The sequence below is a fragment of the Streptomyces sindenensis genome, from assembly GCF_014649035.1.
Lineage (GTDB): Bacteria > Actinomycetota > Actinomycetes > Streptomycetales > Streptomycetaceae > Streptomyces > Streptomyces sindenensis.
In genome coordinates, this window is record NZ_BMSG01000001.1 from 230,687 (window position 1) to 686,010 (window position 455,324).

A 455,324-nucleotide genomic window follows, 5' to 3' on the forward strand; every position below is an offset into this window, starting at 1 on the left:
CTGACCGGCAAGGGCGGCTTCCTCCAGGTGTTCACGCACGGCCTGACCGGGCTCCGGCTCCGCGAGGACGGCGTGCGCCTGGACCCGACGCTGCCGCCCCAGCTGGGCGAGGGCGTCACGCTGAAGGGCCTGCGGTTCCGGGACGCGGCGTACGACGTCGAGATCGGGCCCCGGAGCACCACGGTCCGGCTGACCTCGGGCACCCCGTTCACGGTGCACACGGCGCAGGGGCCGCGCCGCCTCGCCGCCACGCTGACCCTGCCCACCCGCCGCCCGGACCTGACGCCGACGGCCGACGCGGCGCGCTGCCGCCCGGTGACGGCGACCTCCGAGGCCCCGGGCCTGTACGCGGAGGCGGCGGTGGACGGGAGCCCGGCGACGTCCTGGTCCCCCGACGGCGCGGCGGGCTCCCTGACGGTGGACCTGGGCCCGCGCCCCCTGCGGATCACGGGGGTGAACCCGCGCTGGAGCGACGTACCGCCGGCCTCCCACACGCTGGAAACCTCCCTCGACGGCCGGTTCTGGCGTCCGTTCCTGGCGGGCGACACGGCCAGGAAGGTCCGGCTCACGGTCCGTTCGCAGGACCCGCGGAAGCCGACGGGGGTGGCGGAGCTGCGGGTCGGGACGGGCGGGCGGTAGGACGCGCCCTCGCCCGGCATCGGGTGCAGCATGGAAGAGGGGCACAACCGAACATCCGGAGGTGTACGAGTCATGGGCATGTACATGGATGTCCACCGGGGCATGAAGGGCATCACGTCAGCGGAGTTGAAGGACGCGCACGCGGCCGACGCGGCGATCGAGAAGGAGGAGGGCGTCCACTTCGAACGCGCCTGGGCGGACCCGGAATCCGGCACGGTCTACTGCCTGTCCACCGCCCCCTCCGCCGACGCCGTCCAGCGGATCCACGAACGCGCGGGCCACACGGCGGACGAGATCCACGCGGTGCCGCTGATGGTGTGACCGCGGTCGGCGGCAGGGTGCCGCGTGCGCCTCAACCCCCGGGGCAGGGCGGCACCTTGCCGCTGCGGCGGTCGCGGGCGTACTCCGCACCGGCCTGCTCGTACCAGCTGTGCGGCGGAGGCGGGCCCGAGGGCAGGCAGTCGAAGGACGGGAAGTAGACCTTCCGGTAGCCGGACGCGTCGGTCATGCGCGCGGTCAGCTCGAAGGGCTTGCCCCCGGGGCCGCTGATCGTCATCTCCGCGGTTCCGCCGCCGACTTCGTAGTGCACCCGGTACCGCCAGCGGCAGTAGCCCGTCGAGGCGGTCGCACGGACGATGAAGGCCTCGGTCTCGTTCTGGTTCAACGTGATGTGCTTGGCCTGGGGACCGGTGAAGAACGGCTCGGCGTCCTTGCCGTCCTTGCCCGAGATCTTCAGGCGCGGACGCGGGGCGTCCACCTCCAGCTCCAACGGGATGACGTCCGCGACCCCCTGCGAGGGGAAATGCACCAGACTGCCGCCGAGCGGCTTCTTACATCTCCCTCCCTCCAGTACGGGCACGATGTCGGTGATACGGATCTGCTGGGAGGCCCTGCCCTGCACGGTGATCATCCACTCCGCGTTCCCGGCGTCGACGGCTCTGCGGCCCTTGCGCCAGGAGCGGTCCGACGAGATCTCCTCGATGATCTTCCGGTCCGCCGCGCTCCCGGCACCCTCCGCGTCGCGCACCACGTAGTACCCGATGTCCTTGACGTCCTTGATCTCCACCACGTCGATGGCGTTCTGCGGTGAGAGCCGGTCCGGTACCCGGTCCAGCGGCAGGATCGTCTTCACCGACGCGGTCAGGACGTCCTGGAACGTCACGGTGACCACAGCCAGCAGGATGCCCAGCAGCCAGGTGGTCGGGCTCTGCACGAACCGCATCCGGCCCGTGCTCCCCTCGTCCCCCTCCTCGGGGCGCCGCGGACGCTGCCCGCTCCCCCGGCGTACGCTCGCCCGGGTCAGCGCACCCGTCCTGCGGGTCCTCCGCCGGTCAGTCGCCATGGGCCGATCGCTCCTCGCGCTCAGGGACCGGCTGGTCCTCGTACTCGTCGGCAAGCGGGGCCACGGAGGCCGCCGGGCGCCGCGTCATCAGCACCGTCACGCCCAGGAGCGCGAGCCCCGTGGCCCACCCGCAGGCCGCACCGAAACGGACGGCGTCACCGAGGGCCACCCCCAGCCCTTCGGCCGCCGCCCCGCTTCCGCCGCGCGGGGCGAACCATCGCGTCAGCCGGCCGTCCACGAGCGCGGCGGCGACGGCCGCCAGGACCGTGGCGTACCAGCCCTTCAGCGCCAGATCGGCGAGGGCCGCCGGGCGCCACCGCCGTACCCCCGCCGCGCGCCGCGCCAGTGAGCGGAGTGCTACCGCCAGCACCAGGAGGAAGACGGCGCAGACCACCAGGGTCGCGGCCCAGCCGCCGACCAGCTCGGTCCTGAGCGGGCGCAGGCGCAGCGCCGGGTAGAGGACGCCGCTCCACTCCTCGACGGTGGCCGGCGGCCGGTAGCTCTCCCACAGATCCGGGTCGAAGGTGACCGAGGCGTCCGGGGAGCCCGGGGCTCCCTGCGACAGATGCCGGACGCGGGTGTGGCGAAGGACCGGCCCTCCGGCAACGGCCAGCAGCACGGCCGGGATCAGCCCGGCGCTGACGAGGTGGCGCCGGGCCCGGGAGGAGACCGGCGACGAGCCGGGCTCCTCGCCGTACCCACTGCTCTTCACGTCCTCGGCGGTTCTGAGGTGGGTCCGCAGGGGCGGCCAGTCCCGGTACCGCCACACCAGGAGCCAGAGAATCACCGGCGGCCACACCATGAGCAGTACGAACTGGGCTGCCGCGCCCGGGATTTCACCCAGCTGGGCCCGCACGACCCAGTCCCCGTAGGCGGGCACGGCGGTGACGGCGTCCGGGTCCAGGGCGGGGCCGATGAGCGTCGCCACCCCCGCGGCGAGCAGCGAGGCTCCGGTCAGGGCGAGGACGGTCCTGAGCCTCGGCCTGAGGCCGGCGCTTCCGCGGAGTACGCGATAGGCGAGCAGTCCGCTCAGCAGCAGGAAGACGACCTGCGGCAGCCATCCCCGCACCTGGTCCAGGTCGCGGACCGCGAAGCCTTCGAGAGAGAGACCCAGCAGGCGGACCTCGCCCACGGTCGCCTCGGGCTCCACGAGCTCGGAGACGTGCCGCTTCAGCGGGTCGAGGAAGAACAGGACGGTCGCCTGATTCCACACGCCGTAGGCGGCCAGCACCATGGACAGGCGGCGATTCACCGTCGTATTCCCCCGAGTCGCCTGTGCCGTACCTGAGTTGCGCAGCCAGTCTGCCGTACGGGCGTGGCCGCACCAAGGCGATTACGTCCGGAGAACGTCGGCGGAGGCGGCCTACCGCCGCCCCGGCAGCCGGGTCTCGCCCGCGGCCTCAGCTTCGGCCTTCGCGTCGCTCACCGCGGCGGCGGCCTCCTTCGCGGCCTCGTCGGCGGCGGCGACGGCGTCCAGCGCGAGGGTCGAGTTCGGCTCGATCTCCGGCGCCCCGACGCCGTCCTTGTCGCTGTCCGCGACATCGGCGGCCGCCGGCGCGGCCTCACGCTCCGCGGACGCCGGGAGCCCCTCCCCGGCCGACTGGTCGCCGAACGCGGTGGTGACGGTGCGAATCGCCTCGGTCAGCTCGCCCGGGATCACCCAGAAGGTGTTGTTGTCGCTCTGCGCCAGATGCGGGAGCGTCTCCAGGTACTTGTAGGCCAGGACCTTCGCGTCGGCGTTGTTGCGGTGGACGGCCTGGAAGACGAGCTCCACGGCCTTCGACTCGCCGTCCGCCCGCAGGATCATGGCCTGCTGCGTGCCCTGGGCCTCCAGGATGTCCTTCTGCTTCGTCCCCTCCGCGGTGAGGATCTTGGCCTGCCGCTCACCTTCGGCGTGCAGGATGGCGGCGCGCTTGTCACGCTCGGCCCGCATCTGCTTCTCCATCGCCTCCTTGATGGTGTTCGGCGGATCGATGGCCTTGATCTCGACCCGGTTGACCCGGATGCCCCACTTCCCGGTGGCGTCGTCGAGGACGGCCCGGAGCCGGGCGTTGATCTCCTCGCGGGAGGTGAGCGTCGCCTCCAGGTCCATGGAGCCGATGACGTTTCTCAGGGTGGTCACGGTGAGCTGGTCGATGGCCTGCAGGTAGTCGGCGACCTCGTAGGCCGCGGCCCGCGGGTCGGTGATCTGGTAATAGAGCACGGTGTCGATGTTGACCACGAGGTTGTCCTCGGTGATCACCGGCTTGGGGTCGGACGAGTACACCTGCTCGCGCACGTCGAGCTTGGTGTTGACGCGGTCCGCCACCGGCAGGACGAAGTTCAGGCCGGGCTGGAGGGTTCTGCGGTACCGGCCGAACCGCTCGATGTTGTAACGGCGCGCCTGCGGAACGATCCGCACGGTGGCCGCGACGAGGAACACCACGACGAGCGCGGCCACGAGAATCGGTATGACCACCGGATCCATGCTTCTTCCTCCATCGCTGTTCGCTACGGGCACGGTGCCGGGGATCGCGTTATGTGCTCCGCGCCGCCTCTCCGGCGCCACGTGTTCGGTCGGTCACGGAAGGAGCTCGCGGGGATACACGACGGCGGTGGCACCCTCGATCTCCATGACGTCCACCAGCGCGCCCACCGGGATCACATGGCTTTCGTCGAGAGCGCGGGCGGTCCACTCCTCACCGGAGAGCTTGATCAGGCCATGGGTCGCGGTGACCTCCTCCACGACCTCCGCGCGCTTGCCGATCAGCGCGTCGCTGCCGTCACGGGTCAGGGGCCCCTGGGCGAGCTGCCGCATCGCGATGGGGCGGACCAGGGCGAGGCCCGCCACCGCCGCCAGCCCGAGCGCCACGAGCTGACCGAGCAGGCCGACGCCCACCCCGGCCACGACGGCGGCGACCACTGCCGCGCCGGCCAGCAGCCCGAAGACCAGCGTCAGGGTGAAGAACTCCGCAGCGCCGAGCGCCGCGGCGGCGAGCAACCAGGCGAACCACGGCATCGAATCAGCCTCCCCAAGGGGACCTACTCAGGGTGTACCCCTTCGGACCCCGGACGGAACCGCCCGGACTGTCCGATCTACGATCGGGACGTGTGGACCGGGTTCGGAGACCTGCCCGGAGCACGCCGAAACGTCGGGGGGACGGAACGGAATGCGGTGGATACGGGGGCGGCGCGCATGGTTTCCGTACGCACTGGCCGGCGGTGTGCTGGCGCTGGTCGTGGCCGGCACGGCGGGATGGTTCCGGGCCGACCGGGCTCAGCAGCGCGCGGACAGCCTGCGTCAGCTGGACCGGGCGTGCGCGGGGCTGCTGCCGGGTGAGCCGCTGCACGGCTTCGTGCCGGCGGACGGTGCGGGGGTGCTGGAGGAGTACGGCACGATGCTGGACCCCGGCCAGGAGAGCCGAGCGCTGCTGAACTGCACGGTCTCCTGGGGTTCGGGACGCTGGGAGCCGGCCCACCGGGTCCGGATCCGGGCGGAGGCGCGGATCGCGGCGCAGGTCGAGGAGACCGAGGCGGCCGAGGCGGGGTTCCGGCACATCTCCGACTTCCCGCTGCCGCTCCCCCCGGGCGTGACCGGCAGCACGGGTGCGGACGAGCGGGTCGTGGGCAGTGAGGTGAGCGCCTCGCTGCGGGTGGAGTGCCCCGGTGGGCTGCGCGGCCGGAAGGCGCCGTCCCGGACGCTCCGGGTCTCGGTGGAGCTGCCGTCGAAGGCGGACAGCGACCACGACGTACCCGCCGCCGATCATCTGCTGGCCGCCCGTACGGCGGTGGCCACGGCCAACTGGGTCACCGAGCGCCAGAAGTGCGGCGTCAGGCCGATCCGTACCGACGCCTCGCCCCGCCCGGCCGCCGGCCCCGTGCCGACGGAGCTCTGCGCGTGGCTCGACCCGGAGGAGCTGGAGTTCGCCCGGGACACGTGGGAGTTCTCCGGGGACGGCGCGTACAACCGGCGCGCCGGGTTCTGCTCGGGCCGCACCACCGGATACAGCAGCCCTCCCGGCCTGCCCGTGGTGGCGGTGACGGCGGAGAGCTGGTCGGGCGAGTTCGCCCGGGGCGCGTACGAACGGCACACCGACGTCGGGACCGCACCCGCACAGCGCGCACCGTCGCCCGCCCGGCGGGACGGCAGCGTGGTGATCAGAACATCGGCGTTCTTCCCCAAGCTGGCGCTGTGGGCGAAGTCGGAGTGCGACGGCGGCCCGGCCTACCACCGGATCGCGCTCACCCCGGAGTTCGACACCGGGAGCGGGGACGAGGAGAAGAAAGTCGTCGTCGAAGGCACCGACCGCAAGCGGCTGTCGGCCGACGCGCGCGCCACGCTCGACCGCTACCTCGCGGCGGCGGACGGCTGGCCGGGGCGGGCGAACTGCCGGGCCGCCACGGTCCTGGGTGAGGTGGAGGAATGGCCCCGATGAAGCGGTGGGCGGCGCGGGCCGGTGCGGGAGCGGGTGCGCTGGTGGTGCTCGCGGGCGGTGCCTTCTGGTTCGGCGGCGGCTACGACCGCTGGGCGACCGACCGGGCGCTCACGTCCGCGTGCGACGGTGTGCTGCCCGCCGACGGGATACGGGCCGCCCTGGGCGAGCGCCGCCTGAAGTCCTTCGACGACCGGAGCGAGGGAGGTCTCGACGACCCCGCGACCTCGCTGCGGGTGACGTGCGGCATCGGCCGGGAGCCCGGCGAGAACACCGGCAAGGACGTCGGCGAGGGCTCGGTGACCGTCACGGTCAACGGCGTACCGACGCTCGACCGCGAGGACCGCCGGTACGAGAGCCTCTATCCGGAGGTGCGGACGGGGTCCCTGCCGCCCGCCCCACTCGGTCAGGGATGGAGCGGCCTGGTCGCCACGGACGACTCCGGTTCGGATGCCGAGGCCACCACCGCCGTCCTGCTGGACTGCGTCCCGGGCCGCGGCGACCTGCTGGTGACGGTCGAGGCGAACGTGGACCATCTGCTCGACGACAGTCCGTTCGACAACCCCGACCGCCGCACCGCGTTCGCGCGGATCGCCACCGAAGCGGCGGCCAACGCCTCCCGCCGGTACGGCTGCGACGCCGAACTCGGCGAGCCGCTGAAGACCGCGCCGCTCCCGGTGAACGAGGACGAGTACGTGGCCCCGGCGGACGCCCAGGGGACCTGCGCCGGGATCGCCGCCCGGGGGAAGACCGTGGCCCGGGCCTGGGAGAGCGAGCGCGGCACCGCGCCGTACGAGACCTGCATCCTGGGCGACACGCGAGGGGACACCACCCACGTGGTCACCGCGCACTACGGCCCGTACGCGGAGGGCGCGCTCCACGACTACGTCGAGCGGGCCGGTGACCCCGATGTGACGGAGACCGGGCAGCGGTCGGGTGTCCTGCCCAACGGCGCGTACTGGACCACGGCCGACTGCCCCACCGACGCGGGCCCCGCGTTCTTCACCCTCTCAGCACCCCGCGACGAGGCGAGGACACAAGCGGACCGGACGTACGCGCTCGCGACCCTGAAGACGTTCGCCGAACGCTCGGCGAAGGCGCACGGCTGCGCGGCTCCGGCCGAGCCGTCCGCCCCCACCGACTCCTCCGGGAAGGGACCCTCATGACCGGACGACGACGGACAGGGCCGGCGCTGCTGTCGCTCGTCCTGGCGCTGACCGTGGGCGGGCTGATCTGGGGCTTCGACCCCTGGGACGAGGAGTCGGACCCCGCCGACACGTGCCGGGGCGCCCTGGCGGCCGAGGAGGCAGGGGCGTTCTTCGGCGGCGCGGAGCTGAAGTTCCGCGGTCACACCGCGGAGTGGATGGGCCACGAGACCGAATACTGCTCGGCACAGGCCCGGGGCGAGGAATCCGGTGCCGTACGGCTCGAACTGTCCATCCGTCCGGCGGCGGCCCATCGCGCCGCCGGCGCGGCGGAGAAGACCTCGGCGACACCGATCGGCTTCGGCTGGAACGGCTCGTTCGACGCCGGATACAACCCCGCGGCCGCGGTCCTCGTCGACTGCGCGTCGCTGCCCGGCAAGGGCCTCCTCGTCCTGGCCGACATACCCGAGGACATCAGGAAGCTCTCGGACGAGCAGGTGAGCGGCCTGGCCCGCTTCACCACGGAATCGGCGCGCCGGGCGGCGAAGCGCTACGACTGCGAAGGCCCTCTCGGAAAGCGCCCCTCGACCGTGGACCGCACGACATGGCAGGAGCACCCCGTGGCCCGGGTGAAGGGAACCTGCGGCAACGTCGTCACCGCACGGGACACGGCCCGACTGGGACTCACGACGGCCTCGGAGATGCCGGCCGGCCGCGCCCTCACCGAGGAGTGCTCCCTGGACCTCCCGGCCGAGGGCCGCCATGTGCGCCTGACCGCGTACTACGGCCCCTCCGCCCAACAGGAGATGTACCTGGACAAGCGGTACCCCGGCAGCGTGAAGGGCGCGATCATGCGGTCGCACCCGTGCAAGGGCGCTCTGGGCACGGCGTACTTCAAGTACGAGGAACTGCCGAGGGAGGACGACGGGAAGAGCGTACGGAACACGGTCCGAGACGAGGACGGGCAGAGGCTGCTGACGGCGTTCACCACCGCTTCGGCGGCGCGGCACGGGTGTCCGGTGGGCTGAGGGGCGTGCGCTGAGGGGGTGCGCTGAGGGGGTGCGCTCACACCGAGGATGTCGATGCGGACTCCACCCGCTCGCAATTGAGGTCTTCGAGATCCGCTTGCGACAACTCATCGAAGTGGGCCCCAGAATCGATCACGACACCGCATAAAGAGCGCGACCGTACTCATCGACTGGTTCAGCCTGACCCAGAAAAGCGACATCAGCCATTCAGCATCTCCGCATTTCTTCGCACCAGAGGTTAGACCGGAAATCGACTACACATCGAAGTGGAACTTCTGACCTGCGGAAATGCAAACCATCGAGGCACTCGCTGGCACGTCATGCGGTGTTCCCGGTCAGTCGGCGGTGCCGGGCTCCACGACCCACTCGGCTTGCACCCCGCTCACCGAGGCGATCATGTCGAAGTCGCCGTCGTAGTGGAGGACGGTGGCCCCATGCCGTACTGCGGTTGCCGCGATGAGGACGTCGGCCAGCGACAACGCCCGGTGAAAGCCAGCGTTCAGCGCCAGCGCCTGGATCTCGAGCGCCTGCTCGAATTCCTCGTCGTTGCAGGGCAAGTAGTCGAAACCACGGAGCAGGGTACGCAGGCGCAGCGCCTCGGGCTTTCCACGCGCCGAGTACAGAACCTCATACTCGGTCGGGGCGCACACTGCCAGGAGTCCATCGCGGTCCAGTACATCCAGCCGCGCCCGCACTGCCGGTTTGCCCCGGCGGGCCAGCGCGGACTTGTCGATGAGGTAGCGCCCTTTCACGCCGCCGAAGCCCCGCCTTCGCGCTTGAGCGAGCCGTCCGGGTTCCGCGGCCCCGTCTGCGACCGGATCTCCGCAAACACGTCATCAAACTCCCCATCGTCAATGGCATCGAACAACTCCCGGCGCAGCCGCAGCCTCACCCCCTCCTCCATGGCCGCCCGCACCGCAGCGGCCTTCGTCCTCACCCCATACACACGCATCGCCTGCTCGACGATCTCCTCGTCCAGATCGATCACAGTCCTGGCCATCAGTTGTCCCCTTCACAGCTCGACACTCCAACAACGATATCAATTTGGAGTGAGAAATGGCATCAAAATGCTGGAGCGTGTCGAGGGTGCCTCGATCGGAGCCAGGAGCACGACCTGGACTGGTTGATCAGCTTTCCGATCGGCGAGCACCCCTGGACGAGACCCTTGTACGAACTCCCTGACCTGGTACTCGGCGCATCCGCGTCCCAGTGCAAACGCAGCACGATACGGATGACCAGGGGTGACGTCAGGTGACGAGAGGTCAGTCATCCCAGCACCATCCCAGCACGGGAAAACGCAAAGGGCCCGACCCTGAAGAGTCGGACCCCATGTGACCTGCGCGTTTACGAGATCAGTGACGTGGCGATATGTCGGCCGCTACACGTTGAAGCGGAACTCCACCACGTCCCCGTCCTGCATGACGTAGTCCTTGCCCTCCATGCGGGCCTTGCCCTTGGCGCGGGCCTCGGCGACCGAGCCGGTCTCCACCAGGTCGTCGAAGGAGACGATCTCCGCCTTGATGAAGCCCTTCTGGAAGTCGGTGTGGATGACACCGGCCGCCTCCGGGGCCGTGGCGCCCTTCTTGATGGTCCAGGCGCGGGCTTCCTTCGGGCCTGCCGTGAGGTAGGTCTGGAGGCCCAGGGTCTCGAAGCCGACGCGGCCGAGGGTGGCGAGGCCGGGCTCTTCCTGGCCCATGGACTGGAGCAGTTCGAGGGCCTCGTCGTCGTCGAGCTCGATCAGCTCGGACTCGATCTTGGCGTTCAGGAAGATCGCCTCGGCGGGGGCGACCAGGGCGCGCTGCTCGTTCTTGAAGTCCTCGTCGACCAGCTCGTCCTCGTCGACGTTGAAGACGTACAGGAACGGCTTGGTGGTGAGGAGGTGCAGCTCGTGGAGGAGCTTGCCCTTCTCCGTGCCCGCCGTGATACCCGCGGCGAACAGGGTCTGGCCGGTCTCCAGGATCTGCTTCGCCTCCTCGACCGCGGCGAGGACCGCGACCTTCTCCTTCTGGAGGCGGGACTCCTTCGTCAGGCGCGGGACGGCCTTCTCGACGGACTGGAGGTCGGCGAGGATCAGCTCGGTGTTGATCGTCTCGATGTCGTCCTTCGGAGAGACCTTGCCGTCGACGTGCACGACGTTCTCGTCCTTGAAGGCCCGGATGACCTGGCAGATCGCGTCGGACTCGCGGATGTTCGCCAGGAACTTGTTGCCCAGGCCCTCGCCCTCCGAAGCGCCCCGGACGATACCGGCGATGTCGACGAAGTCCACCGTCGCCGGGAGCAGCCGCTGGGAGCCGAAGATCTCCGCGAGCTTGTTCAGGCGCGGGTCCGGGACGCCGACCACGCCGACGTTCGGCTCGATCGTGGCGAACGGGTAGTTGGCCGCCAGCACGTCGTTCTTGGTCAGGGCGTTGAACAGGGTCGACTTGCCGACATTCGGCAGACCGACGATTCCGATCGTGAGCGACACGTTGGCGACTTCCTGGAGTGAGGCGGAGGGCAGGGGCGGGGCGTCCGGTTCGGCTCGGCGTTTCGGGGCCGGGGCAGCCGGGCCCGGAGTGGACCGATTCTCCAGTCTACGGGCCTGCCCCACGGGCCCGAACAGTGCGGCTTTCGTCCGTGTGACATCGAACGCAACCCCAAGGTCGGCCAAAGCGCGTGTCCAACGCCTGATTCCCCGCCCCCCGCGACCTACGTTGTGGAGGTGGAGCAGCACAGGACACGTCCCCCGCAGCGCCGGCAGCCCCCGCAGCCCGCGCCCGCCCCGCCCGCGCCGGGTGGTTCCGCCGTGTACCGGGTACGGGTGCGGAGCGTGCCACCCGTCGTCCTCGCGTTGCGGCGGTTCCCCAACCCCCGGCTCACCGGGATCGGGGCCGGGCTGTTCGCGTCGCTGACCATGTTCGTGCTCGCCTGTGCCGACCGGCTGCTGTTCGACAGTTCGGAGCTCGTCTACGGGCTGCTCTTCCTGCCCGTCAGCGCGCTCACCGCCCTCTGGGTACGGCCCGCCGATCTGGTCACCGCTCCGATCAGCGTGCCGATCGCCTTCGCCGTCGGGGTCTTCCCGATCTCCGGGGGATCCGAGGGCTTCGGCGGGCAGGTCATGGGCCTCGTCACCGCCCTCGCCGTGCACGCCGGCTGGCTGTACGGCGGAACGCTCGTCGCCGGCGTCATCGCCACCGTACGCAAGGTGCGCCTGATGCGGGCCCGGCGGCGGTACGTCCTGGCTCAGGGGCGCGGCCCCGCCGGTGAGCGCCCGCCCCGGGCCGCGGCCGCGGTCTCCGTCGCCGCCGCGGGCTCGAAGCCCGTACGGGCCGGGGCCGGCCCGGCGGGGGCCGCGGGGGCTGCGGCCCGGCGTCCTCAGCGGCCCTGACGTCCGACGGGCCTCACCCGGGGCATCAACGTCCGACCCCTGGGCCCGGTGCTCACGCCTGGTGCTCACGTCCGGTCCTGGGTCCGGTCCTCGGGTCCGGTCTGAACCGTCGGTCCCGCCCCGCCCCGCTCAGCCCTTGGCCGCCGCCGAGCCCGCCGCCGCCATCGCCGCTCCCACGATGCCCGCGTTGTTCTGGAGCTGCGCCGGGACCAGCTCGGCCCGGACCTTCTCGATCAGGGGCAGGAACTTCTCCGCCTTGCGGCTCACGCCGCCGCCGATGATGAACAGCTCCGGCGAGAACAGCATCTCCACGTGCAGCAGATACTTCTGGACCCGGTGCGCCCAGTGCTGCCAGCTCAGGTCCCCGTCCTCCTTGGCCTTCGTGGAGGCGTGCTTCTCCGCGTCGTGACCGTGCAGTTCCAGGTGGCCCAGCTCGGTGTTGGGGACGAGCTCACCGTTGGTGAAGACCGCGCTGCCGATGCCTGTACCGAACGTCAGCAGGATGACCGTGCCCGTACGGCCCTTGCCCGCGCCGAAGGTCATCTCGGCGACCCCGGCCGCGTCCGCGTCGTTCAGGATGGTGACCGGTTGACCGATCCGCTCGCCCAGCAGGGTCCGGGCGTCCACGTCGATCCAGCCCTTGTCGACATTGGCCGCGGTCCGGGTGATGCCGTCCGTGACGACCCCGGGAAAGGTGATGCCGACGGGGCCCGACCAGTCGAAATGGCCGACCACCTCCGCCACGCCGTCGGCCACGCCCTCGGGCGTGGCCGGATGCGGTGTCAGCACTTTGTGGCGCTCCCGCGCCAGGTCTCCGCGGTCCAGGTCCACGGGAGCACCCTTGATCCCGGATCCGCCGATGTCCACGCCGAAGATCTCCATGGGACCCACGGTACGGGCAGGCCGGGCCCCTTGCCCGGCTACTCGGCGGAAAGGGCGGCGGCCTCGGCGCGCAGGTCGCGGCGGAGCTCCTTGGGCAGCGAGAAGGTGATCGACTCGTCGGCCGTCTTCACCGTCTCCACGTCCGCGTAACCCCGCTCCGCCAGCCATTCCAGGACGCCGTCGACCAGGACGTCGGGGACGGACGCGCCTGAAGTCAGGCCGACCGTGGTCACGCCCTCCAGCCACGCCTCGTCGATCTCGCTCGCGAAGTCGACCAGATGGGCGGCGGGGGCTCCCGCGTCCAGGGCGACCTCCACCATCCGGATGGAGTTCGAGGAGTTCTTGGAACCGACCACGATGACCAGCTCGGCGTCCTCGGCCAGCTTCTTCACCGCGATCTGGCGGTTCTGCGTGGCGTAGCAGATGTCGTCGCTGGGCGGCGAGAGGAGGTTCGGGAACTTCGACTTGAGGGCGTCGACCGTCTCCATCGTCTCGTCGACGGAGAGGGTGGTCTGGGAGAGCCAGACGACCTTCGACTCGTCGCGGACCTCGACGTTCGCCACGTCCTCGGGGCCGTCGACCAGCTGGATGTGGTCGGGGGCCTCGCCGGAGGTGCCGATGACCTCCTCGTGGCCCTCGTGGCCGATCAGGAGGATGTCGTAGTCCTCCTTGGCGTACCGGACGGCTTCCTTGTGGACCTTGGTGACCAGCGGGCAGGTCGCGTCGATGGTGGCGAGCTTGCGCTCGGCGGCCTCCGCGTGGACGGTGGGCGCGACGCCGTGCGCGGAGAACATCACGATGGAGCCCTCGGGGACCTCCGCGGTGACGTCCACGAAGATCGCACCCTTCTTCTCCAGGGTCTGCACGACGTACTTGTTGTGCACGATCTCGTGGCGGACGTAGATCGGGGCCCCGTACTGCTCCAGGGCCTTCTCGACGGCGATCACGGCACGGTCCACGCCCGCGCAGTAGCCACGGGGAGCGGCGAGCAGGACACGGCGGGCAGGCGTTGCAGTCATGCGTCCCATCGTAAGGCCGTACCGGACGGGCGCCATGACGGCCAGGTGGACAGACTGGTCGTGAGGTGCGGTCACGGTCGGTGAGGGTGGAGGGTTCATGGCGTCGTCGGTCCCGGGGAGCGGAAGCGGGAAGGGCAGCGATAGCGGAAGCGGCAGCGGCAGCGGCAGCGGCAGCGGCAGCGGCAGCAGCGTTCAGGAAGGGCGGTTGCGGCGGACTCTCGGGTTCCGGGATCTCGTCGTCTACGGACTCCTCTTCATCGCCCCCATGGCCCCCGTCGGCATCTTCGGCACCCTGGACGCCAAGTCCGGCGGTGCGGTCGCCCTCGTCTATGTGGTGGCCACCGTCGTCATGGGGTTCACCGCCTTCAGCTACGCCCAGATGGTGCGGGTCGCGCCCTTCGCGGGCTCGGTCTTCACGTATGCCCGCAAGGGGCTCGGGGAAGGGCCCGGGTTCATCGCGGGGTGGATGGCGATGCTCGACTATCTGCTGATCCCGGCCGTCGCCTACCTCTTCTCCGGGATCGCGATGAACGCCCTGGTCCCCGAGGTGTCCCGGTGGGTGTGGACCGCGATCGCCGTACTCGTGACGACGCTGCTCAATCTCCGGGGCGTACGGGCTGCCGCCCGGGTCGGGTTCGCCGTGCTGGCCATGGAGATCGTGGTGCTGCTGGTCTTCGTGGTGTCGGCCGTGGTCGTTCTCGTACGGGACGGGGCACAGCGCGGGTGGCTGACGCCGTTCACCGGGGACGCGGCGTTCTCCATGGCGGCGGTGCTGGGCGCGGTCTCGGTGGCCGTGCTGTCGTATCTGGGGTTCGACGCCATCGCCTCGTTCGCGGAGGAGGTGACGGGCGGCTCGCGGAAGGTGGCGCGGGCGGTGCTGTTCTGCCTGGGCCTGACAGGTGTGCTGTTCATCGCCCAGACGTATCTGGCGGCGCTCCTGGAGCCGATGACTTCGGCGGAGCTGGCGGCGGAACCGGCGGCACAGGGGTCGGCCTTCTACGACGCGGTGGATGCCTCGGTGGGGAGCTGGCTGCACGATCTGGTGGCGGTCAGCAAGGCGATCGGCGCCGCGTTCGCCGCGCTGGCGGGGCAGGCCGCCGCCGGCCGGCTCGTCTTCGCGATGGCCCGGGAGCGGCGGCTGCCGCACCTCCTCGCCAAGGTCGACCCGAAGTCGGGCGTGCCACGGCTCGCGATTCTGGGGGCGGCGATCGTGACGCTGGTGGCGGCGGTGTGGGCGGCCCGGCGCGACGACGGGCTGGACCATCTGGTGTCGGTCGTCGACATCGGGGCGCTGACGGCGTTCGTGCTGCTGCACGCGTCGGTGGTCGGCTGGTTCGTCGTACGCCGGATGGCCGGGGAGCCCGTGTGGTGGAAGCACGTGCTGGTGCCGGTGGTGGGGGCGGGGATCCTCGTCGCCGTCATCGTGGAGGCCACGACGAGCGCGCAGGTGGTGGGGCTGTGCTGGCTGGGCGTCGGGTTCGTGGTCCTGGCGGTGCAGGGGGCGGGGGCGCGGGGGGCCGGGAGCGGGCGGTAGACGGGCCTGTCCCTGTGCCGTGAGAGGGCCTGTCCCTGTGCCGTGAGGGGCCCTTGTCCCTGTGCCGTGAGAGGGCCTCCTCCCGTGCGGTGAGAGAGCCTGCTCCCGTGCGGTGAGGGTCTCCCGGTTCCCGCACAGCGGGCGCTGTTCCCGCACAGCGGGCGCTGTTCCCGCACGACGGACGCTGTCCCGTCGGGTGGTGTTCCGTGCAGCGGGCGCGGGTGGAACGTTCCGCCTGCAGCGGGTATGCCGGTCGTCTTCGCACGGCGCCCTCCGCTGTCGGCGGTGCCCTATACGCTCGGGCGCATGGCTCTCAACACGTCCGCGGAAGCGCCGCTGCCCGTCGGCGAGGTGTCCCGGCTCATCGGGGGGTGGATCGACCGGCTCGGCGCCATCTGGGTGGAGGGTCAGATCACCCAGCTGTCGCGGCGGCCGGGGGCCGGGGTCGTCTTTCTGACGCTGCGCGATCCGTCGCACGACATCTCGGTGAGCGTCACCTGTTTCCGGCAGGTCTTCGACCGGATCGCCGACGTGGTGACGGAGGGCGCGCGCGTCGTCGTCCTCGCGAAGCCCGAGTGGTACGCGCCCCGGGGGCAGCTGTCGCTGCGCGCCACCGACATACGGCCGGTCGGCATCGGCGAGCTGCTCGTGCGGCTGGAGCAGCTCAAGAAGTCGCTCGCCTCCGAGGGACTCTTCGCGCTGGACCGGAAGAAGTCGCTCCCCTTCCTCCCCCAGCTCATCGGTCTCGTCTGCGGGCGGGCCTCCGCCGCCGAGCGCGATGTCCTGGAGAACGCCCGCCGCCGCTGGCCCGCCGTGCGCTTCGAGGTCCGCAACACCGCCGTGCAGGGGGTGAACGCGGTCGCTCAGGTGGTGCAGGCGGTCGAGGAGCTGGACGCGATGGCCGAGGTCGACGTGATCGTCGTCGCCCGGGGCGGCGGCAGCGTCGAGGATCTGCTGCCGTTCTCCGACGAGCAGTTGATCCGGGCCGTGGCCGCCTGCCGTACGCCGGTGGTCTCCGCGATCGGCCATGAGCCGGACTCCCCGCTGCTGGACCTGGTCGCCGATCTGCGCGCCTCCACGCCCACGGACGCGGCCAAGAAGGTCGTCCCGGACGTGGGCGAGGAGCTGGAGCGCGTACAGCAGTTGCGGGACCGGGCGCTGCGGACCGTACGGGGGCTGCTGGACCGCGAGGAGCGGGGGCTCGCGCACGCGCTGGGCCGTCCCGCGATGGAGCGGCCCCAGCGGCTGGTGGACGAGCGCGAGGCCGAGGTGGACGCGCTCGTCGGGCGCGGCCGCCGGGTGCTGGGCCATCTGCTGGACCGGGCCGACTCCGAGCTGGCGCACACGCTCGCCCGGGTCGTCTCGCTGTCGCCGGCCGCGACCCTGGAACGGGGTTACGCCGTGCTCCAGCGGCCCGACGGCCATGTCGTGCGCTCCCCCGACGAGGCCGGGGCGCCCGGCGAGCCACTGCGGGCGCGGGTGTCGGAGGGCGAGTTCACGGTGCGGGTGGACGGGGGCGGGGACGGATGAGTCGCCCCGTCGGCGGCCGGGGCCGTGCCCACGATGACGTAACAGCTCACATTTAGGGTGGATCACATGACGGACGACGGTACGGCGGCGACTGCCGCCGCCACGGGCACGCTCGGGTACGAGCAGGCGCGCGACGAGCTGATCGAGGTCGTGCGCCGGCTGGAGGCGGGCGGTACGACGCTGGAGGAGTCGCTGGCCCTGTGGGAGCGGGGCGAGGAGCTGGCGAAGGTCTGCCGGCGCTGGCTGGAAGGTGCCCGCGCCCGGCTGGATGCGGCCCTGGCCCGCCCGCAGGACGGTGGCGACGACGAGGGCTGAGCCCCCGGACCCGGACCCGGCGAACCACCACGCCCGGCCGCCGGTGAACCACCACGCCCGGCCACGGCGAGCCGCCGAGCCCACCGAGCCCGACCCCGGCGAATTTGTTGCACCATGCAATGGTGTGGAATGGATCACTCGTCGGCCCGTTTAGTTGAAAATTCACCTATCTCTGGCGTACCTTCGAGTCCTCCCCACCGCGTCCGTTCGGAAGGTTTGCACCAGATGTCCCTCGTTCTCGACCCCGCCGCCCAGGACCTCCTCTTCCGCGAGGCCCGCACCGCCAACACCTTCACCGACGAGCCCGTGACCGACGAGCAGGTCCAGGCGATCTACGACCTGGTGAAGTTCGGCCCGACCGCCTTCAACCAGTCGCCGCTGCGTGTCGTCCTGGTCCGCTCCGCCGAGGGTCGCGAGCGCCTGGTGCAGCACATGGCCGAGGGCAACCGCCCGAAGACCGCCACCGCCCCGCTGGTCGCGATCCTGGCCGCCGACAACGAGTTCCACGAGGAGCTTCCGGCGCTGCTTCCGCACTTCCCGCAGGCCAAGGACCTCTTCTTCTCGGAGCGCCCGGCCCGTGAGTCGGCCGCCGGCCTCAACGCCGCGCTCCAGGCCGCCTACTTCATCATCGGCGTCCGCGCCGCCGGTCTGGCCGCCGGCCCGATGACCGGCTACGACGCCGCGGGCATCCAGAAGGAGTTCCTGGACGGCGACCACACCCCGCTGATGGTCGTCAACATCGGCAAGCCGGGCGAGGACGCCTGGTTCCCGCGCAGCCCGCGCCTCTCCTTCGACGAGGTCGTCACCACCGTCTGATGCACGTCACCGTCCGGGGCACGTCACGCGGTCCCCGGGCGTACGCGAAGGGCCCCGGAACACCATCACCTGGTGTTCCGGGGCCCTTCGCGTACGCCCGCCGAATCGCGTCGCGCGTCAGGAAGCAGGCGTAGCCGGCGTCGCGGGCGGCGTCGTCCTCAGCGCCTTGGCCATCTCGACCAGGCTCTCCTTCGGCGCCGAGCCGGTCACCACCGTCGTGTGGCCCTTCCCGGGCAGGACGAGGGCGTTGTACTTCTCGCCCTCCCAGACCTGCCACTCCTTGCCCGCCACCGTCTCGGTGCGACCGGTGTCCTTCGCCTTCCGGCTGACCTCGGGGACGTACGTGCGCGCGGCGGCGGTGGACTGCTCGACCGCGACGTACCTGCGGTCCGCGTCGAGGAAGCCCAGGTGCCAGGCCTTGCCCCCGGCCTCGTCGTAGCGGACGGAGGTGGCCTTCCACTGCTCCGGCAGGCCCTCCGGCGCGGCCACCGGATAGGGGGCGGCGGTCCGTACCGTCGCCAGCTCCACGGTGAAGTCGACCGCCTTGAGCGGGTCGGCGTGCTCGTCCTTGGGGATGAAGAGGTATATGACCCCCGCGCAGGCGGCGATCACCAAAGTCGACAGGAACATGTCCCGGACTGTCTGCTTGCCTCGCTTGCTTGCCACGGGTCCATGGTGGCACGCGGCCTGACACGCCCGGCCGCAGGGTGCCGGTCGGCGGTGGCGACGCCGGGGCGCTCATGCGTGACCCACCCTGCTCATTTTATCGACCTACCGATAGAGTCACAGCACCCTCATATCCGGTCGTCGCCGTACAGAAAGGTGCGCTCCGATGTCCGAGCATCATCTGCCGTCCCCTCTGGAGGTCTCTCCGGAGGCCCCCGACCGCAACCTCGCCCTGGAGTTGGTCCGGGTCACCGAGGCCGCCGCCATGGCGGCCGGGCGCTGGGTGGGCCGCGGCGACAAGATCGGCGCCGACGGCGCCGCCGTGAAGGCCATGCGGACCCTCGTCTCGACCGTCTCGATGAACGGCGTCGTCGTCATCGGCGAGGGCGAGAAGGACGAAGCCCCCATGCTGTTCAACGGCGAGCGGGTCGGCGACGGCACCGGCGCCGAGGTCGACATCGCCGTCGACCCGATCGACGGCACCACGCTCAACGCCAAGGGCATGCCGAACGCCATCGCCGTGCTGGCGGCGGCCGACCGCGGCGCGATGTTCGACCCGTCGGCGGTCTTCTACATGGACAAGCTGGTCACGGGGCCCGAGGCGGCGGACTTCGTCGACATCAACGCGCCCGTGGCGGTGAACATCAGGCGCGTCGCGCGGGCGAAGAACTCCACGCCCGAGGACGTCACCGTCGTCATCCTCGACCGGCCCCGGCACGAGGGCATCGTCAAGGAGATCCGGGAGACCGGGGCGCGGATCAAGTTCATCTCGGACGGCGATGTCGCGGGCTCGATCATGGCGGCCCGCGAGGGCACCGGCGTCGACCTGCTGATGGGCATCGGCGGAACGCCCGAGGGCATCATCTCGGCGTGCGCCATAAAGTGCCTCGGCGGCGTCATCCAGGGCAAGTTGTGGCCCAAGGACGAGGCGGAGCGGCAGAAGGCGCTGGACGCGGGCCACGACCTGGACCGGGTGCTCTCCACCGACGACCTGGTCAGCGGCGACAACGTGTTCTTCGTGGCGACGGGGATCACCGACGGTGAGCTGATGCGCGGTGTGCGGTACCGCGCGGAGACGGCGACCACCGAGTCGATCGTGATGCGGTCCAAGTCCGGCACGATCCGGTCGATCTCCTCGACGCACCGGCTGTCGAAGCTGCGCGCCTACAGCGCCATCGACTTCGACCGCGCGCAGTAGCCGACGCCCGGGGCGCGCAGCGTACGCGAAGGGGGTGCGGGGAGCCGATTCGCTCCCCGCACCCCCTTCGCGTACGCGTTCAGCCCGCCGCGGCTATGCGCTCGGCCGTCGTCGTGGCCGTGAGCTCGATGTCCCGCCGTCGCCGCCGGGCGAGCGCCACCCGGCGCTCGGCCGCGGTGAGCCCGCCCCACACCCCGTACGGCTCGGGCTGCATCAGCGCGTGCTCCCGGCACTCGATCATGACCGGGCATCCGCCGCACACCCGCTTGGCGGCCTCTTCGCGGGCCAGCCGGGCGGCGGTGGGTTCCTTGGAGGGGGCGAAGAAGAGGCCCGCCTCGTCGCGACGGCAGGCCGCCTCCGAATGCCAGGGGCCCGCATCGTCCTCCCGGGCGGGGGTCCGCTGGGCCGGAACGGCGGCGACCTGCAGAGGCTGATGCGGCGATTGCAGCACGGGCTACTCCTGACGACGGCTACGGCTACGGCTTCGCGAGCGAGAGTCGATGCAGCACTCCCTACCCGCTGTGCGTACGCCTATGCACTGAGTGGCACCGGCGCGCGACTCACCGCAATGCGCCCCTGCGGCTTTCTGGCCGATTACCGCGGGGTCGCCCGTCGGGCGTATTCAGTGGCCGAGGTGTTTACGCAGCCGCTTCTGGAGATCCGCGACGAACTTTCCCCGCTTCGGCTTCGCCTCCACACTCCCGAACACGGCATAGCCGTTCACGACGACGACCGGGGCTTCCGGGTCGGTGGATTCGAGCGACTTCACCTCGAAACCGCCGAACACACCGGTTCCGTTGCCGCGCAGCGAGATGTTCTCCGGGACGCGGACCTCGACGCTGCCGAAGATGGACGTCGCATTGATGACCGTGAAGCGTTGGCCGAAAAGCGCTTCCGTCAGATCGATCTCCACGCTGCCGAAGAGCGCGAAGGCGTTCGTCCGGCCGCCGACCCGCCAGCGCCCCTTGCGGACGGAGCTGCTGAAGACCGCGACGAGATTGTCCGCGGGGCCTTCCGGGGCCTCGGGGCCGTAGCTGTACGGGCGCGGACCGGGGCTCTGCGCGGTGGAACCGGAGGAGGCGGGCAGGTCGCGGACCAGCGGCTGGAGTTCGCCGACGGTCTTGGCCCGGTAGACCAGATCCACCCGCTCGGCATGTTCGTCCGCCGTCAGACGGCCCTCGGCCATCGCCTCCCGCAGGATGTCCGCGATCCGGTCGCGGTCGGCGTCGGAGGCACGGATGGCGTCGCCGTTCAGGACGTCGGCGGGCGGTGGGACGGCCGGCTCGCGGGGCTGCTGGGGCTGCTTCTCTAGGTCCACCGGCCCAGCGTACCCAAACGCGATAGATCGCGACTACCCCTCCGCCCGGCGTGCCCCCGCCGGGCCCGGGTCCAGGTGAGCCATACCTCACAGGATCCTCGCGAAGGCGGCGTTCTACCCTGGTGGACGCGCTGCCCGAGGGAGGTCAGCCGCTGTCGCCGAGTGAGGAATGGCCGTCATGGCAGAGTTTGCGTACTCCGATCTGCTCCCCCTGGGGGAGGACACCACGCCGTACCGTCTGGTGACCGCCGAGGGTGTGTCCACCTTCGAGGCCGACGGCCGTACGTTCCTCAAGGTCGAGCCGGAGGCCCTGCGCACGCTGGCCGCCGAGGCGATGCACGACATCTCGCACTATCTGCGCCCGGCCCACCTGGCGCAGCTGCGGCGGATCGTCGACGACCCGGAGGCGTCCTCCAACGACAAGTTCGTGGCGCTGGACCTCCTGAAGAACGCGAACATCGCCGCCGCGGGCGTCCTGCCGATGTGCCAGGACACCGGGACGGCGATCGTCATGGGCAAGCGCGGGCAGAACGTGCTGACCGAGGGCGGTGACGAGGAGGCCCTCTCGCACGGCATCTTCGACGCGTACACCAAGCTCAACCTGCGCTACTCGCAGATGGCCCCGCTGACCATGTGGGACGAGAAGAACACCGGCTCCAACCTCCCGGCCCAGATCGAGCTGTACGCCACCGACGGCGGCGCGTACAAGTTCCTGTTCATGGCGAAGGGCGGCGGCTCGGCCAACAAGTCGTTCCTCTACCAGGAGACCAAGGCCGTCCTGAACGAGGCCTCCATGATGAAGTTCCTGGAGGAGAAGATCCGTTCGCTGGGGACCGCGGCCTGCCCGCCGTACCACCTGGCGATCGTGGTCGGCGGTACGTCGGCGGAGTTCGCGCTGAAGACCGCGAAGTACGCCTCCGCGCACTACCTGGACGAGCTGCCGGCCGAGGGCTCCCCCACCGGGCACGGCTTCCGGGACAAGGAGCTGGAGGAGAAGGTCTTCGAGCTGACGCAGAGGATCGGGATCGGCGCGCAGTTCGGCGGCAAGTACTTCTGCCACGACGTGCGCGTGGTGCGCCTGCCCCGCCACGGCGCCTCGCTCCCCGTCGCCATCGCCGTCTCCTGCTCGGCCGACCGCCAGGCCACCGCGAAGATCACCGCCGAGGGCGTCTTCCTGGAGCAGTTGGAGAAGGACCCGGCGCGCTTCCTCCCCGACACCACCGACGAGCACCTGGACGAGGCCGGGGACGTCGTGCAGATCGACCTCAACCGGCCGATGGACGAGGTGCTGGCCGAGCTGACGAAGTACCCGGTCAAGACCCGGCTCTCGCTGACCGGACCGCTGGTCGTGGCCCGTGACATCGCGCACGCCAAGATCAAGGAGCGGCTGGACGCGGGCGAGGAGATGCCGCAGTACCTCAAGGACCACCCGGTGTACTACGCGGGCCCGGCGAAGACGCCCGAGGGGTACGCCTCCGGTTCCTTCGGCCCGACGACGGCCGGCCGGATGGACAGTTACGTGGAGCAGTTCCAGGCGGCGGGCGGCTCCAAGGTGATGCTCGCCAAGGGCAACCGCAGCAAGCAGGTCACCGACGCCTGCGGCGCCCACGGCGGCTTCTACCTCGGCTCGATCGGCGGCCCGGCGGCCCGGCTCGCCCAGGACTGCATCAAGAAGGTCGAGGTCGTCGAGTACGAGGAGCTCGGCATGGAGGCGGTCTGGAAGATCGAGGTCGAGGACTTCCCCGCGTTCATCGTCGTCGACGACAAGGGCAACGACTTCTTCACCGAGCCCGCCCCGGCTCCGACGTTCACCAGCATTCCGGTGCGGGGGCCGGGTCTGGCCTGACCCCATGACCTGTGCGAAGGGGCCCACCCGTGCGGGGTGGGCCCCTTCGGCGTCCCGCGGCGTCTCTCCGTGTCTCTCCGCGCGCCTCTCCGTGCCTCTCCGCGCCGCTCAGTCGTCCAGCAGGCCCGATGTCGCGACCAGGTAGCCGAGTTGGGCCCGGCTGTTGCTGCCGAGCTGCTCGGAGACCTTGCGCATGTGCTCGGCGACGCTGCGGCGGCTCATCCCGATCCGGCGGGCGATGGCGGCGTCCGTCTCGCCGTTGACGACGGCCTGGAGGATCGCGCGCTGGAGGTCGGAGGTGACGACGGGGGTGCGCACCGGGGCGCGTTCGGGGCGTACGGGCACGGCGCGGGACCACGCCTCGTCGAAGTGGCGGACCAGGAAGCGGACCAGCGACGGGTGCCGGACGCGCAGGGCGGTGTGCGGCTCGTCGGAGTACGGGATGAAGGCGAGGTCCCGGTCGAAGACGATGAACCGGTCCATGACCTCGGGCAGGGTCCGGATCTCGGCCCCTTCGGCGGTCACCTGCTCGATGTAGGCGAGCGTGGTGCGGTCGGAGCGGACGGTGTGCTGATAGAGGGTGCGCTGCCGGATGCCGCGCCGCAGGTTGCTCAGATCGCGCGGGAGGGACTGCTCCAGGGCGTGGGCGGGGCGGCCGCCGCCGGGGTGGGCGGTGCGGACCTCGGCGCGGCAGCCGCTGACCCCTGCGTCCAGGGCCTTGCTGATGACGGCCTCGCCGGAGAGCCGGGTGAGGGCGGGGCGTTCGGGCCGGTGGACCTCGGCGTAGAGGCCCTCGAAGGCGGCGAGGGTGGCGCGGGCGGAGCGCAGGGTGCGGCGCTGCTCGACGATCGCCTCCTCGATCGGGGCGAGCGCGGCGTACGAGGCCGTCTCCGGCGGTACGGGGATGAGGCGGCCGGGTGAGTCCCGGTCGGCGACGAGCAGGTGCAGGGAGAGCAGACAGGGGGGTGCGGCGGCGGCCGGGAGGCGGCCCTGCGTGAGCGCACGGCGATAGGTCGCGAGCGCCGCCTCGCAGGGTTGTTCCGGTATCGACCGGTCCGAGGGTGATTCACGGCAATCACCTACCGGTGAGGGGGAATGATCGTCCTTCACAAGCATGCAGATTACCTTTGTGCAATCGGGAGTCTCCCGCCCGGCACCCGCGTTCGACGAGTATGAGCGGGTGACTTCCGGAATCGAGAGTGCGGACGGGCCGACGGCGGACGAGCCGGACGACGGATCTCGAATGCCCCGGGACACCGCGGTCTCCGAGCGCCGTTTTCGATTTCTGGTTGCCGGATACGCGGTGTCTTCCTACGGCACATTCCTGAATATGGTCGCGCTCAATCTCTTCGTCTACGAGACGACGGGCCGGGCGCTGGCCATGGGGCTGTTCATGGCGGTGCGGCTGGCCTCCGGATTCGTCGCCGGACTGGTCGTCGGCGGACTCCTCGCCCGATTCAGCGCGAAAAGCATCATGCTGTGGGCGAATGTCGCACAGGGCGGCGTGATGCTGCTGCTCATCCTGGCGCCGGAGAGCCTGGTGACCGGGGCGTTGATGACCGTCTCGGTGGTGATCGGGGCGTGCGGGACGCTGTTCATGGTGGCGTTGCGCAGCTCGATCCCGGAGATGGTCGGCGAGGACCGCAGGGCCTGGGCCAACTCCCTGTCGATCACCGGCCGTTCGCTGGCCATGGTGGCGGGGTTCGCGTCGGCGGGCGTGGTGGTGTCCCTCGTCGGGTACACCGCTGCCTTCCTGCTCGACATGGCGACGTTCGTGATCTGCGCGGTGACGGTGGCCCTGCTGCCGATCGCGGGCGGCAAGGGAGCCGGCACCGGAAGGCCCGGGGAGGCCGGGAAGCCCGGGACGGCGGAGAAGCCCGGGACGGCGGAGAAGAGCGAGAACGGCGGGAAGGGCGGGCCGCGGTGGCGGCCGGTGGCCTTCCTGGCGCTCGCCGCCGCTCCCGGTCTCGGTCTGATGGTGGCCCTGCGCGGGGTCGACGCGTTCGGTTCCTCGTCCCACAACGCGGCCCTGCCGATCTACTCGACGTCGCTGGACGCATCGAACCCCGCGGTGTTCGTCAGCGCGTTCTGGTGCGTGTGGGCACTCGGCAACATCGGCGCCCAGCAGGTGATCCAGCGGTACACCCAGCGCACCGGCAAGACGGTGGGGGCGCTCGGATTCGGCTACGGCACGGTGGTGATGTCGGCGGCGTTCATCGCGGCGTTCGCCGGGTTCCCGCTGGCGGTCACGGCGGTGATCGCGCTGGTCGCGGGGGCCGCGGACGGCCTCACCGAGGTCGCGTACACCTCGCACCTCCAGACACTTCCGGCCACCTTGCGCGGTCACGCCTTCGGTCTTTCGGCCACGTTCGAGAACCTGGGTTTCGGGGTCGGCATGATCCTGGTGGCGGCGGCCCTCGACCGGTTCTCCCCGCTGTCCGTGGTGGGGTGGTCCCACGGCGCCGCCATCGTCGTCGCCGTGGTGTTCCTGCTGCGGGTGACGGCGCTGCGACGGGCGGGGACCACAGCTCCGACGGAACGCGCGGGCGGGGCGGAGCAGGCGGGGCTGCGAAAGGAACAAGCCGTTGAGGGACGACCGGATCGCGGTGATCGGGACGGCGCTGAGGTTTCCCGGGGCTGACACCCCCGAGGCGTACTGGCGCGACATACGAGCGGGCAGGAGCCACGTACGCCGGTTCACCCGGGCCGAGTTCGCCGCGGCGGGGGTACCGGCGGCGGAGTACGAGCAGCCGGGGTTCGGCGGCGCGAGCGCGCCCCTGGCGGATGTGGACGGTTTCGACGCCGGGTTCTTCGGGATGAGCGGGCGGGAGGCGGAGCTCACCGATCCGCAGCAGCGGCTGTTCCTGGAGTGCTGCTTCCACGCGCTGGAGGACGGGGGGTACGCGGGCGGCGAGACCCGGTACGCGAGTGGCGGAGGTCGTGACGCGGGCGCCGGAGGTCGTGACCCGGGCGGCGGGAGTCGTGCCACGGGCGCCGGTGGTCGTGCCACGGGCGGCGGAGGTCGTGACACGGGCGGCGGCGCCGGTCCCGTGCGGATCGGGGTGTACGGCAGCTCCGGCTATCGGCTCTACTCGCTGCACAGCTATCTGGCGAACCACCTCGCGGCCGAGGCCGGCTCGGGCGACTGGATGACCGCCAAGCAGGTCCAGGTCGGCAACTACACCGACTTCACCGCCACCCGGGCCGCCTTCCGGCTCGGTCTGACCGGCCCCGCACTCACCGTGTCCACGGCCTGTTCCAGCGCCCTGGTCTCGGTGCACCTGGCCTGCCAGGCGCTGCGCGCCGGGGACGCGGACCTGATGCTGGTGGGCTCGGCCGCCCTGCATCTGCCGCAGGTCAGCGGCCATGTCCCGGTGAAGGGCTCCACGCTCTCCCCCACCGGCACGGTCCGGGCGTTCGACGCGAACGCGGACGGCACGGTCGGCGGGAACGGGGCCGCCGCCGTCCTCCTGAAGCCGCTGGAGCGCGCGCTGGCCGACGGCGACACCGTGCACGCGGTGATCCTCGGCTCGGCGGTCACCAACGACGGCGCGGACAAGACGGTTGACGGCCGCTCCCGCCACGGCGGGTTCGCCGCTCCCGGGGTCACCGGGCAGCGGGACGCGGTGCTCGGGGCGCTGCGCGCGGCGGACGTGGACGCGGCGTCGATCGGCTATCTGGAGACGCACGGTACGGGCACGCTGAAGGGCGATCCGATCGAATTCGCCGCCCTGACCGAGGCGTTCCGCGCGCACACCGACCGCACCGGGTTCTGCGCGCTCGGCTCGACGAAGCCCGCGATCGGCCATCTGGACAGTGCGGCGGGGCTCGCGGGGCTGATCAAGGCGGTCGAGGTGCTGCGGCACGGCATCGTGCCGCCCCTGGTGAACTTCGCCCGGCCCAACCCGGCACTGGCGGTGGACGACGGTCCGTTCCTGCTGCCGGTACGGGAGCGGGACTGGCCGCTGGCGGGGGTGCGGCGGGCCGGTGTGCACGCCATCGGCATGGGCGGGACGAACGCCCACGTGGTCCTGGAACAGGCCCCGGAGCCCCTGCCCGCCTCCGCCGCACCGGCGACGGCTCCCGTGCCCGCGCTGCTGCCGCTGTCGGCCGCCGACGGGGACGCGCTGCGGACGTACGCCACCGCCCTGCGGGACCACCTGACGGGCGGGGCCCGCCCCTCCCCCGCCGATCTGCTGACCACCACCGCGCTCGGGCGGCGGCTCCTGCCGCACCGGCTGGTGGTCACGGCCGCGGACCCGGTGGCCGGGCTGACGGCCTTCCTGTCCGGGGCCCCGGCGGGCGAGGCGTACACGACCGGGGTCGCCGACGGCGTACGTGATCCGGCGCCGGTGTTCCTGTTCAGCGGGCAGGGCGGCGGCCACCCGGGCATGGGCGCCGGACTCGCCGCGCGCTTCCCGGTGGTGGCCGAGGTGCTGGAGTCCTGCGCCCAGGTGTACGCGGAGGAGACCGGGCGGGACGACTTCCTCGACCGGATCGTCGGCGGGCGCGGTCCCAAGCAGTGGGACACCGCCTTCGCGCAGCCCGCCCTCTTCGCCCTCCAGCTCGCCCAGGCCCGGCTGTGGGAGCGGCTCGGGGTCACCCCGGCCCGGGTCGCCGGGCACAGCGTCGGCGCGTACGCGGCGCTCTGCGTGGCCGGGGCGCTGGACACCGAGGACGCGATGCGGCTGGTCTGCGGGCGCGGGCGGCTGATGCGGGAGCGGTCCGCCCCGGGTGCGATGGTCTCCGCGTTCGTCCCCCGGGCCCGGGTGCGGGAGCTGCTGGCGGCCGTCCCCGGTCTTGAGCTCGCCGTGGTCAACGGCACCACGCACCACGTGCTGGGCGGCTCCCCGGAGACGGTGGACGCGGCGCGGAAGCTGCTGGCGGGGCGCGGTGAGGCGTACGAGGTGCTGGCGGTGGACCGGGCGTTCCACACGGCGCTGCTCGACCCGGCGCTGGAGGAGTTCCGGCTGCTGGCGGAGAAGACGGAACCGCGCCCGCTGCACACGGAGTTCGTCGACGGGATCGACGGCACGGTCCGCCCCGCCGGATGGCGGCCGGACGCGGCGTACCTGGTCGCGCAGGCCCGCCGCACGGCCGACTTCGCCGCCGTGCTCGGGGAGCTGGCCGCGTCCCCGCTCCTGCTGGAGCTGGGCCCGTCCGCCGTGCTGACGGGCCTGGTCCGCCGGGCGCTGCCGGACGCGGTCTGCGTACCGACGCGCGACTGGGAGCGGGCGGTGGCCGCGCTGCACTGCGCCGGGTCCGCGGTGGACTGGGCGGCGCTGCTCGACGGCTGCGGCGGCCGGCGCGTCCGGCTGCCCTCGTACCCCTTCCGGCGGCGCTCCCACTGGCGGGGCCCCGCACCGTACGCTCACCCATCCCCACGCTCCACGGAGGACCGCATGACCGAACAGGCCGTACTGGAAAGGGTGCTGGAGCTGACCGCGCGCCATCTCGGCCACCGGTCCGAGGAGGTCTCCGCCGACCGCACGTTCGTCGGGCTCGGCGCCGACTCGCTCCAGCTCATCGGGATGTTGCGGCAGTTGGAGGCGGAGTTCGGCACGGAGATCAGCATGCGGGAGGTCCTGGAGGAGGCGGGCACGCCCCGGCTGACGGCGGCGCTGATAGCCGGGCGGACGGCGCCCGCGACCGTGCCGGTTCCGGTGGCCGCGGACGCCCCGGAGAACGCGGAGACCGCTGAGACCGCGAGGACCGCAGCGGTGGCGGCACCCGTGGCCGACGGGCCCGGGTACGCCACCCGGGCCGAGGTCGCCGCCCTGTCCGAGCAGATACGTCAACTGGCCGACACCCAGACGGCGATGCTCACCCAGCTCTCCGAGGCCGTCGCCCTGCTGACGGCCCGCGCCAACGGGACGGACGCCCGATGAGTGCGGCGACAACCGGATCTGCCGAGGCCGTGGCCCGGGCGGCGGAGCTGTCACGCGCGCTCACGGACCGGATCGCGGCGGCCCGCGCGCAGCTCGCGGCGGCCACCTCGGATAAGGCCCCGGCACAGGAGAGGCCCGCCGAGGCGAGCGCGCACGGCCCCCGGCTCGTCGTGGACGCGGCGGGCGGCATGGCCGGGGCAGGGGCCGACGAGGCCCAGCGGGCCCACACCGCGTCGCTGATCCGGCGGTTCACCGAACGTACCCGCACCTCCAAGGAGCTGGCCCAGCGACACCGTTCGGTGCTGGCCGACAGCAGGGCCGTCGTGGGGTTCCGGGACGCCACCAAGGAGATGCTGTATCCGGTCGCCGCCCGCTCGGCGCACGGCGCGCGGCTGGTCGACGTCGACGGCAACGCGTACACCGACATCACCATGGGCTTCGGCGCGCTGCTGCTGGGCCATGAGGCGGAGCCGGTCACCGAGGCCGTGCGCCACCACCTCGCCGACGGGCTGCGCTTCGGCCCCCGCTCCCCCGACACCGGCGAGGCGGCGGCCCTCCTCGCCTCGCTGACCGGTCTGGAGCGGGTCGCGTTCGCCTCGTCCGGTACGGAGGCGAACTCGGCGGCGATCCGGCTGGCCCGGGCCGCGACCGGCCGCGACAAGGTCGTCATGTTCCGGGGCTCGTACCACGGGCACATCGACTCCGTCCTCGGCCGCCCCGGCGGCCCGGGGCAGCACGCGGTGCCCGTCTCCCGGGGCATCCCGGACAGTGCGGTGGCGGAGCTGATCGTGCTGGAGTACGGGGAGCAGGAGTCCCTGGAGACGATCGACGCCCTCGGGGACACGATCGCGGCCGTGCTCGTGGAGCCCGTACAGTGCCGCAACCCGGGCCTGCGCCCTGTGCAGTTCGTGCGGTCGCTGCGGGAACTGACCGCGCGCCGGGGGATCGTGCTGCTCTTCGACGAGATGCTGACCGGGCTGCGGCCCCACCAGCGCGGCGCGCAGGACCACTTCGGGGTGGTGCCGGACCTCGCCACGTACGGCAAGGCGCTCGGCGCGGGCTTCCCGATCGGCGCGGTGGCCGGGCGGGCGGATCTGCTCGACGGGGTGGACGGCGGGTTCTGGCGGTACGGGGAGCCCGGCGGGCCCACGCGCGAGACGACGTTCATCGGCGGTACGTACATGCAGCACCCGCTGTCGATGGCGGCGGCCCGCGCGGTGCTCACCCATCTCACCGAGCGGGGGCCCGCGCTCCAGAGCGGGCTGAACGCCCGCACGCAGGCGCTCGCGGACCGGCTGAACGCCTTCTTCCGCGACGAGGAATTCCCGTTGGAGCTGGCGCACTTCGGGTCGATGTTCCGCTTCAGGCACCGTGCCGACCTGGAGTTGCTCTACCACCACCTGCAACTGCGCGGTGTGTACGTGTGGGAGTGGCGCAGCTTCTACCTCTCGACCGCCCACACGGAGGAGGACGTGAACCGGGTCGCCGAGGCCGTGGAGGGGTCGCTGCGCGAGCTGCGCGACGGCGGGTTCTTCCCCCGGTCCGCTCCCCGCCCGGCCGCGGCGGTGAAGCCGGTCGACGTCCCGCGCCCCGCACCCGACTTCGGCGTCTACTTCTTCGGGGACTACCCGGAGCCGGAGACCGGAGAATCCGCCGAGGCCGACAGGACCGGCCCTCCGGAGGCGTACGACGCGCTCTTCGAGACCGTGCGATTCGCCGACGCGCACGGGTTCTCCTCCGTCTGGCTGCCCGAACGGCACTTCGACTCCTTCGGCGGGCTCTTCCCGAACCCCTCCGTGCTCGCCTCCGCCCTGGCCGGGCAGACCGAGCGCATCCGGATCAACGCGGGCTCGGTGGTCCTGCCACTGCACGATCCGGTGCGGGTCGCCGAGGAGTGGTCGGTGGTCGACAACCTCTCCGGCGGGCGGGTCGGCATCGGCTGCGCCACCGGGTGGCACGCCCGGGACTTCGCCCTGCACCCGGACCGGTTCGCGGACCGGCGGCGGATCGCCTTCGACCACCTCGACGAGGTGCGCCGGCTGTGGCGCGGGGAGGCGGTGCGGCGGCGCACGGGCGAGGGCGCGGAGGCGGAGATCCGGATCCGGCCGCGTCCGGTGCAGGAGGAACCGCCGTTCTTCCTGGCGACCTCCGGGCAGCGGGCCTCGTACGAGGAGGCGGCCCAGCGCGGTCTCGGGATCGTCACCAACCTGATGAGCCAGACCGTGGAGGAGCTGGCGGCGAACATCGCGCTGTACCGGCGTACGCGGGCGGCGTGCGGGCTCGACCCGGACGCCGGGCGGGTGACGGTGCTGGCGCACACGTACCTCGGCGACGACCACGCCACCGCCCGGGCCGAAGCGCTGGAGCCGATGGTGCGCTACCTGCGGTCCTCGCTGCTGATGCGCTCGGCGGCGACGGCGGCCGGGCAGCGGCACGAGGACGTGGCGGCGGCGAGCGAGGAGGACCTGGACTACCTGTTCCGCCGGGCCTACGACCGCTACTGCGACCGGCGGGCCCTGATCGGTACGCCGGACAGCGTCGCCCCGTTCGTGGCCGCGCTGCACGGGGCCGGGGTGGACGAGATCGCCGCGCTGGTCGACTTCGGGATGGACCGGGAGCGGCTGCGGTCGGGGCTCGACCGGCTGGATGTCCTGCGCCGCCGGACGCGGGAGCGGCTCGGCCGGGCCCGGGACGGCCGAGCGCAGGACGCCGCGGACGTCGAAGACCACCCGGACACCCAGGTCGCCCGTGGCCGGGAGACCGTCGCGCCCGCCACCTCCGCCCAGCGGCGGCTGTGGCTGGCCGCGCAGTTGCTGGAGAACCCGGCGGCGTACAACGAGACCCAGGCCGTACGGCTGCGCGGCCCGCTGGACGTGGTCGCGCTGCGGGCGGCGGTCGACGGCCTCGTCGAGCGGCACGCGGGGCTGCGGACGGTGTTCCGGGGCGAGGACGAGGCGGGCGTCGTCCAGGTCGTCAGGGAAGGGCTCCGCATCCCGTTGGCGGTGTCGGACGCCCGGGGGAAGGACCCGGACGAGGCGGTGCGGGAGCTGCTCTCCGAGGAGAGCCACCGCGCCTACGACCTGGCCGGGGGGCCGCTGTTCACGCCCCGGCTGCTCCGGCTGGCCGAGGACGACCACGTCCTGGTCCTCGGGATGCACCACATCATCACGGACGCGCACTCGGCCGCGCTGCTCGCCGGGGACCTCCGGGAGCTGTACGCGGCGGCCCGCGCCGGACGCCCGCCGGTCTTCGCGCGGCCCGCCGGGACGACCGTCGGGGCCCCCGAGCCGCCGCACGACCCGGCCGACCTGGCCTGGTGGCGCGAGCTGCTGGGCGAGAAGCCCCCGGTGCTGGCCCTGCCGACGGACCGGCCGCGCGGGCGCCGGGTGGCGGGGCGCGGCGGGGCGGTGGCCCGGACCGTGGGCCGGGAGCGGGCGGACCTGCTGCGGGAGTGGAGCGGGCAGCAGGGCGTGACCCTGTTCGCCACGCTGTGCACGGCCTGGCAGTCGGTGCTGCGGCGGAGGTCGGGGCAGGACGCGTTCCTGCTGGGCACGACGTTCGGGCGGCGACGGCCTTCGACGGCGGACACGGTGGGCTTCCATGTGGCCCTGCTGCCGCTACCGCTCTCCGCGACGGACGCCACCCCCCTGCCGGAGGCCGTACGGGCCACCGGCCGGGCGTTGTTCGCGGCGGAGGAGCACAGCGGGGTGGACCTGGACGCGCTGGTCGCCGCCGTCCACCCGGATCCGGGGAACCCCCGGCCGCTGATGACGGTTTCGGTCGATCTGGACCGCGCGGCGCTGGCCGGAATCGACCTGCCCGGGCTGCGGGCGGAGGCCGTGGCGGCCGGGACGGAGTCGGCGCCGCTGGAGCTGGCGCTGATGGCCTCCCACACCCCGGAGGGGGGCCTGCGGCTGCGGCTGCGTTACGACGCGGACCTGTTCGACGCGGCGACGGCGGACGGGTATCTGACGGAGCTGGACGCACAGCTGGACGCGATGGCAGCCGTACCGGACGAGGGGGCCACCCCGGACGAGGAGGCCGCGCCGGGCAGGGAGGCCGCGGCCCCGGACGAGGAGGCCACCCCGGACGAGGGGGCCACCCGGGACACCGCCGCTCTCGTCCGCGCGGACTGGGAGTCCGTCCTCGGCGTGCGCGGCTTCCCCGACGACAGCAACTTCTTCGACCTGGGCGGCAATTCGATCGCCGCGATCCGCCTCGTGAACCGGGTCCGGGACACCCTCGGCGTCGACTACCCCATGGCGGACTTCTTCGCAGATGCCACCCTGCGGGCGATGACCGAACAACTGGCGGGTGACGAAGGACCCGGCACGGCGAGGGCGGCAGCGGCCGAGGAGCCCCCCGTCGTCGACCGCGCCCCCGTCAGCGACCAGCAGGCCCGCATGATCGCCGGGCACCACGCCATGCCCGACCCCGCCGTCTGGAACATCCCCACGCGGATCACGTTCACCGGGGCGCTGGATCCGGCGGCCCTGCGGTCCGCCGTGTCCGGGGTGATCGCCCGGCACGACGCGCTGCGGACCCGGTTCGTCCAGGGGGACGCGCCGAACGGGCCCTGGTGGCAGGAGGTGGTGGCGGCGGAGCCGGTGCGGCTGCCGGTGGAGGACCTGACGACGCTGCCCCCCGGTGAGCGGCGGCCCCGGGCGGACACCCTGTGCCGGGCGGACGCGGCGGCCCCCTTCGAGCTGGGGCGGCCCCTGATGCCCCGGCTGCGGCTGCTGCGGGTCGAGGAGGACCGCTGGCAGCTGATGTTCGTCCTGCACCACGTGTGCGCCGACGGCTGGTCGCTGTCCTTGCTGCTCGCGGAGATCGCCGCGCTGTACACGGCGGCCGCCGCGGGCGTCCCGCACGGTCTGCCCGACCCGGCGATGCAGGCGCCCGGGTACGCCCGGTGGCAGCGGGAGCACCACGAACCCGGGACCGAGGAGGAACGGGCCGCGTTCTGCGCCCGCTATCTGGACGGGGTGCCGGCCGCCGTCCCCGTACCGACGGACCGGCCGCGTCCGCAGCAGCTGAGCGGGCGCGGGGACACGGTGCGCGGGGTCGCGTCGGGCGAGGTGCGGGCGGCGGTGGAGAAGCTCGCCGCCGATCGGCACACCACGCCGTTCGCCGTCGCGGCGGCCGCGCTCGGGGTGTTCCTGACCCGGCTGTCGGGCGAGGAGGACACCTTGCTGAGCGTCCCGTACGCCAACCGCGAGGGCACCGCGTCGGAGTCGCTGGTGGCCATGACGTCCACAGCGGTGATGGTCCGCGTACGACTGGATTCAGCCAATCTTGCGGAGACGTGCGCGGAGCTCGCGGTGCGTACGGGCGCGGGTGCGCTCGGCGCCATGGCGCATGTGCTGCCCACGGCCCGCATCATGCAGGCGATGCGGGACGCGGGCGCTGTCAGCGTCCCCGACCGGGTGCCGCACGTCCTGGCCTTCCAGAACTCCGTCGACACGGACATCGAGATCCCCGGGCTGCGGGTCGAGGTGGCCGATCTGGCACCGCCGCTTTCCCGCAGCGAGCTGTGCTTCGGGCTTGCGCCGCGCCGGGACGCCGCGAAGGGTTATCGAACGTTCCTGGAATTCTCCACCGACCTGTGGGACCACACGACCGCCCACAACCTGCTCGCGTCGTACACCGACCTGCTCGCGGAGTTCTGCGCCCGGCCCGACCGGCCGGTGCGCGAACTCCTCGCGGAGCGCCCCTCTCAGCCACTGCCGAACACCGGAAAGGCGGACGCCGTATGACTCCGGCCCCCCACCGCAGCCACACCGACGACCTGCTCTCCTTCATCTCCGCGAGCCCTTCTCCGTACCACGTGGTGGCCAGTGCCGCCCAACGTCTGGAGAAGGCCGGATTCCGTGAACTGCGCGGCACGGACGACTGGACCGGCGCGACCGGCGGCCTGTTCGTCAGCCGTGCCGGGGCGCTGATCGCCTGGTACGTCCCCGAGGGCGCGGCCGCCCACACCCCGTTCCGGATCGTCGGCACCCACACCGACTCGCCGAACCTGCGGATCAAACCCTCGCCGGACACCGGGACTTCGGGGTGGCGGCAGATCGGGGTGGAGATCTACGGCGGGGTGCCGCTCAACACCTGGCTCGACCGCGACCTCGGCATCTCCGGCCGGCTCGCCCTGCGCGGCCCCGACGGTGTGCCGCGCAACCGCCTCGTCCAGATCGACGAACCCCTCTTGCGTGTACCGCAGTTGGCCATCCATCTGGACCGATCGGTCAACGAGGGCGTGGCGCTGGACCGGCAGCGGCACATCGCACCCATCTGGGCGCTGGGCGAGCCCCGGGAGGGCGAACTGCTGCGCCGGGTCGCGGCGGCGGCCGGCGAGGACCCGGCGGACGTGCTCGGCTGGGACCTGATGCTCCACGACATCCAGCCGCCCGGATACCTGGGCGTGGACCGGGAGTTCGTGGTCGCGTCCCGGCTGGACAACCAGGTCTCGGTGCACGCCGGGGTGACCGCGCTGGTGGACGCGGCGACGGGCGCCACGCAGCCGGCGTTCATCCCGGTGCTGGCCGCCTTCGACCACGAGGAGGTCGGCAGCGGCTCCGAGACGGGTGCGCAGAGCCCGATGCTGGAGCGGATCCTGTCCCGCTCGGTGGCCGCGCGCGGCGGCAGCGACGAGGACTGGTCGCGGGCGCTGGCGGGCGCGTTCTGCGTCTCCGCCGACATGGCGCACGCGGTGCACCCGAACTACTCCGAGCGGCACGACCCCGACCACCGCCCGCTGCCCAACGGCGGCCCCACGGTCAAGGTGAACGTCAACCAGCGGTACGCCACCGACTCCACCGGCATCGCGATGTTCACGGCGGCGGCCGAGCGGGCCGGGGCTCCCTGGCAGCCGTTCGTCTCCAACAACGCGATGCCCTGCGGTACGTCGATCGGCCCGCTCACGGCGGCCCGTCTCGGTGTCACCACGGTGGATGTCGGGGTGCCGGGCCTGTCGATGCACTCGGCGCGCGAACTGTGCGGGGTGCGCGACCCGGGCCACCTCACCGCGATCCTCACGACGATCATGGTCGGGGACTGACCGGACTCCGGCAGAAGATCCGCTGGTAGAGAGAGAACAGGAACGATCGTGGCCGACGAAGACACCGTCCTCATCTGCCTGCCCTTCGCCGGGGCGGGCCCCTCCTTCTTCACGCCCTGGCAGAAACGGGCACCGGAGGGGCTGCGGATCCTCCCGCTCTCCCTGCCGGGCCGCGAGAAGCGCTTCCCCGAGCCCGCGTACGACGCGGCGGCCCCGGCCGTCGACGACGCGTACGCGCAGGTGACGGCGGCGCTCGGCGGAGCGGACGGGGACGGCGGCGGCCCGGTCGTGCTGTTCGGGCACAGCATGGGCGCGGTGCTCGCGTACGAGCTGGCGCACCGGATCGAACGGGCGGGCGGACCGGTCCGCCTGGCCGCGCTGGTCGTCAGCGGCGCGCCCGGCCCCTGGACGCCGCGCACGGACCGGGCGGACGGGCTGCCGGACGAGGAGTTCGCCGCCCGGGTCCGGGCGTTCGCGGGGTACGACCATCCGGCGCTGGCGGACCCGGAGATGCGGGAGCTGCTGCTGCCCGCGCTCCGGGCGGACGTCCGGCTCCACGAGACGTATGTGCCGTCCACGGACCGCCCGCTGAGCGTTCCCGTCATCTCCGTGCGGGGGCGGGAGGACACCCTCGTGGGGTCGGCGGAGGCGGCCGAGTGGGGCCGGGCGACGACGGGGAGGCTGACGGTGGCCGAGCCGGCCGGCGGCCACATGTATCTGGCCGAGCGGCCGGACGACCTGCTGGAGCTGGTGGCCGCCGAGGTACGCGCGGCGAGCGAGGCGGGGGGCCGGTGACCGGCGGTTTCGCCGGCCCGGGAGCGGTGACCGGCGGCGGAGCGCGTACGGGACCGGCTTCCGGCGGCGGTGCGGGGCGGCTGGCCGGGCGGGCGGCCCTGATCACCGGCGCGGCGCGCGGTCTCGGCCGGGCCTGTGCCCTGGCGTTCGCCCGCGAGGGGGCGGACCTGGTGCTGCTGGACGTGGCGGGCGAGCTGCCCGGGGTGCCGTATCCGCTCGGCTCGGCCTCGCAGCTCGCGCACACCGCGGACCTCTGCCGCGAGGCGGGGGCCGCCGTGCTGAGCCGGCAGGCCGACGTCCGGGACCTGGCAGCGCTTGAGGAAGCGGCGGAGGCGGCCGAGGAGCGCTTCGGGCGGATCGACGTACTGGTCAACAACGCCGGTATCGCCGCCCCTTCGGGCCGCCCGGCGCACGAGATCACCGAGGCCGAATGGCAGTTGATGATCGACGTGGACCTGGGCGGCGCGTGGCGGGCGATCCGTGCGGTGGGGGCCCGGATGGTCGCCCGGGGATCCGGTTCGATCGTCAACGTGGCCTCGACGGCGGGGCTGGTGGGCTACCGCCACTTCGCCGGGTACGTCGCGGCCAAGCACGGCCTGGTGGGCCTGACGAAAGCGGTGGCTCTGGACTACGCGCCCCGCAAGGTCCGGGTCAACGCGGTCTGCCCGGGCTCGGTACGGGACGACGCGGCGATGGAGGGCCGGATGCTGGCGGAGATCGCCCGGTCGCTGGAGGTGCCGGTGGCGGAGCACGAGGAGACCTTCGTCCGGGACCAGCCGATGAACGCCCTGGTGGAGCCGGGGGACGTGGCGGAGGCGGTGCTCTGGCTGGCCACGGACGCGTCCCGGCAGGTGACCGGCAGCGTGATCACCGTGGACGGGGGCTTCACCGCCCGCTGACACCCGGTCTCCCCTTCACTCGCGAGGAGTTGTGCTCGTGCCGCCTGCCCATCACAGCCTGACGGTCCGCCTTCCGCCGGCCACCACCGACACCGCGCTCGCCGCCGCCCTCACGGCGGCGACCGGGCTCTGGTGGCCCGGTGACCGCAGCCGCCCCCGGCTGTGGACGGAGTCCGTGCCCGCCCCGTCCGCATCCGGCACGGCGGCCGGGCGGCGAGCGGCCGAGGCGGGCCGCCCGGTCGCGTCCGGCCACCGGTTGCGGGCGGTGCTGCTGCGGTACGCGGACGAGCGGCGGGAAAGGGCCGCCGAGGGCCCCGACCTCGTCCTGACGGCCGCCGGATCCGCCCTGGACGCGCGGTCGTTGCGGCTCGTCGCACGGGTGCTGCGGGGCGACCTGGCCCCGGGCGCGGTGGCGCCGCTCGCCGGACCGCTCCCGCTCGACCTGCGCCTCGACGAGGAGACCCGCCGCCTGGCCTCGGCGCTCGCGCTCACCGTCGGGCGGTACGAGGGGGCGGCCACGGTGCGCGTCGCCGTCCCCGTACCGGCCCGGGACCGGCCGCCGTACGCACTGGGGGCGCTCGACGGGTACGCGGTGTTCCCGGCGGATCTCTCGCCCGGCCGTACGGTCGCGGACCTGCTGGCCACCGAGCCGGTCGCCCCGGCCGAGGGCGAGGAGCCGCCCGCGGCGGAGTTGGTGGCGAGCGACGGAATCGGGCCCGCCACCCTGCCGACCGGGCCGGGATCACTTCCCGTACCGGCGCACCAGGTGGCCCACGTACGACGGCAGTTGCTGACCTCCCCGCCCAACACCCCCCTCTCCCGGGTGGATCCGCTGAGCGAGGCCGAGTCGGCGGAACAACTGACTCTCGGTGCACGGCCGGAGGACCCGGCCTCCCTCCGCATCGACGACGCCTTCGCCGCGCAGGTCGCCGCCCGCCCCGACGCCCCCGCGCTCACCGCCGGGTCCACCACGCTGTCGTACGCGGAACTGGACGCCCGGGCCGAGGTGCTGGCCGACGGGCTGTACGCCCACGGGGTCCGCCCCGGTGACCTCGTCGGGCTCTGCCTGCCGCACTCGACGGACCTGGTGGCGGCGATGCTCGCCGTGCTGAAGGCGGACGCGGTCCACGTACCGCTGGATCCGGAGCATCCGGCGGACCGGCGGGAGCGCACCGCGCGCGATGCCGGGGTCCGGCTGACGGTCGGGGACCCGGCCGCCCTCACCGGCCACCCGCCCCGGCCCGCCGCACCCCGGGGGAAGCCGGGCTCGCCCGCGTACGTCATCCACACCTCGGGCTCGACCGGCCGCCCCAAGGGGGTCCTCGTCCCGCACGCCAACGTGACAGCTCTCGTCGACGCCGTGCGCGAGGACTTCGGCCTCTCCCCCGACGACACCTGGACGTGCTTCCACTCCGCGGCCTTCGACTTCTCGGTGTGGGAGATCTGGGGCGCGCTGCTGACGGGCGGGCGGCTGGTGGTCGTGGACCACTGGACCACCCGGTCCCCGGAGGAGTTCCACGCCCTGCTGGTCCGCGAGCGGGTGAGCGTACTGAGCCAGACCCCTTCCGCCTTCACCCAGCTCGCGGCGGCCGACCGGGCCGCGCCCGACCCGGTGGGGGTCCGGCTGGTGGTGCTGGGCGGCGAACCGCTGGACGCCCGACCGCTGCTGGACTGGTTCGACCGGCACCCGGAGGACCGCTGCCGGCTGGTCAACATGTACGGGATCACCGAGACCACCGTCCATGTCACGGCGGCCACGGTGACCCGGCGCGACGCGCTCGCCGGTTCCCGGTCCGTGGGGCGGCCGCTGCCCGGCTGGTCGGTCCGGGTCCTGGACCCGCACGGGCGGCCGGTGCCGGCGGGTGCCCCCGGGGAGATCGTGGTGGGCGGGGCGGGTGTGGCGCTCGGCTATCTGAACGGGCCCGCCCTGACCGCCGAACGCTTCGTCCCGGACCCCCTGGACCCGGCGGGACGGCGGCTCTACCGCAGCGGGGACCTGGGGCGGCTGCTGCCCGACGGAACGCTGGAACACCTGGGCCGGATCGACGACCAGGTGAAGGTGCGGGGCTTCCGCATCGAACCGGGAGAGATCCGGCACGTGCTGCTGGAGGACCCGGTGGTGTCGGCGGCGGCGGTCACCGTGACGGGCGGCGACGGCAACGACGCGGCGGCGGTGCGGATCGACGCGTACGTGGTCCCGGCCCCGGGGTCGGGCGAGGATCCCGGGCCCGTACGGGAGCGGGCGGCCCGGCTGCTGCCGGCGCACATGGTGCCCGCGACGGTGACCGTGCTGTCCGCCCTCCCCCTCACCGCGAACGGCAAGCTGGACCCGGCCCGGCTGCCCGCGCCCGGGACGCGGCGCAGGCCGGTGGCGGCACCCGCCCCGACCCCCGCCCCGGCGCCCGGCGAGACCTCCCCGGCCGCCGCCCTCGCCGCCATCTGGTGCGACGTGCTCGGCGTCGAGGCGGTCGGCCCGGACGACGACTTCTGGGACCTCGGCGGCAATTCGCTGTACGCGATCCGGATCGGCACGCTCGCCCGGGAGCGCGGGCTGCCCGCCGTACCCCTGCGCCAGCTGTATCTGACGCCGACGCTGGGGGCGCTGTGCGAGGCCCTGGCCCTGAAGGCATGAGAAGCGAAGGGGGTGACCGTCCCACCCGGTCACCCCCTCGCTCACCGGCCCGTGCCTACGCGAAGCGCTGCTTCGCGCTGCCGTCGCACGTCTGGAGCTTGAGCGGTTCCTTCGCTCCGGCCAGCGTCAGGCACAGGCCCGTCGCGGCGGCCGGGCGGATGGTGCCCGACTGCCGGACGAACTTCTGGTTGGCCGCGCCCGCGCAGTTCCACACGATGAGCGTGGCGCCCGGGTTGTACTCGGCGCCGGACACGTCCAGGCACCGGTCGTGGCTGAGCGCGGTGCGCAGGGTCTGCGTACCGGCGTCGTACCACCAGTTCTGGTTGCGCCCGCCGTGGCAGTCCCAGCCGCCGATGGCCGTGCCGTTGCGGGTGACCGAGCCCGGCACGTCGACACAGGTGCCGGTGGCCTCGTTCTTCAGCGGGGTGAACAGGTCGTCCCAGGCCTGACCCGTCAGGGCCGGGTTCCCTGTGCTCGCCGGGTCGGCGCAGCTCGCCTCGCGGAGCCCGGAGTCGTACATCTGGGTCAGGCAGGAGGCGAAGGCGCGGTGGCCGGCCGCGTTGGGGTGGAAGGACTGGCGGACCGAGTTCTCATCGGGCAGGCCGGGCTTGCTCAGGTCGATGTAGAGGCCGCGCGCCCAGGGGGCCTCGCTGCACACCTCGTGGCCGTGGAAGAGCCGGGAGTTGTCGAGGTAGGCGGCCCCGGTGTTCGCGGCCGCCCTGCGCATGCCGGCCTGGAAGGCGGGTACGGCGGTGTTGCGGCCCCAGGCGGTGTCGGAGTCGTGGCCGAGTCCGCCGCAGATCAGCTTGCCGGGGAAGTTCGGGTTGTCGCGGAAGTCCGGGCCGATCGGGCTCGGGTAGCCCATGAGGACGAGCTTGTAGTCGGTGTTCGCGTAGCCGGCGTCGGTCATCACCGTCCGCAGATCGCGGACCGTCGCCTCGACCTTGGGGACCAGCGCGTCGACGCGGGCCTGCCAGCCGCCCGCGTACTTCGGCTCGCAGGGGCCCTGGAGGGTGAGGTAGCGGACCACGCAGTCGGTCATGACGGGGCCGAACTGGAGGTCGTCGTTGGCCCCGGCGACCAGGACGATCATCTTGATCCGGGTGTTGCGGGCCTTGATCGCGAGGCTGTCGCTCTGCACGAGCTCGTCGGCGTACTGCTTGTTTCCGCCGATCTTGATGTTCCCGGTAGAGGCGCCGGAGCAGGAGACGTTGTACGTGACGTCCGCCGCGATGCCCGTGCGGTGGATGGCGGCCTCCGGGGAGCGGTGGCACCAGTTGTCCGGCCCGTTCGTTCCGGGGTCGTAGGTGCCGACGCCCTCGCCGGAGATCTCGCTGTCGCCGAGCGAGATCAGCCCGGTCTTCCGTTCGGCGAGCGGCCGCTCGGCGGGGCTGCCGTACAGCTGGGTGGCTTCGGCGGCCCGGACGGCTTCCAGCGCGGGCGGAAGGGGGGTGGATGCGATAGAGCTGGTAGCCGACTCCGTCGCGCCCGCGGGTCCGGCGGCGGCCATACCGCCGACGGCAGCCGCGAGAGCGACGGTGGCGGCGACGGTACAGCGGAGCCGGCGAAGGCTTCGGAGCCCTCGAAATCTGGTGCTGGTGCGCCTCATTGCGCCTCCCGGTAAGTGGTTACCCCCGGTATTTACTGGCCGGTAGGCGACTTGGGAATACATAGAACAAGACAAGTGCTCATCTTTTTCAGGAGGTTTGAACACATGACTGACGCATCAGGTGGCACGTCGGGCGATACCGGGTACCGGATCGAGCACGACTCGATGGGCGAGGTGCGGGTCCCCGCGCACGCCAAGTGGCGTGCGCAGACCCAGCGGGCGGTGGAGAACTTTCCCGTCTCCGGGCAGCGCCTGGAGCGGGCCCACATCGAGGCGCTGGCCCGGATCAAGGGTGCGGCAGCCAAGGTCAACGCCGAGCTGAAGGTGGTGGATCCGGACATCGCCGCCGCGATCCAGGAGGCCGCCGCCGAGGTCGCCTCGGGCCGCTGGGACGAGCACTTCCCGGTCGACGTGTTCCAGACGGGGTCGGGCACCTCGTCGAACATGAACACCAACGAGGTGATCGCCACCCTGGCCACCGAGCGCCTCGGCCGCGAGGTCCACCCCAACGACCACGTGAACGCCTCGCAGTCGTCCAACGACGTCTTCCCGTCCTCCATCCACATCGCGGCCACCGCCGCCGTGACGGCCGATCTGATCCCCGCGCTCGATCACCTGGCCGATTCCCTGGGGCGGAAATCAGCCGAATTCGCGGACGTCGTGAAGTCCGGCCGTACGCATCTGATGGACGCCACCCCGGTCACCCTCGGCCAGGAGTTCGGCGGCTACGCGGCGCAGATCCGCTACGGCGTGGAGCGGCTGCGCGCCTCCCTGCCCCGGCTCGCCGAACTGCCGCTGGGCGGTACGGCGGTGGGCACCGGCATCAACACTCCGGCCGGCTTCTCCGCCGCCGTGATCACGGAGGTCGCCGAGGCCACGGGGCTGCCGCTGACCGAGGCCCGCGACCACTTCGAGGCGCAGGGCGCGCGGGACGGGCTGGTGGAGACGTCGGGCCAGCTGCGGACCATCGCCGTGTCGCTGACGAAGATCTCCAACGATCTGCGGTGGATGGCGTCGGGTCCGCGCACGGGCCTCGCGGAGATCGCGCTGCCCGACCTCCAGCCGGGCTCGTCGATCATGCCGGGCAAGGTCAACCCGGTGATCCCGGAGGCGGTCCTGATGGTCGCCGCCCAGGTCACCGGCAACGACGCGACGGTCGCCACGGCGGGCGCGGCGGGCAACTTCGAGCTGAACGTGATGCTCCCGGTCATCGCGAAGAACCTCCTGGAGTCGGTGCGGCTGCTGGCCAACGCGTCCCGGCTGCTCGCGGACCGCACGGTCGACGGCATCACCGCCGACGTCGAGCGGGCCCGCGCCTACGCCGAGTCGTCCCCCTCGGTGGTGACCCCGCTGAACAAGTACATCGGCTACGAGGAGGCGGCGAAGGTCGCCAAGAAGTCCCTGAAGGACGGGACGACGATCCGCGAGACGGTCCTGGCCTCGGGCTATGTGGACCGCGGCGACCTGACGCTGGAACAGCTCGACGAGGCGCTGGACGTCCTGCGGATGACCCGTCCGTGACCCCCGGGTGAGCTGAGTCGCGGCGGGCCGGGGACAGCGCGCCCGCGCGGCGCTCTCCGTAGGATCCCTCCTTGACATCCTCCCCCTCCCGGCTGGAGGGGGAGTCCTGCGGCTCGCGCCGTGGGGTTTTCCGCTTCGTCGCCGACCGCCCGCCCGGAGTGCTCCGTCGAGGTCTTGCACCGGCTCCACGGACTGTCACCGAGACCCCCTCGGCCAGCACACTCTTCGCGGCGTTCACGTCACGGTCGTGAGTGGCACCGCACGCGCATCGGTCGGACGGAAGCGGTATGCGAACGCCCGCTTCACCTGATGCACGGTCACGCTCACAAACCAGCGACGCGACTTAAGATCAAACCCGCGGGTCGCGGCACGACCTCGCACCCAGCGGGCGGACCTCGCCCGCTGCCCTGCTCCGCAGGAGCTGTGGTTCCTCCCCGAGCCGAGGCACGAGGTATCCACACAGGAGGAAGAGATGACAGGTACGGGAGAGTGCGCACGCTGGGCGCCGGGGGACCAGATCCTCTGGCGCTACCGCGACAACGGCCGGGCCCACCGGACGACCGGTGCCGCGCCCGTGCACATCTGCCGGCCGGTGACCGTCGTGCAGGACACCGACGAGCTGCTCGCCGTCTGGATGGCGCCGGGCACCGAGTGCGTGCGGCCGGTGCTGGCGGACGGCACCCAGGTGCACGCGGAGCCGCTCGCCACCCGCTACACCGCGCCGCGCACCACGGCCCGCTCGACGTGGTTCGGCTCCGGGGTGCTGAAGCTGGCCCGGCCCGGGGACCCGTGGTCGGTGTGGCTGTTCTGGGACCGCGGCTGGATGTTCCGCAACTGGTACGTGAACCTGGAGGAGCCACGCACCCGGTGGTCCGGAGGGGTGGATTCCGAGGATCACTTTCTCGACATCTCCGTGAACCCCGACCGGAGCTGGAAATGGCTCGACGAGGACGAGTTCGCCCAGGCCCAGCAGGTCGGCCTGATGGACCCGGCGACGGCCCGGCGGGTCCGCGAGGCGGGCCTGGCGGCGGTCGAGGTGATCACCGGCTGGGGGTCGCCGTTCCGGGACGGCTGGGAGCACTGGCGGCCCGATCCGGGATGGCAGGTTCCGCCGTTGCCGGATGACTGGGACCGCACCCCTGCCCGTATGCCGTCGTGAGACCCTGGAGCAACCCTTCGGGCGGCCTGGTCGGCAGGTCCGGTCGTACGGAGGGCCGATCGCCGCAACCAGCGGGCACCACACCGGAACTGACCACAAGTCACCACACCGGTCGTGCGGAGCGACGGGCCACGGACCCGGACGTTCCGCGCGGTCGCGGGAGCCACTACGAGGGGGTGGAGACATGCACGCCGTCCGCTGCCCGCTCGCCGCGTCCGCTGCCGGAGGGGTCGTCCGTCGGCCATCTCCGCGGCGCTCGGTTTCGGCCCCTTCATCGGGGGCATCCGGTGACAGCCGTTGTTCTTCCCGCGCTTGCCGGGGCACAGTGACGCCCCACGAGGTGACTGCCTCATACAACCGGCCCGGACGGACGGAATCCCACGCGTGACGGAGCACCCCACCTCCCACGAAGGCCGGCAGCCGCTGGCTGCCCGGCCGCAGGAACGCGCCCGGCCCCGGCAGCAGGACGCCGCGGCCGCGGCCGCCGCTGCCGCGGTACCGGCTCCCGCCGCGCCGAACCCGGGTCCCGGAGCGGCCGCCGTCGCCGACGCGCAGGCGGCCACCCGCCGCGAGGGCGACCGGCTGCGGTTCGTCGGCGCGGCGACCCGCCGGATCGCCCGGGGCATAGATCTGGACGAGATCGTCCTCGGGCTGTGCCGGGCCAGTGTGCCGACGTTCTCCGACGCGATCCTGGTCTACCTCCGCGACCCGCTGCCGGTGGGCGACGAGCGCCCGGTGAGCCCCTTCGTCCTGCGGCTGCGGCGCAGCGACCGGCTGCGCGTCAGCGACGAGGAGGGCGCCGAGGCGGCCGGTTCCGAGACGGAGCGGCTGCGGCCGCTGATCCTGGACCCGCAGGCCGACCTGATGCCCGCCGCCGAGCTGTGCGAGGTGCAGGCGGGCGGGGCGCTGGCCGAGGTGCTGCGCGGCGTGCGGCCGGTCTTCGGCGACTCCGCGGCGGCGCGGGCCGCACTGCCGGAGCTGCTCGGCCCCGGCCGGTCGGTGCCCACCGGGCACCGCGCGATCCTGGCCCCGCTGCGCGGCCGGCGGCGGGTCATCGGGGCGGCGGTCTTCGTGCGCGGCACCGAACGCACCCCGTTCGAGGCCAGCGATCTGCTGGTCGCGGCGCAGTTGGCGACGCACACCGCGCTCGGCATCGACAAGGCCGTGCTGTACGGGCGCGAGGCCTACATCGCCGACGAGCTGCAGCGCACGATGCTGCCCGACTCGCTCCCCCAGCCCACCGGGGTCCGGCTCGCCTCGCGCTACCTCCCGGCGGCCGAGACGGCCCGGGTCGGCGGCGACTGGTACGACGCGATCCCGCTGCCCGGCAGCCGGGTCGCGCTGGTCGTCGGCGATGTGATGGGCCACTCCATGACCTCGGCGGCGATCATGGGCCAGCTCCGGACGACGGCGCAGACCCTGGCGCAGCTCGACCTGCCGCCGCAGGAGGTGCTGCACCACCTGGACGAGCAGGCGCAGCGGCTCGGCAGCGACCGGATGGCGACCTGCCTGTACGCGGTGTACGACCCGGTCGCGCACCGGATCACCATCGCCAACGCCGGGCACCCGCCGCCCGTGCTGCTGCACCTGGGCGGGCGGGCCGAGGTGCTGCGGGTGCCGCCGGGCGCCCCGATCGGGGTGGGCGGCGTCGACTTCGAGGCCGTCGAGCTGGACGCGCCCGCCGGGGCCACGCTGCTCCTCTACACCGACGGTCTGGTGGAGTCGCGGCTGCGGGACGTCTGGACGGGCATCGAGCAGCTGCGGGAGCGCCTGGCGGCGACCGCGCAGCTCACCGGGGACGACCACTCGCCGCCGTTGGAGGCGCTCTGCGACGACGTGCTGGACATGCTCGGGCCGGGTGACCGGGACGACGACATCGCGCTGCTGGCCGCCCGCTTCGACGGGATCGCGCCGAGCGATGTGGCGTACTGGTATCTGGAGCCGGAGGACGCGGCTCCGGGGCGGGCCCGCCGACTGGCCCGGCGGGCGCTGAGCCGCTGGGGTCTGGACGAGCTGGCCGACGAGGTGGAGCTGCTGGTCAGCGAGGTCGTCACCAACGCGGTGCGCTATGCGGAGCGGCCGGTGACGCTGCGGCTGCTGCGGACCGACATTCTGCGCTGCGAGGTCGGCGACGACTCCCCGCAGTTGCCGAGGCAGCGCCGGGCGCGCGAGACGGACGAGGGCGGGCGCGGGCTGTTCCTGGTCAACCGGCTGGCCCGGCGGTGGGGAGCGACCCGGCTCTCGACCGGCAAGGTCGTGTGGTTCGAGATGGCGGCCCGGGCGCAGTAGCGCGGCCCGGCGGACATGAGGGAGGGGGCGGGCCGTCGGCCCGCCCCCTCCCTCATGTCGCTCACTGCGGGGCCACTCCGTTGTTGCCGGGCCGCTCGCCCGGCTGACCGTCCTCTTCCCCGGGCAAGGGCGGGAGCTCCGGGCTCGCGGGCGGCGTGGAGACGGGCGGGCTGCTGCTGGTGGGCGGGGCCGGCGTGGTCGGGGTCTCGCTGGGCGTCTCGCTCGGCGTCTCGGAGGGCGTGTCCGACGGGGTCGGCTCCTCGGACTCGGTGGGCTCCTCGGAGGGCGTGTCGGACGGGGTTGGCGGGGCGGGCACCTCGCCGCGCTCCACGTCCTGGAGGTCGAACGTCTTGTCCGAACCGCCGCCGAGGGCGCCGAGGGTGTAGTCGGCCCAGATCCTGGCCGGGAAGCCACTGCCGCTGGCGCGGCCGGAGTTGGCCGTACCGGTCAGGGAGACCTGCTTGCGTCCGCCGTCGCCCTCGCCGAAGAGGGCCACGACCGTGGTCAGCTCCGGGGTGTACCCGGCGAACCAGGCGGACTTGTTGTTCTCGGAGGTGCCGGTCTTGGCCGCCGCGTCGTAGGCGGGGGTGTTGGCCGCGCCCCCGGAACCGGCGTCGACGACCCCGGTGAGCCCCTTGGTCACGGTGTCGGCCGAGGCGCGGCTGATGACCTGCTCCCGCTTGGGCTTCTCGGGGTTCACCGTGCGGTCGCGGTGCTCGGCGGACTGGAGGATGTGCGGGGTGACCTTCTGGCCGTGGTTGTCGAGCGTGGCGTACACGCCGGCCATGTCCCAGGTCGAGGCGTTCATGGTGCCGAGGGTGACGGCGGGGCGCTCGGGGAAGTTCTTGTCCGGTACGCCGAGGGCGAGGGCGGTCTCCTTGGCCTTGGCCGGCGTCACGTCCACGATCATCTGGGCGAACACGGAGTTGACCGAGCTGTTCATGGCCTTCTGGACGGAGATCGGACCGTAGTCCCGGTCGTCCTGGTTCTGCGGGTTGAACGGGGTGTCGCTGCCGACGACGGGCCGCTTGCTGGTGCCGTCGTAGATGGTGTCGAGCCCGATCAGGCTGCCGTCCTGGGTCGTCGACTCGTTCTCCAGGGCCGAGGCGAGCACCAGCGGCTTGAAGGTGGAGGCGGGCTGGTAGTCCTGGCGGGTGGCGTTGCTGATGTAGTGCTTGATGTAGTCCTCGCCGCCGTACAGCGCGACGACCTTGCCGGTCTTCGGGTCGACGGAGGTGGCGCCGGCCTGGACGGTGGCGTCGACCTTGTTGCCCTCGCGGTCGAGCTTGGACTCCAGCTGGTCGTCGACCGCCTTCTCCAGGGCCTGCTGGCGCTTCTTGTCGATGGTGAGCGTGAACGTCCAGCCGCCGGCGTCACGGTCCTGCTCGGTGACGCCCTGCTTCTCCAGCTCCTTGTTGGCCGCCTCGACGAGATAGCCGGTCTGGCCCTCCATGCCCGCGGCCGGCTTCGGCTTCTGCGGGTAGGCGAACTTCAGCTTCGCCTTCTCGGACTCGGTCAGCCAGTCCATCTCGACCATGTTGCGCAGGGTGTAGGCCCAGCGCTCCTTGACCAGCTTCTTGCCGGTGTCGCTTGCGGTCGCCCAGTCGTACTGGCTGGGGGCCTGGAGGAGGGAGGCGAGGTAGGCGCCCTGGGAGACGTTCAGGTCCTTGGCGTCGATGCCGTAGTAGGCCTGGGCGGCGGCCTGGATGCCGCTGGCGCCGCGACCGTAGTAGGCGGTGTTGATGTACCCGGCGAGGATCTGGTCCTTGGACATCTGCTGGTCGATCTTGAGGGAGATCACCAGTTCCTGGAGCTTGCGGCTCACGGTGGGGGCCTGCGACAGGTAGTAGTTCTTCACGTACTGCTGGGTGATGGTCGAGCCACCCTGCTTGCCCTTGCCGCTGAGCGTGTTGAGCACACCCCGGGTGGTGCCCTTCAGGTCGACGCCCTGGTCCTTGTAGAACGTCTTGTTCTCGGCGGCGACGAAGGCGTGCTGGACCTTCTTCGGCACCTCGTCCAGGTCGACGATCTGGCGGTTGACACCCTTGCCGGTCCGGGCGAGGACCGTGCCGTCGCTGTACTTGTAGACGTTGCTCTGCCGCTCCGCCATGGCGTTGGCGGCGGGAACGTCGACGTACAGGTAGAGCGCGCCGAAGGCGCCCATGCCCAGCAGGACGATCCCGAAGAACGTGCCCAGCAGCTTCTTCCACGTGAAGAGTCTGCGTATGCCGCCGCTCTTCGCGGCCCGGCGCGACTCCTGCGCCTGGGCTCGTCGCGCATCCGCTCGACCCATTGGTGTGTTGCTCCCGCTTCTCTGCTCGGCCGGTTCGCTCGGCTCCCTCTGTTCGCTCAGACCTGCCAGCTAACACCGACGACAGGGACAAAAGACAAGCGATCCGGCCTTTTACGGACGTGAGAATCAGCACCCGCCTCTACAGGAACCGACTCCCCAGGGGTGGACAAGGTTGCGAAAGCCATTAATGTGTAATCACATTGCTAGCGCAGTGCGATACCGCGTCGAACGGGGGACCTCATGACCGAACAGCACGAGAACCACCACGCGCACGCCCCGGCGGCGGATCTCTCCGTCGACGCCCCCGACATGCCCGCGCCGCAGGTCAGGGAGGTCGTCGCGCACTCCATCCCGGGCGGCCTCGGGCTGCTGCTGACCGTGCTCGGCGTCTTCGCCGGCATCGGTCTGAGCATCTTCGGCGGAGTGATCGGGGCGAACGGCAACAACGCGGTCGGCGTCCCGGTCCTCATCTTCGGGGTGCTCCTGGTGCTCACCTCGTTCTTCTGCATGAGCGGTGTGAAGATGGTCGCTCCGGGCGAGGCCCGGGTGATCCAGCTCTTCGGCCGGTACGTCGGAACCATCCGCACCGACGGGCTCCGCTGGGTCAACCCGCTGACCTCCAGCCAGAAGATCTCCACCCGCGTCCGCAACCACGAGACCGCCGTCCTCAAGGTCAACGACGCCTACGGCAACCCGATCGAGCTGGCCGCGATCGTGGTCTGGAAGGTCGAGGACACCGCCCAGGCGCTCTTCGAGGTCGACGACTTCCTGGAGTTCGTCGCCACCCAGACCGAGTCGGCCGTCCGGCACATCGCCCTGGAGTACCCGTACGACGCCCACGAGGAGGACGGCCTCTCGCTGCGCGGCAACGCCGAGGAGATCACCGAGAAGCTGGCCGCCGAGCTGACCGCCCGGGTGCAGGCGGCGGGCGTCCGGATCATCGAGTCGCGCTTCAGCCACCTCGCGTACGCCCCCGAGATCGCGTCCGCCATGCTCCAGCGCCAGCAGGCCGGCGCGGTCGTCGCGGCCCGCCAGCAGATCGTCGAGGGCGCGGTGGGCATGGTCGAGATGGCCCTGCACCGGATCGCCGAGCAGGACATCGTGGAGCTGGACTCCGAGCGGAAGGCCGCCATGGTCAGCAATCTGATGGTGGTGCTGTGCGGTGACCGCAGCGCGCAGCCGGTCCTCAACACGGGCACCCTCTACCAGTGACCGACCAGACGCCTCCCCGGCGGACGGCGGCGTCCCGGTCGCAGCAGCGCAAGCAGATGCTGCTGCGGCTGGATCCCGCGGTGCACGACGCGCTCGCCCGGTGGGCCTCCGACGAACTGCGCAGCGCCAACGCGCAGATCGAGTTCCTGCTGCGGCGGGCGCTCGCGGAGGCGGGCCGGCTGCCCGGGGCCGCGCGGCCGATCCCCCGGCGGGGACGGCCCCCCGGACAGCCGCCGAAGGAGCCGCCGGAGGAGCCGGAGACCCCGCCCGGGACCGGCGGCCGGGACACCCCGTAGCACCGCGCCCCCGGTACGTACCGACCCCGCGACCCCGGCCCGCTCCTGGGCCGGGGTCGCTTTTCGGACGCGTATACATCAGGGGTATACACACCGTGTAGAGTGCTCCTCATGTCTATCGGTCACACCCTCCTCGGGCTCCTGGAGTCCGGCCCCCGCCACGGCTACGACCTGAAGCGGACCTTCGACGAGAAGTTCGGCCAGGACCGCCCGCTCCACTACGGCCAGGTCTATTCGACGATGTCCCGGCTTCTGAAGAACGGGCTCGTCGAGGTCGACGGCGTCGAGAGCGAAGGAGGCCCCGAGCGCAAGCGGTACGCCATCACCGACGCCGGGATCACCGATGTCTCGCAGTGGCTGGCCCAGCCCGAGAAGCCGGAGCCCTACCTCCAGTCCACGCTCTACACCAAGGTCGTCCTCGCGCTGCTGACCGACCGCAGCGCGGCCGACCTCCTGGACACCCAGCGCTCGGCGCATCTGCGGATGATGCGCATCCTCACCGACCGCAAGCGCCAGGGCGACCTCGCCGACCAGTTGATCTGCGACCACGCCCTGTTCCACCTCGAAGCCGATCTCCGCTGGCTGGAACTGACCGCCGCCCGGCTCGACCAGCTCGCCAAGGTGGTGGCTCCGTGATTCCCGAAGGCTCCCTGCTCGCCGCGCACGATCTGCGCAAGACCTACGGTTCGACGCCCGCCCTGGACGGCGCGTCGTTCTCCGTGCACCCCGGCGAGGTCGTCGCCGTGATGGGCCCCTCCGGCTCCGGCAAGTCGACGCTGCTGCACTGCCTGGCCGGGATCATCACGCCCGACTCCGGCACCATCACCTACGCGGGCCGCGAGCTGTCCGCGATGTCGGACGCCGAGCGCAGCGCCCTGCGGCGCAGCGAGTTCGGCTTCGTCTTCCAGTTCGGCCAGCTCGTCCCCGAGCTGACCTGCGTGGAGAACGTCGCCCTGCCGCTGCGGCTCAACGGTGTGCGGCGCAGGGCGGCCGAGCGCACCGCGCTGGAGTGGATGGAGCGCCTGGAGGTCGACGACCTCGGATCCAAGCGCCCCGGCGAGGTCTCCGGCGGACAGGGCCAGCGGGTCGCCGTGGCCCGAGCGCTGGCCGGCTCACCGAAGGTGATCTTCGCGGACGAGCCGACGGGCGCCCTGGACTCCCTCAATGGCGAGCGGGTGATGGAGCTGCTCACCGAGGCCGCCCGGTCCGCCAACGTCGCCGTGGTCCTGGTGACCCACGAGGCCCGGGTCGCCGCCTACTCCGACCGTGACGTCACCGTGCGCGACGGCCGGGCCCGGGATCTGGAGCACTCCGCATGACCCTGCTCGACTCCCCCACGGTCCTGCCCGCCGCGCCGAAGAGCCCGAAGCCGCCCTCGCGCGCGGCGGCGATCCTCCGCGACCTCGGCCTGGGCGTCCGGTTCGCCGCCGCCGGCGGCCGCGAGGGCTGGATCCGTACGCTGCTGACCGCCGTCGGTGTCGGCCTCGGCGTCACGCTGCTGCTGCTCGCCTCCTCCGTACCGCATCTGCTCGACGAACGGAACGCACGCGAGCAGGCCCGCAGCGAGGTGAAGGTCTCCGCCAAGGCCTCGGCGAAGACGGACGCCTCGGTGCTGCGGCTCGACACCAGCACGGAGTACCGCGACCGGACCGTCGTCGGCCGGCTGCTGCGCGCCGACGGCTCGGCGCCCGTCCGCCCGCCGGGGGTGGCCCGCTTCCCCGGGCCGGACGAGATGGTGGTCTCCCCCGCGCTCAAGGAGCTGCTGGAAGCCCCCGGCAGCGAACTGCTGCGCGAGCGGCTGGCGTACGACATCGTCGGCACGATCGGTGACGCCGGACTGCGCTCCCCCAACGAGCTGTTCTACTACGCGGGCAGCGACACCCTGACGCCCGCGGCGGGCGCCGGCCGGATCTCCGGATACGGGGCCGACCGTCCCGCCGACCCGCTCCCGCCGCTGCTGGTCGTGCTGACCGTCATGGTCTGCGTCGTGCTGCTGGTGCCGGTCGCCATCTTCATCGCCACCGCCGTGCGCTTCGGCGGCGACCGGCGCGACCGCAGGCTCGCGGCGCTGCGTCTGGTCGGCGCGGACATCCGTACCACCCGGCGCGTCGCCGCCGGTGAGGCCCTCTTCGGGGCGGTCCTCGGACTGCTGATCGGGCTGGTCTTCTTCCTGGTGGGACGGGAGTTCGTCGGCTCGGTGGAGATCTGGGACGTCAGCGCGTTCCCGGCCGACGTGGTGCCCGATCCGCTGCTCGCCCTGCTGATCACGGTGACGGTGCCGCTGACCGCCGTGCTCGTCACGCTGGTCGCGATGCGCTCGGTGGCGATCGAACCGCTGGGTGTCGTACGCCGGGGGAAGAACCGCGGCCGCCGGCTCTGGTGGCGGCTGCTCGTGCCCGTCGCGGGTCTGGCGGTGCTCGGGCTCACCGGCCGGGTCGACGAGTACGCGTACGAGCCCGTGAAGCCGTTCCCGATCGCGGGCGGGGCCGTGCTGGTGCTGGTCGGTCTCGCCCTGCTGCTGCCGTGGCTGGTCGAGGCGTGTGTGAAGCGGCTGCGCGGCGGTCCGGTGCCCTGGCAACTGGCCGTGCGCAGGCTCCAGCTCAGTAGCGAGGCCGCGTCCCGCGCGGTCAGCGGGGTCACGGTGGCGGTGGCGGGGGCGATCGCCCTCCAGATGCTGTTCGCGGCGATGAACGCCGACTTCAACCGGGCGACCGGCCAGGACCCCGCACGGGCCCAGTTCGCCGCGTACTCGGAGGACGTCACCGGCGAGGCGGCCACCTCGGCCATCGAGAAGTTCCGCGCCACCAAGGGCGTGGAGATGGTGATCGGCTCGGTGCAGGCGTACGCCTCCAAGCCCGGCGTCTACACGGACGACGACATCCCGCCGACCACCTCGATGACCGTCGGCACCTGCGACACCCTGCGCGAACTGGCCCGGATCACCTCCTGCGAGGACGGCGACACCTTCGTCGTCCACCCGCCGGGCGACCAGGACATGTCCGCCTGGGTCGACCGCACGGCCCGCAAGGGCAAGGTGGTCGAGATCGGCACCGGGGAGGGCAAGCCGCTGCGGTGGACGCTGCCCGCCGGCTCGCCGACCGTGCAGGGCCGCAAGGACCCGATGGGCGACACGCACTACGGGATCATGGCCACCACCGGCGCGGTCGACGCGAGTGCGCTGCCCGGCGCGCAGATCACCGCCCAGATCCGGGTCGACAGGAGCGTGCCGGACGTCGCCGAGTACGTACGGAACACGGCGGCCCGCATCGATCCCGGGATGCGCTTCATCACCCTGGACTCGGTGGAGCGCGACCGCCAGTACGACAGCATCCAGACCGGGCTCAAGGTCGGGGCGAGTGTGGTGCTGCTGCTGATCGCGGCCTCGATGCTGGTCTCCCAGGTGGAGCAGTTGCGCGAGCGCAAGCGGCTGCTGTCGGTGCTGGTCGCCTTCGGCACCCGGCGTACGACGATGGGCTGGTCGGTGCTGTGGCAGACCGCCGTCCCGGTCTTCCTCGGCCTGGTGGTCGCGGTCGCGGGCGGGCTGGGGCTGGGCGCGGTGCTGGCCTGGATGATCGCGAAGTCCGTCTCCGACTGGTGGCTGTTCCTGCCGCTGACGGGGGTCGGCGCGGGGCTGATCCTGCTGGTGACGGCGGCGTCGATGCCCTCGCTGTGGCGGCTGATGCGGCCGGACGGGCTGCGGACGGAGTAGCGGGAGCGGGGACCATGCGGGTGCGGCCGGGCGGACGTCCGGCCGCACCCGCATGCGTTCACCGGCCGTCACACCCGCATGCGTTCACCGGCCGCCGCACCCTGATGCGGTCGTACGGGACGGGTGTCGTCCCCGTTCAAGCGGAGGGGGCGTCGGCCATCCGCACCGGCAGCGGCTTCATCGCCTCGCGCAGGGCGGCCGCGAACTCCTCGAACTCGCCGCCCCGCGCCGACCCGGTCCGCATCGCCAGCGCGACTCGCCGGGTCGGCGCCGGGTCCGCGAAGTACCCGGTGGACAGGGCGTCGTTGCGGCCGGTCTCCACCGTCACCGCGGTGCGCGGCAGCAGCGTCACACCCAGCCCGCCGGCCACCAGCTGGACGAGGGTGGAGAGCCCTGCGGCGGTCGTGGTGACCGGGGCGCCCTGGGTGCGGCCGGCCTCGCGGCAGATGTCCAGGGCCTGGTCGCGCAGGCAGTGCCCCTCGTCCAGGAGCAGCAGCGGCAGTTCCCGCAGCGCGTCCCGGGGGATGTCCGCGCGCCCGCCCAGCCAGTGGTCCTGCTCCATGACCAGCACGAAGTCCTCGTCGAAGAGCGGGATCTCGGTGACGCCCGGCACCCCGAGCGGCACCGCGAGCAGCAGCAGGTCAAGGCGTCCGGCGGCGAGCCCTTCGAGGAGCGAGGAGGTCTGCTCCTCGTGGACCTGGAGGTCGAGGTCCGGGTAGCGCTCGTGGACGAGGCGGAGCACGGTGGGCAGCAGGTAGGGGGCGACGGTCGGGATCACGCCGAGCCGGAGGACTCCGGTGAACGGGGCCCGGACCGCCTCCGCCTCCTCCATCAGCGCGGCGACGGCCTCCAGCACCACCCCGGCCCGCACCGCGAGCCGCTCCCCCGCGGGCGAGAGCAGCACCTTGCGCGTCGTACGCTCGATGAGCTGGACACCCAGTGCCTCCTCCAGGGCGGACACCGCTCCGGAGAGTGCCGGCTGACTCATCCCGATTGCTGCCGCCGCGTCCCGGAAGTGCAGATGCTCCGCCACGGCCGCGAAGGCCCGCAGCTGGGACAGGCTGGGCTGCTTGGCCGGCGACTTACCGGACTGCTTGGGACGTATGCCCTGATTCACCTGGGTCACTGATAGGCACCTCCGATCATCTCGACCGAGTGTAGCTATTTCTGTGATCAATGCACCCTGTGCCAAGGTAGGAGCCGTCCAACCCTCAGGAAGACCCTCAAAAAGGGAATTCCAGACGTTGCAAGGAGAGCGCGTGCTCACTGTCGGTGACAAGTTCCCCGAGTTCGACCTGACTGCTTGTGTCTCGCTGGAGAGCGGCAAGGAGTTCGAGCAGATCAACCACAAGACCTACGAGGGCAAGTGGAAGATCGTCTTCGCGTGGCCGAAGGACTTCACCTTCGTGTGCCCCACGGAGATCGCCGCCTTCGGCAAGCTGAACGAGGAGTTCGCCGACCGCGACGCCCAGATCCTCGGCTTCTCCGGTGACTCCGAGTTCGTGCACCACGCCTGGCGCAAGGACCACCCGGACCTGACCGACCTGCCCTTCCCGATGCTGGCCGACTCGAAGCACGAGCTCATGCGTGACCTCGGCATCGAGGGCGAGGACGGCTTCGCCCAGCGCGCCGTCTTCATCGTCGACCAGAACAACGAGATCCAGTTCACGATGGTGACCGCCGGTTCCGTGGGCCGTAACCCCAAGGAGGTCCTGCGGGTCCTCGACGCCCTGCAGACCGACGAGCTGTGCCCGTGCAACTGGACCAAGGGCGAGAACACCCTCGACCCGGTCGCGCTCCTCTCGGGCGAGTGAGCTGATACCGACATGGCTCTCGACGAACTGAAGTCCGCCATACCGGACTTCGCCAAGGACCTGAAGCTGAACCTCGGTTCGGTCATCGGCAACAGCGACCTCCCGCAGCAGCAGCTGTGGGGCACCGTGCTGGCCTGCGCGATCGCCTCGCGTTCGCCGAAGGTGCTGCGCGAGCTGGAGCCGGAGGCGAAGGCCAACCTCTCCGCCGAGGCGTACACCGCGGCGAAGTCGGCTGCCGCGATCATGGCGATGAACAACGTCTTCTACCGGACCCGGCACCTGCTGTCGGACCCGGAGTACGGCACGCTCCGCGCGGGCCTGCGGATGAACGTCATCGGCAACCCGGGCGTGGAGAAGGTCGACTTCGAGCTGTGGTCGCTCGCCGTCTCCGCGATCAACGGCTGCGGCCAGTGCCTGGACTCGCACGAGCAGGTGCTCCGCAAGGCCGGCGTGGACCGCGAGACCATCCAGGAAGCCGTCAAGATCGCTTCGGTGATCCAGGCGGTCGGTGTGACCCTCGACGCCGAGGCCGTACTCGCCGAGCAGTGACACCGCACCACCTCTGACCCACCTGGGTACGCGAAGGGCCCCGGGGACGACCGACCGTCCCCGGGGCTCTTTCGCGCGTTCCGTGCCGTTCCGCTATTCCTGCGGCGGCCCGTTCTCCTGGGGGCGTTCGGCCGGTGCGTCCTGCGGGCCCGGTTCGAGTGGCGCGGGCGCGGGACCGGCGGGCGCCGGACTCATCGACAGGGCGGTGGCCCCGTGCTGTCCGCCGCGTTCGCCGGGCTCCCCGTACGAGCGCAGATAGCCGACCACGGTGTTGATCACGGCGACCAGCGGTACGGCGACCACCGCGCCGCCGATGCCCGCGACGAGCCCGCCGGTCGCCACCGCGAGGACCACCGCGAGCGGGTGCACCCGGACGGCGCGGCCGAGGATGAAGGGCTGCAGGATGTGGCCCTCGATCTGCTGCACCGCCAGGACCACCACCAGCGCCCACAGCGCGGTCCACACGCCCTCGGTGACCAGGGCCACGACCACCGCGAGCGCTCCGGAGACCACGGCGCCGACGAGCGGGATGAAGGCGAACAGGAAGATGAAGACGGCCAGCGGCACCGCGAGCGGCACATGGAGGATGTAGAGGCCGAAGCCGATGAAGATGGCGTCGATCAGGGCGACGAGCACCGTGCCGCGCACGTACGCGGTCAGGGTGCGCCAGGCGCGCGGTCCGGCGCCGGCGACCCCGGGGCGGGCCGCGGCGGGCACCAGCTTGAGCGACCACTCCCAGATGCGCCGGCCGTCGTAGAGCAGGAACAGCGTGGAGAACATCGCCAGCAGCAGCCCGGTGAGGAACTCCACCATCACGGTGACGCCCTGGAGCCCGGCGGAGGTGATCTCCTCGGTGTTGGTGCCGATGGTGTCGTTGAGGTTCTTCGCGATGTCGTTGATCTGCGACTCGGTGACATGGAAGGGGCTGTCGAGCGCCCAGCGCTTCAGCTCGTCGATGCCGTCGCGGACCCGGTCGGAGAGCGTGTCGAGGTTCTCCATCACCTGCCACACCACGAACCAGCCGACGAGGCCGATGATGACGAACCCGAGGACGGCGGTGACGGCGGTGGCGAGCCCGTGCGGCAGCCCGATCCGCTTGAGCCGGACCACGGTCGGCTGGAGCATCGCGGTGACGAGCAGGGCGGCGGCGAAGGCCAGCACCACGAGCTGGACCGCGCTGATCACCCGCATCAGCACCCAGAGCGTCCCCGCGAGGACGAGGAGGCGCCAGCCGGCCTCCGCGGCGACCCGCATGCCCCACGGGATCGCCGCCACCGGATCCGGCTTGGCGGCGACCGTGGGGGCGTAGCTGGGGGGCGCGGGCACCTGCCCGGGCTCGTCGCCTTCCGGGACGGCCGGAGCCCCGCGCACCGCGAGGGGTTCGTCGTCGTCGACGGCGCGCACCCGCCGCTCCTCCAGTCGCGCGCCCAGCTCCGTGAGTTCGGAACCGAAGCGGCCCAGCCAGCCCGGTAGTTTCGACATGCCTGCTTTCCTTCCCCCATCTTCGCCGCCCAGCGCCCTCACGGCTCGCCGGGATGCGACCGTACACGCGCGAGGCCCCCCACCGTCTGGACGGTGGGGGGCCTCGCGAGGTTGAGAGGGCGAACGGTGAACTTCTTCCGCCCGCTCCCTCTGGTGCCGGTGGCCGGCCTAATACCAGTTGTTGGCCTGCCAGAAGGACCAGGCGCCGCACGGGGAGCCGTAGCGGCCGTCCATGTAGCTGAGGCCCCACTTGATCTGGGTGGCCGGGTTGGTCTGCCAGTCGGCGCCGGCGGAGGCCATCTTGTGGCCCGGGAGTGCCTGCATCAGACCGTACGCCCCGGAGGACGGGTTGGTCGCGCGGTAGTTCCAGGTCGACTCGTGGTTCACGATGTTGCTGAAGCACTGGAACTGGTCGGCGGGGACCATCTGACGGGCCATCGCCTGGACCTGGGCCACGGTGTACGAGCCCTGGGCGGCGAACGAGGAGGCGTCGCGGACGGAAGAACGGCTGGCGCGCTCGGCCTCTTCCTTCTTCTTCTCCTCCGCCAGGCGCTCGGCCTCGATCCGGTCCTCGGCCGCCTGCTTCTTGGACTTGGCGTCCTTGGCGGCCTGGATGCGGGCGGATTCCTCGGCCGACTTCTTCGCGGCGGCGTCGGCGGCGGACGCCTGGGCGTCGGCCTGCTGCGTCAGCGAAGCGGTCTGGACCTGGGCCTGCTGGCCCGCGGGGATGTCTGCGAGCAGCGTGGTGTCGGCTGCGGCCGCCTCGAAGTTGTTGTTGTCGTCGGCGGCAGGTGTGCCGCCCGCGGCAACGCCCACGACGGCGCCTACGGTGGTGACCGCGGTGGCGGATGCCACGGCGAACCCCCGGACCGAGATCCGGCTCACATGGTGTCCTTCCAGCATCGCCCGCTTAGGTGACCTCGCGGGCGCGTTCGTGCCCCTGGCACTGGCCTCCCTACTGCATGGGTCACGGGAGGCACGGGCCCGGTGGGCAACCCCGGTGAGAGGGCTGCCGCGTGGTGCTCGCGGGCGGCATACGGGCGTCTCGTGTGGAGTTGTGTGGTGCGTGGCGCCTCTGGAGGTGCCCAAGTGCCGTATGCGGGGCCTGACGGAAGCAAGACTCTGCCGGACGGAGACGCGTGGAGGCAATTCTGTGTTGCGTGGGAAAGGTCACACCCCGTTTGGCCGATCGGTTTCGCGGAAATGACGGCGCAGCACGATGCCGCCCGGCTAAGCTCCTTGGCTCGCCGGGCGGCATCAATGGGACATGCGGGTCAGATGTGCCCCTCCTCCAGCATTTCGGTCACCAGCGCGGCGATCTGCGAACGCTCCGACCGCGTGAGCGTGACGTGCGCGAACAGCGGATGACCCTTCAGCTTCTCGACGACGGCGACGACTCCGTCGTAGCGGCCGACCCGGAGGTTGTCCCGCTGGGCCACGTCGTGGGTGAGCACGACACGCGAATTCGCCCCGATTCGGGACAATACGGTCAGCAGGACGTTCCGTTCGAGCGACTGCGCCTCGTCGACGATCACGAACGCGTCGTGCAGCGAGCGGCCGCGGATGTGGGTGAGCGGCAGGACCTCCAGCATCCCGCGCCCGAGCACCTCCTCGATGACCTCGCGCCCGGCGACCGCCGAGAGCGTGTCGAAGACCGCCTGCGCCCAGGGGCTCATCTTCTCGGCCTCGCTGCCGGGGAGATAGCCGAGCTCCTGCCCGCCCACCGCGTACAGCGGGCGGAAGACCATCACCTTCTTGTGCTGCTGCCGCTCCAGCACCGCCTCCAGGCCCGCGCAGAGGGCCAGCGCCGACTTGCCGGTGCCCGCGCGTCCGCCGAGCGACACGATGCCGACGTCGCTGTCGAGGAGGAGATCGAGCGCGATCCGCTGCTCGGCGCTGCGCCCGTGGATGCCGAACGCCTCCCGGTCGCCCCGCACGAGGCGGACGTTGCCCTCGGCCGTCACCCGGCCGAGCGCCTTGCCGCGCTCGGACTGGAGCACCAGGCCGGTGTGGACGGGCAGCTCGGCAGCCTCGGGGACGTACAGCGTCTCCTCGCCGAACAGCAGGTCGATCTGTTCCCCGGCGAGGGACAGTTCGCTCATACCGGTCCAGCCGGAGTCCGTGATGGCGAGCTCGGCGCGGTACTCCTCGGCGAGGAGGCCGACGGAGGACGCCTTGATACGGAGCGGCAGGTCCTTGGAGACGACCGTGACGTCGTACCCCTCGGCCTGGAGGTTGCGTGCGACCGCGAGGATCCGTGAGTCGTTGTCCCCCAACCGGTAGCCGGCGGGCAGTATGCCGGGATCGGAGTGGTTGAGTTCGACACGGAGCGACCCGCCCAGGTCCCCGAGCGGGATCGGGGCGTCCAGCCGGCCGTACCGGACCCGGAAGTCGTCCAGCAGGCGCAGGGCCTGGCGGGCGAAGTAGCCGAGCTCGGGATGGTGCCGTTTGGCCTCCAGCTCCGTGACCACCACGATCGGCAGCACGACTTCGTGCTCGTCGAAGCGGGCCATGGCGCCGGGGTCGGCCAGCAGGACGCTGGTGTCGAGAACGTATGTGCGCCGGTCGGGCATGCGGCGCTTGCTGCTGTTCACCACGGAAGGACGTACCCCCTCGGACGAGGTCGGGGAGTGCGACGGACGGTCGCGGAGCTTCCCGAAGGGAGAGGACGGACCGGGATCGGGCCCTCGTGCGCGGGCCGGACCACGGCCACCGCGTCGGCCGCACGCTGCGTACGGTCCTTCGTGTGCAAAGGGCCTCCCGGGCGAGCGGACTGGGTGCCGCTCACTTGGTGACGACATCCGCCTGGTTGATGACCGGATGTCGACCTGTCAGGGGTATTCCCTCATCGAACCGAAGCCATGCCGCTGCATATGACACGGTGTGGAGAAGTCCCGGTGGACGCGCGGTGACGCCCTTGCGGCTCAGGCCCCGTAGCGCCGGTGGCGGGCGGCGTAGTCGCGCAGGGCGCGCAGGAAGTCGACCTTGCGGAAGGCCGGCCAGAAGACCTCGCAGAAGTAGTACTCCGAGTGGGCGCTCTGCCAGAGCATGAAGCCCGACAGACGCTGCTCGCCGCTCGTCCGGATCACCAGGTCGGGATCGGGCTGGCCGCGGGTGTAGAGGTGCTCGGAGATCAGGTCGGTGGAGACGACCTCGGCCAGGTCCTCGAAGCTGGTGCCCTTCTCGGCGTGCTCCAGGAGCAGCGAGCGCACCGCGTCCGCGATCTCCTGCCGGCCGCCGTAGCCCACGGCGACATTGACGATTATCCCCTCGATGCCGGACGTCGCCTCCTCGGCCTCCTTGAGGACCGTCTGCGTCTCCGGCGGGAGCAGGTCGAGCGTGCCGACGTGGTGGACGCGCCAGCGCCCGTCCGCGGCGAGGTTGCGCACGGTGTTCTCGATGATGCGGAGCAGCGGCGTCAGCTCGTGCTCGGGCCGGTCGAAGTTGTCCGTGGAGAGCATCCAGAGGGTGACGACCTCGACATCGGTCTCGTCGCACCAGCCGAGCAGCTCGGAGATCTTGTCCGCACCGGCCTGGTGGCCCTGTACGGCGGAGCCGCCGGACGCCTTGGCCCACCGCCGGTTGCCGTCGAGGATGACCCCGATGTGCTTCGGCACCTGGTCGTGGTCCAGGCGGCCTTCCACCCGGCGCGCGTAGAGCCTGTACACCAGGTCGCGGAAGTTCACTGTGTTCACCCTCTCGGTTCCGTACGGGCCGGGGCCCGCCCTCCCCGTCGCCGGGGGTACGGGGGCATCCCCCGCAGGGGATCGCCGCACGACCTGCGCCGCCGGCACCATCCCTCGGCGGTCCGCGCCCTTGTCAGCACGGGCCGCGCGGGCCTTCGCCGCGCCGCACATCGGCATTCCCCGAAGGCGCCACATTACTGCGACCGGGTCACAAGGGCCCAACCCGGTCTGTCACAACTCCGTGATAAGCAGAGAAACGTGACTGAATACCTCTCCCCCGACCTGTATTACCGTGCCGCCCCCGCGCGCTACGACTCCATGGAGTACCGCCGGACCGGGCGCAGCGGCCTCAAGCTGCCCGCCCTCTCGCTGGGCCTGTGGCACAACTTCGGCGACGACCGGACGCTGGACTCCCAGCGGGCGATCCTGCGCCGCGCCTTCGACCTCGGGGTGACCCACTTCGACCTGGCCAACAACTACGGCCCGCCGCCCGGCTCGGCCGAGCTGAACTTCGGCAAGCTCTTCGCCCAGGATTTCGCCCCATACCGAGACGAACTGGTCATTTCGACCAAGGCCGGTTATCTGATGCACCCCGGCCCGTACGGCGAGTGGGGCTCCCGGAAGTATCTGCTGTCCTCGCTCGACGCGTCCCTGAAGCGGATGGGCGTGGAGTACGTCGACATCTTCTACTCGCACCGCTTCGACCCGCACACCCCGCTGGAGGAGACGATGGGGGCCCTCGCCTCCGCCGTCCAGCAGGGCAAGGCGCTGTACGTGGGCGTCTCCTCGTACAACGCGGAGCAGACCGCCGAGGCGGCCGGGCTGCTGAAGGAGATGGGCGTCCCGGCCCTGATCCACCAGCCGTCCTACTCCATGATCAACCGCTGGATCGAGGACGACGGGCTGCTCGACACCCTGGAGGCGGCCGGAATGGGCTGCATCTCCTTCGTGCCGCTCGCCCAGGGCCTGCTCACGAACAAGTACCTGAAGGGCATCCCGGAGGGTTCGCGCGCCACCCAGGGCAAGTCCCTCGACCCGGGCCTGCTCTCCGACGAGGTGGTCCGCCGGCTCAACGGCCTCAACGACATCGCCCGGGGCCGCGGCCAGTCGCTCGCCCAGCTCGCCATCGCCTGGGTGCTGCGCGACAGCCGGATGACCTCGGCTCTGATCGGCGCGTCGAGCGTGAAGCAGCTGGAGGAGAACGTGGCGGCGCTCGCGGGCCCGGCGCTCACCGCCGAGGAGCGGGACGAGATCGACACCTTCGCCGTGGACACGGCGGGCACGAACATCTGGGCCGGTCGCGGCTGACGCCGGCTCAACGGGGCTCCGTCCCACAGGGGCTTCGGGTCCGCGCCGCGGGCCCGGGCGCCGGCCCCCAAAAAACGGGCCGGTCCGTGGGGGGGGGATACGGACCGGCCCGAGGGGGGGTTTCCACCCTAACCCTTCGTAAGTGCCGACGCGCGCCACGCCACTCCACAATTACTCTCCGAATATGCCGGAATCCGTGACGAGCCAGGTCCGCCCCGTCTCCAGGCCCCCTCCGCAGCCCGCTCGCGGTCGTTATCGACCTCCGTATCGAGGGGTCGGTGGGCGACACCGCCTTGACGCCGCCGGGGCGGGGAGGAGGACAGAGGCCGGCCTCTCGGCGGCCGAGCTGCCCGTGGGACTGCGCGGGGACGGGCTGACCCGCACGGACGTCCGTGCGGCACCGTGGACCGACCGGACCCTGGTCAAGACGTTCGGCCCGCGCGGCACGGTCCATCTGCCGCGCGCGGCGGACCTGCCCCTGTGGACCGGGACCCTGTCCGCCGTACCGACGGGCCCGGACCCCGGTCGAGCGGTATGTGTACGCGTACGGGCCGACGGCGGCGTGGGAGCGGGCGCTCGGGGGCGGGCAGGCGGGGAACTTCCCGGTGCTGCTGGTGGGCGGTGTGGGGGCGGGCGTCTGGCACCGGCGCCGTCCGGGCCGCCGGATCGCGGTGACGGTGGGGCCGCACGCGTGGGGCGGGTGGCGGTGGGGCCGCACGCGTAAGGCCGGTGACGGCGGGGCCGCACGCGTAGAGCCGGTGGCGGCGGGGCCGCACGCGCAGGGCCGGTGACGCGCCTTCAGGGGCGCGGGGCGAAGCGGATCGCGATCGTGTCTCCGGCGACGACCACGAAGTCCCCTTCCTCGCACCGGATGACGGCCTGGAGCACCTCGCCGCCGTCGTCCCTGACCTCCTGGGTTCCGACGGCCGTCCACGCTCCCCCGTACGGCACCGGCGGCAGGAGCGGGGGCGGCGCGTGGTGCCACTGGCTCGCCGGGACACACCAGTCGGGTAACCGCGGCCAGCTGCCCGGGGTGACCCGCAGCGTCCGGTCGGATGTGCAGGTCAGCAGGATGGACTGGTCCTCCGCGAGGACGAACTCGACGGCCTCCGGTCCGCCCGCCCGGCCCTCGGGCCGGTAGTAGACGCCGAGGACGGCGGTGATCCTGGCCCCCGTGAGCCAGTCGGCGTTGCCGGGCCGTGCGCGCCCGGCGGGCCCCGTGCAGTGTTCCCGCTCCACGGTCATGCCCGCTCCCCTTCCTTCACTGTGCGTGCCCCCGGAGGGTAGGACGGTGGCACGCACCATCCCGTTGCCTCCGGGGCACAGCTGAACTGGCTTACGGAGTAAGCGGGTTGACCGACCGTACGGGGCCCGTCCACCGTCACCGGGGTTTGCGGGCTTCGATCAGGAAGCGGGCGGTACGGGCGAGGAACGGCCCCTCCTTCTCGATCTTCCGGTGCAGCGCGGCCAGTTGCGGCCGGTACCGCTCGACGGTGAAGCCGGGCACCATCCAGATCACCTTGCGCAGGAAGTAGACCACGGCGCCGATGTCGTGGAACTCGGTGCGCAGGGTCTCCGAGCGCAGGTCGACCACCTCCAGACCGGCCGCCGTCGCGGCGGCCCGCGCGTCCTCCGGGTGCCGGGCACGACGGACCTCGGGCGGCTGCGGGCCGAGGAAGTGCTCCACGAGTTCGAAGACGCTGGCGGGTCCGACCTGTTGGGAGAAGTACGTACCGCCGGGGGCGAGCACGCGCGCGATCTCCTCCCACCACGTGGTGACCGGATGGCGGCTGACCACGAGGTCGAAGGCGGCGTCCCCGAAGGGCAGCGGCGGCTCGTCCTCGTCGGCGACGACGACCGCTCCGAGCGGGTGCAGCAGGGCGGTGGCGCGGGCGATGTTGGGCGGCCAGGCCTCCGTGGCCACGGTGACCGGCGGCAGCTTCGGCGCGGAGGCCAGCACCTCGCCGCCCCCGGTCTGGAGGTCGAGCGCGGCGTGGGCCCGGGCGAGCCGGCCGGCCATCGCGCGGGCGTACCCCCAGGAGGGGCGTTCCTCGGTGGCGCGGCCGTCGAGCCAGGAGAAGTCCCATCCGTCCACGGAGACGGCGTCGGCCTCGGCCACGAGGGCCTCGAACCGGTCGCGGGAGGCTGCGGAGTCGAAGTCGTGGCCGGGGCCGGGGCCGGGGCCGGAGGCGGAGGCAGGAGCGGGGGTGGGGGTGGGGGTGGGGGTGGGGGTGGATGGGTCGGACATGGGGGAATCGTGTCAGGCCGTCCCGGAGCACGCGAACGGATTCCACCCGGGCCGCCCGGCGGGGGGGCGCGCCCCGGCTCACCCGGCCAGCGACCCCAGCAGCACTCCGATCAACGCCCCGGCGATCATGAACGGCCCGAACGGGATGCCGGTCCTGCGCCCCGCCCGGCGCAGGAGCACGAGGGCGAGTCCGTACGCCGCCCCGAACAGGAACCCGGCGAACCCGCCCAGGAACAGCACGGTCCAGCCGTGCCAGCCGAGGGCCACGCCCAGAGCGATGGCGAGCTTCACATCGCCGAAGCCCATGCCGTTCGGGTTGATCAGGAAGAGCAGGAGGTAGAAGCCGCCGAGGGCCAGGCCGCCCAGCAGTCCGGAGGTCCAGGATCCGGCGTGCCCCGGGAGCAGCGCGGCCCCGCCGAGCAGCAGGACGGCCGCGGCCGCGAGCGGCAGGGTCAGCGGATCGGGCAGCCGGTGGACCCGTCGGTCGACGACGGCGAGGAGTACGGCGACGGGGGCCAGCACCAGCCACGCGACGAGCTCGGGCCTGGCCCCGGTGGCGGCGGCGAGGGCGACACAGGCGAGGGCGGTGACGAGGGGGGCGAGGGTGGTGGGGGCGTAGGCGGGGGATGTCGGGGTGGCGGTGGCCTGTGGCTCCGGGGTGGGCGGGGCTGCCGACTCCGGAGTGGGCGGGGCCTGCGGTTCCGGGGCGGGCATTCTCGGGAGCGGGTTGACCGGGGTGGCCGGGTTAGCCGGGGTGGCCGGGACAGCTTGGGCGGCGCAGGGAGCGCATCGGGCCGGGCCGAGCCAGCCGCGGGCCGGGCCGGTGAGCAGGTGGCCGGCGGGGCACGCCGTGCGCCACGGCTCCTCGGGCTCGACGGCGAACCGGTAGGCGGCACGCGGGATCAGCAGTCCGGTGGCGGCACCCCAGACCGCGGCGAGGGCGAGCAGCACGGCGTCCACGGGGCGACCCTAACGGGGTCCGGGAGCAGGGGTCTTGGGTCCGGGGGCCCAAGACGCCCGGCCAGGACCCAAGCCGCGCCGTTCGGGATTCGGGCGCGTCCGCCGGAGGCTACGGTCGGGGCCCATGAGGACATGGCGCGATGGCGACGGGACGCTGACGGTCGACACGGATTCCGGGACCGGGGCCGGGGCGGGAGCGGGACCCGGGCCGGAAGCGGGACCGGGACCGGGAGCGGAACCGGGGCCGGGGGCCCGGGAGGTACCGCTGCGGATCGCCGCCTCGTACCGGGCCCGTACCAAGGGGCTGCTCGGGCGGGACGGGATCGAGGGGGCGATGATGCTCACCCCCTGCGGGAGCGTGCACACCTTCCGGATGCGGTTCCCCATCGACGTGGCGTACCTGGACCGGACGTTCACGGTCCTCGCGGTCACCACGATGAAGCCCGGCCGGCTCGGGCTGCCCCGGCTGCGGGCCCGGCACGTGGTGGAGGCGGAGGCCGGGGCGATGGCGCGGTGGGGGGTGCGGCCGGGCGTACGGCTGGAGCTGAAGGCGGCGCCCGCCACCGCGCCGGAAGCCCTCTAGAGACGGGCCTACGGCGGGCCCGCGCCCAGCAGGGTCCAGGCTCCGTAGGCCGCCGACGCGCAGGCGAGAACGGTGAGCACGGCGGCCGTGCGGCCCGCGGTGCGCAGCCGCAGCAGGGCGACGGCGGGCGGGAGCAGCAGCGGGAAGGCGGGCATCATCAGCCGCGGCCGGGAGCCGAAGTATCCGGCGCCGATCAGCGAGATGACGACGATCGCGATGGCGTACACGAGCACGGGGAGCGGTTGCCGCTGCCGTACGCACAGGACCACCAGCCACCCCAGCAGCCCGAGCGCCGCGCACAGACCGAGGGCGGCGGGCCACGGCAGCCCGGCGATGAAGGCGGCGAGCGCGCGGCCGCCGTCGATGTTGTTGCCCCACTGCGCCTGGACGTCGAAGTAGGCGACCGGGCTGCCCTCGCGTACGGCCACGAACACCACGTACGCCAGCCAGCCCAGCGGTGCGAGCGCCACGCCCGCGATCATCCGGGCGTTGCGGCGGAGCACCGGGCCGGCGCGGCGCTCGTCGCGGTACTCCCGTACGAGGGTGACGGCGGCGGTGACCGCCAGGGCGGCGATGAGGGCGGCCGCCGAGGGCCGGGTGAGCCCCGCGAGGACGCACAGCGCGCCCGCGACGATCCAGCGGCCTTTGAGGACGGCGTACAGGGCCCAGGCGGCGAGCGCGGTGAACAGGGTTTCGGTGTACGCCATCGACTGGACGAACGCGGTCGGGCAGACGCCCCACAGTGCGGCCAGCACCACGCCCGTACGCCGTCCGCGCAGGTGGGCGCCGACGGCGAAGATGCCCCAGGCGGCGAGCAGCCCGGCGGTCCAGGCGACCAGGAGTCCGGCGCCGCCGAGGGTGAGCGGAGTCACGGCGAAGACGGCACGTTCCAGGGCCGGGAGCAGCGGGAAGAACGCCAGATCGGAGTGGACGGAGCCGTCCGGCAAGGTGACGGTGTAGCGGTAGCCGTGCTCGGCGATGCGCTGGTACCAGACGGAGTCCCAGCGTCCGCTGAGCGGCCCCAGGGGGTCCTTCCCGGCGGCGGAGGCGGCCACCCAGAAGACCAGGAGCCCCAGGGCCCGTGCGGCGGCGTAGACCGCGAGCGCGGGCGCGGCGGCCCGGAACGCGGCGGCGGCCCGGGACCCGCCGGGAAGGGGGCGGGGGGCCGGGGCTGGGCCGGCGGGCGTCCGGGTGCGGAGCTGATGATCGGACATACGGCCGATTATGACGTCGGCGGCGGGCGCGCCGTGCCACGGCCGGCGGGCGGGCGGGCCGGGGTCCGGGCACGCCGAGGGCCGCGAGAGGCCCGGGGCGGGCCGACGACCGGAAGAAGCCCGAGGCGGGCCGACGACCAGGAGAAGCCCGAGCTGGGCCGACGGCCGGAAGAAGTGCGAGGCGGGCCGACGGCCAGGAGAGGCGTGGGCGGCCCCCGCCCCCGTACCGGTCGGGGCCGCCCGGGTCAGACCCCGCCCAGCACCTCGTTCCCGAATACCTTCCACGGCGACATCTCCACCGCGTCCATCACCGCCAGCTGCGGGTGCCGGGCCGCCGTCTCGTCGCGTACGGCGACGGTGTCCGGCCAGGCGTCGAGGTGGGCGGCGCCCTCGATGACGACGCCGTCCCAGTCGGTGGTGGCCGTCGCACCGGCCCGGTCGACGACGAAGCCGATGCACAGCACGGAGGCCCGTCCGACGGTCCGCCGGATGGCGCCCACCGCGTGCTCCCGCTCCGGATCGGGCAGCTCCCCCACGGAGAACTCGACGGCGACGACACCGGCCGGGGCCCGCCGGATGCGCACCAGGAGGTCGAAGCCCCCGTCGGTCCACAACCGGAATCCGACCTCGTGCAGCCGCTCAAGTCCGGCGAGGGACAGCAACTGCTCGCGGGTGACGGGCGAACGGGCTCCGAGGGAGGCGGCGTCGAGGTTGACGAGCACCGTGCGGCCGGTCACGGGGTGCACCGGCCGGAGCCCCTCGGCCTCCAGGTCGCCCAACAGGGTGCGGGCGTCCAGCCGGGTCCAGCCCAGGTGGTACGAGTAGAAGAATCCGGCACCCGCCATCGACGCCCACCCCCATCGCTCTCGCTGCTTCGCGCGGCGTCGTGGTCGGCGACCCCCGGCACCACCGAGCGTACTGAGCGGCGGCCGGGGCGGCGTGGGCCCACGGGCCCACGGCCGGCCCCAAGCGGAACGGCCACCGCGCCTCGGCGCAACACGTCTGACGTGCGCCGCACTTGGGCCCGGCTTTGGGACCGGGGGCCCGGGCTATGGCGGCTTTTCGGCCGTACGCTCTCGGCCGTCGGCAACACGCGCGGGTCGAGGAGAGGGTGCACCGTGAGCGGTGACGGGGGCGCAGGCCGGGGCCGGGCCCGGGGAGACCGGAGCGCGGGGCACATACCGCTGGGACGCCACGGCATCGCCGGCTCCGGCGTCCCGTACCCGCCCCCACAGGGCAGCCGGTTCTTCGCGCTGACCCGGAGCTGGGTGATCGGCGGTCTGGTCTACATCGCCCTCGGGTTCGCCATGAGCCGGGTCCTGCTCGATCTGCTGGCCACCGAGGAGCGGCTGGAGACGTTCGGCTGGCGGCTGGCCCTGCTCCACCTGCCCGCCCTCGCCGTGACGCTGCTGACGGTGCTGGCGGGCACCCGCGTCCTCCCCGAGGAGCACCGCGAGTCCTCCCGCACGGTGTATCTGCTCGCGGCCCTGCCCGTCCCCCTGGCCGGGCTGCTGTACGGCTTCGTCGTCGCCGGGGACGTCGTCGGTATCGAGGGCGTCCTCATGCCCGCCGTGTCACTGGCGGCGGGCGCGGCGTCCGGGGTGGCCGTCGACCGGCTGCTGGAGGAGCGCGCCACCCGTACGCCGGAGCCGCCCCGCTACTCGTACAACTGGCGGGACGGCGGCGCGACGGCGATGGAGTACCTGGGTCTCGTCGTCCTCGTCACGATGCTGATCGGCGCGATGGCGATGGCCGGGGTCGGCGGCAAGATCGGGGAGCGGCTGCGCTGTGCGATCAGCTCGATGGCCGGTGGCGGCGGTTCCTGTTCGTCCGGCGGCCAGGACCCCGAGGCGAAGCCGAAGACGGACGCGGACTACGAGCCCAAGATGTGCCAGGTCTCCAGCATCTCGGACACGGCGGGCGGCAAGGTCAAGATCGGCTGGTTCGAGTGGGGCGAGGAGTACGGCTTCCAGCAGAAGGTCTCCCGGGCGAGCACCGATGTGAACGGCGACGGGAAGGTCGACGGCGACGACAAGGTCGTCTCGATGACGTTCACCGACGCCGCGTCCGCCGGGGCCACCGCCAGCACGCCGGGCGTCAAGCTCGGCAGCCTGGGCAAGGCGGATGTCGACATCGGCGGGGGCATCAAGATCACCAACGGTGACACCTGGATCTTCGCGAGCGAGGAGGAGGCTCAGCAGATGCGGGACGACATCGAGGAGATGAAGATGTGGGAGACCTCCACCAAGCACAGCGGCGGCTACGGCGGCGGCTGGTACTCCGCGATGAAGTGGGCGGAGAAGAAGGAGGACATCGAGAAGAAGATCGGCGACAAGAAGATCTCCTACTCGACCGTCGGCCTCAACGCCTACGCGGACGGCGGCCTCTCCGTCAAGGGCGGCGACGAGGGCGAGCTGGGCGCGAAGCTCGGCGGCAAGGCGACGTTCTCGCCCGAGGTGACCATCACCAAGGACGACGTGAACGGCAACGAGTCGTACACGTACACCGCGAAGCTCGAACTGGAGGGCAAGGCCGGCGGAGACGTGGGCCCGGTCAAGGGCACGGTGGGCGGCAAGCAGAACCGTACCGGCGCCATCACCGTGACCCGCGACCAGAAGACCGGGGAGATCGTCCGCATCGACATGACGCAGACCGTGGAGAGCGGCTCGACGTCCGGCAAGGTCGAGGTCGGCGGCGACAACGGCGAGAGCGGCCAGGACAAGCGGGGCGGCAAGGGCAGCGCGTCGGACTCGTCGGGCGAGACCGGCATCGACGTGGTGACGAACTCGATCGTGTTCGGCAAGGACACGGACGCGGCGACCGAGTCCAAGCGGGCCGTCGCCGAGCAGTGGCTGGACGGCTCCGGCAACAACACGGCCCCGTTCGAATACCTCTTCGGCGACCACGGCATGGAGAACCGCCCGGAGGGCAACGATCCCTTCCAGCAGCTGATGTTCGAGGACGGGCTGTCCAGCACCATGCGGTACACGGGCGAGAGCGACGCTCAGTCGTTCGGCTTCGAGATCTCGCTCGGGATGAGCCTCGGGTTCTCCCTCTCCACGGAGGAGAAGAGGGAGACACTGACGGACGCACAGTTCCTCGGTGCACCGCGGGGCGATGCGCGCACGTATCTTCCGTACAGCTACTGCGCGAACTGAACGGGCGGTGACAGACACGATGAGTACCAGGACATGGGGCGCGCGAGGGCCCCGGCGGCGGCGGACGGCCACCGCGGCGGCGATCGCGACAGCGGCGGTTCTGCTGACCGGATGCGGCGGCGACGCGGACAAGGCCGCCGTGCCCGAGGGCTGGGGCACGTTGAAGACCGGCAGCCTGAGCGTCGGCTACCCGAAGAGCGAGGGGTACGCGGAGCAGCCCGCGGCCGAGCGGGCGAAGGCCAACGCGGCCGTCGCGCTCAAGGAGGAGGACGGCATCCGGACCGGCATGGTCTCGGTCCAGCTGGACTTCGCCACGGGCGTGCGCGACGCGGCCGGAGCGGCGGCAGCGGCGGGCGCGGGCATCGGCCTCGGCTCCACCCGCAAGGCGACGGACGACGTACGCCTGGCGGGCCCGGAGGACGCCCCCGAGGCACGCGAAGCCCGCCGGATCGACTACGACTTCACGTCCGACGGCCAGGAGGACACCCCGAACAGGGGGACGCCGATGACCGGGGTCCTGGTCGCGGGGGTGGACTCGAAGGGCGTTCCGTTCGTGGTGCGCCTGAACGCGGTGAAGGACGCGGTGGACGCGGAGGAGCTGGACGCGTTCGTGGGGTCGATCACGGTGAAGTAGGGGAGGGAAAGGAGCGCTTGGGACGTTGGTCCCGGTGCCGGCCGCCTTCCCCGCCGTCTCTGGAGGAGACCTCGCCATGGCAGAACTCGCGATCGACGCCGTCGTGTTCGATGTGCTGGGCACACTCGTCGACGAACCCGCCGGGCTGCGGGCGGGCATCAGTGCGCTGGCCCCCTTCTCGGCCCCCGACGCCCCCGACGCCCCCGACGCCCCCGGCACCGAACGGCTTCTGCTGCTGTGGCAGCGGCACATCGAGCGCGAGCAACGCCGCATCGTCGAGGGCGATCGGCCCTATCTCCCGAGCGACGCACTGGACCGGGAGGCCGCGGAAGTCGTCGCGCGCGCGGCCGGAGCGGAGGATCCGGACGCCGTGGAGTCGTTGGCCCGGGCGGCCCGTCACCTCCCGCCGTGGCCCGACACCGTGGCAGGGCTCGCCCGCCTCGCCGAGCACTTCCCGCTGATCGGCCTGTCCAACGCGAGCCGTACGGCGCTGCTGGAGCTGAACGCCCACGCCGGGCTGCGCTGGCACCAGGCCCTGTCCGCGGAGGACGCCCGTACCTACAAGCCGGATCCGGCGGTCTACCGGTTGGCCGTCACCGTCGCCGGACCGCCACCGGAGCGCCTGCTGATGGTCGCCGCCCACGCCTGGGACCTGCGCGGCGCGCAGGCGCTGGGCCTGCGCACGGCCTACGTGGCCCGTCCGGTCGGCGACCCGCCCGCGTCCTCGGACCGCTTCGACCTGTACGCGAAGGACCTGGCGGATCTGGCGGAGCAGCTCGGGGTGTTCTGAGACCGCTGTCCGGAGGATCGACGGTCCGGGCCCTGAGGCACGCCACCCGGGGGCGCGGGGGCGCGGGGACCCAGGGGCGCGGGGACCCGGGGACGCGGGGGCCCGGGGACGCCGGGACGCCGGGACGCGGGGACGCGTTCCGCTTCCTCAGGTCAGCGGGCACCCGAGCGGGAGGACCCGTTCGGTGAGCCTGCCGGTGAGGTGGGTGTCGGTGACGTCGGCCTCCGCCAGCCAGTCCGCCGCGGTCAGCCGGTCCACGAGCTGCGGCAGGTCACGGGAGTCGACGGTGCACCAGGAGGACAGGACGTCCAGGCCGATGCCCTCCCCTCCCGGCCCCAGTCGCCCTTCACCGTCGGAGCCGGTGGCCAGGGCCAGGGCGAGGAGCCGTACGCCGGCCTCGGTCTTGCCCTTGCGCAGCTTCTTCTCCCCGACGACCCGCTGGGCCCATCCGCTGAGCTTGGGGCGCAGCTTCCTGCCGAACGTGAACGGCCCCGGGTCGTCCTCGTCGGGCGTCAGGGACGGCACGGTGATCTGGGTGGGGTTCTCCGGGCGGGAGGCGATCAGCTCCTCGACGGTCCCGGAGATGCCGAGCCAGCCGGACTCCACCAACTGCCCCACCAGCTCCTCGGGATCCGACAGGGGCAGCCCCTTGATGTCCTGCCCGACCAGGTTGCCGACCCCGGACTGTGCGGTGCGCAGCGTCACCATCACCACCAGCAGGCGGGCCTCGGCTCCGGGCAGGGGGGCGTTCTCGGCCACGTGGGCGAGGACGGATCGGGCGTGGTTCCACTGCGCGGGGGCGGTCAGCAGCCGCGCCACGGCGGGCCCTTCACCGTCCGGGGCCTGGCCGATGCGGTGCAGATGCTGGAGGCGGGCGGTGGCGGCGGCCTGTTCGGCCCGCCGGGCGTCGAGCCGCAGTCCGGTGTCGGCGGTGGCCTCGGCCCAGGCGTGGAAGGCCTCCGCCTTGCGGGCGTGGAGGTCGGCGAGCATCGCGAGGTCGGGTTCGGTGCGGGCCTGGTAGGCGCGGAAGAGCTCGCCGAGCTCGGTGAGTTCGTCCCGCAGCGCGACGGGCCGCAGGTCGTGCGGGACGAGACGCTGGGCGATCCTGCCGCGCGGGGGGCGCCTCCGCGGCGGCCTCGCGGACCGGGGGGCGGAGCGGGGGTCGGACCCGTGGCCGGACCTGGGCGCCGACGCCTGCTGGGGGACGGCGGTGCCGGCGGCGGTGGCGGTGGCGCTGTGGGAGAAGTGCGGGCCGGCTGCCGAAAAGGTCGGCGTGGTGGCTGCGGTGCCGCCGGGGGTCGCGGTGCCGCCGGGGGTCGTGGGGACTGCGGCATCGGCCCGGAACCCGTCGCTCCGTGCCGGTGCCTCGGCGGCCGGAGCCGTGGCGACGACCTTCGCGGTGGAGTGGGCGGCGGCGCAGCGCGAGCAGCACTCCATGACCTGCCACCAGCGCCCTTCCCGGTCCGTGATGACGGCCAGGACGACCGCTCCCCCGCACCGCCAGGGCACGGGTCGCTCACGCGGTCCGGCGGGGCGGATGTGCGTGTGGCACTCCTCGGCCCGACAGGCGCACTGCGCCGAGGGGCGGGGGGCCGGGCCGGCGCGCAGGTGGGCCTTGAGGTGGCCGATCGCCGCCGTACGACCGGCGGCGGCGGACGGCAGCACCTGCGCGGCGCAGGCCGGGCGGCTGCACGAGACACGCACGTCCGCACGACCGCGGCCGACCGGATCCAGCCGCACCGTCCACCTGCGTCCCGTCACGCGTTCGTTCGTCGCGTGGGCCTCCACACCCATCACACCTTCCTCGACGACTGTTCGTATGTGCACCGCGGCACCCACCGGCCTGTGCATGGTGTCAGCGGCGCGCGGCGTGTCACAGTCTGCTACGCCGGGCAGTCCGGATTCGGGCCCACAACACAAACGACGGTCCGCCGTTCGGGTGACGGGCTCGGCGAGCATGTGGCCGGATTCGTGCCCTGGCGGTGTGGCCTCGGCAGACGCGCCCGCAGTCTCGACCCGAAGGCCCGGCCGTCTGCGACCAGGCGCGCAAGAGGTGGGTGAGGTCAGGTCCTGCCCGAAATCTGACCTCGCGCATGTCCGCTACAGCCTTTGGCCTCCCGAGCGATATTGGTCTCAGGTCGGGAACTCACCTGCCCAGTCTCGTTCCAGGAGAGCGATGGGCAGGTAGTCGGACTCTACGTCGATGGGGAAGCCCATGTCGTAGGCGAGGCATGCCAGAGCAAGGGGCGGGAGGGCAACCAAGCCGGTGGCCTGGAGAGCGTTGCCCTCCGTGCTCCAGTACTCCTTGTGCCACTGGATAGCATCGGTCAATGCCCTATTGAATCCGCCGTGATCGTCACGGACCAGGCGGTGGAACATTTCCATTGGTGGGTAGAGAAGTTTCGCGGCCGCCTGGGGGTCGCTGATCCGGCCGCTCCGGGGATCCGCGCCATCGATTGCTGCCACCAACTTGACCCCCAGGTCCGGTTCGCCGAGCCAGTACGCCTGGAGAGTCTCCACCCAGTCATAGAGAAACTCGTCGTGAGATGCCTCCGACTCCCTGAGCAGGGATACCGGCACTTGGCACAAGTCGGTCAGCCTATCTTTCTCCCTGCAGACCACCGAGAGGTAGAAGGCCGTCAGCCAAGTCCCCGCATGTGTATAGCTCTGCGGACCCGCCGTTCGGAGTATCCGATCCTTCTCGACGATTCGGCAGTGCACCACTTCTTCTGCCGTTCTGGTCGCGGCGAACGTCGCAGAGCCAACCTGCATGGCATTGACCCACGCCTTCCAGGTAGGCAGGAGGGATGCCTCCGCGCCCAGAAGGCAGTGTGACTTCGCGAGCGTGAGCGTTAGCTGGAATGCTTCACCCAGACGGGTGGAGTCGGCTTCCAACCTTCGATCAGCCCTTCAGCACTGTTCTGAAGTACGGCAAGTCCTTCCGCTGCATTCCCCGTTGGCAAGGAGTGGCGGGAAACAGTGACTGTCAACGCTCTACCCCTCAGAAGATCTTGAACTAATTAAATTGAGCCCCAGCATCCCGCCAGGTCTTCGGCCAGGCCCGGAAGTGGCCGTTAGCGACACCGTCGGCCATGTCGACTGTCCAGCCTTATGCGTCGGCGAGGTGCTGTTGCGCACAAGGAACGCGCTGTCGGCTCAGCCCCCGTGCTTCGCGGTGGGTCCTGACATCATGGCTTCGATGATCCGAGCAGCCTCACTGGGAGTTATCTGAGCGTAGCCGACACCTTCCGCTCCCTTTTCCTGAGTATGGATGCCCCCTGCCGTGTCCCAATTGAGCCGATCGCTGAACACCTCGTACCGTTCCTCTCCTCCCGGTAGCAGCCGGCGCCTCAGGACTGGTCCGTGGCCAGTATCGCTCGCGAAGAATGTGATCCGCCCTTCCGCGTCCAAGGCATCGAGTACGGACGCACGGACCGTCACAATTGGAGTGTCCCCGAGGTAGTCCTGCATCGTCCCGGGGCGGAACGAAACACCTGTCAGGTCGAGAGCGCCGGAGTTGTCCCTCATGAAGTCGCCGCCGCGCTCATACATGACAAGTAGTGGTTCATAAAGTTCGGGGAGGTTGGGTTCTCCCGTTGCGGGGTCCTGCGCGCGGAGTTCCGCCAGGCGCACGGCTCCAGCACAGGTTGTCATGACGAGCCCGACCATCCGGGTACGGAGAAACTCGTTCAGGTCTCGGGAAAGGCTTTGCGGTAGTTTAAGTTCCGGTGCGGCGTAATTCGTGATATCGAAGAATGGCCAGGCTTCTTCGGCGGAATAGAATTCAGCCCACAAGGCGGCTCGCCTCATGTATTCTCGCATCAGCAGTTGGCGTGAGATGACGTGAAAGTAAGCGTCGTCCCAGTCGGCATCCCACTCGATTCTACGGAGGCGATTCAGGACCCTGAATCCATCCTGGTCGGGCATGTCATCCATCGTTCAGCTCGATTCCTTTTGATCGCAGCTCATCTTTGAGGATTGCGACGACCTCTTCAATGTTATTCAGTTGGGGCCCTACTTCGACGTGCGAGACGTCCATTCCGAGTGAACGCCAGTGCTTGAACCCTCCCTTTCCTTCATTGAGGGAAAGATCATGCGCACCGGCGTCCCTGGCACTGCTGGGCCAGACGTGATTGTACTCAAGTTTCCCGCCGGGGTTGGTGAAGGTCTCCCATAGGTGGGGGCGGTCGTGCAGGTACGGGATTCCCGCCTCGATAAGATGACTTTCTATGTACTCGTGAGCGATGTAGCGCTCGAACTTAATCACTTCTTCAGGGGATAGGTCGCGTTTACTTGCCGCATCCCAGATCTCGGCAATATCGCTACGCGGCGTGAAATAAGCCTTCCGGATGCTACCGGGGGCGTCGGTCACTATCTGCTCAGTAAGGAAAAAGTGAGTCCGCACTCGGTCCAGAATATCCGCCCGCACGCCTGTATTCTGGGAGATGGCACTGATACTCAGAGATGAAGGGTCAGCGCGTACTCGATCGTAGAACCGTGCTGCATCAATGTCGTCAAAGGCAGGTTCCTCCACATACCTGGCGCCGTCCGGTCTCAATTCCGACCCACCCTCCAGGTAAGGCTGACCAGAATCCTCTCCGCGGCCGAGAGTGCTGTCGGCACCAGAACTGGGAGGGCCTTCAGCAGCGCCTTGCCCACTTCCTGTGGTCGGGGCGTCGGTGCCGTCACTATGTAGCGGGGAGCTGTCGGGCGTGCGGGGGGTGCCGCCGCTGATATCGGACACTTGGTCATTGGATGGAACCTCCCGCCCGGCGAATCTGTCAGCGTGACCTGCTGGCTTGGCACCGAGAGTTTCGTTCTTGGCGGGGACCTGGTCGGAAGCGTTGCTTCCAGCTCTGTCGGCATCGTCGAGACTGTTGCTGACGTGAAGAGACTTGTTGGCGGAGTCGGCCCCGACACGGCCCGCGCCTACCAGGACAGGCTCGGTGGGGAAGGGGTCGACGTCTGGTGTCTCTGTATCGACGCCCTTGGGTGACTGGTCGGCGAGTTGGGCGATGCTGCCGTCCTCGTTGTAGAGGTGGCCTTCGCGGCTCACGTAGGGCGCGCCCTGGTCGAACGGGTTCCTGACCGTGCCTTCCGGCAGGGCCACGGTTCCCTCGGGGAGTTTGACGGTGCCGTCGGGCAGGCGGATCGCACCGTCCGGTATCGCCGTGCCCGCCGGGAGGTGCACGGTGCCATCGGGGAGCCGGATGCCACCCTCGGGCAGGGTGTAGATGTTGTCCGGCAGCGGCGGGATCTCGACAGCGCCGCTGCCCTTGAGGCCGTCCATGACATTGCTGATCTTGGTGAGGCCCGCGCCGGCGCCCTTGAAGAGGTACGTCGTCGGGTCGACGGCGCGGCTCGCCTTGTTCGCGAAGGAGAGGGCCTTCCCCGCGAGCGCCGCCTTGCCGGCGCCGGAGACGCCGCCCCCGGTGCCGCCGGTGAAAACCGTCGTGAGGGCGTTGAACGTGACCGCGCCCCCGGCGCGCGCCGGGTTCTCGCTCCACTGGTCGTAGGCGATCAGTGCCTTGCCGGTCTCCTTCATCGCCCGGCTCGAGTCCCGCAGCCAGGAAGGCAACTCCTCCTCAGGCGTGGTGAGGAGATACGTCCCCCCGGCACCTGCGGTCACCAGGGTGATGGACACGCCGATGGAGAGGTCTGCCAGACCGCCCCAAGCCTGCTTCATGCTGTCCCAGCCCTCGGTCCCGACCAGGGTGCCCAGGCCCTTGACCGTGCCCCAGACACCGTCGACGACGAAGCCCTTGCCGAAGTCCCAGACGTGCTCGTAGAACTGGTACCAGCGGGTCGACTCCTTGACCGGATCACCCCAGGGCAGCCCCTTGGCCTGCTTCAGGGCCTCGGCGTCGTACCCGTACATGTGCTTGCCGTTGGAACCGTCATTCGTCTTGAGCGGCTTACCCGCGGGAACCAGCGAGATAATCTTGTTGTAGCAGGTGCGCTCCACCGCCTGGAACGCCGCCCAGGCCTCGATGATCTCGTCGTGGCGGCGTCTGTTCTCCTCGATCAGGTCGCCGTCCTCGCGCCACTCGTCGTCAGCGTTCGCCTTGTCCCGGAAGGCCGAAGCCTCCTCCTTGAGCCGCTCCAGCTTCGCCACCAGCGGCTGCGCATCGTCCGCGTAAGCGCTCAGAGCGCCGGTGATGGTGGCCAGGTCCGACTTCAGCGCAGCCCCGCGATCCGCGACCGGCTTCGTCGTCGCGAACAGCTGATCCGCCTCCGGAGCCTTGTAGAAGGCCTGCAGACCGCCGAAGCTGCTGTGAATGTCCCCCGCGGCCGTGGCGATCTCCGCCCCGTCCTTGGCCAACGCGGTCACCTGCCGGTCCAGCACCGCGAGATTGCCCGTGAACACCGGTATGCCGTACGGATCGACCGGCTGCTCGCCGCTCACTTGGCACCCCGCAGTTCCTTCAACAGGTCCTGCGAATCCGACAACAGCCGCGCCAGGACCGACGCCCCCATGTCGAACTTCATGACATCCCCCACCCATCGAACGAACACACGTACGACCATGTCTACCAATCCAGCCATTGCTACTGCAATCGACAAATCAGCCAACGGCATTGCGGACTTCGTCCCGACGCTCGGGTCTCGGCACCCGAGAACCGGGACCCGAGACCCGAGCGCCGGAGTGGGGCTTTCACTCTTACGGGGGTACCTGAACGGGGTCCCGGCCCGAAGCTCGGGACCCGGGATCCGAGAGCCGGGACGCGAGACCCGGGATTCGAGCCCCCTCAGTAACCGGTAGGGAAATGAGGAGGGTTCGGGAAAACCTCCCCACCCGCCCGCCCCCGTCACGGCCAGCAAGTATGACTAATCGCGGCAGCTTGCGGCGCACCGAAGCGACTGTTTACGGTGCGAGAACCAAACGACCCCGACGCGGTGTTGGACGCACCAGGCCGGGGTCTCACCACAAGATCGATCACCTAGAAAGCCGATCCCATGGCTACCCAGCACACTAGCGCTGCCCTCAGCGCCCCCGCACCCTCACCCGCGTACCCGAAGGCGACGCCCGGCTACGGCAAACGATCCGCTCCCGGCCAACTACCGCGACGCCCTGACGACTTCGCCTTACTGTCGATGCGTGAGCGGTACGTCGCCGGGTTCGTCGACCACCTCCCCGACGGCGCGGCCATGGGCGTCAAGACCCTCGCCAAGCAACTCCCGCTCTACGGCCAGCAAGCCATCGGCACCGCCCTCACCGCCCTTTCGGTCGCCGGGCACCTACGCCGCGTGCGATGCGCCGTCGGCCAGGGCGAGACGACCCGCTGGGCCTTCCGCACCTTCTGGTCCCGGACCGCGCGCGACAACGAGTGGTGGAACGCCTACCTCGCCGCCGAGATGCGCCAACTCAACGACAGGGACAGCCTCGACGGCCTCCCCCGAGACCCGGCCGCCGACGGACCCACCGCCCCGCCACCACCCTGGGTCCCCGCTGATGAACCCGTCAATGAACCCGCTGCCGAATCTGCCTCTGAGCCTCCTGCCGACCATGCGGCGCCCGTAATCGGGACCGGGCCGACGAAGGACACCGGACCCGCCCGGCCCGCCGCAGTGCAAGCACCTGGCCCCGACCAGGCACCCATGCCCGCCGCCGCTCCGTCGAGCGCCCCCGCCGGCCGGGAACCCGCACACGTAAAGCTGCCGAACGCCCCGGCCCCAGAGCCCGGCAGCCGCCCCTCCCCCGCGTACCTCGCGCTCGCCCAACTCGCCCACAGGGACATCCGTGTCGCCCTGTCCGCCGCCGACTGCAGCGCACTTGAACCCCTCGCCACCGCATGGCTCGACCGAGGCGTCAGCACCGACTACCTCATCCACACCCTGACCGCCGGACTTCCCTACTCCGTCGACTCACCCGTCGCCCTCATCCGCCGCCGGCTCATGGACAAGATCCCGCCTCAACTGCCCACCGAGCGGGACGCACTTCCGCCCGAGGCTCCCGCCCGGCGCATCCTCGTCGAGTGCACCGACTGCGGCGCCCCCGGCCGCCCCGAAGCCCTCCCGGACGGCCTCTGCCGCCCCTGCCGCACCCACCACGCCTCCGGGGCCGCCGAGAAGCACCCCGCCGACCCCCGCGACACATCCGATGCTCCCAACGCGCGGGACATCAGCGCGTACGTCGCCGAACTCCGCAATCGCCTCAAGGCTCCCTGATCAAGGGAACGGCCCCGAGCCTCAGCCAGTAATCTGATGCGATGGTCGACGTGGGGGTAAGCGAGCTGCGGCGGAGCCGCGATCGGCTCGCGAAACAGGGAGACGCCGCCGAGCAAGCAGGGGACGGCGCGATCAGCGGGTTACTGCTCTTCTACGCAGCCGAATGCGGCCTGAAGGCGGAGGTGTTGCGCTGGATTCTGCGGCGTGAGGACACCTCCGCACTACCCAGTGACCTGCGTTCCCACAATCTGCGCCGCCTGGCCAAGGCGTTGAACCTTCAGGACCCCACCCCTGGGCAGGACCCATTGCGGTGTCGTCGGCACAAGGACAGCACCTGGATCGAGAGCCATCAGCTGCATGAGGCATGGCGCTATGGTGCAGAACTGTGCGCAGATGATCAGAAAGCTGCGCTGGAAGCCTTGAAGTCACTGGTGGAGGACGCCAGGAAAGGAACTTGAGCGTTATGGCCGGCAAGCTCTTCACCTGGGTGGACATCGATTCTCAACTGGCCGAAGCAGCTGCGGACGGCCAGTGGCCGCAGTGGCTCCTGGAGGTCGACGCCTGGTGGGACGCTCTGGAACTGACGGTTCGCCCAGGTACGGAGCGCGGGGCCGCCCGCGACTGGCTGGACAGCCAGTTCGGCCTCGGGTCAGCGGCTGAAACCGACGCGGGCCTGGCACTCGCCCTGGATCGCCCCGCGGCTCACGCCCCCCGCTCGCTCCCTGTGCGCCTGGTCGAAGCGGACGGTTCCGGAGCAGCCCCACGCCGCCCGCGACTCAGTGAGCGGCGTGTCACCTCAGCGCTGGGGGACGCCCTGCCGCGACCCGAGCACGCTCAGTTTGCCGGTGACAAGCAACTCATCGCCTTCCACTCCTTCAAGGGCGGCGTGGGACGCACGTTGCATGCCGTTGCTCTCGCCGATTTCCTGGCCTCCCAGGGCCAGCATGTTCTCCTCGTGGACGCGGACCTGGAGGCCCCCGGCATTACCTGGATGTACCAAGCGCAAGGGGGACGCTGCGACATCGCGTACGAGGACGTCCTCGCCCTCCTGCACTCGTCGAAGCAAGGTGACGCCACGCAGGCGGTGGAAATCGCAGCTGCGTATCTTCCCAACCAGCGTGTCTCACGCTATCCGGGGTCAGGCCGCGTGACCGTGCTTCCCGCCAGCCGACGCAGTCGACTCGGTCCACCTCGAATCGGCCCCACCGACCTGTTGACCGAGGACCGCTCACCGTACTTCCTCAGCGAATCCCTCTCGGCCCTCGCTGTCGCAGCCGAGGTCGACACCGTCGTACTGGACCTGCGGGCCGGAGCCTCCGAGCTGGCGGCGCCCATCCTGCTGGACCCCCGCGTGACGCGGATTTTCGTCACCACAGTCAGCAGTCAGTCCCTCCAAGGGACCGAGACCATGATCCGGCAGTTGGGAGCCCAGTCCCCGGCCGTGGCACGGACGGATCCGGCTCCCGGTGCGATCGTGACGCAGTACCGGCTGGACGTCCACGACCTGCATGCCGAGGAGGCCCGGAGTGGCCTGTCCGCAGCTCTGTCGTCCACCATCGCCGTGGCGGCCACCGATGAGTACACCTCGGACGAACTCACGGTGGATGAACAGGTCCTGACCGAGCCGCTCCTGAGCCCGTTCCGTGAAGAGCTGCTCGCGCTTCCGCAAGGCTGGGACGCGGTCGTGGAAGTCATTCGGCGCTGCGGTCTGCCCGGCTTGCTCAGCGAGTTCGCACCAGGCGCCGGGCAACCGGTACCGGCATCCGCGGACGACCTGGCGACCCTGGACGAGCGTCGACGCGCACTGGAAAGCACAGCGGGTCGTCTCGTCTTCGCTGAGCGACAGGGCATGGACTCCAGTCTCGGCTTCCTCACGACCGAACCGGTCCGTCGCCTGATCGCGGATCACAGCACCGACCTTCCTGTAGCTGTCGTCGTCGGCGCGAAAGGCGCGGGCAAGACCTTCACGTTCGCCAGAATGTGCACTGCGGGCACATGGGATGCTTTCGCGCGCGAGAACGGCCAGAGCGTCGAGCGGACTGCCATGGTCATTCCTGTCCTGGACCCGGCCAACATCGCGGAGCCACAGACCGGCGTGCTGTCCCCCCAAGCGCTCAGAGACCGCGCGGCAGGTGGAGAAGGCGTTACCGCCGACGAGCTCCGCAGCCATCTGAACGCCGGCCTCGCGGACACACAGGCCCACGACACGGAATTCTGGAGGCAGCGCTGGCTGGAATGTCTGGCCTGGTCAGCCGGTGCCCCACGTGACGTACCAGCTGAGGAATTCCTCATCCAGCGGACCCTGGACACGCCCGGATCCTGTGTCTTCGTGATTGACGGCTTGGAGGACTGGCTCGAGTCCCTGGACGCAGAACCTCGGCGCATCGCCCTCCGAACCCTGCTGATCGAGGTTCCGGCCTGGCTCCGCCGCCTCCGCAACCGCTCGCTCGGCCTCGTGGTATTCGTGCGTCAGGATCTGGTCCGCACGGCGATCAAGCAGAATCTCGGGCAGTTCCTCGACCGCTATTCCCCTTACGAACTCCGGTGGGACACCGAAGACGCCCTTCGGCTCTCGTTGTGGATCGCGTCAAGTGCCAACGCGGTGGTAACGCCTGATACTCCGATCGCCGATATGGGCTTCCACGAAATCGTCCAAGCGCTCCTTCCCCTCTGGGGTGCGAAGCTCGGTACCGAGAACTCGCGTGAAGCCTGGGCCGACCGGTGGGTTCCTGCGGCTCTCGCCGACTTCAACGAACAGATCCAGGCCCGCGATGTCGTCCGCTTCCTGCGGGAGGCGGCTTCCGCTTCCACCGGCGACGAGCGCTGGCAGGACAGAGTGCTGACCCCGGCGGCCATGCGTCACGCGCTGGGGGCGTGCAGCCGCGAGAAGGTACAGGAGATCAATCAGGAGAATCCCCGCCTCGGGAAGCTCCTTCGGCACATGGCAACTTTCTCCGACTCCGTCAAGATGCCCTTCGATGCAGCTGATCTAAATCTGGCCCCTGACGAGGTCGAAGCCCTGGAGCAGTGGGGCGCACTGGCCAGAGATGCCGACGGGCGCTACCGCATGCCCGAGATCTACCGCCACGCGCTAGGTTTCCGCACCCAGGGCAGGGCACGAGTCGTCCGGTGAATGTGAGTACCGTTCTTGTCCGGCGGAAGCTCCGCTCGCCGTAGAACATCGGCATCGAGGTCGTCCCTCTCGCCCGCCGACCCCGACCGTCTTCGCAGCCTCTGGTGAACGCCTCTCAGCGGGGCAGCAGAGCCCAGGTCTTCGTGCCACGGTGCGGTGGAAGCGCGCCGTCGGTGCCCCATGCACCGCCCCAGTCGGCCACCACCGCTGCCAGCAGCCACAGAGCCCGGCGGCGACGGCTCCGGCAGAGGGCGTCCGCCCTCGGATCGTCGTGACCGGCGTGCTGGTCCCAGGTGACCAACCGCAGGGCGTCGTCCCGCTCACGCACGGAGACGTACAGCTCCTTGCCAGGTGCCATCCGCGCGGCCACGGAGAGGAGTTCGCCCATGGCGAGCCCAGCGGGCCAGGCGTACCGGGTGAGCTCGTGAGTCCGCAGCGCCGCGGTGAGCAGGGCTCGCCCGACCGCCGCGCTGCGCGGGTCGCCCAGCAGGGTCACGCTCAGTGCGAGGCCACGCCCGGAGGCCGTGAGCGGCGGGGCGTACGGGGCCGGGGAGGCCGGCTCTTCGAGGGTCGCGGGGCAGAGTGCGGCGCGTGAGGACGGAGGCATGGCTGACTCCCTTGGAGTGGTGAAGTGTTGGGTGGCGCTGGAGTGTTCGGCGTCGGAGCGCACAGGGGCTCGCGTCCTACCCGAGGGGCTGTGGCCTGTCTCCCTGACGCGACGCCGCCCCTCCCAGGGCAGGAGGAGGCAGGCAGAGCCGCGCGATGCACTTCGGCCTATCGGTGCGTGAGCGGTGCAGCACTCAACATAGCCCCACGAGGGTTAAATTGCCCTTACGGTAAGAGAATTGCGCCCTTTCGTGTCTGGTCGCACGTACAGACGGCAGACTTTCCTTGACCGTCTGCGGAAAGGACCGGCATGGCAGCAAGGACATCCCCCACTGACCGTCAGCGGCGACTCGGTGCCGAAGTGCGGAAGATGCGCATGTCGGCGGGGGTGACGGCGGAGTCCGCTGCGGCACTTCTGGGCGTCGATCGCGGCAAGATCTCGAACATCGAGTCCGGGGCAAGGCCCATCAGCCCTGAACGGATCCGGACGCTGGCCGGCGCCTGTTCTTACACCGATGAGCGATTCGTCGACGCATTGGCCGACATGGCACGCCCATCTCAGCGTGGCTGGTGGGAGCAGTACCGCACCTCGCTTCCGCACGGCCTGAGTGACGTCGCGGAGCTGGAGTCCCATGCCGTACGCATGAGAGCCGCGCACGCCATCCACGTTCCCGGACTGCTGCAAACCACCGACCATGCGTTGGCCCTCTTCCGGGCGGTGGTCCCGCCACTCCCTGAGCACGAGGTCGCCATGCGCCTGACCCACCGGCTCCAGAGACAGCACGTTCTCGAGGAGCCGAACCCCACCTCGTACGTCTGCATCGTGCACGAGGCCGCACTACGGATGCAGTTCGGTGGCACAACGGTCGCACGCGGACAGTTGCACCACCTCGCGGAGAGGGCAGAGCAGCCCAACGTTCGCCTGCTCGTGATCCCGTTCACGGCTGGTGTGTTTCCTGGTGCCGGGCAGACAGTTTTCTATGCGGAGGGCCCCGTCCCCCAACTCGACACCGTGCAGATCGACAATTCCCATGGGCCTGACTTTCTCCACTCGGAAGACCAGCTGTCGAAGTACCGGGCACACCTGGACTGGATGGAGCAGATCGCCCTGGGACCTGACCAGTCACGTGACTTCATCCACGACATCGCACGCCAACTCTGAGAGGTCGACCATGCGCGGGATCAATTGGGAAGACGCGTTCTGCGGCGAAGGCAACTCCTGCTATCGGATAGGCACGGATGAGCAAGGCAACAGCTACATCGCCCGCCAGGGTGAGGAGCAGGCATATCTCACCGACAGCCGGGAGGCCCTCCAGCAGCTGATCCGCGACATCAAGGCCGGAAAGGCCGACCACCTGCTGTGATGGCGGAGGGTCCCGTGCCACGTTCACCTTGCGGCACGGGACCCCTTGGCGCAACGCGGCTCTCGCGCGCAGGGGGCAGGAGGCAGGGACACGGATTCGGATCCGAGGGCTCAAGGTGCCGGCAGATCCCTCTTCGCTCACGCCACGGTGTATTCGGTGTCGCCGAAGTCGGCAACGACCCGGAGCCTGCCACCGAGCGCTTCCACGTAGGACCGGAGGGTCGCCACCTCGGTACGATCGACCTCTCCGTGCTCGATCGCGGAAACTCGCGGCGCCGAGACTCCCATCACCTCGGCAACATCACGCTGCGTGAGTGCCTGGTCCCGCCGAACCTCGGCCAGCTGATACGCCCGCACCTCGGCAGCCAGCCGGTCCATGGCCGCTCGCTTCTCCTCGGACGTACGCACGGGCCGACCCGCCGCGATACGACGCTCCCGCGTCGTGCGCTTGGTCTCCTCCCAGCTGACGCTGCTCATTCGCACTCCCTGGAGCCATGGCGTCGTGGATCTTCCCGCTCCGGGACGACCCGGGCCGCAGCTCCTTCAGGTGATGCAGCTCCGCACCCTTCAGCCGGTCACCCGGCGGCCTTGCGAGAGTCGGGCCGCCCTCACGCGTTCCCCGAGCTGCCACGCCTGCTGTCAGCTGTCTGCTGGGCGGTCAGGAAGCACATCGCAGGCAGGGGGCAAGACCCAGCTCTTCCCGCGCCTCTTCCTCCGGGACCGCTGCCCACTTGTCGCAGGTATCCCGCTTACCGGTCAACGCCGGGCACTTCCCGTCCCTGTGATAGGCGGTGCGGTGGATACCTTCGCGATACATGACGATTTGCATGCGTTGCCGACCCTCTCGGTTGACGACGCGACCAACCTACTTCAGCCGGAGGCATGGAACAGCCGGGCCTGCACGGCGGCGGCGCGGGGGCCGCCGCCGTGCGGACAGACGAGGTCAGGACCCCTCGCCGCGCGGGAAGGAGACCTCCACGCGGCGGTTCTTCTTGCGGCCCTCTTCGTTGCTGTTGCTGGCGATCGGGTACTGCTCGCCGTAGCCCCGGATCTCGTACGTGACGGTGGGGCCGAGCTGCTTCGACAGCACCCCGTGCACGGCGTCGGCCCGCTGCTTGGACAGGACGTCGCCGTGGGCGGAGGAGCCGAGGTTGTCGGTGAAGCCGAAGACGCGGACCTTGGTCGCGTTCTGCTTCTTGATCTCGTCGGCGATGGCGGCGATACGGGCGTTGGCCGCCGAGGAGAGCTTCGCGCTGTCCTTGCCGAAGAGGACTTCCGCCTGGAGGGCGAACTTGATGTCGGCGTTGCTGTCCTCGCGGCGCTCCTCGCCGCCGAGGTCTTCGACCACCTGGACGATGTCGAGGACCCGGCCGGGGGCAAGGGTTCCGCCCTCGGGCATCTTGAGGTCGGGGTCGTTGGCGTCGATCGGGACCGGTGGCTCGGATGTCGCTTCCGTGCCCGGGGGCACGCTGGGCCCGTCATCGGCCCACGAAGGTGAGGCGCCGAACAGGGCGGTGGCCGCGACGAGCACGGCAGTCGCAATGGGCAGTCCCACGGTACGCGCAGGCGTCATGGCGTTCATCACCCGGAAATCTTGAGCGATGCGGTGGCGAAGGTCGGAACGGAGAAGTCGACCTCCGTCGTCGTGCTCGGCGGTGCCGGGAACTGCATGAACACGGCAGTCGAGTCGCCCGGCTGGAGCGGCGCGATCTTCGTGGTGCACAGGCAACGGCCGTCGGTGTCCCGGAGCACGTAGTAGCGCTTCTTGCCCTGCTTGTCCACCAGTGTGGCACCGCCGACGGATGAGAGGTTCTGACGCACGATCACGCTCTCGCTGCCTGCCCATTGGGCCGGGTTGGCCGGCTTGTCGCCACCATTCTTGACCTCCGCCTGAACGGTGACGAATCCCCCCGAATCCCGTTGCACTTGGTTGATGACCATCACGACACCGTTCTGCCCACGGATCTCAGCGAGCTTCACATTGGGGTCGACGTTCTCCCCGGCAGCCGTGTCCTGTTGCTGCGACTCACCTTTGTCCTCCGCGGACGGGCTGGCCGGGGCGGACGGCGCGCTGGAGCCCTCGTTGCCGGGCTGCTCGCCTCCGTCATCGCCACAGCCCGCGAGAGCAAAGGCCAGAGCAGCCGTCATGCTGACAGCCGCCATGGCCCTTCTGGTCGTCGTGGTCCGCCGCATGCTCATGGTCCGATTCCTCTACTCGTCGTTCGCTTCGCTGTCACTGGTCGACCAACCGCACGTCAAAGAGAGTTCTGCTCACGCTCTCCCACGGTGGAGGGCTGGCGGGCACGATCTCGAGGATCTTGCCGTTCCGGCACGTGAAGGTGAAGAGGTCGATGATTCCGTCTCCGGTGGAGTCCACAGCTATCGGGTTGGGACAGCGGAACTCGATGAGCGCAGTGGCCTTGGCCTTGGCCTTCCTGTTCTCGGAGCCGGGGAGCACCGGCGAGTCCACCGGCTTGTTTCCCTCGACCTTGACCGTGATCCGGTCGCGCAGATATCCAGGAGTCGGGTAGCACGATTCTGTTCTGGCGTCGTTGGCCGCCGCCAGGCGACTTGCCTCGTAGCAGCCGTCGTCAAAAGGCCCGCTGAGGAACGCGTCCAAGACGTTGGTGGGGAGCGAGGCGTAGAAGCCCGCCCCGAAATTGTCTCGAGCCTTCTGGGCGGCTGCCAGCGCGGCGGCGTCGGCCGCCCCCTGGGATCCGTTGCGCAAGGCGGACGCCTTGCCTACAGCGAAGAACGCAAACGCGAGAAAGAGCAGGCCCGCCACCATCACTACGTAGATGGGGAAGGCCTGCCCTCGGTCGCTACGGGACCGGACCATCATTAGCCAGCAGTGATCTGATCGACCAGGCCGCTGATGCGCTCCGAGATCGCGCCACCGATACCCGTGGCCACGATCGCCCCGATGATCGCCACGACCACCAGAATGATCCCCAGGTACTCGAACGCCGTCTGCCCCCGGTCCTTCGCCGCGTAGCGCTTCTGGATGGCGCTGACGGCGGTGTTGGCCCAGCCGTTGACGCGGACGGCGGTCTTCAGGGTGATGTCCGACATGGTGTTCCCCTCCGGGTTCGGCCGACCGGTTGCCGGCCGACTCGCGCGTTTCTGCGGTGCCGCCCTCGTTACCGGCTTCCTCCTGGACGGTGCCGCTGGCGACATGAGAAACATATGCGGGAACCCGCACTCCCACAGAGGGCCCGTGGGCCCATTCCCGGGCCCAAAGCACCTTCTGGGTCCGCACGTTGCGGAATCGCCGGCTCATGGCTGCCGCCCGGGGTTCCGGGGCGCGGTGCCGAGCCAGTGGGCGATCGCCTCGCTGCGGGTGGCGCTGTGGAGCTTGGTGAAGATGCGGTTGATGTGGTTCTTGACCGTCTTCTCACTGATGAAGCAGGTGGCGGCGATCTGCTGATTACTCATTCCGGACGCAATTAGGTCCATGACCTCCACCTCCCTCGAACTCAGCCCGTACTGCTGCCTGTTGGGGGCGGGTGCCGTCCCCCCGGATACAGAAGACTGTCCCACAACTGGTTGCAGTTGCGAAAGGCTTTCCGAAGGTTCGGCGGTGTGCGGGGGCGGTGGGGCCGGTGCCGTCGCCAGGGTCGCGCCCAGGCCGTCGGGGAGCGGGGCCCGCTGGGCCGGTGTGCCGTGGCGCATGTGGGCCAGGAGGGCGTCGGCTGCGGTGACGGTGAAGTTGGCGCGGCCGTCCTTCGTGTCGCGTACCGCCTGGACCAGCTGGTTCGCCGTGAACTCGCCGTGCACCAGGTAGCCGCCCGCGCCCAGCCGCAGCGCCTCGTGGACGATCTCGCTCTCGCGGCTGTACGTGAGCATCAGCACGGGCGCGATGCCGACCAGGTGCGGCAGGGCCGAGATGCCGTCCACGCCGGGCATGCGGACGTCCAGCAGGACCACGTCGGGGCGGTGTTCGAGCGTCTTCTCGTACGCTTCCCGGCCGTCCGCCGCCTCCGCGACCACCTGGATGTCCGCCCGGCCCGACAGCAGCACGCCCAGCCCCGCCCGGACCACCGGGTTGTCGTCCGCGACCACCACCCGGAGGCGTTCGGCGGCCGGGGCGGCGGGCCCCGGTGGGAAGGGGGACGGGGACGGGAACGGGGTCGCGGGGGGCCGGGGGTCGGCGGCCGGGGTGAGCGGGATGTGCGACGGCGGGTGCTGGGGGGCGTGGCGGTGGGCCGCCGCCCCGTAGCGGTTCGGCGCAGGGGATACATCGTCCGGCATGCTGCGACCTCCTCTCAGGGTTGAGGGTTGCGGGTGGGGGTGGGGGTGGCGAAAGTTGTGGTTTTCCCGGGTGTCGGCCCGGGTGCGGGTGCGGGTGCCTGCGCGGTAGAGGTGCCGGGAGCCGGTTCGGGGGGCCGGGGCGTGGTCCCGGACCCGACCGCCAGCGCCGCCAGCGGAAGCTCCACCCGTACCTCCGTCCCCTTCTCCGCCTTCCCCCGCCCGATCCTGATCCGGGCCCCGATCGACGCGGCCCGCTCCACCATGCCGACCAGGCCGAAGTGGCCGGCCCGGCGCAGCGTTTCCAGGGTCGTCCCGGCGGGCAGGCCGCGGCCGTCGTCGTACACGGTGAGGCGGAGCATGTCGCCCTTCACGCCCGCGAGGACGATCAGGTACGTCGGGGAGGCGTGGCGGTGCGCGTTCTCCATGGCCTCCGAGGCGACCGTGAGCAGTTGGCGCGCCACCGCCTGCGGGACCGGGGGGACCGGGGTCTCCTCGGACAGGCGGCGGAAGGTGGCCGTGACCGGGTGACGGGCGGTGAAGTCCGCCGCCTGGGCCGCCAGTTCGGCGATCAGGTCGACGCCGCCCTCCAGGCCCTGTTCGCGGCGCAGGTCCGTGAGCAGTTCCCGGGACTCGGCGGCGGCCCGGCGGGCGGCACGGGCGACCAGCTCCGCCTGGAGTTTCACGGTGGGCGGGTCCATGCGGTCCGCCGAGCCGGCGAGGCCGTCGGCGGCCAGCGCCAGGCCGTGCAGGGTCTTGGCGACCGAGTCGTGCATCTCCCGTGCCAGGCGGGTGCGTTCGCCCTCCACCGCCTCGTTCACCGCCAGCCGCGCCCGGGTCTCGGTGAGCGCCTGGGTGGCCGATCCGAACCGCAGGAGCAGGTTGCGCAGGGTGACCCCGACCGCGCCCGCGATCACACAGAAGCCGGGGAGCAGGAGTCTTGTCGCTCCTCCTCCCTCCAGCTTCGGAACGCTCTCGTACACACCGAAGACGATCAGCACCTGGAGCACCGCGAAGACCGCCGCCCCGCGCCAGCCGTGGATCAGGCCCGCCAGCAGCGGCGTGCAGACGGTGACGTACGCGAGGGTCGACTCGGGGGTCGCCGTGATCAGCAGCAGTGCGCCGAAGAACACGTCGACGGCCAGCAGCCAGGGGTGGCGCAGGAGGACCGGCCCGAACCGCTCCCAGTCCCGGAACAGCAGGTACGACCCCATGAAGGTGACCAGGATCGCCGAGCCGATGAACCAGGTGGGCAGGCCGGGGGCCGTGTGGCTGATGGCGTACGGAGTCGCTATCGCGATCATCGCCAGGCGGAAGCCGAAGACCTGGCGGCACATCGCCTGGAGCGCGTTGACCTGGATGGCGAAGGCCGGGCGGGCCGGGGTGCCGGAGTGGGCGCGGGTCAGTTCCGCGGTCAGTCCGGGCTGTGCGCTGCCGAGCTGGTATGCCATGTGCCTGTCACCTCCGTCCGGTGTCCCGTACTGCTCCTGCCTCTACGTCTCCGTCCCCATCCCGCCCGCCGTTCATGTCACCCGCCCGTGAGTGCCCCGAAGTCGACGTCGGCTCCGTACACGAATCCGACCGTGAGCAGCAGGAGCGTGCCGGGCAGCAGGAACGTGGTCACCGCGAACGTCGCCTTCGGGACCGCCTTGGCCGCCTTGCGGCGGGCGTTCTGGGCGTCGGTGCGGCGCATGTCGTTGGCGATCTGGATCAGCGTCTCGACGATCGGCGCACCCAGCTCCTCGCCCTGCTGGAGCGTCGTGACGAACATGGCGACCTGTTCGGAGTCGTTGCGCCGGCGCAGTTCCTCGAAGGCCTGGCGACGGCTGACCCCCATGTCCATCTGGCGGAGTGTGATGCGCAGTTCGTCGGACCACGGGCCCTCGTACTTCTCCGCGACCCGGTCCAGCGCCTGCCGGAAACCGAGTCCGGCGGAGACGACGACGGCCAGGACGTCGAGGAAGTCCGGCAGGGTGCGTTCGATGTGGTCGCGGCGTACCCGGATCGCCGACCAGATGCCGACCTCCACCCAGAACAGGCCGAAGGCGATCATCAGGAGGGCGAGGAAAAGCTGGCCCCGGAGGAGCATGGAAAAGGCTCCGAGGACTCCCAGCGCGCCGTAGACCGCGCGGCGGGCGGCGTAACGGTCGATGGTGAGGCCGCCGGGGTTGCCCGCCAGGTCGATCTGGCGGCGCTTCTTGTTGACGGCCTTGGGGCCCATCATCCGCAGGACCGCGGGGGCCCAGCGGATACCGAGGCGGTCGATGCCGGAGCCGACCGCGCTGGTGCGGGTGGCGCCGGATTCGAGGGCGACGGCCAGGTCGCCGGGGAGTTTGGCGTCGGCCCGGTACATCCGGATGCCGTGGATGGCCCCGTACACGGCGAGACCGACGACGAGAGCTAGCAGCAGGTCCATGGCGGTTCTTCCCCTCAGCTCGTCAGCTCGTCAGACGTCGATACGGGACAGGCGGCGGATCACGACGAACCCGATCGCGTACAGGACGATCGCCACGACCACCGCGGCCTGGCCGATGAAGGCTCCCGTCATGCGGTCCAGCGCGCCGGGCATGACCGCGTTCATCAGCAGCATCGCGCCGACGCCGAAGATGGGGACGGCGTAGGCGGTGACGGTGACCTGGGAGAGCTGGGTCTTGACCTCGCGGCGGGTCTCCTTGCGCTCCTCCAGGGTCTCGGTGAGGTTGCGCAGCGAGCTGACGACCGTACCGCCGGCCCGGTTGGAGAGGACCAGCGTGGTGACCAGGACGACCAGTTCGCGGGAGGGGAGACGGTCGGTCAGTTCGCTCAGCGCGTCTTCCAGGGGCTCGCCCACGGCCAGGCGGCGTGCCACCCGGGCCAGTTCCTCGCCCGCCGGGTTCTCCAGCTCCTCGGCCGCCATCGACAGCGAGGTGCGCAGGGCCAGGCCCGCCTGGGTGGCGTTGGCGAGGATGCGGGAGAGTTCGGGGAGCTGGTTGATGAAGCGCTCGGTGCGCTTGGTCCGCTGCCAGTTGAGGAACGCGTTGGTGCCCCAGAGCCCGATCAGCGCGGCGACGGGGCCGAAGAACGCGGCGAGCATGGAGGAGGCGAGCATCCAGAGCCCCGCCATCGCGACGACCGCGTAGACGAGGAATTCGCCGGGCGTGATGTCCAGGCCGGTCGCGGCGAGCTTCAGCTCCAGTTTCCGGCCGAGCGCGGTGCCGCGCAGTCTGCGGTCGAGTCCCTTGAAGCGGCGGGTCCGCCCCGTCTCGGGGATCTGCCCGACGTGCGAGAGCCGCTCGACGAGGGCGTCGCGGTCGGCTTTGCCGCCCGAGTAGGCGTACAGGCCCATCACGCCGAGCACGCAGCACAGCAGCGTGACGCCGATGGTGACCAGGGGGAGGTTGACGTTGTCCATGGCTCGGTACCTAGTTGGCCTCTCGGGTGGCGAGCTGTTCGGCGGACTGGGCGACGCCGAACGCCTGCGGGATGGGCTGACTGGCCAGGTAGAGACGCTCGGCGAGCCTCCGGGGCAGCGGGAGGTACTGGAAGTCGCCGTGGATGCGGCCGTCCGCCGACATCGGCTGGGCGTTGAAGCGGGCGACCGTGACGATGCGGTACGGGTCGCGGCCGTGGCTGTCCAGGACGGCGATCTCGGTGATCTTCCTGGCACCGTCGGCGTGCCGGGTGAGCTGGACGATCACGTCGACGGCGCTGTTGATCTGGTCGTGCAGCGCCTCGAAGGGGATCTCGACCTCCGACATCGAGGCGAGGGTCTGGAGCCTCATCAGCGCGTCCTCGGCGCTGTTGGCGTGGACGGTGGCCAGCGATCCGTCGTGACCGGTGGACATCGCCTGGAGCATGTCGAGCGACTCGCCGCCTCGGACCTCACCGACGACGATCCGGTCGGGCCGCATACGCAGGGAGTTGCGGACCAGGTCGCGGATGGTGATCTGCCCCTTGCCCTCGACGTTCGCCGGGCGGGACTCCAGCCGGATCACATGGCTCTGCTGGAGCTGGAGTTCGGCGGAGTCCTCGATGGTGACGATGCGCTCGGCGTTGGGGATCAGGCCGGAGAGCGCGTTGAGGAGGGTCGTCTTGCCGGTGCCGGTGGCCCCCGAGACGATGATGTTGAGCTTGGCCTGGACGAGTCCGGCGAGCAGCACCAGCATCTGCTCGTCCAGCGAGCCGAAGCCGATCATCTCCTGAAGTGTGAAGGAGCGCGGGAAGCGGCGGATGGTGAGCGTCGCGCCGGTCAGCGACAGCGGCGGGATGATCACGTTGACACGCTCGCCGCTGGGGAGGCGGGCGTCCACCATCGGGTTGGACTCGTCGACGCGGCGGTTGACGGTCGACACGATCCGCTCGATGGTCTGCATCAGCTGCTCGTGGGAGCCGAAGCGCATCGGGAGCTGTTCGACCTTGCCGTTGCGTTCGACGAAGATCTGGTCGGGGCCGTTGACCATGATCTCGGTGATGGACGCGTCCTCCAGGAGCGGTTCCAGGATGCCGAGGCCGAGCGCCTCGTCGACGACCCGGCGGATGAGCTGCGAGCGCTCGACCGTGGAGAGGACCGGGCCCTCGCGGCTGATGATGTGGCCGAGGACGCGTTCCAGCCGGGCCCGCCGGTCGGCGGCGGCCAGCGAGGACATCTCCGCGAGGTCGATCTCCTCCAGCAGCTTGGCCCGGTAGGTGGCCACCATGTGGCCGTCCTCCCGTGCCCCGCCCTGCTCCTCCGGAGCGGTCATGCGTGCCCGCAGGCTCATCTGCGTAACTCTCCTCGTCGGGTCGTCGGGTCGTCGCGGTCGTCGGGTCGTCGCGGTCGGGAACCAGCGCAGGTGTGGTCAGAAGCCGGAGCCGACGTGCTCGTTGGGCATCGTCGCGCTCCGCTTTGCCGTCCAGTCGTCCAGGCCCGGCACGATGGAGGGCACCTTCACCTCGACCGTGACCGTGATGTCCCGACCGCCCGTCCTGCGGTACTCGAACCCGCCGTCCTCCACCCAGTCGCTCACCGCGTCGCGCGCGTTGCCCTCGCCGCTGCCCCGGGCGTCCACGCTGGCTTCCGTACGGGCACCGGCGCGGGCCGCCGTACCCGCCTGGGAGGCGGCGTACGCGGCGACGCCGAGCTGGATGGCCGCCACTGCCACGAGGAGCAGCAGGGGGAGGAAGCCGAGGTACTCCATGGCGACCTGGCCCCGGTCGGCCTTCGGGCGTACGGGACGGGAGTTCTCACCGTTCGCGTGTTCCGTCACCATGACCGCGCCTCCTCCCTCGGCGATCCCGCCGTGCCCGTGATCTTCGTGTCGAGGTCGAACAGGCCCGGCACCAGCACCGGGACCTTCAGCTCCACCGTGGCCTCGTACAGGCTGCCGCTGCGCCCGCCGCAGTCCACGTCCGCCGCACTGCGCCAGGCACCGGGCAGGTCCTTCAGCGCGCCCTGCCGGCACGCCAGATCGGGTGCGAACTCCGCCCCGCTGCCCTTGCGCGCGCCCACGTCCGCCGCGTTGCCCGCGAGGCTGAACGTGTAGCCGATCAGGGCGCATTCCCAGAGCACCAGCATGATCAGGATGATGAAGGGGGTCATGCCCAGGAACTCGACGGCCGTCTGGCCGCGGTCCCGGCCCCGGCGGTCACGTAGGGCGGTGGTCCGCCCCCGTATGCCGCTGCGAGCTGTTCTCGTGGTGGTCATCGCTCAACGTGTCCCCTCGGAGTCTCCGGGGCCGCGGCCGGAGCCGTCGCGCCGGCGGCGCGGGCGTCCGATCGAGCCCCGGTCGTTCTTGAAGGCGCCGCCGCTGTTCCGTTTGGCCAGGGCGCCGCCGCTCTTCTTGCCCGTCGCGCTTTCCTTGACGATGCCCAGCTCTCCGGCCAGGCCCCAGAGCGCCTGCTTGACGGTGCTCTTGGCGTCGAGTTCGTGCAGGCGTCCGGAGTCGATGGACGCCTGGAGCTCCTTGAAGTTCGCGGGGACCGCCGCGGAGGCGACCCGGGTGCCGGTGATCTTCTGGATCAGCGGCGGCTGGATCTCGGTGTTGCGGGTGAAGCGGTTGACGAGGGTGATCGTCTCCTCCGCCTTGCGGATCTGGAGCCGTTCCCACATCCGTACGACGCGTTTCGCGCCGCGCACCGCGACCACGTCGGGGGTGGTGACGAGCAGGGCCACGTCCGCCATCTCGACGGCGGCCGCGTTGGCACCGTTCATCTGGGCCCCGCAGTCGATGACGACGATCTCGTAGCGGGTGCGCAGGGCGCTGACGATCTGGCGGGCCGACCGGTCGCTGACCTCCTCGCCGCGTTCGCCCTCGCCGGGGGCGAGGAGCAGGGCGAGGCCGGTGGAGTGGGAGAACACGGCGTCGGACAGCACCCGGGGCGATATGTCGGTGATCAGGGCGAGGTCGACCAGCGAGCGGCGGAACTGGACGTCGAGGAAGGAGGCGATGTCCCCGGTCTGGAGGTCCATGTCCACCAGCGCCACCGTGTGGCCGGACGCCTGCGCGGCCAGGGCGAGTTGGATGGCGGCGACGGTCGCGCCGACGCCGCCCTTGGCGCCGGTGACCGTGACCACGGTGCCGCCGGGGCCGGTGAAGACCTCGTTGCCGGAGGTGAGGTGGCGGCGTACGCCGGCGGACCACTGGGCGGCCGCCTGGACGCGGTTGGCGAGTTCCTCGTAGCTGAGCGGGAGGGTGACCAGGCCGCGGGCGCCGGAGTCCATCGCGTTGGCGAAGAGGCTCGGGCTGGCGTCCGCGGTGATCAGGACGACGCCGACGGACGGGAACCGCAGCGACACCTCCCGGATCAGCTCCAGGGCCGGCACCGGGCCGATCCGCTCGTGGACCAGCACCACCTCGGGCAGTTCGTCGAGCGCCTCGCCCGCGAGGCGGGCCAGGGTGTCGATGAGCTGGGTGGAGTCGCCGACGGGGGTCGCCGGTTCGGCGTCGGGCAGCTGGCTGAGCAGGGTGGTGACGGAGCGGGCCGCGTCGAGGTCGCCGACGGCCGGGAGGATTCTGGTGGTCATCCCATCCTCACTTGTCCTTGTCGAGCGTGTAGGTGCGGTCCCCGGGACGGATGGTGCCGTCGCTGCCGGGGGCGACGAGCGCGAGGCGCACGTGCTCCGCGAACGACTCGGCGTAGGCGACGCGCTGGGTGTCGAGCGTGTTCAGCGCGAAGGTGATCGGCACGGCCTCGGTGGCGCGGGTGCCGCGGTCGTTGGCGCCGGGGTCGAGGGCGGTGAGCTCGCCGACGTCCAGCACCTTGGCGTTGGAGACGATGACCTTGGACTGGGCCGGGTCGCCCTGCTGCTCACCGGCGAAGGTGGCGTAGATGTTGACCGTGGCGCCCGGGGTGATCTTTCCCGCGACGCCGGTGGAGGCGTCGATCATGATGGCGATCTCCTGCTCGCCGGCCCGGAGTTCGGGCTTGCGGACCATCATGTCCGACTGGAGGAGGGAACCTTCGCGCAGCTCGGTCACCGCGATCTTCGACTCGACCTCCCGCAGGTCGGTCACGGCGTTCTCCGAGAGCCAGCGTTTGGGCATCTTGATCTTCTCGAACTGCCCGCTCTTCAGGGCGGTGTACGGAGCCACGTTGGTCTTCAGCTGGTACGCCGTCACCTCGGGCCCGACCTTCGAGTTGACGTCGCTGATCACCGAGAGCACGCCGGCGAAGGCCGCGAAGGCACACAGGACCGACAGGAGCAGGAGTATCACGCCGCGGCGCTGGCGGGAGTTCATGGTCCGGACAACCTCGTTCGAATCGGATGTGTGGAGCGGACAGCGGACAGAGTGAGCGGTGCTGCGGAACAGGCATGTGCGGTGGAGCGGGTACGTGCGGTGGTGCGGGCATGTTCTGTGGAGCGGGCATGTTCTGTGGTGCGGTTACGCGCTTACATCTACGGCTGCGTCCACCGCGGCCGGGAGGAGTCGGCGGGTGGAGGCGCGGGACGGGGACGGCGGGCGGGGAGCGGGGAGCGGTCGCGTCAGGGGCCCGGTGATTCGTCGGCCCCATGGTGTGGGACACCGGTGGGCAGCGCACGGTTCTCCGAAACCGGAAGAGGTGCGGAACAGAATGCGCAGCGGTCGCCGATGAGTTCCATGGCGCACCAGTGGCACTTTTCCCGGCGTACGGAGGAAACCAGCTGATAGAGGACGGAGAGGTCCGGGAGATGGGCGGCGAACTCCACCAGCTTTCCCGTGCCCCACCAGCGCGGCGAGTCGGCCGGGACCGCGGTGTCGTGAATGGCCTGGACCTTCCAGGCGGGCGCAAGGGTCTCCTGTACCCACTCCGACTGCAGATTCCCTTTGGCCACCAGAAGATGCGTGCCGAAATCCGGTCCCGTCAGCGGCTCGGCGGCCGGGCCCACTTTCACCAGCTGCGGTTCGGGGCCGGCGAGCACGGCGAACTGGGAGCCGGGAACCCAGGACTTGGCGTGGCTCTTGAGGCTGACCGGGACCCGGTCGAGCCGGGCGACGGAGTTGAGGAGGGCGCCCGCGTAGATGTAGTGCGACAGCAGCCGGGCGGCGGAGGCGACCACCCCGGGGCTGAAGTCGCAGATGGACAACTGCCTCAGCTGGCGCACCAGTACGGCGACGCCGAGGGGCGGGAGGTCCACCTTGACCAGGGCGATCCGGTCGCTCTCCAGCACCGAGCGGATGGAGTGGAGGCGACGTTCGTGCTCGGGCCGGATGCCCGAGGGGTACAGGGCGATCACATACCCGTGCTGTTCCAGCAGCAGGTGCATGTCGCCGATCGCCAGCTCCAGCACCTGGGCCTCGGGGGCCTGGAGCAGAGCGGCGGTCGGTGTCTGCTGGTCGGTCGGCGGCAGCACCAGGTCTGCGCTCGTCACTGCTATCGCGGTCGGCACGCTCTCCCCGTTTCGGCTCCGGTCGACGTGGGGACGCCGACCGCAATCGCTCCTGCTCCGTGCTCCTGCCCCAGCACTTTAGCCACGTCTCACCAGGCAGAGAACAGCTATCGGAGACCAGTACGGCACCATGCGAACACCGTTCCAACGGCGACCGGGTGCTAAACGGGATGAAATCGATTCCGTCCAACTCGGCCGTCACTGCGGAGCGTTACCGAATCACGCGTCCGCTTTTCGATCACGCGTCCATTCGCGCACGTCACCCAGGATTCGAGGCGACCGGCTCCCTTTTCGTAAGGGCGTTTCCGTGACGTCGTGAGATCTCCCGCAAGATCACTCGTGCGGGGGGCGAGGTGCGGACGCGATGCCGCCCCGGGGCCGGGAATCCGCCGCCCGGCACCCCCGTACGGGGGTGGCCGCGGGCCCTCGCGTCCGCCCGCCCGGACGGCCTTTCGCTGCCAGAGGTCTTGACAACTTGATTGGTCTGGACCAGTTTATGCGCACTGCACCGCACCGCCCATCCCCGGCACCCCCCAACTCCCCCGGAGGCACCAGTGGAACGCTCCGCAGGCCGCAGTAGCAGCAGACGCCGCCGCTCCCGGCCCGTACTCGGCGGCACCCTGGCCGTCGCCACGGCCGCCGCCCTGACCGTCACCGGACTCGTCAGCACCGCCCAGGCCGCCGACGTCAACAACGCGAAGAACGCGGGCTTCGAGTCGGGCCTCGCCAACTGGACCTGTTCCGGGGGCAGCGGCGCCACCGTCTCCTCCCCCGTGCGCAGCGGTACGTCGGCACTGAAGGCCACCCCGGCCGGCCAGGACAACGCCAAGTGTTCGCAGTCGGTCAAGGTGAAGCCCAACTCGACGTACGCGCTCAGCTCCTGGGTGCAGGGCGGTTACGCCTACCTCGGCGTGAGCGGCACCGGGACCACCGACGTCTCCACTTGGACGCCGGGCTCCTCCTCCTGGACCAAGCTCTCCACCAGCTTCACGACCGGCGCGAACACCACGTCGGTGACCGTCTACACCCACGGCTGGTACGGGCAGGCCGCCTACTTCGCCGACGACATCGCGGTGACCGGGCCCGACGGCGGGGGCGGCGAGGACCCCGGCCCGGTCATCCCGGCGGCCCCGGCCGGTCTCACGGCGGGCGCCACGACCACATCGTCGGTCGCCCTGTCCTGGAACGCGGTCTCTGGCGCCACGGGCTACAAGGTGTACCGGGACGGCGTGCAGGCGACCACCTCCACCGGGACCTCGGCGACCGTCACGGGGCTGACCGCGGACACCGCGTACCAGTTCTCGGTGAGCGCCACCAACGCGGCCGGTGAGTCGGTCAAGTCGGCCGCCGTCAGCGCCCGTACGGCGAAGGAGGGCACGGGCCCCGGCCCCGGCCCCGCCGTGCCCAAGCACGCGGTCACCGGCTACTGGCAGAACTTCAACAACGGCGCGGCCGTCCAGAAGCTCACCGACGTCCCGGCCGACTACGACATCATCGCGGTCTCCTTCGCGGACGCCACACCGACGCCGGGCCAGGTCACCTTCAACCTGGACACGGCCGGGCTGAACGGTTACACCGACGCCCAGTTCCGGGCCGACATCAAGACCAAGCAGGCCCAGGGCAAGAACGTCATCATCTCGATCGGCGGCGAGCTGGGCACGGTCCGGGTCAACAGCGACGCCTCCGCCACCGCGTTCGCCGACTCGGTGTACGCGCTGATGCAGGACTACGGCTTCAACGGGGTCGACATCGACCTGGAGAACGGCCTCAACGCCACCTACATGACGAAGGCGCTGCGCCAGCTGTCGGCAAAGGCGGGCAGCGGACTGGTCATCACGATGGCTCCGCAGACGATCGACATGCAGTCGACGTCGGGCGAGTACTTCAAGACGGCACTCAACATCAAGGACATCCTGACCGTCGTCAACATGCAGTACTACAACAGCGGTTCGATGCTCGGCTGTGACGGCAAGGTCTACTCGCAGGGTTCGGTGGACTTCCTCACCGCGCTCGCCTGCATCCAGCTGGAGGGCGGCCTCGACCCGTCCCAGGTCGGCATCGGCGTCCCCGCCTCCACGCGCGGCGCGGGCAGCGGCTACGTCGCCCCGTCGGTCGTGAACGCGGCGCTGGACTGCCTGGCCAAGGGCACCAACTGCGGTTCGTTCAAGCCGTCGAAGACCTACCCGTCGCTGCGCGGCGCGATGACCTGGTCGACGAACTGGGACGCGACGGCCGGGTTCGCCTGGTCGAAGGAGGTCGGCCCGCACGTCCGCAGCCTGCCGTAGCCCGTATCCCGTATCCCGTATCCCGTAGCGCTCGACGATCCTCGAACCCGCAGCGCCGCCGCTCCCCCGGCGGCGCTGCGGCGTTCGTCGGACCCGCCCGTCACCAGGGGAGATCGCGCACCTGCTGGACGCACAGCACGATGAACAGCAGCCCGGAGAGGGCGAGCATCCCGTTGCTGACCCATCCGTTGCGCCACTCCCCGGGCGTACGGGAGGAGTTGAGCAGCCAGATCAGGGTCAGGGCCAGGAACGGCATGAAGAACGCGCCGAGCACCCCGTAGGCGATGACCAGGCCGAAGGGCTGGTCCAGCCAGAGCAGCGTCATCGGCGGGAAGGTCAGCCAGAGGAGGTAGGCGCGGAACGGCAGGGAACGCTGCTGCCGGGCGGTGACCGCCGGACCGGCGTACTCCTCCTCGGACACTTCCGAGACTTCGGAGGCCCCGGATGCCTCGGAGGTCTCGGAGATCACGGGGGACGCCGGGCCCGCCGGGGCCCTGAACCGCTCCACGAAGTCGGCGAACATCAGGCTCACCCCGTGCCAGACGCCGATCAGCGACGAGAACGACGTGGCGAAGAAGCCGACCAGGAAGAGCTTGGCGGTGCCGGCGCCGAAGCGGTCCTCCAGCACCCTGCCCAGGTCGACCAGTCCGCGGTCGCCGGAGGTGAGGGCGGTCTGCGAGGCGTGCAGCAGCTCGGCGCCGACGATGAGCATCGCCACGACGAAGAGCCCGGTGGTGATGTAGGCGACCCGGTTGTCGAGCCGCATCACCCTCATCCAGGAGGAGTTGCTCCAGCCCTTGGCGTTGACCCAGTACCCGTAGGCGGCCATGGTGATCGTGCCGCCGACGCCGCCGATCAGTCCGAGGGTGTAGAGGAGCGAGCCGTCCGGGAGCGCGGGCAGCAGTCCGGCAAACGAGGCCCCGACGTCCGGGACGACCCGGATCGCCACGTACATGACCACCACGAACATGATGCCGATCAGGATCGTCATGGCCTTCTCGAAGACGGCGTACCGGTTGAACCAGACGAAGAGCAGTCCGATCAGCCCGGTCACGATCGCCCAGAACTTCAGCCCCGGCCCGTCGGGGAACAGCGCCACGATGGGCAGGGCGCTGGAGGACATGGCCGTCGCCCCGTAGATGAAGCCCCAGACCACGACGTAGATCGCGAAGTAGACGGTGGTCCAGGGGCCCAGGCTGCGCCAGCCGTCGAAGAGGGTGCGGCCGGTCGCCAGATGCCAGCGGCCGGCGGCCTCGGCGAGCGAGATCTTGACGACGCAGCCGATCACCGCCGCCCACATCAGGGTGTAGCCGAACTTGCTGCCCGCGATCAGCGTCGCGACCAGGTCCCCGGCCCCGACCCCGGTCGCCGCGACGACGATGCCGGGGCCGATGTACTTCCAGCTGGATTTACGCGGTCGGGAGGCCGGCTCCCCTGTCTCCGTGGTTGCGCTCGTCTCGGACATGCCGATCAAGGAAGCGCAATCGGCGGGACAGCACAAGGGGGCGTGCACGGCAGTAAAATCTGGAGGGGACCCATCGGCCGGCGGCGAGCGGCGGATGCGGGGGGAGCGGGCGCCCACGGGGTGGCAGTGCGGGCGCGTTACCGGCGGGGCGCTGCGGGCTTCCGAAGGAGGCGCACCATGTCGCACACGATCGAGCGGACCACGGATCCGGTCCGGCAGGAGGAGTTCGCCGGGCGGATGCTCCAGGTGCTCAACGATTCCTGCCTGGGGTATCTGTGCAGCATCGGACACCGGACACGGCTCTTCGACGTGATGGCGCAGCTGCCGCCGTCGACCAGTGAGCACATCGCCGGTGCCGCCGGGCTGAACGAACGCTATGTGCGCGAGTGGCTGGGCGGAGTGACGGTGGGCGGGATCGCCGAGTACGACCCGGCGGACGGGACGTACCGGCTGCCGCCCGAGCACGCCGCCTCCCTGTGCCGCGACGCCGGACCGGACAACCTGGCATCCTTCCTCCAGGACCTCGCGCTGATCGGGCTGGTCGAGGACGAGGTGGTCGCGGCATTCCGGGACGGTGGCGGGGTGCCCTACTCCTCGTACCCGAAGTTTCAGGAGCTCCAGGCCGAGGAGACGGCCCGGGTGTACGACGCGGCGCTGGTCGACGTGATCATCCCGCTGGTACCCGGCCTGCCGGAGCGGCTGGACTCGGGGGCCGGTCTGGACGTGCTCGACGTCGGTACGGGGCAGGGGCACGCGGTGAACCTGCTGGCGCGGGCGTTTCCGGCGAGCCGGTTCACCGGGGTGGACATGTCGGAGGGCGGTATCGCGGCGGCCCGGGACGAGGCGGCCCGGCTGGGCCTGCAAAACGCGCACTTCGAGCTGGCGGACGCGGCCGCGGTGACCGGAACGTACGACCTGATCACCGCCTTCGACGTGATCCACGACCTGGCCCGCCCGGCGGAGACCCTGGCGGCCGTCGCCGGTGCGCTGCGGGACGACGGGGTGTTCCTGATGGGGGACATCGCGGCCTCCAGCAAGCTGGAGGAGAACCTCGATCTGCCGCTGGGCCCCACGCTCTACGCCTTCTCGGTCTTCTACTGCATGACGACCTCGCTGAGCGAGGGCGGCGCGGGCCTGGGAACCGTATGGGGCCGGCAGACCGCGCTGCGCATGCTGAAGGAGGCGGGGTTCGGTGACGTGCGGGTGCGCGAGGTGGAGGGCGACATCCTGAACGTGTACTACGTGGCGCGGAAGGGAAGTTGAGGGAGCCTCCCGGGGCAAGCTCGGCGCGAGCCTCCGGGGCGGGCTCGGCGCGACCCTCCGGGGCAAGCTCGGCGCGAGCCTCCGGGGCGGGCTCGGCGTGAGCCTGCCCCGGGCGGGTGCGGTGTGCCCCGGGCCGGGGGGTCGGGCTCGGCGCGGTCCGCGCGTGCCCCGACCCGTACCGCCGGACGCTCCCTAGATCACCAGGCTGAGCAGCGCCGCGACCGCGAAGCCCGCGACCGACAGCACCGTCTCCAGGACCGTCCAGGACTTCAGGGTGTCGCGCTCGCTGATGCCGAAGTACTTCGACACCATCCAGAAGCCGCCGTCGTTCACGTGCGAGGCGAAGATCGAGCCCGCCGAGATCGCCATGATGATCAGCGCGAGGTGGGCCTGGGAGAGGTCCTGGCCCTCGACCAGGGGGACCACGATGCCTGCGGTCGTGACGATCGCCACCGTCGCCGAGCCCTGGGCCACGCGCAGGACCACCGAGATCAGCCAGGCGAGCAGGATGACGGGCAGACCGACGTCGTTGAACGTGTCGGCGAGCGCGTCCGCGATACCGCTGCCCTTGAGCACCGCGCCGAAGATGCCGCCCGCGCCGACCACCAGCAGGATGTTGCCGACGGGCTTGAGCGAGGACGTGGAGACGGACTCCAGGCACTTGCGGGACCAGCCGCGCCGGATGCCCAGCAGGTAGTAGGCCAGGAACAGGGCGATCGTCAGGGCGACGAACGGGTTGCCGAAGAACTCGACCACCGAGCGCGGCGTGGAGGGGTCCAGGGCGATCGAGGAGAACGTCGCGGCGAGGATGAGGATCAGCGGGGTGCCGATGATCGCGAGGACCGTGGCGAGCGGCACCGGCTTCTCGTGCGGGGTGACGCCGGCGGCCCGCTGCTCGGCGACGACGGCGGCCTTGGCCTCCTCGGCGGCCTCCACCATGTCCTGCGGTACGTCGACGAAGACCCGCTTGCCGATCCAGGCGGAGTAGCCCCAGGCGGCGATGACGGACGGGATGCCGACAACGATGCCCATCAGGATGACCCAGCCCAGCGACACGTTGAAGAGTCCGGCGGCGGCCACCGGGCCCGGGTGCGGCGGCAGGAACGCGTGGGTCATCGACAGGCCCGCCAGCAGCGGCATCGCGTAGAGCAGGATCGATTTTCCGGAGCGCTTGGCGGCGGCGTACACGATCGGCGCGAGGACGAAGATACCGACGTCGAAGAAGACCGGGACACCGAAGACGAGCCCCGTCATCCCCATGGCGAGGGGGGCGCGCTTCTCGCCGAAGGCGTTCAGCAGGCGGGCGCTCAACACCTCGGCCCCGCCGGAGACTTCGAGGATCGCGCCGAGCATGGTGCCGAGTCCGATGATGATCGCGACATGGCCGAGGATGCCGCCCATGCCGGATTCGATGACCGAGACGGCGGCGGATTTCTGCACGGTGCCGAAGAGTTCGGTGACCGAGAGCCCGGCGCCGAGGCCGACGGCTATGGAGACCGCGAGCAGGGCGACGAACGGCTGGAGCCTGACCTTGATGATCAGGAAGAGCAGGAGGGCGATGCCGAGGGCGGCGACGGTCAGCAGACCGGCGGTCCCGTCGATCAGGAGGAGCAGTCCACCGGTGTGCGGTGGGGTCTCGGCCGGCGAGGGGGTGGCGGCGAGCAGCATGGGGACTCCGGTGGTGCTGGAGGGCAGGGGGGAGCGCGGCACGGCGCCCCCGGGGAGCGGGGCACCGTGCCGTACGGCGTACTGCGGGAGGGGTTCTGCGTGTGGAGCAAAGGATCAGAGGATCAAAGAGGGTGCGAGCCGTTCAGGGGGCCGTGACGGTCAGCCGAGCACCGCGAGCGCGTCGATCTCGATGAGCAGGCCCTTGGGCAGGCCCACGTAGACGGTCGTGCGGGCGGAAGGGGCCTCCTTGAGGTTCTGCTCGGCGAAGTAGGCGTTGTAGATCTCGTTCATCTCGGCGAAGTGGTCCACGTCGGTGAGGTAGACGCGCATCATCATCACGTCGTCCCAGCTCGCGCCGCCCTCCTCCAGGATCGCCTTGACGTTGGCGAAGGTCTGGAGGGTCTGCTCGCGCAGGGTCGGGCCGGCCGGGGTGGGGGCCTGGCCCTCGACGGCGGGGAGGAAGCCCACCTGGCCGGCGACCTGGAGGATGTTCCCCTTCTTCACACCGTGCGAGAACTTCGCGGGCGGCGTGGTGTGGGTGGAGGGGGTGAGCGCGGTCTTCTCGGTCATGGCTGATCAGGCTTTCTTGGGTCGGTTGGTGCCGGAGTACTCCCGGCTGATGGTCTCGGCGGTGCGCCGGACCAGCGGGAGCAGGGTGAGGAGTTCCTCGGCCGTGACGACCACGTTCGGTGCGGACACCGACATGGCCGCGACGACCCGCCCGTCCGCACCGCGGATGGGGGCGCCGATGCAGTTGATGGACTCCTCGTGGCCACCGAGGTCGGTGGCCCAGCCCTGTTCGCGGACGACGGCCAGCTCCTTGAGGAAGGCGGCGGCGTCGGGCGTCGAACGGGACGTGTACATGGGGTAGTCGAGCTTCTCGGCGATCGCGCGCCGTTCGGGCTCGGTGAGGTCGGCCAGCAGCAGCTTGGCGACGGCCGCGACGGTGATCGCGACGGGCTTCCCGATCCGGGAGTACATCCGGACCGGATAGCGGCTCTCGACCTTGTCGATGTAGAGGACTTCCTGCTCCTCGTACACGGCGAGGTGGACGGTGTGCCCGCACCGGTCGTTGAGCGCGACCAGGTGGGGGTGGGCGATCTCGCGTACGTCGAGGTTCTCCACGGCCTCCTGCGCGAGGGCGAACAGCCGGGCGCCGAGGCGGTAGCGCTGGTCCTCCTGGCGGTAGACGAGGCCGTGCTCGTGGAGCGTCCGCAGCAGGCGCAGCGCCGTGGACTTGTGGACGCCGAGCCGCTCGGCGACCTGGCCGAGGTCGGCGGGTCCCTGGGCGAGCAGCGGCAGGATGCTCAGTGCCCGGTCGACGGTCTGGCTCATGGTGTGCGTACCTCCTCGGAAGCCCGGTCGGCTGCGGTCCAGCCGGGGCCGAGACGAAGTCTCCCCCAGGCGTCGTCGTCGAGGGCGACGAGGCGGTCGGCGTGGTCGCGGGCGGGCGGTTCGGTGAGGTCGCCGGGGACGGTGAGGACGGCGGCGGCCATGAGGTGCCCGTGCCGGGCGCGGTCGCGGACGGGCAGCCCGCGCAGGGTGGCGGAGAGGAATCCGGCGGCGAAGGCGTCGCCCGCGCCGACGGCGGCGACGACATCGACGTGGAAGGCGGGGACGTGGGTGACGGTGTCGGGGCCTGCGCCTTCGGCATCCTCATCCCCTCCGGCGTGCGGGGAGCGGGGTTCGGCGGCGTCTTCAGCCCTTCCGGCACTCGGAGAGCGGAGCCCGGAGGCGTCCTCAGCCCCTCCGCCCTCCGTGGAGCGTGCGCCCGGGGCGTTTCCAGCCCCTCCGACGCTCGGGGAGCGGAGCCCGGTGGCATCCTCAGCCCCTCCGGCGCTCCGGGAGCGAGGCCCGGGGCTGACCCCCGTGGCGAACACCGTCGCGCCCGCACTCCCCCGCTTCACCACGAGCACGTCCGGCTCCGGAACCGCCGCCCGGATCGCCTCCGCGCCCACGATCCCCCACGCCTCCTCCGCCTCGTCCTCCCCCACGAACACCAGGTCACAGCGACGAGCCAGCTCCAGCAGCACCGAGGCGTCCGCGTCGGCCGGGCCGCCCCGCCACAGATGCGGCCGGTGGTTCACGTCGAACGACACCAGCGGGCGCCCCGGCCGCGCGGCCGTCAGCTCCCGCAGCAGCGCCAGGCAGTCGCCGGACAGCGCCGCCGTGATCCCGGACAGATGCAGGACACGGCCCGCGAACAGCTCCTCGTACGGCAGGTTCGCCGGTGACATCGCGGACGCCGCCGACCCGGCCCGGTAGTAGGCGACCTCGTGCGTGTCGGTCCCCCGGTCCGAGGCCGTGCGGAAGTAGATGCCGGTCGGCCGGACCGGATCGCGGCGGACCGCCGACGTGTCGACCCCGTACGACCCGATCGTCTCGACGAGGTGGTCGCCGAACCCGTCCGCGCCGACCCGGCCGACCCAGGCCGCCCGGTGCCCGGCGGCGGCGAGCGCACAGGCCACATTGGACTCGGCCCCGCCGATCCCGCGCCCGAAGGAGGGCACGTCGGCGAGGCGGCCGGGCTGCGAGGGCAGGAACGTCACCATGGACTCACCGAGACAGACGACATCGGTGGTCGTGGCGGCGACGGCCGTCCCTGCTGCGGGTCCGGGCACTGGGGGCTCCTCGCTGATCGGCGTGCGGGCCGGTGGTCACCATTGACCGGGCATCGGCTCGGATGTTAGACAGCGTTGAGCGATATACGCAATGGGTGTTGCATATGTTGCAACAAACTTCGAGGAGCTCCCCTTGGCAGCCGAAAGCCCCACCGACCGCGCCGCGTCCCTCACGGCCTCCCTCGCCGACGAGCGCGTCGACCACCGCTTCAAGGCGCTGCCGCCGGACGCGGAGGGCCTGACCGTCGGGGCGCTCGCCGCCGAGCGCCGCAACCTCTTCACCGGCGGGTTCACCACCCCCGTGCTCGCGCTCTCCGCCGAGTCGGTGGCCCACAACCTCGACCTCCTGGAGACGTACGCCGAGCGCCACGGCCTCGCGTTCGCCCCGCACGGCAAGACGTCCATGTCCCCGCGGCTCTTCGTGGACCAGCTGGAGCGCGGCGCGTGGGGCATCACGGCCGCCGTGCCGCACCAGGCGCGGGTCTACCGGGCGTTCGGGATCGCACGGATCTTCCTCGCCAACGAACTGGTCGACCCGGTCGCCCTGCGCTGGCTGGCCGGCGAGATGACGGCCGACCCGTCGTTCCGCTTCGTCTGTTACGTCGACTCCGTGCGCGGCGTCGAGCTGATGGACGAGGCCCTCGGCGCCGCGGGCGCCACCCGTCCGGTCGACGTGGTCGTCGAGCTGGGCGCGGGCGAGGGCGCGCGCACCGGGGCCCGCACGGAGGCCGACTGCGCGGCCGTGGCCGACGCGGTGGCGGCGGCAGGTTCCCTGCGCCTGGTGGGAGTCGCCGGGTACGAGGGCGAGGTGCCGGACGCCGGCCCCGAGCGGGTACGGGCCTGGCTGCGGCGGCTCGTCGGGCTCGCGGCCGCCTTCGACGCCGAGAAGCGGTTCGCCGGGGCCGAGGAGATCGTGATCAGCGCGGGTGGCAGCGCCTGGTTCGACGCGGTCGCGGACGTCTTCGCCGAGATCCCCGAACTGAGCCTGCCGGTGCTGAAGTTGCTGCGCTCCGGCGCGTACGTCTCGCACGACGACGGGCACTACAAGCACCTCACCCCCTTCAACCGCGTCCCCGAGGAGGGGGCCCTGGAGCCCGCCTTCCGGCTCTGGGCGCAGGTCGTCTCCCGACCGACCGGCGAGCAGGCGTTCCTGAACGCGGGCAAGCGGGACGCGGCGTACGACCTCGATCTGCCCGAGGCGCAGGTGGTCCGCTCCGGCCGGGACGGCTCGGTGCGGCCCGCCACCGGGGTGAAGGTCACCGGTCTCTCCGACCAGCACACCTGGCTGCGCACGGAGGAAGGGGCCGGACTGGAGGTGGGCGACTGGGTCGGCATGGGCCTCTCGCACCCCTGCACCAGCTTCGACAAGTGGCAGCTGATCCCGCTGGTCGAGGCGGACGGCACGGTCACCGACTACATCCGCACGTTCTTCTGAGCGGTCCCCTCTTCCCTCCTGCCCCGAAAGGCCACCCATGGACCTGGTCCTGCGTGACGCGCTCGTCGTCGACGGCACCGGCGAGCCCTCCTACCGCGCCGATGTGGCCCTCGACGGCGGCCGCATAGCCGAGATCCACCCCGAGGGCACCCCCGGCCCCCGGCCCACCGCCGCCCGGACCGTGGACGCGGACGGCCTCGCGCTCGCCCCCGGCTTCATCGACATGCACGCCCACAGCGATCTGGCGCTGCTGCGCGACCCGGACCACAGCGCGAAGGCGGCGCAGGGGGTCACCCTGGAAGTGCTGGGCCAGGACGGGATGTCGTACGCCCCCGTCGACGACCGCACGCTCGCCGAGGTCCGCCGCTCCATCACCGGCTGGAACGGCGACGGGAGCGACATCGACTTCGACTGGCGTACGGTCGGCGGATATCTGGACCGCCTGGACCGCAACTTCGGCGGGCAGGGCATCGCGGTCAACGCCGCCTATCTGATCCCGCAGGGCACGGTCCGGATGTACGCGGTCGGCTGGGACGACCGGCCCGCCACCGAGGCCGAACTGGTCCGGATGCGGGAGCTGGTGGACCAGGGCATGCGCGAGGGCGCCGTCGGCATGTCGTCCGGGCTGACCTACACCCCCGGGATGTACGCGGACGACGCCGAACTCACCGAACTGTGCCGGGTGGTGGCCCGCCACGGCGGCTACTACTGCCCGCACCACCGCAGTTACGGGGCCGGCGCGCTCGAAGCGTACGAAGAGATGGTCCGGCTGACGCACCACGCCGGCTGCGCCCTCCATCTCGCCCACGCCACCATGAACTTCGGCGTCAACAAGGGCAGGGCGCCGGACCTCCTGGCCCTCCTGGACGGCGCGCTGGCCGCCGGGTCCGACATCTCGCTCGACACCTACCCGTACACCCCCGGCTGCACCACACTGGTGGCGATGCTGCCGAGCTGGGCGAGCGAGGGAGGGCCGGAGTCGGTGCTCACCCGGATCGCGGACCCGGCGAGCGCGGAGAGGATCCGGCACCATCTGGAGGTGCTGGGCTCGGACGGCTGCCACGGGGTGCCGATCGAGTGGGACACCATCGAGATCTCCGGCGTGAGCGCGCCGCACCTGGGCGAGTACGTGGGCCGTACGGTCGAGGAGTCGGCACGGCTGCGGGGCGAGGAGCCCTGGGTGACCGCGCGGCGGCTGCTGACCGAGGACCGGCTCGGGACGACGATCCTCCAGCATGTGGGGCACGAGGAGAACGTCCGGCAGATCATGCGCCACCCGGTGCACACCGGCGGCAGCGACGGCATCCTTCAGGGCGACAAGCCGCACCCGAGGGCGTACGGCACGTTCCCGCAGTACCTGGGCCGGTACGCCCGGGAGTTGGGGATCCTGTCGCTGGAGGAGTGCGTCGCCCATCTGACCTCGCGCCCGGCCGCCCGGCTGCGGCTCGCGAACCGGGGCCTGGTGCGCGAGGGCTACCGCGCGGACCTGGTGCTGTTCGACCCGAAGACGGTGGCGGCGGGCTCCACGTTCGAGGAGCCGCGCACGCTGCCGGTGGGCATCCCGCACGTCCTGATCGACGGCCGCTTCGTCATCGAGGACGGCAAGCGCACGCCGGTCCTGGCGGGCCGGGCGGTCCGGGGAGCGGGAGCCACGACGGGCTGAGCCCACGAGGCGCCCGCCACCCGAGGCCCCTACGAAGCCTCCGAAGCCTCCGAAGCCCGCTCCGCCGCCCAGGCGAGGTCCTCCTCGGTGGGGGCGTCGTCCTGGGTGAGCGAGCGCCGCCAGTAGCCGCTGAACTCAACTGCGGTCTTGGCGAGTTCGCGGTCCTCGACCAGGTGGCGGCGGAGCGCGCGGACCACGGACGCCTCGCCCGCCACCCAGGCGGCGTCCACCCCGTCGAGGTCCGCCCCGGCGTCCCGTACGGCGTCCACCAGCGAGCCGCCCCGCTCGCGGTGCACCCAGCGGACCTCGGCCCCGCCCGCCGCGGCCGGCAGTTCCCGTTCCTCCGCCGCGTCCGCGACCTCGGCGTACACGACAGCCCCGGTCCCGGCCGGGAGCGCCTCCAGCACCGTGGCGATGGCCGGGAGCGCGGTCTCGTCCCCGGCGAGGAGCATACGGCGGGCGGCGGGCAGGGGACGGGCGTAGAGGGAGGACGGGCCGACCATGCCGAGGACGTCGCCGACCCGGGCCGCCGCTCCCCAGCGGGAGGCGGGGCCGCCGTCGCCGTGCAGCACGAAGTCGACGGCCATCACGTTGCGTTCGCGGTCGTAGGAGCGGACGGTGAAGCTGCGCATCCAGGGCCGCTCCGCCTCCGGGATCGCGAGGTACGCCTCGTACCAGCGCATGCCGTACGGGTCCTCGGCCTCCCGCTCCGGCAGCGGGGGCGCGACCTGTCCGGCGCGCGGCAGACAGAGCTTCATCTGCTGGTCGGGGCGGTCCTCCAGGAGCCCGGGAAGTGCGTCGGCGGTGAAGCCGATCCTGGCCGTCCCGGGGGTGACCCGTTCGATGTCCACGACCCGTACGTACGTGACCGGCACAGCCTGACCCATCGCGACCCGACCCCTCTTCCTGTGGAGGTTGATACCTTACGGCGTAATGAATTACCCGCCGGACGTTACTTTACGCCGTAAGGAGTCGCACGTGGTGGTCTTCGCCGGACAGGGCGATCCGCGCCGTTCCCTCTCCCTCCTGTGGCGTTCGGACGCCCCGCCGCCGACGCGCGGCGGCCCGGGGCCCAAGCCCCGGCTGAGCGTGGACGCGATCGTCGCGGCGGCCGTGGCGCTGGCGGACGAGGAGGGGATGGCGGCCCTGTCGATGCGCGCGGTCGGCGACCGGCTCGGACGCACGGCGATGGCGCTCTACACCTACGTCCCCGGCAAGAGCGAGCTGCTGGACCTGATGTACGACGCCGTCCACGCCGAACTGCCCACCGCGTACCCGGAGTCGGGCCCGGACGACTGGCGGGCGCCACTCACCGCCTGGGCCGGGGAGGTCCTGGAGTTCTACGTACGCCACCCGTGGGTGCTCCAGGTCTCGCAGGCGCGCCCGGTGCTGGGGCCGCACGAGTACGCGGGCCTGGACACGCTGGTGGCCCTGTTGCGCGCGACGGGCCTGCCGGCCGGGGTGGTGCGGCGGCTGGTGGGGACCCTGTTCCCGCTGGTTCGGGGTTCGGCGCAGGCGGTGGCCGACGCCCGGCTGGCCGCGGCGGCCACGGGGAGCTCCGACGAGGAGTGGTGGGCGGAGCGCTCGGCGGCCCTGCTGGAGCTGGTCCCCGACTTCGCGGAGCGCTTCCCCGCGGTGAGCCGCCTGGAGGCGGAGGGGCCGGTGGAGCCGCGTCCGGGAGCCGTGCCCGAAGGCGTCGACGCGGTGCCGTATCCGGAGCGGGAGGCCCGTGAGACCTTCCGGGTGGGGCTCGGGGTGCTGCTGGACGGGATCGAGGCGGCGCGCGCCGGGCGGCCCTGACCGAGGCCAGGACCGCCCGGCGCGCCCATGCGGCTCCAGGCGGCTACGGCTTGGGCAGCGCGCAGCCCTCACGGTCGAGGTCGATCCTGCTGCCGGCCCCGATGCACGGGACCATGTTGTACGTCTGCTGGGCGTAGTTGATGCCCTCGCGGACGGTCACGTTGCCGTTCTCGTCGACCTCGCACGGGTTGTTGTCCGTGCACTCCTGGCCGCTCTCGTTGCCGGTGTTGTTGACGGCGACCACCTTGCCGGTGGCGTCGTCGATCACCGGCGAGCCGGACGTGCCGCCGATGGTCCGGCACTCCGGGGTGTAGCGGACCGAGTCCCTCCAGGTCCACCGGCCTTCCTTGAGCTGGTGGACGAAGCCGTCGATGTCACAGCTGTAGGTGCGCTTCCAGTAGCCGGAGGCGACCGTGATGGCGGTGCCCGCCGTCGGGTGGGCGGTCTCCAGCTCCAGCGCCCGGATGCCGTACCTGTCCTCGATCTGCTGGTAGGTGCTGGTGAGTTCGTAGAGCGAGAGATCGGTGTCGGTCATGGTGCCGTACGCGATCTTGCCGGCCCTCAGGGTGCCGACACCCCGGCCCGAGGCGTTGAGCAGGGTGAACGTCCGGGAGGACGGCCGGTCGACGACGACCTCGCCGGGTCCCGGGAAGCCGGTCTCCAGGCAGTGCCCGTTGGAGAGCACGAGGGCGGGGTCGGTGGGGGCGGCGTCGGGGGCGCGGACGACGGAGCCCGAACAGTTGCTGAGCGCGACGGTCCCGGCGAAGGTCACCGCCTTCGCCGCGGGGCCGGCCTTGGGCGCGGCTTCCTTTGCCTGCTGTGCGGGATCGGCTGCGACGGCGGGCGCGACGCCCGCTCCCAGGAGCAGGGCAGCAAGAAACGCACCGACGAGAGGCTTGTTCATGTGGGGGGTACCTCCAGTGATGCCAAGGGCCGGAGATCTTCCGGCTTTTGACATGCGCATGTTGGCGCAGATGTCAGGCCGTCACAAGAGGTCGATTCCGGCCGCCGCCACGGCTACCGCAGTCCCGGCCCCGCCACGGGCTCGGCGGCGGCCTCCGTCCCGGGCTCCTCCGCGCCCCGGTAGATGTGGTCACGGCCCCACGCACCCAGCGGCTCCAGCGCCGCGTTCAGCGAGAACCCCAGCGGGGTGAGCGAATACTCCACGCGCGGCGGCACCTCGGCATACACCTCGCGGTGCACGATGCCGTCGTCCTCCAGCTCCTTGAGATGGGAGCTGAGCACCTTCTCGGTCACCCCGGGCACGGCCCGCCGCAGCTCACCGAAGCGGCAGGTCTTCTCGTTCAGCGCCCACAGGATGAGCACCTTCCACTTGCCGCCGATGACATCCATCGCCGCGTCGATCCCGCAGACGAACGCCCCCGGCCGCCGCACGATCCGCTTCATCGCCCGTCCGTCCGTCATCGCGCGTCCGTCCGTCATCGCCTGACCGTCCGCCATCGCCCGTCCCCCTGTCATCAGCCGTCCACCCGCCATCCCCCGTGCAGCCGCCCTTTCCCGTGCACCCGCCATCTCCCGCGCCGCCCTCCCCGACCGGTCGCTGTCCATGAGGTAACCACCCACTTCACAGTGCGTACTTGTAGCCGTCGGAGCCTTCGACCAGCCTAATCGGCATGTCCGACAACACTGTTGCCTCCGCCACGCCCGCCCCTCTCACCCTGCTCGGCCTCGGCGCGATGGGCGCCGCGCTCGCCCGCACCTGGCTCGCCGCCGGGCACCCCCTGACCGTGTGGAACCGCAGCCCCGGGAAGACCGCCGAACTCGCCGCCGCCGGGGCACGGGTGGCGGCGACGGCGGCCGAGGCGGTGGCCGCGAGCCCGCTCGTCGTGACCTGCCTGCTGGACGACGCCTCGGTCCGCGAGGCGCTGGCGGAGGCCGACCTCACGGGCAAGGACCTGGTCGACCTCACGACCTCCACCCCGGCCGAGTCGCGGACCCGCGCGGCCCGGGCGAACGAGCGCGGTGCCCGTTTCCTGGACGGCGGGATCATGGCCGTACCGCCGATGATCGGGGTGCCGGAGGCCGGGGGTTACGTCTTCTACAGCGGCTCCCGCGAGGTCTTCGACGCCCACCGCGAGACGCTGGCCGTGCCCGCCGCCACCCGGTACGTCGGCGCCGACCCCGGCTTCGCCGCACTCCACGACGTGGCGCTGCTCAGTGCGATGACCGCCATGTTCGCCGGGGCCCGGCACGCGGCCGCGCTGGTGGCGGACGCGGGGATCGACCGAGACGCTTTCGGCGCCCTGCTGGCCGACTGGCTCACGGCGATGGCCCCGGCGACGGCGGGGTACGCGGGCGGGCCCGCGCCCGAGGACCCGACCAGCGCGGCCGTGGCGGCGGCGGGGGACGCGGCGCTGCTCCGTACGGCGGAGGAGCAGGGCGTCGGCACGGCGCTGCTGATCGCCTCGACGGGGGCGATGACCGGCATGTGACGGTCCGCGTCGGGTGCCGGGGCGGACCGAGCGTGCCGGTGCCCCTCCGCGTCAGCCTTCGAACGCCGCGGTCTCCTTCGCGTACGTCACGGCCTGGAGCAGCGTCAGTCCGGGCTCAGCCTGGCGTAGGACCTTGATGGCCTCCACGGCATCCGCCGGGCCCTCGTACCCGGCGGCATCCAGCCGCCCTCGCACCCACCGGCCGCGCAGCTCCGCGTCCGGGCGCCCGGCGGACCGCTCCGCCAGCGCGAGGGCCCGCTCCAGTCCGGGGCGCTCGGCGTCCGGGGCGGTCTCCAGCGCACTGCGCAGTGCGGCGACGACATCGGGGGCGTCGCGGACGACGAGAACGGCGAGGGGCTGGGGCTTCCGGAACAGGCTCATGATCCACCGCTACCCGGCCCGGGCCGGCTCTCACCGGAGTTGAGCAGGATCTGAGCCGCCGGGTCCGGGAGGGCCCCCGCCCAAGGCCCTGGACCGGGACCCCGATCCGAGGCCCCGCCCCAAAGCCCCGTCCCAAAGCCCCGGCCCAGGGCCTCGGTCCAGCGACCGAGGCCCTCCGGAATCGCACCTCGGACCGCAGCCGGAGGCGCGCCCGCGCCCCGGCTGCGTACGGTCGGCGTATGACACTCGACCTCGACGCGTACTTCGCCCGCATCGGCTGGACCGGGGAGCCCCGCCCCACCCTGGAGGTGCTGCGGTCCCTGCACCGGGCACATCTGTCCGGCATCCCGTTCGAGAACCTGGACGCCGTTCTCGGCTCGGCCCCGTCGTTGGCGCTCGACGACCTGGAGGCGAAGCTCGTGCGCAGCGAGCGCGGCGGCTACTGCTACGAGCACAACACCCTGTTCTCCACCGTCCTGCGGCAGCTCGGCTTCCCCGTGACGCTGCTGGTCGCCCGCGTGGTGCTGGGCGCGGCGCCGGGCGACATCCGGCCGCGCACGCACATGCTGATGAAGGTGGACGTGGAGGGGGAGCCGCACCCGTATCTGGCGGACGTCGGCTTCGGGGCGACCGGCGCCCTGATGGAGCCGATCCCGCTGGTGGAGGACGCCGAGCTGTTCGACGGCCCGCGTCACCACCGGCTCGTCCACATCGCCCACGACGGCCCGCTGCCGATGTGGGAGCTCCGGGCGGAGAAGGGCGGCGCGTGGGAGGCGCAGTACGCGTTCACCCTGGAGCCGTTCGAGGCGCCGGACTACGAGGTGATCAACTGGCACATCGCGACGCATCCGCGCTCGCCGTTCCGGCAGGCGGTGTACGCGCAGCGCACCCGGCCCGACTCGCACCTGCTGCTGGCCGGACTGGACCTGGTGGAGACGGCCGACGACGGCACGGTCAAGGAGCGGACGCTGAAGGACGGCGACGAGGCGCTGCGGGTCCTGGCGGACGACTTCGGCATCCGGCTCCCGGAGGGCACCCGGCTGCCGGAGTGACGGCGCCGGGCGGTCAGCCCCCCGGCCGCACGGCCCCCGGCGGGGCGCGCCCTCGCCCGCCGGGGGCCGTGCGGCCCCCGCGTGGCGCATCTCACCGTCCCGGCCGCCCACGCCCCCTTTCCAAGCCGCGACGCCGCCCCGACCGGGCGATCCCACGGTCCGGGGCGGCGGCGGGCATGGCGATGGAAGACGGAGCGGGACGGGGGCACGCCCCGGAGGGAGTACGCCGGGACCAATCCCCGCGCACCCCGCGAAACGCCGCCGTAAGCTCGCGGACATGCAGGTCATCCAGTCCACGAAGCTCGCCAATGTCTGTTACGAGATCCGGGGCCCCGTGCTGGAGGAGGCGATGCGGCTGGAAGCGGCCGGTCAGCGCATCCTCAAGCTGAACACGGGCAACCCGGCCGCGTTCGGGTTCGAGTGCCCGCCGGAGATCCTCGAGGACATCCTGCGCAACGTCGCGGGCGCGCACGGCTACGGCGACGCGAAGGGCCTGCTGTCCGCGCGCCGCGCGGTGATGCAGCACTACCAGACCAAGGGCATCGAGCTCGACGTCGAGGACATCTACCTGGGCAACGGCGTCTCCGAGCTGATCCAGATGTCGATGCAGGCGCTGCTGGACGACGGCGACGAGGTGCTCGTACCGGCTCCCGACTACCCGCTGTGGACCGCCTCGGTCTCGCTGGCGGGCGGGACGGCCGTGCACTACCGGTGCGACGAGCAGTCCGACTGGATGCCGGACCTCGCGGACATCGAGCGGAAGATCACCGACCGCACCAAAGCCCTGGTGATCATCAACCCGAACAACCCGACCGGCGCGGTGTACGACGACGAAATGCTGCGCGGTCTCACCGAGATCGCCCGGCGGCACAACCTGATCGTCTGCTCCGACGAGATCTACGACCGGATCCTCTACGACGGCGCGACCCACACCCCGACGGCGGCCCTCGCCCCGGACCTCATGGTGCTGACCTTCAACGGGCTCTCCAAGAACTACCGGGTGGCCGGCTACCGCTCCGGCTGGATGGCCGTCTGCGGCCCGAAGGCGCACGCCACCTCGTACATCGAGGGGCTGACGATCCTCGCCAACATGCGGCTCTGCGCCAACATGCCCTCGCAGCACGCGGTGGCCACCGCGCTCGGCGGACGGCAGTCGATCGAGGACCTGGTGCTGCCCGGCGGCCGGATCCTGGAGCAGCGGAACACGGCGTACGACCTGCTGACCTCGATCCCCGGGGTGACGTGCGTCAAGCCGAAGGGTGCGCTGTACCTCTTCCCCCGGCTCGACCCCAAGGTCTACAAGATCAAGGACGACCGGCAGATGGTGCTCGACCTGCTGCGGGCCGAGAAGATCATGGTCGTGCAGGGCACCGGGTTCAACTGGCCCGAGCCCGATCACTTCCGGATCGTCACGCTGCCGACGGTCGAGGACCTGACCGACGCGGTGACCCGGATCGGCACCTTCCTGGACGGTTACGGACAGCCGTAGACCGATCACGCTTCCGGACCATGGACAACTTTAGACTCGTTCCAATGTAGGATGGTCGCACGCACCCTCGGGAGGCCATCCATGTACGAGCCGATCCGCAGCCCCTCGGTCCACAGCCCGGCCGACGACGCGGACTTTCCGCACCGCAGCCGTGAGGAGGAGCTGGACATCCAGCTCGCCGGGCACCTGGCCGCCCTCCTCGCGGTCACCGACGAGCTGGGCCTGGGCGCCGCGGGTGACCGTATCGCCGAGCAGGTGGCCCGGCTGCGCGGCGCCCCGCCCGCCCGGCACGCCGGGCTGACCGCCGCCGCCCCCGCGAACCTCCACCGCCGCGCCCACACCCTCGCGGGCCGGGCCCTGCTGGTGGCCGCGTCCCGCGCCGACACGACCGCCGCCATCCTCTCCGCCGAGCGGATGGACGCCCACACCGCGGCCCTCGCCGCCCTCGCCGACCCCGCCTCCTCCGCGCGGCTGGTCGGCGCCCACTGACGGCCCCGGTCCGCGCGCCTCGGCGGCGTGCGGACCGGGTGCCACGGATCCCGGAGGCTCCGCGCCCGCCGCCGGCCCGCCACCGCCCCGCCGCCGGTCCGTTGCGTTCTGGGATGGCTCCTTCATCTGCCGTCCACCCGACTCGGCCCGGAATGTGGGTTTCCGCGAGCACGCTGCACGGGTGAGACGCATCGTGGGAATCGTCCTGGCGGTCTTCCTGATCGCCGGTGTGGCAGCGGCCGTCGCCCTGGGCCGTGACAGCGGGGCCGGCGGGGACAGCGGCACGGCCGCGAAGACCGTGCGCGGGGTGATCGGATCGGAGAAGGCCGAGTTCTTCGCCGACCCCGACACCGTGAAGGCCCTCGCGGCCCACGGGTTCACCGTCCGGACGGAGACCTCCGGATCCTGGGCGATGGACCGACTGCCCCTGAAGGGTTACGACTTCGCCTTCCCCGGCTCCAAGGCCCCGGCCGATGAGCTGAGCCGGAGCGCCGAGACCCGCGGCGGCCCGCTGCGGCCGTTCTACTCACCGCTCGTCGTGGTGGCCCACCGCAACGCCGCCGAGGTCCTGGCGGCCAACGGCCTCGCCCGGCTGCGGACGGGCGCGCCGGAAGCGACCGACGGGCCCGGCGGCGCGGACGGGCCGGGCGGCGGGTCCAAGTGGGCCACGCAGGGGACGCTGCTCATGGGCCCCTACCTGGCGGCGGCCGAGGACGACCGCACCTGGCAGCAGCTCAAGGGAGCTTCCGGACATGCCGAGTTGAGCGGCACGGTGTTCATCACGAGCACCGATCCCGTCACGTCCAACTCCGGCGCGCTCTACCTCGCCGCCGCCTCGTACGCCGCCGACGGCGGCCGGGTGGCCACGGACGCGAAGGCGGTGGAGCGCACGGCGCCCCTGCTGCGCAAGCTCGTCCAGGTGCAGGGCGCGCAGCAGACCAGCAGCGACGCGCCGTTCCGCGACTTCATCAGCGGGGTCGGCAATCCTCTCGTGCTGGTCTACGAGTCACAGGTGGCCTCCCTCCTGATGAACGGTCAGCGACAGGAGGTCGGCGACCTCGTCGTCCTCTACCCCGACACCACGGTCTCCAGCGACCACACCCTCGTACCGCTGACCGATCACGGCCGCGAGCTGGGCGAGCTGCTGTCCACCGACCCCGGGCTGCGGAAGCTGGCGGTACGGCACGGCTTCCGGCCGCAGGGCGCCGCGGCCGAGTTCACCGCCGCCACGGCCGGCCACACCGCCTACATCGACCAGCGGCTGACCGGCGTGCGCCAGGCGCCCGTGCCCACCGCGGAGCTGCTGCGCTCGATGGCACGGCGGGCCCGCGGCTGACGACGCCCCCGGCCGGCCCACAGCCCAGCCCTCGCAGTCAGGAGACCTCCGCCATGACCCAGCACACCGGGCCTCGGAACACCGGCCCACAGCACCCCGGGCCCCCGGACCCCCGACGGCCCCACGACCCGCCGACCACCCCGCTCGTGCTCACCCCGCCCGCACCCGTCGCCCCCGTCCGGGCCGAGCAGGCGACCGGGCTCGTCCCGGTCGCGGAGGACGTGCGCGCCGACATGCTGCGGCGAGCCGAGGAGTACGTCGACGGGCTCGCCGGACTCGACGCCCGCTCCCCCGAGTTCGGCGCCCGGGTCGCCGAGATCGCCGCGCTCGGGCACGGCGACATCCGGGGCGCCGCCCAGCAGTCCAACCGGATGCTGGACCGCACCGTCCGCTCGCTGGCCTCCGGCGAGGGCGACGCCCCGGCCCGGGTGGGCTCCTCGCTGGTCGAGCTGCGCCGCACGGTGGAGGACCTCGACCCGCGGGACACCCAGGGGCGCGGGGCGCGCCGGCTGCTGTCGCGGCTGCCGGGCGGACGCCGACTGCGCGACCATGTCGCGAGGTACGCCTCCGCCAGGGACACCCTCGACCGGATCGTCGGCTCGCTCCGTAGCGGGCAGGACGAACTGCGGCGCGACAACGCGGTGTTGCACACCGAACGCACCCGCCTGTGGGACACCATGGGGAAGTTGCAGGAGTACGAGGTCCTCACCGCGGCCCTCGCCGACGTCGTGGAGCGGCGCGTCGCGGAGGCCGGGGATGCGGGCGACCCGGTGCGGGCGGACGCGCTGCGGGCCGACGTCCTCTTTCCCGTACGGCAGAAGCACCAGGATCTGCTGACCCAGATCGCGGTCTGCGCCCAGGGGTACCTGGCGATGGACGTCGTACGGCGCAACAACGACGAGCTGATCAAGGGCGTCGACCGGGCGGCCACCACCACCGTCTCCGCGCTGCGGATCGCGGTGATGCTCTCCTCGGCGCTGGAGAACCAGCGCCGGGTGACCGAGCAGGTGCGGGTGCTGCGTACCACCACCGAGGACCTGATCCGGGGCAACGCGGAGATGCTCGCCACCCAGAGCGGGGAGATCCAGCGCATCGCGGCCGACCCGGCGGTCGGGGCCGAGACCCTGCGGACGGCGTTCGGCCAGATCTACGCCACGCTCGACGCCATCGACACGTACAAGGCGCGGGCGACCGAGACCATGGCCGCCACCGTGGCGTCGCTGACCGCCGAACTCCACGAGGCCGGGAGCCGGCTGGAACGGGTCCGCGCGGCCGACGTGACGCTGGACGGGGGCCGCTCGTGAGAGACCGCCGACCGCCCCACGCCCGTCGGCCGCCGTACGCCCGCCGCGTACTTCTCCCGCTGCTGGCCGCCGCCCTGCTGCTCCCGCTCGCCGCCTGTACGTCCGACGGGGGTGACGGGCGGGGCTCCGGGCCGGGCCGCTCCGACGACGGGCGGGCCCGCACGGGCACGCTGCGCGTCCTGGCCTCCAGTGAACTCAGCGACATGAAAGCCCTGTTGGAGGAGGCGCGGAAGGCGACCGGGATCACCGTGCGGCCCACCTGGGCGGGCACGCTGGACGCCGTCGAACGCCTGGCGTCCGGCAGGGCGGACGGGGCGTTCGACGCGGTGTGGCTGTCGTCCAACGACTACCTGCGCCTCGACCCGGAGGCCGCCGGGCGGATCGCTTCGGAGACCCCGCTGATGGCGTCCCCGGTCGCCCTCGGGGTACGGCCCGCGACGATGCGGCGGCTCGGCTGGGACGCCGCTTCGGTCAGCTGGGCGCAGGTCCACCGGGCGGTCGCGGCCGGAGACCTGACGTACGGGATGACCGACCCGAACCGCTCCAACTCCGGTTTCTCCGCGCTGATCTCCATCGCCTCCGGGCTCTCCGGCGCCCAGGCGGCGCTCACCGACGACGATGTCCGCAGGGCCGGGCCGAAACTGCGGGAGTTCTTCGCGGGGCAGCGGCTGACCTCCGGTTCCTCGGGGTGGCTGGCCTCGGCGTACGCCCGGCGCTCCACCGTGGACGCGCTGATCAACTACGAGTCGGTGCTGCTGTCGCTGAACCGGGACGACGACGCCGGGCTGACCGTGATCCGCCCGCGCGACGGGGTCGTGACCGCCGACTACCCGCTGAGCGCGCTCACCGGCGCCACGCCGGAGGCCCGGGACGCCGTGCGGACGCTGACCGAGCACTTCCGGTCCACCGCCGTGCAGCGGGAGATCACCGCGCGGACGCTGCGCCGCCCGGTCGTCGCCGCCGCGCGTCCCGCCGACCCGCTCGCGCCCGAGCAGCGCCGCGAACTGCCGTTCCCCGGTTCGCGATCGGTGGCGGACGGGCTGCTGTCCTCGTACGAACACCGCCTGCGACGCCCTTCGCGGACCGTGTACGTCCTGGACACCTCCGGGTCGATGAAGGGCCGGCGCCTCGCGCAGCTGAAGTCCGCGCTGAACGGGCTGACCGGCCACTTCCGGGAGCGCGAGCAGGTGACGCTGCTGCCGTTCGGGTCGGCCGTCAAGCAGGTCCGTACGCACACCGTCGACCCGGCGGACCCGAAGGCGGGCCCGGCGGCGATCCGGGCGGACGCGGCGGCGCTGAGCGCCGAGGGGGACACGGCGATCTACTCCTCGCTCGCCGCGGCCTACGACCACCTGGGTCCCGACACCGAGTCCGCGTTCACCTCCATCGTGCTGATGACGGACGGTGAGAACACGGCCGGCCGGTCGGCGGCGGAGTTCGAGGCGTTCTACCGGGCGCTGCCCGAGGCCCGGCGGGTCACCCCGGTGTTCCCGGTCGTGTTCGGGGACTCCGACCGCTCGGAGCTGGAGGCGATCGCCGCGCTGACGGGCGGCCGGCTCTTCGACGGGACGAAGGAGGAGGGCCCCGGATCGCTGGACGGCGCGTTCGAGGAGATCCGTGGCTACCAGTGACGAGACGCGGAGGAAGGGCAGGCCGGTGGCGGCCCGGGTCCTCGGCTATCTGGAATCGACCCGCAATCTGACCGGCAGCGCGGCGGCCCTCGGCGGTCTCCTCCTCACCTTCGCCGGGTTCGGGGGCGTGTACTGGCCGGTGGTGGTCGGCGGGCTGTACGGGGCGGGCGCACTGCTCGCCCCGCCGCTGCGCCCGCCCGCCCCCGCGTTCGAGGAACCGTCGTCCCGGCTGGACGAGCTGCGGGCCGACCTCGCGACCTTGCGGGCGTACCTGGAGCAGGTGGCTCCGCCGCCGGCCGCGGCGGAGCGTCTGGAGGCGCTGACCGGCCTGCTGGACGGGCTCCTGGCGCCGGGCTGGGCCTCGGAGGCGCTGGCGGACGACCCGGAGGGCGTGCACGTGGTGGCGCGGGCGGTGCGGCGGGACGTACCGGAATCCGTGGACGCGTATCTGCGGACGCGGTGGTGGACGCGGCTCGCCCCCGGCGGGCGGGCCCCGGAGGAGGAGCTGGAGCGGCAGGTGTCGCTGCTGCACGGGGAGGCGCAGGCCCTGGTGGACGGGTTGCGCGAGGCCGAGGAGCTGCGCCAGCGGTCCCACACGCGGTACCTGGAGGACCGGGGCGGCGCAGGAGCGGTGCGGGCGAGAACTGGACAAGCGGAGACGGGGCGGCCCCCGGAACCGTGAGGGGGTTCCGGGGGCCGGGAGGGGTGTTCTTGGTCGGGAACAGGCCCTCCGGGGCCGTCGGCGACGACTGGCGCGACGACAGGCCCCGTACCGCGGCGGATCGTTCGGCCCCACAGGTCAGGGCGGATGTCCGATGGACCCGGCCGCGGGGTCCGTGGGGTGTGCCGGGATCAGCCCAGGCGCTCGACGAGCGCGTGGTACTCGTCCCACAGCTCCTTCGGCGTGTGGTCGCCGAAGGTGTTCAGGTGCTCGGGGACCAGGGCGGCCTCCTCGCGCCAGACCTCCTTGTCGACGGTGAGCAGGAAGTCGAGGTCGGCCTCGGAGAGGTCCAGGCCCTCGGCGTCCAGCGCGCCCTTGGCCGGCAGGATGCCGATCGGGCTCTCGACGCCCTCGGCCGTGCCCTCCAGGCGCTCCACGATCCACTTCAGGACGCGGCTGTTCTCGCCGAAGCCGGGCCACACGAACTTGCCCGCGTCGTTCTTGCGGAACCAGTTCACGTAGTAGATCTTCGGCAGCTTGGCCTGGTCCTTGTCGGCGCCGACCTTGACCCAGTGGTTCATGTAGTCGCCCATGTTGTAACCGCAGAACGGCAGCATGGCGAACGGGTCGCGGCGCAGCTCGCCGACCTTGCCCTCGGCGGCGGCGGTCTTCTCGGAGGCCACGTTGGCGCCCAGGAAGACGCCGTGCTGCCAGTCGAAGGACTCGGTGACCAGCGGGACGGCGGAGGCGCGGCGGCCGCCGAAGAGGATCGCGGAGATCGGCACGCCCTTGGGGTCCTCCCACTCCGGCGCGATGATCGGGCACTGTCCGGCGGGGACGGTGAAGCGGGCGTTGGGGTGGGCGGCGGGCGTGGTGGACTCGGGGGTCCAGTCGTTGCCCTTCCAGTCGGTGAGGTGCGCGGGCGCCTCCTCGGTCATGCCCTCCCACCACACGTCGCCGTCGTCCGTCAGCGCGACATTGGTGAAGACGGAGTTGCCCCACATGGTCTTCATGGCGTTGGCGTTGGTGTGCTCGCCGGTGCCGGGCGCGACGCCGAAGAAGCCGGCCTCGGGGTTGATGGCGTAGAGGCGGCCGTCCTCGCCGAACCGCATCCAGGCGATGTCGTCGCCGATGGTCTCCACGGTCCAGCCGGGGATGGTCGGCTCCAGCATGGCGAGGTTGGTCTTGCCGCAGGCCGACGGGAAGGCGGCGGCGACGTACTTGGCCTCACCGCGCGGCGGCGTCAGCTTCAGGATGAGCATGTGCTCGGCGAGCCAGCCCTCGTCGCGGGCCATGACGGAGGCGATGCGCAGGGCGTAGCACTTCTTGCCGAGCAGGGCGTTGCCGCCGTAGCCGGAGCCGTACGACCAGATCTCGCGGTCCTCGGGGAAGTGCGAGATGTACTTGGTGGAGTTGCAGGGCCACGGGACGTCCTCCTGGCCCTCCTCCAGCGGCGCGCCGAGGGTGTGGACGGCCTTCACGAAGAAGCCGTCGGTGCCCAGCTCGTCCAGGACGGCCTGGCCCATGCGGGTCATGGTGCGCATGGCGACGGCGACGTACGCGGAGTCGGTGATCTCGACGCCGATCGCGGAGAGCGGCGAGCCGACGGGCCCCATGCAGAAGGGCACGACGTACAGGGTGCGACCGCGCATGGACCCCCGGAAGACACCGTTCTCCCCCGTGAAGATCTCCCGCATCTCCGCGGGGTCCTTCCAGTGGTTGGTCGGCCCCGCGTCCTTCTCCTCCTTGGAGCAGATGAACGTACGGTCCTCGACGCGGGCGACGTCGGTGGGGTCGGAGGCGGCGTAGTACGAGTTGGGCCGCTTGATCTCGTCCAGCTTGGTGAACGTGCCCTTGGCGACGAGCTCCCCGCACAGGCGCTCGTACTCGGCCTCGGAGCCGTCGCACCAGACCACCCGGTCCGGCTGGGTGATGGCTGCGATCTCGTCGACCCAGGAGATCAGCTCCTGGTGATGGGTGGGGACAGTGAGGGGAGCCGCGATGTCGCGCGCCACGATCGCTCCTACGTTGAGGGTGTCAGTTGTCTGTAGGCCCCGTGGGGGCTGCGACCCGGATGCTTCGTACCCTTCGAAATCCCCTGGCGCTCATCCGGTGCCGACTGCACTCATTTGATCATCCGACCGATCCGCCCATCTGTCCAGGGGGCCTCACACGTGAGCATCGCCACTCGTTTGCGCCCCGTATCCGCCACCTACGGTGGCGTAGGTACCATGCGAGTCATGACTGACCCCGCCGCAGCCGCCACGACCCCGGGCCCCGTCGCACTCGACCCCACCCCCGTCAAGCCGCGGATGCGCGGCTGGCTGCACGCCGGAATGTTCCCGGCGGTCCTGATCGCCGGGATAACCCTGATCGCGCTGGCCGACAGCACGAGGGCCCGGATCGCCTGCACGGTCTACATCCTCAGCGCCTGCCTGCTGTTCGGCGTCAGTGCGGTCTACCACCGCGGCACCTGGGGGCCGCGCGGCGAGGCGGTGCTGCGCCGCCTGGACCACGCGAACATCTTTCTGATCATCGCGGGCACCTACACCCCGCTGACACTGCTCCTGCTCCCCGAATCGACGGCCCGGCCCCTGCTGTGGGCGGTCTGGGCGGCCGCCGCGGCGGGCATCGCGTTCCGCGTCTTCTGGGTCGGCGCGCCGCGCTGGCTCTACACCCCGTGCTACATCGCGATGGGCTGGGCGGCGGTCTTCTTCCTGCCGGACTTCATGCGGACGGGCGGCATCGCGGTCCTGGTCCTGGTGATCGTCGGCGGGGTGCTCTACAGCGCGGGCGGCGTGATCTACGGCATCAAGAAGCCGAACCCGTCGCCGCGCTGGTTCGGCTTCCACGAGGTCTTCCACTCGCTGACGCTGGCGGCGTTCATCGCGCACTACGTGGGCATCTCGCTGGTGGCGTACCAGCACGGGTAGGCGCCTTCGGGTGACACAAGAGGGGCCGGTCGCACGAAGCGACCGGCCCCTTGTGGCATGTGCCGGGCCCTCACCCGCCCAGCTTGGCCGCCAGCTCCCCCGCGTCCGTCGTCGGCGCGTCGCAGACGAAGTGGCGGCAGACGTACGCGGTCGGCTCACCGCCCACCAGCGGCCGGTCCACCAGCAGCGGGAACTCGCCCCCGGCCCCCGGCCCTTCCCCGGCCGCGACCACCGCACCCGGGGCCCGCCCCAGCAGCGCCGTACGGTGCAGCTCACCGCCGACCGGTCCCGCGACGGCGACCTCCCGGGGCCCGTCGAGCAGCGCCTCGGCCACGGCGAGGCCCCAGCCGACGAACCGGGGGACGCGGGGCCCCAGGGCCTTCACCACGCCGAGCGCGCCCTCGGCGGCGGTGCGATGGGCCTCGGACCCGGTGTACGCGGCGTACGAGAGCAGCGCCCCCGCGGCGGCCGTCCAGCCGGACGGGGTGGCGCTGTCGGCCGGGTCCTGGGGCCGCCGGATGAGCCGCTCGGCGTCGTGGGCGGTGTCGTACAACTGGCCGCCCTCCCCGGTGAACTGCTCCAGCACGATGTCCAGCAGGAACCCGGCGAACTCCAGCCAGGCGCCCTCCCCCGTCACCGCGGCCAGCGCGAGGAATCCCTCGGCGACATCGCCGTAGTCCTCCAGCACCCCGGCGTTGTCCCCGGCCCGCCCGTCCTTGGAGGTACGGGTCAGCCGGGCGACCTCCCCCAGATGCACCCGGACGAGCAGATCGGCGGCCTCGGTGGCCCGCTCCACGAGATCGGGCCGGTCGAAGAAGGCGCCGGTCTCGGCGAGGGCGGCGATGGCAAGCCCGTTCCAGGCGGCAACGACTTTGTCGTCCCGCCCCGGGCGCGGCCGCTCGTCACGGGCCGCCAGCAGCCGGGCCCGTACGCCGGTGACGCGCGCGGCGTCCACCAGTCCGGCGTCCCCCGGCAGCCGCAGCACGGAGGCACCTTCCTCGAAGGTCCCCTCCTCGGTCACCCCGAAGTGGGCGGCGGCGAAGGCGGCGTCGTCCTCCCCCAGCACTTCACGCAACTGACCGGGCGTCCACACGTAGTAGGCGCCCTCGACATGCCGGCCGTCCGCGTCCTCGCTGTCGGCGTCCAGCGCGGAGGCGAACCCGCCCTCGGCGGTCCGCAGCTCCCGCACCATGAAGTCGGCGGTCTCCAGGGCGATCCGGCGGGCCTCGTCCGACCCGGTGGCCCGCCAGAGGTGGGCGTACACCCGGCAGAGCAGCGCGTTGTCGTAGAGCATCTTCTCGAAGTGCGGGACGATCCACTCCCGGTCCACGGAGTACCGCGCGAACCCGCCGCCGAGCTGGTCGTAGATCCCGCCGCGGGCCATCGCCGTACAGGTGTCGGCGGCCATCTGAAGGGCCCCTTCGGCCCCGGTCCGCGCGTAGTGCCGCAGCAGGAACTCCACGACCATGGCCGGCGGGAACTTGGGCGCGCCCCCGAACCCGCCGTGCTGCTCGTCGTACTCCCGGGTCAGCCCGAGCAGGGCCTGAGCCACCTCGGATTCCCCCGGCACCCCGTCCCCACCGTGGACCAGCGACCGCCCCGCCAGATCGGCGACGATCCGCCCGGCGACCTCGGCGACCTCGTCCCGCCGGTCGGTCCAGGCGGCCGTGACCCCTTCCAGGACCTGCTGGAAGGAGGGCGATCCGTGCCGGGGCTCGGGCGGGAAGTAGGTCCCGAAGTAGAAGGGTTCGGCGTCCGGCGTGAGGAACACGGTCATCGGCCACCCACCGTGCCCGGTGGCCGCCTGAACGGCCTCCATGTACACGGCGTCGACGTCGGGCCGCTCCTCCCGGTCGACCTTCACGGGCACGAAGTGCGCGTTGAGGTAGGCGGCCACGGTCTCGTCCTCGAACGACTCGTGGGCCATGACGTGACACCAGTGACAGCTGGCATACCCGACGCTGAGCAGGACGGGCACATCCCGCTTCCTGGCCTCCTCGAACGCCTCGGGCGACCAGGGCCACCAGTCGACGGGGTTGTCGGCGTGCTGGAGGAGGTACGGGGACATGGCATCGGCCAGGCGGTTCACCATGCGGGCAGTATCGCAGCACCGGCCGCAGGAACCCCGAATCCCCCATGCACTGGCGGAGTCGGTTCCAACCGGCCGGCCTGCGAAGCCCCATCACTCGCATCGGAACTGCGGAGGCGAGCGCGACCGCAAGCACCACACGCACCCCTTCTTGTGAAGTTGACAATAACTGAGTACCTTGCGAGGCATGCAAGACGATGCGTGGTCACCACCCCCTGTACTTCTGACGGTCGATCTCGTGATCCTGACGCTGCGGGAGGGCCGTCTCCACGTGCTGGTGGTGGAGCGGGGCGAGGCCCCCTTCCGAGGAATGCCCGCGCTGCCCGGAGGATTCCTGAACCACGATCGCGAGGAGATCCTGGATGCCGCCCACCGCGAACTGAACGAGGAAACAGCTCTGGCATCCAACTGGGTACACCTTGAGCAGTTGGCCGTGTACGGAGATTCGGATCGCGACCCCCGGGGCCGAGTCATTTCCGTGGCGCACTTGGCGATCGCGCCAGGGCTACCCGACCCGCTTGCGGGAACGGACGCCACCGATGCTTCCTGGGTTCCCGCGGAAGCCGTGCTGTCGGGGGAGGTGGAACTCGCCTTCGACCACCGTCGAATCGCAACGGACGGGATCGAACACGCACGCACCAAGCTTGAGTTCTCGTCGCTGGCCACCGCGTTCTGCGAGGAGGAGTTCACCATCGCAGAGCTGCAACAGGTGTACGAGGCAGTCTGGGGAACCAAACTCGACACTCGCAATTTCTACCGGAAGGTCCAAGCGGCGAAGGGATTCATCATTCCCGTCGGCACGGACCGCAGGAGCACGGGCGGGCGACCGGCACGGCTGTACCGGGCCGGTCCGAAAACCGTCCTGTTCCCACCGCTGATCCAACCCACGCCGTCCGCAACAGAAGAGAACCCGAACGGGGAAGAGGAATAGATGTCGACAGGCCCGGTGGTAATTCTCACTGCCCTCAATCTCGAGTACCAGGCCGTGCGCCAGAAGCTCGCTAGCCCGCAGGCGCACCTCCATGAACGTGGCACCAGGTTCGAAGTGGGAACCGTGCGGGGCACGTCGTGCCGTGTCGCACTCGGCCTGACAAGCAAAGGAAATCATTCCGCCGCAGTGATCGCCGAACGCGCGATTCAGGAGTTCTCGCCGGCAGCCGTACTGTTCGTCGGGGTCGCAGGCGCCTTATGGGACGCCACCAGGCTGGGTGACGTGGTAGTGGCGTCACATGTGTACGCCTACCACGGTGGAACCAGCGAGGACGACGGGCTCAAGGCGCGCCCACGGGTGTGGGAGGCACCGCACGGGATCATCCAGCTCGCCATGCACTTGGGCCGCTTGGGCGACTGGGCGGACTCCGCCTCCGATCCCGAGCACGCACCACAGGTGCGCTTCGGGGCGATCGCCGCCGGCGAGATCGTCCAGAACTCAAGGGTCTCGGCCGAGGCGACATGGATCCGGCAGCACTACAACGACGCGCTCGCCATCGAGATGGAAGCGGCCGGGGTGGCACAAGCGGGCCATCTCAACGGGGCGCCGGTGGCCATCATCCGGGGAATCAGCGATCGGGCGGACGGCACGAAGAACAGTACGGACGACCGCAACTGGCAGCCGCAGGCCGCAGCGAACGCGGCGGCGTTCGCCATCCGGCTGGCGGTGGAACTGGCGGGGGAGCAGGAGGAGACCGTAGTGCCCCGAGCCGAAAGTGCCCCTTCGGCCGACCGACTCGACCGACACGTCACCAACACCGCCCACAACAGCACGGTTGGCATCATGGCCGACTCGGTCACGGGCAGCAGCGTGCACATGAACACGGCTCCAGAGGAGTCCGGACCGCTGAACCTGTTCGCGGCGCTCCATGGCTTCCGAGAGAATCTGACGCGGCACCGCGCTGAAGGCGACCTCGACCAGGACACGTACCGAGAGGCCTTGGCCGACCTGGAATCTGCCATCCGGTCAGCCGGGGAACAAACCTCCGATGCGTCGAAGCGGGCGGCCATGACGCTCAGAAGACTGCGCGGCCTGGTCGTGGAGTGCCCTGCGCTGGTGGCCGACCTGGCCCCGTTGATCGCAGCAGCCGGTGACCAGGCATGAGCGACAGCGACAGTGCCACGTACAGCTCTGCCGCGCACGACTCCAACGTCGGGATCCAGGCAGGGGTCGTACACAACTCCAACGTCTACTTCGTCCACCCGGATGCCTCACCGCAGGAGAAGTACAGGGTGGGCGTGCGGCTCCTGGAAGACGGAGTCCCCAGCCGCGCCCTCGAAGTGATCACTGATGCGATTGCCCACGGCTACCACAACGCGGAGGTTCGGTTTCACTGGGTGCTCGCCATGTTCAGCACACGCACCCACCACGACCTCAACACCGAAGAGATCCAGCAACTGCACCGCGCCTCCGGGCTCGTACGGTCCTACCCCGAGGGCGAGTGGAAGGAAGCCCTGCGCGTCGCTTTCGACCTGCTGGCGGCGCTCGGCTCCACCGGCGGAGCGACCGGACCTGTACTGAAGCAGCTGCAGGACCTGCCTTCCCGCCAGCATGACGCGATCCTCCGCCATCTCGATCTCATGCTGACCGGGGGTCTGAAGGACGACCTGTGGGCGGAGACCCTCGAGAAGGCGGAAGCGGAGCGCTTGGGCAACGGTCGGGCCAAGCGGGTGTGGGCCTACTTCGAGCCTCCCCCCATCGCGGCACGGGCCGCACTCCCCCGCCTGAACACTGCTGCCGCTGCCGCTGCCCAGGCGGCCCTCCCGCCCCGGGTGGCCCTGTTCGTAGTCAGCAGTGTGGCCCTCGGAGCCCTGGCATGGAGCGCCCACCCGGCCCTGGCGGTCATCGAGTCACTGGTCGCACTCGGCGCGGGCCGCGCCGCGGCCCGATGCGGCATCCAGTGGTGCGGCAGACAGGCCCGGCCGGACCAGACGGCCGGTTCCGACGCCCCGCAGCCGCGCAGTCCCGCGCCTCCCGAGGGCGGGTTCACCAACAGCGTACGCAACAGGTTCGATCACTACTTCAGAGTCCGCACGCCCCACGGATTCACCCCGGATACCTGGCTTACGCACACCGCTGAGGTCCGCAGCGACCTCGCTTCCGAGATCGCCGACCTCTATCGGGAGAGGCGGATCGGTGTCGAGCGGGTCAACTGGCTGATCCGATACCTCGCCGAGGAGACGCGGAACCGGTACAACAACGGCACCCTGTTCGATCGGCACCCTCAGGACCGAACTCCGATCAGGACAAAGGTGCTGACCGTGGCAGCCCTCGCCGTTTGCGGCGCTGCGATCCTGGCAGGGCTGGGCACGGCGGCCCGGGGCGCTGGGCAACCTCGACCGGTGTGGGCCCTTCTGGCCTTCCTCGGCGTAGCTTGGTCGGGGCACGCGGCCGCTCAGCTGTGGCTGAAGGTCCGGCGTGAAAGGCACCGTCTGACCCTGGAGGCGCGGGAGTATCAGGAAGAGCTGGCGGCACGGCAGGAGGCCCACCGGCGATGGAAGGCGCTCTTGGACGAAACCCGCCCCAGTGAGCTGGAGATGGAGACGTGGCTCGCCTGCGACAAGACGTCGCTCGTCGATGAGGCGCTGCGGCACCATCGGCTCACCTGGCGGGATCTGATCACGCACACCATCCTGGTGGTTCCTGCGCGCCCCTACCAACGGGCTCGAGTCCAGGGCGGCCCATGGCGGTACTCGCGCTACGTCCTCCGCCTGTTCCTGTTCACCCGGGACGGCATCCGCGAAGTCAGCTCCGAGCTCAAGTTCTCCGACTCGACGCGCAGGAACGAGCAGCGGAGCAACTACCGGTTCGACGCCCTGTCCTCGGTGCAGGTGACGGAGAACGCCGATGCCGGTTACGACCTGGAGCTCGTCCTCACCAACGGCCCAGCCCGGAAGATCCGTGTGAAGGACGCCGATGCCCATCAACTGGCACCGGACGAAACCGCCCGGCAGATTTCCGAGATCAGTCTCAGCACGGCCGGCTTCACCCATACCTTCCGCCTCCTGGAGGGGATCGCAGCAGACGGGAAGGGCTGGCTCGAACGACACAGCCCCGACAACCTGACGCCCTTCCAGATCGCCGACTGATCCGATATCGAGCACCGGAAGGCTGTGACCTGTATGGACGATGTCACCGAGAGCCAAGTCCTGCTGGCCGAGTACGACCGCCTCAAGGAGGAACAGAAAACCCGCATAGGATTCCGCGACAACCTGCTCTACTTCACGCTCGCAGCAGTCACCGCGGTCGTAGCGGTCTCCGTCCACAGCGGGCAGCCCGGACTGTTGCTCTCCGCCCCCGCGATCTGCCTGATCCTGGGCTGGACCTACCTGGTCAATGACGAGAAGATCTCGGCGATCGGCTGCTACGTCCGCGATCAGCTGGGGCCACGTCTGGGGGAACTCGCCTCCGCCAGGGGCGCAATGTTCGGGTGGGAGGCCTATCACCGCGATGTTGCGGGCCGCGCTATGCGCAAGCGGCTTCAAACAGCAGTGGACCTCCTCACGTACCTGATCCTGCCCATGGTCTTCACGATCGCGTTCTGGTGCTCCCCCACCGTTCACCCCCTCCTCGCGCTCACCTCACTTGTGCAGACGCTCACCCTGACGGCGCTGGGCTGGCAGTTCCTGCGCCGCGCGGAGGGGTAGCACTTGCCCTGCGGCAGGGCGGGCTCCGTTCTGATCACTGATCGGAAGGCGGCGCTTCCGTTAGGCCTGGACGGTCGGTTTCAGCGATTCAGCCGATGCCTCCGCCGGCCGTCAGTCCGGCGGTATACGAACGATCTCGCAAATGTAATAGAGGTGGTCTTACACTGATTCCATGAAGCAGAGTCGTTCCGGAGTCACTGAGAACATCTCCGTCTCCATGCCTTCCGAGCTGGTCAGTGAACTCCGATCAAGGACCGGCCGCCGAGGGCTGTCCAGCTACGTCACCGAAGCCGTCAGGCACCAGCTCGCCATGGACGGACTCGCCGAGATCGTGGCGTCCCATGAGGAAGAGCACGGCGCGCTCACGGAGCAGGAGATCGAAGCCGCACGCCGCGAGTTGTTCGGAGACGCGAGCGCCGAGGGTGTCGAGCGGGGCGCCGCGTGAAGGAGCAGCCGGCTCGCTCGGTGGTGCTCGACGCCGAGGCGCTCTCTCTGCTCCTGCGCAACGACCGCGGTATGGCGGCTCGCATCGAGGCCTCCCGGCAGGCCGGGGTTCCCGTCCTCGTGTCCCCGCTGACCATTGTTGAAGCCGTGCAAGGGAAGACCGACCTTCCGCGCTTGAAGTGGCTGCTCTCCCGGCTGCGGGTGGAACCGGTCAGTCAGGAGGATTCCCTCGTCGCGGTGGCACTGCTCCGGGACGCGGGCGGGCTGCATGGGCACAAGTACGCAATCGACGCCCTCGTCGCCGCGCTCGCGCTCCGTGTCCCGGCCCCCGTGGTCGTTCTGACTTCCGACCGTGACGACTGGTCGAAGCTCTGCGGGAAGCGCGTGATCATCAAAGAAGTGTGAGCACGCCCCAGCTATTGGGTGCGCGAGTTCACTGGCACCTATGACACGCAGGGTATGCGATCGACAACAGAACGGGTACATCGCGCCGTTTCGCTTCTTCGAACGCCTCGGGCGAGCAGGGCGACCAGTCGACTGGGCTGTCGGCGTGCTGGAGGAGATACGGGGGTCTGCGCACGTCGGTTGGCCGTGCCCCAACCCTCGCGCACTGCTCCCACGACGCGCTTGCGCCACGGGGCAGGGTGGGCTCGGGCAGGCGGGACGGGTGGGCGCTGCGGATGCCGGGCGGCGCGGCATCGGCGGACAGCAGGCCGGCCGAGGCCGCACTGGCTGCCCGGAGCAGGCGCACCATGACCGCCGAGATGGTAGCGCCCGCGTGGATGCATTCGCAGATCAGCGCGGGGCAGTACGACTCCTGGTCCGAGGAGCAATGCGTCGGCATCGAATCGAGGGGACGGGATGGTCGGCGTAGGCCCGAGCGCCTCCAAGCGCCACAACCAACTGGCCCGCATCCTGGCCGACGCCCTGGACGCCGCCGCGGGCCCGGGCGGGAACGTCAAAGGTCCTACCGGGACGCCGAGGTGTTCACCGGCGCCGTGAAGGCCACCGCGCCGTTCCCTGTCACGGTCGACCTCGGGGCACTGCAAGCAACGAGGAATCCCCCGCACCCCGACGCCTCCGACGCCCTGTGGACCAAGACATGTCCGCAACCCGCGCGTTCTCGCCGGGGACGAGCCGCGTGGGGAGCCGCCCCCGCTTCCTGCCCGTCACCCTGATGGCGTGGCGCCGTCAGTGGATCACCACCGCGTGGTGATCGCCGGCCACGACCTCGCCGTCCCTGGCGGTCCGCACCCCCGCGCAAGGCCAACCCCTGACCCGGCAACCCGGCAACCCGGCCGCCCGGCCACCTGGCCGCCCGGCACCCCGGCCACACAGGGCCGGCGGCCCCGCGCGGGTCACGGATTGCGCGGCTTGATAGTGACCCGGCGCAAACCCGCCCCCGTGCCCGAAACCCGGACCAATGTGTTCACTCAACCGGATCAGGCAAATAGTTGGCACAGCCATCGAAGGCCGGGAACAAGTGCCGGGCCGACGCGGGCCGCAACCCCGGAAGTGAATTCAACCCTCCGTATATGGTGGCCAATTTCGGCCAAGATCTGTCGACATGTTTACGGCCCCAAAGTGACCCAGTTCACAAAGTTCGACAATTGACCCCGCCGGTTACGCGTATCTACGTTGATTTACGTTCACCGATTCGAGGAGGGAGGTGTTCGCCATGTCGGACAAGGACTTCATCGCTTCGCGCGACGAGAAGAAGGCAACGACCAAGTGGGAGGCCTGATCACAGGATCTCACCGAGTGCCGCCGCCCATCGACATCCGGGCGGCGGCACCACCCTTCCAGACCTTCGCGAAAGAGCTTCCCGGCACCCGAATCCCCGATCATCCTTTTGACCAGATAGGACCGCCGCCTTGAATTCCGACGCATTCGACGTACGGGTGGAAAAAGGGATCTCCCAGGCTCGCGAGATCGCCTTGAGCGGACAGGTGCACGCCCTGTGCGCCATGGCGCGCGACCATCGCGACTGGCCCGTCCGCGCCGCATGCGTCGAGCTGCTGGGGGAGCACTTCTCCGATGTCGAGGAAGCCAAGGAAGCCATCGCCTACGGCACGCACGACCCCGTGGACCAGGTGGCGTTCACAGCGATCCGCACCGCGGGCGAGCGGCGCGTCGAGACCGCGATACGCGACCTGATCGGGATCGCCGGATGGCCCAGCCAGATCACCCGCGAGCACACCAGCAAGCCGGTGGGTTTCGGCGCCGCCTACACGAAGAGGGCGCTGCTCTCCATCTTCGGGTCGGACGATCCGGACACGCTGCGCCGTCTGGAGGACGAGCACTTCGCGGGCCTGCGCCGGAAAGTGGCGGCCGAGACGCGTCAGCGGAACCATGACGACGTGGTGCTCGTGCCCGGCGGTCCCTTCATCGCCGGCGCGTCGCAGGAGCACATCGACCGGGTCCACCAGCAGGTCGGCTCCTTCCAGATGAACGACCAGGACAACCGCCTGCGCGTCGTCGAGCTCCCGTCGTTCACCATCGACCGCACCGCCGTGACGAACCGGCGCTACGCGGCCTTCCTCGCCGAGGCGGACGGTACGGACCGGTTCGACCACCCTGATCAGCCGGTCGGTCACGACCACACGCCGGCCCACTGGCACGACGCCCGCTTCAACGGTCCCGACCTGCCCGTCGTGGGCGTCGACTGGTACGACGCCTGGGCCTTCGCCTCCTGGGCCGGCGGCCGGCTTCCCAGCGAGGACGAGTGGGAGAAGGCCGCGCGCGGGACGGACGCGAGGATCTTCCCCTGGGGGAACGAGTGGGACGCGGCGAACGCCAACGACGTCTCCCGGTCCTTCGGCGTGGAGCCCGAGGGCCGCCTCGATCTCGAACGCCTGCTGGAGTCGGCGCACGCGGGCTATCCGAAGACCCCCGTGCTTCCCGCGGACTCCCTGCCGGGCAGCGCAAGCCCCTACGGAGCGCTCAACCTCTCCGGTAACGTCTGGGAGATGACTTCCACGAATTTCTACACCGGAGAGGAAATGGATCCTTTCTTCAAGGGGCGGAAACCGATCGAGTTCATGAACAGAAGGGACGCCTTCTACGCTCTGCGCGGCGGAACGTGGACGTCTCCCGCAGTCTGCCTGACGACGTACTACCGAGGAAAAGACCTCCTCACCGACAGGCACAACGAAATCGGGTTCCGTTGCGTGTATCCGACCTGACAGCCGCGGCTGCGACGAAGGGCTTCATCCCGTGCCGACCGTGAAATTCAAGCGCCGCCCGGACGGTTTCGGAGAATTGACCGGAGCACCGTTCGATGTGGACGCGTTCCTCCTCCAGCCGCTGGTCGCACGCATCGCCACGGGGAATCTGGTGGTGCGGCCGACCTGGTATCTGTGGGAGGACGAGTCCTTCTGGGTCTTCAGCGGCGCGTGGTCCCGCATGGCGAAACGACTCCATGCCGACCCGGGATTCGAACTCGTCGTCGACACCTGTGACCCGCACACCGGAAAGGTGCTCCAGGTCATCGGCCGCGGGGAAGGCTCGGTCGTGCCGTTCGACACCGAGCGCGGCCGCCGCAAACTCACCCGCTACCTGGGACCCGACGAAAGCCTGTGGGACGACCGGTTCGCCATCGGGGGCACGGTCGAGGACATCTGGTGGATACGGCTGACCCCGGACACGCTCTGGGTCTCCGACCAGTCCTTCCGCCCCTCGATCGACCACCCGTGACTGCCGCCCGCAGCGGAGCCGCTACACGCAAGGGACACGCAAGATGTCGCAGCCTGCCACGCCGGAGTGGTCCTACGTCCAGGCGCTGAAGAACCCCCGGCTGGCTCTCTTCCTCGGCGGTGTGGCCTTCTCCGGTATCGGCGACGGCATGCTCATCGCCGCCATCCCCCTGCTGGCCATCAAGATCCACGGCGACCTGCCGGTGGCCATCGCCGTGTCACTCGCGGCAGCCGCGCCCTTCGTCTCCTCCACCCTCGTCGCCCTCCCCTTCAGCCTCGGCACCCGGCGCTTTCCGGTGCGGGCCGGCCTGGTCTCCGACTGCCTGCTGCGGGGGGCCGCGCTCGTCGCCGCCGGGCTGGCTGCCGTCAGCGAGTCCCTGACCGTCTTCGCGCTCATCGCCGCCTTGTTCATCGGGTCCTGCCTGCGCTCCGTGGGGACGCCCGCGACGAGGCTCGCCGCGCTCGGTATGGCCCCGAGCCACGGCCGGTTCGCCGTCAACGGACTGCTGGCCACGGTCAGACAGTTCACCCTGTACGTGGTGGGACCCGCCATCGGCGGCCTGATCGCGGGCTTCGCCAGCCCGGAGTGGGCTCTGGTGGTCGACGGCGCCACGTTCCTGCCGCTGCTGCTCGCCACCCTTCTGGTGGTTCCCCGGTCCCGCTCGACGCGCAAGGAGGCGAAGGGGAACGAGTCCGGGCTGAAGTTGATGCGCAGGCTCCCCGTCGCCTGGCGCCTGCTCGTCGTCGTCTTCTTCTTCAACCTGCTGTACATGCCGGTGGAGATCGCGTTGCCCCTACTGGTCAACGGCCCGCTGGGCGGCGACGGCAAGGCCCTCGGGGCGGTCTGGACCCTCTTCGGGATCGGCGCCCTGCTGGGCGCCCTGGCGACGAACTTTCTGCGGTCCGTGCCCCAGGTTCCGCTGATGATGGGCATCATCGCCGCGTGGGGAGCCACCACGGTCGGGCTGGCGCTCAGTCAGAACGTCACGTCGGCGGCCGTCGCCTTCTTCATCGGGGGCGTGGTCTACGCGCCGTTCACGCCGGTGGCGTACTCCTACCTGCACACCTTCCTCTCGGAGAGGGACGAGCAGCCCGTCCTGACCCTCTGGTCCACGGTCTCCACGCTGGCCGCGCCCATCGGCCTGCTGGCCTCGGGGCCGCTGGTCCACGCGCTCGGCGGCCGTGGGGCCGTCTTCCTGTCGGCGTTCCTCATCCTGGCCCTTGCGCTCGGTATGACCCGGATACGGCCGATGGCACCACCTCCGGACCCGCCCGAGGCCGCACCGGCCGCACCACTCGGTAAGCACCAGCAGAACAGGGAGACGTGATGGGTTACGACATCGCCGCGTACGGGGACAAGCGGCCGGACTACGACGCGATGCTGTGGGAGCTCCGGCAGGACGAAGCGGAGGCGAGCGCCTTCCTCGCCGGCCTCGCGACGGACGGCAAGGCCCTGGAGCTCGGGATCGGCACCGGCCGTGTGGCTCTGCCGCTGGCGCGTCGCGGGGTCTCGGTGACCGGCATCGAAGGCTCGTCCTCGATGGTGGACCAGCTGAAGCGGAAGATCACCGACGAGAGCGTCGACGTCGTCGTCGGGGACTTCGCCGACGTGGGCGTCGACCGGACCTTCGACCTCATCTACTGCATCAGCGAGACCTTCTTCCTCCTGCCGACCCAGGAGAGCCAGATCGCCTGTGTGCGCAACGTGGCGGAGCGGCTGACGAGCGGGGGCCGGTTCGTGGTCCAGGCCACCGTTCCGCAGCACGGGCTCTTCTGCAAGAAGGAGAGCACCCACACCCGTCACGTGGACGAGGGGAGCGCGGTCGTCACCGCTCGCCGGCACAACCGCGCGGAACAGCGGGTCGACGTGCAGAACATCGTGTTCGACGGCGGGGGCAACCGGTTCCACCCGCTGCGCTACCGCTACGTCTGGCCGTCCGAACTGGACCTGATGGCGAGGCTGGCCGGGCTGGGTCCGGCCTCCCGCACGGGCGACTGGAGCGGTTCCGGCTACGACGCCTCGGGGGGATACGTCGCGGTGTACCAGAAGCCGTGATCCGGAGGGGCTGCCCCTGACCCGAAACCACCGGTGACGAAACAGAGGATGACATGGAATCCGTTCTGCCCAGGCTTCCCTTCCAGCGGCGCGGCATATTCGACGTTCCCCAGGAACTCCGCGCGATGCAGAGCGGTGGGGACCTGGTCAGGGTGCTCACCGCGGCGGGGGACGAGGCGTGGCTCGTCACGCGCTACGAGGACGTACGGAGCCTGCTCGCGGACGCCCGTCTCGGCCGCTCCCATCCGGCGCCGCGTGACGCGGCACGCCTCGGCAACTCGGCGCTGAGCACGGCGGGTCCGGTCGGGAGCTACGCGTCGGAGCAGGAGGACCACGCCCGTTACCGGCGCAGGCTCACCCCGGCGTTCTCGGCGAAGCGCATGCGGCTGCTGCGGGACAGCACGGAGGAGGTCATCCGGGAGACGCTGGACACGATGTCCGGGCTCACGCCTCCCGTCGATCTCCACCAGGCCTTCTCGATGCCCGTCTCGCTGCACGTCATCTGCCGGCTCCTGGGAGTTCCCTACGAGGACCACGACCTCTTCCGGTCCTGGTTCGAAGGCCTGGCCGGCATGGCGGACCTCCAGAAGTCCTCGGAAGCGCGGCAGGCCATGGGCGCGTACATGGCCGCGCTGGCGGAGCGCAAGCGCGACCGCCCCGGCGAGGACCTCATCAGCGATCTGGTGGGTTCGGGGGACATGACCCTCGCCTCCCCCGCGCCGGGGAGCGAAGCGGTCCTGGACGACCTCTCCTACGTGGCCGCCTCCCTCCTCTTCGCCGGATACCGGACCACCGCCATCAAGATCGATTACGGTGCGGTGCTCCTGCTCGCGGACGAGGGCCAGCGGGCCGCCCTGCGGGCCGATCCCGCGCTCGCCGAGACCGCCGTGGAGGAGGTCCTGCGGATGTCGTCGCCGGACCACCCGCTCCTGCGGTACGCCCGCGAGGACCTGGTCATCTCCGGCACGACCGTGCGGGCCGGCGAGGCCGTGCTGCTGTCCACGCTGGTCGCCAACCGCGACCCGTCGGTGTTCCCGGAACCGGACGCGTTCGACATCTCCCGGGACCCCAATCCGCACCTGTCCTTCGGCCACGGGCCCCGGCTCTGCATCGGCACCACGCTCGCCCGCGTCGAGATCGCCGCGGCACTGAGCATGCTGTTCGAACGCTTCCCCGGGCTCCGTCTCTCCGTTCCGCACGAGGAACTCACCCGGCGGACGGACATGATGATGGGAGGACTCGCACGGGTTCCGGTCGAGTGGTGAGCGGCGTACGGGCAGGGAGATCCGGCGAGTGGAAGCGGGGAGTGGAACATGCCGACAGCGGTTCTCGTCATGGGCTGTGGTCTGCGGTCAGGACATGGACGTGACCAGATACGGCTCCTGCACGAGCAGGCGCGGCGCAGAGGGCTGGACCTGATCGGGGCGGAGAAACCCGCGAACCTGTCGTTCGCCGACGCGTCGAGGTTCTCCGCACTCGTTCCGTGCGAGGTGGAGGACGCGGCCGCGGCGGCGGCCACGATGAAGTCGGTGGACGCGAAGTTCGCCGGGGTGCTGGCCTTCCGCGACCTGTGCGTGGAACCTCTCGCGGAGGTGGCCCGGACGCTGGGGATACCGGCGATCAGCCCGGCGGCGGCCAGGACCACCCGGAACAAGGACCTCAGCCGGGACCGTCTGCGGGAGGCCGGTCTGCCGCAGCCCGCCGCGGCCCTCGTCCGGGACGTGGCGGAAGCCCGGGAGTTCCTCGACGCCACACCCCCGGGGCCCTGGATCCTCAAGCCCCGCGACGGGATGGGCAGCGCCCAGGTCGATCTGGTCCGCTCTGCGGCCGATCTGGAGCAGGCGTTCGACGGCCGCCCGCAGGGATCCCCGGCTCTCATCGAGGAGTTCGTTCCCGGCCCGGAGTTCTCCGCCGACGGAGTCGTGGTGGGCGGTGTTCCCGTCATCACCGCACTGGCCCAGAAGTCCATGGGTCCTTCGTTCGTGGAGACCGGACACCGCATTCCCGCCGATCTCTCCGACGCGCAGACCGCCCTGGTGGACGCCCAGATGAAGGTGGCGCTGCCCGCCGTGGGCCTCACCCGGGGCCCCTTCCACGTCGAGTTCTGGACGAACGGCACCGGGGTCGTGCTGGGCGAGATCCACGCCAGGCCGGGCGGCGCGTTCATCCCGACGATGGCCGAGTACGCGCGCCCGGGGCTGGAGATGTACGGGCTGTACCTCGACGACGTGCTGGGGCGGCCGGCGCAGGCCCTTCCGCCCACCACCCGCAGTGCGGGCATGCGCCACCTGATCGTCCGGCCTCCCGGGCGGCTCGCCTCGGTCTCCGGCTGGGACGAGGCGGTGTCGGTCGACCAGTGCGTCGCTTCGGGCCTGCTGGTGGGTCCCGGCGACCGGATCGGGCCCGTCACCTGGTCCGCCGACCGGCACGGCTTCGTCGTGGTCGAAGGGGCTTCGGGAGCCGAGGTGGACGCGGGCCTCGACCGGATCGAGAGCGGCATCGGCTTCGAGGTGACCGAGGAGGAGCCTCCCGGGCCGGTGAGTTCTCCGCCCGCGCCTTGACCCTCCCTTGCCCTGCGCCCCTCGCGCCGGAGCGCGCCACGCAGGACACTTGACCTCGACGTCGACATCCGGCGCTTGATACCCGTCGCTCCGGAACCCGGGATCCGGAGCGACGGCTCTCGGAGGGGGACACCTATGCGGGACAGCCATCGGGCGGAAGCCGAGCGGCTGTTGGTGCGGGCCGTGGAGGAGGAGGCGCGGCGCAGCGGCGGGCGGACCGATGCGGGTGCGCTGATGTCGCGGGCACGGGCCGCGCTCGACACCATGGCCGCCGGCGCGGACGAGGAGTACGCCGCGTACACGCGGGCGCTGGACTCGGCGGCGGCAGGCGACCGGCCGCTGGCGGAGCGCTTCAGCAGGGCGACGCTCACCACGCCCCTGCTGGTGACGGGAGTTGCCGCGGCCGCCGCGTTCGGCGCGGATCTGGCGCTGGGCGCGAACACCGGCCTGGCGTTCGGCGCGGGCGCGGCCGTCGCGGTGGCCGGGACGGCTACGACCGTGGCGAAGGTGACCGCGTCGCACTGGCCCGCCGCCCACCGCCGGGCCGCGGCGGCCGGACAGCCGGGCGGGGTCGAGCAGTTGCGGCTCCAGTGGCTGACCGCCCTGGAGGTGCGGGGCATCCGCCCGTATCTGGACCAGCAGCGGATGCTCAACCCCGCCAAGCGCACCCCGAAGAAGCAGACCACCCCGGTGGTCAAGCAGTTGCGCGGCGGCGACCGCAGTGCGGCGGCCCGCACCCGGGTGGTGCTGGAGCAGTCGTTCGGCCATCTCCCGCAGGCGGACGGGCCGTTCAGCGGGCGGCGGACGGAGCTGGCGCAGATCGCCCGGTGGGTGCACGCGGCCCGCGCCTCTCCGCAGACCCGGCCGACCGTCGTCGTGCTGCACGGGGCCCCGGGTTCGGGGCGGACCGCGCTCGCGGTGCGGGCGGCCCACACGCTCAAGGACCAGTTCCGGGGCGCGTGCGTGGTCGATCTGCGCGGCCAGGTGGCCGGGGAGAGCCCGCTGCCGACCCGGGACGCGCTGCTGCATCTGCTCAACCGGCTGGGCGCGCCGCGCGAGCAACTGCTGTTCCGGGAGGGCTCGTCGGCGGAGCAGCAGGTGCGGCGGCTCTCCGAGCTGTACCACCAGCACCTGACGGGGACGCCGGTCACCGTCGTGCTCGACGACGCGACGGACGCCGGTCAGGTGCGGACCCTGGTGCCGGAGCGCTCGGACAGTCTGGTGATCGTGACCGCACGGGAGCCGCTGGAGCTGCCGGAGGACCTGGCGGCCTGGGTGCACCAGCTGCCGGTCGGCGCGCTGGACGCGGCGGGCGCGGAGGAACTGCTGCGGGAGGTCGCCGAGGAGGAGGAGACCGGACCGTACGACTACCCGTCGACGGACGCGATCGTGGAGCTGTGCGGCGGGCTGCCGCTGGCACTGCGGGTGGCGGGTTCCGCGCTGGGGGCGCGGAGCCGCCATACGCTGGCGGAGGACCTGGGGGCGTACGGGCCGGTGGACCCGGTGGAGCGGGCGCTCTGGCTGCGCTACACCGACCAGGGCGACCAGGCCCGCCGACTGCTGCGGCGGCTCGCGCTGGCGGGCCGGGCGAGCCTCGGCGCGGCGGCGGCCGCCTCACTGCTGGCCGCCGACGAGCAGGAGGCGGACCGGCTGCTCACCGTGCTGGCGCGGGCCGGGCTGCTCACCCGGGTACGGGGATCGCGCTACCGGCTGCACGATCTGGTGCGGGCCTTCGCGCTGGCCCGGCTGCTGGACGAGGAGGAGCAGGCGGAGCGGACGGCGGCCCAGGAGCGGCTGCTGACGAACTACGCGGAGCTGGCCGACGCGGTGATCCGGATGGTCGACGGGAAGATGTCGACCCGCGCCGGGCAGTTCGGCTCGCACGGCTTCGGGTCGCTGGACTCGGCGCTGCGCTGGCTGGACGACGAGACGAGCTTCATCACGTCCGCGCTGCGGCACGCGGAGGGCGTCGACCAGGCCACGGTGCTGCATCTGCTGGGCGCGCTGTGCGACTACTGCCTGCTGCGCGGCGATCTGTACCGGCTGGGTGAGATCAGCGAGCTGACGCAGGCGGTGGACCAGGGGCTGCTGGAGCGCTCGGTGCAGTGGCGTACGGGCATCGCGGCCCGGCAGCTCGGTGAGCTGGACAAGGCCCGCACCACCCTGTCCTCCGTCGTCGGGCTCTACCACGAGGCGCAGAACGACGCGGGCGAGGCGCTGGCCCTGTGCTCGCTCGGCATCACGCTGCACCACCAGGGCAATCTGACCGAGGCGGCGGCCCGGCTGGAGGAGGCGCTGGCGCTCCAGTCGTCCGAGGCGCAGGCCGAGGACCGGGCCTGGTCGCTGCACGCGCTGGCGGCGGTGGAGCGCGACCGGGGCGATCTGCCGAGGGCGCTGGCGCTGCTGGCCGACGCGCTGCGGCTGCACCGGGAGGGCGAGTCGCTGCACGGCGAGGCGTGGACGCGGTTCCAGCTGGGCCAGGTGCGGCTGCGCACCGGCGAGGTGGCGGCGGCCGAGGAGGCGCTGAGCACCGCCCTGGAGCTGTACGGGCGCACCCGTGACGGGCGCGGTGAGGCGTGGGCGATCACCCAGCTGGCCCGGGCCCGGCTGCTGGACGGCGACCCGGCCGCCGCGCTGGAGCAGTTGCGCGAGGCCCTGGACCGGCACCGGGACAACGAGGACGCGCGCGGTGAGGCGTGGACGCTGTACTACCTGGGCCAGGCGCTGGAGGAGGACGGGGACACCGATCAGGCGGTGCGCGAGCTGGAGCGGGCCCGCACGATGTTCTCCCGGATGCGGGACGTGTACGGGCTGGCGTGCGCCCGCCACCACTCGGGCCGGGTGACCCGGGACCAGCGGGCCGCGCAGACGGGCAACCTCCGCAATTCGGGGTTCGCCCGGCAGCTGCTGATGGACGCGCGGGCCGATTTCCGGCGGATCAAGGTGCCGTACGGCGAGGCGTGGGCGTGCGTGGAGCTGGCGTTGATCGACGCGGGCAACGGGCGGGCCCCGCAGGCGCTGGAGCTGTGCGGCGAGGCGGCGGAGCTGTTCGATTCGTACGGGGACGCGCGGGGCGGCGACTGGGCCCGCTTCCTGCGCTGCACGCTGCTGCCGTACGCCTCGCCCGGGGGCAGCGAGGTGGGCACGGTGGTCGCGCAGCAGGAGCTGGCCGAGCTGGTCGAGGCCCGGCATCCGGCGCGGGACGCCAAGCTGGAGCAGTCGGCGGCGGCGTTCGCGGTGGCGCTGGAGCGGGGCGTGGACCTGGAGGACGGCTGGCAGGCGTGGCGGCTGGGGCTGACCCCGACCCGCGGGGCCGGCCAGATCATGGGCGTGGCGGTGGAACCGGCGAGCCCGTGAGCGTACGGGTGTCGCCGCCCCGGCCGTGGTCCCGCGCGGCACCCGGCGGCGCGAGGACAACGGGAACGAGGCGTCCGGCCACCTGGCCGGACGCCCTCCCCGTCTCCGTACGCGCGACATCGGCTCCGTACGCGCGACGTCGGCTCCGTACGCACGGAATCGGCTCCGGACGCGCGAAGCTCGGCGCGCTACTTGCCGGGCGAGGCCGCCTTGCCCTTGTCCCCGGCGGGCCCGGCCGGCACCGCGTCCGGGTCGGGGGCCTCCTCGAAGTTCACCCGGCCCATGTGGCGGTTCATCGACTTCATCAGGGCCCACACGCCGACGGCGAGCGCGGCGAAGACGAGGAAGCCGAGGACGCCGGGGGTGACCTTGTTCTTGTCGAGCTCTTCGGCGGCGAGCGGGACGAGGTGCGTCAGTGCCTGGGTCGCGTACATATCAGGCATTGTCGCGGATGCCCGCGAAGAGGTCGCTCTCGGGGAGGGAGGTATCGACCAGAGACTTCGCCAGCTCGTACTCCTCGGTCGGCCAGACCTCGCGCTGGACGTCCATCGGGACGCGGAACCAGCCGCCCTCGGGGTCGATCTGCGTGGCGTGCGCGATCAGCGCCTTGTCGCGGATCTCGAAGAACTCGTCGCAGGGGATGTGCGTGGTCAGGGTGCGTTCGACGCGCTCGAACTCCTCCCAGCGCTTCAGCCAGTCCCCGTACGGCGACTCCATGCCACGGGCGAGGAGCGCCTCGTGCAGCGCGACGGTGCGCGGCCGGTTGAAGCCCTGGTTGTAGTAGAGCTTCCGCGGCGTCCAGACCGGGCCGAACTCGTCCTCGGGGAAGCGCTCCGCGTCGGCGGCACCGTCGAACGCGATCATCGAGATCGTGTGCGTCATGATGTGGTCGGGGTGCGGGTAGCCGCCGTTCTCGTCGTACGTGGTGATGACCTGCGGCCGGAACGCGCGGATCTTCGCCACCAGGCGCCCCGCGGCGGCCTCCGGGTCCTCCAGGGCGAAGCAGCCCTCGGGCAGCGGCGGCAGCGGGTCGCCCTCGGGCAACCCCGAGTCGACGAAGCCGAGCCACTCCTGCTGGACGCCCAGGATCTCCCGGGCCTCGTCCATCTCCTTCTTGCGGACCTCGTGAATGTTCTTCTCGATGTACGCGTCGCCCTGGAGCTTCGGGTTGAGGATGGAGCCGCGCTCGCCCCCCGTGCAGGTCACGACCAGCACGTCCACCCCCTCGGACACGTACTTGGCCATGGTGGCCGCGCCCTTGCTCGACTCGTCGTCGGGGTGGGCGTGAACGGCCATCAGTCGCAGCTGCTCAGTCAAAGCTCGATCCTCAGTCATTGGTCGCTCTGGTCGATCATCGGTCGCTCTGGTCCGTCCGGTCGGTGTGGGGCGCGATCGGGTGACGGGGGTGCGGCTTCTATAGTGACTGAACGAGGGGCGGGAAAATTCCTCGATGCCCGGCCCGGAGGGAACGATCATGACGACGGTTCGCGAGGCTGCGCCCGAGGGGCGGTACGGCCGGACCGAGGACCAGCGTGCGGACCGCAGGCTGAAGATCGTCGGATCGGTCCTGGGCGTCGCGCTGCTCGGCGTGATCGGGTGGATCGGCTACGACTACGTGGGCAACCAGGGCATCAGCGGCGAGATGATCAAGTTCAAGGTCGTCTCCGACACCCGGGCCGACGTCCACCTGGAGGTCCGCAAGGACCGCGAGGGGCACGGCTACTGCGTGGTGCGGGCGCTCAGCGAGGACGGCTCCGAGGTGGGCCGCAAGGAGGTCCGGTTCGACCGGCCCGTGGACCGGATCGACGAGGTCGTCACCGTGGTGACCCGGTCCCGGGCGACCGCGGTCGAGCCGATGGGCTGCACGGCCGACGACGGCCCGCGCGGCTGACCCGGACGCACCGGCTCCGGACGCACCGCCCCTGACCTGCGGTGATGCGGGGAGCGGCGGCCGGTCCGCGCGTGTGACGGTTTACCTTCTCCCCCTTTTCCTGGGGAATTGTTAGGCTCGTGGTTTCGCCCACCCGCAGAGGCACATGCTTCTGGGTAGGGCGATGCTTTGTATTCCCAGCACTTCCCAGTACCGACGAGGAGCACCTGTGACTCAGACCAGCGAAAACGTCACCTGGCTCACGCAGGAGGCGTACAACCAGCTCAAGGCCGAGCTGGAGTACCTGTCTGGTCCCGCGCGCACGGAGATCGCCGTCAAGATCGCGGCGGCCCGTGAGGAGGGTGACCTCCGGGAGAACGGCGGGTACCACGCGGCCAAGGAGGAGCAGGGCAAGATGGAGCTGCGGGTCCGCCAGCTGACCCAGCTCCTGGAGCACGCGAAGGTCGGCGAGGCGCCGGCCGACGACGGCGTGGTCGAGCCCGGCATGGTCGTCACGATCGCCTTCGACGGCGACGAGGACGACACGCTGACCTTCCTGCTCGCCTCCCGTGAGTACGCCAGCACGGAGATCGAGACGTACTCCCCGCAGTCCCCGCTCGGCCTCGGTGTGAACGGCAAGCGGACCGGCGACGACGCGGACTACGAGCTGCCGAACGGCAGGACCGCCTCGGTGAAGATCCTGGCGGCGAAGCCCTACACCGGCTGACGTCCGGCCCGCCACGACGCATACGACGACGCGGGAGCCCCGGCCTTCTCGATGAAGGCCGGGGCTCCCGCGTCATGGGCCGGTCCCCGGTGACTCAGGACGCGGCCGAGCGGTACTTGCGGACCGCGAGGGTCCGGAAGACCACGATGATCAGCACCGACCAGATGACCGAGGCGATGATCGGGTGCTCCATCGGCCAGGCCCCGGTCACGGACTCCGGCACGCCCGGCATCGTGTTGCCGAACAGCTCGCGGGCCCCCGCCACCGTGGCGCTGAACGGATTCCACTCGGCGACGTGCTGGAGGAACGTCGGCATGCCGGTGACCGGCACGAAGGCGTTCGAGATGAACGTCAGCGGGAACAGCCAGATCAGCCCGCCGGAGGTCGCCGCCTCCGGGGTGCGGACGGACAGGCCGATCAGCGCGCCGATCCAGGAGAACGCGTAGCCGAGCAGGAGCAGCAGCAGGAAGCCGCAGATCACCTTGCCGATGTTCTCGTGGGTGCGCCAGCCCACCAGCAGGGCGACCCCCGCGAGGACGACGAGGGTGAGGGTGGTCTGGACGAGGTCGGCGAGCGTCCGCCCGGTGAGGACCGCGCCCCGGGCCATGGGCAGCGACCGGAAGCGGTCGATGAGCCCCTTGTGCATGTCGTCGGCGATGCCCGCGCCGGCGCCCGCGGTGGCGAAGGTGACGGTCTGGGCGAAGATGCCCGCCATCAGGAACTCCTTGTACAGCTGCGGGTCGGTGGAGCCGCCGATGCTGATGGAGCCGCCGAACACGTAGGTGAACAGCACCACGAACATGATCGGCTGGATCAGCCCGAAGATCACCATCTCGGGGATCCGGGTCATCCGGATCAGGTTCCGCCTGGCGACGACGAGGGAGTCCTTCACGGACTGCGTGACGCCCCCGGAGGGGCGCGGGACCAGCGTGGGGGCGTCCTTGGCGATCGCGCTCACCGGGTGTCCTCCTTGCTCCGGGGGTCCTCTTCCCCGTTCTGGTTCGCCTCGGCCGCATGGCCGGTCAGGGAGAGGAAGACGTCGTCGAGGGTGGGCCTGCGCAGGGCGATGTCGTCGATCTCCACGCCCTGGGCGTCCAGGTCGCGGATGATCTCGGCCAGCAGCTTGGCCCCGCCGCTGACCGGGGCGGTCAGCTTGCGGGAGAGCTGGACGACGGTGACCTCGCCCTTGGCCAGGGAGGACAGGACGGCACGGGCGCGCTCGATCTCGTCCGGGCGGTGCACGACGACCTCGACACGCTCGCCGCCGGTGCGGGCCTTGAGCTCGTCGGAGGTGCCGCGGGCGATGACCTTGCCGTGGTCGATGACGCAGATGTCGTTCGCCAGGCGGTCGGCCTCCTCCAGGTACTGCGTGGTCAGCAGCAGGGTCGTACCGCCCGCCACCAGGTCCTCGATGACGTCCCAGAGCTGCTGCCGGTTGCGCGGGTCGAGGCCGGTCGTCGGCTCGTCCATGAACATCACGGGCGGCGACACGACGAGCGCCGCGGCGAGGTCGAGGCGCCGGCGCATCCCGCCGGAGTACGTCTTGGCGGTGCGGTCGGCGGCGTCCCCGAGGTTGAACCGGTCCAGCAGGACGCCCGCGCGGGCCTTCGCGTCCCGGGCGCTCAACTGGTAGAGCTGCCCGACCATCTGGAGGTTCTCCCGGCCGGTCAGATACTCGTCGACGGCGGCGAACTGCCCGGAGAGCCCGATCGAACGGCGTACCTCGTTGGGCTTCTTCAGCACGTCGATCCCGGCCACGGTCGCCGTGCCGCTGTCCGGGCGCAGCAGCGTGGTCAGCACCCGTACGGCGGTGGTCTTGCCCGCGCCGTTGGGCCCGAGCAGTCCGAGGACGGTGCCCTCGGGGACGTCGAGATCGACACCGCCCAGGGCCCGGACGTCACCGAAGGTCTTCACCAGACCCTCGGCGTGGATCGCACCTGGCATGGAGAGACTCCCCCGTCACTCGTGGACGACTGTGCCCGTACGGAGCAGGAGCCGGTACCGGCGGAAGCCGGTGCCGGCGGAAGCCGGTGCCGGCGGAAGCCGGTGCCGGCGGAAGCCGGTGCCGCTACGGGCCTACTCGGCGATCCTAGGATTCGGAGGCCCGCATCGCGCGACAAATAACCGGATCCGGCCAGTCGGCCCGAAGCCCACGGCCGGCCCGGGACCCGGTCAGCCCATGACCCGGTAGCCCTCCGCGCGCAGTGTCTCCTCGACGTCGGCGCAGTGCCGCGGGCCCTTCGTCTCCAGATACAGGTCGACCTCGGCCTCGGTCAGCCCGAGGCGCGGGTCGGTGCGGACATGGCTGATGTCGAGGACGTTGGCGTCGGCCACGGTCAGCGTGGCCAGCAGGGCGGCGAGCGCCCCCGGGCGGTCGGTGAGCCGCAGCCGCAGGCTGAGGTAGCGGCCCGCCGCGGACAGCCCGTGCCGCAGGATGCGCTGCATCAGGAGCGGGTCGACGTTGCCGCCGGACAGCACGGCCACCACCGGCCCGCGGAACGCCTTCGGGTCGCTGAGCAGCGCGGCCACCGGGCTGGCCCCGGCGGGCTCGACGACCAGCTTGGCCCGCTCCAGGCAGAGCAGCAGCGCACGGGACAGCTCGTCCTCGGTGACCGTACGGACCTCGTCGACCAGCTCCTCGACCAGGGCGAACGGTACGTCGCCGGGGCGGCCCACCTTGATGCCGTCGGCCATGGTGGCCGGCGCGTCCAGCGAGACGGGGTACCCGGCGGCGAGGGACGGCGGGTAGCAGGCGGCGCCCTCGGCCTGGACGCCGACGATCCGGATATCGGGGCGCAGGGCCTTCACCGCGACGGCGACGCCCGCGGCGAACCCGCCGCCGCCGATGCCGAGGACGATCGTGCGGACCTCCGGGCACTGCTCCAGGATCTCCAGTCCGACGGTGCCCTGGCCCGCGATGATGTCGGGGTGGTCGAAGGGGTGGATGAAGACCGCGCCGGTCTCCTCCGCGTACCGCTGGGCGGCGGCGAGGGTCTCGTCGACGACCTGGCCGTGCAGCCGCACCTCGGCCCCGTACTCCCGGGTCGCTGCGACCTTGGGCAGGGGCGCGCCGACGGGCATGAAGACCGTGGAGCGCACACCGAGGAGGGACGAGGCGAGCGCGACGCCCTGGGCGTGGTTCCCGGCGCTGGCGGCGACCACCCCGGCCGCCCGCTCCACCGGGGTGAGGCCGGAGATCCGGACGTAGGCGCCGCGCAGCTTGAAGGAGCCGGTGCGCTGGAGGTTCTCGCACTTGAGGTGGACCGGGGCCCCGACCAGTTCGGTCAGATGGCGGCTGCCCTCCAGCGCGGTCACCCGGGCCACCCCGTCGAGCATTTTCCGCGCACCCCGGACGTCGTCGAGGATCAGGGCCGGGTGGCGGGGGGTCGCGCGGAAGTTCATGCCCGCAAGTCTTGCAGCTCGGACCGGGCGCGGCAGACTTGTCCATGGCGGCCTGCGGCGGTGTCCGCAGGTTTGTGCGGCACTGGTACACGTTGCCCCGGGGCCGCGTACTCTGTCCCCCACTCATCCGACACCGCACGAAGAGAGTCCCCGGCCATGCCCCCTCAGGACATGACGACTGCTGCGTCTCCTTCCGGGGGCGCCGCTCCCGAACACCCGGGCCCCGACCGCCTGCTGGACGCGCTCCAGCACCAGGTGGCGGTCTTCGCCCGCCGTGCCGAGCAGACCCGCCTCGGCGGTGTCGGCCAGGTCCGCAACTCGATGGACCGGGCGGCCTACCTGCTGCTCAACCGCCTGGACAAGGAAGGCCCGATGGGCGTCAAGGCGCTGGCGGCCGGGATGGGCATCGACTCCTCGACGGTGACGCGGCAGGTCGCGCCGCTCGTCGACACCGGTCTGGTCAAGCGCACGTCGCACCCGGAGGACGGCCGGGCCGTGGTGCTCCAGCTCTCCCCGCGCGGTCAGGCCCGCCTGGAGGAGGTCCGCGCCTCGCGGCGTGAGCTGATGTCGCAGGTGACGGACGGGTGGACGGAGGAGGAGCGGGACACGTTCTGCGCCCTGCTCACCCGTTTCAACGGGTCGCTGGCCGCCCGGCAGGCCGCGTACCAGCCGCCGCAGCCCGACTGACGCCCGTACCCGTCCCTTCCCCCGCGTCCGGACTCTTGACCGGGGCGGTGCGCCGGGGCTCGTATGTGGGGCATGGCAGAGCGGGCGACCCATCGGGACCGGCTCCGCGCCCTGGAGTTCGAGGCCTTCGTGGCGGGCGCGGGCGGACGCCTGCTGCACACCGCGACGCTGCTCACCGGCGAACCGTCGCAGCCGCCGGGCGCGTGTGTCCGGGCCGAGGCGCTGCTGCGCGCGGCGCTCGCCCGTACGTACGCCGACTGGGACCGGCTGCACGGCGGCGACCCCTACGACCGGGCCCGCCGGGAGCTGGCCCTCCGCTTCGCCCGCGAGGCCCGGCGCCATCAACGCCCGCGCGGCGGTGTGCTGGACCGGCTGACCCCGATCGAGCGGCTGGTGCTGGTCCTGCGGATGTACGAGGAGGTCGGCGAGGAGCAGGCGGCGGCGCTGCTCGGGCTGCCGGCCGACCGGATCCGCGCGGTGTGCGCGCGGGCGGTGGCGACGCTGCGGTCGGGTGCCCCCCGTGGCCGGGTGACGCCGTGAGCACCGGACGGCGGGATCCGGACCCGCGCGAGGAGCAGGTGCGGCGGATGCTGGACGGCCCGCATCCGGTTCTGCCGCCGGACCTGGCCGCGCAGGCGGTACGGCACGGCGGGCGCCGGATGCGGCTGCGCCGGGCGGCGCACCGCACGGCGGGCTGGCTGCTGGCCGTGGTGCTCGTCGCGTTCCTGGTCTGGGCCGGCGTCGAGCAGCCGTGGGCGACCGAGCCCGCCCAGGTCACTCCCCCGCTGGAGGGCTGGTGAGCCGTTGGGCTCACGGTCCGGGAGGCCTACGCTGGAGGAGGCGGTTGTCGTACGAGCCGAGGAGGCCGTGATGACGAGGAAGACCGCGGACTGCCGCAAGTATCCGAGCGAGATGAACTGCACCCTCACCCTCACCGGTGAGGAGGACGAGGTCGTCCGGGCGGCGAGCGAGCACGCGGCGTCGGTCCACGGGCACGAGGACACGCCCGAACTGCGCGAGCAGATCAGGGGAATGCTGGAGGACGCGGACGAGAAGGTGAGCGCCTGAACGCCGGAACGCCAGGGGCGCCCGCCGTCGCCGGCGGGCGCCCCTGTGGCGCCTTGTGCGGGGTCAGCCCAGCGCCTGCGTGAGGTCGGCGAGCAGGTCGTCGCCGTTCTCGATGCCGACGGAGATCCGGACCAGGTCGGCCGGGACCTCCAGCGGGGAGCCCGCGGCGGAGGCGTGCGTCATCCGGCCGGGGTGCTCGATCAGCGACTCCACACCGCCGAGGGACTCGCCGAGCGTGAACAGCTTCGCGCGGTTGCAGACCTCGACCGCCGCCTCCTCGCCGGCCGCGACGCGGAAGGACACCATGCCGCCGAAGGCCCTCATCTGCTTGGCGGCGACCTCGTGGCCGGGGTGGTCGGGCAGGCCCGGGTAGAGGACCTGGGAGACCTTGGGGTGCCGGGTCAGCAGGTCGGCGATCTTGGTGGCGTTCTCGGTGTGCCGGTCCATGCGGACGGCGAGCGTCTTGATGCCCCGCAGCACGAGCCAGGCGTCGAACGGACCGGCGACCGCGCCCATGGCGTTCTGGTGGTACGCCAGTTCCTCGGCGAGCTCCGGGTCGCTGACGACGAGCGCGCCGCCGACGACGTCGGAGTGGCCGCCCATGTACTTGGTGGTGGAGTGCACGACGACGTCCGCGCCGAGCGCGAGCGGCTGCTGGAGGTAGGGCGAGGCGAAGGTGTTGTCGACGACGAGGCGGGCCCCGGCCTGGTGCGCGACCTGGGCGACGGCGGCGATGTCGGTGATGCCGAGCAGCGGGTTGGACGGGGTCTCCACCCAGACCGCCTTGGTGCGCGGGGTGATCGCGGCCCGTACGGCGGCCACGTCCGAGGTGTCGGCCACGGAGAACTCCACGCCCCACCGCGAGACGACCTTCGCGAACAGCCGGAACGTGCCGCCGTAGGCGTCGTTCGGGATGACCACGTGGTCGCCGGGGGTCAGCAGCGTACGCAGGAGGCAGTCCTCGGCGGCGAGGCCGGAGGCGAAGGCGAGACCGCGACGGCCGCCTTCGAGGGCCGCGAGGTTCTCCTCCAGCGCCGTGCGGGTCGGGTTGGCGCTGCGGCTGTACTCGTATCCGCCGCGCAGTCCGCCCACGCCGTCCTGCTTGTACGTGGAGACCTGGTAGATCGGCGGAACCACCGCGCCGGTGAGGGGGTCGGCGGTGTTCCCCGCGTGGATGGCGAGGGTTTCGAAGCTGTGCTGGTCGCTCATGGGCCCGAGCGTAGTTCCTGGCGGAGGGCCTCACCGGCCACTTGCCGTCCCGGGGACAATGGGTCCATGGAGATTCTGTTGTTCCTGCTCGCGATGTGCATGCTCGCGGCGGTCGTCGGCCCCTGGGTGATGCGCCGCCGGGGCGGTATCCGCCAGGTAGCCCCCGGCTCGCCGGACGCCGCCGACCCGGACACGTACGGCTTCGCCCGCCAGGAGGAGCTGGACGTCCGGATGCCGGGCCCCGACCAGGACCTCCTGGACGTGCTCGACGTGGTCCAGGGCACCCAGCAGTGGCGGGCGGCCTCGCAGCTGCTGGCCGGGACACCGAAGGAGGGCGAGGTGCGCTGGCAGCGCGTGCAGGCCTTCGCGGGCGCGGCCTCCCTGGAGCTGGCGCAGCAGCCGGGGAAGGGCGGCTCGTGGCTGCGGGCCTGGCGCGCGGAGTCCCCGAAGGACGCGGGCGGCGCGGCGGTGCACGCGGAGTTCCTGGTGCAGCAGGCGTGGCGGTCCTCGGCGGCGGGCAGCGACGACTTCCGGATCATCCTGGAGGAGGCCCGTACGGTCTGCGGCGAGGCGGCCCTGCTCGCCCCGGGCGACCCCGTGCCGTACATCGTGGAGCTGGCGGTGGCCCGGGGCCTGGGCTACACCCCCGAGCAGTTCGACCAGCTGTGGGCGAAGATCATCGACCGGGCCCCGGCGCACCTGGGCGCGCACATCGCGGCGCTGCACTTCCACTCCGAGCGGTGGCACGGTTCGCGCAAGGACGCCGAGGCCTTCGCCACGGCCGCCGCCGCCCGCGCCCCGCAGGGTTCGCTGCTGGCGGCGCTGCCGCTGTTCGCGGTGTACGAGCACCTGCCGGAGGTCAACCTGGTGCAGGGCTTCTACCGCAGCCAGGTGGTGACCAAGGCGGTCGAGGGCGCGATGTTCGCGGTGCACGCGGCCCGCCAGGACGACCCGATGCTCGCCCACGTCCGCCACCTGCTGGTGCTGTTCCTGGTGCACATGGAGCGCTGGTCGGAGGCGATGCACCAACTGATCCGCATCGACGGCCACGTGGGCGCGCTGCCGTGGACGGCGGAGGCGGACCCGGCCGCGCAGTACACGGTCTACCGGGCGCTGGCGGTCGCGGGGTACGAGGCGAACGGCGGCAGCCCGGCGACGCTGCCGCACTGATCTCCGCAGGGCTTCATGGCCTGACGGGAGCGGTGGCGGGGGCCCGGCCGACCGCCGTGGTCACCAGCGCACCCGCCACCAGCGCCGCGCCGGTCACCGTGACGGTCCTCGGCGCGGCCGCCACGAGTGCCGCGCCCGTCACCGTGACGGCCCGCGCGGCCGGCTTCGCCCGGACCCCGGCGGACGTCACCGGGGCCATGGAGTGGGCGTCGGTGCCCGGAATCCCGGCGCACCCTCCCGTGTTGTACGTACCGAACCCCGACACCCGGAGGAGCCCCGCATGTTCCTGAACCACCGCACCCCCGTGCTCCCCACCCCGGAGCAGGCCCTGCGCGGCCGCCCGGTCCCCGAGTTCACCGTCCCCTCCCGCCACACGGTCCTCGGCAACCCGCTGGTGGGCCCGTACCCGGAGGGCCTGGAGGTGGCGGACTTCGCGCTGGGCTGTTTCTGGGGCGCGGAGCGGAAGTTCTGGCAGACCGAGGGCGTGTGGACCACGCTCGTCGGCTACCAGGGCGGCTATACGGAGAACCCGACGTACGAGGAGGCCTGCTCGGGCCTGACCGGCCACACGGAGGCGGTACGCGTCGTCTTCGACCCGGCCGTCGTGTCGTACGAGGACCTGCTGAGGCTGTTCTGGGAGTCGCACAACCCGACGCAGGGCTTCCGCCAGGGCAACGACGTGGGCACCCAGTACCGCTCCGCGATCTACACCCACTCCCCCGCCCAGGCAGCGGCGGCCGACGCCTCCCGTGAGGCGTACCAGAAGGTCCTGACGGCCTCGGGCCACAAGGAGATCACCACGGAGATCCTCCCGGCCGAGGGCCGCCCGTTCTGGCCTGCGGAGGCGTATCACCAGCAGTACTTGGACAAGAACCCGGGCGGCTACTGCGGCATCGGCGGTACGGGCGTGAGCTGCCCGATCGGCGTGGCCCCGGCCGAGGGCTGAGTCCACCCGCAGGAGTCTCCCACCCGCAGGAGCCTCCCGGACACAGGAGCCTCGGGGACCGCTCGCCCCGGGGCCCGCGTCCTGTGTCCTGGGACAGCCGGTCAGCCGGTCAGCATCGCCGGAAGCACCTGTCGCAGCAGCCGTACGAACACGGCGTCCCGGTCCTCGGGTCCGGCCGGGGGCGGGTCGCCCGCAGCGGTGACGGCGGCGAGCAGGTGCGGATGGCGGCCCTCGGCGGCGACCGCTGCCAGGTGGGCCGCCCGGGCGGACGGGGCTTCGGTGTCCGCAGTGAGGGCCTCGCGGACCGGGCACCCCGGGGCGACAGCGGCCGCTCGTAGCGCCCGTCCCGCGCGTCTCCCGGGTCAGGCCGCCAGCAGCACACCGCCCATCGGGCCCGCCGGGCCGGCCGGACGGGCCGGGCCCGCCGCCCCCACCGGCCGGTGACCGCCCGCCGCCCCCAGCGACCGGGACCGGCTCCGGGTGAGGGCCGCCGTGAGGCTCACCAGCCGCTCCCCCGCCAGCGCCAGGACGTCGGCAAGGCTCAGGCCGAGCGCCCGGGCCGCGGCGGCCAGCACCTCCGAGGATGCCTCCTTGCGGCCGCGCTCCACCTCGGAGAGGTACGCCATGGAGATCCGTGACGCGTCGGACACGTCCTTCAACGTCCGCCCCTGCGCCCGGCGTTCGCGGCGCAGCACCTCCCCGAGGAGGTCACGCCAGAGCGGCTCCGGGGGCAGTCCCCGGGGCAGGTCCTGGGACACGTCGTGGGGTGCCGGGTCCGCCGCCGTCGGGAGCGGGCGCAGGGGGATCACGTCGGCCTGGTTCGTCGTTCGGCTGGTCACCGTCCCAGACTAGGAGCGCGGCGCGTTCCCGGCACCGGCCCGGCGTTGCGCTCCGGGCGGATCCGCTGTCGGCGAAGTTCCGTGACAGGCGGCTGTGTTCGCAGGACGGGCGGTTCGGCGGCGGTAGTAGGCGATCGCGAGAGCGATGGTGATCGGCCCCCAGGCGGCGATGGGGGTGATGCACACCGTCGCCAGCAACTGCCAGGCGTCACTGGTGTATCCGATGGCGTCGACGACGCCGTACAGGGTGAGGTAGCGGCCGTCGCCGACGGGGACGGCCGTGAACAGGAAGGTGAGGATCAGGCCGCCGAGGACCGCCGGGACGAAGGCCGCCAGTGGCCGGACGCGTCGGCCGCCGATGAGCGGTATCCACGCGGGCGCCACCTCGCCCCAGCCCCGGACCAGCCCGATGGTCAGGATCGCGATCGCCTCCGTCAGGACGCTGAGCCCGAGGACGTACGGAATGCTCAGCCAGTAGGGGGGCGCGCCGCCCGTCTGCACCTGCCCCATCTCGAAGTGCAGGGCGAAGGGCAGCCGCCACAGGCACGCCGGCAGCAGGAGCAGCGGAAGCGCGTGGGCGAGCCGCATCGCCCAGCGGGGGACGGGCCGCTCGGTGTCATCGGCGGACGGGGGGCGGTGAAAGATCCTCGGCGTCATGTTCCCACTCTTGTGGGGCGCTTGCGCCGACGAATCCCCCCTGCGGTCCGGTCCGCTCCGCCGCGCGGGGGAGGGGCCGGGCGCGGTGCCGGCGGGCGCCGCACCCGGCCTCCGTCAGATCAGCCCCTGCGCCAGCATCGCGTCCGCGACCAGCTCGAAGCCCGCGATGTTCGCGCCGACCACGTAGTTGCCGGGGCTGCCGTACCGCTCCGCCGTCGTGTAGCAGGAGTCGTGGATGTGCCGCATGATCTCGGCGAGGCGCTCCTCGGTGTGGGCGAAGGTCCACGAGTCCCGGGACGCGTTCTGCTGCATCTCCAGCGCGCTCGTCGCGACCCCGCCCGCGTTGGCCGCCTTGCCGGGGGCGAAGGCGACGCCCGCCTCCTGGAGGACCCGGACCGCCTCCGGCGTGGTGGGCATGTTGGCGCCCTCCGCGACCGCCTTGACCCCGTTGCGTACGAGGTGCAGCGCGTCGGCCTCGTGCAGTTCGTTCTGCGTGGCGCAGGGCAGGGCCACGTCCACGGGGACCGACCACACGCCCGTACCGGGTACGAACCGGGCGTGGGCGCCGCGCCGCTCGGCGTACTCGGAGACGCGGCCCCGGCCGGCCTCCTTGATCTCCTTGAGGAGGGCGAGGTCGATGCCCTTCTCGTCGACGACGTATCCGCCGGAGTCCGAGCAGGTGACGACGGTCGCACCGAGCTGCTGGGCCTTCTCGATGGCGTAGATGGCCACGTTGCCCGAGCCGGAGACCGCGACGGTCTGGCCCTCCAGGGACTCGCCCCGGCTGCGCAGCATCTCGGCGGTGAACAGGACCGTGCCGTAGCCGGTGGCCTCCGTACGGGCCTGCGCGCCGCCCCAGCCGAGGCCCTTGCCGGTGAGGACGCCGGACTCGTAGCGGTTGGTGATCCGCTTGTACTGGCCGAAGAGGTAGCCGATCTCCCGGCCGCCGACGCCGATGTCCCCGGCGGGCACGTCCGTGTACTCCCCCAGGTGGCGGTGGAGTTCGGTCATGAACGACTGGCAGAACCGCATGATCTCCGCGTCGGACCGGCCCTTGGGGTCGAAGTCCGCGCCGCCCTTGCCGCCGCCGATGGGCATGCCGGTGAGGGCGTTCTTGAAGATCTGCTCGAAGCCGAGGAACTTCACGATGCCGAGGTTGACCGAGGGGTGGAAGCGCAGTCCGCCCTTGTAGGGGCCGAGCGAGCTGGAGAACTCGACCCGGAAGCCGCGGTTCACGTGGATGTCGCCGGAGTCGTCCGACCACGGCACCCGGAAGATGAGCTGACGCTCCGGCTCGCATATGCGCTCGATGATGCGGGCGTCGACGAACTCCGGGCGCTGCGTCAGCACCGGTCCGAGCGTTTCCAGGACCTCGCGGACCGCCTGGTGGAACTCCTGCTCCCCCTGGTTGCGGCGCAGGATCTCGGCGTAGAGCGGCTCGATGACCCGGGCCGCGGCGTCGTGCGTGCGGGCGGAGTCGGGCGAGTCGGGGGTGACCGGCATCTGATTCTGACCTTCCGTGGTCGGCTCGTACGCGTCGGCGCCCCCGTCCCGGAGGACGCCACCGGTCCGATTCTCCCGTGCGGGCCGATGATCTTCGAGGACCATCCACATGGTGACCATGATCAGGCGTTTTCCTCCACTCCGGCCCCGCATCCGTACGGAGGCATCCGTGCGTCCGCCGTGCGGTTCCCGAGGAACAACGCCCCGGCGCCGTAGTTACCCGTCAGGAACGGGGACACCTCGCCTGACGATCAGTCATGATGCCCCCATGACCAAGCCACGGGGGCGTCGGAGAGGGCTGCCTCCTGACGCGTTACGGGCCTCGCGCGGGGCGCACCGGACTGCGAGCCGCCCCGTGCGACCCCGTGCGGCCCCGGCCCCGCCGCCGCCCGTGCCCGCGCCCGCCCGGGCGGCGTATCCGGCGTACGCCCGCCCCTCGGCCCACCCCGCCCCGGGGCCCCACAGGCAGCCGCGCGTCCCCCGGGGCACGGGTGACATGCGCCGGTATCTGGCGGTCGGGCTCGACGCCTATCTGTGCCTGCTGGCCGTGGGGCTGCTGGTGCACTCCTGCCTGGACTCGGGCGGTACGGGGCGCGCGATCGCCCTGCTGGTCGCCCAGCTGCTCGTGCTGTCGTTCGCCAATCAGGTGCTTTTGACCATGGCCGTCCGGGCGAGCGCCGGGAAGCTGATCATGGGCGTCCGGGTGATCCGGCTGCCCGACGCGGGCCGCCCGGGCTTTCGCAGACTGGTGCTGCGCTGGCTGTACGGGCTCCTCTGGCTGCCGCTCCAGCCCTGGCGGCGGCTCCGCGGCCCGGCGACGACCGGCGGCCCCGAGCGCCCCGCGGGCCGCCCCGCCGAGCCGTGCGAGGACCTCGCGGGGGTACGCCAGGTGCGCCGCAGCGACCTGCGGTCCTACCGGGCGGCGGTGCGGGGGCGTACGGGCTGAGCCTGCCCCTCGCCTCGCCCCGCGGGGCCGGGGCCGGCCCGGACGGCCTGCCCCTCGCCTCGCCCCGCGGGGCCGGGGCCGGCCCGGACGACGAGCAGGGCCACGTCGTCGCGCTCCCCGCTGTGACGCAGGGTGCTCAGCAGCAGGTCGCAGGTGGCCTCCAACGAGCGGCGGGGGTCGTCGAGGACGTCGAGGAGAGCGTTCAGGCGTGCGTCGATCGGCTGGTCGCGCGTCTCGACGAGGCCGTCGGTGTAGAGGACGAGCTGGTTTCCCTCCTCGAAGTCGATGGAGGTGGATTCGAAGGAGATGCCGCACCCTCCCAAGGGCGCGCCGGTGGGCAGGTCGAGCAGTTCGCGGTTGCCGCCCGGGCCCAGGAGGACGGGTGGCAGGTGCCCGGCGACGGATATCTCGCATCGCTCGGTGCGGGGGTCGAAAACGGCGTAGACGCAGGTCGCGATGGTGTCGAGGCCGTCCGTGATGTGGTCGAGGTGGTGCAGGACCCGGGCCGGGGGGAGGTCGAGATCGGCCAGGGTTCTCGTGGCGGTGCGCAGTTGCCCCATGGTGGCCGCGGCGGTCACACCGCTGCCCATGACGTCGCCGACGACGAGGGCGGTCTTGTCGCCGGCCAGGGGAATGACGTCGAACCAGTCCCCGCCGATCTCGATCGTCGCCTGGGCGGGGCGGTAGCGGAAGGCGACGTCCAGCCCCGGCCGCTGGGAAGGGGGGTGGGGCAGCAGACTGCGCTGGAGGGTGAGGGCGGCGTGGCGCTGCTCTTCCACGGCGCGATGCCGGTCGGTGACGTCGACGCTGGAGGTGGCCACTCCCAGGACTTTCCCGTCGGAGGATTCGAGCCGGTAGAACGAGACCGACCAGGCGTGGTCATGGTCCGGGTCGGCCGGCGTACGGCCCACGGTGTACTGGTCCACGATCGGAACCCCGGAGGCCAGGACCTCGCGCATGGAACCTTCGAAGGCCGCGTCGAGGAAGGGCAGCACCTCGCTGACGTGCCGGCCGACATGCTCGGCGGCCGGCACGCCGTTCATCCGTTCCTCCGCGGGGTTGACGGAGATGTACCGGAGGTCGGTGTCCAGCATGGCGAGCCCGATCGGCGCCTGGGACACCAGCTGGGCGGACAGGGCCAGGTTTCGCTCCACCCGCCGCAGCGTCGTCCGGTCGGTGGCCAGTCCCAGGGCCCAGTACTCGCGCCGGTCGTCCTGGAGCCGCATGTTGCGGAACTCCACCATCCGCGTGCTGCCGTCCTTGTGCCTGACGGGAAAGTCGCCCGACCAGCTCTCGCCGTCGTCCATGACCTGGGCGAACAGCGTCAGCACCTTGTCGAGGTGTTCCTTGTCGATCAGGAGATGGCCCGCGTACTTGCCCAGAGCCTCCTCGGCGCTGTAGCCGAAAAGGGTCTCGGCCTGGGGGCTCCAGAGATCGATCCTGCCATCGGCGTTCAGGAGGACGGCGGCCACGTTCAGCACATCCAGCAGGCCACCGGGTCCCGACGGCACCACGGCCGAGGAGCCGGGACCGCCCTGGAAACGTTCGGTGGCGCCCATGGCCCAGTCTCCTCCCGGCCCCCGCTCCGGCTGTCGTCCGCCGGTGCGGTCCGTGTGCCGGCACCCGTCTCCCGGCCGCTCCATTGTCTCTCCGGCGGCCTGGGCGGGCAGCGCAGGCGCGAGCCGTACGGGCCGGGCCCGGTCTCAGACCTCCTGCGCCGTGCGGTCCCGCGCCGCCCGCATCGCCGCCGCCGTGGCCGACGCGTCGTACTCCGGGCCGACACCGGGAACGATCACCACGTCGCCGTCGATGTGCCGGGTGCGCAGCGGCAGGATCTCCTGGTAGGCCGGGGACGCGTACCAGGCGTGGGCCTCGGCCGTCCCGGGGAACCCGAGGACGACCAGCGCGCCCGGCCACGTCCCCTCCACCACGTCCGCCTCGGCGCCGTGCACGAGGAAGCGGCCTCCGTAGGGCTCCATGGTGGCCTGGATCCGCTCGATGTAGCTCAGCACCTCGTCCTCGACGGGGCCGTCGGCGGGGCGCAGGTGGGCGATGGCGTACGCGGTCATGGTCGGGTCCTCCGGGCGATCGGGTCGGGGTGCTCTGCGTGACACCCACGATGCTGCCGGGCGGGGCCAGGACCGTCGATTACCTCGGAGGTCATGCCCGAGGGGCTGTCCGGGCCCGGACACGCCGAAGGCGGCGGTCCCGGGGCTTCCGGGGCCGCCGCCTTCGGGCGGGGACGGGGGTGGTGCGGGTGGTGCGTGGTGCGGGTGGTGCGGGGAAGAGGATCCGGCCGGCCGGGAGGTGCAGCCGGTGGGTGGATCAGGCCTGGGAGCCGGCCGTCCACTCGGCCCAGCTCATGTTCCAGCCGTTGAGGCCGTTGTCCGGGGTGATCGTCTTGTCCGGGGAGTTCTTGACGATGACCACGTCGCCGATGAGCGAGTTGTCGTAGAACCAGGCGGCGGGGGCGTTGGGGTCGTTCGCGCCCTTCACGTCGGCGAGGCCCACGCAGCCGTGGCTGGTGTTGGCATTGCCGAAGATGCCCTTGCCCCAGTAGTTGCCGTGGATGAAGGTGCCCGACGTGGACAGGCGCATGGCGTGCGGCACGTCCTTGATGTCGTACTCGCCCTTGCCGTCGTCATCGGTGAAGCCGACGGTGGCGCCGTTCATCCGGGTCTCCTTGTGCTTCTCGGAGATCACCATCTGACCGTTGTACGTGGGGGTCTCGGGGGAGCCCGCGGAGATCGGGATCGTCTTGATCGTCTTGCCGTCGCGGGTGACCGTCATCTGCTTGGTCTTCGCGTCGACGGTGGAGACCTGGTTGCGGCCGATCTTGAAGGTGACGGTCTTCTGCTGGACGCCGAAGACGCCGTCCGCGCCCTCGACACCGTCAAGGGCCAGCTTCAGGGTGACGGTGGAGCCGCCCTTCCAATAGTCCTCCGGACGGAAGTCCAGGCGCTGGCCGTTGAACCAGTGGCCCACGACCTCCTGGCCGCTGCTGGAGGTCACGGTGATGCCGTCCTGGACGGCCTTCTTGTCCGTGATCGCCTTGTTGAAGTTGATCGAGACCGGCATCCCGACGCCGACGGTGGAGCCGTCCTCGGGGGTGAAGTTCCCGATGAAGCTGTTGTCGGGCGAGACGGTGGTGAAGGAGCTGTTCTCGTGGGCCTCACGGCCCTTCGAGTCGGCAGCCGTGGCGTCGATCTTGTACGTGGTGGAGCGCTCCAGCTGGTTCGCGGGCTTCCAGCTGGAGCCGTCGGCCGCCAGCGTGCCCTCGACCGGGGTGCCGTCCGCGGTCGTCATGACGACCTCGGTCAGCTTGCCCTTGGTGACGGTGACCTGGGCGGCGTTGTTGATGCTGGCGTTGGTCGAGCCGTTCTTCGGCTTGATCGTTATCTGCGCCTCGGAGGCGTCCGCGGCTGCCGCCTTGTCCACTTCACGCTGCGACGACTCCGAACTCCCGGCGCTCGTCTTTCCGCCCTTGTCGCCGTCGTCGGTACAGGCCGAAAGCACCAGCACGCCGCCGAGCAGTGCGGACACGGCCACGAGGCCCTTGCGCCGCTTGCTGTCCGTCATCACACGCTTCTCCATCGTTGCCGAACTCCCCAAAATCCCCGGACGGGACCGCCAGGCGGCATTCCCCGTCAATGTTCCAAGAACACCCGGAAAGGGCGGTCCGTTCCGCATCCTCGACAGATGTGGGGAACACCACTCATCGACGCCGCCCCGGCGGTCCTGGTTCCCGCCGCCGGGCCCGGGTTTCCGTCACCGCACGGCGCGACCCCGGTCCGCCGGTGAGCGGGGGCCGGGGCCGGTGTCCTCACGTGTCACACCCGCTGCGCGGGGTCACCGTCCTCGCCGTCGTTCTTCCCATGATGCGCGACCGTGTCGCCGTACCCCTCCTCGTCGCCCCCGTCCCGCGGCAGGAAGAGACCCTCCTCGCCGTCGTCCGCGTCGTCCCAGCCCTCCGCGTCGGGGTCGTAGTCGATGGACTCGCTGCTCCACGAGGCCTGGGCGAGCTCCACCCCGGGCACCTCGCTGACCAGGTCGAAGGGGTCGACCAGCGAGGCGAGGGCCTCTGCACCGTCTGCCCGGACCGTGGCCTCGGCATGCATCCGCTCCTCGGCGCTCTCGCCGCCGCCGATGCCCGCGACGGGCTCCCCGTACTCGGCGGCGATCGATTCGAGGGCGGTGCCGGTCAGGGCGTCGGGGTCGGTGACCTCCAGCACCATCTCGACGCGAAGTCGAACAAACCTGGATGTCTCATCTGTGCTCATGGCCGGAGCGTACGGCCCGGTGAGGCCATGACTTTCCACCGACCCGCTGCTTTGCTTAGCATCGGCCCACGGGGCTAACTCATGGTTGTCGCAAGGGGATCGAATCTGTGTCCGTCGCTCGTCGCACACTGCTGACCGCCACCGCCGCAGGCACGCTGCTGGCCGCTCTCTGGTTCGTCCCGTCGGCCAACGCGACCGGTGAGAACGCCAGGCAGCAGGGCAGCCCGGCCGCCACGTCCGACCGGACCGCCCAGAAGGCCGACGACGCGTCCGGGGCGCGCCTCGCCGACACCGGTCCCGGCCTGGACACCACCCCGTATCTCATCGGCGGCACGGCCCTGTTGGGCGTCGGCGCGGGCTTCGTCACGTACTCGGTACGCCGGTCCGGGACGCGCCCGGCCTACTGACCCGGTACGGGCCCCGCACACGGCATACGAAGAGGTCCCCGCACCCCCCGGCGCGGGGACCCTCCTCCGTACACGTACGGGACCGGCTTTCCACCTGTACGGGACCCGGATCAGGCCAGCGGCCCGGTGACCGGCTCCACGGCCGCGACCAGGCGGCCTTCCCGTACGAACGTGTCGGCGGCGGCCAGGTCCGGCGCGAGGAAGCGGTCCGGGCCCGGGCCCTCGGCGCCCGCGGCGCGCAGCGCGGCCACGGCGGCCTGCGAGGCGGGGGCGGGGACGAGCCCCTCGGCGGCGCGGAGTTCGACGGCGCGGGTCGCCGCGTACAGCTCGACGGCGACGATCCGGGTCAGGTTGTCCACGGCGGTACGGAGCTTGCGCGCGGCGGACCAGCCCATGGAGACGTGGTCCTCCTGCATCGCGGAGGACGGGATGGAGTCGGCGGAGGCGGGGACCGCGAGCCGCTTCATCTCGCTGACCAGGGCGGCCTGGGTGTACTGGGCGATCATCAGACCGGAGTCGACCCCGGCGTCGTCCGCGAGGAACGGCGGCAGCCCGTGCGAGCGGTTCTTGTCGAGCAGCCGGTCGGTGCGGCGCTCGCAGATGGAGCCGAGGTCGGCGGCGACGATCGCGAGGAAGTCCAGGACGTACGCGACGGGCGCGCCGTGGAAGTTGCCGTTGGACTCGACCCGTCCGTCGGGCAGGACCACCGGGTTGTCGACGGATGAGGCCAGTTCACGCCCCGCGACGACGGCCGCGTGGTCGAGGGTGTCGCGGCCCGCGCCGTTGACCTGGGGGGCGCAGCGCACCGAGTAGGCGTCCTGGACCCGGGGGGCGTCGTCCTGGTGATGGCCCGTCAGCCCCGAACCGGCCAGGACCCGCAGCATGTTGTCCGCGCTGACGCCCTGGCCGGGGTGCGGGCGGATGGCGTGCAGTTCGGGGGCGAGCACCTTGTCCGTGCCGAGCAGCGCCTCCAGGGAGAGGGCGGCGGTGATGTCGGCGGAGGTGTAGAGGTTCTTCAGGTCGGCGAGGGCCAGGACCAGCATGCCGAGCATGCCGTCGGTGCCGTTGAGGAGGGCCAGCCCTTCCTTCTCGGCCAGCTCCACCGGGGTGATGCCGTGGGCGGCGAGCAGTTCGCCGGCCGGGCGGACCGTGCCGTCGGGGCCCTCCGCCTCGCCCTCGCCCATCAGGGTGAGCGCGCAGTGCGAGAGGGGCGCGAGGTCGCCGGAGCAGCCGAGCGAGCCGTATTCGTGGACGACGGGCGTGATGCCCGCGTTCAGCAGGTCCGCCATGGTCTGCGCGACCTCGGGGCGTACGCCGGTGTGGCCGGAGGCGACCGTCTTCAACCGGAGGAACATCAGCGCGCGGACGACCTCGCGCTCGACGCGCGGGCCCATGCCGGCCGCGTGCGAGCGGACGATGTTGCGCTGGAGCTGAGCGCGCAGCTCATGGCTGATGTGGCGGCTGGCGAGGGCGCCGAAGCCGGTGGAGACGCCGTAGACCGGTTCGGGCTTGGCGGCGAGCGCGTCCACGATGAGACGGGCGGCGGCGAGGGCTTCCACGGCGGCGGCGGAGAGCTCGACCCGGGCGCCGTGGCGGGCCACGGCGACGACGTCCTCGGCGGTGGTTCCGGACGTCCCCACCACGACAGTGTGCATATCCATATTCAGCAGCGTACGGACTGAAACCCTTCATGTCACTAGTGCTGCCGTACGGGGCCCCTTACGGCACCGGCGGGCTCGGACGGTTGCCGCGCAGCCTGCGCCGGTCGTGCGCGGACTTCGGCGGGGAGTCCGCGAGCCGGATGACCTCGCCGTCCCGCCCGGCCACCACCGGCCCCTTGGAGCGGGCGGCCTTGGCGCGGTACTGGGCGGCGTCCGCGAGCCGGAACAGCCGCCGGGCCGAGCGCACCGGACCGATCGGGTCGCCGGTCGACGCGACCCCGCAGGCGACCCCGTCACCCAGCTCGATCACCGCCGCCCGATCGCAGAGCTCCGTGGCGACCCCGACCACCGCGTCCGCCGGGGGCCCCGCCGCGAGCAGGCAGAACTCATCGCCCCCGAGCCGGGCCGCGAGCGCCTCCGGCAGCATCGCCCCGCACAGCGACAGCACCGAGCCGAAACGTTCCAGCAGGCGGTCGCCGACGGCGTGGCCATGGGTGTCGTTCACCGCCTTGAGGCCGTTCAGGTCGCAGACGACGAGGCTGACGACCGTGTCGTCGACCCGGTGCCGCTCGACCGCCTCGTCGAGCTGGATGTCGACCGCGCGGCGGTTGGCGAGGCCCGTCAGCGGGTCGGTGAAGGCCAGCTTGCGGACCTCCTCCAGGCGTTCGGTCTGGGCGATCCCGGAGGCCACGACGGCGGCGAGCACGGTCGCGAAGTCGGCGTCGGCGCGGTCGAAGACGGGCTGACCGGCCGGTCGCGCCACATACAGCTCGCCCCACGCCCGGCCGTGCAGCACGATCGGCGCCACCACGCAGCAGCCCCGGCCGCGCCGCCGCAGCGCGGCGACCCGCTGGTGGCAGTAGGGGCGGGCGCCGCGCGCCGGACCGCCCGCGCCGGCCAGCCCGTCGGCGGTCTCCACCCAGGCGTCGGGTTCGCCGCCGCCGGCCCAGCGCTCGTGGAGGAACTCGGTGATCTCCGGGAACTCGTGGACCGGGTAGGCCTCCTCCTCGGGGAACTCCTCCTCCCCCTCGGCCCGTTGCCCCGCGTTCACCAGCACCCGCAGCCTGCCCCGGTCCCGCTCCCACACGGAGAGCGCGGCGAAACTGCCGCTCAACGCCTCACAGGCACCCAGCGCCGCCGCCCGCCACGAATCGCGCGGCGTGTAGGCCGCGGCCATGGTCTGCGCCAGCGAAACCACGGCCCGCAGCCGCTCGTCGTCACCACCCATTTCTACAGCCTATGTAGATTTGCCCGCTTTTGATCAGTTTGATGTGTACCTAATGTCAACTATGTCGCGCGGAAGATCACCCTGCGTCACGCACGGGCGTCGTCACTCGCCGGGCCAGTCCGGGCGACGCTTCTCGTTGAAGGCGGCCACACCCTCCGCCCGGTCGCCGGAGAAGGCCACCGACCGCCAGGCCGCGTCCTCGACCTCCAGGCCCGCGCGCAGATCGAGCCCCTGCCCCAGCCGGAGCGCCTTCTTGGCCGCACGCAGCCCGACCGGCGAGTTCGCGGCGATCCGGCCGCCCAGCGCGAGGGCCTCCTCGCGATCCCGGCCGGCCTCGACCAGCTCGTCCACCAGGCCCAGTTCGCGCGCCTCGGCGGCCTCGACGCGGCGGGCGCTGAACACCAGCTCGGCGGCGCGGGCCCCGCCCACCCGGCGCGGCAGCAACTGCGTACCGCCGCCGCCCGGGATGACGCCCACGGACACCTCGGGGAGCCCGACCACGGCCGTGGTGTCGGCGACGATCACATCGCAGGCGAGGGCGAGTTCGAAGCCGCCGCCGAGGGCGAATCCGTGCACGGCGGCGATCACCGGCATCGGCAGCTCCAGCACCCCGGTGTAGGCGGCGCGGGCGGTGGGCCGCTGGCGGACGAGGTCGGCGTCGGAGAAGGAGTTGCGCTCCTTGAGGTCCGCGCCCACGCAGAAGGCCCGCTCATGGCTGGAGGTCAGGACGGTGGCCCGGACGTCCCGGTCGGCGCCCAGCGCCTCGCAGGCGGCGGCGATCGAGCGGGCCATGCCGGTGGAGACGGCGTTCATGGCCTTGGGGCGGTCGAGGACCAGCTCGGCGACATGGTCCTGCCCCTCGTGCCGCCGTACGACGACGAACTCCCCGAACCGCTGCTCGGACGTGACGGTCATGGCTGCACCCCTGTCGGTCGACTGCGCCCGTTAACGAGCGTTATCCGCCAGGAATCCTAGACAGGGCGACCGCCGGACCGACAGGGCGATCGGGAAGCGCGGGCGCAACGGCTCAGGAGCCCGGCTTCCCGCGCCGGGCCAGCAGCCACGGTTCCACCACGCCGAGCCCGCGCACCGGGCGCTGCCACATCGGCTGGAGCCCGAAGCGGTAGGTCGGCAGGGGCGGCTCGTCGTCGGGCTCGCGGCCCTCCTTCTCGGCGAGCCGGGCCCGTTCGGCGGCGGCCGCGACGGCTTCGGCGGCCTGCGCCTCGGACTCGGGGGCGTCGCCGTGGCGGACCAGCTCCTTGGCGAACGCCCCGTCGACCAGGACGGCGTCCTTCGGAGCTATCGAGGTGAGCCGGCTGGCGAGGTTCACCGTGGTGCCGAAGACGTCGCCCATCCGGGTGGTGACCGTGCCGAAGGCGATGCCGACGCGCAGGGCGGGCATCGTCTCGTCCTGGGACATCGCCTCGATCAGCCGGAGCGCTATCTCGGCGGCCGTGCCCGCGTCGTCGGCGGCGAAGAGCACCTCGTCGCCGAGGGTCTTGATGAGCCGGCCGCCGTGCGCGGCGACCAGGTCGGCGGCGGTCGTCTCGAAGGACTCGACCAGCTCGCCGAGCTCCTCCTCCTCCAGCCGCCGGGTCAGCCGGGTGAAGCCGACCAGGTCCGCGAAGCCGACCGCGAGCCGCCGGTCCACCATCTCCTCGTCGTCCGCCGCCTGCACGACCCGGCCGGTGGCGGCGGCCAGCTGGCGCCGCCACACGTAGACGAGAAATTCCTGGAGCTCCGGGAGCAACAGCTCGACCAGCGGATACGTGACCTCGGTGCGGGTCATGCCGGGCTCGGGCGGCTCGGTCAGCCCCTCCAGGAACGAGTCGATCTGCCATTCGGCCAGCCGGGCGGTGGTCTGCCCGGTGGAGCGGGCGACCTGGATCGCCATCGGCTCGCTGAGCAGCCCCGCCTCGACGAGACCGGCGAGCCGCCGCAGGGCGAGGACGTCGGCCTCGGTGAGCGCCTTGGCCTGGCCGATGTCGGCGAAGCCCATGGCCCGCCAGAACCGGGAGGCCAGGTCCATCGAGACCCCGGCGGTGCGGGCCGCCTGGAAGGGCGTGTAGCGCCGGTCGGCCCCCAGGATCAGCGCTTCGAGGCGGATGGCGAGGGGGTCGTCGGTCGGTTCCACCGTGTGGTCGACCTCGTGGTGGGGTGTGGCGTGGACCGAGGAGTCCGCCCCGGGCTCCTCACCCGCGCCGGACGACGTGTCGCCGACGGTCACCAGCCGCCTCCTGCCCGTTCCCTGCGCACTGCCTGCCGATCTGTCGCTGATCGTCCCAGCAGTGATCTGTCGCTGGACCGCCTCAACAATACGGCAGGTGTGCTCTGGCTCACGTCCTTGGTTGCCCGTCCTCGGTGCGTCGCGCGTGACATCCCGGGTGTACGCGCTCTCACGTCCGTACGCCATCGGGGGCGGCGGCCGTCTCGGCCGGTACGCCGTCACCTGGCGGCTGCCGCCGCGCGTCCGTACGCCGTCGGGGCCGGGGCCGCCTCAGGTCAGGCCGCCCGCCGCGCCGCGCAGGTGGACGATGTCCCCGGCGGACACCGGCCGCTGGAGCCCGTCCTCGGTGGAGAGGATCAGCCGGCCGTCCCCGTCGATCGCGACCGCCTCGCCGACCAGGGACGCGCCTCCCGGCAGCTCGGCCCGTACCGTCCGGTCGAGCGTCGCGCAGCCCGCCGCGTAGGCGGCCTGGAGGCCGCTGGCGGCCGCGTCGCCGTCGGCCGCCCGCCACGCGCCGTACCAGTGCTCCATCGAGCGCAGCACGGCCCGCAGCAGGGTCTCGCGGTCGGTGGAGACCGCCCCGGCGAGGGCGAGGGAGCCCGCGGTCGGGGCGGGCAGCTCGTCGGCGCGCAGGGAGACGTTGATGCCGAGGCCCACGACGATGCCGTCGCCGGCGAACTCGCCGAGGATGCCGCCGGTCTTGCGCTCTCCCCCCTCCACCGGGACGAGGAGGTCGTTGGGCCACTTCAGCGACATGTCGACACCGGCCGACTTGGCGAGCCCGGTCGCGGCGGCGACCCCGGCCAGCAGCGGCACCCATCCCCACCGCTCCACCGGGATGCCGCCCGGCTCCAGGTAGACCGAGAAGAACAGTCCGGAGCGGGGCGGCGCGGTCCAGCTCCGCTCCAGCCGTCCGCGCCCCGCGGTCTGCTCCTCGGCGACCAGCACCGTGCCCTCGGCCGCCGCCCCGGCACGGGCCCGCTCGGCGAGGTCGGTGTTGGTGGATCCGGTGGACTCCACGACCTCCAGCGACGTCCACAGCGAGTCCGGCCGCAGCAGCCCGCGGCGCAGCGCGGTCGCGTTGAGAGGGGGCCGGTCGAGATCCGACCAGCGGTTGTGTGACGCATCCGGTGGTGTCATGCAACCCAGCCTAGGTGTGGCAAAGGACGCACTGCCTTTCCGGAGACGCGCCGATACCCTACGAGGCAGTAACCGCAGAGTTACGAACAGAGCGCCAGAGCAGAGCCGTACAAGCAGCCGTAACAAGCACCAGAGCGGAACCCCAGGATCCGCGTGACGAGTCAGTAGCCGCAGAGCCGGACGGACGACCGCCGGTCCCCCCGTGACCACCATCCGGTCGTCGTCCCCGTGACCAGGCAGGGAGCCTCCCCCGATGTCCGAGCCGCAAAGCGACATCCACACCACCGCCGGCAAGCTCGCGGACCTGACGCGCCGCATCGACGAAGCGACGCACGCCGGTTCGGCCCGCGCGGTCGAGAAGCAGCACGCCAAGGGCAAGCTGACGGCCCGTGAGCGGGTCGAGCTGCTCCTGGACGAGGGCTCCTTCGTGGAGCTCGACGAGTTCGCCCGGCACCGCTCCACCAACTTCGGCATCGAGAAGAACCGCCCGTACGGGGACGGTGTCGTCACCGGTTACGGCACGGTCGACGGCCGCCCGGTCTGCGTGTACTCGCAGGACTTCACGATCTTCGGCGGCTCGCTCGGCGAGGTCTACGGCGAGAAGATCGTCAAGGTCATGGACTTCGCGCTGAAGACCGGCTGCCCGGTCATCGGCATCAACGACGGCGGCGGCGCGCGCATCCAGGAGGGTGTGGTCGCCCTCGGCCTGTTCGCCGAGATCTTCCGCCGCAACGTGCACGCCTCCGGGGTGATCCCGCAGATCTCGCTGATCGTCGGCCCGTGCGCGGGCGGCGCGGTCTACTCCCCCGCGATCACCGACTTCACGGTGATGGTCGACCAGACCTCGCACATGTTCATCACCGGCCCCGACGTCATCAAGACGGTCACCGGTGAGGACGTCGGCTTCGAGGAGCTGGGCGGCGCCCGTACGCACAACACCACCTCCGGGGTGGCGCACCACATGGCGGGCGACGAGAAGGACGCCATCGAGTACGTCAAGTCCCTGCTCTCCTACCTGCCGTCGAACAACCTCTCCGAGGCTCCGGCCTTCCCGGAGGAGGCGGACCTCGCCGTCACCGACGAGGACCGCGAGCTGGACACGCTGATCCCGGACTCGGCGAACCAGCCGTACGACATGCACTCCGCGATCGAGCACGTCCTGGACGACGCCGAATTCCTGGAGACCCAGGCCCTGTTCGCGCCGAACATCATCACCGGCTTCGGCCGCGTCGAGGGCCACCCGGTCGGGATCGTCGCCAACCAGCCGATGCAGTTCGCCGGCTGCCTGGACATCGACGCGAGCGAGAAGGCGGCCCGCTTCGTCCGCACCTGCGACGCGTTCAACGTGCCCGTCATCACCTTCGTGGACGTGCCGGGCTTCCTGCCGGGCGTGGACCAGGAGTACGGAGGCATCATCCGGCGCGGCGCGAAGCTGATCTACGCCTACGCGGAGGCGACGGTCCCGCTGATCACGGTCATCACCCGCAAGGCCTTCGGCGGCGCGTACGACGTCATGGGCTCCAAGCACCTGGGCGCCGACCTCAACCTCGCCTGGCCGACCGCGCAGGTCGCCGTCATGGGCGCGCAGGGCGCGGTGAACATCCTGCACCGGCGCACCATCGCCGCCGCCGAGGACCCGGACGCGACCCGCGCCGAGCTGATGGCGGACTACGAGGACACGCTGCTCAACCCGTACGTGGCGGCCGAACGCGGCTACGTCGACGCGGTGATCATGCCGTCCGACACCCGGGCCCACATCGTCAAGGGCCTGCGTCAACTCCGTACGAAGCGGGAATCCCTGCCTCCGAAGAAGCACGGCAACATCCCGCTGTAGCCGTCGGCCCACCCGCTCGCCCGCTCACAGAGAGGTCTGCCCATGATCAAGGTCGTACGGGGCAACCCCACCCCCGAGGAGCTGGCCGCCGCCGTGGCGGTGGTCCAGGCGCGTGCCGCGGCCGCCGCCGCCGTGTCCTCCGGTGCGCCGCTGCCGCCCGAGCAGTGGTCCGACCCGGGCCGTATCGCCCGCACCGGCCGCCCGCGGCCCGGGCCGCGGGCCTGGGCCCGGACGTACTGGCCGGCCTGAGACCCGCCGGAGGGTCCGAGCCGGAACCGGGTGCCGCCGCCTCTTGAGTACCCGTACTCAGGCGCGGCGGCGCCCGGCGCAGCAGGATCGGAACCATGCTGTGGTCCGACCCCGAGAACAAGCCGCCGAAGGAACTGCGCGACGCCCAGGCGATGATGCGCAGAGCCGGCGTGCTGCTGGCACTGGCGATGCTGCTGGCGATGTTCGTGCTCGGCATCCGCTGACCCCGGCCTCCGCTGACGGCATCCGCTGCCCCCGGCATCCGCTGACCCCAGCGTCCGCTGACCCCGGCGTCCCAGGATCCCCGCCTCCGGCATCCGCCGCGTACTCGGCTTCCCGCCGATCCGGCCTCCGCCGCCCCGGGGCCCGGTGGCCCTTCTACGATGGCGTGCATGACTGATCAGCGCCGTCTCGTGCTCGCCTCCGCCTCCCCCGCCCGTCTCGGTCTGCTGCGCCAGGCCGGTTTCGCCCCCGAGGTGATCGTCAGCGGGGTGGACGAGGACGCGCTGAGCGCCCCGACCCCCGCCGAGCTGGCGCTCGTCCTGGCCCGGGCCAAGGCGGCGGCGGTCGCGGAGCGCCCCGAGGCGGCGGGCGCCCTGGTCATCGGCTGCGACTCGGTGCTGGAGCTGGACGGCGAGGCGCTCGGCAAGCCCGCCGACGCCGAGGAGGCCACCGCCCGCTGGAAGTCGATGCGCGGCCGGGCGGGCGTCCTGCGGACCGGGCACAGCGTGATCGACACCGCCTCGGGCCGTACGGCGTCGGCGACGGCGTCCACGGTCGTACGGTTCGGCGAGCCCAGCGACGCCGAGGTCGCGGCCTATGTGGCCTCGGGCGAACCACTGCACGTGGCGGGGGCGTTCACGCTGGACGGCAGGTCGGCCCCGTTCGTCGACGCGATCGAGGGCGACCACGGCAATGTCATCGGCCTCTCGCTGCCGCTGCTGCGCGGGCTGCTGGGCGAGCTGGACGTGTCGGTCACGGAGCTGTGGGTGTGAGTCCGGGCGGCTGGGCCTGAGGCCGGACCTCGGGCCCGTACGACAGCAGGGTGAGCACCAGCAGGGCCAGCACCACCATCATGAACGCGAAGGCGGCCCAGCCGACCAGACCGACGGTGACCGCGCCGAGGACGCCGTGCACGACCGCGCAGCCGATCAGGACGATGCGTCCGGCGCGTCCGGGTGCGCGGTCGCGTATCCCGGCGATCAGCGCTGTCAGCCCGCACAGCACCAGCAGCAGCCCGGAGACACCGCCCATCACCCAGGTCCCGGCGGACATGGCGGCCGGGTCCATTCCGGCCAGCGACATGTTCTGGTTCTCGGCGACCGTGGCCAGGACGGCGTTGATGAGCACGATGCCCACCGCCTCCCCGAACAGCACGAGCGCGGTCACGATCGCCACCGGTCTGCGCATCAGCGTCCCACCCCTGTTACCTCTGGTACGTGCGTAGCGCGGACGCTACTCGCGGGTATTCCTCGGGACAAGGGGTTGGACGGGCCCGGACGCCGGGCAAAGAATCACCTCACCGTTCGTAGGGAGTCCACAAAGAAACGCCGTACGGCCTTGACTGCCATGACAGAGACCTGGACCACACCGACTCGTTACTGTGCGGTTGAGGATCCCGGCGTACCGTGGTGCCACAAGGGATTTCACTACTGGGGCAAGCCTCAAATCACACTCCGTGTGGGCAAGCTCACCATTGGGGACAGGTCGTACGACCGTGTCGGTAGTCCCTAAACTCAGCTTGTTTCGAGGAGGGAGTCATCGTGCGCAAGGTGCTCATCGCCAACCGTGGCGAAATCGCTGTCCGCGTTGCTCGGGCGTGCCGGGACGCGGGGATCGCGAGTGTCGCGGTCTACGCCGAGCCGGACCGGGACGCATTGCATGTCCGGGCCGCTGACGAGGCGTTCGCCCTGGGCGGTGACACCCCGGCCGCCAGCTATCTGGACATGGCCAAGGTGCTGCGGGCCGCCGCGGACTCCGGGGCGGACGCGGTCCACCCGGGGTACGGATTCCTGTCGGAGAACGCGGAGTTCGCCCAGGCCGTCCTGGATGCCGGGCTGACCTGGATCGGGCCGCCGCCGGCCGCCATCCGCGACCTCGGCGACAAGGTCGCCGCCCGGCACATCGCCCAGCGCGCGGGCGCCCCGCTCGTGGCGGGCACCCCGGACCCGGTCTCCGGCTCCGACGAGGTCGTCGCGTTCGCCGAGCAGAACGGCCTCCCGATCGCGATCAAGGCCGCCTTCGGCGGTGGCGGGCGCGGCCTGAAGGTGGCCCGCACGCTGGAGGAGATCCCGGAGCTGTACGACTCCGCGGTCCGCGAGGCGGTCGCGGCGTTCGGCCGGGGCGAGTGCTTCGTCGAGCGCTACCTCGACAAGCCGCGCCACGTGGAGACCCAGTGCCTGGCCGACCAGCACGGCAACGTGGTCGTCGTCTCCACCCGTGACTGCTCGCTCCAGCGCCGCCACCAGAAGCTGGTGGAGGAGGCCCCGGCGCCCTTCCTGACCCAGGCGCAGAACGACGAGCTGTACGCGGCGTCGAAGGCGATCCTGAAGGAGGCCGGCTACGTCGGCGCGGGCACGGTCGAGTTCCTCGTCGGCCTCGACGGCACGATCTCGTTCCTCGAGGTCAACACCCGCCTCCAGGTCGAGCACCCGGTCACCGAAGAGGTCACCGGCATCGACCTCGTACGCGAGATGTTCCGCATCGCCGACGGCGAAGAGCTCGGCTACGACGACCCGGCGGTGCGCGGGCACTCCTTCGAGTTCCGGATCAACGGCGAGGACCCGGGCCGGGGCTTCCTGCCCGCCCCCGGCACGGTGACGCTGTTCGCCCCGCCGACCGGCCCCGGCGTCCGCCTGGACGCGGGCGTCGAGTCCGGCTCGGTCATCGGCCCCGCGTGGGACTCCCTCCTCGCCAAGCTGATCGTCACCGGCGCCACCCGTGAGCAGGCGCTCCAGCGGGCCGCCCGCGCGCTGGCGGAGTTCCGGGTCGAGGGCATGGCCACCGCGATCCCGTTCCACCGGGCCGTCGTCGCCGACCCCGCCTTCACCGCGGACCCGTTCACCGTGCACACCCGGTGGATCGAGACCGAGTTCGTCAACGACATCAAGCCCTTCGCCGCGCCCGCCGAGGCGGACGCGGAGGACGAGGCCGGTCGCGAGACCGTCGTCGTCGAGGTCGGCGGCAAGCGCCTGGAGGTCTCGCTGCCGTCCTCGCTGGGCATGAGCCTGGCGCGTACGGGCCTCGCGGCCGGCGCGAAGCCGAAGCGCCGCGCGGCCAAGAAGGCCGGCTCCGCCGCCTCCGGCGACTCCCTCGCCTCGCCCATGCAGGGCACCATCGTCAAGATCGCGGTGGAGGAGGGCCAGGAGGTCAAGGAGGGCGACCTCGTCGTCGTCCTGGAGGCCATGAAGATGGAGCAGCCGCTCAACGCGCACCGCTCCGGCACCGTCAAGGGCCTCACCGCCGAGGTCGGCGCCTCCGTCTCCTCCGGCGCCCTGATCTGCGAGATCAAGGACTGACCGCCCGGCACACTCCGAAGGGGCCCGGTCCGCGTCGTGACGACGTGGACCGGGCCCCTTCGTCGCAATGGCATCCTGGAACCGACGAAGGTCCCGAGGACCGAGGGAGGGGCGGAAGCCATGGCAGGGGCGATCCCGGTGGACACGAGCACGGAACAGCCGTCGGCCCGGCCGATGCGCGCCGACGCGCGCCGGAACCACGACCGGCTGATCGGCGAGGCGCGCAGGTCCTTCGCCGAGCACGGTACGGACGCCTCGCTGGAGGACATCGCCCGGCGGGCGGGCGTGGGCATCGGCACCCTCTACCGGCACTTCCCGAACCGGGACGCCCTGATGAACGCGGTCTTCCAGGACGCCCTGTGCTCGCTCCTGGACCGCTCCCGGGAGCTGGCGGCGGCGGAGGCCCCGTGCCGGGCGCTGGTGGACTGGCTGGGCGCGATCGTCACTCATGCGGGTGAGTACCGCGGCCTGGCCCACTCCCTGATGTCCGCCTCGCGCGACGAGACCTCGGCCCTGGTCCAGTGCCATCTGCCGCTCCGGGAGGCGGGCGCGGGTCTGCTGCGGCGAGCCCAGGAGAGCGGGTCCGTACGCGACGACGTCTCCATCGACGACCTGCTCCAGCTGACGAACGCGATCGCCCTGGCCGCCGAACAGTCGCCGGACGACCCGGAGTTGGCCAAGCGGCTGCTGCGGCTGACGTTGCGGGGGCTGAAGTAGCCGCCGGCGGGACCTCGACGCGGCCGGCATTCAGGTCGTCGCAGACCGCGACGATGCCGTGCGGTTCCTGGTCCGACAGGCGCTCCAGGCGATCCGGAGCCCGTGGGCCGATCCCGCGGACGACATCCACGCCGGTCGGTCCGGACCCGCGCGCACCAGCGGTACCGGGCCGTGAACCCGGCGACGGCAGAGCCCGCCTTGTCCACGATGCGGTACCGCAGGCTGCTGCTTCCCCCGGCGGTGAGGCGGAAGGCCATCCGGCACCGGGAACTGAGCGCGGCGCCGGTGCGCCGGGCCTCGCCCGGACCGATGCCGCGCAGGGCGCGGAGCGCCCGCTCGCTCTGCCCTCCCCGTACGCCTCCAGCACGGAGGGTACGCGGCCCCCGGTCGCGCGGCCCGGTAGGGCCCGGGCCCCGGCCCTACCGCCGCCGCAGATCCGCCACCCGGGCCCGCTGCTCGCCCGAGACGTCCGCCAGCGCGGAGGCGCTGCGCAACTGCGGCCCGAGACCGCCGTTCTGCGTGCGCCGCTGACCGGGCAGGGGCATGTCCCGGCGGGGCTGACGCCCCGGAGGGGCACCGTCCCCGCCCGACGCGTCCGCCTCCGGACCGGCCACGGTGACCTCCACCCCCTGGTCGGCCAGGGACTGGAGCTCGGCGGCGGCCCGCTCGTCGTGGAGCGGGGGCTCGTCGGTCACCAGGCGGGTGATCAGTTCGGTGGGCACCGTCTGGAACATGGTGTCCGAGCCGAGCTTGGTGTGGTCGGCCAGGACGACCACCTCCGCGGCGGCGTGCACGAGGGCCCGGTCGACGCTGGCCGAGAGCATGTTGGAGGTGGACAGGCCACGCTCCGCCGTGAGGCCGCTCCCGGAGAGGAAGGCACGGGAGACCCGCAGCCCCTGGAGGGACTGCTCGGCCCCGCTGCCCACCAGCGCGTAGTTGCTCCCGCGCAGGGTGCCGCCGGTCATGACGACTTCGACCCGGTTGGCGTGGGCCAACGCCTGTGCCACCAGCAGCGAGTTGGTGACGACGGTCAGGCCGGGGATCCGCGCGAGCCGGCGGGCCAGCTCCTGCGTGGTCGTACCGGCGCCGACCACGATGGCCTCGCCCTCGCCGACGAGCCCTGCCGCCAGGTCGGCGATGGCCGTCTTCTCCGCGGTGGAGAGATGGGATTTCTGCGGAAAGCCGGACTCCCGCGTAAAACCGCCCGGCAAGACCGCACCGCCGTGCCGGCGGTCGAGGAGTCCTTCTGCCTCCAGTGCCCGCACGTCCCGCCGTACGGTCACTTCGGAGGTCTGGACGACGCGGGCGAGCTCACGGAGCGATACCGCCCCGTTGGCGCGCACCATTTCGAGGATCAATTGACGACGTTCTGCAGCGAACACGAAACTGACAGTAACCTGCCCGCCGGTGAGTTTTCAGCAGTTTGCGCCGAATAACAGAAGTTGTACTTCAAAGGGGCCTCCAAGTGGTATAGGAGGCCCCTTCGTTGCTCGGGGGTGGCGACGGAACGGTCGCAGCGCCGTCCGATCCGTCGCGGTTTGACGCGAGTTGCCCGGACTCCCGGACCCTCAGCCCTCGCCCGTGAGCTTGCGGGTGTGCAACTGCCGGGCCACTTCGGCGATCGATCCGGACAGGGACGGGTACACGGTGAAGGCGTTTGCGATCTGTTCCACCGTCAGGTTGTTGTCGACCGCGATCGAGATCGGGTGGATCAGCTCGCTGGCGCGCGGCGCGACCACGCAGCCGCCGACCACGATGCCCGTACCGGGGCGGCAGAAGATCTTGACGAAGCCGTCGCGGATGCCCTGCATCTTGGCGCGCGGGTTGCGCAGCAGCGGCAGCTTGACGACCCGGGCCTCGATCTTCCCCGCGTCGACGTCGGCCTGGCTGTAGCCGACGGTGGCGATCTCCGGGTCGGTGAAGACGTTGGCGGAGACGGCCTTGAGGTTCAGCGGGGCGACCGCGTCGCCGAGGAAGTGGTACATCGCGATCCGGCCCTGCATCGCGGCGACCGAGGCCAGCGCGAAGATCCCGGTGACGTCACCGGCCGCGTAGACGCCGGGGGCGCTGGTGCGCGAGACCCGGTCGGTGAGGACGTGCCCGGAGTCCTTGAGCCGTACGCCGGCCTCCTCCAGGCCCATGCCCGCGGTGTTCGGGATCGCGCCGACCGCCATCAGGCAGTGCGAACCGGTGATGACCCGGCCGTCGGCGAGCGTCACCTCGACCCGGTCGCCGACCCGCTTGGCCGACTGGGCGCGGGAGCGGGCCATGACGTTCATCCCGCGACGGCGGAAGACGTCCTCCAGGACGGCGGCGGCGTCCGGGTCCTCGCCCGGCAGCACCCGGTCGCGGGAGGAGACGAGGGTGACGCGGGAGCCGAGCGCCTGGTAGGCCCCGGCGAACTCGGCGCCGGTGACACCGGAGCCGACGACGATGAGCTCCTCGGGCAGCTCGTCGAGGTCGTAGACCTGGGTCCAGTTCAGGATGCGCTCGCCGTCGGGCTGCGCGTCCGGGATCTCCCGGGGGTGGCCGCCGGTCGCTATCAGCACGGCGTCGGCGGTCAGCCGCTCCTCCGTGCCGTCGGCGGCGGTGACGACGACCTGCCGGGAGCCGTCGGCGGCCTGGAGCCCGTCCAGCCGGCCCCGGCCGCGCATCACGCGGGCACCGGCCCGGGTGACGGAGGCGGTGATGTCGTGGGACTGGGCGAGCGCGAGGCGCTTGACGCGTCGGTTGACCTTGCCGAGGTCCACGCCGACGACCCGCGCGGCCTGCTCTATGTGCGGGGTGTCGTCGGCGACGATGATGCCCAGCTCCTCGTACGAGGAGTCGAAGGTGGTCATCACCTCGGCCGTCGCGATCAGGGTCTTGGAGGGCACGCAGTCGGTGAGGACCGAGGCCCCGCCGAGACCGTCGCAGTCGACGACGGTCACCTCCGCGCCGAGCTGGGCACCCACCAGGGCCGCCTCGTAGCCGCCGGGGCCGCCGCCGATGATCACGATCCGGGTCACGAAAAGTCCGCCTCGCGTTGTGTAACCCGCGGCCGCCTGCCGCCCCGGCCGGGGGTCCGGGGGATCGCCCCGGGGGAATGCAGTACGTACTCCATTGTCCCGCACGCGCCAAGGTGCTTCGCCCCGGGGCCCTCCATACGGGCACGAGCCCCGGAACGGGCAGGTCCGCCGCACGCGGCGAGGCGGCCCACCGCTCCCCCGACCGGGGCCTTCGTCACAGGAACCGCCGCTCCCGCCGCCACCTCCCGTACCCTCGGACCCATGTCGCTCTACGCCGCGTACGCCGGCAACCTCGACGCGCGGCTGATGACCCGCCGCGCCCCGCATTCCCCGATGCGCAGCACCGGCTGGCTCAACGGCTGGCGGCTGACCTTCGGCGGGGAGCAGATGGGCTGGGAGGGGGCGCTCGCCACCGTGGTGGAGGCGCCGCGCTCCCAGGTCTTCGTCGCGCTGTACGACCTGGCGCCGATGGACGAGGACTCCATGGACCGCTGGGAGGGCGTCGGGCTCGACATCTACCGCCGCATGCGCATCCGGGTGCACACCCTGGACGGCGAGGAGCCGGCCTGGATCTACGTGCTGAACGGGTACGAGGGCGGGCTGCCCTCGGCGCGCTATCTGGGCGAGATCGCGGACGCGGCCGAGTCCGCGGGCGCCCCGCACGACTATGTGATGGAACTGCGCAAGCGCCCCTGCTGACCAGGGCGAACGCACCTCCGGCCCCGCCCTCTTCGTACAAAAACACAAACACCTCGTGGGCATCTTTGCGCCGGTGCATCTACGCGCGTAGGGATTCAGCGGTTACGCTCGTCCGCGTGAACGCATCTGTTATTCCGGACAACATCCAGGGCGACCCGCAGGCGGCCGCCGCCGGGGCCGCCGCCCGCCTGCGCGAGCTGACCGGCGCCGAGACCCATGACGTCGCCCTGGTCATGGGCTCCGGCTGGGCGCCCGCGGGCGAGGCACTCGGCGTCCCGGAGGCCGAGTTCCCCGTGACCGAGCTGCCCGGCTTCCCGGCGCCCGCCGTCGAGGGCCACGGCGGCACGGTCCGCTCGTACCGGATCGGCGAGAAGCGCGCGCTGGTCTTCCTCGGCCGCACGCACTTCTACGAGGGCCGGGGCGTCGCCGCCGTCGCCCACGGGGTCCGTACGGCGGTGGCCGCGGGCTGCAAGACCGTCGTCCTGACGAACGGCTGCGGCGGTCTGCGCGAGGGCATGCGCCCGGGCCAGCCGGTCCTGATCAGCGACCACATCAACCTGACGGCCGCCTCGCCGATCATCGGCGCCAACTTCGTCGACCTGACCGACCTGTACTCCCCGCGGCTGCGCGCGCTGTGCAAGGAGATCGACGACACCCTCGAAGAGGGCGTGTACGTCCAGTTCCCCGGCCCGCACTACGAGACCCCGGCCGAGATCAACATGGTCCGGGTCATGGGCGGCGACCTGGTGGGCATGTCCACGGTCCTGGAGGCCATCGCGGCCCGCGAGGCGGGCGCCGAGGTGCTCGGCCTCTCCCTGGTCACCAACCTGGCGGCGGGCCTCTCCGGAGAACCCCTCAACCACGAGGAGGTCCTCCAGGCCGGCCGCGACTCGGCCACCCGGATGGGCGCGCTGCTGGCGAGGGTGCTGGAGCGCATCTGAGGCCGAGCCCGGCTTTCCGGGCCGCCCGGCGCTTTCCGGGTTGCCCGGCGCTTTCCGCCTCCGCCCCTTCCCGCGTGGAGGACCCCTTCCCGCGTGGAGGATCCGGTTCCCGCGTGGAGGGCCGGTTCCCCTGGAGGATCCGGTTCCCGCGTGGAGGACCAGCCGGTTCCCGAGTGGAGGACCGGCTCGTCTCCGTCCCTCCCGCACTGGAGGACCGGGCCCACTTCCAGCCCCTCCGGCGGTTGAGGAGCGGGGCCCGGGGTGGAGCCCCGGCATCCCGCCCGCACCGCCCCACCACCACCCGCCCGCACCAACCTCCGCACACCCCCGAAAGGCGGCCCCCGTGCAGCACGACCTCATCGCGCAGGCCAGTACCTGGCTGGCCGAGGACCCCGACCCCGAGACGCGCGACGAACTGGCCGCGCTGATCGAGGCGGGCGACACCCAGGAGCTCGCCGCCCGCTTCGCGGGCACGCTCCAGTTCGGCACCGCCGGACTGCGCGGCGAGCTCGGGGCCGGCCCCATGCGGATGAACCGGTCCGTGGTGATCCGGGCGGCGGCGGGCCTCGCCGCCTACCTGAAGGCCCAGGGGCAGGAGGGCGGGCTCGTCGTCATCGGCTACGACGCCCGCTACAAGTCGGCGGACTTCGCGCGCGACACCGCCGCCGTGATGACCGGCGCCGGACTCCGCGCCGCCGTGCTGCCCCGCCCGCTCCCCACCCCCGTACTGGCGTACGCCATAAGGCACCTGGGCGCCGTCGCGGGCGTCGAGGTCACCGCCAGCCACAACCCGCCGCGCGACAACGGCTACAAGGTCTACCTGGGCGACGGCTCGCAGATCGTGCCGCCCGCCGACGCCGAGATCGCGGCCGCCATCGCCGCGGTCGGCCCGCTGGACGGCGTGGTCCGCCCCGAGGACGGCTGGGAGACCCTCGGCGAGGAGGTCCTGGACGCCTACCTCGCCCGTACGGACGCGGTCCTGTCCGCCGGCAGCCCCCGTACCGCACGCACCGTCTACACGGCGATGCACGGCGTCGGCACCTCCGTGCTGACCGCCGCGTTCGCGCGAGCCGGTTTCCCGGAGCCGGTCCTCGTCGCCGAGCAGGCCGAGCCCGACCCCGCCTTCCCCACCGTCGCCTTCCCGAACCCGGAAGAGCCCGGCGCGATGGATCTCGCCTTCGCCACGGCGCGCCGGGCGGCGCCGGACCTGATCATCGCCAACGACCCGGACGCGGACCGCTGCGCCGTCGCCGTGCCCGACCCCTCCGTCGAGGGCGGCTGGCGGATGCTGCGCGGCGACGAGGTGGGCGCGCTGCTCGCCGCGCACCTGGTGGAGCGGGGCGCCACCGGCGTGTTCGCCGAGTCGATCGTGTCGTCGTCGCTGCTGGGCCGGATCGCCGAGAAGGCGGGCCTGGGTTACGAGGAGACGCTGACGGGCTTCAAGTGGATCGCCCGGGTGGACGGCCTGCGGTACGGCTACGAGGAGGCGCTCGGCTACTGCGTCGACCCCGAGGGCGTCCGCGACAAGGACGGCATCACCGCCGCCCTGCTCGTCGCCGAGCTCGCCTCCGTACTCAAGGAGCAGGGCCGTACGCTGCTGGACCTGCTGGACGATCTGGCGCTCGCCCACGGCCTGCACGCCACCGACCAGCTCTCGGTGCGGGTGGAGGACCTGTCGGTCATCGCGGACGCCATGGCCCGGCTCCGCGAGCAGCCCCCGACCGCCCTGGCCGGCCTCGCGGTCACCTCGGCCGAGGACCTGTCGCGGGGCACGGACAAGCTGCCGCCCACCGACGGGCTGCGCTACCGCTTGGAGGGGGCCCGGGTGATCGTCCGCCCGAGCGGCACCGAGCCGAAGCTCAAGTGCTACCTGGAGGTCGTCGTCCCGGTGGCGGCCCCGGCCGGGCTGCCCGCCGCGCGGGCCCGGGGGGCTGAACTGCTCGCCGGGATCAAGCGGGACCTGGCGGCGGCAGCGGGCATCTGACGGTCCGCCGCCAGGCCGAAAGGGCCGGTACCCCGCCCGGGGTACCGGCCCTTCGGCGTCACACGGCGTCGGCCTCAGCCCACCGCCACCAGCACCACCAGCAGCACGGCCCCCGCGACGGCCGGGGCGATCACCTCGTACGCCCAGCGCACCGAGCCCCGGTCCGCGCCCTCGGGGGTCGTGTCACCGGCCCGCTCGGCGATGTCCCGCAGATCGCGGACGGTCTGGTCGGCGGAGGCGGTGCGCCCGGCGGAGTCGCGTACGTCGGCGCTGACCGACGTACGGCCGTAGGGGTCGTCGTGCGCCGCGCGGGCCGCCGTGCGCGCCGCGCGCTTGCGGGCGCGCAGGGAGACGGGGATCGCCCACAGCTGGTACTTCGTGCCGTCCTGGGCGAGCAGCTCGGAGGAGTACGAGGCCCGTACGTCGGCGACCTCGGTCCAGGGGAGCCGGATCGTCCGGAACGGGTTGCGGACCCGGATGCGCTCGTCGTTCGCGAAGACGGCGGGCCGCAGGGTGAACGCCACGACCAGCGGCACCACGAGGAGCAGCGCGGCCAGCGCGAGCCACGGCGTACGCCCCTCGCCCCGGATCATGGCGTCCCCGCCCATCCAGGCGATCAGCAGGAGCAGCAGCGACCCGCAGACCAGCGCGGCCACGGAACGGTAGGTCCGGTCGGCGTGGGGCGGCTCTGCGGGTGGTGTGGGGCTCGTCATGGAGCCGATTCTGCCCGATGGGCGTCCGGCCCGGCGGTGCGCCCGCCCGCGCTCGCGCACCCGCGCCGGATCGCGCGGACGGCCCGGCCCCCTGTACAGGTCGCTACGCGCGTAGATATGCTCATGTGGTGACCATGCCCACCACTGCTCCCTCCCCCAAGCTCTCAACTGCGTTCGAGCAAGGAGGTGCCCCGCTCTCCGACGCGACGGCGTCCGACAGTGCGCTGCGCCGCTTCCTGTTCGGGCTGCCCGGCGTCGACGCCGTCGGCCTCGAAGCGCGCGCCGCCTCCCTCGGAACCCGCTCGATCAAGACGACGGCCAAGGCGTACGCCATCGATCTCGCCATCTCGATGATCGACCTGACGACGCTGGAAGGCGCGGACACCCCGGGCAAGGTCCGGGCTCTCGCCGCCAAGGCCGTCAACCCCGACCCGACCGACCGCACGACCCCGCGCACCGCGGCCGTCTGCGTCTACCCCGACATGGCCTCCACCGCCGCCGCCGCGCTGGCCGGTTCCGGCGTGAAGGTGGCGTCCGTGGCGACCGCCTTCCCGGCGGGCCGGGCCGCGCTGGACGTCAAGCTCGCGGACGTCCGCGACGCCGTGGCGGCCGGGGCCGACGAGATCGACATGGTGATCGACCGGGGGGCGTTCCTCTCCGGCCGGTTCCTGAAGGTGTACGAGGAGATCCTCGCCGTGAAGGCGGAGTGCGGCCCCGCCCGCCTCAAGGTGATCTTCGAGACCGGCGAGCTGTCCACGTACGACAACATCCGCCGGGCGTCCTGGATCGGGATGCTGGCGGGAGCGGACTTCATCAAGACCTCGACCGGCAAGGTGGCCACCAACGCCACCCCCGCCAACACCCTCCTCATGCTGGAGGCGGTCCGGGACTTCCGGGCGGCCACCGGCGTACAGATCGGTGTGAAGCCGGCCGGCGGCATCCGCACCACCAAGGACGCGGTGAAGTTCCTGGTCCTGGTGAACGAGACCGCGGGCGAGGACTGGCTGGACCCGCACTGGTTCCGGTTCGGCGCCTCCAGCCTGCTCAACGACCTGCTGATGCAGCGCCAGAAGCTCAGCACCGGCCGTTACTCCGGCCCCGATTATGTGACGGTGGACTGATAGCCATGGCATCCGCATTCGAGTACGCACCGGCGCCGGAGTCCCGCTCCGTCGTCGACATCGCCCCGTCGTACGGGCTGTTCATCGACGGCGAGTTCACCGAGGCCGCCGACGGCAAGGTCTTCAAGACCGTCTCGCCGAGCAGCGAGGAGGTCCTCTCCGAGGTGGCCCGGGCGGGCGCTGCGGACGTGGACCGGGCCGTGAAGGCGGCCCGCAAGGCGTTCGAGAAGTGGTCGGCGCTGCCCGGCTCCGAGCGCGCCAAGTACCTGTTCCGGATCGCCCGGATCATCCAGGAGCGCAGCCGCGAGCTGGCCGTCCTGGAGACCCTCGACAACGGCAAGCCGATCAAGGAGACCCGCGACGCGGACCTCCCGCTGGTCGCCGCGCACTTCTTCTACTACGCGGGCTGGGCCGACAAGCTGGACCACGCGGGGTACGGGGCGAACCCGCGCCCGCTGGGTGTGGCCGGCCAGGTCATCCCGTGGAACTTCCCGCTGCTGATGCTCGCGTGGAAGATCGCCCCGGCGCTCGCCACGGGCAACACGGTGGTCCTGAAGCCCGCGGAGACGACCCCGCTGAGCGCGCTCTTCTTCGCGGACATCTGCCGCCAGGCCGGGCTGCCGAAGGGTGTCGTCAACATCCTCACGGGCTACGGGGACGCGGGCGAGGCCCTCGTGACGCACGGGGACGTCAACAAGGTCGCCTTCACCGGTTCGACCGCCGTCGGCAAGGCCATCGCGCGCTCCGTCGCGGGTACGGACAAGAAGGTCACCCTGGAGCTGGGCGGCAAGGGCGCGAACATCGTGTTCGACGACGCCCCGATCGACCAGGCCGTCGAGGGCATCGTCACCGGGATCTTCTTCAACCAGGGCCAGGTCTGCTGCGCGGGCTCCCGGCTGCTGGTCCAGGAGTCGGTGCAGGACGAGGTCCTGGACGCGCTCAAGCGCCGTCTCTCGACCCTCCGCCTCGGCGACCCGCTGGACAAGAACACCGACATCGGCGCGATCAACTCCGCCGAGCAACTCGCCCGGATCACCGCCCTGGTCGAGACCGGCGAGGCGGAGGGCGCGGAGCGCTGGAGCGCCCCCTGCGAACTGCCCTCCTCCGGCTACTGGTTCGCCCCGACGCTCTTCACGAACGTCACCCAGGCGCACACGGTGGCCCGGGACGAGATCTTCGGGCCGGTGCTCTCCGTGCTCTCGTTCCGCACCCCGGACGAGGCCGTCGCCAAGGCCAACAACAGTCAGTACGGCCTCTCGGCCGGCATCTGGACGGAGAAGGGCTCCCGCATCCTCGCGGTCGCCGACAAGCTCCGCGCGGGCGTCGTCTGGGCCAACACGTTCAACAAGTTCGACCCGACGTCGCCGTTCGGCGGCTACAAGGAGTCGGGCTTCGGCCGCGAGGGCGGCCGCCACGGCCTGGAGGCGTACCTCGATGTCTGATCGCGAATCAATCAACGGCTCCGCCGAGCGGCGTCTTGGCGTCTTCAAGACCTACAAGCTGTACGTCGGGGGCAAGTTCCCCCGCTCCGAGAGCGGCCGGGTGTACGAGGTGACCGACTCCAAGGGCGCATGGCTGGCCAACGCGCCGAAGTCCTCCCGCAAGGACGCCCGCGACGCGGTCGTGGCCGCGCGCAAGGCGTTCGGCGGCTGGTCGGGCGCGACCGCGTACAACCGGGGCCAGGTCCTCTACCGCGTCGCGGAGATGCTGGAGGGCCGCAAGGAGCAGTTCGTCCGCGAAGTGGCCGCCTCCGAGGGGCTGTCGAAGTCCAAGGCGGCGGCCGTCGTCGACGCGGCGATCGACCGCTGGGTCTGGTACGCGGGCTGGACCGACAAGATCGGCCAGATCGCGGGCGGGGCCAACCCAGTCGCGGGCCCGTTCTTCAACCTCTCCACCCCCGAGCCGACGGGCGTCGTCGCGGTCCTCGCCCCGCGGAAGTCGTCGCTCCTCGGCCTGGTCTCGGTGATCGCCCCGGTGATCGCGACCGGCAACACGGCGATCGTCATCGCCTCGTCGGACGCCCCGCTGCCCGCCCTGTCGCTGGGCGAGGTGCTGGCCACGTCGGACGTCCCCGGCGGAGTGGTCAACATCCTGTCGGGTGTCACGGCGGAGCTGGCGGCCCCCCTCGCCGCCCACCAGGACGTCAACGCGATCGACCTGACCGGCGCGGACGCCGAGCTGGCGAAGGAGCTGGAGATCGCGGCGGCCGACAACCTCAAGCGCGTACGCCGCCCACAGCCTGTGGACGCGGACGGCGCGGCGGACTCCGAGGACTGGACGGCCTCCCCCGGCACGGACCGCCTGACGGCGTTCCTGGAGACCAAGACGGTCTGGCACCCGACGGGCGCGCTGGGAGCGGCGGGCTCTTCGTACTGAGCGGGGACCGCCCGCGAGGCACCCGGACGGGGCCGCCCCACCACCCCGGGCGGCCCCGTTCGCCGTGTCCGCGTCCGCGTCCGTGTCCGCTCGTCAGCCGGTGACGAGCTTGGTCACCGACCCCACCACGGGCAGATCGCTCAGCGCGCCGCCGCTGGTGATCGGGTCGGTGACGATGGCGGTGGTCACCGGCTTGAAGTCGGCGATCTGGGTGCCGACGGCGTTGTCCAGCGGGTCCACGCCGGTCCCCGCCAGCGGGTCCAGCTGAAGGTCGGTGACCGGCGCGACGCTGCTGGCCAGCGAGGTCCCGAGCGCGCTGGTCACGGCGGGCGCGGCCGTCTCACCGACCGCCTGGAGGGCGGAGACGCCCTGCTCCGGGACCTCGGCCGCCGGGGGCAGCGAGACGGCCTGTGCGGAGCCCGCACCGGCCCCCAGCGCGGCCCCCAGCGCGGTGAAGGTCAGACCGGCGCGCAGCAGGACGCGCCGTTCGGGCTTACGTGCATGAAGTGCCATGTTTTCCACCTGATCGAGCCTGGTCGGGTAATCGTCCGTACGCGCAGAGTAGTTGAGGTGTGATGCTGGATACCAACAGGAGACCCGAGGGGTCGCCTGCGCGGGTCAATGCCTCACACTTCTGTTCTGTGAGTTCCCAACCGATCCCGACCCGCGTCGTGCTGCTCGCGGGCCCCTCCGGCTCCGGCAAGTCCGTCCTGGCCGCCCGCACCGGCCTCCCGGTGCTGCGCCTGGACGACTTCTACAAGGAGTACGACGACCCGACGCTGCCCCGGGTCCCCGGCTCCGCGGACATCGACTGGGACTCCGCCGGGTCCTGGGACGCGGACGCGGCGGTGGCCGCGATCGCCGAGCTGTGCCGGCGAGGCCGTACGGACGTTCCGGTGTACGACATCGCGACCAGCTCGCGCACGGGCCACGAGACCTTCCACATCGAGCGCTCACCGCTGTTCGTGGCGGAGGGCATCTTCGCGGCGGACATCGTCGAGCGCTGCCAGGAACTGGGCCTGCTGGCCGACGCACTGTGCCTGCGGGGCCGCCCGTCGACCACGTTCCGCCGACGCCTGCTGCGGGACCTGCGCGAGGGCCGCAAATCGGTCCCGTTCCTGCTGCGGCGCGGCTGGCGCCTGATGCGGGCCGAACGGCGCATCGTGGCCCGTCAGACGGCGCTGGGGGCGTATCCGTGCGGCAAGGAGGAGGCGCTGGGCCGGTTCGCGGCCGCGGCGGCGGGGCGGTGCCGGCGCGGGGCGCCGACGGGACGGACGGTGTAGGCCGCGAGCGGGGGGCGTCTGTGGTGGGGGTTTCTCCCCGCCCCGCACCTTCCGCCACCGGGGCTCCGCCCCGGACCCGGCTCCTCGATCGCCGCAGAGGCAAGAAGCAGCCCGGACCGGCATCGCCACATGCCAGCGGGGCCGTACAGGACCCCCCGGCCCGTACGACCCCGCTGTGATTCCCCCGTGGCCCGCGCCTCCCCCGAAGCGATGGGCCCTTTCCTGTGCTCCCCCGTTTTCCCCCGGGTCCCCTCGGTCCCCGTTTTACTGCTCCCCCGTGTTTCCCCGTACTCCCCCGTGGCCCCCGCCTCCCCCGAAGCGGAGGGCCCTGCCTCAGGCCACCAGCTCGCCGAAGGACTCCTGCTCGTCACGTCCGAAGCTGAGGACCTCGTCCTCGCGCAGCCGGCGCAAAGAGCGCCAGATGCTGGACTTCACCGTGCCGACACTGATGTCGAGGATGGACGCGATCTCCGGGTCGGTGCGGCCCTCGTAGTACCGCAGGACCAGCATCGTGCGCTGGAGTTCGGGCAGCCTGGCGAGCGCCTGCCACAGCACCGCCCGCAGCTCCGTGCCGCGCATCGCGTCCGTGTCGCCCACCGTCTCCGGCAGCTCCTCGGTCGGGTATTCGTTCAGCTTGCGCCTGCGCCAGGCGCTGATGTGCAGGTTGGTCATGGTGCGGCGCAGATAGCCGCCGACGGCCGCCTTGTCGCTGATCCGGTCCCAGGCCCGGTACGTGGAGAACAGGGCGCTCTGGAGCAGATCCTCGGCCTCGAAGCGGTCGCCGGTCAGGTGGTAGGCGGTCGCGTACAGGGAGGCCCGTCGCTCCTGGACGTAGGCCGTGAACGCCGCTTCGGCGTCCGCGTTCTCCGCCCCCGCGGTGCGGTCCCCCGTGGCCTTCCCGTACGCGTTTCCCCCGTTGCCCCCCACATCCCCCGTGGGTGCGTCGACCACCGTCATATACGTCGGACGCGGCTGCTCCGCGGTCGACTGCGACGGCAGATACTGACGCCCGGCGTTTCGAACGCACCCCCGCACATTCGTCGCGCCGGACTTCTCCGCACTCCGGCCGATGTCGTGGAGGCGCGTGACAACTGCGCTTGAGCTGGTGCTGTGCAGTGCGTTCATCTCGCGCCCCCTATCGGTGGAGTCCGTTCGTTCCTTGCTGACCATGAGCTTGCCGGGGCAGTTTCATGGCGCTGTCCCCCGACTGTCACAGGCCTGTCACAGGGCCGGTCGCGGCCGTGCCCGGACAATCGGACGGGACCACAGGTCGAACTGAAGCGCCACCATGGGCCAGAATGACGCTCGTGCCTTTCCTGTTGCTGATCGAGGACGACGACGCCATCCGCACGGCCCTCGAACTCTCGCTGTCACGCCAGGGCCACCGTGTGGCCACCGCGGCGACGGGAGAGGACGGCCTGGAGCTGCTGCGCGAGCAGCGGCCCGACCTGGTCGTGCTGGATGTGATGCTGCCCGGGATCGACGGTTTCGAGGTGTGCCGGCGGATCCGCCGCACCGATCAACTGCCGATCATTCTGCTGACCGCGCGCAGCGACGACATCGACGTCGTGGTGGGACTGGAGTCCGGCGCGGACGACTATGTGGTGAAACCCGTCCAGGGCCGGGTGCTCGACGCCCGGATCCGGGCGGTGCTGCGCCGCGGGGAGCGCGAGTCGACCGACTCGGCGACCTTCGGCAACGTGGTGATCGACCGCTCCGCCATGACCGTCACCAAGGACGGGGAGGATCTGCAGCTCACACCGACCGAGCTGCGGCTCCTGCTGGAGCTGAGCCGCCGGCCCGGCCAGGCCCTGTCCCGGCAGCAGTTGCTGCGGCTGGTGTGGGAGCACGACTACCTGGGCGACTCCCGGCTGGTGGACGCCTGTGTGCAGCGGCTGCGCGCGAAGGTGGAGGACGTCCCGTCCTCGCCGACCCTGATCCGTACGGTGCGGGGCGTGGGTTACCGGCTGGACTCGCCTCAGTGATCGAGACCGCCAAGCGGTCCCTGCGTGCGGGGCTGCGCTGGACCAGTCTGCGGCTGCGGCTCGTCGTGGTGTTCGCCCTGGTGGCGCTGGTGGCCGCGGTGTCCGCCTCGGGGATCGCGTACTGGCTCAACCGCGAGGCCGTGCTGACCCGTACGCAGGACACCGCGCTCGACGACTTCCGGCGGCAGATGCAGGAGACGGCGGCGGCGCTGCCGACGCGGCCCACCAAGGACGATCTCCAGCGGGCGGCCGGGGGGATGGCGTCCAGCAGCCTGGGCTACAGCGTGCTGCTGGAGGCCGAGCGGGAGCGCGGAAAGCCGATCGTGGGCTACTCCGACCTGGACACCTTCACCCGCGCCCACGTGCCGGAGTCGTTGCAGGAGCAGGTGGCCCGCAAGCAGCCGCTGTCGTCGAGCAACGAGCACGAGTACCACCTGTTCTGGCAGCGTACGAGCATCGCGGGCACCCCGTATCTCGTCGCCGGTACGCGGATCATCGGCGGCGGCCCGACCGGCTACATGCTCAAGTCCCTCGACCAGGAGCGGCAGGACCTCAACTCGCTGGCCTGGTCGCTGGGGATCGCCACCGCCCTCGCGCTGGTCGGCTCGGCGCTGCTCGCGCAGGCGGCCGCGACGACGGTGCTGCGCCCGGTGCAGCGGCTCGGCGACGCGGCCCGCAAGCTCGGTGAGGGCAAGCTCGACACCCGGCTCGTGGTCTCCGGCACGGACGAACTGGCCGATCTCTCCCGTACGTTCAACCGGACGGCGAGCTCGCTGGAGAAGAAGGTCGCGGACATGAGCGCGCGGGAGGAGGCGAGCCGCCGGTTCGTCGCCGACATGTCGCACGAGCTGCGTACGCCGCTGACCGCGATCACCGCCGTGGCCGAGGTGCTGGAGGACGAGGCGGACGCCCTCGATCCGATGATCGCGCCCGCCGTGCATCTGGTGGTCAGCGAGACCCGGCGGCTGAACGACCTGGTGGAGAACCTGATGGAGGTGACCCGCTTCGACGCGGGCACGGCCCGGCTCGTCCTGGACGACGTCGACGTGGCCGACCAGGTGACCGCGTGCATCGACGCGCGGGCCTGGCTGGACGCGGTGCACCTGGACGCGGAGCGCGGCACGATGGCCCGGCTCGATCCGCGCCGGCTGGACGTGATCCTGGCCAATCTGATCGGCAACGCCCTCAAGCACGGCGGTTCGCCGGTGGGCGTGCGGGTGCGGACCGAGGGCGAGGAGCTGGTCATCGAGGTACGGGACCACGGTCCGGGGATCCCCGAGGAGGTGCTGCCGCACGTCTTCGACCGGTTCTACAAGGCGAGCGCCTCCCGCCCGCGGTCGGAGGGCAGCGGGCTCGGCCTCTCCATCGCCGTGGAGAACGCGCACATCCACGGCGGTGACATCTCGGCGGCGAACTCCCCGGACGGCGGTGCCGTGTTCACCCTGCGGCTGCCGCGTGACGCCGAGCGGATCGTACGGAACGACGAACCGGGCGAGGACGCCCCGGGCGAGGACGGGGCGACGTGAGGCGCGGCGATGTCACAGACCGGAGGCGGGGCGCCCTGCGAGGCCGGTCGGCCGTCTCCTTGGCCGGCCTGCTGGCGGTCGCGGCGCTGGTCTCCGGGTGCGGGATCCGGACGACCTCGGTGCCGGTGGACGCGGGGGCGGCGCCCTCCCGGGTGCCGTGCCGGCTCTCCGCGTCGGACGTGACCACCCGGTCGCCGGACAGTGTGAGCGCCGAGGTGTATCTGCTGTGCGCCTCGCAGCTGGTCACCGTGGACCGCCCGATGCCGGCGGACGCGATCGGCGCCGAGCCGGTGGAGGTGGCCCGCGCGCTGCTGCAGGAGGTCCAGCGGGCACCGTCCGCGGGCGAGCGGCGGGCCGGGTTCACCACGGCGGTTCCGGCGGGGCTCCGGGTGGATCCGTCCCGGGACGGCGATCCGGCGGGCACCCTGCGGCTGAGCAGTCAGCCGGAGGACCTGTCGGCGGAAGCGCTGGCCCAGCTGGTGTGCACGTACACGGAGAGCGACGCGCTGGTCCGGGACGGCTCGGTGGTGCTCGGCGGGCCCGGTGACTACCCGCCGCGCGGCTATCTGTGCACCTCGCAGACGAAGTCCCGGCCGGGGGATCCGGCCACGCCGGACGCCCTCGGGCTGGACTGACGCGGGCCGGGAGGGGCGGGGCGAGCGGCACCGGGCGGGGCGCGCGGGGGCGTTTGTACGCGGCCGGCCCCGGCCGTACGGAACCGATCCTGCCGGTCGCGGCGTCTTGGTGGGCGTGCGTCACAGTTCGGACGGCCAGACCGTCATCCACTTCCGCGCGGCGGGCATCACTCTCCTGATCGCACACCTCCTGTTCGTCGGGTGGCTGACGCTGCGCCCGCTGGACGTCCCCTGGATCACGGCGGCGAATTTCGAGCCGCTCGCGGGGATCAGGGCGGACCTCGCGCTGGGACCGGCCGAGGCGGCCCGCCGGATCGGCGGGGCGCTGCTGCTGCTGGCCCCGCTCGGGGTGCTGCTGCCGATGGCCGGGGGCCGGATCTTCGTCTCCCCCTGGGTCTCCCTGCTGCGTACCGTCACCGCCGGGGCGCTGATCTCGCTGGCCATCGAGCTGGGGCAGACCGGGGTTCCGGGGCAGGTCGTCGACGTCGACTCGCTGCTGCTGAACACCACCGGGGTGGCCCTCGCCCATCTGCTGGTCGTGCCGCTGTGCCGGGCGCGGCTGCGCCGCCGGGGGCTGCCGGGGGTCCGGGACCTGCCGTACTTCCGTCACGAGACCCGACTCAGGGACGAGGCCCCTCAGGGGTCGACCCCGACGATTACCGGGGTCGGCCTCGCCCCGTAGAGCGATGCTTTGTCCCCCTTCGCGGCGGCACCATGGATACATCGGGGAGCAGAGAAAGCTGCTCCTGCCGCAACGGTTCGCGAAGGAGCCCACCATGGCCGCACTTGTCCGCCCCCGCGAAGGCCGCATGATCGGCGGAGTGTGCGCGGGCCTCGCCCGGCGCTTCGGTATGTCGGCGAGCACGATGCGCGTGATCTTCGTCGTCTCCTGCCTGCTGCCCGGTCCGCAGTTCCTGCTCTACCTGGCGCTGTGGCTGCTGCTGCCCTCGGAGAAGTCCGCCTCCTCCGCGACGGCCTGGTGACGCGCCGGACCACGGGGAGCGAGAAGGCGGAGAAGAACGCGCGGTGGGGCGCACACCCTGGTCCAGGGTGTGCGCCCCACCGGCATGTGCGGGTGCGCGCCGGATCGCCGGCGCGCGGGGGGCGGGTCAGCCGCCGAGCGGGATCCCGTTGGCGGTGAGGCCCTGGGTGGGCAGTCCGCCGAGCAGACCGGTGACCGGGGCGGCCGCGTCGGTGGCCTGGCCGCCGAGGACCTTGCCGACGGTGTCCTGGACCGGCGCGTTCTGGACCGACTGCGCGACGGTGTCCAGCGCCATCGTCGAGACGGGGAGCGCCCCGGCCGCGGCGTCCAGCGGCAGCGCGGGGGCGGCGGAGGCGCTGCCGGCGGCGGCAGCGGCGAAAGCGGCACCGAGAGCGGCGACACCGAGAGTCTTGGCAGACTTCTTCATGGAGAATTCATCCTTGGGGAAGGGGATGTGAGCGGCTCTGCAAACTAGCCATCCCCCAGCCCCCTCCGCAAACATCCCGACACGCGAAAAAAGGGCCGGGAATCCGCTTCCCGACCCTTTCCCCCGGTGCGCCCGTCAGCCTCCGGAGACCGTAGAGCTGCTGGTCACAGCGGTCTGACGGAAAAGCCACTCCGACTTCAGCTCGGCGTATCCGGGCTTGATGACGTCAGAGATCATCGCGAGACGTTCGTCGAAAGGAATGAAAGCTGATTTCATCGCATTGACTGTGAACCACTGCATGTCGTCGAGCGTGTATCCGAAGGTCTCGGTCAGCCGCTCGAATTCCTGGCTCATGCTGGTCCCGCTCATCAGCCGGTTGTCCGTGTTCACCGTGATGCGGAAGTGCAGCTTGCGCAGCAGTCCGATCGGGTGCCCGGCGTACGAGTCGGCGGCGCCGGTCTGGAGGTTGGAGGTCGGGCACATCTCCAGCGGGATGCGCTTGTCCCGTACGTAGGAGGCGAGGCGGCCGAGCGAGACCGAGCCGTCCTCGGCGACCTCGATGTCGTCGATGATCCGCACCCCGTGGCCGAGCCGGTCGGCACCGCACCACTGGAGGGCCTGCCAGATCGACGGCAGGCCGAAGGCCTCGCCCGCGTGGATCGTGAAGTGGTTGTTCTCGCGCTTGAGGTACTCGAAGGCGTCGAGGTGGCGGGTGGGCGGGAAGCCGGCCTCGGCGCCCGCGATGTCGAAGCCGACGACGCCCTGGTCGCGGTAGCTGTTGGCCAGCTCGGCGATCTCCAGGGCGCGGGCGGCGTGCCGCATCGCGGTGAGGAGGGCGCCGACCCGGATGCGGTGGCCGTTGGCGCGGGCGATGCGCTCGCCCTCGCGGAAGCCCTCGTTGACGGCCTCGACGACCTCTTCGAGGCTCAGGCCGCCTTCCAGGTGCTGCTCGGGGGCGTAGCGGATCTCGGCGTAGACGACACCGTCCTCGGCGAGGTCCTCGGCGCACTCGGCGGCCACCCGGAACAGGGCGTCACGGGTCTGCATGACGGCGCAGGTGTGGGCGAAGGTCTCCAGATACCGGGGCAGCGAACCGGAGTCGGCGGCCTCGCGGAACCAGATGCCGAGCTTGTCGGGCTCGGTCTCGGGGAGGGAGTCGTAACCCTGCGCGCGGGCCAGCTCGACGATGGTGCCCGGCCGCAGGCCGCCGTCGAGGTGGTCGTGGAGCAGCACCTTGGGGGCGCGCCGGATCTGGTCGGAATCAGGGACATTCGGGGTCTGGCTCGTCATCTTCGCACTCTAGCGCCTACGCGCGTAGAGCGCTGGTTGTCGATGCGTAACAGTGACCGGAAAGTCGGGTGGAGTACACCCGCTCTTCTGAGACTGTTCTGTCATGGGACAGCGCGCACTCCCCCTGCCCGCAGCCAGGCTGGGACGGGCCGTACAGACGGCCGGAGCAACCGACGAGGTCAGCGGCGTGGTTGTGCTGCTCCCGGACGGCGAGGCCGACTCGCGCCGCCGCCCCTCCCCCCTCTCGTACGCCGCACAACTGCCGTTCGCCCGCGCCCTGGCCCGCGCCGGGCAGGGCGACGGGCTCACGGTGCACGTGCTGCGCTACCGCTGCCGCGGCTGGAACGCGGACGACGCCCATCCCGCCGAGGACGCCGCGTGGGCGGCCGACGAGGTCCAGCGGCTCTACGGTGACGTCCCGGTCTGCCTGGTCGGCCACGGCATGGGCGGGCGGGCCGCGTTGCGGGCCGCCGGGCACGGTGCGGTCACCTCCGTCCTGGCGATGGCGCCGTGGCTGCCGGAGCGGACGGCGGCCGATCCGGAACCGGTGAAGCAGTTGATGGGGCGGCGCGTGCTGATCGTGCACGGCACCAACGACGAGCGCACCGACCCCGAACTGTCCTACCGGCTGGCCGAGCGGGTGAAGAAGGCCAACCGGGACACCTGCCGCTTCGAAGTCCACTCGGACGGGCACGCGCTGCGTCAGCACCGTTCCGAAGTGGTGGCGCTGGCCGCTGACTTCGTCGGGGGTTCGCTCTTCGCCCGGCCCTACGCCCGCCCGGTCGCGGACGCGCTCGCCGCCCCGCCGCCGCTGGGGCTGCGGATGCCGCTGGCCGCCGGGTTCGGCCGGTCGCTGCGGCACTGAGGGGGCGCCGGGGCGGAGTCGGCGTCAGGCCGTTCGCCGCCGCGCGAGACCCCGCAGCAACTGGGCCGTGGCCGCCCATACGGCCGCGCACCCGGCGGCGGCGAGCAGCAGGGCGAGCCACACGGTGTCCGTCGTGACGGCGGCGGCGACGGCCAGGCCGACCGCCAGCAGGGTCGCCGCCATCACCACGACGACCTGAGCCGTGGGGGCGTCCGTGGCGCGGACGGCACGGCGGCGGTGCAGCCATCCCGCACCCCGCAGGAAGACGGACCCGACGATCAACAGGGCGAGCCCCACGGCCAGTCGGACGGTGGGCTCGCGGTCCGGCGTCTCGACGGTGTCCTGGCGCGCCTCGCCGCTGCCGACCTGCCACACCAGGTCGCGCCAGGCGAACACGGTGACCCGGTCGCCGGGCGCGAGGTCCCTCCACACCGGACCGTCGCCCCGCATCCGTATCCGGAACGACGGTTCCTCGGGGCCGAGATCGACCGTGACCCAGTGGGTGACGGCCTTGTCCTTCCGGCCGGTCTCCTTGGAGACGACGGTGGCGGGCCACTCGGAGAGGCAGTCGCCGCTCTCGGGCGCGGAGACCTCCGCGCACGGCCGCGCCGCCCGGAAGTCGGCGGCCTCGGAGAGCACCCCGGGCAGCAGCGCGAACAGGACGGCGGCGGCGAGCACCAGCACCGAGCCGACCACGGACGCGAAGATGACGCCCTTCAGGGTCGGGAGCCCGGGCGGCTGCGGCCAGGGAGCGGAGGCACGGTTCACCGGACCATTCTCGCTCGCCTGTTCCCCTCGGCCTCGCCCGGCTCCGTCAGTCCGGCAGCAGGTTCCCCCGCCGCGAGAGCAGGAAGCGCTTGAAGGCGGCGACCGGCGGGGTGTCGGGGTGTCCGTCCAGCCAGGCGACGCCGATCTCGCGGGCCGCACGCGGGGCCGTCACCGTCAGCTCGACGACCCCGGGGCGGGCGACCGCGGGCGGCGGCAGGAGCGCCACCCCGAGCCCGGCCGCGACCAGCCCGCGCAGGGTCTCCGCCTCCTCGCCCTCGAAGGCGACGCGCGGCGTGAAGCCCGCCTCCGCGCAGAGGTCGTCGGTGATCCGGCGCAGCCCGTAACCCGGCTCCAGCGTCACGAACGTCTCGTCGGCGGCCTCCGCGAGGCGGATCCGGCGGCGGGCGGCGAGCCGGTGGTCGTCCGGGACCACCAGGCGCAGCCGCTGTTCGTCGAGCCGACGGGTGACCAGATCGGGGGCGTCGGGCACGGGTGAGGTGAGGCAGAGGTCGAGGCCGCCCGCGCGGAGCCGTTCGATCATCGCTTCGCCGTAGTTCTGCACGAGCTGGAAGCGGACCCCGGGGTGGTCGACCCGGAAGGCGCGGATCAGGGCGGGCACGGTCTCGGAGCCCATGGTGTGCAGGAAGCCGAAGGAGACCCGGCCCGCCGTCGGGTCGGCGTCCGCCCGGACCGAGTCGGCGGCCTTCTCCACCTCCGCCAGGGCGCGTTCGGCCGAGCCGAGGAAGGTGCGGCCCGCCGGGGTGAGCGAGACGGTGCGGCCCTTGCGGGCGAACAGGGCGACGCCCAGGTCCGCTTCGAGCCGGACCATGGCCCGGGAGAGCGTGGACTGCGGGACGCCCAGTTCGTGTGCGGCGCGGGTCACATGCTCGTGCCGGGCGACCGCTTCGAAGTACGCGAGGCGGGGTGCGAGCACGGCCCGGATGTCTTCTTCGTAACTGCTGGGTGACAGCCGAGGCCCTGAGCTGCGTTCATGCGCCATGGGATTGATTATCGCAGTTTCGTGCATTGGACGCATGAAACGGGCGGGTCTACTTTCGCCGTATGCCTCCCGCCGATACCGGGGCATCCACCGTCGTGGTGGGTGCCTCTGCCCCGTCGTCCCCCGTCACCACCACCGCCGCCGCGCCGGCCGCCGCCACCCATGAGCGCCTGGAGCCCGGCCGCCCCGGCTACCGCCGGATGAGCTTCGCCCTCTTCGCCGCCGGTGTCGCGGCGTTCGCCCTCCTCTACTCCACCCAGGCCCTGCTGCCCGCCGTCTCCGCGTCGTTCGGCGCCACCGCCGGCCAGGCGAGCTGGACGGTCTCGGCGGCGACCGGGGCCCTGGCCCTGTTCGTCCTGCCGCTGAGCGCGCTCTCGGAGCGGTTCGGGCGGCGGCAGATGATGACGGCGGCGCTGGCGATCGCGGTGCTGGTCGGGCTGCTGGTGCCGTTCGCCCCGTCGATGGGCGCGCTGATCGCGCTGCGCGCCGTCCAGGGGGCGGCGCTGGCCGGGCTTCCGGCCTCCGCGATGGCGTACCTCGCGGAGGAGGTGCGGCCCAAGGCGCTGATCGCCGCGATCGGGCTGTTCGTGGCGGGCAACAGCATCGGCGGGATGAGCGGCCGTATCCTCACCGGCTGGGTCGCCCAGGCCTGGGGCTGGCGCGCCGCGCTCGCGGCGGTCGGGCTGCTCGCGCTGGCGTGCGCGGTCGTCTTCCACTTCCTGATCCCCAAGGCCCGTAACTTCCGCCCCGGTTCGCTGAACCCGAAGGCGCTGGCGAAGACCGTCGCCACCCACCTGGGCAACCCGCTGCTGGTCCGGCTGTACGCGATCGGCGCGCTGTTCATGACGGTGTTCGGCGCGGTCTACACGGTGATCGGCTACCGGCTGGCCGACGAGCCGTTCGGCCTGCCGCAGGGCGTCATCGGATCGATCTTCCTCGTCTACCTGGTGGGGACGGTCTCCTCCGCCGCCGCCGGACGTCTGGTGGCCCGCCTCGGCCGCCGGGGCGCGCTCTACCTGGCGGTCTCCACCACGACGGCCGGACTGCTGCTCTCGCTGGCCGACCACCTGGCCGCCGTGCTGCTGGGCCTGGTACTGATCACGGCCGGCTTCTTCGCCGGGCACGCGGTCGCCTCGTCGTCGGTGAGCCGGACGGCGACGGAGGGCCGGGCGCAGGCGTCGGCGCTCTACCAGTCGGCGTACTACCTGGGCTCCAGCGCGGGCGGCACGCTGGGCGCGGTCGCCTTCCACGCCGGGGGCTGGGCGGCGACGGTGGCTCTGGGTCTGCTCGCGGTCCTCGGTGTCGTCTCGATCACCCTGTACGGGACCCGGGTGGCGCGGGCGGAGCGGCGGGCGCTGGTTCCGGCGACCCGCTGAGCGGCTTTCCGGGTGCCCCGGACGCGCCTCTCGGACCGGAGCCCGTCATCCCGGCCATGCCGGACCGGGACGCAACCGAGACATACCGGCGCGCAACCACCGCACCCCTTCGCACGTCTACCAGGCGTAACCACCAAACCACTGTGGGCGAAGGGGAGTTGCCGCATGGGAGACATGGCGAAGACATCCGGCAGACGGCTGCGACGCGGGGTGGCGCTGTCCGTCGCCGGACTGGTGGCCGCTCCGGCCCTGGTCCTGGGCAGCGGCACCGCCGCCCACGCGGCGTCCTGCACGAAGTCGGTGGGCCCCTACCAGAAGCAGGTCGAGAAGTTCCTCAAGCGGCCCGTGGACGGCAAGCAGTCGACGGCCGACTGCAAGGCGACCCAGAAGTTCCAGAAGAAGCACGGGATCACCCCCACCATCGGTTACGCCGGCCCGCTGACCTGGCGCACGATGAACACGATGCTCGCCCAGAAGGCGGCCGGGAAGAACCCCAACAAGGCGAAGAAGTGCCCCACCAACAAGGGCCGCATCGCCTGTGTCGACCTGACCCGGCAGCTCAGCTGGATCCAGGACGGCAAGAAGCTGAAGTACGGTCCGGTGCCGGTGCGGACCGGCCGGGACGGCGCGGAGACCCGGACCGGGGCCAAGAAGATCTACTGGCGCAACATCAAGCACTGGTCGACCATCTACAAGGTCTGGATGCCGTACTCCCAGTTCTTCGACGGCGGCCAGGCGTTCCACTCGGTCACCAAGTCCATGTACAACCCGCCGGGCTCCGGCGGCTGCGTCAACATGCGGCCGGCCGACGCGAAGGCATACTGGAAACTGCTGAAGAACGGCGACGACGTGTACGTGTACGGGCGCAAGCCCGGGACCTGAGCGAGGCGCTGAGCCGCATCCCGGGGGATGCCGGACCGACGGGCTCCTGAGGGGTGCCGGACGGATCGTGGCCGGAGCCACGGCCTCCGGCACCCCTTGTCCGCTTTTCCGCCCCGACTGTCAGTGGCCTGCGGTAGCTTCCGACGTACCGGGTGACGGATGCCACAGCGCGAGGGCGCGCGACAGGGGTGGAGCGATGAGCGATCTGACCACGACGACGGCCGCGGGAGCGGCGGCGGACACCGGGAAGCCGGATGCCGCCGGGAAGCCGGATGCCGCCGGGATCGACAGCCGTCTGGAAGGGCACCGGGTCGAGCTGACCGGCTACTGCTACCGGATGCTCGGATCCGCCTTCGAGGCCGAGGACGCGGTGCAGGACACCCTGGTCCGGGCCTGGCGCAACTTCGACAAGTTCGAGGGCCGCTCCTCCCTGCGCTCCTGGCTCTACCGGATCGCGACCAACGTCTGCCTGGACATGCTGAACGCGGGCAACAAGCGGGCCCGCCCGGTCGATCTGACCGGCCCGACACCGCTCGCCCAGGCCGCGCTGAGCCCCCGCCCGGAGAACGTCTGGCTGGAGCCGATGCCCGACGGGCGCGTCCTGCCGTCGGTCCAGGATCCGGCGGAGGCGGCCGTGGCGCGCGAGTCGGTGCGCCTGGCGTTCGTCGCCGCCCTCCAGCACCTGCCGCCCAAGCAGCGGGCCGTGCTGATCCTGCGCGAGGTGCTCGCCTGGAAGGCCGCCGAGGTCGCCGAGCTGCTGGAGACCTCCGTGGCCTCGGTCAACAGCGCCCTGCAGCGGGCCCGCGCGACGCTGACCGAGACGGAGGGCCGGGCGGGCGATGCGGCGGACCCGCTCGACGAGGAGCAGCAGAAGCTCCTGGAGCGCTATGTGAAGGCGTTCGAGGGCTATGACATGGCCGCCCTGACGGCGCTGCTCCACGAGGACGCGGTGATGACGATGCCGCCGTTCGACCTGTGGCTCCGGGGCACCGGGGACATCACGGGTTTCATGACCTCGATCGGCGCGGCCTGCGCGGGCTCGAAGCTGGTGCCCGTCTCGGCCAACGGGTCCCCCGGCTTCGCGCACTACAAGCCCGCCGAGGACGGGTCCGGGTTCGTCCCGTGGGCGGTCCAGGTCATCGACATCCAGGACGGGGCGATCACCGGGATGCACTGCTTCCTGGACGTCCCGCGCTGGTTCCCGCTGTTCGGTCTGCCGGACCGGCTCCCGGCGGACGCGTAGAGGGCGTAGAGGGCGTAGAGGGCCTGGACGGGCGGGTGGGGAGGCGGGCGCCGGACGCGCCCGCCTCCCCACCCGCGTACGTCAGACCACCCGCGTACGTCGTCAGAGACCCGGCACGCGTTCCTCCGGCCCCTCCTCCAGTGCCACCACATCGGCCAGCCCCACCAGGTCCAGCAGCGCCCGGAGTTCGGGGGGCACGCGGCGCAGCCGCAGGGTGTGTCCGGCCCGGCGGGCGACGAGCCCCAGCCGGGCCACCGCCTCGACGGCGGTCAGATCCGGCCGGATCACCCCGCCCACATCGCAGTCCACGGCGTCGCCCGGGGCGAGGGCGGCGCCGCACGGACCGGCGAGGGCGCGCTCCAGCTCGGCGCAGAGGTCGGGTACGACGGCACGGCTGACCCGGCCGGTCACGGTCAGGGCGATCGGATTTTCGGCATCCACACCAGGCAGACCGCACCGGCGGGCGAAAATCATCGGCCCGTCCCCGACGAGGCTCTCGTGCGGGGGCTTTTTTGCGTCATCTCCGGCTTTCTGTGCGGATTCTGTGAACCAACGCGCCCGGCCTTCCCTCTAGTTCGGTGAACCGGCGGCCGCAGCCGTCATTCCTGTGTGTCTGCGGGCCGACGGCGTGAAGAACCATCGAGTTCTCCAGGGGGAGAGTTGCGCAGACACGTGAGAAACGCGTGCATACCGGCGGTCGCCGCGGCGGTGGCCGTGGCACTGGCGGCGGGCATGACCCAGACCGCCGTCGCCCAGCCGGACCCGAAGGGGGCGTCCGGCGCCCGCACCGAGGGCCGGGAGATGCGTCAGCTGACCCTTGTCACCGGTGACCGGGTCACCGTGGACGCCGAGGGCAGGCCGGTCGCCTTCCGGCCCGCGAAGGGCCGGGAGAACATCCCGGTCCAGCGGATGAGCCACCGGGGCCACACCCTCGTCATCCCGGCCGACGCCCACCGGCTGATCGTCTCCGGCAAACTGGACCGCCGGCTCTTCGACGTCACCGAGCTGAGCCGTCCGGAGAACCTCCGGGCCCAGAGGGACGGTCTGAAGCTGATCGTCGGCTACCGGGGCAAGCAGGCCACCGCCGCGAAGGCGCAGGTCCGCGACGCGGGCTCCACCGAGGTCGGCCGGAGCCTGAAGTCGCTGAACGCCGAGTCGGTGACGACGCCGACGACCGACGCGCCGGAGATCTGGAAGGCGCTCACCGAGCGTCGCGCCGAGGGCAGCCAGGTGACGACCGCCGCCGGTATCGACCGGGTATGGCTGGACGGCGTACGGAAGGCGAGCCTCGACAAGAGCGTCCCGCAGATCGGCACCCCGGCGGCCTGGAAGGCCGGGTTCACCGGCAAGGGCGTCAAGATCGCGGTCCTGGACACCGGGACGGACTCCAGCCACCCCGACCTCAAGGGCCAGATCCTGGCGGAGAAGAACTTCAGCGCCGCCAAGGACACCAAGGACCGGGTCGGCCACGGAACGCACGTCGCGTCGATCGCGGCAGGCACCGGCGCGAAGTCGGGCGGCGCGCTCAAGGGCGTGGCCCCGGACGCCAAGCTGCTCTCGGGCAAGGTGCTGGACGACGAGGGTTACGGCGAGGACTCCGGCATCCTGGCCGGTATGGAGTGGGCGGTCGCCCAGGGTGCCGACATCGTCAACCTGAGCCTCGGCGGCATGGACACCCCCGAGGTGGACCCGCTGGAGGCCGCGGTCGACAAGCTGTCGGCCGAGAAGGGCGTGCTGTTCGCCGTCGCCGCGGGCAACGACGGCGACGGGGCGGGCACGGTCGGCTCGCCCGGCAGCGCGGACGCCGCGCTGACCGTGGGCGCGGTCGACGACCGGGACAGGCTGGCGGGCTTCTCCAGCCGCGGCCCGCGCATCGGCGACGGCGCGATCAAGCCGGACGTGACGGCCCCCGGCGTGGACACCACGGCGGCCATCCCGCCGGGTTCGCTGATCGCCCAGGAGGTGGGCGAGAAGCCCGCCGGTTACGCCACGATCTCGGGTACGTCGATGGCCACCCCGCACGTCGCGGGCGCGGCCGCGCTGCTCAAGCAGCAGCACCCCGACTGGAAGTTCTCCGAGCTGAAGGGCGCGCTGACCGCGTCCACGAAGCCCGGTGCGTACAACCCGTTCCAGCAGGGCTCCGGCCGGATCGCGGTGGACCGTGCGATCGCCCAGACCGTGATCGCCGAACCGGTCTCGGTGAGCTTCGGGGTGCAGCAGTGGCCGCACGCCGACGACAAGCCCGCCACCGAGAAGGTCACCTACCGCAACCTCGGCACGAGCGATGTCACCCTCGATCTGAAGGCGACGGGCACCAACCCGAAGGGCAAGCCCGCTCCGGCCGGCTTCTTCACGGTCGGCGCGGACAGGGTGACCGTTCCGGCGGGCGGCACGGCGGAGGTCACGCTGACCTCCGACACCCGGCTCGGCGGCACCGTCGACGGCACGTACTCCGCGTATCTGGTGGCCACCGGTGGCGGGCAGACCGTGCGCACGGCCGCCGCGGTCGAGCGTGAGGCCGAGAGCTACGACGTCTCCATCAAGCACCTCGGGCGGGACGGCCGTCCCGCCGCGCACGTGGACAGCACGCTCTTCCGCTTCGGCATGGATTCCGGCTCCCCGTTCCTGAGCCCGCGGGTCGTCGACGGTACGGCGAAGATCCGGGTGCCCAAGGGCACGTACGTGGCCAACTCCACGGTGTACAAGGACCCGGACGACGTCACCAAGGGCGCCGACTGGATCGCGCAGCCCAAGGTCGCGGTCACCAAGAACACCTCGCTGACGTTCGACGCCCGCAAGGCGAAGCCGGTGAAGGTCGCGGTGCCGGACGCGAAGGCGAAGGGTGAGCTGTTCTCCCCGGACTATGTGGTGGAGGAGGCGAACGACGCGGTCTCCTTCGGCTGGGTGATGGAGTCGCCGGCCGGCATCCGCACGCTCCACGTGGGCCCGCAGGTCACCGACGGTTCCCTCGCCCAGCACTGGTCGGGCACCTGGACCAGGGGCGCGTCGACCGAGTACGACATCGCGGTCGGCGGTGCGGTGAAGAAGCTCGCGACCGGATACGAGCGGACGTTCACCACCGCCCAGCTGGCGAAGGTGAAGGTCGCCATGGGCTCGGCCGCACCGAAGAAGAAGGGCTCGGTCTCCGCCCTGGGCGTCCTGCCCACATCGGGCGGCGGCTGGTCCACGGCGGTCGAGCAGAAGCTGCCCGGCACCCGCACGCTGTACCTCTCGACCACGGACAAGGTGCGCTGGGGCCTGGAGTTCAGCCAGCGGGGCCCGGTCGACCAGGACGGCTGGGCGACGTACGAGGCCGACTACCGGGTCGGCAAGGAGGCGTCGTACAAGGCGGGCAAGACGTACACGAGGTCCGTGAACACCGGAGTGTTCGGCCCGCTGGTCGGCAAGGACCACGGCGTCGTCCGTGAGGGCAACGAAATCACCGGTTCCCTCCCGCTCCTGGCCGACGGTCAGGGCAACGCGGGCGGGATGGTGTTCACCTCGGCCAGGACCGTCCTCTACCGCAACGGCAAGAAGCTCGGCCAGAACGCCGACCCGGTGACCGGCTACGAGTCCTTCAAGGTCCCGGCGGGCGCGGCCGACTACAAGCTGACGACCACGGTCAGGCACAGCGCGAAGGTCAGCCCACTCTCCACCCGGGTGGACGCGGCCTGGACGTTCCGCTCGAAGAAGACCGCGCTCACGATGCTGCCCGTCTCCACCGTCCGGTTCACCCCGGCCGTGGGCGCCGACGGCCGGGTCAAGGCGGGCAAGACCGTCGCGGTGCCGGTGAAGGTGCACGGCGCGGCCGCCGGCAAGAACCTGAAGTCGCTGAAGACGTACGTCAGTTACAACGGCGGCAAGACCTGGAAGAAGGTCACGGTGAAGAAGGGGAAGATCACCGTCAAGAACCCGGCGAAGAACAAGGCGATCTCCTTCGCCGCCAAGGTCACCGACAAGAAGGGCAACACCTCGTCGGTGCGGATCTACAGCGCGTACCTGGGCAAGTGAGAGGGCGCAAAGGGTAGTTCACCCCTGCACAACGGCGGCCCGCCGCACGGATCCCCTCCGTGCGGCGGGCCGCCCGTGTGTCAGCTGACGGGGAAGACACCCGTGTCCAGGACCAGCCCGAACGGCTCGGGGAGCGTCAGCTCCCGGCCGTACTCGACCGTCTCCAGCACCCGGTACGTACCGCCCTCCGGCTCGCCGTAGAGCGTCGCGGTCGGGCGGCCGGAGTGCCAGGGGTCGAGGAGGAGGAACAGCTCGACTCCGGCCTTGGCGTAGCCGTTCACCTTGCTGACGCGGTCGTGGTTGGCGTTGGCGCGGGAGGTGATCTCGACGACCAGGCGGGCATCGGCGGCGGGGACGGTGTGTCCTGGCCCGACGAGCAACGCTCGGTCCATGACGACAAGGTCGGGGATGTAGATCCCGCCCCGCCCCGGCAGCGAGAGGCCGAGGGTCTGGTAGATCCCCCAGTCCTCCGGAACGACGGTGTAGAGCCGGCGCTGGAGCAGCTCAGCAGTGGTGTTGTGGTCCTTGGACGGCGGCGGCGACACGGTGACGATCTCCTCGATGATCTCCACCTTGCAGCCCTCGGGTGCGTCCGTCTCCTCCCAGATCCGGACGAGGTCGTCCCAGTCCTGGCCAGGGCCCGGCACGGGGTCGACGGTGAGTGCGCTCATGGCGGTCTCCTCTATCGGTACGTCACCGGGTCCAGCATGCCGAACGGGACCGGCGGCAGTCCACCGATCCCGTTCACCCGTACGAGGAAACCGCAGGTCAGGCGATACGTTCCCGCACGACCGGCAGCGCCGAGAACGACGTGCCGGCCGGGGCGATGTCGTACGCCTCGGGAAGGGCCTTGAGGGCGTAGTCGAACTTCTCCGGGGTGTCCGTGTGCAGCGTCATCAGGGGCTGGCCCGCGGTGACGGTGTCGCCGGGCTTGGCGTGGAGTTCGATGCCCGCGCCCGCCTGCACCGGGTCCTCCTTGCGGGCCCGGCCCGCGCCGAGGCGCCAGGCGGCGACGCCGACGTCGTAGGCGTCCAGGCGGGTCAGGACGCCGGAGGCGGGGGCGGTGACCACGTGCTGTTCGCGGGCGGTGGGGAGGGTGGCGTCCGGGTCGCCGCCCTGGGCGGAGATCATGCGGCGCCAGACGTCCATCGCGGAGCCGTCGGAGAGGGCCTTCTCGGGGTCGGCGTCCTTCAGGCCCGCCGCGTCCAGCATCTCGCGGGCGAGGGCGAGGGTCAGGTCGATCACGTCCTGCGGGCCGCCGCCGGCCAGGACCTCGACGGACTCGCGGACCTCCAGGGCGTTGCCCGCGGTGAGGCCGAGCGGGGTCGACATGTCGGTGAGCAGGGCGACCGTGCGCACCCCGCTGTCGGTGCCGAGCGCGACCATGGTGGAGGCCAGTTCGCGGGCGTCCTCGATGGTCTTCATGAAGGCGCCGGAGCCGACCTTGACGTCCAGGACGAGCGCGCCTGTGCCCTCGGCGATCTTCTTGGACATGATCGAGCTGGCGATCAGCGGGATGGCCTCGACGGTGCCGGTGACGTCGCGCAGCGCGTACAGCTTCTTGTCGGCGGGGGCCAGCCCGTCACCCGCGGCGCAGATGACCGCGCCGGTGGTGTCGAGGACGGTCAGCATCTCCTCGTTGGACAGGTGGGCCCGCCAGCCGGGGATGGACTCCAGCTTGTCCAGGGTGCCGCCGGTGTGGCCGAGGCCCCGGCCGCTGAGCTGCGGTACGGCCGCGCCGCAGGCGGCGACCAGCGGGGCGAGCGGCAGGGTGATCTTGTCGCCGACGCCGCCGGTGGAGTGCTTGTCGGTGGTGGGGCGGGAGAGCGCGTCGAAGTTCATCCGCTCACCGGACGCGATCATCGCGGCGGTCCAGCGGGCGATCTCGGTGCGGTTCATCCCGTTGAGCAGGATCGCCATGGCGAGGGCGGACATCTGCTCGTCGGCGACCTCGCCGCGGGTGTACGCGTCGATGACCCAGTCGATCTGCTCGGGGGTCAGCTCGCCTCGGTCCCGCTTGGTGCGGATGACGGAGATGGCGTCCATGGGAGTCCTTCCGGCCGGGTGCGTACGCAAGAGTCCTCGTTGACTCTACGCGCATAGAGAGGGGAAAGAGCGGTGGCCCTTCCGCTAGGGGAAGGGCCACCGCCGGGAGAAACGCGGTTCAGCCGAGGTGCTGCGGGTCTCAGCCGAGGTGCTGCGGTCCGAACGACTGCGGCAGCATCGCGTCGAGCGTACGGAGGCCGTCCGGGGTCTCCAGGAGGAGCTCCGGGCCGCCGAACTCGTACAGGAGCTGCCGGCACCGGCCGCACGGCACCAGGATCGCCCCGGTGCCGTCGACGCAGGTGAAGTGGGTCAGCCGGCCGCCACCGGTGGCCTGGAGCGTGGAGACCAGACCGCACTCGGCGCAGAGCGAGAGGCCGTAGCTGGCGTTCTCCACGTTGCAGCCGGTGACGGTGCGGCCGTCGTCCACCCGGGCGGCGACTCCGACCGGGAAGCCCGAGTAGGGGGCGTACGCCCGGGACATGGCGTCCCGGGCGGCCTCCCGGAGGGCGTCCCAGTCGGCCTCGCCGAAGGCCGGGGCGGTCGGGGGTGTCACTTGCCCTCGCCCTTGCGGTACGGCACTCCGTTGGCCTTCGGCATCCGCAGGCGTTGCGCGGAGAGCGAGAGGACCAGCAGCGTGGTGACGTACGGCGCGGCGTCGACGAACTGGCTCGGCACCTGGTCGGTCAGGAAGTACCAGGTGAACAGCAGCGCGGAGACGGCCGCGGCGATCGCCGCGGAGACGTACTTCTTCTTGTACAGCTGCCAGAACACCGCGATGACCAGCAGGATCGCCAGCAGGAGCAGCATCGCGTGGACGTTCTCGGCGCCGCCGCGCAGCTTGAGGCTGTCGGTGAAGCCGAAGAGCCCCGCGCCCAGCGCCATGCCGCCCGGCATCCAGTTGCCGAAGATCATCGCGGCGAGACCGATGTAGCCGCGGCCGCCGGTCTGGCCCTCCTGGTAGATGCCGGTGGAGACGATCGCGAGGAACGCGCCGCCGAGGCCCGCCAGACCACCGGAGACCGTGACGGCGATGTACTTGTACTTGTAGACGTTGACGCCGAGGGTCTCGGCGGCCACCGGGGACTCGCCGCAGGAGCGCAGCCGCAGCCCGAACGGGGTGCGCCACAGGATCCACCAGGTGGCGGGGACCAGCAGCAGGGCGACGACGGTGAGCAGGGACAGGCCGGTGACGAGACCGCCGATGATGCCCGCCAGGTCGGAGATCAGGAACCAGTGCTGTTGTTGCAGGTCCTGCATCCAGTCCGAGAGCCCCGGAACGGTGATCCGGTCGATGGGATCGATGCGCGGGGACTGCTTCGAGGAGCCGCCCTGGACGCCGTCGAAGGCGAAGTTGGAGAGGTAGCGGGTGACGCCGACGGCGAGGATGTTGATGGCCACACCGGAGACGATGTGGTTCACACCGAAGGTGACGGTGATGATGGCGTGCAGGAGACCGCCGAGGCAGCCGCCGAGGACGCCGAAGAGGACACCCACCCACGGGCCCCACTGGAACCCGGCCCAGGCGCCGAACCAGGTGCCGAGGATCATCATGCCTTCGAGGCCGATGTTGATGACCCCCGCGCGCTCGGCCCACAGACCGCCGAGTCCGGCGAGGCCGATCGGAACGGCGAGTGCCAGGGCGCCGCGGACCTGGCCGACGGAGGTGATGTCGTTGGCGCCGCTGATGACGCGGACCAGCGACACCAGGGCGAGACCGCCCGCGATGATCAGCAGGACGACGGGCAGGGAGAGCTTGCGGCGGTCCTTGCCCTTCTTGGGGGCGGGGCGTGCGGCGATGGTTTTGCTGGCGCTCACAGGGCCGCCTCCTTCTCGGTCGTGAGGGCGTGTCCGGCGGCGAGCTCCTCGCCGACCTTCTGCTGCTGGCGGCGGATGCCGTAACGGCGGACCAGCTCGTAGGAGACGACGACCGAGATCACGATCAGGCCCTGCATGATCGTGGCGATCTCCTTCTCGTACCCGTACTGGTCGAGCGAGGCCGAGGACTTGTCGAGGAACGCGATCAGCAGGGCGCTGAGGGCGATGCCGAGCGGGTTGTTCCGGCCCAGCAGCGCGATGGTGATGCCGGTGAAGCCGATGCCCGTGGGGAAGTCGAGGCTGTAGGTGTGGGTATCGCCGAGCAGGGTCGGCATACCGGCCAGGCCCGCGACGGCGCCGGAGATCAGCATCGAGGTGAGGATCATCTTCTTGGCGTCCACGCCGGAGGCCTGGGCCGCGGTCTCACTGGCCCCGGTGGCGCGCAGGTCGAAGCCGAACCGGGTGCGGTTCAGAACGAACCAGTACAGGACACCGCAACCGGCGGCGACGAAGGTGAAGCCGTAGATCTCCCCGGCCATGTCGCCCATGGGCAGCCCCGGGAACCAGCCGGACTCCGGGATCTCGCCGGTGGTCAGGTTGTTGGAGCCGGGGGGCTGCTCGCCGAAGTTCTTCGGCAGGATCATCCAGGCGACGAGCGCGGTGGCGATCGAGTTGAGCATGATCGTCGAGACGACCTCGCTCACCCCGCGGGTGGTCTTGAGGAAGCCGGCGATACCGGACCAGAAGGCGCCCACGAGCATCGCGACGATGACGATCAGCGCGATGTGCAGCGGCCCCGGCAGATCGACGCTCGCGCCGACGAGCGCGGCCATCATCGCGGCGAGGCGGTACTGACCGTCGACCCCGATGTTGAAGAGGTTCATCCGGAAGCCGACGGCCACCGCGAGTGCGGCGAGGTAGTACGTGCCGGCCTGGTTGATGATCAGGACCTGTACGTCGGCGTAGGAGGCCGATTCGAACATGATCCGGTAGGGCTCGAAGGGGTTCTGCCCGGAGGCGAGCAGCACCACGGTCGTCAGCACGAGGGCGACGACCAGGGCGAGCACCGGGCCGGCGAAGCCCAGGATCAGCCGGTCCTTGTCGAATTTCTTCATCGGGCCTCGTCCTCCGAGCCTTCGAGGTGACCGGCGGCGGCGCCGGTCATGGCCGAGCCCAGTTCCTCCGGGGTGATGGTGGCCGGGTCGGCGTCGGCGACCAGCCGGCCGCGGTACATGACGCGCAGGGTGTCGGAGAGCCCGATCAGCTCGTCCAGGTCGGCCGAGATCAGCAGCACGGCGAGCCCTTCGCGGCGGGCCTCGCGGATCTGGTCCCAGATCTGGGCCTGCGCGCCGACGTCCACACCGCGGGTGGGGTGGGCGGCGATCAGGAACTTGGGCGCGTGGCTCATCTCGCGGCCGACGATCAGCTTCTGCTGGTTGCCGCCGGAGAGGGAGGCCGCGGTGACGTCGATGCCGGGAGTGCGGACGTCGTACTCGCGCACGATGCGCTCGGTGTCGGTGCGGGCCGCCTTGTTGTCCAGCAGCCAGCCGCGGCTGTTGGGCTTCTCGGTGACATGGCCGAGGATGCGGTTCTCCCACAGCGGGGCGTTCAGCAGGACGCCGTGGCGGTGGCGGTCCTCGGGGATGTAGCCGATGCCGGACTCACGGCGCTTGCGGGTCGGGGCGTGCGAGATGTCGTCGGAGCCGAGGGTGATGACGCCGGCGTCCGGGTCGCGCATGCCCATGAGGGCCTCGATGAGCTCGGTCTGGCCGTTGCCCTCGACGCCCGCGATCCCCAGGACCTCGCCCTGGTGGATGGTGAAGTCGATGCCGGCGAGCACGTCGCGGACGGTGCCGTCGGGGTCGGTGACGGTGAGTTCGAGGCCCTGGACCCGCAGCATGGGGACGTCGGTGACGGTGGACTCGCGGGTCTCCGGCGAGGGCAGCTCGCTGCCGACCATCAGCTCGGCGAGCTGCTTGGTCGTGGTGTTCGCGGGGTCGGCGGTGCCCACGGTCGTACCGCGGCGGATGACGGTGATCTCGTCGGCGACCGAGAGGACCTCGCCCAGCTTGTGCGAGATGAAGATGACCGTCAGGCCCTCGGCCTTGAGCTCGCGCAGGTTGGCGAAGAGTGCGTCGACCTCCTGCGGCACGAGGACCGCGGTCGGCTCGTCCAGGATGAGGATGCGGGCGCCCCGGTAGAGCACCTTGAGGATCTCCACGCGCTGCCGGTCGGCGACCCCGAGGTCCTCGACGAGCGCGTCGGGCCGGATGCCGAGCCCGTACGCGTCGGAGATCTCCATGATCTTCTTCCGGGCGCCGGAGCCGATGCCGTACAGCTTCTCGCCGCCGAGGACGACGTTCTCCAGGACGGTGAAGTTGTCGGCGAGCATGAAGTGCTGGTGCACCATGCCGATGCCGCGCTCGATGGCGTCACCCGGGTTGGCGAACGAGACCTGCTCGCCGTCGATCGCGATGGTGCCCTCGTCCGGCTTCTGCATGCCGTAGAGGATCTTCATCAAGGTGGACTTGCCGGCGCCGTTCTCACCGACGAGCGCGTGGACCGTGCCCTTGCCGATGGTGATGTCGATGTCGTGGTTGGCGACGACGCCGGGGAAGCGCTTGGTGATGCCGTGCAGTTCTACGGCAGGGGGACTGCTGGACGCGTTGATGACGCACTCTCCTTGGCCGGACAGGAGCGGGGGCGGAGGGGCTCGGGGGGCTCGGGGGCCCTGGGGGGCGGGGGTGAAGTTATCGCGCCGGAGGACTGTCTACACGCGTAGCGCTGCCGAATCGTGAAACACGGGTGCACGTCGTGGCCCGGACGCGGGGTCCGGACCGGGCGGGAGAGCACTGCGAGAGGCGGATCTTCTTCGAGTGGTGCTGCGGACGACCTGGCCGTCGGGCGGGGATGGACCCGCGGCCCTGTCCGTCCGCCGGCCGGGATGCGGCGCGGGGACGGACAGGGCCTGGGGAAACCAGCCGTTCGGCGGGAGAGGCGCCGAGCTGCTTACGGAGCGGTCTTGACGGTGATCTTGCCGTCGATGATCTCCTGCTTGGCCTTGTCCACGGCCTCGATGACATCGGTCATCTTGGTGAAGGCCGGGTTGGACATCGACAGGCCGACGCCGTCCTTGTCCAGGCCGTAGCGGATCTCACCGGTCTCCGGCTTGCCGTCCTGGACCGACTTGATCAGGTTGAACACCGCGTCCTCGACGTCCTTGGTGACCGAGGTCAGGATGGACTCCTTGTAGGCCGCGAGGCCCTTCTGCTTGTACTGGTCGGAGTCGACGCCGATGTTCCACTTGCCGGCCTTCGAGACGGCCTCGATGGCGCCGGAGCCGGCCAGACCGGCGGCCGAGTAGATCACGTCGGCCTTCTTGTCGAGCTGGCCCTGGGCGGCGGCCTTGCCGAGGTCGGGCTTGGAGAAGCCACCGAAGTCCGGCGGCTGCGTCAGGTACTGCGGAAGGACGTTGACCGAGGCGTCGGTGTCCTTGACGCCCTGGACGAAGCCGGCCTCGAACTTCTTGATCAGCGGGGTCTCGACACCGCCGATGAAGCCGACCGTCTTGGACTTGGTGACCTTGGCGGCGGCGACGCCGGCGAGGTAGGAGCCCTGCTCCTCGTTGAAGACGATGTTGGCGATGTTGTCGCCGGTCACCGAGGCGTCGTCGATGATGCCGAAGGTGGTCTTCGGGAACTTCGGCGCGACCTTCTTGATGGCGGGCGCGTAGGCGAAGCCGACGCCGATCACCGGGTTGTTGCCGGAGCGGGCCAGCTCGGTGAGGCGCTGGACCTTGTCCGCGTCGCCCTCACCGTCGGAGGGCTCGGCCTCGCTGCCGGAGATGTCGAGGTCCTTCTCCGCCTTGGCGAGACCGGCGTAGGCGGCGTCGTTGAACGACTGGTCGCCGCGGCCGCCGATGTCGTAGGCGATGGCGGCCTTGTCGCCGCCCGAGCCGGACCCGGAGTCCGACGAGTTCTCGCCACACGCGGTGACGCTGAGGGCAAGCGCCGCGGACGCAATGCCCACGGTGGTGATCCTGGTGATCCGGCGCAAGGGAAGGCTCCTTCAAACCTGACCGAAGCGCCTCTTCCGGCGCTGGTTTCGCCGCGATCGTAACGCGCGTAGATGTCAGATAAGAGCACGTACGGAAGCCGTTATCGGATCGTCGCGAACAGAAGCCACCCGCAAGGCGGCACGGGAGTCCACGAACGGACTACGAAGACTGCGTCAACGCTTCACGAACGGCCGCCGTCGAACAGGGCGGCGGCGGTGAACAGCTCGACTCCCACGGTGATGGCTTCTTCGTCCACGTCGAAGTTGCCGCGGTGCAGATCGAGCCCGCGCGTGTCGCCCGGGGTCCGGACGCCGAGGCGGGCCATCGCGCCGGGCACCTGCTCCAGATACCAGGAGAAGTCCTCGCCGCCCAGGCTCTGCTCGGTGTCCTCGATCGCATACGATCCGCGGCGCTCGGTCATCGCGGCGTCCAGCAGGCCGATGGACTCGGCGTCGTTCACCACGGGCGGCACGCCGCGCACGTAGTTGATGACGGTCTTGGCCCGATGCATTCCGGCCACCTCGTCCACGGCGGCGTGCACCAGGTCGGGGGCCTCGCGCCAGGCGTCCAGGTTCAGGCAGCGGACGGTGCCGGACAGCTCGGCGTGCTGCGGGATGACATTGGGGGCGTGCCCGGTCTCCAGGCGGCCCCAGGTCAGGGCGAGTCCGGCGCGGGCGTCGACGCGGCGGGCGAGCAGCGCGGGCACGTCGACGGCGATCCGGGCGGCGGCGGTGACCAGGTCGGTGGTCAGATGCGGGCGGGCGGTGTGGCCGCCGGGCCCGTCGAGGGTGATCTCCAGCCGGTCGCAGGCCGAGGTGATGGCCCCGACGTGCAACCCGATCCGCCCGACGTCGACCTTGGGGTCGCAGTGGACGCCGATGATCCGGCCGACGCCTTCCAGCACCCCGGACTCGATCGCGTCGACCGCGCCGCCGGGCAGGACCTCCTCGGCGGGCTGGAAGATCAGCCGCACGGCGTTGGGCAGCCGCCCCTGCCGGTCGAGGTCGGCGAGCACGAGGCCCGCGCCGAGGACGGTGGTGGTGTGCACGTCGTGCCCGCAGGCGTGCGCCCGGTCGGGCACGGTGGACCGGTAGGGCACCCCGGCCTTGGTGTCCGGGATGGGCAGCGCGTCGATGTCCGCCCGCAGGGCCAGCATGGGCGTGACCCCGTCCCACTCCCCCACGTCGCACATGAGCCCGGTGCCGACGGCCAGGACCTTGGGCTTCAGCCCGGCCTTCTCCAGCCGGTCCTTGATCGCGGCGGTGGTCCGGAACTCCTGGTTGCCGAGCTCGGGGTGCATGTGCAGATCCCGGCGGAAGGCGATCAGCTCCTCACGGAGTTCGTCACCGAGCCGGCCGGGCAGCGCACCTCCCCCGGGCTGGTCGGCCGGGCTGTGGGGGCGGGCGGCGCGGGACTTCAACTGGTTCACCTTATGAAGCGTAGGCCCCTCGGCCCCCCAACTGGCCATGGATCTAGGAAATTTCAGCCGTGCAGGCGAACAAAGTTCGGGTGAGGACGTGTGACGGAGGGTGGTTGCGGGTATACCGGATCCCCTTCTCGGGGCCGGACGGCACCCCTACGCGTGGGCCGTCGAGGTCAGCCGCTGCACCCCCCGTGCCGTCTCCGTGACGCCGCTCAGGAAGCCCTGGGCGCGCGGTGAGGCCGTGGCGCGGAGCCATTCCGGGGCGATGTCGCAGACCGCGACGTTCACGCCCGTGCCGGCCAGGGCCAGCGGGAGGGTGTGGACGACCGTGGAGGGGAAGCTGACGATCGTGCGGCCGATGGGGCCGCGGCGGGCGATCAGTTCCAGGGGGAGGTCGGGGCGGACGATCTCCAGGCCGGTGACGGCTTCCAGCGCGTGGAGTTTCTCGACGGACTCGCGGCGGTGGGCGAAGTAGCGGGTGGCGCCGTGGGCGCGGGCCAGGGAGGCCACCGCCTCCTGGTACGGGACGGGGTCGACGACGCCCGTCTCGACCAGGGAGGTGCCGACGAGGTCCGCGCCCCTGCCGATGGCGGGCGGGCCGAAGCGGGCCCGGGTCCAGGCGAAGGTGTTCGGGGTGACCGCGACGCCGGGCGGAGCCTCGACCGGCATCGCGGTGAACACCTCGACCGTGTGCCGGGCCGTCGGGGTGAAGCGGCGGCGGGCGGTGGCGGTGACCGGGGCCAGGACCAGTTCGCGCGGTCCGGTACGGTCCCGGCGGTGCCAGCGGGTCAGCCGTTCGCCCCGGGCCAGCTGGGCGACGAACTCCATGGTGGCCGTGCCGTCGTCGACCACCGTGAGGCGGTTGGCGCGGACCAGGGTCAGCAGGAGCTGGACGTAACGCGAGAACGGGTCGCCGATCACGATGTGGTCCGCGCGCCGGACCAGGCCGGCCAGGGCGCGCAGGGCCTTCAGGGGCGCGCCGGACTCGCCGCGCGCCTCCTGCCAGCGGACCGTGATGCCCTCGTCGCGGGCCAGCTCCGCCATCCGGCGCAGCTGACCGCGCGACATCGGGTCGACCGGGGGGAGGACGACGACCGTGGTGGCGGTCGGGTCGTCTCCCCCCTGGGTGTGAACCCACTCCAGGACGTTCAGGAGCTGGACCGGGCTCTCGACGAAGGCGAGGTTCACCGGTCGGCGCTCAGACCGCGACCGGCTCGGGGGCCGGCGCGTTCTCGGTCTCGGCGACGACGCCCGCAACGCGGCGGAGCTTCTTCATCGGGCCGAGCTCGGACTCGTACACCTTCTTGACGCCGTCGCCGAGCGACTGCTCGATGGTGCGGATGTCGCGGACCAGGCGGGTCAGGCCCTGCGGCTCGACGGAGGCGGCCTGGTCGGAGCCCCACATGGCGCGGTCGAGGGTGATGTGGCGCTCGACGAAGGTGGCGCCGAGGGCGACGGCGGCCAGCGTGGTCTGGAGGCCCGTCTCGTGGCCGGAGTAGCCGATCGGGACGTTCGGGTACTCCTGCTGGAGGGTGTTGATGACCCGGAGGTTCAGCTCCTCGGCCTTCGCCGGGTACGTCGACGTGGCGTGGCAGAGAAGGATGTTGTCCGAGCCGAGGACCTCGACCGCGTGGCGGATCTGCTTCGGGGTGGACATGCCGGTGGAGAGGATGATCGTGCGGCCGGTGGCGCGCAGGGCGCGCAGCAGCTCGTCGTCGGTGAGCGAGGCGGAGGCCACCTTGTGGGCGGGGACGTCGAACTTCTCCAGGAAGGCGACGGCCTCGGTGTCCCACGGGGAGGCGAACCAGTCGATGCCGCGCTTGGCGCAGTGCTCGGCGATGGCGGTGTACTCGGCCTCGCCGAACTCGACGCGGTGGCGGTAGTCGATGTACGTCATCCGGCCCCACGGGGTGTCGCGCTCGATGTCCCACTGGTCGCGCGGGGTGCAGATCTCCGGGGTGCGCTTCTGGAACTTGACGGCGTCGCAGCCGGCTTCGGCAGCGGCGTCGATGAGCGCGATGGCGTTGTCGAGGTCGCCGTTGTGGTTGATGCCGATCTCACCCGTGATGTAGACGGGGTTGCCGGGGCCGGCGGTGCGGGTGCCGAAGGTGCGCAGGCGGGAGGTGCTCATGGTGGTGCTTCCTTACTTGGTGGGGACAGAGGGGGAGGACGTGGTGGTGAGGGTGGGGCCGAGCAGCCAGGCCGCGATCTCGCGGATGGCGCCGTAGCCACCGGGGGTGGTCGTGACGGCCCGCGCGGCGGCGCGCACCGAGTCATGGGCGCTGGCGACCGCGACGGGCCAGCCGGCGAGGGAGAAGCAGGGCAGGTCGTTGACGTCGTTGCCGACGTAGAGGACCCGGTCGGGGGCGATGGACTGCTCGTCGCACCAGCGCTTCAGTGCCTCGTCCTTGCGGTCGATGCCGTGCAGGACGGGGATCTGGAGCTTCCGGGCCCGGGCGGCGACGACCGGGTTCTGCTCGGTGGAGAGGATCAGCAGGGGCACGCCGGCCTTGCGGAGGGCGGCGATCCCGAGTCCGTCGCCCCGGTGGACGGCGACGGTCTCGCGGCCCTCGGAGTCGACCATGACCCGGTCGTCGGTCTGGGTGCCGTCGAAGTCCAGGACGACCGCGTCCACGTCCGCGAGGGAGGGCAGCGGCGAGGGGTCCAGGAGGGGGGCGAGGGCGCGGGCGCGGGCCAGGTCGTGCGGGTCGTCGATCTCCAGCACTCGCGCCGGGTCGGTGGGGACCAGGGCGGTGTGGCCGAAGAAGCGGTGGCGGTGGGTCCGGAAGCCCGCCGCGTCCATCGCGTAGGCGGCGCCGGTCTCCAGGTAGTCCTGGGGGCGGTCCTGGCGGCGCGGGCGTACGGACTTGTCGTGGTTGACGCCGTACGTGCTCTCCTCGACCGCGTGCCCGTCGCGCCAGACGAAGCCGTGGAACGGGGCGACCGTGACGGCCGTGTCCGCGTCCTCGTGGGCGACCGCCCGGGCCACGCCGTCGATGTCCTCGCGGGAGACGAACGGGCTGGTGCACTGGACGAGGAGGACCACGTCGACGGTGCGGGCCCGCTCGGCCTCGTAGACGTCCAGGGCGTGCAGCACGGCCGCCTCGCTGGTCGCGGTGTCGCCCGCGATGGCGGCGGGGCGCTCCACGCAGTGCAGCCGGTGGGCGGCGCGCAGGTCGGCGGCGGCGGTGCGGGCGGCCTCGGCGATCGCCCCGTCGTCGGTGGTGACGACGACGTCGGTGACCTCGGGGGCGCCGAGCGCGGCGCGGACGGCACGGGCGACCAGGGGGATGCCGCCGACCTCGGCGAGGTTCTTGGCGGGGACGCCCTTGGATCCGCCGCGGGCGGGGATCACGGCGAGGACGGTCGGGGGCGGCTGCATCGCTGCTCCTGGTGTGGTGGCGGTTCCTGAAGTGGCCGAGGCCGCTGGACTGGTCACAGCTCCCCCATCCGGCGGATCACCGGGGCGACGCGCTGGACGCCGTGGCGGTAGGCGCCGCGGGCCGCGTTGCGGACGGTTTCGCGGACCGCGCCCCGGACCCGGCCGGTCTCCTGCGGTGCGGCGGCGCCGGGCAGGGGTGTGCCGTCGGGGGCCAGGTGGTGGCGGGCGAGGATGCCGGGGAGGTAGCCGGGGGCGGTGGCGGGCGTGTAGTAGGGGGCGAGCTGCGGGAGTCGGCCGCCGTCGAGGAGGGCGGTGACCTTGGCGCGGGCGGTGTCGTAGGCGGTGCCGTACGAGCCGTCGGCGGCGACGCCCTGCCCTGCCACCCACTCCGTGTCCGGCCGGGGCCGGGCTCCGCCGTCGAGCCGGTCCCAGGAGGTGAGGAGCCCGGATCCGACGAAGTGGTGGTTGCCGAGCGTCTCGCGGACGCCGAGGTCGGTGAGGATCGCGGTCGGGATGCGGCGGTGCAGGGACTCCAGCGCGGCGGTCGAGGAGACGGTGACCAGGAGGTCGGTGCGGTCCAAGACCTCGCCCATGTGCCCGTACACCAGGCGGAAGTTGGGCGGCAGCCCGCCGGGCAGCCTCTGCGCGAGCTTCTGGTAGGGCAGTTCCTCGATGTGCGTGGTGTGCTCGCCGGGCTTGGAGCGCAGCTTAAGCAGCACCTCGCGGCGCGGATGCAGCCGGGCGTGCTCGACGAGCCGGCGGAGCAGGTACGTGCGGTCGGCGCGGGAGGCCGGTACGGAGGGCTGGGCGGCGAACACCACGGTGTCGCGGCCCTCTTCGGGCTGGTACGGGGCTCCGCCCAGGAAGGGCAGGGCGGCCTCGGTGACGGCCGACGCGTCGGCGCCCACCCCCTCGTACACCGCGCGGAAGCGTTCCGCGTCGTGGGCCGAGTTGGCGAGGACGACGTCCGCCCCGTGGCGCAGCAGGAGGCCGTCGGCGAGCTTCTCGTAGACGACGCCGACGTATCCGGTGACGACGACGGGCCGACGCGGGAGGTTCAGGGCGGCGATGCCGTGCAGCATGGCCTGGACGCCGCCGCCGACCAGGGCGAGGACGACGAGGTCGAAGCCCTCGTCGCGCACGGTGTGCAGGAACTCGACGGCGGTGACCTCGCGGACCCGCTCGGCGTCGATACCGACCTCGCCGACCTCCGCGAGCTGGCGGGGTGTCGGGGTGGCCCTGCCGCGCAGCAGCAGCCCGCTGACCTCGACGGGGTGCGCGTCCTGTCCGTCCCCGGCGGCCCCGGCGGTCAGGCGGCGCGCGGTGAGCGCGCCCCATTTCCACCGGGTGTCGGAGTCGGCGAGGACGGCGACCCGGAGCGCCGGTCGGGCGGCGGGGGTCTCGGCCGGTTCGGCCTCATGGCTGGTACGTGGGGGCACGTCGAAGAAGTTAGGAAGGCATTTCGATGAGCGGCCCAACGCGATGGCAACAGATGGTTAACAGCGAGCCGACGATTGGGGGACCGCCCCGAACAGGCCCTCAATTCCCCTTCGGGAAAAGGTGATTCACCTGCACGTCGGTCGTTGTTCACCTGCTGGGCGCATTACGGAAAAGGAATGGGCCGGGGCCGCACCTAACGTGATGCGCGTGGTTAAGCTCTCCGTCATCGTGCCGTTCTTCAACGTGCAGACCTACGCGCCCGACACCCTGAGAAGTCTGCGGGCCAACGCCCGCGAGGACTTCGAGTTCCTTCTCGTCGACGACTGTTCGACCGATGGAACGCTTCCGCTGCTGCGCCGGGCCGCGGCCGAGATCCCCGGGGCCGTCCTGCTGCGGCACGAGGTGAACGGCGGTCTGGCGACCGCGCGCAACACCGGTCTGGACGCCGCCCGCGGCGAGTACATCGCCTTCCTGGACGGCGACGACTGGCTGGCCCCCGGCCACTACGAGCGGCTGGTGGCCAGGACCGAGGCGCTGGGCTGCGATTTCGTGCGCACGGACCATGTCCAGGTGAACGGCAAAGCGCGCACCGTACGCCGGGTTCCGCACGGGCCGCACGGGGTGGTGAGCGATCCCCGGGCCGCGATCCTGCCCGCCCACCGCACCACGTCGGTGGATTACGCGTTCGCCTGGGCGGGCCTCTACCACCGGCGGCTGCTGGACCGGGGGCTCCTGCACTTCACCGACGGGCTGCGCACGGCGGAGGACCGGCCGTGGATCTGGCGACTGCATCGGGAGGCGGAATCCTTCGCCGCCGTGGGTCTGCTCAGCCATTTCTACCGGCGCGGGGTGGCGACTTCCCTGACGCAGATCGGCGATGTGCGTCAGCTGGATTTCCTGCGGGCGTTCGACCAGGTGATCGCGGAGACCGCCGCCGACCGTGAGGCGGAGGTGTTTCTGCCGAAGGCCGTACGCACGTACTGCGCGATCATCGCCCACCATCTGGGCGACTTGGACAAATTCGAACCGGCCGTGGCCCGTGAACTGAAAGCGCGCGGCGCCGCGGCCCTGGGCCGTCTGCCGCAGCGGCTGCTGGACGAGGCGCTCGACGCCATGGACGTGACACGGGCGACCCGGGTGCGCAGGCTGCGCCGCCGTCCGGCCGCCACGAAGGGGGCCTCGGCCGCATGACCATCCGGATCTTCCACGCCTCCTCGCCCGGGGCGGTGGTGCTGCTCGCAGCGGCGATCGACGCGGGCTGCTTCACCGAGCCCGACCGCCGGATCCTGCTGCTGTCCCGGACCGGGCCCGCTCCGGAGGCCGTCGCCGATGTCTCGGAGAGCTTCGGGTTCGAGCGGCTGCGTACCCGGTTCGACGCGGTGTTCTCGTGGAACGACGCGATCGACCCCTTCCACCCGGACGGCTGGAGCCCCCGGGCGGACGACGCGCCGCTGTGGGAACGCCACTTCCGGCGGGCCTGGGGACTCGGCGAGGAGGAGTTGGAGCTCGTCGTGGACTCCCCCCACGCCGGCCCCGCCCGGGCCCTCACCCAGGTGTTCGCGGGCACCCCGGTCGATGTGTACGCGGAGGGGCCCGGCGGGTACGGCCCGACCGGGGAGAAGATCCCCCCGCTGACCGGGACCCGGGTGCGGCGGCTGCTCCATCCGGACCTGGTGGCCGGGGTGCGCCCGCTGCTGCTCGGTGAGTACGGGGTGGAGCCGCGCACCGTCCCGGCCGAGGCGATCACGAAGGTCGTCGCCGAACTCGCCGATGGCGATGTGCCGTTGCCCGCCGTCGAGGAACCGGCGTTGCTGCTCGGGCAGGATCTCGCGCAGGCAGGGCTGATCCCCGCGGCCGACGAGGCGGGGCTCCGGCGGGAGATGGTGCGCGGGGCGGCGGCGCTCGGTCACACCCGGCTGGTGTACGCGCCGGATCCGTACACGCCCTGGGAGAGCCCGGCGGAGCTGTGCGCGGAGGCGGAGCGGCTGGGCGTCGAACTGACGGTCCTGGACGGCCCGTTGCCGGTCCCGGCCGAGGTGCTGGTGCACCGGCTGCGGCCCGCGCTGGTCGTGGGCTGCACCTCGGCGGCGCTGTTCGGGGCGGCCCGGTTCCACGGTCTGCCGGTGGCGGCCGTCGGCACCGGGCCGCTGCTGGAGCGGCTGACCCCGTACGAGAACCCCGAGCGGACGGCGGCGACGCTCGCGGACGCGGTGCTGCCCGGGGTGGGCGATGCGGGGGCCGCAGAGGCTGCGGAGGTGTGGGCGGCGGCGGAGCTGGACGGTCTGCTGGCCGCCGTCGCCTACGCGATGCGGCCGAAGGTGCGCTCCGATCTGCGCCCGGCGGCCGAGCGCTACCTCACCGCGCACCTGGACAGCCGCACCTGGCGCTACTTCAAGCGCCGCCGCCTGGCCTCGCTCGCACTGCCCGGCGTGGTCCCGGCCCGGCTGGCGTTCCTCCGCTCGAACCCGGCGCTGCGCCGGGTGGTCCGGCGGGCGCGGGCGCTGCGGGGCGGGCGGGGCTGAGAGGCCCGGGGGGGCGCGAGGGGAGAGAAGGGGCGGGGGCTCGGGGCCGAGGAGTGCCGGGGGCGGGGGGCCGGGAGGCCAAGGCCGGGGAGGGCCCAGGGCCGGGGAGGGCCCGGGGCCGGGGAGGGCCCGGGGCCGGGGAGGGCCCGGGGCCGGGGAAGGCCCAGGGCCGGGGAAGGCCCAGGGCCGGGGAAGGCCCAGGGCCGGGGAAGGCGTTGGGCCGAGGAAGGCGTTGGGCCGAGGAAGGCGTTGGGGTGCTCAGCCCAGCACCCTGCTCGCCCCCGCCCGCCCCCACAACAGGGCCGCGCCGAACGACAGCGCCGTCGTGGCCACCGTGATCCCGGCCACGAGCGCCCCGGCGGCCGGGCCGCCCAGGTCCGCCCCGACCAAGGCGTCGGTGAGGACGCCGAGCACGAGGACATGCACCAGGTAGGCCCCGAACGACGCCTCGGACAGCCGGGTCAGTGTGGGGCGCATCCGCTCCGGGACCCGTACGCCGTGCAGCGACACCAGGACGCCGCAGCTGAACAGGGCCACCAGGACATGGGCGTACGGGATCGCGTAGTGCACCTGGTGCTGGTACGCGATCACCCCGGCGAGTCCGCCCGCCGCGAGCAGCAGCCAGGGCCACCGCCGCCTGCCGAACGCACCGGCCGGCGCCGCGAGCAGCAGCGCCCCGAGCACCGCGTAAATCAGCTGGTACGGAGCGAACCCCCAGCCGAAACGAGGCAGTTCGCGGCCGGTCGCCTCGGCCAGGTCGCCGAGGAGCGACGGGGCGGACGCCAGGACGAGCAGGACCGCGCCGAGGCCCCACGGACGCTTGCCCGCCCGGACCAGGACGACCAGCCCCAGAACCATGATCACGGGGAGGTAGGCGTACAGGTACCAGAGGTGGTAGGCCGGGCGGACCGAGGCGAACACGGAATCCAGGGCGAGCCCGCGGACCGGGTCGTCGTTGGTGTCGCGGAGCCTGCCCCAGGCGATGTAGAGCCCGGTCCAGACGGCGAGCGGCACGACGATCCGCACGATGCGCCGCCGCAGCCGGGCGCCGTCCTTGGGCGGGGCCCCGACCAGGACCACCCAGCCGGCGATGGCGAAGAACAGCGGTACGGCGAAGCGCCCGGCGGAGTCGGCGGTCAGCCCCGCCCAGTAGGTACCGGGCCCCTCCGACGCCGTACGGCCCACGGTGTTCACGAACGCCGAACCGGTGTGGAGGCCGATGACGGCGACCGAGCAGAGCAGCCGGACGAGGTCGATGTCGTAGCGGTGCCCGGCCCGTTCGGGGCGCGGTGTCTCCGGGGCCGCCACCGCCGGGGCGGGGGCGGTGGCGCTGGGCGGGGCGGGGGGTGTGGTGGACATGGCCTCAGAGGGTGGGTGGGGCGGGGCGGAGGGAGGGGGTGGGCCGGTCCTCGCCGGCGGCGGACCGGGGCGCGGGGACCACGGGGCCATCGCCCCGGTCCGGATCACCGAACGGGTCGGGCAGACCGGTGAGTTCACGCAGCCGGGCGAGGTTGTCCCGGGTCACCGACCACAGCGCCCGCTGCCGGTCGTGGACGTCGGACACCGCCGCCGGATGGTCGGCCAGCACCGCCAGGGCCCGCTCCGCGAGCCGGGCGCCGAGGGCTCGTTCATGGACGGAGACGCCCCAGTCGGGCCGGTCGATGTCGGCCAGGAAGTAGGCCAGTTTGGGGTGCGAGACCAGGCTGATGACGGGGGTGCCGCAGCCGAAGGGGATCATCCCGGCGTGCCCGCGCATCCCGATCACCAGCCGGGTGCGCCGGTAGACGTCGCGGATGGCGTCGTTGGAGAGCAGGTACAGCGGCTCCACGGGGAGGGTGAGGCCGTGCTCGCGGCGCAGATCGTCGACGAAGCGCTCGTCGGCGGGCATGTGCGCGGCGTAACGCACCTCCGCCGCACCGGAGACGGCGCGGATCGCGGATGCCGTCTCCGCGAGGAAGTGCCCGTAGTCGTGGCCGAAGCGGAGTCCGGCCCGGTCGTAGGCGCAGTTGAGGAGCACGGTGTCCTCGCGTACCGCCGGCCCGGCGAGGCGGGGGTCGAGACGGCGGGCGACCGTGGTGGGGCAGGGCTGGTAGCGCACCTTCTCGCGGAGGGAGGCGGGCAGCAGTTCCCTGACCCGGGCGACGGAGCCGTGGTTGCGCAGCCCGAAGAACGCGGACCGCTCGACCAGGGCCCGCAGGGAGGCCGCGAACCGCTCGCGCCGGTAGCGCTGGCCGTCGAAGACGTTGTAGCCGACGGCGAAGACCGCCAGGGGGGCGGTGATCCGGGCGAGCACGTCGTCGGGGATGTTCCACTGCCAGCCGCTGTTGCCGTTGGGCGCGGTGTCGGGGAGGAAGAGCCCGCCACCGCCGACGATCACGGCCCGCCGGGCGTTGAGGCGTTCGAGGCCGGCCTCGTCGACCAGCAGGTGCGCGTGCCGTTGGTGCCAGCGGTCGGGACCGGTGTCAGCGGTGAAGCAGCTGCGGACCGCCTCGGGCAGCACCTTGTCGCCCGCGTTCTCCTCCCCGTCCGCGAACAGGGCGACGTGGGCGAGCTGTTCACCGGGCGGGATTTCCGGGGTGCCCGGGGCGCCCGGGGTGCCCGGGGCGCCCGGGGTGCCCGGGGCGCCCGGGGAGCTGGTGCCCACCGCGGCCTTCTCCGACGTGCGGGTGTACCAGGCACGGCAGTTGGCGTCCGTCGGGTCGGACTCCAGACCGGCGAGCGCGTACCCCCGGGCGTCCTCGGTGCGGCCCAGCAGCCAGGCCAGGCGGGCGAGTTGGCCGTACGCGCGCGGGGCGAAGTCCGGGGACGCGGTCGCCAGGAGGAGGTGCGTCTCGGCCTCCTCGTACCGCGACAGCGCCATCAGGCACACCCCGAGCGTCTCGTGGCAGCGCGGCAGGTCGGGGCGGCCCGCGACGGCCTCCGCCAGCAGGGCGACGGCCAGGTCGTGGTGTCCGCGCCCCCGGTGGATCTCGGCGAGCTGCCGGACCAGGTCGATCGGCGGCCGGGACCCGTCGGGGAACGGGAGCGCGAGGTGCAGCAGGAGATCGGGGTGTTTCGCGCCGGGGAGGGCGAGGTAGGCGGCGCGGAACGCCTCGTCGTCCAGGTCGAAGCGCGCCCGGGCCTCATGGGCGGGCCCGGTGCGGCACTCCGGCACGCCGGCGAAGTTCAGGACGGCGACACCTTCGGGGACCGCCAGGTCGTCGCGGAGCCGCAGCGCGCGGAAGTCGTACCGGTGGTCCAGGGGTACGAGGAGGCTCTCCGGGATGTCCTGCGCGGCGGCGGCAGGTTCGGGCCGGTCGAGGTCCTGGCGCTGGATCACCAGGAGTCCGTCGTCGGGGGTGCCGTTGCGCGGGTCGGGGACGCCGTCCGGGCCAAGGCGCGGCACGGCGGCCACGCCCGTACGGAGTCGCATCAGGAGGTCGATCCCGCCGAGGACGACCAGGGCGGGGGTGAGGGCGAGGACGGTGTCGTAGCCGTCGAGGCGGAAGATGTCCTGGCGCCCGGCGGCCGTGCGCGGGATCAGCCGGGGGTGCAGCCGGTGGGCGGCGTCGAAGGCGGCGTCCGGGAGGCCGGGGTGCAGGAGGACGACGTCCTCGCAGAGCGCCGGGTTGGTCAGCGCGAGGCTGCGCAGGAGGACCTGGAGGCCGGGCAGTCGGCCCACGTCGGCGACGTACACGGCGAAGGCGATCCGGCGCTTCCCGGTGACGGCGCGGCGGTCGTCGGCGGAGGCCGGGACGGGCCCGGCCGCGGAAGCGGACACGGAGGCGGGCCCGGCCACGGAGGCGGAGACGGGGGCGGGCCCGGCCGCGGAAGCGGAGTCGTGCGTCGTCATCCGAGAGTGATCCTCACTGCGGTGTCGTCCGTTCTCCCGGCCCGCGCCCCGATCCACTCCCGCTCGCGCGGAGGCAGGGCCGCCGGCCCTTCGAACCCGATGAGGTCCACCCGGGCGGGGGTGCCCAGGAAGTCGAGGAGCCGCAGCACGGTGTACTCGGTGCTCGCGGGCCCCGCCGCGTCCACCGCCTCCGCGAGCAGCGCGGGATCGTGCAGCGGGCGGCGCAGGGTCGCGTCGCCGATGCGGTCCTGGGCACCGGGGACGAGCCTGCTGCGCAGGGCGAGCCGCCAGTGCGGGAGCGGGTCGCCGAAGACCAGCCGGGCGGTGGCCCTGCGGTCCCACCGGGGGCCCTTCCAGGGCGTGTTGCCGCGCAGGGAGACGGCGTGCAGATCGGTTCGGGCGGCGGGGGCGGCATGGCGTACGGCGTCGCAGCGCACGACGAGGTCGTACCCCTCGATGAGGGCCGCCAGGGCGCTGCCGGGCCGCTGCTCCTGCTCGGCGGTGTGCGGGGTGTCAGCGACCAGGCACACCGTCCGGCCCGCGAGGAACCGGCGCAGACCCGGTACGCCGATGGGTTCGGCCCCGCCGAGCAGCGGATCGGCCATCAGGTCGCGGCCCGAGAGCCGGCGGTGCTCGGCGTAGAGGGCGGCGAGCCGGCGTACGGCCGGGTCGGCGGCGCCGCGTTCGGTGGTGCGGAGCCGGACGAGCTCGGTGAAGGCGACGCGGGCCTCGGCGACGGGGAGCCGGCGGGAGAGGCGAACAGCCCCGTCCGTGCCTCCGTCCCTGCCCGCGGCGCCGGCCCCGGCCAGCTCCAGCGCCTCGTCGATGCGGTCCCCCGCCGCGCGGAGGGTGGTGATCCGGCGTTCGACGTCACGGGAGGCGGCGGTGTTCCGCTGGAGCGCGAGATGGCGTTCGTACGCGGTGATCGCCTCCTCGCTCCGGCCGAGCGCGTCCAAGGCGTTGCCGCGCAGCCGCCAGGCCCCCTTGGAGCGGGCGCGCAGGGCGGTCGCCTCGTCGGCCAGGGCCAGGGCGAGGCGCGCCCCGGCGTCGCCGCCGCTGTCCAGGGCCTGCTGCCCGGTCCGCAGCAGGGCGTCGAAGGCGTCGGCGCCCGGGGTGGAACACGCGGTGGTCAGGGCGCCGATCGACGCGATGAGCCGGGTGCGGCGGGCGTCGGTGAGCGGGCCGGACGCGGCGAGTTCGGCGAGGTGGTCGCCGCAGTGCCGCAGAGCGGCCAGCAGCGCCGGGTCCGGTCCCCCGCCGGGGCGGGCCCGGGTCGGCGTGCCCGGCCGTCCCGCTAGCGTACGCACTGACGTGAGCAGCCCGGTGAGGGTCTGGCCCATGCTCGTTCCGCCGTTCTGTGAGTCGGACGCCGGCCCCGGGGTTCGAGCCCCGGGGCCGGCCCGGGTCAGAGACCCAGGGTGCTGCGGGTGCGCCGTACGGTGCGGCGCAGCCGGACCGCCGCGCCCCGGGGGCCGCCACCGGGCAGGGTGAGGCTCTGGAGGCGGCGGCGCTTGAAGTAGTGCTGGGTGGTGGGGTCGAGGTGCTCCCGCAGCCAGGTCTCGGCCTCGGGGCGCAGCCCGGGGTTGAGCTTGGCCTGCATGCAGTAGCCGACGGTCCGCAGCAGCGGGGCGAGGGTGTCCGGCGCGGTGCGCGGCAGGCGGGGGACGCCGTCGGAGCCCTGTGCTTCCGCGCCACCCGGGCCGTCCGGGCCGCCCGGGGCGTCCAGGTCGGGGACCAGGTGGTCGGTGATCGTCAGCGGGATGCGGTTGCTGTTCTCGTACGGGGTGATCCGGTCGAGGACGAGCCGGGTGCCGACGCGGGCGACGGGGATGCCGTAGTACGCGGCGGCGGTGAACATCGCGGTGGAGAAGCAGCCGACGACGAGGGTGGGCGCGCACCGCTCGTACAGGGTCTCGGCGAGCAGCGGGCTGTCCAGCGTGGTGAGCCGTACGCCGAGTTCGGCGGCGGCCTCGTCCAGGGCGCGGGAGTAGCGGGCCGGGGCGGTGGGGTGCGGCTTGAAGAGGATGGAGGTGTGCCCGGCGCGGGCGGCTCCGCGCAGCATCCGGATGTGCAGCTCCTCTTCCTCCTCCGGGGTGAGGATGGTGAGGGCGGCGAGGTACTGGCCCAGCAGCATCGCGGTGGGGGCGGCGGCCTCGGCGGCGGCGAGCCCCTTGTCGCCCTCGGCGGCGGCGGCGATCTCGGAGAGGACGGCGCGGAAGGCGTCGTCGGGGACGAGTTCGGGCTCGACACCGGCCTCGGCGAGGAGGAGCGGGCGCACTCCGGTGACCAGGTCGAGGTGGAGGACGCGCCGGATGCGGCAGGCGATGGACTGGGGCATCCGGTTGCGGGTGGGACCGTAGCTCATCAGGCCGTCGGCGTAGACGTGGACGGCGCTCTCGGAGAAGATCGCGGCGAGCGCGCGGGCCGGGTTGACCTGGATGGACTCGACGGCGAGGTCGACGGGGGCGTCGGGGGCGATGTCCCAGGCGAGGCGGAAGGCCCGCTGCCACAGGACGGTCTCCTCGGAGCGGGGGCCCCAGCCGCTGGGGTGGTGCGGGCTGATGGCCTCGTTCCAGTCGACGACGGCGTCGAAGCGGGCGGCGAGGGATCCGTAACCGCGCATCTCCTCCAGGCGCAGGGCGGTCTCGGGCACGGCCGCGTTGTTGGAGACCAGCAGGATGCGGTGGCTGTCGGTGGCCCGGCCGAACTGTCCGGCGTCGAGCGCGGCGGCGAGGGTGGCCGCGCCGTACAGGGTGGAGACCTGGAAGATCTGGGTGCGCGGGGACGTGCGTACGGGGGTGGCTGCGGGGGTGGCGGTCATCGGTCAGGCGGCCTTCTGCTTGGTGCGCAGACGGCTGAGCAGCGTGCCGCGCTTGTCGTCGATCTGCGTCAGGGTGCGGTCGAGCACGTCCTGCGGCATCCGGCCCAGCGCGGCGCTCGACTCGGCGCGCAGCTTCCGGGCGGTGGCGGGCTCGTAGTCGTCGGCCTTCTCGTTGTGGAAGGCGATCATCGCGCAGTAGGTACGGACGGCCTTCGGCAGCAGGGCGTCCGCGTCCCGGTCGGCACGCAGCTGGTCGAGCAGCGTGTCGTAGGAGGCGAAGAAGTCGAGCTGCCGGGCGTCCTTGATCTGGGTCAGGGAGGTGGTGACCCCGCGCCGGTAGAAGATGCCGTAGAGACCGAGCGCCGCGTAGGTGCGGGCGCGCAGATGGAGCTGCCAGATCCACAGCCGGTCCTCGGCGGTGCGCAGTTCGGTGGCGAAGCGCTGGGCGCCGTCCGCGAAGAGCCGCCGGTGGTAGATCCCGGCCCAGACGAACGGGTAGTCGACCATGGTCTCGCGCTCGGGCACGCCGATGCCGTCGCGGGGGTCGAGCAGCGTGTCCCGGAGCGGGGCGGGGGCGCGCCGTACGACGCGGGTGGTGCCGGTGGACTGGACGTGGTCGGTGCGGGCGAAGTCGCAGTCGAGGTCCTCGGCGGCGCGCACCAGCCGGGCCAGATGGCCGGGGGCGTACCAGTCGTCGCCGTCGAGGAAGGTGAGGTAGTCGCCCTCGGCGGCGTCGATGCCGCTGTTGCGGGCGGCCGCGATGCCGACGTTCGTACCGTGTCTGATCACCCGGGCGCGCGGCAGCCGCTCGGCCCAGTGGTCGACGATGTCCTGCGTGCCGTCGGTCGACGCGTCATCGACCAGCAGGAACTCGATGTCCGGGTCCGCGTTGCGGGCCAGACTGCCCAGCGTGGTCGGGGCGTAGGCCGCGACATTGTGGAGCGGTACGACAACGGACAGTTTCGGCACGCGCGCCCTCACCTTCGATCATGGTCCCGACAACGTAGTGAGAGCGCGGAAGGATCGGGTGACACCCGCCACGACAGCGGGTGAACTCTGCGCGACCGCCGGATGGCCGGGCGCGCGCGCCGGAGAACGACCCGCGAGGCTTGACCTCAACTCCACTTGAGGTTCTACGTTCCGGGGCATGGACTTCTCACACGACGACGCGGGGCTCGCCCTCCAGCCGATCGGCTACTGGAGCTGGGCCGCGCACGAGGCGACGGTCACCCACATCAGGTCGGCACTGGCCGAGGACGGACTCACACAGCCGCCCTGGTGGGTGCTCAACCAACTGGACGGGGCGGACGAGGAGGGACGGGGCCGGGGCGAGGTGGTCACCCTGCTCAGCGGCTACCTCGACACTGGGGCCGACGGCATGGAGGAGGCCGTCGACGGCCTCCTCCGGCAGGGGCTGGTCACGGAGGACTCCGGGTCCCGGCTGCGGCTGACGCCCGAGGGGCGGGCGCTGCGCGAGAAGGCGTACGCCCGGGTCGCCCGGGCGAGGGCGGAGATCCACGAGGGCATCGACGACACGGAGTTCGTCGCCGCGCTCAAGGTGTTGCAGCGGATGATCCACAACGTCGGGGGGAAGGCCTGGCACCACTGAGACCTTGCACCACGGACGCCTGGCACCACGGACGCCTGCACCGCGGGGGACGGCCGGGCCGGCCGTCCCCCGGGCTACACGCTGCTGAGCGAGAGCTTGGCGGCGAACCCGAGGAACAGGACGCCGGCCGCCGAAGTGGCCCCCGCCGACAGCCGCTTGCGGCGGCGGAAGGCGGCGGCCAGCCGGGTGCCGCCGAAGATCAGCACCGAGAGATAGGCGAAGCTGGCGAGCTGGAGCAGGGTGCCCAGCACCAGGAACGACAGGGCCGGGTAGGCGTAGCCGGGGTCGACGAACTGGACGAAGAAGGAGATCAGGAACAGGATCGCCTTCGGGTTGATCAGGCTGACCACGAGCGCCCGGCGGTAGGGCCGCTCCACGGGCCCCGCCGCGGCCCCGGAAGCCTCCGCCGCCCCCTCCGCCCCGACCGTCTCGACGAGTTCGGCGGTACGCCGGTGCCGCTCGCGCCACAGGGCGACGGCGGCCCGGAGCATCCCGATGGCCATCCAGGTCAGATAGGCCGCGCCCGCGTACTTGACGATCGCGAAGAGCAGGGGCGTGGTCGTCAGCAGGGACGCGGCGCCCAGGGCCGCGAGCGTCATCAGGACGGCGTCCCCGGTCCAGACGCCCGCGGCGGCCTGGTACCCGGTGCGTACGCCGCGCCGGGCGGCCACGGAGAGCACGTAGAGCGAGTTCGGACCCGGCAGAAGGACGATCAGCGCCAGGCCGGCGAGATAGGTCGGAAGATCGGTGACACCCAGCATGGACGGAGTGTCGCACGCCGGTACGGGTCGCCGTCCAGGCGGTTTCACCAGGCGGTAGGGACCGTCGGGTGCCGTACGGCAGGGGCCCGGTCCCGACCGCCCGGACCCGGCCGTGATCCACCGGCGTCACCCCGGGGGTCTGGACGCGCGGCCCCCGTCCGGCGGAGGATTCGCTGACCGGGCCGGACGGGAATCCACACAGCATCCGTACAGGAGGCACCGGGCCGACAGGCGACGCAGGGGGACCGAACATGGTGAACACGGAGACGGGCACGGAGACGGGCACCGGCACGGGCATGGAGACGGGCACGGGCGGCGGGTGGGACGGCCGGGGCGTCCGGGGCGGCCGGAGCGGGCGAGGCTCGCGCGGGGCGAGGGGCCCGCACGTGACGAGGAACACGCCCGGCGCGCGTACGTCCGAGGCGATACCGGACCGTCGCGTCGCCGCCGTGTCCCTCGTCGCGCTGGCCGCCCTCGCGACGGGGTGCGGGCCGGGTACGGCCGCAGGGGCGCAGGACGCGCCCACGCCGGCGCGGGCCACGCAGGCCGCCGCGCCCTCCCCCACGCGCTCCGCTCCCGCGACCGAGGACGCGAAGCCGCGTACCCCGTCACCGGCCGGCCCGTCGGCGTCCACCGCCGCGCCGAGCCCGAGCCCGACCCCCGACCCGGTCCCGACGGCCGCCCGCCCGGCCCCGGAACCGAGCACCGCACCGCCACCGCGCGTCCTGATGCGGACCGGGTCCGAGAGCGACCGGGTGCGCGAACTCCAGGCCCGGCTCCGCCAGATCGGCCACTTCGGGCGCACCCCCACCGGCTACTACGGCTCCGTCACCGCCGACGCCGTACGGTCCTTCCAGGCCAAACGGAGCCTGCCGGTCACCGGCTCCACCGACGAGGTGACCTGGCGGCGGCTGCTGGCGATGACCCGGGTGCCAACGGCCGCCGAACTGCGTCCGCCGACCGAGCGGCCGGTGGCCGCACCGGACGAACGGTGCCTGAAGGGCCGGGTCCTGTGCATCAGCAAGAAGAGCCGGACCCTGGCGTGGATGATCGACGGCAGGGTGGTCTCGGCGATGGACGTGCGATTCGGCTCCGAGTACACGCCCACCCGCGAGGGGGCGTTCGAGGTGTTCTGGAAGTCCCGGGACCATGTGTCGACCCTCTACGACACCCCGATGCCGTACGCCCTGTTCTTCAGCGGCGGTCAGGCGGTGCACTACTCCGCGGACTTCGCGGCCAACGGCTACGGCGGGGCCTCGCACGGCTGCGTCAATGTGCGGGACAAGAAGAAGGTCGCTGCGCTGTTCGACCAGGTGAGAAACGGCGACAAGGTCGTCGTGTACTGGTGACCGGCACCGGTGACCGGGCGATGTGACGAGGAGAGGGCGCGGGCGGGACCGGGGGAACGTGTCCCGCCCGCGCCGATGCGCTGAGCCGAAGGTACGGGGGGAACCCCGGCTCGTCGCGCGGCCGATGACCAGTCGGCTCACTCTGTACTGCGCCCGGCCTTCCAAAAACGTCACACCTGGTCGCGCGGACTGCCTGCTGGAACCCGAAACCGCAGGTCAGCGGGTCAGTACGGTGGCCGCACCGCTGCTCTGCGAGAGGGGCGGAATCTCGGCGTCCGCCCCCGTGCCGGCCTCCGTCCCCGGAGTCTCGGCGGCGCGCGGTACGGGGTGGAAGGAGACGGGCGGCAGTGAGCCGCCGTCACCCGGCCCGCTCTGACCGCCGTCGTCGTCGCCGTCGCCGTCACCACCGGAGCCGCCGTTCCCGCCACCGGAGCCGCCGTCCCCGCCGCCGCTGCCGCCGTTCCCGTCGAGGAGGCGGTCGCAGAAGCGTTCCAGGTTCTTCTCGCCCTTGGCGAACTCGATCAGCTGGCGACGGCTGCGGTCGTCCAGCGTGCCCGCGCGGAAGGCCTTGCAGGCCCTGACGGACTTCTCGTGCCAGTTGCCCGAGTCCGTGTCGCCGCCGGAGCCGCCGGGCCGGTCGTCCCGCCCGGTGCCGCCCCCGGTGGTCTCCTCCCGGCCGTCGCCGCCAGGACGGTCCGGGGTGTCCGGGCGGCCGGTGCCGGACTCCCGGCCGGGGTCGACGGTCCGCGCGCCGTCGGACTCCTCGGGTCCGCTGGATTCGCGGACCGTGGGCGAGGAGGTGGCCTCCGGCTCGGCGGGCGAGGACGGGTCCACCGGGGCCGACGGGTCGTCGACGGAGTCGTTGGAGATCAGCGGGCCCGGGGTCACGGCGGCCGATACGGAGCTGGCCGGCGTGGGCAATCCCTGCCCGCCGAAGGTTCCGGTGAACACGCCCGTACCGGCGGCGACCGCGACCCCGCCGAGCGCACAGCCCGCGAGCGAGGCCACCAGACCGAAGCGGACCGGCCGGCTCCAGCGCGGGCGGCGGGCCGGAGCGGCGGGGGCGGAGCCGAGCCGGACGGTGTGCAGCTGGCCGGGGCGGCCGGGGACGGCGGCGCGGCCGGCGAGCCGGTCCGCACCGCTGCCGTGGCCGGCCTGCCGGAACGCGGCGAGGACGGCGTCCTCACCGGGGAGTTCGCCTGCCGGGGCCCGCAGCCCCGCGCGCGCCACGCCGAGCGCTTCGGCGAGCCGGAAGGCCTCGGCACGGGCCTCGTCGCCGACGGGCACGACCGGTTCGCCGCGGAGAAGCTTCTCCGCGGCGTCCTTGTCAAGCCACTCGTAGTGCTCGTCGGCCATCACATGTCCTTCTGCGTCCACGGTCGCGAATGCGTCACACCGGGAGTGACCACGGCAGGTGCCGCCGGACCGCCTCGGCCGGGCCGCTGGGAGGGCACGGCCCCGAGCCCGGCGCCGCCCGCGTCCTTCCCGCCGTCCTGGGCGGGGGGCCGGTCCGCGGTGCCGTCCGGGGCGAACCCTCCGTCGCCGTCCGCCAGGGGCGCCGGGAGCTGCCCGTCGGCGCCGAGGAGTTCGGCCAGTCGCTTGAGGCCGCGGTGGGCGGCGGTGCGCACGGCTCCGGGCCGCTTGCCCAGGGTCTGCGCCGCGCTCTTCGCGTCGAGCCCGACGACCACCCGCAGGACGACGGCCTCGGCCTGGTCCCGCGGCAGCTGGGCGATGAGGGACATGGTGCGGTCGGTGTCCAGGGCCTCGATCGCGTCGCTCGCGGTGTCGGACTCGGCCGCGCGCGTGGTCAGCTCGGTCTCGTCGCCGCCGATCGCGGGGCGGCGGCTGCGCATCCGCAGATGGTCGAGAGAACGGTTGCGCGCGATCCTGGCGGCCCAGCCCCGGAACCGGTCGGCGTCACCGCTGAACCGGTCGAGGTCGCGCGCTATCTGCAGCCACGCCTCGGACGCCACGTCCTCGGCGTCCGGCTCCCCGACCAGCGTCCGTATGTAGCTCAACAACCGCGGGTGCACTGTGCGGTACACAGCACGGAAGGCGTCCTCGTCCCCGTCCTGAGCCGCGAGCACCGCGGCAGTCAGCTCCGCGTCGTCCCCCAGCACTCCCTCAACCCGCCCTGCCGTTCTGAATCGCAGCTGGTCAACTGCTGCGCAACCCTGCGCGAATGAGCACGCTACGTGCTCGGTGGGGGCCACGTCCATGACTTGTACAACTCGCAACAATTCGGCGGCCGCGCTTCCGGTGTGACAGAAAACGCAGTCATGGCGCTGAGATGAGTACGGGGTCGTGCTGCGACCCCGTGGAAGACGGCCGGGGCCTCTCCTGTGGGGGGTGGCGGCCCCGGTCGTCGCTCCCACCTTCGCCCCTCCGGCCTGCAGTTCTGTGGGCCGCCCACCCCTTCCGCGACCAACGGCGTGACCGACCCGCCGGTGCACGCGGTTCGCCCCGACCCGAGAGACCGCCCGGCGCGGGGCAGGCCCGGCGTGCCGCAGCCGCGGTTTCTCCGCGGGCGGGGCCCTGAGTTCGTCGGTCGGCGGTGTCAGCGGGCGTCGGTGGACGGGTCCTCGCCCTCCGCCGGTCCGATCCGGTCGGCGTCCTTCGACAGGGACCACGCGATCGCGAAGGTGAGGGCCGCCACGAGGGCATAGGAGAGGGACGCCGCCCAGGCGCTCATCGTGCTGTCCGAGCCCTTGGTGGGGAACCAGAACTCGGCCGTCGGGCCGTCGGCGACGAACGCCACGAGCGCCGCGACGGCGAGCCCCGCGAACCCGAGCGCGGGAACGCTGCAGACCAGCATCCATTTCCATCGTCGCTTCACGACACCCCCCTGTAGGTAGGGCTGCATGGTACGGGGCCCGGGCTGCCGCCCGGGACCGGTCCCCTCCCCGGCCACCCGCCCGCCCGGCGAACCCGGATGGGCCAGGTGGCCCATCCGGCCCTGTCGGGCCGCTCGGGAACGCTCACCGCGCGCTAACGTTCCGCCAGTTTGGCCCATAGTTCCACGAGGAGACTTGAGGACCGCATATGACAGTGCAGCCACGCGAGCAGTGGGCCACCCGGGCCGGCTTCCTGCTCGCCGCGATCGGCTCGGCCGTCGGACTCGGCAATATCTGGCGGTTCCCCGCGATCGCCTACGACAACGGCGGCGGAGCCTTTCTGCTGCCGTATCTCATCGCACTCCTGACAGCGGGCATCCCGCTCCTGATCATGGAGTACATCATCGGGCGGAAGTACCGGCTCTCGCCCCCGGCCGCGTTGCGCAGGATGGCCCGCCCCGCGGAGGCCATCGGATGGTGGCAGGTGGCGATCTCCTTCGTGATCGCCACGTACTACGCCGTCATCATCGCGTGGGCCGTCCGCTACGTGGGATTCTCCGTCGGACAGCAATGGGGTGACGATCCGGAGGCGTTCCTCTTCGGCGACTTCCTGCGGGCCCCCGACACCCCGGGGTTCCTGGACGGCTTCGTGCCGGGGGTGTTCTGGCCCCTCGTCGTCGTGTGGGTGGTCGTGCTGGGCGTCCTGGCCTTCGGGATCAGGCGGGGCATCGAGCGCGCCAACAAGGTCTTCATCCCGCTGCTCTTCGTCCTGTTCGCCGCGCTGGTGATCCGTGCGCTCACGCTGGACGGGGCGGCGACCGGACTCGACGCGCTCTTCACTCCCGACTGGTCGGAACTCGGCAACGGCAGCGTCTGGGTCGCCGCCTACGGACAGATCTTCTTCTCGCTGTCCATCGGTTTCGGCATCATGGTCACGTACGCGTCCTACCTGGGCCGCCGCGCCGACCTGACGGGCTCCGCGATGGTGGCGGGCTTCGCCAACAGCTCGTTCGAGATCCTGGCCGGCATCGGGGTCTTCGCCACTCTCGGCTATCTGGCGACCGCCTCGGGCGTCGGCGTCGACGAGGTCGTCGGCGCGGGCATCGGCCTGGCGTTCGTGGCCTTCCCCGCGGTGATCTCGGAGATGCCGTTCGGCGGCTTCTTCGGCATCCTGTTCTTCAGCTCGCTGGTGATCGCGGGACTTTCCTCGTTGATCTCCATCGTGCAGGTCGTCGTCTCCGCGGTGCAGGACCGGACCGGAATGCGCCGCAGGACCGCGGTCCTCGGTGTCGGTGGTCTGGTCGCGCTGGTGTCGCTCGTGCTGTTCCCCACCGAGTCCGGCATCTACCTGCTGGACGCGTCCGACCACTTCATCAACCAGTACGGCATCGCGCTCGCGGCCCTGGTCGGCCTGATCGTGATCGTCTGGGTGCTGCGGCAGCTTCCCAGCCTCCAGGCGAACGCCGACGCCACCTCCGCGGTGCGGCTCGGCCACTGGTGGCGCATCTGCCTCGGCGTGATCACGCCGGTGGTCCTGGGCTGGATGATGGTCGACAGCCTGCGCACCGAGTTCCAGGAGAACTACGAGGGCTACTCCACCGGGTTCCTGCTCTCGGCGGGCTGGAGCGTCGCCATCGGAGCGCTCCTGGTCGGGGTGATCCTCTCGTTCATGCCGTGGCCGGCCGGTGGCGAGGACATCGACCTGGACATGGAGTCGCCCGCGGACCGGAAGGAGCGCTGATGTCCACCAGCGCCATCATCATGATGATCATCGCCATTCTCATCGTCTGGGGTGGACTCATCACGGCCATCCTCCGGCTGCGGAGCCATCCTCAGCCGGAGGAGGACCTGCCGCCGGGCGCCCACCGGGCGGAGTGATCCGGCGCCGTGCCGGCCGGTGGACGGGCCGGCACGGCGCCCCCCTCGCGGGCGAGGCGAGGCGAGGCGGGGTGCCGGGCGGCGGGGCGGGCCGGCACGGCCGTCGGCCCCGTCGCGCCGGCCCGTCGACCCCGTCGCGCCGGCCCGTGGGGGCCGGCCCCGCGCCCCACATGATCCGGACACGCGGGCTTCGGCCCCGGGCCGTGTCCTGACCCCGGTGACGGGGGCCGACCCGGAATACTGAGCGTCATGGTCGGCCAACTCCGCGACAGGGTCCTGCCGACCCGTCAGCGCCGCGGTATCGAAGAACTCCAGCAGGACCTGGACCTCTCGTCGGGCGACAGCCAGGCGAAGCGTTCGGCCTTCTGGACCATGCTCACCCTCTCGTCCGTCATCGCGGCGGGCGGCATCCTGACGGACTCCACCGCGACCGTCATCGGCGCGATGATCATCGCGCCGCTCTCCACCCCGATCATGGGGATCGCCCTCGGCGCCGTGCAGCGCCGACGCACCAGCGCCCTGTCCTACGTGGTGCTCGGGTGCCTGCTGGTGATCCTGGTGGGCGTCGTGGCGTCGGTGGCCGTACCCCGCTCGTACGACCTGCTGACCAACGACCAGATCTCCGGCCGTACGTCGCCGGGCCTCCTCGACCTGGTCTCCGCGGTGGCCACCGGTTTCGCCGGGGCTGTGGCTCTCGCCCGCAAGGACGTCGCCGCCGTGCTGCCCGGAGTGGCCATCGCCATCTCCCTCGTCCCGCCCCTCGTGGTCACCGGTGTCTGCGCGGGCGAGGCGCAGTGGTGGCTTGCCTCGGGAGCCCTGGTCCTCTTCCTGTCCAACCTCGTGGCGCTCGTCTTCGCGGGCATGGTCGTGTTCGCCTCGCTCGGCTACACCGGGGCGGCCGGAGCACGCACCGGGCGAGCGGGGCGTCGCGCCTATCTCATGCTCGGGCTGCTCTTCCTGGCCGTCCTGCTGCCCCTGGCGGCGAACACGGTGACGACCGTGCTGCTCAACGCCTGGACGGTCCGGACGAAGGAAGCCGCGGAGGACTGGCTGAAGCAGAGCCCGGGGTCGACGGTCACCAGCGTCGACGCCCGGTCCAGGACCCTGTACGTCCATGTGCGGGGCCCGGAGGAGCTGCCTCCGATCGAGGGGCTGCTCCGCGACCTCGCGGGCCGGATCCCCGACGGCGTTCCCATCGTGGTCGACACCACACGGGGCCGGCAGATCGCCGCCGGCAAGGTCGGCGACCAGGAGCCCTGAACACTCCCGAGGGCCGACGCGGATGACGCGCAGCGGACGGATCGGCCCGAGCCGGGGGCACGGGCCGGTCGACGGTCGGCGCAGACTGCCCGGAGGCACGGGCCGGTAGGCGGTCGGCGGTCGACGGTCGGTGCAGACTGCCCGGGCGCTCAGGGCCGGGTGGGCGAGGAGGGCCCGGGGACCTCCGGAACGGACGGCCGGGAGGAGGGTGCCAGGTTCGCCATCTCGGCTCTCAGCGCGGCGACTTCCACGGTCAGGGCCTCAAGGAGCGCTGTCTGCCTCATCTCCTCGGCGTTGTCCCGTTCGAAGCGGGAGATGAACCACGCGGCGATGTTCGCCGTCACGACACCGAGCAGAGCGATGCCGGACAGCATCAGCCCCACGGCGAGCAGCCGGCCGAGCCCGGTGGTCGGTGCGAGGTCCCCGTACCCCACGGTCGTCATGGTGGTGAAGGACCACCACACCGCGTCCCCGATCGTCCGGATGTTGCCGTCCGGCGCTTCCCGTTCCACCTGGAGCACCGCGAGTGACCCGAACATCATGAGGCCCATGACGGAACCGGCGACGTAGACGGTCAGGGTGATCTGCGGCGCGTTGCGGGCCCTTCGTCCCAGCAACACCAGCGTGGAGACCAGCCGCAGCAGCCGGAGGGGCTGGACGAGCGGCAGGATGACCGCCAGCAGGTCCAGCGGATGGCCGCGGACGAAGGCCCACTTCTGCCGCGTGAGCAGCAGCCGCGTCACGTAGTCGCCGGCGAAGGCCGCCCACACCGCCCACTCGACCGCCCGGCAGACTGTGTGGACCCAGGTGGATGCGTCCGGGGCCAGGACGGGCACCGCGAAGGCGACGGCGAAGCACGCGGCGAGGAGCAGCAGCGGGGTCCGCGTGCGCCGCTCCCATTCGTCCACCTTGATTCGATCCTTCATACGAGCATCGCAGGAGCCGGCGAGGAGGCGTCGCGTCGGCGCCCGGGCCGGGGCCCGGGCGCCGTACGGGCGTGCGTGCCGGACGTCACACGGCAGACGGCAGTTCGACGACAGGGCCTAGGAGTGCTCGGTCAGCCCCCTGAGCGCTGTGTTCAGCTCCAAGACGTTCACCCGCGGCTCCCCCAGGAAACCGAGCAGCCGGCCGGTGGTGTGGTCGGCGACGAGGGCCCTGACCTTCCGCACGTCGAGGCCGTTCCTGTCCGCGACCCGGTGGACCTGGAGCTTCGCGTACGCCGGAGAGATGTGCGGGTCCAGGCCGGAGCCGGAGGACGTGACGGCGTCGGGCGGGACGTCGGCGGGGTTCACCTCGTACGTCGCGGTCGTGTTGTCCTTGACCACGGCTGCCCTGGCGTCCTTCACCCACCGGATCAGCTCCTCGTTGTCGCCGGAGCGGTTGGTGGCGCCGGAGAGGAGCAGGGCGTACTGGGTGTTGACGCTGTTGGTGCCGAGGCCGTTGGACGGGCGGGGCTGGAACCACCTCAGGTCGGCGGCGGGGGCTTCCTCCCCGTCCTTCGGCGGGAGGTCGTACCGCTGGCCGATGAGCGAGGAGCCCACGACCCGGCCGTGCGGGTCCTTGATCTCGGAGCCGTTGGCCCGGTCGTGGAAGAGGGCCTGGGCGGCGCCGGTGACGGCCAGGGGGTAGGCGACCCCGCAGACCAGCGTGAGGACGAGCAGGGCTCGCAGGCCCGCGCCGAGTACGCGCGCGGTACTGCCGACGGTGTTGTTGGTCATGGCGGATCAGCCGATTCCGGGGATGAGGGTCAGGATCAGGTCGATGAGCTTGATACCGATGAACGGGGCGACGAGGCCGCCGAGTCCGTACAGGCCGAGGTTGCGGCGCAGCATCCGGTCGGCGCTCACGGGGCGGTAGCGCACGCCCTTGAGGGCGAGCGGTACCAGCGCGACGATGATCAGCGCGTTGAAGATGACGGCCGAGAGGATCGCGGACTCGGGCGAGGTCAGGCCCATGATGTTCAGCTTGTCCAGCGACGGGTACGCCACGGCGAACATGGCGGGGATGATCGCGAAGTACTTCGCGACGTCGTTGGCGATGGAGAAGGTGGTGAGGGCTCCCCGGGTGATGAGGAGCTGCTTGCCGATCTCGACGATCTCGATGAGTTTGGTGGGGTTGGAGTCGAGGTCCACCATGTTCCCGGCCTCCTTGGCGGCCGAGGTTCCGGTGTTCATCGCGACGCCGACGTCGGCCTGGGCCAGGGCGGGGGCGTCGTTGGTGCCGTCGCCCGTCATCGCGACGAGCTGGCCGGCGGCCTGTTCCCGCTTGATGAGGGCCATCTTGTCCTCGGGCGTCGCCTCGGCCAGGAAGTCGTCGACCCCCGCTTCCTCGGCGATCGCCTTGGCGGTCAGCGGGTTGTCGCCCGTGATCATGACCGTGCGGATGCCCATCCGGCGCAGTTCACCGAACCGTTCCCGCATGCCCTCCTTCACCACGTCCTTGAGGTGGATCAACCCAAGGACGCGGGCCCCGTCCGCGTCCTGGACGGCCACCAGCAGCGGTGTACCGCCGGCCCGGGCGATCTCGTCCGTGAGCGCCGCCGCGTCCTCGGGGACCCGGCCGCCCCGCTCCTTCACCCAGGCGAGGACCGAACCGGTCGCCCCCTTGCGGACCTTGCGGCCGCCCAGGTCGACGCCCGACATCCGGGTCTGCGCGGTGAACTCCACCCACGCGGCGCCCGTCAGCTCGCCCTGGTCCCGTTCCCGCAGCCCGTACGTCTTCTTCGCGAGCACCACGATCGACCGGCCCTCCGGGGTCTCGTCGGCGAGCGAGGAGAGCTGGGCGGCGTCGGCCAGGTCCGCTTCCGTCACGCCCGCGACCGGGACGAACGCGGCCGCCTGGCGGTTGCCGAGGGTGATCGTGCCGGTCTTGTCGAGGAGCAGGGTGGAGACATCGCCCGCCGCCTCGACCGCGCGGCCGGACATGGCCAGGACGTTGCGCTGGACGAGCCGGTCCATCCCGGCGATACCGATCGCGGACAGCAGCGCCCCGATCGTGGTGGGGATCAGGCAGACCAGCAGGGCGGCGAGCACGATCAGCGAGGTCTGGTCGTCGGCGCCCGCGTGGATCGCGAACGGCTTCAGGGTGACCACGGCCAGCAGAAAGACGATCGTGAGGGACGCCAGCAGGATGGTCAGGGCGATCTCGTTGGGCGTCTTCTGCCGGGCGGCGCCCTCGACCAGGCCGATCATCCGGTCGATGAAGGTCTCGCCCGGCCTGGTGGTGATCCTGATGACGACGCGGTCGGACAGCACTTTCGTACCGCCGGTGACGGCCGAGCGGTCGCCGCCGGACTCCCGGATGACCGGAGCCGATTCGCCGGTGATCGCGGACTCGTCGACCGAGGCGACGCCTTCGACCACGTCCCCGTCGCCGGGGACGATGTCACCGGCCTCGCAGACCACCAGGTCGCCGATGCGCAGATCCGTTCCGGCGACCCGTTCCTCCTTGCCGCCGGCGAGGCGGCGGGCGACGGTGTCGGTCCTGGCCCTGCGCAACGTGTCGGCCTGCGCCTTGCCCCGGCCCTCGGCGACCGCCTCAGCGAGGTTGGCGAAGACCGTGGTCAGCCAGAGCCAGCCGGTGATCGCCCAGCCGAACCAGTCGGCCGGGTCGCTGAGCGCGAGCACGGTGGTGACCACCGAGCCGGCCAGCACGACGAACATCACCGGTGACTGCACCATCACGCGCGGGTCGAGCTTGCGCAGCGCGTCCGGGAACGACTTCAGGAGCTGCTTCGGGTCGAAGAGTCCGCTGCCGATCCGGTCGGCCCTCCCGTGCCCGCCGGCCGGCGGGAGGTCTCCGTGCGGAGCGCGCGTGGGGGTGGGGGTGATGGTGCTCATGAGGCGAGCCCTTCGGCGAGCGGGCCCAGCGCCAGGGCCGGGAAGTAGGTGAGTCCGGTGATGATGAGGATGGTGCCGACGAGCAGCCCCGCGTAGAGGGGCTTGTCGGTGCGCAGCGTGCCCGCGGTCTCGGGCACCGGTCGCTGCTCGGCGAGCGAGCCCGCCAGGGCGAGGACGAACACCATCGGCAGGAACCGGCCGAGCAGTATCGCGATGCCGATGGTCGTGTTGAACCACGGGGTGTCGGCGTCGAGCCCGGCGAAGGCGGAGCCGTTGTTGTTCGCGCCGGAGGTGTAGGCGTACAGGATCTCGGAGAAGCCGTGCGCGCCGGAGTTCGTCATCGAGTCGGCGGGGGCCGGCAGGGCCACGGCGACCGCGGTGAAGCCGAGCACAAGCGCCGGGGTGACGAGGATGTAGCAGGCGGCGAGCTTGATCTGGCGGGTGCCGATCTTCTTGCCGAGGTACTCCGGGGTGCGTCCGACCATCAGCCCGGCGATGAACACCGCGATGACCGCCATGATCAGCATGCCGTAGAGGCCGGAGCCGACGCCGCCGGGAGCGATCTCGCCGAGCTGCATGCCGAGCAGGGTGATGCCGCCGCCGAAGCCGGTGTACGAGGAGTGGAAGGAGTTCACCGCGCCGGTCGAGGTCAGCGTCGTGGCGACCGCGAAGATCGACGAGCCGGCGATCCCGAAGCGGGTCTCCTTGCCCTCCATGGCCCCGCCCGCGATCTCGAACGCCGGGCCCCGGTGGGCGAACTCGGTCCACATCATCAGGGCGGTGAAGCCGATCCAGATGACGGCCATCGCGCCGAGGATCGCGTACCCCTGCCGCAGCGATCCGGCCATCCGGCCGAAGGTCCGCGTCAGCGCGAACGGGATCAGCAGGATGAGGAAGATCTCGAAGAGGTTGGAGAGGGGGTTCGGGTTCTCGAAGGGGTGGGCGGAGTTGGCGTTGAAGTAGCCGCCGCCGTTGGTACCCAGCTCCTTGATGGCCTCCTGGGAGGCGACCGCGCCGCCGTTCCACTCCTGTGTGCCGCCCGTGAACTGGCCGACCTGGTGGATGCCCGAGAAGTTCTGGATCGCGCCGCAGGCGACCAGGACGAGCGCGCCGATCACCGAGATCGGGAGCAGGACGCGGACGGTGCCGCGGACGAGGTCGGCCCAGAAGTTGCCGAGTTCACCGGTACGGGAGCGGGCGAAACCCCGTACGAGCGCCACCGCCACGGCCATGCCGACCGCCGCGGACAGGAAGTTCTGCACCGCGAGGCCGCCGGTCTGTACGACGTGGCCCATGGCCTGTTCGCCGGAGTACGACTGCCAGTTGGTGTTGGCGACGAAGGAAGCGGCGGTGTTGAACGCCTGGTCCGGGTCGATCGAGGAAAAGCCGAGCGAGCCGGGCATTGAACCTTGTATCCGTTGCAGCAGATACAGAAAGAGCACGCTCGCCGCCGAAAAGGCGAGAACTCCGCGCAGATAGGAGGGCCAGCGCATTTCGGCGGCTGGATTGACGCCGATGGCTCGGTAGATCCACTTCTCCGGCCTGGAGTGCTTATCGGAGGAGTAGACCTTCGCCATGTGGTCGCCCAACGGCCGGCAGGCCAGGGCGAGGGCGGCTATCAGGGCTGTGAGCTGGAGAAGTCCAGCAGCCTGGGGACTCATCTCGGTGCTCAGAACCTCTCCGGGTAAAGGAGGGCCAGCACGAGATATCCGAGCAGGCAGACGGCGACGACGAGGCCGATGGCATTCTCGGCGGTCATACTCTGGTCACCGCCCGGGCAATGAGAGCCACCAGCGCGAATATCGCGATCGTGGTGGCGACGAAGGCCAGGTCGGCCATCGTGAACTCCTGAGGATGCGAGGAAGTGGATCAGCCGTTCGGCCGATACGAGCAAACCTCGAATTCACCCCGGGGCGAGCCGCCTTGACGGGGTCCATATGAAGGCGATGCCGCCTTTGACGGCCGCCTGACGCCCTCTTGACGCGCGCCTGACGCCGTGGGACGTGCGGGCGGGCCGGGCGCGGTGACCGGGGGTTTTCGGACTTTCGCAGGTGATTTCCCGACGGTGCACGGTGTGCCGCGCCCCTCCCCTCCTAAGCTCTACACATCTGTAGACCTACTGGGAAAAGGGGAACGCACGTGGCTTCGATCGACCTGGACAAGGTGCTCGACAAGGCGTGGGCCGACAAGAGCGTGCCCGAGGTGCTGGCGGCGCCGGTGTCCGCGCTCAAGGGCGTCTCGGACCGTCAGGCCGGCCTGCTCAAGGAGGCGTTCGGCGTGGTGACGGTCGCGGACCTCGCCGCGCTGAAGTACGTCGGGTGGGCGCAGGCCCTGGCGGCGCTGGACTCGGCGAAGTAACACCCGGTCGATGCCTGCGGCGTACGGGTGTCGCGGACGGGCTCGTCCGTGACACCCGTACCGCTCACGGAGAGGGGTCTCAGCCCCGGCCCCGGCTCCCGGCTCCCGGCCCTCAGCCCCGTCCGCGCGCCCGCCGCGACATCACCGCGCGCAGCACCCGGCGGCCCTCCGTGGACAGGTCCAGCGCTTCGCGGAGGCCGGCGCCGCTGCCCGCCGTGCCGGTGGTCTCCGCCAGGATCTCCAGGATCCGGACCTGCCGCTGAAGCTCCCCCGCCACCAGCGGGCCCACGGCGGCGGGTTCACCGCTGCGGGCCGCCTTGAGCAGGCCCTCCTCGTCCGGCGGCACCTCCCCTCCCGGGGCGTCGAACCGGCCGTGGACCCGGAGCGCGACCAGTGAGCAGGCGTCGGCCCACTCCCGCAGCGGTACGGCGGCGAAGTCGGAGGGGGCCGCGCCGAGCACGGCCCGTACGAGCTCGGCCGGGCCGTCGGGGACCGACGCCTGGTCCACCGCCGTCCGCGCCGCCGCGAGCCGGATGGCCCAATCCTGTCCGTTCCCGCAGCTCGCCCAGAGCGGGCGCAAGGGCTCCGCGTCCGGCCCCGCGAGCGGCGGCAGGCAGCGTTCCAAGCAGGCCACGGCACCGGCGGCCAGCGCGCGTTCGTCGGCGCGTTCGATCAGTTCCAGCAGACTCATCGACGTCTCCCTCGGTCTACCGGATACTGCGCCGAATGGCTGAAAATCGTCACTTTGGCGCGGGTGTCACCGGTGTGCCCCCCGGGGCCGGAGCCGACGCCGGGACGTCGAGCGCCCTTCCGTGCAGGGCCCGCTCGACCTGCATCCCGGTCACGGCGCGGACGTAGAGGATGGCGAGGACGGCGGCGACGATGTCCACCGCGTCGGAGGCGGCCACCAGGCCCCCGGCCCGCACGAGCCCCTCCGGACCCTCGGCCTGCTCCCACAGGCGCTCGGCGACCCGGGTGAAGAGGAGGCTCACGACCCACGCGCCCCACCAGAGGTTGAGCGGGGTCCGGGGAACCGTGCGCCAGCCCCCGTCCGGGCGGGTCTGCGCGCTGGCCTCCCACACGCCGCTCGCGACGCGGTAGGGGAACCAGAAGTTGGCCACGGGGACGAACCAGCCGCCCACCGCCCAGCCCGGGCCCATGCGCTGCACGGAGGGATCGAAGACCTCGGCGTTCCGGCGGGTCCGGTGGAACCAGATGATGAAGACGACGCCGGTGGCCAGCAGCATCACGCCCTGGGAGAGGGCCGCGATGCCGTACAGCGTCTCGGCCGTGTCGCCGTCCCGGCCGTAGATGTCCATGGAGCCGTCCGTCACCAGCCCCTGCCAGAGGGCCCGCAGACGCAGTCCGGTGCCGATGGCGAACAGGTCGGTGGCGATCACCAGGCCGAGCAGCGCCGTCACCGCCCGGGCGAGACCGACGGGCGAACGCGGCCAGGTGGCGACCCCCCAGCCCCCGGGCCCGGCGACCGGGGCCGTCAGGCCGTCCGGCAGCGGGGGCCGGGTGCCCGAGCAGAAGGTGCACAGGCCGTCGTCGGTGACGGCCGTTCTGATACGGCAACGGGTACAGAGCACGAAGAAGTCCCCCCGGGACGCGATGTGGGTGCACGGCCCCGCCTCCCTCCCCAGGAGCGCGCGGCCGGCGCTGCGCAGGCCGGCGGCTGCCGGGCTGTCCGTCCCGCATCTTCGCAGGTGGGGGCGGGGGGACAGCCTTTTCAGCGGCGGCCCGTGCTCGCGCTCGCGCTCAGCCCGCGCTGCCGGTCCGCTCCGCCAGCTCCTGGAACCGCGCCCAGCTGAGCGCGGGCTTCCGCGGGTCCCAGACCTTCTGCGCGGTCGCCACCAGCGGCATCCTGATGCCCTCCGCCACCTGCTGCGTCGTCTGCGCGTTCGGCAGGTCGCCCCAGACGGCGAACCGGCCGCCGAGGATCTGCGGGGAATAGCGCTCGGCCACGGGTTCGGTGCCGCGCAGGACCAGCGGGGTCCACTGCTCGTAGATCCGCTCGCCGGTCGGGTAGACGAACTCGTTGGGCTCGCCGAGCACGTAGTAGAGGAACTCGTCGTTGAGGTTCAGCATCTTGTAGCCCTCGGCGAGGTACTCCTGCGGCGGGCGGGCGCCGATCTCCTTGCCCGTCCAGTACTCGATCTCGATGTTCTCGTCGGCCTTGACCTTCGTGCCGCGGAACAGCCCGTCGTTCCAGGCCTTCGCGGTCCGGCCCTTGGGGACGACGACGTCCGCGCGGTCGTTCAGCCAGCTGGTGGCCAGGTCCTCGATGGTGGCGTCGGCGCCGTGCCGCTCCTCGGCGGCCCGCTGGAGCTGGGGGTAGGAGGCGGCGGGGTTCCGGACGGTCAGCGCCTGGTACTCGTCCGCGCCGAGGTGCCAGAAGCGGCCCGGGAACAGCTCGGTGTACTCCTCCAGGAGTTCGTCGATGAGCTTGGCCGCGGCCGGCTTGGAGATGTCGATGGAGCCCTTCGACTCGACGCCCGCGGTGTTGCGCAGCTGGAGGGCGGGGTGGGCGGCCAGCACCGCGCCGAGGTGTCCGGGCGAGTCGATCTCGGGGACGACCTCGATGTGCCGGCTGTTGGCAAGGCCGACGATGCGGCGGACCTCGTCCTGGGTGAGGGCCTCGTCGGAGACCACCTCGGGGTGGGACTTCGACTCGATGCGGAAGGCCTGGTCGTCGGAGAAGTGCAGGCCGAGCTGGTTGAGCTTGAGGTCGCCCATCTCGCGTATGCGGTCCTCTATCCACTCCGCGCTGTAGTGCTTGCGCGCGATGTCGAGGTTGAGCCCGCGCTGCGGCCGGTCCGGCCGGTCGTTGACGACGCCCTCGGGAAACGTGCCGTCCGCCTTGAGCGACTGCTTGAGCGTACGGGTGCCGTAGAAGACGCCCGACTCGTCGGGGCCGGTGATCTTCACCTTCCGGTCGCGCACGGTGAGCGTGTAGGACTCGGCGGGGCCCGCGTCCTTGGCGCCGAGCGCCAGCTCGACGTCGCCCGCCCTCGCCGGCCCGGCGCCCCGGTAGCGGATCTTCAGCTCCTTGGCGAGGAGCTCCGCCTCGTCGGCGAGCACCTGGCTGCCCTTGGCGATGACGACGGTACTGTCCTTGCCCGGCCGCCAGCCGGGCCCCCGGGCCGCGGTGTGCTCGCGCACCGCGGGGATCACGCTCGGCGCGCTGGACATCGGGTAGCTGCGGGAGGGCGACGGGGCGGCCTCGGCGGAGGTTCCGGAGGGCGACGCCGTGTCACCGGACGGTCCGCTGCCGGATCCGTCCGGCCAGACGACGACGGTGAGGACGACGGCGGCTGCGGCCGTGACAGCCGCGCCGGTGACAAGGGCACCACGCGTGGGCGACATCGGGCGGATTCCTCCGTTGAGGGGTCAAGGGCGAGTGAAACGAGTGAATAGGGTGCAAGGCTGACATTTCTGCCGCGACCTCGCCCATCGAGGACGGCGGGCGGCCGGACGGAACCCCCGGCCGACGCAGGTCAGGCGTCCATCACACGTTCCGAAACCCTCCCGTTCGGGTGATTCTTCTGCGGCCCGTCGGACGGTCGCCGACCGGTCTCGTTAGCGTTGCGGCACATTCGTCTCCCTCTTCACTCCCACCCCGCGCAACCTCCTTGCGCTCCCGCCTGTCTTTCAGGACGGAAGACCTTCGCGTACCCCTGCGGGCCCTTCGCGGGGTCACAGGGCCCCACCGGGTCACAGCTGTCATTGATACGAGGAGTCCACGCTGTCCAGGTCCAGCGAGTCCCCCGCCGGCCTGCCGAAGCGATCCGCGCCCCCGGCCGACCGGTCGGCCGTGCCCGTGCAGCCGCGCCACCCGGTCCCGGCCGACGCCCCGGCCGACGCCCTGGGGGCGCCGCCCGCCGACGGAGCGCCGGTCGATCATGCCGCCGGCCTGGCCCATTTCAACAGCCTCCCCTTCGCCGCCGCCGAGGCGGCCTTCCTGGAGTGCTGCGGCAGTCTGCGCTGGGCCCACCGGATGGCCGCCCACCGCCCCTACCCCGATCTGGGCGCTCTACTGGCCGCGTCCGACGAGGCGGGTTACGACCTCGCCGCCGGCGACATCGCCGAGGCCCTGGCCGCCGAGCCCGCCCCCTGCCTGCACCACGACGCGCCCCGCGCCGCCCATCTGGCGCTGCGGGCCGCGCACGCGGCGTACGAGAGCAGGTTCGGCCACACCTTCGTGATCTGCCTGGACGCCCACGGGCCCTCCCAGCACGTGGACCAGGTGCTGGCCGGGATCCGGGTCCGGATGGAGCACGACGTGGACGAGGAGCGGGCGGTGACCGCCGAGGAGCTGCGCCGACTCGCCCGGCGCCGGATCGTCGAGCTGATGACCGCGGACCGTGGGCGGAACGAGCCGCTCTAGCCCGTACGTGCCTGTTTGATTGCCACTTTGATCACACCAGAGCCCCCCGCGCGAACGAACCGACAAAGCGTCGCTACGATGGCCGGGGCCGGTGGACCGTACCCGGCCGGGTCAGACCGACAGTCAAGCCGGCCGACCCCAATCCCCGCTCCCGGAGGGTTCTTCCGTGCCGGCTGGAACGCTGTACCGCGGCCGGGAAGGCATGTGGTCCTGGGTGGCTCATCGAGTCACCGGTGTCCTCATTTTCTTCTTCCTGTTCGTACATGTCCTGGACACCGCACTCGTCCGCGTCTCCCCCGAGGCCTACGACGACGTCGTGGCCACGTACAAGACGCCGATCGTCGCGCTCCTCGAATACGGCCTGGTGGCCGCGATTCTCTTCCACGCGCTGAACGGTCTCCGGATCATCGCCGTGGACTTCTGGGCCAAGGGCCCACGCCTCCAGAAGCAGATGCTCTGGACCGTGCTGGGCATCTGGATCGTGCTGATGGTCGGGGCCCTGTACCCCGTCCTCGGTCACGCCGTACGCGACGTCTTCGGGAGCTGAGGCCCATGTCCAGCGAGACTTCTTCCGCAGCCGCGATCGGCGATGTCGAGGGCGTGAGCCTCTACGACGCCGACAACCCGGCCCCGGTGATCGAGCCCCCGCGCAAGCGCACGAGCAAGACACCCAAGGCCTCGCGCGGCAACTTCGAGATGTACGCCTGGCTCTTCATGCGCCTGTCGGGCATCCTCCTGACCGTCCTCGTCATCGGTCACCTGCTGATCCAGCTGGTGCTCGACGGCGGCGTCTCCAAGATCGGCTTCGCCTTCGTGGCGGGCCGCTGGGCCTCGCCGTTCTGGCAGGCCTGGGACCTGATCATGCTGTGGCTCGCCATGCTCCACGGCGGCAACGGCCTGCGCACGGTCATCAACGACTACGCCGAACGGGACAACACCCGCTTCTGGCTGAAGATGCTCCTGTACACCGCCACGGTGTTCACCGTCCTGCTGGGCACGCTGGTGATCTTCACCTTCGACCCGAACATTCGCTAGGCGCCGGGACAGAGGGACCAGAGGAAACCATGCAGATCCACAAGTACGACACCGTCATCGTCGGCGCCGGCGGCGCCGGCATGCGCGCGGCCATCGAGGCCACCAAGCGCAGCCGTACCGCCGTGCTCACGAAGCTCTACCCCACCCGCTCCCACACGGGCGCGGCGCAGGGCGGCATGGCCGCCGCGCTCGCCAACGTGGAGGAGGACAACTGGGAGTGGCACACCTTCGACACGATCAAGGGCGGCGACTACCTGGTCGACCAGGACGCCGCCGAGATCCTGGCGAAGGAGGCCATCGACGCCGTCCTCGACCTGGAGAAGATGGGCCTGCCGTTCGGCCGCACGCCCGAGGGCAAGATCGACCAGCGCCGCTTCGGTGGTCACACCCGCAGCCATGGTGAGGCCCCGGTCCGTCGCGCCTGTTACTCGGGCGACCGCACCGGCCACATGATCCTGCAGACGCTGTACCAGAACTGCGTCAAGGAGGGCGTGGAGTTCTTCAACGAGTTCTACGTCCTGGACCAGCTGATCACCGAGGTCGACGGGGTCAAGAAGTCCGCCGGCGTCGTCGCGTACGAGCTGGCGACCGGCGAGATCCACGTCTTCCAGGCGAAGTCGGTCGTCTACGCGTCCGGCGGCACCGGCAAGTTCTTCAAGGTGACGTCCAACGCCCACACCCTGACCGGTGACGGCCAGGCCGCCTGCTACCGGCGCGGGCTGCCGCTGGAGGACATGGAGTTCTTCCAGTTCCACCCGACGGGCATCTGGCGCATGGGCATCCTGCTGACGGAGGGCGCCCGTGGTGAGGGCGGCATCCTCCGCAACAAGGACGGCGAGCGCTTCATGGAGAAGTACGCGCCCGTCATGAAGGACCTCGCGTCCCGTGACGTCGTCTCCCGCTCCATCTACACGGAGATCCGTGAGGGCCGCGGCTGCGGTCCCGCCGGCGACCACGTCTACCTGGACCTCACCCACCTGCCGCCGGAGCAGCTGGACGCCAAGCTCCCGGACATCACCGAGTTCGCGCGGACGTACCTCGGCATCGAGCCCTACACGGACCCGATCCCGATCCAGCCGACCGCGCACTACGCCATGGGCGGCATCCCGACCAACGTCGAGGGCGAGGTGCTGGCCGACAACACCACCGTGGTCCCGGGCCTGTACGCCGCCGGCGAGGTCGCCTGTGTCTCGGTGCACGGCGCCAACCGCCTCGGCACCAACTCGCTGCTCGACATCAACGTCTTCGGACGGCGTTCGGGCATCGCCGCCGCCGAGTACTCCGTGAAGAACGACTTCGTCGAGCTTCCCGAGAACCCGGCCCAGCTGGTCCAGGACCAGGTCGAGCGGCTGCGCAACTCGACGGGCACCGAGCGGGTCGCCGAGCTGCGCACGGAGCTGCAGGAGTGCATGGACGCCAACGTGATGGTGTTCCGCACCGAGCAGACCATCAAGACGGCGGTCGCCAAGATCGCCGAGCTGCGCGAGCGGTACCTCAACGTGTCGATCCAGGACAAGGGCAAGCGGTTCAACACCGACCTGCTGGAGGCCATCGAGCTGGGCAACCTGCTCGACCTGGCCGAGGTCATGGCGGTCTCCGCGCTCGCCCGCAAGGAGTCCCGCGGCGGTCACTACCGCGAGGACTACCCCAACCGCGACGACGTCAACTTCATGCGCCACACCATGGCGTACCGCGAGGTGGCCGCCGACGGCGCCGAGTCGATCCGGCTCGACTACAAGCCGGTCGTGACGACCCGCTACCAGCCGATGGAGCGTAAGTACTGATGGCTACCCCCACCCTGGACAAGACCGGCAACGCCGAGGCCGGCTTCGCCGACTCGCCGTTCATCACGGCCACGTTCCGGATCCGCCGCTTCAACCCCGAGGTGTCGGACGAGGTCCAGTGGCAGGACTTCCAGATCGAGATCGACCCGAAGGAGCGCGTCCTCGACGCCCTTCACAAGATCAAGTGGGAGCTCGACGGAACCCTGACGTTCCGCCGTTCCTGCGCGCACGGCATCTGTGGTTCCGACGCGATGCGGATCAACGGCAAGAACAGGCTCGCCTGCAAGACGCTGATCAAGGACATCAACCCGGACAAGCCGATCATGGTCGAGGCCATCAAGGGCCTCACGGTCCTCAAGGACCTCGTGGTCGACATGGACCCGTTCTTCCAGGCGTACCACGACGTCATGCCCTTCCTCATCACCAAGGGGAACGAGCCGACCCGCGAGCGTCTGCAGTCCCCCGAGGACCGCGAGCGGTTCGACGACACCACCAAGTGCATCCTGTGCGCCGCGTGCACGTCCTCGTGCCCGGTGTTCTGGAACGACGGCCAGTACTTCGGCCCGGCGGCGATCGTCAACGCGCACCGCTTCATCTTCGACTCGCGCGACGAGGCCGGAGAGCAGCGCCTGGAGATCCTCAACGACCGTGACGGTGTGTGGCGTTGCCGCACCACGTTCAACTGCACGGACGCCTGCCCGCGTGGCATCGAGGTCACCAAGGCGATCCAGGAGGTGAAGCGCGCGCTCATCACGCGTCGCTTCTGACCTTCCCGTAACTCCTGTTACGCCGACGAGCCCCGCCCCCGCAGCCTCACCGCTGCCGGAGGCGGGGCTTGTTGCTGCACCGGGCCCGCGCGGGCGGTACGGTTCAGCGGAGCTGAAGACCGAGAAGGAACGGGGATCGTCGTGAGCGAGCCGAATCCGTACGCGGACGACGCGTACAAGTGGGGCCCGCCCCAGCAGCCGGGCCACCAGCCCACCGTCGCGGACGGCCAGGCGTACGGCTATCCGAACCCGGGCGGCGCTCCGGCGTACGGCTATCCGCAGCCGCTGCCGGAGTCCGCGACCCAGCCGGGGCCCGGTTACGGCTACCCCCAGCACGGTCAGCCGACGATGCCCGGCCAGTACCTCCCGGTGCCGCAGGGCGTGCCGGGCCAGGGCGGTGGTGTGCCGGTGCTGTCGATCGGCGACATCACCGTGATGAACGACGCGATCGTCACCCCGTCCGGGTCGATGCCGCTCAAGGGCGCGGTCTGGACGGCCACGGACATGTCGCGCACGGAGGAGAAGATCCCGCCGCACGCGATCGTGCTGGCGATCATCTTCGCGCTGTTCTGCCTGATCGGTCTGCTGTTCCTGCTGATGAAGGAGAAGCGGACCACCGGTTTCGTGCAGGTCACGGTGACCAGCGGCGGCCGGCACCACTCCACGATGATCCCGGCGATGGGCCCGCACACCTTCCCGGCGATCATGGGCCAGCTCAACCAGGCCCGCTCCATGAGCATCTGAGACCCGGGTCCCGCTGATGGCACGTTTCACGCACACGGTCACCGTCACCGCTCTGGGCCGGAGCTGGTTCGAGGAGGCCGCCGGTGTTCTGGTGGACCTCCTGGACGCTTCCCGGGAGGGCCCGGGCGGATCGGTCGTGCTGGCGGACGGGCGGACGGTGGACGGCCTGCGGCTGCTGAAGGGACGTCATCTGCGGCCGGGGGCACGGTACGGGGAGGCCCCGCCACCGAAGGCCGAGGAGTCCGCCGGGGAGGCCCCGGTGGAGCCCGCGCAGGCCGCCGGGGAGGGCCCCGTGGAGCATGCGGGTGCAGGGGCGAGTGACTCCCCCGGTGCGCCCCAGGCCGTCGTCCTGCGCACCTGGCGGCCGTCGCACTCCGTCGAGGTGGAGAGCCTCGTCGAGGAGGACGGCGTGTCCCTGAAGGTGGGGCTGCGGCTGAGCGAGCCCCGTCGGCCCCGCGCGGTGGAGCTCTCCCTGGCGGGGCACAAACCCGGGGGCGGCTCGCTGTACCGCTTCTCGGGGCGCGGCAAGGCCGACCTGGCCGCCTGGTGGGCGGCGGTGGACCGGCTTCCCGCCGCACCCCCGGCCGCCCGGGCCCCGGTCTCCGGACGGGCGGTGCACCGGCTGGCCAGGGCCCGTCTCACCCTCACCCCGCGCCCGGCCGAGGACGGCTCCTGGCGGATCACCGTCGGGCTGAGCGTGCGCGGGCGGTGGCTGCTGCGGCCGGTGGGCGCGGTGGTCCTGTTCTTCGCCCGGGGGGCGATGGAGCGGGGCCTGCGGGAGGCGGCGGAGACCGCGGCCGGGGAGTGGAACGCGGCGCTCGCGGAGCTGACGCCGTTGCACGGCGAGGCGTTGCGCGCGGAGATCGCGGACGCGTTGACGGATCCGGACGGGGCCGCCGCCCTCTGACCCACCCCCGCAGACCCCTTCTTGAACATGTTCAAGAAGGGGTCTACAGTCATGCCCGAGAGCAGTTTTGAACGTGTTCAAGGGAGGGTGGGGCATGGACCTCACTGTGCTCGCGTACGTCATCTACCTACTGATCAGCGTGGCGCTCACCGTCTGGGTCGCCCGCACGCTCAGCCGCAACGGGCGGATCTTCCTCGCCGACGTCCTGCACGGGAACGAGAAGCTCGCCGACGCCGTGAACCACCTGCTGGTGGTCGGCTTCTATCTGGTGAACCTCGGTTTCGTCACGCTGTACCTGAAGAACGCCGACGGGGTGGCCGACGCCCGCGAGCTCTTCGAGGCCCTCTCGGTGAAGGTCGGCGTCGTCCTGCTGGTGCTCGGCGTGATGCACCTGGGCAATGTGTGGGTGCTCAGCCGGATCCGCCGCCGCAGCGCCCTGGAGCGCGAGCAGACCCCGCCGGTCCCGCCGCAGGGCTGGACCCCGCCCGCGGCCCAGGGCCCGTGGACCGCCCCCGCGGCTGGCCGGTGAGCCCGGTGGCCGAGGCGGCGCCCGCCGGTCCCTCGGGCCAGGCGCCCGGGACAGCGCCCGCAGCGTCACCGGGGCAGGCGCCCGCGCCCGCCGGGGCGCCCTGGCCCGGCCCCGTACGGCGGCTCACCGTGCTCTACGACGCCCAGTGCCCGCTCTGCGTCCATCTGCGGGGCTGGCTCCAGCGGCAGCGGCAGCTCGTACCGCTCGATCCCGTACCGGCCGGATCGGCCGAGGCGCGGCGGCGGTTCCCGGAGCTGGACCATGCGGCGACGCTCCGGGAGATCACCGTGGTCGGCGACCTGGGCCAGGTCTACCGGGAGACCGCCGCCTGGATCGTCTGCCTGTGGGCGCTGGCCAGGTACCGCTCCCGCGCCCACTGGCTGACCACCCCGGCCGGGCGGCCCTTCGCCCGGGGCACCGTGCTGGCCGCCGCCCGCTACCGCTCGCTGGCCGTGCCGCCCTGCGCGCCCGGGGCGCGTGAGTGCGCCGCCCCGCCCGGCGGCGCGTGGGCTCCCCGATAACCTTGGACCCGTGGTGAAGGAAGAGAAGAACGTGCAGGAGAAGAGGCCGGCCAAGGCCGCGAAGAGCGAGCAGACCCGCACGCTGATTCTCGAAACGGCGCTCCGCCTCTTCGCCGAGCGCGGCTACGACCGGACGACCATGCGGGCCATCGCCCAGGAGGCGGGCGTCTCGGTCGGGAACGCCTACTACTACTTCTCCTCCAAGGAGCATCTGGTCCAGGGCTTCTACGACCGGATCGCCGGCGAACACGCGACGGCGGTCCGGCCCGTGCTGGAGGGCGACGGGGACCTGACCGTCCGCATCAGGGGCGTCCTGCTCGGCTGGCTGGACGTGGCGGAGCCGTACCACCGCTTCGCCGCCCAGTTCTTCAAGAACGCCGCCGATCCGGACAGCCCGCTCTCCCCGTTCTCCGAGGACTCGGCCGCCGCCCGCGACGCGGCGATCTCCATCCACGAGCGCTGCATCGCCGGGGCGGACGTCAAGAGCGATCCGGAACTGACTCCGCTGCTGCCGCAGTTGATGTGGCTGATGCAGATGGGGCTGGTGCTCTTCTGGGTGTACGACCGCAGCGAGGGCGCCGAGCGCAGCCGCCGGCTGGTCGAGCGCACCGCGCCGATCGCCGCCCGGGCCATCGCGCTCTCCCGGTTCCGGGTGCTGCGCCCGCTGGTACGGCAGATCCACGGGCTGCTGGTGGAGTTCCTGCCGGGAGACGGCACGGGTACGGCGACGGCCGGGGCGGGGCCCCGGCCGTCTCACTGACATCGGCCTGACGTCGGACCGACACGGCGCCCCCGGCCGTCGGCCGGGGGCGGGCCCGTCAGATCCAGGCCAGCTCCCACAGGCGCCAGGTGCCGGTGCCGTCGGAGAGGTACTGGGAGCCGGCGACCTCGGACTTGGCGACGACGTAGTCCTTCTTCTGCCACAGCGGCAGCAGCGGGACGTCCTCGCCGACGAGCGCCTGCATCTCCTTGAAGTCGTTCGAGGTGCGGCTGCGGTCGCTGAACTGCTGCGTGGCGGCGATCAGCTGGTCCATCTTCTTGCTGGAGTAGCCGCTGTGCAGGACGTTCCCGGTGCCGACGAGCGGCTGGCTGAAGGTGTCAGGGTCCGGGAAGTCGGGGAACCAGCCGACGGTGTACATGTCGTACTTACCGGCCGCGTACTCCTTCTGGTACTTCGTCCACTCCACGGCCCGCACCGAGACCTTGAAGAGCCCGTCCTTCTCCAGCTGGCGGCGCAGCTCGGCGGTCTCCTTGGTGTACATGTCGCCCTCGCGGTAGGCGAAGTCGATGGCGACCGGCGTCTGCGCCCCGGCCTGCTCCAGCAACTGCTTGGCGCGCGCCGGGTCGGAGGAGGGGTAGGCGTCGAAGAACGGGGTGCTGTGCCCGATGTAGCCGGTGGGGATCAGGGAGTACAGCGGGTCGACCGTGCCCTGGTAGACCTTCCGGACCAGCGGGCCCCGGTCGAGGAGCGCGGCGACGGCCTGGCGGACCTTCTTCTCCCCGAAGGGCGAGTCCGGCCGGGAGTTGAAGATGATGTTGCGGATCTCGGCGCTGGCCGCCTCGGTCACCCGCACGTCCGGGTCGTTGACGTTGAGGTTGGCGAGCGTCTCGGACGGCAACTGGCGGTGGGCGATGTCCACCTCGTCGTTGTCCCAGGACGTCTGCAGTTCCTCGGAGGTCTTGAAGTAGCGGATGTTGACCGCTTCGCCGGTCTTCTTGAGCGCGCCCCTGTACTTCAGGTTGGGGACCAGCTCGGCGCGGTTCCCGGACTCGTACGACTTGAGGACGTACGGGCCGGAGCCGTCGACCTGGTTGCCCGCACGGAGCTTGTCCCCGGGGTACTTGGTGGAGTCGACGATCGCCGCGGCGCCCGTGGCGATCTTCTGCGGGAAGGTCGCGTCCCGGCCGGACAGGTTGAACGTGATCGTGCGGCCCTCGGTCGTCACGGTCTCGAGGGTCGGGAAGAGACCCGCGGGACCGACCTCGGACTTGATCCGGAAGATCCGGTCGAAGGAGTACTTGACGTCCTCGGCGGTGATCTTGCGACCGTTGGAGAAGGTCAGGTCGTCACGGAGCTTGCACTGGTACGTCTGGAGCTTCTGCCCGACGAACCCGCAGCTCTCGGCGGCGTCCGGCTCCGGTGTGACGGCGTTGGGCTTGAAGGTCATCAGCGACTGGTAGATGTTGCTGTAGATCGCCCAGGAGCCCGCGTCGTAGGCGCCGGCCGGGTCGAGCGAGGTGACGACGTCCGACGTCCCGACCGTGATCGCGTCGCCCTTCGCCTCCCCCGAGGGGAGCAGTTGCCAGGCACCGACGCCCGCTATGACCAATACCGCGAGAATCGCGAGAATCCGTACCCGGACCGACCGCATTGCCGTGCTCTCCCTTACCAGCCCCACCACGGCGGTCGCGTTTGTGACGCGTACGTCGCCGCATGTTCGCGCTTACCCAATCACACGATTTTCACATCTGGAAGAGTAAATGGGGCACTCACAGCCTTTTGTTGGACACGTACGGGAGAGCCTGTCCGAAAAGGCTGTTTCGCGTCTCCCATCTGCGGGTTTTCGTAGCTGACGGTGACGCTTCGGTGTGGATTTCATGATGGTCGGCCGGAGCGTTTCGGGCCGTCGCACCCGCAACGCGCCTACGCCTGACGGGAGGCCAGCTCCACGACCGTGATGTCGGACGGGGCACCGACCCGGACGGGCGGGCCCCAGGCGCCCGCGCCGCGCGAGACGAAGAGCTGGGTGTCGCCGTAGCGTTCGAGACCGGCGACGGTGGGGTTGGCGAGCTCGGCGAGGAGGTTCCCGGGCCAGAGCTGACCGCCGTGGGTGTGGCCGGAGAGTTGCAGGTCCACGCCGTGCTCGACGGCGTCGTGGATGACGACGGGCTGGTGCGCCATCAGGACGGCGGCGCGGCCCCGGTCCCGGTCGCCCAGCGCGCGGCCGAAGTCGGGCCCCTGGCCCTCGGTCTCGCCCGCGATGTCGTTGACCCCGGCGAGGTCGAAGCCCCCGATCTCGACCCGGGCGTTCTCCAGCGGGACGAGACCGAGTTCGCGGACGTGATCGACCCACTGCTGGGCGCCGGAGAAGTACTCGTGATTGCCGGTGACGAAGTAGCTGCCGTGCCGGGCGCGCAGGGCGGCCAGCGGTTCGGCGGCGGAGCCGAGGTCCGCGACGGACCCGTCGACGAGGTCGCCGACGACGGCGACCAGGTCGGGCGAGGTCGCGTTGATCGTGTCGACGATCCGGCGGGTGTGGGCGCGGCCGAGGATCGGGCCGATGTGGATGTCGCTGACCACGGCGATCCGGAAGCCGTGGGCGGCGCGGGGCAGTCTGGCCAGCGGGACGGTGATCCGCTTGACGCTCGGCCCGCGCAGCACGCCGTACGTGCCGTACCCGACGGTGGCGAGCCCGGCGGCGGCCGCCGCGCCGCCGACGACCCGGGAGACGAAGAGGCGGCGGGAGGGGTGGGGGGCGAGTGCCCGGACGGGCGCGGGAGCCGGGGTGGTGCCGGCCGGGGCGGAGGCGATGGCTGCGCGTTCCTCCGCTGGTTCCGATTCCGGTTCCGCAACGGGGCCGGGAGCGTCGGATGCCGTACGCGCTACCGCTTCCGAGGGGGCCGACGCCCCGGTGGATCCTGAGGTCACCAGTTCTTCGGTACGGGGACGGGTCTCGTCCGGGACCGGGGCGAGGGTCCCGGAAGCGATCTCTTCGCGGGTTCCGGGAGTCGTTCCGCTTTCTGTCCCGCCCGGCCCGGAGCCACGCGCGTCACCCGCCCCGGCCCGCGCCGCGTCCCGCCGGGCGAGGACCCGCAGCAGAACCGGACGTACGACCTCGCCCACGAGCAGCGCCAGCGTCAGATAGAGCAGGCAGGCCAGCCACAGAAAGCCCGGCCAGGCCAGCACCTGCTGGAGCCAGAAGGGAGCACCCACCCGGCCGGACGTCATGGCGCCGACGCTCAGCAGGGGCAGCACGAAGGCCGCGACGGTGCCCGCCCGGCGCAGTCGGCTGCCGGGCGCCGTCGTGTCACCGACGAAGCGCCGCCACACATACCGGTGCACGGCGCCGAGCAGCGCCAGCACCACGAGCGCCACCAGGGCGAAGACCACTGCAGCCATCCGAGCTTCCCCTTGTTCCCGTCGTCACGCGCGCGTGTCGCGCAAAGCCCGGACTCCGCGCAACCCGATCACGCCGACCGCCGTCCCCAGAAGAAAGGACGTGATGGCGAGCAGCAGGTGCACCCAGAAGTAGCCGGTCGGTTCGCCCGCGTCGTCGAAGGCGAGGCCGCTGCCGTCCTGCCACAGGTTCTTGACGAAAGTGATCCAGATGAACCAGCTCCACACCCCGAACGCGAGCAGGAACCAGGACACGCGGCGGCTGAGCTTCATGGTTCCAGTATCGCCGCCGTCGCCCGGGCCCCTCCCCCGGGGTGGCGTCCGAACGGGGCCGTCCTGGCGTTCCCTGCGGCGGGTCAGCCGGTCCGGGTCCTCATCCGCATCGTGGCCCTGTACGTTTCCGACCGTGCCTGTTCTGAAAAAGATCGCCCTCACGGTCACATCCGCCGCCCTGCTGTCCGGTTTCGCCCTCAGTCCGGCCGCGGCGGCCGACAAGGACAAGGACGACGCCAAGCAGCCCAAGCCGCCGGGCGTCATGTCGAGCCTCGGCGGGGAGCGGCTCAGTGTGCCCGGCAGCCAGGTCAATCCGGGCCCCGGGGTGCCGGTGCTGCCCAAGGGGCTGACCGCCCGGTCGTGGATCGTCGCGGACGCGGAGAACGGAGACGTCCTGGCGGCGCACAACTCGCACTGGCGGCTGCCGCCCGCCTCCACCCTGAAGATGCTCTTCGCGGACACGGTGCTGCCCGCGCTCCAGCCCACCCAGACCCACAAGGTGACGGAGAGCGAGCTGGCCGGGGTCGGCGAGGGGAGCAGCCTCGTCGGGATCAAGGAGGACCACACCTACACGGTCCACGACCTGTGGCTCGGGGTGTTCCTGCGGTCGGGCAACGACGCGGTGCACGTGCTCTCCGAGATGTACGGCGGTGTCCCGCAGACGGTGGCCGCGATGCAGAAGCACGCGGAGGAGCTCCAGGCCCTGGACACCGTGGTGGTCTCGCCGGACGGGTACGACGCGCCGCGCCAGGTCTCCAGCGCCTACGACCTGACGCTGATCGCCCGGAGCGGGATGCAGAAGAAGGACTTCCGCGAGTACGCGGCGACCGCGTCGGCCGACTTCCCCGGCGAGAAGAAGAAGGGGAAGAAGCGCGAGTCCTTCGAGATCCAGAACACCAACCGGCTGATCACCGGGGACATCGGCGTGGAACCGTACAAGGGCATCGCGGGCGTCAAGAACGGCTACACCACCCACGCGGGCAACACCTTCACCGGCATCGCCGAGCGCAACGGCAAGGTCCTGCTGGTCACGGTCATGAACCCGTCGGCGGAGGAGAGCCACGCCGTCTACAAGGAGGCCGCCAAGCTGCTCGACTGGGGCTTCGCCGCGAGCGGCAAGGTGACCCCGGTCGGCGAGCTGGTGCCGCCGAAGTCCGTGGACACCGGCACCGGCACGTCGACCGGCGGCAAGGGAGCGGCACCCGCCGCCGGTGCGGACCAGGGCACGGGCGGCCAGGCGGAGGCCGCACACGCGTCGGCGGCCTCGAAGGGCTCCAGCGGCGTCGGCATCGCCCTGGCGATCATCGGCGGCCTGCTGGTGGCCGTGGCCGCCGCGGTGTTCCTGGTCAACCGCCGCTGGCCGCTGGCGGGTCTGGGCGGCCGCACCGCGCCGAAGCCGAAGGAGGCGGGCGCGGCGGCGGACGCGGCGGAGACCGCCGAGCCGGCCGCCGCCGTCGGCGAGAGCGCCGGGAAGCCCGCGGGCAAGGCCGAGACGGGGTGAGGCCGGCGGCAGGCCCTGGGCGGGGTGGAGCCGCCGGCGCCCCTTGAGCGCGGGTGGAGTCGCCTACGCCCCTCAGGCCCTGGCGTCGAACTGCCGTCGCACGGCAGACGGCAGTTCGACGCCAGGGTCTAAGGGCTGCCCCGTAATCCCTGGCGGGCGTGCGACGACAGCTACGGCACCTCGCCGCGTTGTCGGAACGCCCGAATACATCCAGTATGCGGACGTCCCTCCGCCTTGCGATGCACCGCATCTGACGCCGCACGCTGATCCACCAGGGATTACGGGACAGCCCTTAGGCGCGGGTGGAGCCGCCGGGTGCCTCGGCCCCGGCGGCTCCGGCGTCGGTGTCCCCTCCGGAGTCCGCCGCCCGCTCCGAGGGCCGGTCCGCCGCCTTCTCCTCACCCACGCCCTCTTCCTCCTTGCTCCCGGTCGCCGTCCAGGCGGCGCAGAACAGCAGCAGCTTCGCGGTGAAGTTGATCCACAGGAGCAGCGCGATCGGCACGCCGAACGCGCCGTACATGCTCTTGCCCGCGACCTCCCGCATATAGCTGCCGAGCAGCAGCTTGAGCAGTTCGAAGCCGACCGCCCCGAGCAGCGCCGCGACCATCAGCCGCCGCCGGGGCGGCTCCACGCCGGGCAGCAGGGTCAGCAGATAGAGCAGCAGCAGGAAGTCGGCGACGACCGCGACCGCCAGTGCGGCCACCCGCAGCAGCACCCCGCCGGCCCCGCCCTCGGGGATGCCGATCAGGTCGGCGGTCCGGCCGACCGCCACCGAGCCGATGCTGGAGACCGCCACGGTGGCGAGCACCGCGCCGCCGAGGCCGACCAGCAGCACCGCGTCCTTCACCTTGGCGACGACGGGGTTGGCCTCCTGGACGTCGTCCAGTTCCCAGACCGCGCGCAGGCACTCGCGCATCGAGCCGATCCAGCCGATCCCGGTGAACAGCAGCAGCGCACCGGCCACCAGGCCGACCGTGCCCGCGTTGGCGACGAGTCCATCGATGCCGAGCTGGTCGGAGATGCCGGGCACCTGGTCGGCGAGCTTGTCCTTGATGGTGTCGAGCTGCTTGTCGCTCAGCAGGGCGGCGGCGATCGCCGCGCCGACCGCGATCAGCGGGAAGAGCGCCAGAAAGCTGATGAAGGTGATCGCCGCCGCCAGCCTGGCCCAGTGGACCCGGTCCAGCCGCTCGTAGGAACGCCAGGCGTGCGTCTCCATCAGCCGGGCGGCCAGGGGCCCGATCACCGGGAGTTTCTTGAGCCAGTCCATGACCTCACGCGTACCCTCCTGGGCCCGGAACACCAGCGGCCCGCCCCGGACTCTCCCGGACCCGCCCGGCGGATCTCCGTCACCATGCGCTGACACTCACTCCATCACCCGTTCCGGTGAGCGAATTCACCAATGCCGCAAAGCGGATTTCTGGGGCGATACGGTCACCCTCATGTCCGTCGACACGGTGTCCTTGACCGGCTGGGGCCGCACCTCCCCGACGACCGCCGTGCGGTTCCGCCCCCGTGATCACGAAGAGGCGGCCGCCGTCGTCCGGGGGCGCGGGCCCCGGGGCGTCGTCGCGCGCGGGCTGGGGCGGTCGCCCGGGGACGCGGCGCAGAACGCGGGCGGCTCGGTGCTCGACCTGTCGGGCCTGGCCCGGATCGGCGGGGTGGACGCCGCCGCCGGCGTGGTGCGCTGCGACGCGGGGGTGAGCCTGGAGCGGTTGCTGCGGGTCCTGCTGCCGCTGGGCTGGCTGCCGCCGGTCCTGCCGGGGACCGGCAGGGTGACGGTCGGCGGGGCGATCGCCTCCGATCTGCCCGGGCTCGACCACCGGCGGGCGGGTTCGTTCGCCCGGCACGTGAGCGCCCTGGAGCTGCTCACCGCCGACGGCGAGGTGCGTACGGTGCTGCCGGGCACCGCCCTCTTCGACGCGACCGCCGGGGGCCTCGGGCTGACCGGGGCGATCCTGGGCGCCACGCTGCGCCTCCGGCGCGTCACGACCGGGCTGATGTCGGTCTCCACCGAGCGCGCCGGAGACCTGGACGATCTGCTGGCCCGTTTCACCGCGGGCGGCGACCGGCTGCCGTACGCCTCCGCCTGGGTCGACCTGATGGCCCGGGGCCGTGCGACCGGGCGCGGGATCCTCACCCGGGGGGAGCACGCGACCCCGGACATGCGCCCGGCGCACGCCGGGCGCACTCGGCTGGCGAAGCGCGCCGGAGGAGCGCCGGGGAAGCCCCTTCTCCCCGGTCTCCCGCCGCTGCCGGGCGGGCTGCTCGGCCCGGCGGCCGCGGCGGCCGCCCTGTGCAACGAGGTCCGCTACCGCACCTCGCCCCATGCGCGGACCGGTGAGCTGCGCCCGGTCCCCGCCTTCTTCCACGCGTCGGACGCCCTCCCCGACGTACGCCCGCTCTACGGCCGGGGCGGTCTGGTGCGCTACCGGTTCACCGTCGGGTACGGCCAGGAGGAGACCCTGCACCGGGTGGTGCGCCGGATCGCGGCGCGCCGCAGCCCGTCCGTGCGGGCCGTCCTCCAGCGGTTCGGGGCGGGGGCTCCCGGCCCGCTGTCGTTCGCCGCGCCCGGCTGGTCCCTGGAGCTGGATCTGCCCGCTGCCCTGCCGGGTCTGGCCCGCTTCCTGGACGGCATCGACGAGGAGGTGGCCGCCGCCGGAGGCCGGGTCTGCCTGGCGGAGGACTCCCGGATGCGACCGGAGACGGCAGCCGCGATGTACCCCCGGCTGGCGGAGTTCCGGGAGCTGCGGGCGCGTCTCGACCCGGCGGGAGCGTTCCGCTCGGACCTGTCGCGCCGGCTCGGACTCTGACCCGGCCCTTCCGCCCGTACTCCCCGAAAACCACAGGAGCTTTCCGTGAAGGATGCCTTCGGCGCCCCGCAGTCCCTGCTCGTCCTCGGCGGCACATCGGAGATCGCCCTGGCCACCGCTCGCCGGCTGATCGCCCTGCGCACCCGCCGGGTCTGGCTGGCCGGGCGCCCCTCCCCCGCCCTGGACGCGGCCGCCGCCGAGCTGCGCGGGCGCGGGGCCGACGTCCGTACCGTCGACTTCGACGCGCTGGACTCCGCCTCCCACGAGGTCGCCCTCGGCAAGGTCTTCGCGGAGGGCGACATCGACGTGGTGCTGATGGCGTTCGGGGTCCTCGGCGATCAGGCGCGGGACGAGGAGGAGCCGATGGCCGCCGTCCGGGTCGCCCAGACCAACTACACGGGGGCGGTCTCCGCCGGGCTCGTGTGCGCCGGTGCACTCCAGGCGCAGGGGCACGGTTCGCTGGTGGTGCTGTCCTCGGTGGCCGGGGAGCGCGCCCGGCGCGCGGACTTCATCTACGGCTCCAGCAAGGCGGGGCTGGACGCGTTCGCCCAGGGGCTCGGCGACGCGCTCCAGGGGACCGGGGTGCAGGTGATGGTGGTCCGGCCGGGGTTCGTGCGGACCCGGGCCACGGCGGGGCTGCCGGAGCAGCCGCTCGCGACCGGACCCGAGGAGGTCGCGGAGGCGATCGTCACGGGGCTGCGGCGCCGCTCGGAGACCGTGTGGGTGCCCGGCTCGCTGCGGGTGGTGATGGCGGCGCTGCGGCATGTGCCGCGCCCGCTGTTCCGGCGGCTGCCGGTCTAGGTCCTGTCGTCAAACTGCCGTCGTCGCCCGGAGGGCTGCCGTGCGACGCCCGGCACCGGCACGCACGGCCGCTCCACGGGCGCGCCGCCGCCTCCGCCCGGGCGTACGGCCCCGGGGCCGCTCAGGGTCGCAGCGAAGGGGCCGAGGACGACGCCTCGATGGTGTAGCCGCCCTGGGCGGGGACGGCGGGCGCGCCGCCGCCTCCGCCGAACGGGAAGTCGCGCAGCTTGCGCCAGACGGCGTCCGGGCCCTGCTCGTACAGCGCGAAGGAACCGCAGGTCCAGGCGGCCTCGTAGTCGGCGAGCTCCTGGTAGGCCCGGTCCATGGCCTCCTCGGCAATGCCGTGGGCCACGGTGACGTGCGGGTGGTACGGGAACTGGAGCTCGCGGACCAGCGGCCCGGAGGCGTCCCGGACACGCTTCTGGAGCCAGGAGCAGGCCGAGGCGCCCGCGACGACCTGGACGAAGACGACCGGCGACAGCGGGCGGAACGTGCCGGTGCCGGAGAGCCGCATCGGGAAGGGGCGGCCGGCCGTGGCGATCGTGTCGAGATGGGCCTCGATCGCGGGCAGGTCCGCCGCGTCCGCCTCCGTCGGCGGCAGCAGGGTGACGTGGGTGGGAATGCCGTAGGCGGCAGGGTCCCCGAAGCTCGCGCGGCGTTCCTGGAGCAGGCTGCCGTAGGGCTCCGGGACCGCGATCGAAACGCCGAGCGTTACGGTCCCCACGTCGTTCTCCTCCGTCGTCGATGGTCGGTTTTCGGTCATGCCGCGCGGGCCGGGTGTCCGGCCCGCGCGTTCCGCCGCCAGTGTGACCCCTGCGGCCATGATCTCGCCAGGGTCCTTGGACTCAGTGCTTCGCGGGCAGGAAGCCCATCCGGTCGTACGTCTGTGCCAGCGTCTCCGCGGCGACCGCCCTGGCCTTCTCCGCTCCCTTGGCCAGGATGGAGTCCAGCGTCTCCGGGTCGTCCAGATATTCCTGGGTGCGGGCCCGGAAGGGAGTGACGAATTCCACCATGGCTTCGGCCAGGTCGGTCTTCAGCGCGCCGTAGCCCTTGCCCTCGTAACTGCGTTCCAGATCGTCCACGGGGCTGCCCGAGAGGGTGGAGAGGATCGTGAGCAGGTTGCTGACGCCCGGCTTCTTCTCCTCGTCGAAGCGGATCACCGTGTCGGTGTCGGTGACCGCGCTCTTCACCTTCTTGGCGGTGACCTTCGGGTCGTCCAGCAGGTTGATGAGGCCCTTCGGCGTGGACGCCGACTTGCTCATCTTGACCGCCGGGTCCTGGAGGTCGAAGATCTTCGCCGTCTCCTTGAGGATGTACGGCGCGGGGACGGTGAACGTCTGCCCGTACCGGCCGTTGAACCGCTCGGCGAGGTCGCGGGTCAGCTCGATGTGCTGGCGCTGGTCCTCGCCCACCGGGACCTGGTTCGCCTGGTAGAGCAGGATGTCGGCGACCTGGAGCACCGGGTAGGTGAAGAGGCCGACGGTGGCCCGGTCGGCGCCCTGCTTGGCGGACTTGTCCTTGAACTGCGTCATCCGGGAGGCCTCGCCGAAGCCGGTGAGGCAGTTCATCACCCAGCCGAGCTGGGCGTGCTCGGGCACATGGCTCTGGACGAAGAGCGTGCAGCGCTCCGGGTCCAGGCCGGCCGCCAGCAGCTGCGCCACCGCGAGGCGGGTGTTGGCCCGCAGCTCGGCGGGGTCCTGCGGGACCGTGATCGCGTGCAGGTCCACGACCATGTAGAAGGCGTCGTGGCTCTCCTGCAGCGCCACCCACTGGCGCACCGCGCCCAGGTAGTTGCCGAGGTGGAACGAGCCCGCGGTGGGCTGGATCCCGGAGAGCACGCGCGGACGGGCGGCCGCACCGGTGCGGCCCGTCTGCGGCTGGTCGGTGGTGAGCGAAGGGCGATCAGAGGCCATGGCCCCATTGTCTCAGGTGCCCGGGGCGTCTCCGGCAGCCGGTGCGGGGCGGGAAGGGCGCGTCACCGCACGGTCCCGGAGCACGGGAGCGCACGGCTGAGACGAACCCCACATTCCGGTGCGCCCGGCGTACGACGGCGGGCGCGCCGCCGGATCAAGGTTTCCCGGCGCGAGGACCGGCCGACGATACAAAGTGGGCACCACCCGCCGCCCAGCCGCACGACGAACGGAGATCCCGTGTCGACCACGGAAACCGCCATCGCCTCCGCCGAGGCGCACAGCGCGCACAACTACCACCCGCTGCCGGTCGTCGTGGCCTCCGCCGAGGGCGCCTGGATGACCGATGTCGAGGGCCGCCGCTACCTCGACATGCTCGCCGGATACTCGGCGCTCAATTTCGGCCATGGCAACCGTCGCCTGATCGACGCGGCCAAGGCTCAGCTGGACCGCGTCACGCTGACGTCCCGGGCCTTCTACCACGACCGGTTCGCCGACTTCTGTACGGAGCTGGCGGCGCTGTGCGGCATGGAGTCGGTGCTGCCGATGAACACCGGGGCGGAGGCCGTGGAGACCGCGGTGAAGACCGCCCGCAAGTGGGGCTACCGGGTCAAGGGCGTACCGGACGGCATGGCCAAGATCATCGTGGCCTCGGACAACTTCCACGGCCGTACGACGACGATCGTCAGCTTCTCCACCGACCCGGAGGCGCGGGCCGACTTCGGCCCGTACACCCCCGGCTTCGAGATCGTGCCGTACGGGGATCTCACCGCGATGCGGGAGGCGATGACCGAGAACACCGTGGCGGTGCTGATCGAGCCGGTCCAGGGCGAGGCGGGGGTGCTGGTGCCGCCGGCCGGTTATCTCCCCGGCGTGCGGGAGCTGACCCGCGAGCGGAACGTGCTGTTCGTCGCGGACGAGATCCAGTCGGGCCTGGGCCGGACCGGGAAGACGTTCGCGCTGGACCACGAGGGTGTGGTGCCGGACATGTACGTGCTGGGAAAGGCTCTGGGCGGCGGGGTGGTGCCGGTCTCCGCGGTGGTCTCGTCGGCGGATGTGCTCGGGGTGTTCCGGCCCGGCGAGCACGGCTCCACGTTCGGCGGGAACCCGCTGGCGTGCGCGGTGGCGCTGGAGGTGGTCGCGATGCTGCGGACCGGCGAGTACCAGCAGCGGGCGGCCGAGCTGGGCGAGCATCTGCACCGGGAGCTGGGCCTGTTGACGGGCGGCGGCGCGGTGGAGGCGGTGCGCGGCCGGGGGCTGTGGGCGGGCGTGGACATCGCTCCGGCGCTGGGCACCGGCCGGGAGATCTCCGAGAAGCTGATGGAGGAGGGGGTGCTGGTCAAGGACACCCACGGCTCGACGATCCGGATCGCCCCGCCGCTGGTGATCTCCAAGGAGGACCTGGACTGGGGCCTGGACCGGCTGCGGGCGGTGCTGAGCGCCCGGTAGGACGCGGATTCCGCGGAAGGACTCAGAGGATGACGTGGGGCAGGAAGCGGGCGTACTCGTCCGTGACCGGCCCCGCCGACTCCCGGATGCCGAGCCCCGCCGCCTCGTCCTCGACCGTCCACGCGCCGAGCACCACCCGGTTGCCGTCGATCTCGGGCAGCGGGGCCAGCTCCTGGTAGCAGCACGGCTCGTCGCGCGGGACGGACGGGGAGCCGGGGGCGTGCAGGTCGACCCCGGCGCCCTCGCGGCCGAGCAGCGGCTTGGACACATACCCCGCCCCGCCGGGTCCGGCCAGCTCGCGCGGACCGTCGAGATAGGCGGGCAGCAGGTTCGGGTGGCCGGGGTACAGCTCCCAGAGGACCGCCAGCAGCGCCTTGTTGGAGAGCAGCATCTTCCAGGCGGGCTCGATCCAGCAGGTGGTTCCGGAGCCGCCGCCGTTGTCGAGGGTGTCCAGGACCTGCGGGCCGAAGCGGTCCGTGGCCAGCCACTCCCAGGGATAGAGCTTGAAGCAGCTGCGGATGAAGCGCAGCCGGTCGTCGACGAACCGGCCCGACAGCCGGTCCCAGCCGATCTCCTCGACGGAGAGCGCGTGCGTCTCCAGACCGGCCTGGTCGGCGGTCTCGCGCAGATACGCGACCGTCATCAGGTCCTCGCCCGCCTCGTCACCGTCGGAGTGGACGAAGTGCAGCGGGCCCGGCGGCAACAGGGGCGCCTGCCGCTTCCAGGCGTCGACGAGCCGCTCGTGCAGGGAGTTCCACTGGTCGGCACCGGGGAACCGGTCCTCCATCCAGAACCACTGCGCGCTGGCCGCCTCCACCAGCGAGGTCGGGGTGTCGGCGTTGTACTCCAGCATCTTCGCCGGCCCGCTCCCGTCGTACCGCAGGTCGAACCGCCCGTACACGGAGGGCAGTTCGGCGCGGCGGTGCCAGGACTCGGCGACCAGTCCGGCCAGCCGGGGGTCGGTGATGCCGAGGTCGGCGAACCGGTTCTGCTCGACGATGTGCGCGGCGGCGGCCAGGCTCATCCTGTGCAGTTCCTCGACGACCTCCTCCAGCGCCTCGACCTCTGGCAGCGAGAAGACGTAGTAGGCGCTCTCGTCCCAGTACGGGCGCAGCGAGTCGTCCGGGTAGCGGGTGAGCGGGTAGACGACGCCCTGCGACTCCACGGTCTCCTGCCAGCCGGGGCGCGGCTCGATCGTGCGGCGCTCCATCGCGGCTCAGCCCCCGCCGGACTTCGAGCAGCCGAAGCCGCCGCGGTCGACCGCGGACTTGTCGAAGCTGCCGCCCTGCACCTTGCCGTCGTAGCTGCTGGTGCTGCCGCCGTAGTAGTACGAACCCCGGCCGCCGCCGGAACCGCCCGAGCCGCCGCTGCCGCCCCGGCACTCGTAACTGGGCAGGGGCTCGCGGGTCGTGCGGTCGGCGCAGCGCTTGTCCGGCTCCGAGCCGCAGGACGTGATCGTCAGGGCGAGCAGCCCCATGCCGCCGAGCACGACCGTGCTCGACCTCAGCCTTCGTCCGGCCATGTTCGGTTCTCCCCCGTGATACGTGTTCCGGTCCCGGCCGCATCTTGGCAACCGGACCTCTTGTCAGACTAGTTCGACGGGTGGCCGATTCGAAACCCGCGTACGGGCGCGGCCCTACGGCAGCACCCGGCACAGGGCGTCCAGCGCGCCCGCCCAGGCGCTCTCGGAGGGCGAGCCGTAGCCGATCACCAGGGCGTCGCGGGTGGCCGGGGCGTCCGGGTGGCGGTAGCGGGACAGGCCCTCCAGCGCCAGGCCCTGGAAGGCCGCCGCCTGGACCACGGAGCGCTCGGCGCCCGCGGGGAGTTCGAGGACCGCGTGCAGCCCGGCCGCGATCCCGCTGACCTCGATGCCGGGCGCACGGTCGGCGAGCGCGGCGACGAGCTGGTCGCGGCGGCGGCGGTAGCGCAGCCGCATGGAGCGCACATGCCGGTCGTACGCGCCCGAGGCGATGAACTCCGCGAGGGTCAGCTGGTCGGGCGAGCCGGAGACCCGGTCGGCCATGCCCTTCGCCGCCACCACCTCGCCGACCAGGTGCCGGGGCAGCACCATCCAGCCCAGCCGGAGCCCCGGGGCCAGCGACTTGCTGGCGGTGCCGAGATAGACCACCCGTTCCGGATCGAGGCCCTGGAGCGCCCCCACCGGCTGCCGGTCGTACCGGAACTCCCCGTCGTAGTCGTCCTCCAGGATCAGCCCGCCGGTGGAGCGGGCCCAGTCGACGGCGGCGGCCCGCCGGTCCGGGTGCAGCGGTACACCGGTGGGGAACTGGTGCGCCGGGGTCAGCAGGACCGCCCCCGCGCCGCGCAGCGCGGCCAGGTCGCCGGTCCGGGAACCGTGCTCGTCCAGCGGCAGGCACGGGATGCGCAGCCTGGCGTCGGTGAGGAGGTCGGTGTGGAGGTCGAGGCCGTACGACTCGACGGCGACCTCCCGGACCCGGCGGCGGTGCAGCACCCGGCCCAGCAGTGCGAGGCCGTGGGCGAAGCCGGCGCAGATCACGATGCGCTCCGGGTCGGCGTACACCCCCCGGGCCCGGGCGAGGTACTCGGCCAGCACGGTGCGCAGTTCGGCGCGGCCCTGGGGGTCGCCGTAGCCGAAGACCTCGTCGGGCGCGGCGGTGAGCGCCTTGCGGGCGGCCTTGAGCCAGGCCGTGCGCGGGAAGCCGGACAGGTCGGGTGTGCCGGGCTTGAGGTCGTACCCGGCACCGGACGGGGCCGGCCGGGCGGGGGCGGCCGCCGGGTCCGGGCGGCGCGGTGCGGACCGCTGGGCGACCCGGGTCCCCGAGCCCTGGCGGGCGGTGAGCCAGCCCTCGGCGACCAGTTCGGCGTAGGCGTCGGCGACCGTGTTGCGGGCGACGCCCAGGTCGGCGGCGAGCGCCCGGGAGGACGGCAGCCGGGTGCCGGGGGCGAGGCGGCCGGTGCGCACGGCCTCCCGCAGCGCCTCCATCAGACCGCTGCGCAGGCCCTGGCCGACCGGCTCCAGATGCAGGTCCGCGCCGAAAGTGGCCCAGGAATCCATCATGCCAATGGACCATACCGGCGGGCCATCCAGACCGTAACGTCGTCTCCATGACCACCACGCACGCACACCACCACGCCCCCGCCGAGCTCGCCCCCGAGGAGCCGCGGCGGATCTCCGTCTCCGAGCTGCTCCCCGACGTCTACAAGGCGATGGTCCGGCTCGACATCGCCGCCCGCCAGGGGCTGGACCCCGTCCTGGTCGAGCTGGTGAAGATCCGCGCCTCGCAGCTCAACCAGTGCGCGTTCTGCCTGGACATGCACAGCAAGGACGCGCTCGCGGCGGGCGAGTCCGCCGAGCGGATCGTCCAGCTCAGCGCCTGGCGGGAGTCGCGGCACTTCTACACGGAGAAGGAGCTGGCGGCGCTCGCGCTGACCGAGGCGGTCACCGTGCTCACCGACGGGTTCGTCCCGGACGAGGTGTACGCGGAGGCCTCCGCGCACTTCGAGGAGACCGAGCTGGCCCAGCTGATCGCGGCGATCACCGTGATCAACGCCTGGAACCGGTTCGGTGTCACCGGCCGACTGGCCCCGGGCCACTACACGCCGGGCGACTTCAAGAGCTGACGACGCGCGAGCGCCCCCGGCAGCGGCTGCTGCCGGGGGCGTTCGACGTGCTGCGGGTGCGGGTGGTGCCGGGGCTCAGATGAGGCCGAGCTCGCGGACCGCGTCGCGCTCCTCGGTGAGCTCCTTGACCGACGCGTCGATGCGCGCACGGGAGAACTCGTTGATGTCCAGGCCCTGGACGATCTCGTAGGTGCCGTTCTCCGTGGTGACCGGGAAGGACGAGATGATGCCCTCGGGGACGCCGTAGGAGCCGTCCGACGGGATGCCCATCGAGGTCCAGTCGCCCTCGGCGGTGCCGTTGACCCAGGTGTGGACGTGGTCGATGGCGGCGTTGGCGGCCGAGGCGGCGGAGGAGGCGCCACGGGCCTCGATGATCGCGGCGCCGCGCTTGGCGACGGTCGGGATGAAGGTGTCGGCCAGCCACACCTCGTCGTTGACGACCTCGGCGGCGTTCTTGCCGGCGATCTCCGCGTGGAAGATGTCGGGGTACTGGGTGGCCGAGTGGTTGCCCCAGATCGTCAGCTTCTTGATGTCGGAGACGGCGGCGCCGGTCTTGGCGGCCAGCTGCGAGATCGCGCGGTTGTGGTCCAGGCGGGTCATCGCGGTGAAGCGCTCGGCCGGTACGTCCGGGGCGGCGGCCTGCGCGATGAGCGCGTTCGTGTTGGCCGGGTTGCCGACGACGAGGACCTTGATGTCGTCCGCGGCGTGGTCGTTGATGGCCTTGCCCTGCGGCTTGAAAATGCCGCCGTTGGCGGCGAGCAGGTCACCGCGCTCCATGCCCTTGGTGCGCGGGCGGGCGCCGACGAGCAGGGCGACGTTCGCACCGGCGAAGCCGACGTTCGGGTCGTCGGTGATCTCGATGCCGCGCAGCAGCGGGAAGGCGCAGTCGTCGAGCTCCATGGCGGTGCCCTCGGCGGCCTTGAGGCCCTGCGGGATCTCCAGGAGGCGCAGGTTGACCGGCACGTCCGGGCCGAGCAGGTGGCCGGAGGCGATGCGGAAGAGCAGCGCGTAGCCGATCTGGCCGGCTGCGCCGGTCACGGTGACATTCACGGGAGTGCGGGTCATGGCGGTCTCCGTTAGACAGCTGGCGGTGGGGGCCCCGGCCCCCAGGGCCTGTCGTCGAACTGCCGTCTGCCGGGCGACGACGGCAGTTTGACGACAGGCCCTGGGGCCGGGCCCTGGTGCTGGACACCTCTTCCGCCCGGCCCGGCCTGACGACCAATCTTGACGTGAAGAGATTTCCAGCGGTCAGGCTATCGGACCCGGCCGGGCCGGACCGCCCGCCCCCCTGTGGTACCGCACACAACCGGTCACGGACCGCACGCACGGGCGACGGCGACCCGGGCCGTGTCGCTCGCCGGGGCCGGTGCCGGTGTCCCTCCGGACCCGAGTCACCCGCCGGAGCCGGGGTCGGTGCCCCTCCGGACCCGTGTCACTCGCCGGAGCTGGTGCCGCTCACCCGGAACCCGGGTCGCCCGCCGGGGCCTGGGACCGTGCCCCTCCGTGCCCGTGTCACTCGCCCGGGCCGGTGCAGCCCTTCGTGCCGGAGGTGAGCGTGGCGCAGGCCTTCGCGTCGGACGCCTTCTTCACCGCGACCATCGGGGTGTAGGCGTCGGTGTCGCCCATGACCTCGCCGTTCTGGGGACCGGCGCCCCCGGTGATCTGCACGGTGTCACCGATCGCCGCCCCGGTGAGGCGGGCCCAGGCGGCGGAGCAGACCTTGCTGTAGCGGACCTCGACCTTGCTGCCGCCGACCACGGCGCTGGCCACCGTACGGGCGAACTCGCCGCCGCAGCCCATCGCCTCGGGGTCCTGTCCGACGCAGTCCGTTCCGCTGCACTCGACGCCCACGGGCAGCTCGGGGGCCTCTGTGGTGGGGGTCGCCGTCGGGGACGGCGTGGCCTTGGCGGTGTCGTCGCCGCCCGGCGCGAGGAGCACCGCGCCGACCACGACGATCAGCGCGCCGACCGCCCCGACGGCGAGCATGAGGCCCTTCCCTCGGCCTCCGGACGCCTTGCCCGGTCCGGCGCCGCGCGCGTTCCGGCCGGAGCCGGGGCCGCCGTCGGCGGCTGCCGCGTTCGGCCCCTGCCGTCGCCCGCCCTGCTGCGGCAGGCCGTCGTACGGGCGGTCCTGGTGGTGGGCGGGGCGCGGGGCGCCGCCGCGCTGGGTGGGGACGATGAGCTGGCGCGTGTCGTCGTCGCCGGGCTCGTGGGCCCCGCCGCCGTACGGAGCCCTGCCCTGGGTGTCGCGGGGCGGGGCGTCCGTACCGGCCGGGCCCGCGGCGGCGGAAACCCGGGCGCCGGAACCGGACGCGCCGTGCCGGCCGCCGCCGGAGCCGGACGACGACCGGCCGGAGCGGCCGTTCGCCGGAGCGCCGGAGCCCGTCGCGCCGAGCTCGCCGAGCGCGGCGCGGGCCTGCGTGATGCGAATGGCCTCCATGGTCATGTCGTGGCGCATCTCGGCCCGGCTCCAGGCCCGCTCCGCCAGCTCCCACATGGTCGTGAGGTGGTGCTGCGGGGTGCCCGTCACCTCGGCGAGCGCCACGACGGCCCCGCGCGGGGCGAGCAGTCGTCCGTTGAGATACCGCTCCCAGGACGTCTTGCTGTAACCCGTCCGGTCGGCCACGGCGTTGATGTTCAGACCGCTGCGGTCGACGAGTCGGCGCAGCTGGCCGGCGAACTCCCTGATCTGCGGGTCGAGCTCTTCGGGCAGTGCCTTCCAACGAGGCATGGCGTTTCCCTTCCCCCCTCATGTCCCCCGGACGTGCTTGCTGTACCCCGCTGCGACCGGTCCTCCGGCCGGCGCGTCCCCCGGTCCGTCCACCGCCGGTCCGTTCCGGACCGTCGGGTGGACTACCCACGAGGATGCGCGAAGCCAGGGTGTCAGTTCCTGACGAGGGGGCGCACGGGAGCATTCGGGACGGGGTACGCATCTTCACGCGCCTCGAACACTGCGCCGGTCCTTGCCCGGCCACTGCTCTGCCTGCTCCGTGCCGCTCGGTGTGCCGTGACAGTCTGCCATCGTTGCGCGGCGATCACACCGTGCCGGAATGGTCACTTCCGTGCCACAGGCCACAGTGAGCGCTTGTTCCCGTCTTTCATGTCCATGACGCTGGATTCAGGACGGGGGCAAGGCCGCCCATCTCGCCGCATACCGGGGCTTCTTGCCCGGTGGGCTCCCGTTCCGCCGTGGTGTCCGTCCCCCCTCGGGGGTGGGGACGGCCACCACGGGCCGGGTCCGCCGGACACGCCTCAGCGAATCGTGAAGCGGACCGCGTCCTCGACGATCGGGACGTCGAGCCACGGCTTGGGCTGGGCGACCAGGGCGAGCAGCACGATCAGGGTGCCCATCACCCCGTACGTGACGAGGTCGGTGAAGCGGGACCGTACCGCCAGCATCCCGACCGAGGGCACCACCCAGCGCAGCACGGCACCGGCGATCAGCGCGCCGCCGATCAGGATGGTGCCGATACGGAACGCCTGGTCGAACGGGTCCAGGACCACGATCAACAGGCCGAGGCCCGCCGCACAGAGCACGGTGAGCAGCGGCCACTGCCGGGCCGGGGCGGGCGCGTCGCCGGACGCCGCCCGGCCGCCGCCCTCGGGCCGGGCGGTGTCCCGGGTGAACCGCGGGAACCGTCGCGACCGGCGGGGGCGGGCAGTCGGCGCGGGGCCGTCGGCTCCGGCGGGGCCGTCTGCCGACATGGCCTCGCTCTGCCCAGCCTCGCTCTGCCCGGCCTCGCCCTGCCCGCCGGCACCGGAGTCGCCCGTGCCGGCCCGGTCGTCGGCGGCGCCGCCAGAAGGGGCGGCCTCGTCGCGACCGGCCTGCCCGTCGGCGGTGTCGGCGGTGTCGACGGTGTCGGCGGAGGCACCCGCCTCGCGCCCGGCCTGCCCGTCGACCTCGCCCCGCCCGGCCGGGCCGGCCGAGCCGACGGGCTCACCCGGGCCGTTCGCCCCGTCGGCCTCGGCCCGGTCCGGCCCGTCCTGCCCGTCCGTCGCCCGGTCCGGCTCGTCCGTCGCCCCGCCCGCCGGGGCGGGGTCGGCCGGGCTCCTGCCAGCACCCATGGGTGTTCCCTCCGGATCCGGCCGTCAGCCCGCGGCGGCGGCGTCGGCGGCCTCGGCGGCGGCCCGCTCGGCCGCCTCGACGACGTTGACCAGCAACTGCGCCCGGGTCATCGGGCCGACGCCCCCGGGGTTCGGGGCGACCCAGGCGGCCACCTCACGGACCCCCGGGTGCACATCGCCGACGATCTTGCCGTCCGCGTCCCGGCTGACGCCGACGTCGAGCACGGCCGCGCCCGGCTTCACGTCCTCCGGCTTGATCAGGTGCTGCACGCCCGCGGCGGCGACGATGATGTCGGCCTGGCGCAGGTGGGAGGAGAGGTCCCGGGTGCCGGTGTGGCACTGGGTCACCGTGGCGTTCTCCGACTTGCGGGTCAGCAGCAGCGGGATCGACCGGCCGATGGTGACACCGCGTCCGACGACCACGACGTGCGCCCCGTTGATCTCGACCCCGTGCGCACGCAGCAGCTGGACGACGCCCTGCGGGGTGCAGGGCAGCGGGCCGGTCTCGTTGAGGACGAGGCGGCCGAGGCTCATCGGGTGCAACCCGTCGGCGTCCTTCGCCGGGTCCATCAGCTCCAGGACCCGGTTGGTGTCGATGCCCTTGGGCAGCGGCAGCTGGACGATGTAGCCGGTGCACTCCGGGTTGGCGTTCAGCTCCCGGACGACGTCCTCGATCTCCTCCTGGGTGGCGGTGTCGGGGAGTTCGCGCTGGATGGAGCCGATGCCGACCTGGGCGCAGTCACGGTGCTTGCCGTTGACGTACCACCGGCTGCCCGGGTCGTCCCCGACGAGCAGGGTTCCGAGGCCGGGAGTGATCCCCTGGGCCTTCAGGGCCGCCACACGGACGGTCAGATCGGATTTGATCGCGGCAGCGGTGGCCTTGCCATCGAGAATCTGGGCAGTCATGGGCCCATCCTCGCGGATGACCCCGCCCGCATACCAATTGCCGGTGCCACGCCCGTACGGGACATTGCACTTGCACAACGTCCCGGGCCCCGGACTGGACAAACGGGGTTCCGCTTATAACGATGAAGGCCGCGGTTGTACGGGGGGCGGGCCGCTGATCGATGTCCTTCCTCCGTGTGGCCATCTCGTCCCCACACGTCTGTTGAAGGAACACCCCTTATGAGCTTCGGCGACCCGAACAACCCGTACGGGCAGCAGCCCGGCCAGCCTCCCCAGGGCCCGCCGCAGGGACAGCCCGGTTACGGCTACCCGCAGCAGGCTCCGCAGGGCGTCCCGCAGCAGGGCTACGGCTACCCGCAGCAGCAGCCCGGCCAGCCCTACGGCGCCTACCCGCAGCAGCCGGGTTACGGCGGCCAGCAGCCCGGGTACGGCGGCGGCATGCCGGAGCTGGCCCACTGGGGCCTGCGCTTCGGCGGTCTGATCGTCGACGGGCTCGTCATGATGGTCCCGTACATCCTCGTCATCATCGGCAGCGGGGTCGGCGACTCGTTCGGCGCGATCCTCGCCGTGGTCGGCTTCCTGGGCCTCATCGCCGTGGCCATCTGGCAGCTGTACCAGGAGGGCACCACCGGTCAGACGATCGGCAAGAAGGCCGTGGGCATCCGCCTGCTGCGCGAGGCCGACGGCCGTCCGCTCGGCTTCGGCATGGCCTTCGTCCGCCGCCTGGCCCACTTCCTGGACAGCATCGCCTGCTACATCGGCTGGCTGTGGCCGCTGTGGGACCAGAAGAAGCAGACGTTCGCGGACAAGGTCTGCTCGTCCGTGGTCGTCAAGGCCAACTGACGCCTGCGCCGGACACTTCCGGCATGCCGCGAGGGCCGCACCCGATCACGGGGTGCGGCCCTCGCGGCGTGTCCGGGCGGCAGCAGGCCGGTCAGTCGCCCCGTACGCCCGGGATCTTCGCCGGCTCCGGTGTCGTGCGCTCCATCACGACGAAGCTGCCGCCCCGGTGCTTGAGCCGGTAGCGCGCCTCCGGATGCAGCTGCTCGGCGTACGCCACCGGGTCCTGGATCGGGCGGGACCAGCCGAAGTCCAGGTTGATGGCGACGATGTCGGGGGCGGTGCCGGGGGCCCCGCCGACCCAGTAGACGGTGCGGTCGGAGGTGAGGTGGGCCATGAGCGTGATGTCCGTCTCGACCCGCGCCCCGGCCGGGATGGCGTCCAGCGCGGCCCGGGCCGCCTGGGTGCGGGCGTCGTCGGTGCGGTAGGTCTCCGGGCGCAGCAGATCGCGCAGCGGCAGGTGCTGGGTCATCGCGACGGCGATCGCCGCGGCGACGGGCACGGCGACCTTCGCGTACGAGGCGAGCCAGGGGCGGCGCGACGCGCGGCTGCGGCGGACACCGTCGGCCAGCGCGAGGAAGAGCACCGGCATGAGGATCGCGCTGTAGTGCCAGACCATGCCCCAGTGGTTGCTGTCCTGCGAGAGCAGCCGCCAGCCGAGCGTCGGAACGATCAGCAGCGTCAGCGGTGAACGCAGCGCCATGAACGCGGTGATGCCGATCAGGAAGACCAGCATCTCGATCTTGACCGAGGAGTTGAGGGCGCCGAGGACGGAGTCCAGCATCGAGACGTCCTGCTCGCCGTTCTTGTCGATCTTCGTCCAGTAGTCGTAGCGGCCGGCGCTGCTGGCCGCAGGGATGAGGACGACGAGGGTGACGACGAAGGCGGCGACCCCGAAGGCGGCGAGCAGCGCGCCCTGGAGGCGGCGGCCGTACACGAAGAGCAGGAAGCCGACGACGGCGACGGTCGCGCCGAGGTCCTCCTTGACCAGGACCAGCGGGAGCGACCAGAGCAGGGCGGCGGTGTACCGCTTCAGGAGCAGGGCCCGGCAGACGAGGGCCAGCAGCGGTACGGCGAACGCGATCTCGTGGAAGTCGGCCTTCACCGCTTCCTGGATGCCCCAGGAGAGTCCGTACGCGACGGTGACGCAGAGCCCGGAGCGCCCGCCGAGAATCTGCTGGGTGGTACGGCCGACGATGACCGCTCCCAGGGCGAACAGCGCGGCCTGGGCGAACAGCAGGGACTCGGCGGACGGCCAGATCCAGTACAGCGGGGCGAGCAGCGCCACGATCGGGGAGAAGTGGTCGCCGAGGATCAGATAGCCGGGGCCCTTGATGTCGACGATCGGCGCGTCGAACCCGGCGTACGCCCGGACCTCCTGCTCGAAGATCCCCAGGTCCCAGGAGGGCGAGCCGAAACGGGCGTACTGGAAGTAGGCGTAGAGGAAATAGAGCGCGCACAGCAGGGCGCCGGCGATGAGGTACGGGCGCAGGGGTACGCGGCCGGCGGAGGCGTCCGGGCCCGGGGAGCCGGCCGCCGGGCGGGTGCCCGGGGCGGCGTCGGGCCCCGGGCCCTGGGCGGGCAGGCGCCCCGGCCCGGACCGGTCCGTTCCACTCTTGTTCAGCTCAAGCACGGTGACTGTCCCTGCTGGGGATTGCTACGGCCGTGTCATTAGAACAGAGCGGCGAGCGGATTCCGTACGACGGACACGACGGCGGCCGCACCCCCGGGAAGGGGTGCGGCCGCCGGGGGACGCCGGGGCGATCGTGCGGGAAGCCCGGTCGGGGGAACCAGGGGCGATCAGTGGAAGAAGTGGCGCGTGCCCGTGAAGTACATGGTCACGCCCGCCTTCTTCGCGGCCTCGACGACCAGCTCGTCGCGGACGGATCCGCCGGGCTGGACGACGGCCTTGATACCGGCGGCCGTGAGGATCTCCAGGCCGTCGGGGAAGGGGAAGAACGCGTCGGAGGCGGCGTAGGAACCGGCGGCCCGCTCCGCGCCCGCCCGCTCGACGGCGAGCTTCGCGGAGTCGACCCGGTTGACCTGGCCCATGCCGACGCCGACCGAAGCGCCGTCCTTGGCGAGCAGGATGGCGTTGGACTTGACCGCGCGGCTCGCCTTCCAGGCGAAGGCCAGCTCCCGCAGCTCGGCCTCGGACAGCGCCTCACCGGTGGCGAGCGTCCAGTTGGCCGGGTCGTCGCCGTCGGCCTGGAGGCGGTCGGCGACCTGGAGCAGGGCGCCGCCGTCGATCGGCTTGACCTCGAACGCGGCAGTGGGGGCTTCGGGGGCGCGCAGCACGCGGATGTTCTTCTTGCGGGCAAGCACCTCGACGGCGCCGTCCTCGAAGGCCGGGGCGACGATGACCTCGGTGAAGATCTCCGCGACCTGCTCGGCCAGCTCGACCGTCACCGGGCGGTTGACGGCGATGACGCCGCCGAACGCGGAGAGCGGGTCGCAGGCGTGCGCCTTGCGGTGCGCCTCGGCGACGTCGGCGCCGATCGCGATCCCGCACGGGTTGGCGTGCTTGATGATCGCGACGCAGGGCTCGGCGTGGTCGTAGGCGGCGCGGCGGGCGGCGTCGGTGTCCGTGTAGTTGTTGTAGGACATCTCCTTGCCGTGCAGCTGCTCGGCCTCGGCGAGGCCGCCGTCGCCGGAGGTGTAGAGCGCGGCGGGCTGGTGCGGGTTCTCGCCGTAGCGCAGGACGTTCTTGCGCGTGTAGGTGTCACCGAGGAACTCGGGCAGGCCCGAGTCGTCGGCGGCGGCGTAGTCGTCCGCGAACCAGGAGGCGACGGCCACGTCGTAGGCGGCGGTGTGCTGGAACGCCTCGGCGGCCAGCCGCTTGCGGGCCGTGAGGTCGAAGCCGCCCGCCTTCACGGCCGCGAGGACGTCCGCGTACCGCTCGGGGCTCGTGACGACGGCCACGGAGGGGTGGTTCTTGGCGGCGGCGCGGACCATCGAGGGGCCGCCGATGTCGATCTGCTCGACGCACTCGTCGTCGGAGGCGCCCGAGGCGACCGTCGCCTTGAACGGGTAGAGGTTCACCACGACCAGGTCGAACGGCTCCACGCCCAGCTCGGCGAGCTGCTCGCGGTGGGCGTCCAGCCGGAGGTCGGCGAGGATGCCCGCGTGGACGCGGGGGTGCAGCGTCTTGACACGGCCGTCCAGGCACTCGGGGAAGCCGGTGAGCTCCTCGACCTTGGTGACCGGGACCCCGGCGGCGGCGATCTTCCCGGCGGTCGAGCCGGTGGAGACGAGTTCGACCCCCGCCTCGTGCAGACCGCGGGCGAGGTCTTCGAGCCCCGTCTTGTCGTAGACACTGACCAGGGCGCGGCGGATGGGCTTATTCACCGACATGACCGAGATGAACCTTTCGTCCCTCAATGCGACAGCCGTCACGGGCGATCCGCCCCACGGCCTCGACGAGCAGCGAGCGCTCGACTTCCTTGATGCGTTCGTGGAGGGCGGCTTCGCCCTCCGGGGTGTCCTCCTCGGTCACCTCGACCACGCCCTGCGCGATGATCGGACCGGTGTCGACACCGTCGTCGACGAAGTGGACGGTGCAGCCCGTGACCTTGACGCCGTACGCGAGTGCGTCCCGCACTCCGTGGGCGCCGGGGAAGCTGGGCAGCAGGGCGGGGTGGGTGTTGACGGTCCGGCCGCCGAAGGCGGCGAGGAACGCCGGGCCGACGATCTTCATGAAACCGGCGGAGACGACGAGGTCGGGACGGTGCGCGGCGACCTGTGCGGCGAGCGCCTCGTCCCACTCGGCGCGGGTCGCGTGATCCTTGACCCGGCACACGAACGTGGGGATTCCGGCCCGCTCCGCCCGCTCCGCGCCCCCGGTCCCGAAGCGGTCGGCGCCGACCGCGACGATCCGCGCCCCGTACCCCTCGGGGTCGTCGCCGATGGCGTCCAGGAGCGCCTGGAGATTCGTACCGGATCCGGAGACCAGCACGACCAGCCGGGCAGGAGGGGCGGGGGTGGGCGGGGAGGCCACGTCGGGGCCCTTTCTCACGTGATGACCGCGTGGTGACGCAGGTGCGGCATGCTCTTTGTAGGGTCGTACGAAGCAATAGCCTCGCCCGATACGGGGAACCCTACGAACGGGCCGACCGTCAGCAACGATACCGGCACACCCGACGGCCCCCACGGGACGGGGGCGTGACCGGGAGGTAGCGTCAGGGGGCAGTGAGCCGTCCACCGGGCGGACCAAACCGCCCTGCGGGCGGACGAACCGTCCCCGCGGGCGGAAGAGAACCGTCCTCACGGGCGAACGAAACCGTCCTCGCGGGCGGAAGAGAGCCGTCCTCGTGGGCGGAGGAACCGTCCTCGCGGGCGGACATGACGAGATGGGGAAGACGTTCACCACATGCCGGACCGACGCCGTCGCACCGCCTTCCGCTTCCCCCTCCCGGAGCGGTCCGCTCTGCTGATGCGGGAACGCCAGTCCTCGTCGCCGGACTCCGGTTCCGCCGGGAAGCCGCAGGAGGAGAACCCCTTCGCCGCCCCGCCCGCGGACCGGCCGGACCAGCCGTGGCAGCCGCGCCGCCCCTCCGTCGCCCCGGACCGGGGGTCGGACGAGCAGGATGACGACGGCTCCGGCTCCGGCTCCGGCGGTGACCGCCCGGCCTGGGGCAGCCAGTGGAGCGACCAGCAGCCCGGCCGGGGCAGCGGCGGTTTCGGTGGCCGTCCCGGCGGGAACGGCGCGGGCGGCCCGGGGGGCAAGGGCGGGAACGACCGCGGCCCGGGCGGGCTGCGCTGGGACCCCACGGACCCCGCACAACGGCGCGCCCGTTACGCGGCCCTGGGCGGTATGTGGGCCTTCTTCTTCGCCCTCTTCGACTTCCCCGAGATCGCCCTGCTGCTGGGCGCGCTCGCGACGTACTGGGCGATCAGCGCGCTCCGTACGCCCCTGAAGAACGCGTCCGCCACGGACCGCTCGGCGACGGACGGCGGCTCGGCGGCCACGGCCGCGCCCGCCAACCCCGCCAACCCCGCCTCGCCCGCCGCCCCGTCGAACGTCAGCAGCAGGCATCACACGACGACGGCGGTCGGCGGCCTGGTGACCGCGCTGCTGGCGCTGCTCATCGTGGTGACGTCGTACACCGTGCAGCTGGTCTACCGCGACTACTACACGTGCGTGAACGACGCCCTGACCAAGTCCGCCTCGGTGGCCTGCAACGACAAGCTGCCGAAGCCGCTGGAGCCGTTCTTCGGCGTCAAGGAGTAGGGGCCGGACCGCCCGGATCCGCCGCCGGGCGGTCCGGGCCGGGGCCGGTGCCGTCAGGGGTGCGACCGGCACCGTCGGCCGTGCGATCGGCGGGGAATTCGGCCATGAGTCCGCCGGAGCCCTGCTTCAGGGAGGCCCAGCGGGCCTCCCTGCTGTCCTTCCCGTGCCAGGGACCGTCCTTCCCGTGCCAGAAGCCGTCCTTCCCGTGCCAGGAGCCGTCCTTCCCGTGCCACGGGTCGGTCGGCAGGAAGTCGTACGGCTCGAAGCCGGATGCCGCCTCCGGCGCCGAGCCGGGCGCCGGTACGGAGGAGGCGGCCGGTGACGCGGGACCGCCCGGCCCCGCCTCGCCGGCCTCGCCCGCCGCGCCGCGCCGCCCGCGCCAGGGCGCCCACCACCGGCACGGACGCCCGGGAACACCGCCTTCCTCGTCCTCACCCTCTTCGCCTTTGCCCTCTTCCCCTCCTCTCCCGGCCTCGGTCCCGGCCGTCGGGGCATCGTCCGCTTCCGGAACGTCCCGGCGCCAGGCCCAGCCCGGGGTACGCAGTCGCCACAGGCGCAGCAGCAGGGCCGCCGGTACGCCGATGACGGCCGTCCACACCAGTGCGGCCGGGCCGGTCAGCCACCACACCGGGCCGAACGCGCTCAGCGCCCCGGTCCCGATCGGCCCGCCGGCCACCGCCGTGAGCAGCGCCGTTCCCCCGCCGCACCCGAGCGCGGCGAGCAGGGTCACCAGCACCGTCTCGCGCGGGCTCCAGGCCCGGGCGGCGGGCGCGTCGACGGGCGCGGCCCTGCGCACGACGAACCAGGCGACCGCCAGTGCCGCCGCCACCGGCACCGCGAGGGCCGCCCAGTTCGGCAGGGCGCCCGGCCCCTGGTCCGGCACCGCCGCGAGCAGGGGGAAGCGGGGCAGCGCGGGGGTTCCGTCGAGGCCCAGCGGGGTGGCGGTGGCCCCCGTACCGAGCGAGAAGCCGGGCCCCAGCCCGTACGCCGCTCCCCACAGTGCGGCGTTCGGTGCGAGCGCGGCGGCCAGCAGGAGCACGGCGACGCGCCCCGACCAGTCGCCCGCGAGCCCGAGGAACGCGTCCTGGGCCGCCGCCGCGTTCCGGCCGAGCGCCACCGCGACCAGCAGCGCACCGCCCCCGAGCAGCACCGTCACCCCAGCCGCCGCCGACCGGAACGCCGCCTCGGCCCGGTGCCGGAAGAGGGTCCGCGCGACGGCCTCCTGGACCGCCAGGGGCGACCAGGACGGCGCGGGCCCGAGCGGGCGCCCGGCCGCCGTCCACACCCCGGCGGCCGCCGCGCCGGCCACCAGCAGCGCCACCGGGAACGCCAGCGTGTCCGGGTCCGCGTAGAAGGGGCCGCCCCGCGCATAGGCCGCCGCCCCCGCGACGACCAGCAGATATCCGGCGGTCACCGCACAGAACGCGCCCGCCCGCGAGGGCCCGGCCGACCTCTCCCGCGCCCCCTCCCGTCCCCCTCCACGAGCCCCTTCCGGCGGTTCCGCCCGTGCCCCCTCCCGCGGCTCCTCCCGCACCTCCGCCACGTCCCGCGCCGCGCGGTGCGCCAGCCAGACCGGGCCCAGCACGAGCAGCAACGGGACCACGCCGACGGGCGCGGGGACACCGCTCAGCGTGTCGGGCCGCACGAGCCCGGCACCGTGCGCGAGCAGCCAGACCCCCGCCGCCGCGCGCAGCGCCCCGCCCGGTCCGCTGTCCGGGTACGGGGAGCTGATCCACACCACCATGACCAGCACCGTCAGCGCCCCGAGGCCGAGCCCGGCGGCGACGACGCCCTTCACCAGGGCGGAGGCCAGGGCAAGGGTGCGGTTCCGCCGCACCGTCACCTGCGGGCTGCGTTGCGTCATTTGGGTCACGCGGCCCATGCTGCCAACGACACGCGCTTATTTCGCGTAACGCGCGAAGAGCCGCTGTGTCGCTCAATATACGTTTATGTACTTTTTCACCCAGCGCGGTGCTGCCGGGGGCCGTCCATGACCCGGAGCACGACCGACGAGGCCGCCGTGCGGCCGCTGCCCTCCCCCAAGGAGCGCCGCAGACTGCGCGAGGCGAAATCGTTGAGCGAGGAGGAGGTGGCGGCGGCAGTCGGCGTCACGCGCGCCACTGTGCGCTCCTGGGAGACGGGGCGCACGAGCCCGCGCGGACGCAAGCGTGCGCTGTACGCCAAACTCATCGCCCCCGAACCGGCGGTGAAGCCCACCGTGAAGCCCACGACGAGGCACACCGAGAAGCCCACCGCGAAGCACACGGCGAAGCGCACCGAGAAGCCCACGGCGAAACACGCGGCGAAGCACACGGCGGTGACCGCGAAGGCGGCAGCAGCGGCTGGCGCGGCGGTGGCGAGTCCGGCGGCAGCGGGCCCGGCGGCAGCGGGCCCGGCCGGGCCCGAACCGACCGATCCCCCTCCCCTGCCCGAGGCCCCGCCCGCGGCACCACCCAAAGCCTCGCCTGCGGCACCGCCCGAGGCACCACCCACCGATCCGCGGCCGGCCCCGTCCGCGGAGGCGCCCGGCGAGCGGCGCGTCTCCCCCGCCGAGGCGTTCGACGAGCTGTACGCCGGCACCGCCCCCGGCCTCGTCCGGCAGACCTATCTGCTGACCGGCCGCCGCGCCCTGGCCCGCGAGTCCGTCGAGCGCGCCTTCGAACTGGCCTGGCAGCGCTGGCCCGAGGTGGCCGTCGACCGGGACCCGGGCGGCTGGGTACGCGCGGCGGCGTACGAGTACGCGATGTCGCCCTGGCACCGGCTGCGCCGCACGCACCGGCACCCCGACGCCCCGCCCACGGAACCGGGCAAGCGGGCGCTGTTCGACGCGCTGCTCGCTCTGCCCCCGGCCTACCGGCGCACGCTGCTCCTGTACGACGGGATCGGGCTGGACCTGCCGGAGACCGCGGCCGAGACGGAGGCCAGCACCCCGGCGGCGGCGGGCCGTCTGATGACCGCCCGGGCCGCCGTCGCCGAACGGCTCCCCGAGCTGGCGGACGCCGACTCGCCCGCCGAGCAGTCGGCCCTGCTGCACGAGCGGCTCGGCGGCCTCGCCCGCGCCGAGCACGTACCCGTACCGCCACCGGCCCGTGCCGTGCGCACCGGCAGCGAGAACAAGGCCCGGCTGTGGACCCGGGCCGCCGTCGCGGGCGTCGCCCTGCTCATCGCCGTCACCGGGCTGACCCTGCACACCGCGCCCACCCACTACGAGCAGCCGATCTCGCCCCCGGAACGGGTCGGAGGCGTACCGCCGCGCGGCGGTCCGCAGCAGCTTACGGCGCAGGACCTGCAACTGCAGAAGTCGCTGAGCGAGCAGTTGGCGCACGGCCCGGAACGATTGGTGCCGGAACTCCGCTGAGACCGGCGGCCGACGGCGTACGCGAACGGCGCGGGCCCGCACTCCTGATCGAGAGGGGTGCGGGCCCGCGCCGTGTACGCGTGTCCCTGCGGCCCGCGTCAGGCGCCGAGGATCTCGCGCGCCAGCTTGGCGGTCTCGGTCGGCGTCTTGCCGACCTTGACGCCGGCGGCCTCCAGGGCCTCCTTCTTCGCCTGGGCGGTGCCCGAGGAGCCGGAGACGATGGCGCCGGCGTGGCCCATGGTCTTGCCCTCCGGGGCGGTGAAGCCCGCGACGTAGCCAACGACCGGCTTGGTGACGTTCGCCTTGATGAAGTCGGCGGCACGCTCCTCGGCGTCGCCGCCGATCTCGCCGATCATCACGATGAGGTCGGTGTCGGGGTCGGCCTCGAACGCCGCGAGGGCGTCGATGTGCGTCGTACCGATGACCGGGTCGCCACCGATGCCGACGGCGGAGGAGAAGCCGATGTCACGGAGCTCGTACATCATCTGGTAGGTCAGCGTGCCGGACTTGGACACGAGACCGATGCGGCCGGGCTTGGTGATGTCGCCCGGGATGATGCCGGCGTTGGACTGGCCCGGGGTGATGAGACCGGGGCAGTTCGGGCCGATGATCCGGGTCTTGTTGCCCTTCTCGTTCGCGTACGCCCAGAAGGCGGCGGAGTCGTGAACGGCGATGCCCTCGGTGATGACGACCGCGAGCGGGATCTCGGCGTCGATCGCCTCGACGACGGCGGCCTTGGAGAAGGCCGGCGGGACGAAGAGGACGGACACGTTCGCGCCGGTCTTCTCCATCGCTTCCTTGACGGAGCCGAAGACCGGGACCTCGGTGCCGTCGAAGTCGACGGACGTACCGGCCTTGCGCGGGTTGACGCCACCGACGATGTTGGTGCCGTCACCCAGCATGAGCTTGGTGTGCTTCATGCCCGTGGCGCCGGTCATCCCCTGGACGATGACCTTGCTGTCCTTGGTGAGGAAGATAGCCATGGTGTTGGAGTCCCTCGTCCCTTACTTCGCAGCCGCGGCGAGCTCGGCGGCCTTGTCGGCCGCGCCGTCCATGGTGTCCACGCGCTGAACGAGCGGGTGGTTGGCGTCGGAGAGGATCTTGCGACCCAGCTCCGCGTTGTTGCCGTCGAGACGCACGACCAGCGGCTTCTCGACCTTCTCGCCCTTGGACTCCAGGAGCGCGAGCGCCTGCACGATGCCGTTGGCGACCTCGTCACAGGCGGTGATGCCACCGAAGACGTTGACGAAGACGGACTTGACGTCCGGGTCGCCGAGGATGATCTCCAGGCCGTTCGCCATGACCTCGGCGGAGGCGCCGCCACCGATGTCGAGGAAGTTGGCGGGCTTCACGTTGCCGTGGTTCTCACCGGCGTACGCGACGACGTCCAGGGTCGACATGACCAGGCCGGCGCCGTTACCGATGATGCCGACCTCGCCGTCCAGCTTGACGTAGTTGAGGTTCTTGGCCTTGGCGGCAGCCTCGAGCGGGTCGGCTGCGGCCTTGTCCTCCAGAGCCTCGTGCTCCGGCTGGCGGAAGTCGGCGTTCTCGTCGAGCGAGACCTTGCCGTCCAGCGCCAGGATGCGGCCGTCCTTGGTCTTCACCAGCGGGTTGACCTCGACGAGGAGGGCGTCCTCGGCGACGAAGGTCTTCCACAGGGTCACCATGGCCTCGGCGACACCCTCGGCCACGTCGGCCGGGAACTTCGCCTGGGCCACGATCTCGCGGGCCTTGACGATGTCGACGCCGGAGTTGGAGTCGACCGGGACCTTCGCGAGGGCCTCGGGGGTCTTCTCCGCGACCTCCTCGATGTCCATGCCGCCCTGCACCGAGGCCATGGCCAGGAAGGTGCGGTTGGTGCGGTCGAGAAGGTACGAGACGTAGTACTCCGCCTCGATCTCCGGCGACAGCTCGGCGATCATCACCTTGTGGACCGTGTGGCCCTTGATGTCCATACCGAGAATGTCGGTCGCCCGGGCGACCGCCTCGTCGGCGTCGGCGGCCAGCTTGACGCCACCGGCCTTGCCGCGGCCGCCGACCTTCACCTGCGCCTTGACGACCGACTTGCCGCCCAGCTTCTCGGTCGCCTCGCGGGCTGCCTCAGGCGTGTCGATGACTTCACCGGCCAGCACCGGTACACCGTGCTTGGCGAAGAGGTCCCTCGCCTGGTACTCGAACAGGTCCACGCGCGTCCGTCCCTTTTAGTGGTCTCGCGGTTCGTTCTTCTGCGTGGGCGTGCCGCGAAGGGCAACGTGACTGCGCTGTCACAAGGGAGGCATACACGGTGTCCGCGTACGCGGCATGTCCATCCGGCAGGTTATCCCCGCGCTCCGTGTGACCCTAAATCGCAGATCACACCTGAGCGGTGATAACGGTCACAGGGGGTGGCCCTTCCCGGCCCCCGGACGGGGCTCGCCAGGGGCCGGGAAGGGCTGTCGGGGCACCGGAACACCCGGCCCGGGTCCCCTGGGGCCCGGTACTCCGGTGCGGTGAATCGCCCACGGCGCGTGCGCCGTGGGCGCCCGCTCGTCCGGTTACCGCCCGGGCACCGTGTCCGTCACGAAGGACGGGGCGACGGAGGTGAGGCCCTGGACGCCGGCGGTCGCGTTGCCGACGGCGGGGCGGGCGTCCTCGCGGACCGAGTCCGCCAGACCGCCCGCGAACGGCCGGGCCTGCGCCCCGACTCCCTCGGCCAGCGGCTGCACCTGGGCGGTGCCCCCCCGGGCGAACGGCGCGACCGCGTCCCCGGTCAGCCCCTGCGCGAGCGGCTGGACCTCGGACACGACGCCCTCGGCGAACGGCACGGCCGCACCGGTGACCCCGTACGCCAGCGGCTGGACCTCGGTCGTGACGCCCTGCACGAAGGGGGCGGCGGCATCGCCGACGACACCCTGGGCGAACGGCGCGACCTCGCCGACGGCGCCCTGCGCGAGCGTGCCGACGTCACCGACCGCCTGCCCGACGACCGGGACGGCGACGCCGACCGCGTCCGCGGCGAGCGGCGGCAGCACGGAGTCGGACGTCTGCTCGACGACGGGCCCGGCCTCGGCCAGCGAACCCTGGACGGCGGCCGGCACCTGGCTCTGCGCGTAGCCGGGGATCTGCTCGATCGGCCCGAAGAGGTAGTCGATCTCGTCGACCGGCACGGCCGGGAACCGCGCGTCGGGAAGCTGAGCATCGGGGATGCCCGCGTCGGGGATGCCCGCGTCGGGGAACTGCGCGTCGGGGACCTGCGCGTCGGGGACCTGCGCGTCGGGGAGGTGACCGGCTCCGGGCACCTGCTGGTGCTGTACGTCACCGAGCTGCGGGACCTCGGGTGCCTGCGGGAACTCCGGGGTCTGCGGGAACTCCGGGGTCTGCGACGGGAGGCTGTCCCGTACGTCGGCCGCACCAGCGGCCTCGGCGGCCTCGGCGGCCTTGTTCCCGGCCTCCGTCAGCGTGTCCTTGGCGCCGCCGGAACGGTCGACGGCCTTGGTGACGGCCTTGACGTCGGTAACGGCCTTGGCGTCCTTGACCACCTTGGCGTCGGTGACGTCCTCGACGACCTCCGTCGCGTCGGCCTCCGTCGCGTCGGGGGTCTCGGCCGTCAGATCCGGGGTGGACAGCGGTACGGACACGGGCAGCTCGGCCGCGCTGGCCGCGGCGGTGCCGAGCGCCCACATACCGGTGGCGGTGGCGGCGACGGCTATGGATCGGCGCATGTTCTTGTGCATGGGGTGTGTCAGATCCTTCGAAGATGTTCGGCTGTCCGGAGGATTCGTCCGGACGCGGGCAGACCTGTTCCGCCCCCGCGCGGCAGGTCGAGGCGGGGGAACGGCCTGCCCTAGCCGGGGAATTCGAGGATCTCGCCGGATCTGTCGGTGATCGGGGCGGCGGTCGCGGGGAGCCCGGCTCCCCCGGCGAGCGCGGCGTACGGAGACCCCGGGACGGGGGTCGCGTGCAGGTCGCCGCCGCGCGGCCCCTGGGCATCGGCCACCGCCGTGCGTGCGAAGTCGCCGCAGGGGGCGAAGGGAGCCCGGTCCCGTGTGGGCGGGAGCGTCGGCGTGGGCGCGGTGAGCTGCGCGTGCCCGGCGTGCGGCGTGCCGGACCGGTCCGCCACGACCGGGACGAGGCCCGCTGTCCCGGTGCTCCGGCCATGACCACCGGCCGCGCGCTCGGCCGAGGCGCCCGCGCCGGCGTCGCCGGGCGTGCTGGGGCCCCCGGCACCACGGCCGGTGTCCGGAGCGGAAGGTGACGGAGCACCCGGCGCACCGGGTGCGTCCGGAGCACCGCCGGGCGCGGGCAGCTCCGGCAGTACGGAGAGCAGCGGGGGGAGCACGGCCGCCACCAGGGGCCGCGCCTCTCCGGTGATCCGTTCGACGGCGTCGCCCGCTCCCCCGACCACGGCATCACGGGCATCGCGCACGGGGGCGGGTGCGGAGGCGGGTGCGGGTGCGGAGACGACGGGACCGGCGGCCGCGACGGTGTCGACGGGCTCCGTGACCGGCTTCGTGGCCGGTGCCGCCGAACGTGCCGCGGAAGATGCCACGGTCGCGTTCCGTACGGGCTCGGGCTCGGGCTCGGGCTCGGGCTCGGGCTCGGGCTCGGGCTCGGGCTCGGGCTCGGGCTGCACGATTCGGTGCTGTACGGCTCGGTGCTCTGCGAATCCGTGGGGTGCGGATCCGTGCTGTGCGGATCCGTGCTGTGCGGCCTGATGGCGTACGGCTCGGTCGTCCGGCTCGACGACTGATGCGGCCACCGGCTCCACGGCCGGTTCGGCCACCGGCTTCACGGCGTGGTCGACCCTCGGCTTCTCGACCTGGCCGACACCCGTCACGGTCTCCGCCACGGAGGCGGTGAGCCGACCCGGGTCCGAACGCTCCTGCGCTTCCGCTCGGCCGCCCGCGAGAAGGCCCAGGGCCAGCAGCCCGCCGAGGAACAGCACGACCTGTACCGCGCGACGCCCCGCCGTCCCGCGCGCCGGGCGCGGATCGACGGCTGCGTGGGCAGCGGCGGTTGCGGTCACCTCGGGTGGGCTCCTGGTACGCGGGAGTGTGGCGGCGGAGGGCAGCGGAATGCACCCCTCCGCGAACGACGGTGCCGATGCTTGCACGAGCCCGTGGGGGTCACGCAAGTCCCTGGCTACGGTTGGTGCTCCTTGTCCGGTATGGGCAGTGGTCTCTTCTCGATCGCGGCAGCCATGACGTCCGGGAAGAGATCCGGCGTACAGGCGAACGCGGGTGTGCCCAGCGCTCCGAGCGCCGCCGCGTGCTCGTGGTCGTACGCCGGCGCCCCCTCGTCGGAGAGGGCGAGCAGCGTCACGAACTGCACGCCGGACGCCTTCATGGCGGCGACCCGCTTGAGCATCTCGTCGCGTATGCCGCCCTCGTAGAGATCGCTGATGAGGACGACGACGGTGTCGGCGGGGCGGGTGATCCTCGACTGGCAGTAGGCCAGCGCCCGGTTGATGTCGGTGCCGCCGCCGAGCTGGATGCCGAAGAGGACGTCGACCGGGTCGTCGAGCTGGTCCGTGAGGTCGACGACCGCCGTGTCGAAGACGACGAGCCGGGTCGAGAGGGTGCGCATGGAGGCGAGCACCGCGCCGAAGACCGAGGCGTGGACGACGGAAGCGGCCATCGACCCCGACTGGTCGACGCACAGGACGATGTCCTTCTTGGCGGACCGGGAGGAACGGCCGTAGCCGATGAGGCGCTCCGGCACGACCGTGCCCGTCGTCGTCCCTGTTGCCCCGGCCGCCCCGGTCTTCCCTGCTGCCCCTGTTGCCCCGGCCGTCGTCGCGGTGTCCGGGGCCGGGAGCGTCAGGTAGTTCTTGAGGTTGGCCCGGATGGTGCGGTCCCAGTCGATGTCCCGGTGGCGCGGCCGGCTGATCCGCGCCGAACGGTCCAGGGCACCGGTCAGGGTGGCCCTGGTACGGCTCTCCAGCCGCGCCTCCAGGTCCTCGACGACCTTGCGGACGACAGCGCGGGCGGTCTCCTTCGTCGTCTCGGGCATCGCCTTGTCGAGGGACAGCAGGGTGCCGACGAGATGGACGTCCGGCTCGACCGCCTCCAGCGTCTCCGGCTCCAGGAGCAGGGTCGCCAGGCCGAGCCGGTCGATCGCGTCGCGCTGCATGACCTGGACCACGGAACTGGGGAAGTAGGTCCGGATGTCGCCGAGCCAGCGGGCGACGGAGGGCGCCGACGCGCCGAGCCCCGCAGAACGGCCGCCGGTGCCACGGCCGTTGGGCTTCTTCCCGCCGCCCCCGCCGTACAGCGCGTTCAGCGCACGGTCCATCGCCGCGTCCTGGCCGGTGAGGGCGCGTTCCGTGCTGTCGGCGCTGTCCGCGCCGAGCACCATCCGCCAGCGCCGCAGCCGTTCGGCATCGGGCGGCGCGGGCGAGGTGTGCGGGGTGTGCGTGGCCGTGGTCGTCCGCTCCATCGTCTCCCCCATCGGGTCCGTCCTCGGGTCCGTCTGCATGGCCGTTCCGGTCGTCGTCATACGGCCGCCTCCGCGGGCTCGGGCGGACGGCCGAGCAGCAGGCGCAGCACCGGTTCGACCGCGTCGGCCCTGGCCCGGTCGAGACCGGGCCCGAAGCCCCCGGTCACCGGGAAGGCGTCGTCCCGCCGGGCGCCCTCGGGCACGGGGCCGCGCCGGACCAGCTCGCCGAGGGTGCGCCGTACGCCCGGTTCGTACGCGGAGAAGGTGCGGCGCAGCAGCGGCAGCACATCGGTGAACAGGTCGGCGGGGACACCGGTCAGCCAGGCGTCGACGAGGCCGAGGAGCCGCTCGTCGTGGATCAGGAGCATGCCGCCGCCCGACGTGCCGCCGACGAACCCCTCGATCCAGGCGGCGGCGTCGGCGGGCGGCGTTCCGGGCGAGAGCGCCAGGCCCATCAGCCGGGCCGCCTCGTCCTCCGGCAGCCGGCCCTCGTCCAGGAGCAGCCGGGTGGCCCTGCCCCTGATGATTCCGGCGACCGTGTCCCGGGCCGCCAGCTTGTGCAGGACGGCGTCCCAGCGTCCGCGGAGGCCCTGGCCGGGCTCCGCCCCGGTGTCCAGCAGGCCGATCGCCCCGTGGACGGCCTCCACCCGACCGCGCAGCGCCTCGGCGCCGTCCGGGTCGAGGCCGGTGCAGGCGGGCGGCAGACCGACGCAGATCCGCTCGGCGAGTCCGGCGGCGACCTCCGTGAGCGCCGCCGTGTCCGTGGAGCGCACGTCCCCGTACCGCAGGGAGCGGGCCAGGGCGGGCAGTGCGTCCGCGAGGTGGCCGACGTCCGCGTCGAGTGCGGCCCGGTCGGCGAGGGCCTTCATGACGACGGGCAGGGCATCGGGCAGTTCGGCCAGGAGGCAGTGCTCGGCGAGTGCGGTGACATCGGCCAGCGCGGTCGCCGCCACGGCCTGCGACGCGGCCTTCGCGGTGGCGGCGGTGAGCACGGTCGTGCCCCACACGCCGGCCTCCGCGACCCGGACGTGCAGTTCCGGTTCCCAGCTCAGCCGCCAGCTCTCCCGGAAGGTGCCGGTGCTGCCCGGCCCGGCGACCGGGTCGCCCCAGCCGACGTCGAGGAGGCGCAGCCGGTGCAGGAGGTGGCTGCGGGCGGCGTCGGTCTCCCTGCGCAGGTCGAGGTCCAGTTGGCGTTCCGATGCCTCCGGTTTGAGCCGGAGGGTGCGCTGGCTGCGGGTCAGGTCCCGTTGCAACGGGACGGCCGGGGCGGTGTCCGGGACTTCGCCGAGGCTCTCGCCGACGATCAGCCGGTCCCGGACGAGGGCGAGGGGGACGTCGGACCCCTCGCACATGACAGCCCGCACGGCATCGGTCGTCTCCCCCAGGCCCGCCAGCGGGCGGCCCCGGAGGGCGGCGAGGGTCTCGGCGAGCCGGACGGCCTCGATGACATGGGCGGTGGAGACGGGCCGGTCCTCGTCGCGCAGCAGTCCGGCGACCTTGGTCATCCAGCGCTCGATCGGCCGGTCGGCCGCCTCGAAGAGGTGCCCGTACCAGCCGGGCGAGTCGATCCCGGCCCCGTATCCGCTCTGCCGGGCGAGGCGGCGATGGGTCCACGGCACCCAGGTCAGATCCGTTTTGACCTTCGGGAGGCCCTTGAGCAGCGCGCGGTCGGCGGCGAGGGTGGTGCGCGCGGCGAGAGCGGGCACATGCCAGGCGCCGCAGACGACGGCCACGTCGTCCCCGAACTCCTTGCGCGCGGCCCGCAACTGGATCCGCATGTACGCCTCGCGCACCGCGTCACGCGGCTGCCCGCCGTCCCCGTACGCTTCGCGGAGCGCGCTCATGGCCTCGGCCAGCGCGACGAACGGCGCGAGGGCCTCGCCGGGAGTGCCCCCGGGGCGCGCGCCCTCGGAGGCTGCGTCACCGTCGTCCGCGATACCTCCGCGGCCGGTGCCGTCGACGCCCGGCGAGCCGTGGTCGCCGCCCGATGAGCGGTGCTCGACGACGTCCTCCCACCAGCGCTCGGGATCGTCGTATCCGGCGGTCTCGGCGAGCACCCGGATCGGGTCGACGACCGGCGTGACCTCCTCCTGGGCGTGCTCGGCCCGCTCGGGCCCCTCCCCCGGCCCCTCGGGCGCGGGCTCCTTGAGCGCGAGGGAGTGGGCGGCGGGCAGGTCGATGAAGCGGACCGGGACGTCGTGATCGAGGGCCCAGCGGAGGGCCACCCACTCGGGCGAGAACGCGGCCATCGGCCAGAAGGAGGCCCGCCCCGGATCGTCCACGGCGTGGGCGAGCAGCGCCACGGGCGGCCGCATCCCCGGGTCGGCGGCCAGAGGCACCAGCGCGTCGCCTTCGGGCGGCCCCTCGATGAGGACGACGGCGGGACGGGCTTCCCGGAGCGCGGCGAGGACCGCGCGGGCCGACCCGGGGCCGTGGTGCCGCACCCCCAGGAGCCAGGGCCCATCGGCCGGCCCGGCGACCGGCCCGGTCGCGGTGCGGCCGGGCGTCCGGGCGCCGGCCACCACCGCGCCGCTCATGCGGACACCTCGCGTCATGCGGACACCTCGCGGCAGGCGCGGTAGAAGTCCTTCCAGCCGTCCCGCTCGCGGACCACGGTCTCCAGATACTCCTGCCAGACCACCCGGTCCGCCGCGGGGTCCCGTACGACCGCGCCGAGGATGCCGGCCGCGACATCGCCGGGGCGCAGGACGCCGTCGCCGAAGTGTGCGGCGAGTGCGAGGCCGCTCGTGACGACGGAGATCGCCTCGGCCGTGGAGAGCGTGCCGGAGGGGGACTTGAGCTTGGTGCGCCCGTCGGTGGTCACCCCGTCGCGCAGTTCGCGGAAGACCGTCACCACGCGCCGGATCTCGGTCAGCCCTTCCGGGGCGGCGGGCAGGTCGAGCGAGCGGCCGATCTGGTCGACGCGCCGGGACACGATGTCGACCTCGGCGTCCGGGGTCTCGGGCAGGGGCAGCACCACGGTGTTGAAGCGGCGGCGCAGGGCGCTGGACAGCTCGTTGACGCCGCGGTCCCGGTCGTTGGCCGTGGCGATGAGGTTGAACCCGCGGACGGCCTGGACCTCCTGCCCCAGCTCGGGGACGGGGAGCGTCTTCTCGGACAGGATCGTGATGAGCGAGTCCTGCACATCGGCGGGGATACGGGTCAGCTCCTCGACCCGGGCGGTCATGCCCTCGGACATGGCCCGCATCAGCGGACTGGGCACCAGGGCCTCGCGGCTGGGGCCGTGGGCCAGCAGTTGCGCGTAGTTCCACCCGTAGCGGACGGCTTCCTCGGGCGTGCCCGCGGTGCCCTGGACGAGCAGCGTCGAGTCACCGCTGACGGCGGCGGCGAGGTGCTCGGACACCCAGGTCTTGGCCGTGCCGGGGACGCCGAGAAGGAGCAGTGCCCGGTCGGTGGCGAGCGTGGTCACGGCCACCTCGACCAGGCGGCGCGGGCCCACGTACTTCGGCGTGATCACCGTCCCGTCCGGCAGGGTCCCGCCCTGCAGATAGGTGGCGACGGCCCACGGCGACAGCCGCCAACGGGCGGGCCTGGGACGGTCGTCGGCCGCCGCGAGCGCCTTCAGCTCGTCGGCGAACGCGTCCTCCGCGTGCGGGCGCAGAACCTGCGCGCCCGCCTCCGGCTCGACGGCTGCGGTGGTGCTGGACACGGTCATGGCTCCCCCTCCAGATCGGTCGTCCTGATCTGGTTACCACCGTGCACCATGCCACTGACAACGGGCCCTGACCGCAGGTCAGAGCCCGTTCACGAGCGCGTGGCCCCCATCCCCCCGGGAACCCGGCACCCTTGCCGGCCCGGTCTGGTCCGGCCCGATCCGGACCGGACCGGACCGGACCAGGCCGGTCAGCCCACGATCGGCGACACGGCGACACAACCGCCCGCCGCGAGCATGCCCTCGCCCTTCGCCTCCTTGATCACCTTGCCCTTGTAGGTGATGGAGCACGTGACGTCGGCGCCACCCGCCTCCAGGGCCAGCGGCGTGACGGCGGGCGGCATGATGCCGCGCAGCTTCACGGTCTTCTTCCACGGCAGGGTCGGCTTGGTGACGGTCTCCAGCTCGGGCTCCATGGCCTCGCCGCCGCCCCCGTGGTACGTGATCTCGTCGACGCTCGTGCCGGTGACCTCGTACGTGACCTCGTAGGTCTCGTCCACGGTGGTGTCGACCGCCTTGCCGACCGCCTCGTCCACGGACTCGGCCGAGCAGGCCCCGAGTCCGAGCACGAGGACGGAGACCGCGAGGGCGCGGGTGGTACGGGCGGTGCGGGTGGTGCGGTTCATCTGAGATCCCCCCTGGATCGGCCCGCGCCCGGATCCGTTCCGTACGCGGAAACCGCAGAGAAACGCAAAGGCAGGGCGAAGTCAAATCCCCCCTCAAACCGCTGCTTCGCAGGTCGGAGCAGGTCGGAGGGGGATTGTCAGTGGCGCCCCCTACCGTCGGAGACATGCAGCTATCTCACGGGGGAGAGACCTCGCCCACCGGTGCCCCGGTGGCGCGCTGGTCGGCGGAACAGGTGCTGGCACTGGCTCCTGACGCGGCTTCACGCAAGGCGGGCACCCGGCTCGGCGCGGCCGGTCCGTGGTCCGGCACGGGGTGCGACGCGACGGGTGCGATCTGGGGCCTGTGCATGGGAAGCGGAAGCACGCCCTATCGGACGATCGTCGACACCACGGGACCTGCCTACGCGTGCAGTTGCCCGAGCCGGAAGTTCCCGTGCAAGCACGCGCTCGGGCTGTTGCTGCTCCGGGCGTCCGGCGACGCCGCGTTCCGGCCCGCCGAGCCGGCCGACTGGGTCGCGGAGTGGCTCGCGGGCCGACGCGCACGCGCGGCGCAGAAGGGCGGCAGCTCCGCGGTGAGCGGTGACGGCACGCGGGGGCCCGTCGACACGGACGCCGCCAGAAGGCGGGCGGAGCGCCGCGCGGAGCGGGTCACGGGCGGCGCCCAGGAGCTGGAACGGCGCCTGGGCGACCTGCTGCGCGGCGGACTGGCCGCGACGGACCGGGCGGGGTACGGCCTGTGGGAGGAGACCGCGGCCCGCATGGTCGACGCCCAGGCCCCCGGGCTCGCCGCCCGGGTGCGGGAGCTGGGCTCGATCACGGGGTCCGGGTCCGGCTGGCCGGTCCGGCTGCTGGAGGAGTGCGGGCTGCTCCATCTCCTGGACACGGCCTGGCTCGGCCGGGACCGGCTGCCGGATCCGCTGGCCGCGACCGTGCGGACGAGAATGGGACTGCCCATGTCCGCAGAGGGCCCGCCGGTCCGTGACCACTGGCTGGTCCTCGCGCAGTACGACACCCCGGACGGCAAGATCGTCACGCGCCGGATCTGGCTGTACGGGCGGGAATCGGGCCGCACCGCCCTGCTGCTCTCGTTCGGCGCGGCGGGCCGGTCCCCGGACCGGGCACTGCCGGTGGGGGCGACGATCGACGCCGAGCTGACGCCGTATCCGGGCGGCGCACAGCTCCGGGCTGAGCTGGGCGAGCAGTTCGGGACCACGGCCACGGCCGGTCCCCCGCCGGGGATCGCCGCGGCGGCCGCACCGGCCGTGTACGGGAACGCCCTGCGGGAGGACCCCTGGCTGGACGCCTGGCCGGTGACCCTGCGCGACGTCATACCCGTGCCGTCCAAGGACGGCTGGCAAGTCGCCGACAGCCCCGCCGACGCCCACGCGGACAGCCTCGCGAACGGCCACGCCGACGCCCGCACGGCATCCGCGCTGCCGATCGCCCCGGCCGCGCTGTCCCGGCCGGGGCTGTGGAAGCTCGTCGCCCTGTCCGGCGGCGGCCCGGTCACGGTGTTCGGCGAGCTGGGCCACCGCGGCTTCGACCCGTTCGCGGCCTGGGACCCGGGCGAACGGGAGGAGGGCGGGGGCACGACGGGCGGGTCGGTCGTCCAACTGGTCTGACCCGGGCGGGTGGGCCGGCCGACGGGGCGGGGCCTACGCGCCGAACCGCACTCGTCGCCGCTCTGTCCGCTGCTCCTGTCCGACATCCGCGCGTCCCTGCCACGGGAGGGGAAAGAGATGCCTCACACGACCAGCCCCACCGCAACCACCACCACGACCACCACCGCCGACACCACCACCGCCCCGCCCGCTTCCGCATCCGTCGACGCCCTCCCCTGGGAGGAGCTGGTCACTTCGGCGCTCCTCGGGACCGATCGCCGTCCTCCGGCACCGCGCGGCGGCCCCGTACCGGTCGATGCTCCCGCGGCCCTGCTGGACGCCGCCGCCCTGCACACCGTGCGGCGGCGGGCCGGGCTGCTCCCCGCCGTACCGGAGGCCCCGCCCGAGCCCGCCGCCCCGGATCCGCGCCCGGCGCTCCCCGAGGCCGCCCGGCACCGGCTCGCCCATCTGCTGGCCGACCGCTCCGCGCCCCCGGGCGGCGGGCGGCGGGGGACCGTGCCCGACCTCACCGAGCTCATCCCGCAGTGGCTGGCCATCGCCAACCGGAGGGGCTTCCGCGCCCCGGCGGCCCTGCTGCCTCCGCTGCTGGACGCCGCCCGCGCGCGTACGGACCTGCGCCCGCAGGCGCTCGCGTTCGCCGGGCCGCGCGGCAGATGGCTGGCCGGGCTGAACCCCGACTGGAAGTTCGCCCTGCGGGGCTCCGCGAGCTGCGCGCCGCAGACCGACACCACGGACCCGGACGCGGTGGCCCGGCTGTGGGAGGAGGGGCTGTTCGCGGAACGGGTCGCGCTGCTCGACGCCGTACGGGCGCAGGATCCGCCCGCGGGGCTCGCCCTGCTCGCCTCCACGTGGTCCGCCGAACGGGCCGAGGATCGGCTGATGTTCCTGGATTCCCTGCGGTCGGGGCTGGGCGACGCCGACGAGCCGTTCCTGGAGCAGGCCCTGTCCGACCGCAGCCGCAATGTCCGCGCCACCGCCGCCGAACTGCTCTCCGCCTTGCCCGAGTCGGCGCTCGCCGGACGGATGGCGGCCCGCGCGATGTCCTGCGTGCACCCGGACCGCACGGGGGAGGTCGCCGCCATCGCCGTGGAGGCACCGCACGAGTGCGATGCGGGCATGCAGCGCGACGGTGTCATGGCGGTCCCGCCGACGGGCCGGGGCGAACGGTCCTGGTGGCTCGGGCAGTTGGTGGAAGCCACCCCGCTCGGTGTCTGGGAGGAGCGGTTCGGCGGGCGTCCGGCCGAAGAGGTCGTGACCCTGCCCGTGGCCGACGACTGGGCCGACGAGCTGCACACCGCCTGGTGCCGGGCGGCGGTCCGGCAGCAGAATCCACGGTGGGCCCGGGCCCTGCTCGGGCGCCCGTCCGCGCCGGTGGCGAGCGGCCCCGGGACCGCATCGATCGCCGAGCGCTCGAAGCTCCTCGCGATTCTGGACGCCGAGGAGCGTGCGTCCTGGGTGGCCGGGTTCATCGCGGCGCACGGCCTGTCGGAGGCGTTCCAGTTGCTCGGGGTGTGCACGGTCCCCTGGGCCGGGCCGCTCGGGCGCGCGGTGGTCGACGCACTCGACATCGCGCGGGACGGCGGGAGTTATCCGTGGAGCTTCAGCGGGGTGATGGGCCTCGCGGAGCGATGTCTCGACCCGGCCGAGGCCGACCGGCTGGAGGTCCTGACAGCCACGCAGGACGAACAGGAGGGGGCATCGCCGGGAGCGGGCGGCTACTGGTCCGAAGCCTTCCAGCGCCTGGTCTCCACCCTACGGCTGCGCGCCACGATGGAGGCTGAGCTGATGGCCTGACGGGGATGGGCTGACGAGGATGGGCTGACAGGGATGGGCTGATGGCCTGACGGCGACGGCGAGGGCGCTGACGACCGGGACGGAGACGGCCCAGGACGGAGACGGCCCAGGACGGAATCGGTCCGGGGGCGAAAACGGGCCGGGGGCGGAGACGGGCCCGTGCACGGCGGGCCCGCCCCGGGCGCAAGAGGCTCGCGCCCGGGTGCGAGGGCCCGCACTCGGGTTGCGGGGTCCGTCCCGAGCACGGGGCCCGTCCCGAGCACGGGGCCCGTCCCGGGCGCGGGGCCCGCCCCGAGCACGAGGTCCGCCCCGGACGCGAGATCCGCCCCGAGCACGGGGCCCGCCCCGGGCGCGGGGTCCGTCCCGGGCGCGGTGTTCAGGCCTGGGTGGCCTGGCGGACGTGGGCGTTGACCCACGTGACGATCTCGGTCGTCGTCGCCCCCGGGGTGAAGAGCTCCGCGACGCCCAGCTTCTTCAGCGGGGCGATGTCGTCCTCCGGGATGATCCCGCCGCCGAACACCTTGATGTCCTCCGCCTCGCGGGCCTTCAGCAGCTCGATCACCTTGGCGAACAGCGTGTTGTGCGCCCCGGAGAGGATCGAGAGGCCGATGGCGTCGGCGTCCTCCTGGATCGCCGTGTCGACGATCTGCTCGGGCGTCTGGTGGAGCCCGGTGTAGATCACCTCCATACCGGCGTCCCGCAACGCCCGCGCGATGACTTTGGCCCCGCGGTCGTGGCCGTCGAGGCCCGGCTTGGCCACCACCACACGGATCGGACCGGTCACACCCATCACTGCCTCCACCTCGTCTCCCGCGTCTGAAGGGACGGGGATGTGAACGAACGTTATCCACAGCATCCCGCACGCCACAGTTTCGCGGCAGGCGGGGAGGGGGAAATCACACGTGGGACATGTTCGCCAGGCGTCGTCCCCGGTGTCACGCGGTGTTCCGGCCGCGCGGGGCCCGGCGCCAGGGCCTGTCGTCGAACTGCCGTCGTCCGTCCGAAGGGCGGCGCCGAGGACAGGTCCCAGGGGAGCCGCTACGAGGTCGCCGTACCACCGCGCCGCCAGCCGCACGGCACGGTGGTACGGCTCCACGCCCCCGGCCACGGCCGCCCGGCCGGCCGACGGCATTCCCCGTCCCGCCACCACCAAGGGCGTACGGGGCCGGGGGCCGCCGCCTCCGTACGCCGGTGCAGGAGGCAGGCCGTGAAGCTCCCCCTCCCCCTCCCCCTCCCCCTCTCCCCACTGATCTCCCCACTGACCCACTTCACCCACTTCACCCCCTTGGCGCACCTCAGCCGCCTCACTCGCCTCCCGGCTCTCCCCGCGCTGCCGGGGCCCCGGCTGTCGTCCGCGCTGCTCGGCGCCACCGCGCTGGAGCTGTTCGTCCTCGCCGGGCGCCTGGCCGTCTACCCCTTCGGCCTCACCTCCGAGCGGGGCGGGACCGTGCCCACCGGGACCGTGCCCACCGGGACCGCACCCACGGGGACCGCACCCTCCGACACCGGGCCTCCCGGGACCGCGCCCACGACGGCCGACTCCTCCGCACCGCCCGTCGTCCTGCTGCACGGCTTCATCGACAACCGCTCCGCGTTCGTCGTCCTGCGCCGCACGCTGGCCCGGCACGGCCGCAGCCCGGAATCCCTCAACTACTCACCGCTGACCCGCGACGTCCGTACCGCCGCCGGACTGCTCGGCCGGCATGTGGAGGAGATCTGCGCGCGCACCGGGCACAGCCGGGTCGACATCGTCGGGCACAGTCTCGGCGGCCTGATCGCCCGCTACTACGTACAGCGGCTCGGCGGCGACCGGCGCGTGCGCACCCTGGTGACGCTCGGGACCCCGCACGGGGGCACCGCCGTCGCCCCCGGGGCGGGCGTTCACCCCATCGTGCGGCAGATGCGCGGCGGTTCCTCGGTGATCGAGGAGCTGCGCGGTCCAGCCCCCGGCTGCCGGACCCGGTTCGTGAGCTTCTGGAGCGAGCTGGACCAGGTGATGGTCCCCGTCGGGACGGCGTGCGTCGACCACCCCGATCTCGACGCGGTGAACGTGCGCGTCACCGGTGTCGGACACCTCGCGCTGCCCGTCCACCCCACCGTGGCCGCCGCGGTCCGTGAGGCTCTTGAGGCCCCGGGGTCCGGAGAGGACGACGCCACCGCCACCGGAGCGTCCTCCGTGGCCCGAAAATAGAACATCACTCGAACGTAGAGCCAAGGCTGCGTCTGCCGTCCACCGAAAGTCGGCCGATTGCCCGTTTCCTGCGGGCCCAAAACCTGTCGAAGATTGTCGTCCTCACATACCGCCGGGTACAGTCGCGGCCACTGCTTCCCCCTGGGGCACCCCTGACCGGGATCCAGAACAGTCCTGCTGCCGAGGCGAGAGAGACGTTGGTGAACGACCAGCACCCCCACGCCGGGCACGTCGGGTACGACGACCGAGCGACCGGCAGCTTCGACACCGACCCGCTCTTCGGCTCGCTCCCCGGCGGCCACGACACCGGCTACGACGTCGGTCACCCCGCCGCCGGATACGGCGACGCCACCTACGGCCAGGGCACCTACGGCGCCGGCTTCGCCACCACGTACGCGACCGGACAGCCCGACCACAGCGGCCAGTACGACGCCTCCGCGTGGAACACCGGTGCTCAGCAGACGCCGGCCCACGACGGCTACGCCGCTCAGGACTACGCCCAGGAACACCCCCAGCAGGCTCCGGCCACGCAGCAGTGGGACACCTCCGGGGCCTGGCAGCAGGTCGACGACCAGGACCTGACCGGCCAGTGGGCGACCACCGGCACCGGCGCGTTCCCCACCACGGACTTCCCCTCCGCCCCGTACGGCACGGACACCGCCTACGGGGCGGACGCGTACGACACCGGGGCCTACGACACCGGCGCGTACGACGCGACCGCCTACGCCACCGGCACGTACCCGGCGGCCACCGCCTTCGGAACCGGCGGCGTCCACGGGGCGGACGCCTACGAGACCGGGGCGTACGCCACGACCGCCTTCACCACCGGCGGCTACGACTCCGGGGCCTACGAGACCGGCGCGTACGGCACCGTCGCCTACGACACGGGCGCCTACGACGCGACCGCCTGGAACTCCGGCGCCACGCCCGGGGACACCGCGTACGAACCCGAACAGACGTCGCACTCGCTGTACGAACAGCAGCCGGCCGACGCGACGGCGCCCGAGGGACCGGCCGAGGCGGACCGCACGGCCGACGAGCAGGCGCCCGACGCGTCCTCCACCTCCGAGTTCGCCGCCCTCGCCCACGACTTCGCACAGGACACCGCGCCGGATGCCACGCCGGAGCCGGAACGCGAACCGGAGCAGGACGGCGGGGACGGTTTCCCCGGCCCGCACTCCGTGAACCGCACCGCGGCCCGTCCCCCCGCCCCGCGCAACCGGGCCCGCCGCCGCAACCCCGCCAAGCGTTCCGCCCTGCTGACCGTCGCGGTGCCCTCCGCCTGTGTGATGAGCGTCGCGGGCATCGCGGCCGCCTCCGTCGGCGGGATGCCCGGCGGCGAGGAGAAGCCGGAGGAGACGACCACCTCGCTGGCGGTCGCCGACCCCAGCACGGTCAAGCAGGTCGCCGCCAACGACAAGCTCAACAACCAGCTCGAACAGCTCTCCGCGGGCAGCGACGACTTCCGCGAGCGCGCGAGCCGCACCCAGGAGCGCATCGACCTGCGGGAGCGGCAGGCGGCGGAGAAGAAGAAGCGCGAGGAGGAGGCCGCACGCCGTGAGGCGCTGCGCCCCAAGTTCGTCCTGCCGGTCAAGCAGCACGGGCTCTCCGCCTACTACGGCCAGGCGGGCGTCAACTGGATGTCCGTGCACTCGGGCATCGACTTCCCCGTCTCGTACGGCACTCCGGTGATGGCCGCGACCGACGGCACCGTACGCACCCAGCTGAACAGCGCCTACGGGGTCATGGCGATCGTGACCGCCGCCGACGGCACCGAGACCTGGTACTGCCACCTCAGCAGCACCAAGATCCGCTCGGGCCCGGTGAAGGCCGGTGACGTCATCGCGTACTCCGGGAACTCGGGCAACTCCACCGGCCCCCACCTGCACTTCGAGGTCCGGCCCGGCGGTGGCGCGGCGATCGACCCGCTGGCGTGGCTGCGCGGCAAGGGGCTCAACCCGGCCTGACGGACCGGCGCGCGAGCGAGGACACGGGTGAGGGGGAGGGCTTCGAAGCCCTCCCCCTCAGTCGTTTCCTAGAGCTTCTCGACCGGCGCGTACCGCAGGAGCAGCTTCTTCGGGCGCTCGTCGCCGAAATCGACTGTCGCCTTGGCCTGGTCGCCGTGGCCCTCGACGGCCGTCACCGTGCCCAGGCCGAACTGGTCGTGCGTGACCCGGTCGCCGACGGCCAGGGCGACCGTCGGCTTGTCCGAGGAGCGCCGGGTCGCGAAGCCCGAGGGGCCGGAGCGGGAGCGGGACGAGGAGAGCGAGGACGTGATGCCGGAGGTGGGCCCGGCGGGGGCGGCCATCGGACCCTTGCGCTTCCAGTCGAGGTGCGCTTCCGGGATCTCCTCCAGGAACCGCGAGGGCGGGTTGTACGAGGGCTGGCCCCAGGCGCTGCGCATCGCGGCCCGGGTCAGATAGAGCCGCTCGCGGGCGCGGGTGATACCGACGTACGCGAGGCGGCGCTCCTCCTCCAGCTCCTTGGTCTGGCCGAGGGCCCGCATGTGCGGGAAGACGCCGTCCTCCAGGCCGGTGAGGAAGACGACGGGGAACTCCAGGCCCTTCGCCGTGTGCAGGGTCATCAGCGTGATGACGCCGGAGCCGTCCTCGTCCTCGTCGGGGATCTGGTCGGAATCGGCCACGAGCGCGACCTTCTCCAGGAACTCCGCGAGCGTGCCCGCTCCCTCCTCCTCGCCGCGCTCCTGCTCGAATTCGAGGGCGACGGCGGCGAGTTCCTGGAGGTTCTCGATACGGGTCTCGTCCTGCGGGTCGGTGGAGGCCTGGAGCTCGGCGAGATAGCCCGTGCGCTCCAGGACCGCTTCCAGGACGACGGCGGGCCCGGCGCCGGACTCGACGATCGTGCGCAGCTCCTCCATCAGCGTGTTGAAGCGCTTGACGGCGTTGGAGGAGCGGGCGGCCATGCCGTACGCCTCGTCGACGCGGCGCAGCGCCTGCGGGAAGGAGATCTTCTCGCGCATCGACAGGGCGTCGATCATGGCTTCGGCGCGGTCGCCGATGCCGCGCTTGGGGACGTTGAGGATGCGGCGGAGCGGGACGGTGTCCTCGGGGTTGGCGAGGACGCGCAGGTAGGCCAGGACGTCACGGACCTCCTTGCGCTCGTAGAAGCGCACGCCGCCGACGACCTTGTAGGGCAGGCCGACGCGGATGAAGATCTCTTCGAAGACACGGGACTGGGCGTTGGTGCGGTAGAAGACGGCGACATCGCCCGCCTTGGCGTCACCCTTGTCCGTCAGCCGGTCGATCTCGTCGGCGACGAACTGCGCCTCGTCGTGCTCGGTGTCGGCGACATAGCCGGTGATGCGGGCGCCGGAGCCGGCGTTGGTCCAGAGGTTCTTGGGGCGGCGGCTCTCGTTGCGCTCGATGACGGCGTTGGCGGCGGAGAGGATCGTCTGCGTGGAGCGGTAGTTCTGCTCCAGCAGGATCGTCGTGGCGCTGGGGTAGTCCTCCTCGAACTGGAGGATGTTGCGGATGGTCGCGCCCCGGAAGGCGTAGATCGACTGGTCCGCGTCACCGACCACGCACAGCTCGGCGGGGGCGTCGTTCTCCCCGGCCGGGCCGACCAGCTCACGGACCAGCGTGTACTGGGCGTGGTTGGTGTCCTGGTACTCGTCGACGAGGACGTGGCGGAAGCGGCGGCGGTAGTGCTCGGCGACGTCCGGGAAGGCCTGGAGGAGGTGGACCGTCGTCATGATGATGTCGTCGAAGTCCAGGGCGTTGGCCTCGCGCAGGCGGGCCTGGTAGAGCGCGTACGCCTGGGCGAGGGTCTTCTCGAAACCGTCCGCAGCCTGTCCGGCGAAGGTCTCCTCGTCGATGAGCTCGTTCTTGAGGTTGGAGACCTTGGCGGTGAAGGACTTCGGCGGGTAGCGCTTGGGGTCCAGGTCCAGATCGCGGCAGACCAGGGCCATCAGCCGCTTGGAGTCGGCGGCGTCGTAGATCGAGAACGACGAGGTGAAGCCGAGCTTCTTCGACTCCCGGCGCAGGATGCGGACGCACGCGCTGTGGAAGGTCATGACCCACATGGCGTTGGCGCGCGGGCCCACGAGCTGCTCGACGCGCTCCTTCATCTCGCCCGCGGCCTTGTTGGTGAAGGTGATCGCGAGGATCTGCCCGGGGTGCGTGCCGCGCTCGGCCAGCAGGTGGGCGATGCGGTGGGTGAGCACCCGGGTCTTGCCGGAGCCGGCCCCGGCGACGATGAGCAGCGGGGATCCGGCGTGCACGACGGCGGCGCGCTGCTCGGTGTTGAGCCCGTCGAGCAGCGCGGCGGAGTCGATCGCCGGGCGCGGGTGACCGTCCCGGTAGTACCCGTCCCGGGGCGGCGGGGGCGCGTCGTAGACGCCCTCGAAGAGGCCCTCCGGCACCGCTTCGGGCGCGTGGTCCTCGGGGGGCGGCGGGGGGCCGTCCTCCGCGGGCTGGAGGCCGGTCAGGAAGTTGTCGTCAAAGAGGCTGCTCATCGCCTCCCGAGTCTAGGCGGCCGGACTGACAACCTTCCGCCGAAGCCGGGAAGCGGTGACCCCGGACCTACGCACGGAGAGCGGACGTCCACGTTCCGTGAGAAAGCGCCCGGTCGGAGAGGGTGCCGGACCCCCGATCCGGAAAGGTCACGAAAATGTATCGGGCATATCGCTCATCGTCCTTCCCAGTGGTGCCACCGGTTGGCTAGCGTGCTCGGTCAGGTGATCCGTACCTCCCTGAGGCGAACCGCGCCTAACGGACACCTCTGCCGAATCCGGTCTGCCGCCCTGGCAGTTCGGAACCGGGGACCCACACGCAGAACCGGGGTGAATCGGTCCGTGCCCTCGCATGCGGACCGTAGGACAGCCTTCCGTTCCGTCCGAACCCGACAGCTAACCCGGTAGGCGGTCCACGGAAGGAGATGCCGGTCTTGGCATCGCATCGCAAGCCGCGCACGAAGGTGCGCACCACCACCCCCGCCGTCGGGCTGACGACGGCCGCGCTGGCCTCGGTGACGCTGCTCTCCACGCAGAGCGCCACGGCGGCGCCCGCGGAGCCGAAGCCCGCCATCGAGGACGTACAGAAGAAGGTCGACGCCCTGTACCGGCAGGCGGGCTCGGCGACCCAGGAGTACAACCGGGCCAAGTCCGCCTCCGCGTCGCAGCAGAAGAAGGTCGACGGCCTGCTCGCGGACGTGGCGAAGCGGACCGAGAGGATCAACGAGGCGCGCCGGGCGCTGGGCTCCTACGCGGCGGCCCAGTACCGCAGCGGCGGCATCGCGCCCACGGCGACGTTCTTCTTCGCGGACGACCCGCAGGGGTACTTCGACCAGAGCCGGCTGATGGACCGGGCGACGGAGCGGCAGCAGAAGGCCGTGGACGACTTCCGTACGCAGCAGGCATCGGCGGCGAAGAAGCGCGCGGAGGCCGTGAAGAGCCTGGAGACCCTGACCGAGACGCAGGCCACGCTCGCCTCCAGCAAGAAGGACGTCCAGGCCAAGCTGACCGAGGCGCGCGGGCTGCTGTCCCGGCTGACCGCCGAGGAGAAGGCGCGGCTGGCGGAGCTGGAGCGCAAGAAGGAGGCCGAGGCGAAGGAGAAGGCGACGAAGCTGGCCGCCCGCCAGGCAGCCGAGGCGGAGGCGAAGGCCGAGGCGGAGGAGAAGGCCCGCGAGGAGGCCGCGCAGGAGTCCGGCGACGGTTCGGGATCCGGATCGGGCAGCGGTACGGACACGGGGTCGGGGGCCGACTCCGGTACGGACAGCAGTTACGCCGCCAAGGCGGAGAAGGTGCTGGCCTTCGCCCGCGCCCAGATCGGGAAGCCGTACGTGTGGGGGGCGTCGGGCCCCTCCAGTTACGACTGCTCGGGGCTGACGCAGGCGGCCTGGCGGGAGGCGGGCGTGACCCTGCCGCGGACCACCTGGGACCAGGTCGAGGTCGGCACGCGGGTCGCCACGTCCGACCTTCAGCCCGGGGACCTGGTCTTCTTCTACGACGACATCAGCCACGTCGGCATCTACAAGGGCGACGGGATGATGATCCACGCCCCGAAGCCCGGTGCGAACGTGCGCGAGGAGTCGATCTACTACATGCCGATCTACGGGAGCGTACGCCCGGCGTGAGACGGGGCGGGGGCGACCGGCGACCGGTCGCCCCGGCAGGCTTCGGGTCCGGCCTCAGGTCCAGACCGTGGCGATGAAGATGTTGGCGGTCGTCAGGGCGCCGACGGCGATGAACGCGCCCTTGTCGACCTTCTCCTCGTCGCGCTTCACGTAGACCAGGGCGAGGATCACGACCAGCAGCGCCAGTTTGATGCCGATCTTGACGTTGTTGACGGTCTGGTCGTCGGCCTGATTGAGGCCGACCAGCGCCACGCCGGTGACCAGCATGGTCAGCGCGCCGTGCAGCATCGCGGGGGTGAACCGGGCGGTCCCCGCACCCATGGCCTTCATCTGCGTCAGGAAGCCGCCCAGCAGGGAGGCGATGCCGATGATGTGCAGGGCGACGAAGACATTGATGAGTACGTCCATGGCTCAGGAGCCTAGCCATGACCAAAGTTTTACCTTTCAGTGAGGCAAGCCTTCCTCGATCGCCGATGAGACGCCCCTCCCCCGCTCGCTTCGATCATCCGTGACCGGCGAAACGTCACATCAGGGCAATAGCTGTCATGGCGACTCTTTTCTCCGCGCCGGGATTAGCGTCCATCCCGGACCCGTCGCCATCCCGGCGGGCAGCCGAGAGGAAGGATGCCGCCCCCGTGGCAGCGCACCGCAGGTCAGCTCATCGAAAACCCAAGCAGCGCCCGCTCACCGGCCCTGCTGCCCGCACCGCCGCCACCCTGGCGCTCGCCGGGGCCGCCACCGCCGGCTCCGTCACCGGGGCGGGCGCGGCCCCCGCCGAACCGGCCCCCACCGCGGCCCAGGTCAGGGCGAAGGTCGACCGGCTCTACCACGACGCCGAGGTCGCCACCGAGAAGTACAACGGGGCGAAGGAGAAGGCGGACGCGGCCACCCGCACCGTCGACGCCCTGACCGACGAGGCCGCCCGCCGCACCGGCCGCCTCAACACCGCCCGGCACGCGCTCGGTTCGCTGGCCACCGCGCAGTACCGTTCCGGCACCCTCGATCCGGCCCTGCAACTGGCGCTCTCCTCCGACCCCGACGCCTATCTGGAACACGCCTCCTACCTCGACCGGGCGGGCGACCGGCAGACCGGGCTGCTGCGGAACATCAAGCGGCAGGTCTCCCGGATCGCCCAGGTCAAGGCCCGCGCCGACGAGGAGACCGAACGTCTCGCCGCCCGCCGCGCCGAACTGCGCGAGCACCGCACCGCGGTCCGCGCCAAGCTCGCCGGCGCCCGGAAGCTGCTGGACACCCTGACCGCCGCCGAACGCGCCGACTACGAGCGCTCGGCCGACGCCCGGCACGGCGGTGGCCCGGACCGTGCCGCCCGCTCCACCACCCGCAGCGGCCCTTTCTCGGCCCCCAATTCCCGCGCCGGACAGGCCATCGCCTTCGCCCACGGGGCGATCGGCAAGCCGTACGTCTGGGGCGCGACCGGCCCGAACGCCTTCGACTGCTCCGGCCTCACCCAGGCGGCCTGGAAGGCGGCGGGCGTGAGCCTGCCGCGCACCACCTACACCCAGATCAACGCCGGACAACGCATCCCGCGCTCCCGACTGGCCCCCGGAGACCTGGTGTTCTTCTACTCCGGGATCAGCCACGTCGGCCTCTACATCGGCGGCGGCCAGATGATCCACGCCCCGCGCCCGGGAGCGCCGGTGCGCATCGCGCCGATCGACCAGATGCCTTTCGCCGGGGCGACCCGGGTGGCGTAGGGCCTGTCAGCGCGCGCCGTCCCCCGGCCTCAGACCAGCCGTCGCGCCGTCGCCCAGCGGGTCAGTTCGTGCCGGTTGGAGAGCTGGAGTTTCCGCAGCACCGCCGAGACGTGCGACTCGACCGTCTTCACCGAGATGAAGAGCTGCTTGGCGATCTCCTTGTACGCGTAGCCCCGGGCGATCAGCCGCAGGACCTCGCGTTCGCGCTGGGTGAGGCGGTCCAGGTCCTCGTCGACCGGCGGGGCGTCCGTGGAGGCGAAGGCGTCGAGCACGAAGCCGGCCAGGCGGGGCGAGAAGACCGCGTCGCCCTCCTGGACCCGGAAGACGGAGTCGACGAGGTCGGTGCCGGTGATCGTCTTGGTGACGTAACCGCGCGCACCGCCGCGGATCACGCCGATGACGTCCTCCGCGGCGTCCGACACGGACAGCGCGAGGAAGCGGACCGGGTTCTCCGCGGTGCCCATCAGAGGGGCGCAGCGGCGGAGCACCTCGACGCCGCCGCCGCCCGGGAGGTGGACGTCGAGGAGGACGACCTCGGGGCGGGTCGCGGTGATGACGGTGACCGCCTGGTCGACGTCGGCGGCCTCGCCGACCACCTCGACGCCGGTCTCCTCGGTGCGGCCGATCTCGGCCTGCACCCCGGTGCGGAACATCCGGTGGTCGTCGACGAGCACGACCCGTACCCGTCGCTCCGGGCCCCCGGTGGCTTCGGTGTTCTCGGTCATTCGCTCGCCCTCTCCATCTCCAGCTCGACCTCGGTGCCCCCGCCGGGCACCGAACGCAGCCGGGCGGTCCCGCCGTTGCGCTGCATCCGGCCGATGATTGATTCTCGTACGCCCATGCGGTCGCCGGGAACCTCGTCCAGGTCGAAACCCGGACCCCGGTCCCGTACGGACACGAAGACCGTACGGCCCTCGACCTCCGCGAAGACCTGGACCGCCCCGCCCTCGCCACCGTACTTGGCGGCGTTGACCATCGCCTCGCGCGCGGCCTGCATCTGTGCGGACAGCTTCTCGTCGAGGGGGCAGTCGCCGACCACGACGACCTCCAGGGGCACGCCGTGCTTGTCCTCGACCTCGGCGGCGGCCCGTTTGACCGCCTCGGCCAGGGTCTCCGGTTCGTCGTCCTCGTCCTTGCCGGTGCCCTCGGGGTTGTAGAGCCAGTTGCGCAGCTCGCGCTCCTGGGCGCGGGCGAGGCGTCTGACCTCGCCGGCGTCGTCCGCGTTGCGCTGGATCAGGGTGAGGGTGTGCAGCACGGAGTCGTGGACATGGGCGGCGACCTCGGCCCGCTCCTGAGCGCGGATGCGCATCAGGCGCTCCTCCGAGAGGTCCTGGGTCATCCGCACGAGGTAGGGGCCGGCGAGCAGGAAGATGCCGGTCAGCACGGCGATCGCGGCGGTCAGCACATTGCCGAACTGGGCGGCGGAGCCGCGGACGACGAGGAAGACCGCGAGGCCGAGGCCGACGAGGGCGACCCCGGCGAGGCCGCGGGCCACGTGCAGCAGCCTGCGGTTGCGGCTGACCTCCATCCAGCGGGCCCGGCGGGCGTTGTCCGCCTGCCGCCAGACCAGGACGGAGCCCGCGCCGATGAGGAGGGTGGGCCAGATGTAGCGGCCGGTCTCGCCGCCCATGTCGACGTTGACGAAATACGCGACGGCCCCGATCGTCAGGGCGACCAGGGCGAAGACCTGGCCCTTGTCCGGCTTGCGGAGCCTGCGGCGGCCGTCCGCGACGGTCTCGAAGACGGAACGGGAGGGCTCGACGCCGCCCACGCCGAGCGGGACGACGATCCAGAACACCGCGTAGAGCAGGGCGCCGAGGCCGTCGGTGACGAACAGTCCGAGGAAGACGAGCCGCACCCAGGCGACCGGCAGCCCGAGGTGTCCGGCGAGCCCGCGCGCGACGCCGCCGAGCAGCCGGCCGTCGGCGCTGCGGTAGAGCTTGCGCACCGGCGGCTCCTCCGGGTCGGCGGCGAGGGAGCTGGCGGCTCGGGCGGTGGCGGCTGGCATACCCCGATCGTCACACGCGCGGACGCGGGGCGGCATCAGGGTAAGCCCCCGAAAGTCCCCTGAGGCTGTCCCCCGGGTGCCGCCTCGTGCCCGCTCCTCTCTCCTCCGCCCGGCGTGTGCGCCCCGGCGCACGGGTGGAGGCTGGAGTCAGGGCAATATCAGGGACCGTCCAGGGTCGGGGCGGGTCCCGGCGGGCGGTCCGGCCCGTCACCATGGAGGCATGACCGCTCCTTCCCACGCCGACCCCGGCGTCGCGCCCCCCGAAGCGCCGAAGCCGACGCTGCGGCGCACCCCACGGCAGAAGGTCGTCGCCGGGGTGTGCGGCGGGCTCGGCCGGTACTGCGACGTGGACCCGGTGATCTTCCGGATCGTGGTCGGTGTGCTCTCGGTGACCGGGGGCATCGGGCTGATCTTCTACGGCTTCGCCTGGCTGCTGCTGCCCGCCGACGGCGAGGACGAGAACGAGGCGCGCAAGCTGCTGTCGGGGCGGGTCGACGGGGCGTCCCTGGTGGCGCTGCTGCTGGCGCTGATCGGCTGCGGCCTCTTCCTGTCGATGCTGCACAACCGGGGCATGCTGTCGTTCGCCGCGCTGCTGACCGTGGCCGTCGTCGGCTTCGCCGTGTGGACGCAGTCCCGGCGGACGGCGGCCCCGGAGGACCCGGCGGCCCCGCCCGGCGCACCGGCCGCCCCTCCGGGCCCCTCGCACACCGGCGGGCTCGGCACGCCGCCGCCGGAGGTGAAGGCCCCGCCGACGCCGGGCGGTCCGTCGTGGTGGCGGGACCCGATCGTCAAGGACGGCACCACCGGACCGGTCGGCTCCGGCTATCTGTGGGGGCCGCCGGACACCGACGCGGACGCCGCGCGGGCCGGGGCGAAGGCCGGGCAGCCCACTCCGGACGCCCCGTTCCGGACACCGCGGCCCTCCCCCGAACCGCGTGGACCGCGTTCCATCGGCGGCTTGGTCTTCCTGACGGCGCTGGTGGCGGGCGGTCTGGGGACCGGGCTGAGCTGGGAGCACCAGCCGCTGGGCACCGCCCTCCAGATCGGTCTGGCCGCGGCTCTCGCCGTCTTCGGGCTCGGCCTGCTGGTCGCTTCGCTGCTGGGGCGGACGGGCTTCGGCACGGTCTTCATGGCGATGGTCACGGCGGGCCTGCTGGCCGGCGCGACGGTGCTGCCGAAGGAGATCGACACCTCGTGGGCCCGCCAGGAGTGGCGGCCCGCGTCGGTGGCCGCCGTCCAGCCGCGCTACGAACTGAGCACGGGCGACGCCCGGCTGGACCTGTCCGGCCTGAAGGTGCCCAAGGGCGAGACCGTGCGCACGGAGGTCGATGTGGCGGCGGGGAGGGCGGCCGTGGTCGTCCCGGCGGGCGTGACGGTGAAGGTGCGCGCCGAGGTGGGTCTCGGAGAGGTCCGCCTGGAGGAGGGGCAGCGGGTCCAGGTCCGGATCAACAACGGCGAGTCGACCGAGCGCACGCTGCCGCCGGCGAAGGGCACGGCTCCCGCCGGAACGGTCGAACTGGACGTGGAAGTCGGCATCGGACAGGTGGAGGTCACCCGTGCTGCGTCATGAATTCCGGCCCGGCAGGGCCGTGGCCGGTCTGGTGATGCTGGGCCTGGCCGCCGGTTACGCGGCGGACGCCGCCGGGGCCTGGGAGGCCACGTTGACGTTCTTCCTGCCGCTGTTCCTCGGCGGGCTGTGGCTGGCCGCGACGGTGACCTGGGTCGCCTACATGCTGCGGCGGCGGCGCGCGGCGAGGAAGGCGTCGGCGGAGAACAGCGGGGCGCCCGCGAGCACGAGCGGCAGCCACGCCATCAAGTAGGGCAGGTCGTTGCCGTAGTAGTACGGGGTGGCCTGCCAGCTCACGGTCAGCCAGAGGCTCAGCGAGATGAGGGCGCCGCCGAGCGCGGCGAGGCGGGCCCACAGGCCGACGAGGGTGCCGAGGCCGACGAGGAGTTCGCCGATCGCGATGGCGTAACCGAAGCCCTCGGGGCTCTTCAGGGCCAGGTCGACGAGGGCGGGGATCGCGGAGGAGTCGCGCACCCCGCGCATCATCTCGCCGATGGAACCGCTGCCGGCCGCGGACAGGAACGCGCTGTCGGTGAGCTTGTCGAGGCCCGCGTAGACGAAGGTGACGCCGAGGAAGATCCGCAGCGGCAGCAGGGCGTAGGTGCCCGCCTGTTCCTTCAGCGTCCTGCGCTCGCCCAGCCCGTACGAACCCCGCCCGCCGTAACCGTTCATGACCGCTGCCCCACTTCCCGATGTCCCGTCACTTCGACCATACGTACGCCTTCGACGCGCCGCTCACCAGGGTCGCGGGGCAGATCGGTGAAAGGGGAAAGGGTGCGGTGGTCAGTCGGTGACGTCGATCGGGACCCGGTCGGTCTCCACCCCGGCAGCGGTGACGACCTGGACGTCCACGGTCCCCGGCTCGACCTCGACCGGGACGGGCACGGTGAGGACGGTGTCGGTGGGGTTGGCGAAGCCCCCGGCGACCGGGACCAGCGGGACGTGGACGTGGACCGTCCCTATCCGGACGACGAGCCGGGCCAGCCGGTCGGGGGTGCCCGCGCCGGGCGGTACGAAGCCCGCGCCCCGGATCTCGATGTCGTCGCCGGTCCGGATCGCGCCGTCCAGGTCCCCGGCCTCCCGGGCCCGTACGACGGACAGCACGACGGGCCGGCCGCCCTCCGCGTACTTCCCGGCGAAGTAGGTCGCCGCCGAGACGGCCACCAGCAGTGCGAGCCCCCACGGCAGATCGGGCAACTGCTCGGGGCGGCGGGCGAGGCGGACCCCGGCGAACAGGACGGCGACGGCGCTGACCAGCACGTACTGCACGTCGGTGAACGACCCGCGCCCGGAGTCGTCGGTGAGCAGGTCGGCGGCGCGCGGCCGGTCCGCGCGCAGCTTCTGGAGCCGCCGGCCCAGCACCCGTACGGTCACGACGCGGCGCACGACGACGGCGACCGCGCAGACCAGCGCCAGCACGGCGACGACCCCGGCGGAGCGTACGAGGTCGAGCCCCTCGATCAGCGCGTCCCGCTCGTCCGGGTCGGAGGCCCCGGCCAGTTGCAGGGCGAGGACGAGGACGGCGAAGACGGCGAGCAGCACCCAGGAGGCGGCGACCGTCCGGGAGGTGGAGAGCCGGTTGTCCTCACCGATCAGCGGGGCGAGGAGGCCGCCCCGGACGCGGTGGAGGCGGGCGGCGGCGGTGAGCAGCCCGGCCGTGACGAGGGCGGCGAGCAGGGCGGCGGTGCGGGCGGTGGACCAGCCGGCCCCGATCGCGGTGACGCAGACGCCGACGAGTAGCGCCCCGGCCGCACCCCAGACGGTGAACAGGGTGTACCGCCAGACCTGGTGGAGCCAGGCGTCCCCGGCCTCCCGGGCGCGTTCGGCGACGGCGCGGGCGGACCCGGTCAGCTCGTCGGAGACCCACTGCCGGGAGGCGGATGCGGACTGGGCGACCCCGGCGGGCAGCCCGTCGCCCGCCGCGAGTTCGTCCCGCTTGGCGAGGAACGCGGCGACCGCGTGCCGGTGCCCGCGACGCGCGCCGTGCGGGCAGTCGCCGCAGGTACATCCGCCGCCGGACGTGCCGCTTGTCCTGGTTTCGTCCAACGCCACGGAGGATTACGCCCTTTCCCGCCCCGGTACAGCCAACTCACTTGCGATATCAGCGAATTGTGCCGTACGGGGCGGCCGGTCCTCGCATCGGGGCGGGCCCGGGGCGGGTGTCGTCAGAACGTTCGACTGATCCGCTGCCACAGGGGCTGGTAGTTGATCCAGGCCACCAGGTCGCTGCCCAGGTGGTCGCGGGTGGTGAGGGCGTCCCGGTGCGAGATGAGGACGGGCTTCCCGGCGGCCCGCGCCAGCAGCTGCACCTGGCAGGCGCGCTCCATCGTGAGGAACCACCAGGCCGCCGCGTCCACGGAGTCCCCCACGGTCAGCAGCCCGTGGTTGCGCAGGATCACCGCCTTGTGCGTCCCGAGCGTGGCGGCGATCCGTCGGCCCTCGTCCTCGTCCACGACGACCCCGGAGTAGTGGTCGTAGAGCGCGTGGTCCTCGTAGAAGGCGCAGGATTCCTGGGTGATCGGCTCGATCGGCTCCCCGAGCGCGGCGAGGGCCCGGCCGTGCGTGGAGTGGGTGTGCGCGACGGCCACGGTGTCCGGACGGGCCCGGTGGACCGCCGCGTGCACGGCGAACGCGGCCTGGTTGACGTGGAAGCGGCCCCGGACGACCTGGCCGTCGCCGTTGACGAGGATCAGGTCCTGCGGGGTGATGTCGGCGAAGGGCGCGCCGAACGGGTTGACCCAGAAGCAGTCCGCCAGCTCGGGGTCGCGCACGGTGATGTGCCCGGAGACCCCGTCCTCGTACCCGAGCTGCCCGAACAGCCGCAACGCGCCCGCCAGCCGTTCCCTGCGGTACGTGCGTTCCTCGGCCGGCGAGGCGTGCACGGGCGGCATCGCGAACTGGAGCTGCTCGACGGGGATCGGGGCGGGGTCGGACACGGCGATCTGCTCGGACATGGCGGCTCCTCACGTTCTCAGAGGCGTACAGGGCCGGAAGTTACCGCCGGGTGGGGCCGGTGAGAAGGGGTGGGGCCCGAGTCAGGCCCCGAGCACCAGATAGGCGAGGGTGAGGTAGGAGCGGTAGCCGCCGTAGTAGCCGGTGCGGCGGGCGTCGATCTCGGCCGTCACCTCGGCGTGCAGCGGATGGTCCGGGTTCGCCAGGGCCCAGCGCTGGCCGCGTCCGATCGGGCCCTCGGACTCGAAGAGGTCCCATTCGCGCTCGTCGGCGACGGTGACCTGGAGGGCGCGCAGCCCGACGGACTCGGCGAGCCGGATCAGCTCCAGCAGCGACCCGAAGTCCTCCGGCCCGGCCCCGATGCCCTCCAGCGCGGCCGGGGTCGGCTCCTTGACCCAGACCGCCTCGCCGAACAGCACCCGCCCGCCGGGGCGCACGGTGGCGGCCAGCGCGGTGAGGGCTTCGCGGGTGGTGCCGGGCCAGGCGTGCGAGGAGCCGATGGAGACGGCGAGGTCGTATCCGCCGTCCGGCCACTGGGCGGCGGGCGTCTCGTGGAACCGCACCCGCTCCGCGAGCCCCCGCTCCTCGGCGAGCTTCCGCCCGCGCGCCACGGCGGCCGGGTCGGTCTCGACGCCGTCCCCGGTGGCCCCGGGCGCGGACTCGACGAGCCGCATCAGCAGTTCGCCCCAGCCGGACCCGAGATCGACGATCCGGGCCCCGGGGGCGGGGTCGCAGGCGGCGATCAGCCGGGCGGCGTGCTCCTCGGAGAGCGGGGTGTTCCAGGTGAGGCGGTCGTTCCCGGCGGCGGAGATGATGGCGTGGACTTCTTCGGCGGACATGGGGGAGGAGCCTGGCACGGGCGGAGGGGCCCGTGCCAGGGAATTACCGGCGGCCCCGGTGGTAGATCTCGCTGAGGTCGACGTCGATCCGGAAGGGAACGGACAGGTTCATCTTCTGGTGGTGGATTCCGGTGGGCGTGTAGGTGTGGGTCGCCGGGTCGAGCTCGTAGACGTAGACGACGGGCAGATCGTCGTCACCCTGCTCGACCCGCCAGAAGTGCTTGACCCCGGCCTCGGCGTACTTGCGCGGTTTGACGCCCCGGTCGCGCTCCAGGGAATCGGGGGAGACGACCTCGACAGCGAGCACAACGTCCTCCGGTGCGTACCAGGTCTGGTCGGGTCCGGTGTCGGCGTCGGCCCGGTACACCAGTAGGTCCGGCTCCGGGCGGTTACTGGCGTCCAGCCTGATGGTCATCTCCCGGTCGACGTCCAGATCCGCGGGAACGTGGGCGAGAAGGGCCGATTCCAGCAGCCACATGGCTCGCGTGTGGAACTTCCGCTGCGGACTCATGAAGACGAGACTCCCGTCGATCAGCTCGGTGTGGGGCGGGAGGCCCGGAATCCGGTCGAGGTCGTCCGCCGTCCAGCCGCCCTCCGGCGGGACCGGCCACCGGTTCGGCTCCTGCTCAAGCCTGTCCTCGGGTGCGGCGCTCATAGTTACTCCCATACGCCGAAGTCTCGTCTCTTCACTCAGCGTACCCATCCGATACGACAATGCCGCCGCCCAAACGAATGAGCGACGGCATCGGCGTTGACCTGGGGCTCTCAGAGAGCGGGGAAGGTCACTCCCACTCGATCGTCCCCGGCGGCTTGCTCGTCACGTCGAGGACGACGCGGTTGACGTCGGCGACCTCGTTGGTGATGCGGGTGGAGATCTTCGCCAGCGTCTCGTACGGCAGACGCGACCAGTCGGCCGTCATCGCGTCCTCGGAGGAGACCGGGCGCAGCACGATCGGGTGGCCGTAGGTGCGGCCGTCGCCCTGGACGCCGACCGAGCGGACGTCGGCGAGGAGGACCACCGGGCACTGCCAGATGTCGCGGTCCAGACCGGCCGCCGTCAGCTCCTCGCGGGCGATGGCGTCGGCCTCGCGGAGCAGGTCCAGGCGGTCCTTGGTGACCTCGCCGACGATGCGGATGCCGAGGCCGGGGCCGGGGAACGGCTGGCGCTGGACGATCTCCTCGGGGAGGCCCAGCTCCTGGCCGACCATGCGGACCTCGTCCTTGAACAGCTGGCGCAGCGGCTCGACGAGCTGGAACTCGATGTCGTCGGGGAGGCCGCCGACGTTGTGGTGGGACTTGATGTTGGCGGTGCCGGTGCCGCCGCCGGACTCCACCACGTCCGGGTAGAGCGTGCCCTGGACGAGGAAGGCGACCTCGGGGCCCTCCTCCTGGAGGATCTCCAGCTGGGCCTGCTCGAAGACGCGGATGAACTCGCGGCCGATGATCTTCCGCTTCTGCTCCGGGTCGGAGACCCCGGCGAGGGCGTCGAGGAAGCGCTTCTCCGCGTCGACGACCTTCAGCTTCGCGCCGGTCGCGGCGACGAAGTCCTTCTCGACCTGCTCGGTCTCGCCCTTGCGCATCAGGCCGTGGTCGACGTAGACGCAGGTCAGCTGGGAGCCGATGGCCTTCTGGACCAGGGCCGCCGCCACCGCGGAGTCGACGCCGCCGGAGAGGCCGCAGATGGCGCGCTTGTCGCCGACCTGCTCGCGGATGAGGGCGACCTGCTCCTCGACCACGTTGGTGGTGGTCCAGTTCGGCTCGATGCCCGCGCCGCGGTAGAGGAAGTGCTCCAGTACCTGCTGGCCGTGGGTCGAGTGCATGACCTCCGGGTGGTACTGGACGCCGTACAGCTTCTTCTCGTCGTTCTCGAAGGCGGCGACCGGGACCACGTCGGTGGAGGCGGTGACCGTGAAGCCCTCGGGTGCGGCCGAGCAGGCGTCGCCGTGCGACATCCACACCGGCTGCTCGGTGGGCGTGCCCTCGAAGAGCGTCGAGCCCGCCTTGGTGACGTGCAGCGGGGTACGGCCGTACTCACGGGCCCCGTTGTCGTCGACCGTGCCGCCGAGCGCGGTCGCCATCAGCTGGAAGCCGTAGCACATGCCGAAGACCGGGACCCCGGCCTCGAACAGCGAGCGGTCCAGGGAGGGCGCGCCCTCCGCGTACACCGACGACGGGCCGCCGGAGAGGATGATCGCGCGGGGGTTCCTGGCCAGCATCTCGGCCACCGGCATGGTGGACGGGACGATCTCGCTGTAGACCCGGGCCTCACGGACGCGGCGGGCGATGAGCTGGGCGTACTGCGCGCCGAAGTCGACGACGAGGACCACGTCGGCCGTGGCGTCGGGGGCGGCGGGGGGTGCTGCTGGCACGGGGCGGCCTTCCGGCGGTGGTGATGAGGGTCGGTTCTTCCGATTCTACCGGCCGTGCGCGGGCCCTCCGCCGGGCCGGTGGGGCCGGGGAGGCGACCGCCGCTCGTCTCACGATCCGGGCCCCGTTTTGTCGGGGCGACGGAAGCGGGGCCATACTGTGCGCCATGCGTCAGCACACGACCTTCGTCTTTACCTATGGCATCCGGCCCGCCGGCTGCCATGGTCGTGCTGCTTGAGCTACTGACAAGCAACGTTCCAGGCGCCCCGGGCCGGCAGGCCCGGGGCGTTCTGCGTATCCGGGCCCGTTCGCCCCGGGTGGCCTCCGGCCATCAGGAGTCACCACCATGAGCAGCATCGGCATCGGCACCACGGACACCACCACCGCCACCGGCGCCCGCACCGACGAGGCCGCCGCCCTGATCGGCGGGGCCCGGGAGCGCATCGACGCCCTCGACGACCGGATCATCGGTCTCGTCCAGGAACGGATGGCCGTCTCGGCGGTGATCCAGGAGGCCCGGATCACCTCGGGCGGCCGACGGGTGAACCTCTCCCGCGAGACGGCCGTGCTCGGCCACTACAGGGACGCGCTGGGCAAGCCGGGCACCGCGCTGGCCATGACGCTCCTGGAGCTGTGCCGCGGCCGGGTCTGAGGCCCGGGAGGCGGCGCGGGGACGGAACGGTTCTCCGCCCGCGCCGCACGGGCCGTATCTGCGTTCGGGGCCCGTCTCACCCGTACGGCGCGTGACCAGGAGCGCGGTGCCTTCGTTGGTCCTGGTGTCCGTGCCAACCAGGGGCGGCATCGGTAGGAAACCACGCGTGGCTCCGCCGGGGAGTGTGACGTACTGCAGGTGCGTCGTGGGACCACGACCCGGCGTATGTGACCGGTCCGCAGGGGACAGCAGCCCGGTCACCCCATATGCGGCCGATCCCGGGGACGCCCGGGTCGGCCGCATCGGAACGCATCCGGGCGGAGGCCCGCTCCCTCCTCCGCCCCTCTCCGCTTCTCAGCTCTGGCGCGCGGCCCGTCGCCGTGCCGCCGTGAACAGCACCAGGCCCGCCGCCAGCGCCGCGGCCGCCGTGCCCGAGGCGATCAGGGCGACCGAACCCGTCGAGGCGAGGCCGCCGCCGTCGCCGGAGCCTCCGGCGGTGCCCGCCGAGGAGCCGCCGGACGTCGTGGACGCCGAGGGACCGGCGGTGCCGGACGGGCTCTTCTCCGGATCCGGGGCCGAGGTCGGCGGGGTGGACGGCTCGCCGGAGCCACCGCCGTCGCCGCCCTCCGTCGCGCCGCCGGAGTCGGAGCCGCCGCCCTCACCGTTCAGGACCAGGTAGGCCGTGTTGTTGCCGGGCTTCGGGTCGAACGGGAGCTTCGGGTTCTGCAGCCAGGTGTTGCGTACGGTGACCGCACCGCTCGCGCCGACCATGGCCTTGTCGACCCGCAGTTCGAAGGGCAGGTCGAGGCCCGCCCCGTCCCGCACGGTCATCGAGGTGTTGCAGACGTAGCGCGGCGCGGGGCTCTTCTGGTCCTCGCGGTACGAACCGTCGGCCTGCACCGCGCGGCAGCGCTCCGGCTTCGACGTGACCGAGGCGCCCTGCGGGACGGTGAAGTCGACGGTGGCGACGTCCTCGCCGGAGCGGATGTGGCCGATCCACGCCGGGCCCTCGTTGCGGAAGCCGATGTCGGCCTTGACGGTGGATCCCTCGGGCCCGGCCACGTCATCGCCGTACGCGACGAAGTCGGCCGTGTTCTCCGTACGGAAGTCGACGTCCTGCTGATTGTCGTACGGATTGAGGTCGGCGCTGCTGACTGCCGCGCCCTGCTTCACCGGGACGACCTTGAGCACGCCGCCGGTGCCCCGCTCGAAGGCGGCGCCCGCACGCTGGGCGGCGCGCTGGGCGGCGCTGTCCTCCTGGATGCGGTAGAGGAAGGTGTCGTAGTAGGCGCGCTCGGTGGCCTCCAGCGTCAGCGGGGTCGCCAGCGTGTACGTCGCGCCCGCCTCGAAGGCCCCCTCGACGGAGCAGAGCGCCGTGGTCGAGCCGAAGTCCGGCTGGCCCGGGTCGTCCACGGTGTACTCGCAGTTGGAGTAGCGCTGCGGGATGTCCAGGCCGCGCGAGTACCGCAGGGTGAGCAGGACGCCGTCGGCGTCCCGCGTGCCGCGGTTGGCGAAGGTGATCGGGGCCTGCTGCTTCTCCCCCGGGGTCAGCTCCGTCTTGAACGGCAGCCGCTTCATCACGAGGTCGGGGCCGCCGACCGTGAGCCGGGTCGTGAACGGCGTGAAGGTGGCGCCCTCCGCCTCGCCGGTCACCGTGATCGTTCCGGTGTCCCCGTTCTCGGCGCCGTCGGCGGCGGTGACGACGAGGTCGGCCGCGCCCTGGAGGCCCGGCCAGATGCCCCAGTCCTCACAGACGGCCTTCGTACCGGTGATCTCGCAGTCCGGGCTCGACTCGCCGTCGAACTTCACGTCGGCGACGCCCGCGACGCCGCTGAGGTCGAAGGTGAGGGTGTAGTAGCCGCCGAAGCCGCCGTTCTCCTCGTCCTCGGACGGGTTGTTCAGGGAGATCCCGACCGTGGACGACTTCGGCTCGCCGCTCTCCGGATAGGGGTGCAGGGCCGTGTCGGCCGGACCGCCGAGCGTGAACACCGGAGTGTCCGCGGCCTGGGCCGGGGCGGCCGCCCCGGCGAGCGAGGCCGCGGCCAGCAGGCCGGCGGCGACGAACGAGCCGGCTGCGCGGTGCAGCACGGTTCTCGGGGTGGAACGTGTCATCGGGTACCTCAGGGACTCGGCAGGAGCTGTGTGACTGCTGTGACAGTTGTCGCGGTACGGGTTGGACCGCGCAGCTCCCCGAACAGTTGTCCTCCCCAAGATCACGGATTGGGCACGGTCACGGACGACGGTGCGCGGCCACGGATGACGGTGCGGGATCGCGTATGACGGTGCCCGGTCACGTATGACGGTGCGCGATCACGGATGACGAGGCCCGGTCACGGGTTGGGTACCGGGGTGTTCCCGACGCCCTCCACATCCGTCCCGGCCTCCGTCGTCCCCTTCGGCGGCACCACCGGGATGCCCAGGAACGGCAGCTTCAGCGCGCCGAACGCCTCCTTCGGCACGGCGGGCGTGCGCGGGGCGACCGGGGCGAGCCGCTCGTAGGCCGCGTCCTGCTCCGGGCGCGGGTCCGCCTCGCCCTTGTTGGGCCACAGCGACATCGCGCGCTCGGCCTGGGCGGTGATGGTCAGCGAGGGATTGACGCCGAGGTTGGCGGAGACGGCGGAACCGTCGACGACGCTGATGCCGGGGTGGCCGTAGAGGCGGTGGTACGGGTCGATGACGCCTTCCTCGGCGCTCGCGCCGATCGGGCAGCCGCCGAGAAAGTGGGCGGTGAGCGGGGTGCCCATCAGCTCGCCGACGTTGGACCCGGCGAAGCCGTTGATCTCCTCGGCGAGCAGGGTGGCGCCGAGGGTCGCCTCCGGGATCTGCGTCGGGTTGGGGGCGCCGTGGCCCTGGCGGGCGGTGAGCAGGCCCTTCCCGACGCCACCGGGTTTGCGGTACGTCGTCAGCGAGTTGTCCAGCGACTGCATGACCAGGCCGATGATGGTCCGCTCGGACCAGCGGCGGTTGGAGAGCGAACGGGCGGCGAGGGTGGGGTGCTTGATCATGTTGGCGATCCAGCCGCGCACCCGGTGGGCCCCGTAGGGGACCTGGAGGACCGTCAGCGCCCCCATGGCGTTGGAGCCCCGGCCGTAGCGGACGGGCTCGATGTGGGTGTTGTCGTCGGGGTGGATCGACGAGGTGATCGCGACGCCCCGGGTGAAGTCGGCCTTGGCGGTGCCGTGCTTCTTGCGGTAGCGGCGGTCGCTGGTCTGGGCGCCCACCAGTCCTTCGGAGTTGGTACGGGTCAGCTCGCCGAGCTTCGCGGAGAGGCGGGGCAGCAGGCCCCGGTCCTTCATGGTGTGCAGGAGGGTCTGGGTGCCGTACGTTCCGGCGGCGACGACGACCTTGCGGGCGCGCAGTCCGGTGGGCTTCGCCCTGCGGCGGCGGGCGGTGGGGACGGTCAGGACGCGGTAGCCGCCCTCGGGGTCCTCGGTGACGGCGACGACGGAGGTCATCGGGTGGATGACGGCTCCGGCCCGCTCGGCGAGGTAGAGGTAGTTCTCGTTGAGGGTGTTCTTCGCGCCGTGGCGGCAGCCCGTCATGCACTCGCCGCACTCGGTGCAGGCCTTGCGGTCGGGGCCCGCGCCGCCGAAGTACGGGTCGGGGACCTGCCCGCCGGGCTTGGCCTTCGCGGTGCCGTCGGCGTCCTTGCCGTCGCCGAAGAAGACACCGACCGGGGTCATGTGGAAGGTGTCGCCGACACCCATGGTCTCGGCGACGGCCTTGAGGTGGATGTCGGAGGGGGTCATGGTCGGGTTGAGGCGGACCCCGAGCATCCGGCGGGCCTGGTCGTAGTACGGCTTCAGCTCGTCCTGCCAGTCGGTGATCGAGGCCCACTGGCGGTCCTCGAAGAACGGGGCGGGCGGCACGTACAGGGTGTTGGCGTAGTTGAGGGAGCCGCCGCCGACGCCGGCCCCGGCGAGCACCATGACGTTGCCGAGGAGGTGGATGCGCTGGAGGCCGAAGAGGCCGAGGGCGGGGGCCCAGAGGTAGTTCTTCAGGTCCCAGGAGGTCTTGGGGAGCGTGCCGGGGGTGAAGCGGCGGCCCGCCTCCAGGACGCCGACGCGGTAGCCCTTCTCGGTGAGCCGGAGCGCCGACACCGCGCCCCCGAAGCCCGAGCCGACGACCAGGACGTCGTAGTCGTACGCGGCGTCGTCCTCGGCCGGGACGTGGCTCACGGCCTGTTTCTGGGCAGGGCTGTCCTGGGACATGGCACTCCTCGGAACGGAATCGGTACGAAAAGGGCGGAAGCCGCCACGGCGTCGGCGTCGGTACCGGCGCCTCCGCTACGGCGTCGGTACCGGCGTCTCAGCGCAGCCGGAACGCCTTCATCACCTTGAGGCTGGTCGTCATGAACGCGGCGTACTTCTCGTCGTCCATCCCGAAGGCGGGCGCGAGCGGGATCAGCCGCTGCTGGGCGACGGTCTGGGCCTCGGTGTACTTGAGGATGCCCTCGGAGCCGTGCCGCCGGCCGAGGCCGGACTCCTTCATGCCGCCCATCGGGGACTGCACGCTGCCGTAGGCGGGGGCGTACCCCTCGTTGATGTTGACGGTGCCGGTGCGCAGCCGGGCGGCGACCTCGTGGCCGCGCCGGGAGTCGGTGGTCCAGACGCTGGAGTTGAGACCGTACGGGGTGGCGTTGGCCAGCGCGATCACCTCGTCCTCGTCGCTGAAGCGGTAGATCGCGACGACCGGCCCGAAGGTCTCCTCGGCGCAGACGGCCATGGGCGCCTCGACGCCGTCGAGGATGGTCGGCTCGTAGAACAGCGGGCCGATGTCGGGGCGGGCGACGCCGCCGGCGACGAGGGTCGCGCCCTTCTCGACGGCCTCGTCGACATGGCGCGCGACGGTCTCCAGCTGGCGTTCGCCGACGAGGGAGCCCATGTCGGCCCCGTACGCCAGGGAGTTGCCGAGCCGCATGGCCTTCGTCCGGGTGGCGAAGCGCCGCACGAAGTCGTCGGCGATGGACTCGTGGACGTACAGCCGCTCGATGGAGATGCAGAGCTGTCCGGCGGAGGAGAAGCAGGCGCGGACGGCGCCCGCCGCGGCCTTCTCGACGTCGGCGTCCTTGAGGACGAGCATGGCGTTCTTGCCGCCGAGCTCCAGGGAGACGCCGACCAGGCGGCTGGCGGCGCCGACGGCGACCTCGCGGCCGGTGCGGGTGGAGCCGGTGAAGGAGACGTAGTCGGCGCGGCTGACGACCTCGGGGCCGACGACCGGGCCCTCGCCGAGGACGACCTGGAAGACCTCGGCGGGCAGTCCGGCCTCGATCAGCAGGTCGCGGGCCCACAGGGCGGTGAGCGCGGTCTCGGTGTCGGGCTTCATCACGACGGCGTTGCCGGAGACGAACGCGGGGAGCGCGTCGCCCACGGAGAGTTCCAGCGGGTAGTTCCAGGGGGCGATCTGGCCGACGACGCCGCGCGGCTGGCGCAGTTCGGTGACCTTGGTGAGGGTCGGGACGACGCCGGTGTGGCGGCGGGGCCTGAGGTAGGAGGCGGCCCTGCGCCCGTAGTGGCGGGCGGCGACGGCGACGGCCTGCACCTCCTCGTGGGCGTGCAGCCTCGCCTTGCCGGTCTCCAGCTGGATGAGGTCGAGGACCTCCGCCTGGCGGCTCAGGACGAGGTCGTGGAAGCGCAGCAGGACGGCGGCGCGCTGCCGTACGGGGACGGCGGCCCAGACGGGCTGGGCGGCGCGGGCCCGGTCGAAGGCGGTGGCCACGTCCTCGGGGGTGGACTCGGGCAGATCGGCCAGCTTCTCCCCGGTGAAGGGGGTGTGGTTGGCCGTACGGCCCGACCCGACGACCCCGCGGGTCAGCTGGGCGACCACCTCGGGGGTGACCACGTCGGCGGCGGTGCGCACCCCGGCGGGGGCGACCGCCACGGGGTTCGTACCGAGAGGGGCGTCAGGGGCCTGCGAGTCCGTCATGGGGCCGAGAGTATGTCCAGCCGGAGCCTTTGGGTACCCGTCGGTAACAGTTTTTCACAGGACCCGCCACGCTCCTTCGGCGCCATCCTGGAACGAGCCAGTGATCGCTGGCGACATAACCGCTGATCAGTGGCGTTACGGCCGGCCGCCCGGCGGCGGTCGGCCCGCGGCACTCAGGAAGCGTGAATTTTCGGCCCTTCGGTCACCTCGGCGAGGATCGCGTCGCCGTACTGCGCCGCCTCCCCCTTCGCGGGCGCTCGCACCCGCACCCGCGCGGGCCCGCGGGGGGCGCTCCGCTTCTCGCCGGGGATCAGCAGCTGAGCCGGTTCGCCGCACGGCCGGGGGCGTTCGCCGGGCTCGCCCTCACTGCTGCGCCTTCGGGGCGCGCCAGCTGCGCACCATGATGTCGAACTTCTCCCGGCTGGCCTCCCAGCCCTCCTGCGGGGCGGTCAGGTACAGCGCGTACTCGGGACCGCCGGGACCCCCGTAGTACAGCTGGTCGATCCCGTGCCGGGGGCCCGGATGGGCCTTGGTCTCGTTCCAGGTGAACTCCCAGAGTGCGCCCGGCCGGTCGCGGAAGGTGTTCTTCTCCATCCCGATCCGCCGGTAGCCCGGCAGCCGCGTGGAGAGCTGCTCCTCCATGTTCTCCATGTGCAGATACGGATGGTCGAAGTCCGGGTCGGGGTCGACGCTGATGCGTATCCGGTGGGCCCCGTCGTCCGGGGTGTAGTCGATCTGGCCCTCGTTCACCTGGCGCTCCCAGCCCTTGGGGACGACGAGGCTGAACCCGGCCGGGTCGACGACCCGGTGCCAGCCGTCGGGTATCTCCGATGCGGGGCTGATGGGCCCCGGAGTGGTCCGGGGCGCGGTCGGCGTGCTCCCGGCGGTCGTACCGCCGCTCGCACCGGCCGGGGTGTCCGATCCCTCCCCGTACTTCATCGCGATCAGCCCGGCCGCGCCGCCGAGGACGGCCGCGGCGACGATCACGACGAGCACCGTGCGCCACCGGGATCCGGCGCGCCGGGTCACCGGGGCGGAGGCGGGGCCGGGGGCCGGGCCGGGCCGGTCCCGGCCGGTCGGGGCGGTCGCGGTGGAGGGGGCGTGGGCCGCGCCGGGCAGCCGGGCGGTGGCGCCGTCGGAGCCGGGCGGGCCGGCCGGGGCGTCGGAGCCGTTGCCGTCCCGGTAGCCGTAGCGGGACTCCTCGGGGAGCCGCTGGGTGGGCACGTGCGCCTGGGCGGCCCGGGGTTCGCGGCCCTCCATGGCGTCCAGCAGCATCTGTTCGGTCTGCGCGGCCGTGGGCCGGTCGGCCGGGTCCTTGCGGAGCAGCGCGGTGATGACGGCCCCGAGCGGACCGGCGTTGACCGGGGCGGGCGGCTCCTCGGTGACGACGGCCTGCATGGTGGAGATCGGGGACGTACGGCGGAACGGGGAGGTCCCCTCGACCGCCGTGTACAGCGTCGCGCCGAGCGACCAGAGGTCGGAGGCCGGTCCCGGGTCGCCGCCGCGTACCCGCTCGGGGGCCAGGTAGTCGATGGAGCCGACCAGTTCACCGGTCCGTGTGATGGTGGAGTCGCCCTCGATCGCGGCGATCCCGAAGTCGGTCAGGAGCACCTGACCGTCGCGGGCCAGCAGGACGTTGCCGGGCTTGACGTCCCGGTGGAGGACCCCGGCACCGTGGGCGGCGCGCAGGGCGCTCAGCACGTGCAGGCCGATCCGGGCCGCCTCGCGCGGGGCGACCTCGCCGCTCTCCTTGGCGGCGTCGGCGAGCGAGGGCCCGTCGACGTACTGCATGACGATCCAGGGGCGGTTGTCGTACTCGATCACATCGTGGACGGTGACCACGCCGGGGTGCGTGATGCGCGCCGCCGCCCGGGCCTCCTTCTGCGTCCGGGCGTGCAGGACGAGCCGGTCGGCCTCGGCGACGTACAGTCCGGCGGTCAACTCCTTGACGGCGACCGTGCGGTGCAGCACCTCGTCGTGGGCGCGCCAGACCTTGCCCATGCCGCCCCGGCCGAGGACTTCGCCCAGCCGGTAGCGCCCCGACAGCAGCAGTCCGGCTTCCGTGCCCTGTGATCGATCCACGTGATGTCCCCGCCCCGTTCCTCGAATGGCCAGATTACGGAGGCGGGGCGCGGCGGGGATACGGGGGATCGCCCACGAGACCGCACTGTGATGGTTGTTTGCACCGCACAACGCCCGCGGTGAGCCGGTGCCGATGACGTGGGGTCAGCCGGCGACCCGGTACGAGGCGATCGCCTGCTCGTAGATCTCGGTGACCTTGTCCCGGTCGTTCTCGGGGCCGATGACCTGGATGACGTGGTAGCGGCCGTCGACGATCATGGCGAGGTTACGGACGAACACCTCGCGCCCGCCGCTCTCCTGCCAGGTGAACTGCCCCTCGGCCATGGCCTGTCGGCCGACGTCGACCCGGCGCACCCCGGACGAGGAGGACCAGCTGGAGTCCCGGAACGGCTGGAGCTCGGGCTCCTTGTCGCGCTGGTAGTCGAGCGGATCGCTGCCGCCCGACTTCACGGTGTCCCGGCCGGGCACCACGAGCAGGGTGAACCCGTCGCTCCCGTAACGGATCTGACGGTCGGCGTTGGCCGGGCTGCGCTGCCAGCCCTTCGGTACGCCGACCTCGAAGCCCTCCGCGTCCTTGCGGAGCGTGTAGCCGGGGGCGAGGGCGGCCGCGGACCGGCTGGTCTGCGGCTGCTGGGAGCCGGGCTCACCGGATCCCTCCGGCGAGCCCGAGGGCCTGGGCTCGCCCGAGGCGGCGGGCGGTGCGGCGGAACCGGTGGGCGCGGGTGCTCCGTTGTCCTGGCCCCTGCCCTCATCGGCCTTCGGCATGAACATCACGGCGTACGCGATGGCCGCGGCCATCAGCAGCAGGACCAGCACGAGCAGCAGTCGGCCCAGCTTGCGCGGGGACCCCTCGTTCCGACGCGGGGGCTCCCGCAGCACCCGGGGGCCCTTGGGCGCACGCGGCACGCGGGCCGGGCGCTCCTCCTCCCAGGACTCCACGGGCCTGCGCGCGGGGCGGTCGGGCGGCAACAGCGACTCGTGGCGGTCCTGCCGCTTGCCGCCGCGCTGCTGACGCTTGCCCTGGCGGTGCTTGCCGGCCCCGGCGCCGCCGAACCGGCCCCGACGCCGCCGGACCAGCTCGCCCCGGCGGCGTACGACGGGGAGCCGGGTGGCGTCGGGCGCGGGCAGCGGCACGACGTCGGCGCCCGCCTCCGGCTCCGGAGCGGAGCGCACCAGCGAGCGCAGCCAGCCGCGCAGCTCCTCGAAGTCCGGCCGCTCGGTGGGGTCCTGGCGCAGCAGCGACTCGACGACGGGCCGCAGCGGACCGCACTCCTCCGCGAAGGCGGGCGGCTCGCCGCACACCATCTGGACCAGCTCGGCCGCGTTCTCCTCGGGGTAGGGGGCGTGGCCCTGGACGGCGCGGTAGAGCAGCGCGCCGAGCGCCCACAGGTCGGTGGAGGGGCCGATCGGCGGTGCCAGCTGCCAGTTCTCGTGGACCGGGCCCGCCTGCTCGGGGGCCCACCTCTCGGTGACGGCTCCGACGACGGCGATCCGGGCTTGGCGGGCGCGTTCAGCGGCGAGCGGGGTGGCGGGGCCGCGGTAGACGGCCGGTTCGCCGCCGGCCGCGACGGCGTCCTCCCAGGCGCGGGTGGTGTTCCGCGCGGCCGGGAGCGGCGCGGTGCGGGCCGGCTCCCTCGGGACGGAGCCCGATACGCCGGGCCGCCGGGAGTCGGCGCGCAGGGCGTCCGCGCTCGATCCGCCGGCGGGGACGGGCCGCCCGGCGCCGGGCCCGTCGTCCCAGGTCCCGGCGAGATGGACACGGCGGCCCGGCGGCCGGGGGCCCTCTTCGTCGTCCTCGTCGTCCTCGTCGTCGTAGAGGTCCTCGGCGGGGCTGCCCCACGGCGCGGTCAGCCGGGGGGCGCCGGGAGTTCCGGGGTTGCCGGGGGCGCTCGACGGCAACGCGTCATCGGCGGCTCCGGGCCCTTCCGGTGCCCCGGGAATGCCTGGGTCCGTTGCGCTTCCGGCGACTCCTGCGGTGCCCGCGGCTCCCGCGTCCGGGGCGGCCTCGCGGCCCTCCCGAGGCGGCTTCGTGAGGTCGGCCGGGGTGCGGTCGGCCTGCTGGCGGTCCTCCGTGACCCGGGCGGCGGCCCGCGCGCCCGCGCGGTAGGCGGCGATCGCCCCGGCGCGGGCGGCCCGCAGCTGGGCGGCGCTCGCGGCGCCCGGCTCGGCGGGGGGCGGTACGGCGGTGTACGGGACGGCGGGGGCGGCGGGTCGCGGGACGATCTCCTGCCCGTCGGCCCGCTGCTCCGGAACGGGGTCGGCCTCGCGGCCCGACGGCAGGCCGTACGGGTCACGCCGGTCGTACGGCTCGTGCCCGTCGTCCTCGCGTCGCGGGCTGTACCCCTGCGGCAGCGGCGGAACCGGCAGCTCCCGGCCGCCGTGGGCCTCTTGCCTGTCGTGGTCGGCGTATCCCTGGGCGTCCGCGTCCGCGTACTCCTGCACACCGTCCTCGTCGCTCCTGGCCGGCGGGAGCGCATAGCCGCCGCCGAGCTCACTCGGCGGGGTGAGCTCGGGGACCGGGATCCCGTACGTCGTCGGAGCCGGCGCCGGGTCGGCGTCGGGCAGCGGATCGGCGTCGGGCAGCGGTGCGGGAGCGTACCCGCAGAGGGCCTCCTCGGCGGCGCCAGCCGCGAGACCGGTGAGCATGACGCGGCCGTCGTCGCACACCAGGACCGTGCGCACGGTGATGTTGCGGTGGGTCCAGCCATGGGCGTGCAGCACCCGCAGGGCGGTGAGCACGTCGGAGCCGATCTCGGCGGCCCGGTAGGGGTTGAGGGGGCGCTCGGCGAGGAGCGCGGCGAGCGGCCGGGCGGCGACGAACTCGCTGACTATCCAGAGCGAATCCGCCTCGGCGAACACGTCGAAGACCTGGTCGAGGCGGGGGTGGTCGGGCACCTGGGCGGCGGCCTGCGCGGCCTCGATCGCCCGCCGGACCGCGGGGTCCGTACTGCGGCGGACCGCCCGCCCGCCGGCCCGCCCGGACACCGGGGCCCGTCCGTCGGCATCGAGCACCTCGGCGTCCACGACCTCCGGCAACGGCACCTGGCGGACCAGGACTTCCTGGCCGCTGTAGGTGTCGAACGCCCGGGTCTCGGCCAGTTCGTACCCGTCGGACGGGGGCAGCGGAAGGCGGTAGCGGTCGGCAAGCACCCGACCCGCGTAGTCGTCCACGACGCCTCCCCAGAGCGCGCTGTTCCCCCGGCCATCAGAGCCGCACGATTCCGTCAGTCACGTTCGTCCGGCGGGCAATTGACCCGCCGTCCCGGCTGCGTACGGTCTCCGGCCTCTTACGATACGTGGCAACCCGGGCCGACGGGTCGGGTCGCGCCAACCCGGCCCGCACAAACGTTTCACACCGGCCCGGATCGGGCGCACCCGGCGGCCGGTCCGTGGGCGTGCGGTCAGTCCGTGGGCGTGAAGGTGGCGAACGCCGTCTCGCGCAGCGTCCGGCACTCGTCGCCGTCCCACTCGTCCACCTTGCAGCTGATCATGATCGAGTAGCCGCGATCGGCGTCCACCTTGAAGCCGCGGTTGAGCACCTTGACCCGGACGCCGCTGTGGCTGCGCTCGAACGTCCAGTCGGCGACGGTCGGATAGCCGTTGTACTCGACCTTCTTTATGCTGCCGTGCTTGTAGCCGTCGCTGAGGACCTTGGCGCTGGCGACGGCACCGCGCCAGGCGGCCGCGGCGTCGTCCTTGGGCGAGCTGTTGAAGTCGACCTGGACCCGGGGGAAGCGGCCCTGCCCGGCGTTGTAGATGCCTCCGGAGTTGGCGCCCGCGATGGCGGTGCGCCGGAAGTTCTCGGGCATGGCCATGGTGAAGTGGAACCGGGCGTCGGTGATGTGCTTGTAGCCGGCGGGCAGGGAGTCGCCCGCGCCCGGCTTGTCCCCGCCGTCGCCCTCGTCGCCCTGGGGGTCGTCGCCCTTCGGGTCGTCGGAGCCCTCGCCGGACTCGCCCTCGGAGGCCCGGCCGTCCTCCTGGCCCTGGCCCTCCTTCCGGCCGTCGCCCTTCCCGCCGGACGAACCGCCGCCGGTGTCCTCGGCCTTGTCGCCGCTGCCGCCCGCCGAGGCTCCTGCCGACGCGGCGGTGTCGTCCTTGCCGCCCTTGTCCGCGTCGTCGCCGCCGAGGGCGATCGCGAGGACGGTGCCGAGGATGGCCAGCGCGACGACGGCCGCGATGATCGCGAGGGTGCGGCGGGGCACCACGTCGGTGATCGATGCGCGGGTGGAGGCGGCCGACGACGGCGGGCGCTGCCCGGGCACGGAGGCGTTCGCCGCCACGGCGGACTTCCCGGCTCCGGCGGGGGCCGCGACGGCTCCCCGCGCGCCCGCCGGGGCGGACCCGGCCGCCGCCGGCTTCGTGGCCGGAGCGGGGGTCCCGGGCGGGGACGGCGGCCCCGGCGGAGCGGCGGGCGAACCGGTGGCCGCGGCGACCGACGCGGCGGCGGCCCCGGCGGCCACCGCCGGGGTCTTCGCGTTGCGCACGGACCGCAGGGCTCCGCGCAGCCGGTCGCGGGCGCCTTCGCCGGACTCACCCGTTCCGGCTGTCGGCTTCGGCGGCTTCGGGGCCTTGGGCTGCTTCGGCGTGCGCTTGACCAGGAGGTCCGCGGCGGGGGCCGGCGGGATGGCCATGATCTGCGTCGAGTCGGCGGGTGCGGGCGCGGGCACGTCGGGGGCGTTGATGACGTCGTTGAGCAACGCCCGTGCCCCGGCGTCGTCGAGACGCTGTTCGGGGTCGCGGGCGAGCAGCCCGTAGATGACCTCGGTGAGCGGACCGGCGTTCTTCGGCGGGTCGAGCGGTTCGGTCATCACCGCTGTGAGCGTGGCGATGGCCGAGCCCTTGTCGTACGGCGGGCAGCCCTCGACGCTCGCGTACAGCAGTCCGCCGAGCGACCACAGGTCGGCGGGCGGGCCGGGCTTGTGACCGCGGGCCCGCTCCGGGGAGATGTAGGAGGGGGCGCCGACGAGCATGCCGGTGGAGGTGACCGAGGGGTCGCCCTCGACCTGGGCGATGCCGAAGTCGGTGAGCACGACGCGTCCGTCCTCGGCGATCAGCACGTTGGACGGCTTCACGTCGCGGTGCAGGATGCCCTCGCGGTGCGCCGAGCGCAGGACGTCGAGGATGGCGAGCCCGACCTCGGCGGCCCGCTTCGGCGTCAGCGTGCCGTCCTCGCGGATCACCTCGGCGAGCGACTTGCCCTCGATCAGCTCCATGACGATCCACGGGCGGTCGTCCTCGTCGACCACGTCGTAGACGGTCACCGCGCTGTTGTTGCGGATCCGTGCGATCGCCTTCGCCTCGCGCAGGGTGCGCGTGATCAGCCGGCGCTTCTCGTCCTCGTCGATCGCCGAGGGGAACCGCAGTTCCTTCACCGCGACCGTGCGGCCGAGCGTCTCGTCGTCGGCGCGCCAGACCGTACCCATGCCGCCCCGGCCGAGCACCTCACCGAGCCGGTAGCGCCCCGCGAGGAGGCGACCGTTCTTGTCCCGTTGGGGCTCCCGTGCCTGCTCCGCCTCCGACATGCGTCCCCTCTGCGATCAACCCGCCCTGGCAGAGCGTTCATTGTCCCTCACCCCGGGACCGGTTCTGGTGCCGGGTCCGGGTCCGCCGCACCGCGACCCGGCGAGGGAATCCCCCACAGCCTCCTACCAACCGGTCCTCCCCGTCCAGGCCGGACCGGGCCGCCGCACCGCCCCACCGGACCGGCGGGCCCCAACTGCCCCGGAGGCAACAGGCGGTGGCCGCCGTCCGGGGCTCCGCGGGGCGCCCCCTCAGATCGGCACGATGTCCGGTGCGCCGAGCCGGGCCGCGTCCGCCGTGAGGTCGTCGGGCTGCCGCTGCGACTCCCGCTCGGCCTCCACCCGCTTCTCGTAGTGCTCGACCTCCCGGTCGATCCGCCCCTCGTCCCAGCCCAGCACCGGCGCGATCAGCTCGGCGCAGAGCCGGGCGCTGCGGGTGCCCCGGTCGAACGTCTCGATGGAGATCCGGGTACGCCGGGTCAGCACGTCGTCCAGATGGCGGGCGCCCTCGTGGGAGGCGGCGTAGACGATCTCGGCGCGCAGATAGTCGTCGGCGGCGGGCAGCGGTTCGCCCAGGACGGGGTCGGCGAGGATCAGTTCCAGAATCTCCTCGGTCATTGAGCCGTACCGGTTGAGCAGATGCTCCACCCGGGCGACATGGAGTCCGGTGCGGGCCGCGATCCGGGCGCGCGCGTTCCACAGGGCCTTGTACCCCTCGGCGCCCAGCAGCGGGGTGTCCTCGGTGACGCAGGCGGCGACCCGCTGGTCGAGCCCGTGCACCGCCTCGTCCACCGCGTCCTTGGCCATGACCCGGTACGTCGTGTACTTGCCGCCCGCGACGACGACCAGGCCGGGGGCGGGGTGGGCCACCGTGTGCTCGCGGGACAGCTTGCTGGTGGCGTCCGACTCGCCGGCCAGCAGCGGCCGCAGTCCGGCGTAGACACCCTGGACGTCGTCCCTGGTCAGCGGGGTGTTCAGGACGGAGTTGACGTGCTGGAGCAGATAGTCGATATCGGCGCTGGAGGCGGCCGGGTGGGCCTTGTCCAGGTCCCAGTCGGTGTCGGTGGTGCCGATGATCCAGTGCCGGCCCCAGGGGATGACGAAGAGGACGGACTTCTCGGTGCGCAGGATGAGGCCGGTGGAGGAGTGGATGCGGTCCTTGGGGACGACCAGGTGGATGCCCTTGGAGGCCCGGACGTGGAACTGTCCGCGCTCGCCGATGAGGCCCTGGGTGTCGTCCGTCCACACGCCGGTCGCGTTGACCACCTGCTTGGCCCGCACCTCGTACTCCGTACCGCTCTCGACGTCCCGGACGAGCGCGCCGACGACCCGCTCGCCCTCGCGGAGGAAGCCGACGACCCGGGCCTGGTTGGCCACGTGGGCGCCGTAGGACGAGGCGGTGCGCACCAGCTCGGTGACGAAGCGGGCGTCGTCCATCTGGGCGTCGTAGTACTGGAGGGCGCCGACCAGGGCGTCCTTCTTCAGCGCGGGGGCGACCCGCAGGGCGTGCTTGCGGGAGAGGTGGCGGTGGACCGGCAGGCCGCGTCCGTGGCCGGAGGAGACCGACATGGCGTCGTAGAGCGCGACGCCGGAGCCGGCGTAGAGCCGCTCCCAGCCCTTGTGCTGCAAGGGGTAGAGGAAGGGCACCGGCTTCACCAGGTGCGGTGCGAGCCGTTCCAGGAGCAGCCCGCGCTCCTTGAGCGCCTCCCGGACCAGGGCGAAGTCGAGCATCTCCAGATAGCGCAGGCCGCCGTGGATCAGCTTGCTCGACCTGCTCGATGTGCCGGACGCCCAGTCGCGCGCCTCGACCAGGCCGGTCGTCAGGCCTCTGGTGGCGGCGTCCAGCGCCGTGCCCGCGCCGACCACGCCCGCCCCCACGACCAGCACGTCCAGTTCGCGCTCGGCCATGGCGGCGAGCGCGAGGGTGCGCTCGGCGGGTCCCAGTGTCGCTGTCCTCACTGCTGCCTCCCGGTGGATCGGGGTGGTCGGACACGGGAGTGCCACCCGGCCGAGGGGCCGGCCGCCCGTGTCCACCTCTCGATTCTGTCCGCGCTCCCCGAGTTCAGCCACCGCCTGTGGACAACACCCCGGCGACCGGAGCGGCACAATGCGACATATAGGTCATATTTACGCCTAGTCTGACATTGCGCTGTCCACAGCAGTTGCGATCTTCGCTCTCCGCACTTAGGGGGTCTTCCTGTATGCCCGCAGACCTCGCCGTCATCGGACTCGGTCACCTCGGCCTGCCGCTCGCCCAGGCCGCCGTGACCGCCGGAATCGACACCGTCGGCTACGACCCCGATCCCCGCCCGTACGCGGAGCTGAGAGCCGGCCGGAGCCCCGTCGAGGGCTCCCTCACCGCCTCCGAGGTCCGCCGCATGCTCTCGGGCGGCTTCCGGCCCACCACCGACGCCGCCGAGCTGGGCCGGGTCCGTACCGCCGTGATCTGCTCCCCCGCCCCGCTCGGCCCCGACCGCACCGTCGACCTCACCGCGCTCGGCGACGCCGCCCGCGCCCTGGCCTCCCGGCTGCGCCCGCACACCACCGTGCTGCTGGAGTCCGCCGTACCGCCGGGCACCACCGAGACCTTCCTGCGGCCCCTGCTCGAAGAGGGCTCCGGGCTCGTCGCCGGACGCGACTTCCACCTCGCCTGCTCCCCCGGCCGGCTCGACCCCGGCAACCGCACCCGCACCCTGGCCAACACCCCCAAGGTCATCGGCGGCCTCACCCCCGCCTGCACCGAGTCGGCCGCCGCCTTCTACGGGCGGCTCACCGACAAGGTCGTCCGGGCCCGCGGACCGCGCGAGGCGGAGATGACGAAGGTCCTGGAGACCAACTTCCGGCACGTCAACATCGCGCTGGTCAACGAGATGGCGGTGCTCTGCCACGACCTCGGCGTCGATTTCTGGGACGTCATCCGGTGCGCCGAGACCAAACCGTTCGGCTTCCAGCCCTTCCGCCCGGGACCCGGCGTCGGCGGGCACGGCGTCCCGGTCGACCCGGGCGGCCCGCCCCACGGCGGCCACTCATCCGGGCACCCGCTGCGGATGGTCTCGCTCGCGCAGGAGATCAACGACCGGATGCCCAGCTACGTCATCCAACGCTGCGCCACCCTCCTGAACGAGCACGGCAAGTCCGTCCGGGGCGCGCGCGTCCTGCTGCTCGGCGTCACCTACAAACCGGACACGGCGGACCAAGAGGCCGCGCCCGCCCGGGAGATCGCCACCCGGCTGATGGACATGGGCGCCCAGATCGGCTACCACGACCCGCACGTCCTGGACTGGCGGGTCCGCGAACGCCCCGTCCCGCGCGCGGACTCGCTGTACGAGGCGGCGGCCGCCGCCGACCTGACCGTACTGCTCCAGCAGCACCGCACCTACGACCTCCAGGGCCTCGCGGTGAAGGCACAACTGCTCCTGGACACCCGGGGGGCCACTCCGGCGGGGGCCGCGCACCGGCTCTGAGGCGCGACCGCCCACCAGGTGACGTACCGTCGAAAGATAGTCAGTGACCGAAAGCAGTGGGTGCTGCTACTCTGCGGCGTCACAGAGCGCACACACGTGCGTATTCCGCACAGCAGTGCGCAGCCGCCCCAGGGGGAGTCCCACCGTGAGCCAGCCCGTGCAGCCGCCGAACCCGCCCCAGCAGCCCTTCGGCGGTCAGCCCGTCGAAGGCAACCCCTACGCCGGTCAGCCGGGTCAGCCCGCCCCCGCCGCCCCGACCGGCAACCCGTACGGCCAGCAGCCCCCGGCCCCGACCGGCAACCCGTTCGCGGGCCAGCAGCCCGGCCAGGGCGCCCCGTTCGGCGGCGGCGCCCCCTTCGCCCCCGCTCCCCCGGCCCGCGACAACGTCCTGCTCGGCGTGGCGGTCGCGCTCGGCGCGGCGATCGTCGCGGGCATCCTGTACGGCGTGATCGCGGGCTCCATCGAGCGCGAGGTCGGCTACGCGGCGGTCGGCGTCGGCTTCCTGGTCGGCTTCGCGGCGAGCAAGGTCGGCGGCTCCAACCCGGCGGTCATCGCCGCCTCCGCCGTCTTCTCGGTCGGCGCGGTCTACCTCGGCCAGCTCGTCGGCATCTCGATGATCCTCTCCGACGTGGCGCAGATCCCGTTCTCCGAGGTCGTCGGCGACCACTTCGACACGGTGACCAAGGCCTGGTCGGCAGAGGCCGACTTCATGACGTACCTCTTCCTCGGTCTCGGCGCGGTCGCCGCCGTCGGTGGCGCGAAGAAGGCCGGCTGACACCCCGCAGGACACCAGGACGTACGGAAGGGCCCGGACCGCTGAGCGGTCCGGGCCCTTCGCGTGTGTACGGGAGGGTCAGCGGCGGTGCTGCGAGTCCGCCACCGTCACCTCGACGCGCTGGAACTCCTTGAGGTCGCTGTAGCCGGTGGTGGCCATCGCGCGACGCAGGGCGCCGAAGATGTTCATCGAGCCGTCAGGGGTGTGCGAGGGGCCCGTGAGGACCTCCTCCGTCGTCCCGACCGAGCCGAGGTCGACCAGCTTGCCGCGCGGCACGTCCTCGTGGACGGCCTCCATGCCCCAGTGGCGGCCACGGCCCGGCGCGTCGGTGGCGCGGGCCAGCGGGGAGCCCATCATCACGGCGTCGGCGCCGCAGGCGATGGCCTTCGGCAGGTCGCCGGACCAGCCGACCCCGCCGTCGGCGATGACGTGCACGTACCGGCCGCCGGACTCGTCCATGTAGTCGCGGCGGGCGCCCGCGACGTCCGCGACGGCGGTGGCCATCGGGACCTGGATGCCGAAGACGTTGCGCGTGGTGTGCGCGGCGCCGCCGCCGAAGCCGACGAGGACACCGGCCGCGCCGGTCCGCATCAGGTGCAGGGCGGCGGTGTACGTGGCGCAGCCGCCGACGATGACCGGGACGTCCAGCTCGTAGATGAACTGCTTCAGGTTCAGCGGCTCGGCCGCGCCGGAGACGTGCTCGGCGGAGACCGTCGTCCCGCGGATGACGAAGATGTCGACGCCCGCGTCGACGACCGCCTTGGAGAACTGGGCGGTGCGCTGCGGGGAGAGCGCGGCGGCGGTGACGACACCGGAGTCGCGCACCTCCTTGATGCGCTGCCCGATCAGCTCCTCCTGGATCGGCGCGGAGTAGATCTCCTGGAGCCGGCGGGTGGCGGACTCGGCCGGCATCTCGGCGATCTCGTCGAGCAGCGGCTGCGGGTCGGCGTGCCGGGTCCACAGCCCTTCCAGGTTGAGGACGCCCAGGCCGCCCATCTCGCCGATGCGGATGGCGGTCTGCGGGGAGACGACGGAGTCCATGGGAGCGGCCAGGAACGGCAGCTCGAAGCGGTAGGCGTCGATCTGCCAGGCGATCGAGACCTCCTTCGGATCCCGGGTGCGGCGGCTCGGAACGACAGCGATGTCGTCGAATGCGTAAGCCCGGCGGCCGCGCTTGCCGCGCCCGATCTCGATCTCAGTCACGATGTGTGGCCTTTCCCTCTACGTCTGCGCTGACCAGTATCCCCGACGCATGGATGAGGGGCGGTACCGGGAACTCCGGTCCGCCCCTCACCTGCGGTGATGCGTTACTTCCTGCTGTAGTTCGGTGCTTCCACCGTCATCTGGATGTCGTGCGGGTGGCTCTCCTTGAGGCCCGCCGAGGTGATCCGGACGAAGCGGCCCTTGCTCTCCATCTGGTCGACGGAAGCGGCGCCGACGTAGCCCATGGTCTGGCGCAGGCCGCCGACGAGCTGGTGGAGGACGTTGGCCAGCGGGCCCCGGTAGGGCACCTGGCCCTCGATGCCCTCGGGGACGAGCTTGTCGTCCGAGGAGACCTCGGCCTGGAAGTAGCGGTCCTTGGAGTAGGACCGGCCCTGGCCACGGGACTGCATGGCGCCCAGCGAGCCCATGCCGCGGTACGACTTGAACTGCTTGCCGTTGATGAACATCAGCTCGCCCGGCGACTCCTCGCAGCCCGCGAGCAGGCTGCCCAGCATCACGCTGTCCGCGCCCGCGGCGAGCGCCTTGCCGATGTCGCCGCTGTACTGGAGGCCGCCGTCGCCGATCACCGGGACGCCCGCGGCACGGGCGGCGAGGGCCGCCTCGTAGATCGCGGTGACCTGCGGGACGCCGATACCGGCGACCACGCGGGTCGTGCAGATCGAGCCGGGTCCGACGCCGACCTTGACGCCGTCGACACCGGCGTCGATCAGGGCCTGGGCGCCGTCGCGGGTGGCGACGTTGCCGCCGATGACGTCGACGCCGACGCTCGACTTGATCTTCGCCATCCAGGCGAGGGCGTTGCTGTTGTGGCCGTGGGAGGTGTCGACGATGAGGAAGTCGACCCCGGCGGAGGCGAGGGCCTGCGCGCGCTCCAGCGCCTCGGGGCTGGCGCCGACGGCCGCGCCGACCAGCAGGCGGCCCTCGGCGTCCTTGGCGGCGTTCGGGTACTGCTCGGCCTTCTTGAAGTCCTTGACCGTGATGAGGCCCTTGAGGATGCCCGCCTCGTCGACCAGCGGCAGCTTCTCGATCTTGTGGCGGCGCAGCAGCTCCATGGCCTCGACGCCGGAGATGCCGACCTTGCCGGTGACGAGCGGCATCGGCGTCATGACCTCGCGCACCTGGCGCGTACGGTCCGACTCGAAGGCCATGTCGCGGTTGGTGACGATGCCGAGGAGCTTGCCCGCGGCGTCGGTGACCGGCACACCGCTGATGCGGAACTTCGCGCAGAGCGCGTCCGCCTCGCCGAGCGTGGCGTCGGGGTGCACGGTGATCGGGTCGGTGACCATGCCGGACTCGGACCGCTTGACCAGGTCGACCTGGTTCACCTGGTCCTCGATGGAGAGGTTGCGGTGCAGCACGCCGACGCCGCCCTGACGGGCCATGGCGATGGCCATCCGGGCCTCGGTCACCTTGTCCATGGCGGCCGACAGCAGGGGGATGTTCACCCGGACGTTGCGCGAGATGAGGGTCGAGGTGTCGACCGCGTTGGGCAGGACCTCGGACGCGCCGGGCAACAGCAGCACGTCGTCGTAGGTCAACCCGAGCGTCGCGAATTTCTCGGGCACTCCGTCGACGTTTGCAGTCATGACACCTTCCCCAAATGGCCTTGATCGGTGCGGATGTCCATGCTAACGGCCCCGGGAGGTGTCTCATTCCACGATCAAGATCACTTGGCGGTTCTGGAGCTTCGCACGAAGCGGCCCACGGGGCGGTCGGCGGCGGAGCCCGCCGTGCCGTTACTGCTCGGCGAGCGCCCGGAGTCTGCTGAGCGCGCGGTGCTGGGCGACCCGGACCGCGCCCGGCGACATCCCGAGCATCCGTCCGGTCTCCTCGGCGGTCAGCCCGACCGCGACCCGCAGGACCAGCAGCTCGCGCTGGCTCTCCGGGAGGTTGGCGAGGAGCTTCTTGGCCCAGGCGGCGTCGCTGCTGAGCAGGGCTCGCTCCTCCGGGCCGAGGGAGTCGTCGGGCCGCTCCGGCATCTCGTCGGAGGGGACGGCGGTCGACCCCGGGTGGCGCATCGCGGCGCGCTGGAGGTCGGCGACCTTGTGTCCGGCGATGGCGAAGACGAAGGCTTCGAAGGGCCTGCCGGTGTCCTTGTAGCGCGGCAGCGCCATCAGCACCGCGACGCAGACCTCCTGCGCCAGGTCCTCCACGAAGTGGCGAGCATCACCCGGAAGACGGTTCAGCCGGGAGCGGCAGTAGCGCAGGGCGAGGGGGTGGACGTGGGCCAGCAGATCGTGGGTGGCCTGCGCGTCGCCGTCGACGGCGCGGTGCACCAGGGCACCGATCACCGTGGTCTCGTCATCGCGCATCGAACCATGGTGCCCTGATGCCACTCGGTCCGCTGCACCGCGCCCCGAGTTGTGCACCGAAGCGTTATGAGCGGGTGCGCCGGATGTCATGTCCTGCGCCCTCCCCTTCCGCTCGACCGAATCGTTCCCGAGGAACTCCACGACTCAAGGATGCGGCATCGACCGGGAAGCGTCACATGGCACCGCTGGGCGCGCACCCGGATGCGGGGTGTGCCGGGGTGCGGAGCCGGTGGCCCGCTCCGTGTCCCCGCCCGCCGGTCTGCGGACGGGGCGCGGCCCGGGCCGTGTCGTCAGCGGACCAGGCCCCAGCGGAATCCGAGGGCAACCGCGTGGGCGCGGTCCGAGGCCCCGAGCTTCTTGAACAGGCGGCGGGCGTGGGTCTTGACCGTGTCCTCGGAGAGGAACAGCTCACGGCCGATCTCGGCGTTGGACCGGCCGTGGCTCATGCCTTCGAGCACCTGGATCTCCCGCGCGGTGAGCGTGGGGGCGGCCCCCATCTCGGCGGACCGCAGCCGGCGCGGGGCGAGCCGCCACGTCGGGTCGGCCAGCGCCTGGGTGACGGTGGCCCGCAGCTCGGCGCGCGAGGCGTCCTTGTGCAGATAACCGCGGGCCCCGGCGGCGACCGCGAGCGCGACACCGTCCAGGTCCTCGGCGACGGTCAGCATGATGATCCGGGCCCCGGGGTCGGCGGAGAGCAGTCGCCGGACGGTCTCCACACCCCCCAGACCGGGCATGCGTACGTCCATCAGAATCAGATCCGAACGATCGGCGCCCCAGCGGCGAAGGACTTCCTCGCCGTTGGCCGCCGTCGTCACACGCTCGACGCCGGGCACGGTGGCCACCGCGCGACGGAGCGCTTCTCGGGCAAGCGGGGAGTCGTCGCAGACGAGGACGGATGTCATGACCGTCCTCCGCAGCTGATGCGCGTCACCTTGAGCCTCCAGGCTGATACAAGTCGTCACCTGTGCGGTTGACCCCCTCGGACATGTGCCCGAGCCGGATATCCGTCAACCGCATCCGTTCTCTTAACGACGGTCACTCGAAAGAGTTACGGGTCGCGCGACCGGGTTCGGCACTCTACGTGAGGACTCGAATACGGAGGAGAACGGCACGGGTGATTCACCCGTCAACCGAATCTTCACTCCTCGGCATGCCCTATTTGGCAGCTTTTCTTCCCTTTCGAGGGTGTCTGTGGCTAGATTCGCAATCAGTCATATTTACATCTACTAGCACCGTAGATGTACGGTCGAGACTTCGGTCACACCGATCAGAGACGGTCCGAACACAGCAGGCCGTCGATCACGGACGGTCGAGGAAGCCGCTTCCGACGCAGCACAGCTCCGAGGGGACAAGCAATGGCAGATTTCTCCCGCCTTCCCGGACCCAACGCAGACCTGTGGGACTGGCAGCTGCTCGCCGCCTGCCGAGGCGTGGACAGCTCCCTGTTCTTCCACCCGGAGGGTGAGCGCGGCGCGGCGCGGAGCGCCCGCGAGACCTCCGCGAAGGAGGTGTGCATGCGCTGCCCGGTACGGGCCGAGTGCGCGGCACACGCCCTGGCCGTACGGGAGCCCTATGGCGTGTGGGGCGGCCTGACGGAGGACGAGCGCGAGGAGCTGATGGGCCGGGCCAGAAACCGGCTGATCAGTGCGGCGCCCTCCGGGGCCCCCGCCGCCGGGCCGGGCTCCGGCGCCGGCTGACACCCGTACGCCCCGACGCAACGCAGAAACGTTTCTGTGACACCTTCGGCCACCCGGCCCGCGACCGGCCGCGGCGGGCTCCCCGGTCAGCGTCGCGGCCCGCGCGGCAACCGGGAGGGCTTCGTACGGGCGGCGCGGCCCGCGTGGCCCCGGTGGGCGCCCGTGCGGGCATCGCGGCCCGCGCGGTCTCAGCGGGCGGCCGTGCGCGCCAGTTGGTCCAGGGTGGCCGCCACCGCCGGGACCCGGGCCAGGTCCGGCAGGGTCAGCGCGACGATCTCCCGCTGGATGGCGGGCTCGACCGGCACGGCCCTGGCCCCCTTGGGGCGTACCGACTCGACGGCCAGCTCCGGCAGCACCGCCACACCGAGCCCGGCCCCGACGAGCCCCATCACCGCCGGGTAGTCGTCGGTGGCGAAGTCGATGCGGGGGGCGAAACCGGATGCCTCGCAGACCTCGACGAGCTGACGGCGGCAGCGCGGGCAGCCCGCGATCCAGGACTCCTCGGCCAGCTCGCCGATGGACACGCTCGGCGCCTCCGCCAGCCGGTGCCCCTCCGGGAGGAGGCCGATCAGCCGGTCGGTGAGCAGCGGCCGGACCACCAGGTCGTCCCATTCGCCGCCGGCCGCCCCGTAACGGAACGCCAGCGCGATGTCGCAGTCACCCTCGCGCAGCAGGTCCACCGAGCGCGGCGGCTCGGCCTCGACGAGCGAGACACGGGTGCCGGGGTGTTCGGCGCGCAGGGCGGCCAGCGCGCCCGGGACCAGGGTGGAGCTGCCGCTGGGGAAGGAGACCAGCCGGACCCGGCCGGCCCGCAGTCCGGCGATGGCGGCGACCTCCTCCTCGGCGGCGGTCAGCCCCGCGAGGATGCCGGAGGCGTGCCGCACCAGCGCCTCGCCGGCCTGGGTGAGGCGCATCTCGCGTCCGGTGCGGATCAGCAGCGTGGTGCCGGCGGAGGCCTCCAGGGCCTTCATCTGCTGGCTGACGGCGGGCTGGGTGCAGCCGAGTTCGCGGGCTGCTGCGGAGAACGAGCCGGTGGTGGACACGGCGCGCAGGACACGGAGGTGGCGAGCTTCGATCACCCCTCCATCATAAGGAACCCTTGGAGATGGGTCGAATTAATGGCGTGCCTCTTTGGGCGCGGGGCGGTTAGCGTAACCGCATGAAGCTGCTGACCGTGAACATCGGCCGCCCCCGGCCCAACGCACAGACCGACGGCCCGGGCGGGCTCTCCGGAATCGACAAGCGCCCGGTGGAGGGCCCCGTGGAGGTGCGCGACCCGGGGCCCAAGGGCGTCGGCGGCAGCGGCCTGGCCGGGGACACGGTGTGCGACCTGCGCCATCACGGCGGCAGCGACCAGGCCGTGTACGCCTTCGCCCGGGAGGATCTGGACGCCTGGGAGCGGGAGCTGGGCGGCCGGAAGCTGGCCGCCGGAATGTTCGGCGAGAACTTCACGACGCTGGGCCTCGACGTCAGCGGTGCGCGGATCGGCGAGCGCTGGCGGGTGGGGGCGGACCTGGTGCTGGAGGTGACCTCGGGCCGGATCCCGTGCCGGACCTTCGCCGAGCACCTCGGGGAGCAGGGGTGGGTGCGGCGGTTCACCCGGCAGGGCGTGACCGGCGCGTACCTGCGGGTGATCGAACCGGGCACGGTCCGCGCCGGGGACCCCGTGGAGATCGTGTACCGGCCGGACCACGAGATCACCGCCGCCCTGCAGTTCCGGGCGTCGACGACCGAACGCGCCCTGCTGCCCTCGCTGCTGGCCGCCGGGGAGGCACTGCACCCCGAGGCGCTGCGCAAGGCGCGGGAGTACGTGGCACGGCAGGGCTGAGAGCCGGGCGGGACGCCTTTCGGGGCCGGTGGGTGACACGGCGGCACCCGCGCTCCGGATTCCCGGGTCGCTGGAACTGGATCGTCCGGCGAGGCGTCCACCACCAGTGACCCGCGCCCGAGAACCGGGCTCCGCGCCGAGTGGCACGTCTTGAGGGGAAGACCATGCCCGATCCGCAGCAGCCCTGGTATACGCCGGGCCCGCCGCGGCAGCCCGTTCCCGGTAACCCGTACGCCTCCGGGGGCGACGCGCAACAGGGCTCCGGGACACCGGGGTTCGGGCCGCCGACGCCCCCGCCGCCGCCCACGCGTCGTCGCTTCGGCCGGGGGCCGGTCGTCGCCGCGGTCGTCGCGCTGGTGCTCGTCATCGTGGCGGGCGGGGTGTACGGCCTCACCGACTGGGGACGGGACGATCCCGCGAAGCCGGTGGCGAAGAAGTCGCCCGGCCCCTCCGGTTCGGCGTCCCCGTCCCGTGCGCCGGGGGCGGGCGGCCCGGAGCTGAGCCACATCCCGACGACGCGGGAGGTCGCGGCCGCGCGGAAGCCGGGCGAGTCGTCGGCGTGGATCGCGGACGACAAGGCCGACATCCCCAAGCAGATCAACAAGGTCCACGACCTGTGGATCGTCGGCGACACCGCCGTCCAGGCGCTGTACCGGAAGGTGACGGCCTATCGGCTCTCGGACGGGGCCGAAGTCTGGAGCGTGACGCTCCCCTCCTCCGTGTGCGAGACCCCGGCCAACCCGACGCCCGACGGCAAGGTCGTCGTCCTCCGTCATGAGAGGCCCGACAACGAGCGGAACAATCGCTGCAACCAGATGCAGATGATCGATCTGAAGACCGGGAAGCAGGGGTGGCAGAAGAAGCTCGACGAGCCCGGTGACGAGGACGACACGCTCATCGTCTACAGCGCCATCAGCGGCGACGTCCTCTCCGTCGCCCGGGGCCAACGGGCCGTCACCTACCGGATGGGCGACGGGAGCAAACTCCACGAGATTCCCTCGGAGAAGAAGGGTGCGTGCTTCCCCTCCGGTGTGGCGGGCGGCGCCGCCCGGCTGCTGGTGAGTTCCGACTGCATGGTCTCCATGGACCGGGGCGAGAACTACGGCCAGTTGCGTGAGTTCGATCCCCGGACCGGCAAGCTCCTGTGGCGCTACCGGACGAAGACCGGCTGGAGCTTCGGCGCTCTGATCTCCATGGACCCGGTCGTCTTCACCGTCTACAACAACGAGGACACCGTGAAGGACTGGCGGATCACGGTGCTGGACCCCAAGGGCAAGCACCGCGTCACCTTCGACGCCCGGGACAAGGGGTTCGAGCACTGCGCCGGAAGCGGGGGCGGCGATGACATCCAGCCCTGCCGGGGCGCCTCCGTCGACAAGGGCCTCGTCATGCTGGGCGGCCAGAGCCAGGTCGGTGCGTACGACGTGAGGACCGGGAAGTTCCTCTGGGGCATCAAGTCCGACGATCTCCGCATCCTGTACGCGCTGCGCGCCGAGGACGGAAAGGCGATGCGCATCTATGAGGCGGCGGGTTCGAGCACTCCCGGCCGGACCTTCCTCATGGGTCCGCGCGGCGCCGGCACGGAGACGGAGGTCGTGAAGCACCCGGCGGCGACCGCCGCGTGGGAGTACGAGATGTTCATGGCGCACACGGCCTACGTCGACGGACGCCTGGTCCTGACGCCGACGCACGTGAGCGGGGACGAGAACAAGAAGCCCGTCCGCGAGGCCCGCATGCTGTCCTTCGCCGCCTCACCCTGAACCGTCGCCCTGACCCGTACCGAGGGATCTCCCCCGGCCGGACCGTAGGGGCCGGTTCGGGGGCGGTTCAGGGCTCTGCCCCATGCCCGGGGGCCGGTCGGCTCGGAATGCTGACGAGCATGGAGAAGACCAGGGGACGACGACGGCTGAAGCGGGTTCTGATCACGCTGACGGTCGTGGTGGGGGTGCTCGCGGCGGGGATCGGCGGCTCGTTCGCGTGGCTGTGGACGAGCGCCGATCTGAGCACGGTGGGCAAGGTCCGCTTCGGCAACGAGCTGGCGGTGCCGCCGCTCGCGCCCTCGACGGTGGACAAGGACGGCACGCGCGTCTTCGATCTGCGGATGCAGGCGGGGAGCACGGAGTTCCGGGACGGGGCGGCGACGCCGACGTGGGGGTTCAACGGGGACCATCTGGGCCCGACCCTGCGGGCCGAGCGCGGCGAGCGCGGCGAGCGGGTGAAGGTACGGGTGCGCAACACCCTCGACGAGGCGTCCAGCGTGCACTGGCACGGGATGCACCTGCCCGCCAGGATGGACGGCGGACCGCACCAGATGGTCGACGCGGGCTCCACGTGGACCCCGCACTGGAAGGTCGACCAGCCGGCCTCGACGCTCTGGTACCACCCGCATCCGCACGGGGCGACGGAGAAGCACGTACAGCGGGGCCTGGCCGGGATGTTCCTGCTCGACGACGAGGACTCCGGGCGGCTCGCACTGCCGAAGACGTACGGGGTGGACGATCTGCCGGTCATGGTGCAGGACGTCACCTTCGACGGCGCGACGTTCGACCACGGCCACCGGTTCCTGGCCAACACCGGCTTCCTGGGCGAGCGGACGATGGTGAACGGCACGCTCGACCCGTACGCCGAGGTCGGCGACGAGCGCGTACGGCTGCGTCTGCTGAACGCGTCGACCGCCCGGATCTACACCTTCGGCTTCGACGACGACCGCGCCTTCGACCTCGTGGGGACGGACGGCGGGCTGCTGGCGGCGCCCGCGTCGATGAACCGGGTGCAGCTCTCGCCGGGTGAGCGGGCGGAGGTCGTCGTGACGATGCGGCCGGGCGAGCGGACGGTGCTGCGCAGCTACCCGTGGCGCGACGGGAACGGCTGGGAGCGGCGGTTCAACGGGGGCGACGACTCCTTCGACGTACTCCAGTTGCGGGCGGCGGAGCGGCTGCGCCCCTCCCCCGAGGTGCCGGGCCGGCCGGCCGCGGACCGGGGTCTTGAGCTGCCGGACGCCGACGACGCGGTGCGCAGCCGCCACTTCGAGCTGCGCAGGTCGGGGATCAACGGGCGGCCGATGGCGATGGACCGGATCGACGAGACGGTCACCCGGGGCACGACGGAGGTGTGGACGCTGCGCAACGGCGGCGACATGACGCACAACTTCCATGTGCACGATGTGCAGTTCCGGGTGCTGGACGTGGCCGGGAAGCGGCCGGAACCGGCGTTGCGGGGGCGCAAGGACACGGTGGCGGTGCCGATGGGCGCGACCGTGCGGATCGCCCTGCGGTTCGACGGCCCCTCCGATCCGGATGTCCCGTACATGTACCACTGCCATCTGCTGTCCCACGAGGACGACGGGATGATGGGCCAGTTCGTGGTGGTGGAGAAGGGACAGCGGGCGGGTGAGGTCCCGGAGCACGCGGGGCACTAACGTGCCGCGTATGACGACTGCACTGATCACAGGCGCGACGGCGGGTATCGGGGCCGCGTTCGCACGGCGGCTCGCGGCCCAGGGCCACAACCTGGTGCTGGTGGCCCGGGACACCGCGCGGCTGCGCGAGCAGGCCACGGAACTGCACGACCGGCACGGCATCGAGGCCGAGGTGCTGCGCGCCGATCTGTCCACGGACGGCGGTATCGAGGCGGTCGAGAAGCGGCTCGCGGACCGCACGCACCCGATCGATCTGCTGGTCAACAACGCCGGGTTCGGCAACAAGGGGCGCTTCCTGGAGGTGTCCATGGCCGATGAGCTGACGATGCTGAAGGTGCACTGCGAGGCGGTCCTGCGGCTGACCTCGGCGGCGGTCGCCGGGATGCGGGAACGGGGCCGGGGCGGGGTCGTCAACGTGGCGTCCGTCGCCGCGTTCGTGCCGCGCGGTACGTACGGGGCGTCGAAGGCGTGGGTCGTGCAGTTCACCCAGGGCGCGGCGCGCGATCTCGCCGGGTCGGGGGTGCGGCTGATGGCGCTGTGCCCCGGGTTCGTGCGGACGGAGTTCCACGAGCGGGCCGGGATGGGCACGGGCAACATCCCGAACTGGATGTGGCTCGACGCGGACAAGCTGGTGGCCTCGGCGCTGACGGATCTGAGCCGGGGGAAGACGGTGTCGGTCCCGGACCCGCGCTACAAGGCGCTGATGGGTCTGGTCAAGGTGGCCCCGCGCGGGCTGCTCGGCGGGGTCACCTCGCGGACGGGGCGCAAGTACGGCCCGCAGTAGGGCGGTAGGGCAGTCGCGGTACGGAGTCGCTCCGCCCCCTCCCGCGCCCGGCCGGCCTGTGGTCGCATGACCGCCCGTTGCCGAGGGTTCGATCCTTTCTGCTCCAGGGGCTGTCTCCGTGCGCGAAGGTGCTGCTGAACGTCATGACCGGCTGCTGAACCTGGTGCGCGAACGCGGCACCGTACGCGTCTGCGACTTGGCGGACCGGCTCGGCGTCGCCACCGTCACCGCCCGGCGCGACGTCGAGGCGCCGGCCTCCCGGAGGATCTGGCGCGCATGGCCTGGAAGCGACGCCCGGAACGCACCGAGGCCCGGTGCCCCCGCGACGGGGGCACCGGGCCTCGGTGGCGTACCAGCAGGTACTAGTGGGAGTGGCCGTGGCCGCCGTGACCGGCGTCGGCCTCTTCCTCGGCCGGCTTCTCGACGACCAGGGTCTCGGTCGTGAGCAGCAGCGACGCGATGGACGCGGCGTTCTCCAGGGCGGAGCGGGTGACCTTGACCGGGTCGATGACGCCGGCCTTGACCAGGTCGCCGTACTCGCCGGTGGCGGCGTTGAAGCCCTGGCCCTTGTCGAGCTCGGCGACCTTGGAGGTGATGACGTAACCCTCCAGGCCGGCGTTCTCGGCGATCCAGCGCAGCGGCTCGACGGCGGCGCGGCGGACGACCGCGACACCGGTGGCCTCGTCGCCGGTCTTGCCGAGGTTGCCCTCCAGGACCTTCACGGCGTGGACGAGGGAGGAGCCACCGCCGGAGACGATGCCCTCCTCGACCGCGGCGCGGGTGGCGGAGATGGCGTCCTCCAGGCGGTGCTTCTTCTCCTTCAGCTCCACCTCGGTGGCGGCGCCGACGCGGATGACGCACACGCCGCCGGCCAGCTTCGCGAGGCGCTCCTGGAGCTTCTCGCGGTCCCAGTCGGAGTCCGTGGTCTCGATCTCGGCCTTGATCTGGTTGACGCGGCCCTTGACGTCCTCGGCGTTGCCGCCGCCGTCGACGATGGTCGTGTCGTCCTTGGAGACGGTGACGCGGCGGGCGGTGCCGAGCACGTCCAGACCGGCCTGGTCGAGCTTGAGGCCGACCTCCTCGGCGATGACGGTCGCACCGGTGAGGGTGGCGATGTCACCGAGCATGGCCTTGCGGCGGTCGCCGAAGCCCGGGGCCTTCACCGCGACGGCGTTGAAGGTGCCGCGGATCTTGTTGACGACGAGGGTGGAGAGCGCCTCGCCCTCGACGTCCTCGGCGATGATCAGGAGCGGCTTGGAGCCACCGGCCTGGATGACCTTCTCCAGGAGCGGGAGCAGCTCCTGGATGGCGCCGATCTTGCCCTGGTGGATCAGGATGTACGGGTCGTCGAGGACGGCCTCCATACGCTCCTGGTCGGTCACCATGTACGGGGACAGGTAGCCCTTGTCGAAGGCCATGCCCTCGGTGAACTCCAGGTCCAGACCGAAGGTGTTGGACTCCTCGACGGTGATGACACCGTCCTTGCCGACCTTGTCCATCGCGTCCGCGATGAGCTCGCCGACCTGCGGGTCCTGCGCGGAGAGCGCGGCCACGGCGGCGATGTCGGCCTTGTCGTCGATCGGGCGGGCCGTGGCGAGCAGCTCCTCGGAGACGGCCTTGACGGCGGCGTCGATGCCCTTCTTCAGGGCGGCCGGGGAGGCGCCGGCGGCGACGTTGCGCAGACCCTCGCGGACGAGCGCCTGGGCCAGGACGGTCGCGGTGGTGGTGCCGTCACCCGCTACGTCGTTGGTCTTGGTCGCCACCTCCTTGACGAGCTGGGCGCCGAGGTTCTCGTACGCGTCGTCGAGCTCGACCTCGCGCGCGATGGTGACACCGTCGTTGGTGATGGTGGGGGCGCCGAACTTCTTGTCGATGACGACGTTGCGGCCCTTGGGGCCGATCGTCACCTTGACCGTGTCGGCAAGCTTGTTGACGCCGCGCTCAAGGGCGCGACGGGCGTCCTCGTCGAACTTCAGAATCTTCGCCATGGGCTGTATCCCTCTCAAAACGAACTGCGCCCCTCGCCGCCCGGCTAGTTATTTCGCTGGGGGCCAGGGGCGCAGAACACAAGCAAACGTGGGTGAATTACTTCTCGACGATCGCGAGGACGTCGCGGGCCGAGAGGACGAGGTACTCCTCGCCGTTGTACTTCACCTCGGTGCCGCCGTACTTGCTGTACAGGACGACGTCGCCGGTCTTGACGTCGAGCGGAAGCCGCTCGCCGTTCTCGAAGCGGCCCGGGCCCACGGCGAGGACGACGCCCTCCTGGGGCTTCTCCTTCGCGGTGTCCGGAATGACCAGGCCGGAAGCCGTGGTCTGCTCGGCGTCGAGCGGCTGGACCACAATGCGGTCCTCGAGCGGCTTGATCGCAACCTTGGAGCTGGTGGTCGACACGATCCGGTCTCCCCCTTCGGAGATCTCACGGGGTTTAACAGTCTGTGGGTGGCGACCGAACCGATCCGTCGTCGCGGGTGCCGGACCTGTCCCTGTCGCGCAGAGTGATGCTGGCACTCTCCAGGGGGGAGTGCCAGACCCGAGACTATGACCGCGATTAGCACTCGGTCAAGCGGAGTGCCAATTCACCACCCGCGCGCCGTCTCGATCGGGGCTCCGTCGGATCACCGTCCGGACAACGTGGGAGCGGAGCTTCGCGTTCCGTACGACGGTACGGAGATGACGCACTCCGAGAGCCGGCTGCCGGGGCGAGCGGGGGCGACAGCGACGAGTGCGCGCGCAGCGGAGGCTGAGCGCGCACTCGGGACGGGTACGGGGAAGGACGGGTCAGACGTAGTCCTCCAGCTTCGCCACCGCGTACCCCTTGTCCGTGATGGTCTTCATGACGCGGCGGATCATGTCGGGCATGGAGCCCTTCCAGTCGTCCTTGCCCCGGAAGTGGGTGAGGACGATGTCGCCGGGGTGCAGGTCCCGGTCCCACTCGCGCCATTCCATGCGGTCGGGGAAGGCCTCGGCGGACCACAGGGGTACGGCGGTGATCCCGCAGGACTTGGCGACGACGAGGGTGTCGCGGTTGTAGTTGCCGTAGGGCGGGCGGAAGAGGGTGGGGCGCTTGCCGTAGTTCTTGAGGATCTTCTCCTGCTGGCCGCAGATCTCCCGCTTCTGCTCGGCGTAGGAGAGGCCGGGCAGATAGCGGTGGTTGAGGGTGTGGTTGCTGATGGTCACCCCGCGCCGCTGCATCTCCTTGAAGTAGCCGTAGTCGTCGTTGATGACGTAGTCGCTGACGAACGCGCTGTACGGGAGGGAGAGTTCGGTCATCATCCGCAGCAGCTCGGGGTCCTTCTCCGCCCCGTCGTCCATCGTCAGGAAGACGATCTTCTCCTTGGTCGGGACGGTGGTGAAGACCGGCGGCAGCCCCTTGTCGTTGCGGACCTCGAAGCCCTTGCGGGTGGTGATGAGCGGCTTGGTCTTCGGCGGCTCGGGGGCCGCGAGCGGGGTCTTGGCCAGCCCCCACTTCTTCGCCGCGACGGCCCGTGCGGCCTGCTTCTTCCTGACCGTCTCGGCGTACGTGTCCCGGGCCCGGGCGGGCCCGGCCTGCGGGGCCGCCTCGCCCGACCGGCCCGCGGCGGGCTTCGCGGGTGCGCCGGCAGCGCCCGTGCCGCCGCCGTCCGGCTCCGCCGCGCATCCGGAGGCGACGGCGGCGGCCAGCAGGGCCGCCAGCACGACGACGCCCGATCTGTGCCAGTTTCCGGCTGATTTTTCGTTTTGTCGTACTAGCTGCATGGCGCCGCATCCTGCCAGCCGCCCACCCGGGTGCCCTTTCCGACACCCGAGCGGACCGGCGCCGTCCCCCGGGCGGCCCACAGGGACCCGGCGCGCCCGGCCTGGCCCACAATGGACCGGGTGAACGCAACGACCCCCTCCGCTTCCTCGGCCGACGACCCCGCCCGCGCCGCCTTCGCCGCGCTGCGCACCCCCGAGGGCGAACAGCTGCTGGCCGAACTGCGCGACCACGACCCGGCCGACGAGCTGGCCACCGCGACCCGGCTGCGCCGCACGCACCCGGCGGAGCTGGTGTCGGCGGCGCTCGGCCAGGCCCGGCTGCGGCAGCGGGCGGTCGCCAAGTTCGGGGCCGAGGACGCGTACCGGATGTACTTCACGCCCAACGGGGTCGAGCAGGCCACCCGCACCTCGGTCGCCGCCCACCGCTCCGCCCGGTTCGCCGGGCTCGGCGTGCGGAGCGTGGCGGACCTGTGCTGCGGCATCGGCGGCGACGCGATCGCGCTGGCCCGCGCCGGGATCTCCGTGCTCGCCGTGGACCGCGACCCGCTGACGGCCGAGGTGGCCCGCGCCAACGCCGAGGCGCTGGGGCTCGGGGAGCTGATCGAGGTGCGGTGCGCCGATGTCACGGAGATCGACACCGCTCCGTACGACGCGGTCTTCGTGGACCCGGCGCGGCGCGGCCCACGAGGAGGGGCCGCGCGCAGCGCGTCGGGCAGGGGCGGTGGCCGGGCGACGGGCGGGCGGATCTTCGATCCGGAGGCGTACTCACCGCCGCTGTCCTGGGCCACGGCCGCCGCGCTGAAGGCCCCTCGCGCGGCGCTGAAGATCGCCCCGGGCATCCCGCACGAGGCGATCGGTCCGGAGGCGGAGGCCGAGTGGATCTCGGACGGCGGGGATGTGAAGGAGGCGGTGCTCTGGTACGGGGAGGGCTTCGCGCCGGGCGCCTTCCGGGCGACGCTGCTGCCGTCCGGGGCGACCCTGAGCGCCCCGGCCCCGCTGCCGGCCCCACCGGTGGGCCCGGTCGGACGCTATCTGTACGAGCCGGACGGCGCGGTGATCCGGGCCCATCTGGTCGCGGACCTCGTGGAGCGGTGCCGCGGGCGGCTGGTGGACGAGACGATCGCGTACATCACGAGCGACGAGCCGTACTCCTCGCCGTACGTCGCCGGGTACGAGATCACCGACGAGCTGCCCTTCAGCATGAAGCGGCTGAAGGCGCTGCTGCGGGAACGCCGGGTCGGCGTGCTGACCGTCAAGAAGCGGGGGTCGGCGGTGGAACCGGAGGAGCTGCGGCGCCGGATGAAGCTGAGTGGTCCGAACGCGGCGACGGTGTTCCTGACCCGGGTCGCGGGTGCCCCGACGATGCTGATCGGCCACCCGCTGGGCTGACCGGTACGGACCCGGTCGCCGTGCCCGTACCGCTGCCGCCGCCCATCAGCACGCGCACCACCCAGCGGCGGTGGGCGAGCGCGGTCACCCCGCCGACCAGCGCCGTCAGCCAGGCGACCATGCCGACGCCCATCACCAGGGCGACCAGACCGTACGTCTCCCGCCCCGGCCGTGCGCTCGCGGGCCCGATGACGCAGAGGGCGAGGCCCGCGGCGCCCAGGACGAACGACAGCAGCAGCCAGGCCAGGCTCGTCCCGGGCATCCGCAGCCGCCGGTCGCGCTCCGGGTCGCGGTCCAGCGCGCCCCACACGTCGAGCAGCACGCGGACCTTCCGGTCCCGGGAGACGGCGACGCAGGCGAAGGCGACCGCCGGGACGAGGACCCCGAAGCCGATGACCAGGACGACGACTCCGCCGATGGCACTGAAGAAGTCGCCTTCCTGCTCGAAGACGACGAGCCCCGAGCCCACCAGGCTCCAGCCGGTCGCGGCGAGCGCCGCCCACATCCACAGCAGCCCGAGCCGCCCCGGCCCCACGTGCATCCTCACCAGCTCGCCCAGGACCACCGCCCGGTCGGCGAGCAGCGCCTCGCGGTCGGGCCAGGACCGGATCTCGACGGGCGGAGGGGGAGGCGGGAGCGGGGCACGGCGTGGCATGCGCGGAACACTACCGATCCGGCCCCGGGGTCCGGACTGCCGGTCAGGCGTCGCGCAGGGCCTGGATGTCCAGCTTGCCCATGCCGAGCATCGCCTTCATCGCCCGGCCCGCCTTCGCCGGGTCCGGGTCGGCCAGCAGACGCGGCAGCTCGTTCGGCACGATCTGCCAGGACACCCCGAACTTGTCCTTGAGCCAGCCGCACCGGCCCTCCTCGCCGCCCTCGGAGAGCGCCTCCCAGAACCGGTCCACCTCGGCCTGGTCGGCGCAGTCGACGGAGAGCGAGATCGCCTCGGTGAAGGGGAACTGCGGGCCGCCGTTGAGCGCCGTGCAGTCCTGCCCGGCGAGCCGGAACGCCACGGTGAGCACCGAGCCCTTCCGGCCGGGGGCCTCGTCGCCGTAGTACGTGATGTCCAGGATCCGGGAGTCACCGCCGAAGATCGCGACGTAGTGCTCGGCCGCCTCCTCGGCCTGACCGTCGAACCAGAGACAGGGGGTGATCTTCTGCATGACCTTCACCTCTTCGGGCCTCCACGACGTCCGGGCCGGGCGGTCCGGACGTCGTGGAAGGTAGACCGGGCCCGCCGCCCGAACTCATCGGAGACGCGACGGGGTCCCGCGCCTCACCCCACCGCTTCGAACCGCCACCGGTGCACGGCCCGGGTGATCAGGCCGGCGTCGGGCTCGGGGAGTTCGGGGAGGTCGTCCCCGTACGAGGCGTTCGGCCACCAGGTCATCACGAGCACCCGGTCCTGCGGGGCGCGCAGGAGCTCGCGGCGGGCGGGCTCGCCGGGCAGCTCGGCGGAGCGGGCGCGGGCCCACTCCAGGAGTTCGGCGCCCCGGCCCTCGGTGGCGCGGGCCTCCCACATCAGGACGATGGTCGCGTCGCCGCTCATGAGTACAGGTTGTCCTTGCTGATCTCGTGCACGTGGTCGTGGTCGTGCGCGTGCGCGTGCGCGTGGGTGTGCGCGGCTCCCGGCACGTGCGGTTCCGTCACCGGCAGCGAGGAGTCGGCCGACAGCTCCAGGTCGGAGGGGAGCCGGTTGCGGGCGACCATCTCCGCGCCGAGCGCCGCGACCATCGCCCCGTTGTCGGTGCAGAGCTTCGGGCGGGGCACCCGCAGCCGGATGCCGGCCCGCTCGCAGCGTTCCTCGGCCAGCGCCCGCAGCCGGGAGTTGGCCGCGACGCCGCCGCCGATCATCAGGTGGTCGACGCCCTCGTCCTTGCAGGCCCGCACGGCCTTTCGGGTGAGCACGTCCACCACGGCCTCCTGGAAGGACGCCGCCACATCCCGTACGGGCACCTCCTCGCCCGCCGCGCGCTTCGCCTCGATCCAGCGCGCCACGGACGTCTTCAGTCCGGAGAAGGAGAAGTCGTAGGGGGCGTCGCGGGGGCCGGTCAGACCGCGCGGGAACGCGATGGCCTTCGGGTCGCCCTCGCGGGCCAGCCGGTCGATGACGGGGCCGCCGGGGAAGCCGAGGTCCAGGACGCGGGCGATCTTGTCGAAGGCCTCGCCCGCCGCGTCGTCGATCGTCGCGCCGAGCGGGCGGACGTCGGCGGTGATGTCGGGGGCCAGGAGCAGGGAGGAGTGGCCGCCGCTGACCAGCAGGGCCATCGTCGGCTCGGGCAGCGGGCCGTGCTCCAGCTGGTCGACGCAGATGTGCGAGGCGAGGTGGTTGACCCCGTAGAGCGGCTTGCCGAGGGCGTACGCGTAGGCCTTGGCGGCCGAGACGCCGACGAGCAGGGCTCCGGCGAGCCCGGGTCCGGAGGTGACGGCGATCCCGTCGAGGTCGCGGGCGCTGACGCCCGCCTCCTTCAGGGCCCGCTCGATGGTGGGGACCATCGCCTCCAGATGGGCGCGGGAGGCGATCTCGGGGACGACGCCGCCGAAGCGGGCGTGGGTGTCGACGCTGGAGGCGACGGCGTCGGCGAGCAGGGTCGTGCCGCGCACGATGCCCACGCCGGTCTCGTCGCAGGAGGTCTCGATGCCGAGTACGAGGGGTTCGTCGGCAGCCATCATTCAGTCCCGGTCTCTGGAGCGTTGTCCGCTACGTGTTCGTGCAGGGTGAGGCGCATGACCAGGGCGTCGATGTTCCCCGGTTGGTAGTAGCCGCGCCGGAAGCCGATGGGCTCGAAGCCGAAGCGCTCGTACAGCTTCTGCGCGCGGGTGTTGTCGACCCGCACCTCCAGCAGCACGGTGGCGCACTCGAAGGCGGTCGCGGCCTTCAGCAGATCGGTGAGGAGTTCGGAGCCGAGGCCGGTGCCCCAGGCCTCGCGGCTGACCGCGATGGTCTGGACGTCGGAGAGGTCGCCGAGGGCGGCGAGCCCCGCGTAGCCGACGATACGCCCGGTGGCGGGCTCCTCGGCGACGACGTAGTGGCGGGTGGCGCCGGGGCCGCGGGCGTGGGCCAGCTCGGACCAGAACATGCCGGGCGACCAGGCGTCGTCCGGGAACAGCGCGTGTTCGAGCTCCAGCACCGGTTCGATGTCCCACCAGCGCATCTCGCGCAGGGCGGCGGTGGTGGCGGCGCTCACTTGGGGGTGACCACCTTGTAGTTCTTCGGGACCTGGGCGTCGGGCCGGCGCAGGTAGAGCGGCTGCGGCTCCCGGAGCTCCCGCCCGGCGGCGAGACGCTCGGCGGCGAGCGCGGCGAGCGCCCCGGCACTGACGTGCTCGGGGCCGCGCGCGTCCGGGAAGGACTCCGGGTAGAGCCTCGCGCCCGCGCCGACGACGGGGAGCCCCGCGACGGCCCGGGCGATGTCGGCGGGCCGGTCGACGGCGGGCTCACCCGTACGGGTGCGGGCGTTCTCGTACCGCGCCCAGTACACCTCCTTGCGGCGGGCGTCCGTCGCCACGACGAAGGGGCCTTCCAGGCCGTCCCGCCCCGCGGCGTACGCGATCCCGTCCAGGGTGCACAGGCCGTGGACCGGGACGGAGAGGGCCGAGCCGAAGGTGGCGGCGGTGACCAGGCCGACGCGCAGTCCGGTGTACGGGCCGGGGCCGACGCCGACGACCACGCCCGTCACGGCGTCGAGCTTCGTCCCGGCCTCGGCGAGGACCCGGTCGACGGCGGGGAGCAGCAGCTCCCCGTGCCTGCGGGCGTCGACCTGCCCGAAGGAGGCGATGACGGACGTACCGTCGTGCAGGGCGACGGTCACGGCGGGTGTGGCGGTATCCATGGCGAGCAAGAGCACAGCAAACAGCCTACGGCTCCGCCGACGGCGTTACGGCGCCCGTACGGCGTCCCGGCCCGCGCCCGTGCTGCTGCTACCGTCACCGGGTATCCGCGGGTACGACGTAAACGCTTGTACGACATGCGGCAGACGGCCGCCGAAAGGGGAGTTCAGGTGGCAAGGAGCAGCTCGGGAATCGTGGCCGGGCTCACCGCCGCGGCGGTCGCCGCGGTCGCCTTCCTCGCTTACCAGGCCTCGGCCAACGCCCCCGACTCGGTGGCCTCCTCGCCGGGCCCGACGACCTCCGCGACGGCCCCGGTCAAGCCCTCCGCCAAGCCGAAGCCGGTCGACCCGCTGGCGGTACCGGCGGCCTCCGGCAAGGGCGAGCGCGTGGTGTACGCGCTGAAGGACCGCCGGGTGTGGCTGGTGAACGAGGACGACAAGCCGATCCGCACCTTCTCGGTCATGCCGAGCCCCGTCAGCCCGCCGCCCGGGGTCCACCGGGTCACGTCGCGCTCGGGCACGGTCCGGGGCTCGGACGGCGTGCCGATCGAGCACGTGGTCCGTTTCGCGAACGTGGACAACGTGGCGATCGGCTTCAGCGCCGCCCAGGACGGTTCGATGGCCAGCCCGGACCCGGCGTCGAAGACCGGGGGCGTACGGATGAAGCGCGCGGACGGCAACGCGATGTGGACCTTCGCGACGGTCGGCGCGAAGGTCGTCGTCGTCCCGTAGTCGCTGAACGGGGGCCGCGCCCCAGGACGGCCGGTTTCAGGCCGCGTGGCGCCGGACGGCGCCCGGGTGGCCGCCGCCCCCGTCCCGGTCCGTCGCGTCGGACGCTTCGCGGGCGTCCGTGGTGTCGCTCGGCGGGGTGGAGACCGCGGTGGCCGCGGCGCACGAGTCCAGCAGGTCTCTCATCGACAGGACGGACGGGGCGGACGTGCGCGGCTGCGGTCGCGCTGCGCGCTCGGGCGTCGGCATGGATGCCTCCTGGGGGCTCCGGTGGAGGGCGTGGTTAGGTAAGCCTAACTACACCTCTTACCCATGTGACCATGACCACGGTCTCCCACGCAACAATTTACCGACGCCCTGTCGGGAAGGCCACCCCCGGGGCGTTACGCCAGCGCCTCCCGCAGCCCCGCCCAGCGCGCCCCGATGCCCACCAGGGTCACCTCGCGCCGTTCGTCGTCCGTGTCGCCGGTCGCGCGGTCGATGAGGACCCGCAGCCGGTCCTCCGAAAGCTCCTCGACCTTGCCGTCGCCCCACTCCACGACCACCACCGACTCCGGCAGCGACACGTCCAGGTCCAGGTCCTCCATCTCGTCGAGCCCGCCGCCCAGGCGGTACGCGTCGACGTGGACCAGGGCGGGGCCCTGGACCAGCGAGGGGTGGACGCGGGCGATGACGAAGGTGGGCGAGGTGACCGCGCCGCGCACGCCGAGCCCTTCGCCGAGGCCCCGGGTCAGGGTCGTCTTACCAGCGCCCAGCTCGCCGGTGAGCATCACCAGGTCGCCGGGGGCCAGCACCCCGGCCAGGCGGCGGCCGAGGTCCTGCATCTGTTCGGGGGAGGTGACGGTGAGCGTCACGGTGACGGCCTCGGGCAGGGCCCCGGCGGCGTCGGGAACGGTCGTCCCGGTGGGCTCGGCAGCGGTCTCAGTGGCCGGGCTGTTGTGCGGTGCTTCCATGTCCGCCAACGTTAGCGGCCGGCACCGTTCCGCTGCGTACGAGCAGATCGGCCAGCCGGTCCGTGACGGTCTCCGGGTGCTCCAGCATCACCAGGTGCCCGGCGTCCGGCACGATCACCAGCTCGGCGTCGGGCAGGGCGTCCGCGATGGCCTCGCTGTGCGAGCTGGGCGTCACCAGGTCCTTGTCCCCGGCCAGGATCAGCACGGGCACGTCCCGGAACCCGGGCAGCGCACCGCTCTTGTCGTGCTCCGTGAACGCCGGGTAGAACTCGGCGACCACGTCGATCGGGGTGGCCTCGATCAGCCGCTCCGCGAACCGGGCCACCGCCGGGTCCACGTCCTTCGAGCCGAACGAATACCGCTTGATCAGCCCGGCGAAGAGGTCCGCGGTGGCCCGCCGCCCCTTCTCCACCAGCTCCGCCTGCGAGCCGAGCGCCCTGAGCACGCCCGGCAGCACCCGGCGCACCGCGTTCACGCCCGCCACCGGCAGCCCGAAGTCGACCTCGGCGAGCTTGCCGCCGGAGGTGCCGATCAGGGCGACGGCGGCGACCCGGTCCCGGATCAGCGCCGGGTACTGGTCGGCCAGCGCCATCATCGTCATGCCGCCCATCGAGTGCCCGGCCAGCACCACCGGGCCCTCGGGGGCCGCCGCGTCGATGACCGCCTTCAGATCGCGGCCGAGCTGGTCGATGCCGACCGGCACCCCGTCCGCCTGGGACCGCCCGCGCCCGGAGCGGCCGTGGCTGCGCTGGTCCCAGTAGACGGCGCGGACGAGGCCGCGCAGGGCGGCCCGCTGGAAGTGCCAGGAGTCCTGGCCGAGGCAGTAGCCGTGGCTGAAGACGACGGTCACCGGGGCGGGGGCCTTGCGCCCGAAGAGCCGGCGGCGGCGGGTGCCGGAGGAGGCGCTCTCGTCGGCCGTCGTCGGCGCGGCCTCCACCTCGTCGACCTCGTAGTACAGCTCGGTGCCGTCGTCGGCGACCGCCCGCCCCGGGGTGCCGCGCAGCGATCCGTAGGGCCCGGTCGCGTCCAGCGCGAGGCGCGCCTTCTTGCGCATGCCGCGCCCGACGGTGAGCCGCTCGACGGCGACCCCGGCCGCCGCACCCGCGGCGAGGACCCCTATCGCGGCCCCGGCGATCCCGGCCCGCCGCCAGCCCGCCGTACCGGCCGCGCCGGCCGCGTTCGCGGTCGCGGCCACCACGGCCTCCGCGCTGCTCTCGCTCACCGCGGCACGCCTCCGGTCAGCTCGTCGGCCGTCTCGTTCACGTACACGCGGGGCACCCGGACGCCGATGCGGGTGACGATCTCGTACGCGATGGTCCCGGCGGCCTCCGCCCAGTCCTGCGCGGTCGGCTCGCCCCGGTCGCCCGGCCCGAACAGCACCGCTTCCGCGCCCGCCTCGGGCCGGTCGCCTTCGAGGTCGACGACGAACTGGTCCATGGCGACCCGGCCCGCGACCGTGCGCACCTTCCCGCCGACGAGGACGGGCCCGCTGCCGGACGCGTGGCGCGGGACGCCGTCCGCGTAGCCGACGGGGATCAGGCCGAGAGTGGTCTCGGCGGGAGTCGTGTAGTGGTGGCCGTAGCTGACGCCGTGTCCGGCCGGGGCGTCCTTCACCAGGGCGACGGCCGCGGCGAGCGTCATCACGGGGCGCAGCCCCAGCTCGGCGGACGTGCCCAGTTCGGGGGCGGGCGAGATGCCGTACATCGCGATGCCGGTCCGTACGAGGTCGAAGTGCGCCTCGGGGATCGTGAGCGTGGCCGGGGAGTTGGCCAGGTGCCGCACCTCGGGCTCCACGCCCTCCTTCTCGGCGTACGCCACCATGTCGCGGTAGACGGCGAGCTGGGCGGCGATCGAGGGGTGGCCGGGCTCGTCGGCGCAGGCGAAGTGGGACCACAGTCCGGTGACCTTCAGGCGTCCGGCCCGTTCGGCGGCCAGCGCCTCGGTGACCAGCCCGGACCAGTCGGCGGGCTGGCAGCCGCCCCGGCCGAGGCCGGTGTCGGCCTTGAGCTGGACGCGGGCGGGGCGTCCCGCCGCCCCGGCGGCGGCGACGACCTCGCGCAGCGCCCACAGGCCGCCGACCGACACGTCGATGTCGGCCTCGATCGCCTCGCGCCAGGGCCCGCCGGGCGTCCACAGCCAGCACATGATCCGGCCGTCGAGTCCGGCCGCCCGCAGCGCGAGCGCCTCGTGCGGGGTCGCGGTGCCGAGCCAGGTCGCCCCGGCCGCCCGCGCGGCCCGGGCGCAGGGCACCGCGCCGTGCCCGTACCCGTCGGACTTCACGACGGCCATGAGCTGCGCACCGGCCGCCCGCTCGCGCAGGGCGCGCACATTGGCGCGCAGCGCGGCGAGGTCGATCTCGGCACGGGCTCTCAGGGACGCTGTCTCGTTCATCGCGCCCAGTCTCTCAGAGGCCCCGGCCGCCTCCCCGGCAGCGCACGCCGGTATCCGGACTTATGTACGTTTCATCACATGCTCCAGATGGTCGACCAGCACGGGCACATGGCTGTCCTCGACGTCCTTGGCGGCGGTGATCAGGGTGACGGGCCCGCCGTCCCGCACGAGCCCCACCAGCCGCTCGACCGCCTCCGTGTGCGCCGAATCGTCCAGCTCGGTGCGGTAGCGCCCGACGAACTCCTCGTGCCGGTCCGCGCGGTCGTGGTGGTACCACGAGCGCAGCTCGTCGGAGGGCGTGATGTCCTTGAGCCACACGTCGATGGCGGCCCGCTCCTTGGAGACGCCCCGGGGCCAGAGCCGGTCGACCAGCACCCGGGTGCCGTCGGCGTCCTCGACCGGGTCGTACGCCCTGCGTACGCGTACGGCTTCACTCACGACCGGAACCGCCCTTCCTCCGCCGAGCCTTCTCGGGCCTCCACCCTCTCCCCGCCTCACCCCGCCCGCACGTCGCGCCAGGCCGCCGGGATGCCGTCGGCGACGTCCTGCGCGGAGACCGGGGCCCCGTCGGAGCCGTGCCGGGCGGCGAGTCCGTGCAGATAGGCGCCGACGGACGCGGCGTCGCGCGGGGCGAGCCCGGCCGCGAGCAGGGATCCGGTGAGACCGGAGAGGACGTCGCCGCTGCCCGCCGTGGCGAGCCAGGACGTGCCGGTCGGGTTGACCCGTACGGGGGTGTCGCGGGCCTCCGCGATGAGGGTGGTGGAGCCCTTGAGGAGCACGGTGGCGCGGTAGCGGGCGGCCAGTTCGCGCACGGCGGTGAGCCGCCCGGACTCGACCTCCTCGCGGGCCGTGCCGAGCAGCGCGGCGGCCTCCCCGGCGTGCGGGGTGAGGACGGTCGGGGCGGTCCGGGTCCGTACGGCCCCGGCGTCCAGCAGCCGCAGCCCGTCCGCGTCGACGAGCACGGGCACGTCGGCGGCCAGCACATCGGCGACGGCGGCCTCCGCGCCCCGCCCGTCGCCGAGCCCCGGCCCGACCACCCATGCCTGCACCCGCCCGGCCTTCGACGGCGGCCCGGCGTGCACCAGCGCCTCGGGGAACCGGGCGATCACCGCGTCCGCGCCCGGTCCGACGTACCGCACGGCCCCGGCCCCGCCGCGCAGCGCGCCCGCGACGGCCAGGACGGCGGCGCCCGGGTAGCGCTCGGACCCGGCGACGACGCCGACGACGCCGCGCCGGTACTTGTCGCTCTCCGCGCCCGGCACCGGCAGCAGCGCGGCCACGTCCGCGTACTGGAGCGCCTCCAGGTCCGGCGGCTCCGGCAGCTCGGGCCCGAGCCCGATGTCCACCAGCCGCAGGGCGCCCGCGTGTTCGGCGGCCGGGTCGATCAGGAGGCCCGGCTTGTACGTCCCGAAGGTGACGGTGGCGTCCGCCCGGACGGCCTCGCCGTGCACCTCCCCGGTGTCGGCCTCGACCCCGCTCGGCAGGTCGACGGAGATCACAGGCGTACGGTCCCGGGTCACCGCGTGCACCAGTTCGGTGGCGTCCTCGCGCAGCCCGCCGCGGCCACCGATCCCGGTGATGCCGTCCACGACGAGGTCGAGCACGCCGAGCCCGTCCGGCCCGTCGACGACCTGTCCCCCGGCCGCGCGGAACGCGGCGAGCCCGCCGGGGTGGGCCCGGTCGGGGGCGAGCAGCAGGGCCCGCACGCCCGCGCCCCGGCGGGCCAGGCGGGCGCCCGCGTGGAGCGCGTCGCCGCCGTTGTCGCCGCTCCCGACGAGGAGCAGGACCCGGGACCCGTACACCCGCCCGTTGCGCCGCAGCAGATCGCCGCAGGCGGCGGCGAGCCCGGCGGCGGCGCGCTGCATCAGGGCGCCCTCGGGCAGGCGTTGCATGAGGGCGGCCTCGGCGGCCCGTACGGTCTCCACGCTGTAGGCACGTCGCATGGGTCCAACCCTCCGCGATCCCGGGGCGGGACGCCAGCGCCGTGGGGCGTGGCGGGGCTCATCGGTGCGGGCGCTCACCCGTCGGCGAGGGCGACGGCCGAGGCGTCGCAACGCGGCGACGGCACCGGATCCGCGCCGCCCCGCACGCTGTGGCGGGTGCGCCCGGGCGCTCTCACCCCTCCGCGATCACCACCGCCGACGCCACCCCCGCGTCGTGGCTGAGCGAGACGTGCCAGCCGCGTACGCCGAGCTCGGCGGCGCGGGCCGCCACCGTGCCGCTGACCCGCAGCCGGGGCTGCCCGCTCTCCTCGACCCAGACCTCCGCGTCGCTCCAGAGCAGCCCGCCCGGTGCGCCGAGCGCCTTGGCCAGGGCCTCCTTCGCGGCGAACCGGGCGGCGAGCGAGGCGATCCCGCGCCGCTCGCCGCTCGGCAGCGTCAGCTCGCCGCCGACGAAGAGCCGGTCGGCCAGCTGGGGCGTACGCTCCAGCGCGGCGCCGAACCGCTCGATCTCGGCCACGTCGATGCCGACCCCAATGATCACGGCCCCCACCCTCGTTCGCTCACTCGCTCACTCCACGGTCACGGACTTCGCCAGGTTGCGCGGCTGGTCCACTTCGTTGCCGCGGGCCGTCGCGAGCTCGCAGGCGAAGACCTGGAGCGGCACCGTGGCGACCAGCGGCTGAAGCAGCGTAGGCGTTGCGGGGACGGTGATGAGGTGGTCGGCGTACGGGACGACGGCGTCGTCGCCCTCCTCGGCGACGACGATCGTGAGCGCGCCCCGGGCCCGGATCTCCTGGATGTTGGAGACGATCTTGTCGTGCAGGACGGAACGCCCGCGCGGCGAGGGGACGATGACGACGACCGGGAGGCCCTCCTCGATGAGCGCGATGGGCCCGTGCTTGAGCTCTCCCGCCGCGAACCCCTCGGCGTGCATGTAGGCGAGTTCCTTGAGCTTGAGCGCGCCTTCGAGGGCGACCGGGTAGCCGACGTGCCGGCCGACGAAGAGGACGGTGTCGTGGTGGGCGAGGGAGCGGGCCAGTTCGCGGACGGGCTCCATGGTGGTGAGGACGCTCTCGACCTCGGCGGAGATCGCGGAGAGCTGACGCACCACCGTACGGATCTCGTCGCCCCACTTCGTGCCGCGCACCTGGCCGAGGTAGAGGGCGACGAGGTAGCAGGCGACGAGCTGGGTGAGGAAGGCCTTGGTGGAGGCGACGGCGACTTCGGGTCCGGCGTGGGTGTAGAGCACGGCGTCGGATTCGCGCGGGATCGTCGAGCCGTTGGTGTTGCAGATGGCGAGCACCTTCGCGCCCTGTTCGCTGGCGTGCCGCAGGGCCATCAGGGTGTCCATGGTCTCGCCGGACTGGGAGATGGCGACGACGAGGGTGCGCTGGTCGAGGATCGGGTCGCGGTAGCGGAACTCGCTGGCCAGCTCGGTCTCGCAGGGCAGCCGGGTCCAGTGCTCGATGGCGTACTTGGCGATCATTCCGGCGTGGAACGCGGTCCCGCAGGCGACGATGACGACCTTGTCGATCTCGCGGAGTTCGACGTCCGGGATACGGACCTCGTCGAGGTGGAGCGCGCCCTCGCCGTCGACCCGGCCGAGGAGGGTGTCGGCGACGGCCTGGGGCTGGTCGGCGATCTCCTTGAGCATGAAGGAGGCGTAGCCGGCCTTCTCCGCGGCGGAGGCGTCCCAGTCGACGTGGTAGTCCCGCACGTCCGCCGGCTCCCCGTCGAACCCGGTGACGGCGACGCCCTCGGGGCTCAGCTCGACGACCTGGTCCTGGCCCAGTTCGATGGCGTCGCGGGTGTGGGCGATGAAGGCGGCGACGTCGGAGGCGAGGAACCACTCGTCCTGCCCGACGCCCACGACGAGCGGTGAGTTGCGCCGCGCGCCGACGACGACGTCCGGCTGGTCCGCGTGCACGGCGACGAGGGTGAAGGCCCCCTCCAGCCGCCGGCACACCTGCCGCATGGCGTCCGCGAGGTCCCCGCCCGCCGAGAAGGCCTCGGCCAGCAGATGCCCGACGACCTCGGTGTCCGTCTCCGACTCCAGGGTGTGCCCGCGCCCGGTCAGCTCGCGCCGCAGGGCGGCGAAGTTCTCGATGATCCCGTTGTGCACGACGGCGACCCGGCCCGCGTTGTCCAGATGCGGATGGGCGTTGACGTCGGTGGGCGCCCCGTGCGTCGCCCACCGGGTGTGCCCGATCCCGGCCCGCCCGGCGGGCAGCGGCCGGTCGCCCAGCTCCTTCTCCAGATTGACGAGCTTGCCCGCCTTCTTCGCGGCGGCGAGCCCACCGTCCGCGAGAACGGCGACACCTGCCGAGTCGTAGCCCCGGTATTCGAGGCGCTTGAGTCCCGCCACGACGACGTCCTGAGCCGACTGCGTACCGACATAACCCACGATTCCGCACATAGCGGCACCATAAGGCCGGAGGCGGCTCGCGGGAGGAATGTTGGCCACATACAATTTCTTGTACACACTCCACATGAGGCTGGACGCACGATGGGAGGGACGGACATGTCGGTGACCCAGATCGACATAGACGATGAAGCTCTGGAGCGGGCGATGGCCCTGTCCAAGGCCCGCACGAAGAAGGAGACCGTCAACATCGCCCTGCGCTTCTACGCGGAGCAGCAGGAGCGGGCGGCACGCATCGGCCGCCACTTCGACCGCGCGCGCACCTGGGACGCGGTCGAGGACGCCGAGCGGCGGCACCGGGCGGAGAAGGACGGGCAGTGATCTACCTGCTCGACACGTCCGGCCTCGTTCGGCTGCTCTCCGACCCCGCCCTCCAAGCGGCGTGGTCCGACGCGATCGAGGCCGGGACGGTCGCCTCCTGCTATCCGCAGCGGGCGGAGTTCCTTTACGGCGCGCGGAACGCGCGCGAGTACGACGAGATCGTGGAGATGTTCACCGACCTCTACCCGGACGTTTCCGTGCCGAAGAGCGCGGGGCGCTGGATCACGTCGGTCCAGCACCGCATGGCGCGTGCCGGGCAGCATCGCAGCGCCTCCGCGGTGGACCTGATCATCGCGGCCACAGCGGCCCACCACGGGCTGACGGTCCTTCATGACGACCTCGACTACCGCACGGTCGCCCGGCACGCCCCGGACCTCGGCGAGCACAGCGTCCACGACGTGGCGTGAGACTCCGGTGCGGGCCCCCGGGGGGTCCCGCACCGGAGTGGGGCCGGCCTCACCCCGTCAGGAGCAGTACTGCGCCTCCTTGCCGATCGACCGGTACATGCAGTCCGCGTTCTCGATCAGTTGCAGCACCGCGTCCCGGTTGCGGGAGGTCTCCCGTTCGATGACCTCGTCGGGCGGGTAGAAGCCGCCGCCCCAGGACGAGCTCGGATACATCTCGAAGGTGTAGCCGAAGATCCTCTGCGAGCCCCACAGCCAGTCGTCGATCGACCCGTCGGTGATGTACAGGTCGCTGGACTGCTCGGCGGTGTAGCCGTTGCTCGCCGCCATCTTCCGGCCGACGGCCGCGAACGCGTTGCGGTCGTCGGCGGTCATACCGGGGGCGGTGTCGTTGTACGTGTAGCCGAAGGGCCACAGCACCAGTTCGCTGTACGTGTGGAAGTCGATGGCCGCCGTGATCTGCTGCTTCCCGCCGACCACCCGGCTGCGCACGAAGTCCGCCACGACCTTCGTCTCGGGCGCGGACTCGGCGGACCGGCCGCGGTAGGTGTCCGAGGACGGGCTGGAGGAGGAGCCGCCGCAGCAGCCCCACTTGTAGGCCCAGTTGCGGTTGAGGTCGGTGCCGATCGCGCTGGAGCCGGAGTTGGGCTGCCGGTTCTTGCGCCAGCTGCGGTACGAGCCGGAGGCGATGTCGTACTCGCCGCCGTCCGGGTTCATGTCCGGCACGATCCACAGCTCGCGGCCGTTGACGGCCTGCGTGATCCGGGAGTCGCTCCCGTAGCCGGCCGCGAACTCGCGCAGCAGGTACAGGGACATCTCGACGGTCAGGTGCTCACGGGCGTGCTGGTGGGCGGTGAACAGCACCTCCGGTTCGGCCTCGTCGGTGCCGACGTTGTCGCTGACCTTGACCGCGATGATGTCCCGGCCCTGGTACGTCTTGCCGATGACCCGCTTGCTCATGATCGAGGGGTTCGCGGCGATGCGGGCGTCGATCGCCGCCGTCATCTCGGCGTAGTTGTGGTAGCGGGAGTCGGCGGGCGGGAAGTCCTGCACGCCGACGCCGTCCGCCCCGTGGGCGTGCGCATGCGCGTCGGGCGCGGGCAGGGCCTGAAGGACGTGACCGCGCGCCCGGAGCTTCCTGGCCTGGGCGGCGTCCGCGGTGATCACGACGCCGTGGTCGTGCACCTCGTCGATCGAGACGCCCGCGCGGGCGATGTCGGTCCGGGCGGCGGGGGTGGTGCGCCCGGCGATCTCGTACTGGAGCACCCGCTCGTCGGCGGCGACGGCCGCGTTCGGGGCGGAGGGCTCGGCGGTGGCCACGGCGGTCGCGGGGGCCGCGAGACCGAGGGCGAGCAGAACGGCTAGGGCGGCGTTGCGCCGGATCCTCGCGGGCCGGGTTCTCGGCCGGGAGGTCCGTGGGGTGACGAGTCGCATGCTGGCATCTCCTGGGTCCGTCGGGGTGGGGGGGTGGAGCTGTGCGACGGGCACAGAATGGAGCCATGTCATGAGCGGGTCAAGACAGGACTTCCGGCCATGATTCACCCGGACGGTCCGGACGCCGCGTCATCCTGCCGCCCGCACACCCCCAGGCCGCACCAGCGGCGCCGGCCGCCCGCGTCGAGGAACAGCCACCCGCAGCCCTTCCCCGGGCAGGCGCGGACGGTGAGGCGGCGGGGGTCGGCGAGCAGGTCCGCGGCGCGCTGGGCCACGGCGTGCAGCGGCAGCCTCAGTCCGGAGTCCGGGGGCGGGCTCCAGCGCCCGAGGCCGTCCTCGCCCCGGACGAAGACGGCGTGGCGCATGGCCTCCTGGACGACCTCGGCGACCCGGGCAAAGGCCTCGTCACGGCCGACGGTCCCGTCACGCTCCGCCCCCTCCACGAGGCACGCGTACAACGCCTCCCGGAACTCCCGCGCCCCCTCCAGCACCGCGCTCGCCTCCGCCGGCCGCTCCTGCGCCCTCCGCAGCAGCCGGGTGACCGTGCGGTCGTCGAGGAGGTCCAGGTGCCCGGCCCAGACCGCGAACGTGCGGTAGCCGCGCAGCCACTCCGAGCCGGGCAGCCTCGCGCCGCCCCACCCGGCGTAGGTGTTGCAGAACTCCAGGGCGGGGCCCCCGCCGGTGTTCCAGGGCAGCCACTCCCCGCGCACCCGCACGGCGTACGTGGGCGCCTCGGCCCGCCGCAGCGCCGGGTCGTCCCGGCGCACCCGGTCGTACAGGGCCCGCAGGTCACGCCCCGGCTCGGCGTCGAAGGCGGACCGCAGGGTGCCGCACACGGACCGGTAGAGGCGCAGCGCGTCGGCGGACCGCCCGCTGCGGTGCAGGGCGAGCATGCTGTCCGCGACGAGGCGTTCGCGTTCGGGGTGCTCCTCGGCCAGCGGCGGCAGTTCGGCGGCGACCCGCTCGTGCCGCCCCAGGGAGAGCAGAAGCCGGGCGTGTTCCTCCGCCGCCGACAGCCGCAGCCCGGCGAGCCGTTGGCCGATCCGGTCGCGCAGGGCGGCGTCCGCGACGTCCGCGAGCAGTTCGCCCCGCCACCACGCCAGCGCCCGGTCGTAGTGGCGCACCCGCTCCTCCTCGTCCACGGCCGTCGCGGCCTCCCGTACGCCGTCCTCGAAGGCCCGGGTGTCGATCACGTGCCCGTCGGGGCGCAGGAGATAGCCGTCGTCGCGCGTCTCGACGTGTACGCCGTCGGGCCCGAGGGCGGCTCGCAGCCTGCCGATGTACGTGTGCACGGTGGACCGGGCTCCGGCCGGAGCCTCCCCGTTCCAGAGCAGGTCGATGAGCCGCCCGGTCGGCACGGCCCGGCCCGCCTCCAGGACGAGGACCGCCAGCAGACACCGTTCCTGACGACGGAGACCGGCGAGCACCGGGCGGCCTCGGTGGAGGGCGGCGAACGGTCCGAGCAACTGGAATTCCATCGGGAAAGCATCCGGCCGCGCCCGCCCCCGGGGCCACCCCTGGAAGGCGGCTCCATGGGCCCGCGCCTCCAGCTCCACCGGATTCGGCCCGAGGGTCGGCCGGCACGCAACGGACTCCACAACTGCCGTGCACTTCCCCACGCGCAGGGGCTGGAACGAGTACCGGAGGAGGTTCATGGTGGCGGACTCGGTGAGCGTCACGGCGTCAGTTCGCGTCGACAGGCAGGGCCGACCGCGCTCGGAGGCTCCCGTGGTGAGCGTTTGGTGAGCGCCCCGGCAGATCATCGTCGGGCGGGCCGTGACCTCGGCCCGCCGGACGGACGATCGGGGAGTTCTCATGCGTAAAAGCGTTCTCGGCACGGCTGGTACGGCTCTCGGCACGGCGTGCGTGACCGTGCTGGCACTCGGACTGGCCACGGCCCCCGCGACGGCGGCCCCGCCCGCCGGCCCCACCGCCACCGCCCAGGGCCCCGGCTGGGAGCCGGCCCCCTCCGCCCCCTGGGACGTCCCGGCGGGCGAGCGGTGCGCGTTCCCGGTCAACGGTGAGCCGATCGTGGACGAGGTGGTCAGCCGCGAACTGCCCCCGCCCGCCGAGGACGTGACCCGGACCGCCTACCAGGGCGATCTCGTGATCCGGGTGACGAACAAGGAGACCGGAGCCCACTACGACGCCGACGTGAGCGGCACCGCGCTGGTCGACGTGTACGCCTCGGGGGCCCAGTTCTGGCGGGTGCTCGGCCCGGTCCTGGTCGGTGTGGGCGAGGGGAACCTGGCCCGGGGCCTGTACGTCGTCGACGGCGCGTACACGATCGCCATCAGCCCCACCGGCACCAAGACCGTGGCCGGTCCGGCGGCCAGGACGGACAGCATCTGCGCCCGGATCGACTGATGCGCGGCTCCTACTCCCCCAGCTTCCGCCGCAGCGCGGCCCGCTCGGGCTCGGTGCCCGCCAGCTCCAGCGCCTCCCGGTACGCCACCGCCGCCTCCCCCGCCCGCCCCAGCCGGGTCAGCAGATCCCCCCGGGCCACCGCGTACGGCGGGTACGCGCGCAGCCTCGGCTCCTCCGCCAACGCGTCCAGCAGCGCGAGCCCGGCCCCCGGCCCGTCCCGCATCGCGACCGCCACGGCGCGGTTCACCGCCACCACCGGGGACGGGGTGAGGGTGAGCAGCACGTCGTACAGGGCCACGATCTGCGCCCAGTCCGTGGACTCCACGTCCGCCGCCTCGTCGTGCAGAGCGGCGATGGCCGCCTGCACCCCGTAGGGCCCGGCCGGTCCGCCGGTCAGCGCCTGGACCACCAGGTCACGGCCCTCCTCGATCATCGTCCGGTCCCAGCGCTCCCGGTCCTGCTCCTCCAGGAGCACCGGCTCGCCGTCCGGCCCGGTCCGCGCGTCGCGCCGGGCGTGGACGAGGAGCAGCAGCGCGAGGAGCCCGGCGGTCTCCCGTTCGGCGGGCAGCAGGCGGCGCAGTATCCGGGCGAGGCGGACCGCCTCCTCGGCCAGGTCGAGCCGCTGGAGACGGGGACCGGAGCTGGCCGCGTACCCCTCCGTGAACACCGAGTAGACGACCTGGAGCACTCCGGGCAGCCGCTCCGGCAGTTCATCGGGCCCGGGCACCCGGAACGGGATCCGCGCCTCGCGGATCTTCCTCTTCGCCCGCACGATGCGCTGGGCCATGGTCGCCGTCGGCACGAGGAAGGCGCGGGCCACCTCCGGTGTGGTGAGACCGGCGAGGCAGCGCAGGGTGAGGGCGGTACGGTCCTCGGCGGCGAGGGCGGGGTGGGTGCAGGTGAAGAACAGCTGAAGCCGGTCGTCGGGCAGTTCAGCGATCCGGGCAGCGTCCGGCGCGGGCGCGACCGTCTCCGCCCGTTCCGCGTCGGCCCGGAGGACGGCGAGCCGGGCCGCGTACGCCTGGTCGCGCCGCAGCCGGTCAACGGCCTTGCGCCGCGCGGTCGTCAGCAGCCAGGCCCCGGGGCGGGCGGGGACGCCCTCGGCGGGCCAGTGCCGCAGGGCCGCCTCGATCGCCTCGGACGTCACCTCCTCGGCCAGGTCCAGGTCTCCGAACCTGCGGACGAGGGAGGCGAGCAACAGCCCGCGCTCCTCCCGGAACACCGCCTCGACGGCGACCCCGGCATCCCCCGCCGAGGCGTCCCCACCGACCGCCGGAAGGCCCTCCCCCGCCGAGGCGTCCGCACCGGCCGCCGGAAGGCCCTCCCCCGCCGAGGCGTCCCCGCCGACCGCCGGACGGTTCTCCCCCGCCGAGGCGTCCCCGCCCGCCACGGCTCTCAGGCCCCGAAGTCCGCGACCGGCCGGACGACGACCGCGCCGCCGTCGCGCGAGCCGGGACAGCGCGCGGCCCAGTCGAGGGCGGCGTCGAGGTCGGGCACGTCGATCACGAGGAACCCGCCCAGCAACTCCCTGGTCTCGGCGAACGGCCCGTCCGTCACGGTCCGCTCCCCCGTGGGCGAGACCCGCACGGTGGTCGCGGTCACCAGGTCGGCCAGCGACTCCCCGGACACATGGATCCCGGCGTCGCGTACGGCCTTGTCGTACGCCATCCAGTCCTCGACGGTGCACTGGGGCGCGCCGCCCTGCTCGTCGACGGCCCCGCTGTGGATCAGCAGCATGTACTTCATGATCGGCTCCTGTCGCCTGTGTGATGCCAGCCCTCAAGGCTGCTTACACCATGACGACGAACGGGACCGACCGCGATCGACACGCACGCGGGACTTCTTGGATTCACGCGCCGATCAGGCAGGACTCGTCGCCGTACGCACGCGCGTCGCGGCACCCACGGCAGCGCCCCGGCACGGACGACCGGAAGGCCCGGTCGCAGTCGTCGCAGTTCTGGAGCGGGACGGTCGGCTCGGCGGTGGGCAGGGGCGGCGGGAGCAGGGTGGCGAGCCGGTGCCGCAGCAGTTTGGCGGGATGCCGGAGGGGAACGGGCGGATCATCGGTGACCGCCGCCCGCACGGCATCCGGCCGCGCCCCGCGCTCCAGCCATGCGGCGACGCCCGGGACGAGCCCGCGCACGTCCTCCTCGGAGAGGAGGAACAGGGGTGCGGCCCGGGGGAGCCCGGCGAGCAGATCGGCCGCCGCCGCGTACAGGGCCTCGGTGGGCCGCTGCGGGACGGGCAGCGTGACGCGCGGCTTACGGGGAGCGGTGGGCGTCGGCACAAGACGGGGAGCGGGGACGGGCTCGACCGACACGGGGTCGGGCGCGGGGACGGGCGCGGGCACCGGCTCCGGTACGGCTACGCGCACGGGCTCAGCCACCGGCGCGGGCACAGGCCCAGGCCCAGGCCCAGCTGCGGGCACAGGCCCAGCCGCAGGCACGGGCACCGGCTCAGCCGCAGGCACCGGCACAGCCGCACGCGTCGGAACCGGTACAGCCGCACGCGTCGGAACCGGTACAGCCGCACGCTCCGGCACCGGCACCGGCACCGGCACGCGCTCCCGCCCCCTCCCGCGCCCCCGGGCCGCCGCCTCCGGATGGTTGTACGACTCCGTACGCGTGGCCAGCTTCCCGCCTCCGACCCGCTCCCGGGTGCGGCGCAGAAACCCGTGCTGCTCCAACTCCCGCAGCGCGGCGGCGATACGGGTCTCGCTCTCCGGGAAGATCGCGGCGAGCGCCTTCACGCCGACGCGCCGCCCGTCGGGCAGCGACTGGATGTGAGTGCCGAGGCCGATGGCCAGCAGGGACATGCCTCGATGCTGGGAGAGCCGGTTGGAGATGATCGTGTAGCCGTCGGTGAGCCGGATGTTGATGTGTACGACTCCGGCGGACGGAGGGCGCGGGGGAACGCTAACCTGCTGGGTATCCATCGGGAAGGTGCTTTCTTCCTTGGTGGTGAGGCCTTCGGTCGGGATGCCAGTCCCGGCCGGGGGCCGTCTCAATGTCTGGGGTGGTGGTCAGCGTGAGCATATGCCCGCCAACAGGTCATAAATCCAGCCCGGTTGGCACACTTCACCCATGTGAGTGATCGCGCCTCCCCCGAGCTGACCGGGGCCCGCAGAGGTCCACGAGGGGGGTTGGGTCGGGTTGTTTCTCCAGTGATCAAAGACGAGTACTCAAAAGCTTTTACGTCGTGGGTCACCACGTCGCGGATGACCGCGTCGCGGTGAACCACGACCCGGTGACCCACGTTCCCGGGACCTCCCCCGCCCACCGGATCGCGACCGTCACGATCCGGTGAGCGCCACCTCGGCCCACACCGTCTTGCGCGGGAACGGCCCGTGCTCCGTACCCCACCGCACCGACAGCGCCTCGACGAGCAACAGCCCGCGCCCACCCTCGGAGTCGGCGCCCGGGTCGCGCTTCTCCGGGAGGCGGTCACCCCGGGTGTCGACGACCTCGATCCGCAACACGTCGTCGTACACGCTCAGCATGATCCGGAAGTCGCGTCCGGGGACGTACCCGTGCAGGGCGGCGTTGGTCGCCAGCTCACCGATGACGAGGCTCGCGTCCTCCAGCGGCAGCCCCCAGGAGCGCAGTTGCTCGGTGGCGAGCAGGCGGGCGAGTCGGGCACCCCGGCGGGTGGCGGAGAGCTGGACGGCGAACTGTCCGGTGCGTGCACGCGGTTGGGTGATTTTTCGGTTCACGTCACTCAGCGTGGCCGCCCGTACCTACGCTGAGAAGCACTGACACGGGTACGGACCGTCACTGTCCCTGGCGCGTACGGGCCTGTCCCCGTACGTACGGTGCCCACCGCGCGGGCGCACGAGTGAAGGCGGGAACGGCAGATGATCGACGACACCGAAGAGGACCACGAGTTCGGCCTGGAGGACGACTCCGGCGCGGTCATCGCGGCCGTTGGCCGGCAGATCAAGCTCTGGCGCGAGGAAGCCGGATTACGCGCCGCCGAACTGGGCTCGATCATCGGGTACAGCGAGAACCTGGTCTTCAAGGTCGAGGGCGGGCGGCGCATCCCGAAGCCGGAGTTCCTGGACAAGACGGACGATGCCGTCGGGGCGAACGGCAAGATCTCGGCGATGAAGAAGGACGTGGAGGAGGCGCGGTATCCGAGGAAGGTCCGCGACCTGGCGAAGCTGGAGGCGGAGGCGATCGAACTCGGCGCGTACGCCGGGGTGGTGATCCACGGGCTGCTCCAGACCGAGGAGTACGCCCGCGCGCTGTACGCACAGCGGCGACCCGCGTACGCGGAGGGCGACATCGAGCGCCTGGTGGCCGCTCGGATGGCCCGGCAGGTGGTCTTCGACCGCCGCCCCGCTCCCCTGCTGACCTTTGTCCAGGAAGAGGCGACGCTCCGGCGGCGGACCGGAGGCAGAATGGTCCTGCGACGCCAGCTCGAACATCTGCTTGAGATGAGCCAGTTGCGGCATGTCGAGATCCAGGTCATGCCGATGGAGGCGGAGGAGCACGCGGGTCTGGGCGGCTCGCACCGCGTCCTTAAGCTCAAGGACGGAAAGACCGTCGGGCACAACGAGGTTCAGCTCATCAGCGGGCTGATCACCGATCCGAGGCAGGTGCAGATCCTGGAGATGCGCTACAACCTCATCCGATCGCAGGCCCTCACGCCCCGGCTGTCGCGGGAATTCATCGAGAAACTGCTGGGAGAGACATGAGTGCCACTGAGCTGATCTGGTTCAAGAGCAGCTACAGCACCAACGACGGCCCCGACTGCGTCGAGGTCGCCGCCGCCCCCACCACCGTCCACGTACGCGACTCCAAGCAACTCCCCACGGGCGGCCCCCACCTCGGCTTCACCCCGGCCGCCTGGGCGGACTTCGTCGCGTACGCGACGAGGGCCTGACCCGCAGGGACGCGTGACCAGCGGGGCCTGGCCCACAGCGGCCCGGCCCCGCGCTCCCGCGCTCGCGCAGCCCCGCGTACGGTCTGGGCGTGGCTACTCAGAGACCCCCTCGGCGATCGATAGACGACTTCGCGACCTGGCAACCCGTGCTGAGGCTCCTGCGGGCCGCCAAGGCGGGCAAAGCGGCCAAGGCCGGTGCAGATCCCGTCCGTGTGTCAGGTCGCATCGGACACGGCGGTTGGAGTCTGGGCCTCCCGCGCCCGGTGCCACCGCGCGGTCGGGCTGCCCAGACCGAGGACATACAGGACGAGATCGACGCGGTGGAGCGGGTGCAGACGGCGCTGGCGGAGGCCGGTGTCGACGACATCTCGTTCTCGGCGAAGATCGAACCGGCCGGGGCGACCGTACTTCGTCTGATCGGCCCCAGCCCGGCGGTGGAACCCGGAATCGGAACCGCTCATCCCGGTGCGCTCATCCTGGTCGAAGACGCTCTTCCCGAGCCCTGGCGCCGCCTCCCCGATCCGGCGCACGAAGCGAGGCCGGCCCCCGCAGCAGACCCGGAACTGCTGGAGCGGACGCTGCGGGAACGGCTGCCCGACGCCATCGGAGCGACGGAGGAGGAGATCGCCGCCGCCGAAACCCGCCTGGGCGTCCGACTGCCCGAGGAGCTCAAGGCGCTCTACCGGGTGACCCGGGCACGCTGGGAGGACTGGGGCGACGACTACGAGAGGGCGGTTGGCGTCTTCGAAGCGACGCGCTGCGAACTCGCCGCCGTGGACGAGCTGTACATCGCCGAGGCTTCGACCCGCCACTGCCGCTGGGAGCACGCTGCCATGGAGGCGGTCGTCACGCGCCCCGACGCGGCGGTTCAGGGCGTCGTCGGGTCACCCGGGTGGATCGTATTCGGCGAGAACGGCGGCGGAGACCAGCTGGCGGTCGACCTGACGCCCGCCCCGGGCGGGCACACCGGGCAGATCATCCTGATCAGCCACGAGGAGAGCGTCGGCGCCGAGTTGCTGGCCGACTCGCTCACCGACTGGGTCCTGGACCGGGAGGCGCACGAGCGTCGGCACCGCGGCGAGGAGCCACCGCTCGTGGCCCACGTCAACCACGCGAGCATCACGAGCGTGCGGGAAGCCGCCCACCCCGGTCTGGAGGTCCTCTCGATCGGGGTGTGGGACGGCGCGCCGTTCAGCCTCGCCCCGGTCGTCGGGCTGCCCCGCCTGCGCACCCTCGCCGCGTACGCCGGTACGCTCGCCGACCCGCTGGAGATCGCCGAGCTCACCGGCCTGGAATTCCTGGAACTCGGCCCGCAGGACTGGCGCGCCCTCCTGGACGCCGGCGCCGTCCCACGCAGCCTGTCGGCCGCGTCCATCAAGGCGTACGGCGACCAGGCCCCCCTGCCCGTCGTGGCCATCGCCAACGAGATCCTGGCTCTCTGGGACCGGCCCCAGATCATCCAGACCGCCCTGGAGGGAGACCTCGGGCCCCTCGCGTAGCCGGGGCGGAGCGGGGCGGTGCCGAGGATCCGCAGCCCCCGAAACTCCCCTGCGTACACCGCACGCAGGGTGCTAGCCTCCCGTTCCGGTCATCACACCGCCCGTCCCTCCGGGCCCTGACCGCCCCACCCGCTCACCCTGCCAACTCCCGGCTTTTCCGCTGCTGTTGCCCTGCCGTCACCTGCCCGTTCGTCGACACGCCGCGCGCTCCCCGCGCCCGGCCCCCCACCGGTCACGTCCGCAGCCCCTATCCGAGGACCGACGTGTCTCCGACCGACCCCGACCTGATCCGCGCGGAGTTCGACCGCTGCCGCCAGATCCCCTCTCTCGTGGACCTCCGTACCGCCGTACGCGGGAACGACTGGGACACCGTGCAGGCCTACTTCGACTTCCTGGACGACGAGGACGAACGGGCCGTGGCCGCGGACCTCGTCGCCGGCCTCAGCTCCTCCGAACGCTTCCTGGAGCACCAGGTCGCCGGCCACGGGTCGCCGCTGGCCCGCACCCTGCTCGCCGCCCGCTACATCGACGTCGGCTGGGACATCCGCAGCGGGTACACGGCGGAGCACGTGTCACGGGAACAGTTCCAGCAGTTCCACGGCTGGCTGCGGCGGGCCGAGCAACTGCTGATCGGTGTGTGCGCCGACGAACCCGCGTACGCCCTCGCCTGGTCGTACCGGCTGACGACCGCCCGGGGTCTCGAGCTCGGGGCGAGCGAGGCGCGGCGGCGGTACGACCGGCTGGCCGAGCACCACCCGCACCACATCCAGGCGCAGATCCTGCTGCTCCAGCAGTTGTGCCCCAAGTGGGGAGGGAGCTGGGAGGAGGCGTTCGGGTTCGCCCGGGCGTGCCTGGACGCGGCGCCCGCCGGGAGTCATGCGGGCCGGCTGGTGGTGCAGGCACACCTGGAACGGTGGCTGGACGACAGCGACGACCGGCCCAGCGACTACCTGCGCGCGGCGGAGGTGCGCGACGACGTCCTGGCCGCGGCCGACCGTTCCGTACGGCACCCGGACTACCGGCCGGGCTTCCACTGGGTGGGCGACCACAACGACTTCGCGGGCGGGCTGAGTCTGGGCGGTCACCACCGGGAGGCCGCCCCGTTCTTCCGCACGCTCGGGGACAAGGCCACCGAGTACCCCTGGGGCTACTGGGGCGACCGGGAAGTGCAATTCCTCAAGCACCGCAGACGCGCGATGGCGAAGGGCTGAACCGACGATGACGCAGCAGACCGACGGCCCCGCCGCCACGACGCCGGACGGCATATCCGCCACCGCGGCGCAGGACGGCATACCCGCCGCCACGACGCGGGAAGACGTGTCCCTCGCCACGACGCCCGGGAGCAGCACCACCGCCACCACCGGGTCCGGGCTCATCACGAGCACCGAGGTCGACGGCATCCCCACCCTGCTGGCGCCCACGTCCGGCGGCGGCCCGGTCACCGCGGGGCTGTACTTCCGGGTCGGTGCCGCCGACGAGACGCTGGCCACGGCCGGCCTCACCCACCTCGTGGAACACCTGGCGCTGCACCGGCACGGCGTCTCGGACCTGCACTACAACGGGTCCACCGCCGCCACCCACACCCACTTCGTGGTCTCCGGCACCGCCGAGGAGGTCGTCGCCTACCTCAACGGGGTCTGCGCCTCCCTGCGGGACCTGCCGGTCGAACGCCTCGCCACCGAGCGGGAGATCCTGCGCACCGAGCAGGCGGGCCGCAGCCGGGGCCCCAACCACCAACTGCCGCTGTGGCGTTACGGGGCACGCGGCTACGGCCTCGTCAGCTACCCGGAGTACGGCACCCTGCATCTGACGGCCGACGCGGTGCGCGACTGGGCCGCGACCTGGTTCACCCGGGACAACGCGGTCCTGTGGATGACCGGCGACACCGTGCCGGAGGGCCTGCGCCTGACCCTGCCCGCCGGACGGAGGCAGCCGCTGCCCGCGCCCACCTCGGCCCTGCCCGTCACCCCCGCCTACCTCACGGGCGGCAGCGGCGGAGTGGTCCTGGACGGCATCGTGCGGCGCACCTCGGCGGCCCGGCTCTTCGCGGAGGTGCTGAGCCGGGCGCTCTTCACGGACCTGCGGCAGCAGGGCGGTTACTCCTACACCGCCGACTGCGGCTACCACCCGCGCGACAACGACCACGCGACCATCACCGCCTACGCGGACGCGCTGCCGCAGAAGCAGGACGCGGTGGTCGGCGGCTTCATCGACGTACTGGCCCGGATGCGGGCCGGAACCATCGCCCGGGCCGAACTCGACTCGGCCCGGGCGAAGGTCGTCAAGCAGTTCGAGATCCCGGACGTCGGCGCGGCGGCGCTGCCCCTGTACGCGCTGAACGTGCTCACGGGGCACCAGAACTGCACCCCGGACGAGCACCGGGCGCTCCTGGCCGACGTCACCGTCGAGGACCTGCGCGACGTGGCCCGCGAACTGTACGACTCCGCGCTGATCCAGGTGCCGGGGCGGGGCGTGGACTGGGCGGGCTTCACCGAGGCGCCCCAGTGGTCGGGCCCGTCGTTCGGTCCCGACCCGGCGGGCACCGTGCACCGGTCCCGGGAGGCCGACGCCGTGAGCCTGGCCGTCGGACCGGAGGCCGTCACCCTGGTCACCCCGGGCGGACGGATCACCGTACGGTACGACGCGTGCGCCGCGATGCGCGTCTTCCCGGACGGGGCCCGGCACCTCATCGGTTTCGACGCGTTCGTGGTGGAGGTGGAGCCGACGCTCTACGCCAAGCTCACCCCGGACCGGATGGCGGTCATCGACGCGTCGGTCCCGGCCGCCGCCGTCGTCCCGATGCCGGAGCGCGACCCCGAGGAGATCCCGCAGCCGGCCGTGCGGCGCGGCGGGCTGAAGGGCCGGGCGCTGGGGATGCTGCGCTCGCTGCGCCCGGGACGCGGCTGAGGGATCCGGGCCGGGGCACGGCCGAAGGACGGGGCCGGGCCGGCAGCGGCCCGGCCTCCTCCTCATGAGGGTCCGCCGTTCGCCCGTGAACCTTTCCGCCCGCTGCGGACAACAGGGGTGACAGACACACCGACCGACGCCCCCTGGAGGCACAGTGACCGGACCACCTCCGGCCCGCCCGGGCATCGCGGGCGAGGGCGGAGACGACGGCAGGGACGACGCCGCCGTCATCGCCCAGTCCCTCGACGAGCCCGAACTGTTCGCCGGGCTCTACGACCGGCACGCCCCGGACATCCACCGCTACGCCGCCCGCCGCCTCGGGGAGGGCGCGGCGGACGACATCACGGCGGAGACGTTCCTCATCGCGTTCCGCACCCGGGCCCGCTACGACACGGCCCACCGGCTGGCCCGTCCCTGGCTGTACGGCATCGCGGCCAACCTGATCGGCAAGCACCGCCGTACCGAGGTCCGCGCGCTGAAGGCGCTGGCCCGGACCGGACACGACCCGGTCGCCGCGTCGTGGAGCGAGCGCTCGGACGACCGGATCGCCGTGCAGGCCCCGCTCGCGGGGGCGCTGGCCTCGCTCTCCCCCGGCGACCGGCACGTCCTCCTGCTCGTCGCCTGGGCGGACCTCGGCTACCAGGAGGTGGCCGAGGCGCTGCGGATACCGCTGGGCACGGTGAGGTCCCGGCTGAACCGGGCCCGCCGCAAGGTCCGCGCGTCCCTGAGCACCGACCCCGCGTTCACGTCGGCGCTCGACCCGGCGCTCGACGCATCGCCCGCCACGGCCGGACAGGAGCTGAGCCCGTCATGGACGAAATGACCCAGCTGCGGGAGCTGCGCGCCGACGCCCCCGCACCCGACCGCGCCACGCTGGCCCCCGCCCGCAAGCGGCTGACCGACGTCATCGAGGGCAGGAGCCGCCGCACGCTCCGGCTGCGGGCCGACTGGCGGATCGCCTCGCTCGGAGCGGTGGTGGCGATCACCGCGGCGGCGCTCTTCGTGACGCAGATCGTCGACACCTCGGACCCCCGGCAGTCGGGCCCGGCGACCGTGGCGGGCGACCTCGACCTGTCGAGCCCGGCCGCCGCCCTGGGGGAGGCCGCCGACTTCCTGGAGCGGCAGGAGGTGCCTCCGGAGCCGCGGTCGGACCAGTGGATCTACCTCCGGGAGGAGAACCCGGACCAGGAGAAGCAGTGGAAGGAGGTGCCCGCCGAGATCCGGAAGAAGATGCCGTGGTCCTACAGCCCGGACTCCTGGGTCCCGTACGACGACAAGGCCGCGGAGAACGACGAGTCCGACACGGACTACCGGACCGCCCGCGAGTCCTACCGGATCGCCGCCGGACTGCCGGAGGACCCGGAGGCGCTCCTCGCAAAACTGCGGAAGGTCTTCCCCACCGGCAGCGGACCCGACGGCCCTCGGGAGGACAAGGACACCCACAGCTTCCGCGCCCTGACCGTCCTGCTGCAGTCGTACCCGCTCCCACCGGACGCGCTGGCCCGGATCTACCGGGCGATGGCCACGGTCAAGGGCGTCGGCGTGACCGGCCACCTGGTCCGCGACGCCGGCGGCCGCCAGGTCATCGCCGTGACCCGCGCCTACGACCGGAACACCCGGACCGAGATCTTCATCGACCCGGTGGACTACAGCTACGCGGGCCAGCGCGATGTCGTCACCAGGACCCACGAGGTCGCCGGCCCCAAGGGCATCGAGCCGATCACCCACCAGCGCGGCGACATCCTGATGGACGTCGCGAGGACCAGGGCGGCCGTGGTCGACGCCAAGGGCCAGAAGCCCTGACCGTACGTCCCGCACGAAGCCCCGGGCGTGGGCCCGGTGTCCGGCACAGGGGAGCGGACACCGGGCCCACGGCCGTTCGACGGGCGAGGCCGGTCACTCCCGGGCGCGGACGGCCGGACCACCGCCGGACGCCGCTCGGCCGGTCCGGCCGGTCCGGCCGACTCCGTCTCCCTACTGGAGTTCGCTGAAGCGTTCGGTGGCCCGGGTGCGTCCGGCGACGATGATCGTGTCGTCCGCCTCCACGACGGTTTCGGGGGGGTGGCGTAGGTGAAGCCCTCACCGGGGCGCTTGATGGCGACGACGGTGATGCCGTGGCGGGTCCGGACGGCGCTGTTGGACAGGGGCAGGCCGATGATGTCGGCGGGCGGGTTGGTCTTCACCATGGCGAAGTCGTCCTCGAACTCGATGTAGTCGAGCATGCGGCCCCGCACCAGGTGGGCGACGCGTTGGCCCATGTCGTGTTCGGGGTAGACGACGTGGTGCACACCGAGCTGGGTGAGGATGCGGCCGTGGGCCTTGCTGATGGCTTTGGCCCAGACGTTCTCGATGCCGAAGGAGATCAGCAGCGAGGCCGTGAGGATGCTGGCTTCGAGGTCGGTGCCGATGGCGACGACAGCGCGGTCGAACTCGTGGACGCCCAGCTGGCGCAGGGCGTCCTCCTTGGTGGAGTCGGCCCGCACGGCATGGGTGACGGATCCGGAGACGGGGCGCACCACGTCTGTTCGCACTGGAAGACGATAAACAACCTTGACGCCGCCTTCGCCCCCAGGCCCTGCCGTTCGCCGTCCGCCGTGCCTAGGCTCTCCGGCATGGGCCCCAGTAGCAGCTTCCGTGTCCGAGTCCCTCACCGGTCCGCGTCGGCCCTCCGGCCGATCGGGTGAAGGGTATGGATCTCACCCGGGGCCTGCGGCGCACCGAGTACACCTTGTTTCTCACCGCCGTGCTTCTGGTCGCGGCCGGGGCTGCGACCGGCTCGTGGTGGCTGATCGGTTTCGGGGCGTGGGCTCTGATCGCCGGAGGCGTGATCGAGATGATCTACCGCCCGTGACCGGCCCCGCCCGAACGGCGTGCGGTGCGCTCGGAGCCGGCCTGGCGCGATGCCGAGCCCTCAGCGCCTGTCTCCTTGTTCATGTCCTGCCCGGCCGCTGCTCCTCGGTCCCCGGGACGCCGTAGCCCGGGGCCCCGCCCGGCCCCGCCCCGCCACCCACGTGACCGACCCCACCCCCCACTCCGTTGAAACTCCCGCAACAATGAAGGGTGATCACTTCGCCCGCACGGAGCCCCCAGCGCCGCACCGAGCATGCGCCGACCCCGTACGTCGACCTCTCGCGCGACGAGTGGAGCGCACTGCGGGACAAGACGCCGCTGCCGCTGACCGCCGACGAGGTGGAGCGGCTGCGAGGGCTCGGGGACGTCATCGATCTGGACGAGGTGCGGGACGTCTATCTGCCGCTCTCCCGGCTGCTCAACCTGTACGTCCAGGCCACCTCCGGGCTGCGCGGCGCGCTGAACACCTTCCTGGGGGACGCCGGGAACGGGCACGGGGCGCAGCGCGGGACCCCGTTCGTCATAGGGGTCGCGGGCAGCGTCGCCGTCGGGAAGTCCACCAGTGCGCGTATCCTCCAGGCGCTGCTGGCCCGCTGGCCCGAGCACCCGAGGGTCGAGCTGGTGACGACGGACGGGTTCCTGCTGCCGATGAAGGAGCTCAAGGCGCGCGGGCTGACCTCGCGCAAAGGGTTCCCGGAGTCGTACGACCGGCGGGCCCTGACCCGGTTCGTCGCGGACATCAAGGCGGGCAAGGACGAGGTGACGGCGCCCGTCTACTCGCACCTGATCTACGACATCGTCCCCGGCGAGCGGCTCACCGTGCGCCGCCCCGACATCCTCATCGTCGAGGGCCTCAACGTCCTGCAGCCCGCCCTGCCCGGCAGCGACGGCCGGACCAGGGTCGGGCTGGCCGACTACTTCGACTTCAGCGTGTACGTCGACGCGCGCGCCGAGGACATCGAGACCTGGTACCTGAACCGCTTCCGCAAGCTGCGCGCCACGGCGTTCCAGGACCCGTCCTCGTACTTCCGCAAGTACACCCAGGTCTCCGAGGAGGAGGCACTGGACTACGCGCGCACCATGTGGCGGACCATCAACAAGCCGAACCTCCTGGAGAACGTGGCTCCGACGCGCGGCCGTGCCACCCTGGTGCTCCGCAAGGGCCCGGACCACAAGGTCCAGAAGCTGTCCCTGCGCAAGCTCTGACCCCTCGGCCCGGAAGGGCGTGCCGCGTGCTGCACCTGCGTCTGATCGTGCCCGCCGACACCACGGACGAGGTTGTCGCCCTCCTGGGGTCCACCGTCGGCACCGCCCACCTCGTGGTCCTGCCGGGCGCCGCCCGCTCGCCCGCGGGAGACGTCGTGATGTGCGACGTGGCGCGCGAGGCCGGTGACGAGCTGATCGAGGCGCTGCGCCGGCTCGGCATCGAAAGAACCGGGGCGATCAGCGTCGAGAACCTCGACCTCACCCTCTCCTCGCACGCCGACAGAGCCGAGCGCGAGGCCCCGGGCGACAGCGCCGACGCGGTGCTGTGGGAGGAGCTGACGGAGGCGACGCACGAGGAGTCGACGTTCTCCCTCACCTACGTCTCCTTCCTGGCCCTCGCCACGATGCTCGCCGCCTGCGGCGTGATGCTCGACAACGCGGTGCTGATCGTGGGCGCGATGGCGGTCGGCCCGGAGTTCGGTCCGCTGGCCGGGATCTCCACGGCCGTCGTCCAGGGCGCTCCGCGCCTGGTCGCCCGCTCGCTGTGGGCGCTGATCGGCGGCTTCGCGCTGGCGATGGTCGTGACGGCCGGGTTCGCCTGGCTGCTGGACGCGTTCGGCCTGTTCACCCGCGACATGATCGACAGGCCCCGGCCGAACACCGGCTTCATCTGGCACCCGGACCGGATGTCGTTCGTCGTCGCGTTCCTGGCCGGCGTCGCCGGAACCCTCTCCCTCACCTCGGCGAAGTCCGGGGCCCTGATCGGCGTGGCGATCTCCGTGACGACGGTCCCGGCCGCGGCCAACGCGGCCGTCGCGTTCAGCTACGCCGACTACCAGCAGACGATCGGCTCGGGCCAGCAGCTCCTCGCCAACCTCGGCGGCATCGTCCTGGCGGGCACGCTGACGCTGCTGCTCCAGAAGGGCCTGTGGAAGCTCTGTCGTACGCGAAAGCCCCCGGCGAGCACGCCGGGGGCCTCGGTGGGAGCTTGACGGACCGCTGACCGGCCGTACGGCTCAGGGCGTCACCCCAGCGCGGACTTCACCACATCGGCCAGTCGGCCCGCGACGGCCCGCGCCTGCTCGATGTCGGCGGCCTCGACCATGACCCGCACCAGCGGCTCCGTACCCGACTGGCGCAGCAGGACGCGCCCGCTCTCGCCGAGCTCGTGCTCCGCCTCGACGACCGCCGCGGCCAGCTCGGCCGAGGTGTTCACCCGGGTCTTGTCGACGTCGGGGACGTTGATGAGGACCTGCGGCAGGCGCTGCATGACCCCGGCCAACTCGGCGAGGCTCCGCCCGGTGGCGGCGACGCGGGCGGCCAGCATCAGGCCGGTCAGCGTGCCGTCGCCGGTCGTGGCGTGGTCCAGGACGATGACGTGACCGGACTGCTCGCCGCCCAGCGCGAAGCCCTCGGCCTTCATCGACTCCAGGACGTACCGGTCGCCGACCGCCGTCTGGACGAGCCGGATGCCCTCGCGCTCCATGGCCAGCTTGAAGCCGAGGTTCGACATGACCGTGCCGACCACGGTGTCCTTGCGCAGCTGCCCGGCCTCCCGCATGGCGAGGGCCAGCACGGCGAGGATCTGGTCGCCGTCGACCTCCTCGCCCGCCGCGTCCACGGCCAGGCAGCGGTCGGCGTCCCCGTCGTGCGCGATGCCGAGGTCGGCCCCGTGCTCGACGACGGCGGCGCGCAGCAGCTCCAGGTGGGTGGAGCCGCAGCCGTCGTTGATGTTCAGGCCGTCCGGGTCGGCCCCGATGGTGACGACCTCGGCACCGGCCCGGGCGAACGCGGCGGGCGAGACCCGGGCGGCGGCGCCGTGCGCCTCGTCCAGGACGACCTTCAGACCGTCGAGCCGGTTGGGGAGGACACCGATGAGGTGGGCGACGTACCGGTCGAAGCCCTCCGCGTAGTCGGAGACCCGGCCGACGCCGGCGCCGGTCGGGCGGTTCCACGGCTCACCGGTGCGGTGCTGCTCGTAGACCGTCTCGATCCGGTCCTCCAGCTCGTCGGCGAGCTTGTGGCCGCCACGCGCGAAGAACTTGATGCCGTTGTCGGGCATCGCGTTGTGGCTGGCGGAGAGCATCACACCGAGGTCGGCGTCGAGGACCCCGGTGAGGTGGGCGACCGCGGGTGTCGGCAGCACGCCGACGCGCAGCACGTCCACCCCGGCGCTGGCCAGGCCCGCCACGACGGCGGCCTCCAGGAACTCTCCGGATGCCCGCGGATCACGTCCGACCACGGCGGTCGGGCGATGGCCCGCGAAGGTGCCTGCCTCGGCGAGTACGTGCGCCGCCGCGACCGAGAGACCGAGCGCCAGCTCGGCCGTCAGATCGGCGTTGGCGACACCCCGTACTCCATCCGTACCGAAGAGTCGTCCCACTGGTGTCCTCCGAAGTGCTCCGAAACCACAAACCACTACTGCACAGCAAACGAACTGAGAAACCAACAACGAAAGCGGCGAAAAACCACAAAAAAGGTATGCCGGACGGCATCGCTCGGGCCCGGCGCGGGCACGGGCGCAGGCTGGGCGCCGGTATGACGCAACCGGACCGATGAACGTCTCATGCCGTTATACGCCCGCGAGGGTCGATAAACGAACGCCCCGGCAGCACGGAGTGTGCCGCCGGGGCGAACGTGACAGTCGAGCAGGCGATATTTAGCGCTTGCTGTACTGCGGGGCCTTACGGGCCTTCTTGAGACCGGCCTTCTTGCGCTCGACCGCACGGTCGTCGCGGGAGAGGAAGCCGGCCTTCTTCAGCGTGGCGCGGTTGTTGTCCACGTCCGCCTCGTTCAGCGCGCGGGCCACGCCGAGGCGCAGGGCGCCGGCCTGACCGGAGACGCCGCCACCCGAGATGCGGGCGATGACGTCGTAGCGGCCGTCGAGCTCAAGCACCTTGAAGGGCTCGTTGACTTCCTGCTGGTGCACCTTGTTGGGGAAGTAGTCCTCAAGGGTGCGACCGTTGATCTTCCACTTGCCGGTGCCCGGAACGATCCGGACGCGGGCGATGGCGTTCTTGCGACGGCCCAGGCCGGCGGCGGGCTGCGGGTCACCGAAGCGGCCCGCGAGGGACTCGCTGGTGTACTCGCCCTCGACGGGAACCTCGGACTCGAAGGTGGTCACCTCGGCGAAGGTCTCCTCGCCCTCGGTGCCCTCGACGGGGTTCTCAACAGTGGTCTCGGCCACGATTCTCCTCAGATCTTTCTGTACGTCTTAGGGGGTGGCCGGAACTACTGCGCGACCTGGGTGATCTCGAACGGGACCGGCTGCTGAGCAGCGTGCGGGTGCTGGTCGCCCGCGTAGACCTTGAGCTTCGAGAGCACCTGACGGCCCAGGGTGTTCTTGGGGATCATGCCCTTGATGGCCTTCTCGACGGCCTTCTCGGGGTTCTTCGCCAGCAGCTCGTCGTAGCGCACCGAACGGAGACCGCCCGGGAAGCCCGAGTGGCGGTACGCCATCTTCTGGGTCTTCTTGTTGCCGGACAGGTGCACCTTGTCGGCGTTGATGATGATGACGAAGTCGCCCATGTCCATGTGGGGGGCGTAGATCGCCTTGTGCTTACCCCGGAGGAGGTTCGCAGCCGTGGTGGCGAGACGGCCCAGGACGATGTCCTGAGCGTCGATGATGTGCCACTGGCGAGTGACATCGCCGGGCTTGGGGCTGTACGTACGCACTTCGTAGCCTTCGCTTCTTAGTGGATGAGGTCCAGACAACACATGGCACCCCTGAAGCGATCATGCAGCTGGGGCTCACACTGCCGGGACGCTGCCCGTATGCGAGCCACTGGTAACTGCTCCAGAGAACCTACGTAAGGGCCCTGAGCGCCACGGGGGCGCGGCCGATACGCATAACAAAGAGGAAGCCTACCGTCGACCCCCCACAGGGGTCAAAACACCCCGACCCGAAGACCCGCCCCCGCCGCACCCCCTCCAGCCCCAGCGGCACCACTCGGTCCCGTCGGCGCTTGAGGCGATCCTTTCAGCCCCGCCGCACCCCTCCAGCCCCGCCGGCGTTTGAGGCGATCCTTTCAGCCCCGCCGGCGTTTGAGGCGCGGGGGCCCGGGGGCAGCGCCCCCGCAACGGCGCCGCACGGCACACCGCACCCCCACCAAGCTCACCGCACCCGCTCAACCCTCCGCTCGTCCCACACCGGCTCCGCCGTCTCCCGCACCACCCCGTCCGACCCGAACACCAGATACCGGTCGAACGACTTCGCGAACCACCGGTCGTGCGTGACGGCCATCACCGTGCCGTCGTACGACTCCAGCCCGTCCTGCAGCGCCTCCGCCGACTCCAGGTCCAGGTTGTCCGTCGGCTCGTCCAGCAGCAGCGCGGTCGTCCCCGCCAGCTCCAGCAGCAGGATCTGGAACCGCGCCTGCTGCCCGCCGGACAGCTTCTCGAACGCCTGGTCCCCCTGCCGCTCCAGCTCGTACCGCCGCAGCACCGACATCGCCCCGCCCCGGTCCTTGGCGTGCTCGGACCAGAGGATGTCCACCAGCGTCTTCCCCAGCAGCTCCGGGTGCGCATGGGTCTGCGCGAAGTGCCCGGGCACGACCCGCGCCCCGAGCTTCCACTCCCCCGTGTGCGCCACCGGCTCCCCCGCCAGCAGCCGCAGGAAGTGCGACTTGCCGGACCCGTTGGAGCCGAGGACCGCGACCCGTTCCCCGTAGAAGATCTCCAGGTCGAACGGTTTCATCAGCCCGGTCAGCTCCAGACCCTTGCAGGTCACCGCCCGCACCCCGGTCCGCCCGCCGCGCAGCCGCATCCTGATGTCCTGCTCGCGCGGCGGCTCCGGCGGCGGTCCGGCCTCCTCGAACTTCTTGAAGCGGGTCTGCATCGCGTGGTAGCGGTTCGCCATGTCCGGGCTGTTCGCCGCCTGCTGCCGCATCCGCAGGACGAGCGCCTTCAGCCGGGCATGCTCCTCCTGCCAGCGCCGCAGCAGCTCCTCGAACCGCGCGAACCGCTCCTTGCGCGCGTCGTGGTAGGTCGCGAAGCCGCCACCGTGCACCCACACATCGCTGCCCGCCGGGCTCGGCTCGACGCTGACGATCTTCTCGGCGGCCCGGGACAGCAGCTCCCGGTCGTGGGAGACGAAGAGGACCGTCTTACGGGTCTCCTTCAGCTTCTCCTCCAGCCACCGCTTTCCCGGCACGTCCAGATAGTTGTCCGGCTCGTCCAGGAGCAGCACCTCGTCGGGCCCGCGCAGCAGCGCCTCCAGCACCAGCCGCTTCTGCTCACCGCCGCTGAGCGTGCGCACCTCGCGCCACTGCGCCTTGTCGTACGGGACGCCCAGTGCGGCCATCGTGCACATGTCCCAGACGGTCTCGGCCTCGTACCCGCGCGCCTCCGCCCAGTCGCTCAGCGCCTGCGCGTACGCCATCTGCGCGGCCTCGTCATCGACGGTGAGGATCTTCTCCTCGGCCGCGTCGACCGCCTTCGCCGCCTCCCGGATCCTCGGCTGTGAGACCGACACCAGCAGGTCCCGTACGGTCCGCTCGTCCCGCACCGAGCCCACGAACTGCGGCATCACCCCGAGCCCGCCGCTCACCGACACCGTGCCGCCGTGCGGCTGGAGCTCGCCGGCGAGGAGGCGCAGCAAGGTCGTCTTGCCCGCCCCGTTCGCCCCGACGAGCGCGACGACCGCCCCGTCGGCCACCCGGAACGAGGCATCGCCGAGCAGCACCCGCCCGTCCGGAAGGTAGTACTCAAGATGGCCCGCTTCGAGATGTCCCATACCGAGCATTGTCACGGTCCACGAACTCCTGGCCCAACCGGTTTACCGCACCCCCTAAACTGCGCGCATGAGCTTTGGGCAAGGGGGGGCCTCCTGGGGGCCCGGGGGTGACGGGACACCGGACTGGGCGGCGCTGGCGGATCAGTCGGCCGCGCGGGCCCGCCGCAAGAAACTGCTGATGATCGGCGGCGGGGCCCTGGCCACCGTCGCGATCGGCGCGATCGTGACCACCGCCGTGGTCACGTCGAACGGCGGCGGCACCGGCAAGGCCGACAAGAACGCGAGCCAACTGCCCGCCCCCGCCGAGCTCCCCGAGGACACCTCCGCGCCCCAGCCCTCGTTCTCCTCGGTCGCCCCGCCGCCCCCGCCGGACCCCAAGGACTTCATATCCAGCGCCGACAAGGACAAGGCGCCGGTCACCGTCGACGGGTTCTTCCCCGGCAAGAAGCTCACCATGGGCGACCGCGTCCACCTCAAGGGGGCGACGAGCAGCTCCGCGAAGTGCGCCACCGGCACCCAGGGCGCCCTCGGCTCCGTCCTCACGAACAACGGCTGCACGCAGCTCATCCGGGCCACCTACCGCAAGGACGGGGTGGCCGTCACGGTCGGCGTCGCCGTCTTCGAGACGGAGGCCCGTGCGAAGAAGGCCGTCGACCAGGCATCCGGCGGTCTCGCCTCGCTCAGCGGCGGGGGCGTCGACACCTTCTGCCGGGGCGGCACGGTCTGCCTGCGCACATCCAACTCGTACGGCCGCTACGCCTACTTCACCATCGGCGGCTTCCTCAACGGCAAGCGGGTCACCACCGCCGACGAGAACGTCTACGCGGTCAACAAGGACCTGACGAACTTCACCTTCCGTCAGATCCACCGCCGGGGCCAGCTCCAGGCCTCGCAGGCCGTCGCCGACCCCAACGGCTGACCCGACGCCCGGGGACCGAGGGTCAGCAGCAGCCCGCCCCCGGCAACGTCCGCACGTTCCGGGCCTCCTGGGCCCGCGCCGCCAGCAAGTCGTCCGCCGGGTAGGCCACTTCCTCCAGCGTCAGCCCGTGCGGGCGCACCACGTGCACCCCGGGGTCGCGCACCTTCGCCGCCAGCACCTCGGCGGGCCAGGAGGCCGGGCGGCGCCCGTCGCCGACGAACAACGCCGCCCCGATCAGCGCCCGCACCATGTTGTGGCAGAACGCGTCCGCCTGCACGGTCGCGGTCAGGACCCCCGACTCCGGATCCCGTACCCAGCTCAGCTTCTGGAGCGTACGGATGGTCGTCGCGCCCTCGCGCTTCTTGCAGTACGCGGCGAAGTCGTGCTCTCCGACCATCAGCGCGGCCGCCTCGTTCATCGCGTCCAGGTCCAACGGCCGGTCGTGCCACAGCACATGACCACGGGTCAGCGGGTCGACCCCGCCGGGCCGGTCGCCGACACGGTAGGCGTACCGCCGCCACAGCGCGGAGAAACGGGCGTTGAACCCCGGCGGGGCGGGGGCCGCCCGCCAGATCCGCACGTCCAGCGGCAGCCGGCCCGCCAGCCGCCTCAGCAGCTTCTCCTCGTGCTCGGCCCAGACCGCCTCCGGCAGATCGACGTGGGCCACCTGGCCGCGCGCGTGCACCCCGGCGTCCGTACGGCCCGCCACCGTCAGGTCGTACGTCACCGCTGACCGGGTCACGGTCCGCAGCGCGTCCTCGATCTCCCCCTGCACCGTGCGCCGGCTGGTCTGCTTCGCCCAGCCGGAGAAGTCCTTGCCGTCGTAGGACAGGTCCAGTCGTACCCGTACGAAACCGGGCTCGGCCTGGTCACTCACCGCGTCTCCCTCTCCACACCCTGGTCAGCGAAACGGGCCCGCACCGCCCCGAAGGGTGATGCGGGCCCGTCCCGTGGTCCGTCTCAGAACGCTCAGGCGTCCTTGGACTCCGCGTCGTCGGCCGGCTTGGCGTCCTCGACGGCTTCGGCCGCGGGGGCCTCGTCCTTCTTGAGGGCGTCTTCCTTGACCGCGCGCTTTGTGGCGGCCTCGGCCTCACCGGTGGCCTGCTGGGCCACGGTCAGCGCCTCGACCAGCTCGATGACCGCCATCGGGGCGTTGTCGCCACGACGGTTGCCGATCTTGGTGATACGGGTGTAACCACCGGGGCGGTTCTCGTACCGGGGAGCGATCTCGGTGAAGAGCGTGTGGACGACGCTCTTGTCCGTGATCGTCTGGAGCACCAGGCGACGGTTGTGGATGTCGCCCTTCTTCGCCTTGGTGACGAGGCGCTCGGCGACGGGGCGCAGGCGGCGGGCCTTGGCCTCGGTCGTCGTGATGCGGCCGTGCTCGAACAGCGACTTCGCCAGGTTCGCGAGAAGCAGCTTCTCGTGAGCGGCGCTACCGCCGAAACGGGCTCCCTTGGTGGGACGCGGCATGGTGTTTCTCCTTGTGTGCTGCACCGGCCGTATCAGGTACCGGTGTCAGTTCCCGTGCGGCGGACGCCCCACGGAAGTCGTAGCTGCCGGCCGGGCTCGATTCATCAAGCCCGTCCGGCGATGGAGGACGAAGCCTCAGCCCCGGCCAGGGGCACCCGCGAAACCGGGCACCCCGGCCGGGAGGGGACTCAGTACTGCTCGGTCTCCACGAAACCGGCGTCCGCGTCGTCGTCCGCGCCGAAGGCGTCGGCGGCGGCGGTCGGGTCGAAGCCGGGAGGCGAGTCCTTCAGCGCGAGGCCCATACCGGCCAGCTTCGCCTTGACCTCGTCGATCGACTTCGCACCGAAGTTGCGGATGTCGAGCAGGTCCGCCTCGGAACGGGCCACGAGCTCACCCACGGAGTGGATGCCCTCGCGCTTGAGGCAGTTGTACGAACGGACCGTGAGCTCCAGCTCCTCGATCGGCAGAGCCAGATCGGCGGCGAGAGCGGCGTCCGTCGGGGACGGGCCCATGTCGATGCCCTCGGCGTCGATGTTGAGCTCGCGCGCCAGACCGAACAGCTCGACCAGGGTCTTACCGGCCGACGCCATGGCGTCACGGGGACGCATGGCCTGCTTGGTCTCGACGTCGACGATCAGCTTGTCGAAGTCGGTGCGCTGCTCGACACGGGTCGCCTCGACCTTGTACGTGACCTTGAGCACCGGCGAGTAGATGGAGTCGACCGGGATGCGGCCGATCTCCTGGCCGACCTGCTTGTTCTGGACGGCGGAGACGTAGCCGCGACCGCGCTCGACGGTCAGCTCCATCTCCAGCTTGCCCTTGCCGTTGAGCGTGGCGAGAACGAGGTCGGGGTTGTGCACCTCCACACCGGCCGGGGGCGCGATGTCAGCGGCGGTGACCAGACCCGGGCCCTGCTTGCGCAGGTACATCACGACCGGCTCGTCGTGCTCCGAGGAGACGACCAGCTGCTTGATGTTGAGGATGAGGTCGGTGACGTCCTCCTTGACGCCCGGCACGGTGGTGAACTCGTGCAGGACACCGTCGATCCGGATGCTGGTGACAGCGGCACCGGGGATCGAGGAGAGGAGCGTACGGCGGAGGGAGTTGCCGAGGGTGTAGCCGAAGCCCGGCTCCAGCGGCTCGATCACGAACCGGGAGCGGAACTCGTCGACGACCTCTTCGGTCAGCGACGGACGCTGAGCGATAAGCATGCGGTGATCCTTCAGTCGTGGGCACCCACTATTTGATGCCCGACAGATGTAACAAGGGTACGGGCGGTACGCCCCGTAAGAGGTGTACCGCCCGGACCCGGCGCTACTGACGCACGGCCGTCACCGGCCGTAGCGGGTCAGACGCGACGACGCTTCGGCGGACGGCAGCCGTTGTGCGGCGTCGGGGTGACGTCCTGGATCGAACCGACCTCCAGGCCGGTGGCCTGGAGCGAACGGATCGCGGTCTCACGGCCGGAGCCGGGACCCTTGACGAAGACGTCGACCTTGCGCATGCCGTGCTCCTGCGCGCGGCGGGCGGCCGACTCGGCGGCCATCTGCGCGGCGAAGGGGGTGGACTTGCGCGAGCCCTTGAAGCCGACGTGGCCGGCGGAGGCCCAGGAGATCACGTTGCCCGAGGGGTCCGTGATCGAGACGATGGTGTTGTTGAACGTGCTCTTGATGTGCGCGTGGCCATGAGCGACGTTCTTCTTTTCCTTGCGACGCACCTTCTTGGCTGCGCCCTGACGACCCTTGGGGGGCATGTCTTGACTCCAGATGGAGAGGGGAGGTGATCGGTCCTACAGCGAAGACCGCTGGTTGCTGCGTGCTCCGGGAGACCGGAGGTCCGCAGTGCGTCCGCTGAGGACTACTTCTTGCCCGGCTTCTTCTTACCGGCGATGGCGCGACGCGGGCCCTTGCGGGTACGAGCGTTCGTGCTGGTGCGCTGACCGTGGACGGGCAGGCCACGACGGTGGCGGATGCCCTGGTAGCAGCCGATCTCGACCTTGCGGCGGATGTTCGCCTGGACCTCACGGCGGAGGTCACCCTCGGTGCGGAGGTTGGCGTCCACGTGCTCGCGGATCTTGACGAGGTCTTCCTCGGCCAGGTCACGAACGCGGGTGTTCGGGTTCACGCCGGTGGCGGCGAGGATCTCCTTGGACCGGGTGCGCCCGATACCGAAGACGTAGGTGAGGGCGACCTCCACGCGCTTTTCGCGCGGGATGTCAACACCTGAAACGCGTGCCATTCAATGGCTCCAGTTGTTAGATCGGGGGTCTTCCGCAGTGCCACTCCCGACCGCCGACCGCTCCCGAAGGAGCAGTGGTACGTCCGGGTCCCCGGCCCCCGCCGGAGGTGTCGTCAGCCGTGGCTTGGACGGGTACTGCGTATGTACGTATTACGTGCGTCGCGCGAAGAACTGCGAGATGCAGGCGGTCGTGCGTCAGCCCTGGCGCTGCTTGTGGCGCAGGTTGTCGCAGATGACCATGACCCGACCGTGACGGCGGATCACCTTGCACTTGTCGCAGATCTTCTTGACGCTCGGCTTGACCTTCATGGGATGTCAGGTTCTCCGGGTCAGTGCCATCACCCGCCGAAACGGGGTGCGGGCAAGATCTACTTGTAGCGGTAGACGATCCGGCCACGCGTGAGGTCGTACGGAGAGAGCTCCACCACAACCCGGTCATCGGGGAGGATACGGATGTAGTGCATCCGCATCTTGCCGCTGATGTGCGCCAGGACCTTGTGACCGTTCTGGAGCTCCACCTTGAACATTGCGTTCGGGAGGGACTCGATCACGGTGCCCTCAATCTCGATGGCACCTTGCTTCTTGGCCACGCTTCGCCTTTCGAATCGGCTACCTTGATCGGCTCCCGCCATCCCGTGCCCGCCATGCGATTGCATGTGGACACACGGATGCACCAGAGCCGACGAGTCAGTCTACGTCAGCGGACTCCAAAAGACGAATCCGTCAAGTTTGCCCACTCCCGGTGATCCTTAGACCTGCCGGAAGGGTTGTGTCGGGGCGCCTCAGCCCAGGGGGTCGGGCGCCGCCTCGATCCCGTACTCCGCGAGCTTCGCCTTGCCGCAGTCCGGCGAGGTCAGGACCAGCGGGCCCTGCTCGGTCAGCGCGATGGAGTGCTCCCAGTGCGAGGACCAGGTGCCGTCCGTCGTGATGACCGTCCAGTCGTCGGCGAGGGTCTCCGTCCGCGCGGTGCCGAGCGAGACCATCGGCTCGATCGCCAGGCAGACGCCGGGGACCAGCTTGATGCCCTTGCCGCGCTTACGGGAGACGTAGTTCAGCAGATGCGGGTCCATGTGCATCTCGGTGCCGATGCCATGGCCGCCGAAGTCCTCGATGATCCCGTACTTCCCGGTCGCCGGGCGGGGCTGGCGGCGGATGTAGGTCTCGATGGCCCGGGAGATGTCGACCAGCCGGTTGTTCACCTTCATCGCGGCGATCCCGGCCCACATCGACTCCTCGGTCACCCGGGAGAGCTCGACCAGCTCCGGAGCGTGACCGGTGCCCACGAAGGCGGTGTAGGCCGCGTCACCGTGCCAGCCGTCCACGATCGCGCCGGCGTCGATCGAGATGATGTCGCCGTCCTTGAGGACCGTCTTCTCGTCCGGGATGCCGTGGACGACGACCTCGTTGACCGAGGTGCAGATGGTCGCGGGGAACCCGCCGTACCCGAGGAAGTTCGACTTGGCGCCGTGGTCGGCGATCACCTTGCGGGCGACCTGGTCCAGGTCGTGCGTGGTGGCTCCGGGCACGGCCGCCTCACGGGTGGCGGCGTGAATGGCAGCGACCACCAGGCCCGCCTCGCGCATCTTCGCGATCTGCTCGGGGGTCTTGATCTGCACCATTGCTCGGCGCCTCTCTGCATCGACGGTGACGGGTACGGCTCGGCATTTTCAACGATACGGGGCAAGCAGTCGGCCGCGGCGCCCAGAGGCGCCGCGGCCGGCTTGCACAGCGGGTGGTGCGGGGGACGCTCAGCCCTCGTCGGAGGGCTTCAGCGCCGCCATCGCGCGGGCGGTCACGTCCGCGACCTCGCCGAGCGCGGAGATGGTCACCACCAGGCCCTGGGCCCGGTAGTAGTCGATGATCGGCTCGGTCTGCGTGTGGTAGACCTCCAGCCGGGTACGGACCGTCTCCTCGCTGTCGTCGTGGCGCTGGTACAGCTCGCCGCCGCAGACGTCGCAGACGCCCTCGGCCTTCGGCGGGCTGTACGACAGGTGGAAGACGTGCGCGCTGTCCCTGCGGCAGACGCGGCGGCCCGCGATCCGCTTGACGACCTCTTCCTCGGGGACCTCCAGGTCGAGGACCGCGTCGAGCTTCACGCCCTCGTCCTTGAGCATCACGTCAAGGGCTTCGGCCTGGCCCACGTTCCGCGGGAAGCCGTCCAGCAGGAAGCCGTTCACGGCGTCCGGCTGGGACATGCGGTCCTTGGCCATCCCGATGGTGACTTCGTCCGGCACCAGCTGACCCGCGTCGATGTAGGCGCGGGCCTGCTTGCCAAGGTCGGTGCCCTGGCTCATGTTGGCGCGGAAGAGGTCGCCCGTGGAGATGTGCGGAATCGAGAGGTTGTGGGCAAGGTACGCAGCCTGCGTTCCCTTGCCGGCACCCGGAGGCCCGACGAGGACGATGCGCATCAGCGGAGGAACCCTTCGTAATTGCGCTGCTGGAGCTGACTCTCGATCTGCTTCACGGTTTCCAGACCCACACCCACGATGATCAGGATGCTCGTCCCGCCGAACGGGAAGTTCGCGTTCGCACCGCCGAAGCCCGCCAACGCCATCGTCGGCACAAGAGCGATCAGGGCCAGGTACAGCGAGCCTGGCCAAGTGATCCGGTTGAGCACGTAGCTCAGGTACTCGGCAGTAGGACGACCTGCGCGGATACCCGGGATGAAGCCACCATACTTCTTCATGTTGTCGGCGACCTCGTCGGGGTTGAACGAGATGGCCACATAGAAGAACGCGAAGAAGACGATCAGCAGGAAGTACGCCACCATGTAGTACGGCTCGTTCTGCTGCACGAAGTTGTCCGTGATCCAGGTCGCCCACCCCGCTTGGGAGTTGGAGAACTGGACGATCAGCGCCGGGATGTACAGCAGCGACGAGGCGAAGATGACCGGAATCACACCGGCCTGGTTCACCTTCAGCGGGATGTACGTGGACGTACCGCCGTAGGAACGGCGCCCGATCATGCGCTTCGCGTACTGCACCGGGATGCGGCGCTGGGCCTGCTCGACGAAGACGACGAGGCCGACCATGACGAAGCCGATGAGGATGACGGTGCCGAACTCGATCCAGCCGTCGGCCAGCTTGCCGCTCTCCTTGATGGCCCACAGGGCGCCGGGGAACGTGGCGGCGATCGAGATGAACATGAGGATCGACATGCCGTTGCCGATGCCGCGGTCGGTGATCAGCTCACCGAGCCACATGACGGCGGCCGTACCGGCGGTCATCGTGATGACCATGATGACCGTGGTGAAGACCGACTTGTCCGCGACGATCTGATCGCCCACGGAACAGTTCTGGAAGAGCGCGCCGCTGCGGGCTGTGGCGACGAGGCCGGTGCCCTGGAGGACGGCCAGCGCGACCGTCAGATAACGCGTGTACTGCGTGATCTTCGCCGTGCCGGACTGCCCCTCCTTCTTCAGGGCTTCCAGGCGCGGGATCACGACGGTCAGCAGCTGCAGAATGATGCTGGCCGTGATGTACGGCATGATGCCGAGCGCGAAGATGGTGATCTGCAGCAGGGCGCCACCGCTGAACATCTGCATCAGACCGAGGAGACCACCCGAGTCGGCCTGGTCGATGCACTGCTGCACCTTCGTGTAGTCGACGCCGGGGGCCGGGATGTGCGCCCCGAGCCGGTAGATCACGATGATGCCGAGCGTGAAGAGCAGCTTCTTGCGCAGGTCGGGCGTCTTGAACGCTCGGGCGAACGCGGTGAACACGGTGCCTCCTGCGACCCCCGCGCTGTGCGTCAGAGGCGACGGGTCTGGATGGGACTGGACGGGATCGGATACAAGGCAGCCCTACATCGTAAGGAGGCCACAAAAGATTAACGGCGCTACCCTACCCGGCCCGGGACTGAGCAGGAAACACGCACCGCACACCGGTGCACGGCCCGCTTCCCGGCCCGCGTCGCGAAAGACCGGCCAAGCCACACCATTTGGGACGTGAACGCCCCTCCGCTCCCCCACCGCCGGTGCGGTGGACACCCGTTCAACCTTTCCCGAGCCTTTACGGTTCCCGTATATCGCACCGAAGTGGTCTCGGACACGAAAAAAAGCCCGGCCGGCCACCTCCGAGGAGGCAGCCGGCCAGGCTCAGTTCTGTCCCGCGGCTCAGACGAGCTCGGTGACCGTACCGCCGGCGGCGGTGATCTTCTCCTTGGCGGAGCCGGAGACGGCGTCAACCGAAACCTGCAGTGCCACGGAGATCTCGCCCTGTCCGAGGACCTTGACGAGGTGGTTGTTGCGCACGGCACCCTTGGCGACCAGGTCGGCCACCGTGACCTCTCCACCCTCGGGGTAGAGCGTCGCGAGCTTGTCCAGGTTCACGACCTGGTACTCCGTGCGGAACGGGTTCTTGAAGCCCTTGAGCTTCGGGAGACGCATGTGGAGGGGCATCTGGCCACCCTCGAAGCGCTCCGGAACCTGGTAACGGGCCTTCGTACCCTTGGTACCACGGCCTGCGGTCTTACCCTTGGACGCCTCACCACGACCCACACGGGTCTTGGCGGTCTTGGCGCCCGGGGCAGGCCGGAGGTTGTGGGCCTTCAGCGGGCTGTTCTCCGCCATGTCAGTCAACCTCCTCAACCGTCACGAGGTGGCGGACGGTGTGCACCATTCCGCGGAACTCGGGGCGGTCCTCCTTGACAACCGAGTCGTTCAGGCGCTTGAGCCCGAGCGAACGCAGGGTGTCGCGGTGGTTCTGCTTGCTGCCGATGTACGACTTCGTCTGCGTGATCTTGAGGCGAGCCATTACGCACCCGCTCCCGCACGCGCACGAAGCAGAGCCGCGGGGGCGACGTCCTCGAGGGGCAGACCGCGGCGGGCCGCGATCTCCTCGGGACGCTGCAGGCCCTTCAGGGCCTCCACGGTCGCGTGCACAATGTTGATCGCGTTGGACGAGCCAAGCGACTTCGACAGGATGTCGTGAACGCCGGCGCACTCGAGCACGGCACGCACCGGGCCACCGGCGATAACACCGGTACCGGGGGAAGCCGGCTTGAGCAGGACGACGCCCGCTGCCTTCTCGCCCGTGATCGGGTGAGGGATGGTGCCCTGGATGCGCGGGACCTTGAAGAAGTTCTTCTTGGCCTCTTCGACACCCTTGGCGATGGCCGCGGGAACTTCCTTGGCCTTGCCGTATCCGACACCGACCGTGCCGTCACCGTCGCCCACCACGACCAGCGCGGTAAAGCTGAAGCGACGACCACCCTTCACAACCTTGGCGACGCGGTTGATCGCGACGACGCGCTCGACGTACGCGGTCTTCTCGGCGGCTGCGCCACCGTCGCGGCCCTTCCGGTCCCGCCGCTCGCCGCCACCGGCACCGCTTCCGCGGCGCTGGGGTCCAGCCATGGGAATTACCTCTCTCTGTTACGTCCGCTGTGCGTAGGAACCGGGGCTTAGAACTTCAGCCCGGCTTCACGGGCGGCGTCAGCCAGAGCGGCAATCCGCCCGGCGTACTGGTTACCACCGCGGTCAAACACGACGGCCTCGACGCCTGCAGCCTTGGCACGCTCGGCGACCAGGGCGCCGACCTGCTTGGCCTGGGCGCTCTTGTCGCCCTCGCCACCACGGATCGAGGTGTCCAGGGTCGACGCCGAGGCGAGCGTGTGGCCCGCGATGTCGTCGATGACCTGGGCCACGATGTGGCGGTTGGAACGCGTCACGACCAGACGGGGCCGCTCCGGCGAACCCGACAGGTGCTTGCGGACGCGGATGTGGCGCCGCTTGCGAGCAGCGCGCTTGTACGCGTCGCCCTTGGCGATCTTCACACCGTATGCCATGGCTACTTACCAGCCTTTCCGACCTTGCGGCGGATGACCTCGCCCGCGTACTTGACGCCCTTGGCCTTGTACGGGTCGGGCTTCCGCAGCTTGCGGATGTTGGCGGCCACCTCGCCGACCTTCTGCTTGTCGATGCCCTCGACGCTGAGCTTCGTGGGCGACTCGACCTTGAAGGTGATGCCTTCCGGCGCCTCGATGAGGATCGGGTGGCTGTAGCCCAGGGCGAACTCCAGGTTGGAGCCCTTCGCCTGGACGCGGTAACCGACACCGCTGATCTCGAGCGCCTTGGAGTAACCCGCGGTCACGCCGGTGATCATGTTCGCCACCAGCGTGCGGGACAGGCCGTGGAGGGCCTTGTTCTGACGCTCGTCGTTCGGGCGGGTGACGTTCAGAACGCCGTCCTCACCCTTGGAGACCTCGATCGGCGCGGCGACGGTGTGCGTGAGGGAACCCTTGGGGCCCTTCACCGCGACCGTACGGCCATCGATGGTGACGTCCACACCGGCGGGAACCTGGATGGGGAGCTTGCCGATTCGCGACATGAGCTTTCCTTCCTTTCCCGACTACCAGACGTAGGCGAGGACTTCCCCACCTACGCCCTTCTTGCCTGCCTGCTGGCCGGTCAGGAGACCGTGGGACGTGGAGATGATCGCCACGCCCAGGCCGCCGAGGACCTTCGGCAGGTTGGTGGACTTTGCGTAAACACGCAGACCCGGCTTCGAGATGCGCTTGATGCCGGCGATCGAACGCTCGCGGTTCGGGCCGAACTTCAGCTCCAGGACGAGGTTCTTGCCGACCTCGGCGTCCTCGACCTTCCAGCCGGTGATGAAGCCCTCCTGCTGGAGGATCTCCGCGATGTGCGACTTGATCTTGCTGTGCGGCATCACGACGGAGTCGTGGTACGCCGAGTTCGCGTTACGCAGACGCGTGAGCATGTCTGCGATGGGATCAGTCATGGTCATGAATTGGCCTTCGGCCTCTCTCGCCGGGGTTTCCTGTATGCGCCATCCCTCTCCCCACTCACTGGCGGGACGGGTGCGGTGCGGGGACCTACGGCGTAGTAAGTCGGTCTTGGGCGGCAGGCGCCCAACCCTTCAAGCCTACGGCATGAAAGGTGGGGCTCCTGCCGACCAGATGCTTACCGAGAGTCTCCGGGAACTTCCAACGCCCAGGGGGCGAAGGAGAGTTACCAGGAGCTCTTGGTCACGCCCGGCAGCTCGCCACGGTGAGCCATCTCACGAAGGCACACGCGGCACAGGCCGAACTTGCGGTAGACGGAGTGGGGCCGGCCGCAGCGCTGGCAGCGGGTGTACCCGCGAACGCCGAACTTCGGCTTACGGGCGGCCTTAGCGATCAGAGCCTTCTTCGCCACGGTCAGTTCTCCTTGAACGGGAAGCCGAGGTGACGAAGGAGGGCACGACCCTCGTCGTCGTTGGTCGCCGTGGTGACCACGGTGATGTCCATGCCCCGGACCCGGTCGATCTTGTCCTGGTCGATCTCGTGGAACATGACCTGCTCCGTGAGACCGAAGGTGTAGTTGCCACGGCCGTCGAACTGCTTCGGCGACAGGCCACGGAAGTCACGGATACGCGGCAGCGCGAGCGACAGCGTACGGTCCAGGAACTCCCACATCCGGTCACCGCGGAGGGTGACGTGGCAGCCGATCGGCTGACCCTCGCGCAGCTTGAACTGCGCGATGGACTTGCGGGCCTTCGTGACGGCCGGCTTCTGGCCGGTGATCGTGGTGAGGTCGCGGACGGCCCCGTCGATCAGCTTGGAGTCGCGGGCGGCGTCGCCCACACCCATGTTGACCACGATCTTGACCAGACCGGGAACCTGCATGACGTTCTCGTACGAGAACTCCTCACGCAGCTTGCCGGCGATTTCCTCGCGGTAGCGCGTCTTGAGACGCGGCGCAGTGGTGGCAGTCATCAGATGTCCTCACCGGTCCGCTTGGCAACGCGGATCTTGTTGCCCTCGTCGTCAAAGCGGTAGCCGACGCGGGTGACAACCTTGTTGCCGTCCTTCTCCACAACAAGCTGAACGTTGCTGACGTGGATCGGGGCCTCGGTGGTCACAATGCCACCCGTCTGCGAACCGCGAGCCGTCTGACCGGCCTTGGTGTGCTTCTTGACCCGGTTGACACCCTCGACGAGGACGCGGTCCTGAGCGGGGTAGGCCACGATGACCTTGCCCTGCTTGCCCTTGTCCTTACCGGTGATGACCTGGACCAGGTCGCCCTTCTTGATCTTCATGCTTACAGCACCTCCGGCGCGAGCGAGATGATCTTCATGAACTTCTTCTCGCGCAGCTCCCGGCCCACCGGGCCGAAGATGCGGGTGCCGCGGGGGTCGCCGTCGTTCTTCAGAATGACGGCGGCGTTCTCGTCGAAGCGGATGTACGAGCCATCCTGACGACGACGCTCCTTGACGGTGCGAACGATGACGGCCTTGACGACGTCACCCTTCTTCACGTTGCCACCGGGGATCGCGTCCTTGACGGTGGCGACGATGACGTCACCGATACCCGCGTAGCGGCGACCCGAGCCACCGAGAACACGAATGGTGAGAATTTCCTTCGCACCCGTGTTGTCGGCGACACGCAGTCGCGACTCCTGCTGGATCACGTCTATCTCCTGATCGTCTGCCGGTTCCCGGTGGGGAGCCACGTAAGCGACTTACGCGGCTCCCTCACCGAGCCTGGCGGAACTGACCTGAGGGAAACCCCTCAGGAATTACTTGGCCTTCTCGAGGATCTCGACGATGCGCCAGCGCTTCGAGGCGGACAGCGGACGCGTCTCCATGATGAGGACGCGGTCGCCGACGCCGGCGGAGTTCTGCTCGTCGTGGGCCTTGAGCTTGTTCGTACGGCGGATGACCTTGCCGTACAGCGCGTGCTTGACGCGGTCCTCGACAGCGACGACGACGGTCTTGTCCATCTTGTCGCTGACGACCAGACCCTCACGGGTCTTGCGGAAACCGCGCTCGGTGTTCGTCTCAGTCACAGTCTTCTCGCTCATCAGGCGCTCTCCACCGTCTCGATGCCCAGCTCGCGCTCACGCATCAGGGTGTAGATCCGGGCGATGTCCTTACGGACGGACTTGAGCCGGCCGTGGTTCTCGAGCTGGCCCGTCGCCGCCTGGAAGCGGAGGTTGAACAGCTCTTCCTTGGCTTCGCGGAGCTTGTTGAGGAGCTCCTCGTCGCCCAGCTCGCGCAGCTCGGACGCCTTGGTACCGGCCGACATCACGACTCACCTGCCTCGCGCCGAACGATCCGGCACTTCATCGGAAGCTTGTGAGCAGCGCGGGTGAGCGCCTCACGAGCAATCTTCTCGTTCGGGTAGGACAGCTCGAACATCACCCGACCGGGCTTGACGTTCGCGATCCACCACTCGGGAGAACCCTTACCGGAACCCATGCGGGTCTCGGCGGGCTTCTTCGTCAGGGGACGGTCCGGGTAGATGTTGATCCAGACCTTGCCGCCACGCTTGATGTGACGGGTCATCGCGATACGAGCGGACTCGATCTGACGGTTCGTCACGTACGCCGGGGTCAGCGCCTGGATGCCGTACTCGCCGAACGCAACCTGCGTGCCACCCTTGGACATACCGCTGCGCTTCGGGTGGTGCTGCTTGCGGTGCTTGACCCTACGGGGGATCAGCATTTCGGTCAGGCCTCCGTTCCGGTGCTCTCAGCAGCCGGAGCAGCGGCGGCGTCGGCCTTGGGGGCCTCGGCTGCCGGCGACTGCTGCGGCTTACGGCCGCGACCGCCACGCTCGCCACCACGGCCACCGCGGCCGGCCGGGCGGTCAGCGCCGCCACGAGCCGGACGGTTACCGGCGCGGGCCGCGGCGTTCTCGGCGCGAACCTCGGCGATGTTCTTGACGTCGCCCTTGTAGATCCAGACCTTCACGCCGATGCGGCCGAAGGTCGTCTTGGCCTCGAAGAAGCCGTAGTCGACGTTCGCACGGAGCGTGTGCAGGGGCACACGGCCCTCGCGGTAGAACTCCGAGCGGGACATCTCGGCGCCGCCGAGGCGGCCGCCGCACTGGATCTTGATGCCCTTGGCGCCGGCCTTCATCGAGGACTGCATGCTCTTGCGCATGGCCCGACGGAAGGAGACGCGGGAGGAGAGCTGCTCGGCGACGGCCTGGGCCACCAGCTGAGCGTCCACCTCGGGGTTCTTGACCTCGAGGATGTTCAGCTGGACCTGCTTGCCGGTCAGCTTCTCCAGCTCGCCGCGGATGCGATCGGCCTCGGCGCCGCGGCGACCGATGACGATGCCCGGGCGGGCGGTGTGGATGTCAACGCGGACGCGGTCGCGGGTGCGCTCGATCTCGACCTTCGAGATGCCGGCCCGCTCCATGCCCTTCGTCATCATGCGACGAATGGCGACGTCTTCCTTGACGTAGTCCTTGTACAGCTTGTCGGCGTACCAGCGGGACTTGAAGTCCGTGGTGATGCCGAGCCGGAACCCGTGCGGGTTTACCTTCTGGCCCATTACCGGGTTCCTTCCTTGCTGCTGACGACCACGGTGATGTGGCTGGTCCGCTTACGGATCCGGTAGGCACGGCCCTGGGCACGCGGACGGAACCGCTTCAGGGTCGGACCCTCGTCCACGTACGCCTCGCTGATGACCAGCGAAGAGGCGTCGGTGTGGTCGTAGTTGTGTGCTGCGTTGGCGATGGCGCTGTCCAGCACCTTGCCAACCGGCACGCTCGCGGCCTGCGGGGCGAAACGCAGGACCGCCTGAGCCTCCGTGGCATCCATGCCACGGATGAGGTCCACCACGCGGCGGGCCTTCATGGGCGTGACGCGGATGTACCGCGCCTGGGCCCTGGCTTCCATGGTTGTCCCTTCGGTGTAAGTCATAGTCGTTTCCACCCCGCGCTTAGCGGCGCTTCGACTTCCGGTCGTCCTTGACGTGGCCGCGGAAGGTGCGAGTCGGCGAGAACTCGCCGAGCTTGTGGCCGACCATCGACTCGGTGACGAACACCGGGACGTGGATCTTGCCGTTGTGCACCGCGATGGTGTGACCCAGCATGGCCGGGACGATCATCGAGCGACGGGACCAGGTCTTGATGACGTTCTTGGTGCCTGCCTCGTTCTGTACGTCCACCTTCTTGATGAGGTGTCCGTCGACGAAGGGCCCCTTCTTCAGACTGCGCGGCATCTAAACCCGCTCCTAGCGCTTCTTGTTCGTCTTGCGGCGGCGGACGATGTACTTGTTGCTCGCCTTCTTGGGAGCACGCGTACGACCCTCCTTCTGACCCCACGGCGAGACCGGGTGACGACCACCGGAGGTCTTGCCTTCACCACCACCGTGCGGGTGGTCAACCGGGTTCATCGCGACACCGCGGACGGTCGGGCGGACGCCCTTCCAGCGCATGCGGCCGGCCTTGCCCCAGTTGATGTTCGACTGCTCGGCGTTGCCGACCTCACCGATCGTCGCGCGGCAGCGCGCGTCGACCAGGCGGATCTCACCCGACGGCATACGAAGGTGGGCCATGGTGCCCTCCTTCGCCAGCAGCTGCACGGAGGCACCCGCGGAACGGGCGAACTTCGCGCCGCCGCCGGGCCGCAGCTCGATGGCGTGGATGGTCGTACCGACCGGGATGTTGCGCAGCGCCAGGTTGTTACCGGGCTTGATGTCGGCGGTCGGACCGTTCTCGACACGGTCACCCTGCGACAGGCCACGGGGAGCGACGATGTAACGCTTCTCGCCGTCCGCGTAGTGCAGCAGCGCGATGCGCGCGGTGCGGTTCGGGTCGTACTCGATGTGCGCGACCTTGGCCGGCACGCCGTCCTTGTCGTGACGACGGAAGTCGATCACGCGGTAGGCGCGCTTGTGGCCACCGCCCTGGTGGCGAACGGTCACACGACCGGCGTTGTTACGGCCGCCCTTGCTGTGCAGGGGGCGGACCAGCGACTTCTCCGGCGTGGACCGCGTGATCTCGACAAAGTCGGCGACGCTGGAGCCACGACGGCCCGGGGTCGTCGGCTTGTACTTGCGGATACCCATTTCTCAGTCCTCGTCCGATTCCGGACGACTCGACCTCACTTAAGAGGTCGGGCCGCCGAAGATGTCGATACGGTCGCCCTCGGCGAGGGTCACGATGGCGCGCTTCGTGTCGGCGCGCTTGCCGAAACCGGTGCGGGTGCGCTTGCGCTTGCCCTGCCGGTTGATCGTGTTGACCCCGGTGACCTTGACCGAGAAGACCGCCTCGACGGCCTGCTTGATCTGGGTCTTGTTGGAGCCGGGCGCGACGATGAACGTGTACTTGTTCTCGTCGAGCAGCGCGTAGCTCTTCTCGGAGACCACGGGCTTGACGAGAACGTCACGCGGGTCCGAGTACGTCTTGCTGGTAACGGTCGCCTCGCTCATCAGGCGTCGCTCCCTTCGGTCTCAGCGGTCTGGGGGCCAGACACGAAGGACTCGAAAGCGGCCTGGGTGAAGACCACGTCGTCAGAGACGATCACGTCGTACGTGTTGAGCTGGCCCGGCTCCAGGATGTGCACCTGGGGCAGGTTGCGCGCGGACAGCCACGCGGCCTCGTCGGCACGGTCGACGACCAGGAGCAGGTTCTGGCGCTCCGAGATCTTGCCGAGCAGCGACTTGGCGGCCTTCGTGGAGGCGGCACCCTCGACCACGCCGGTGACGACGTGGATACGGGAGTGACGGGCCCGGTCCGAGAGGGCACCGCGCAGGGCGGCGGCCTTCATCTTCTTCGGGGTCCGCTGCGAGTAGTCACGCGGCTGCGGGCCGTGGACGACGCCACCGCCGGCGAACTGCGGGGCGCGGGTCGAACCCTGACGGGCGCGGCCGGTGCCCTTCTGGCGGTAAGGCTTCTTACCACCACCGCGGACTTCACCGCGGCGCTTGGTCTTGTGCGTGCCCTGACGGGCAGCCGCCAGCTGAGCGACAACGACCTGGTGGATCAGCGGAACGCTGGTCTTCGCGTCGAAGATCTCCGCGGGGAGCTCGACGGTACCGGCCTTGTCGCCTGCCGGCGAAAGGATGTCAATGGTGCTCATTACCTCAAGCCCCCTTGGCCGCGGTACGGACCAGGACGAGGCCGCCGTTCGGACCGGGGACCGCGCCCTTGATGAGGAGCAGACCCTTCTCCGCGTCAACCGCGTGGATGGTCAGGTTCTGGGTGGTGACGCGCTCGTTACCCATGCGGCCCGCCATGCGCATGCCCTTGAAGACACGCCCAGGGGTGGCGCAGCCACCGATGGAACCGGGGGAACGGTGCTTGCGCTGGGTGCCGTGCCCGGCGCCGAGGCCCTTGAAGTTGTGACGCTTCATGACACCGGCGAAGCCCTTGCCCTTGCTCTTGCCCGTGACGTCGACCTTGACGCCGGACTCGAACACAGCGGCGGTGACCTCCTGGCCCAGCGTGTACTCGCTGGCGTCAGGGGTGCGGAGCTCGACCAGGTGGCGGCGCGGGGTGACGTCGGCCTTGGCGAAGTGACCCTTGAGGGGCTTGTTCACCTTGCGCGGGTCGATCTCGCCGAAGGCGATCTGGACCGCTTCGTAGCCGTCGCTGTCGTTGGTGCGAACCTGCGTCACGACGCACGGACCGGCCTTGACGACGGTCACCGGGACAACCCGGTTGTTCTCGTCCCAGACCTGGGTCATGCCGAGCTTCTCGCCCAGGACGCCCTTGATGTTCTTGCTCATCTCGGCCCGTCCCCTCAGAGCTTGATCTCGATGTCGACGCCGGCCGGCAGGTCGAGACGCATCAGCGAGTCAACCGTCTTCGGCGTGGGGTCGAGGATGTCGATGAGGCGCTTGTGGGTGCGCATCTCGAAGTGCTCGCGAGAGTCCTTGTACTTGTGCGGCGACTTGATGACGCAGTACACGTTCTTCTCAGTGGGCAGCGGCACCGGGCCCGCGACCGACGCACCAGTGCGGGTCACCGTCTCGACGATCTTCTTCGCCGAGGAGTCGATGACCTCGTGGTCGTAGGCCTTGAGCCGGATGCGGATCTTCTGTCCCGCCATGGCTACTAGTAGTCCTGTCTCTCTGTTTAACGCTCTGGAACCCAGGGGTTCTCTGGACTCCCCCTCCGACCCACGCGGTCGGGCGTGTCGCATCCCCTCTACGAAAATCTCCCGAAGAAGATCCCAACCAAGGGGGTGCGGGCCCGAGGACCGCGGAACCGGGGGCGGAACACCCACCGGGTGCCTGGCCGGCGCCCTGCATTGCTTCCCGGAAGATTCCCGTACGTCCGGCCCTGCAGGGCCGACGAGTACTGTGGGACTCGCTTCCGGTCCTCCCGGCGGGAGGCGCGCAGCATTGACACTCAACCGAGCAACCTGGTCAGTGTGCCATACGGGGCGCGGGCCTGGCCAATCGAGTCGGGAATCCTACCCCGAGCGGGCGCGTGATCAAACGCGGACGCGCATCCGGCCGCACCGGACCCTCCAAGGCCCCCGCGAGGGACCGAGCACTCCGTCGACGTCTTCCTGGTGCGCAACCCCACACCCTGACCGGGCAACCCGCCCGCCCCGCCGTCCGTCTACTCCCCCGCAGGCGCGGCCCGACAGCCGCTGACCTGCCCGAAGAGTCGGGAGTGACGCAGGACAGGGCGGCCGTTCGCCCGCTGCGGGGGAAGCGGGAGCGGACGGAGTGCGCGGCGTGGTGGATCGACCTGTCCTGTCCCGGATGCGGATACCCCGGCGCACCCTGCTCCTCGCGGCCGGCGCCGCCGCCACCGCCGGGTGTGCGGTGCCCGCTCCCCGGCGGCGCGGGCCGGAGGCGGACCCGGCGCCCGGGCTGGCCATAGCGAGCACCCGGCGGGCCCTGGTCCTGCAACTGCTGGCCCACCCGGACGACGACCTCTACTTCATGAACCCGGACACCCGTGAGGCCCTGGACGCCGGGACCCCGCTGGTCTGCGTGTACCTCACCGCGGGCGAGGCGGACGGCGTCAACAAGATCCCCGGCGCGCCCCGCCCGGCCCCCGACCGTGCGGCGTACTCCTCCTCCCGCCATCAGGGTCTGCGCCAGGCGTACGCCGAGCTGCTCGGGCTCGACCGGTTCACGCCCTGGCAGAAGTCGGTGGCGACTCTGCACGGCGGCCACCGGGCCGAGGTCGACGTCCTTACAGACGGCGTGCGCCGCGTCGAGCTGGTGTTCCTCAACACCGCGATGCACACCGGGCGCGGCCGCCCCGGGCTGCCCAGCCTCTGGCGGGACCGCCGACTCGTGCTGCGTACCGTCGTAGCCGACAACTCCCCTCTGGAGCGCGCCGGTTCGTATACGTACGAGTCGCTGATCGACGTCCTTACCGGACTGCTGGAGCAGTACCGGCCGACCGTCGTGCACACCCTCGACCCGGACCCGGACCTCCAGTTCAGCAGCGAGTACGAACGCCGCCGGGACAGCGAGCAGCGCGGGTACTCCGACCATGCCGACCACACGGCGGCCGGGGGCTTCGCCTGGGCCGCCCTGATCCGCTGGGTGGCCCGGGCGACCGGACGCGGGGAGCCGGTGCCCGGGTTCGTCGTCGCCGCGTTCCGGGGGTACTACAACCGGCACTGGCCCAAGAACCTGCCGCCCGCCGTGCTGGAGCGCAAGGCCGCCCACCTCGTCCCGTACGGCGGCGCCCCCGACTGGGAGTGCGGCAACCCCTCCGGCTGCGGGGACTACAACGTGGGCGGCGACCGGCCGCTCACCAACCGCAAGGGCTGGGTCCGCTCCACCCACCACCGCTACCCGGGCCCCCGCGCCCAGGTCGCCACCGGGGCGGCCGGCCGGCTCACCGCCTACGGGGTGCTCGGGCTGCGCGCCGTCCGGTGGCGTGAGGGCGCGCCCGGCAGCGGCGTCTGGGACGCGCCGGACGACCTCGGCGGCGGGCCGCTCGCCCCGGTGCTGGGCGCCGCGACGACGGCGGACGGCCGGCAGCTGCTGTTCGGGCTGCGGTTCGCGGCGCTCGGCGGGCACGGCGCCGACAACGAACGCGAGATCGTGCTCCTGGAGCAGCGCTCCCCCGACGGCCCCTTCCTCGCCTGGCGGGGCCTCGGCAACCCCGCCACGGGCCCCGACCACGGCCGCCGCATCGGAACCCCGGTCGCCGTCACCGCCCCCGACGGCCGCGTCCACCTCTTCGTACGGAACGCGGAGAAGGGGCTCAGCACCCGGGTGCGGGACGCGGTCACCGGCCGCTGGAGCGGCTGGCGGGACATGGGCGGCGGCGAGATCCAGGACGGGCTGACCGCCGTCGTGGACACGGCGGGGCGCGTCCACGTGTACGCGGCCGGGCACCACGCCGTGCACCACTGGACCCAGGACGCCCCGGGGACCGATGTCACCGCCCGTACCCAGCTCACCGGCTCCCCCGTCCCCGCGCACGCGCCCGGCGCACTCCCCGCGCCCGACGGGTCCGTGGACCTCTACTACCGGCCCGCCGCGCGGGAACAGCTCGTGGCCGTGCGCGCCGACGCCGCCCCCGCACCCCGATTCGGGGGGTACGGTCCGGTGACCACCGCCGCGTCGGCGGCCGGCCCGGTCCTGCTCGGCCGGACCGCGGAGGGCCGGATCCAGCTGCGTACCGCAGAGGGAGCCGTCGTACGGTCGCGGGGCCCGGTCGCCCTGGACGGCGCCGCGCTCCACCTGGACGCGGCGGACGGCCGGCCGGTCGTCGTGGGCCTCGGCCCGGACGCGGCGCCCTGGGCCTGGCGCCCGCGGAAGAGCCCGGCTTCCCCAACTCCCGCCCCATAACGCCGCGTTATGGCCAAACGTTAGTACCCCGCCCTCATCGCGCTCCGGCACCCTGTTGCCCACCATCCCCCACGGACACGCCCACCCAGCGTGTCGCGCGAAACGAGGCATCATGCGCATATCCCGGCTCATGCCCGCTGTCGCCGCAGCAGCGGCCTGCGTCCTCTCGCTCTTCGCACCGTCCGCGACGGCCGCACCCGCGCCGCCGCTCCAGGACGCCCCGCCGCCCACCACCCAGATCATCGGCGGCGGCTACGCCCAGAACGCGCCCTGGGCCGCCCGGCTCTTCTCGAACGGCAGAGAGACCTGTTCGGCGACGATCATCGCCCCGACCTGGATCCTCACCGCGCGGCACTGCGTCTCCGGCGGCGGCCTGTCGTTCCGCATCGGCAGCCTCGACCAGCACAGCGGCGGCGTGGTGGCCAACGGCGTCCAGACGTACAACCACAGCGCGGACATCTCCCTGGTCCGACTGGACCGCTCCGTGCAGACGACCTACTCCCGCCTCGGGCAGCCCGGCACGGTCCGTGTCGGGCAGAACGTGCAGGTCTGGGGCTGGGGCGCGACCTCGCGGTGCGGCTCGGAGGCGAACTGCCAGTCGCGCTACCTGAAGGTGGCCAACGTGACGGTCACCGGCGGCTGCGGTGACGCGTACGGCGGCTCGGCGATCTGCGCCCGCCGCGGCGACGGCATCACCGCCGGCGGGGACTCCGGCGGCCCGATGACGCTGAACGGCGTCCAGGTCGGCGTCGCCTCCACCAGCGACCGGCAGACCACGACGGCGTACACCAACGTCACCGCCTACCGCTCCTGGATCCAGTCGATCGCGGGCGTCTGACCGGACGCCCACCCGGGACGGCGGGCACCTGACCGGTCCGCCGTCCCCCTGAACCGTAGGGCCCCCGTACCTCACCGCCCGAGGTACCGGGGCCCTACAGCCAGCCCTGGTGCGTGGCGATCCGGACGGCGTCGACGAGCGTACGGGCGTGGAGCTTCCCGACCGCGGAGGAGAGCCGGTTGCGGACGGTGCCCACACTGAGGAAGAGTTCGGCGGCGATCTCCCGGGAGTGCGCCCCGCCGGCGGCCAGCCGCAGGGCCTCGGCCTCCTTGTCGGTGAGCGGGCACGGGCCGGTCCGCTCCTCCCCGCGCATCCGGTCGTCGATGACCCGGCCCCCCGCGGCGATCCGCCGGACCGCGTCGGCGATCCGCGCCGGTGCGGTGCTCTTGAGCAGGTACCCGGCGGCCCCGGCGGCCAGGGCCCGGCGCAGATGACCCGGACGGTCGAGGGCGGTGAGCATCAGCACCCGGCAGGCGGGGAGCCGTTCCGCGAGCCCCGCGGCGACCGCGATCCCGTCCGTCCCGCACAGATCGATGTCGAGCAGCACGACGTCCGGGCCCAGTCTCTCCGCCTCGGCTGAGGCGGACGGACCGTCCGCGGCCTGGCCGACCACCTCGATGCCCAGTTCGGCCGTCAGAAGCACCGTGAGTCCTGACCGCACCACGTCATGGTCGTCGACCACCAGCACCTTGATCATCCGACCGATTGTCGCAGGCCGTTCGGACCCTCCGAGTCGCTTCATCCCCCAGTACGCCCCGGCGCACCAACCGGACCGCCGCCACCGAGCCGATCAGCGCGGGCAGGAACAGCACCAGCACCCAGGGCCCCGCGAGCACCGAGGCCGCGACGGCCGCCGCGTACACGGCCACCGCCATCGCCCGGACCGCCCCGATCTCGCGCCCCGCCGCCCGCCCCGCCACCGCGTCCTCGCCCCTCGCCCGTATCCGTACCGGCGTATCCGATCACGTCAGGACGGTCGGGAGGAGTGACATCTTCACGTGGTCAGGACGCACCGCACCCCGGCACGGGCCTCATGGCCGTGCCGGGGTGCGGGGCCCCGCGGCGGGTGTGCCGGGCGGGGCCCGGTCAGACGCTCGTCGGCGGCGGAGAGCGGAGAAGGGGGGGCCCGCGCCGCTGCCGGCGTCGTCAGTCCTCCGAGGGCCGGGGTTCCCGAGATTCCCAGAGGACCGGCAGCACGAACGGGGAGAGCAGGCAGAACACCGCCGACGCCCCCAGAAGCGTGAGGCCTCCGGCGGAACGGAGGAACCCGGACAGCAGGGCTCCCGGGGACGCGTCGCCGAGCCAGCCCGCCAGCACCACCGCGAGAATCGTCGCCCCCCAGTGGAAGACGAGAGAGCGCAGCCGATCGGAGAGCCGAAGCGGTCGGACCCTCGCGTCGGCGGATATGAGGACCGGCCACACCAGGGGCGAGAGAGCGCAGTAGAGGAGGACCACGGCCATCGGGATCGGGGCCGCGCTCGCCAGGACGTCGAAGTATCCCTCGGGCTCCCCCCGCTCCCGCGCCTTCACTGTGTCGATGCCGCAGAGGAAGGCGTAGAGCGCTCCCGCCGTGCCCGCCACCGCGATGCGGTTGGCGGGCCTGTTCCCTTTCCTCAAGGGTCTTCCTTTCTGCTCCGCCTGCGCGGTGCGGGTCGCGGGTCGGGCGTCGCCGCCCGGGACACGCCGGGCCCCTCGGTGGGGCCCGGCGCGGAATGGACGGTTACCTGTGCCCGAAACCGGAGCATCTGCGCGCTGACGCCCTGCGGCCCAAGCCGTAGGCGAACCCTGTCAGGGACCCGTAGGCGGCGCCGTACCCCGCATAGGTGCCGGAGCCTCTCGGACCGTAACGATAGGCGCCGTAGGCCGCGCCTCCGAGCGTCAGCAGGGCGCCGCCCTGCATGCCGCAGCGGACTGCCTGACGTCCCCGGTTGGCCACCCGGCCCCAGCTGTACCGGGGTGCCTTGCGGTGCCTTCCGACGGAGCGGGCACGACGCATGGACTTGCCCCATTTGTAACCGCGGTAGGCGTACTTGGCAGCCTTGTACGCCTTCTTGCAGTACCGGAAGCACGCTACCGCCGCCCGGACGCCGAAGACGACGAGAGGCACCCACTTCCCGTCGAGGTCGAACTTGTTGACGGGGTCGGCGTATCCGTACTCGTAGGCGTTGGCGCTCCCCCCGTAGACAGGATCGCTGGAGAGGAAGCGGCCGGTGGCCGGGTTGTAGAGGCGGACGCCCATGAGGGTGAGACCGGTGAGCGTCTCGGCCGAGCGCTGCTTGGCCCCGAGCCAGCCGTAGCGGGCCGGTGCCTGTCCCGCGCGGCTGTTGCCGTACTCGTCGGCGTCCAGGGCCGTCGGCGCCTGGAGGGCGTCGAGCGGGAGGACGAGAGCCACGTCGCCGTGGAGCGTCGAGAACTGGAGCGCCGTGCCGCCGGACTTCCCCGTGGTCGCGCCGAGGTCCCCGGCGGCCGAATCGACATTGCGGGTCAGCTCGCCGGTAGTGGTGTCCTCCACGATCCAGCGGGGGTTGTCACCGTCACCGTCATAGTGGTTGATCTTGGACTCGGACGGCGTCCAGGTCGTTCCGCCGCCGGTCTCGACCTTCCAGGAGCGGAAGCGCAGGCTCGCGTCCAGCTCCCAGGTCTGCCGCCGGCCGTCGGCCGTCTGGCGGTGGACCAGGTCGTTGGCGTGGTAGCCGATCGTGGCGCCGGGCAGCGCCGTCGTCCGGCCGAACGCGTCGTAGCCGTAGCCGGCGTCGAGCAGCCGGTCGGCGCTGTCGTAGGTGTGACTCACCGTGGTGCCGCCGCCCGTGGGGCAGTCGGCGCCCGGAGCCGCGGTCGCGGTGGTCAGCGAGGTGCGGTTGGAGCGCTGGTCGAACGCGTAACCACGCCGGGTGCACTCCCCGTTCACGGTGTCCTCGACCCGCGTCAGCCGCCCCGCCGGGTCGTAGCCGTAGCTCTGGCTCGACCAGCCGCCATGAGTGGCGACCTGTCCGTGGGCGTTGCGGGTGATCGAGTCGGTGAAGACGGTGGTGGCGTCGCTGTCCCGCGTGTACGTGCGGTTGACCGCCGTCCCGGTGGCGTCCTCGGTGATCCGCAGGGTGTATCCGCCGGGCAGCTTCTCCGTCGCGGCCGAGCCGTCGGCGTCGTAGGAGGAGCGGAAGGTCCCCGCGACGGAGTCGGTCCTGGCGGTGGCGAGACCGCGCGGCTCGACCGCGTGGTCGTAGGTGTACGTCACCGAGGAGGGGACGGAGTCGCTCTCCTTGACCTTCCGGTCGAGCAGGTCGTACTCGGTCTTCGTGACGCCACCGTCGGCGTCGGTGTAGGAGATCTGCCGGCCCAGCAGGTCGTAGGCGGTGGTGATCGTTCCGCCGGTGGGCGAGGTGACCTTGACGATCGCCCCGGTGGCCGGGTCGTACTCGGTGGTGGTCGCCGGAACCGCCTGGCCCAGGCCGCCCGTCACCGCCTCGTGGATCTTGCGCCCGGCGGCGTCGTACGTCGTCGTGGTCGTCCGGGTGACCCCGCCGACCTCGTCCGTCACCACGGCGGGGTTGCCCCAGCGGTCGTACTCCGTCGTCGTGTTGGGCAGCTTGGCGGGCTGGGAGCCGCCACCGGCGACGTCACCGGCCGGGCCGGTCCAGCACGGCTGGTCCGCCCACTCGGGCCGGCCCTTGCACCAGCCGGTGCCCGTGGCCGACCAGTACTCGGTGATGCGGCTGGCCGCGTCGTCGCCCGTACCGCCGGGCAGCACCTGGGAGGTGACCCGGCCCTGGGCGTCGTACCCGGTGCTCGTGGTGATGCCGAGGCCGCCCGGGTCCTGGACGGTCAGGGTGGGCACGCCCTTGCCCCAGTCGTACTGGGTCGCGGTGAGGCGCTTTTCCGCCATGACTCCGTAGTAGTCGCGCACCCGGACACCGGTGACGGCCAGGGTCAGCTGGTTCTTCGCCTTTGCCGTGCCGTCGGTGGGACGGCCCTCGTCGTACTCGTTGACCGTCCAGGACCGTGCCGGTACCGAGGTGCCGGCACGCACCAGGACCGTGGAACCGTCCTTGAGGTCCTCGGTGAGGTCCACCCGGTGGATCGGGCCGAACTGCTCGGTCTTGCGCACTCCCGCCTCGTCGTGGAGGGAGACGGTCGAGAGCAGCTGCGCCCGCTCGGCCGACGGCATCGAGCTGAGCCCCAGGTCGGTGAGCACGTCCTGGTGCTCCTCGCCCGCGCCCAGCGCCAGCTCCCGGTTGCCCGCGGTCAGTTCACGGACCGTGTTGCCGAACCGGTCGTACTCGGTGGTGGTGATGTGCCCGCCCGGAGCCGCCGTGTTGACCGTCCGCCCCGAGGCGTTGAGGTAGATGACGGTGGCACGTCGGTAACCTTCGGCCGTGAGGTCCGCTCCCGCGTGGGACGAGGGGACCGCGTCGGCGGGGAACACCGCGGTGGCGTCACTGGGTACGTCCGTCTGGCCCCAGGCACGCACCTCGGCCGCGCCCATGGCGTGCGGCGCCTTGGTCCCGGTGAGCGGCACGCCGTAGACGATGCTGGTGACGGCGTTGCCCTCCACCGTGGCAGCGGTGCCCTGCTTCAGGGCCTGCCGGGAGGACTTCAGCAGCATGCCGTCGCCGGCGACCGTCCCGGCCCCGGCGTTGCCGTAGGTGAAGGTGTACGGGAGCCGGCTCTGCTGCTGCATCCAGGTGACCCGGCCGGCGTGGTAGGCGTACTGGGTCTGGGAGGACTGGCTCAGCCTCGGGTCCCACTGCTGGCGCAGGCTGCCGTTGGAGTCGTAGCGGTACGTCGCCATGGCGGTGGCCGTGGCGGCGGAGGCGCCGGGGCTGGTGGTCCAGGCGCGGATCTCGCGGACCTGGCCGGTGAAGTCGCCGAACTGGGAGTTCGTCTCCGTGCCGGTGGCCGTCGTGGTCGTCGCGTAGACGAACTCCAGGACCTTGCAGCCCTTGGTGGCGGGCGTCGTCTCGCACGCGGCCGTGGTGGCGGCCGTGGTCGGGGCGATGATCCGCTTCGGACGGGCCAGCTTCTTGCCGTCGACCGTGACGGTCTCGGAGACCACCTTGGTCGTGGAGTTCGTCAGGCCGTCGTCCAGGACGCTGGACACCTGCCAGGTGGTTGCCGCGGCGTCCGCCTTGGCGAAGGTGGTGACCGTTCCCTCGGTGTCGGAGAGCGTGAACGTGCCGCTCACGCTGCCCTTGAGGGTCAGGTCCTCGGAGCCGGGCTCCGGAACCCACGCGGTCTTCGCCGCGTTCGCGGTGAAGTGGATCGCGTCGCCCTCCTCCAGCACCACGTCGACCGCGGTGTCGGAGATCCGCCGGATATGGCTGTAGTCGGACTCGGTGGCCTCGGCGGCGGTGCCCGAGACCCACTCCTTGCCGAAGATCGCGACCTGGCCCTCCTGGTCCGCGCCCCGGTTCGGGGTGCGCGAGGCCGCCGTGCGGGACACCGACAGGTCGAAGAGCGACACGTCGGTCTCGGAGAGCGTGTAATTGCCGGTCAGCAGATTGACCGAGCCCGGCCCCACCTCGGTGGTGGCCGCACCGTCCGCGTTGCGGTCGATGACGGCGGTCAGCGGCACGGTGCTGCTGGTGGCGGAGTTCGGGCCGGTGAAGTCGGCCTTGAGCTGGATCGTGCCGTCCGGGTCGACGGTGCTGGAGGCGTTCCACACCAGCGGCGCGTTCTTGCCGTTGGTCAGGGGGACCGGCCAGGCCGTGAGCGCGCTGCCGCCGGAGGTGACGTCCCCGACGGGGATCCGCACCCAGGGGTCGGCCTCGGAGCGGCGCCAGGAGAAGGAGACGGCGTTGTACTTGCCGGCCTCGGCCTCGGCGACCAGCGGCAGCCGGCGCGCGGTCCGCTCACCCTCCGAGGGCTGGACGAAGCCGCCCGAGCCCGCGTGGAAGACGTACTCCACCGCCTCGGACTTGTTGTCCGACTTGTCGACCGACCGCACCGAGAGGGTGTGGCTGCCGTTCTTGGGCGGGGTGACGGTGATCGCCTTGTTCGCGGTGGAACCGCCGGTGGCGACCTTGGTCCAGGCCACACCGTCGAGGGACCACTCCAGCCAGTTGTGGTCGGACCCGCTCGGCGGGGTGACCGTGAAGACGCCCGGCTGCCCCTCACCCCTGACCCACTGCCCGGTGGGGTAGTCGGTGGAGACGACCTTCGTGGGCGCGGAGGGGGCCTTGGTGTCGACCGTGAAGGTCTTCCACGCCGACCAGCCGGTGTTGTAGTGCGTGCCGTCGTAGGGGCTCGTACGGAACTTGTACGTCTTGCCCTCGGCCAGCAGCCCCGCCGGGACGGTCACCGACGCGGCCTGCCCGGACGCGACGAACTTCGACACGATCGGCGAGCCCACCTGCGTGTTCGTGGCGTTGTCGAAGATCTGGAAGGTGCCGTTGACCTTGTCACCGTCGGCGTCGACGAAGGTGTCGCGCAGGGTCGGCGTCAGGGTGTTGACCATGTACAGGCCGGCGTAGGAGAAGAACGGCGGGCCGGCCTCCTGCTGGGTGCCCGTGCGCGGCCGGTAGTTGTACGTCACTGTCAGCTTCGGCGGGTTCTTCGCGGCGTTGGCGGAGTTGACCCGCTTCCACTGGGCGACCGTGGTCTCGCTCTTGGCCCGGATGCCCAGGTGGCCGCGGGCGGCCTTGGCCGCGGCCCACTCCTGGGCCAGCGTGGTCACGTTCGCGTTGATCCAGCCGTCCGGCTGCGTGGTGCAGTCGGCGTTGCCCCGCGTCTCGGTGGATTCCGCCTTCAGCGCGGTCATCGTCGGCCGGTTGGTCCACCGGCTGGCCGTCGTCGCGGCGGGCGAGGACCAGACCTGCCACGGCTGCAGGGCGCAGGTGGTGTTGGCCGAGTGGAAGTTCCACAGGCTCAGCTTGGCGCTGGAGACCAGGGCATCGGCGATCGGCGCGGTGTTCCAGGTGATGAAGGACTGGGCCGTACGCGGCGTGCCGTCGGGGTTCTTCGTGCCCGGGTTGCCGAAGTCCAGCTCGACGTCGGAGGACCAGTCACGGGTCTCGCCCTGCTGGACGTACGTGTCGAAGACGCTGGACAGGGAGGAGGTGGACGGGTCCACCGTCACCGGGTACTGCGTCTTCGGATCGGCGAGGAACTCCGCGTCCGGGGTGACGACCAGGTCGACGGAGCCCTTCTTGGACACCACCTTCATCGCCACCGGCACCCGGCGCGTGGGCTCGCCCGAGACCTTGTCGACCGTGGCGTCCCACATCACCGGCGCGGGCATCAGGGCCCGCTTCTTGTTCTTCCGGTCGGTGAACAGCACACTGCCGTCCGCCTGCTCCTTCGCCGTCAGCCCCTTGGCCTTGAGCGGCAGGGTGTACGCGTACCCCTCGGCCGGACGCTTCTTGATCTCGACGTACTGCTCGAAGCCCGTACGGGTCGATTCGACGATGACGTCGGCGCCCGGCAGCGCGTCCGCGTAGGTGGCCCGCGTCCCGTCCAGTTCGGGGGCGGGCAGTCCGCCCTTCCACTGGAGGGTGATGCGCTCGTCGCCCTCGCCGAGGGTGACCAGGTCACGTGCGGGGGCCTTGTCCGCCTCACGCAGCGAACGCGGCAGCGCACCGCCCCTGCCCGCCAGACTCAGACCGTTCGGGTGGGCCTTGGCCTCGACTCCGCCCCCGGCCGTCTCACGGAGTTCGACGTCGACGTCCGTCCAGGCGCCGTCCTCCTCGAAGCGGACCGGACCAGCAGCCAGCTCGGTGGTGAGCGAACCGTCCTTGTTCACCCACGTCGTGGAGGTCTCGGTGCGCTCGGAGAGCGCCTCCACCCGCTTGCCGTACAGCTTGGCGGCCACCTTCGCCGACAGGACGTCCGCGGCTTCGCGGGGCCCTTCGGGTACCGGCTTCTCCTCGACCGGGGCCTTCGGCGCCTGCTGGGTGAGGGCCACGGCCTGGCCGCTCTCCGTCATCAGGGCCATCTCCACCGCCAGCACCATGGCCGCGCCGAGGGCGATTCTCGGGAGAAGCCGTCTTCGCCGCTGCAGGGCCAACGATGAGCCCTCCCACTCCTGCGCGGGAGGTATGTGCTCCGACACGTTCGACAACCTTCTGTTGTAGTGGACATGAAACAGAGGCGATCAAAGCAGGGGGGACCGTGGTGCAGAAGTGAAGGTTTCACGAACCCGGACACACGAGATGCCACCGGTGGGAGGCGGGACGCGCCGGCCCGTGGGCCTGTGGCGGGGTGCACCGCAAGGTGCGGGGGTGGCCTTCGGAGCGATGGCCGTCCTGGTGGTCGGGTCCCTCTCGCTGGTCGCCCTGGACGTGGCGTCATCGCCCCTCGGCAGACGAACGGTGGTAGCCGGCCTCACCGTGCTGGTGCTGATGCCCGCGGTCATGCTGGGCCAGTACGCACCGCCGCCCTACCGGCTGCCCTACCGCTGGCGGTGGGGGCTGCTGCTCGTCCAGGCGGTGCTCACCTACCTCCCGCTGCTGCTCTTCCACTACCGGTGGCTGAGCCTGCTGGGCTTTCTGGCCGGGGCGGTCCTGCTGACCCTGCCGCCGAGCACCTCCGTACCCCTCGCCCTGGCGGTCGGGGTCAGTGGGCCGGTGCTGGCCACCGCCGGACTGATCACCACCGACCGCAGCATGCTCAGCGTGCTCCTCGGCACGGCCATCACCGCCAGCACGGTCTTCGCGGTGGCCCACCTCGCGCTGCTCACGGCCCGGCTGAGCGCCCACAGGGAGCACACGACACACCTGGCCGAGCAACGGGAGCTGGCCCGGATGCGGCAGGACCTGCATGATCTGGTCGGCTCGTCGCTGACGGCGATCGCCCTCCAGGGAGAGGCCGCGCTGCGTGACAGCGGCACGTCGGCCGCTTCGGACCGGGAACGCGCCGCACTCACCGAGATCGTCGCACTGGCCCGGCGGCTCCACGACGACGTGCGGACGATCAGCCGACCGGATGGCGGCCTGTCCCTCGCCGAGGAACTGGTCCATGTCCAAAGGGTGCTCACCGCCTCCGGCGTGGAGGTGCGGACCGCGCTGCCGCCGCGCACCGAGCTCGACCCGGCGATCACCGGCTGCCTGCGCTTCGTCCTGCGCGAGGCGGCGGGCAACGTTCTCCAGCACAGCCGGGCCACCCACTGCGAGATCGCCCTGCACACGGACGGCACGGGGGCCCGGCTGACGGTCCGCAACGACGGCGCGGGGGAGGCCGGGCCCGCCGCGCCGGAGGCCGGGCGGCCCGGTACGGGCCTGCTGGGGCTCAGGAGCCGCGTCCTCGCTCTGGACGGGGTGTTCACCGTCGCGGCCGAGGACGGGATCTTCACCCTGACGGCGGCCGTCCCGCGGGCAGAAGCCGCGGCGGCGCGTCCGTAGGGTCCGGCGGACACGGCGAAGGGCCCCGCTCCTCTTGCGAGGTGCGGGGCCCTTCTTGCAGCTCAGCGAGCTACCAGGCCGAAGGCCAAGCAGAAACTACTTGACGATCTTGGTGACCTGGCCGGCGCCGACGGTCCGGCCACCCTCACGGATGGCGAACTTCAGGCCCTCCTCCATGGCGACCGGCTGGATCAGCTGGACGCTCATGACGGTGTTGTCGCCCGGCATGACCATCTCGGTGCCCTCGGGGAGGGTCACAACGCCGGTCACGTCCGTGGTACGGAAGTAGAACTGCGGGCGGTAGTTGTTGAAGAAGGGGGTGTGACGGCCACCCTCGTCCTTCGACAGGATGTAGGACTGCGCCTCGAACTCGGTGTGCGGCGTGACCGAACCCGGCTTGATGATGACCTGGCCGCGCTCGACGTCCTCGCGCTTGATGCCACGGAGGAGCAGACCGACGTTCTCACCGGCCTGGCCCTCGTCGAGCAGCTTGCGGAACATCTCGATGCCGGTGACCGTGGTGGTGGTCTTCTCCTGCTTGATACCGACGATGTCGACGGTCTCGTTGACCTTCAGGATGCCGCGCTCGATACGACCGGTGACGACGGTGCCACGACCGGTGATCGTGAAGACGTCCTCGATCGGCATCAGGAACGGCTTGTCGACGTCACGCTCGGGCTGCGGGATGGCCTCGTCGACGGCCTTCATCAGGTTGAGGACGGACTCGCCCCACTCCTTGTCGCCCTCGAGCGCCTTGAGCGCCGAGACCTTGACGACCGGAACGTCGTCGCCCGGGAACTCGTACTCGGAGAGGAGCTCACGGACCTCGAGCTCGACGAGCTCCAGGATCTCCTCGTCGTCCACCATGTCGGCCTTGTTCAGGGCGACGACGATGTACGGAACGCCGACCTGGCGGGCCAGGAGCACGTGCTCCTTGGTCTGCGGCATCGGGCCGTCGGTGGCGGCGACCACGAGGATGGCGCCGTCCATCTGCGCGGCACCCGTGATCATGTTCTTGATGTAGTCCGCGTGACCCGGGCAGTCGACGTGCGCGTAGTGACGCGACTCCGTCTGGTACTCGACGTGCGCGATGGAGATGGTGATACCGCGCTGGCGCTCTTCGGGAGCCTTGTCGATCTGGTCGAAGGCCGAGGCCTCGTTCAGCTCCGGGTACGCGTCGTGCAGCACCTTGGTAATGGCGGCCGTGAGGGTCGTCTTACCGTGGTCGATGTGACCGATGGTGCCGATGTTGACGTGGGGCTTAGTCCGCTCGAACTTTGCCTTCGCCACTGGGGTCCTCCTGAGTGGTTCTGTACGCCTTGCTTCATCGGCGCCAGGTGATCTTTGCTGGGGTGCCGGCGCCGGGGACATCGGGCACAGTGCTCGCGCGCTGTGCCCGATGCCCACCAGGCTCCGGTGACAAGCCTAAAGCGTGAGCTCGGGAGAGTTACTCGCCCTTGGCCTTCGCGATGATCTCCTCGGCGACGTTCCGCGGAACCTCGGCGTAGGAGTCGAACTGCATCGAGTAGCTTGCGCGACCCGAGGTCTTGCTGCGGAGGTCTCCGACGTAGCCGAACATCTCCGAGAGGGGCACGAGGCCCTTCACGACGCGAGCGCCGCTGCGCTCCTCCATGGCCTGGATCTGGCCACGGCGGGAGTTGAGGTCGCCGATGACATCGCCCATGTAGTCCTCGGGCGTGGTGACCTCGACGGCCATCATCGGCTCGAGGAGCACGGGAGAGGCCTTGCGGGCACCCTCCTTGAACGCCTGCGAACCGGCGATCTTGAAGGCGAGCTCCGAGGAGTCGACCTCGTGGTAACCACCGTCGAGAAGGGTGACGCGGACGCCGACCATCTCGTAACCGGCCAGGATGCCGAACTGCATGGCTTCCTGAGCACCCGCGTCCACCGAGGGAATGTACTCACGGGGGATGCGGCCACCGGTGACCTTGTTGACGAACTCGTACGAGGCGTCGCCGCCCTCGATCGGCTCGATCGCGATCTGCACCTTCGCGAACTGGCCGGTACCACCAGTCTGCTTCTTGTGCGTGAAGTCGATCCGCTCGACGGCCTTGCGGATCGTCTCGCGGTAGGCGACCTGGGGCTTGCCGACGTTCGCCTCGACGCGGAACTCGCGCTTCATGCGGTCGACGAGCACCTCGAGGTGAAGCTCGCCCATACCACCGATGATGGTCTGGCCGGTCTCCTCGTCGGAGTGCACCTGGAAGGAGGGGTCCTCCTCCGAGAGGCGCTGGATGGCGACACCCAGCTTCTCCTGGTCACCCTTGGACTTGGGCTCGATGGCGACCTGAATGACCGGCGCCGGGAAGTCCATGGACTCCAGGATGACCGGGTTCTTGTCGTCACACAGCGTCTCACCGGTGGTGGTCTGCTTCAGGCCCATGACGGCGATGATGTCGCCCGCGCCCACCGACTGGATCTCCTCACGCTTGTTCGCGTGCATACGGTAGATCTTGCCGATGCGCTCCTTCTTGCCCTTGACGGAGTTCAGCACCGCGGTGCCGGCCTCCAGGCGACCGGAGTAGATCCGGACGAAGGTGAGCTTGCCGAGGTGCGGGTCGCTCGCGATCTTGAACGCCAGGCCGGAGAACGGCTCGTCGTCCGAGGGCTTGCGCTTGATGACGGCCTCGGGGTCCTTGACGTCGTGGCCCTCGATGGCCTCGACGTCCAGGGGGGAGGGCAGGTAGCGGACGACCGCGTCGAGCAGGGGCTGGACGCCCTTGTTCTTGAACGCGGTGCCACAGAACACCGGGGTGACGGTGACGGAGTCGGCGCCACCCTTCGACGCCAGGGTGATGCGGCGGATCGCCTCGTGCAGCTGCTCCTGGGTGGGCTCGTTGCCCTCCAGGTACAGCTCCATCATGGCGTCGTCGTTCTCGGCCACGGCCTCCAGGAGCTTGCCGCGCCACTCGGCGGCGGACTCCTTCAGGTTGTCCGGGATGTCGACGATGTTGTACATCTCGCCCTTGGCGGCCTCTTCGGGGTACACGAAGGCCTTCATCGACACGAGGTCGACGACGCCCGTGAAGTCCGCTTCGGCGCCGATGGGGAGCTGCATGACGATCGGGGTCGCGCCGAGGCGGTCCACGATCATCTCGACGCAGCGGAAGAAGTCCGCACCGGTGCGGTCGAGCTTGTTGACGAAGCAGATACGCGGCACGCCGTAGCGGTCCGCCTGACGCCAAACGGTCTCGGACTGCGGCTCGACGCCCGCGACACCGTCGAACACGGTGACGGCGCCGTCGAGGACGCGGAGCGAACGCTCCACCTCGACGGTGAAGTCGACGTGACCCGGGGTGTCGATGATGTTGATGGTGTGGTCAACATTGTTGAGCGGCCAGTGGCAGGTCGTCGCGGCGGACGTGATCGTGATGCCGCGCTCCTGCTCCTGCTCCATCCAGTCCATCGTGGCAGCGCCGTCGTGGACTTCACCGATCTTGTAGCTCACACCGGTGTAGAAGAGGATCCGCTCAGTGGTGGTCGTCTTGCCCGCGTCGATGTGGGCCATGATCCCAATGTTGCGGACCTTGGCCAGGTCAAGCGAAGTGGTGGCCATAAGGCTCAGTCTTCTCTCGGTCTCGATGGGGGTAGCGACTACCAGCGGTAGTGCGCGAAGGCCTTGTTGGACTCGGCCATCTTGTGGGTGTCCTCACGCTTCTTGACCGAAGCGCCGAGGCCGTTGGAGGCGTCGAGCAGTTCGTTCATGAGGCGCTCGGTCATGGTCTTCTCGCGGCGGGCGCGGGAGTAACCGACGAGCCAGCGCAGAGCGAGGGTGGAGGCGCGACCGGGCTTGACCTCGATCGGCACCTGGTAGGTGGCGCCACCGACACGGCGGGACTTGACCTCGAGCGAGGGCTTGACGTTCTCAAGCGCGCGCTTCAGCGTGATGACCGGGTCGTTGCCGGTCTTCTCGCGGAGGCCTTCCATGGCGCCGTACACGATCCGCTCGGCGGTGGAACGCTTGCCGTCGAGAAGGATCTTGTTGATCAGCGAGGTGACAAGAGGAGAGCTGTAGACCGGGTCGATGATGACCGGGCGCTTCGGGGCGGGGCCCTTACGAGGCATTCTTACTTCTCCTTCTTGGCGCCGTAGCGGCTGCGGGCCTGCTTGCGGTTCTTGACACCCTGGGTGTCGAGCGAACCGCGGATGATCTTGTAACGAACACCCGGCAGGTCCTTCACACGGCCACCACGCACGAGCACGATGGAGTGCTCCTGCAGGTTGTGTCCCTCACCCGGGATGTAGGCCGTGACCTCGATGCCGGAGGTCAGACGCACACGCGCGACCTTACGGAGCGCCGAGTTCGGCTTCTTCGGGGTGGTCGTGAACACACGCGTGCAGACACCGCGACGCTGGGGCGAACCCTCGAGCGCGGGCGTCTTGTTCTTCTCGACCTTGTCCTGCCGGCCCTTCCGGACCAGCTGCTGGATCGTAGGCACTACTTCTCCGGTTTCTGTGTGCCGTTCGTGAAACTAACCTGGAACATCGCCGACCCACGCGGTCGGGTGTGTCGAATACTGCGGACTCCCGCCCTGGGGCAGAAGGGGCGCAGATTGCGGTGGCCACTGACGGACTCGCGCTGCGGTTGAGGACACGCACACGAGCCCAGGCACACCCCAGGCACAAGGCTTGAGCGTACCTACCTCACGGAGCTGGGTCAAAACAAATGCTGTCCACGCCCGCGGGGCGGGACCGCCGACCACCGGCGACGGGCCGGAACGCCTGGCCGTCCGGGGTCCGGGCGATTGCCGGATCCCGGCAACCAGGCGCCGCGAAGGCAGCGTCTTTACCGCCTGACCGCCCTGTCCCACCCTGCCGGACAATGCGGTCAGCCGACCAGACCGGCCGGTCCACGCGACCGGCCCGGCCCCAGGAGGTCCCACGTGACAGCCGACCACCGTGACCCCGTAACCCCGGCACCGAGCGCACTCGACACCGACATCAGTCTGGCCGTCATCGAATACGGTGACGCCGCTTCCGCCTACGCCCCGGCCATGAGCACGCCCGGCCTGCCGCAGTCCGTCGTCGACGACTACGCGATCGTCGTGGACGTCCTGGCCCTGGCCCGCCGGGTCCCGCTGCCCGACGTGCCCCCTCTGCTGGCCGTGGGCACCCGCGCCCTGCTCCGGGTCCACCACGCCCTGCTGGGCCGGTAGAGACCGCCCAGGAGCCTGGGGCGGCACAACGCCTGAGGGCGGCCACCCCGGAACCTTCCGGGGTGGCCGCCCTCAGGCGTTCAAGCGACTCGCTTACTGGTTGTACGGACCGTAGTCGTAGTCCTCCAGCGGAACGGCCTGGCCGGAGCCCGTGCCGAACGGCGAGTAGTCGATGTCGTCGTAGCCGACGGCCGAGTACATCGCGGCCTTGGCCTCCTCGGTCGGCTCGACCCGGATGTTGCGGTAGCGGGACAGGCCCGTACCGGCCGGGATGAGCTTACCGATGATGACGTTCTCCTTGAGGCCGATCAGGGAGTCCGACTTGGCGTTGATCGCCGCGTCGGTCAGGACCCTGGTCGTCTCCTGGAAGGACGCCGCCGACAGCCACGACTCGGTGGCGAGCGAGGCCTTGGTGATACCCATCAGCTGCGGACGGCCGGAGGCGGGGTGACCGCCCTCGGTGACCACACGACGGTTCTCGGTCTCGAACTTCGACCGCTCGACCAGCTCGCCCGGCAGCAGCTCCGCGTCGCCGGACTCGATGATCGTCACGCGGCGGAGCATCTGCCGGATGATGATCTCGATGTGCTTGTCGTGGATCGACACGCCCTGCGAGTTGTAGACCTTCTGGACTTCGCCGACCAGGTGGACCTGGACCGCACGCTGGCCGAGGATGCGCAGCACGTCGTGCGGGTTGGTCGCACCGACGGTGAGCTTCTGGCCCACCTCGACCGCGTCGCCCTCGCCGACCAGGAGACGGGCACGCTTCGAGATCGGGAACGCCGTCTCGTCGCTGCCGTCGTCCGGGGTGACGACGAGCTTCTTGGTCTTCTCGGTCTCCTCGATCCGCACGCGGCCCTTGGCCTCGGAGATCGGGGCGACACCCTTCGGCGTACGGGCCTCGAAGAGCTCGACGACACGGGGCAGACCCTGGGTGATGTCGTCACCGGCCACACCACCGGTGTGGAAGGTACGCATCGTCAGCTGGGTACCGGGCTCACCGATGGACTGGGCGGCGATGATGCCGACCGCCTCACCGATGTCGACCAGCTTGCCGGTGGCGAGCGAGCGTCCGTAGCAGAAGGCACAGGTGCCGACCGCGGACTCACAGGTCAGGACCGAGCGGGTCTTGACCTCCTCGACGCCGGCGCCCACCAGGGCGTCGATCAGGACGTCACCGAGGTCGACGTTGGCAGGCGCGATGACCTTGCCGTCCACCACGACGTCCTCGGCGAGCATGCGGGCGTAGACCGAGGTCTCGACGTCGTCCGTCTTGCGGAGCACGCCGTCGGCGCCCTTGACCGCGATCTTCAGCTTCAGGCCGCGGTCGGTGCCGCAGTCCTCCTCGCGGATGATCACGTCCTGCGAGACGTCCACCAGACGACGGGTCAGGTAACCCGAGTCGGCGGTACGCAGGGCGGTGTCCGCCAGACCCTTACGGGCACCGTGCGTGGAGATGAAGTACTCCAGAACGGTGAGGCCCTCGCGGAAGGACGCCTTGATGGGACGGGGAATCGTCTCGTTCTTGGCGTTCGACACCAGACCACGCATACCCGCGATCTGACGCATCTGCATCATGTTTCCTCGGGCACCCGAGTCGACCATCATGAAGATGGGGTTCGTCTTCGGGAAGTTCGCGTTCATCGCCTCGGCGACCTCGTTGGTCGCCTTGGTCCAGATCGCGATGAGCTCCTGCGTGCGCTCGTCCTTGGTGATCAGACCGCGCTCGTACTGCTTCTGGACCTTCTCGTCCTGCTCCTCGTAGCCCTTGACGATGGCCTTCTTGGCCTCGGGCACGACGACGTCGGAGATGGCCACGGTGACGCCCGAACGGGTCGCCCAGTGGAAGCCCGCCGCCTTCAGGTTGTCGAGCGTCGCCGCCACGATGACCTTGGGGTAGCGCTCGGCCAGGTCGTTGACGATCTCGGAGAGCTGCTTCTTGCCCACCGAGTAGTCGACGAAGGGGTAGTCCTCGGGCAGCAGCTCGTTGAAGAGCGCACGGCCCAGGGTGGTCCGCAGCCGGAAGGTGTCACCGGGCTGGTACTCCGGCTCGCCCTCCTCGGCGACCGGCGGCACCCAGCCACGCGGCGGCATGGTGCCGACCGGGAAGCGGATGTCGACCTTCGCCTGGAGCGACAGCTCGCGGGCGTCGAAGGCCATGGTGGCCTCGGCCGTGGAGCCGAACGCGCGGTCCGCGCCCTTGACGTCGCGGCCCTCGTCGTCCGTGGTGAGGAAGAAGAGGCCCAGCACCATGTCCTGGGTCGGCATGGTGACGGGACGGCCGTCGGCCGGCTTCAGGATGTTGTTCGAGGACAGCATCAGGATGCGGGCCTCGGCCTGCGCCTCCGCGGAGAGCGGCAGGTGCACGGCCATCTGGTCACCGTCGAAGTCCGCGTTGAACGCGGTGCAGACGAGCGGGTGGATCTGGATGGCCTTGCCCTCGACCAGCTGCGGCTCGAAGGCCTGGATGCCGAGGCGGTGCAGGGTGGGCGCACGGTTCAGCAGCACCGGGTGCTCGGCGATGACCTCTTCGAGGACGTCGTACACGACGGTGCGGCCGCGCTCGACCATGCGCTTGGCCGACTTGATGTTCTGCGCGTGGTTCAGGTCCACCAGGCGCTTCATCACGAACGGCTTGAAGAGCTCCAGCGCCATCGCCTTCGGCAGACCGCACTGGTGCAGCTTGAGCTGCGGACCGACGACGATCACGGAACGCGCGGAGTAGTCCACACGCTTGCCGAGGAGGTTCTGACGGAAACGACCCTGCTTGCCCTTGAGCATGTCGCTCAGGGACTTCAGCGGGCGGTTGCCGGGACCGGTGACGGGGCGACCGCGGCGGCCGTTGTCGAACAGCGCGTCGACGGCCTCCTGCAGCATCCGCTTCTCGTTGTTCACGATGATCTCGGGGGCGCCGAGGTCAAGGAGACGCTTGAGGCGGTTGTTGCGGTTGATCACACGGCGGTACAGGTCGTTCAGGTCGGAGGTCGCGAAGCGGCCACCGTCCAGCTGCACCATCGGACGCAGGTCCGGTGGGATGACCGGCACGCAGTCGAGCACCATGCCCTTGGGCTTGTTGCTGGTCTGCAGGAACGCGGAGACGACCTTGAGGCGCTTGAGCGCACGGGTCTTCTTCTGGCCCTTGCCGGTACGGATGATCTCGCGGAGGCGCTCGGCCTCCTCGTCGAGGTCGAAGGACTCCAGGCGCTTCTGCAGCGCGGCGGCGCCCATGCAGCCGTCGAAGTACGTGCCGAAGCGGTCACGCAGCTCGCGGTAGAGCAGCTCGTCGCCCTCCAGGTCCTGGACCTTGAGGTTCTTGAAGCGGCTCCACACCTCGTCGAGGCGGTCGATCTCGCGCTGCGCACGGTCGCGCAGCTGCTTCATCTCACGCTCGGCGCCCTCGCGCACCTTGCGGCGCACGTCGGCCTTGGCGCCCTCGGCCTCCAGCTCGGCCAGGTCGGTCTCGAGCTTCTTGGCCCGGGCCTCCAGGTCGGCGTCGCGGCGGTTCTCGGTCTGCTGGCGCTCGACGGAGACGTGGGCCTCCAGGGACGGCAGGTCGCGGGTACGACGCTCCTCGTCCACGAACGTGATCATGTACGCGGCGAAGTAGATGACCTTTTCCAGGTCCTTCGGCGCGAGGTCCAGCAGGTAGCCCAGGCGCGAGGGAACGCCCTTGAAGTACCAGATGTGGGTGACGGGAGCGGCAAGCTCGATGTGGCCCATCCGCTCACGACGCACCTTGGCGCGCGTGACCTCGACGCCGCAGCGCTCACAGATGATGCCCTTGAAGCGGACACGCTTGTACTTGCCGCAGTAGCACTCCCAGTCCCGGGTCGGACCGAAGATCTTCTCGCAGAAGAGTCCGTCCTTTTCGGGCTTGAGCGTGCGGTAGTTGATGGTCTCCGGCTTCTTGACTTCGCCGTGCGACCAGGTCCGGATGTCGTCCGCGGTGGCAAGGCCGATCCGCAGCTCGTCGAAGAAGTTGACGTCGAGCACTTGTCGTCAATCCCTCTTTCGGGGTCTCGTCTCAATCAATGGTCTGAACGGGTCCGGGGAGGGCCGGCCGCCTCGGGGTGAGGCGGCCGGCCGGCCCGTCAGACCTCTTCGACGCTGCTCGGCTCGCGCCGGGACAGGTCGATACCGAGCTCCTCCGCCGCGCGGAAGACGTCCTCGTCCGTGTCGCGCATCTCGATGGACATGCCGTCCGAGGACAGCACCTCCACGTTGAGGCAGAGCGACTGCATTTCCTTGATGAGCACCTTGAAGGACTCGGGAATGCCGGGCTCGGGGATGTTCTCGCCCTTGACGATGGCCTCGTAGACCTTCACGCGGCCGGTCACGTCGTCGGACTTGATCGTCAGGAGCTCCTGGAGGGCGTACGCGGCGCCGTAAGCCTCAAGGGCCCACACCTCCATCTCACCGAAGCGCTGACCACCGAACTGCGCCTTACCACCCAGCGGCTGCTGCGTGATCATGGAGTACGGGCCGGTCGAACGCGCGTGGAGCTTGTCGTCGACCAGGTGGTGCAGCTTGAGGATGTACATGAACCCGACCGAGACCGGGTCCGGGAACGGCTCGCCGGAGCGGCCGTCGAACAGCTGGGCCTTGCCGGAGGGCTGGACCAGGCGGTCGCCGTCGCGGTTGGGGATCGTGGCCTCGAAGAGACCGGAGATCTCGTCCTCGCGCGCACCGTCGAAGACGGGCGTGGCGACGTTGGTGCCGGGGGCGACCTGGTCGGCGCCGATGGCCTGCAGGCGCTTGGCCCACTCGTCACCGAGGCCGGAGACGTCCCAGCCGCGGCTGGCGAGCCAGCCGAGGTGGATCTCCAGGACCTGTCCCGGGTTCATTCGGGACGGGACACCCAGCGGGTTGAGGATGATGTCGACCGGGGTGCCGTCCTCCAGGAACGGCATGTCCTCGATCGGCAGGATCTTGGAGATGACGCCCTTGTTGCCGTGACGGCCGGCGAGCTTGTCACCGTCGGTGATCTTGCGCTTCTGCGCGACGTAGACGCGGACCAGCTGGTTCACGCCCGGCGGCAGCTCGTCGCCCTCTTCGCGGTCGAAGACGCGGACGCCGATGACCTTGCCGATCTCACCGTGCGGCACCTTCAGCGAGGTGTCGCGCACCTCGCGCGCCTTCTCACCGAAGATCGCGCGGAGCAGGCGCTCCTCGGGGGTCAGCTCGGTCTCACCCTTGGGCGTGACCTTGCCGACGAGGATGTCGCCGGCGACGACCTCGGCACCGATGCGGATGATGCCGCGCTCGTCGAGGTCGGCGAGGACCTCCTCGGAGACGTTCGGGATGTCCCGGGTGATCTCCTCGGGGCCGAGCTTGGTGTCACGGGCGTCGACCTCGTGCTCCTCGATGTGGATCGAGGAGAGGACGTCGTCCTGCACGAGGCGCTGCGACAGGATGATCGCGTCCTCGTAGTTGTGACCCTCCCACGGCATGAACGCCACGAGCAGGTTCTTGCCGAGGGCCATCTCACCGTTCTCGGTGGCCGGTCCGTCGGCGAGCACCTGGTCGGCCACGATCCGGTCGCCCTCGGAGACGACGACCTTCTGGTTGACCGAGGTGCCCTGGTTGGAGCGCATGAACTTGGCGATGCGGTACGTGGTGTACGTGCCGTCGTCGTTCGTGACGGTGATGTAGTCCGCGGAGACCTCCTGGACCACACCGTCCTTCTCGGCCTTGAGGACGTCGCCGGCGTCGGTGGCGCAGCGGTACTCCATGCCGGTGCCGACGAGCGGGGCCTCCGACTTAATCAGCGGCACCGCCTGACGCATCATGTTCGCGCCCATGAGGGCACGGTTGGCGTCGTCGTGCTCCAGGAAGGGGATCATCGCGGTGGCGACGGACACCATCTGGCGCGGCGAGACGTCCATGTAGTCGACCTCGGACGCGGGGACGTAGTCGACCTCTCCCCCACGGCGGCGGACCAGGACGCGCGGCTCGGTGAAGCGCAGCTCGTCGTTGAGGGTCGCGTTCGCCTGGGCGATGACGAAGCGGTCCTCCTCGTCGGCGGTGATGTAGTCGACGTCGTCGGTGACCTGGCCGTCGACGACCTTGCGGTACGGCGTCTCGATGAAGCCGAACGCGTTGACGCGGCCGTACGAGGCGAGCGAACCGATCAGACCGATGTTCGGGCCTTCGGGGGTCTCGATCGGGCACATGCGTCCGTAGTGGGACGGGTGCACGTCTCGGACCTCGAAGCCGGCCCGCTCACGGGAGAGACCACCCGGACCAAGAGCCGACAGACGGCGCTTGTGGGTGAGACCCGACAGCGGGTTGTTCTGGTCCATGAACTGCGACAGCTGGCTGGTGCCGAAGAACTCCTTGATGGAGGCGACGACCGGCCGGATGTTGATCAGGGTCTGCGGCGTGATCGCCTCGACGTCCTGGGTCGTCATGCGCTCGCGCACGACGCGCTCCATCCGCGCCAGGCCCGTGCGGACCTGGTTCTGGATGAGCTCGCCGACGTTGCGCAGACGACGGTTGCCGAAGTGGTCGATGTCGTCGGTCTCGACGACGATCTCCCGGCCGGACTCGCCGATCGTCTCGGTCTCACCGGCGTGCAGCTTGACCAGGTACTTGATGGTCGCGATGACGTCGTCGGTGGTGAGCACCCCGGCGTCCAGCGGCTCATCGGCGCCGAGCTTCTTGTTCACCTTGTAGCGGCCGACCTTCGCGAGGTCGTAGCGCTTCGGGTTGAAGTAGAGGTTCTCGAGCAGCGTCTGAGCGGCCTCGCGGGTCGGCGGCTCGCCCGGACGCAGCTTGCGGTAGATGTCGAGCAGTGCGTCGTCCTGGCCCTGGGTGTGGTCCTTCTCCAGGGTGGCGCGCATGGACTCGTACTCGCCGAACTCCTCGAGGATCTGCTCGGTGGTCCAGCCGAGAGCCTTCAGGAGGACGGTGACGGACTGCTTGCGCTTGCGGTCGATGCGGACACCGACCATGTCGCGCTTGTCGATCTCCATCTCCAGCCAGGCACCCCGGGAGGGGATGATCTTGGCGGAGAAGATGTCCTTGTCGGACGTCTTGTCGATGGAGGAGTCGAAGTAGACACCCGGCGAGCGGACCAGCTGCGACACGACGACACGCTCGGTGCCGTTGATGACGAAGGTGCCCTTGTTGGTCATGAGCGGGAAGTCGCCCATGAAGACCGTCTGGGACTTGATCTCGCCGGTCTCGTTGTTGGTGAACTCGGCCGTGACGAAGAGCGGCGCGGCGAACGTGAAGTCGCGCTCCTTGCACTCGTCGATCGAGTTCTTCGGGGGCTCGAAGCGGTGGTCGCGGAACGTAAGCGACATCGACCCGGAGAAGTCCTCGATCGGAGAGATCTCCTCGAAGATCTCCTCGAGGCCGGACTTGGTGGGGACGTCTTGTCCACTGTCCAGAGCAGCCTCGACGCGAGCCTTCCAGGCGGCGTTGCCGAGGAGCCAGTCAAAGCTCTCGGTCTGCAGCGCGAGGAGGTTCGGAACCTCGAGGGGCTCCTTGATCTTTGCAAAAGAGATGCGCAGCGGGGCGGTGCTGGCACCGTTGTTCGTATTCGCGGTCGAGGCGTTGCGCGAGGCGGCCAAGAGGGGGTCCTTCCGAGGGCTCGGACTCACTACGCGCGTACCGGTCCCACTCTGGACACAAAGACAGGCCGTTCCGAATCGGTCGTAAACGACCAGGTCGGAGGGGGTCGGTCATCGGTGCTTCAGCGTGGGCATGCCCCTGGTGACGGGCAGGAGGCAGCTAACAGGCAGCGCAAAGGGTCAGTGTAGCCAAGTGGCACACTGATGTCCAGTCGGGGTTCTCAGAGACCCACGTTGCTCGCAACAGCTGTTCTCAACACCTATGTCTTGCCCTCGCGCGGGGTGCGCGCTTCTTTACTTCCCGCTTCACTCTCGATCCATGCCTCGGATACGGATCGAAGTGATGACGCGTCCTGAGAATTGCGCGCCGCGTCCGGTTCGTCAAGGCCCGCCGGTCCGATCGGACCCGCCAGGAGCCTTCACCGGCCACCCCCGGGAACCCCGCGGGACGCCCTGGAGGGGCCCGCGGGAGGCGCACGGCGAAGATCACCCTACTCGTCACCGGCGGAAGAGCAAGGCACCCGCCCCGGGCACGCCGAAGGGCGACCACCCGGATGGGTGATCGCCCTTGGCGCGGGCACCAGAGGTGCCCAGGGAGTCCCGAGGACTCCCGAGGTGTTACTTGACCTCGACGGAAGCGCCGGCGGCCTTGAGGGACTCGGCAGCCTTGTCGGCGGCCTCCTTGGCGACCTTCTCGAGGACCGGCTTCGGGGTGCCGTCGACGAGGTCCTTGGCCTCCTTCAGACCCAGCGAGGTCAGCTCACGCACGACCTTGATGACCTGGATCTTCTTCTCGCCGGCGCCGGTGAGGATGACGTCGAACTCGTCCTGCTCGACAGCGGCCTCGGCCGGGGCGCCGCCCGTGGCGGGGCCGGCGACGGCGACGGCCGCGGCGGCGGTGACGTCGAACTTCTCCTCGAAGGCCTTCACGAACTCGGAGAGCTCGATGAGGGTCATCTCTTCGAACTGCGCGAGCAGGTCGTCCTGGGACAGCTTCGCCATGACAGGCGTCCTTCCACTATTCGGCAGGTGCCGGATGTATATGTCGGCGGGCGTACGTGGAGCCCGCTGGACCGCTGAGCGTGATTACTCGGCGGCCTCGGCGGGAGCCGGAGTACCGGCACCGCCCTGCTCTTCCTTCTTGGCGCGAAGAGCTTCCGCGGTGCGGACGAACTTGGAGGGCAGGGCCTGGAAGACCTGCGCCGCCTGCGTCTGCTTGCCCTTGAAAGCACCGGCCAGCTTGGAGAGCAGAACCTCGCGGGACTCGAGGTCCGCGAGCTTCTTGATCTCATCGGCGGACAGCGCCTTACCGTCAAGGACACCGCCCTTGATGATGAGGTTGGGGTTGTCCTTGGCGAAGTCACGAAGACCCTTCGCCGACTCCACCGGGTCACCGGTGACGAAGGCAACCGCCGTCGGACCCGTGAACAGGTCGTCCAGCGCGTTGATCCCGGCCTCGTTGGCCGCAATCTTGGTCAGCGTGTTCTTCACCACGGCGTACTGGGCGTTCTCACCGAGCGAACGGCGCAGCTCCTTGAGCTGTGCCACGGTGAGACCCCGGTACTCGGTCAGCACGGCGGCGTTCGAGCTGCGGAACTGGTCCGTCAGCTCGGCTACCGCGGCAGCCTTGTCGGGCCTTGCCATGAGCGTCGGCCTCCTTCCGGGTGATGAGGACCGCTCAGAAGGGGCCGGGAAAGACGAAACGCCCCAGCACAAGTGCCAGGGCGCAGCTCGACCGAACAGAGTCCGGGAGCGTTCCACAGTCACCTGCGCAGGTCGTCCGATCTAGCGGAACCTTCGGTCACCGTCCCTCTGACGAGGCACAGCGACGACCAGCGGTCTTTGGCTTCTTGGTGAGAATACGCGACCGGATGCGGGAGGAGCAAATCCGTCCCTGTTCGTCCCTTGCGGGAGGTGTCAGGAGGCGCCGCCCGGGGCAACGCCCTGCTTCAGCAGCTCCTTGAAGTCCACGGTGTCCGAGGCCTCCGGCCGCTGCGAGGGGACCTCGGTGCCGTAGTCGCTGTAGAAGAGCGTCGAGTTGAACGTGCCGGTCTTCATCTCGCCGCGCTCGGTCTTCTTCACCAGCAGGTCGTTCTCGTCCACCCAGATGTCGACGGTCTGGGTGGTCACCCCGGCGAGCGCCAGCTGCTCCTTGAACGCGGCCAGCTGCTCCGCGTCCAGGTTGCTGTTCTTCGCGGTCAGCTCGGCCACGTCGACCGTGCCGGAGTAGTGCGTGGCCGAGACCCCGCGGACCTCCTCCTGGCCGACCTTCTCCACGTCGCCGGAGGCCAGGAGCGCCTTCACGCCCTCCTCGGGCGTGCTGTTCTGGATCTGGTCCTTCATGACGTCGCCGGAGGCGCCGCCCAGCTCGGCGAGGTCCTTGTAGGCATACCGGATCCAGTTCTTGCCTCCGGTGTTGGCCGCCATGCCGCCGCCCACGTTGGCGTAGTACTCGTCCTTGAAATAGCGCGCCTCGACCGATCCGTCGCCGCCGGCCTTCTTCAGGGCTTCGCCCATGGTGCCGCCGGTGTACGTGACGGTGAGCGCGCCGGAGAGACCGTCGGCCCAGCCGATGACCCCGGACTGCTTCATGGACATCGCGCTGCCCATCTCGGTGGTGCCCTCGACCTTCGCGGACTGGGCGCCGCCGGTCTTCTGCTGCACCTGCTTCAGCGCGGCCACGGGGCTCGCCTTGGCGACGGCGTCCGCCCGGCCCTTCGCGGAGCCGCCGCCGCCGTCGGAGCCACTGCAGGCCGCCATCGACGTCAGTGCCGCCACGGCGGCGAGAGCCGTACCCGTGCGTCGTGCCGTGCTCGTCCTCATGGTGTCGGTCCACCCCTCGTATCGTCCGTCGTCCCCAGCAGCCCACAGTGGCACAGGGCACTGACAGGCGTGGGGCCTTCCGGATACGAGGACGGGCCCCGCACCTCGAAAGGTTGCGGGGCCCGTTCACACCGTGCACGCGTGACCGCGGCTACCGGGTGAGCACGAGGGCTCAGACGGCGGCCGGGTCCTCCTCGACGAGGAGGTTGCGGGTGCGGTTGGCGTCCAGCGGGATGCCGGGGCCCATCGTGGTCGTCAGAGCGGCCTTCTTGATGTAGCGGCCCTTGGCGGCGGACGGCTTCAGACGGAGGACTTCCTCCAGCGCCGCTGCGTAGTTCTCCACCAGCTTGGTCTCGTCGAACGAGACCTTGCCGATGATGAAGTGCAGGTTGGAGTGCTTGTCGACGCGGAACTCGATCTTTCCGCCCTTGATGTCGTTGACAGCCTTGACGACATCGGGGGTCACGGTGCCGGTCTTCGGGTTCGGCATCAGACCACGCGGACCGAGCACGCGGCCCAGGCGGCCGACCTTGCCCATGAGGTCCGGGGTGGCGACGACGGCGTCGAAGTCCAGACGACCCTTGGCCACCTCGTCGATCAGCTCGTCGGCGCCGACGATGTCGGCTCCGGCGGCTTCCGCGGCCGCAGCACGGTCACCGGTCGCGAAGACCAGGACCCGGGCGGTCTTGCCGGTGCCGTGCGGGAGGTTCACGGTGCCGCGGACCATCTGGTCGGCCTTGCGCGGGTCAACACCCAGGCGGAAGGCGACCTCGACGGTGCCGTCGAACTTCGTGGTGGCGGTGTCCTTGGCGAGACGGACGGCCTCGAGCGGGGCGTACAGGCGCTCCCGGTCGATCTTGGCGTCCGCAGCGCGGAGGTTCTTGCTGCGCTTCACTTCTGCTCCTGTGGTTTCAGAGTGTGGAGTCGTGGTGCGGACCAGCGCTTGGTCCTACCACTGGGGGTTACGGGGCTGACTCAGCCTTCGACCGTGATGCCCATGGAACGGGCGGTGCCGGCGATGATCTTCGACGCGGCGTCGAGGTCATTGGCGTTCAGGTCGGGGAGCTTCGTCGTGGCGATCTCGCGGACCTGGGCAGCCGTCAGCTTGGCGACCTTGGTCTTGTGCGGCTCGCCGGAGCCCTTCTCCACACCCGCGGCCTTGAGGATCAGCTTGGCGGCCGGCGGAGTCTTCGTGACGAAGGTGAAGGAGCGGTCCTCGTAGACCGTGATCTCCACCGGCACGACCATGCCACGCTGCGACTCGGTCGCGGCGTTGTAGGCCTTGCAGAACTCCATGATGTTGACGCCGTGCTGACCGAGCGCGGGGCCGACCGGCGGGGCCGGGTTCGCCGCACCGGCGTTGATCTGGAGCTTGATAAGCCCCGTGACCTTCTTCTTCTTGGGAGGCATTGCTCTCTCCGGGTCCTAGTGAGAGTGTTTCGCCGCCGATCCGGTCATCCGGATGGAGGCATACCGCACAACGATAACGGGTATAGCTGTGCGACCAAAAACCCAGCAGGTCAGAGCGGCTGCGAAGCCCCTCTGACCTGCTGGGTAGGCATGTGTCCAGAAAGCGGCGGGAGGCGCCTAGTTCTTCTGGATCTGGTCGAAGCTCAGCTCGACCGGGGTCTCGCGGCCGAAGATCTCGACGAGGCCCTTGACCTTCTTCGAGTCGGCGTTGATCTCGTTGATCGTGGCCTGGAGCGTGGCGAACGGGCCGTCGGTGACGGTGACCGAGTCGCCGACCTCGAAGTCGAGCACCTGGACCTCGACCTTGCGGGCGGGAGCCGGCTTGCCCTCGGCCTCGGCGGCCTCGCGGGCGGCCTTCTCCTCGGCCTCCGGGGCGAGCATCTTGACGATCTCGTCCAGGGTCAGCGGGTACGGGTCGTAGGCGTTGCCCACGAAGCCGGTGACACCCGGCGTGTTCCGCACGACGCCCCAGGACTCGTTCGTCAGGTCCATGCGCACCAGCACGTAGCCGGGGAGCTTGTTCTGCCGGACGTTCTTGCGCTCGCCGTTCTTGATCTGGACGATTTCCTCTTCAGGCACCTCGGCCTGATAGATGAACTCCTCCACGTTCAGCGAGACGGCACGCTGCTCCAGGTTGGCCTTCACGCGCTTCTCGTAACCGGCGTACGTGTGGATGACGTACCACTCGCCGGGGAGGGTGCGGAGCTCGTCGCGCAGGGCGGCGATGGGGTCGACGGGGGCGGCCGGCTCGGCCTCCTCCTCGTCGGCGACCTCGGCGGCCTCTTCCTCGACGGCCTCGACGGCCTCGTCGACCGCCGCGTCCTCGCCCTCGACGGCCTCGGCCTGGTCCGGCTCCACGGAGTCAGCAGCCTCAACGATGTCGAGCTCGTCCGTGGCGGACTCTGAGGCGCCGGCCTCGGGCTCGACGGCGTCGTTCAGGTTCGGGTCAGACACGATGGCTGCTTCTTCCTGGATACAAAGGGTGGAACGTGCGAAAGGTGCGCCGGGTCCGACGCCTTCCGCGTGATCAGCCGAAGACGTACTTGACGACCCGGGCGAAGCCCATGTCGAGAACGGTAACAAGACCGATCATGACGACGACGAACACGATCACCACGGAGGTGTACGTCGTGAGCTGGCTACGCGTCGGCCAGACAACCTTACGGAGTTCTGCGACGATCTGGCGGTAGAACAGCGCGAGCCGACCCAGAGGGCCCTTCTTGCCGCGCTTGCCGCCCTTCCGAGTCTTCTTCTTCGACTCGGGAGCTTCATCATCGGCATCAGGCATGTCGATGGAGCCCACGGCGTCCGTCACGCTACTCACCTGATTCCGGGTCGTGGCCGTGCCGCGCCCGGTGGAGCCGCACGGCTGTGCAATGAAGTACGTACATGCGCACACATCCTGGCGAAGGAGTGTGTAGCAGGGCCGGAGGGACTTGAACCCCCAACCGCTGGTTTTGGAGACCAGTGCTCTACCAATTGAGCTACGACCCTTGGTGGTTTCCACCAACCTACCGCATCTTCCCCGGTGAACGGGTGCCGATGTCGGTGTGGCTGGTGAAGGCCAACGACAGGTGAGTGTACGTGCTCAGGGCCGCTGCGTCGAACAGACAACTACCGACCGGTCCTGTCCGGATGCTGTCCAGGTCCTGTCCGGTCCATGAAACCCCTGCGCCGACGGCTTTCGCGGTCTGCGAGCATGGGGCCATGAGCGCTGCAACTTCACCGTCCGAGCGCCGGGTTTCCGCCCGCATCGGCGCGATCTCCGAGTCCGCGACCCTCGCCGTCGACGCCAAGGCCAAGGCCCTGAAGGCCGCCGGGCGTCCGGTGATCGGCTTCGGGGCCGGCGAGCCCGACTTCCCGACGCCCGACTACATCGTCGACGCCGCGGTCGAGGCCTGCCGCAACCCGAGGTACCACCGCTACACCCCCGCGGGCGGGCTCCCCGAGCTCAAGGCCGCCATCGCGGAGAAGACCCTGCGCGATTCCGGCTACGAGGTCGACGCCAGTCAGATCCTGGTGACCAACGGCGGCAAGCAGGCCATCTATGAGGCCTTCGCCGCGATCCTCGACCCGGGCGACGAGGTCATCGTCCCGGCCCCGTACTGGACCACCTACCCCGAGTCGATCCGGCTCGCCGGCGGTGTCCCGGTCGAGGTCGTCGCCGACGAGACCACCGGCTACCGGGTCTCCGTCGAGCAGCTGGAGGCCGCGCGCACCGAGAAGACCAAGGTCGTCCTGTTCGTCTCGCCGTCCAACCCGACCGGCGCGGTCTACAGCGAGGCCGACGCCGAGGCGATCGGCCGCTGGGCCGTCGAGCACGGCCTGTGGGTCCTGACCGACGAGATCTACGAGCACCTCGTCTACGGCGACGCGACCTTCACCTCGCTCCCGGCGATCGTCCCCGAGCTGCGCGACAAGTGCATCGTCGTCAACGGCGTCGCCAAGACGTACGCGATGACCGGCTGGCGGGTGGGCTGGATCATCGGCCCCAAGGACGTCGTCAAGGCCGCGACCAACCTCCAGTCGCACGCCACCTCCAACGTCTCCAACGTCGCCCAGGTCGCCGCGCTCGCGGCCGTCTCCGGCCCGCTGGACGCCGTCGCCGAGATGCGCACCGCCTTCGACCGCCGCCGCAACCTCATCGTGCGGATGCTCAACGAGATCGACGGCGTCTTCTGCCCGGAGCCCGAGGGCGCGTTCTACGCCTACCCCGCGGTGAAGGACCTGCTGGGCAAGGAGATCCGCGGCAAGCGCCCGGCCACCACGGTCGAGCTGGCCGCCCTGATCCTGGACGAGGCGGAGGTCGCCGTGGTGCCCGGGGAGGCCTTCGGCACCCCCGGCTACCTGCGGCTTTCCTACGCGCTGGGCGACAACGACCTGATCGAGGGCGTCTCGCGGATCCAGAAGCTGCTGGGCGAGGCCAAGGCCTGAGAAGCCCGCGCCACCCGCTGACGAAGAGTGCCCCCGGCCGCCGGAACCCCCTCCGGCCGGGGGCACTTTTTTGTTCGAGCGGCCCCCGGAAGGGGAAAGCGGCTACCGCTCCGGCCCGCCCGTGCGGCAGGATCTTCCAATGGAGCGTGATGTACGTCTGTTGCCCAAGGCCCACCTGCACCTGCACTTCACCGGGTCGATGCGGCCCACCACCCTGCTCGAACTCGCCGACAAGTACGGGGTCCATCTCCCCGACGCCCTGACCGGCGGCGAGCCCCCCAAACTGCGGGCGACCGACGAGCGCGGCTGGTTCCGTTTCCAGCGGCTCTACGACATCGCCCGGTCCTGCCTGCGGTCCCCCGAGGACATCCAGCGCCTGGTGCTGGAGAGCGCCCAGGAGGACGTCGCGGACGGCTCCGGCTGGCTGGAGATCCAGGTCGACCCCACCTCGTACGCCCCGCTGCTCGGCGGGCTGATCCCGGCCATCGAGATCATCCTGGACGCCGTGGACAGCGCCTCCCGGGACACCGGCCTGGACATGCGCGTGGTGATCGCCGCCAACCGGATGAAGCACCCGCTGGACGCCCGCACGCTGGCCCGGCTCGCCGTGCGGTACGCGGACCGGGGCGTCGTCGGCTTCGGGCTCTCCAACGACGAGCGGCGCGGGATGGCCCGCGACTTCGACAGGGCCTTCGCCATCGCCCGGGACGGCGGTCTGCTGGCGGCTCCGCACGGCGGGGAGCTCTCGGGGCCCTCCAGCGTGCGCGACTGCCTCGACGACCTGGACGCCTCGCGGATCGGCCACGGCGTCCGGGCGGCCGAGGACCCCCGGCTGCTGCGCAGGCTCGCCGAGCGGCAGGTCACCTGCGAGGTGTGCCCGTCGTCCAATGTGGCGCTCGGGGTCTACGAGAAGCCCGCCGATGTCCCCCTGCGCACCCTGTTCGACGCGGGCGTGCCGATGGCGCTGGGAGCGGACGATCCGCTGCTGTTCGGTTCGCGGCTGGCCGACCAGTACGGCCTGGTCCGCCGCCACCACGGCTTCACCGACGCGGAGCTGGCCGAGCTGGCCCGCCAGTCGGTGCGCGGATCGGCGGCCCCCGTGGACGTACGGGAGAAGCTGCTGTCCGGGATCGACGACTGGCTGGCCAACTGATCTTGCCCAGCGGCGTGCGGGCGGCAGACGGCCCGGCGGGCGTGCGGCAGGGCGTGGGCGTCGCGTACTGAGCGCGTACGCCCGTCGCGTCGCCCCCACAGGCCCTACAGGCTGACGCCCACCGTCACCGGCTCGTTGACCAGCGTGACGCCGAAGGCCGCGTGCACCCCGGCGACGACCTCGCGGGCCAGGGCGAGGAGGTCCTCGGTGGTGGCCGCACCCCGGTTGGTGAGGGCGAGGGTGTGCTTGGTGGAGATCCGGGCGGGGCCGCTGCCGTACCCCTTGGTGAATCCGGCCCGGTCGATCAGCCAGGCCGCCGAGGTCTTGGTCCGGCCGTCCTCGGCGGGGAACGCCGGGGGCGTCACGTCCGGCCCGAGGCGTTCGTGGACCCGGCCGAGAAAGTCCTCGAAGGCGGCCGGTCCGAGGATCGGGTTGGTGAAGAAGGACCCCGCGGACCAGGTGTCGTGGTCCTCCGGGTCCAGCACCATGCCCTTGCCCGCGCGCAGCCGCAGGACGGTCTCGCGGGCGGCGGACAGCGGCACCCGGTCGCCCTGCTCGACGCCCATGGCCCTGGCCGTTTCGGGGTACTTGAGGGGCGCGGAAAGCCCGTTCGCATCTTCCAGCTCGAATCGGACACGCAACACCACGAACCGGTCGGGTTCGGACTTGAAGCGACTGTGGCGGTACGAGAACGCGCACTCCGTGTTCGGAATGGTCACGGTCTCCCCGGCGCGCCGGTCGTAGGCGACGACCTCCGTGATCGTGGAGGACACCTCCTGTCCGTACGCGCCGACGTTCTGGATGGGTGTCGCGCCCGCGGATCCGGGGATGCCCGCCAGGCACTCGATGCCGGCGAGGCCCGCCTCGACGGTCCGGGCGACGGCATCGGTCCACACCTCTCCGGCCGCCAGCTCCAGCGACGTGCCGGAGAGCTCGAAGCCCTCCGTGGCGATGCGCAGCGCGGTGCCGTCGAAGCCCTTGTCCCCGATGACCAGGTTGGAGCCGCCGCCGATGACCAGCAGGGGGGTACCGCTCGCATCGGCCTCGCGGACGGCGGCGATCACCTCGGCGTCGGTCGTGGCGGTCAGCAGCCGGGCGGCGGGGCCGCCGAGCCGGAAGGTGGTCAGGGGGGCGAGGGGAGCGTCGTGGAGTTCCTGCACGGGGACAAGGGTACGGTCCGTGGCGCCGCCGCTCGTGCGGGGCCACGGACCGTACGCCGGGGTCGGGCGGCTCAGGCGGCCACGGCCCGCGGCTCCTGCCCCGGCCTGCCCCGCTCCGGCTCCACCGGGCCGGGTGCGGCGGGTTCCGGGGTGGGCCGGCCGACGCCGCGGCGGCCCGGGATCAGGAGCGCGACGAGTGCGCCCAGGGCGACCGCACCGGCCCCGATCCAGAGGGCGGGCATCGTGCCGTCCGCGAACAGCCGGGGTGAACCGTAGCCGCCCTGTGCGGCGAAGACGGCGGCGAGGACGGAGACTCCGAGCGCCCCGCCGACCTCCCGCAGAGCGTTGTTGGCGCCGGAGGCGATGCCCTGTTCGGCGGGCCGGACGCTGGAGAGCACCAGGCTCGCGGCGGGCGCGAAGTACATCGCCATGCCGACGCCTCCGATGATCAGTGCGGGGAGCTGGACGGGGTAGCCGACCCCGGGTTCGACGATCAGGGCGAACAGGGCGAGCCCGACGGCCTGGAGCGCGAGCCCGGTGACCACGACCGGACGGCCCCCGAAACGGTCGGAGAGATGTCCGGCCAGGGGTGCCACGAGGATCGGCATCGCGGTCCAGGGCAGCATCCGCAGTCCGGCCTCGGTGGGCGAGTGGCCGAGGCCGTTCTGGAGGAACTGGCTGAGCAGGAAGATCGATCCGAACATCCCGAAGAACATCAGCAGGCTCGCGGCGTTGATCCCGAGGAAGGCCCGGCCGCGGAACAGCCGCATCGGCAGCATCGGGTTCTCCGCCCGCAGTCCGTGGCGCACGAACAGCCCGAGGAGCGCCGTCCCCGCGATCAGGCCGGTCAGGACGAGAGGACTGGTCCACCCGTGGCTCGCGGTGTTGACCAGTGCGTAGACGATCCCGAAGAGGCCGGCGCTGACCAGGACCGTGCCGCGGATGTCCAGGGGCGCCTTCGGGGCGTACGACTCCGTGAGCCGCAGGCGGGCCAGCGGCAGCAGCACCAGACCGATCGGCACGTTCAGCCAGAAGATCCACTGCCAGGAGATGTGCTCGGTCAGCGCGCCGCCGATCAGCGGGCCGCCGGCGACCGCCACCCCGGTCACCGCGCCGAAGACGCCGAGGGCCGCCCCCCGCCGCTCGGGCGGCACGGTGTGGCCGATCAGGGTGAGCGTCAGCGGCATCATGATCGCCGCTCCCACGCCCTGGACCGCCCGGAACGCGATGAGCTCCTCGATGCCCGGGGAGAGGGCCGCGGCGGCGGAGGCGGCCGTGAAGACGGCGAGCCCGGCCATGAACAGCCGCCGCCTGCCGTACCGGTCGCCGAGCGCGGCCCCGAGCATGAGCAGCACGGCGAAGGTCAGGGTGTACGCGTTCACCGTCCACTCCAGCTCCTCCAGGCCGCCGCCGAGGCTCTCCCGGATGGAGGGGAGGGCGGTGGTGACGACGAGGTTGTCGAGGGCCGCCATGAACGCGGCCACGCTGGTGATGACGAGGACCCAGACCGTTCCCCCGCGGTCTGCCGTGCCGTGCCGCTCGTGCATGTCTCCCCCTGCTGGCATGTCTCCCCCTGCTGATTAGTTATTGACCACTAACTTCTGCGGACAGCAAACCGGGCGTCCCGGGCTCACCGGACGAGCCCGGGACGACCGGTTCACTCGGCGGGCCTGGACGAGATGTGGAACCCCGACCAGGCGCGATGATCGGCCGGAAAGCCCAGCGAGGCGAGCGTGTTGATGAGCATCCCGTACGCCAGGAACGACGTCGTCTCGTTCTCGTCCGCGCCGAGCGCGAGGTGAACGTCGCCCCACATCCGCTCCCACGCGGCCCGCAGCGGCTCTCCGAACGCGCGATCACCCGCGGCCTCGGCCGCGGCGACGGCCGCGTACGACTGCATCTGCATCATCAGCTTCTCGCCGTCCTCGACGATCAGCCGCTGGTACGCCTCGGCCATGGCGCTCAGCGCCTCCTCCCCCTCCAGCCCCTTTGAAGCCGCCGCGAGGACCCGCCGGGTCTCCTCCAGGCAGCGCTCGGCGGCGGCGAGGAAGATGGCCTGCTTGTTCGGGAAGAGCCGGAAGAGGTACGGCTGCGAGACGCCGACCCGCCGGGCGATCACCTCGGTGGACGTCGCGTTGTACCCACCACGGGCGAACTCGGTGATCGCCGCCCGGACGACGCTCTCGCGCCGCTCTTCCGCACTCATCCTTGCCATGGAAGTAAGTTATTACTCAATAACTTTGTTGGCAAGGGCCCGGCAACCTGGACGGCAGGGGCCCGGCGCGACCGGACGGGCAACGCCCGGCGCGCACGGACAGGAGCGAGGGGCCTCCCCTGCCCGGCGTGCACGGACAGGAGCGAGGGGCGCTCCTCCTGCGGGAGGAACGCCCCTCGACTCCGACCACCGTGCCGGTGCGCCTCAGGCGAGCCGGACCACGGCCCGGGACATCCCCAGCACCTTCTTGCCGTCGCACAGGGCGACCAGGTCCACCCGGACCAGGTTCTCGTCCAGCAACGCCGCGACCTTGCCGCTGACCTCGATCAGCGCACCCTTGTCGTCGTTGGGCACGACGACCGGCTTGGTGAACCGCACTCCGTAGTCGACGACCGCACCCGGGTCGCCGGCCCAGTCCGTCACCACCCGGATCGCCTCGGCCATCGTGAACATGCCGTGCGCGATCACGTCCGGCAGCCCGACCTCGCGCGCGAACTTCTCGTTCCAGTGGATCGGGTTGAAGTCGCCCGAGGCGCCCGCGTACTGCACGAGCGTGGCCCGCGTCACCGGGAACGACTGCGCCGGCAGCTCGGTGCCGACCTCGACCGACCCGTAAGAGACCTTCGCCGTCATCACGCCTCCTCGGCGGCGCGCGCCACCAGCTTCGTGACCGCCGTGACCACCAGCTCGCCGGCCTCGTCGTGGACATCACCGCGAATGTCGAGAACGTCGTTGCCCGCCAGGGACTTGATGCTCTCGATCGTCGACGTGACCGTCAGCCGGTCCCCCGCCCGCACCGGACGCACGTAACTGAACTTCTGGTCCCCGTGGACCACGCGGCTGTAGTCCAGGCCCAGCTGCGGGTCCTGCACCACCTCCCCGGCGGCCCGATAGGTGATCGAGAAGACGAACGTGGGCGGCGCGATCACATCGGCGTGACCGAGCGCACGGGCTGCCTCCGGGTCGACGTACGCCGGGTGGGTGTCCCCCACCGCCTCGGCGAACTCGCGGATCTTCTCCCGGCCGACCTCGTACGCCGGAGTGGGCGGATAGGTCCGCCCCACGAAGGACTGGTCGAGCGCCATGAGCTCGCTACCTCCTGAGAAACCTGGTGAAACTGGTGAAAGACGAATGAGGGCACGCTCGCCGCACGGGGAGCGGCCCCGTACAGCGAACCCCATACAACGACACGAGGCCGCCCCCAGAGGGGACGGCCTCGTGTACGAGCCTGATTCAGCGCGTTTCGCGGTGCGCGGTGTGCGAGTTGCAGCGCGGGCAGTGCTTCTTCATCTCAAGACGGTCCGGGTTGTTACGCCGGTTCTTCTTGGTGATGTAGTTCCGCTCCTTGCACTCCACGCAGGCCAGCGTGATCTTCGGGCGGACGTCGGTGGCAGCCACGTGAGTGCTCCTTGGACGGACGTTGGACGGATGAACGCATAAAAGGGTAGCCGATCGAAGGACCGACCCAACAATCGGCTACCGTTAGTAGCGGTGACCGGACTTGAACCGGTGACACAGCGATTATGAGCCGCTTGCTCTACCGACTGAGCTACACCGCTTTGATGACGAGTCCCCCCGCCGAAGCGGGGTTTCCCGATCACCAGAGCCCCAATGCGGAATCGAACCGCAGACCTTCTCCTTACCATGGAGACGCTCTACCGACTGAGCTATTGGGGCGAGCGATGAAGACATTACACGGTCCCCGGCCGGTTGCCCAAATCCGTTTGTGCCGCCTCCTCCGGCCCCTCGTCCGGGGCCTCCCACACCCCCTGATCAGGCCTTGATCCAGGACGCGTCCGTACCCGGGCCGGGCCCGGCCGGCGGCCGGGGCAGGCGCACCGGTACGACTATTCCGCTCCTCCCGGAAGCCGCCTCCGCACGCCCCTAGGGTGTGGTCACTCCGTGTGATCTTGCACCCCTCCCAGGAGCGCGATGCCTGACAGCCAGCCACGGCGGCCCGACGACAACGCGCCCGACAGCGCCGACGCAGCCACCACCGCCGACACCCCCGCCCTCGTCCTCGGCGGTGCCCGCCTCGCCGACGGCCGGGCCGTGGACGTACGTCTCAGCGGCAGCCGGATCGAGGCCGTCGGCACCGCGGGCAGCCTCACCGCCCGCGGCCCCCGGATCGACCTGCGCGGCTATCTGCTGCTCCCCGCCCCGGCCGAACCTCACGCCCACAGCGACACCGCCCTCACGGCCGACAGCCTGGGCCCCGACAGTCCGGGCCCCGCGTCCCACCGCGCCGAGGACATCCAGCGCCGCGCCACGGAGGCGGCACTCCTCCAACTGGGCCACGGCGCCACCGCCCTGCGCACCCATGTCCGCGTCGGCGACGTCCAGGGCCTCGCCCCGCTCGAAGCCGTCCTCCAGGCCCGACGGGCCCTGCGCGGCCTCGCCGACGTGATGCCGGTCGCGGTTCCCCGGCTCCTCACGGGCATCGCCGGAGCGGACAGCCTCGCGATGCTGAGGGACGCGGTGAAGATGGGCGCGGCCGTCGTCGGCGGCTGCCCCGACCTCGACCCCGACCCGACGGGCTACACCGAGGCCGTCCTGGAGATCGCCGCCGAGTACGGCTGCCCCGTGGACCTGCACACCGACGCCGACGACCCCGCCCGGCTCGCCCGGCTCGCCGCGATGGCCGCGGGCCTGCGCCCCGGCGTCGCCCTCGGCCCCTGCGCCGGTCTGGCCCACCTGCCCCTGGACGCCGCGGCCCGCGCCGCCGACCGGCTCGCCGCCGCCGGGATCACCGTGGTCTGCCTGCCCCAGGGCGGCTGCGCCGGTTCCGAGCGCCGTACGACCGCCCCCGTACGCCTCCTGCGCTCCGCCGGTGTGCACGTCACCGCGGGCAGCGGCGCGCTGCGGGACACGGCCAATCCGGTCGGCCGCGGCGATCCGCTCGAAGCCGCCTACCTCCTCGCCTCGCAGACAGGGCTGCGCGCCGAGCAGGCGTACGCCCTGGTCTCCACCGGCGCCCGCGCCGCCCTCGGCCTGCCCGACGTGCGCGTCGAGGCGGGCTTCCCGGCCGAACTCCTCGCCGTACGCGGCGAACGGCTCGCCGCGGCGCTCTCCCTCGCGTACAGCCGCATCGTCATCCACCGCGGCCGGATCGTGGCCCGCACCAGCGCCGTACGCGAGTACTGCGACTCGGACGCCGACGCCGCCGCGGGTCTCGGCGGACTTCCGCGCCAGGGCCGGCCCGACCCCGGCGCCGGGCCGAGGAACTGAGCGCGACCCCGCCCCCCGGCGTACGGTCGGGGGTATGCGCATTGTCATCGCAGGTGGACACGGACAGATCGCACTGCGGCTGGAGCGGCTGCTCGCCGCACGCGGGGATGAAGCCGTAGGGATCATCCGCAACCCCCAACAGAGTCAGGACCTGACCGACGCCGGCGCCGAACCCGTCGTGCTGGACCTCGAATCGGCCACCGTGGAGCAGACCGCGGAGGTGCTGCGCGGCGCGGACGCGGCCGTCTTCGCGGCGGGCGCCGGGCCGAACAGCGGCACCGCCCGCAAGGACACCGTGGACCGCGACGCCGCCGTGCTGTTCGCCGACGCGGCCGAGGCGGCGGGCGTCCGCCGCTATCTCGTCGTCTCCTCGATGGGTGCCGACCCCGACCACCCCGGCGACGAGGTCTTCGACGTGTACCTGCGGGCCAAGGGCGCCGCCGACGCGGCCGTTCGCTCCCGCACCGCACTGGACTGGACGGTCCTGCGCCCCGGCATGCTGACCGACGACGCGGGCACCGGCCAGGTCCTCCTGGCCGCCTCCACGGGCCGCGGCCCGATCCCCCGCGACGACGTGGCGGCCACACTGCTGGAGCTGCTGGACACCCCGGCGACGGCGGGCCTGACCCTGGAGGCGATCTCCGGGAACGTGCCGGTGACGGTGGCGGTGAAGGACGTCGCGGGCAACTGAGGGCTCGCGGGTGGCTGAAGCGGGCCGCCTCGCCGGGCTTCGGACAACGAGAAAGCCCCCGACCGGAGAACCGGTCGGGGGCTTCGTTCGCGTGGCGGCGCCAGGGTTCGAACCTGGGTAGGCTGAGCCACACCGCCTCGAACGACGCCTTGGATCTCGTGGTGAGCTCCTTGGCGACGACGTAAACAATACCTGATGGCCAGGGGTGCTCCGCCACCTCATTGATCAGCGCCCGGAGGGTGCGGCGGTGGCTAGGCTTTGGCCTGTATCCCCACGCACATTCGACGCAAGGAGCCACACGTCATGGCCGACTCCAGTTTCGACATCGTCTCGAAGGTCGAGCGGCAGGAGGTCGACAACGCCCTCAACCAGGCCGCCAAGGAGATCTCCCAGCGTTACGACTTCAAGGGCACGGGCGCCTCGATCTCGTGGTCGGGCGAGAAGATCCTGATGGAGGCGAACGGCGAGGAGCGCGTCAAGGCCATCCTCGACATCTTCCAGTCCAAGCTGATCAAGCGCGGCATCTCGCTGAAGTCGCTGGACGCCGGTGAGCCGCAGCTCTCCGGCAAGGAGTACAAGATCTTCGCCACGATCGAGGAAGGCATCTCCCAGGAGAACGCCAAGAAGGTGGCGAAGACGATCCGCGACGAGGGCCCGAAGGGCGTCAAGGCCCAGGTCCAGGGTGACGAGCTGCGCGTCAGCTCGAAGAGCCGGGACGACCTCCAGGCCGTTCAGGCGCTGCTGAAGGGCAAGGACTTCGAGTTCGCGATCCAGTTCGTGAACTACCGGTAGTCACGGCAGCCGACTGCCGCACGCAACGGGGCACACCGCCGAGGCCGACCTCGACGGCGTGCCTCTTCGCGTTGGTGGCCCGTGTGGTCGTGCGGAGTCCGCGGGGCGCATGGGGCGTGTGGGGTGTGCGGGGCCTGCGGGGCGTGCGGATGCGATGTCCGAATACCGCCGGTGGTGGTGGGCGGACCGGCGCAGACTGGCCGTACGGACCGGGGAAGTGAGAAGGCATGACGACGACGGTGTACGCGCGGGTGGAGAGCCCGTTGGGCGAGTTGCTGCTGGTCGGCGAGGAGCCGGCGGTGGCGGTGGCGGACGGGCCTGATCCGGGTGGGGCCGGCGGAGCGGCCGGGGCCGACGGGCCCGGAGGTGTCCGGCTGCGTTCGTTGTCCGTGCCCGGCCAGAAGGGCGGCGCGGTCGTCCAGGACGGCTGGCGGCACGCCCCCGAGGCGTTCGCGGAGATCGCCCGGCAGCTGGAGGCGTACTTCGCGGGGCGTTCGACGCGATTCGAGGTGCCGGTGGCCGAGGGCCTGGGCACGGAGTTCCAGCGGCGGGTCTGGGCGGTGCTGGAGTCGATCCCGTACGGGAGCACGGTGTCGTACGGGGAGGTCGCGGCACAGGTCGGCGCCTCGGGCGCCGGGGTGCGGGCGGTGGGCACGGCGATCGGGCGCAATCCGCTGCTGGTCGTACGGCCGTGCCACCGGGTGATCGGGGCGGACGGGGCGCTGCGGGGCTATGCGGGCGGGCTGGAGCGGAAGAAGCTGCTGCTGGGGCTGGAGGGCGGGGCAAGGCGGTCCGAGCCGTGACGCCCACGCCGCCTTCGCCCTCCGAGGGTTCCTCCGCCGACGGTCTGTTCCGGCGGCCGCGTACGGTCGTGGCGCCGGGGGCCGTTCATGTGCCGGAGTGGCTTTCGGTGGAGCGGCGGGCGGAGTTGGTGGTGGCGTGCCGTCAGTGGGCGCGGGGGCCGGTCCCGTTCCGGCACACGGTGCTGCCGAGCGGCGGGGTGATGTCGGTGCGGACGGTGTGCCTGGGCTGGCACTGGCAGCCGTACAGGTACGCGCGTACGGCTGACGATGTGAACGGGGCCCGGGTGGCCGCGTTCCCGGACTGGCTGGGCGATCTGGGGCGGGCGGCGGTGGCGGAGGCGTACGGGGACGAGGACGCGGCACGGGCGTTCGCTCCGGACACCGCTCTGATCAACTTCTACGACGACGCCGCGCGCATGGGGATGCATCAGGACAAGGAGGAGCGGTCGGGCGCTCCTGTGGTGTCGTTGAGCATCGGGGCGAGGTGTGTGTTCCGCTTCGGGAACACGGAGGGACGCGGCCGACCGTACACGGACGTGGAGTTGGCGTCCGGGGATCTGTTCGTCTTCGGCGGGCCGTCGCGGTTCGCGTACCACGGGGTGCCGAAGGTGTACGCGGGAACGGCCGACCCGGCAGCGGGGCTGCGGGCCGGCCGGTTGAACCTGACGTTGCGGGAGACCGGGATGGCGTCGGGGGACGCGTGAGGCAGCGGGGCTCGCCCCCGGTCAGCGGCGGTCGCGGGAGTGGCCGAACAGCAGCCGGTAGGCGATCAGCAGGACCAGAGAGCCGGCGATGGCGGCGATCCAGGTCGCGGTGTCGTAGAAGTCGTTACTGATGGGGCGGTCGAGGAACTGGCTGGAGAGCCAGCCGCCGACGAAGGCCCCGGCGATGCCGATGAGGGTGGTACCGATGATGCCTCCCGGGTCGCGCCCCGGGAGGAGGATCTTGGCTATGAGTCCGGCGAGCAGGCCGAGAATGATCCAACTGATGATGCCCATGTCGCTGCACCTACCCCTTGTTTCGTCCTGATATCCAGGACGCGCCGGGCAGGTGTTCGGTTGCTCGGGAGTCCGCCGGACTCGACCGGTCAGCGGGTGGCGAAGGGCTGGTTCGTGGCGACGATCTCCTTGCCGAAGGGCATGAGGGAGACCGGGATCAGCTTGAAGTTGGCGATGCCCAGGGGGATCCCGATGATCGTGATGCACAGCGCGATGCCGGTGGTGATGTGGCCGAGGGCGAGCCACCAGCCGGCGAGGACCAGCCAGAGGACGTTGCCCACGCAGGAAGGCGAGCCCGCGTCCCGGCGGTCGACGACGGTGTGGCCG

Annotated in this window: 413 protein-coding genes, 3 tRNA genes, 6 pseudogenes and 1 riboswitch (2 of these 423 running past the window's edge); of the genes and pseudogenes, 172 read left to right on the top strand and 250 right to left on the bottom strand. The window is 71.6% G+C overall.

The features are described from left to right. Both IE145_RS01020 and IE145_RS01025 read left to right on the top strand, forming a co-directional pair. Nucleotides 1-639, top strand: the end of a protein-coding gene (locus IE145_RS01020; RefSeq protein ID WP_189517917.1) for a glycosyl hydrolase family 65 domain-containing protein. Its footprint begins 2,055 nt before the window's first position; 639 of the gene's 2,694 nt are visible here — the last part of the coding sequence; the start codon falls outside the window, past its left edge; its stop codon occupies nt 637-639. A gap of 72 nt (nt 640-711) precedes the next feature. After that, nucleotides 712-960: an SCO4226 family nickel-binding protein gene (locus tag IE145_RS01025; protein ID WP_189517919.1), complete on the top strand. Its 249-nt coding sequence runs from the start codon at nt 712-714 to the stop codon at nt 958-960. 31 nt (nt 961-991) lie between these two features. Here the strand turns inward: IE145_RS01025 and IE145_RS01030 are convergent, their stop codons facing one another. The 4 genes from IE145_RS01030 to IE145_RS01045 form a co-directional block, all read right to left on the bottom strand. After that, a complete protein-coding gene (locus IE145_RS01030) occupies nt 992-1,981 on the bottom strand; it encodes a hypothetical protein (protein WP_189517921.1) in 990 nt (329 codons plus the stop codon). Then, a complete protein-coding gene (locus IE145_RS01035; RefSeq protein ID WP_189517923.1) occupies nt 1,971-3,233 on the bottom strand; it encodes a hypothetical protein in 1,263 nt (420 codons plus the stop codon). Before IE145_RS01035 ends, IE145_RS01030 begins: the two co-directional genes overlap by 11 nt. A 111-nt stretch (nt 3,234-3,344) precedes the next feature. After that, complete coding sequence (locus IE145_RS01040) at nt 3,345-4,448, bottom strand: SPFH domain-containing protein (RefSeq protein ID WP_189517925.1); 1,104 nt, start codon at nt 4,446-4,448, stop codon at nt 3,345-3,347. A 93-nt stretch (nt 4,449-4,541) separates the two neighbouring features. Continuing rightward, nucleotides 4,542-4,979, bottom strand: a complete 438-nt coding sequence (locus IE145_RS01045; protein WP_189517927.1) for an NfeD family protein — start codon at nt 4,977-4,979, stop codon at nt 4,542-4,544. A 151-nt stretch (nt 4,980-5,130) separates the two neighbouring features. Here IE145_RS01045 and IE145_RS01050 point away from each other — a divergent pair, with 151 nt between their 5' ends. From IE145_RS01050 to IE145_RS01060, 3 genes are read left to right on the top strand one after another with little or no spacing between them, the layout of a single operon-like run. Next, on the top strand, nt 5,131-6,396 hold the full coding sequence (locus IE145_RS01050; protein ID WP_189517929.1) for a hypothetical protein: 1,266 nt from the start codon (nt 5,131-5,133) through the stop codon (nt 6,394-6,396). Further along, nucleotides 6,384-7,559, top strand: a complete 1,176-nt coding sequence (locus IE145_RS01055) for a hypothetical protein (RefSeq protein ID WP_189517931.1) — start codon at nt 6,384-6,386, stop codon at nt 7,557-7,559. The genes IE145_RS01050 and IE145_RS01055 overlap by 13 nt, the downstream gene beginning before the upstream one ends. After that, nucleotides 7,556-8,566, top strand: a complete 1,011-nt coding sequence (locus IE145_RS01060; protein ID WP_189517932.1) for a hypothetical protein — start codon at nt 7,556-7,558, stop codon at nt 8,564-8,566. Before IE145_RS01055 ends, IE145_RS01060 begins: the two co-directional genes overlap by 4 nt. Before the next feature lie 335 nt (nt 8,567-8,901). On the opposite strand, the gene IE145_RS01065 is transcribed toward IE145_RS01060, so the two are convergent. The 3 genes from IE145_RS01065 to ychF all read right to left on the bottom strand — a co-directional run bounded on the left by IE145_RS01065 (nt 8,902) and on the right by ychF (nt 11,033). Continuing rightward, complete coding sequence (locus tag IE145_RS01065) at nt 8,902-9,318, bottom strand: PIN domain nuclease (protein ID WP_189517935.1); 417 nt, start codon at nt 9,316-9,318, stop codon at nt 8,902-8,904. Continuing rightward, on the bottom strand, nt 9,315-9,566 hold the full coding sequence (locus IE145_RS01070) for a type II toxin-antitoxin system VapB family antitoxin (protein WP_018956187.1): 252 nt from the start codon (nt 9,564-9,566) through the stop codon (nt 9,315-9,317). The genes IE145_RS01065 and IE145_RS01070 overlap by 4 nt, the downstream gene beginning before the upstream one ends. A gap of 378 nt (nt 9,567-9,944) precedes the next feature. Next, nucleotides 9,945-11,033: a redox-regulated ATPase YchF gene (gene ychF, locus IE145_RS01075; RefSeq protein WP_069739109.1), complete on the bottom strand. Its 1,089-nt coding sequence runs from the start codon at nt 11,031-11,033 to the stop codon at nt 9,945-9,947. Nucleotides 11,034-11,351: 318 nt separating this feature from the next. Between ychF and IE145_RS01080 the strand changes: the two genes are divergently transcribed. Further along, the gene (locus IE145_RS01080; RefSeq protein WP_189518577.1) at nt 11,352-11,933 is read left to right on the top strand and encodes a DUF6542 domain-containing protein; all 582 of its coding nucleotides are present in this window, start codon (nt 11,352-11,354) and stop codon (nt 11,931-11,933) included. A gap of 129 nt (nt 11,934-12,062) precedes the next feature. Here IE145_RS01080 and ppgK read toward each other — a convergent pair whose 3' ends face one another. Together ppgK and IE145_RS01090 are read right to left on the bottom strand one after the other, a co-directional pair. Next, complete coding sequence (gene ppgK, locus IE145_RS01085) at nt 12,063-12,815, bottom strand: polyphosphate--glucose phosphotransferase (protein ID WP_189517937.1); 753 nt, start codon at nt 12,813-12,815, stop codon at nt 12,063-12,065. A 38-nt stretch (nt 12,816-12,853) separates the two neighbouring features. Continuing rightward, nucleotides 12,854-13,843 (bottom strand): 4-hydroxy-3-methylbut-2-enyl diphosphate reductase, encoded by a 990-nt coding sequence (locus IE145_RS01090; RefSeq protein ID WP_073764331.1) that lies wholly within the window; start codon nt 13,841-13,843, stop codon nt 12,854-12,856. A gap of 88 nt (nt 13,844-13,931) precedes the next feature. Here IE145_RS01090 and IE145_RS01095 point away from each other — a divergent pair, with 88 nt between their 5' ends. The 4 genes from IE145_RS01095 (at nt 13,932) to IE145_RS01110 (ending at nt 18,029) form a co-directional block, all read left to right on the top strand. Further along, nucleotides 13,932-15,368: an APC family permease gene (locus IE145_RS01095; protein ID WP_229825168.1), complete on the top strand. Its 1,437-nt coding sequence runs from the start codon at nt 13,932-13,934 to the stop codon at nt 15,366-15,368. 306 nt (nt 15,369-15,674) lie between these two features. Further along, nucleotides 15,675-16,898 (top strand): exodeoxyribonuclease VII large subunit, encoded by a 1,224-nt coding sequence (xseA, locus tag IE145_RS01100; RefSeq protein ID WP_189517939.1) that lies wholly within the window; start codon nt 15,675-15,677, stop codon nt 16,896-16,898. A 66-nt stretch (nt 16,899-16,964) separates the two neighbouring features. Beyond that, entirely contained in the window at nt 16,965-17,213 is a 249-nt protein-coding gene (locus tag IE145_RS01105; RefSeq protein WP_189517941.1) for an exodeoxyribonuclease VII small subunit, read from the top strand. A 225-nt stretch (nt 17,214-17,438) separates the two neighbouring features. After that, nucleotides 17,439-18,029 (top strand): malonic semialdehyde reductase, encoded by a 591-nt coding sequence (locus IE145_RS01110; protein WP_096627195.1) that lies wholly within the window; start codon nt 17,439-17,441, stop codon nt 18,027-18,029. 117 nt (nt 18,030-18,146) lie between these two features. Here IE145_RS01110 and IE145_RS01115 read toward each other — a convergent pair whose 3' ends face one another. Next, the gene (locus IE145_RS01115) at nt 18,147-18,659 is read right to left on the bottom strand and encodes a DUF4245 domain-containing protein (protein WP_229825244.1); all 513 of its coding nucleotides are present in this window, start codon (nt 18,657-18,659) and stop codon (nt 18,147-18,149) included. A gap of 202 nt (nt 18,660-18,861) precedes the next feature. Between IE145_RS01115 and glpX the strand changes: the two genes are divergently transcribed. Beyond that, the gene (gene glpX / locus IE145_RS01120) at nt 18,862-19,893 is read left to right on the top strand and encodes a class II fructose-bisphosphatase (RefSeq protein WP_189517945.1); all 1,032 of its coding nucleotides are present in this window, start codon (nt 18,862-18,864) and stop codon (nt 19,891-19,893) included. A gap of 79 nt (nt 19,894-19,972) precedes the next feature. Here glpX and IE145_RS01125 read toward each other — a convergent pair whose 3' ends face one another. Together IE145_RS01125 and IE145_RS01130 are read right to left on the bottom strand one after the other, a co-directional pair. After that, entirely contained in the window at nt 19,973-20,344 is a 372-nt protein-coding gene (locus IE145_RS01125) for a WhiB family transcriptional regulator (protein WP_006127250.1), read from the bottom strand. Nucleotides 20,345-20,515: 171 nt separating this feature from the next. After that, a complete protein-coding gene (locus tag IE145_RS01130; RefSeq protein ID WP_189517947.1) occupies nt 20,516-21,211 on the bottom strand; it encodes a DUF1707 SHOCT-like domain-containing protein in 696 nt (231 codons plus the stop codon). A gap of 178 nt (nt 21,212-21,389) precedes the next feature. On the opposite strand from IE145_RS01130, the gene IE145_RS01135 reads away from it, so the two are divergent. After that, complete coding sequence (locus IE145_RS01135; RefSeq protein WP_189517949.1) at nt 21,390-23,057, top strand: fumarate hydratase; 1,668 nt, start codon at nt 21,390-21,392, stop codon at nt 23,055-23,057. A gap of 108 nt (nt 23,058-23,165) precedes the next feature. On the opposite strand, the gene IE145_RS01140 is transcribed toward IE145_RS01135, so the two are convergent. After that, a complete protein-coding gene (locus IE145_RS01140; RefSeq protein ID WP_189518579.1) occupies nt 23,166-24,167 on the bottom strand; it encodes a LuxR C-terminal-related transcriptional regulator in 1,002 nt (333 codons plus the stop codon). An 82-nt stretch (nt 24,168-24,249) separates the two neighbouring features. Between IE145_RS01140 and IE145_RS01145 the strand changes: the two genes are divergently transcribed. Genes IE145_RS01145 through IE145_RS01175 form a run of 7 tightly spaced genes read left to right on the top strand, consistent with a single transcriptional unit; the run spans nt 24,250 to nt 40,325 of the window. Beyond that, nucleotides 24,250-25,698: an MFS transporter gene (locus IE145_RS01145; RefSeq protein ID WP_373296559.1), complete on the top strand. Its 1,449-nt coding sequence runs from the start codon at nt 24,250-24,252 to the stop codon at nt 25,696-25,698. Beyond that, the gene (locus IE145_RS01150; protein WP_189517953.1) at nt 25,643-28,945 is read left to right on the top strand and encodes a type I polyketide synthase; all 3,303 of its coding nucleotides are present in this window, start codon (nt 25,643-25,645) and stop codon (nt 28,943-28,945) included. The genes IE145_RS01145 and IE145_RS01150 overlap by 56 nt, the downstream gene beginning before the upstream one ends. Then, nucleotides 28,942-34,701 carry a MupA/Atu3671 family FMN-dependent luciferase-like monooxygenase gene (locus tag IE145_RS01155; RefSeq protein ID WP_229825176.1) on the top strand — a complete coding sequence of 1,920 codons (5,760 nt, stop codon included), beginning with the start codon at nt 28,942-28,944 and terminating at the stop codon, nt 34,699-34,701. Before IE145_RS01150 ends, IE145_RS01155 begins: the two co-directional genes overlap by 4 nt. After that, the gene (locus IE145_RS01160; RefSeq protein WP_189517955.1) at nt 34,698-35,999 is read left to right on the top strand and encodes a M18 family aminopeptidase; all 1,302 of its coding nucleotides are present in this window, start codon (nt 34,698-34,700) and stop codon (nt 35,997-35,999) included. Before IE145_RS01155 ends, IE145_RS01160 begins: the two co-directional genes overlap by 4 nt. A 48-nt stretch (nt 36,000-36,047) precedes the next feature. After that, the gene (locus IE145_RS01165; protein ID WP_189517956.1) at nt 36,048-36,794 is read left to right on the top strand and encodes a thioesterase II family protein; all 747 of its coding nucleotides are present in this window, start codon (nt 36,048-36,050) and stop codon (nt 36,792-36,794) included. A gap of 26 nt (nt 36,795-36,820) precedes the next feature. Further along, nucleotides 36,821-37,693: an SDR family oxidoreductase gene (locus IE145_RS01170; RefSeq protein WP_189518581.1), complete on the top strand. Its 873-nt coding sequence runs from the start codon at nt 36,821-36,823 to the stop codon at nt 37,691-37,693. Nucleotides 37,694-37,730: 37 nt separating this feature from the next. Then, nucleotides 37,731-40,325, top strand: coding sequence for an amino acid adenylation domain-containing protein (locus IE145_RS01175; protein WP_189517958.1), 2,595 nt, complete (start codon nt 37,731-37,733; stop codon nt 40,323-40,325). 55 nt (nt 40,326-40,380) lie between these two features. On the opposite strand, the gene IE145_RS01180 is transcribed toward IE145_RS01175, so the two are convergent. Continuing rightward, the gene (locus IE145_RS01180; RefSeq protein ID WP_189517960.1) at nt 40,381-41,934 is read right to left on the bottom strand and encodes a ricin-type beta-trefoil lectin domain protein; all 1,554 of its coding nucleotides are present in this window, start codon (nt 41,932-41,934) and stop codon (nt 40,381-40,383) included. A gap of 105 nt (nt 41,935-42,039) precedes the next feature. Between IE145_RS01180 and IE145_RS01185 the strand changes: the two genes are divergently transcribed. Beyond that, on the top strand, nt 42,040-43,455 hold the full coding sequence (locus tag IE145_RS01185; protein ID WP_189517962.1) for a class II fumarate hydratase: 1,416 nt from the start codon (nt 42,040-42,042) through the stop codon (nt 43,453-43,455). 109 nt (nt 43,456-43,564) lie between these two features. On the opposite strand, the pseudogene IE145_RS33230 reads toward IE145_RS01185, so the two are convergent. Further along, nucleotides 43,565-43,723 (bottom strand): annotated as a pseudogene (locus tag IE145_RS33230) (RNA-guided endonuclease TnpB family protein); the annotation flags it as partial. A 204-nt stretch (nt 43,724-43,927) separates the two neighbouring features. On the opposite strand from IE145_RS33230, the gene fomD reads away from it, so the two are divergent. Then, the gene (gene fomD / locus IE145_RS01190; protein WP_189517964.1) at nt 43,928-44,614 is read left to right on the top strand and encodes a cytidylyl-2-hydroxypropylphosphonate hydrolase; all 687 of its coding nucleotides are present in this window, start codon (nt 43,928-43,930) and stop codon (nt 44,612-44,614) included. A gap of 384 nt (nt 44,615-44,998) precedes the next feature. Next, nucleotides 44,999-46,903, top strand: coding sequence for an ATP-binding SpoIIE family protein phosphatase (locus IE145_RS01195; protein ID WP_189517965.1), 1,905 nt, complete (start codon nt 44,999-45,001; stop codon nt 46,901-46,903). A 61-nt stretch (nt 46,904-46,964) separates the two neighbouring features. On the opposite strand, the gene IE145_RS01200 is transcribed toward IE145_RS01195, so the two are convergent. Next, entirely contained in the window at nt 46,965-49,196 is a 2,232-nt protein-coding gene (locus tag IE145_RS01200; protein ID WP_189517966.1) for a transglycosylase domain-containing protein, read from the bottom strand. Between the two features lie 240 nt (nt 49,197-49,436). On the opposite strand from IE145_RS01200, the gene IE145_RS01205 reads away from it, so the two are divergent. From IE145_RS01205 to IE145_RS01225, 5 genes are all read left to right on the top strand, one after another. Then, a complete protein-coding gene (locus IE145_RS01205) occupies nt 49,437-50,408 on the top strand; it encodes an SPFH domain-containing protein (protein ID WP_189517968.1) in 972 nt (323 codons plus the stop codon). Continuing rightward, nucleotides 50,405-50,704, top strand: a complete 300-nt coding sequence (locus IE145_RS01210) for a type II toxin-antitoxin system antitoxin (RefSeq protein ID WP_189517970.1) — start codon at nt 50,405-50,407, stop codon at nt 50,702-50,704. The genes IE145_RS01205 and IE145_RS01210 overlap by 4 nt, the downstream gene beginning before the upstream one ends. Before the next feature lie 111 nt (nt 50,705-50,815). Beyond that, nucleotides 50,816-51,340, top strand: coding sequence for a PadR family transcriptional regulator (locus IE145_RS01215; protein ID WP_010063369.1), 525 nt, complete (start codon nt 50,816-50,818; stop codon nt 51,338-51,340). Then, nucleotides 51,337-52,023 (top strand): ABC transporter ATP-binding protein, encoded by a 687-nt coding sequence (locus IE145_RS01220; RefSeq protein ID WP_189517972.1) that lies wholly within the window; start codon nt 51,337-51,339, stop codon nt 52,021-52,023. Before IE145_RS01215 ends, IE145_RS01220 begins: the two co-directional genes overlap by 4 nt. After that, a complete protein-coding gene (locus IE145_RS01225; RefSeq protein ID WP_189517975.1) occupies nt 52,020-54,413 on the top strand; it encodes an FtsX-like permease family protein in 2,394 nt (797 codons plus the stop codon). Before IE145_RS01220 ends, IE145_RS01225 begins: the two co-directional genes overlap by 4 nt. A 136-nt stretch (nt 54,414-54,549) precedes the next feature. Here IE145_RS01225 and IE145_RS01230 read toward each other — a convergent pair whose 3' ends face one another. Beyond that, on the bottom strand, nt 54,550-55,539 hold the full coding sequence (locus IE145_RS01230) for a hydrogen peroxide-inducible genes activator (RefSeq protein WP_189517977.1): 990 nt from the start codon (nt 55,537-55,539) through the stop codon (nt 54,550-54,552). Between the two features lie 133 nt (nt 55,540-55,672). Here IE145_RS01230 and IE145_RS01235 point away from each other — a divergent pair, with 133 nt between their 5' ends. Together IE145_RS01235 and IE145_RS01240 are read left to right on the top strand one after the other, a co-directional pair. Further along, nucleotides 55,673-56,227, top strand: a complete 555-nt coding sequence (locus IE145_RS01235; protein WP_003966619.1) for a peroxiredoxin — start codon at nt 55,673-55,675, stop codon at nt 56,225-56,227. A gap of 12 nt (nt 56,228-56,239) precedes the next feature. Beyond that, nucleotides 56,240-56,776, top strand: coding sequence for an alkyl hydroperoxide reductase (locus IE145_RS01240; RefSeq protein WP_189517979.1), 537 nt, complete (start codon nt 56,240-56,242; stop codon nt 56,774-56,776). A 93-nt stretch (nt 56,777-56,869) separates the two neighbouring features. Here IE145_RS01240 and IE145_RS01245 read toward each other — a convergent pair whose 3' ends face one another. The 4 genes from IE145_RS01245 to IE145_RS01260 all read right to left on the bottom strand — a co-directional run bounded on the left by IE145_RS01245 (nt 56,870) and on the right by IE145_RS01260 (nt 61,944). Further along, a complete protein-coding gene (locus tag IE145_RS01245; protein ID WP_189517981.1) occupies nt 56,870-58,258 on the bottom strand; it encodes an AI-2E family transporter in 1,389 nt (462 codons plus the stop codon). 168 nt (nt 58,259-58,426) lie between these two features. Then, nucleotides 58,427-59,143, bottom strand: a complete 717-nt coding sequence (locus IE145_RS01250; RefSeq protein WP_189517983.1) for an aggregation-promoting factor C-terminal-like domain-containing protein — start codon at nt 59,141-59,143, stop codon at nt 58,427-58,429. A gap of 389 nt (nt 59,144-59,532) precedes the next feature. Further along, entirely contained in the window at nt 59,533-60,855 is a 1,323-nt protein-coding gene (gene phoH2 / locus IE145_RS01255; RefSeq protein ID WP_189517985.1) for an RNA 5'-3' helicase PhoH2, read from the bottom strand. A gap of 327 nt (nt 60,856-61,182) precedes the next feature. Beyond that, nucleotides 61,183-61,944 carry an isoprenyl transferase gene (locus tag IE145_RS01260; protein WP_189518582.1) on the bottom strand — a complete coding sequence of 254 codons (762 nt, stop codon included), beginning with the start codon at nt 61,942-61,944 and terminating at the stop codon, nt 61,183-61,185. A 258-nt stretch (nt 61,945-62,202) separates the two neighbouring features. Between IE145_RS01260 and mgrA the strand changes: the two genes are divergently transcribed. Both mgrA and IE145_RS33895 read left to right on the top strand, forming a co-directional pair. Continuing rightward, entirely contained in the window at nt 62,203-63,252 is a 1,050-nt protein-coding gene (gene mgrA / locus IE145_RS01265) for an L-glyceraldehyde 3-phosphate reductase (RefSeq protein WP_189517987.1), read from the top strand. A 196-nt stretch (nt 63,253-63,448) separates the two neighbouring features. Next, nucleotides 63,449-63,775, top strand: a pseudogene (locus tag IE145_RS33895) (DNA glycosylase AlkZ-like family protein); the annotation flags it as partial. A gap of 275 nt (nt 63,776-64,050) precedes the next feature. Here the strand turns inward: IE145_RS33895 and IE145_RS01275 are convergent. The 3 genes from IE145_RS01275 to IE145_RS01285 form a co-directional block, all read right to left on the bottom strand. Then, nucleotides 64,051-64,497, bottom strand: a complete 447-nt coding sequence (locus IE145_RS01275; RefSeq protein ID WP_189517989.1) for a hypothetical protein — start codon at nt 64,495-64,497, stop codon at nt 64,051-64,053. Nucleotides 64,498-64,633: 136 nt separating this feature from the next. Further along, nucleotides 64,634-65,500 carry a class I SAM-dependent methyltransferase gene (locus IE145_RS01280; protein WP_189517991.1) on the bottom strand — a complete coding sequence of 289 codons (867 nt, stop codon included), beginning with the start codon at nt 65,498-65,500 and terminating at the stop codon, nt 64,634-64,636. Nucleotides 65,501-65,578: 78 nt separating this feature from the next. Next, nucleotides 65,579-66,460 (bottom strand): prepilin peptidase, encoded by an 882-nt coding sequence (locus tag IE145_RS01285; protein WP_189517993.1) that lies wholly within the window; start codon nt 66,458-66,460, stop codon nt 65,579-65,581. Between the two features lie 124 nt (nt 66,461-66,584). On the opposite strand from IE145_RS01285, the gene IE145_RS01290 reads away from it, so the two are divergent. Next, nucleotides 66,585-67,043, top strand: coding sequence for a DUF192 domain-containing protein (locus tag IE145_RS01290; protein ID WP_189517995.1), 459 nt, complete (start codon nt 66,585-66,587; stop codon nt 67,041-67,043). 8 nt (nt 67,044-67,051) lie between these two features. On the opposite strand, the gene IE145_RS01295 is transcribed toward IE145_RS01290, so the two are convergent. Beyond that, nucleotides 67,052-68,257, bottom strand: a complete 1,206-nt coding sequence (locus IE145_RS01295) for a putative hexosyltransferase (protein WP_189517997.1) — start codon at nt 68,255-68,257, stop codon at nt 67,052-67,054. Nucleotides 68,258-68,502: 245 nt separating this feature from the next. Then, on the bottom strand, nt 68,503-69,102 hold the full coding sequence (locus IE145_RS01300) for a hypothetical protein (RefSeq protein WP_189518000.1): 600 nt from the start codon (nt 69,100-69,102) through the stop codon (nt 68,503-68,505). Nucleotides 69,103-69,375: 273 nt separating this feature from the next. On the opposite strand from IE145_RS01300, the gene IE145_RS01305 reads away from it, so the two are divergent. The 3 genes from IE145_RS01305 to IE145_RS01315 all read left to right on the top strand — a co-directional run bounded on the left by IE145_RS01305 (nt 69,376) and on the right by IE145_RS01315 (nt 72,839). Further along, nucleotides 69,376-71,415 (top strand): hypothetical protein, encoded by a 2,040-nt coding sequence (locus IE145_RS01305; protein ID WP_189518002.1) that lies wholly within the window; start codon nt 69,376-69,378, stop codon nt 71,413-71,415. A 19-nt stretch (nt 71,416-71,434) separates the two neighbouring features. Continuing rightward, complete coding sequence (locus IE145_RS01310; protein WP_189518004.1) at nt 71,435-72,049, top strand: hypothetical protein; 615 nt, start codon at nt 71,435-71,437, stop codon at nt 72,047-72,049. Between the two features lie 76 nt (nt 72,050-72,125). Then, nucleotides 72,126-72,839, top strand: a complete 714-nt coding sequence (locus tag IE145_RS01315; protein ID WP_189518006.1) for a haloacid dehalogenase type II — start codon at nt 72,126-72,128, stop codon at nt 72,837-72,839. Between the two features lie 147 nt (nt 72,840-72,986). On the opposite strand, the gene IE145_RS01320 is transcribed toward IE145_RS01315, so the two are convergent. The 4 genes from IE145_RS01320 to IE145_RS33240 all read right to left on the bottom strand — a co-directional run bounded on the left by IE145_RS01320 (nt 72,987) and on the right by IE145_RS33240 (nt 79,245). After that, nucleotides 72,987-74,633: a hypothetical protein gene (locus IE145_RS01320; protein WP_189518583.1), complete on the bottom strand. Its 1,647-nt coding sequence runs from the start codon at nt 74,631-74,633 to the stop codon at nt 72,987-72,989. A 339-nt stretch (nt 74,634-74,972) separates the two neighbouring features. Next, nucleotides 74,973-75,734: an immunity 49 family protein gene (locus IE145_RS01325; protein ID WP_229825180.1), complete on the bottom strand. Its 762-nt coding sequence runs from the start codon at nt 75,732-75,734 to the stop codon at nt 74,973-74,975. 261 nt (nt 75,735-75,995) lie between these two features. Next, nucleotides 75,996-76,775 carry a hypothetical protein gene (locus IE145_RS01330; RefSeq protein WP_189518008.1) on the bottom strand — a complete coding sequence of 260 codons (780 nt, stop codon included), beginning with the start codon at nt 76,773-76,775 and terminating at the stop codon, nt 75,996-75,998. After that, nucleotides 76,768-79,245 (bottom strand): hypothetical protein, encoded by a 2,478-nt coding sequence (locus IE145_RS33240; RefSeq protein WP_229825182.1) that lies wholly within the window; start codon nt 79,243-79,245, stop codon nt 76,768-76,770. Before IE145_RS33240 ends, IE145_RS01330 begins: the two co-directional genes overlap by 8 nt. 551 nt (nt 79,246-79,796) lie before the next feature. Here IE145_RS33240 and IE145_RS01340 point away from each other — a divergent pair. Genes IE145_RS01340 through IE145_RS01350 form a run of 3 tightly spaced genes read left to right on the top strand, consistent with a single transcriptional unit; the run spans nt 79,797 to nt 84,141 of the window. Continuing rightward, the gene (locus IE145_RS01340; protein WP_189518010.1) at nt 79,797-81,008 is read left to right on the top strand and encodes a MarR family transcriptional regulator; all 1,212 of its coding nucleotides are present in this window, start codon (nt 79,797-79,799) and stop codon (nt 81,006-81,008) included. A 41-nt stretch (nt 81,009-81,049) separates the two neighbouring features. Then, nucleotides 81,050-81,466, top strand: coding sequence for a hypothetical protein (locus IE145_RS01345; RefSeq protein WP_189518012.1), 417 nt, complete (start codon nt 81,050-81,052; stop codon nt 81,464-81,466). A gap of 5 nt (nt 81,467-81,471) precedes the next feature. Next, nucleotides 81,472-84,141, top strand: a complete 2,670-nt coding sequence (locus IE145_RS01350) for a KGGVGR-motif variant AAA ATPase (RefSeq protein WP_189518014.1) — start codon at nt 81,472-81,474, stop codon at nt 84,139-84,141. Between the two features lie 115 nt (nt 84,142-84,256). On the opposite strand, the gene IE145_RS01355 is transcribed toward IE145_RS01350, so the two are convergent. Then, nucleotides 84,257-84,748: an ATP-binding protein gene (locus IE145_RS01355; protein ID WP_189518016.1), complete on the bottom strand. Its 492-nt coding sequence runs from the start codon at nt 84,746-84,748 to the stop codon at nt 84,257-84,259. A gap of 309 nt (nt 84,749-85,057) precedes the next feature. On the opposite strand from IE145_RS01355, the gene IE145_RS01360 reads away from it, so the two are divergent. Beyond that, nucleotides 85,058-85,909, top strand: coding sequence for a helix-turn-helix domain-containing protein (locus tag IE145_RS01360; RefSeq protein ID WP_189518018.1), 852 nt, complete (start codon nt 85,058-85,060; stop codon nt 85,907-85,909). Nucleotides 85,910-85,919: 10 nt separating this feature from the next. Continuing rightward, the gene (locus tag IE145_RS01365; RefSeq protein ID WP_189518020.1) at nt 85,920-86,111 is read left to right on the top strand and encodes a recombinase family protein; all 192 of its coding nucleotides are present in this window, start codon (nt 85,920-85,922) and stop codon (nt 86,109-86,111) included. A gap of 137 nt (nt 86,112-86,248) precedes the next feature. On the opposite strand, the gene IE145_RS01370 is transcribed toward IE145_RS01365, so the two are convergent. The 15 genes from IE145_RS01370 to IE145_RS01440 form a co-directional block, all read right to left on the bottom strand. Further along, entirely contained in the window at nt 86,249-86,587 is a 339-nt protein-coding gene (locus IE145_RS01370; protein ID WP_189518022.1) for an XRE family transcriptional regulator, read from the bottom strand. 466 nt (nt 86,588-87,053) lie between these two features. Next, nucleotides 87,054-87,683 carry an OmpA family protein gene (locus IE145_RS01375; protein ID WP_189518023.1) on the bottom strand — a complete coding sequence of 210 codons (630 nt, stop codon included), beginning with the start codon at nt 87,681-87,683 and terminating at the stop codon, nt 87,054-87,056. An 8-nt stretch (nt 87,684-87,691) separates the two neighbouring features. After that, complete coding sequence (locus IE145_RS01380) at nt 87,692-88,309, bottom strand: hypothetical protein (RefSeq protein WP_189518025.1); 618 nt, start codon at nt 88,307-88,309, stop codon at nt 87,692-87,694. A 34-nt stretch (nt 88,310-88,343) separates the two neighbouring features. Next, nucleotides 88,344-88,952: a pilus assembly protein TadG-related protein gene (locus tag IE145_RS01385; RefSeq protein ID WP_189518027.1), complete on the bottom strand. Its 609-nt coding sequence runs from the start codon at nt 88,950-88,952 to the stop codon at nt 88,344-88,346. Beyond that, nucleotides 88,952-89,182 (bottom strand): hypothetical protein, encoded by a 231-nt coding sequence (locus IE145_RS01390; RefSeq protein ID WP_088573171.1) that lies wholly within the window; start codon nt 89,180-89,182, stop codon nt 88,952-88,954. The genes IE145_RS01385 and IE145_RS01390 overlap by 1 nt, the downstream gene beginning before the upstream one ends. Before the next feature lie 204 nt (nt 89,183-89,386). Continuing rightward, complete coding sequence (locus IE145_RS01395) at nt 89,387-90,361, bottom strand: response regulator transcription factor (RefSeq protein WP_189518029.1); 975 nt, start codon at nt 90,359-90,361, stop codon at nt 89,387-89,389. Between the two features lie 14 nt (nt 90,362-90,375). Further along, a complete protein-coding gene (locus tag IE145_RS01400; protein ID WP_189518031.1) occupies nt 90,376-91,809 on the bottom strand; it encodes a sensor histidine kinase in 1,434 nt (477 codons plus the stop codon). A 77-nt stretch (nt 91,810-91,886) separates the two neighbouring features. After that, nucleotides 91,887-92,774: a DUF5936 domain-containing protein gene (locus IE145_RS01405; RefSeq protein WP_189518033.1), complete on the bottom strand. Its 888-nt coding sequence runs from the start codon at nt 92,772-92,774 to the stop codon at nt 91,887-91,889. A gap of 30 nt (nt 92,775-92,804) precedes the next feature. After that, a complete protein-coding gene (locus IE145_RS01410) occupies nt 92,805-93,749 on the bottom strand; it encodes a type II secretion system F family protein (protein WP_189518034.1) in 945 nt (314 codons plus the stop codon). A 10-nt stretch (nt 93,750-93,759) separates the two neighbouring features. Then, on the bottom strand, nt 93,760-95,097 hold the full coding sequence (locus tag IE145_RS01415; protein ID WP_189518036.1) for a TadA family conjugal transfer-associated ATPase: 1,338 nt from the start codon (nt 95,095-95,097) through the stop codon (nt 93,760-93,762). A 78-nt stretch (nt 95,098-95,175) separates the two neighbouring features. After that, entirely contained in the window at nt 95,176-95,586 is a 411-nt protein-coding gene (locus IE145_RS01420) for a TadE/TadG family type IV pilus assembly protein (RefSeq protein ID WP_189518038.1), read from the bottom strand. Beyond that, nucleotides 95,580-96,020, bottom strand: coding sequence for a TadE family protein (locus tag IE145_RS01425; protein ID WP_189518039.1), 441 nt, complete (start codon nt 96,018-96,020; stop codon nt 95,580-95,582). The genes IE145_RS01420 and IE145_RS01425 overlap by 7 nt, the downstream gene beginning before the upstream one ends. A 3-nt stretch (nt 96,021-96,023) precedes the next feature. Then, nucleotides 96,024-97,340 (bottom strand): CpaE/TadZ family protein, encoded by a 1,317-nt coding sequence (locus IE145_RS01430; RefSeq protein ID WP_189518040.1) that lies wholly within the window; start codon nt 97,338-97,340, stop codon nt 96,024-96,026. 7 nt (nt 97,341-97,347) lie between these two features. Continuing rightward, a complete protein-coding gene (gene cpaB, locus IE145_RS01435) occupies nt 97,348-98,055 on the bottom strand; it encodes a Flp pilus assembly protein CpaB (protein ID WP_189518041.1) in 708 nt (235 codons plus the stop codon). A 245-nt stretch (nt 98,056-98,300) separates the two neighbouring features. Continuing rightward, complete coding sequence (locus IE145_RS01440) at nt 98,301-99,167, bottom strand: hypothetical protein (protein WP_189518042.1); 867 nt, start codon at nt 99,165-99,167, stop codon at nt 98,301-98,303. A gap of 572 nt (nt 99,168-99,739) precedes the next feature. Between IE145_RS01440 and IE145_RS01445 the strand changes: the two genes are divergently transcribed. After that, nucleotides 99,740-101,470: a chitinase gene (locus IE145_RS01445; protein WP_189518044.1), complete on the top strand. Its 1,731-nt coding sequence runs from the start codon at nt 99,740-99,742 to the stop codon at nt 101,468-101,470. A gap of 100 nt (nt 101,471-101,570) precedes the next feature. On the opposite strand, the gene IE145_RS01450 is transcribed toward IE145_RS01445, so the two are convergent. Beyond that, nucleotides 101,571-102,935 carry an Nramp family divalent metal transporter gene (locus IE145_RS01450; protein WP_189518046.1) on the bottom strand — a complete coding sequence of 455 codons (1,365 nt, stop codon included), beginning with the start codon at nt 102,933-102,935 and terminating at the stop codon, nt 101,571-101,573. 177 nt (nt 102,936-103,112) lie between these two features. Here IE145_RS01450 and IE145_RS01455 point away from each other — a divergent pair, with 177 nt between their 5' ends. After that, on the top strand, nt 103,113-104,198 hold the full coding sequence (locus IE145_RS01455; protein WP_189518048.1) for a class I SAM-dependent methyltransferase: 1,086 nt from the start codon (nt 103,113-103,115) through the stop codon (nt 104,196-104,198). 192 nt (nt 104,199-104,390) lie between these two features. Here the strand turns inward: IE145_RS01455 and IE145_RS01460 are convergent, their stop codons facing one another. The 4 genes from IE145_RS01460 to IE145_RS01475 form a co-directional block, all read right to left on the bottom strand. Then, nucleotides 104,391-105,866, bottom strand: a complete 1,476-nt coding sequence (locus IE145_RS01460; protein WP_189518585.1) for a GntP family permease — start codon at nt 105,864-105,866, stop codon at nt 104,391-104,393. Nucleotides 105,867-106,025: 159 nt separating this feature from the next. Further along, complete coding sequence (locus IE145_RS01465) at nt 106,026-106,436, bottom strand: RidA family protein (protein WP_003966665.1); 411 nt, start codon at nt 106,434-106,436, stop codon at nt 106,026-106,028. Nucleotides 106,437-106,442: 6 nt separating this feature from the next. Then, a complete protein-coding gene (locus IE145_RS01470) occupies nt 106,443-107,201 on the bottom strand; it encodes an IclR family transcriptional regulator (RefSeq protein WP_006127175.1) in 759 nt (252 codons plus the stop codon). Beyond that, on the bottom strand, nt 107,198-108,487 hold the full coding sequence (locus IE145_RS01475) for a sugar kinase (RefSeq protein WP_189518050.1): 1,290 nt from the start codon (nt 108,485-108,487) through the stop codon (nt 107,198-107,200). Before IE145_RS01475 ends, IE145_RS01470 begins: the two co-directional genes overlap by 4 nt. Nucleotides 108,488-108,620: 133 nt before the next feature. Between IE145_RS01475 and IE145_RS01480 the strand changes: the two genes are divergently transcribed. Beyond that, entirely contained in the window at nt 108,621-109,922 is a 1,302-nt protein-coding gene (locus IE145_RS01480) for a type III PLP-dependent enzyme domain-containing protein (RefSeq protein ID WP_189518053.1), read from the top strand. 37 nt (nt 109,923-109,959) lie between these two features. Beyond that, the gene (locus IE145_RS01485; protein ID WP_189518055.1) at nt 109,960-111,585 is read left to right on the top strand and encodes an N-acyl-D-amino-acid deacylase family protein; all 1,626 of its coding nucleotides are present in this window, start codon (nt 109,960-109,962) and stop codon (nt 111,583-111,585) included. Nucleotides 111,586-111,614: 29 nt separating this feature from the next. Here IE145_RS01485 and IE145_RS01490 read toward each other — a convergent pair whose 3' ends face one another. Next, on the bottom strand, nt 111,615-112,472 hold the full coding sequence (locus tag IE145_RS01490; protein ID WP_189518057.1) for a siderophore-interacting protein: 858 nt from the start codon (nt 112,470-112,472) through the stop codon (nt 111,615-111,617). 91 nt (nt 112,473-112,563) lie between these two features. On the opposite strand from IE145_RS01490, the gene IE145_RS01495 reads away from it, so the two are divergent. Beyond that, nucleotides 112,564-113,385, top strand: a complete 822-nt coding sequence (locus tag IE145_RS01495) for a TetR/AcrR family transcriptional regulator (protein WP_189518059.1) — start codon at nt 112,564-112,566, stop codon at nt 113,383-113,385. A gap of 43 nt (nt 113,386-113,428) precedes the next feature. On the opposite strand, the gene IE145_RS01500 is transcribed toward IE145_RS01495, so the two are convergent. Beyond that, nucleotides 113,429-114,289: a S1 family peptidase gene (locus tag IE145_RS01500; protein ID WP_189518060.1), complete on the bottom strand. Its 861-nt coding sequence runs from the start codon at nt 114,287-114,289 to the stop codon at nt 113,429-113,431. A gap of 113 nt (nt 114,290-114,402) precedes the next feature. Beyond that, nucleotides 114,403-114,828 (bottom strand): winged helix-turn-helix transcriptional regulator, encoded by a 426-nt coding sequence (locus IE145_RS01505; RefSeq protein WP_308427783.1) that lies wholly within the window; start codon nt 114,826-114,828, stop codon nt 114,403-114,405. Nucleotides 114,829-115,019: 191 nt separating this feature from the next. On the opposite strand from IE145_RS01505, the gene IE145_RS01510 reads away from it, so the two are divergent. Next, on the top strand, nt 115,020-115,838 hold the full coding sequence (locus tag IE145_RS01510; protein ID WP_189518062.1) for an NAD(P)-dependent oxidoreductase: 819 nt from the start codon (nt 115,020-115,022) through the stop codon (nt 115,836-115,838). Between the two features lie 51 nt (nt 115,839-115,889). On the opposite strand, the gene IE145_RS01515 is transcribed toward IE145_RS01510, so the two are convergent. Next, on the bottom strand, nt 115,890-116,219 hold the full coding sequence (locus tag IE145_RS01515) for a hypothetical protein (protein WP_189518064.1): 330 nt from the start codon (nt 116,217-116,219) through the stop codon (nt 115,890-115,892). Between the two features lie 239 nt (nt 116,220-116,458). Between IE145_RS01515 and IE145_RS01520 the strand changes: the two genes are divergently transcribed. The 7 genes from IE145_RS01520 (at nt 116,459) to IE145_RS01550 (ending at nt 124,202) form a co-directional block, all read left to right on the top strand. After that, nucleotides 116,459-117,271: an arylamine N-acetyltransferase family protein gene (locus tag IE145_RS01520; protein ID WP_189518066.1), complete on the top strand. Its 813-nt coding sequence runs from the start codon at nt 116,459-116,461 to the stop codon at nt 117,269-117,271. Nucleotides 117,272-117,548: 277 nt separating this feature from the next. Continuing rightward, nucleotides 117,549-118,760 carry a pyridoxal phosphate-dependent aminotransferase gene (locus IE145_RS01525; protein WP_189518068.1) on the top strand — a complete coding sequence of 404 codons (1,212 nt, stop codon included), beginning with the start codon at nt 117,549-117,551 and terminating at the stop codon, nt 118,758-118,760. An 81-nt stretch (nt 118,761-118,841) separates the two neighbouring features. Further along, on the top strand, nt 118,842-119,249 hold the full coding sequence (locus IE145_RS01530; protein ID WP_069739027.1) for an SCO4983 family protein: 408 nt from the start codon (nt 118,842-118,844) through the stop codon (nt 119,247-119,249). A gap of 193 nt (nt 119,250-119,442) precedes the next feature. Then, entirely contained in the window at nt 119,443-120,585 is a 1,143-nt protein-coding gene (locus IE145_RS01535; protein WP_189518589.1) for a hypothetical protein, read from the top strand. A 53-nt stretch (nt 120,586-120,638) separates the two neighbouring features. After that, complete coding sequence (locus IE145_RS01540) at nt 120,639-121,889, top strand: toxic anion resistance protein (RefSeq protein WP_189518070.1); 1,251 nt, start codon at nt 120,639-120,641, stop codon at nt 121,887-121,889. Then, nucleotides 121,886-123,520 (top strand): vWA domain-containing protein, encoded by a 1,635-nt coding sequence (locus tag IE145_RS01545; RefSeq protein WP_229825187.1) that lies wholly within the window; start codon nt 121,886-121,888, stop codon nt 123,518-123,520. The genes IE145_RS01540 and IE145_RS01545 overlap by 4 nt, the downstream gene beginning before the upstream one ends. Before the next feature lie 25 nt (nt 123,521-123,545). Further along, complete coding sequence (locus tag IE145_RS01550) at nt 123,546-124,202, top strand: hypothetical protein (RefSeq protein WP_189518593.1); 657 nt, start codon at nt 123,546-123,548, stop codon at nt 124,200-124,202. A 170-nt stretch (nt 124,203-124,372) separates the two neighbouring features. Here IE145_RS01550 and IE145_RS01555 read toward each other — a convergent pair whose 3' ends face one another. After that, a complete protein-coding gene (locus IE145_RS01555; protein WP_189518073.1) occupies nt 124,373-126,196 on the bottom strand; it encodes a phosphoenolpyruvate carboxykinase (GTP) in 1,824 nt (607 codons plus the stop codon). Nucleotides 126,197-126,421: 225 nt separating this feature from the next. On the opposite strand from IE145_RS01555, the gene trhA reads away from it, so the two are divergent. After that, a complete protein-coding gene (gene trhA, locus IE145_RS01560) occupies nt 126,422-127,114 on the top strand; it encodes a PAQR family membrane homeostasis protein TrhA (protein WP_189518075.1) in 693 nt (230 codons plus the stop codon). A 70-nt stretch (nt 127,115-127,184) separates the two neighbouring features. On the opposite strand, the gene IE145_RS01565 is transcribed toward trhA, so the two are convergent. Beyond that, nucleotides 127,185-129,206 carry a thioredoxin domain-containing protein gene (locus IE145_RS01565; protein ID WP_189518077.1) on the bottom strand — a complete coding sequence of 674 codons (2,022 nt, stop codon included), beginning with the start codon at nt 129,204-129,206 and terminating at the stop codon, nt 127,185-127,187. 184 nt (nt 129,207-129,390) lie between these two features. On the opposite strand from IE145_RS01565, the gene IE145_RS01570 reads away from it, so the two are divergent. From IE145_RS01570 to IE145_RS01595, 6 genes are all read left to right on the top strand, one after another. After that, nucleotides 129,391-130,134 (top strand): NUDIX hydrolase, encoded by a 744-nt coding sequence (locus IE145_RS01570; protein WP_189518079.1) that lies wholly within the window; start codon nt 129,391-129,393, stop codon nt 130,132-130,134. Further along, nucleotides 130,135-131,298, top strand: coding sequence for a 5'-methylthioadenosine/S-adenosylhomocysteine nucleosidase family protein (locus IE145_RS01575; protein WP_189518081.1), 1,164 nt, complete (start codon nt 130,135-130,137; stop codon nt 131,296-131,298). After that, nucleotides 131,295-133,283: a hypothetical protein gene (locus IE145_RS01580; protein ID WP_189518083.1), complete on the top strand. Its 1,989-nt coding sequence runs from the start codon at nt 131,295-131,297 to the stop codon at nt 133,281-133,283. The genes IE145_RS01575 and IE145_RS01580 overlap by 4 nt, the downstream gene beginning before the upstream one ends. Before the next feature lie 33 nt (nt 133,284-133,316). Beyond that, on the top strand, nt 133,317-133,841 hold the full coding sequence (locus IE145_RS01585) for a hypothetical protein (protein WP_189518595.1): 525 nt from the start codon (nt 133,317-133,319) through the stop codon (nt 133,839-133,841). A 172-nt stretch (nt 133,842-134,013) separates the two neighbouring features. After that, the gene (locus IE145_RS01590; protein WP_189518085.1) at nt 134,014-134,286 is read left to right on the top strand and encodes a hypothetical protein; all 273 of its coding nucleotides are present in this window, start codon (nt 134,014-134,016) and stop codon (nt 134,284-134,286) included. Beyond that, entirely contained in the window at nt 134,283-134,690 is a 408-nt protein-coding gene (locus IE145_RS01595; protein WP_189518087.1) for a PIN domain-containing protein, read from the top strand. Before IE145_RS01590 ends, IE145_RS01595 begins: the two co-directional genes overlap by 4 nt. Before the next feature lie 34 nt (nt 134,691-134,724). On the opposite strand, the pseudogene IE145_RS01600 reads toward IE145_RS01595, so the two are convergent. Beyond that, nucleotides 134,725-134,865 (bottom strand): annotated as a pseudogene (locus tag IE145_RS01600) (DUF255 domain-containing protein); the annotation flags it as partial. Between the two features lie 172 nt (nt 134,866-135,037). Between IE145_RS01600 and IE145_RS33250 the strand changes: the two are divergent. The 8 genes and pseudogenes from IE145_RS33250 to IE145_RS01635 form a co-directional block, all read left to right on the top strand. Further along, a pseudogene (locus IE145_RS33250) lies at nt 135,038-135,242 on the top strand (Uma2 family endonuclease); the annotation flags it as partial. A 917-nt stretch (nt 135,243-136,159) separates the two neighbouring features. After that, nucleotides 136,160-137,470: an SUMF1/EgtB/PvdO family nonheme iron enzyme gene (locus IE145_RS01605; RefSeq protein WP_229825199.1), complete on the top strand. Its 1,311-nt coding sequence runs from the start codon at nt 136,160-136,162 to the stop codon at nt 137,468-137,470. 31 nt (nt 137,471-137,501) lie between these two features. Then, nucleotides 137,502-137,981, top strand: coding sequence for a pyridoxamine 5'-phosphate oxidase family protein (locus IE145_RS01610; RefSeq protein WP_229825201.1), 480 nt, complete (start codon nt 137,502-137,504; stop codon nt 137,979-137,981). Nucleotides 137,982-138,024: 43 nt separating this feature from the next. Beyond that, entirely contained in the window at nt 138,025-139,308 is a 1,284-nt protein-coding gene (locus tag IE145_RS01615) for an MFS transporter (RefSeq protein WP_189518089.1), read from the top strand. After that, the gene (locus IE145_RS01620; RefSeq protein ID WP_189518090.1) at nt 139,308-140,036 is read left to right on the top strand and encodes a class I SAM-dependent methyltransferase; all 729 of its coding nucleotides are present in this window, start codon (nt 139,308-139,310) and stop codon (nt 140,034-140,036) included. The genes IE145_RS01615 and IE145_RS01620 overlap by 1 nt, the downstream gene beginning before the upstream one ends. Before the next feature lie 53 nt (nt 140,037-140,089). Next, nucleotides 140,090-141,301: a cytochrome P450 gene (locus IE145_RS01625; RefSeq protein WP_189518092.1), complete on the top strand. Its 1,212-nt coding sequence runs from the start codon at nt 140,090-140,092 to the stop codon at nt 141,299-141,301. Between the two features lie 48 nt (nt 141,302-141,349). Next, nucleotides 141,350-142,597 (top strand): ATP-grasp domain-containing protein, encoded by a 1,248-nt coding sequence (locus tag IE145_RS01630; RefSeq protein ID WP_189518094.1) that lies wholly within the window; start codon nt 141,350-141,352, stop codon nt 142,595-142,597. A 135-nt stretch (nt 142,598-142,732) separates the two neighbouring features. Next, nucleotides 142,733-145,954, top strand: coding sequence for a tetratricopeptide repeat protein (locus IE145_RS01635; protein WP_189518096.1), 3,222 nt, complete (start codon nt 142,733-142,735; stop codon nt 145,952-145,954). Nucleotides 145,955-146,142: 188 nt separating this feature from the next. On the opposite strand, the gene IE145_RS01640 is transcribed toward IE145_RS01635, so the two are convergent. Continuing rightward, entirely contained in the window at nt 146,143-146,388 is a 246-nt protein-coding gene (locus tag IE145_RS01640; protein ID WP_075264535.1) for a hypothetical protein, read from the bottom strand. Nucleotide 146,389: 1 nt separating this feature from the next. Then, entirely contained in the window at nt 146,390-147,271 is an 882-nt protein-coding gene (mca, locus tag IE145_RS01645) for a mycothiol conjugate amidase Mca (protein WP_189518098.1), read from the bottom strand. A 157-nt stretch (nt 147,272-147,428) separates the two neighbouring features. Between mca and IE145_RS01650 the strand changes: the two genes are divergently transcribed. Together IE145_RS01650 and greA are read left to right on the top strand one after the other, a co-directional pair. Further along, on the top strand, nt 147,429-147,845 hold the full coding sequence (locus tag IE145_RS01650; protein WP_189518100.1) for a DUF4307 domain-containing protein: 417 nt from the start codon (nt 147,429-147,431) through the stop codon (nt 147,843-147,845). Nucleotides 147,846-148,053: 208 nt separating this feature from the next. Then, entirely contained in the window at nt 148,054-148,551 is a 498-nt protein-coding gene (greA, locus tag IE145_RS01655) for a transcription elongation factor GreA (protein WP_006127137.1), read from the top strand. A 94-nt stretch (nt 148,552-148,645) separates the two neighbouring features. Here the strand turns inward: greA and IE145_RS01660 are convergent, their stop codons facing one another. The 3 genes from IE145_RS01660 to ilvA all read right to left on the bottom strand — a co-directional run bounded on the left by IE145_RS01660 (nt 148,646) and on the right by ilvA (nt 151,953). Next, nucleotides 148,646-149,509 (bottom strand): ABC transporter permease, encoded by an 864-nt coding sequence (locus IE145_RS01660; protein ID WP_189518102.1) that lies wholly within the window; start codon nt 149,507-149,509, stop codon nt 148,646-148,648. Continuing rightward, entirely contained in the window at nt 149,506-150,495 is a 990-nt protein-coding gene (locus IE145_RS01665; RefSeq protein ID WP_189518104.1) for an ATP-binding cassette domain-containing protein, read from the bottom strand. Before IE145_RS01665 ends, IE145_RS01660 begins: the two co-directional genes overlap by 4 nt. 228 nt (nt 150,496-150,723) lie before the next feature. Beyond that, complete coding sequence (ilvA, locus tag IE145_RS01670; protein WP_189518106.1) at nt 150,724-151,953, bottom strand: threonine ammonia-lyase; 1,230 nt, start codon at nt 151,951-151,953, stop codon at nt 150,724-150,726. Nucleotides 151,954-152,109: 156 nt separating this feature from the next. Here ilvA and IE145_RS01675 point away from each other — a divergent pair, with 156 nt between their 5' ends. From IE145_RS01675 to IE145_RS01690, 4 genes are all read left to right on the top strand, one after another. Then, nucleotides 152,110-152,640 (top strand): MarR family winged helix-turn-helix transcriptional regulator, encoded by a 531-nt coding sequence (locus tag IE145_RS01675; protein ID WP_006127133.1) that lies wholly within the window; start codon nt 152,110-152,112, stop codon nt 152,638-152,640. Between the two features lie 72 nt (nt 152,641-152,712). Beyond that, a complete protein-coding gene (locus IE145_RS01680; protein WP_189518108.1) occupies nt 152,713-153,180 on the top strand; it encodes a sigma factor-like helix-turn-helix DNA-binding protein in 468 nt (155 codons plus the stop codon). Further along, nucleotides 153,177-153,440 carry a hypothetical protein gene (locus tag IE145_RS01685; RefSeq protein ID WP_189518110.1) on the top strand — a complete coding sequence of 88 codons (264 nt, stop codon included), beginning with the start codon at nt 153,177-153,179 and terminating at the stop codon, nt 153,438-153,440. The genes IE145_RS01680 and IE145_RS01685 overlap by 4 nt, the downstream gene beginning before the upstream one ends. Nucleotides 153,441-153,510: 70 nt before the next feature. Continuing rightward, nucleotides 153,511-153,708, top strand: a complete 198-nt coding sequence (locus IE145_RS01690) for a DUF1059 domain-containing protein (RefSeq protein ID WP_189518112.1) — start codon at nt 153,511-153,513, stop codon at nt 153,706-153,708. A 63-nt stretch (nt 153,709-153,771) separates the two neighbouring features. Here the strand turns inward: IE145_RS01690 and IE145_RS01695 are convergent, their stop codons facing one another. After that, nucleotides 153,772-154,917 (bottom strand): cystathionine gamma-synthase, encoded by a 1,146-nt coding sequence (locus tag IE145_RS01695; RefSeq protein ID WP_189518114.1) that lies wholly within the window; start codon nt 154,915-154,917, stop codon nt 153,772-153,774. Nucleotides 154,918-154,983: 66 nt separating this feature from the next. On the opposite strand from IE145_RS01695, the gene IE145_RS01700 reads away from it, so the two are divergent. Further along, entirely contained in the window at nt 154,984-156,087 is a 1,104-nt protein-coding gene (locus tag IE145_RS01700) for a hypothetical protein (RefSeq protein ID WP_189518116.1), read from the top strand. Nucleotides 156,088-156,100: 13 nt separating this feature from the next. Here IE145_RS01700 and IE145_RS01705 read toward each other — a convergent pair whose 3' ends face one another. Further along, a complete protein-coding gene (locus IE145_RS01705) occupies nt 156,101-156,286 on the bottom strand; it encodes an MFS transporter permease (protein ID WP_189518118.1) in 186 nt (61 codons plus the stop codon). Nucleotides 156,287-156,367: 81 nt separating this feature from the next. Between IE145_RS01705 and msrA the strand changes: the two genes are divergently transcribed. Together msrA and IE145_RS01715 are read left to right on the top strand one after the other, a co-directional pair. Next, nucleotides 156,368-157,033, top strand: a complete 666-nt coding sequence (gene msrA / locus IE145_RS01710; protein ID WP_189518120.1) for a peptide-methionine (S)-S-oxide reductase MsrA — start codon at nt 156,368-156,370, stop codon at nt 157,031-157,033. 83 nt (nt 157,034-157,116) lie between these two features. Next, nucleotides 157,117-157,371: a hypothetical protein gene (locus IE145_RS01715; protein WP_189518122.1), complete on the top strand. Its 255-nt coding sequence runs from the start codon at nt 157,117-157,119 to the stop codon at nt 157,369-157,371. A gap of 24 nt (nt 157,372-157,395) precedes the next feature. Here the strand turns inward: IE145_RS01715 and IE145_RS01720 are convergent, their stop codons facing one another. From IE145_RS01720 to gdhA, 3 genes are all read right to left on the bottom strand, one after another. Beyond that, on the bottom strand, nt 157,396-157,872 hold the full coding sequence (locus IE145_RS01720) for a helix-turn-helix domain-containing protein (RefSeq protein ID WP_189518124.1): 477 nt from the start codon (nt 157,870-157,872) through the stop codon (nt 157,396-157,398). A gap of 9 nt (nt 157,873-157,881) precedes the next feature. After that, on the bottom strand, nt 157,882-158,529 hold the full coding sequence (locus IE145_RS01725) for a hypothetical protein (protein WP_189518126.1): 648 nt from the start codon (nt 158,527-158,529) through the stop codon (nt 157,882-157,884). A gap of 114 nt (nt 158,530-158,643) precedes the next feature. Continuing rightward, on the bottom strand, nt 158,644-160,032 hold the full coding sequence (gene gdhA / locus IE145_RS01730; RefSeq protein WP_189518607.1) for an NADP-specific glutamate dehydrogenase: 1,389 nt from the start codon (nt 160,030-160,032) through the stop codon (nt 158,644-158,646). 496 nt (nt 160,033-160,528) lie between these two features. Here gdhA and IE145_RS01735 point away from each other — a divergent pair, with 496 nt between their 5' ends. Then, entirely contained in the window at nt 160,529-160,978 is a 450-nt protein-coding gene (locus tag IE145_RS01735) for an RDD family protein (RefSeq protein WP_189518128.1), read from the top strand. Here the strand turns inward: IE145_RS01735 and IE145_RS01740 are convergent. From IE145_RS01740 to IE145_RS01755, 4 genes are all read right to left on the bottom strand, one after another. Next, nucleotides 160,945-162,537 (bottom strand): SpoIIE family protein phosphatase, encoded by a 1,593-nt coding sequence (locus IE145_RS01740; protein WP_189518130.1) that lies wholly within the window; start codon nt 162,535-162,537, stop codon nt 160,945-160,947. The two genes, IE145_RS01735 and IE145_RS01740, sit on opposite strands and share 34 nt — an antisense overlap. 144 nt (nt 162,538-162,681) lie before the next feature. After that, nucleotides 162,682-163,047, bottom strand: coding sequence for a DUF1330 domain-containing protein (locus IE145_RS01745; protein ID WP_189518132.1), 366 nt, complete (start codon nt 163,045-163,047; stop codon nt 162,682-162,684). A gap of 256 nt (nt 163,048-163,303) precedes the next feature. Beyond that, nucleotides 163,304-164,572 (bottom strand): L,D-transpeptidase, encoded by a 1,269-nt coding sequence (locus IE145_RS01750; RefSeq protein ID WP_189518134.1) that lies wholly within the window; start codon nt 164,570-164,572, stop codon nt 163,304-163,306. A 236-nt stretch (nt 164,573-164,808) separates the two neighbouring features. Further along, the gene (locus IE145_RS01755; RefSeq protein ID WP_229825204.1) at nt 164,809-165,258 is read right to left on the bottom strand and encodes a hypothetical protein; all 450 of its coding nucleotides are present in this window, start codon (nt 165,256-165,258) and stop codon (nt 164,809-164,811) included. Between the two features lie 107 nt (nt 165,259-165,365). Here IE145_RS01755 and IE145_RS01760 point away from each other — a divergent pair, with 107 nt between their 5' ends. Further along, entirely contained in the window at nt 165,366-165,665 is a 300-nt protein-coding gene (locus IE145_RS01760; protein WP_189518136.1) for a hypothetical protein, read from the top strand. 110 nt (nt 165,666-165,775) lie between these two features. Here IE145_RS01760 and hutH read toward each other — a convergent pair whose 3' ends face one another. From hutH to IE145_RS01785, 5 genes are all read right to left on the bottom strand, one after another. Next, nucleotides 165,776-167,326, bottom strand: coding sequence for a histidine ammonia-lyase (hutH, locus tag IE145_RS01765; protein WP_189518138.1), 1,551 nt, complete (start codon nt 167,324-167,326; stop codon nt 165,776-165,778). 58 nt (nt 167,327-167,384) lie between these two features. Then, entirely contained in the window at nt 167,385-168,554 is a 1,170-nt protein-coding gene (locus IE145_RS01770; protein WP_189518139.1) for a GGDEF domain-containing protein, read from the bottom strand. A 102-nt stretch (nt 168,555-168,656) separates the two neighbouring features. Further along, a complete protein-coding gene (locus IE145_RS01775; protein WP_189518141.1) occupies nt 168,657-169,469 on the bottom strand; it encodes an enoyl-CoA hydratase/isomerase family protein in 813 nt (270 codons plus the stop codon). A 112-nt stretch (nt 169,470-169,581) separates the two neighbouring features. Beyond that, nucleotides 169,582-170,781: an adenylate/guanylate cyclase domain-containing protein gene (locus tag IE145_RS01780; RefSeq protein ID WP_069743585.1), complete on the bottom strand. Its 1,200-nt coding sequence runs from the start codon at nt 170,779-170,781 to the stop codon at nt 169,582-169,584. A gap of 270 nt (nt 170,782-171,051) precedes the next feature. Next, nucleotides 171,052-171,921, bottom strand: coding sequence for a biotin--[acetyl-CoA-carboxylase] ligase (locus IE145_RS01785; RefSeq protein ID WP_189518143.1), 870 nt, complete (start codon nt 171,919-171,921; stop codon nt 171,052-171,054). A gap of 253 nt (nt 171,922-172,174) precedes the next feature. On the opposite strand from IE145_RS01785, the gene IE145_RS01790 reads away from it, so the two are divergent. The 4 genes from IE145_RS01790 to IE145_RS01800 all read left to right on the top strand — a co-directional run bounded on the left by IE145_RS01790 (nt 172,175) and on the right by IE145_RS01800 (nt 174,999). Then, a complete protein-coding gene (locus IE145_RS01790; protein ID WP_189518145.1) occupies nt 172,175-173,755 on the top strand; it encodes an acyl-CoA carboxylase subunit beta in 1,581 nt (526 codons plus the stop codon). 42 nt (nt 173,756-173,797) lie between these two features. Further along, nucleotides 173,798-174,004, top strand: a complete 207-nt coding sequence (locus IE145_RS01795; protein ID WP_006127107.1) for an acyl-CoA carboxylase epsilon subunit — start codon at nt 173,798-173,800, stop codon at nt 174,002-174,004. 95 nt (nt 174,005-174,099) lie between these two features. Further along, nucleotides 174,100-174,228 (top strand): morphogenic membrane protein MmpB, encoded by a 129-nt coding sequence (mmpB, locus tag IE145_RS33715; protein ID WP_006127106.1) that lies wholly within the window; start codon nt 174,100-174,102, stop codon nt 174,226-174,228. Nucleotides 174,229-174,387: 159 nt separating this feature from the next. Continuing rightward, nucleotides 174,388-174,999, top strand: a complete 612-nt coding sequence (locus IE145_RS01800) for a nucleoside triphosphate pyrophosphatase (protein ID WP_189518147.1) — start codon at nt 174,388-174,390, stop codon at nt 174,997-174,999. Here the strand turns inward: IE145_RS01800 and IE145_RS01805 are convergent. Continuing rightward, nucleotides 174,980-175,414 (bottom strand): hypothetical protein, encoded by a 435-nt coding sequence (locus IE145_RS01805; RefSeq protein ID WP_189518149.1) that lies wholly within the window; start codon nt 175,412-175,414, stop codon nt 174,980-174,982. The genes IE145_RS01800 and IE145_RS01805 overlap by 20 nt on opposite strands. Nucleotides 175,415-175,767: 353 nt before the next feature. Between IE145_RS01805 and IE145_RS01810 the strand changes: the two genes are divergently transcribed. Further along, on the top strand, nt 175,768-177,522 hold the full coding sequence (locus tag IE145_RS01810; RefSeq protein WP_189518151.1) for an acetyl/propionyl/methylcrotonyl-CoA carboxylase subunit alpha: 1,755 nt from the start codon (nt 175,768-175,770) through the stop codon (nt 177,520-177,522). A gap of 174 nt (nt 177,523-177,696) precedes the next feature. Next, entirely contained in the window at nt 177,697-178,239 is a 543-nt protein-coding gene (locus IE145_RS01815) for a TetR/AcrR family transcriptional regulator (RefSeq protein ID WP_444545670.1), read from the top strand. A 419-nt stretch (nt 178,240-178,658) separates the two neighbouring features. Here the strand turns inward: IE145_RS01815 and IE145_RS01820 are convergent, their stop codons facing one another. Then, complete coding sequence (locus IE145_RS01820) at nt 178,659-179,621, bottom strand: DeoR/GlpR family DNA-binding transcription regulator (RefSeq protein ID WP_189518155.1); 963 nt, start codon at nt 179,619-179,621, stop codon at nt 178,659-178,661. Between the two features lie 186 nt (nt 179,622-179,807). After that, nucleotides 179,808-181,247, bottom strand: coding sequence for an NAD(P)H-quinone dehydrogenase (locus IE145_RS01825; protein WP_069738027.1), 1,440 nt, complete (start codon nt 181,245-181,247; stop codon nt 179,808-179,810). 261 nt (nt 181,248-181,508) lie between these two features. Here IE145_RS01825 and IE145_RS01830 point away from each other — a divergent pair, with 261 nt between their 5' ends. From IE145_RS01830 to IE145_RS01840, 3 genes are all read left to right on the top strand, one after another. Continuing rightward, the gene (locus IE145_RS01830; protein ID WP_006127099.1) at nt 181,509-181,946 is read left to right on the top strand and encodes a gamma-glutamylcyclotransferase family protein; all 438 of its coding nucleotides are present in this window, start codon (nt 181,509-181,511) and stop codon (nt 181,944-181,946) included. Between the two features lie 116 nt (nt 181,947-182,062). After that, nucleotides 182,063-182,887 carry a purine-nucleoside phosphorylase gene (locus IE145_RS01835; protein WP_032763617.1) on the top strand — a complete coding sequence of 275 codons (825 nt, stop codon included), beginning with the start codon at nt 182,063-182,065 and terminating at the stop codon, nt 182,885-182,887. 343 nt (nt 182,888-183,230) lie between these two features. After that, nucleotides 183,231-184,871 carry a phospho-sugar mutase gene (locus IE145_RS01840; RefSeq protein WP_189518157.1) on the top strand — a complete coding sequence of 547 codons (1,641 nt, stop codon included), beginning with the start codon at nt 183,231-183,233 and terminating at the stop codon, nt 184,869-184,871. A gap of 74 nt (nt 184,872-184,945) precedes the next feature. Here the strand turns inward: IE145_RS01840 and IE145_RS01845 are convergent, their stop codons facing one another. Continuing rightward, a complete protein-coding gene (locus tag IE145_RS01845) occupies nt 184,946-185,584 on the bottom strand; it encodes a PH domain-containing protein (RefSeq protein WP_189518159.1) in 639 nt (212 codons plus the stop codon). A 134-nt stretch (nt 185,585-185,718) separates the two neighbouring features. Here IE145_RS01845 and deoC point away from each other — a divergent pair, with 134 nt between their 5' ends. From deoC to IE145_RS01860, 3 genes are read left to right on the top strand one after another with little or no spacing between them, the layout of a single operon-like run. Continuing rightward, entirely contained in the window at nt 185,719-186,705 is a 987-nt protein-coding gene (gene deoC / locus IE145_RS01850) for a deoxyribose-phosphate aldolase (protein ID WP_229825251.1), read from the top strand. A gap of 5 nt (nt 186,706-186,710) precedes the next feature. After that, on the top strand, nt 186,711-188,147 hold the full coding sequence (locus IE145_RS01855; RefSeq protein ID WP_189518161.1) for an aldehyde dehydrogenase family protein: 1,437 nt from the start codon (nt 186,711-186,713) through the stop codon (nt 188,145-188,147). Beyond that, nucleotides 188,140-189,081: an aldehyde dehydrogenase family protein gene (locus IE145_RS01860; protein ID WP_189518163.1), complete on the top strand. Its 942-nt coding sequence runs from the start codon at nt 188,140-188,142 to the stop codon at nt 189,079-189,081. The genes IE145_RS01855 and IE145_RS01860 overlap by 8 nt, the downstream gene beginning before the upstream one ends. A gap of 93 nt (nt 189,082-189,174) precedes the next feature. Here IE145_RS01860 and IE145_RS01865 read toward each other — a convergent pair whose 3' ends face one another. Next, nucleotides 189,175-189,594, bottom strand: a complete 420-nt coding sequence (locus IE145_RS01865; RefSeq protein WP_189518165.1) for a hypothetical protein — start codon at nt 189,592-189,594, stop codon at nt 189,175-189,177. A gap of 62 nt (nt 189,595-189,656) precedes the next feature. Here IE145_RS01865 and IE145_RS01870 point away from each other — a divergent pair, with 62 nt between their 5' ends. Next, nucleotides 189,657-190,364 (top strand): uridine kinase, encoded by a 708-nt coding sequence (locus IE145_RS01870; protein ID WP_189518167.1) that lies wholly within the window; start codon nt 189,657-189,659, stop codon nt 190,362-190,364. 333 nt (nt 190,365-190,697) lie between these two features. On the opposite strand, the gene IE145_RS01875 is transcribed toward IE145_RS01870, so the two are convergent. After that, on the bottom strand, nt 190,698-191,489 hold the full coding sequence (locus tag IE145_RS01875; RefSeq protein ID WP_189518169.1) for a SigE family RNA polymerase sigma factor: 792 nt from the start codon (nt 191,487-191,489) through the stop codon (nt 190,698-190,700). Nucleotides 191,490-191,671: 182 nt separating this feature from the next. Between IE145_RS01875 and afsQ1 the strand changes: the two genes are divergently transcribed. The 5 genes from afsQ1 (at nt 191,672) to IE145_RS01900 (ending at nt 195,493) form a co-directional block, all read left to right on the top strand. Beyond that, on the top strand, nt 191,672-192,349 hold the full coding sequence (gene afsQ1, locus IE145_RS01880) for a two-component system response regulator AfsQ1 (protein ID WP_006127084.1): 678 nt from the start codon (nt 191,672-191,674) through the stop codon (nt 192,347-192,349). Beyond that, nucleotides 192,346-193,875, top strand: a complete 1,530-nt coding sequence (locus IE145_RS01885; protein ID WP_189518171.1) for an ATP-binding protein — start codon at nt 192,346-192,348, stop codon at nt 193,873-193,875. Before afsQ1 ends, IE145_RS01885 begins: the two co-directional genes overlap by 4 nt. Further along, entirely contained in the window at nt 193,872-194,510 is a 639-nt protein-coding gene (locus tag IE145_RS01890) for a GerMN domain-containing protein (RefSeq protein WP_189518173.1), read from the top strand. Before IE145_RS01885 ends, IE145_RS01890 begins: the two co-directional genes overlap by 4 nt. Before the next feature lie 109 nt (nt 194,511-194,619). Then, entirely contained in the window at nt 194,620-195,192 is a 573-nt protein-coding gene (locus tag IE145_RS01895) for a VanZ family protein (RefSeq protein ID WP_189518175.1), read from the top strand. Between the two features lie 94 nt (nt 195,193-195,286). Then, a complete protein-coding gene (locus IE145_RS01900) occupies nt 195,287-195,493 on the top strand; it encodes a PspC domain-containing protein (protein ID WP_032783162.1) in 207 nt (68 codons plus the stop codon). 126 nt (nt 195,494-195,619) lie between these two features. On the opposite strand, the gene IE145_RS01905 is transcribed toward IE145_RS01900, so the two are convergent. Together IE145_RS01905 and IE145_RS01910 are read right to left on the bottom strand one after the other, a co-directional pair. Then, complete coding sequence (locus tag IE145_RS01905; protein WP_010058552.1) at nt 195,620-195,919, bottom strand: hypothetical protein; 300 nt, start codon at nt 195,917-195,919, stop codon at nt 195,620-195,622. A 135-nt stretch (nt 195,920-196,054) separates the two neighbouring features. After that, entirely contained in the window at nt 196,055-197,209 is a 1,155-nt protein-coding gene (locus IE145_RS01910) for an adenosine deaminase (protein WP_189518176.1), read from the bottom strand. Nucleotides 197,210-197,312: 103 nt separating this feature from the next. Between IE145_RS01910 and IE145_RS01915 the strand changes: the two genes are divergently transcribed. Next, nucleotides 197,313-198,074: an alpha/beta hydrolase family protein gene (locus IE145_RS01915; protein ID WP_229825206.1), complete on the top strand. Its 762-nt coding sequence runs from the start codon at nt 197,313-197,315 to the stop codon at nt 198,072-198,074. A gap of 24 nt (nt 198,075-198,098) precedes the next feature. Here IE145_RS01915 and IE145_RS01920 read toward each other — a convergent pair whose 3' ends face one another. Together IE145_RS01920 and IE145_RS01925 are read right to left on the bottom strand one after the other, a co-directional pair. Next, nucleotides 198,099-198,842: a hypothetical protein gene (locus IE145_RS01920; RefSeq protein ID WP_189518177.1), complete on the bottom strand. Its 744-nt coding sequence runs from the start codon at nt 198,840-198,842 to the stop codon at nt 198,099-198,101. Nucleotides 198,843-198,888: 46 nt separating this feature from the next. Then, the gene (locus IE145_RS01925; RefSeq protein WP_189518178.1) at nt 198,889-199,842 is read right to left on the bottom strand and encodes a LysR family transcriptional regulator; all 954 of its coding nucleotides are present in this window, start codon (nt 199,840-199,842) and stop codon (nt 198,889-198,891) included. A 62-nt stretch (nt 199,843-199,904) separates the two neighbouring features. Here IE145_RS01925 and IE145_RS01930 point away from each other — a divergent pair, with 62 nt between their 5' ends. From IE145_RS01930 to IE145_RS01940, 3 genes are all read left to right on the top strand, one after another. After that, the gene (locus IE145_RS01930) at nt 199,905-201,218 is read left to right on the top strand and encodes an MFS transporter (protein ID WP_189518179.1); all 1,314 of its coding nucleotides are present in this window, start codon (nt 199,905-199,907) and stop codon (nt 201,216-201,218) included. 165 nt (nt 201,219-201,383) lie between these two features. Continuing rightward, nucleotides 201,384-202,100 carry a L,D-transpeptidase family protein gene (locus IE145_RS01935; RefSeq protein WP_189518180.1) on the top strand — a complete coding sequence of 239 codons (717 nt, stop codon included), beginning with the start codon at nt 201,384-201,386 and terminating at the stop codon, nt 202,098-202,100. 196 nt (nt 202,101-202,296) lie between these two features. After that, nucleotides 202,297-203,343: a sigma-70 family RNA polymerase sigma factor gene (locus IE145_RS01940; RefSeq protein ID WP_189518181.1), complete on the top strand. Its 1,047-nt coding sequence runs from the start codon at nt 202,297-202,299 to the stop codon at nt 203,341-203,343. Nucleotides 203,344-203,445: 102 nt separating this feature from the next. Here the strand turns inward: IE145_RS01940 and IE145_RS01945 are convergent, their stop codons facing one another. Beyond that, the gene (locus IE145_RS01945; RefSeq protein ID WP_189518183.1) at nt 203,446-203,817 is read right to left on the bottom strand and encodes an STAS domain-containing protein; all 372 of its coding nucleotides are present in this window, start codon (nt 203,815-203,817) and stop codon (nt 203,446-203,448) included. 198 nt (nt 203,818-204,015) lie between these two features. Between IE145_RS01945 and IE145_RS01950 the strand changes: the two genes are divergently transcribed. Next, nucleotides 204,016-207,354, top strand: a complete 3,339-nt coding sequence (locus tag IE145_RS01950) for a S8 family peptidase (protein ID WP_444545669.1) — start codon at nt 204,016-204,018, stop codon at nt 207,352-207,354. Nucleotides 207,355-207,434: 80 nt separating this feature from the next. Here IE145_RS01950 and IE145_RS01955 read toward each other — a convergent pair whose 3' ends face one another. The 12 genes from IE145_RS01955 to IE145_RS02010 all read right to left on the bottom strand — a co-directional run bounded on the left by IE145_RS01955 (nt 207,435) and on the right by IE145_RS02010 (nt 221,516). Beyond that, entirely contained in the window at nt 207,435-208,025 is a 591-nt protein-coding gene (locus IE145_RS01955; RefSeq protein WP_189518184.1) for a Uma2 family endonuclease, read from the bottom strand. A gap of 97 nt (nt 208,026-208,122) precedes the next feature. Beyond that, nucleotides 208,123-209,400, bottom strand: a complete 1,278-nt coding sequence (locus tag IE145_RS01960; RefSeq protein WP_189518187.1) for a thymidine phosphorylase — start codon at nt 209,398-209,400, stop codon at nt 208,123-208,125. 139 nt (nt 209,401-209,539) lie between these two features. Then, nucleotides 209,540-209,953, bottom strand: a complete 414-nt coding sequence (locus IE145_RS01965) for a cytidine deaminase (RefSeq protein ID WP_189518188.1) — start codon at nt 209,951-209,953, stop codon at nt 209,540-209,542. Continuing rightward, nucleotides 209,950-211,215 (bottom strand): ABC transporter permease, encoded by a 1,266-nt coding sequence (locus IE145_RS01970; protein WP_189518191.1) that lies wholly within the window; start codon nt 211,213-211,215, stop codon nt 209,950-209,952. The genes IE145_RS01965 and IE145_RS01970 overlap by 4 nt, the downstream gene beginning before the upstream one ends. Continuing rightward, nucleotides 211,212-212,330 carry an ABC transporter permease gene (locus IE145_RS01975; RefSeq protein WP_189518193.1) on the bottom strand — a complete coding sequence of 373 codons (1,119 nt, stop codon included), beginning with the start codon at nt 212,328-212,330 and terminating at the stop codon, nt 211,212-211,214. The genes IE145_RS01970 and IE145_RS01975 overlap by 4 nt, the downstream gene beginning before the upstream one ends. Further along, nucleotides 212,327-213,910: an ABC transporter ATP-binding protein gene (locus tag IE145_RS01980; RefSeq protein WP_189518615.1), complete on the bottom strand. Its 1,584-nt coding sequence runs from the start codon at nt 213,908-213,910 to the stop codon at nt 212,327-212,329. The genes IE145_RS01975 and IE145_RS01980 overlap by 4 nt, the downstream gene beginning before the upstream one ends. A 314-nt stretch (nt 213,911-214,224) precedes the next feature. Beyond that, nucleotides 214,225-215,271, bottom strand: a complete 1,047-nt coding sequence (locus tag IE145_RS01985; RefSeq protein WP_189518195.1) for a BMP family lipoprotein — start codon at nt 215,269-215,271, stop codon at nt 214,225-214,227. A 182-nt stretch (nt 215,272-215,453) separates the two neighbouring features. Then, complete coding sequence (locus tag IE145_RS01990; protein WP_189518617.1) at nt 215,454-216,692, bottom strand: amidohydrolase; 1,239 nt, start codon at nt 216,690-216,692, stop codon at nt 215,454-215,456. Between the two features lie 156 nt (nt 216,693-216,848). Continuing rightward, complete coding sequence (locus IE145_RS01995) at nt 216,849-217,883, bottom strand: hypothetical protein (protein WP_189518197.1); 1,035 nt, start codon at nt 217,881-217,883, stop codon at nt 216,849-216,851. A gap of 10 nt (nt 217,884-217,893) precedes the next feature. Continuing rightward, nucleotides 217,894-218,826, bottom strand: coding sequence for an N-acetylneuraminate synthase family protein (locus tag IE145_RS02000; protein WP_032763659.1), 933 nt, complete (start codon nt 218,824-218,826; stop codon nt 217,894-217,896). Nucleotides 218,827-218,838: 12 nt separating this feature from the next. Continuing rightward, entirely contained in the window at nt 218,839-220,077 is a 1,239-nt protein-coding gene (locus tag IE145_RS02005; RefSeq protein ID WP_189518199.1) for an acylneuraminate cytidylyltransferase, read from the bottom strand. A 53-nt stretch (nt 220,078-220,130) separates the two neighbouring features. Continuing rightward, a complete protein-coding gene (locus IE145_RS02010) occupies nt 220,131-221,516 on the bottom strand; it encodes a DUF6716 putative glycosyltransferase (RefSeq protein WP_189518201.1) in 1,386 nt (461 codons plus the stop codon). Between the two features lie 208 nt (nt 221,517-221,724). Between IE145_RS02010 and IE145_RS02015 the strand changes: the two genes are divergently transcribed. Both IE145_RS02015 and IE145_RS02020 read left to right on the top strand, forming a co-directional pair. Then, a complete protein-coding gene (locus IE145_RS02015) occupies nt 221,725-222,708 on the top strand; it encodes a glycosyltransferase family 2 protein (RefSeq protein ID WP_189518203.1) in 984 nt (327 codons plus the stop codon). Further along, a complete protein-coding gene (locus tag IE145_RS02020; RefSeq protein WP_189518205.1) occupies nt 222,705-224,039 on the top strand; it encodes a polysialyltransferase family glycosyltransferase in 1,335 nt (444 codons plus the stop codon). Before IE145_RS02015 ends, IE145_RS02020 begins: the two co-directional genes overlap by 4 nt. Nucleotides 224,040-224,297: 258 nt before the next feature. Here IE145_RS02020 and IE145_RS02025 read toward each other — a convergent pair whose 3' ends face one another. The 5 genes from IE145_RS02025 to IE145_RS02045 form a co-directional block, all read right to left on the bottom strand. Then, on the bottom strand, nt 224,298-225,398 hold the full coding sequence (locus tag IE145_RS02025) for an acyltransferase (protein WP_189518207.1): 1,101 nt from the start codon (nt 225,396-225,398) through the stop codon (nt 224,298-224,300). A 4-nt stretch (nt 225,399-225,402) separates the two neighbouring features. Further along, on the bottom strand, nt 225,403-227,871 hold the full coding sequence (locus tag IE145_RS02030) for a polysaccharide pyruvyl transferase family protein (protein ID WP_189518209.1): 2,469 nt from the start codon (nt 227,869-227,871) through the stop codon (nt 225,403-225,405). After that, a complete protein-coding gene (locus tag IE145_RS02035) occupies nt 227,868-229,211 on the bottom strand; it encodes a tetratricopeptide repeat protein (RefSeq protein ID WP_189518211.1) in 1,344 nt (447 codons plus the stop codon). The genes IE145_RS02030 and IE145_RS02035 overlap by 4 nt, the downstream gene beginning before the upstream one ends. A gap of 65 nt (nt 229,212-229,276) precedes the next feature. Next, a complete protein-coding gene (locus tag IE145_RS02040; RefSeq protein ID WP_189518212.1) occupies nt 229,277-230,692 on the bottom strand; it encodes a polysialyltransferase family glycosyltransferase in 1,416 nt (471 codons plus the stop codon). Nucleotides 230,693-230,695: 3 nt separating this feature from the next. Beyond that, on the bottom strand, nt 230,696-231,661 hold the full coding sequence (locus IE145_RS02045; protein ID WP_189518214.1) for a glycosyltransferase family 2 protein: 966 nt from the start codon (nt 231,659-231,661) through the stop codon (nt 230,696-230,698). A gap of 178 nt (nt 231,662-231,839) precedes the next feature. Here IE145_RS02045 and IE145_RS02050 point away from each other — a divergent pair, with 178 nt between their 5' ends. Next, complete coding sequence (locus IE145_RS02050; RefSeq protein WP_189518216.1) at nt 231,840-232,301, top strand: MarR family winged helix-turn-helix transcriptional regulator; 462 nt, start codon at nt 231,840-231,842, stop codon at nt 232,299-232,301. A gap of 74 nt (nt 232,302-232,375) precedes the next feature. Here IE145_RS02050 and leuE read toward each other — a convergent pair whose 3' ends face one another. Continuing rightward, nucleotides 232,376-233,062 carry a leucine efflux protein LeuE gene (gene leuE, locus IE145_RS02055; protein ID WP_189518219.1) on the bottom strand — a complete coding sequence of 229 codons (687 nt, stop codon included), beginning with the start codon at nt 233,060-233,062 and terminating at the stop codon, nt 232,376-232,378. Nucleotides 233,063-233,313: 251 nt separating this feature from the next. Between leuE and IE145_RS02060 the strand changes: the two genes are divergently transcribed. Next, the gene (locus IE145_RS02060; RefSeq protein ID WP_373296555.1) at nt 233,314-234,411 is read left to right on the top strand and encodes a L,D-transpeptidase family protein; all 1,098 of its coding nucleotides are present in this window, start codon (nt 233,314-233,316) and stop codon (nt 234,409-234,411) included. A gap of 216 nt (nt 234,412-234,627) precedes the next feature. On the opposite strand, the gene IE145_RS02065 is transcribed toward IE145_RS02060, so the two are convergent. From IE145_RS02065 to IE145_RS02075, 3 genes are all read right to left on the bottom strand, one after another. Continuing rightward, complete coding sequence (locus tag IE145_RS02065; RefSeq protein ID WP_189518220.1) at nt 234,628-235,767, bottom strand: hypothetical protein; 1,140 nt, start codon at nt 235,765-235,767, stop codon at nt 234,628-234,630. After that, entirely contained in the window at nt 235,767-236,531 is a 765-nt protein-coding gene (locus IE145_RS02070; protein ID WP_189518222.1) for an RNA polymerase sigma factor, read from the bottom strand. The genes IE145_RS02065 and IE145_RS02070 overlap by 1 nt, the downstream gene beginning before the upstream one ends. Nucleotides 236,532-236,968: 437 nt before the next feature. After that, nucleotides 236,969-237,226 carry a hypothetical protein gene (locus IE145_RS02075; protein ID WP_189518224.1) on the bottom strand — a complete coding sequence of 86 codons (258 nt, stop codon included), beginning with the start codon at nt 237,224-237,226 and terminating at the stop codon, nt 236,969-236,971. 227 nt (nt 237,227-237,453) lie between these two features. On the opposite strand from IE145_RS02075, the gene IE145_RS02080 reads away from it, so the two are divergent. The 3 genes from IE145_RS02080 to IE145_RS02090 all read left to right on the top strand — a co-directional run bounded on the left by IE145_RS02080 (nt 237,454) and on the right by IE145_RS02090 (nt 240,383). Next, nucleotides 237,454-238,986, top strand: a complete 1,533-nt coding sequence (locus tag IE145_RS02080; protein ID WP_189518226.1) for a sodium-dependent transporter — start codon at nt 237,454-237,456, stop codon at nt 238,984-238,986. Beyond that, entirely contained in the window at nt 238,986-239,123 is a 138-nt protein-coding gene (locus tag IE145_RS02085; RefSeq protein ID WP_189518228.1) for a methionine/alanine import family NSS transporter small subunit, read from the top strand. The genes IE145_RS02080 and IE145_RS02085 overlap by 1 nt, the downstream gene beginning before the upstream one ends. 249 nt (nt 239,124-239,372) lie before the next feature. After that, entirely contained in the window at nt 239,373-240,383 is a 1,011-nt protein-coding gene (locus tag IE145_RS02090) for a DUF389 domain-containing protein (protein WP_189518230.1), read from the top strand. Nucleotides 240,384-240,532: 149 nt separating this feature from the next. On the opposite strand, the gene IE145_RS02095 is transcribed toward IE145_RS02090, so the two are convergent. From IE145_RS02095 to kdpF, 5 genes are all read right to left on the bottom strand, one after another. Continuing rightward, on the bottom strand, nt 240,533-241,309 hold the full coding sequence (locus IE145_RS02095; protein WP_189518232.1) for a potassium channel family protein: 777 nt from the start codon (nt 241,307-241,309) through the stop codon (nt 240,533-240,535). A gap of 117 nt (nt 241,310-241,426) precedes the next feature. Continuing rightward, nucleotides 241,427-242,101 carry a potassium-transporting ATPase subunit C gene (locus IE145_RS02100; protein WP_189518234.1) on the bottom strand — a complete coding sequence of 225 codons (675 nt, stop codon included), beginning with the start codon at nt 242,099-242,101 and terminating at the stop codon, nt 241,427-241,429. Between the two features lie 6 nt (nt 242,102-242,107). Further along, on the bottom strand, nt 242,108-244,222 hold the full coding sequence (gene kdpB, locus IE145_RS02105; RefSeq protein ID WP_189518236.1) for a potassium-transporting ATPase subunit KdpB: 2,115 nt from the start codon (nt 244,220-244,222) through the stop codon (nt 242,108-242,110). Then, a complete protein-coding gene (gene kdpA / locus IE145_RS02110; protein WP_189518237.1) occupies nt 244,219-245,883 on the bottom strand; it encodes a potassium-transporting ATPase subunit KdpA in 1,665 nt (554 codons plus the stop codon). The genes kdpB and kdpA overlap by 4 nt, the downstream gene beginning before the upstream one ends. 8 nt (nt 245,884-245,891) lie before the next feature. Continuing rightward, nucleotides 245,892-245,981, bottom strand: a complete 90-nt coding sequence (kdpF, locus tag IE145_RS02115; RefSeq protein ID WP_189518239.1) for a K(+)-transporting ATPase subunit F — start codon at nt 245,979-245,981, stop codon at nt 245,892-245,894. A gap of 380 nt (nt 245,982-246,361) precedes the next feature. Between kdpF and IE145_RS02120 the strand changes: the two genes are divergently transcribed. Continuing rightward, nucleotides 246,362-246,580, top strand: coding sequence for a hypothetical protein (locus IE145_RS02120; protein WP_006127032.1), 219 nt, complete (start codon nt 246,362-246,364; stop codon nt 246,578-246,580). 112 nt (nt 246,581-246,692) lie between these two features. On the opposite strand, the gene IE145_RS02125 is transcribed toward IE145_RS02120, so the two are convergent. The 3 genes from IE145_RS02125 to IE145_RS02135 form a co-directional block, all read right to left on the bottom strand. Further along, nucleotides 246,693-247,271 carry a hypothetical protein gene (locus IE145_RS02125; protein ID WP_189518241.1) on the bottom strand — a complete coding sequence of 193 codons (579 nt, stop codon included), beginning with the start codon at nt 247,269-247,271 and terminating at the stop codon, nt 246,693-246,695. Between the two features lie 49 nt (nt 247,272-247,320). Further along, complete coding sequence (locus tag IE145_RS02130) at nt 247,321-248,172, bottom strand: DUF4328 domain-containing protein (protein ID WP_189518243.1); 852 nt, start codon at nt 248,170-248,172, stop codon at nt 247,321-247,323. A 169-nt stretch (nt 248,173-248,341) separates the two neighbouring features. Next, nucleotides 248,342-249,949: a beta-N-acetylhexosaminidase gene (locus tag IE145_RS02135; protein ID WP_189518245.1), complete on the bottom strand. Its 1,608-nt coding sequence runs from the start codon at nt 249,947-249,949 to the stop codon at nt 248,342-248,344. Nucleotides 249,950-250,397: 448 nt separating this feature from the next. On the opposite strand from IE145_RS02135, the gene IE145_RS02140 reads away from it, so the two are divergent. From IE145_RS02140 to IE145_RS02185, 10 genes are all read left to right on the top strand, one after another. Further along, nucleotides 250,398-250,970: a 2-oxo-4-hydroxy-4-carboxy-5-ureidoimidazoline decarboxylase gene (locus IE145_RS02140; RefSeq protein ID WP_189518247.1), complete on the top strand. Its 573-nt coding sequence runs from the start codon at nt 250,398-250,400 to the stop codon at nt 250,968-250,970. Between the two features lie 166 nt (nt 250,971-251,136). Further along, on the top strand, nt 251,137-251,517 hold the full coding sequence (gene sdhC, locus IE145_RS02145) for a succinate dehydrogenase, cytochrome b556 subunit (RefSeq protein WP_006127027.1): 381 nt from the start codon (nt 251,137-251,139) through the stop codon (nt 251,515-251,517). Between the two features lie 5 nt (nt 251,518-251,522). Then, nucleotides 251,523-252,005: a succinate dehydrogenase hydrophobic membrane anchor subunit gene (locus IE145_RS02150; protein WP_189518249.1), complete on the top strand. Its 483-nt coding sequence runs from the start codon at nt 251,523-251,525 to the stop codon at nt 252,003-252,005. Between the two features lie 29 nt (nt 252,006-252,034). Beyond that, nucleotides 252,035-253,789, top strand: a complete 1,755-nt coding sequence (gene sdhA, locus IE145_RS02155; RefSeq protein ID WP_189518251.1) for a succinate dehydrogenase flavoprotein subunit — start codon at nt 252,035-252,037, stop codon at nt 253,787-253,789. After that, entirely contained in the window at nt 253,789-254,556 is a 768-nt protein-coding gene (locus IE145_RS02160; RefSeq protein ID WP_189518253.1) for a succinate dehydrogenase iron-sulfur subunit, read from the top strand. The genes sdhA and IE145_RS02160 overlap by 1 nt, the downstream gene beginning before the upstream one ends. Nucleotides 254,557-254,697: 141 nt before the next feature. Beyond that, entirely contained in the window at nt 254,698-255,300 is a 603-nt protein-coding gene (locus IE145_RS02165; protein WP_189518255.1) for a hypothetical protein, read from the top strand. 16 nt (nt 255,301-255,316) lie between these two features. Beyond that, the gene (locus tag IE145_RS02170) at nt 255,317-256,207 is read left to right on the top strand and encodes a hypothetical protein (RefSeq protein ID WP_189518257.1); all 891 of its coding nucleotides are present in this window, start codon (nt 255,317-255,319) and stop codon (nt 256,205-256,207) included. A gap of 94 nt (nt 256,208-256,301) precedes the next feature. Then, a complete protein-coding gene (locus IE145_RS02175) occupies nt 256,302-256,736 on the top strand; it encodes a hypothetical protein (RefSeq protein ID WP_189518259.1) in 435 nt (144 codons plus the stop codon). 128 nt (nt 256,737-256,864) lie between these two features. Further along, nucleotides 256,865-257,257, top strand: a complete 393-nt coding sequence (locus IE145_RS02180; RefSeq protein WP_189518621.1) for a thiol-disulfide oxidoreductase DCC family protein — start codon at nt 256,865-256,867, stop codon at nt 257,255-257,257. A 10-nt stretch (nt 257,258-257,267) separates the two neighbouring features. After that, nucleotides 257,268-258,017 carry a TetR/AcrR family transcriptional regulator gene (locus tag IE145_RS02185; RefSeq protein ID WP_189518261.1) on the top strand — a complete coding sequence of 250 codons (750 nt, stop codon included), beginning with the start codon at nt 257,268-257,270 and terminating at the stop codon, nt 258,015-258,017. 58 nt (nt 258,018-258,075) lie between these two features. Here the strand turns inward: IE145_RS02185 and IE145_RS02190 are convergent, their stop codons facing one another. The 3 genes from IE145_RS02190 to IE145_RS02200 form a co-directional block, all read right to left on the bottom strand. Beyond that, nucleotides 258,076-259,629: an ABC transporter substrate-binding protein gene (locus tag IE145_RS02190; protein WP_189518263.1), complete on the bottom strand. Its 1,554-nt coding sequence runs from the start codon at nt 259,627-259,629 to the stop codon at nt 258,076-258,078. 272 nt (nt 259,630-259,901) lie between these two features. Beyond that, on the bottom strand, nt 259,902-261,368 hold the full coding sequence (locus IE145_RS02195; protein WP_189518623.1) for a metallophosphoesterase: 1,467 nt from the start codon (nt 261,366-261,368) through the stop codon (nt 259,902-259,904). A gap of 33 nt (nt 261,369-261,401) precedes the next feature. Further along, complete coding sequence (locus IE145_RS02200) at nt 261,402-261,647, bottom strand: SCO4848 family membrane protein (protein ID WP_030798663.1); 246 nt, start codon at nt 261,645-261,647, stop codon at nt 261,402-261,404. Nucleotides 261,648-261,780: 133 nt separating this feature from the next. Between IE145_RS02200 and IE145_RS02205 the strand changes: the two genes are divergently transcribed. Then, a complete protein-coding gene (locus IE145_RS02205) occupies nt 261,781-263,148 on the top strand; it encodes a D-alanyl-D-alanine carboxypeptidase family protein (protein WP_229825209.1) in 1,368 nt (455 codons plus the stop codon). A gap of 292 nt (nt 263,149-263,440) precedes the next feature. On the opposite strand, the gene IE145_RS02210 is transcribed toward IE145_RS02205, so the two are convergent. Continuing rightward, entirely contained in the window at nt 263,441-264,415 is a 975-nt protein-coding gene (locus IE145_RS02210; RefSeq protein WP_189518267.1) for a YihY/virulence factor BrkB family protein, read from the bottom strand. Between the two features lie 172 nt (nt 264,416-264,587). Here IE145_RS02210 and IE145_RS02215 point away from each other — a divergent pair, with 172 nt between their 5' ends. Together IE145_RS02215 and dprE2 are read left to right on the top strand one after the other, a co-directional pair. After that, nucleotides 264,588-265,958 carry an FAD-binding oxidoreductase gene (locus IE145_RS02215; RefSeq protein WP_189518269.1) on the top strand — a complete coding sequence of 457 codons (1,371 nt, stop codon included), beginning with the start codon at nt 264,588-264,590 and terminating at the stop codon, nt 265,956-265,958. 45 nt (nt 265,959-266,003) lie between these two features. Beyond that, nucleotides 266,004-266,759, top strand: coding sequence for a decaprenylphospho-beta-D-erythro-pentofuranosid-2-ulose 2-reductase (gene dprE2 / locus IE145_RS02220; protein WP_189518271.1), 756 nt, complete (start codon nt 266,004-266,006; stop codon nt 266,757-266,759). Between the two features lie 121 nt (nt 266,760-266,880). On the opposite strand, the gene IE145_RS02225 is transcribed toward dprE2, so the two are convergent. Further along, nucleotides 266,881-267,483 (bottom strand): 2'-5' RNA ligase family protein, encoded by a 603-nt coding sequence (locus IE145_RS02225; protein WP_189518273.1) that lies wholly within the window; start codon nt 267,481-267,483, stop codon nt 266,881-266,883. A 121-nt stretch (nt 267,484-267,604) separates the two neighbouring features. Continuing rightward, nucleotides 267,605-268,597, bottom strand: a complete 993-nt coding sequence (gene trpS, locus IE145_RS02230) for a tryptophan--tRNA ligase (RefSeq protein WP_097875926.1) — start codon at nt 268,595-268,597, stop codon at nt 267,605-267,607. A 312-nt stretch (nt 268,598-268,909) separates the two neighbouring features. On the opposite strand from trpS, the gene rocD reads away from it, so the two are divergent. Then, nucleotides 268,910-270,118 carry an ornithine--oxo-acid transaminase gene (rocD, locus tag IE145_RS02235; RefSeq protein ID WP_189518275.1) on the top strand — a complete coding sequence of 403 codons (1,209 nt, stop codon included), beginning with the start codon at nt 268,910-268,912 and terminating at the stop codon, nt 270,116-270,118. 22 nt (nt 270,119-270,140) lie between these two features. Here rocD and IE145_RS02240 read toward each other — a convergent pair whose 3' ends face one another. The 3 genes from IE145_RS02240 to pdxR all read right to left on the bottom strand — a co-directional run bounded on the left by IE145_RS02240 (nt 270,141) and on the right by pdxR (nt 273,155). Then, nucleotides 270,141-271,328: a glutathionylspermidine synthase family protein gene (locus IE145_RS02240; protein ID WP_189518276.1), complete on the bottom strand. Its 1,188-nt coding sequence runs from the start codon at nt 271,326-271,328 to the stop codon at nt 270,141-270,143. Nucleotides 271,329-271,334: 6 nt separating this feature from the next. Then, nucleotides 271,335-271,640, bottom strand: coding sequence for a hypothetical protein (locus IE145_RS02245; protein ID WP_006127010.1), 306 nt, complete (start codon nt 271,638-271,640; stop codon nt 271,335-271,337). A gap of 114 nt (nt 271,641-271,754) precedes the next feature. Further along, entirely contained in the window at nt 271,755-273,155 is a 1,401-nt protein-coding gene (gene pdxR, locus IE145_RS02250) for a MocR-like pyridoxine biosynthesis transcription factor PdxR (RefSeq protein WP_189518278.1), read from the bottom strand. Nucleotides 273,156-273,202: 47 nt separating this feature from the next. Here pdxR and IE145_RS02255 point away from each other — a divergent pair, with 47 nt between their 5' ends. Then, complete coding sequence (locus tag IE145_RS02255; protein WP_189518280.1) at nt 273,203-273,718, top strand: carboxymuconolactone decarboxylase family protein; 516 nt, start codon at nt 273,203-273,205, stop codon at nt 273,716-273,718. A 75-nt stretch (nt 273,719-273,793) separates the two neighbouring features. On the opposite strand, the gene IE145_RS02260 is transcribed toward IE145_RS02255, so the two are convergent. The 4 genes from IE145_RS02260 to IE145_RS02275 form a co-directional block, all read right to left on the bottom strand. Next, nucleotides 273,794-274,783, bottom strand: coding sequence for a malate dehydrogenase (locus IE145_RS02260; protein WP_189518283.1), 990 nt, complete (start codon nt 274,781-274,783; stop codon nt 273,794-273,796). 447 nt (nt 274,784-275,230) lie between these two features. After that, nucleotides 275,231-276,448 (bottom strand): helix-turn-helix domain-containing protein, encoded by a 1,218-nt coding sequence (locus IE145_RS02265; RefSeq protein WP_189518285.1) that lies wholly within the window; start codon nt 276,446-276,448, stop codon nt 275,231-275,233. 521 nt (nt 276,449-276,969) lie between these two features. Beyond that, the gene (locus IE145_RS02270; protein ID WP_189518287.1) at nt 276,970-277,782 is read right to left on the bottom strand and encodes a DUF3017 domain-containing protein; all 813 of its coding nucleotides are present in this window, start codon (nt 277,780-277,782) and stop codon (nt 276,970-276,972) included. 24 nt (nt 277,783-277,806) lie between these two features. After that, complete coding sequence (locus tag IE145_RS02275) at nt 277,807-278,688, bottom strand: bifunctional methylenetetrahydrofolate dehydrogenase/methenyltetrahydrofolate cyclohydrolase (protein WP_010058645.1); 882 nt, start codon at nt 278,686-278,688, stop codon at nt 277,807-277,809. A gap of 219 nt (nt 278,689-278,907) precedes the next feature. Here IE145_RS02275 and IE145_RS02280 point away from each other — a divergent pair, with 219 nt between their 5' ends. Continuing rightward, nucleotides 278,908-279,531 carry an RDD family protein gene (locus tag IE145_RS02280; protein WP_189518289.1) on the top strand — a complete coding sequence of 208 codons (624 nt, stop codon included), beginning with the start codon at nt 278,908-278,910 and terminating at the stop codon, nt 279,529-279,531. A gap of 91 nt (nt 279,532-279,622) precedes the next feature. Here IE145_RS02280 and IE145_RS02285 read toward each other — a convergent pair whose 3' ends face one another. From IE145_RS02285 to purN, 3 genes are all read right to left on the bottom strand, one after another. After that, a complete protein-coding gene (locus tag IE145_RS02285) occupies nt 279,623-281,161 on the bottom strand; it encodes a DUF2079 domain-containing protein (RefSeq protein WP_189518291.1) in 1,539 nt (512 codons plus the stop codon). A gap of 167 nt (nt 281,162-281,328) precedes the next feature. Beyond that, entirely contained in the window at nt 281,329-282,882 is a 1,554-nt protein-coding gene (gene purH, locus IE145_RS02290; protein WP_189518293.1) for a bifunctional phosphoribosylaminoimidazolecarboxamide formyltransferase/IMP cyclohydrolase, read from the bottom strand. Further along, nucleotides 282,869-283,525, bottom strand: coding sequence for a phosphoribosylglycinamide formyltransferase (purN, locus tag IE145_RS02295; protein ID WP_189518295.1), 657 nt, complete (start codon nt 283,523-283,525; stop codon nt 282,869-282,871). The genes purH and purN overlap by 14 nt, the downstream gene beginning before the upstream one ends. A 372-nt stretch (nt 283,526-283,897) precedes the next feature. On the opposite strand from purN, the gene IE145_RS02300 reads away from it, so the two are divergent. Then, on the top strand, nt 283,898-284,758 hold the full coding sequence (locus IE145_RS02300; RefSeq protein WP_189518297.1) for a hypothetical protein: 861 nt from the start codon (nt 283,898-283,900) through the stop codon (nt 284,756-284,758). Here the strand turns inward: IE145_RS02300 and IE145_RS02305 are convergent. Then, nucleotides 284,748-286,622, bottom strand: coding sequence for a cell division protein PerM (locus IE145_RS02305; RefSeq protein WP_189518625.1), 1,875 nt, complete (start codon nt 286,620-286,622; stop codon nt 284,748-284,750). The two genes, IE145_RS02300 and IE145_RS02305, sit on opposite strands and share 11 nt — an antisense overlap. Nucleotides 286,623-286,748: 126 nt before the next feature. On the opposite strand from IE145_RS02305, the gene IE145_RS02310 reads away from it, so the two are divergent. Next, a complete protein-coding gene (locus IE145_RS02310; RefSeq protein WP_189518299.1) occupies nt 286,749-288,116 on the top strand; it encodes a helix-turn-helix domain-containing protein in 1,368 nt (455 codons plus the stop codon). Between the two features lie 98 nt (nt 288,117-288,214). Here the strand turns inward: IE145_RS02310 and sucD are convergent, their stop codons facing one another. The 8 genes from sucD to IE145_RS02350 all read right to left on the bottom strand — a co-directional run bounded on the left by sucD (nt 288,215) and on the right by IE145_RS02350 (nt 298,832). Beyond that, nucleotides 288,215-289,099 (bottom strand): succinate--CoA ligase subunit alpha, encoded by an 885-nt coding sequence (gene sucD / locus IE145_RS02315; protein ID WP_006126995.1) that lies wholly within the window; start codon nt 289,097-289,099, stop codon nt 288,215-288,217. A 21-nt stretch (nt 289,100-289,120) separates the two neighbouring features. Further along, nucleotides 289,121-290,302 (bottom strand): ADP-forming succinate--CoA ligase subunit beta, encoded by a 1,182-nt coding sequence (sucC, locus tag IE145_RS02320; RefSeq protein ID WP_189518301.1) that lies wholly within the window; start codon nt 290,300-290,302, stop codon nt 289,121-289,123. Nucleotides 290,303-290,650: 348 nt separating this feature from the next. After that, nucleotides 290,651-291,829, bottom strand: coding sequence for a hypothetical protein (locus IE145_RS02325; RefSeq protein ID WP_189518303.1), 1,179 nt, complete (start codon nt 291,827-291,829; stop codon nt 290,651-290,653). Nucleotides 291,830-291,939: 110 nt separating this feature from the next. After that, complete coding sequence (locus IE145_RS02330) at nt 291,940-293,121, bottom strand: hypothetical protein (protein WP_189518305.1); 1,182 nt, start codon at nt 293,119-293,121, stop codon at nt 291,940-291,942. 116 nt (nt 293,122-293,237) lie between these two features. Then, entirely contained in the window at nt 293,238-294,593 is a 1,356-nt protein-coding gene (locus tag IE145_RS02335) for a VWA domain-containing protein (RefSeq protein WP_189518307.1), read from the bottom strand. Then, nucleotides 294,590-297,070 (bottom strand): DUF5682 family protein, encoded by a 2,481-nt coding sequence (locus tag IE145_RS02340; RefSeq protein WP_189518627.1) that lies wholly within the window; start codon nt 297,068-297,070, stop codon nt 294,590-294,592. Before IE145_RS02340 ends, IE145_RS02335 begins: the two co-directional genes overlap by 4 nt. A gap of 14 nt (nt 297,071-297,084) precedes the next feature. Continuing rightward, entirely contained in the window at nt 297,085-298,209 is a 1,125-nt protein-coding gene (locus tag IE145_RS02345) for an ATP-binding protein (RefSeq protein ID WP_189518309.1), read from the bottom strand. A 188-nt stretch (nt 298,210-298,397) separates the two neighbouring features. After that, nucleotides 298,398-298,832 carry an MmpS family transport accessory protein gene (locus IE145_RS02350; protein ID WP_189518311.1) on the bottom strand — a complete coding sequence of 145 codons (435 nt, stop codon included), beginning with the start codon at nt 298,830-298,832 and terminating at the stop codon, nt 298,398-298,400. A gap of 164 nt (nt 298,833-298,996) precedes the next feature. Between IE145_RS02350 and IE145_RS02355 the strand changes: the two genes are divergently transcribed. Further along, nucleotides 298,997-300,454: an SWIM zinc finger family protein gene (locus IE145_RS02355; RefSeq protein ID WP_189518313.1), complete on the top strand. Its 1,458-nt coding sequence runs from the start codon at nt 298,997-298,999 to the stop codon at nt 300,452-300,454. Between the two features lie 117 nt (nt 300,455-300,571). Further along, the gene (locus IE145_RS02360) at nt 300,572-302,248 is read left to right on the top strand and encodes a DUF5691 domain-containing protein (protein WP_189518315.1); all 1,677 of its coding nucleotides are present in this window, start codon (nt 300,572-300,574) and stop codon (nt 302,246-302,248) included. A gap of 376 nt (nt 302,249-302,624) precedes the next feature. Here the strand turns inward: IE145_RS02360 and icmB are convergent, their stop codons facing one another. Continuing rightward, nucleotides 302,625-303,038: a coenzyme B12-dependent isobutyryl CoA mutase small subunit gene (gene icmB / locus IE145_RS02365; RefSeq protein WP_189518317.1), complete on the bottom strand. Its 414-nt coding sequence runs from the start codon at nt 303,036-303,038 to the stop codon at nt 302,625-302,627. A gap of 468 nt (nt 303,039-303,506) precedes the next feature. Between icmB and IE145_RS02370 the strand changes: the two genes are divergently transcribed. Both IE145_RS02370 and IE145_RS02375 read left to right on the top strand, forming a co-directional pair. Beyond that, entirely contained in the window at nt 303,507-304,439 is a 933-nt protein-coding gene (locus tag IE145_RS02370) for a lipase family alpha/beta hydrolase (protein WP_373296560.1), read from the top strand. A 200-nt stretch (nt 304,440-304,639) separates the two neighbouring features. Then, nucleotides 304,640-306,406 carry a M23 family metallopeptidase gene (locus IE145_RS02375; RefSeq protein ID WP_189518319.1) on the top strand — a complete coding sequence of 589 codons (1,767 nt, stop codon included), beginning with the start codon at nt 304,640-304,642 and terminating at the stop codon, nt 306,404-306,406. Between the two features lie 68 nt (nt 306,407-306,474). Here the strand turns inward: IE145_RS02375 and pcrA are convergent, their stop codons facing one another. Next, a complete protein-coding gene (gene pcrA, locus IE145_RS02380) occupies nt 306,475-308,913 on the bottom strand; it encodes a DNA helicase PcrA (protein WP_194543902.1) in 2,439 nt (812 codons plus the stop codon). Nucleotides 308,914-309,170: 257 nt separating this feature from the next. Then, a riboswitch (cyclic di-AMP (ydaO/yuaA leader) is annotated at nt 309,171-309,337 on the top strand. On the opposite strand from pcrA, the gene IE145_RS02385 reads away from it, so the two are divergent. Next, on the top strand, nt 309,336-310,532 hold the full coding sequence (locus tag IE145_RS02385; protein ID WP_189518321.1) for a C40 family peptidase: 1,197 nt from the start codon (nt 309,336-309,338) through the stop codon (nt 310,530-310,532). Its footprint overlaps the riboswitch before it by 2 nt. A 54-nt stretch (nt 310,533-310,586) precedes the next feature. On the opposite strand, the gene IE145_RS02390 is transcribed toward IE145_RS02385, so the two are convergent. After that, the gene (locus IE145_RS02390) at nt 310,587-310,940 is read right to left on the bottom strand and encodes a hypothetical protein (protein ID WP_097971733.1); all 354 of its coding nucleotides are present in this window, start codon (nt 310,938-310,940) and stop codon (nt 310,587-310,589) included. Nucleotides 310,941-311,167: 227 nt separating this feature from the next. On the opposite strand from IE145_RS02390, the gene IE145_RS02395 reads away from it, so the two are divergent. Continuing rightward, the gene (locus IE145_RS02395; protein WP_189518323.1) at nt 311,168-312,247 is read left to right on the top strand and encodes a C40 family peptidase; all 1,080 of its coding nucleotides are present in this window, start codon (nt 311,168-311,170) and stop codon (nt 312,245-312,247) included. 29 nt (nt 312,248-312,276) lie between these two features. On the opposite strand, the gene IE145_RS02400 is transcribed toward IE145_RS02395, so the two are convergent. Next, nucleotides 312,277-312,972, bottom strand: coding sequence for a LuxR C-terminal-related transcriptional regulator (locus IE145_RS02400; protein WP_006126978.1), 696 nt, complete (start codon nt 312,970-312,972; stop codon nt 312,277-312,279). After that, nucleotides 312,969-314,255: an ATP-binding protein gene (locus tag IE145_RS02405; protein WP_189518325.1), complete on the bottom strand. Its 1,287-nt coding sequence runs from the start codon at nt 314,253-314,255 to the stop codon at nt 312,969-312,971. The genes IE145_RS02400 and IE145_RS02405 overlap by 4 nt, the downstream gene beginning before the upstream one ends. A gap of 220 nt (nt 314,256-314,475) precedes the next feature. Here IE145_RS02405 and IE145_RS02410 point away from each other — a divergent pair, with 220 nt between their 5' ends. Both IE145_RS02410 and IE145_RS02415 read left to right on the top strand, forming a co-directional pair. Beyond that, complete coding sequence (locus IE145_RS02410) at nt 314,476-315,825, top strand: PspC domain-containing protein (protein WP_189518327.1); 1,350 nt, start codon at nt 314,476-314,478, stop codon at nt 315,823-315,825. Continuing rightward, nucleotides 315,812-316,075 carry a hypothetical protein gene (locus tag IE145_RS02415; RefSeq protein WP_189518329.1) on the top strand — a complete coding sequence of 88 codons (264 nt, stop codon included), beginning with the start codon at nt 315,812-315,814 and terminating at the stop codon, nt 316,073-316,075. The genes IE145_RS02410 and IE145_RS02415 overlap by 14 nt, the downstream gene beginning before the upstream one ends. Here the strand turns inward: IE145_RS02415 and IE145_RS02420 are convergent. From IE145_RS02420 to guaA, 6 genes are all read right to left on the bottom strand, one after another. Beyond that, on the bottom strand, nt 315,982-316,494 hold the full coding sequence (locus tag IE145_RS02420; RefSeq protein ID WP_189518332.1) for a DoxX family protein: 513 nt from the start codon (nt 316,492-316,494) through the stop codon (nt 315,982-315,984). The genes IE145_RS02415 and IE145_RS02420 overlap by 94 nt on opposite strands. A gap of 111 nt (nt 316,495-316,605) precedes the next feature. After that, nucleotides 316,606-317,874 (bottom strand): hypothetical protein, encoded by a 1,269-nt coding sequence (locus IE145_RS02425; RefSeq protein WP_189518334.1) that lies wholly within the window; start codon nt 317,872-317,874, stop codon nt 316,606-316,608. Between the two features lie 113 nt (nt 317,875-317,987). Continuing rightward, the gene (locus IE145_RS02430; protein ID WP_189518336.1) at nt 317,988-318,776 is read right to left on the bottom strand and encodes a class II aldolase/adducin family protein; all 789 of its coding nucleotides are present in this window, start codon (nt 318,774-318,776) and stop codon (nt 317,988-317,990) included. An 81-nt stretch (nt 318,777-318,857) separates the two neighbouring features. After that, nucleotides 318,858-319,613, bottom strand: a complete 756-nt coding sequence (locus IE145_RS02435) for an SAM-dependent methyltransferase (RefSeq protein ID WP_189518338.1) — start codon at nt 319,611-319,613, stop codon at nt 318,858-318,860. Between the two features lie 43 nt (nt 319,614-319,656). Then, nucleotides 319,657-320,268: a Uma2 family endonuclease gene (locus tag IE145_RS02440; RefSeq protein WP_189518340.1), complete on the bottom strand. Its 612-nt coding sequence runs from the start codon at nt 320,266-320,268 to the stop codon at nt 319,657-319,659. A gap of 127 nt (nt 320,269-320,395) precedes the next feature. Then, on the bottom strand, nt 320,396-321,982 hold the full coding sequence (gene guaA / locus IE145_RS02445; RefSeq protein WP_189518342.1) for a glutamine-hydrolyzing GMP synthase: 1,587 nt from the start codon (nt 321,980-321,982) through the stop codon (nt 320,396-320,398). 344 nt (nt 321,983-322,326) lie between these two features. Between guaA and IE145_RS02450 the strand changes: the two genes are divergently transcribed. Next, the gene (locus IE145_RS02450; protein WP_189518344.1) at nt 322,327-322,632 is read left to right on the top strand and encodes a chorismate mutase; all 306 of its coding nucleotides are present in this window, start codon (nt 322,327-322,329) and stop codon (nt 322,630-322,632) included. Between the two features lie 354 nt (nt 322,633-322,986). Here the strand turns inward: IE145_RS02450 and IE145_RS02455 are convergent, their stop codons facing one another. The 7 genes from IE145_RS02455 to IE145_RS02485 form a co-directional block, all read right to left on the bottom strand. Further along, nucleotides 322,987-324,744 carry a peptidase gene (locus IE145_RS02455; RefSeq protein ID WP_189518346.1) on the bottom strand — a complete coding sequence of 586 codons (1,758 nt, stop codon included), beginning with the start codon at nt 324,742-324,744 and terminating at the stop codon, nt 322,987-322,989. Between the two features lie 218 nt (nt 324,745-324,962). Further along, nucleotides 324,963-326,843, bottom strand: a complete 1,881-nt coding sequence (locus IE145_RS02460; RefSeq protein WP_189518348.1) for a GMC family oxidoreductase — start codon at nt 326,841-326,843, stop codon at nt 324,963-324,965. A 97-nt stretch (nt 326,844-326,940) separates the two neighbouring features. Beyond that, the gene (locus tag IE145_RS02465) at nt 326,941-328,557 is read right to left on the bottom strand and encodes a succinic semialdehyde dehydrogenase (RefSeq protein ID WP_189518350.1); all 1,617 of its coding nucleotides are present in this window, start codon (nt 328,555-328,557) and stop codon (nt 326,941-326,943) included. A gap of 363 nt (nt 328,558-328,920) precedes the next feature. After that, a complete protein-coding gene (locus tag IE145_RS02470) occupies nt 328,921-330,639 on the bottom strand; it encodes a serine/threonine-protein kinase (RefSeq protein WP_189518352.1) in 1,719 nt (572 codons plus the stop codon). 144 nt (nt 330,640-330,783) lie between these two features. Further along, nucleotides 330,784-333,810 carry a serine/threonine kinase C-terminal domain-containing protein gene (locus IE145_RS02475; protein ID WP_189518354.1) on the bottom strand — a complete coding sequence of 1,009 codons (3,027 nt, stop codon included), beginning with the start codon at nt 333,808-333,810 and terminating at the stop codon, nt 330,784-330,786. Between the two features lie 230 nt (nt 333,811-334,040). Next, on the bottom strand, nt 334,041-336,161 hold the full coding sequence (locus IE145_RS02480; protein WP_189518356.1) for a serine/threonine-protein kinase: 2,121 nt from the start codon (nt 336,159-336,161) through the stop codon (nt 334,041-334,043). 249 nt (nt 336,162-336,410) lie between these two features. Further along, a complete protein-coding gene (locus tag IE145_RS02485; RefSeq protein ID WP_189518358.1) occupies nt 336,411-338,117 on the bottom strand; it encodes a glycerol-3-phosphate dehydrogenase/oxidase in 1,707 nt (568 codons plus the stop codon). Nucleotides 338,118-338,359: 242 nt separating this feature from the next. Here IE145_RS02485 and IE145_RS02490 point away from each other — a divergent pair, with 242 nt between their 5' ends. Together IE145_RS02490 and IE145_RS02495 are read left to right on the top strand one after the other, a co-directional pair. Continuing rightward, nucleotides 338,360-339,622 (top strand): nucleotide sugar dehydrogenase, encoded by a 1,263-nt coding sequence (locus IE145_RS02490; protein ID WP_189518362.1) that lies wholly within the window; start codon nt 338,360-338,362, stop codon nt 339,620-339,622. A 145-nt stretch (nt 339,623-339,767) separates the two neighbouring features. After that, nucleotides 339,768-340,397: a hypothetical protein gene (locus tag IE145_RS02495; protein ID WP_229825210.1), complete on the top strand. Its 630-nt coding sequence runs from the start codon at nt 339,768-339,770 to the stop codon at nt 340,395-340,397. Nucleotides 340,398-340,475: 78 nt separating this feature from the next. Here the strand turns inward: IE145_RS02495 and IE145_RS02500 are convergent, their stop codons facing one another. The 4 genes from IE145_RS02500 to IE145_RS02515 form a co-directional block, all read right to left on the bottom strand. Next, on the bottom strand, nt 340,476-341,600 hold the full coding sequence (locus tag IE145_RS02500; RefSeq protein WP_073227743.1) for a GuaB3 family IMP dehydrogenase-related protein: 1,125 nt from the start codon (nt 341,598-341,600) through the stop codon (nt 340,476-340,478). 104 nt (nt 341,601-341,704) lie between these two features. Further along, on the bottom strand, nt 341,705-343,207 hold the full coding sequence (guaB, locus tag IE145_RS02505) for an IMP dehydrogenase (RefSeq protein ID WP_030577917.1): 1,503 nt from the start codon (nt 343,205-343,207) through the stop codon (nt 341,705-341,707). A 150-nt stretch (nt 343,208-343,357) separates the two neighbouring features. Next, nucleotides 343,358-343,933, bottom strand: coding sequence for a sigma-70 family RNA polymerase sigma factor (locus IE145_RS02510; protein ID WP_006126954.1), 576 nt, complete (start codon nt 343,931-343,933; stop codon nt 343,358-343,360). Nucleotides 343,934-344,223: 290 nt separating this feature from the next. Beyond that, complete coding sequence (locus IE145_RS02515; protein WP_003948568.1) at nt 344,224-344,835, bottom strand: response regulator transcription factor; 612 nt, start codon at nt 344,833-344,835, stop codon at nt 344,224-344,226. 453 nt (nt 344,836-345,288) lie between these two features. Between IE145_RS02515 and IE145_RS02520 the strand changes: the two genes are divergently transcribed. Next, nucleotides 345,289-345,630, top strand: coding sequence for a WhiB family transcriptional regulator (locus IE145_RS02520; RefSeq protein WP_189518364.1), 342 nt, complete (start codon nt 345,289-345,291; stop codon nt 345,628-345,630). 188 nt (nt 345,631-345,818) lie between these two features. On the opposite strand, the gene IE145_RS02525 is transcribed toward IE145_RS02520, so the two are convergent. Next, nucleotides 345,819-346,709, bottom strand: a complete 891-nt coding sequence (locus tag IE145_RS02525; protein WP_189518366.1) for a LysR family transcriptional regulator — start codon at nt 346,707-346,709, stop codon at nt 345,819-345,821. A gap of 80 nt (nt 346,710-346,789) precedes the next feature. Between IE145_RS02525 and IE145_RS02530 the strand changes: the two genes are divergently transcribed. The 5 genes and pseudogenes from IE145_RS02530 to IE145_RS02550 form a co-directional block, all read left to right on the top strand. Beyond that, complete coding sequence (locus IE145_RS02530) at nt 346,790-347,458, top strand: MOSC domain-containing protein (RefSeq protein WP_189518368.1); 669 nt, start codon at nt 346,790-346,792, stop codon at nt 347,456-347,458. Nucleotides 347,459-347,622: 164 nt separating this feature from the next. Further along, a complete protein-coding gene (locus tag IE145_RS02535; RefSeq protein ID WP_189518370.1) occupies nt 347,623-349,218 on the top strand; it encodes an outer membrane protein assembly factor BamB family protein in 1,596 nt (531 codons plus the stop codon). 119 nt (nt 349,219-349,337) lie between these two features. Then, complete coding sequence (locus tag IE145_RS02540) at nt 349,338-350,876, top strand: multicopper oxidase family protein (protein ID WP_189518372.1); 1,539 nt, start codon at nt 349,338-349,340, stop codon at nt 350,874-350,876. A gap of 10 nt (nt 350,877-350,886) precedes the next feature. After that, nucleotides 350,887-351,660: an SDR family NAD(P)-dependent oxidoreductase gene (locus tag IE145_RS02545; RefSeq protein ID WP_189518374.1), complete on the top strand. Its 774-nt coding sequence runs from the start codon at nt 350,887-350,889 to the stop codon at nt 351,658-351,660. A 118-nt stretch (nt 351,661-351,778) separates the two neighbouring features. After that, nucleotides 351,779-352,006: pseudogene (locus tag IE145_RS02550) on the top strand (DeoR family transcriptional regulator); the annotation flags it as partial. A 16-nt stretch (nt 352,007-352,022) separates the two neighbouring features. On the opposite strand, the gene groL reads toward IE145_RS02550, so the two are convergent. From groL to IE145_RS02565, 3 genes are all read right to left on the bottom strand, one after another. Next, nucleotides 352,023-353,648, bottom strand: coding sequence for a chaperonin GroEL (gene groL / locus IE145_RS02555; protein ID WP_189518376.1), 1,626 nt, complete (start codon nt 353,646-353,648; stop codon nt 352,023-352,025). Nucleotides 353,649-353,745: 97 nt separating this feature from the next. After that, complete coding sequence (gene groES, locus IE145_RS02560) at nt 353,746-354,054, bottom strand: co-chaperone GroES (RefSeq protein ID WP_003966899.1); 309 nt, start codon at nt 354,052-354,054, stop codon at nt 353,746-353,748. 387 nt (nt 354,055-354,441) lie between these two features. Then, on the bottom strand, nt 354,442-355,398 hold the full coding sequence (locus IE145_RS02565; RefSeq protein ID WP_189518378.1) for a polysaccharide deacetylase family protein: 957 nt from the start codon (nt 355,396-355,398) through the stop codon (nt 354,442-354,444). A 111-nt stretch (nt 355,399-355,509) separates the two neighbouring features. Between IE145_RS02565 and IE145_RS02570 the strand changes: the two genes are divergently transcribed. Further along, nucleotides 355,510-356,787 (top strand): class I SAM-dependent methyltransferase, encoded by a 1,278-nt coding sequence (locus IE145_RS02570; RefSeq protein ID WP_189518380.1) that lies wholly within the window; start codon nt 355,510-355,512, stop codon nt 356,785-356,787. Between the two features lie 698 nt (nt 356,788-357,485). Here the strand turns inward: IE145_RS02570 and IE145_RS02580 are convergent. The 5 genes from IE145_RS02580 to tsaB all read right to left on the bottom strand — a co-directional run bounded on the left by IE145_RS02580 (nt 357,486) and on the right by tsaB (nt 360,619). Beyond that, on the bottom strand, nt 357,486-357,950 hold the full coding sequence (locus IE145_RS02580) for a VOC family protein (RefSeq protein ID WP_189518382.1): 465 nt from the start codon (nt 357,948-357,950) through the stop codon (nt 357,486-357,488). 113 nt (nt 357,951-358,063) lie between these two features. Next, a complete protein-coding gene (locus IE145_RS02585) occupies nt 358,064-358,336 on the bottom strand; it encodes a hypothetical protein (protein WP_189518384.1) in 273 nt (90 codons plus the stop codon). Beyond that, nucleotides 358,333-359,457, bottom strand: a complete 1,125-nt coding sequence (gene tsaD / locus IE145_RS02590) for a tRNA (adenosine(37)-N6)-threonylcarbamoyltransferase complex transferase subunit TsaD (protein WP_189518637.1) — start codon at nt 359,455-359,457, stop codon at nt 358,333-358,335. The genes IE145_RS02585 and tsaD overlap by 4 nt, the downstream gene beginning before the upstream one ends. Further along, nucleotides 359,457-359,975, bottom strand: coding sequence for a ribosomal protein S18-alanine N-acetyltransferase (rimI, locus tag IE145_RS02595; protein ID WP_229825218.1), 519 nt, complete (start codon nt 359,973-359,975; stop codon nt 359,457-359,459). Before rimI ends, tsaD begins: the two co-directional genes overlap by 1 nt. Further along, the gene (gene tsaB / locus IE145_RS02600) at nt 359,972-360,619 is read right to left on the bottom strand and encodes a tRNA (adenosine(37)-N6)-threonylcarbamoyltransferase complex dimerization subunit type 1 TsaB (RefSeq protein WP_189518639.1); all 648 of its coding nucleotides are present in this window, start codon (nt 360,617-360,619) and stop codon (nt 359,972-359,974) included. The genes rimI and tsaB overlap by 4 nt, the downstream gene beginning before the upstream one ends. Nucleotides 360,620-360,754: 135 nt before the next feature. Here tsaB and IE145_RS02605 point away from each other — a divergent pair, with 135 nt between their 5' ends. Then, nucleotides 360,755-361,348: a hypothetical protein gene (locus tag IE145_RS02605; RefSeq protein ID WP_189518386.1), complete on the top strand. Its 594-nt coding sequence runs from the start codon at nt 360,755-360,757 to the stop codon at nt 361,346-361,348. Between the two features lie 36 nt (nt 361,349-361,384). On the opposite strand, the gene IE145_RS02610 is transcribed toward IE145_RS02605, so the two are convergent. The 8 genes from IE145_RS02610 to glmS all read right to left on the bottom strand — a co-directional run bounded on the left by IE145_RS02610 (nt 361,385) and on the right by glmS (nt 369,048). After that, nucleotides 361,385-361,594, bottom strand: a complete 210-nt coding sequence (locus IE145_RS02610) for a hypothetical protein (RefSeq protein ID WP_189518388.1) — start codon at nt 361,592-361,594, stop codon at nt 361,385-361,387. A gap of 134 nt (nt 361,595-361,728) precedes the next feature. After that, nucleotides 361,729-362,298 (bottom strand): tRNA (adenosine(37)-N6)-threonylcarbamoyltransferase complex ATPase subunit type 1 TsaE, encoded by a 570-nt coding sequence (gene tsaE, locus IE145_RS02615; RefSeq protein WP_189518393.1) that lies wholly within the window; start codon nt 362,296-362,298, stop codon nt 361,729-361,731. Further along, nucleotides 362,267-363,520, bottom strand: a complete 1,254-nt coding sequence (locus tag IE145_RS02620; RefSeq protein WP_189518395.1) for an alpha/beta fold hydrolase — start codon at nt 363,518-363,520, stop codon at nt 362,267-362,269. Before IE145_RS02620 ends, tsaE begins: the two co-directional genes overlap by 32 nt. After that, on the bottom strand, nt 363,517-364,689 hold the full coding sequence (gene alr, locus IE145_RS02625; protein WP_189518396.1) for an alanine racemase: 1,173 nt from the start codon (nt 364,687-364,689) through the stop codon (nt 363,517-363,519). Before alr ends, IE145_RS02620 begins: the two co-directional genes overlap by 4 nt. A gap of 60 nt (nt 364,690-364,749) precedes the next feature. Then, nucleotides 364,750-365,127: a DUF488 domain-containing protein gene (locus tag IE145_RS02630; RefSeq protein ID WP_189518399.1), complete on the bottom strand. Its 378-nt coding sequence runs from the start codon at nt 365,125-365,127 to the stop codon at nt 364,750-364,752. Between the two features lie 56 nt (nt 365,128-365,183). Further along, nucleotides 365,184-366,632 carry an NAD(P)H-hydrate dehydratase gene (locus IE145_RS02635; RefSeq protein ID WP_189518401.1) on the bottom strand — a complete coding sequence of 483 codons (1,449 nt, stop codon included), beginning with the start codon at nt 366,630-366,632 and terminating at the stop codon, nt 365,184-365,186. Nucleotides 366,633-366,804: 172 nt separating this feature from the next. Further along, nucleotides 366,805-367,173 (bottom strand): holo-ACP synthase, encoded by a 369-nt coding sequence (locus IE145_RS02640; protein ID WP_189518403.1) that lies wholly within the window; start codon nt 367,171-367,173, stop codon nt 366,805-366,807. Between the two features lie 27 nt (nt 367,174-367,200). Further along, nucleotides 367,201-369,048, bottom strand: a complete 1,848-nt coding sequence (gene glmS / locus IE145_RS02645) for a glutamine--fructose-6-phosphate transaminase (isomerizing) (RefSeq protein ID WP_189518405.1) — start codon at nt 369,046-369,048, stop codon at nt 367,201-367,203. A 105-nt stretch (nt 369,049-369,153) separates the two neighbouring features. Here glmS and IE145_RS02650 point away from each other — a divergent pair, with 105 nt between their 5' ends. After that, nucleotides 369,154-369,375 (top strand): type II toxin-antitoxin system VapB family antitoxin, encoded by a 222-nt coding sequence (locus IE145_RS02650; RefSeq protein WP_189518407.1) that lies wholly within the window; start codon nt 369,154-369,156, stop codon nt 369,373-369,375. After that, nucleotides 369,372-369,782 (top strand): PIN domain-containing protein, encoded by a 411-nt coding sequence (locus IE145_RS02655; RefSeq protein WP_189518413.1) that lies wholly within the window; start codon nt 369,372-369,374, stop codon nt 369,780-369,782. The genes IE145_RS02650 and IE145_RS02655 overlap by 4 nt, the downstream gene beginning before the upstream one ends. Before the next feature lie 57 nt (nt 369,783-369,839). On the opposite strand, the gene IE145_RS02660 is transcribed toward IE145_RS02655, so the two are convergent. Continuing rightward, nucleotides 369,840-371,213, bottom strand: a complete 1,374-nt coding sequence (locus tag IE145_RS02660; RefSeq protein ID WP_189518415.1) for a M14 family metallopeptidase — start codon at nt 371,211-371,213, stop codon at nt 369,840-369,842. 104 nt (nt 371,214-371,317) lie between these two features. Further along, nucleotides 371,318-372,691 carry a BTAD domain-containing putative transcriptional regulator gene (locus tag IE145_RS02665; RefSeq protein ID WP_189518416.1) on the bottom strand — a complete coding sequence of 458 codons (1,374 nt, stop codon included), beginning with the start codon at nt 372,689-372,691 and terminating at the stop codon, nt 371,318-371,320. Nucleotides 372,692-373,028: 337 nt separating this feature from the next. Here IE145_RS02665 and IE145_RS02670 point away from each other — a divergent pair, with 337 nt between their 5' ends. Then, a complete protein-coding gene (locus IE145_RS02670) occupies nt 373,029-373,580 on the top strand; it encodes a hypothetical protein (RefSeq protein ID WP_189518418.1) in 552 nt (183 codons plus the stop codon). A 10-nt stretch (nt 373,581-373,590) separates the two neighbouring features. Here the strand turns inward: IE145_RS02670 and IE145_RS02675 are convergent, their stop codons facing one another. The 4 genes from IE145_RS02675 to IE145_RS02690 all read right to left on the bottom strand — a co-directional run bounded on the left by IE145_RS02675 (nt 373,591) and on the right by IE145_RS02690 (nt 377,292). Beyond that, nucleotides 373,591-374,802 carry an RNA polymerase sigma factor gene (locus IE145_RS02675; protein WP_189518641.1) on the bottom strand — a complete coding sequence of 404 codons (1,212 nt, stop codon included), beginning with the start codon at nt 374,800-374,802 and terminating at the stop codon, nt 373,591-373,593. 173 nt (nt 374,803-374,975) lie between these two features. After that, the gene (locus tag IE145_RS02680) at nt 374,976-375,326 is read right to left on the bottom strand and encodes a YciI family protein (protein ID WP_030798833.1); all 351 of its coding nucleotides are present in this window, start codon (nt 375,324-375,326) and stop codon (nt 374,976-374,978) included. 103 nt (nt 375,327-375,429) lie between these two features. Then, nucleotides 375,430-376,515, bottom strand: coding sequence for a hypothetical protein (locus IE145_RS02685; protein ID WP_189518420.1), 1,086 nt, complete (start codon nt 376,513-376,515; stop codon nt 375,430-375,432). Between the two features lie 357 nt (nt 376,516-376,872). Beyond that, nucleotides 376,873-377,292, bottom strand: a complete 420-nt coding sequence (locus IE145_RS02690) for an ATP-binding protein (RefSeq protein ID WP_189518422.1) — start codon at nt 377,290-377,292, stop codon at nt 376,873-376,875. Between the two features lie 141 nt (nt 377,293-377,433). Between IE145_RS02690 and IE145_RS02695 the strand changes: the two genes are divergently transcribed. The 7 genes from IE145_RS02695 to IE145_RS02725 all read left to right on the top strand — a co-directional run bounded on the left by IE145_RS02695 (nt 377,434) and on the right by IE145_RS02725 (nt 384,673). Beyond that, nucleotides 377,434-378,276 (top strand): helix-turn-helix domain-containing protein, encoded by an 843-nt coding sequence (locus IE145_RS02695; RefSeq protein ID WP_189518424.1) that lies wholly within the window; start codon nt 377,434-377,436, stop codon nt 378,274-378,276. Then, nucleotides 378,273-378,464, top strand: a complete 192-nt coding sequence (locus IE145_RS02700; RefSeq protein ID WP_189518426.1) for a DUF397 domain-containing protein — start codon at nt 378,273-378,275, stop codon at nt 378,462-378,464. Before IE145_RS02695 ends, IE145_RS02700 begins: the two co-directional genes overlap by 4 nt. Before the next feature lie 89 nt (nt 378,465-378,553). Further along, a complete protein-coding gene (locus IE145_RS02705; protein ID WP_189518428.1) occupies nt 378,554-379,963 on the top strand; it encodes an SMI1/KNR4 family protein in 1,410 nt (469 codons plus the stop codon). A gap of 263 nt (nt 379,964-380,226) precedes the next feature. After that, a complete protein-coding gene (locus tag IE145_RS02710; protein ID WP_189518429.1) occupies nt 380,227-381,174 on the top strand; it encodes a hypothetical protein in 948 nt (315 codons plus the stop codon). A gap of 7 nt (nt 381,175-381,181) precedes the next feature. Continuing rightward, entirely contained in the window at nt 381,182-382,870 is a 1,689-nt protein-coding gene (locus IE145_RS02715; protein ID WP_189518431.1) for a M16 family metallopeptidase, read from the top strand. Nucleotides 382,871-383,024: 154 nt separating this feature from the next. Beyond that, nucleotides 383,025-383,693 (top strand): RNA polymerase sigma factor, encoded by a 669-nt coding sequence (locus IE145_RS02720; protein WP_189518433.1) that lies wholly within the window; start codon nt 383,025-383,027, stop codon nt 383,691-383,693. After that, on the top strand, nt 383,681-384,673 hold the full coding sequence (locus IE145_RS02725) for a CU044_5270 family protein (protein WP_189518435.1): 993 nt from the start codon (nt 383,681-383,683) through the stop codon (nt 384,671-384,673). The genes IE145_RS02720 and IE145_RS02725 overlap by 13 nt, the downstream gene beginning before the upstream one ends. 524 nt (nt 384,674-385,197) lie before the next feature. Here the strand turns inward: IE145_RS02725 and IE145_RS33830 are convergent. Then, nucleotides 385,198-385,521, bottom strand: a pseudogene (locus IE145_RS33830) (NAD-binding protein); the annotation flags it as partial. Between the two features lie 38 nt (nt 385,522-385,559). Between IE145_RS33830 and IE145_RS02735 the strand changes: the two are divergent. From IE145_RS02735 to IE145_RS02745, 3 genes are all read left to right on the top strand, one after another. Further along, nucleotides 385,560-385,721 carry a hypothetical protein gene (locus tag IE145_RS02735; protein WP_189518441.1) on the top strand — a complete coding sequence of 54 codons (162 nt, stop codon included), beginning with the start codon at nt 385,560-385,562 and terminating at the stop codon, nt 385,719-385,721. A 209-nt stretch (nt 385,722-385,930) separates the two neighbouring features. Next, the gene (coaA, locus tag IE145_RS02740) at nt 385,931-386,926 is read left to right on the top strand and encodes a type I pantothenate kinase (protein WP_069736463.1); all 996 of its coding nucleotides are present in this window, start codon (nt 385,931-385,933) and stop codon (nt 386,924-386,926) included. A gap of 26 nt (nt 386,927-386,952) precedes the next feature. Then, nucleotides 386,953-387,918: a DUF389 domain-containing protein gene (locus IE145_RS02745; RefSeq protein WP_189518443.1), complete on the top strand. Its 966-nt coding sequence runs from the start codon at nt 386,953-386,955 to the stop codon at nt 387,916-387,918. Between the two features lie 32 nt (nt 387,919-387,950). Here IE145_RS02745 and glmM read toward each other — a convergent pair whose 3' ends face one another. The 4 genes from glmM to IE145_RS02765 all read right to left on the bottom strand — a co-directional run bounded on the left by glmM (nt 387,951) and on the right by IE145_RS02765 (nt 392,660). Next, a complete protein-coding gene (gene glmM / locus IE145_RS02750; RefSeq protein ID WP_189518445.1) occupies nt 387,951-389,309 on the bottom strand; it encodes a phosphoglucosamine mutase in 1,359 nt (452 codons plus the stop codon). A gap of 276 nt (nt 389,310-389,585) precedes the next feature. Beyond that, complete coding sequence (gene rpsI / locus IE145_RS02755) at nt 389,586-390,113, bottom strand: 30S ribosomal protein S9 (protein ID WP_010058767.1); 528 nt, start codon at nt 390,111-390,113, stop codon at nt 389,586-389,588. A 44-nt stretch (nt 390,114-390,157) separates the two neighbouring features. Continuing rightward, complete coding sequence (gene rplM, locus IE145_RS02760) at nt 390,158-390,601, bottom strand: 50S ribosomal protein L13 (RefSeq protein ID WP_006126902.1); 444 nt, start codon at nt 390,599-390,601, stop codon at nt 390,158-390,160. A gap of 439 nt (nt 390,602-391,040) precedes the next feature. Continuing rightward, on the bottom strand, nt 391,041-392,660 hold the full coding sequence (locus IE145_RS02765; protein ID WP_189518448.1) for an ABC-F family ATP-binding cassette domain-containing protein: 1,620 nt from the start codon (nt 392,658-392,660) through the stop codon (nt 391,041-391,043). Nucleotides 392,661-392,727: 67 nt separating this feature from the next. Here IE145_RS02765 and IE145_RS02770 point away from each other — a divergent pair, with 67 nt between their 5' ends. Next, nucleotides 392,728-393,579: a hypothetical protein gene (locus tag IE145_RS02770; RefSeq protein ID WP_189518450.1), complete on the top strand. Its 852-nt coding sequence runs from the start codon at nt 392,728-392,730 to the stop codon at nt 393,577-393,579. 22 nt (nt 393,580-393,601) lie between these two features. Here the strand turns inward: IE145_RS02770 and truA are convergent, their stop codons facing one another. The 31 genes from truA to rpsJ all read right to left on the bottom strand — a co-directional run bounded on the left by truA (nt 393,602) and on the right by rpsJ (nt 411,081). Next, nucleotides 393,602-394,456 carry a tRNA pseudouridine(38-40) synthase TruA gene (truA, locus tag IE145_RS02775; RefSeq protein ID WP_189518452.1) on the bottom strand — a complete coding sequence of 285 codons (855 nt, stop codon included), beginning with the start codon at nt 394,454-394,456 and terminating at the stop codon, nt 393,602-393,604. A 92-nt stretch (nt 394,457-394,548) separates the two neighbouring features. Then, a complete protein-coding gene (gene rplQ / locus IE145_RS02780; RefSeq protein ID WP_069736456.1) occupies nt 394,549-395,052 on the bottom strand; it encodes a 50S ribosomal protein L17 in 504 nt (167 codons plus the stop codon). A gap of 188 nt (nt 395,053-395,240) precedes the next feature. Further along, nucleotides 395,241-396,263 (bottom strand): DNA-directed RNA polymerase subunit alpha, encoded by a 1,023-nt coding sequence (locus tag IE145_RS02785; RefSeq protein WP_003966937.1) that lies wholly within the window; start codon nt 396,261-396,263, stop codon nt 395,241-395,243. 137 nt (nt 396,264-396,400) lie between these two features. Beyond that, nucleotides 396,401-396,805: a 30S ribosomal protein S11 gene (gene rpsK / locus IE145_RS02790; protein WP_003956432.1), complete on the bottom strand. Its 405-nt coding sequence runs from the start codon at nt 396,803-396,805 to the stop codon at nt 396,401-396,403. A gap of 104 nt (nt 396,806-396,909) precedes the next feature. Further along, entirely contained in the window at nt 396,910-397,290 is a 381-nt protein-coding gene (gene rpsM, locus IE145_RS02795) for a 30S ribosomal protein S13 (RefSeq protein ID WP_006126897.1), read from the bottom strand. Between the two features lie 195 nt (nt 397,291-397,485). Then, nucleotides 397,486-397,599 (bottom strand): 50S ribosomal protein L36, encoded by a 114-nt coding sequence (rpmJ, locus tag IE145_RS02800; protein WP_003956441.1) that lies wholly within the window; start codon nt 397,597-397,599, stop codon nt 397,486-397,488. A 59-nt stretch (nt 397,600-397,658) separates the two neighbouring features. Continuing rightward, a complete protein-coding gene (gene infA / locus IE145_RS02805) occupies nt 397,659-397,880 on the bottom strand; it encodes a translation initiation factor IF-1 (RefSeq protein WP_003956442.1) in 222 nt (73 codons plus the stop codon). 192 nt (nt 397,881-398,072) lie between these two features. Then, nucleotides 398,073-398,909 carry a type I methionyl aminopeptidase gene (map, locus tag IE145_RS02810; RefSeq protein ID WP_032763947.1) on the bottom strand — a complete coding sequence of 279 codons (837 nt, stop codon included), beginning with the start codon at nt 398,907-398,909 and terminating at the stop codon, nt 398,073-398,075. A 129-nt stretch (nt 398,910-399,038) separates the two neighbouring features. After that, complete coding sequence (locus IE145_RS02815) at nt 399,039-399,698, bottom strand: adenylate kinase (protein WP_189518457.1); 660 nt, start codon at nt 399,696-399,698, stop codon at nt 399,039-399,041. Beyond that, on the bottom strand, nt 399,698-401,011 hold the full coding sequence (gene secY / locus IE145_RS02820; protein ID WP_189518459.1) for a preprotein translocase subunit SecY: 1,314 nt from the start codon (nt 401,009-401,011) through the stop codon (nt 399,698-399,700). Before secY ends, IE145_RS02815 begins: the two co-directional genes overlap by 1 nt. A gap of 393 nt (nt 401,012-401,404) precedes the next feature. Continuing rightward, entirely contained in the window at nt 401,405-401,860 is a 456-nt protein-coding gene (gene rplO, locus IE145_RS02825) for a 50S ribosomal protein L15 (protein ID WP_003966942.1), read from the bottom strand. Nucleotide 401,861: 1 nt separating this feature from the next. After that, entirely contained in the window at nt 401,862-402,044 is a 183-nt protein-coding gene (gene rpmD / locus IE145_RS02830) for a 50S ribosomal protein L30 (protein ID WP_003966943.1), read from the bottom strand. Beyond that, a complete protein-coding gene (rpsE, locus tag IE145_RS02835; RefSeq protein ID WP_006126891.1) occupies nt 402,044-402,646 on the bottom strand; it encodes a 30S ribosomal protein S5 in 603 nt (200 codons plus the stop codon). The genes rpmD and rpsE overlap by 1 nt, the downstream gene beginning before the upstream one ends. Nucleotides 402,647-402,693: 47 nt before the next feature. Then, a complete protein-coding gene (gene rplR, locus IE145_RS02840; RefSeq protein ID WP_018490822.1) occupies nt 402,694-403,077 on the bottom strand; it encodes a 50S ribosomal protein L18 in 384 nt (127 codons plus the stop codon). Between the two features lie 2 nt (nt 403,078-403,079). Further along, nucleotides 403,080-403,619 carry a 50S ribosomal protein L6 gene (rplF, locus tag IE145_RS02845; protein WP_003966946.1) on the bottom strand — a complete coding sequence of 180 codons (540 nt, stop codon included), beginning with the start codon at nt 403,617-403,619 and terminating at the stop codon, nt 403,080-403,082. A gap of 21 nt (nt 403,620-403,640) precedes the next feature. Further along, nucleotides 403,641-404,039, bottom strand: a complete 399-nt coding sequence (rpsH, locus tag IE145_RS02850; protein ID WP_003966947.1) for a 30S ribosomal protein S8 — start codon at nt 404,037-404,039, stop codon at nt 403,641-403,643. A 224-nt stretch (nt 404,040-404,263) separates the two neighbouring features. Then, nucleotides 404,264-404,449 (bottom strand): type Z 30S ribosomal protein S14, encoded by a 186-nt coding sequence (locus tag IE145_RS02855; RefSeq protein ID WP_003948630.1) that lies wholly within the window; start codon nt 404,447-404,449, stop codon nt 404,264-404,266. 2 nt (nt 404,450-404,451) lie between these two features. Beyond that, nucleotides 404,452-405,009 (bottom strand): 50S ribosomal protein L5, encoded by a 558-nt coding sequence (gene rplE / locus IE145_RS02860; RefSeq protein WP_006126888.1) that lies wholly within the window; start codon nt 405,007-405,009, stop codon nt 404,452-404,454. Then, nucleotides 405,009-405,332 (bottom strand): 50S ribosomal protein L24, encoded by a 324-nt coding sequence (gene rplX, locus IE145_RS02865; protein WP_003966949.1) that lies wholly within the window; start codon nt 405,330-405,332, stop codon nt 405,009-405,011. Before rplX ends, rplE begins: the two co-directional genes overlap by 1 nt. A 2-nt stretch (nt 405,333-405,334) precedes the next feature. Further along, nucleotides 405,335-405,703, bottom strand: coding sequence for a 50S ribosomal protein L14 (gene rplN / locus IE145_RS02870; protein ID WP_003966950.1), 369 nt, complete (start codon nt 405,701-405,703; stop codon nt 405,335-405,337). A gap of 108 nt (nt 405,704-405,811) precedes the next feature. After that, on the bottom strand, nt 405,812-406,096 hold the full coding sequence (gene rpsQ / locus IE145_RS02875; protein WP_018490820.1) for a 30S ribosomal protein S17: 285 nt from the start codon (nt 406,094-406,096) through the stop codon (nt 405,812-405,814). Then, on the bottom strand, nt 406,096-406,320 hold the full coding sequence (rpmC, locus tag IE145_RS02880) for a 50S ribosomal protein L29 (protein ID WP_003966952.1): 225 nt from the start codon (nt 406,318-406,320) through the stop codon (nt 406,096-406,098). The genes rpsQ and rpmC overlap by 1 nt, the downstream gene beginning before the upstream one ends. Continuing rightward, nucleotides 406,320-406,739 (bottom strand): 50S ribosomal protein L16, encoded by a 420-nt coding sequence (gene rplP, locus IE145_RS02885; RefSeq protein WP_003966953.1) that lies wholly within the window; start codon nt 406,737-406,739, stop codon nt 406,320-406,322. Before rplP ends, rpmC begins: the two co-directional genes overlap by 1 nt. Nucleotides 406,740-406,744: 5 nt before the next feature. After that, entirely contained in the window at nt 406,745-407,575 is an 831-nt protein-coding gene (gene rpsC, locus IE145_RS02890; protein ID WP_003966954.1) for a 30S ribosomal protein S3, read from the bottom strand. Continuing rightward, nucleotides 407,575-407,922: a 50S ribosomal protein L22 gene (rplV, locus tag IE145_RS02895; protein ID WP_004571827.1), complete on the bottom strand. Its 348-nt coding sequence runs from the start codon at nt 407,920-407,922 to the stop codon at nt 407,575-407,577. Before rplV ends, rpsC begins: the two co-directional genes overlap by 1 nt. Before the next feature lie 43 nt (nt 407,923-407,965). Next, nucleotides 407,966-408,247 (bottom strand): 30S ribosomal protein S19, encoded by a 282-nt coding sequence (gene rpsS / locus IE145_RS02900; RefSeq protein WP_003966956.1) that lies wholly within the window; start codon nt 408,245-408,247, stop codon nt 407,966-407,968. Between the two features lie 12 nt (nt 408,248-408,259). After that, on the bottom strand, nt 408,260-409,096 hold the full coding sequence (rplB, locus tag IE145_RS02905; RefSeq protein ID WP_006126887.1) for a 50S ribosomal protein L2: 837 nt from the start codon (nt 409,094-409,096) through the stop codon (nt 408,260-408,262). 39 nt (nt 409,097-409,135) lie between these two features. Continuing rightward, nucleotides 409,136-409,459, bottom strand: coding sequence for a 50S ribosomal protein L23 (rplW, locus tag IE145_RS02910; RefSeq protein ID WP_003966958.1), 324 nt, complete (start codon nt 409,457-409,459; stop codon nt 409,136-409,138). Then, a complete protein-coding gene (rplD, locus tag IE145_RS02915) occupies nt 409,459-410,109 on the bottom strand; it encodes a 50S ribosomal protein L4 (protein WP_006126885.1) in 651 nt (216 codons plus the stop codon). Before rplD ends, rplW begins: the two co-directional genes overlap by 1 nt. Nucleotides 410,110-410,113: 4 nt before the next feature. Then, on the bottom strand, nt 410,114-410,758 hold the full coding sequence (gene rplC / locus IE145_RS02920) for a 50S ribosomal protein L3 (protein WP_006126884.1): 645 nt from the start codon (nt 410,756-410,758) through the stop codon (nt 410,114-410,116). Nucleotides 410,759-410,772: 14 nt separating this feature from the next. Next, entirely contained in the window at nt 410,773-411,081 is a 309-nt protein-coding gene (rpsJ, locus tag IE145_RS02925) for a 30S ribosomal protein S10 (RefSeq protein WP_003948644.1), read from the bottom strand. Between the two features lie 664 nt (nt 411,082-411,745). Between rpsJ and IE145_RS02930 the strand changes: the two genes are divergently transcribed. Both IE145_RS02930 and IE145_RS02935 read left to right on the top strand, forming a co-directional pair. Then, a complete protein-coding gene (locus IE145_RS02930; protein ID WP_229825261.1) occupies nt 411,746-413,803 on the top strand; it encodes a PIG-L family deacetylase in 2,058 nt (685 codons plus the stop codon). Nucleotides 413,804-413,915: 112 nt separating this feature from the next. Beyond that, nucleotides 413,916-414,641: a S1 family peptidase gene (locus tag IE145_RS02935; RefSeq protein WP_189518461.1), complete on the top strand. Its 726-nt coding sequence runs from the start codon at nt 413,916-413,918 to the stop codon at nt 414,639-414,641. A 94-nt stretch (nt 414,642-414,735) separates the two neighbouring features. On the opposite strand, the gene IE145_RS02940 is transcribed toward IE145_RS02935, so the two are convergent. The 3 genes from IE145_RS02940 to IE145_RS02950 form a co-directional block, all read right to left on the bottom strand. Continuing rightward, nucleotides 414,736-415,338, bottom strand: a complete 603-nt coding sequence (locus tag IE145_RS02940; protein WP_189518462.1) for a response regulator — start codon at nt 415,336-415,338, stop codon at nt 414,736-414,738. 449 nt (nt 415,339-415,787) lie between these two features. Further along, the gene (locus tag IE145_RS02945) at nt 415,788-416,258 is read right to left on the bottom strand and encodes a hypothetical protein (RefSeq protein ID WP_189518463.1); all 471 of its coding nucleotides are present in this window, start codon (nt 416,256-416,258) and stop codon (nt 415,788-415,790) included. 103 nt (nt 416,259-416,361) lie between these two features. Next, the gene (locus IE145_RS02950) at nt 416,362-422,589 is read right to left on the bottom strand and encodes a DNRLRE domain-containing protein (RefSeq protein ID WP_189518645.1); all 6,228 of its coding nucleotides are present in this window, start codon (nt 422,587-422,589) and stop codon (nt 416,362-416,364) included. A gap of 268 nt (nt 422,590-422,857) precedes the next feature. On the opposite strand from IE145_RS02950, the gene IE145_RS02955 reads away from it, so the two are divergent. Beyond that, a complete protein-coding gene (locus IE145_RS02955) occupies nt 422,858-423,976 on the top strand; it encodes a sensor histidine kinase (RefSeq protein WP_189518465.1) in 1,119 nt (372 codons plus the stop codon). A gap of 96 nt (nt 423,977-424,072) precedes the next feature. On the opposite strand, the gene tuf is transcribed toward IE145_RS02955, so the two are convergent. From tuf to rpsL, 4 genes are all read right to left on the bottom strand, one after another. Continuing rightward, nucleotides 424,073-425,266: an elongation factor Tu gene (tuf, locus tag IE145_RS02960; RefSeq protein ID WP_189518467.1), complete on the bottom strand. Its 1,194-nt coding sequence runs from the start codon at nt 425,264-425,266 to the stop codon at nt 424,073-424,075. Nucleotides 425,267-425,423: 157 nt separating this feature from the next. Continuing rightward, nucleotides 425,424-427,553 carry an elongation factor G gene (fusA, locus tag IE145_RS02965; protein WP_069736450.1) on the bottom strand — a complete coding sequence of 710 codons (2,130 nt, stop codon included), beginning with the start codon at nt 427,551-427,553 and terminating at the stop codon, nt 425,424-425,426. Nucleotides 427,554-427,591: 38 nt separating this feature from the next. Next, nucleotides 427,592-428,062, bottom strand: a complete 471-nt coding sequence (gene rpsG, locus IE145_RS02970) for a 30S ribosomal protein S7 (RefSeq protein WP_003966970.1) — start codon at nt 428,060-428,062, stop codon at nt 427,592-427,594. A 2-nt stretch (nt 428,063-428,064) separates the two neighbouring features. After that, nucleotides 428,065-428,436 (bottom strand): 30S ribosomal protein S12, encoded by a 372-nt coding sequence (gene rpsL, locus IE145_RS02975; protein WP_003948652.1) that lies wholly within the window; start codon nt 428,434-428,436, stop codon nt 428,065-428,067. Nucleotides 428,437-428,880: 444 nt separating this feature from the next. Here rpsL and IE145_RS02980 point away from each other — a divergent pair, with 444 nt between their 5' ends. Further along, nucleotides 428,881-429,153, top strand: coding sequence for a hypothetical protein (locus IE145_RS02980; RefSeq protein WP_189518468.1), 273 nt, complete (start codon nt 428,881-428,883; stop codon nt 429,151-429,153). Between the two features lie 93 nt (nt 429,154-429,246). Here the strand turns inward: IE145_RS02980 and IE145_RS02985 are convergent, their stop codons facing one another. The 10 genes from IE145_RS02985 to IE145_RS03030 all read right to left on the bottom strand — a co-directional run bounded on the left by IE145_RS02985 (nt 429,247) and on the right by IE145_RS03030 (nt 442,517). Continuing rightward, nucleotides 429,247-433,146, bottom strand: a complete 3,900-nt coding sequence (locus tag IE145_RS02985) for a DNA-directed RNA polymerase subunit beta' (protein ID WP_006126878.1) — start codon at nt 433,144-433,146, stop codon at nt 429,247-429,249. A gap of 98 nt (nt 433,147-433,244) precedes the next feature. Further along, entirely contained in the window at nt 433,245-436,730 is a 3,486-nt protein-coding gene (gene rpoB / locus IE145_RS02990) for a DNA-directed RNA polymerase subunit beta (RefSeq protein ID WP_065484994.1), read from the bottom strand. Nucleotides 436,731-437,348: 618 nt separating this feature from the next. Further along, entirely contained in the window at nt 437,349-437,732 is a 384-nt protein-coding gene (gene rplL, locus IE145_RS02995; RefSeq protein WP_189518469.1) for a 50S ribosomal protein L7/L12, read from the bottom strand. Between the two features lie 84 nt (nt 437,733-437,816). Next, nucleotides 437,817-438,374: a 50S ribosomal protein L10 gene (gene rplJ / locus IE145_RS03000; protein ID WP_189518472.1), complete on the bottom strand. Its 558-nt coding sequence runs from the start codon at nt 438,372-438,374 to the stop codon at nt 437,817-437,819. A 273-nt stretch (nt 438,375-438,647) separates the two neighbouring features. Then, nucleotides 438,648-439,553: an SCO4651 family lipoprotein gene (locus IE145_RS03005; RefSeq protein WP_189518474.1), complete on the bottom strand. Its 906-nt coding sequence runs from the start codon at nt 439,551-439,553 to the stop codon at nt 438,648-438,650. 172 nt (nt 439,554-439,725) lie between these two features. Next, the gene (gene rplA, locus IE145_RS03010; RefSeq protein ID WP_006126873.1) at nt 439,726-440,448 is read right to left on the bottom strand and encodes a 50S ribosomal protein L1; all 723 of its coding nucleotides are present in this window, start codon (nt 440,446-440,448) and stop codon (nt 439,726-439,728) included. An 80-nt stretch (nt 440,449-440,528) separates the two neighbouring features. Beyond that, the gene (rplK, locus tag IE145_RS03015; protein ID WP_006126872.1) at nt 440,529-440,963 is read right to left on the bottom strand and encodes a 50S ribosomal protein L11; all 435 of its coding nucleotides are present in this window, start codon (nt 440,961-440,963) and stop codon (nt 440,529-440,531) included. Nucleotides 440,964-441,140: 177 nt separating this feature from the next. Beyond that, nucleotides 441,141-441,977, bottom strand: coding sequence for a transcription termination/antitermination protein NusG (gene nusG / locus IE145_RS03020; RefSeq protein ID WP_189518476.1), 837 nt, complete (start codon nt 441,975-441,977; stop codon nt 441,141-441,143). A 73-nt stretch (nt 441,978-442,050) separates the two neighbouring features. Further along, nucleotides 442,051-442,338: a preprotein translocase subunit SecE gene (secE, locus tag IE145_RS03025; protein ID WP_010071801.1), complete on the bottom strand. Its 288-nt coding sequence runs from the start codon at nt 442,336-442,338 to the stop codon at nt 442,051-442,053. Between the two features lie 106 nt (nt 442,339-442,444). Beyond that, a tRNA-Trp gene (locus IE145_RS03030) sits at nt 442,445-442,517 on the bottom strand. Between the two features lie 213 nt (nt 442,518-442,730). Here IE145_RS03030 and IE145_RS03035 point away from each other — a divergent pair. Continuing rightward, nucleotides 442,731-443,957: a pyridoxal phosphate-dependent aminotransferase gene (locus IE145_RS03035; RefSeq protein ID WP_189518478.1), complete on the top strand. Its 1,227-nt coding sequence runs from the start codon at nt 442,731-442,733 to the stop codon at nt 443,955-443,957. A gap of 139 nt (nt 443,958-444,096) precedes the next feature. Then, on the top strand, nt 444,097-445,110 hold the full coding sequence (locus IE145_RS03040) for an adenosine deaminase (RefSeq protein ID WP_189518480.1): 1,014 nt from the start codon (nt 444,097-444,099) through the stop codon (nt 445,108-445,110). A 104-nt stretch (nt 445,111-445,214) separates the two neighbouring features. On the opposite strand, the gene IE145_RS03045 is transcribed toward IE145_RS03040, so the two are convergent. The 8 genes from IE145_RS03045 to IE145_RS03080 form a co-directional block, all read right to left on the bottom strand. Then, a complete protein-coding gene (locus tag IE145_RS03045; RefSeq protein ID WP_189518482.1) occupies nt 445,215-446,270 on the bottom strand; it encodes a UDP-N-acetylmuramate dehydrogenase in 1,056 nt (351 codons plus the stop codon). Between the two features lie 71 nt (nt 446,271-446,341). Continuing rightward, on the bottom strand, nt 446,342-447,817 hold the full coding sequence (locus IE145_RS03050) for an MFS transporter (protein ID WP_189518647.1): 1,476 nt from the start codon (nt 447,815-447,817) through the stop codon (nt 446,342-446,344). Nucleotides 447,818-447,927: 110 nt separating this feature from the next. After that, entirely contained in the window at nt 447,928-448,476 is a 549-nt protein-coding gene (locus IE145_RS03055) for a TetR/AcrR family transcriptional regulator (protein WP_189518650.1), read from the bottom strand. A gap of 213 nt (nt 448,477-448,689) precedes the next feature. Next, complete coding sequence (locus IE145_RS03060; protein WP_189518484.1) at nt 448,690-449,118, bottom strand: MaoC family dehydratase; 429 nt, start codon at nt 449,116-449,118, stop codon at nt 448,690-448,692. Continuing rightward, nucleotides 449,118-449,570: a MaoC family dehydratase N-terminal domain-containing protein gene (locus IE145_RS03065; protein WP_189518486.1), complete on the bottom strand. Its 453-nt coding sequence runs from the start codon at nt 449,568-449,570 to the stop codon at nt 449,118-449,120. The genes IE145_RS03060 and IE145_RS03065 overlap by 1 nt, the downstream gene beginning before the upstream one ends. 148 nt (nt 449,571-449,718) lie before the next feature. Further along, nucleotides 449,719-449,883, bottom strand: coding sequence for a 50S ribosomal protein L33 (gene rpmG / locus IE145_RS03070; protein ID WP_003956487.1), 165 nt, complete (start codon nt 449,881-449,883; stop codon nt 449,719-449,721). Between the two features lie 88 nt (nt 449,884-449,971). After that, nucleotides 449,972-450,044, bottom strand: a tRNA-Met gene (locus tag IE145_RS03075). A gap of 45 nt (nt 450,045-450,089) precedes the next feature. Beyond that, nucleotides 450,090-450,162, bottom strand: a tRNA-Thr gene (locus IE145_RS03080). Between the two features lie 255 nt (nt 450,163-450,417). On the opposite strand from IE145_RS03080, the gene IE145_RS03085 reads away from it, so the two are divergent. The 5 genes from IE145_RS03085 to IE145_RS03105 all read left to right on the top strand — a co-directional run bounded on the left by IE145_RS03085 (nt 450,418) and on the right by IE145_RS03105 (nt 454,703). Further along, a complete protein-coding gene (locus IE145_RS03085; protein WP_189518488.1) occupies nt 450,418-451,713 on the top strand; it encodes an amidohydrolase family protein in 1,296 nt (431 codons plus the stop codon). 34 nt (nt 451,714-451,747) lie between these two features. Further along, on the top strand, nt 451,748-452,404 hold the full coding sequence (locus tag IE145_RS03090; RefSeq protein ID WP_189518490.1) for an SDR family oxidoreductase: 657 nt from the start codon (nt 451,748-451,750) through the stop codon (nt 452,402-452,404). A 303-nt stretch (nt 452,405-452,707) separates the two neighbouring features. Further along, complete coding sequence (locus tag IE145_RS03095) at nt 452,708-453,196, top strand: YajQ family cyclic di-GMP-binding protein (RefSeq protein ID WP_010056669.1); 489 nt, start codon at nt 452,708-452,710, stop codon at nt 453,194-453,196. 227 nt (nt 453,197-453,423) lie between these two features. Then, nucleotides 453,424-453,999, top strand: a complete 576-nt coding sequence (locus IE145_RS03100; protein WP_189518492.1) for a methylated-DNA--[protein]-cysteine S-methyltransferase — start codon at nt 453,424-453,426, stop codon at nt 453,997-453,999. Between the two features lie 44 nt (nt 454,000-454,043). After that, nucleotides 454,044-454,703, top strand: a complete 660-nt coding sequence (locus IE145_RS03105; protein ID WP_189518652.1) for an alpha-ketoglutarate-dependent dioxygenase AlkB family protein — start codon at nt 454,044-454,046, stop codon at nt 454,701-454,703. Nucleotides 454,704-454,724: 21 nt separating this feature from the next. Here IE145_RS03105 and IE145_RS03110 read toward each other — a convergent pair whose 3' ends face one another. Continuing rightward, nucleotides 454,725-454,997, bottom strand: coding sequence for a GlsB/YeaQ/YmgE family stress response membrane protein (locus tag IE145_RS03110; protein WP_006126852.1), 273 nt, complete (start codon nt 454,995-454,997; stop codon nt 454,725-454,727). Nucleotides 454,998-455,086: 89 nt separating this feature from the next. Next, a protein-coding gene (locus tag IE145_RS03115; RefSeq protein ID WP_189518494.1) for a YccF domain-containing protein crosses the window boundary here: on the bottom strand, nt 455,087-455,324 show its 3' portion. It continues 155 nt past the right edge of the window; the window shows 238 of its 393 coding nt (coding positions 156-393); its start codon lies off the right edge, out of view — the gene reads right to left on this strand; the stop codon is at nt 455,087-455,089.

What these genes read in the sequence shown, in the direction of transcription:
- IE145_RS01025 (WP_189517919.1), top strand. Translation starts at nt 712, where the DNA reads ATGGGCATGTACATGGATGTCCACCGGGGCATGAAGGGCATCACGTCA.
- IE145_RS01030 (WP_189517921.1), bottom strand. Translation starts at nt 1,981, where the DNA reads ATGGCGACTGACCGGCGGAGGACCCGCAGGACGGGTGCGCTGACCCGG.
- IE145_RS01040 (WP_189517925.1), bottom strand. Translation starts at nt 4,448, where the DNA reads ATGGATCCGGTGGTCATACCGATTCTCGTGGCCGCGCTCGTCGTGGTG.
- IE145_RS01045 (WP_189517927.1), bottom strand. Translation starts at nt 4,979, where the DNA reads ATGCCGTGGTTCGCCTGGTTGCTCGCCGCCGCGGCGCTCGGCGCTGCG.
- IE145_RS01050 (WP_189517929.1), top strand. Translation starts at nt 5,131, where the DNA reads ATGCGGTGGATACGGGGGCGGCGCGCATGGTTTCCGTACGCACTGGCC.
- IE145_RS01055 (WP_189517931.1), top strand. Translation starts at nt 6,384, where the DNA reads ATGGCCCCGATGAAGCGGTGGGCGGCGCGGGCCGGTGCGGGAGCGGGT.
- IE145_RS01060 (WP_189517932.1), top strand. Translation starts at nt 7,556, where the DNA reads ATGACCGGACGACGACGGACAGGGCCGGCGCTGCTGTCGCTCGTCCTG.
- IE145_RS01070 (WP_018956187.1), bottom strand. Translation starts at nt 9,566, where the DNA reads ATGGCCAGGACTGTGATCGATCTGGACGAGGAGATCGTCGAGCAGGCG.
- ppgK (WP_189517937.1), bottom strand. Translation starts at nt 12,815, where the DNA reads ATGGAGATCTTCGGCGTGGACATCGGCGGATCCGGGATCAAGGGTGCT.
- IE145_RS01090 (WP_073764331.1), bottom strand. Translation starts at nt 13,843, where the DNA reads ATGGGACGCATGACTGCAACGCCTGCCCGCCGTGTCCTGCTCGCCGCT.
- IE145_RS01095 (WP_229825168.1), top strand. Translation starts at nt 13,932, where the DNA reads ATGGCGTCGTCGGTCCCGGGGAGCGGAAGCGGGAAGGGCAGCGATAGC.
- xseA (WP_189517939.1), top strand. Translation starts at nt 15,675, where the DNA reads ATGGCTCTCAACACGTCCGCGGAAGCGCCGCTGCCCGTCGGCGAGGTG.
- IE145_RS01105 (WP_189517941.1), top strand. Translation starts at nt 16,965, where the DNA reads ATGACGGACGACGGTACGGCGGCGACTGCCGCCGCCACGGGCACGCTC.
- IE145_RS01110 (WP_096627195.1), top strand. Translation starts at nt 17,439, where the DNA reads ATGTCCCTCGTTCTCGACCCCGCCGCCCAGGACCTCCTCTTCCGCGAG.
- IE145_RS01115 (WP_229825244.1), bottom strand. Translation starts at nt 18,659, where the DNA reads ATGTTCCTGTCGACTTTGGTGATCGCCGCCTGCGCGGGGGTCATATAC.
- glpX (WP_189517945.1), top strand. Translation starts at nt 18,862, where the DNA reads ATGTCCGAGCATCATCTGCCGTCCCCTCTGGAGGTCTCTCCGGAGGCC.
- IE145_RS01135 (WP_189517949.1), top strand. Translation starts at nt 21,390, where the DNA reads ATGGCAGAGTTTGCGTACTCCGATCTGCTCCCCCTGGGGGAGGACACC.
- IE145_RS01155 (WP_229825176.1), top strand. Translation starts at nt 28,942, where the DNA reads ATGAGTGCGGCGACAACCGGATCTGCCGAGGCCGTGGCCCGGGCGGCG.
- IE145_RS01160 (WP_189517955.1), top strand. Translation starts at nt 34,698, where the DNA reads ATGACTCCGGCCCCCCACCGCAGCCACACCGACGACCTGCTCTCCTTC.
- IE145_RS01180 (WP_189517960.1), bottom strand. Translation starts at nt 41,934, where the DNA reads ATGAGGCGCACCAGCACCAGATTTCGAGGGCTCCGAAGCCTTCGCCGG.
- IE145_RS01185 (WP_189517962.1), top strand. Translation starts at nt 42,040, where the DNA reads ATGACTGACGCATCAGGTGGCACGTCGGGCGATACCGGGTACCGGATC.
- fomD (WP_189517964.1), top strand. Translation starts at nt 43,928, where the DNA reads ATGACAGGTACGGGAGAGTGCGCACGCTGGGCGCCGGGGGACCAGATC.
- IE145_RS01200 (WP_189517966.1), bottom strand. Translation starts at nt 49,196, where the DNA reads ATGGGTCGAGCGGATGCGCGACGAGCCCAGGCGCAGGAGTCGCGCCGG.
- IE145_RS01205 (WP_189517968.1), top strand. Translation starts at nt 49,437, where the DNA reads ATGACCGAACAGCACGAGAACCACCACGCGCACGCCCCGGCGGCGGAT.
- IE145_RS01215 (WP_010063369.1), top strand. Translation starts at nt 50,816, where the DNA reads ATGTCTATCGGTCACACCCTCCTCGGGCTCCTGGAGTCCGGCCCCCGC.
- IE145_RS01225 (WP_189517975.1), top strand. Translation starts at nt 52,020, where the DNA reads ATGACCCTGCTCGACTCCCCCACGGTCCTGCCCGCCGCGCCGAAGAGC.
- IE145_RS01240 (WP_189517979.1), top strand. Translation starts at nt 56,240, where the DNA reads ATGGCTCTCGACGAACTGAAGTCCGCCATACCGGACTTCGCCAAGGAC.
- IE145_RS01245 (WP_189517981.1), bottom strand. Translation starts at nt 58,258, where the DNA reads ATGTCGAAACTACCGGGCTGGCTGGGCCGCTTCGGTTCCGAACTCACG.
- IE145_RS01275 (WP_189517989.1), bottom strand. Translation starts at nt 64,497, where the DNA reads ATGACCGTGGAGCGGGAACACTGCACGGGGCCCGCCGGGCGCGCACGG.
- IE145_RS01280 (WP_189517991.1), bottom strand. Translation starts at nt 65,500, where the DNA reads ATGTCCGACCCATCCACCCCCACCCCCACCCCCACCCCCACCCCCGCT.
- IE145_RS01290 (WP_189517995.1), top strand. Translation starts at nt 66,585, where the DNA reads ATGAGGACATGGCGCGATGGCGACGGGACGCTGACGGTCGACACGGAT.
- IE145_RS01295 (WP_189517997.1), bottom strand. Translation starts at nt 68,257, where the DNA reads ATGTCCGATCATCAGCTCCGCACCCGGACGCCCGCCGGCCCAGCCCCG.
- IE145_RS01300 (WP_189518000.1), bottom strand. Translation starts at nt 69,102, where the DNA reads ATGGCGGGTGCCGGATTCTTCTACTCGTACCACCTGGGCTGGACCCGG.
- IE145_RS01310 (WP_189518004.1), top strand. Translation starts at nt 71,435, where the DNA reads ATGAGTACCAGGACATGGGGCGCGCGAGGGCCCCGGCGGCGGCGGACG.
- IE145_RS01315 (WP_189518006.1), top strand. Translation starts at nt 72,126, where the DNA reads ATGGCAGAACTCGCGATCGACGCCGTCGTGTTCGATGTGCTGGGCACA.
- IE145_RS01320 (WP_189518583.1), bottom strand. Translation starts at nt 74,633, where the DNA reads ATGGGTGTGGAGGCCCACGCGACGAACGAACGCGTGACGGGACGCAGG.
- IE145_RS01330 (WP_189518008.1), bottom strand. Translation starts at nt 76,775, where the DNA reads ATGGATGACATGCCCGACCAGGATGGATTCAGGGTCCTGAATCGCCTC.
- IE145_RS01340 (WP_189518010.1), top strand. Translation starts at nt 79,797, where the DNA reads ATGGCTACCCAGCACACTAGCGCTGCCCTCAGCGCCCCCGCACCCTCA.
- IE145_RS01345 (WP_189518012.1), top strand. Translation starts at nt 81,050, where the DNA reads ATGGTCGACGTGGGGGTAAGCGAGCTGCGGCGGAGCCGCGATCGGCTC.
- IE145_RS01350 (WP_189518014.1), top strand. Translation starts at nt 81,472, where the DNA reads ATGGCCGGCAAGCTCTTCACCTGGGTGGACATCGATTCTCAACTGGCC.
- IE145_RS01355 (WP_189518016.1), bottom strand. Translation starts at nt 84,748, where the DNA reads ATGCCTCCGTCCTCACGCGCCGCACTCTGCCCCGCGACCCTCGAAGAG.
- IE145_RS01360 (WP_189518018.1), top strand. Translation starts at nt 85,058, where the DNA reads ATGGCAGCAAGGACATCCCCCACTGACCGTCAGCGGCGACTCGGTGCC.
- IE145_RS01365 (WP_189518020.1), top strand. Translation starts at nt 85,920, where the DNA reads ATGCGCGGGATCAATTGGGAAGACGCGTTCTGCGGCGAAGGCAACTCC.
- IE145_RS01370 (WP_189518022.1), bottom strand. Translation starts at nt 86,587, where the DNA reads ATGAGCAGCGTCAGCTGGGAGGAGACCAAGCGCACGACGCGGGAGCGT.
- IE145_RS01375 (WP_189518023.1), bottom strand. Translation starts at nt 87,683, where the DNA reads ATGACGCCTGCGCGTACCGTGGGACTGCCCATTGCGACTGCCGTGCTC.
- IE145_RS01380 (WP_189518025.1), bottom strand. Translation starts at nt 88,309, where the DNA reads ATGAGCATGCGGCGGACCACGACGACCAGAAGGGCCATGGCGGCTGTC.
- IE145_RS01385 (WP_189518027.1), bottom strand. Translation starts at nt 88,952, where the DNA reads ATGATGGTCCGGTCCCGTAGCGACCGAGGGCAGGCCTTCCCCATCTAC.
- IE145_RS01390 (WP_088573171.1), bottom strand. Translation starts at nt 89,182, where the DNA reads ATGTCGGACATCACCCTGAAGACCGCCGTCCGCGTCAACGGCTGGGCC.
- IE145_RS01395 (WP_189518029.1), bottom strand. Translation starts at nt 90,361, where the DNA reads ATGCCGGACGATGTATCCCCTGCGCCGAACCGCTACGGGGCGGCGGCC.
- IE145_RS01400 (WP_189518031.1), bottom strand. Translation starts at nt 91,809, where the DNA reads ATGGCATACCAGCTCGGCAGCGCACAGCCCGGACTGACCGCGGAACTG.
- IE145_RS01405 (WP_189518033.1), bottom strand. Translation starts at nt 92,774, where the DNA reads ATGGACCTGCTGCTAGCTCTCGTCGTCGGTCTCGCCGTGTACGGGGCC.
- IE145_RS01410 (WP_189518034.1), bottom strand. Translation starts at nt 93,749, where the DNA reads ATGGACAACGTCAACCTCCCCCTGGTCACCATCGGCGTCACGCTGCTG.
- IE145_RS01415 (WP_189518036.1), bottom strand. Translation starts at nt 95,097, where the DNA reads ATGAGCCTGCGGGCACGCATGACCGCTCCGGAGGAGCAGGGCGGGGCA.
- IE145_RS01420 (WP_189518038.1), bottom strand. Translation starts at nt 95,586, where the DNA reads ATGGTGACGGAACACGCGAACGGTGAGAACTCCCGTCCCGTACGCCCG.
- IE145_RS01425 (WP_189518039.1), bottom strand. Translation starts at nt 96,020, where the DNA reads ATGACCACCACGAGAACAGCTCGCAGCGGCATACGGGGGCGGACCACC.
- IE145_RS01430 (WP_189518040.1), bottom strand. Translation starts at nt 97,340, where the DNA reads ATGACCACCAGAATCCTCCCGGCCGTCGGCGACCTCGACGCGGCCCGC.
- cpaB (WP_189518041.1), bottom strand. Translation starts at nt 98,055, where the DNA reads ATGAACTCCCGCCAGCGCCGCGGCGTGATACTCCTGCTCCTGTCGGTC.
- IE145_RS01450 (WP_189518046.1), bottom strand. Translation starts at nt 102,935, where the DNA reads ATGTCCGAGACGAGCGCAACCACGGAGACAGGGGAGCCGGCCTCCCGA.
- IE145_RS01455 (WP_189518048.1), top strand. Translation starts at nt 103,113, where the DNA reads ATGTCGCACACGATCGAGCGGACCACGGATCCGGTCCGGCAGGAGGAG.
- IE145_RS01460 (WP_189518585.1), bottom strand. Translation starts at nt 105,866, where the DNA reads ATGCTGCTCGCCGCCACCCCCTCGCCGGCCGAGACCCCACCGCACACC.
- IE145_RS01465 (WP_003966665.1), bottom strand. Translation starts at nt 106,436, where the DNA reads ATGACCGAGAAGACCGCGCTCACCCCCTCCACCCACACCACGCCGCCC.
- IE145_RS01470 (WP_006127175.1), bottom strand. Translation starts at nt 107,201, where the DNA reads ATGAGCCAGACCGTCGACCGGGCACTGAGCATCCTGCCGCTGCTCGCC.
- IE145_RS01485 (WP_189518055.1), top strand. Translation starts at nt 109,960, where the DNA reads ATGGACCTGGTCCTGCGTGACGCGCTCGTCGTCGACGGCACCGGCGAG.
- IE145_RS01490 (WP_189518057.1), bottom strand. Translation starts at nt 112,472, where the DNA reads ATGGGTCAGGCTGTGCCGGTCACGTACGTACGGGTCGTGGACATCGAA.
- IE145_RS01500 (WP_189518060.1), bottom strand. Translation starts at nt 114,289, where the DNA reads ATGAACAAGCCTCTCGTCGGTGCGTTTCTTGCTGCCCTGCTCCTGGGA.
- IE145_RS01505 (WP_308427783.1), bottom strand. Translation starts at nt 114,828, where the DNA reads ATGACGGACGGACGCGCGATGACGGACGGACGGGCGATGAAGCGGATC.
- IE145_RS01510 (WP_189518062.1), top strand. Translation starts at nt 115,020, where the DNA reads ATGTCCGACAACACTGTTGCCTCCGCCACGCCCGCCCCTCTCACCCTG.
- IE145_RS01515 (WP_189518064.1), bottom strand. Translation starts at nt 116,219, where the DNA reads ATGAGCCTGTTCCGGAAGCCCCAGCCCCTCGCCGTTCTCGTCGTCCGC.
- IE145_RS01520 (WP_189518066.1), top strand. Translation starts at nt 116,459, where the DNA reads ATGACACTCGACCTCGACGCGTACTTCGCCCGCATCGGCTGGACCGGG.
- IE145_RS01525 (WP_189518068.1), top strand. Translation starts at nt 117,549, where the DNA reads ATGCAGGTCATCCAGTCCACGAAGCTCGCCAATGTCTGTTACGAGATC.
- IE145_RS01530 (WP_069739027.1), top strand. Translation starts at nt 118,842, where the DNA reads ATGTACGAGCCGATCCGCAGCCCCTCGGTCCACAGCCCGGCCGACGAC.
- IE145_RS01540 (WP_189518070.1), top strand. Translation starts at nt 120,639, where the DNA reads ATGACCCAGCACACCGGGCCTCGGAACACCGGCCCACAGCACCCCGGG.
- trhA (WP_189518075.1), top strand. Translation starts at nt 126,422, where the DNA reads ATGACTGACCCCGCCGCAGCCGCCACGACCCCGGGCCCCGTCGCACTC.
- IE145_RS01565 (WP_189518077.1), bottom strand. Translation starts at nt 129,206, where the DNA reads ATGGTGAACCGCCTGGCCGATGCCATGTCCCCGTACCTCCTCCAGCAC.
- IE145_RS01570 (WP_189518079.1), top strand. Translation starts at nt 129,391, where the DNA reads ATGCAAGACGATGCGTGGTCACCACCCCCTGTACTTCTGACGGTCGAT.
- IE145_RS01575 (WP_189518081.1), top strand. Translation starts at nt 130,135, where the DNA reads ATGTCGACAGGCCCGGTGGTAATTCTCACTGCCCTCAATCTCGAGTAC.
- IE145_RS01580 (WP_189518083.1), top strand. Translation starts at nt 131,295, where the DNA reads ATGAGCGACAGCGACAGTGCCACGTACAGCTCTGCCGCGCACGACTCC.
- IE145_RS01585 (WP_189518595.1), top strand. Translation starts at nt 133,317, where the DNA reads ATGGACGATGTCACCGAGAGCCAAGTCCTGCTGGCCGAGTACGACCGC.
- IE145_RS01590 (WP_189518085.1), top strand. Translation starts at nt 134,014, where the DNA reads ATGAAGCAGAGTCGTTCCGGAGTCACTGAGAACATCTCCGTCTCCATG.
- IE145_RS01615 (WP_189518089.1), top strand. Translation starts at nt 138,025, where the DNA reads ATGTCGCAGCCTGCCACGCCGGAGTGGTCCTACGTCCAGGCGCTGAAG.
- IE145_RS01620 (WP_189518090.1), top strand. Translation starts at nt 139,308, where the DNA reads ATGGGTTACGACATCGCCGCGTACGGGGACAAGCGGCCGGACTACGAC.
- IE145_RS01625 (WP_189518092.1), top strand. Translation starts at nt 140,090, where the DNA reads ATGGAATCCGTTCTGCCCAGGCTTCCCTTCCAGCGGCGCGGCATATTC.
- IE145_RS01630 (WP_189518094.1), top strand. Translation starts at nt 141,350, where the DNA reads ATGCCGACAGCGGTTCTCGTCATGGGCTGTGGTCTGCGGTCAGGACAT.
- IE145_RS01635 (WP_189518096.1), top strand. Translation starts at nt 142,733, where the DNA reads ATGCGGGACAGCCATCGGGCGGAAGCCGAGCGGCTGTTGGTGCGGGCC.
- IE145_RS01640 (WP_075264535.1), bottom strand. Translation starts at nt 146,388, where the DNA reads ATGTACGCGACCCAGGCACTGACGCACCTCGTCCCGCTCGCCGCCGAA.
- IE145_RS01650 (WP_189518100.1), top strand. Translation starts at nt 147,429, where the DNA reads ATGACGACGGTTCGCGAGGCTGCGCCCGAGGGGCGGTACGGCCGGACC.
- IE145_RS01665 (WP_189518104.1), bottom strand. Translation starts at nt 150,495, where the DNA reads ATGCCAGGTGCGATCCACGCCGAGGGTCTGGTGAAGACCTTCGGTGAC.
- ilvA (WP_189518106.1), bottom strand. Translation starts at nt 151,953, where the DNA reads ATGAACTTCCGCGCGACCCCCCGCCACCCGGCCCTGATCCTCGACGAC.
- IE145_RS01675 (WP_006127133.1), top strand. Translation starts at nt 152,110, where the DNA reads ATGCCCCCTCAGGACATGACGACTGCTGCGTCTCCTTCCGGGGGCGCC.
- IE145_RS01680 (WP_189518108.1), top strand. Translation starts at nt 152,713, where the DNA reads ATGGCAGAGCGGGCGACCCATCGGGACCGGCTCCGCGCCCTGGAGTTC.
- IE145_RS01690 (WP_189518112.1), top strand. Translation starts at nt 153,511, where the DNA reads ATGACGAGGAAGACCGCGGACTGCCGCAAGTATCCGAGCGAGATGAAC.
- IE145_RS01695 (WP_189518114.1), bottom strand. Translation starts at nt 154,917, where the DNA reads ATGAGCGACCAGCACAGCTTCGAAACCCTCGCCATCCACGCGGGGAAC.
- IE145_RS01700 (WP_189518116.1), top strand. Translation starts at nt 154,984, where the DNA reads ATGGAGATTCTGTTGTTCCTGCTCGCGATGTGCATGCTCGCGGCGGTC.
- IE145_RS01705 (WP_189518118.1), bottom strand. Translation starts at nt 156,286, where the DNA reads ATGGCCCCGGTGACGTCCGCCGGGGTCCGGGCGAAGCCGGCCGCGCGG.
- msrA (WP_189518120.1), top strand. Translation starts at nt 156,368, where the DNA reads ATGTTCCTGAACCACCGCACCCCCGTGCTCCCCACCCCGGAGCAGGCC.
- IE145_RS01725 (WP_189518126.1), bottom strand. Translation starts at nt 158,529, where the DNA reads ATGACGCCGAGGATCTTTCACCGCCCCCCGTCCGCCGATGACACCGAG.
- gdhA (WP_189518607.1), bottom strand. Translation starts at nt 160,032, where the DNA reads ATGCCGGTCACCCCCGACTCGCCCGACTCCGCCCGCACGCACGACGCC.
- IE145_RS01735 (WP_189518128.1), top strand. Translation starts at nt 160,529, where the DNA reads ATGCGCCGGTATCTGGCGGTCGGGCTCGACGCCTATCTGTGCCTGCTG.
- IE145_RS01740 (WP_189518130.1), bottom strand. Translation starts at nt 162,537, where the DNA reads ATGGGCGCCACCGAACGTTTCCAGGGCGGTCCCGGCTCCTCGGCCGTG.
- IE145_RS01745 (WP_189518132.1), bottom strand. Translation starts at nt 163,047, where the DNA reads ATGACCGCGTACGCCATCGCCCACCTGCGCCCCGCCGACGGCCCCGTC.
- IE145_RS01750 (WP_189518134.1), bottom strand. Translation starts at nt 164,572, where the DNA reads ATGGAGAAGCGTGTGATGACGGACAGCAAGCGGCGCAAGGGCCTCGTG.
- IE145_RS01755 (WP_229825204.1), bottom strand. Translation starts at nt 165,258, where the DNA reads ATGAGCACAGATGAGACATCCAGGTTTGTTCGACTTCGCGTCGAGATG.
- hutH (WP_189518138.1), bottom strand. Translation starts at nt 167,326, where the DNA reads ATGGATATGCACACTGTCGTGGTGGGGACGTCCGGAACCACCGCCGAG.
- IE145_RS01770 (WP_189518139.1), bottom strand. Translation starts at nt 168,554, where the DNA reads ATGGGTGGTGACGACGAGCGGCTGCGGGCCGTGGTTTCGCTGGCGCAG.
- IE145_RS01775 (WP_189518141.1), bottom strand. Translation starts at nt 169,469, where the DNA reads ATGACCGTCACGTCCGAGCAGCGGTTCGGGGAGTTCGTCGTCGTACGG.
- IE145_RS01785 (WP_189518143.1), bottom strand. Translation starts at nt 171,921, where the DNA reads ATGACACCACCGGATGCGTCACACAACCGCTGGTCGGATCTCGACCGG.
- IE145_RS01790 (WP_189518145.1), top strand. Translation starts at nt 172,175, where the DNA reads ATGTCCGAGCCGCAAAGCGACATCCACACCACCGCCGGCAAGCTCGCG.
- IE145_RS01795 (WP_006127107.1), top strand. Translation starts at nt 173,798, where the DNA reads ATGATCAAGGTCGTACGGGGCAACCCCACCCCCGAGGAGCTGGCCGCC.
- mmpB (WP_006127106.1), top strand. Translation starts at nt 174,100, where the DNA reads ATGCTGTGGTCCGACCCCGAGAACAAGCCGCCGAAGGAACTGCGCGAC.
- IE145_RS01800 (WP_189518147.1), top strand. Translation starts at nt 174,388, where the DNA reads ATGGCGTGCATGACTGATCAGCGCCGTCTCGTGCTCGCCTCCGCCTCC.
- IE145_RS01805 (WP_189518149.1), bottom strand. Translation starts at nt 175,414, where the DNA reads ATGCGCAGACCGGTGGCGATCGTGACCGCGCTCGTGCTGTTCGGGGAG.
- IE145_RS01815 (WP_444545670.1), top strand. Translation starts at nt 177,697, where the DNA reads ATGCGCGCCGACGCGCGCCGGAACCACGACCGGCTGATCGGCGAGGCG.
- IE145_RS01830 (WP_006127099.1), top strand. Translation starts at nt 181,509, where the DNA reads ATGTCGCTCTACGCCGCGTACGCCGGCAACCTCGACGCGCGGCTGATG.
- IE145_RS01845 (WP_189518159.1), bottom strand. Translation starts at nt 185,584, where the DNA reads ATGACGAGCCCCACACCACCCGCAGAGCCGCCCCACGCCGACCGGACC.
- deoC (WP_229825251.1), top strand. Translation starts at nt 185,719, where the DNA reads ATGCCCACCACTGCTCCCTCCCCCAAGCTCTCAACTGCGTTCGAGCAA.
- IE145_RS01855 (WP_189518161.1), top strand. Translation starts at nt 186,711, where the DNA reads ATGGCATCCGCATTCGAGTACGCACCGGCGCCGGAGTCCCGCTCCGTC.
- IE145_RS01860 (WP_189518163.1), top strand. Translation starts at nt 188,140, where the DNA reads ATGTCTGATCGCGAATCAATCAACGGCTCCGCCGAGCGGCGTCTTGGC.
- IE145_RS01865 (WP_189518165.1), bottom strand. Translation starts at nt 189,594, where the DNA reads ATGGCACTTCATGCACGTAAGCCCGAACGGCGCGTCCTGCTGCGCGCC.
- IE145_RS01870 (WP_189518167.1), top strand. Translation starts at nt 189,657, where the DNA reads ATGCTGGATACCAACAGGAGACCCGAGGGGTCGCCTGCGCGGGTCAAT.
- IE145_RS01875 (WP_189518169.1), bottom strand. Translation starts at nt 191,489, where the DNA reads ATGAACGCACTGCACAGCACCAGCTCAAGCGCAGTTGTCACGCGCCTC.
- IE145_RS01900 (WP_032783162.1), top strand. Translation starts at nt 195,287, where the DNA reads ATGGCCGCACTTGTCCGCCCCCGCGAAGGCCGCATGATCGGCGGAGTG.
- IE145_RS01905 (WP_010058552.1), bottom strand. Translation starts at nt 195,919, where the DNA reads ATGAAGAAGTCTGCCAAGACTCTCGGTGTCGCCGCTCTCGGTGCCGCT.
- IE145_RS01910 (WP_189518176.1), bottom strand. Translation starts at nt 197,209, where the DNA reads ATGACGAGCCAGACCCCGAATGTCCCTGATTCCGACCAGATCCGGCGC.
- IE145_RS01915 (WP_229825206.1), top strand. Translation starts at nt 197,313, where the DNA reads ATGGGACAGCGCGCACTCCCCCTGCCCGCAGCCAGGCTGGGACGGGCC.
- IE145_RS01925 (WP_189518178.1), bottom strand. Translation starts at nt 199,842, where the DNA reads ATGGCGCATGAACGCAGCTCAGGGCCTCGGCTGTCACCCAGCAGTTAC.
- IE145_RS01930 (WP_189518179.1), top strand. Translation starts at nt 199,905, where the DNA reads ATGCCTCCCGCCGATACCGGGGCATCCACCGTCGTGGTGGGTGCCTCT.
- IE145_RS01935 (WP_189518180.1), top strand. Translation starts at nt 201,384, where the DNA reads ATGGGAGACATGGCGAAGACATCCGGCAGACGGCTGCGACGCGGGGTG.
- IE145_RS01940 (WP_189518181.1), top strand. Translation starts at nt 202,297, where the DNA reads ATGAGCGATCTGACCACGACGACGGCCGCGGGAGCGGCGGCGGACACC.
- IE145_RS01945 (WP_189518183.1), bottom strand. Translation starts at nt 203,817, where the DNA reads ATGATTTTCGCCCGCCGGTGCGGTCTGCCTGGTGTGGATGCCGAAAAT.
- IE145_RS01955 (WP_189518184.1), bottom strand. Translation starts at nt 208,025, where the DNA reads ATGAGCGCACTCACCGTCGACCCCGTGCCGGGCCCTGGCCAGGACTGG.
- IE145_RS01960 (WP_189518187.1), bottom strand. Translation starts at nt 209,400, where the DNA reads ATGGACGCCATCTCCGTCATCCGCACCAAGCGGGACCGAGGCGAGCTG.
- IE145_RS01975 (WP_189518193.1), bottom strand. Translation starts at nt 212,330, where the DNA reads ATGAAGAAATTCGACAAGGACCGGCTGATCCTGGGCTTCGCCGGCCCG.
- IE145_RS02000 (WP_032763659.1), bottom strand. Translation starts at nt 218,826, where the DNA reads ATGAGCACCTCCCGCCTGCGCACCTTCGGCACCCGCACCGCCGGCCCC.
- IE145_RS02005 (WP_189518199.1), bottom strand. Translation starts at nt 220,077, where the DNA reads ATGCAGCCGCCCCCGACCGTCCTCGCCGTGATCCCCGCCCGCGGCGGA.
- IE145_RS02020 (WP_189518205.1), top strand. Translation starts at nt 222,705, where the DNA reads ATGACCATCCGGATCTTCCACGCCTCCTCGCCCGGGGCGGTGGTGCTG.
- IE145_RS02025 (WP_189518207.1), bottom strand. Translation starts at nt 225,398, where the DNA reads ATGTCCACCACACCCCCCGCCCCGCCCAGCGCCACCGCCCCCGCCCCG.
- IE145_RS02030 (WP_189518209.1), bottom strand. Translation starts at nt 227,871, where the DNA reads ATGACGACGCACGACTCCGCTTCCGCGGCCGGGCCCGCCCCCGTCTCC.
- IE145_RS02035 (WP_189518211.1), bottom strand. Translation starts at nt 229,211, where the DNA reads ATGGGCCAGACCCTCACCGGGCTGCTCACGTCAGTGCGTACGCTAGCG.
- IE145_RS02040 (WP_189518212.1), bottom strand. Translation starts at nt 230,692, where the DNA reads ATGACCGCCACCCCCGCAGCCACCCCCGTACGCACGTCCCCGCGCACC.
- IE145_RS02050 (WP_189518216.1), top strand. Translation starts at nt 231,840, where the DNA reads ATGGACTTCTCACACGACGACGCGGGGCTCGCCCTCCAGCCGATCGGC.
- leuE (WP_189518219.1), bottom strand. Translation starts at nt 233,062, where the DNA reads ATGCTGGGTGTCACCGATCTTCCGACCTATCTCGCCGGCCTGGCGCTG.
- IE145_RS02060 (WP_373296555.1), top strand. Translation starts at nt 233,314, where the DNA reads ATGGTGAACACGGAGACGGGCACGGAGACGGGCACCGGCACGGGCATG.
- IE145_RS02065 (WP_189518220.1), bottom strand. Translation starts at nt 235,767, where the DNA reads ATGGCCGACGAGCACTACGAGTGGCTTGACAAGGACGCCGCGGAGAAG.
- IE145_RS02075 (WP_189518224.1), bottom strand. Translation starts at nt 237,226, where the DNA reads ATGCTGGTCTGCAGCGTTCCCGCGCTCGGGTTCGCGGGGCTCGCCGTC.
- IE145_RS02080 (WP_189518226.1), top strand. Translation starts at nt 237,454, where the DNA reads ATGACAGTGCAGCCACGCGAGCAGTGGGCCACCCGGGCCGGCTTCCTG.
- IE145_RS02085 (WP_189518228.1), top strand. Translation starts at nt 238,986, where the DNA reads ATGTCCACCAGCGCCATCATCATGATGATCATCGCCATTCTCATCGTC.
- IE145_RS02090 (WP_189518230.1), top strand. Translation starts at nt 239,373, where the DNA reads ATGGTCGGCCAACTCCGCGACAGGGTCCTGCCGACCCGTCAGCGCCGC.
- IE145_RS02095 (WP_189518232.1), bottom strand. Translation starts at nt 241,309, where the DNA reads ATGAAGGATCGAATCAAGGTGGACGAATGGGAGCGGCGCACGCGGACC.
- IE145_RS02100 (WP_189518234.1), bottom strand. Translation starts at nt 242,101, where the DNA reads ATGACCAACAACACCGTCGGCAGTACCGCGCGCGTACTCGGCGCGGGC.
- kdpB (WP_189518236.1), bottom strand. Translation starts at nt 244,222, where the DNA reads ATGAGCACCATCACCCCCACCCCCACGCGCGCTCCGCACGGAGACCTC.
- kdpA (WP_189518237.1), bottom strand. Translation starts at nt 245,883, where the DNA reads ATGAGTCCCCAGGCTGCTGGACTTCTCCAGCTCACAGCCCTGATAGCC.
- kdpF (WP_189518239.1), bottom strand. Translation starts at nt 245,981, where the DNA reads ATGACCGCCGAGAATGCCATCGGCCTCGTCGTCGCCGTCTGCCTGCTC.
- IE145_RS02125 (WP_189518241.1), bottom strand. Translation starts at nt 247,271, where the DNA reads ATGAGTCTGCTGGAACTGATCGAACGCGCCGACGAACGCGCGCTGGCC.
- IE145_RS02135 (WP_189518245.1), bottom strand. Translation starts at nt 249,949, where the DNA reads ATGTCGCCCACGCGTGGTGCCCTTGTCACCGGCGCGGCTGTCACGGCC.
- IE145_RS02150 (WP_189518249.1), top strand. Translation starts at nt 251,523, where the DNA reads ATGTCCAGCGAGACTTCTTCCGCAGCCGCGATCGGCGATGTCGAGGGC.
- sdhA (WP_189518251.1), top strand. Translation starts at nt 252,035, where the DNA reads ATGCAGATCCACAAGTACGACACCGTCATCGTCGGCGCCGGCGGCGCC.
- IE145_RS02160 (WP_189518253.1), top strand. Translation starts at nt 253,789, where the DNA reads ATGGCTACCCCCACCCTGGACAAGACCGGCAACGCCGAGGCCGGCTTC.
- IE145_RS02170 (WP_189518257.1), top strand. Translation starts at nt 255,317, where the DNA reads ATGGCACGTTTCACGCACACGGTCACCGTCACCGCTCTGGGCCGGAGC.
- IE145_RS02175 (WP_189518259.1), top strand. Translation starts at nt 256,302, where the DNA reads ATGGACCTCACTGTGCTCGCGTACGTCATCTACCTACTGATCAGCGTG.
- IE145_RS02190 (WP_189518263.1), bottom strand. Translation starts at nt 259,629, where the DNA reads ATGCGGTCGGTCCGGGTACGGATTCTCGCGATTCTCGCGGTATTGGTC.
- IE145_RS02200 (WP_030798663.1), bottom strand. Translation starts at nt 261,647, where the DNA reads ATGAAGCTCAGCCGCCGCGTGTCCTGGTTCCTGCTCGCGTTCGGGGTG.
- IE145_RS02210 (WP_189518267.1), bottom strand. Translation starts at nt 264,415, where the DNA reads ATGGACTGGCTCAAGAAACTCCCGGTGATCGGGCCCCTGGCCGCCCGG.
- IE145_RS02215 (WP_189518269.1), top strand. Translation starts at nt 264,588, where the DNA reads ATGTCCGTCGACACGGTGTCCTTGACCGGCTGGGGCCGCACCTCCCCG.
- IE145_RS02240 (WP_189518276.1), bottom strand. Translation starts at nt 271,328, where the DNA reads ATGGAGCGCCGCACGATCGAGCCGCGCCCCGGCTGGCAGGAGACCGTG.
- IE145_RS02245 (WP_006127010.1), bottom strand. Translation starts at nt 271,640, where the DNA reads ATGGCCGGACGAAGGCTGAGGTCGAGCACGGTCGTGCTCGGCGGCATG.
- pdxR (WP_189518278.1), bottom strand. Translation starts at nt 273,155, where the DNA reads ATGATGGATTCCTGGGCCACTTTCGGCGCGGACCTGCATCTGGAGCCG.
- IE145_RS02255 (WP_189518280.1), top strand. Translation starts at nt 273,203, where the DNA reads ATGACCACCACGCACGCACACCACCACGCCCCCGCCGAGCTCGCCCCC.
- IE145_RS02260 (WP_189518283.1), bottom strand. Translation starts at nt 274,783, where the DNA reads ATGACCCGCACTCCCGTGAATGTCACCGTGACCGGCGCAGCCGGCCAG.
- IE145_RS02265 (WP_189518285.1), bottom strand. Translation starts at nt 276,448, where the DNA reads ATGCCTCGTTGGAAGGCACTGCCCGAAGAGCTCGACCCGCAGATCAGG.
- IE145_RS02270 (WP_189518287.1), bottom strand. Translation starts at nt 277,782, where the DNA reads ATGGGTGCTGGCAGGAGCCCGGCCGACCCCGCCCCGGCGGGCGGGGCG.
- IE145_RS02275 (WP_010058645.1), bottom strand. Translation starts at nt 278,688, where the DNA reads ATGACTGCCCAGATTCTCGATGGCAAGGCCACCGCTGCCGCGATCAAA.
- IE145_RS02280 (WP_189518289.1), top strand. Translation starts at nt 278,908, where the DNA reads ATGAGCTTCGGCGACCCGAACAACCCGTACGGGCAGCAGCCCGGCCAG.
- purH (WP_189518293.1), bottom strand. Translation starts at nt 282,882, where the DNA reads ATGTCGGTGAATAAGCCCATCCGCCGCGCCCTGGTCAGTGTCTACGAC.
- IE145_RS02300 (WP_189518297.1), top strand. Translation starts at nt 283,898, where the DNA reads ATGCCGGACCGACGCCGTCGCACCGCCTTCCGCTTCCCCCTCCCGGAG.
- IE145_RS02305 (WP_189518625.1), bottom strand. Translation starts at nt 286,622, where the DNA reads ATGACGCAACGCAGCCCGCAGGTGACGGTGCGGCGGAACCGCACCCTT.
- IE145_RS02310 (WP_189518299.1), top strand. Translation starts at nt 286,749, where the DNA reads ATGACCCGGAGCACGACCGACGAGGCCGCCGTGCGGCCGCTGCCCTCC.
- sucD (WP_006126995.1), bottom strand. Translation starts at nt 289,099, where the DNA reads ATGGCTATCTTCCTCACCAAGGACAGCAAGGTCATCGTCCAGGGGATG.
- IE145_RS02325 (WP_189518303.1), bottom strand. Translation starts at nt 291,829, where the DNA reads ATGCACAAGAACATGCGCCGATCCATAGCCGTCGCCGCCACCGCCACC.
- IE145_RS02335 (WP_189518307.1), bottom strand. Translation starts at nt 294,593, where the DNA reads ATGACGACGACCGGAACGGCCATGCAGACGGACCCGAGGACGGACCCG.
- IE145_RS02340 (WP_189518627.1), bottom strand. Translation starts at nt 297,070, where the DNA reads ATGAGCGGCGCGGTGGTGGCCGGCGCCCGGACGCCCGGCCGCACCGCG.
- IE145_RS02345 (WP_189518309.1), bottom strand. Translation starts at nt 298,209, where the DNA reads ATGACCGTGTCCAGCACCACCGCAGCCGTCGAGCCGGAGGCGGGCGCG.
- IE145_RS02350 (WP_189518311.1), bottom strand. Translation starts at nt 298,832, where the DNA reads ATGAACCGCACCACCCGCACCGCCCGTACCACCCGCGCCCTCGCGGTC.
- IE145_RS02355 (WP_189518313.1), top strand. Translation starts at nt 298,997, where the DNA reads ATGCAGCTATCTCACGGGGGAGAGACCTCGCCCACCGGTGCCCCGGTG.
- IE145_RS02360 (WP_189518315.1), top strand. Translation starts at nt 300,572, where the DNA reads ATGCCTCACACGACCAGCCCCACCGCAACCACCACCACGACCACCACC.
- icmB (WP_189518317.1), bottom strand. Translation starts at nt 303,038, where the DNA reads ATGGGTGTGACCGGTCCGATCCGTGTGGTGGTGGCCAAGCCGGGCCTC.
- pcrA (WP_194543902.1), bottom strand. Translation starts at nt 308,913, where the DNA reads ATGAGCAGCCTCTTTGACGACAACTTCCTGACCGGCCTCCAGCCCGCG.
- IE145_RS02385 (WP_189518321.1), top strand. Translation starts at nt 309,336, where the DNA reads ATGCCGGTCTTGGCATCGCATCGCAAGCCGCGCACGAAGGTGCGCACC.
- IE145_RS02390 (WP_097971733.1), bottom strand. Translation starts at nt 310,940, where the DNA reads ATGGACGTACTCATCAATGTCTTCGTCGCCCTGCACATCATCGGCATC.
- IE145_RS02400 (WP_006126978.1), bottom strand. Translation starts at nt 312,972, where the DNA reads ATGACCGAGAACACCGAAGCCACCGGGGGCCCGGAGCGACGGGTACGG.
- IE145_RS02405 (WP_189518325.1), bottom strand. Translation starts at nt 314,255, where the DNA reads ATGCCAGCCGCCACCGCCCGAGCCGCCAGCTCCCTCGCCGCCGACCCG.
- IE145_RS02410 (WP_189518327.1), top strand. Translation starts at nt 314,476, where the DNA reads ATGACCGCTCCTTCCCACGCCGACCCCGGCGTCGCGCCCCCCGAAGCG.
- IE145_RS02420 (WP_189518332.1), bottom strand. Translation starts at nt 316,494, where the DNA reads ATGAACGGTTACGGCGGGCGGGGTTCGTACGGGCTGGGCGAGCGCAGG.
- IE145_RS02430 (WP_189518336.1), bottom strand. Translation starts at nt 318,776, where the DNA reads ATGTCCGAGCAGATCGCCGTGTCCGACCCCGCCCCGATCCCCGTCGAG.
- IE145_RS02435 (WP_189518338.1), bottom strand. Translation starts at nt 319,613, where the DNA reads ATGTCCGCCGAAGAAGTCCACGCCATCATCTCCGCCGCCGGGAACGAC.
- IE145_RS02440 (WP_189518340.1), bottom strand. Translation starts at nt 320,268, where the DNA reads ATGAGCGCCGCACCCGAGGACAGGCTTGAGCAGGAGCCGAACCGGTGG.
- IE145_RS02450 (WP_189518344.1), top strand. Translation starts at nt 322,327, where the DNA reads ATGAGCAGCATCGGCATCGGCACCACGGACACCACCACCGCCACCGGC.
- IE145_RS02455 (WP_189518346.1), bottom strand. Translation starts at nt 324,744, where the DNA reads ATGACACGTTCCACCCCGAGAACCGTGCTGCACCGCGCAGCCGGCTCG.
- IE145_RS02460 (WP_189518348.1), bottom strand. Translation starts at nt 326,843, where the DNA reads ATGTCCCAGGACAGCCCTGCCCAGAAACAGGCCGTGAGCCACGTCCCG.
- IE145_RS02465 (WP_189518350.1), bottom strand. Translation starts at nt 328,557, where the DNA reads ATGACGGACTCGCAGGCCCCTGACGCCCCTCTCGGTACGAACCCCGTG.
- IE145_RS02480 (WP_189518356.1), bottom strand. Translation starts at nt 336,161, where the DNA reads ATGTCGGAGGCGGAGCAGGCACGGGAGCCCCAACGGGACAAGAACGGT.
- IE145_RS02490 (WP_189518362.1), top strand. Translation starts at nt 338,360, where the DNA reads ATGCCCGCAGACCTCGCCGTCATCGGACTCGGTCACCTCGGCCTGCCG.
- guaB (WP_030577917.1), bottom strand. Translation starts at nt 343,207, where the DNA reads ATGACTGCAAACGTCGACGGAGTGCCCGAGAAATTCGCGACGCTCGGG.
- IE145_RS02510 (WP_006126954.1), bottom strand. Translation starts at nt 343,933, where the DNA reads ATGCGCGATGACGAGACCACGGTGATCGGTGCCCTGGTGCACCGCGCC.
- IE145_RS02515 (WP_003948568.1), bottom strand. Translation starts at nt 344,835, where the DNA reads ATGACATCCGTCCTCGTCTGCGACGACTCCCCGCTTGCCCGAGAAGCG.
- IE145_RS02520 (WP_189518364.1), top strand. Translation starts at nt 345,289, where the DNA reads ATGGCAGATTTCTCCCGCCTTCCCGGACCCAACGCAGACCTGTGGGAC.
- IE145_RS02530 (WP_189518368.1), top strand. Translation starts at nt 346,790, where the DNA reads ATGAAGCTGCTGACCGTGAACATCGGCCGCCCCCGGCCCAACGCACAG.
- IE145_RS02535 (WP_189518370.1), top strand. Translation starts at nt 347,623, where the DNA reads ATGCCCGATCCGCAGCAGCCCTGGTATACGCCGGGCCCGCCGCGGCAG.
- IE145_RS02540 (WP_189518372.1), top strand. Translation starts at nt 349,338, where the DNA reads ATGGAGAAGACCAGGGGACGACGACGGCTGAAGCGGGTTCTGATCACG.
- IE145_RS02545 (WP_189518374.1), top strand. Translation starts at nt 350,887, where the DNA reads ATGACGACTGCACTGATCACAGGCGCGACGGCGGGTATCGGGGCCGCG.
- groL (WP_189518376.1), bottom strand. Translation starts at nt 353,648, where the DNA reads ATGGCGAAGATTCTGAAGTTCGACGAGGACGCCCGTCGCGCCCTTGAG.
- IE145_RS02565 (WP_189518378.1), bottom strand. Translation starts at nt 355,398, where the DNA reads ATGCAGCTAGTACGACAAAACGAAAAATCAGCCGGAAACTGGCACAGA.
- IE145_RS02570 (WP_189518380.1), top strand. Translation starts at nt 355,510, where the DNA reads ATGGACCGGGTGAACGCAACGACCCCCTCCGCTTCCTCGGCCGACGAC.
- IE145_RS02580 (WP_189518382.1), bottom strand. Translation starts at nt 357,950, where the DNA reads ATGCAGAAGATCACCCCCTGTCTCTGGTTCGACGGTCAGGCCGAGGAG.
- IE145_RS02585 (WP_189518384.1), bottom strand. Translation starts at nt 358,336, where the DNA reads ATGAGCGGCGACGCGACCATCGTCCTGATGTGGGAGGCCCGCGCCACC.
- tsaD (WP_189518637.1), bottom strand. Translation starts at nt 359,457, where the DNA reads ATGGCTGCCGACGAACCCCTCGTACTCGGCATCGAGACCTCCTGCGAC.
- tsaB (WP_189518639.1), bottom strand. Translation starts at nt 360,619, where the DNA reads ATGGATACCGCCACACCCGCCGTGACCGTCGCCCTGCACGACGGTACG.
- IE145_RS02605 (WP_189518386.1), top strand. Translation starts at nt 360,755, where the DNA reads ATGCGGCAGACGGCCGCCGAAAGGGGAGTTCAGGTGGCAAGGAGCAGC.
- IE145_RS02610 (WP_189518388.1), bottom strand. Translation starts at nt 361,594, where the DNA reads ATGCCGACGCCCGAGCGCGCAGCGCGACCGCAGCCGCGCACGTCCGCC.
- tsaE (WP_189518393.1), bottom strand. Translation starts at nt 362,298, where the DNA reads ATGGAAGCACCGCACAACAGCCCGGCCACTGAGACCGCTGCCGAGCCC.
- alr (WP_189518396.1), bottom strand. Translation starts at nt 364,689, where the DNA reads ATGAACGAGACAGCGTCCCTGAGAGCCCGTGCCGAGATCGACCTCGCC.
- IE145_RS02635 (WP_189518401.1), bottom strand. Translation starts at nt 366,632, where the DNA reads ATGCGACGTGCCTACAGCGTGGAGACCGTACGGGCCGCCGAGGCCGCC.
- glmS (WP_189518405.1), bottom strand. Translation starts at nt 369,048, where the DNA reads ATGTGCGGAATCGTGGGTTATGTCGGTACGCAGTCGGCTCAGGACGTC.
- IE145_RS02650 (WP_189518407.1), top strand. Translation starts at nt 369,154, where the DNA reads ATGTCGGTGACCCAGATCGACATAGACGATGAAGCTCTGGAGCGGGCG.
- IE145_RS02660 (WP_189518415.1), bottom strand. Translation starts at nt 371,213, where the DNA reads ATGCGACTCGTCACCCCACGGACCTCCCGGCCGAGAACCCGGCCCGCG.
- IE145_RS02665 (WP_189518416.1), bottom strand. Translation starts at nt 372,691, where the DNA reads ATGGAATTCCAGTTGCTCGGACCGTTCGCCGCCCTCCACCGAGGCCGC.
- IE145_RS02670 (WP_189518418.1), top strand. Translation starts at nt 373,029, where the DNA reads ATGCGTAAAAGCGTTCTCGGCACGGCTGGTACGGCTCTCGGCACGGCG.
- IE145_RS02680 (WP_030798833.1), bottom strand. Translation starts at nt 375,326, where the DNA reads ATGAAGTACATGCTGCTGATCCACAGCGGGGCCGTCGACGAGCAGGGC.
- IE145_RS02685 (WP_189518420.1), bottom strand. Translation starts at nt 376,515, where the DNA reads ATGGATACCCAGCAGGTTAGCGTTCCCCCGCGCCCTCCGTCCGCCGGA.
- IE145_RS02695 (WP_189518424.1), top strand. Translation starts at nt 377,434, where the DNA reads ATGATCGACGACACCGAAGAGGACCACGAGTTCGGCCTGGAGGACGAC.
- IE145_RS02700 (WP_189518426.1), top strand. Translation starts at nt 378,273, where the DNA reads ATGAGTGCCACTGAGCTGATCTGGTTCAAGAGCAGCTACAGCACCAAC.
- IE145_RS02715 (WP_189518431.1), top strand. Translation starts at nt 381,182, where the DNA reads ATGACGCAGCAGACCGACGGCCCCGCCGCCACGACGCCGGACGGCATA.
- IE145_RS02725 (WP_189518435.1), top strand. Translation starts at nt 383,681, where the DNA reads ATGGACGAAATGACCCAGCTGCGGGAGCTGCGCGCCGACGCCCCCGCA.
- IE145_RS02735 (WP_189518441.1), top strand. Translation starts at nt 385,560, where the DNA reads ATGGATCTCACCCGGGGCCTGCGGCGCACCGAGTACACCTTGTTTCTC.
- IE145_RS02765 (WP_189518448.1), bottom strand. Translation starts at nt 392,660, where the DNA reads ATGGGACATCTCGAAGCGGGCCATCTTGAGTACTACCTTCCGGACGGG.
- IE145_RS02770 (WP_189518450.1), top strand. Translation starts at nt 392,728, where the DNA reads ATGAGCTTTGGGCAAGGGGGGGCCTCCTGGGGGCCCGGGGGTGACGGG.
- rplQ (WP_069736456.1), bottom strand. Translation starts at nt 395,052, where the DNA reads ATGCCGCGTCCCACCAAGGGAGCCCGTTTCGGCGGTAGCGCCGCTCAC.
- IE145_RS02785 (WP_003966937.1), bottom strand. Translation starts at nt 396,263, where the DNA reads ATGCTTATCGCTCAGCGTCCGTCGCTGACCGAAGAGGTCGTCGACGAG.
- rpsK (WP_003956432.1), bottom strand. Translation starts at nt 396,805, where the DNA reads ATGCCCCCCAAGGGTCGTCAGGGCGCAGCCAAGAAGGTGCGTCGCAAG.
- rpsM (WP_006126897.1), bottom strand. Translation starts at nt 397,290, where the DNA reads ATGGCACGCGTTTCAGGTGTTGACATCCCGCGCGAAAAGCGCGTGGAG.
- rpmJ (WP_003956441.1), bottom strand. Translation starts at nt 397,599, where the DNA reads ATGAAGGTCAAGCCGAGCGTCAAGAAGATCTGCGACAAGTGCAAGGTG.
- map (WP_032763947.1), bottom strand. Translation starts at nt 398,909, where the DNA reads ATGGTGCAGATCAAGACCCCCGAGCAGATCGCGAAGATGCGCGAGGCG.
- IE145_RS02815 (WP_189518457.1), bottom strand. Translation starts at nt 399,698, where the DNA reads ATGCGCATCGTCCTCGTCGGGCCTCCGGGTGCCGGCAAGGGAACGCAG.
- rplO (WP_003966942.1), bottom strand. Translation starts at nt 401,860, where the DNA reads ATGGCGGAGAACAGCCCGCTGAAGGCCCACAACCTCCGGCCTGCCCCG.
- rpmD (WP_003966943.1), bottom strand. Translation starts at nt 402,044, where the DNA reads ATGGCTCGCCTCAAGATCACGCAGACGAAGTCGTACATCGGCAGCAAG.
- rpsE (WP_006126891.1), bottom strand. Translation starts at nt 402,646, where the DNA reads ATGGCTGGACCCCAGCGCCGCGGAAGCGGTGCCGGTGGCGGCGAGCGG.
- rplR (WP_018490822.1), bottom strand. Translation starts at nt 403,077, where the DNA reads ATGGCATACGGTGTGAAGATCGCCAAGGGCGACGCGTACAAGCGCGCT.
- rplF (WP_003966946.1), bottom strand. Translation starts at nt 403,619, where the DNA reads ATGTCGCGAATCGGCAAGCTCCCCATCCAGGTTCCCGCCGGTGTGGAC.
- rpsH (WP_003966947.1), bottom strand. Translation starts at nt 404,039, where the DNA reads ATGACCATGACTGATCCCATCGCAGACATGCTCACGCGTCTGCGTAAC.
- rplE (WP_006126888.1), bottom strand. Translation starts at nt 405,009, where the DNA reads ATGACTGCCACCACTGCGCCGCGTCTCAAGACGCGCTACCGCGAGGAA.
- rplX (WP_003966949.1), bottom strand. Translation starts at nt 405,332, where the DNA reads ATGAAGATCAAGAAGGGCGACCTGGTCCAGGTCATCACCGGTAAGGAC.
- rpsQ (WP_018490820.1), bottom strand. Translation starts at nt 406,096, where the DNA reads ATGAGCGAGAAGACTGTGACTGAGACGAACACCGAGCGCGGTTTCCGC.
- rpmC (WP_003966952.1), bottom strand. Translation starts at nt 406,320, where the DNA reads ATGTCGGCCGGTACCAAGGCGTCCGAGCTGCGCGAGCTGGGCGACGAG.
- rplP (WP_003966953.1), bottom strand. Translation starts at nt 406,739, where the DNA reads ATGCTGATCCCCCGTAGGGTCAAGCACCGCAAGCAGCACCACCCGAAG.
- rpsC (WP_003966954.1), bottom strand. Translation starts at nt 407,575, where the DNA reads ATGGGCCAGAAGGTAAACCCGCACGGGTTCCGGCTCGGCATCACCACG.
- rplV (WP_004571827.1), bottom strand. Translation starts at nt 407,922, where the DNA reads ATGGAAGCCAGGGCCCAGGCGCGGTACATCCGCGTCACGCCCATGAAG.
- rpsS (WP_003966956.1), bottom strand. Translation starts at nt 408,247, where the DNA reads ATGCCGCGCAGTCTGAAGAAGGGGCCCTTCGTCGACGGACACCTCATC.
- rplB (WP_006126887.1), bottom strand. Translation starts at nt 409,096, where the DNA reads ATGGGTATCCGCAAGTACAAGCCGACGACCCCGGGCCGTCGTGGCTCC.
- rplW (WP_003966958.1), bottom strand. Translation starts at nt 409,459, where the DNA reads ATGAGCGAGGCGACCGTTACCAGCAAGACGTACTCGGACCCGCGTGAC.
- rplD (WP_006126885.1), bottom strand. Translation starts at nt 410,109, where the DNA reads ATGAGCACCATTGACATCCTTTCGCCGGCAGGCGACAAGGCCGGTACC.
- rplC (WP_006126884.1), bottom strand. Translation starts at nt 410,758, where the DNA reads ATGAGCAAGAACATCAAGGGCGTCCTGGGCGAGAAGCTCGGCATGACC.
- rpsJ (WP_003948644.1), bottom strand. Translation starts at nt 411,081, where the DNA reads ATGGCGGGACAGAAGATCCGCATCCGGCTCAAGGCCTACGACCACGAG.
- IE145_RS02930 (WP_229825261.1), top strand. Translation starts at nt 411,746, where the DNA reads ATGCGGATACCCCGGCGCACCCTGCTCCTCGCGGCCGGCGCCGCCGCC.
- IE145_RS02935 (WP_189518461.1), top strand. Translation starts at nt 413,916, where the DNA reads ATGCGCATATCCCGGCTCATGCCCGCTGTCGCCGCAGCAGCGGCCTGC.
- IE145_RS02940 (WP_189518462.1), bottom strand. Translation starts at nt 415,338, where the DNA reads ATGATCAAGGTGCTGGTGGTCGACGACCATGACGTGGTGCGGTCAGGA.
- IE145_RS02950 (WP_189518645.1), bottom strand. Translation starts at nt 422,589, where the DNA reads ATGGTGCTGGCGGTGGAGATGGCCCTGATGACGGAGAGCGGCCAGGCC.
- fusA (WP_069736450.1), bottom strand. Translation starts at nt 427,553, where the DNA reads ATGGCCACCACTTCGCTTGACCTGGCCAAGGTCCGCAACATTGGGATC.
- rpsG (WP_003966970.1), bottom strand. Translation starts at nt 428,062, where the DNA reads ATGCCTCGTAAGGGCCCCGCCCCGAAGCGCCCGGTCATCATCGACCCG.
- rplL (WP_189518469.1), bottom strand. Translation starts at nt 437,732, where the DNA reads ATGGCGAAGCTGTCCCAGGACGACCTGCTCGCGCAGTTCGAAGAGATG.
- rplJ (WP_189518472.1), bottom strand. Translation starts at nt 438,374, where the DNA reads ATGGCAAGGCCCGACAAGGCTGCCGCGGTAGCCGAGCTGACGGACCAG.
- IE145_RS03005 (WP_189518474.1), bottom strand. Translation starts at nt 439,553, where the DNA reads ATGAGGACGAGCACGGCACGACGCACGGGTACGGCTCTCGCCGCCGTG.
- rplK (WP_006126872.1), bottom strand. Translation starts at nt 440,963, where the DNA reads ATGCCTCCCAAGAAGAAGAAGGTCACGGGGCTTATCAAGCTCCAGATC.
- IE145_RS03035 (WP_189518478.1), top strand. Translation starts at nt 442,731, where the DNA reads ATGAGCGCTGCAACTTCACCGTCCGAGCGCCGGGTTTCCGCCCGCATC.
- IE145_RS03040 (WP_189518480.1), top strand. Translation starts at nt 444,097, where the DNA reads ATGGAGCGTGATGTACGTCTGTTGCCCAAGGCCCACCTGCACCTGCAC.
- IE145_RS03050 (WP_189518647.1), bottom strand. Translation starts at nt 447,817, where the DNA reads ATGCACGAGCGGCACGGCACGGCAGACCGCGGGGGAACGGTCTGGGTC.
- IE145_RS03055 (WP_189518650.1), bottom strand. Translation starts at nt 448,476, where the DNA reads ATGAGTGCGGAAGAGCGGCGCGAGAGCGTCGTCCGGGCGGCGATCACC.
- IE145_RS03060 (WP_189518484.1), bottom strand. Translation starts at nt 449,118, where the DNA reads ATGACGGCGAAGGTCTCTTACGGGTCGGTCGAGGTCGGCACCGAGCTG.
- IE145_RS03065 (WP_189518486.1), bottom strand. Translation starts at nt 449,570, where the DNA reads ATGGCGCTCGACCAGTCCTTCGTGGGGCGGACCTATCCGCCCACTCCG.
- IE145_RS03085 (WP_189518488.1), top strand. Translation starts at nt 450,418, where the DNA reads ATGCCTGACAGCCAGCCACGGCGGCCCGACGACAACGCGCCCGACAGC.
- IE145_RS03090 (WP_189518490.1), top strand. Translation starts at nt 451,748, where the DNA reads ATGCGCATTGTCATCGCAGGTGGACACGGACAGATCGCACTGCGGCTG.
- IE145_RS03095 (WP_010056669.1), top strand. Translation starts at nt 452,708, where the DNA reads ATGGCCGACTCCAGTTTCGACATCGTCTCGAAGGTCGAGCGGCAGGAG.
- IE145_RS03100 (WP_189518492.1), top strand. Translation starts at nt 453,424, where the DNA reads ATGACGACGACGGTGTACGCGCGGGTGGAGAGCCCGTTGGGCGAGTTG.
- IE145_RS03110 (WP_006126852.1), bottom strand. Translation starts at nt 454,997, where the DNA reads ATGGGCATCATCAGTTGGATCATTCTCGGCCTGCTCGCCGGACTCATA.